We start from the raw sequence: 461,373 nt of genomic DNA, 5'->3' as shown, positions 1-461,373 counted from the left end.
CGTAAAAGGTGCCGATCACCATAGGTAAGGTGATGACAATGGTAATGGCGGTCAACAGCTTCACTACGCGATTCAGATTGTTGGAGATGACGGAGCCAAAGCCATTCATGATGTTCCCTAAAATGGCGGTATAGATTTCCGTCATTTTGATGGCCTGTTTGGTTTCGATTTTTACTTCTTCCAGCAGTTCCTTATCTTCTTCGTACATTTTCAAATAACTGCCACTCCGAAGCAGCGAGATCAACAGACTGTTCGTTTCCAGGGACGTCGAAAAATAAACGAGGCCTTTCTGCAATTCAAGCAAGGTAAGCAGTTCATTGTTTTTCGTCGATTGTCGCAACGATTTTTCCAGGGTTCCTGTCTGCTTGTTGATTTTTTTCAAGTACTGCAAATAATCATGCGACGTATTCGATAAAATTTGTAGGACGAATCGGTTTCGCATATGCGTGTGAAAGTTTTTCACTTTCCCTTGGACGAACTCATTCATGACAGCCGTTTCTACCAGGCAAACGGTTAAGATATAATCTTCCATCACCATGATTCCCAGCGGAACCGTCGTATAGTTGTCCTTCGCCCCTTCCTTCGTGGAGATAGGGATGTCCACGTAGAGCATTACGCGGTTTCCGTCCTTGTCGATCCGTCCGATTTCTTCGTCATCAAGGGCATCCTGCAAAAAATGAAGGTCAATCGACAACTCCCTGACGACTTGTTGCTTTTCTTGCTCAGAAGGATCGGTTAGATGGATCCAGCAGCCTTTTTCAAATTGATGCAGTTCTTCTATTTTTCCCATGGCATTCGTTTTGTAAATGTTCAACATGGTTTTCTCATCCTTTCGCAAATAAGGATCGGAGGGATACGACCATGTTGCGCAAGCATGTCTACATAAAGATACTTACATACACTCGTCCCATAAAAAGGGAGAATGTCAAATAAGGTATGGGGAACATGCCGCAGCGCCACAAGGTCGGAAAATTCTCCGTACACAATATTGATTGCAGTTATTCATTCCGCAACTTGGACTACTGTCCATTAAAACGTTCCCCCTTTCAAAAATAAAAACCCTCTAGCGAAATCTAGAGGGTTAGAAAAGTGCACAAAATAACACCACTTTTTCTCCCCCTACCAGAGCTTTGGCACTATACAACGTAAAGGAAACATTCCTTAGCCACCTTAAGAAAAGCCTTAGTTCGGCAGTTCCTGTTCTACCCATTGGCATCTTTCGATATTTCCGGGCAGTGGCCTATGTTTGTATAGGAGCCTCACCTAACGAGGATGAATGATTGACTTTGTCATCGTATTCCTGTCACCAGTATTTGTCAATCACGTTTTCTCGTCCTACATGCATGTTATTCATGTCCTTTCATACGGTGTCGGCTTCTAACTATGACCGACTCACCCTATTTTGCTGCGATGTTTGCCAACAACCACTCACATTCCGTTGCCGGAATAGGTTTGCTGAAAAAATAGCCTTGGAAAGTGCTACAGCCAAGCGAGCGTAAAAATTCCAGCTGCGCTTCTGTCTCCACGCCCTCGGCTACTAGAGAAAGACTCAAGCTATGGGCCATGGCAGCAATCGCGGACACGATGGACGTATTTGATGTGTTGGTAGACATGTTACGCATGAAAGACTGATCAATTTTCAAAGAGTTGATCGGGAGCGACTGCAAGCAGCTTAACGAGCTATAGCCTGTCCCGAAATCATCGATGGAAATATGAATTCCCATGTCTTGAAGTGCCTGAAGACGCGGGATGACTGTATCGAGTCGATGCATGGCAATGCTCTCGGTAATTTCAAGCTCAAGGTAAGCAGGGGAGATTCCTGTCTTTTGCAATGTTTGCTGGACCATTGTCACCAGATGCTTGTCTTGCAACTGGCGCATGGACAAGTTTACGGCGAGACGTACAGGTGGCAAGCCTTGCTGCTGCCATTCTACGCATTGTTGGCAGGCTTTTTCCAGCACCCATTGACCGATTGGGATGATCAAGCCCGTCTCCTCGGCTAGGGGAATGAAATCAAGAGGGGACACGATTCCATATACAGGATGCTGCCATCGAATCAAGGCTTCCAGGCCAACAATCTTTTCATGATCGTACTGCGGCTGGTAATGCAGCTGAAACTCGTTGTTATCCAATGCGGTTCGAAGTCCGGCTTCCAGCATCATTTTTTTGGCGAGAGCAACATTCAGTTCGGGGCAAAAAAACTGATAGTTGTTTCTGCCGTGTTCCTTAGCTTGGTACATCGCTGTGTCCGCATTTTTTATCAAGGTTTCAGCGTCGGTCCCATCTTGAGGGAAGAGACTGATGCCAATACTGGTAGTGACCACGAAGCTTTGGTTGCCCAAAAAGATCGGTGAGATGAGCTTTTGCATGAGCTTTTCAGCAAAATCCATCGCTTCATCGTGAGCCATTCCTGGCAGGATGATCGTAAATTCGTCCCCGCCCAGACGGGAAACGGTATCATGAGGACCGACGCTGTCTCGCAAGCGCTCGGCAATTTGCGTAAGCAGACTATCCCCGGTGGAATGGCCGAGTGTATCGTTGATGTATTTGAAGCGATCCAAGTCCAGAAACAGGATCGCAAGCGGTTGTGCCTGGTGAGAGGCATGGAGTAGCGAATCTTCCAGCTTGCTTTGGAATAAGGAGCGATTGGGCAGCCCGGTCAACGTATCATGGTAGGCAAGGTAGTGAATCATTCTCTCCGTTTCTTTGCGTTTGGTAATATCTTTGGCAATGACAAAATAGCCGACAGTGGTCTCGTTTACGACAATAGGAACGACGGTGGCGTTTAGCTCAATTCGCGCTCCAGTTTTATGGAACACAGACAGATCGTAATTATCGGATTCGCCTTTTTGTGTATGACGTGACATCGAGAGGACGCGCTTGACGCCTTCTCTGTCCATCAACTGATGAAAGGACTGGTTGCGCAGATCGTTCAGGCTGTAGCCGATGACGACTTCAAACGCAGGATTCAGATTCAAGAACTTGCCTGCCAGATCCAGCCAGCACACGATGTCCGGGTTGTGCTCAAACAGTGATTTGTAGCGCTGTTCGCTAACCTCCAGCCGTTGCTCAGCCCATTTGCGCTCCGTAATATCGTGTGTAACGATCAGGGCCCCAACAGGCTCACCAGATGCTTGGGTGAGGAGCTTCCCATTGGCTACGAGAATCGAAACGGCTTTTCCGCTCGGTTGTGTCCATAATTCCTGGCCATTGACGATTTCCCCGCGTAATACTCGAACAGACGGCAACTCCCCAAAAGCTACAGGAGTAATGCCGTCTGGATGATAAAAGGCAGAAGAGCCGTATGTTTGCTCGTGCAGATTTATCGGTTCGGACATGCCGAATTGTTTGGCAGCTTTGTTGAAAAAAAGGATATTGCCGTCAAGCCCGTAAACGGTCACCCCTGCTTCCATATGCTCCAAGATCGGTTGTAAAAGGGTTACATGAAGGGTAGAGGACGAGAAGCCACCCAAAGAACCGTCAACAGGCGGAGAAAACAGAGAATTTCGAATAAAGTTCATGTGGGCCCCCGGACTGTTGGATTTTGTTTGGTATCATTCAAATGTTATATGAAACTGAAAATCATTGTCAATATTTGGACAGCTTTCCTTCCTCCGCGAATCATGACAAACCAAATCAACTCTTGTGACATACAGTAAGAGAGGGATATTCCCACAAAGGGAGGGGCCGACTTGAGCGGAGATTTTGTTTCGAACTTGCTCGATAAGCTAAGCCAAAAAACAGGGCGGCAATGGACGCTTAACGATATTATGAAGCTAGCGGAAAAAATGCCGAAGGGCGGAGCCAATGTAGATACGTTGCTCGATGAGCTGGGAAACATGGGATTCGAAGTGCCAGAGGAGACGAAAGAGCGCGTCAGGGATCGTGTAAAGGACGGCGAATCCATCTCTATGGAAGAGTTAGGGAACTTAATGCCCAAAGAAGTAAAGGCGAAGAGCCGCAAGTCGAAGAAGCCGATCAAGCCAATCAGGGCGACTGCCAAAAGCAAATCAGTCTCACTGTCGGGTCGCATCAAAAAGCTATCAGGCAAAGGCAAGAAAAAACGATAACTTCATCAAAGCAAATGCAGGTGTATGCAGTCGCAAGTGCCGAACAGGCATGGGCGGCTGCGTTTGTTTTCCTGACGAAGTTATTGATAATAGCGTACAATTATTTTATAATATGTAAGTATTGTTCGTGTTTTGGTCGATAGTTACTCATGTTTTCACTAAAATTCAGGAGGTTCTATCCGTGAGTGTGAAAAAAGCGTTGATCAGCGTTTCTGACAAGACAGGATTAATTCCGTTTGCCCGTCGATTGGTAGCCGCAGGGGTACAGATCATTTCTACCGGAGGTACGGCTTCTCTCTTAAAAGCAGAGGGAGTTCCCGTCATTGGCATTTCTGAAGTGACTGGATTTCCAGAAATTTTGGATGGTCGCGTCAAAACGTTGCATCCCAATATCCACAGCGGCCTCTTGGCTGTAAGGGACAGTGAAGCACATGTTCAGCAACTAAAGGACCTAGGGATTGAAACCATTGATCTGGTTGTCGTGAACCTTTATCCTTTCAAGGAAACGATAGCGAAGCCAGACGTGACATATGAAGATGCCATTGAGAATATTGATATTGGTGGACCAACGATGCTGCGTTCTGCTGCGAAAAATCACGCGTTCGTCAGTGTAGTGGTCGATGCAGCCGATTATGAAAAAGTAGCAGAAGAAATTGAAGCAAATGGCGATACTACGCTAGAAACCCGTCGCAAGCTGGCTGCAAAAGTTTTCCGTCATACAGCTGCCTATGATGCCTTGATCTCTCGCTATTTGAGTGAGCAGGTGGGCGAACTGTTGCCTGAGAGCTACACGGTGACTTACGAGAAAGCACAGGATTTACGCTATGGAGAAAATCCACATCAACGTGCGGCATTTTACCGGGAGCCGTTATCGGATCAGTTGAGCATCGGGAATGCGAGTCAACTGCAAGGAAAAGAGCTTTCCTATAACAACATCAATGACGCAGATGCAGCGTTGGCGATTGTACGTGAATTCGCTGAACCTGCTGTCGTTGCGATTAAACACTCCAACCCTTGTGGAGTAGGGATCGGCACTGATATTCGCGCTGCTTACCAAAAAGCGTACGAAGCAGACCCTGTCTCTATTTTCGGTGGGATCGTGGCAGCAAACCGCCTGATTGACCGTGACACCGCCCTCGCGATGAAAGAGATTTTCTTGGAAATTATCATCGCACCAGACTTCAGCGAAGAGGCGTTGGCTGTTCTAGCTGAGAAAAAGAACCTGCGTCTCTTGCGTATTCCTGCGCTGAATGAACCAGCCAAAAAAGTGGACAATCTGTTCCGCGTGGCTCCTGTTGCAGGCGGGGCACTCATTCAAGATTTCGACTACAAGCAGCTCGAAGAAAGCGAGATTCAAGTGGTTACAGACCGCAAGCCTTCGGAAGAGGAACTGGCACAGTTGAAATTCGCGTGGAAGGTCGTCAAGCACGTCAAATCGAATGCGATTCTCTTGGCAAAAGATAATATGACTATCGGCGTGGGTGCAGGCCAGATGAACCGCGTTGGCGCAGCGAAAATCGCCATCGAGCAAGCAGGTGCATTAGCAAGTGGCGCGGTAATGGCTTCGGATGCGTTTTTCCCAATGGGAGATACCGTGGAAGCGGCAGCTAAAGCAGGGATTACCGCTATCATTCAGCCAGGCGGCTCCATTCGCGACCAAGAATCCATTGATGCATGTAACCGAGCGGGCATTGCAATGATCTTTACCGGCACTCGTCATTTCAAGCACTAAAAGAGGCTATTCGGGGAGTAACGTTCGCTTTTTTAAACACGTACTAAAGAGTGGATCACCTCTCACACAGGAGGAAATACGATGAAAATATTAGTGATCGGCGGCGGCGGTCGAGAACACACGATTGCCTGGAAGCTGTTGCAGAGCTCTAAAGTGACAAAGGTATACTGTGCGCCAGGAAATGGGGGCACCGCCCAAATTGCACAAAACGTGCCGATTGGCGTCCATGATTTTGCTGCACTGGTTCAATTCGTCAAGGATGAGGGAATCGATCTGACTGTCGTTGGCCCGGAAGATCCTTTGCTGGCGGGGATTGTGGACTTTTTCGAGGAGCGCAATCTGCCGATCTATGGCCCGAACCAAAAAGCGGCCATGATCGAGGGCAGCAAGTCTTTTGCGAAAAGTTTAATGAAACGCTACGAGATTCCGACGTCTGCTTATGAATCGTTCCTGGATTTCGAGTCGGCGAGTGCGTACGTGAGAGAGCAGGGGGCTCCTATCGTTGTCAAAGCGGACGGCTTGGCGGCGGGGAAAGGGGTCGTTGTCGCAGAGACGGTGGAGGAAGCAGAAGAGGCACTCCGTCAGATCATGCAGGAAAGCGTTTTTGGTGAAGCGGGAGCGCGCGTGGTCATTGAGGAGTGCATGTTCGGCGAAGAGCTGTCAATGCTGTCTTTCGTCGATGGAGAGACGGTTAAGCCGATGATTACTTCTCAGGATCATAAGCGAATTTTCAATGATGACCGTGGCCCTAATACAGGCGGCATGGGAACATACGCCCCGGTACCGCAAATGTCTGCTGAGCTGGTGGACGAGATCGTCAAAACGATTGTCCAGCCGATGGCGTCAGGGATGGCCAAGGATGGCATTCCGTTCAAAGGCATTCTCTACACAGGTCTGATGATTACGGAGCAAGGACCAAAAGTCGTGGAGTTCAATGCGCGTTTTGGTGATCCAGAGACACAAGTGCTCTTGCCGTTGCTCGAAACAGATTTGCTGGATATTTTTGTCGGAACGGTCAATGGCGAGCTCGATGCAGTCGATGTGACATGGCAAAAAGGAAGTGCTGTCTGTGTCGTCATGGCAGCGCCGGGTTATCCGGGAGAATATCCAAAGGGTGCGTTGATTCACGGACTGGGTCAGGCAAACGAGGGAGCTACGGTATTTCACGCAGGTACGAAGGAAACCGAGGAAGGCATCGTTACGAGCGGTGGCCGTGTACTTGGCGTCGTGGCAACAGGAGCGGATTTGGCGCAGGCACGTGAGACGGCGTACGCGAAGGTGCAAGGGATTTCGTTTGATGGGGCGCAGTATCGCACGGATATTGCGGCACGAGCGATGAAGTATCAGCAAAAGGGATAAAAAAGAACAAGCTGTTCCTTCTGTAGAAATTTCTACTTGGGGAACAGCTTGTTTTAGTTATTACATACCAACGTTCTCACTCGCAACCGCCGCTTTTTTCGCTTTGGCCGCAGCCAGCTGCGAAAGGAAATAAACAATGAGGAACAGCAGCAAGCACGTTGCCGACCAGCGGTACATGACAGAGTAGCTCGAATGTGTCGCGATGACGCCGAGGAGCACAGAGCCGACCGCGATACCCAGATCGATGGAATTAAAGAACAGTCCGTTCGCCATGCCGCGTTGCTCAGGTGTGACGACCTTCACCATCCACGCCTGGATAGATGGCTGAATCATGCCGTAGCCAAGCCCGTAGAAGGCAGCAGAGACGAGAAGCAGGGACTCTGTCGTTGTCAGGGACAGGAGCAAGAGGCTGACCCCGACGAAAATCGCACCGGGAGGCAGGACGGCAATGTGGCCTTTGCGATCATACAGCTTGCCGGAAAACGGACGAACCAACACCATCGCTAGTGCATTCGTAAGGAAAAACCAGCCGACATTCTCAATGTGGGCTTCTTTTCCGTACAAGGCCAAAAAGCTGAGAATCCCGCCATACGTAATAGACAAACAAAAATTCAATCCAGCCGGAAGCAGCAGTTTTTTATCATAAAAACGTCGAATGCCTGTGACAGTTTGGGCGTTCCCGGACGACACAGGAAGCTGATTGTAGGCGCGGATAAAATGCATCAACGGAAAAATAATGGCAACTAACAACACGAGAACCATGAGCATCGATCCGAATCCAAACCAATTCAACAGGCCAAGTCCAATCAATGGGCCGAGTGCCATTGCCAAGCTGGTCGATAAGCCGAAATACCCCATGCCTTCGCCGATCCGTTTGGTAGGAATCACATTGGAGACAATCGTCGGAAAGGTCGTGCTTCCCATCCCAAAGCCGATGCCGACCAAGATTCGCAACAGAAGAAAGAAAACAAGGCTTCCCGCCCAGTAATAGCCTGCGCTAAAAATCGCGACGAATCCAAGTGCTACGATCGCCAAGAGCTTACTGCTTTTCGTTTTCAATGCTTCCCCGGTAAACACCCTTGCGATCACTGCTGCAAGTGAAAACAAGCTAATGACCAGGCTGACGACAAAATCATTGGCCTGATACGCTTCCTTCACATAGGCAGGAAAGGTAGGGGTCTGCATTTGAACAGTGAGAAACAACAACAAATTGCATACAGTTAACAGGACAAAATCTCTCGTCCACAGTCTCTCTCTACTCTCTCCCAATGCTGTCACTCCTAGTCTGTCGTTTTTCTATTGATGTTCTCGTTAATCTCCAGCAAGATTTCTCGCAAGAAGGCCAGCTTTTCAGGAGAGATCCCTTCCAAAATGTCTGCAACGGCATGAGCCTCTACAGGAATCGCCTGCTCAATCCATTCCCGTCCTTTCGGGGAAAGGGTAATGATGTAGGCGCGGCGGTCTTGTTCGCTCAATGTCTTTTCAATAAAGCCTTTTTTGGCGAGTGTGTCTAAAATACGTGTCATGGAAGGCTGATCCTTGGCCGAGCGCTGGGCCAGCTCTTTTTGATTGATGCCCTCTTCTTCTCGTAGCCGATAAAGGACAGCAAACTGCTCCGTGGTCAAATCAAACTCCTTTAAAAAAAGGGAAACATAATGAATCATTCTCCGGTATGTATTTCCAATGAGAAATCCAACCGGTTCTTTTTGCCAATGATCGATCAGGGACATGACCCTCTTTCGTTCAAAAATACTTGCAATGACAATTATATGCATAACAAGTAATTATGTAAATGGAAAAAACCGCCCGATGACAGGCGGTTGGTTGTTTCTCCTTTACTGACGATATCTTCCTTTTCTTCTCGACGTCCGAAAGAAGTAATATCCCATCACCCCGATGACGCCAATGATCGTGGCAATAACAAAGAAGTTATGGGACATCCATTCATACATCTGGGAGCCGACAAGCATATGCAGTGCCTCCTCTCCTTATGTGTACGTGGGGTAGCGATTGCTGCTGTTGTTATTTTCTTGGGAACGAAAAGAGATGAACTCTCTTGCCGCCTTTTCAAGAAGTTGATCCTCAGGGGTAAGCTCCGTGTTTTGCTGATTGTTGATTGGTTGTTTTTCCTGGTTCGCTGATGATTGTGGGCTTGCAGAATACTGTATGTTTGTCTTGTTGGTGGTTGATGGAGTATTGCTCGCATCATCTTGGTTGTTGCTCGTGTCTTTGATGGGCGCAATATTCATGGAGCGCGTAAACTGATTGACCGCCATCTGCACGCCTTTTTTCTTGAGCTGATCCATCATGCCCTGCATGCCATTCCCTTTTGTCGTATTGATGCCCATCGCAGCGTACATCGGACAAAAGCGCGTAGCTCCTTCTGCTACTTGCATTGCTGAAAAAGCCATGAGCAGCCATGGTGCATTGTATGGGCGACGACTCATTCTTCCGATGCCGTATGCCAAGCCTAAGAGACCGCCAGTCATGCGAATCATCGCGTCAGTTCTACCTACGTTTTTATGCATGAGAGTTGTCCTCCTGTCGCAATTACTTCTATTCGATAGTCTGCGATGAAGGACGACAAGACACCCGTGGGAATTGTTACTACCATCACCAAGCTTGCAGGGGAATGATTTATGGGCGGCGAAGCTGTAGAGAGAAATGAATGATCGTTCATTTGTTAAAAACATCGGCAGACCGACAAGGAGAGAAGAAATGATGCGCGTACGAGCCATATCCGATCATGATTACTTGCACATGATTCGCGTGAGCAGACGTCAGGCACCGGCAAGCCTCTGGATAAAAGGCGCAAGCGTTCTGAATGTGTATACAAAAGAATGGCAAGAGTATCATGTCGTAGTGGCAGGGGAACGTATTGCTTATGTAGGAGAAAAAGAGCCGTTGGTCGATGATCAGACCGTGATCATGGAGGCGGCTGGGCAATATCTCGTGCCGGGTTACATCGAGCCACACGCGCATCCGTTTCAATGGTACAACCCTTACACGTTGGCTGACTTTGCTCTACAAACGGGAACGACTGGAATGATGTCGGATTCGTTAATGCTCATGCATCTGCCTTTTTCGGAAACAGCAGCGATCATGGATTCTCTGGTAGCACATCCGGTAAAGCAATTTTTCTGGGGCAGACTCGATCCGCAGACAGGGAAAGCTCATCCGGCGTTCACCAAGGAAAGCTTGGCGCGAATGCTGGAGCATCCACGCGTGATTCAGGGTGGGGAGTTGACGAATTGGGGCGGTGTTTTACAAGAGGATGAGACGCTGCTTTTTGGTTTGAAACATACGCGGGACTTGGGGAAAAGGATGGAGGGGCATCATCCGGGAGCTTCTTACGAGACCTTGAACATTGCCGCTGCAGCCGGCGTAACAGCTTGTCATGAGGCCATCCATGCAGAAGATTTGCTGTCGCGTATCCGTTTAGGTATGTATGCGACACTGCGCCATTCCTCCATTCGCCCTGATCTGCCGGAGCTGGTGAAAGGGTGGCTTGCGCTGGGGATGCCATGGTCATCACGGATGATGCTGACATCAGATGGAAGTACGCCGCCGATGCATCGTGACGGGTTCATGAATAGTACGATCCGCGTGGCCATCGAAGCGGGGATGCCGCCAGAGGAAGCGTATGTTATGGCGACGCTGAACCCGGCTGTCTATTACGGGCTGGACGCGGAGATCGGAGGAATTGCTCCGGGCCGAATCGCGGATATGCTGTTGTTGACGGCAAAGGATCAACCGACACCATCCATCGTGATTGCAAATGGACAACGGGTGGCAGAAAAGGGAACCCTACTCGTCCCAACCGTTCAGCCACAATGGGATCAAGCTTCGTTACGTTTGACAGATCCGTTGAAAAAGCAGGCACATCCTGATTGGTTCCGCCTGCGGCCAGATGAAGATGGAAAGGCCCCTGTGTTACAGATGCTGAATGCCGTTATCACACGGTTGTCGCTAGAGGATATGCCCGTTGATAAGGATGGTTATGTATCTTTGCAGCACGATTCGCAGTTGGCGCTGATTGCCACCATCGATGCGACTGGCGGCAAACGAACATTAGCAGTGCTTCGTGGCTTCGGTGAGCATCTTGAAGGGCTGGCTAGCACCTATTCCGCGTCTGGCGACTGGATCGTAATCGGACGCAATCCCCAAGCGATGGCGCAAGCATTGGAGCGTATTCGGGAAATAAAAGGCGGGGTCGTCCTGATCGATGAAGGAAAAATTATCTGCGAATGCCCATTGCCTCTTGCTGGAAAATTCACGTCTGCGCCCATGGAGGAAGTGATCAGTATGGGTGAAAATTTGGTAAATCAGCTCCGGTCCAAAGGCCATGTCCATCTCGATCCGATTTATTCGATTTTGTTTTTTACCGCTACTCACTTGCCGTATGCGCGTCTTACAGCAAATGGCATTGTCGACATTAAGAGTGGGCAAATCGTCGTTCCGGCACTCCCTTTACCTTGAGGGGGGTGTTTTTTTGAGTGAAAAACGTCTCGACGTTTTTCATAAAACTCAATATGATCGTTTGTGAATCAATGATATATGTATATAAAATATATTTTACTTCTTGTAAATTATCAGATTTATTTTAAAATAAAATCAACCAAGCCTCATCTATCTTTGATCCCCGAAGAGTTATCGTTTTTGAAAGTCGCAACCTGGCTAGCAAGGTAGATGGACTAGGTAACAAGAACAAAGAATGATAAAAGGGGGATTCATTCTGAATGAAAAAGCGTTCTTATGTCGGGGTTTTATCTGCGGTATTGGCTGCGAGTATGGCATTAACAGGTTGCGCAGGAAACAGTAATTCAAGCGGCGGAAGTAACGCAAGCGGGGGGCAAAGTCAGCCAGCTCCAGGCAACAGCGGTGGCGGAACAACCGAGGGAGGCCTCATCAAGATTGCCACACAATCCCCACTGTCCGGGAGCAATTCCGCTGTAGGAGATGCGATTAAAACAGGCGCTGGTTACGCTCTCGAAAAGCGTAAGGAAGAGTTTAAAGCCCTTGGCTTTGATCTCCAGCTTTTCCCTCAGGATGATCAAGGCGACCCGAAAATCGGGGTATCCAATGCGGAGATGCTTATCTCTGACCCTGATGTGTACGGTGTAGTTGGGCACTATAACACAGGTGTTGCCATTCCATCGTCTGTGAAGTACGAGGAAGGTAAGCTGGTCATGGTATCCCCAGCAAACACAGGGGTGAAGCTCACGGAGGAAGGCAAGAAAACCGTTCATCGAATCTGTGCTCGCGATGACGCGCAAGGACCAAAGGCTGCTCTTTATGCAAAAAATACACTTGGTGTAAAAACGGCCTATATTATCCATGATAAGACAGCATACGGCCAAGGTCTGAGCGATCAAGTGAAGATGCAATTCGAAAAGGACGGGGTCCAAATCCTTGGCTTCGAGGGCATAACCCAGGGCGAAAAGGACTACAGCGCGGTACTTAACCAGGTAACGGTGAAAAACCCGGACATCATCTTTTTCGGCGGCCTTTATCCAGAAGGTGGAATTATGATCAAACAAGCTCGTGAAAAAGGATTTAAGGGTTATTTTATGGGTGGCGACGGCTTGGATTCTTCTGATATGATAAAAATAGCCGGTGATGCTGTCGAAGGTGTAGTCTTTACGTCAGTAGCAGGGGACGTAACGCAAACCGAAGAGGGCAAGAAATGGGCTGAAGAGTACAAAAAAGTCACAAACAAGCCTCTGGAAACTTATTCCGTCTACGGTTTCGACTCCATGAACGTCATCCTCAATGGTGTCTTGGAAGCTACCAAAGCGAACGGAGGCAAAAAACCAACCCGCGAGCAAGTCCTTGATGCAGTCCACAAAACCAAAGATTTTCAGGGTCAATTTACCAAGGTTACCTTTGATGACAAAGGTGACAACACAAATGCAGATGTATTCATTTACAAGTTTGACAAAGACAAATCCATTTTCGTAGGCAAGGCCGAGTAATCACACCACACAACGCTGCACACACTCCCATGCCTCATATCAGGATAGGGGGCTGCACGCCGGTGTTGGCCCCTTTTCCACGAGAAAACAAGTCCAGTCAAAGGAATGAATGCAGAAAATTTGTACAAGTTTACAAGAGAAATGAGGGATGGGAAAGCATGATCAACATTTTGCCTCAGGTGTTGGTTGACGGATTGACACTTGGATTTATGTACGCAGTCGTGGCTTTAGGCTACACAATGGTTTACGGGATTTTGGAAATTATCAACTTTGCCCATGGAGACATTTTCATGGTCGGAGCCTTTATCGGTACAGAGGTATTATTGATCTCTGATGCGCTAGGGGCACTTGAAGGTATGAATCCATTTGTCGCACTTTTCATAACACTCATAATTGCCATGGTATTAACTGGTGCTTTGGGGGTAGGAATTGAGAGGATTGCCTATCGACCATTGCGCGGAGCACCTCGTCTTGTGCCATTGATCTCGGCGATTGGCGTTTCGTTTTTGCTACAAGACCTCGTACGGTTTACAGAAGCACTAGCTCGTAATGAGTTTTATCTGAACAGTCCCGCTCTTTTTACAGGTTCGATTCCATTAGGAAGTATTGCTACGATTCCAACAAAAGGATTGATCGTAATTGTAATTGCGATCGTCATGATGATTGCGTTGACGTTGTTTGTGAATAAAACAAAGTGGGGAATCGCCATGCGCGCCGTTGCACAAGACCAGAGTACGGCTTCGCTGATGACCATAAATGTAAACAAAGTAATCATGCTTACGTTTTTGATTGGATCCAGTCTGGGTGGCGCGACAGGTGTTCTGTTTGCGCAAAACTACGGGACGATCGATCCGTATATCGGTTTTATCCTCGGTCTAAAAGCATTTACAGCTGCCGTACTCGGCGGGATTGGGAACCTGCGTGGCGCGATGATCGGTGGCGTGCTCCTCGGTCTTCTGGAATCCCTGTCTGGTGCCTTTATGGGGCCGTTGACCAACGGAGCCTTTGGTGCAGAATACAAAGATGTGTTTGCGTTCAGTATTTTAATTCTCGTGCTTCTCTTCAAGCCGGAAGGATTGTTTGGCGAAGCTGTAAAAGAGAAAGTGTAGGTGAAATAAATGGCAAATCTCGCTTGGAAATCATTCAAAGGCATTCCGCTCGTATTCACGTTGATCTGGATTGTAGCTTTTTCTGCCGCGTTGTACCTCATGGATAAATCGGTCATCGCGTTTCTCGGCATTCTTTCTTCTATTGTGCTTGTCTATTACACCAATGCTTCCAAAACGATCAAAATGGTGATTGGTGCTGTGGTTCTCCTTCTGATCATTCCGTTGGTAGCGGGTGAAAACCGATACTACATGGAAGTAGCTTCACAGGTAGGAATCTACGTAGCGATGGCTTTGGGCTTGAATATCGTAGTAGGCTTTGCTGGTCTGCTTGACTTGGGTTACGTCGCATTTTTTGCAGCCGGGGCGTATGCGTACGCGATTTTCTCGACCTCGCAAGCGAATGAGTTTATTGCAGGGAATCTCTTCCCGCTCTCCGGTGAGTGGTTTTGGCCATTTCTCATTGTCGGCTTGATTGTGGCCGCTGTTTTCGGAATATTGCTAGGATTGCCAGTTCTCAGAGTAAAAGGGGATTACCTCGCGATCGTGACCTTGGGCTTCGGTGAAATCATTCGCATTGTCTTCAACAACCTGGACAAGCCCATCAACATCACCAACGGTCCGCAGGGAATCACGCCGATTCCGTCTCCAGAGCTGTTTGGGATCAAAATGGGGACGCCGTTTTACTTTTACTTCATCGTCTTGTTTGTAATTGCCTTTATCGTTTTGGCGAATATACGCTTTGAGCATTCGCGTTTGGGACGTGCATGGATTGCAGTACGTGAGGATGAGCTGGCTGCCCAGTCCATGGGGATTTCCCTGTTGAATACCAAGCTTGCTGCATTTGCATTGGGTGCTTCCTTCGCTGGTGTCGTGGGTGTTATCTTTGCGGCCAAGCAGACGTTTATCGATCCGACCTCCTTTACACTGATGGAATCGATCGGGATCTTGGTCATGGTTATTCTGGGTGGTAGTGGCAGCATTCCAGGCGTTGTGCTTGGTGCCGCTTTTGTCACGATCTTGCAGGTACAGCTGTTAAAAGAATTCTCCAACTTCCTGCACGGTTTACAAAATTCGGGGCTCATCAGTTTACCCAACCAGCTGGACCCATCCAAGTTCCAGCGACTCATTTTCGGTATCATGCTCATTCTCGTAGCCTTGTATCGCCCTAACGGATTGATTCCAGCCAAACGGAAGAAAAACGATCTCGATTCGATCAAAAATAGCGAGTTTGGCAAAGAAAAGCTGGGGATTCTCGGCAGACTGTCGCAATTGACTTCTGGAAAACAGTCATAGCGGACGAGGAGGGAAATGAGCATGGCATTGTTAGAGGCAAAAAATTTAACGAAGCGCTTTGGTGGCTTGGTAGCCAATCAAGACGTCTCGATTGACATCGAAAAAGGAAGCATTACGGCGGTCATCGGTCCGAATGGAGCCGGAAAAACGACTTTTTTCAATATGATTACCGGATTTTACGAGCCAGACGAGGGAGAAATCCTGCTGAATGGCAAAAGTATCAAGAAGCTTCGTCCTGATCAGATCGCGAGTCGCGGTATCACCCGCACCTTTCAAAACATTCGTCTATTCAAAGAAATGACGGCATTGGAAAATGTCATGGTGGGTGTGCATAGCCGCTTATCGGCTGGAATTCTCGGAATCTTGTTCAACTCCAAACGTGTACGCCAGGAGGAAGAGCGGACGCGCGTCGAGGCTTATCAGCTCATGGAGTATGTCGGGATCGCGCATATTGCCAATGAAGCAGCAGGGAGTCTGCCTTACGGGTTGCAACGACGATTGGAAATAGCCCGGGCGATGGCGACCAATCCGCAAATTATTTTGCTCGACGAACCAGCGGCAGGGATGAACCCTCGTGAGACGGTTGAGATGACGGATTTTATTCGTCGGCTGAAAAAAGAGCTCGATTTGACGATTATTTTGATCGAGCATGATATGAAGCTGGTCATGGGACTTAGCGAATACATTCACGTGCTGGATTACGGGAGAAAAATTGCAGAAGGAACACCCGAACAAATCCGCAACAACCCTAACGTCATTGAGGCCTATCTCGGAAAAAGTGCGTCGGACGTGTCGTAGAAGGAGGAAAATCGATGGCATTGCTAGAGCTGACTAACGTTCATACGTATTATGGCGGCATCCACGCATTAAAAGGATTGAGCATAACGGTAAACGAAGGCGAAGTGGTGACGCTGATCGGTTCCAACGGGGCAGGTAAATCGACCACGTTGAAAACGATTTGTGCGCAGACCCGTGCCAAAGAAGGAAAAGTCATCTTTAATGGCAAAGACATTACGCAGATGCGTACACATGATATTGCCTTAGCAGGAATCGCCCACGTTCCGGAAGGTCGCCGCATTTTTCCAAAGCTGACCGTACGCGAGAATTTGGAGATGGGTGCCTTCAGTGTATCCGATAAAAAGGTGATTGAAGAAGGAATCGAGCGTGCCTTTGCTTACTTTCCGCGACTGAAGGAACGGGCTAGTCAAAAAGGTGGCACGATGTCCGGGGGCGAGCAGCAAATGCTGGCGATTGCTCGTGGACTGATGATGAAGCCAAAAATTCTCATGCTCGATGAACCGTCGATGGGATTGGCGCCGATTCTGGTGGAGCAGATTTTTGACATCGTTACGGAGTTGAACAAGGAAGGCATGACGATTCTCTTGGTCGAGCAAAATGCGAATCAGGCGCTGTCTGTCGCGCATCGCGGTTATGTGATTCAGACAGGTGAAATTATTTTGCAAGATGACGCCCAGACATTATTGATGAATCCGCAGGTAAGAGAGGCGTATTTGGCGTAATATTGGTGTAATAGAAACGTGAGTACCGATGGGGATTTTGTCTCCGTCGGTTTTTCATTTGGTCAGCGAGGAGGATGAAGCGTGCTAGATATTAGTCCCCGCTTCGTAGAAGGGAGCGAGCCTCTCTATCAACAGCTTTATCGCTATTTTTGTACAGAAATCCAAGGGAGGCGCTTGATCTCCGGGACGCGTCTGCCTTCTGTTCGGGCGTTGAGCGGGTTTTTGCAAGTGAGCAAAACGACTGTCGAGAGCGCCTATCACCAGCTCATGGCAGAAGGCTACATCGAGAGTCGGGAGCGCAGCGGATTTTATGTGGTCGATGTGGACTGGGATGGGCCAGTGCCTGTACCCGCAGGGAAAGGGCAGCAACCAATTAAACCGGCTCACGTCCAAACGCCTCCACTTACGCCCTCACCAGTCCCGGTCCAATATGATTTTTACCAAGCGCGCGTAGATGCCGAGCACTTTCCTTTTGACCGTTGGCGTAAGTACACCAACCAATGCATGCAGGAAGAAAACAAGCATGTGCTCTACTACGGCGACCGACAAGGCGAGCCGCAGCTGCGGGAGGAGCTCGCACGCTATCTCGGACGAGCTCGAGGTGTACAAGCTACGCCAGAGCAAATTGTGATCGGTGCGGGAACGCAAGTGATAATCAGCTTATTGGGGTTCTTATTCGGAATACGGGGACAGGCTGTTGCGATGGAAGAGCCGGGTTATCACGGTGTTCGTGCCGTGTTTTCCCATTTGGGCTATGATATGCGACCGATCAAACTGGCGGAGGATGGGATTGATGTGGAAGCGCTCAGTGAAAGTGGAGCGCAGCTAGTTTATATCACACCATCTCATCAGGACCCTTCTGGAATTGTCATGCCATATGCCAAACGGCTAAAGCTGCTACACTGGGCGAATCAGACGGGGAGCTACATCATGGAGGATGACTACGATGGTGAGTTTCGCTATCATGGCAAGCCGATTCCTTCCCTTCAAGGGCTGGATACGCAGGGACGCGTCATTTATTTGGGGACGTTCTCCAAGGCTTTGCTGCCGTCGATTCGGATGAGCTATATGGTTTTGCCCCAAGCATTATTGGCGGTGTATCAGGAGAAATTGGTGGATTTTGATCAGTCGGCATCCCGTATTCATCAGGAGACGCTGGCCTTGTTCATGAAAAATGGCGATTGGGAGCGGCATATTCGCAAGATGCGGACGCTTTACCGCAAAAAGCATGGGGCGCTGCTTCAGTGCTTGCAGGAACACTTTGGGGCGTACATCCGGATCAAGGGTCAGGATGCCGGGCTGTCTGTGACGGTAGAAGTGAAAAGTGGGAGCACTCCGCAACAGTTGACGCAAATTGCGGCTGCATCAGGCGTTCGTGTCTATCCAATTGCACATAAATGGGTTCATCCACAGGAAAATGGACTTCCGGCTTTTCAGTTCGGCTTCGGAGGGCAGACCATCGAGGAGATTGAGGGGGGAATTCGTCTGTTGAAACGTGCATGGGAGCCTTATTTGCAAGTGGAATGGGAAAATAAAAACCCAATCCAAGGGATCGGGTGAAGGAAAGCTGCGTTTAGGGGACGTACTGTTCTGTAACTTTTGTGATGATTCCATTCGTTACTTCAATGTGGAATGGTATCTGATAAGGAATCCCCTTGGCTAGCACAAACTTTTTAAAAGTATCGGTGTTTACTGATTCATTCCAATGGAAATTCCCATCTTTTTGTGTAGAGTTGGTTTGAAGAGTAAACGAAGCCTTCGGAGAAATTTCAAACGTTCTAATTTTAGGACTGCTATTACGAATGTAATAGGGCATTGGATAGTCCTCTTTTTCTAATGGGTGATCTTGACGATAAGCTTTTACTGCTGCCTCACCGAAAAACCATTGAACATAGTCAAGCGAGACGAATAGTTTTCCATTTTTCACTTGTAACGTTTTCACATATGCCATTGATTTTTCAATGGTATTTCCTAGTTTATCCTTGCTACTTGTTGGAACAATTACTTGGGAAGGAACAGGCGCAACCGTTCCTTGCTGTGAAGCTGCATGAGCGTCAGTAACAAACAAAGCACAGAATAACAAAGAAGAAAGCAGCAAATATGTTTTTCTCATAGGGTGTCATTTCCTTTCTATTTGCGCGTAATACTTTTCACAATTAGTAGGACGAAAAACTAATAAGACCGTTTCTCCTCAAGATGAAAAATTTAACATCATTTTTTGAGTGAAGAGCAGGTGAACGGATTGAGCAAAGGATTTGATCTTATGTCAGACGGTGAGTCAACATAAAGAGAAACCTCCTGGCATCAGAGCAGACTGATGAACAGGAGGTTTTTTCATGGCAACTCAAGCTAGCTTCAAGACATTCGATACCCTAACTGAGATGACATCGCACGTACCGTCGCTAGCGTTTCTTGCAAAATCTCTTCTTGTTTCGGCATCACGCGGTCGGAGGGACCGATGACACTGACGGATGCAGTTACGTGTCCAGTCGAATCAAAAATCGGGGCAGCGATTCCGGTCACGCCTGTATTGCGTCGATTCGAGCTGATTTCATAGCCCCGCTCGCGGATGGTCGCCAAGTCCTCTTTGATTTGCTCGACCGACGTGTACGAATGAGGCGTGTAGCTTTTCAGCGGATGTTCTTGCAATATCTCATCTTGAAACTCCTCCGGCTGATAGGCGAGCAAAACCCTGGCGGCGGAGGTAGAGTAAAGAGGAAAACGCCGGAAGGACTCTACGGTAAAGCGAACAGGATGAAGCGAATCCTCTTTGGCTACATAAATCGCGTCCTTGGAATCTTGTACACATAAGACCGCTAATTCGTTTGTCCGTGAGACAAGCTGGTCTAGAAACGGTTTGGAAAAATCAACGATATCGTGATTCGTGAGCACCTTAGTGCCCAGCTCCAAAAGCGAGTAGCCAAGCGTATACTGCTTGGTTTTTTCATTTTGGCGGATAAATCCTTCAGACTCTAGCGTGGACAGGAGCTTGTGAACAGCTCCCTTGGACAGCTGGAGCTTTTTGCTGAGCTCCGTTACCCCGAGTTCCTTTGGCGAATCGAGAAATATTTTTAACAGCCGACAGCCATTTCGAACAGAAGACAATACTTGGTCCATACAAACGTCTCCTTTAACGTACAGTAGCCCCTCTAAAAGAAGAGTCTCGATTGAAGTAATTTTACCATTAGAAAGAATGCTGACAAGCCTGTAATTGGGGCAATGATGCTTCTAGTACGACTACCTTGAATAGTCAGTATCTTTATGCTAGTATAACATTATCGTTCTCGAATAGGAAACACTGTTCTCTATTTGTGAACAAAACAGACAATCGGGGGTCGAACTTACATGAAGAAAAAGGCATTATCCGTCTTGTCCATTTTCGCTTTGACTGGTTCCTTGCTGGCTGGATGTGGCTCCTCCACGCCGCAAACATCTGCTCCTGCACCAGCTGCTGGCAACAATAGCGGCACCGAAGCACAAGCTCTGCTGGAAGACACTCTGGTAGTAGCAGGAAACGGCGCGACCGTTGAAAAGATGATGAAGGATGAAGTCTTCAAGAAGTTTAACGAGAAGTATCCGAATGTAAAGCTGACCTATGTTTCCGGGGTTTCTACGGACATCGTAGCGAAGGTTAAGGCACAGAAAAATGCTCCGCAAATCGACTTGACCATCATTGAGGGCGGCGAGCAAGAGAAAGGTCGTCAAGAAGGCCTATGGGAAGCCGTATCCGCAACAGATATTCCGAACATGAAAAACGTACCGGAAGATTTGCGTGTGACGGAGGATAGCGGTGTAGTCGTAAACTTCACGCCGATGGGGATTTCCTACAATGCGGACCTGGTAAAAGAAAAAGGCTTGCCTGTACCGAAGTCCTGGAATGACCTAGCTAAGCCTGAAGTGAAAGGCTACATCACGATGACAGACGTAGCGAGCAACTTCGGACGCTCTGCGATGATCATGCTGGCGTACGCAAATGGCGGGTCCGAGAAAAATATGGAACAGGGCTTTAAACAAATGGAAACGATTGCAGGATACATGCCGACCTTTGCGAAGAGTGCAGCACAGCTTCAGCAAAATCTGCAAAACAAGAGCGCAGCGTACACCACTTGGACAATGGCGCGTAGCTTGACACAAAAAGAAGCAGGCGTACCATTGGAGTTCATTTTCCCTGAAGAGGGCGGAAACATCGTACCGAACGTAGCTACGCTGGTAAAAGGTTCGAAGAGTCCAAAAGCGGCAAAAGCATTCGTCGATTTCCTTTTGACAGATGAAATTCAAACGATGTACGCAACGAAGCTGTACTACAATCCGGCAACATCTGTGAAGCTACCAGACGATGTAGCGAAAACATTGGAATTCGATCGTACAAAGGTTGTTAACTTCGACTATAGCGTAGTGAGCAAGGAAACATCTGCTTGGCTGGATCGCTTTAACAAAGAAATCGCACCTAAAACAGGAAAGTAGGTATTCACGTGACCAAGGTGATTGACGTTGAACTGCGCGGCATCATGAAAAAATTTCAAAGCAATGTCGTTGTTCAAAACTTCAACCTGCAGGTGGAGCAAGGCGAATTCATCTCGTTCCTCGGCCCATCTGGTTGCGGTAAGACCACGACCTTGAATATGATTGCCGGTTTTTTGGACCCGGATGGCGGAGACCTCTTGATCAAGGGACAGCGAATGAATGGCGTGCCTCCGTACAAACGGGAGCTGGGAATGGTGTTTCAGACGTACTCGCTGTTCCCGCATATGACTGTGGCGGAAAACATCGCCTACGGATTGAAATTACGCAAAGTGAACAAGCAAGAAATGCAAGAGCGTGTGAATCGTGTACTTGGGCTGGTCAAGCTGCCAAACGTAGCAGACCGCTACCCAAATCAGCTATCTGGCGGACAACGTCAGCGGATTGCGATTGCACGGGCGCTTGTTATTGAGCCGTCGCTCCTGCTTTTGGATGAGCCGCTCAGTAACTTGGATGCCAAACTTCGTGAAGAGCTACGTGATGAGTTAAAGCGCTTACATCACGAAATCGGCGTTACGACTATTTTCGTTACACATGACCAAGAAGAGGCGCTAGCGCTCTCTGATCGCATCGTGGTCATGAATCACGGATTCGTGGAGCAAATCGGTACACCACTGGAGATTTACAATCAGCCCGCATCTGAATTCGTACATACCTTCATCGGTAAGACGAACCGCTTGGAAGGGGAAGTCATCGGAATTGACGGGGATGTACTCACGCTGCGTACGACTGGTGGAATGCTCGTGAAGGCGGCAAAGCAGCAGCGAACAGTGGCACTCCATGAAAAAGTGATCATTTTTATCCGACCAGAGAAAATCAAGCTGACCGATACAGCAGTCAGTGAGGAAGCGAATCGGGTAAAAGGACATTTGCAGCTTGCCTCCTTCCTGGGCTCGTACACAGAATGTGAGGTCAAGGTCGGGGAGCATACGCTTTCAGTAAAAGTCCAAATGACCGATAGTTCGGTGGACCGCCAAGAAGGTCAAACGGTTTACTGTCAATGGAACGCGGACGACGTACTGGTCATGCCCGCAGGAAGGGGATGACGGATGAGTAAGCGTCTCTCGGTTACATTGTTGACAGCACCTGCGATGATTTTGCTGCTTGGAGTATTCATCATCCCGATGCTGATGATGCTTTTGCTTAGCTTCCAGGATGAGAATCAGGCGTTCTCTTTACACAATTATTTATTGTTTGTACAAGATCCGTACTACTTGGAGATTCTGTGGCGGACGATTCGTGTGAGTCTCTGGACGGTACTGGCGAGTCTCTTGCTCGGATTTCCTGTAGCGATGTACATGGCGCAGGCTACAGGGAAAATGCGTGGAATCGTCACGATGCTAATCCTGGCCCCTCACCTCATCAGTGTTGTGATTCGCAACTTCGGTTGGGTAGTGGTTTTGGGTGAAAAAGGGTGGATCAATGAAACGTTGATCAGTCTGGGGTTGATCGATCAACCATTGCGGTTGTTGTACAACGAGCTGGGGATTGTGATCGGTCTGACGGATTCCTTTATTGCCTACATGGTTCTAGCGATTGCAACCAGCTTGTATGCCATCGATCCGTCCCTGAATAAGGCGGCGTCGATTTTGGGGGCTTCCCGCGCACGTACGTTTTTCAGTGTGACTTTGCCCTTGTGCTTGCCGGGGATTATTGCCGGCACGACACTGGTGTTCAGCTTGTCGATGAGCGCTTTTGTAACACCTGCCTTAATGGGGGGAACGTCCGTGAAAGTTATGCCTGTCATCGCTTATGAGCAAATCATGGCGACACTGAACTGGCCTTTGGGTGCGGCACTTGCCTTCCTGCTTCTGGGCAGCACGATCCTATTGGTGACTTTGTATACGAAGCTGATTGAAACCAAGCGGTATAAAGAGGTGTTTGCGTCATGAAAAAAATAAACGTACTCGGACTCATCACGTTCTTTGTGCTTGTTTTGGTCAATCTGCCGTTTCTGGTCATTATCCCGAGCTCCTTTACCGCAGCAGGATATCTCGGATTTCCACCGGAAGGGTTTTCGTGGCAGTGGTATGAAATGATTTTGGATCGACCGGAGTTCATCGATTCGCTGTGGTTTAGTCTTAAGCTAGCTACGGTAACGGCCATTTTGGCGACTCTCATAGGGACATTGGCTGCATTCGCGCTGTCCAAATACAAGTTTCGTGGGAGCGGTATCATCAACGCACTGATGCTTTCGCCGCTTACCGTTCCTTCGCTTATTATCGGGATTTCCGCGCTGCTGTTTTTCACGCGAATTGGTATCGCAGGGACGTTTACGGGGCTTTTGCTGGCGCACATGCTAATCTCGATTCCGTATGTCGTAAGGCTGGTGCTCACAGGGCTTAGCTCGTTCGATTATACGTTGGAAAAAGCGGGATACATGCTGGGGGCCCATCCGTTTCGGGTGTTCTGGGATATTACGTTGCCACTGTTGCGTCCGGCCATCGTGTCGGGGATGATCTTTTCGTTCTTGACGTCGTTTGACAATGTGACGGTTTCCTTATTCTTGGTGGCACCGGATACGACGACGCTGCCACTCGCGATTTTCACCTATATGCAGGAAACACTTGACCCGTTGGTGGCTTCGATTTCCTCGGTGGTCATCCTGCTGAGTCTGGTGTTCATCGTCTTGTTGGAAAAAGTGTACGGACTAGAGCGCCTATTCGGACTCAATTCACAATCTCACTAAGGAAGAGGCACTATGTCAATCCACACTTATGTACAAGAGAATATGTCCCACTATCTACAGCTACTCGAAGAGGCAGTCAACATGGACTCACCTTCTCGTGACAAACAGCTGGGCGACCGCATGGCGGGCTGGTTCTCCCTGCAGTTTCAACGGCTGACAGGGGGAGTAGCAGAGCTGATCCCGAATAAGACGTATGGCGATCAGGTACGTTGTACGCTGGGCAACGGGGAAAAGCAAATCCTCATCATCGGCCATTACGATACCGTATGGCTAGAAGGAGAGGCGGCTCGCCGACCATTTGCGATCCGGGATGAGAAAGCGTACGGGCCGGGCGTATACGATATGAAAGCGGGAGTTTTGCAAGCAATGTTTGCGATGCGGGCATTGGTGAAGCTAGATCGCCTGCCTGCAGATAAAAAAATTGTGCTCCTGCTAAACAGTGACGAGGAGATCGGCAGCCCGACTTCTCGCCGACTAGTAGAAGAAGAAGCCGCGCGTTCGGTGGCGAGCTTTGTGCTGGAGCCGCCAACCGAACCGAGCGGCGCACTCAAAACATGGCGGAAGGGAAGCGCCCATTTTTCCGTGGCAGTCAGCGGTATTTCCTCACACGCTGGTGTCGATCATCAAAAAGGTGTCTCTGCAATTGAAGAACTGGCGAGACAGGTGCAATTTCTGCATGCCTTGACCGATTACGAGAAAGGAACGACCGTCAATGTGGGCGTCATTAAGGGCGGGATTGGCTCCAATGTAGTAGCCGACTCGGCAGAAGCTGAAGTAGACGTGAGATTTATCTCGATGGAAGAGGCATTACGAATTGAGAAGGTAATGAGTGAACTCACGCCAGTGCTCGCCGGTACAAACATCAGCGTAAAGGGAGGCATTCGCCGACCGCCGATGGAGCGAACCGAAGAGACAGGCAAATTATTTTCCCTTGCACAATCGATTAGCATCAATGAACTAGGGATGGCTTTGGAAGAGTCGGGTACAGGTGGAGTAAGCGATGGCAACTTCGCTGCTGCTTGTGGAGTCCCGACACTGGATGGACTTGGTGTAAAGGGTGGCTACGCCCACTCGCCGGATGAATGGATCGAACTGGGAGAAATATCGACGCGTGCTACCTTGTTGGCTCGGTTGATAGAGGAAGTATAGAGAGAAAAAAGAGACAAAGCACCTGCCTTGATGCGTTTGACGTTGCATCGGGGCAGGTGCTTTTGTTTTTGTATGAGGAAGAAGAGGTTATTGTTTCGAGGATGTATTTAGCTTTTTCACAAAGCTATTAAGGTAGTTCGCTCCGCGGCTGGTGAGGATACCAGCCAGCACGGCAGAAACGTAGTAGCCGCTGCCCTCAAGACCAAAGGGGTTGACTTGAAAAGCGAGGGAGAGCGAAATGCCAATGAGGATAGAGAGGATGTAAGTGGAGCGGTCTTTTAGTACGGGGAAGGCGTTCTTTAAAATTTCGGTTACGGCTTCGATCAAGATCGCCATAAAAGTAAGCAGACTCAGGCTGTGAATGAACTGGTCTATGTCAATCAAAGGTTGTTCCTCCTTTTGTTTTTAAAGCGGGGCGTGGTTCGGGGAGTCAGAGGCGATCAAGGCTGATAAACAAACATCCAGCCGTCATTCATTGGGAAGGGAGTTAATTCGCGAGGCGAGATTTCGCCCCAAGGAAGGTAGGTGTCACCTTCGTGGATGACGCCTTAGACCAAGCGGTCATTGATGAGGAACAAACGGAGATGCGGCTGGATTAACCACATCTAGGAAACTCGTCCCTGCATGTACGTTTTGAGTTCGGTCTCTAGCTCTTTGACACGGTACTCTAGCTGTTGTCTTTCTACTACCAGCGTCGTGTATTTATCTCGCCACTCCTGCACGATGGTTTCAAGCTCCATGCAACGGTTGCGCCAAACGTGGAGTTCTTCCCGAAGCTTGTCCATTTCCTGACGCAGCTCCTGGCGAATTTGCTGGTTTTCCTGCGAGATTTGCTGCCTGTCTGTAATCATCAACTCTTTCTTGTTGTTGTGGCGAGCAACCAGATAAGTGACGATTGCCGTCAGCACACTGGATACTACCAAAGGGAGAGTGGAAGAGTTGAGTAGTGTTTGGATCATCCGTTTATTCACCTGCTTTCTCTTGTGAGGTCTATATATAGAGTAGACAGTTTGAGGAATTTCTCACGGTGTCTTGAGTGAAAATGCTACCACAACTGCTTGATTTGGAAGTAAGAATAGGTGGGGGTGGCTTCTATGACGGCATTGGTAAAAAAGGAGTAACCGAAAAGCTCTACGTAGTCGCCAGGTTGAAGTCGGACAATGCTTGAGCCGTTTAAACACCAGGCATGGTTGGAATAGGAGACGATGCTGTTGAGTACTTTATGGAGTTCACCATTGATTCGGACTTCTAGATGCAGACCATTTGGTGAGGTGGTTGGGCTTTTGATGCGTGCTGAGCCAACAATTAAGTAGTCGCCGGGTGTCTTTGCGATAAAGCGATTTAGGTTTTTATCGAATTGTTGCAGTTCGTCGTGGGTGGGTGTATTGAAAGTAATTTTGGTGAAGGTGTCAGGGGCGGTTAGGGTTTGGTCGGAGGACATGGTGACGGTTAGGTTGGTTCCTGTTTGGGCTGGAGTGAGTAATAGGTTGGAATTGGTAAGGGTGTAACCAGAGATGACAGGTGATTTCACGGAGCCAGAAGGCGAGGTAATGACTGCCTTTGCCCGTAAATCTGCAAAAAGCGGGTTCTTAAAGGAATGTTTGCGTCCAAGGACTGCTGATTCCCAAGTAGCGCCGCCGTCGTTGGTCAGGTACCAGTTTATTGAGCCTTCTTGAAGGGTTTGATCAGCGGTAATCGAGGCATGAGCAATGGGAGAGACAGAAGGGAGTTTGGTGCTTACAAACTCTTGGATGACCTCCCCTGTAAGAGTACCTGTAATCACACGATACCCGTACAGCTCTGGAGATAGATTTGCAGTAGGCGAGTCTAATCTGGCTCGTAAAAGTAGTGAGGTAGAGGGAGTTGGAAAGGTAACCTCTTCGCAGGGAATCGCATTTATCCAATCTAGTCCGTTGTTGTTTGTTACCTCTAAAGTAACGGTAGCTTTGGATGCTCCAAAACGGTATTCATCAATGGCTTGGTTTGTTTCGTATCTGGAAGTTAACGATAACGAACGAAGAACTCCGTTGCTATCTTTGAAGGGATAATGCTTGCCGGCATAGGTAGAGACGGTTACAGAAGAATCGATGACGGATAAATCGGCAGCTTTGAAAGTGGCTAGGTAGAATTTGTTTAGCTCTACATTTGAGGAGTACACAAAATGGTAATTTGATCCGTCAGCAACTAGTCTGGAAACCCAATTTGCATTGATGTTTGCGACTGAAGTGGTTTGAGCAAGCGTTTCTGGATGAAGAGAATAGAGTTTAACTGTGTAGGATGTCGTTGCGCTCGTATAAATCGTTTGTATAGCGATGTATTTATCTAAGACAAGGTCATACATCATGTCAATCGAGCTGTTTTCTCCCCCAACTGTTAGTTGTATATTTCGAATCATCCGAAATGAACTGTCAAAAAGATATACTTTGAAAAAATTCCCGTTCATTATACCTATAGCAACTTGGTTTCTTATTGGGTCATAGACTGACCGTAAGCAAGGTGTGGGTCCAGATGTTAGAATATTAAGTAAATCCTTATTTAAAGAACCATCACTATTAAAAACATGAAGTCGCGTATAAGATGCAACTGAGTGAAAGACCCATACCCTATTCTGATTATCTAGAGTCATCGATGTTGCTATCACTGTTCCTACTCCTGAATATAGGGTATACCAATCTTTGAAAGTGGTGCCATCGCTATTAACAGCACCAACTACCCCACCGAGTGATGAATTTGAAATAGAGAACCAGACACGATTGTTGTAGTCCACAACATAGTCGACCGTTTGAAAAGGGAGCGTATGGGTATTCCCCTTGAATGGCAAAATCGTTCCTTCAAACGACAGGCTGCCATCAGGATTTGTTACCTTTGCATAAATCCCTGTGCCGTTTACTAGAGCCACCTTCCAGGTACGATTCGCGCGGTCTGTAAAACCCATAGGCTGCGAAAAAACACTTCCGGAATAAGAAAAGCGAGTGGCTTCTGAGAAGGCGTATGCGCTAGGTTCGTTGGATACAGCGTTTATAGTTACTTTGTCAGTACTCGGGATGGTAATCGACTTGGCGTGAAAAATTCCATTTTTTATCCCGGCTGTATTTCTGAGGAGATGGTTGGTTGTGTCAACAGTAACTCCCATAGAATTTGACTCGTCAAAGTAGTTCGTAGTGCTGAAGTCTTCAGTAAAGTCAGGGGTAACCGTAGGAGTTACTCTTCCCCCTACAATTCCAGTTGTTGTCTTTTCAGAGTCGACATAGGTTAATGTATCAAATTCTTCAGAGAAGGTGTTGGAGACTGTACTTCTATGCATTTCAAGTTCTTCTACTCGATTTGCAAGAGTGGGATCAGATGCCGCGATTGGCACTACACTTTCACCTGTTCCGACAAAAAGCTCATGGGTATCGGTTGTAAAAAGGGGTTCCCCCGCTGATGCAGCGGAGGGGAGATTGGCTTTTAAACCGCGTTTGAGTTTGATTGGTAGTGTCAAGAGTAATCCTCCATTTCCTTCCGTCTAGCTTGGCAGTCGCGTCTTGTATGAGCTAATTTGTCTTACTCATAGTAATAGCCCCATGCATTAAGCTCTGCATTACCAGTAATAATTGCTTTTATGACGAGTTGTGTTTCAACCGGTTGGCTAGAAATATCTGTAAGAGTTTGTGCGGGAACGTCTGTCCAGGTATTTCCACCATCTCGAGATGCCTGGTATTTGATGTTTCCACCATTAACCGTCTCATCTCCGACAATCACGATTTTATTTGGCGGTGTAGTGGTATTCTCGAGTTTTGATTGTAGATGATTTTGTTCTACGGCCTTTTGTAATCGTAATTCCTGTATTTGGGTTACGCCAGATCCGTATTGGGAAGAGGTAGAGTAAAATCGATAGTATTGATAAGGTTTGATGTTCTCAGTAGGAATAGTAAATTCATTGCCTTCATACCGAGTCCAAACATAACTGGAAACAGAATGGAGCGTATCCCAAGTCGTATTATTATTGGAACCTTGCAATTGCCAGGAAGTAGGAGCGTACTTTGCGCCTCCAGATAGAAGATATCGATCGACAATCTGTCCGTGTTCACCCAGGAAAATTTTGATCCAATGATGTCCACCTGCAGTTGTGCTCCAGCCACTTGCTAAGTTGCGGTCAAACATATGAAACACAGCTCCACCAGTAACACTGTCTGCACTCACAATAAAAGGGGCGGGGAAGTCGTTTGCAGTCATGGGTGGTACAATATCTACGATTCCAGTAGTGAATTTTTTTTGAGTATGGTCATAGACAGTGGCTATTCGGGATATCTATACCAGATAGATCTGTGAAAGTATCGACAACCATGTTTTTTAATCCATATTTTGTCGCGTTCATGTAAGTGATTAGCTGGAAATTTGTTTTTAGTAGATTGGTTTCAAGATCGATGACTCGTTGGGGGAGGTTGGGGTCTGCTAAGGAGGGGTTCAATAATAAGTTGGCGCTTGTTACAGTGAAATCTTGAATAGAGGGGGCGCTTGATTCGCTAGCAGGAGAATGGAGAATCGCACGGACTCGAAGATCGCTGTTGATTGGATTGGCAAATTCAATCTCTTGACCCAGCTCAGCAGATTGCCAAGACCCGCCACCATTATTGCTTACTTCCCAGAGGATTTCTCCGCCATCGAGAATTTGGTTGGCAGTAAGTGTAACACGAGAAATGGGGGTAACAGATGGTAAGGTGGATGAAGTATACGTTTGTGTGATTTCTCCTGCCGTTCCGCCTAGTGAAATACGATAGTCTCTAATTGTGGGGGAAATCCCGTAATTTGGTGACTGCATCTTTATTTTCACGATTAACTTGTCTGTTTTAGTAGGAAGGGTGAGTTCCTCACCAAGTGATATGGGAAACCACGATGCACCGTCAGGGGAAATCTGGAAAGTTACAGAGGTAGGTACGGTATCATAACGTAACATTTTTATCAGGCTATAGTAGCTTGAAGAATACTCGGTCGTATTTAAGACAATAGTTAATCTTCCTTTTCCGTCAATGCAGCCAGATAATCTTGTTGTATTGGTCCCGCTTTGAATAAGTGTGTCCGGTTCCACAACTGATAAAGTTGCGAGATCAATAGAGATAAAACGAGTAGAGCCAACCGTTTGTTGATGATAAAACACCCGCATAATATTGTCTTGTAACACAAATCCAATTGGTAAAGAAGGATCAATGGCCATGAATCCGGTCAAGGAAAAAGTGGTGGATGATCCCGTTGACAAGTTTAGTCGGTGTACAACTGGAGCATTGTTATCAACGCATAAGATAGTCGTAATACCCGTTGATTCATCGTGGGTTGCGTGTAACCATTTACTTGAGGATTTACCGATCGAAGAGAATTGGGTTGGGTTTGTTCCATCATAATTTAATCGAAGAGCTCTTACCGTGTTATTGCTGTTACCTCGTGTAATGAAACAAACATAGCCTTTTGTACGGTCTTCTACCATTACAACATTGTCAACTACCGTAGACGGGGTGAAAGCTTGTGAAGTAGTAGGGATGAAAAAGGTACCATCTGGATTAGCGCATCCGTAATAGAGAGTAGTTGAATACCCCCACGAGTACCAGATCCGGTTGTTTTTATCGACATGGAGTTTTAAAAATGGAGGGGTGGAGTTAATGCTGGTGTTTCCTCTTACAGAAATGGGAGTTGAAAGGGCTTGAAAATCAGGCTTAATAGAAATTATCAACCCAGGCATGTTTAAAATGGCTGCTGCTATCCATACATTGTTGTTATGATCAACTACTGCATTCGTAATGCTTGAGGCTGCATAGTAACCAGTTCCACTGTACGAATGCAAATACCCTTCAAAGGCAACGGAATCATCTGGATTGGTTACAACCGCATAAATTCCTTCACGGTAGACAGAACTGATAACCCAAGTCCTGTTTAAACGATCAACTAAAATAGTTGGTTCTAGGTGAGATTCTTTTGACGCCCTCTCCCCGGTTACTTTTTTGGTAGAGATGACGCCTAATGCGTTAGGAAGCGTATAGTCTGATTGAACAGTTAGCTTATCCACTTCTACTACTGGAAGAGAAGAAGATACTACGACTCCTTCAAAGGTATTGCTCAATCTTACTAATCCGTTTTCAATGTCGAAGTTTGATTTGATCAACAGCACTCAAATCTGTGAAATTCTCTGTAATGGAGGGGATTTTAGAGGTACGTACACCGTTGGTTGAATACCATGCAGTAGTTTTCTCAATATCAACTTTTGGTGAAGCAAATGTTTCCGTATAGGTCCGAGATACGGAACTGCGATATTTCTCTAGTTGGCCCACTCTTTCTGCCAGAGTTGGATCGGTTCCAATAGCTGAGATCCCGTCACCTGTACCGATAAATAATTCTTTTGTATCTGTGGTGAAAAGAGGTTCTCCCACCGCTGCAACGGAAGGGAGATTAGTTTTTAGACCTCGTTTGAATTTGATGGGAAGTGTCATTAGAATGTACCTCCATCTACTTCTGTGATCGTGGAGCCACTGCTACCGCCAGAGCCTACGTTTATTTTGTAATCTCCATCTGAGAGTAAAAGGACTCGTAGATTGGTATTTCGGTTATATCCATATTTGTAATCTACTCCTGGCATTGCCATGTCCCAGGAATCTAGTAAGTCTACATCCATGGTAAGGGAGTCTAGATTTGTTTCATCAGCGGATGAAGACTGTTCGAAGTAGAACGCGCATCGCAAGTTTCTAGCTTGACCAAGCTTATCGTCCCAGTTTTGGATGCTATTGAAATCGTCTATTGTCATTGCTTTTGCTTTGAAATCAATGGGGGTAGTAACATCAACGGTTGTCCACGAGCCATCCTTTTGTTTTGCTTCCCATGTTGTTCCACTGTCCGTACTTATTGCTACTATTAAAACGCCTTGCACTGTACCTGATAAGGTTAAAGAGTTGATTTTAGCTACGCCGAGAAAGCTAGTATCATTCTTCATTTTCACGATCCTTGGTACTGGGATGCCAGTAAGGTGAGCAAATGTGGGCTCTCTTTCAGGTTTAGAAACAAGTATTTTGATGTTGGATTTGTCTATTAAATCTTTCAAGTATGGGGCGCATGTAGAGAGATCGAGCATGCCTTTATTCAGAAACATATCATCTGTGGGGGGAGTAGTACCAACGGTTTCCCAGCCAGAAGAAGTGTATGTTTTCACGTCTGAACCGTCTTGTACGAGGAATCTATTGTTTATTGACTCAATCTGCAGAGCAGGACGGAAGCCTCGGCCTGGAGTTGTAAGCTCTGTTGACCCAGATGTCCAGTTTGTGAGACCGTTATAACCTCGAATCACGCGGGCCTTTGAATTGGATTGATCAGTTGTACTGGTCCATGAACCGTGATTTACATTATTCCAGATCCGATCGTCGGTAATGTACTTATCCCATTCGTTGTCTTTATCCGATGCATTTACTCCACCTGTCGGCAGTCGCAATGTTATTTCTCTATCAGAGGATGTGAACAATTGGGCAGTATAAAAGCCGACATAATAAAGTCCGTTCCACACGTAACGTTCTGTTACTCTGATGCGATATTGTGTGTAAGTTTTATCATTTTTGAATGAGAAGCTCTTTTTAAGACCGTGCCAGCTTGATACTTCATTTCCACTATGCAAGATATCCCAAGAAGTTCCGTCGTTAGAAGCTTCGAAGACCCATTTTTTCGGACTGTATATGGCAGATAGATAATACGAAGTAATTCTTGTTGGCGTTGAATACTCGATCTTTAAAAACTCTTCTGTTGTTTCAGTAGCAGCAGTACTTGTCCAGTACGTAGTCTCTGATCCATCAAAAGCCTTCCATGCATGATAACTTGCTTTGTCATACTCTGTTGAAGCAGAAACTTTACACAGAGCAGAAGAATACCCAGACAATCCTGGAATGGTGTGCAGGCTTTTTATTGGCAGCCCGCTTCCGCTTGCAATCCCTGCTGTATTTAAGGCATCCCATGAAATGTTTTGGATATTGCGGTCAGCCATCAGCAACTTATCACCTTTGTGATTTGTACCGTACATGATGAAATATCCATCACCATTTGCACTTGTTGCAGGAGCATTGGGAAGAAGTCCTAACATTTCTTTTCCGATAGATATGCTTCCAAACGCACCAGCAGGTGCCAAGTAGTTAAAACGAATACGTTTTCCTACAGTTAAATCTTTAACATCAACTACTTCATCTGGATGCAAAATCCTACCATCAGCATCAATATCAATGGCATCAATCTGTATGTTCTTCACGTTTATGTTATTTGGGTCAAAACCAATACTTCCTGCATAGGAAGGAACTGTAATCTCTACAGTATGCTTTTTATTCTCTAACCCTGTTTTTTCGTACTGTAAAGCTTGAAACTTTAAATCCCCATACTGACTGAATGTTTCAGTGACACCATCAATCGTTATTGGAACATTAGGGAGTTTGTTCTGGTACAGGTTACCTATTATTCTAATTCTAGTGCCAATAAAATTAAATTTCATCTTAAAATCTGCACTTGTTGCATAGTTGGAGGCCCCACCATAAAAGCTTTGATTTGATTCTCTTACGAAAGTTCCCAAGTATTTTATAGATGGATCACCGTCGTCATATCTTTTCCATCCAGCTTCTGGCGTAAGTAACTGATCCCCAATTGTAGCCATATGCTATACCTCCTTGTATTCAAATACTGGCCGAAAACCTGTACTCGCATAAGCTATTGATGAATTACCCATGCCCAGACCTTTCCATATTGGAAAATTATCCTCATTTCCTCTTATAACACGATTAGTATTGTCTTGATTTTCAGTAGTTCCTGTACTTGATATACGGGACCCTGTCAAAGTGGTATCTTGCGTCCATGTAAAAAGCACTTTGTAATGGAAGACATCATCCAATGTATATCCATTTCTTATCATGCTCTGAGGAAATCCCATTAAATATCGTTCATATTCGTTGTTAACAGGAAAGCATGCCCCATTGCTTAATCTGGCATCTAAGGTTTTATTTCCATTTGCATCTGCATAAGCAACTCCACCTGTTAAGCTCCGCATAATACCTGCCACTTCATAGATTCTGATGTCTCCTATGCGGACATAAGTATTGGTTCCCACTCTTTCTGTGATGTGTATTCTATATTTTTTATAGGCAGTCTTGTTGTCTATGACAATCTCCATCCTGTCTGTCCACGTGCTATTTGATTTTCTATCTAGTACATCCCAGGTTGTTCCATCATTCGATCCTTCAAAAGTCCATACTTTTGGTCTTGCTGGGTCTGCTGATGAGTATGCAAGAATATCATACCTCTTTACTATCTTTGGCTCAGTAAATTCATACGCAATCCATTCTGGAGATGCAGGTAATGGAGCGCTTGCAGAGTGCCAAGCATTTGCTATACCTCCATCAAAAGAATGCCATGGAGGAGTATTCGATAAGCTACTACTTGCACTTACTATGCCACTGGGAGCTGTGTCTTCTGTCATTACAGGAATGATATTTCCATTATTCCAAGGTAGTCCTTGAATAAGCTTTCCTGTATTTAAAGCGTCCCATGAAATGGAGTGGTTTACAACTCTGTCTCCAATTAACAATCCTTTATCTACTTTGACAAAATAAAATGTTCCACCATTTCCGCTTGTTGGTGCTGCTGTCATACCTGTGACTGGAATTTCGACACGAATTGCTGTGCCAAGTAAGCTAAGACTTCCCGTTGAGCCTACTGTGTTTTGCCAATATTCACAAATGATATAATCACCAATCTGCATGTCTGAAACTTTTGTTCTTAATTGTCCTGTCGTTGCTGGTACTGGCATATACGGTACACCTCCTTATATTCAAACACGGGGCGATTCAAGTCACCTTGATTTTCTCAATACTCGAATATTGATTCACATCAAGAGTCAATGAGTACACACTATTACCAGATGGAAGCACGACGTCTTCTGTCAATTCAATTGAGTAGTCAGTTTTAAGCCGTAGCGTACCATCCAGCTCCATATAATTGTCATGGTCAAAGTTAGTGGCCTCGTTACTAGAAAAGGATGCAATTTCGAAAGAGTAGTTTTGTTCACCGGGGGCAAACTTCAAAATCCCAATTGGAGGTAATTTATAGTCAGAAGTGTAGGGGATGGTGATATTTACTTCTGAGGGAGAAGTAGGAGAGGCGATAACTCCGTATTTCTCTACTTGAATGACGGAAACACCATTACCAGGTATGTTACCTCCAGAACTTCCACCTACCGTATCTGTATAAGTCGGTAGCGTGTCCTCGTCATACCAAATGAAGCCTATACTGTTTAGTACTGCTTTATCACTCAGATTGGCTCGAATGACTAGAGAAGTACCTGCTACGAGAGTTGTAACATCAACCAATTGGTTCAAAGGAACGCCTGTTGTGAATGTAGTTCCCCCATCCAATGACAGATCAATGCTGATTTTACCTTCATACTCAGCATCCAGCACAAGATGGGTCGGAGCTTTTGTCAATGGAATCGGTTTGGAAACCATGACAGGATTTTTATCAGATGCTTGCAGGATTTGTACCTCAGTAACGGTCATGTATGTGCTTTTATTCCATACCGTTACTTTGACCTCATTAATGAGATAGTCCAGGGTAATGGGGTAGTGCCATGAACCGTCCCCATGTACTCCTTTATCGGTCTTGGAAGCGAGATTAATCCTTGGAGTAACAGCTTCCCATTTACCTGTTGAAGGATTTTTTACGAAAATTTGATGATCGCAATAGTTGTGATCCACGCCATAACTGCCGTTCATCCAAAGAATAATTTTGGATACTTCTACGGGTGTCACCCATTTCATGAATAAGTCAGCACTTGTACCACTCTGAAGCCAGTAATCAGAATATCCGCCTGGAGATACAGCGGCATTATCGTCTGCGATTTTTTCAACAGAATAGATTGGTGTGGTGCCATTTGCTTTGAATGGTCGATAGGCAGTATTGTTATTGCTGTAATCTCCAACAGAAGAAGCAGTCTGTACACCTAATGTGTGCCAGCTATAAATAGCGCCTGCTGATTTGGTGAATTTTCCGTTTCCAATTTGATAGGATTCGGACTTTGAGGCATCAATTCCAGACGTAGTTACAAATGCATCTGCATACAAATTATGCCTAACGGATGCTCCCTGCACCGTACTTTCCAAAGTCCGATAAGCATTACGCAAAATATTGGTTGCGGCTACGACGTCTACTAACGGTTTTTTGCTGCTCCGATCGTTGCCTCCTCCTTCTTTACCTGGCATCTCAATAAGCATGCTATCGTCATACCAAGTAAATCCTATAGATTTTAAACTGCCTGTAGCTGGAATGTTAGCTCGTAATTGGAGATTTGTACCTTTTAGTGAAGAGGTATCGAGTAGCTTATTTAATTCGATGTTCTTTACCCAAGTTGTTCCATCAAGGGTCAGGTCGAAGGTGACCGCGTCAGTATACTCCGCAGTCGTAATAATCTTCTTTGGAGAGCGGCCAACATTAACTGCTTTAGTCACGAGAGTAACAGCGTCAATAATTTCATAGAATTTAATCTCGTGCCAACCGGTATAAATTACCGGGTTTGCACTACGATAACTGCGAAGCTTGGCCAGGCGGTAATAGCGGTATGCAGAGGTATTAGTAAAGCTGTGTTCTAACTCTGAACCTGTGTTTGCATGAGATCCAGCGTATAAATCTGTCCAATTCGTATTGTCTTGTGAACCTTGAAGAGTAAACGTGGCTAGACCGTACTGTCCAGCTGAGATTCCAATAGCTCGGATTGCGAGCTTAGTAATTATTTTGGGGACGAAAAAGTCAATTTGCCACCAATGACCTTCTGCCGGAGGAGTCGCTCCATCTGAATAATAGGAATCAGTTAAAATTCCGTTGATTCCCATCCACCCAGGGTAACCAGACGTTTCACTAGACGAGGTTACGTGATAAGGCGCGGGTTCAGTTGGACTGGACATGATGATGTTTGTATCGTAAAGCCCGGGTAAGACAGTACCATTTATAATCCCAAAAGAAGATGACTTTTCGTTATCAATTCCTGAGGAATCGCTAAATACATCTACATACATGTTGTTTTGTCGATAGGGGGGTCTGCTATGTGTTTCGGCATCACGAAAGGTATTCAGTAAAATATTGATTGGGGTCTGCAAATCAAAGGAGCTGTTTGAGGCTCCTCCATTATTTCCCCCGCCGCCTCCAGTACCAATCTTCCCCTGCATGTCATCCAACCGAGCTTTTAGACTGGGAAAAGTCTTCCCATCCCGATCCCTGCGCGCAGCGACCACCTCGGCGTTCGGGTTAGAGGAGACATCGCTTTGCAGCTTTAGAATGGCTTGGTCTTGCTGTGCGTTTTTTTGTTCGACTTGCGAAAGACGGAGATCTTGGGTCTGATTTTTCGCTTCTGCTGCACTGACAATTGACGATAACGTATTCAGCCGCGTTTGAAAGGTAGAAACATCACTTTTCACGGCATCAAGCTGACGATCCTGTTCATCGTCTTTGTTTTTTAGCTCACGGAATTTTTCCTTTAAGCTAGGTTTATCTTCTCTGGCATCATCTAGCTCCTGGAGGTAGGAGTCGATTTCAGCATGGGTACGTTTTCCCTTGTTGGCCAACTCATTATGATCCAGGACGACTTCGGTGCCTGTTCGGGTGATTCTGACCGACATACATTCAGCTCCTTTTCGATTTATTTGGTATAAACGGCGGACAAGTTCAGCCCAAAATGGACATGTGTCGTTTTATCTATGAGGGATGGATCGGTCTCACGGGAAATCCGCGTCCAGAAAACTTGTTCATTTCCTGCGGCAGTATCTGGCAGGGTGAAGGAATCACCCCACGTACCAGGCACGCCGTTTTTGTCTGTTGCGACATCTACAAGCCGTTTGTACTGATCCGTACCTGCATAGGAGGTGAGGACGCCTTGGATACCTGTAAAGGTTCCGTGATGCATCGTATTTCGGGCGAGTATTTTCACTTCCTTATACTGGCCTTGGAGCATATGACCGAGAAACTCTTCCGTGTTGTCTTGCAGGTGGACCTCATTTCCTTCGCCATCAATAAAAAAGAGGGTGGGAGAAGGGGAAAAATCGTATTCGTCTCCGCCCCACATTTCCATCTGGTCGCTAGAGCTAATGGTAGTTTTTCCGTCTGCTTCCGCAAAACGGAGAGAGCCAGTGAAAGGAATAGGACGCTGGGTCATATCAAATTGAATGGATGTTTGGCTTGTCCGACACGTTTTGGAGTCGACAGCGGCTCCTGTGGAATCGAGCAGCTCCACGCGGGTGCCGGGGGAGAGGTTTGAGACTGTGAGAGTGGGGAGGGAGAAAACGCGGACGTGTTCCATGTCCAGAAAGTTGTCTGTAGCGCTGCTGTTGAGAAACATACCGATTTTGGGAGCAAGGCGATTGAATTCCTCCGAACCGATGATGTGCCAGATGGCTCCGTCCTCGGACCAATAAGCGGTGTAGGTATTGTAGTCGCGTATTAATCGAAGCCAGGGGAAGGTTTTCGCAGTACCTTGCGATGCATCGTAATATTCTTCGACGTGGAAAAAGTCATTGTGGTTTATGAAGACAGTCAATCCACCTGTGCTTCCGGAAGCTTTCGGATTGTATGAATTTTTCATATCGAGGACGAATTGTTTCACGGGTGTCAGTGAATCTAAAAAGAGTTGAAGTGGCTCAGCTCCGCCTTTTAAACGGAGCGAGCCTGGTGCGTCAGTTAGCGACCACCTTGAAGAATCATTTGGTGTCATGTTCCACTTGGAATCGAGGGTAAGAGAATCGAAAGGATCTTCGAAGAGAAACCCTGATTTACGCCGAGAAACCACACTCATAGAAGTACCTCCTTACGTAAATAGCCATATTCGTTTGCCAATTACACATGCCTCAGGGCGTTGTTTCCAGATCGCCAGCAAGCATTTGATCAGTGCTTCGACGCATTTGTCTCCGCTGCCGGGATCGCAGTAGGGGGTGACGAGAACCTTGTCGCAGATCCAGTTGGTTAGTTTGATGTAGTCTACTTCGCAACCATCCCAGACTTGTCCGCTACTTTGTGCGATGAATTTCCACTTATACGTATGTTTGCCTGCTTCGACAGGGTAGTAGTGATCATAGAAGCCGCCTTGATGTGTAAAGGTATCCATTAATACGTTATCGATATAAAATTCGAGCTTGGAGTTGAAAGGTTCAGGAATCAGTTCCCATGTTTCTATAGCTTGGAAATCCCTCATGCGGAATGCTGTTTTGTATTCTTTTCCAGTGACGGCGCTGGTTGTACCTTTTTGTTCGGTGATGAATTCAAAGCGATAGGAAGGGGTAGGGGTAGGTAGGAGAGAAGCGAGACCAAAGGATTGCTTGCCTTCTTCCAAGAATGTTTGTGAATGTATCAAAGCTCCGTTTTGTCCATACACGTTTAAATACATCTTGCTTCCGTTGCATCCACCCATCCAGATAGCCGTGTTCTCGGTGACTTTGAACCCGAGTACGGTACAGGATGACTTGGCGAGAGGTTTCACGTCTTCCAATTGCACATGTGCGTCCGATAGGGAAACCATGTCGTCGCATTTCGTTAAAAAGCGGTAATTTACTCTGTACCTTTTTGCTTCTGGGGTATTGTTGTTTAATGCAACCTCGATTAATTGCTCGTCATCACCATCGTATTCATCTTCTGAGATCAATTCGTCGGAATCCTCGTCATAGACTCTGACACGCAATCTTGTGTCTTTGCATAAACGAACAGGATCAGGGCTCTCCCATACTTCGATGGCATCTAACCAGCACCATGAGTCGGGAGGGATTACCCATTCTGTAGCAGGTTGGGTTGGGGGAGTTCCTGTATAAGGGGTTTCTTTTTTGGGGTAGTAATGTCCGTTGGAGTCGTGACAATAATCTTCCCATGTTTCTTTGAAATTGCCGTTATACACATCAAACGATCCACCATTATTGTTTATTCCGCCTTTCGTTCCAGCGCCTTTTAGCAGTGTATATCGGATCTGATAGGTTTTACCTGGCGGAATGGATACATATATGGGATGAACGTCTTCTTTGATTGAGGTTCCACGATTAAAGTAGGCTGGTTTTTGTACAACTTTTCCGGTTGATTTATCAATTACTTCCATTTTCACTTCTGTCGTGTCATAACGAACCTTTCCATCGTCAGGGCTTTCTGTGGTGGTGATTACCAAATTATTGATAGCAACGTATTGCAGGTGATCTTCTACCTTGTCATCGTCAGAATATTCATCAGTAAAGATAAGTTGTAAATACCATTTTCCGAATGTTAATGGACGACTTGCTTTCCTGTTCACAGGGAAAGATTTTGACCAATCAATATTATTATAATCACGATTAAGGGAGATACCTTCATTTTTGTTCGAATAGTATATTACTTCACCTTCACCTGTTGAGGTAGGAGATAACACTACCTTAAAGGATGCTCGATAGCCGTTATATTCTTTTCCGAGTTTTTTTAGTGCTTCGTCTTTTTTGCTATCCCAGTCTTTCACTAGAGAAGCACAGTTGAAACGAATTGTTGTAATGCCGCCACCAGTAAAACTGATGGTGTTTTTCACATTGGTAGTTGGTTGGATTGCATTTGTAAATAAAACAGGAAATCCTTTTTCCATGGTCTTTCTGTTCAAATTACTATAATCAAGAATAGCCTTTGAAGGAGAATTATTCGGGATGTCTGTTCCCCCATAAACTCGAAGCGTCTCTGAATAGATATATGAGGCAAAACTAGGAGCAGTCACTTCCCGAGTAATAATCCCGTTATTTACCGATTGCTCATGTCCTTTCCAGAACATTTGTCCGTTGATTTTACTTGGTAATCCACTTTCATAAAATGCTCGATCAATACGATAAGACTCAATTCCAGCCGGAAAACATTTTTGCCCCCCTTCCTCCGGGGTAAGCTCTTCAGAGCCGTCTGTTCCTCCTGAACCATTGCCTCCTGATCCCGAACCAGATCCTACCTCTACCTCGATTCCATCCAAATCCTCGTAAACCCATTTCAAAGAATGCTTTCCAGCAGGGAGTGGTACTTCCCGATAAAGACCTACGGCTGCTTCGTGATTTTCGTTTCCTTCCCAAATCAGTTTGCCGTTATCATATAGCTTCAACGATTCATAACGACTGTACTTTCCTCCATATTCAAAGCGGACAAAACCAGGGTTTTTCAATTCAATATCACGTAAATAAACGCGGTTCGTGGTTCCATCCTGATCCTTGACCATCAACACGCCATCATCAATATCGCCTGTGTTCGATTCAGGATGATAAAGCTGGTAAATGTCTACCCATTTCCAGTTATCCCGGACATCTATATCTCTGCTCCAACGTTCGTCACCTGAATTGAAGTCCTCTGAAAAGACACGAACGTATTTGGACCGATCTGGGTCAAAGTCAGTTACATCAATGACAGGCTCCAGTAAAACCTTCTCTGTAAAGTTGAGTGAAGCACCTGGGTTCAGTTTCACTTGATAATCGATCTCTGCACGATTCTCAGAGGAGGTTGCCATCTTTTTACTCCGGTTGTAGTCCCAATCTTTGGAGCGATCTACGGAAATATAGCTTCCGAAGCGACCACGAATTTTTTCGGAATCATCATCGTAATCAAAGTCTGTGCTCTTTTCAGCTCGAAAAGGCTCTTCTGTATAGCTGTCTGTCACTCGAAAGGTAATCGTATGGGTGCCTTTGGTAAGATTGATTTTTGCCGATTGAATCTCTGTGGTAGAGGCTGACACAAGTACCTGCTCCCCGTCTACCAGCACCTCTAGTATTTCAGAAGGGCGAAAATCACAAGCATAATCAAATTCAAACCAGCCATCGTCAAAAAGAGTAACGGTAGTTGATGCATCTCCAATACCTTGACGGATGGGGTCTTCCATTACCAATGCTTGCATATTGAAATCGGGATGAGACCATCTTTTCCAAACGTTTACGCCGGAAAATGTGAAGTGTGTTGTGTCTGCGTCTAAATCAGAGATCACTTGCGGATTGTAATGATCGATCGACAGAGGAGGGCAGATTAACTCTACTTCGCCTTTTACATCAACTGTAGTCTCATCTCCGACGTGAACATTGTAAGTAATGTTGGCATTACTGGATTTGGTTTCAGAATAGTGTTCGTAGGGATCAAGTGACCATTGAGGGCCATGATGAGAAGAAGCGTGACTTCCATGCGATGAACTCCCATGCATCATGTATTCCTGAAATATGTCTTCAAAAAAAGTGGTGACTTCAAATTGATAAGGAGGAGATACTCTCCCCATTTTATGACTCCAAGAAAAAATACCGTCACATTCATTGTCTAGTGAAATGGAGACTTCTCTCCCATTGATATCCTCAGTCACTACACCGTTATAGTAAGTCGTCATGATGCTTTTGCTTGATCTGGTCAGCCATTCCCATTTGCGATCGGCAAAAGCCGCATCCCCCAACGTATCCACATCCGGGGGCGTTTGCTCATCCAAGCTCTGCACCACCTCAACACACTCTACATCCTTAACATAAACCGCATTTTCCCCAAACCGCCGATCACTCATCCGACGCACAAACCAATCAAACTTATACGTCTGCCCAGGCTTGACGTGAAACTTCGCTTCCTGCCAGCTGTTGCTTTGATTCCATTCCCCGCCAACCTGATTATTGTTAATAAAAAACAGCAACCCATCGCCAGGAGCGGTGCTAGCCATGTACTTAAAACGAATAAAGCCTTGCTTTTTAAAGCGCCATTGAAAGGTCACTTTACTGGAGTTGCCATGCTTGAGCGTGATCACATCCAGCTTCATGATGTTCTCACTCCCCGCCATCTCATTGGTGCCGACGGAGTGAACCATCTTCCATTCCTGATCCTCGGTCGAGGAGACGTAACGGAAAAGGCCGTGAAACTTATCCGACAGCGGGAGAGTCCGCATATCAAATGTAGGGACTTCTTTATCGATGGCATCGTAATGATTGAGGTAGTAGCCGCTAAAGTGATGATAGTAAGGAGCCGGGCAGACTGGTAGCGAAACATTTTGGTGGGTTCCATCTGGCTGCTCTGCGTTTTTCAGGATTTTGTAAATGCAATCTCGTACCATGAGCAAGGCGCGCTGGTAGTCGTTTTTTTGCGGATCGATTTGCTGGTTGACCCACCATTCCAGGCGACGGTACATGTTCCACAGCGCTTCGCGGCAACGAACCTTGGTGAACCAATTTTTGTCCCGGACAAATTGCTCAATCATTTGATCGATCATGCTTTCGAGAGAATCGAGATTGACCGTTTGCCAACGACCGATCTGACCTTTGCCGGGATCGCCCAACAACGGATTCTGATACCCAGCGTAACGATCTTCTGCACGAGGACGATTGGGGCTGTCCGGATTGTCCGGATGATTCGGGTGGAATGCGCCCTCTACCAATGAGGAGCGCATTTTTCCGAATGTGACGTTGCCCACTGATTTAGAAAATATGCCAAACGTATGACCCAAAATGATCACCTCTAATCGGTAAAGTCGTATTGCAGGTTATGATCTACCCAGACACGGATGCGGTTACCCGTTACCCAAACACGCAGCGTATACCATTTCTCTTTTTCCCAGGCAAACGGGTTCATCGGGGTAGAGTACATGGTTGATCTGCCATTCTCTACTTTGAAAAGCTGCATGGGGCGCGGCATACCGCTGGCGCTTCCATCACTGACGACGAACATCCAGTAGTTCTGGTCGTTATGATATTTGAACACGATGCCAGCGCTGTCCCCATCTGCGGGCTCATCGACTTTGAAATCGACCTCAAACTGATAGTTATTGTAGGTAAAGTCGTTTCGAATGTAGCCACTCATGCCACTAGAGCCTTTTGGATGGGTAAAAGTGCCTTGGTCGCGATTATGCTCCCATGTGCCAGAACCAAAACGAGTCCAGTTGTCTTGCCCCATCGCGAGTGCGTTCCTATCTGTCGTCCATGGGTAGTACGCATTGAATGGATCATGGGGATCGTATGCTTCTGGAACAGAAAAACCACCTGACCAATGCTCGGGATCGTGTTCAGCTTCGAGTACATCGTTGGAGTAGTCGTAGACCAAACCTTGTCCTAATTCTTCTATACGATCTGCCCAGGCATTCTTGTAGTCGCGGACCGAAATCAATGGTTGTTCGATATAACCTTTTCCGCGATCCAATTGGCCAGCCAAGTATTCCAGGATGACGGCATCTGCGAGTTCTTTTTTACCCATGATTTGGGTGAGAAGTGAGGTGGCGCGCTCTTGGTTGGAGGCGACCCAATCCGCGTTGATAACAGCTTGATCTGGTTGTTTGTAACTGAGGATGGATTCGATCAAATGAGCTGCTGCTTCCGGCTGATAGGCAATCAGTTGCTCATGCAATACCGTTTGTTCCAGTGCGAGCTTGGCATACTTTCGCCATTCATCGTCGTGCAGTTCTCCATCACGCGCGCTTTTTTCTGCCACATCATATAAATCGACGAGGTAACTGGCTCGCTCATGCGGGGAGGTAGCGAAGAGATAGCCACTGCACAATTCCGTGATTCTGCTGCGCAGCAGTGCTGTGACTGGCAGCTCGTCAAGATCGCTGGCGTGAGCGGATTTACGGGCTGTATGCTCGTCGAACAAAAAGGACGGATCGGGTTCCATGTAACCAAAAGGATGCTCGATTTGCAGCTCGACTGGACGGAATACATCTTCGCCAACGAGTGTTTCTGCAATGGTTGCAGGGGCTGCCTCCATTTGGCTAGCTATCTCGACCTCTTCAACCGTTGAAGAGAGCAATGCTTCCCGTTTTCCTGCAACCCCGTCCTCCTCCAGATGCGAGAGAATCTCATTCTGGCGGGTAGCCTCCCATGTCTCAAAGGAAAGAATGCCGGACTTGTCTTGCAACGCTTTACTGAAAATGACCTCAGATTCGATCAATGCCTGAACCCGCGACCGCACACCCTCCAAAAATTCCTCGTCTACGTAAGCATCGAAAGTCTTGTTGGTCAGCGCCCACTCCATCAGTGCTTCCAAAATACTCTGACCGTCTGTAAGGCGCGAGGCAAAAATCATGTCGTCCATCAGGTGGGAAGGAAATTCTTTGGAAGCAAGGATGTCTTCCAAAAGATGAGCGGGCAGTAAGCGTAAGATGGTCGCAAAGATCATATCTTCAGCCAGGAGACTTTGGCGTACATTTTCCAGATTGGCGAAAATGTCATCCTCATCTTGATAAAAAGCTGGCTTAGGTGCTTTGCCTCCGCTAAGATCGATAGCGCGTTCCTTTTCCCACAGATGAGCAGCACGCATGAGCTGGCGATCTGCGCGAACGTCATCCCTGATAATCGAAGTGGGGCGAGAAAGGTGTTTCTTTCCGAGCTCAAAATGTTGGGGAACCCAGAGCAGATTGACTTTTTCGCGTCGAGAATCAGAGATGGGATTTGGGATAAACAGATGGTGGTTGTTTTGTCGAGAGGCTTGTTCGAGATAGGTCAAGAGTGAAGCATCTGTTTGAATCAAACGGGTTCCAGAAAGCTGTGACAGGAGAATAGCGAGTTCCGAAACCACGTCTCGATTACCGATTGCATATTCCGTCATGAGTGTGCCTCGTGATTGATAGGGACGAGCACCATGGAGTCGAGAGCGATTAATGAACAAGTCATTCTGGTACGGACGGAAGGCTGTGGGTGAATAGGAATCTAGAGTGAGAGGACGAGTGAAATCTCGATAGCCCCAGTCGCGATTCTGTAAAATGGAGCCACCTTGGCTCATGGTTCGATAACCTGTAGAAGTGCGATGGATGGCTAAGTCTTGCGTAGCGATCCTGTTTGCACGGTGAAGGAAGTGCAGCAAGGCGTCATACTGACGGGCCTTGAGATAAGCCCAGTCCATGTCGCGAAGCACCTTCGTCGGCTTTGTTTTAATCCGGTGGAAGGCTTGCACGAAGTGTCGGGTCATCTGGAAGGAAAAATGACGCTCGCCAATGGAACGGGACCAATCCGTAAACATGGCATGTCTATTATCGCGGCTGGAAAGAGGCAGGCTGTTCTCAATAGATAGGTTGTGAGCGATCGATCTGGTTGCGTATTCTCTTTCCATCTGCACAAAGAGAGAAGCCCAAAACTTTCGCTCAGCCAAGCTTCTTTCGGTGTTGACGAATAAATCGAAGGTAGATAAACGCTCTCCCGTGAACCATTCGTTCATCTTTTTTCCGGCGAATCTCTTAGTTCGTGTTGCCCCTGGTTGTTCTTTCCCAATGGCAGCTTCGGCAGAAATGGAACGGCTTGCCGATGCTGGTGGCAAATCGATATGCAGCTCATCTTTATGCACACGCACGGACATTTGGGTCGGATTGAGCTTTGCCATCCCTGCTGTTTTAATCCGATCCGATAAATGAACGCGACGAATAACTTGTAATGGCTGCTTAATGATCCGGTCAGCATCCAAGGCATCGTCCTGAACCAAGCTCTCTTTAAGCGGCGAGCGATCGGATACCACGACCAGCTCCATGGGATTTGCTATGCTAGTATCATTCCGGATCATATCCTGCAAGGAATCTTGAAAGTCAGCGGCAAATGATTTCCGATTCGCGAGCAAATAATCCAGCATGAGCATACTGGCACTTTGACCGTAGGGAATATAGACGAAGGAATACTTACGAGAGGGCGAAGTCGTGAAAGTTACTTTTCCTATATAGTTGCGAATAGAAGCGTGGTGGTCTGCAAGTCTGAATTGATAGGCTGCTAGAGAAGAAATCCCGGTCAAATAGTTCACCTCCCAAAAAGAAGGGGGAAGACCAGATATGTGTTCTAGTTTCCCCCTTTTGCTAGCTATACGGTTTTAGAGGGACTTCTTTTAGTAGCGAACTTCCTTCAGGAACGCGACTCCCATTTTTACGTTGGCGGAGTAGTTCATGAAATTTTGCTCGGTATTGTGGTCGAAATAGCGGTATACTTCCTGCTTGTGTTTCTTAGTCGTGTCGCTCGGATCGACATCAATGATCAATTCATCCAAGTGGAGAATGTTGTTTTTCGAAACAGCAATGCATGCATCCAAGCTGCCGCGGTATCCATCATATCCGTGCACGACATAAATCGGGCTCAAATGGTAACGGCGTGTCCAAGCAGATGCGTTAAAGCCTTGTGGCTCCAGAAGAAGTCCGGTGTCACCGAGCTTGCTATCGGAATATGCCTTGCCCGGCTGTGGAGCTTGGGTAATGAAGGCAGGGTAGTGCTTTTGGAAGCGAATTCCAGATTTTGTCGCCAGCATTTGCAAGGTGTTGTTGCCAAAAGAGGTGTATTGCCCGTAATCGTGCGGAGCATTTGGAACAGTAGGCTCAGCAGCGACAGCTCCGGCTGTCAGCATGATGTTTCCAACCACATCATCCATGTTGTACTTGAACGGCTTAAGTGCGCCTACGTACAAGAAGCTCTTGCGATAATCTTCAAAGTGAACAGCCGGATCGCCAACGGCAACCAGAGAAAGGCGATTGTTCATCACGTTCATGTACAGGTAGACAGGTTTATCAATCGTACGATCTGTCGGTTTGCCATTCACGACGAATTTCTCGTCAGCCCATTCGAAATTGACTGGATGTCCTTCTGTTGCGAAGGTTTTAGCTGTCGGGTTGTATCCTTCCAATACTTGTGCTGTCAAGGAGCTATGTTCCTTCGGGTTGGTGAAGCCTGGATTGACGAATTTGACATAAAACTCTTTGGAAACGTTGTTAATGCTGGAGCTACCCTTTAAGACTAGCTCGGAGGTTTTGCCAGAAGCGGAATCTTTTTTGGTGAGATCAGTCATGACCGTCCAGGTCGATTTCTCCTGTGTTTCACCAGCAGTTGCATTATGCGGATAGTTAGTGATTTGTTCGATTTCAGATTTAATGGTATCCAGGAGCTCTTTAGAAGTGGTGATTTTTTCAATGTATTTAAAATTAGCCATGTGAAAATCCTCCTTTAATATACTTCTTTTAAGATGGCGATGGTGCAATCAGTAGGGTTGGGGGAGTACTTGAAGAAGTTGACAGGGGTATTGATTCGGAAGAACTTGTATACCTCTGTCCAAGTTCCGGCAGCGGGGTTCTTCGGATCTTTTGGTTCCTCTGTATCTACAACGAGCTCGTCCTTGTTGATCAGATTATGGTCCTCGATTGCTACGACACTGTCGAGGTAACCACGATAACCTTCGAACTGGTGTACCAGATAGATCGGAGATGCATGATATTTCTTCGTCCATTTCGAGCTTTGGAAGCCATTTGCTTCGAGTACCATTTTGGACAGCTCAGGAGGGATTGTGCCCACGCCATCGTATTTGGGGAGCTGGGTAATGAAGGCAGGGTAGTACGCTTGGAAGTAGACGGAGCTACGGGTTTGCAGCATGGAGAAGGAGTACATGCCGTTGGAGGTATAGCGTCCCCAGCCCGAGTAGTTAGGATTGGTATCCTGCTTGATGTCGGCTGGAAGGAAGCCTGATTTTTCCTTTGTCAAATCACCCATGCCGACTGTAATTCCAAAATTGCCTTTGTGGTCATAGTCAGCAAAAGGAATGGTTTTTCCGATATAAGCAAAGCTGCTGTAGTAAGCATCCATATCAGGCGAAGGGTCACCCTCAATTACGATTGCTACACGATCATTGCTGACGGAGAGGTTGTATTCGACCCAGTAGTCTGGGCGACGCTTCTTGTTTGGTACCCAAGAGACGACAGAATCGGCGCCGTAGAAAAAGTGGGAGGAAGGGCTTTTGATTTCGACCTTGTCATCGTAATCGAGTGCCCATGCTTCGTGAGGTGGAGTGTATTTGTCGGTATCATCAGAATTGTTCCATTTGTTGTATTGAAGCTCGGCTTGTTTTTGGTCGAGGACGACTGGGACTTTACCAGGAACGACGGTACTTTTATCGCAGGCGAGCACGTAGGTATCAGCAGAGCTTCCAACCGGATTTTTGCCTGTGAAGCCTTTGCCGTACGACACATCCAAGTAGTTGTATTGCTGGATGGGATGCTTCAGCATGACGAAATAATCGGTAGGCGTTTGGCCCGAAGGTACGTCAGGAACGGCTTTTAGGACGACAGTGCGGTCGTAGTGATGGACGGGGTTGGCAATGTATTTGACCATTCCGAATTTGTATAGTGGGGCACTAACGTAGGTGGTGTAACCTCCCGAATAATAGGTAGTCCATTTCGTTTTTGAAAGTAGGTCGTTCCAATCGGAAGGCATTTGTGTCATGATCTTGTACTCGTTCCATTCGACACCGGGTGTAAAAGTAACCCCATCAAGCTCGTATTTACCTTGAAGCAGTACATAGGATTTCTTACCGACGATGTTTGAAGGATCAGCATCATCGATATTAACCACCAGTAGCCCTGGCACAGAAAGGGTAATGTCGTTACCTTCAGTATCTTTGTAGGCAAATTCTTTTACCTGGATTTTTTTACCTGATTTCGTATTGCTAGTACCGAGAGTTTCATGGACATAACCATCTTCATCAACGAGAGGAATATCAGAGTACGAGGATCTCAACTCCCTCAAATCCGGCAACACATAAACCGGATAAGTCTTCCCATCCGTATGCTTGTACGTCCCTTGTGTATCCACAACAGTCGTCTTCTTAAACGTAACCCACTTGTCTTCCTTGACTTCAAACACCTTTTCCCATCGGTTCTTAGTATCCGGGATTTTGGCGTTGACGATTTCATCAGCCAGCTTGTTGATGAGCAAATCGGCTGTGACCTCGCCCTCGATCCAAGCTACTTGTTTACTAGGCATCCATACGCCTCCTTTACAGTTTCTTGCGTAAAAATTTCACATTGTACCAAACTTTCTTTTCCGTACCTGTAATGTTGTGGAAGTCAAAGCGGACCTGCGCATTTGGCTTCAACGGGTAGACGATCCCAAAGCTGTTTCCCATCGAGACGGACTCCGGGAGTTCTTTGGTATAAATCGTTTCACAGACCTTCACGCCATCCAGACTCAGCTCCCAGTAATCGCCGACACAGTAGTTATTGGTAGCAAACGCCACGGATAAAAATTCTGTCGGATAGGGAAGGGCATAGGTATCGGAAAAGACTTGCTTGGACGCGGTCACATCAAGCATGCGTCCGCGAATGAAGGGCTCAGTAAATTTGGAAAAGTGCGGGTAGGGGAGCTCTCGTATCTTGTCGATTACGCCCCCGCCCGAATAAACAACGGAGAAGCCCACTTGTACTCACCTCTCTTTCTCTATACGAAGGACATCGGTGCCAGTTAAGAGGCCCCTCGTATCATAGAGTAGACGGATCAGGTAAGATCCTACCGTTTTTCCGTCAGGTGCGTAGCCCGCAGCGGTAACCGAGGTCAAGCGCCAAAGAGAATAGTACTCCCAATCTGGATGGAGCTGATCGACTTCAAGCGGGAAGGTGGTAGTGTCTGTAGAGCCAAACGTGAGGGAAATGTCCAGCATGTAGCCAGACTCGTAAAACAGCTTGGCACCCGTGACCTTTTCGGGATCGAGGGGATGCTCCCGGACCAGACGTACAGAGGGTTCCTCTGCGAACGGGTCTGCCATGACTTTCGTGGTACGGTGGACTTCATCACGGATCAGATCGAGGATCGGGTAAATCAAATAATCATTCGCAATTCCGGCCATTACACAATCGCCCCCTCGTTGTTGCTCCAAAATAAATCGAGGATTTGCATATAGCCGTTCTGCGCATCAAACATCGTGCGGATTCCTTTGATGGTATACGCTTCGCGGGTGGTTGTATTGGAGTCGATAATGTAAATACGATCGAGGACATCTAGGGTAGGGTTACCGGGGATGGAAATTTGAAGCGTACGGCACAACCGTTTCAAATCAAAAAACGTTCGCTGGGCAGCCACCCTCTTCAGCTCGTCTGTTTTGGCATAAGGAACGGATCTAACGCCTGTACGTACCTCGCCCTTCAGCTCCATCAAAATCTCTGTGTCTACGAAATGACCGACCTTATTTTCTTCATCCAAAATGACAAGATGGCTTTTGCCACGTGAAAAATCGATGGTCTTATGAATCGTGATCAAATTGTCATGCTCGGTATAAGTAGCCACAATCGGCCGATTCATATCAATCTCTTCCAGGCGATACGTACCGTAGCGGTCACAATAGGAACGGAATGGCGTCTCTTTCATGATTTCCGCGATGGCTTCTCCGACTTTGTATTGATACGATTCGAATTTGCGTCCGGGCGGCTCAATAAAAGGATTTTTCCAACCTTTTGGGGTCAAAATGGATTCGGGATCGACTTCAACGAATTCGCCTTCTTTATCCGGTACAGCTTTGAAAACTTTGCCTGTCGCCTGCGTCACGTGGGTATAGCTCGTCTCTTGTACAATGGCATAGGGGTAGAAAATGTCTTGCGGATTGCTGCGCCAGCCATACATTCCTGCATGGGCGATCAAGTCCTGGACGATAGCTGATTTGAGATAGGCCGCTTTCGCAGCAGGCTCTGTCGGAACAGCTGGGGCACCCTCCCACTCTTGAATCGAATCAAACTCCGTGCTTGAGCGGAATTTTTGGTAGATTTGCCACACGCTGTTATACCAGTTCGTATCGCTCGCCCATTGATAAGCGCCCTTGTCGCCTCCTTGCCAAAAATATTTAACGTCGTCGACAGACTGGAAGCGCCACCCTTTGCTCGCCATAGCTTCCCGATAGCGAACGGCTCCACGATAGAGCTGTCGTTCGAGCCCTTGGTATTGCGGGTCACATTTTTCTCCGGTATAGCATCCATACCCGAGAATGAAGTCTCCTGGAGGAAGCCCTTTCCCCAGCGTCCCCATTTTGGTTTCGTGCTCCGCAATGGCTAGCAGAAATTTATAATCGAGCTCTGGGCCCTGCTGCTTGGCTTGCTTTTTGGCTATCGAGATGATTTTGTCCCGACGAGACATCGAGGAAAAAACGTTGGTATCATGTGCGGCAGAATGCCCGACGTCTGGAGGATACTGCTTGTCTTCGGTAATGACCTTGTTCAAAATTTTCTTGTACATATCGCGGCAGTAAATGGTCATGGTCGATTCCTCGCCATTCAAATCGAGCTTGTCGATCAGACCAGTAAACACACGCATCAAATTCAGACCATAACCCATGTAGATCCGGACAGGAGTATTTTCGGAGAGAACACCAACATGGAATCCATTCACAAAATAAGACCAAGGCGTTTCCTTGTAGGTTTCCGGAAAGTAAAACGGATTATAGTCCGGGCTGTAGTAGCCGCCAGGGTTCGAGATTGTGATGCGTGCCTCACATGAATCCATTTCATATTGGTCGTCCATTTCGATGTGGTTAATATTGTCGAGGGTAAGGGTGTCCATATAAACGAACTTTCCGACCTGGAGCGATACTTTTCGCGGCTGACCAGGCATGAAGGTGCTCGTAATTTCCCGTTCCTCAAAAAACTCCTGCTGTACCGTCGGATCGACTTTGTCTTTGTTTCCGTACAGATCGGGTCGCCCTTGCAATTCCTTGATCTGAATGTACTGGAGGGAAAAGCGATTGACTTGTTTTCCATTCCAAAACAGCTCGATACGGATTTCCATTTCGCCATTGGGAAAGGGGATATCACGAATCTCTACGTTTTCTGTCCCAGAGAATTTGTTGACCTTGATTTGCATTTTTCCATTGAAAAAAACGCGCAGCTCGCCGGTACCTTCACCGAAGTTGGTGGAGAACCCCATGCTAAAAATGCCGGGGTGAACGGAGGTCAGCTTGAGATTCATACCTGTCGTAACGGTAGGGGATGGGAAGACGGTCTTGTACCCTTTGGGGTCAAAGGTAAAGGTGAGGTTGCTATGCTCCGTTGTGCTTCTCTCGATCATGGATAGCTTTTTGGTCAGCTCGTCTACTTTGTAGACAGATTTTGTGTGCCACGTATTATTGGTAAACCGTTCGTCAAAAAGAGTTGCTCCTGGCGTTCCAACATAGGTGGCATCGGTAGTGACTCCTGCGCCGTTATTGGAAGAGGCAGCGAACAGATGCTTCGAGCCATTCATATAAGGAAACGGATCGATGACGGCATCTCCATTCCAGACTTCAAAGTGCAGATGAGCTCCTCTTCCTTTGGAGCGGGGGGAATTGGGATCGTCATAGGTGCCCATGTTCGTAACGCCGGCAGAGCGGACGTCTCCTGTATTGCCGCTTTTTCCAATAATAGTGCCTTGCGTGACATAATCCCCTGTTTTGACGTGGATTTCGCTCATATGGGCGTAACGGGTCCACATGCCATCCGCATGCTGAATTTCTACGCGAAAGCCAAAGCTCGTATATTTTTCAGATACGGTCACTTTTTTTACTTTGCCAGCCCAGGTAGCTTTGATAGGCGTACCGACCGGACAAGCGATATCGATTCCTCGGTGGTTGCGATTGTCGCCCATATAGGCGGTAATATCTCGGATGCTTTTGCCTTCCACCGGAAAGACAAAAGAAATCTTGGATGGAGCAGTGCCACCCTCTCCTGAGCCATCTTGAATGATGGTCCGGGTCAGCGTTTTCTCTTCCCGAGGATCACTCATAATGAAATCGAGTTCTTCGGTACGGCCTGGCACGAAGACGAGTCGATCGACCTCGACGCGGCAAGCGGGTTTTTTTAATTCTCCGAGTTTGAGTCTTTCGGAGAGAATTCTGCGCAGCTCATTGGACATCGATTGCATGAAAGCACCTCCTATTTAAACCGTTCCAGGGACCATTTTCGAAAGCGATTCAAAAAAGAGACGGCCTGTGCCCGGGTGAGTAGCGAGTAAGGCATGAACCATTTTTCTTTCTCTTCTGCGTTGGATGACGATACCTCGTACATATGGTTGACGACAGCCGCTCCATCGACGAAATTGTTGATCGCAATTCCTTCGATCAAGTAATCTCCGTTGCCAAACCGCTCGTCTTCCATAGAGAGGACGGATGGTGCCCACCATGAAGGCTTGCTGCCTGTCATTCCACCGTTTAATGCGATCTTTTCCCCGGTGTTGCTGTTGTACATATATTTCTCGCGCCCGACATCTTCAAAGCGGGTGCTTGTCTCTTTGACATAGAAGAAATGAACGTTTTTACCTGCCTCAAGAGACATGTTGAACAGTATCGTATGATCATCAAATTCTTGATAGTCGGAACTGCTCACCACTTTTCCATCCACTTTGACGGCAAGCAGCTTTTTACCCGCGGGATAGGTACCGTTCAGACGAAAAACACGTTGCCCATCGTATGCCGTATGGGATTCATCCAACCGCTGTGTAGGAGGTTGTGAATCTGTAAAGCGTTGGTAAAAAGAGCGCCGAAGCCGGTCAATAAGCAGAAAAGCCTCTGCCCGATTGATGTAGGCGTTGGGAAAGAAGCGGTCGTTTCTCCATACGCCAGGGCTTTTCACCGAAAAATATCCGCCTCGCATAAACAGAGCGCCGTTTTCGTAGCTGTTGTAGATGAAACGCAACTGAACGCCGTTTAGATTGTAGGGAAGATAAATCGTGGCTCCGGGAGCAGGACTAACCATGTAGACGTCTTGCTTGAGTCCGATATATTTTTTGGCGAGGTCTTGGGCAGGTGTCGATTTCCATTCTTCTTCAGGCACATCAATCCGCTTCAAGGAGCGACCATATGCGTACAAATACTCATTGAATTGGCGACTGAATGGATTGTAGAAATACGTGTCTCCGTTATCGAGGCGTTTGTTCGGGTAAGCAAAGGAAGAGGAATTGGGGGGAATCGGTTTGCCAAAACGGTCCAAGGCAGGCTTGCCGAAGCTGGAAAAGGCAACAACTGAATTGGCAGAAGGGGCGTAATACAGCTCGATATCTGTTTTGTTCGGGTCTGTTTGATTCGGCCGAAGTTCTTTGCAAAGGGTTTGCGTGCCGTCAATATAGACAAAGACGGGGTTATCTGCACTCGGTGTCAATTTGGCAGTGAGTGTAAATACCTTTTGCCCAGTGGAGCCTTTTTGTTCCTCATATAAGTAAGGGGCATTGCTTTCAAAGGAGCCGTAAGCGATTCCTTGAATGAACGGTTCTCCGTCGGCCATCAAATAATTGCTTGCCTCCATTACTTCGTTAAAAAACCAGTCTTTTTCATTCACATCAGCCCAGCTGATCATTTTCATCACCTCCTATATAGAGTAGACAGAAACCCGGAACAGCCTCAGCTATTCCCGAATCATCCGTTCTACCAGTCGCCTTGTCCGATTCAAAAAAGCAATAAATTCGGCGCGTGTCACAAAATCATTGGGGCGGAAGTAAATGATGGGCTTTCCGTCACGGGTAATGACCGTGATCAGCCCAAGATTGGCCATTTCCTCGATGTTTTTCTGCGCCCAATGCCCTTCAATATCTTGAAACTGGAAACGTGATTCGCGTTCGATCGAGTCTTTTTTGATGAGGATCAATTCGACAGTTACGCTGTAGCGCCGTCCTGCCTCAAGCACATGAGGAGTGATGGATTCTGCGCTGCCGAGGAAAATGCTTCCCTTTTCGTCGTAAAACTTGTGGGTCCAGCCTGCGTAGCTCAGGTAATGGTTGTACGATTCCTTGTCTGGAAAAAGTAAGGTCAATGAACATTGGTAGCTGCTAAAACCGGAGTGGTGGATGTGTGAGGGAGCGTTGATGATTTTAATTTCGCGCAAGGAAGGCTGGGGACTTGGCGGAGCATATGGCTCGATGAGACGGGCGGTTACTTCCATGAACTCGAAGCCTGTATCGACGAACAGCTTTTTTTTGTAGCGCTGATTAGCAGTGCCAAAGGCGTATTGTTGGGTCATCTTTGTACCTCCTTACAATCTCGTGTAGCTCGTGGCGATGCCGGAGCGGACTTGTTGGCTTAATTCAGTGGAAAGGCTTGCTTGTGTATTGCGAACGGCTTCGCTGACGGTTGAGCCGATGCGTTGGAGGTCAGCTTCTGCTCCACTCATTTTGTCGATGGTAATGTTCACATTGCTGCCACCGCCATAGGTAAGGTCGTAGGTGTTATGTGTTGCATTTGCGGTTTGCATGCCCCAGTAGGTAAGCGGCTGCAAGCCGTCGGGCATGTTGAAGGTTCCTTTGGTGGGCTGCTTGGACATATGCAGGGATACGAGATTGTCGTACTTGGCTTTTTCGAGACCTTTTTTAAAGTTCTCGATGTCTTTCTTGAATGTCTCATTCATTTGGTTCCCGGACAAAAGGCGATCCAATTCAGAACTCGTCGCTTCGAAAGTCTCATTGATACTGCGTAAATATTCTTCATCAAGCTTCTTTACTACTTCAGAATTTGCGCTGTGGCCTGCCAAGATTGCTTTGTTTCTGTCGATCGAATATTGAAGTTCTTTACTTTCCAGCTCAGAGCTCAGCTTGTCCTTCACGGAATTAATTTTTGTGCCGGAGGTATGGTTGTTTTTATCGAGGTTATTTTGTGCGATAGAAGCCTTTATATCAGCGATTACTGAGTCTACTACGTCAGAGGCATCTGAACCCTTAGGAATTTTAGCGAATACCTCTTCGAAAAAGGCTAAGTGTTCATTCCGTTTCGTATTAATACCACTGTAGTAATCATCATAAGCTTTCAGCATTTCTGGAGAATCTTCGGATTTACCTTGATTTTTAAGAGTAGCCTGCGTTCTCTCTAATTCGGATCTTAACTTGCCTTCCTCTAGAGAGAGGCTTTCCAGGTGATGACCAACCACTTCTTTGCCAAGGTCGAGTGTTTTGACCTCTTCCCATGAAGTAATTGGGGTATTGTCCAGCTTGGAGCCGCTGTCATCGATATCAATAAGCATTGAGTTCTTGTCTTTTTCTTCTTTGTTTTTGTACGCAGCTTTATATTTATCGAATTCGAGTTGAGATTCCTTGCTGTCTAGCTGGAGGGTATTAGTTAACTCTTCTTTGAGGTCTTTGCCATCATATTTGTAAGCAGCTACGAAAGAGTTAATGTAATCGCTCCATGAAGGAGCAGTGCCACCCATGAAGTTGATCAAACCATCTCCAAGACCTGTAAGAAATGTCGATGCAAAAAAAGCATGCTTTAAACCAGGAGGCATCTTGTCAATACTCACGAATTCATTCACGAGGTCCTTTTGATTTTCCAACACTTTGCTTTGTCGCTGGGAATCGGACATAAACATAGGTTGCAGCCAATCTGTGTTTAGACTATCCACAAAATTTAGCGCTGTGATGCCAACGCCTACGAGACCAAAACCTTTTAAAAATTTCCCGGCGTTTTTTAATCCTTTTCGCCATAGTGGTACTCTCTGGGCTGTATCATCGGGAGGCGTTGAATCTCTGTTTGCTCTCTCTCTCGTTGGGATATCCGGTGTGGAGCTTGACTCATCCGTATCGTCCGCCGTTTCGTCCGACTTTTTCTTGTCCTCCTTCTTTTTTCCTTTCAAGAACTTTTCTCGTATCTTCGTCTTGAGATCACCCGAGAACTCCTCAAAAGCGAGAGCAGCAACAGGGGCGAGTTTGCTTGCGGCAGAGGATGAACTGCTTGCGGCTGGAGCTGAGGAAGTAGCCTGAGGACCCGCTGCGGCACTCGGAGGTTTGGGTACAGCCGTGGACAGTGCTTGTGTCAATTCCTTCAAGGCTTCCCGTGTTTTCTGGAGCTGTTTTTCCTGCTGTTTTAAGTCACTGGTCATGTTCTTGATTTGCTCATCAGTAGCAACGGACGTATCAGAGAGAGCACGCAGTCTCTCGTCCAGCGAGGAGACGGCAGGAATCAAGGTGGTAATCGTGTTTTGCAAACCACCGAATGCCCGCTGGGTCAAATGAATTCGGCTGGCGAGCAAATGTGCTTGACGTTCTACGTCGCGCATCTTCAACCGGAGCAGATGCAACTGTTTCAGCAGCTTTTTCTCTTCTGCAATCAGTGCTTTTAGCAATCTGTCATTGTACGGATACAGCTCTTGTACCTTTTTCTGTTCCAACCTGTTGCGGACTAATCGAGTACGGGCAGCTTGATAGGAAGAGAGATTTTGCAATTGCCAGGACTGGATTTCCATCGCTTCTTGTGTAAAGGGAGAAGAGGATTGACCAAGCAGTGCGGTAACACGCTCTTGTCTTCGCTGCTCACTTCCTTCATGAAGATTGCGCCGAGCTTTGACGTAGGCAGCTTTTCCTCCGTATTGATCCGCAGCATTTTTCAACAGGCGCACAGCGAGCGATAATTGGCTCTGGCTTTCTCGCATGCGCTGAAGCAGGTGGACCAAAAGCGTGGAAAAGCTACCGGGCTGATTTTTAAAAAGATCGAATGCTTCAAGGGAGGCTGCCTGCCAGATGGTTTGCAGCTGGTTTTGGGGAGCAAGAGAGGCATCTGGTAACAAAGCTGCTCTCTCCCGAATATCGGCTACAGTTCCATGCGGGTCATTTGATTGGCGAGAAGACGTATAGTAGGCTCTGGTTACTTCTTCAAGGCTGACAGCATGTGTTAGCGCGATATCCCGCAGGTCTTGTTTGACTCCTGTTCGCAAGTATTCACGCAAACCAAGTGCTTCTTCTTCCACTTGTTTTTGATCCGGCGTTCGTCCTGAAACGCGTGCTTGAGCCAAATCCATCATGTTTGTGTCTTTGAACAAAAAATTACGTTCTGCCTTTTTTAACAGGCGGTTTAAAGATTTCGCTGACTCCCAATTTTCGATATCCATCGAGGTGATCAGCGTGTGAAGGCCGCTGCTCATCATGTTTTGTAACACATCTACCGCAGCATCTTCCCATGCTTGTGGATGGATGGTGCTTCTTGTGTCGTAGGCCTTTTCCGTTCTTTTAACGGGAGCATTGGGAAAAGTCGCAAAGCGGAACGGAGAAATGGCTTCTCCTGTACTTATGGACAACTCGGAAGCATGGGAAACAGGCCGAGAGACATACTTACGGGAAAAACTGAGCGGCTTCGTCTCAATGTCGCGTATCATCTGGCGCAATTCATACAGCTGTTGTTGCATTGCTTGAAAAAATGGGGCAGCTTGCTGGGCACGAAATGGGGATGCCGACTGTTCTACAGAACTCCGTGCAGCACTCGTTATAGAGCGGAGGGCATCGGTCAAACGTTGAGTTTCCATGAATATCACCTTCCTCAAAAGAAAAATCCCGTTCTGGTCTTAGAATAGACAGAAACGGGTTATAGACCACCTAACACTTTGCCAAGTACGGCAATATCGTCTTCGGAAATTTCCTGATAGTCTTGCGAGCTAGATGCATGGGGAGAGCTGTCAACAGAATTCGTTCCTTTTCTTCTCAAGAAAGGAAAACCCATGCGTGTCTCTACCTCAAATTGAATGTATTTGTTCACTCTCTTCATTAACTCTGCTACTTGGGGAAGGGTGTACTCCCAAATATCCCATTTCTTCAAACCACAGTCTTTATGGAGATGAAAAAATAGATCGCCCCAATCAAGTGGCTCACCAGATTCCATATCGCGAATCGCGGAACTGTCACCCTCGCCACTCTCTACTTTTTTAAGCCGTTTAGACCAATGAGAATGTTAATAAGCTTTTTGGCCGTCTCCAAATCACAATGTTCATCCAAGTACTCGCGAGTGACTGTAGGGTAGTTGCGAAAGCCCAAAAGCAGGATATCGAATAAATCTTCTTCCTTGTTTTCGTAGGGGAGAAAATTAAGGATAATCGCGTCGATATGGACGGTTCCTAGCTTTTTCATCAGAATGCGGGCGTCTTTTAAGGTCACAGGCGGAATCCGGTAGGTTTTGCCGTCACGCAGCATGATTTCACTGTCATCTTCAAAGAAAATAGCTTCTACCAGATCAGCCTCCTGCTGTTTTTTGATACGCTCTACAGCTTCCTGGTTCATCATCTCTGCGTGTTTTTTTTCCAGATCTTCTTGGTGGTTTAGCATGGAAAAATCCCTCCTTGTACAATCCGAGAAATCATCAGTAAAATTTATCCACTTGCTGAATGTGATTTCGTTCGCTATGATTCGTTGTAAGTTATTCCCTTTTTAAAAGAGCAAGGCAAGAGCGAAGAGCATGATGCTCTCCACTCAGCTTGCTTAACCTCGAAAGATTTACACTTTTTTGTTAGATACGAAGCGTTTCACACTGCCTAGCTTGCCATCTGCTCGCTCTGGATCAATAACGGACAAGGAAATAGCGGAAGTGCTGGCTGTAGAGCGTGCCGCATCAATCGAGAAGCTGCCTTTTGCCATGCAGGAGAACAGCTCTGTTTCAATGCCTGCATAGGTTCCGTCCTTTTGCAGGAAGGAGCCGTGATGGACGACATGAACCGGGAATGGTACTTCATCCATCAAAATGTCGACCACATCTACGGTTTCGATTCGCTGATAGTTGAAGGCCACATCTTCATTGAGCAGGGCAGGAGAGAAGATCAAACGAGTTTTGATATCGCTGCCGTCATTGAAAGTATCCACCATGAACTCATCAGCTTGTGGTGCAGCAGACGTGCTCAACTTCACTTGTTTCAAAAGGCGATTGCTATTTTTTAGACGAACAGCAAATCCGCCACCGTTGAAGAGCTTTTCGCCAAACTCGACTTCACACACACCAGCGTCGCCAGTGGATGCTGTGCGATTCAGGCTGCCAGCAGTGACTGCTTTTTGCTCACCCAGCACATACACATAGTCGCTCTTTTGCTCTTGCAGCTTGGAGCCCATCATCAGCTCGAGAGCCGCCAAATCAAATTTGGCATCCGTAGCGGTAATCTCAATGCTTTTCGATTTGACGAGAGTGTCAATGGCGAAGAGTCCATCGCCGCCAAAGATATCCTCCATTTCAACATTCATGTCAATTTTCAGGTCCTGCATATTACCAAGCGTAATGACTTCGACGCCATTTCCATCCTTGGAAGCGCGTTTGGCAAGAAATTGACCGACACCTTTGATAATCATTTTTTTAGACAATGAAAGTCACTCCTTCTAGATAGGGGATTTGGTTGCTGTTGCTGAATCGTGTTGGAAAGGGAATCGCGATCAGCTTGTCATAGGATAGACGGGGTTTTGAAATGTCTAACAAACTTGCAAAGTAAACTTCGTGATCAGTGTGAAGCAGTATGCAGAGGAATGGCCAGTATCGGATTCCTGCTGCGAGACAACATACGTGTCCAAACCTTCTATTCCACTCATCGATAAACTTTGGTCGTCTAAGAGATGGAAAAGACGGCTCGCGATTTGATGCGCCAGCTCAACATCACCAGGCGTGATCACTTCTAATCGGAAGAAGCTGGTGAGAAGGAGGGGATTATCGGTATCGCGCTTTCCGGAAGTTGCGTAGAAGGAAAGGAGAGGCTTCGCAACATCAGATAGCTCGGCGAGCTTTCTTCGCTTGATAATCTGCCTGGTTAAGGAGTCCTTGTCATCTGGAGCAATTCCTAGTAATGCGAGCACCTGACTATCCGTAGAAAGTAATTCATAGAGATGATGATAGAGGTCGACAACCATGAATGATTCACCCCCTTTTGCTGAGAATTTTTGGAACAAAATAGGCTCCTTCTACGTTCATAGGTTAGACAGATGGGGAAGATGTCTCCCTTGGAATACATATTCGGTTGTAAAAAAGCCAGGAGGTCAAAACATTGCGAAGTGAAATGATACAAATCATCATTCAACAGACTAAGGAAAAAGTCTCTGCGAAGGCTCTCGAAGATCATGAAGCCGTGGTCGGGATTATGGCGATGGCCAAGAACTACAAGCTGAGTGAAGAAAGTGTGCGTACAATTATTCATGAGGTTTTTGATGGAGATAAGGAGCGAATGGCAAAGGCATTGACAGTAGCCAGCCATTTGATTGATGAAAGTTTGATTCAAAAAATCATCTCAGATGTAAAGTAAGCCCCACAGCGGGCTTTTTCTTTTTATGGGAGAAAACTCATTCGAAACTGTCTATTCTATCTCAAACGAATAAGAATTGAGGGGATAGGAATGAGAGATTCCAAAAAAACCGTATTGTATGTCGTAATTATTGCTGCATTAGCTGAATTTCTACTAGGAGAGGATATCGATCGCGAAGGCAGGGAAGAGCTCAGTGACGCGCTTGGCATGGTGGGAATGGACCTGAACGAGGTTTTCACAGAAAATGATTCCTTGTTGCTTGGATTTCAAAAAGTTTGTCAGGAATTTGGGAAGATGAATATAACAGAGGAAATGATAGAGGAATTATACGTAGAGGACCAGCTGGAATAAACGGCTGGTTTTTTTTTTATTTTCAAAATCCGCTTAATTCACCTCAAATCACTTCGTATAGATTCGACAAGAGGCAAAAGGAGGGGAGAAACCATGTTATATCAGATTAGTTTTTCGGCAGATGGAGAGCAGGTGCAGGTCATGAAATATACGTCGACCCAAGACACCCCGATAGCCGTTTTGGAAGAGTTCTTTCGCGAGCATGTTCAAGTAAATCCTGAATCCCTAAAAGGAATCGGGATCGTTAGGATCGGTGGGTAGCATGGCCTGTCAGGGATGTGATTATGAAGATGCCTGCCAAAAGAAAATGACAGTCAATGACATCGTGATGTCAGCAAAGGAACAGGATGTCGTGCCCATGACCTGTCGTTGTGTGGTTCATGACATTTGCCGCGATTGCCAATGGTACATCAAGCGTCAGTGTGCTTCATGGAAGATTTTGAATGGAAAAGTATTCACGGCTGGTACCTTGCAAACTTGTCCGAAAAAAATTTTGAAAACTGGTTGCTAAAACCCTCCTCCAATTACCTAGTGTGATAGAGCCACTGTGAATAGGAGCATGAGGAGGGATGAAGTACATGACAGATCAACTTCACCAAATGGACGAGTTATTTTTCGCAGGGAAAGTCGATGATTTTTTGCAGAAGGCAAAAGAAAACTGTGAAGCCAAGCTGAGTGGAATGACGTTTGCTGGAATGACCCATGATGATGTCGTTCAGGAGGTTCTCTTAAAGGTGTATCGCACGATGAAGGATTACGACCAGGAAAAAGCTAGAGTGACTACCTTTGTCGATCATGTGATTACGAATAAAATTCGCGACTGCTTGCGGAAAGCCGGAACGCAAAAAAACCTGACAAACAGTAATGCAGTTCTTGTCTCTGGTGGAGATGAGAATGAAGAGGAAACGATGATCAGTCGTATTGCTGCTCCGAGTGAGGAGTTTCGATATGAGGAAGTTGAGATGATGATCGACATCATGGAGTATATGAAGCTGTCCACGCGAGACAAGCTAATTCTCCAAATGAGAAGCGAAGGCTATTACCATGAGGAAATTGGCCAGAGATTCAATATCAGCAAGGAAAGAGTGTGTCAAATCATCAAGGCGATTTTGAAGCAGTACGGTGAGCTGTAGACATACACAAATAATCGATGAAAAGGAATGATCCAGCATGGCAGTTTTGTTGAAAAAGATGAATGAGGAATTGACCGAGGAGCTCTCCCATCAGGTCATAGGAAAATATGTACACGTTCCGACCAATATGCATACAACACCTACAGCTGAAGGTGGAGAAGAAGAGGTAAATATTTGGTTCGGCGGTTGCGTAGCGGGCATTGAAAAAGCAGTCATTGCCTTCGATTACGAAAAGCAGGAGTTTCGTGAGGAGCCGTTGACCTACACAAACTTTTTACTGACCGACGGTATGGGATACACGGTGAACCGACTCCATTCCGAGATTTATGAGATTACAAAGGAAGAATTCGAGCAAATGCTAGCAGATCATCTGGCTACTCAGGCTGCTGAGCTTGAAGCAGAGAAAAAGCTTCGTGAAGCAGCAGAGGAAATCTCGACAAATGAGGAGACGATGTAGTGCCATGAGACAGCCCACGATTGTCGCTTTCGAAGGAATTGACGCCAATGCGAAGGAAGCCCAAGCGGCATTGCTGGAAGAAAATTTGAGATGCCTCGGATATAAAGTGCGGAGAGTATCGTTTCCACGTTTAGATACCCCAATCGGAGCGGTCATTGGCATGTGGCTTCGCTGCGAAATTGAGCTGGATGAGAAAGCAGTAGGAAAGCTTTTTGAAGCGGATTTTCTGGACTATCAGCGAGAAATGGCGAGGATTTCGAAGGAGAACGTCGATTTTATCATCATTGATCATTACGAACTGTCCAATTATTACTACTTCTATATAAAAGATACTCCTCTTTCCTGGTATGCCACCATGAGTGATTTGACGAAGCGACCCGATGCAACCTTTTTTCTGCGAACCGAAGTAGATGGGAATAATGCCATGCTGCTAAAGGTGCAGGAAGCCTATCTTTCCCTTGCCCACGCTTCACGCCGATCGGTACGTACACTGGATACAGCAATCGGGGTGGAGAGAATGCAGAAAAACATTCTGCAAGCAGTCCATCAGCTACATCTGAAAAAGCGAGTTACGTGCTAACGAAGCTAATCGGCATTGTTGCCGCAGTGTTCATTCCCGCAAATGCTGTTCTGCCAGCTGTAGAAAAGGGGCTGTCGGAAATTCATCCTGTGATGAAACTGGCCAGGGACACAGATAGGCAGTTGCATACAAAAAGGGAGCTTGCAAACGTAATCACACAGGTTGCACCGAGACTAGATATTGCTACAGTCGAGCTTTATACAGAAACAATTTTTGGATTATCCAAGCAATACGAAATAGACCCGGTATTGATCATGGCGATGATCTGGCAGGAAAGCCGTTTTCAGCACGACGCGATTTCTGGCAAGGGCGCTAGAGGATTATTACAAATCATGCCGCGCACAGGAAGCTGGCTGGGAGTTCACCCTGTTGACCTGTTTGATCCCGTGATCAATCTACAAACAGGTATCAAGTATTTGGATCTCTTGCAAAAGAAATATGGAAACCTTCGTTTAAGTATCATCGCCTATAACCAAGGCGAGGGAAATGTCGACCGAAATCGTTATCACGATGGCTACTATACAAAAGTCATGACCCATTACAAAAAAATGAACGGCTTATTAAGAGAATCAGAAAGATAGGCTGGGAGGAGGTATTATGAGTGAGCGTGCCATGTTCGTAAAACAGAGAGTTGGCAAAAATAAAGAACAATACTCCTTGTATAACATGGAGAATATTCGCCGCTGCAAGGAAGACAGTGAGTATCTTGGTGAAGTGATACTCGCAAATGAAGATCTCATTTGGCATTCTGTGCACAAATATATTGGCAAGCCAGAGACATTAGTGAGGCAATATTGCTTGGAAAAAGCGGATATCTTGCAATTGGGGAGAATGGGAATCATCAAGGCTATCAAAGCCTTTGATATAGCAAGAGGCGTGAAGTTTTCGTCCTTTGCAGTCATAACGATTGTGAGGGAGATCAACTGTTTTTTGCGAGATAGCGGAAATATTGTACGGCCGACTAGAACGGCAACAACGATTCTCCAACACATCAGTAAAATAGAAGCAGACCTGGGATATCTCCCTACCATAGAAGAATTGTCCGTACTGTTGGGGGAAAATGAGGAACAGGTCAAAAAAGCGCTGGATGTCGGGAGACCTGTGAAGTATTTACAGGAGCCATACTTGAAGGCATCCGCTTCGAGCAATGAAGCTGCCACCGCTATGGATGTCTTGAAGGACGATGGACGAGACGTGGAAGAGTACGTGCTGGACAAGCTATATGTTGCTGCTTTGCTTGCGCAACTGCAAAATCAAATCTCATCAAAAGAGTGGCAAGTCCTGCAACTACGGATGGCAGGCTACAATCAGACGCAAACAGCAGATTTTTTAAATGTATCCCAAATGTGTGTATCAAGAACCATGAAAAAAATTCAGAATATTTCGAAAAATAAACTTTCCTAATCTTATTTTTCAATCCCCACCCAAATAGGAGATAATGGAAGAGCACTCCTATTATGAAAAGAGGTCGATCACAATATGAAATACTACCGACTTGGTGGCAGTGGATTGAAGGTATCAGCATTGGGATTAGGCACGAACTCATTCGGAGGGCGTGCGGATGAACAAACGTCTGTAAACATCATTCATACCGCAATCGAAAATGGGATTACCTTTATTGATACGGCAAATATTTACACGCAAACAGAATCGGAGCGAATCATCGGGCTAGCGCTTTCAGGGAAGCGGCACGAAGTCGTTTTGGCGACGAAGGCTGGTTTGGTAAAAGGCGAAGGACCGAATCAGAGAGGCTCATCGCGTTACCACCTGATGCTGGAACTGGAGAACAGCTTGAAGCGTTTGCGTACCGATTATGTGGACTTATATCAAATTCATACGTTTGATCCAGAGACGCCTTTGGAAGAAACACTCCGCGCACTAGATGACATGGTTCGATCTGGGAAGGTGCGTTACATCGGGGCTTCCAACTATGCGGCTTGGGAATTGATGAAGGCAATTGGCATCAGTCAGCGGGAAGGGCTGAATCGTTACATATCGACGCAGGTCAGCTACTCGCTGGCAGATCGGACGCCGGAGCGTGAACTCGTACCGCTATGTCTGGATCAAGGAGTGGGCATCATTCCGTACTTCCCGCTTGCTGGCGGAATTTTGACAGGCAAATATACCTCCGCAGAACAGGCCCCGACTGGTTCGCGGGCGGATAAGGAGCCGCGTTTCGTGCGGTTACTAAGTGAAGACAAGCTGGAGTTTGGACGTAAAATCAGTCAGGTAGCGGCGGAGCTAGGTGTATCCTCCAGTGTGCTGTCCTTGGCTTGGCTCATGCACAAGCCGGCTGTCTCTTCGGTGATCGTGGGCGCGACCAGTGTAGAGCAGCTTACGGATAATTTGCAAAGTGCAGCTTTGACGTTGGATGAAGCGACCTTGGCAGAGCTGGATCGATTGAGTGACGCGTACCGAAACGGGGAACCATTTGCCGTCTATCGTTTGCCGTAACCATGGTGACAGTTGTCGATTAACATAAGCAGTCCCGAAGCCTCCTTGAATAGGGGGCTTTTTTGTGTTCAGCATAGACCCCAGAGCCATGAGGGATAGTAAACATATCCCGAACTGGAAAAAGAGTGATTTGACATGATCCATACAGAAAAACAAGCTGCACCCTTCCTTTACTCGTTGGACGAAAATCTGGAAAAGGTGAAGCAAGAGCTCGGCAACAGCACGGATCTTGTGACGCGCCAAGTGCGTTTGGAGGCTGTCAATCAGATGCAGGTGGGGATTTTATACACCGAGGGTCTGGTCGACAAAAATATGATTAGTGGCTTTATGGAGTCTCTCATGCTTCATGCCAATAAAAACGGCTTCCCCGTAGAAGCCGATCCGTTGATGTTGATGAAGGACTTCTTGCTCACGATCGGTGGAGTGGAAGAGGTCTATGACTTTGACCATTTGTATGATGCGATATTGACGGGGGATACCGTTATTTTGGTAGATGGGTATTCGTACGGCTTTATCGCAAATACGAAGCAGTGGGAAGATCGTGGTGTTCAGGAGACCTCCGTGCAAACGGTGGTTCGCGGTTCCAGAGAAGCGTTTTCGGAAAACCTCCGGACCAATACGGCTTTGGTGCGCCGGCGGATCAATAATCGCAATCTTTGGTTGGAGACCATGCAGATCGGGGACATGACAAAGACCAAAGTCGCTATGATGTATATAAAAGGAGTCGTGCAGGAAAGTGTAGTGACAGAAGTCCGAGAACGCTTGGGGCAAATCACGATTGACGGTATTTTGGAGAGCGGAAACATCGAAGAAATGATTCAGGATCATACTTTCACACCGTTTCCGACCATTTACAATACAGAGCGCCCCGACTCGGTGGCAGCTGGGCTGTTGGAAGGGCGCGTCGCCATTCTGGTGGACGGTACACCGATTGTTTTGTTGGTACCAGCTGTTTTTGTCCAATTCTTTCAGTCCTCTGAGGACTACTACATGCGTGCGGATTTTGGGATTCTGCGTATTTTGCGCCTTATCTCTTTCTTTATCGCTTTGCTCGCACCATCCCTTTATGTCGCTGTTACGACCTTTCATCAGGAAATGCTGCAGACGAACCTGATCATGAGCATTGCAGCCCAACGTGAAGGCGTGCCCTTCCCGGCAGCCGTCGAGGCGCTGTTGATGGAGTTTACCTTTGAAATGCTGCGAGAGGCGGGGGTACGTATGCCGAGGGCGGTGGGGTCAGCGATTTCCATCGTGGGAGCACTCGTGTTGGGGGAAGCTGCCGTGCAGGCAGGGCTTGTTTCACCTGCTACCGTCATCGTCGTTTCCATTACAGCGATCACCAGCTTTGTCTTCCCTTCCTTTTCTATGTCCATTCCGATCCGGCTATTGCGGTTCGGGGTGATCGCACTCGCCGCCAGCTTTGGTCTAATCGGCGTATTTGTGGGGATGATTGCTTTGTGCATTCACCTGTGCACCCTGCGTTCGTTTGGTGTCCCCTATATGGCTCCGCTTGCCCCTGTGAATCTGTCCGATCAAAAGGATACGCTGCTTCGGCTTCCAATCTGGATGATGCATACGCGTCCCCATTTTTTGCGCCAGAAAAACAGCGTCAGAGAACGAAAAAGTAAAATATAGCGGAAGTATCGTGCCGATGTGATGATAAAACGATAGCCGAGGTGGAGACGGCATGAAACGAAAAGGTGTGTTCCTTCTAGGCCTGGCTCTTCTCGTTTTATTGACAGGCTGCTGGAACCGCAGAGAATTAAATGATTTGGCAATCGTCATGGGAACGGGTATCGATAAGATTGATGGAGAGTATGTGATATCCGCCCAAATCGTCAATCCGGGAGGGGTAGCGCCAAAGGAGAGCGGGGGGATGAGCCAATCAGCTGTTGCGACTTACAGCATGCGGGCATCGAGCATTTTTGAGGGAATCCGGAAAATGACAACGGTAACGCCGAGAAGGCTGTACTTTTCCCATATCCAGGTGCTGGTTTTGGGGGAGCAGATAGCAAAAGAAGGGACAAAGGAAGTGCTGGATTTGTTATTTCGCGATCATGAGGTCCGGCCCGATTTTTATGTCATTCTGGCCAAGGACGCGACAGCACTACAGATTCTCAGCATGATCGACCCACTGGAAAAAATCCCGGCGACGAAGCTCTATAAAAGCTTGGAAACAGCAGAGAGCGCTTGGGGATCGATTGTCTCCATTCAATTGGATGAGTTTATTGCGGATTTGCTACGGGACGGGATCGAGCCAGTGTTGGTAGGAGTTAATCTGAAAGGGAAGGTACATACGGGGACTTCTAGTGGTACTTCCCAAAAAGAAAGCCAGTCAACGCTGTTGAGGTATCACGAAATTGGTGTCTTCAAAGGAGACAAGCTGCGGGGGTGGTTTAACGAAGAGGAGAGCATCGGATTCAGCTACATCACAGACAGAGTGGACAGTACAGTCGAAGAAATTCCTTGTGATAAAAACAATAAAATTGTCATTGAGATCATCCGAAGCAAAACAACTGTCAGCGGCAAGGTGGAAAAAGGCAAACCACAAGTGGAGGTGAGCATTTCCGCAGAAGGCACTGTGGGCGAGGTGGCGTGCAGTAACGATTTGTCCGATCCCAAAACCATATACAAATTGGAAGCTGACGTAGAAAAGCAGATCAGAGGCAAAATCCTAAGCGCCATCCATAAAGCACAAAAGCAATACCGATCGGATGTTTTTGGATTTGGGCAGTCGATCTACCAAAATGACCCGAAAGGGTGGGAAAAGGTAAAAGAGGATTGGGATTCTCAATTCTCCAACCTGAAAGTGAAAATCAAAACGGACGTGAAGCTCAGGCGGACAGGAAAAGTGGGAAATTCGTTTATTCCTTTCATGAAAAAGGAGTAGAGCATAACTTTTTCCATCCATGGAAATGGTAAAGGTAATCCTGCGAAAAAGTAGGTGCACTGCACAGCATGTGGACCATCATGATGATTTTGCTGATCAGCCTACTCATTGCCCTCTTTGAGGTGCCTTATTTGAGAAAGAACGCGATGAAAAGGGAAATGCTGGTTTTTTTCATTTTGCTAGTAGTTGCGACGGGACTTGGCATAGCTGAATCGCTTGAGGCGAATATTCCGAACCCGTTGGACTGGATCACATTTGTCTATAAACCATTTAGCGACTTCATTTTGGGAACTGTGGAATGAAGCAGTAGCCAGTAGCGAGGCGGGGGAGCGAGAGGAATTGTTAGACAACGGCCATATTAGCGCAAGGCAATTCATGATACTCGTGGCGCTTTTTGGGATTGGTGATGCGATTTTGTACGTACCATCTCTTACTGCTACCACTGCCAAACAAGATGCCTGGATCTCCGCCCTCATTGGGTGGGGGGAAGGCTTTCTTTTAACTTATCTGTATGTTTCGCTGAGTATGCGGTATCCGAACAAGTCGATCTTTCAGTACAGCGTTGAAATATTGGGGAAGTGGCTGGGGAAAGCGGTGGCTGTGTTGTTCATCAGCTATTTTTTCATCGACGCTTCGCTCATGCTGATGGAGATTGGCGATTTTGTCACGACGCAGATTATGCAGGAGACCCCCATTGAAATTATTCTTGTCCTTTTTCTGGTGATCATCGTCATGGGGGTCCGCAGTGGTCCAGAAGCCTTTTCTCGAGTGAGCGAGCTGTTGTTTCCGTATTTTCTGTTGCTTTTTTTTATCTTGATCGCATTTATTTCCCCCCAGATCAAAATAGAAAATGTGAAGCCTGTGCTTGCGCATGGATTAGCTCCTGTTTTCGGGGGGAACTTCAGGTACGTGGGTTATTTGCTGGAAACGGTCATTCTGATCGTGATGTTTCCCTTGGTCAAACAGCCAGCGCGTGCGGCCAAAGCTTATATCTTGGGCATCCTTTTGGCGAATTTCTTCCTGACGATGATTACTGCCGTGGCCATCTTGGTCTTGGGTGCCGATATTACCGTACTGCTCGCCTACCCAAGCTACACACTTGCGCAAAAAATCAGTATCGGCAATTTTTTTGAGCGAATAGAAGTGTTGATGGCCGTCATCTGGTTTATCACGCTCTTTATCAAAATTACCATTTGCTATTATGCCACGAACATTGGGATCGCAAATACACTGGGGCTGCGGGATTACCGCCATTTGACACTTCCACTGGGGATGATCATGATCGTAGTGGCATTGACGACGATGCCTAACCGCCCGTATTTTGACTCTTTCGTTTCGGACATTTGGATGCCTTATTCCTTGACCTACGGTTTGTTCTTGCCCGTTCTCTTACTGAGTGTCGGTGCCCTAAGAAAAAAACCAGTCTGCTAGCACTGTGAGCTGCAGACTGGTTTTTTGTGTTTACTCGTCGATTGTATTACTCAGCAGCCATGCTGCTTTCTTTCAAAATAACGTCATGTGCGCCGCCTTCTACCAAGCTAGTAGCAGAGATGACGGTGATTCGCGCTTTTTGCTGAAGCTCTGAGATGGAGAGCGACCCGCAATTGCACATGGTCGATTTGATTTTGCTCAAGGTACGGTCTATGTTTTCGCGCAGGGTTCCCGCGTATGGAACGTAGGAGTCTACGCCTTCTTCAAAGACGAGACTGCTTTTGCCGCCAGTGTCATAGCGTTGCCAGTTGCGAGCGCGGTTGGAGCCTTCTCCCCAGTATTCTTTCACGAAGTTGTTGCCGATCTTCACTTTTTTGGTCGGGCTTTCGTCGAAGCGAGCGAAGTAACGTCCCAGCATGACAAAGTCTGCACCCATAGCCAAAGCCATTGTCACGTGGTAGTCGTGTACGATTCCGCCGTCGGAGCAGAGCGGAACGTAAATGCCTGTTTCCTTGAAGTACTCGTCGCGAGCTGCTGCCACTTCAATGAGGGAAGAGGCTTGGCCGCGTCCGATTCCTTTTTGTTCGCGGGTAATGCAGATGGAGCCGCCGCCAATTCCTACTTTTATGAAATCTGCGCCCGATTCCACGAGGTAGCGGAAGCCTTCCTTATCGACGACGTTACCTGCACCGATAGGAACATTGAAGTTTTCTTTTACATATTGAACCGTCTCGCGTTGCCATTCGCTGAAGCCGTCTGAGGAGTCGATGACCAGAATATCAACGCCTGCTTCCACCAACGCAGGAACGCGCTCCTTGTAGTCCTTTGTATTGATACCGGCACCTACGATATAGCTCTTGTTCGCGTCCAAGAGGGACAGCGGATTGTTTTTGCGGGAATCGTAGTCCTTGCGGAAAACGAGGAAGTCGAGATTTTGATTTTCGTCTACGATTGGCAAGCAGTTGAGCTTGTGCTCCCAGATCAGGTCGTTGGCTTCGGAGAGCGAGATACCAGATTTGCCATAGATCAGCTTCGAGAATGGCGTCATAATGTCGCTGACGAGTTTGTCCTGAGAGTCGCGGCTGATGCGATAATCGCGACCCGTTACGATTCCGAGCAGCTTGCCTTTTGCCGTACCATCTTCCGTAATGGCAACGGTGGAGTGGCCTGATGCCTCTTTCAATTCCAAAATGTCTTTCAGCGTATGGCTTGGTGTCAGGTTGGAGCGGCTCACGACGAAACCAGCCTTATAGCCTTTTGCTTTGCGAACCATGGTTGCCTGGCTCTCGATGGACTGGGAGCCAAAAATAAACGAAATACCGCCACATCTAGCCAATGCGACCGCCATATGATGGTCGGAAACTGCTTGCATGACTGCGGATGAGAACGGTATGTTTAGTGAGATGGCAGGCTTTTCACCTTTTTTATACTTGGTAATCGGAGTGGATAAGTCCACATTGTTCGGCGTGCATTCTTTTGTGGTGAGATTTGGCAACAACAAAAACTCATTAAACGTCCGAGATGGTTCTGTGTAATAAAAAGCCACGATTCTCTCCTCCTAGGTGAAGTTGGTCTCGATTTTTTGAACTGCCTCTTTAATAGAGAAATTTTTACCATGTTAACCGCGAAGTACGACAACGTCAATAGGGAATCGTTAGAAGGAGTGATTTCTTTGCTAAAATTGCGAACAGGTCATGAACTACGCCACCTTTAGAACGAATTTTGTTAGAAGATTCGTACATTTTATACAAGAATATGTACTTGCGAACGGACAGGAGCGTCATCGTAACGGACAGCGTCCAAGGAGAAGGAACCGCCATCGGGTCTTGCTTAAAAGGGATGCCATTTCATCATCGGCAAAAAGGGGTCGGTACACGTGTATGAGAAGCTCGGTTTTGTCACGGTATCTTCCTACGCCTTTATTGAATTTCTCCTTTAGAATAGAAAAAGAGAGGACAAGGGTCCCCTCCTATCAGTTCAATCGGCCTTTAAATTCAACGGGTACGATCATCGTAAAGCAAGGTCCATCTGGATCGTTGCGGGCATCGATCGTTCCTTTATGTGCTTCCAAGACGGCACGGGCAATCGCGAGTCCAAGCCCATGCTTGCCCGACTTTCCTTTGCGGAAACGCTGGAACAAATTCGGCAGTAGCGCCTCCTCAATAGGCGGTCCATCATTGGAAATCGCGATGACGACGCTTTTTCCTGCGAGTCTCCCTGTGATGGTAAGTCGGCTTTTGGCGTAGCGCAGTTGATTTTCCATGATATTGACGAACGCAGTGCTCAATTGCTCACCGTCTCCCTCCACGATCAAGTCGGGTGCCAGATTTAACTCCCACTCGATTTGCGGATTGAGCACAGAGAGTCGCTGCTTCAACAGGTGCATCATCTCTGACAGGTCGACACGGTCGACTTGCATCATTTGAGAGACAGACTCGATCTTCGTGATGTACAAGAGCTGTCCGACGACCTTTTCGAGGCGCTTGCTCTCTTCCATGATGATGGAAAGCCCTTTTTCAGCCTGAGGGCCCTGGAAGACGCCTTCTATGAGGCCTTGCGTGTATCCTTGAATCGCCATGATTGGTGTTTTGAGCTCATGGGAAATATTTTGGACAAAATGTTGCTGCGACTCGTCGTATTCCTTCAGTTGGTTTTTCATCATATCGAAAGAGCGGGCGAGCTGTCCGATCTCATCTCCGCGATCCATCGTAAGCGGGATATCGAACTGACGACGAGCGATTTTTTTACACAGCTCTTCAAGAGTGCGCAGCGGTCTGCTCAAATACCCGCTAAACCACACGGCCAACAACCAGCTTACGAGCAGCAGCAGACCAAAAATGAACAAAAACTGACGTGTCAAAATCGAGTTGATCTGGTTGAGCTCCTGTTCCTTGGAGAAGAGCACCATGTAGTAGGGAAAGCCGTGGTAATCCATTTTTTTGCTGACGAACAAATAGCTCTCGGCTCCACGGTCCAACGAACCATGCTGGAGCTTGTTGCTTGGATACGAGGCGGCTTGTTGGAACAACTCCTTGGCATCCTCGTACGGAATGCGGCCATTGCTTCGGCTGCCCAGCTCTCGTCCGTTTTCAGCATAGACGATCATATCAAATGAGTACTCATAACGTTGGAGCAAGAGCTGTAAAAAGTAAGGGGCCGCAGCCGGAACAGGCAGCAGCTCATTATGCTCATTGAAGGAGATATGCTGAGATAATGTGTAAAACTCATCTTCCAAGAGCGAGTAGGTGTTGGATACCAGATACTGTTTGACAGCCAGTGGATACCCGATACCAAGGCCAACCCCGAGGACGCTTGTCAGGATCATGAACAAAATGAGGATTTGCCTGGATATCGGCAGGTTTTTCAGCCGGAATTTGCTCATATACGTGTCATTCGGTAGCCGAAGCCATAAACCGTCTCCAATGGAAACTTGGGCATTTTTTTGCGGATGCGCTTCACCAAGTCATCGACAGCCCTGTCTGAGCCGATGTAGTCTTCCCCCCAGATGGAGGTCAGAATCTGCTCGCGATTTAAAGCCAGGCCTTGATTGTGTAAAAGGTAGACGATAAGCTCGAATTCTTTTGTGGTTAAATCAATGAGTTCGTCGCCTTCTTTTACTTGTCTGCCTTTTTCTGAGATCATATAAGGATCAACGGTTACCCAATCTTGGAAAGTTTGGGTAGAGGAAGCAGTGGCACCGGGCTTTTCATAGGTGCGCTGTAGCAGCTTTTTCGCACGGATGACCAGTTCGCGTGGTAGAAAAGGCTTCGCCAAGTAGTCGTCGCTGCCCAGTTCCAGTCCGATGATTTTATCGACATCTTGATCGCGAGCGGAGATGAAGATGATCGGGACATTTGATTTTTCACGAATGAGACGCAAGAGCTCATAGCCGTCGATGTCGGGCATCATGATGTCCAATATCCACAAATGTGGCTGTGTTTCTTCATCAAGTAACGGCAAGACGTCCTTGCCACTAGAAAACGCTTTCACCTGCAATCCGGCACTTTGCAAATACGATTGCAGCAACTCCAACAGGTTCGTTTCATCGTCCACCAGATAGACGAGGTAGGGAGTATTCATAGATTTCGGCCTCGCTTTGCATCTGTTTTATATCAGTATTGTAGCATAGCCAAAAACGAGATGTGTGGCACGGACGTATGAGAATCGTGGAAAACGTGTGGAAGCAGGATTCCCCTGTATCCTTCTGGAAAAAGAAACAGGGAAAAAAAGACAACGAGAGATGGAAAGGAGCGATTCATATGAAACGAACAGTCAAATCGTCTCTCATGGTACTAGCCTTCATGCTCGTAACGACGGCCTGCGCTCAAAAGCCGGTGGACACCCAACCTAGTCCGCAGATACCTGATCCGATTGTGCAAACGCCATCGGAAACGAATCAGCCCATCGAGTATGCGTATAAGGCACCGATGACAGGACTTGGCAGTCACGAAAACCTGGGAAGCAAACGACCGATCATGGTAATGATCAACAACGCTCCGCCCGCCCGTCCACAAACAGGCGTCAACAAAGCGGACATGATTTATGAGGTATTGTCCGAAGGGGAAATGACCCGCTTTCTTGCGATATTCCAAAGCCAAAAACCGGAAGTAATTGGACCCGTCCGCAGTATCCGTCCTTATTTTATCCAGATCGGGACTGGTTTTGATGCGGTCCTCGTCCACGCGGGAGGTAGTCCGGATGCGCTGGAAACCTTGGCGCGAAAAGACCTCAGCCATCTGGATGAAATCCCGAACGGTCAATACTTTTGGCGAGAAAAATTCCGTAAAATGCCACATAACCTGTACACCAAGCCAGAGCTCTTGGAAAAAGCGATGCAGGATAAAGGGATGCGTCAATCGGCAGAGGTGCCTCACTTCACGTTCCTGCCGGAGGATGCTGAGATCAAGGAAAGCGAGCCTGCTACACAGGTTGATCTGACTTTCCACTCATTGAATAAAGCTGCTTTTACCTATGATGCCGAGCAAAAGAAATACATGCGCTTTACGGCAGGCAAGCCGCACTTGGACTTGAGTGACAAGAAACAGTTGTCCACGACCAATCTGTTGGTCATCTCCGCCAAACACCGCGTGCTGGATAAAGAAGGGCGTCTATCGGTCGATGTAATCGGCCCGGGGGACGGTTATTTATTCCAGCAAGGAAAAGCGCGCAAGGTCAAATGGAAGCGCAGTAATGGTGTCATCCGTGCCTATGAGGACGCAGCTTTGACGCAAGAAGCACCACTTTTGCCAGGAAATACATGGGTGGCGATATTGTCGACCTCACCGGGTCTGTCGAAGTCGCTCAAGTTCCAGTAAGGATTAGGGCTTGCGGATGAAGGCGGTTTCTTCTAAGATAATTGTTGAAAGCTTTAGTGCTTAAAAATTGTACAGTGAGAAACCGCTCGAAAGACGGACTATATAACAGAGGTGACAGACATGCAATTGGAAAAATTAAAAGGAAAAGGGCTCGAACAGTTGTTTGAAGCTGTTCTTTCCCTAGAAACGATGGAAGAGTGCTATCAATTTTTTGACGATCTGTGCACGGTGAACGAAATGCAGTCGCTCGCACAGCGCCTGGAAGTGGCGAGAATGCTCCGCAAAGGCTTTACTTACAATCAGATTGAAGCAGAGACTGGCGCAAGTACGGCGACCATTTCCCGCGTCAAACGCTGTTTGAACTATGGAAATGATGGATACCAGATGGCGCTTGAGCGGATCGGAAAATAGCTAGGAGGCAGGCAACGTTGATTGACTATCGTGGCTGGCGCCATACATTTAAACTAGACCCGGATAAAACAATCGATGACGAGGCCTTGGAGGCGATTTGCGAGTCCGGAACAGATGCGATCATTGTAGGCGGCACATACGGTGTGACCTATGACAATACACTCGAATTGATGTCGCGATTACGTCGTTACGCAGTACCAGCTGTCTTGGAGATTTCTTCGCTGGATGCGGTTGTGCCGGGATTTGATTCGTACTTGATCCCGCTCGTACTGAACGCTGGCGATCCAGACTGGATTTTTGCTCCGCATGTATCGGGGCTTCAAGCGTTTGGCGCTTATATTCATTGGGATGAGATCATTACAGAAGGATATATCATCGCCAATCCAGACGCGGGCGTAGCACAGCTGACGAAAGCACGTCCGATTGCGGATGCTTCGCAGGCCAAAGCGTACGCACAGGTAGCGACGAATATTTGTCGTTTGCCGATTGTCTACATGGAGTACAGCGGTACATACGGCGATCCGGCAATCGTAAAGGCTGCCAAAGCAGGCGCGGGCGAAGCCCACCTCTTTTATGGCGGCGGGATTCGTAACCCAGAGCAAGCGGCAGAAATGGCTGCGATTGCAGATACGGTTGTCGTAGGGAATGTCATCTATGACGATCTAGCTGCTGCATTGGCTACTGTGAAGGCCGTTAAGAGAACAAGCAACTAAAAAACCACCTCCCCAACTTATGATTGGGCGAGGTGGTTTTTCATGTCCGCTTTAGTTTTTCAAGGGAATGGTCGCGCTCCAGTTGCTATCTTTGTTTTCTTTCACTTGCTCCTTGATTACAAGAGTCAGTTCTTTTGGGATAGCTTTCAATTCTTTCTCCAAATCGAGTGGACCTTACATGACAATATAATCTTTTCCCAAAGAGAAGGAATTTTAAGATTTTTTATAGAAAATGGAAGGAAAATCCTATTGCTTACGAAATAAATAGTCAAATATTATCAAAATATATAATTTTTTGCTAATATTTGTAGATTTCTGTAAATTTATGAAATATAATGAACTTGTCTTAATTTTCGATCATAGAGAGGAGGAACTATCCATGAAAATCCAAGCGAAAAAAGTTGAAAGCGTTCGCACTACTGCAGTAGCAGCTTAATTCTCTTAAAAAGAGGGGGGAATAGCACACGAGCTATTCCCTTTTTTCATCTAAAATGAGCCGGGTTAGCGAACCCCACTATTGGGAGGTGTTTTTATGGAACGTCGTCCTTTATTTAAACCAGTGCATCCCGTCTATGAAGTGACAGAGCAGATGATCCGCTTGGGAGAGGCTCCTGGCTATACCTTCGAATTGGAAGACGAGAATGGGTCCATCCGCAAGATGATCAAACTGATGGATGGCACTCGTACTGTCGGTGAAATACATACATTATTGGTTGTCGATTACCCCGAAATTACGTATGAAGAAATATCGGAAGCAGTGGAATCACTGAGTGGATTGGGCTTCCTGATGGATCAGGCAAAAGAAGAGGCTTCGGTTCTGACTTCGGAACAAAAGGAAAGATATAAAGCGAATATCCGCTACTTCTCCTTGTTTACCGATCTCAATCAAAGTCCAAGCGAGCTACAGGAACAGGTAAGTAGAAAAAAAGTGACGATCTTAGGGATGGGTGCCTTTGGCTCTACGCTACTGGTCAATCTGGTAGGAGCGGGAATCCAGCATATCAAGCTCGTGGATTTTGATAGAGTAGAGCTCAGCAATTTGAACAGGCAAATGGTCTTTAACGAGCATGATATTGGTCGTCTGAAGGTGGAAGCGGCACGTGATTTCATCGGAAGGCTTCATTCTGAGGTATTGATTGAAACAGAGACGATGCAAATCAAGTCTAGCGAAGACGTGGAGCGGGTTATTGCGGGAAGTGACCTCGTGATGCTCGCAGCCGATCAGCCCTTTTTCTTTTTGCAGAGATGGGTGAATCATGCCTGCACCAAGCTGCAAATCCCGTTCATTGCTGGGGGATTCAACCTCATCGAAGGACAGTTCTTCATGGTAGAACCGGGCAAGACGGGCTGTATCGACTGCATGCATTTGCATCGTTCTACACAGATCGAGGACTATCCGCAGTTGATCCAAAGGCTACTCGATACCAACTTTGTTCTGCCTACCGCCACCATTGCACCCAACACCATGATGATTACGGGAATGATGGCTTCCGATGCAATCAGGTATTTGACAGGAATCGCTCCGGTACAATCAGCGGGCAAATTTATCATTTTCGATTTCAACACGTTGGAAAAGAGCGTGTTTTTTGAGTGGGAGCGAAATGAAGCCGAATGCCCGACTTGCGGGGGTGGCAGCGGAACGGAGCCGATTTTTCATATCAAGAGAAATGAAGTGCTCGCAAAGTAAGGAGTCGTTCCTGTAAGAGAGGAAGGTGTCTGTCAATTGAATATCTCGGGAGATAGTATTCTCAAGATGCACCCGCTTGCGCGTCGGGCGGAAAACGAGGAAGAGATCCTCATTGGACGAACGGATATCAGCAATTTCATTGTGCTTCCAGCCATTGGTGTCGAGATCATCGATATGCTGGATGAAGGGAAGAGCATCAATGAAGTCGCGAAGATCATGGAAGAACAGTTGGGCGAACCTGTGGATGTGCTTGACTTTGCACAAGATTTAATTGCTTCCTATCAATTTGTGTTCATGGTAGATGGAGAAGTTGTCAACGAGCCAGTACCGGTTGTGGATCATTTCTCTTGGATCAAGCAGGGTACGGGTCAGTTTTTCTTTAATCGTGTTGCCTTTGGATTATACGGTATCTTATTTTTTACAGGTCTTTTGATTTGTGTATTTACGGGCAAGTATATCCCGGTCTATTCCGATATTTTTGTTTCTTCTTCCGTGACGGTTTCGGTTGTGGTTTCTTTCGTGGCCACTTGGGTTTTTCTATTTTTTCATGAGATGGCTCACTTAATGGCGGCCCGATCATTGGGAATCGGCAGTCGCATCGGTCTGGGGCATCGACTTGTTTTTGCCGTAGCAGAGACGAATATGTCCAACATTGTTCTCGTCGAGCCACAGCGCAGATACAGGGCGTTTTTGGCGGGAATGTCCTGGGATGCGATGTTTATAGGAATCGGTGTGATTCTGTTGTTTGCGAATGATCAAGGCTGGCTAACGCTTGTGCCTTTCATGGAAGCATTCATTCGTATGCTGAATGTGATCCTGCTCATGGCTTTGGCCTTTCAGTTCATGGTTTTCATGCAAACCGACTTGTATTACGTGTTGGCAACCAAGTTCCAATGCTCCAATTTGATGGTGAATACACGCCTGTTTCTAAAAGCGAAATTCCGTTCCTTGACGCAGGATGAGCAGGAGGAATGGGAGTACGTAGCCGACCATGAGAAAAGAGTCATCCGCTGGTATAGCTGGGTCTACTTGATTGGATCGTTGTGGGGAATCTGGTTCTTTGTCCAGTATCAGCTACGCATGGCGCTTGATTTTATCTGGATCATCGCTGACGACATGAAAAATGCTTCGCTTCACTCGTGGGAGTTTTGGGACGGCATCCTGTTGATCCTGTTGGTTCTGGTTCCGTTTCTCATATTAGGCTGGTCGTGGATGAGAGCGTACCGACAAAGGAGAAGTGAAAGAGAGCGGGCAAAATCCTTGCAGGGCACATAATTTGCGTCTTCACCTTGCCAAGCTGCCCTGTTACGCTAGGGGGAAGAGAGATACCGAGGCAAAGGAAGTGCTCACATGAACCCGATGATCCAAAATATCATTCATCTGCGAAAAGAAGGGCATCTGGACGAAGCGATCCAGCTTGCCCTTCAGCTCGTCAGCCAATCCCCGACTGATCCTGTCGCCCATTATCAATGTGCTTGGTGCCACGACGCAGCCGGATTGGAGAAGGAAGCTGTTCCATTTTACGAAAAAGCGATTGAACTCGGACTGCCTGTCGAAGACGACCTGCAAGGGGCATTACTGGGTCTGGGCAGTACGTATCGCACGCTGGGACAATACGAGCAGGCAGCAGCTACGCTCGCGAGGGGGATGCAACAGTTCCCCTGTGACCGTTCCTTTCCGATTTTTCTTTCCATGGCGTATTACAATCTCGGGAAGCACCACGAAGCCATGAATCTCCTCCTGAAAAACCTCGCAGAAACCTCAAGCGATCCTACGATTTTGGCCTATCAAAAAGCGATTCTGTTCTATGCAAATGATCTGAATAAGACTTGGTAGCGCCATACTAATTCCATTTGCAGGAAAACAATCGCCTCCCGTTGTACAAGTACAACAGCGGGAGGTGCCTATGTATAAGCTGATATTGGTAGATGACGAAGAAGATGTAAGAGAAGGGGTTAGTCAAGAAATTGACTGGCATAACCACGGATACGAGGTGGTTGCCAAAGCAGAAAACGGAAGAGAGGCATTGGAACTGGTAGAGAGGCTGCGACCGGACGTCGTCGTAACCGACATCAAGATGCCCTTTATGAACGGACTTCAACTGGCGGAGTCCATCGGGCGCGAGTACCCTGCCATTCGCATCATTATCCTGACTGGGTTTGATGAGTTCGAGTACGCGCAAAAGGCCGTGAAGCTGCAAATTGATGAATATGTGCTCAAGCCGTTTTCCGCGAGTGAGCTGATGGAAGCGCTGGACAAGGTCAAGCGACGGATGGACGAAGAGGCGGCTCATCGGGAAAATGTTCAGCTGCTGCGCGATAGCTATCGAAAAAGCTTGCCGGTTTTGCGGGAAGTTTTTTTATCATCTTTGTTGAGTCGTCAGCTCGTGCAGAACGATGTTTTTTCAAAAGCATGTGAATACGGGATAGAGCTCAGGAGTTCCGAGTATCTCGTGGCGGTTATCTGTGTAGACCAGCCCAAGCAGGAGGAGCAGCAGCTGTTTCTTTTTGCTGTGAAAAATATCGCAGAAGAGCAAATGAACGCAGGTAAGCAGGAGGGGATCGTGTTTCTCCATGAAGATCAGGTCGTGCTGCTCATGCGAACAAAAGCAGATGACACGCAGCGAATCGAAGTGCGAACACAAAATCTCGCAGAAGAAATCAGGCGAACGATTGAAAAATATATGAGCATCACGGTAACCATCGGAATCGGCAATGTCGTGACAGGTGTAGCGGCACTCCCTTACTCGTATGAGGACGCCATGCAGGCACTTGATTACAAAAGCATCCTCGGCTGCAACAGGATGATTGTGATCAATGACGTGGAAAAGCAAGCGAGTGAGCAGATACGCCTCGATGAGAGAAGAGAGCATGAGTTGGTTCGGTGCATCAAAATGGGGACGAGTGCGGAGCTTCGGATCGTGATTGATGAATTATTTGATCAAGTGGCGCGTGTCTCCGTATCCATTGAGGACTACCGAATTTATTTGTTGGAGATTATGACGACCATTTTGAAGACGGCCCATCGTGCCGAAGTTGACATGGATCAACTGTTTGGTGGGCAACGCTATCTGTTGCAGGTCATGACGACTTTTACCAGTAGGGAGGATGCCCGAGAACAGATCACAGAAATCTGTGAACGCATCATGGCGAGTATCGCAAGCGGACGGCAAACGACGTACAGGAGATTGATCACCCAAGCATTGGACTACACCCACGCGCATTATCATTCTCCCGACATATCCATCCACAAGGTGTGCGATCATCTGCACATCAGCCTCGGTTATTTTAGCGGTATTTTCAAGAAAGAGACGAAAACCACCTTTGTGTCCTATCTTTTGTCATTGCGCATGGAAAAGGCCAAGGAGCTTTTGCGGACGACCGATTTGAAGTCCTTTGAAATCGCGGAGAAAGTAGGATATACCGATCCCAATTACTTTAGCTTCAGCTTTCGCAAGTATGCAGGCATGTCCGCTAAAGAGTATCGAAGTCAGAGCGAGCAGGAAGGTTAACCCATGAAACGATTGCTCGCGGTGATCAAGGTCAAAAGGATTCAATTTATCATTACCACCTCCTTTACACTCGTGACGGTACTCGTCATGCTGTTTGTCGGGGTGATGCTGTACGGAAAATTTGCGCAGACGGCAGAGCAAAACGCCTATCTGCACACGCAGCAAATCCTGGAGCAGGTGAAATACAATCTGGACAGTTATTTGAATGGGATGACGCAAATTTTCGAACTCGTCGATGACAAGATCAGAAGAAGCAAGGGACTCACGGCAGACAAGCTGAGCGAACAGCTTGAGACAATCGTAGAAACGAGAAAGGACATCGTCTCCATCGCAGTTTTTACACGAGACGGAACGCTATTGGCCACAACTCCTTCCAAAGTATTGAGGAGCAACACTCGTTTGACTGAACAGAGCTGGTTCCAAAAGGCGATCGAGGACCCGACGAACTTGTCCTTTTCGCTCCCGCATATCCAGAACTTGTTTAAAGGGGAGTACACCTGGGTCGTCTCGATGAGTCGGGAAATCCTTCTCCACGGACCTGACGGAGAAATTCCTGCCGTACTTTTAGTTGATGTGAATTTCAAAGAGATCGATGACCTGTGCCAGAGAGTGGGCTTGGGGAAAAAGGGGTACGTCTACATCATCGATTTGGTCGGGAACATCGTCTACCATCCGCAGCAGCAGTTGATTTACGTCGGATTGAAAAATGAAAACCGTTCCTTGCCGCTGAAGCATTCCTACGGCAGCTATGTAGAAGAGACACAGGACGAAACACGCTTGATTACCATCAAGACGATCGATCAGCTAGGCTGGAAAATCATTGGGGTTTCCTACATGGATGAGATTGTGACGACCAAAAAAGAAATCAGTCGCTTCATTTTTTGGCTGCTCATCTTTGTGATTGTCATTGTGTTGTTCGTGCTGCACTATCTCTCTGCGAAAATATCACGACCGATCAAGCTGCTGGAGCGATCCATGGAAAAGGTGGAGCAGGGAGACTTTTCAGAGAGTGAGCCGATCCGAGGAAGCCATGAGGTCGAACAGCTTTCCTTGCGTTTTCATCTGATGGTCGCGAAGGTCAGGGAATTGATGCACCAGATCATTCGGGAACAGGAAGCCAAACGGAAAAGCGAGCTGGAGGTGCTACAGGCGCAGATCAATCCGCATTTTCTGTACAACACGTTGAACTCTGTGGTCAGAATGGTCGGCAACGGAAAAAACGAGGATGTCATCACCACCATTACTTCGTTGTCGAAGCTGTTTCGGATTAGCCTGAGCAGAGGCAAGAACATTATCACGGTGCGGGAAGAGCTGGAGCATGTCCGTCATTATCTCATTATTCAAAAAATGAGGTACAAGCAAAAATTTGAGTATGAGATCGTGCTCGAGGATGAAGATGAAGTGCTCAACTGTCTGACGCTGAAGTTACTGCTTCAGCCGATTGTGGAAAACGCCATCTACCACGGGATTGAGCATTTGGCTGATCCGGGCCGGATTCGCATATATGCAGGACTCATCGACGGTAAGGTGTTACTTCAGGTAAGTGACAATGGCTTGGGCATGTCCCCTGATGTTCTTGCACAAGTAAAAGCTGGCTATTACAAAAGCGAAGAAGGCTCGGGCGTTGGGATTCAAAACGTGCAAGAGCGCATCCGCTTGACCTTTGGCGAAGAGTACGGTTTGGAAATCGCGAGCGAACAGGAAGAGGGGACTGTTGTGCGTGTATGGATTCCGCGCCAGGTTGCAGAGGAGCGAGATCGTTTATGAGGACAGCAGCGGTGAAACGTTTTAGCGTATACGGACTGGTCGTTCTGGTGGCGGTGACGCTTTTTTACTCGTGTAGTGCTCCGCTTACGGATGGGGAAGTAGACAAGAAAAAGACAGTGGCGCTGATCGTCCGTATGAAGCACGGCGATTATTGGCGAACGGTCAAGCTCGGGGCGGAGATGGCTGCCAAGGAATATGAGCGTAACCTGAATTTTTACGCGCCGGACTATGAGGAGGATGCCAGCAAGCAAATGGAACTGGTGCAGCAGGCAATCGCAGATGGCTCCGAGACAATCGTGGTGGCACCTAGTGACGAGCAAGTTTTGCGAGAAGCCATCAAGCTGACAAGGGAGCGGGCCATCCCGATCCTTGTACTCGACACAGTCGGAAAAGATTCAGCCGTCAAAAGCTACATTGGGACGGATAACTACGATATGGGCATGAAGGCATTCGAAAAAATGGTGTACCTGATCGAAAAAAAGGGGCAAATCGCATTGCTCGGCACAGATCGGGTAAAAGCAAATGCCAAACGAAGAGAACAAGGCGTCCTCGATTTGCTCCCACGGGAAACGCAGGTCGAATTGGTTGCCAACGAAAATATTCCCTTGGATAAAAAGCAGATCGGTGAGTGGACTCGTGAACTGATCCGCAAGCATCCGCAGTTGAAAGGAGTGATTGCACTCGATGCCAGTACAGCGATCGGTGTGGCCGAGGAAATGGAAAACAGTGGGCTACGGGACAAAGTCAAAATCGTAGCAATCGACAGCCCGCCGGAAGTGCTGGAGTATTTGCAGGAAGGAATCATTTCCGCGACGATCATCCAGAAGCCGCTATCGATGGGATATCTCGGCGTCAAATACGCAGTCGAAGCGAGCAACGGAGAAGCAGTGCCCAGTCTGGTCGACACCGGAACAAAAGTAATCGATCGGGAGAATATGTTCTGGTCGGAGAATCAAAAGCTCCTCTTCCCCTTCGTAAAATAGGCCACCGAAAAACAGATGAGAATTTTGATAAAAATGCGCAGGATTTTCGATGGAACACGTTCTGGAAAACGCTTACATTTGGTGTATATCAGATGTAAACATAGGGGATAAAGGGGGATTTTCGAATGAGAAAGCTGATTGCCACTACATTGGTAGCCGCAGTTACACTCTCGGTGGTTGGATGCTCACAATCTGGCGGTTCGCAGCCGGCAGCGTCCGGGGGAGGCTCGGCTCCTGCGGGGAATCCCAAAATCGGAGTCGCCATCTACAAGTTCGATGATACGTTCATGACAGGAGTGCGCAATGCGATTTCGAAAGCCGCGGAGGGCAAAGCGGAAGTGGACATTGTAGACAGCCAAAATGCCCAGCCTACGCAAAATGACAAAGTGGATTTGTTCGTTAACAAAAAGGTAAATGCCCTCGCCATCAATCCGGTGGATCGCACAGCTGCTGGCGTCCTTATCGACAAGGCGAAGCAAGCCAATATTCCTGTCGTCTTCTTCAACCGTGAGCCGATGCCAGAGGATATGCAGAAGTGGGATAAGGTCTACTACGTGGGAGCAAAAGCGGAGGAATCCGGCACGATCTCTGGGCAACTGATCGTCGATTACTGGAAGGCAAATCCGGAAGCAGATAAAAACAAGGATGGTGTCCTCCAATACGTCATGTTAAAAGGCGAGCCAGGGCATCAGGATGCTGAGCTGCGGACGAAGTTTTCGGTGAAGGCGATTGAAGATGCAGGGATTAAGGTAGAGAAGGTCGCGGAAGATACGGCCATGTGGGATCGCGTAAAAGGGCAGGAAAAGATGGCAGCCTTCCTCGCAGCATCCGGTGACAAGATCGAAGCCGTTCTTGCCAACAACGACGATATGGCACTAGGGGCAATCGAAGCGCTGAAGGCATCTGGCTATTTTGCGAATGGCAAGTATATGCCGGTTGTTGGCGTGGATGCCACAGCGCCTGCACTGAAGGAGCTGGAGGCGGGAACCTTGCTCGGAACGGTCCTCAACGATGCGAACAACCAAGGAAAGGCAACGCTTAGCATTGCGGCGTCTTTGGCAAAGGGTGAAACGCCAACAAAAGATTCCACAGGCTTTGACATTACGGACGGCAAGTATGTGTGGGTACCCTATAAAAAAATCACCAAGGAGAACATGAACGACGCGAAATAAAAAAACAGGAGAGTCGGTGAAGAGACGAATCCGACTCTCCTGTTTCGGTGATGGGGATGATTTTGCAAAAAGGAGGGTATTCGCATGGGCCAGCATGCGTTTTTGTTGGAAATGAACCACATTCATAAAGAATTTCCTGGGGTTAAGGCCCTCGAGGATGTCACGCTAAAAGTCCGTCCCGGAACAGTCCATGCACTGATGGGAGAGAATGGAGCAGGCAAATCGACCCTGATGAAGTGTCTCTTCGGAATTTATCGACCAGATGCGGGAGAAATCGTGTTAAACAATGAGCAGGTGACGATGAGCAGCTCAAAGGACGCGCTGACACATGGCATCTCCATGATTCATCAAGAGCTGCATCCGGTGCCCTTTCGCAATGTCATGGAAAACATATGGCTAGGACGTTTTCCGGTCAAAAGAATCGGTCCTTTTCCGTTTGTGGATGAGAAAAGAATGCTTTCGGATACGGAGAAGCTGTTTGCTGATCTGGGTATGGACCTAGATCCGCACGCTGTTGTCCGTGACCTATCTGTATCCAAGGTACAGTCGCTTGAAATTGCCAAAGCTGTCTCCTACCAATCCAAAGTGATCATTATGGACGAACCGACGTCTTCACTGACGGGAAACGAGGTGGAGCAGCTATTTGCGATCATCCGTGAACTGAAGAGCAGAGGTGTCGCCATCATCTATATTTCACACAAGATGGAAGAAATTTTACGGATTGCGGATGACGTGACGATCATGCGCGATGGCAAGCTCATTGGAACCTGGCGGGCAGCTGAGCTGACGACAGACCTGATCATCTCCAAAATGGTCGGACGGGACCTGACGCAGCGTTTCCCGAGTCGTTCCAATACGCCGGGGGAACCGATTTTGAAGGTAGAGGGACTGACCTCCCCATTTTCCCAATCATTTCAGCACGTGTCGTTTGAATTATGCAAAGGAGAAATCTTGGGCATAGGCGGCCTCGTGGGCGCACAACGAACAGAACTAATTGAGGCATTGTTTGGACTGCGCGCGGTGTCAGCAGGGAAAGTGTCGATCAACGGTCAGGAGGTACGGATCAAATCACCGAAGGATGCGAAGAAGTACAAAATGGCACTCTTGACGGAGGAGCGGCGCGTCACCGGCATCATTCCTGTCTTATCGATTTTGGAAAATACGGTCATTGCGAATTTGTCCAGTTACCAAACCCCTTTTCTGCTCCTCAATGAGCGCAAGTGTAGAGCCGATGTCAGCCGCAGCATCGAGATGCTCCGCGTCAAGACTCCCTCTATGAAAGCACTGATCAAAAACCTGTCAGGAGGCAATCAGCAAAAGGTTCTGCTGGCGCGGTGGCTTTTGACTGATCCGGATATTTTATTGCTGGACGAACCTACGCGTGGGGTCGATGTCGGCGCCAAATACGAAATCTATACGATCATCGCGGAGCTGGCGAGTCAGGGAAAAGGCATCATCATGATTTCCTCGGAAATGCCGGAGTTGCTTGGAATGTCAGATCGGATCATGGTCATGTGCGAGGGTAGGCTCTCCGGTTTTTTGTCAGGCCCAGCGGCAACCGAAGAAGAGATCATGCGGCTGGCTACCAAACATCTTGCATGAGAAAGGAGGGGAACAGGCATGTCACAGTTGTCTGCTAAACAGGTACAAGGCTTTGTTACGCAAAATGCCATTTATATCGTTCTGGTTTTGTTGATAGCGGGAATAGCGATTTACGATCCCAATTTTCTTTCCATTACAACGCTTCGGGATATTTTGATGCAATCCTCAACTCGAGCCATTATTGCCTTGGGTGCTGCGTTTGTTCTTATTACAGGCGGAACGGATCTTTCAGCGGGGCGAGTCGTCGGATTGACGGCTGTCATCTCCGCCTCGATGCTGCAAAGCCAAGACTATCCGCGGAGGTTTTTCCCGGATTTACCCGATTTGCCGTTGCTTATCCCTATTCTCATTGCAATTGCTGCGGGCTTGTTAGTTGGCCTGATCAACGGCATTATTGTGTCTCGTTTTAGTGTGCCCCCTTTTATCGCCACGTTGGGCATGATGGTCATCGTGTACGGGTTCAACTCCATCTATTTTGATATGGAGCCCAATCAATCACAGCCAATCGCTGGACTACGCAGTGACTTCAATCATCTTGGGACAGGGTACATCGGTCCGAGTGGCCCGTATTCGATTCCGTATATCGTCATCATTGCGATCATGGTTGCGTTCATCGTCTGGGTGATCTTCAACAAAACACGGCTTGGTAAAAACATGTACGCCATCGGAGGCAACATGCAGGCCGCAACTGTTTCCGGGATCAACGTCGCTTTCAACCTCATGATTATCTATGCCATTGCTGGTGCCCTGTATGGACTCGGAGGTGTTCTGGAGGCAGCCCGGACAGGTGGCGCGACGAACAACTACGGCAACATGTACGAGCTGGACGCCATTGCAGCCTGTGTGGTAGGTGGAGTCTCGACGTCTGGAGGAATTGGTACCGTTCCAGGTGTGCTTGCCGGTGTCCTTATTTTTGGCGTCATCAACTACGGTCTAACGTTTATCGGAGTAAACCCATACTGGCAGCTCATCATCAAAGGACTCATCATTGTGGCAGCCGTTGCTTTTGATATTCGTAAATACTTGGCGAAAAAATAAGAAAAGACCCCGGATCAGCTGTCAGGCAGCTTTTCTGGGGTCTTTGATTGTTTATTTCCGCAGCGGTGTGATTTTCAAATACGTAAATAATCGCCATACCCACTCAAGTGGCCCCATGCGGAAGACAGCCAGCCAGAGTACACTAAATACCATTTGCACCACGTAGATACCAAGGCAGATCAGTGTCGTTTGCAGATAGCCGAGATTGCCAAACCAATCGAACAAATAGCTTCCCACAAGGATCAATACGGTTTGTCCGACGTAGTTTGTCAAAGCCATGCGCCCATAGCTGGTCAGTGGAGAGAGGATGGTCTGGACGGTTTTATTTTGCAGCAGCCGAATCAAGGTCGTCGTGTAAAAGGCAGCCATGACAAGACCTGTGGAGGTTAAGGCAATCGTGTAGTTCATCAACTGCTGTAGGGTTTCTTCCGACATGGTATCGTCTACAACCAGATTCGCTCCACCCATTGCTGGATCAGCTGGAGTCAGTCGGTATTGGATAAACAAGCCGATTAACGAAAGGACGAAGGTCACTCCCTGCACTTTTTTAATCACTGGCAAAAATCTCGGAATGTCCTGAAAGACCCCGCACTGCCCGACAGCGAGTCCCAAAATAAATAACGGAAGCACTAAAAGCGCCTTGAAGCCGGTAGCACAGACAGCTATTGAAAGAATAAGGCCGATGATCAGATTGGTTCGCGCCTTTAATCGATAAAAAGGCAGTAAGATGAATCCGAAGATGGCATAGATGAAGAGTGCTTCGCCAGGGTGAAACATTTTATGCACAAAGCCAAGAGCGAGTAGCGCAATCAGACGCCGAATGAACAAAACGGTGCTATTGGCCCCTTTTGCTTTTGCTCGACTGATGAATATATAGAAGCCCACCCCAAACAAGAAGGAAAAGATCACGAAGAAGCGAGATTCCACAAAGAAATTGAAAAACTGGAACAGCCAGTGGTCCACACTTCCGATCACAGGTGTTTGTGCATACAGCAATGCCACGATATTGACGAGGAGAATGCCCATTAAGGCGAAGCCTCGTACGGTATCTAATGTATCAATTCGTTGGTTCATGGTAGGTGTGTTTTCTTTCAATCCCATCACTTCCTTCTCTCGTTGTTCGTCGTCCGATCGCGCACTTTTCCTATCCTAGCTCATCCGGAGATGGAGGAGAAATGGCATTTGCTTACGTCTCGCTTACAAAAGTGTAAGAAGTGAGGGGATCTCCCATATTCGACCGCAACTTCATCCTAAATCCCTACGTCTATTGTAATAATCAGGAAGTCGGGGTGCACAATGAAACCGATCGCACGGGGAAAGTGGCGTCTTGCTGCAGGCATGGCCTATTTTCGTTGGAAAAGGTATGTACAATGGACATTTGGTCAAACGAGGTTTGCTCAGGAGAAAAGAAGCGAATGGTTGCGTTATGTTCATTATTCTCATCAAACGATTTTGTTACGCCCATTGCAGAACGTGGAAATGTGGATGCAGCACAACAAAGTGATCAATTTGCGTCTGGCGATTGCACGACTGAACGGGTTGCTTATTCATCCTGGAGAAACCTTTTCGTACTGGAAGCAGATTGGCAAGCCGACCCGTAGCAAAGGCTATGTAGAGGGCATGCTGCTCTCACAGGGACGCGTCACAGCCGGAGTTGGCGGAGGGCTTTGTCAGCTCTCCAATCTGCTGTACTGGATGACCCTGCATACACCATTGACAGTGACGGAACGACATCGTCATAGCTACGATGTTTTTCCCGATTCGAATCGGACACAGCCGTTCGGAAGTGGAGCGACTTGTTTCTATAACTATCTGGATTTGCAAATCGCCAACAACACGCATCAGCCCTTTCAACTGCATGTTAATCTGACCGATACACATTTGGTAGGCGAGTGGCGTTCAGACATGCCACCGACACGGACGTATGTCATTATCGAGAAAGAACATGAGATTTATCCTTCGATTTGGGGAGGGTATGAACGGAAAAATGAATTGTATCGTGATGTTTACACGCTGGCAGGAGAATGGATGGATCAAGAATGGCTGACGCAGAATCAGGCATATTTGATGTACGAGCCATTGCTGCCGAAAGGATGATGTTTCCTGTTCGGGATACGAACTGGAACTCCATTGCGATCTGTGCGAAAATAGGAACATATGCTTTCGTCTAGGGAACGTGGAAAGGTGGATTTATACATATGTCTTTTGCAGATCGTATCACAGCAGGCCTGAACCCGGAGCAGCGGGAAGCAGTCCTTACAACAGAAGGCCCCGTCTTGATTTTGGCCGGTGCGGGTAGCGGCAAGACCAAAGTACTGACTCAGCGAATCGCATACCTGATCAGTGCCAAACAGGTAGCGCCTTGGAGCATTTTGGCGATCACCTTCACCAACAAAGCAGCACGGGAGATGCAAAACCGTGTGGCTGCCATTATTGGCGGAGCGGCAGCGCAGGATGCATGGCTGTCGACGTTTCACTCCTTGTGTGTGCGGATTTTGCGCAGGGATATCGACCGACTCGGCATCAATCGCAGCTTTTCCATTTTGGATGCTGGTGACCAGTTGTCTGTCGTCAAGCAATGTTTAAAAGAATTGAACATCGATCCGAAGCAGTATGAGCCGCGTTCGATCTTGGCAGCGATCAGTGGAGCGAAAAACGAGCTGACCGATCCAGAAACCTATACGCGTCTTGCGGGCGATCCATTTGCACAAGTGGCAGCAAAGGTTTACACGGCTTATCAGAAAAAGCTGAGAAATAACCAGTCGCTGGACTTCGACGATCTGATCATGACGACAGTTCGACTGTTTAAAGAAGTGCCGGAAGTATTGGAGTTTTATCAAAAGAAATTCCGTTACATACACGTTGACGAGTATCAGGATACAAACCGGGCGCAATACCTTTTGATTTCCATGCTGGCAGACAAGTCTCGAAATGTATGCTGCGTGGGGGATGCTGACCAAAGTATTTATAAATGGCGCGGTGCCGATATCTCGATCATTTTAAACTTTGAAAAAGACTATCCCGAAGCCAAGCTCATCAAGCTCGAGCAAAACTATCGCTCCACTAAAACGATTTTGCAGGCAGCGAACCAGGTTATTGCCAACAACAAGCTGCGCAAGGAAAAGAAGCTCTGGACAGAGAATCCAGGCGGCGACAAGATCATGTGCTTCCAGGGTGATTCCGAGCACGACGAGGCGTATTTTATCGTCGATACGATCCGCAAGCAGATGGCACAGTACAAGAGCTACGACAAATTCGCGATCCTTTATCGGACGAATGCACAGTCTCGTGTGGTCGAGGAAGTTTTCATCAAATCGAACATGCCGTACACCATCGTCGGCGGAACCAAGTTCTACGATCGCAAAGAGATCAAGGACATCTTGGCTTATTTGCGTCTCATCTCCAATCCGGATGACGATATCAGCTTGCAGCGCATCATCAACGTACCGAAGCGAAATATCGGGGATACGACGGTAGATAAGCTGCAAGCGTATGCGAACGCAAATGGCCAGTCCCTTTTCCAAGCGATTCAGGAGACGGCTTACATGGGGCTGCCTTCACGTACGACGAATGCGATCCTGTCCTTTAATGATCTCATCTCGAATTTGATGCAAATGACCGATTACTTGAGTGTGACTGAGCTGGTGGAAGAAGTGCTGAAGCGCTCTGGATACCGCGATTCTTTAAAAGAAGAGAAAACGCTGGAAGCACAGGCTCGTATGGAGAATATCGAGGAGTTCCTGTCTGTAACCCAGGAGTTCGAGCGCAAAAATGAAGACAAGAGCTTGCTAGCCTTCCTGACTGACCTCGCGTTGGTGGCAGACATTGATTCCTTGGGAGATGATGGTGCCCAGGAGGAAGTATCGGCGGAGGGGCAGGTTGTATTAATGACCTTGCACAGCGCCAAAGGGCTGGAGTTCCCAGTCGTGTTCCTGGTTGGTTGCGAGGAGGGTGTCTTCCCGCATAGCCGCTCTTTGTTTGACGATGCCGAGATGGAGGAAGAGCGCCGACTGGCTTATGTAGGAATTACACGGGCGGAGGAACGTCTGTACATGACATGTGCCCGTATGCGGACGTTGTTTGGACGGACCAATGTGAATGCGCCGTCTCGCTTCCTGCAAGAAATTCCAGCTGAGCTGTTGGAAGGAAATCCAGCGACAGCGGACCGAAGCTTTGGCGGTGGACGTAGCAGTGCATTTGGACAGCGTGATGGCAGTGCATTCGGACGTGACACGGGAGCGAGACCATTTGGAGCGTCCTCTTCACAAGCAGGTTCTGCTCCGAAATTTGGCATGGGTCAGCGAACCCCAAGCAGCACGCCAGCTACGTTTACTCGTCCGGCGGGTGAAAAACTGCCTGGACACGGTCAAGGAGCAGGCGTTGATTGGAAGGTTGGCGACAGAGTGGCACATGGCAAATGGGGCAACGGTACGGTCGTGAAAGTAAAAGGAACGGGCGACGACATGGAGCTCGACATTGCTTTCCCAAGCCCGACTGGCATTAAAAAGCTATTAGCGAAGTTTGCCCCTATTCAAAAAGGATAATGTGCAAATGCAAATACAGGCCAATCGCAAAAAGGTAGTTCAAAAAGTCGTCTTTTGATCACGAAGCAATCCGGGAAGCTTATTCGCATCGATAATGGCGTTCACCTTCGAAGTCCGGTGCTCATGTAGGTACCTACACTCCGCTCCTCCTTCGTGAGGTTCTCGCCATTATCTCGGTGCTGAAAAGCCAACTTTTTGAACAGGTATGAGTATGAAAGGATGAACGAAATGGATCGATTGACGGCGGAAACAAAAATTAAAGAATTAGCGAAACGAATTGAGCGGCATAATCGTCTTTACCATGAAGAGGATCGACCTGAGATTTCTGACCAGGAATACGATCAATTGATGCGGGAGCTAAAGGAGCTTGAAACGAGCTTCCCTGATTTGCAGTCACCGGACTCTCCTTCCTTGCGTGTAGGGGGAGAACCGCTGCCCTTCTTCGAAAAGGTCGTTCATAAGACACCGATGCTCAGTCTCGGCAACGCCTTTAATGAGGAGGACATCAGGGATTTTGACCGCCGGGTGCGTCAGGCCGTTGGCAGTCAGGCTGTCCGATATGTAGCTGAACTGAAAATTGATGGTCTGGCTGTGTCGCTTCATTATGAAAATGGGTTGTTCGTCCGCGGGGCTACACGTGGAGACGGAACAACAGGCGAAGACATCACACAAAACCTGAAAACGATTCGTTCCATTCCTTTGCGGCTGACGAAGCCGGTAACCCTTGAGGTTCGCGGTGAGGCTTACATGTCCAAGGGAGCATTTGAAAAGCTGAACAAAGAGCGTGAGGAGCGTGGAGAAGCGTTATTTGCCAATCCGCGCAATTCCGCAGCGGGCTCGCTGCGACAGCTCGATCCGAAGATTGCCGCATCCCGTCAACTGGATACGTTTATTTATGGCATTGGCGATTTGCAAGGGGAGATAGTAGAATCCCACAGTGAAGGGCTTGATTTGCTGGAGACGCTCGGCTTCATGGTGAATCAGGAGCGACGTGTATTTGACGACGTCGATGAACTGCTCGCTTTTATTGCGGGCTGGACAGAAAAGCGTCCTCATTTGCCTTATGAAATCGATGGCATGGTGATCAAGGTCGACAGCTACGCTCAGCAGGAGGAGCTCGGATTTACTGCGAAAAGTCCGCGTTGGGCTATCGCATACAAGTTCCCTGCCGAAGAAGCGGTTACGATTCTTGAAGGTATTGAAGTATCTGTGGGGCGTACAGGGAATGTTACCCCGACTGCTTTATTGAAGCCAGTCAGTTTGGCAGGTACGACCGTGAAGCGTGCTTCCTTGCACAACGAAGATATTATTCGGGAAAAAGGTCTCCTTATCGGCGATCATGTTGTCGTCAAAAAAGCAGGGGACATTATCCCGGAGATTATCGCAGTCTTGCCTGAGCGTCGTACTGGAAATGAAGTACCATTTGCTATGCCAACGCATTGCCCCGAATGTGGGAGTGAGCTGGTACGCTTGGAGGAAGAAGTGGCTCTGCGCTGCATCAATCCAATGTGTCCGGCACTAATCCGTGAAGGCATGATTCATTTCGTGTCCCGCACAGCCATGAACATTGACGGCTTGGGAGAAAAGGTCGTGGCCCAGCTGTATCGCGACGGTATTATCCACAGTGTCGCTGACTTGTATTATTTGCACCAACAGCGAGATGCTCTACTGGGCATGGAGCGCATGGGTGAAAAATCCGTAGATAATTTGCTTGCGGCTATTGAAGCGAGCAAGGAGAACTCGCTGGAGCGCGTATTGTTCGGTCTTGGTATACGCTTGGTCGGAGCCAAGGCGGCACGTGTTCTCGCGGAGCATTTTGGCAATATCGATGCCATTATGCAGGCATCCGAAGAAGAGATTACGCAAATTGATGAGATCGGGCCGAAAATGGCTGCGAGTCTCGTGAACTACTTCGCACAGCCGCAGGCTCAGGCAGTTATTGAGAGACTGCGAGCGGCCGGAGTGAATATGGAGTACAAAGGAATCCGCATTGAAAGTGGCGCAGACCTCCCATTCTCAGGAAAAACAATCGTTTTGACTGGCACCTTGACGCAAATGTCACGGCAGGAAGCAGAAGAAGCGATTGCGCGCTTGGGTGGGAAGGTAACAGGCAGCGTCAGCAAGAAGACAGACCTGGTGATTGCAGGCGAAAAAGCCGGCTCCAAGCTGGAAAAGGCAGAAAAACTAGGCGTGGCTGTTATGGACGAAGCAGGCTTCCTGCAAGTATTGGAGAGCAACGCCTAAGAAAACGGTGGCGACAACGGATGAGTAAGGGAAGGGACGTGAAGAGCATGAATAGCTTCCTGAAATGGGGAATCGGTGTAATAGCCATGCTGCAATTGGTTGGCTGTGGAAGTAGCAGCAGTACTGGCAGTGAACAAACCAATACGAATCCTCAACCAGTTACAGCTGCTGCTCTACAAGGGAACTTGACCTATCAGGACGTATTGGAGCAGGGAGCAACCATTCACAATCTGATGATGACCGATGATGCTAAGCAAATATGGGTGGGTACCAATTCGGGGCTGTATAGCTCGGTTGGGGGTGGATCGTGGGGATCTCTCTCGACAGATTTAGAGCAGTATACGATCGAAGGTTGGTTTGTGGACCCAGATGATCCGAAGCAAATATTTGTCGGCGGGATTGATGGGGTTCTTCATTCGACAGATGGCGGTAAAAAGTGGACTTCTGTCAACAAGGGGTTGCCAGAGCCTGCGAATATCAGCAGCTTTGTGGGGAGTCGCCAAGGAGACGAAGTACGTCTGTTTGCCTTTGTCTCGGGTGAAGGCATTTATCAATCGACGGACGAGGCCCAATCTTGGAGCCTGTGGCAGCCGATGGATCAGGAAGTATTTGCCATGGACTTTGATCCCGAACAAGACCGACTCTATGTAGCGGCCCAATTCAGCTTGCTCTATAATGAAGAGGGGCAGTGGAAGACAGAGGAGATTCCCGGAGCACAGCAGATCTATTCGCTCGCCATTAACAGACGAACTGGCACTCTCGCTGTCGCAACCGAAAAAGGTATCTATGAGAAAACCAAGGGCGAATGGCGTTTGCTTGATGCTCGCTCACCGGAAAAGCTGATTGTCATTGCTTCAGGTGGCGAGGATACAAAATGGGTGGGAATTGGCGAATCGGCATTGATCTACAAGCTCGAGGACAATCGATGGATCAAGTGGAACGAATGATTTGTACATCGCCCACTTTTGGATACGAAAAGGAGTAATCTATGAAAGTGAAGTTTTTGACAGGATGCGGGTTCTTCACAGCTATACTTCTTGTGATGGCATTGACTGGCTGCTCGTTGATACCTGGGGGCAAGGACAAAGCTCCTGAGCCTACTACACCGTCCTTGTCGGAGGTAGTGGAAGTATCCGAGGATTACTACGGCAGTATTACGCCATATCAGCCGAACCAGACGCGCGGTATGCTTGGGGATACGAAATATCGTATCGATTTTAGCCATCTTGAGTTAGGCCTGATGGAGTTTGCTCGGGAGACATTCCCGACGTCCGATTATTATTTCCAAGAAGGTCAAGTGGTGAAAAAAGAGCAAGTCACCCAGTGGATCGCACAAGAAAAGACGGCTGGGGCCAACGGGAAAAAGAAAAGCGGAATTCTCGTGCACGTGTTGGAGCATGATTACCTGAACAAAAAGGATAAGAGCTTGGCTGGCATGGTGTTGGGCTTGTCGCTTTCGCCGAACTACCAGGATGCAACCGGTCAGGACAAGGTCTACACGACTCAAGAACTGCAAGCAAAAGGCCAGCAGGTCGCAGCTCGTATTGTGCAGTCTGTACGTGCCAACAGCCCGCAGGTTCCGATATTGATTTTGATGTATCAAGTACCGGAAGCGAATTCTTCTCTGGTGCCAGGTCACTTTATCATGTCAGGAACTGTAGGGGCGAATGAAGCAACAATATCCAAGTGGCTGCCGATCGAAGAGGAATTTTTACTATTCCCAAGCCCTGAGGCTGAGAAGAAGTACCCAGAGGTGTCCTTGCAATACGATAAGCTCATGCGCCAGTCTAAGGGTTATTTCGGTGAGTACATCGGGATGACTGGTCTGGGGCGCTTCATGGATGGCAGGTTGACGGAAATGACAATTACAGCTACGGCAGAGTATGACTCCAGGACAGAGGTATTGCAGTTTACTCAATTTGCAGCGGGCAGTATCAACCAACTTTTCGATAAGAACGTCCATGTCAACATGTACGTGCAGTCGATGAACAAGCCATTGTCGCTCTACATTCGACCGACAACTGGTGAGCCGTATATGCATATTTACAGACAATAAGCAAAAGCAACAAGCACCCGAATGATTGCCTGAGAAGGTGAGTAATTTGGGTGTTTTTTTGTACACAAAAGGTAGTTGGTTGAACAAAAGTGTAAAGTGATGAACGGTGTGTGTACAAAAGTGTTCGAAATACTTCTTGAATCTTGGCGGTGATTTTTCGGCAAAAATGCAAACACTAATAGAGTCGAGCTTTAATTGTTTGGTTGGTATGATCCTTGCATATGTTTTATGAGTGATCCGAAACATGGAAGATATCGATAAGGAGGCGTCACAGATGCAAGTGGAATTCAAAAACGAGGCGTTTACCAATTTTAGTCTGCCAGAAAATAAAAAGGCATTTGAAGAAGCGCTCGCTAAGGTAGAAAGTGAGCTTGGCCGTGAGTATGCACTTATCATCGGCGGAGAACGCATCACAACTGAAAAGAAATCCAGCTCCTTCAACCCTTCTAATAAAGAACAAGTAGTGGGCGTTGTTTCCCAGGCTGACCAAGCACTGGCTGAAAAAGCGATCCAAACAGCTGCTAGCACTTTTGAAACATGGAAAAAAGTGCCTGCACAATCACGTTCCCGCTATCTGTATAAAGCAGCCGCAATCCTGCGTCGCCGCAAGCATGAGTTCTCTGCTTGGCTCGTAAAAGAAGCAGGAAAAAGCTGGCCAGAAGCTGATGCTGACACAGCAGAAGCAATCGACTTCATGGAATACTATGGCCGTCAAATGGATAAGCTGTCCCAGCGCCATGACCTGCCTCGTATCCCGGATGAGGACAACGAATTGTACTATGTTCCACTCGGCGTAGGTATCGTTATCCCGCCTTGGAACTTCCCTCTGGCGATCATGGCTGGTATGACGACAGCTGCTCTCGTAGCGGGTAACACTGTTGTATTGAAGCCTGCTTCTACCACTCCAGTTATCGCTGCGAAATTCATGGAAATCCTCGAAGACGCTGGCGTACCAGCTGGTGTTGTGAACTTCGTACCAGGTTCTGGTAGCGAAATCGGCGATTACCTCGTAGAGCACAACCTGACTCGTTTCATCAGCTTCACAGGTTCCCGTGACGTAGGTCTGCGTATCAACGAACTGGCTGCGAAACATCGTCCAGGTCAAAAATGGATGAAGCGTCTGGTGGCTGAAATGGGCGGTAAAGACTCCATCGTGGTTGACAACGACTGCGACACCGAGTTGGCTGCACAGTCCATCGTGGCTTCTGCATTCGGCTTCTCCGGTCAAAAATGTTCCGCTTGCTCCCGCGCTATCGTTCACCAAGACGTGTACGATCAAGTACTGGGCCGCGTAGTAGAGCTGACCAAACAACTGACAGTAGGCGACATCAGAACCAACGAATTCTACACAGGTCCTGTGGTTGACGAGAAAGCTTACAACAAAATCCTCGAGTATATCGAGATTGGTAAAACAGAAGGTAAACTGGTTGCAGGTGGCGAAAAAGGTCCAGAATCCGGCTACTTCATCATGCCAACTGTATTTGCAGATGTAGATCCACAAGCTCGCATCATGCAAGAAGAAATCTTCGGCCCAGTGGTAGCGTTCGCGAAAGCCAATGATTTCGATCATGCACTGGAAATCGCGAACAACACTGAATACGGCTTGACTGGCGCTGTCATCAGCCGCAACCGTGAAAACCTGGAGCGTGCACGCGAAGAGTTCCATGCTGGTAACCTGTACTTCAACCGCAAGTGCACAGGCGCTTTGGTAGGTGTACATCCATTTGGAGGCTTCAACATGTCCGGTACAGACTCCAAAGCGGGTGGACCAGACTACCTCTTGCTCTTCACTCAAGCAAAAATGGTTTCCGAAAAACTCTAAGCTTCTCAATAAAAAAGGCTGCCTCTTTTACAGGGGCGGCTTTTTTGTTCCCATTTTGTCCACACTAAAGACAAAATGAAGGGCAAAGCAGGTGAGGGTAACTGTTTACTTATATCGTGTCAGGACTCTCCTCGTTTTTTGTTGTGTATTTGTTAATGCCAGTAGCAAATTGGCTGGCTTGGAAAACAAAGCTGCTGGATATGCCCAAGGGGAGAAAGGGACATAGCAGACCGATCCCATTATCTGGTGGTTTGGCCATGTTCGTTGGTCTCTTGTTGGTGTCAACTTTTTTTGCAGGGGCGCAAAAAACCGTTGCAGTTTTGGCAGTTGGAGGGGCCATGCTGGTGGCCATTGGATGGGTAGACGATACCTACAAGTCGAAGAAAAAAGAATTTCCGGCACTGCCGAAGCTGATGGTGCAGTTATTGGTAGCGACGCTGACATTCCTCATGGATATTCGCTTTCGGGGAATCAATTTCATGTGGCTGGGGGGAGAGGAAGGGATGTATGTCTCATTTCCAATCCTGGTTTCCCTGCTGATGACCGTGCTGTGGATCGTCGGTTTGATCAATATGGTGAATTTTTTGGATGGAGTGGACGGACTCGCTGCAGGTGCTACTGTGATCTCAGCGGTGACCTTATTCTTTTTGTCGATGCTCAAAGGTCAAGAATTAACAGCACTATTGGCTGTCGCACTGGCAGGTGCTGCACTCGCTTTTCTTCGCTTTAATTTTTATCCGGCGAAAATTTTTATGGGTGACGCGGGTTCGATGTTTTTGGGATTCGCTCTCGGCGTGATCTCGTTGGAAGGAACGATGAAAGGGGCTACGCTCATTTCGTTAGTCGTGACTGTGTTGGCAGTAGGCTTGCCTATCATAGACACTGTACAGGTCATGATCAGTCGGCTTTTGGCAGGCTCCCCCATGTACCAAGCGGATCGTCGACATGTTCATCATCGGCTCATGTCCCGGGGGTTGTCTACGAAGCAGACGGTCATCATTCTGTATGTGGTGAGTTTGCTGTTCTCCGTCTTGGCAGTGTTTTTGTTTTACAGTCAATAATCAAATGGGGTCAAAGAAAAAGAAACGATTGCGCCCTGTATTTTTGGCTTGATAAAGTGCTTTGTCTGCATTGCTCAACAGTTGTTCAGCTTCGCTTGCAGATGCTGGGTAGAGGGCAATGCCTATGCTTGTCGAAAACGGTATGGCTCGGTCCTCGATCATCCACGGCTCTTGAGTCGCAAGCAGGATACGGTTCGCAATTTTTTCAACCTGACGTTCGGAGTGGATGCCGGTCAGGACGACGACAAACTCATCTCCACCCAGGCGCGCGACGATATCTCCATCTCGGACGGATGACTTGAGGCGTGTAGCCAGCATCTGTAAAAACAGATCTCCTGTGTCATGTCCCCACGTATCGTTGATTTCCTTAAAACGATCACAGTCCAGATAGAGGGCAGCGACTATCTCCTCTTTTGCTTGGGCTGCACGTAGAGCTTGCTGGAGCTTTTCGGAGAGAAGGCGTCTGTTCGGCAATCCCGTGAGCACATCATGATACGCCATATAAGCCAGCTGCGACTCCAGATTTGTGCGCTCGGTAACATCGCGGGTAATAGAAAAGACATGCGTGCATACGCCATTACTATCGTAGACAGGAGAAAGAATGGATTCGCCAATGATGTCACCATTCGCAGTAAAGTGGATCGGACTCCCGCTTTTTACTGCTTGCGTGTACATGTGCTGTAATAAGCTGGTTTTTTCATGAGGATACACATCCTCAAACGTTTTTCCGTATGCTTCCTCGCACAATTGGGCAACGTGCATAGCGGATGGATTCATCAAGACATAGCGAAACTGATACTCCCCGTCCGCATCTTGTTCGACTGCCATGAGAAAGAACATGTCCGACATATGATCGAATAGACTGGTTAGGATATCACCATGCTGACTGATAAGTGTAGTAATATCGAGTTTCTTCACCATAACCGATATCTCCTGATAATTGGCTTGTTAGAATGATTATAGTATAGCAAGACTCTCGAAGAAAATGATGAACCTCTGGTAATAGTGCGGGGTTTACTGGCTGTTAGCAGAAGTGGTAAAGTAAGGGTATTGTTGTTTTACGAAGGAGCATTTTCTTATGGGCAAAAAGCTGCTCCCAGGTCTCATTCATCGCTTGCCACAAAACGCGATGTCACGGACTATGGGCAAAATTACCGCTACTCCCTTTAGTCGATTAGCCATTCAACGATACATAAAGCACTATCAAATTGATACGTCGATCATAGAAAAGCCGGCTTCGGAATACCGCACGCTGAAGGAGTTTTTTTCCCGACGCCTGAAGCCCGCAGCGAGACCGATTGCACCTGGCCTAGATACCATCGTCAGCCCGGTAGATGGAACCGTTTCGCAGTTAGGTGATATTTGCGAAGGTACCTTGATTCAAGCAAAGGGAAAAGAGTTCAGTGTGAGTGAGCTATTGGGCGGTTCGGAGGAAGAGGCCAAGCGTTATTACGGTGGTAAATTTATCACAATTTATTTGAGTCCAAGGGACTACCACCGCATTCATATGCCGGTAACGGGCGATTTGAGCTGTTACTGTTATTTGCCTGGCAGACTCTATCCGGTCAACCAGCTCGGAATTGAAAATGTAGACCGTTTGTTTGCCCGCAATGAACGCTTGGTAACTCACATCAATACAGATAGCCTGGGCGATATGGCTTTGGTTAAAGTAGGAGCCTTGTTTGTAGGCAGCGTGAAGGTCTGCTACAACACAGCTACGACGAATATCAAGCACGGTCGCCAAACCCACGAGAAGATTGCTGGGACACCTCGTTATGAAAAAGGGGCGGAGCTGGGCTGGTTCGAATTTGGATCAACCGTCATTTTGTTGTTGGAGTCCAACGAGCTCGAATGGGCAACAGGCGTTGAAAAAGGAAAGTCTCTCTTGATGGGGCAGGCGCTCGCGAAAAAGAAGGCAGAATAACAAACGACAGAAGAGATCACAGTCCAGGGCAAATGCCTTGGACTTGTTTTTCTTTAGTAGATGAAGTTTTCTAATAGATGTGGCTGCGGTGGGGAGAAGAATATTTCCAGTCTAGGCTCCAGGCGCCGTCCTGCGGGGAGTTGATTACTGCCCGCTCCGAAGGGATTCACGGGGAAACGCAAAAGTGGTAGCCGCTTCGTCGCGTGGGCACGTTGCGTTTCTTTTGCCCGCAAATCCTTTCTCCGCTCGGTAGGACTCCACAAGTCGCTACGTCTGGAAATATTCATCTCTAGCGTAACTACTCACATTCTTTCATCTTTATAAAGCATTAAAATCGAATCACTCGGAAAGCTCGTAGAGGAAACAGGAGAAATAAGCGAAGATCTTAGGGACACCGACCGAGGCGCAATGAAAAAAAGAGAAACAAGCCCTTAGCGTCCACCTCTGAGATACCCCCTGAATGGACGACTTTGGACGCGGGTTTCGCTTTTTTTCATGGAGACGGGCAGTCAATCCCACAGCGGGTGGACCTAGAAGCTGAGCGTTTTCTCCTGTTTCCTCCCCAGCACTACAGCAACAACTTAAGGTCTCTAAATATGCAGCTGCGGTGGGGAGAAGAATATTTCCAGACTAGGCTCCAGGCTCCGTCCCACTGGAAGAGTAGACTGTCCGCTCCGAAGGGATTCACGGGGAAACGCAAAAGTGGTAGCCGCTACGTCGAACAGGCACGGTTGCGTTTCTTTTGCCCGCTCATCCCTTCTCCGCTTGGTAGGACTCCACAAGTCGCTACGTCTGGAAATATTCTTCTCTGTCGTAACTGAATAGGTTCTTCGTTCTTTCACTTCTTTAAAAAACGATTAACTCGGAAAGCTCGTAGAGGAAACAGGAGAAATAAGCGAAGATCTTTGGTACACCGACCGAGACGGAATGCAAAAAGCGAAACACGCTTTTAAGCGTCCACCTCTGAAATACATCCTGAGTGGACCACTTTGGACGCGGTTTCGCTTTTTGCATGGAGTCGGGCAGTGAATCCCTCAGCGGGTGGGACAAGAAGCTGAGCGTTTTCTCCTGTTTCCTCCCCACCACAACAGCGAGACAAAGTTTTTATTGGTGAATAATCGATCAATATTTTTTTGCCGAAAACATTTTTGTTTTCCCTGTCTAAATCCCTGCGAAAATTGACTGAACCTGCTCTTTTCAAGTAAGATCAAAGTTATGTGATACGATTCGGAGGTGGAAAGAATGAGTGCCATTACTCGCAAAGAAGTAGAACACGTAGCTAATTTGGCCCGCTTGCAACTCACTGAGGAAGAAGCGGAGCGATATACGAAAGACCTGAATGCGATTCTTGATTTTGCAGCCAAGCTGAATGAGCTCGATACGTCCAATATTGAGCCAACCAGCCACGCTACAGACGTGAAAAACGTGATGCGCGAAGACGTAAACAGACCGTCCCTGCCGCGTGAGGACGTGCTGAAAAACGCACCAGATCACGAAGACGGACAGTTTAAAGTACCGGCTGTATTCGAATAACCTACTGGATAACGAGAAGGGAGGAACCCACTGTGTCGCTGTTTGACAAGCGATTGTCTGAGATACATAGCGCCCTACGCGCAAAAGAGATTTCGGTAACGGATCTGGTGCAGGCTTCCATCGCTAGCATCAAGGAGCATGACGGAGAAATCAAATCCGTCCTGCATGTAGATGAAGAGGGAGCCTTAGCTCATGCCCGTCAATTGGACGAGCGTCTGGTCAAGGGAAATGAGGAGCTGGGTCTTCTCTACGGCTTGCCTGCCGGACTGAAGGACAACCTGGTTACAAAAGACATCCGCACCACTTGCGCGAGCAAATTTTTGGCGAACTACGATCCTGTCCACGACGGGACTGCATCCAAAAAGGTGAAGGATGCCGATGCGGTAATTGTTGCGAAGCTGAACATGGACGAGTTTGCGATGGGCGGCTCCAACGAAAATTCCGGATTTTTCCCAGCCAAAAACCCATGGAACACTGACTATGTGCCGGGCGGTTCTTCTGGTGGCTCGGCGGCAGCAATGGCTGCACGTCATTTTTATTTCACACTTGGCTCTGATACAGGTGGCTCCATCCGTCAGCCTGCTGCTTTTTGTGGCGTTGTCGGTTTGAAGCCTACGTATGGACGTGTCTCCCGTTTCGGGCTGGTGGCGTTCGCGTCCTCGCTGGATCAAATCGGACCTGTGACGAAAAACGTTGAGGATTCCGCCTATGTGCTACAAGCGATTGCGGGACATGATGAATTCGACTCTACTTCTGCCAATGTGGACGTACCGGATTACTTGTCCGCATTGACTGGAGATGTAAAAGGACTGCGTATCGGGGTACCGAAAGAGTTGATCGGAGAAGGGATTGACCCTGAGGTTCGCGATGCTGTTCTTGCAGCATTGAAGCAGCTGGAGAGCATGGGTGCTACATGGAGCGAGGTTTCCATGCCGCACACGGAATATGCAGTGCCAGCTTACTACCTCTTGTCTTCGTCTGAAGCTTCGTCCAACCTGGCTCGTTTTGACGGCGTACGTTATGGTGTGCGTGCAGACAATGCGGCAAACCTGATCGAGCTGTACAAGGAATCCCGCAGCCAAGGCTTTGGCCCAGAAGTGAAGCGCCGCATCATGCTCGGAACCTACGCGCTCTCGTCTGGTTATTACGATGCTTACTACAAAAAGGCACAGCAGGTGCGTACCCTGATCATTCAGGACTTCAACAACATTTTTGCTGACTACGATGTAATCCTACACCCTACCACGCCTTCTACGGCTTTCAAAGTAGGCGAAAACGTAGATGATCCGGTGAAAATGTATCTGGAGGATATTTGTACCGTTCCTGTAAACCTGGCTGGACTGCCAGCAATCAGCGTGCCGTGCGGATTCTCCAAAAACGGTCTGCCGATCGGTTTGCAGATCGTAGGTCGTGCATTTGACGAATCCACCGTATTGCGCGTAGCCCATGCGTATGAGCAAACCGCAGGCTTCTACGGTCGCAAACCGGAATGGGTGAGGGGGTAAGAGCATGAGCAAGTACGAAACCGTCATCGGCTTGGAGGTTCACGCCGAGCTATCGACCAACAGTAAAATCTTTTGCGGCTGCCCGACTGAATTTGGTGCACCGCCGAATACACATACATGCCCGATCTGCTTGGGACATCCAGGTGTACTGCCTGTAACGAACAAGCAAGCGGTAGAATTCGCGATGAAAGCAGCACTCGCCCTCAACTGCGAGATTTCCCGCGAGACCAAGTTCGACCGCAAGAACTACTTTTATCCAGACTCGCCAAAAGCGTACCAAATCTCGCAGTTTGACCAGCCGATCGGCTACAATGGCTGGATCGACATCGAGGTAAACGGTGAGACGAAGCGCATTGGGATCACTCGTCTGCATCTGGAAGAGGATGCGGGCAAGCTGACGCACAGCGATTTTGGCGGAGAGTCTCTCGTAGACTTCAACCGCGTCGGGGTACCGCTCGTGGAGATCGTTTCTGAGCCAGACATCCGCACACCGGAAGAAGCACGTGCGTATCTGGAAAAGCTGAAAGCGATCATTCAGTACACGGAAGTATCTGACGTTCGCATGGAACAAGGCTCCCTGCGTTGCGACGCTAACGTTTCCATCCGCCCGTATGGTCAAGAAGAATTCGGAACCAAGGCTGAGCTGAAAAACATGAACTCCTTCCGCAACGTACAAATGGGCTTGGAGTACGAGGTACTGCGTCAGACGGAGGTAGTTTCTTCCGGTGGCAAGGTTGTTCAGGAAACGCGCCGTTGGGATGAAGCGAACAAGAAGACGTTGACGATGCGTTCCAAAGAGGAAGCGCACGACTATCGTTACTTCCCAGACCCGGATCTGGTTCGCATGCAGATTTCCGAGGAGTGGATTGAAGCGGTTCGCGCAACCATTCCAGAGCTGCCAGATGCTCGTCAGGCTCGCTATGTGAACGAGTTTGGCTTGTCTAAGGATGATGCCGGAGTCATTACGATCTCCAAGGAGACGGCTGATTTCTTTGATGAGACTGTGAAAACAGGAGCAGAGCCGAAGTCAGTAGCGAACTGGCTGATGGTTGACCTGTTGGCACACCTCAACGCCAACAACCTGGTGTTTGCTGATGTGAAAATGACACCAAAAGGCTTGGGTGAGATGATCAAGCTGATCGAGGACGGAACCATTTCGTCCAAAATCGCCAAAACCGTCTTCAAAGAGATGGTCGAGACCGGCAAAGAGCCGAAGCAGATCGTCGAAGAAAAAGGACTCGTCCAAATCAGCGATGAGGGCGCTCTGCGTCAAGTCGTCGTCGATGCGGTCAATTCCAACCCGCAAGCCGTGGCAGACTTCAAGTCTGGAAACGAAAAAGCAGCAGCTTTCTTTGTAGGCCAGGTCATGAAGCAAACCAAAGGTAAGGCAAACCCGGGAATGGTAAACAAGTTGATTCAGGAAGTATTGAACAGCCTGTAGGGCGCATAGACAAGCAGCACTTTCTTCTGTATGGAGAGGGTGCTGTTTTTGTTTTATGGTACTGAAAAATGATGCTAAATAGTGGAAAAAAAGTTAATATTGAATTGATGAAGCTATCATCATAATGGATTAGGAGAAACGTACATGACAAAAAACTGGAAAGGTGCGGCAACTGCTTTTACGGTGACAACGATGTTGTTGGGAACAAATGCGCAGGCTTTTGCTGCAAATCAGGTAATGATCTTGAAGAACACAGAAGCCTCATCCGAAGAAGAAATCAAGCTGCCTGCTCGTGCGCTAGAGATTGTCTCTGCATTAGAGAAGCTGGAGCCTGCTTTAAAAGCTTTGACAGTTAGAGAAGTCTTCGTTTCCGAGAACGATGAAAATCAAGTGGCCATGAGTATAAGCCATCCAGACAATGTGCACGAGAACGCGTATATGTTATTCGACCGTAATAGTGGCGAATTGATTAGTTTGGAAGCTGCCGTAATCATTTGGGACCAGGCAGAAAAAGTAACAGACGAAGTCAGCTTGCAAAAAGCTGAAAAAGCGGTTCAGGAGTTGTTAGGTGCGAAGAAGAGAGGTATGACGGAGGACCCTCAATTATCAAGGAACATGATCAGTGAAGAACACTCGATTGAATTCCGAAATGTTTATTATCCGATTCTGCTGAACGGTCTAGAGGTAGACGGAATACGTTTTGGTATAGAAGTGGATATGGATAACGGGGGGCATTTATTAGGTATATCGTTTACATCAATAGACGTAGGTATAACACAGGTTGCTGACCCGAAAAAGGCTATAGCAAAAGAAGCCATCCAGAAGCAAATATTTACACCTGAACGCTTTAGCTATGGTTACGTATGGGAAGGAATAGAAGGCAAGACTGGTTTAGAATACAAGCTGAGAACATCACCAGTGTTTGATGCGCTGACAGGCAAGCAGATAGCCGTTGAATGGGGAGAAAAGAAAGGAAAGGGAAAGATCAATACTGCCGATCTCAAGAGCATTTCCTTGAAACCTCAATCGAAGCCATTCATCGCGAAAAACGCAACGGATACACAAATTTTGGAGAGTTTGTTTGGGATCGATACAAAGAAAACGTATCCGACTTATAGGAAGGATCAACAGCAGGGCAAAATCAATCATTATTGGGCGAACTATAATGAAGTCAATTATGCTTCTGTAGCGGTAGACCAATTGACGGGAGAGATTGGCGGTTACCTGAATTGGGCACATATCGAAAATCTTCCTGCTCCGCTAACCAAAGAACAGTCGTTACAAAAGGCGACTGCTTTCTTAGAGCCTTTTGCTAAAACATCTGAATGGCAAGTTGAAATGTATGAACGGGTCAGACCAGAAGATCCATTGGCATTAAAGATTTATTCAAATAGGGATAGTGCCAAAGAGACTGAGAAAAAGGAATCAGCAGAACAGTATGGCTTCTTATTTTTTGAGAAACAAAACGGTATCCCAGTCATGGAGTATTCCTTTGGAGTAGTTATTGATCCAATTAAAGGACAAGTCGCAGAGTTCCTAGCTTCAGTTCCCGCAGAGGATCGCAAATATCCTGTACTCAAACCATCCGTAACAGACCAGCAGGTTGCTGAAATTTTCGCCAAACATGTACCGGTAAAGCTGACTTACATTTGGCCGACATCTAGTGATCATGATGCTCCGATTCTTGCCTACAAACTCGATACTAGCAAAGGCTGGCCAACTGTAGATGCTGTAAATGGATCGTTTACGTGGGACGAGATAGAGGATTAAGAAAGAAGGAGGAGATTTTATGAAACGAAATGGAAAACGCACAGCAATCGCATTGACAATAGCAATGATGTTGCCAGGAACAAGTGGAACAGCCCTGGCTGCAAGTCCTGAAATCCATCCTAGCCACAGTGCATCTGCAACAAAAAGCGAGGAGAAGCTCCCGGAGCGGGCCACTCAGATCGTAGCTGCTTTAGAAAAGCTGGAGCCTGCATTGAAAGCATTGACGAAACGAACGATTGTGAAACATGAAATGGATGAAAATCTGTTAAACTTCAATCTGGAAAGTCCCGAATCCAATGACATGAGTGCCACTGTTGTCTTTGACAGAAAAACAGGTGAGTTGTTCATGTACAGCGCCAGTTTGCATATTTGGAAGCAAGGTGAAATTGCGACAGACGAGATTATTTTGCAACGGGCAGAAAAAGCAGTGCTTGAGTTATTAGGGGCAGACAAAAGAAAACAAGCAGGCTCGCCTAAATTATCCAAAGCTGTTAAAAAGGAAGACCCTGAATATTTGACTGATAACTCAACAATATACCGCTCCGTTTATTATCCAGTTGAACTAAATGGGCTGGAGATATTGGGGAATGGGCTGGGCATATACGTGTCGACCGATTATGCTGGTCATATCTTGGGTGTATCCAGTGAGCTACTTGATTTGAAAGATACCAAGGTCCCAGATCCGAAAACGGCACTGACACCTGAAGCTGTCAAAAAGCAGTTTTTCACTCCTGAGCGTCTTGGTTTGGGCTATGTGCTGGAAGGGAAAGATGCCAAGCCGGGCATGCAATACGCATGGATGAATAACGCTTACATCGATGCCGTGACAGGAAAGCAGATTGACTTCATGCAGGGAACAGAGATTGCTGGGGATGGAAAAAGAAACCCTGCCAATTTGAAGAAGCTCACGCTATCGCCAAAAGGAGAGCCGCTTATTGTCAAAAGCAGGGCAGATGGAGAAAAAGTCGTGGCGGGCTTGTTTGACGTGGATACGAAGGTGATGTTCACAGAATACATCACAGAAGAAGTTGATGGTGAGTTCATACATTCCTGGAGCGATGAGTTTGGGTATGAAGACGTATCCATTTCGGTGGATGCTTCTACGGGAGCGGTCACTAGTGCGGATATTTTTATGGAAACAAAAAGCCTGCCTGTTCCCTTATCGAAAGAAGAAGCCTTGAAAAAAGCAATTTCCTTCATCGAGCCATATGTCGCTAAATCCTCTACTGAATGGCAGGTTGAGATATTTGATCCATATAAACAGCCGAAATTGGCCGATTGGATGATTGAGTTGAATGAAGGAGAGGGTAAAGAGGAGGAGGATACAGGAACAGGAACGTATACTTTCATGTTTTATGAACTGCACGATGGTTTGCCTGTGTTCGACCGTTACTATTGGATGATGGTCGATATAGAGAGTGGACAAGTATTTACTTTCATTGCGAATTTACCGGAAAAAGAGGGTACTCTTCCCATCCTGAAGCCATCCGTAACGGAGCAACAAGCTGCTGAAATCGTAGCCAAAAATCTACCTGTAAAGCTGTCCTACTTCTGGCCAACCTACAATGGCAAGCAAGCTCCTTTTCTCACCCTTGTCTATACGGTTGACAAGAGCAAGGGCTGGCCTTACGTAGATGCCGTAAACGGCAAACTTGAATGGGGCGAATACGAGGAATAATTCGAACGAAAAAGAACGCAGCTTTTCTGACTGCGTTCTTTTTGCTGTCCCTTCTATGAGCGAGCTTGGTTCGCAATGAGTCCCATCTGAATTTGTTCCAGTACCGATACGGCAGCACGTTCATTTTGTTCAATCGCCTGCAACAACGCAATAGCCTGCTTGCCCTGCTCCGCATCGTTCGGCTGGCCCCCAGCCGGGAATGGGAAGAGCTTGCTTAACGTGTCAAATCCATCGGCAATCGCCCCGTACAAGCCAGCCGCTTCTTTCATCAGTGGTCGAACCTCATCAAACACAGAATCTGTCCACGTATCAACGATTTCGCTCCAGAAAAGAGAGGCGTAGCGACGCGCATCCCCGTTCACCACGGTCGTATACGCGTTGCCATTCGACTCAACCGTTCCCTTTTCATAGGCTTCCTGCCAAGCAGCATAGGCGGCTAGACCATTGACGCAGCTCGGGTCCTGCGGTTCTTCTCCACGATAATGAACGAGTGCAGATTGGAGGGCATTTGTGAGCATCGTGCGTTGATCGATCGGAATCACACGGTCGATGGCAAGGACAAATAGCTCCTCGAGGATACCCCGCCCCACGTTTTCATAAGGAATGTTGCTGTCGTTTCGGCAGTTATCTCCTGCGAAAAACACTCTTTTTTCATCATCATAGCCGTAGATTAATCCGAACTCTGGCATGAACAGGTCCCAAGCAAGCACAGGGTGCCCTTTGTCGATGGAGCGGTGAACCAGTTCCAATGCTTCTGGCAAGAGGACAGACAGTTGGCGCTTCTGGCTTGCTTCCGGGCTGAGCAGCGAAGGTTCTACTTGATTGGCATTAATGCTTGGCTCGCAGGAAAGATGATACGAGGTGACGGCACGAGATTCAAAGCCCATGTTTTTCAAACCCTGCTGCAAGACTCGTTGAAAGTGAAACATCGTCGGGCCCGCAATATGAATATTTTCAGGAACGATCGTCAAGCGAAAGGCATGGCCGCTCAGGCCAAGGATCATCGGCAAAGACATTTTTCGTTCGGTCGATTCTACCAATCCGTATAGTGCTGCTGCGCAAGTAACCCAAGTAGGCATCGTGAATGCTTCTGGTTTATTCAATACTGCTTGTTTCATACTCCCCGCAACCTTTCTCGTCTTCATGTATTGATCAACAACGACACGAGTTTTTTCCTGAATCAGTTTTTTGCGAGAACGCGATAGCACTTGGTAGACATTCGCCTGGGACATCTGGAACATGTGGGCGATCTCATGAGGGGCCAAATGATCAAAAAAGTGAGATTCCACAATCCGTCTCTCCCGAGGATTGAGGCAATACAATAGGCTCCTGATCGTCTCAAACAGTTCACGACGCACCATGACCTCTTCGGGATTGGTGTTCTGCGCAGAGTGTGACCAAGACCGTCCCAGCCTGTGCAGGATACTATCGAGGTCTTCCCAGTCAGTCGGTTCCTGCTCATGCGTCTGTTTGCCTAGACTCGAGAAGACGGTTTCCCTTTTTTGCGGACCCTTCGAAAGCCGGGTGTACGCCTGATTACGCACAATCCGATGCAGCCAAGGAAGGAAACGTCGGCTGTCCACAAGCGTTCCAAGGTGCAAAAAGGCGCGAATGAGAGCATCCTGAACGATGTCTTCGGCAAGAAAGGCTTCTTGTGTGTACGACCGTGCATAGCCGTATACTTTGGAGCGATGACGCCTGACCAGCTCGCTAAACGCCTCCTGATCTCCGGCTTTTGCCTGCTCTACCAGAGCCTCGTCTTCTATCTGGGTGTGTTCCTCATGAGTCTTGGGCCTGATTATCAAGTGATCCATCGCAATAACTCCTCGTGATTTGTTGATTTACAGTGTAGACTTCTGGTTCACGGATTATCTGACACGGGATGCGAAAAAATTTCGGAGTTTTTTAAACTGTTCTATCTAGTGTATCAGACAAATAAAGGCAGTGGTTTTTCCAATGGCAGATGACAAAGCAATTTGTAACAATTTCCACTCTCCCCTATAATGAACGTACAGGAAGAAAAAGGAGGATGGAAGTACATGAAGCTCATTTCTGTTGCAGGAGAAAGTGTGGCACCTGGAAAAGGTGGATCACCGTCTGATACATTTGATCGTTCCATTTCTACATGGCAAGAAAACGGTCAAGAAAAAACAATAACCGTCACCTATGTGCGTTTTTTTGGAAAAGTACTCGCTGAGCGAGGCATTTATGATCAAGAGGCAGAAGGTGTTCCTGTCAGCCATTTGGTAGCGACTCTGTTTCTAGAAAAGAATCCAGAGGCAAAAGAAACTCGTCATTATATTAACGATACGGAGGCTTTCGTCGCGCTGTTTGAAGACTTTTCCCTGACAAAGTGGAAAGAGCGTTATCCTCTGTAGGATACGAGGGTTACAGCTTTCAAAGTCAAAAGATTCAGATTCGCCAAAGACACATACGGGTAACTTTTGTGAGGGCATGCTAAGGGCAACCAATTATTGGAGGGAATTAGCATGTTTTCTATTTGGTTGCCGCTGGTGATGACGTCTTCTGCGCTGGTGTTTGGTGCGATACCTTCGCATGTCCCTACGACTTCCTCGGCGGCGTGGATAGTTGCTGTGCAGGAGTTTGATGCGTTTTTGCAGGACTGGAAAAAAGGGCAGACGCTTGCGAACCTGCGTCACCCGCTTTTTGACCTCACGGGAGTGTCAGCGGTGTCAGGAATGATGGAGATCATCCGTTTTTCGGGAGAGGCCCACGGGCAAACCGGTGAAATCACCCTTTCGTTTTACACACTGGAAGGCGACAAGGTCTTTTCGCCCCCAGGCTCGGTGTCTTTCGCGCGAGTCGATGAGAAGCGGCGGGAATTCCATGTCACTGGAGTCATACCGCGGGTTTTGCGCGGGCGGACGGGTGTCGTACAGGTGACGTTTACGGGAGAAAAGCGGGCGTCGTACTTGCTGAAGGTACGATTCTAGTGAAAATACGGGAGAGGAGGGGCTGCTGTTGATTGAGGTCAAGGATGTTAGCAAGCGATTCAAGGAGATCGCAGCGGTCCAGCATGTATCGTTTCGGGTGGAGGCAGGCGAGGTTTACGGACTTCTCGGAGAAAACGGTGCGGGAAAGACAACGACGATGCGCATGATGGCGACGGTTTTGACCCCGACCGAGGGAGACATCGAGATTAGTGGGTTTTCCGTTCGACAGCAACCACTTGAAGTGCGCCGCAGAATCGGCATTTTGTTCGGGGGAGATGTGGGTCTTTACAGCCGTTTGACAGCGCGGGAAAATATCGCGTATTTCGGTCGTCTATACGGATTGGAGCAAGCGAGGCTTGAGGAGCGGATTCATAGTCTGAGCCGGATGCTTGAGATGGATGATTTTATCGACAGGCGAGTGGGGGCCTTTTCCCGGGGAATGAAGCAAAAGGTGGCGATTGCCCGGACGCTCGTACACGATCCCGATGTCATTTTGCTGGATGAACCGACGACAGGACTGGATGTAACGGCCGCTACAATCTTCCGAAGAATGGTCAGAAAGCTGCAAGAAGAGGGGAAAACGATCCTGTTCTCCAGTCACAACATGGGTGAGATTAACAAGCTGTGCAAAAGGGTAGCGCTCATGCACAAGGGTAAGCTGCGGTTCGCTGGGGGATTGGATGCTTTACGCGAGCAGTTTGGGACAGAGGATCTGGACGACATTTTCATGGCTGTCGTGGAAGGGAGCGAAGGCTGATGGGCTCGCATGTCGTTTGGACCGTATTGAAAAAAGAACTGATGGACTTGTTTCGCGATCGCAAGGCGTTGATGGGGACGCTCCTGGTGCCATTGCTCGTCATTCCGTTCGTCTTCTTTTTGCTGGGGACGTCCTATAGCAATGTGGAAAAAGAAGCGAGGGAGTACATCCCGTTAGCGGTTCAAGGATCATCCTCATTGATTGCGGTTTTGCAAAAAAATTCTGCCGTTCAAATCCTGGAGCCAGCCAATCCGGAGCAAGCACTGCAAGCAGGTCAGCTGCGCGCTATTTTGACGATTCCGGCTGGCTTCGATGAGGAGATCGCGGCGGGCAAAACAGCTCAGTTATCGGTTGCCTATGACTCCACCAATCAAAAATCTGTCTATGCCCGTACATTGATCGAGCAGACAGTAGAGTCTTACAGCAAAGACGTCGTAGCGAAAAGGTTGAACCAAGCGGGCTTGTCCGAGCAGACGATTCAACCGATTGTCCCCACCTTTCAAAATGCAGCCTCTGAGGAAAGGAAGTCGGGAGGGATGCTGGCTGGCATCATTCCGTTGATGTTGGTAGTCTCACTGGCATCCGCGGGAATGGCCGCAGCGAATGATCTCGTCGCTGGTGAGAAAGAGCGTGGAACGCTCGAATCGCTGTTGACGGCGCCGATTGCAGCCCAGCACATCCTCACGGCAAAGCTGTTGGCTGTCATGACCATGAGTACCATGGGGGCAGTAGCGTCGCTGATTTCTGTCACCCTGGCCATGCGTATGGGACCGATGGGGATGGAAGGAGATCATTTTACACTCGCCTTCTTCTCACCTGCCACTTTGTTGGTGCTCATCGTGACGATTTTGTTGTTGGCGGCGCTTTTTGCAGGGTTGGAGCTTGTTTTGAGTACGATTGCCAAGTCTTTTAAAGAGGGGCAGACGTACATGAGTGCTGTCATATTTTTGGCGATGGTTCCCTCGTATATGCTGATGCCAGTCAGTCCGGTCGACATCCCTACGCATTACTACGTGATGCCCGTGTTCAACGGTGTCGCACTGTCCAAGGAAGTGTTTTATGGCAAGGTCGACCCGATGCATACACTCCTAGGGATTGGCTCCTTGCTTGTCTATGTGGTTTTCACTATTTTTCTCGCGTCGCGCATATTCCGCAGAGAAGGAGCGGGGTTAAAGCACTGAACACGGAGATGAACCTGCCCTGTTTGCTGGGGATCGTCGTTTTTTCTACGGTCGTCGCCATCAGTTTTTTCTTCCGCGGCTTGCAGTTGATTGGGTCAACCAAAGCGTCGGTACTAAGCACGCTGGAGCCCGTTGTCACGTTTGGGTTTTCGGCGATGTTGTTTGGCGAAGCTTTTAGCCTTCTTCAGCTGTTGGGAGGATGTGCAGTGCTCGTCGGTGCTGCGCTGATTGTCTCCGGGAAAGGCGGGGAGCCAGAGCTGGCACCCAGGCAGGCTTCTTCATAAAGTTATACCAAAAAGACGCTCTTGCTGTGAGGATTCACGTGCAGGAGCGTCCATTCCTTTTATGTGGCCCGATCAGGATTCGTTCATTTGTGAGCGGATTAACCAGCCCGCACCGTACACACCCGCATCATTGCCGAGTTCGGCAGGAACGATCTCTGTGGACTCGACGACGTAGGTGAATGGAACGAAGCGTTTGAATGATTCACGGATTCGGGAAAAGAGGAAGTCACCTGCTGCGGCCACGCCTCCTCCGATCATAAACTTCGCCGGATTGAGAACATTCGCCAAGTGGGAGAGAGCGAGACCGAGATAGAGTGCCACTTGATCGATAATGGCTAGAGCTGCTGTGTCTCCTGCTACGGCTGCTTCGAGGACATCCTTGGCAGCAATGTTTCCTTTGGCGGCTAGTACAGCGGCAAGCGCCGGGCTTGATCCGTTTGTAGCTGCAAATCGCCCTTCACGAATGATAGCAGTCGCAGACGTATATGTTTCGAGACAACCTGTTTTGCCGCAATTGCAGGGGGCACCGCTATCCGGGGTCATGGTAATGTGACCGATTTCGCCGCCAACACCGTTGATGCCATGGATGACCTTTCCATTCAAAATGACGCCTCCACCTACACCTGTGCCGAGCGTGATGAGAACGAGGTCTTGCGCACCTTGGCCTGCACCTTGCCACATTTCTCCGAGGGCTGCGACATTGGCATCGTTGTCAACCGCGACCGACAGACCTGTAAGGGCTTCCAATTTTTCCTTTAATAAAACGGGTTGGCGCCAGTGAAGATTCACCGCTTGGAAGACAATTCCCTTCCCGCCATCGACGGGTCCGGGTACTCCTACACCGATTCCGCAGACTTGCGAAAGAGAATAGTCATGCTGCGCAAGAAGATCATGAGACATGTCTACGATTTTTTGCAAAATGCCATCCTCGCCGTCCGCAACAGGCGTCGGTTCTTGCATTTTTGTAACCAGCTCACCGCCTGGCGTAATCAAAGCCATCTTGATTGCAGTGCCACCCACATCTACTCCCACGATGATCTTCTTCACAAGCGTCTCCCCAATCTCCTTAATTTCCATCTTTTTCTATCTTATCACGCTATATGGAGCATAGCGATTCCCAAAAATGGCTATACAGGATATGATGGAAGAGAGTACCCCCGTGAGCGAGGGAAGGAAGAAGGTATCTGCCTTGAAACGAGCCAGATTAATCTACAATCCAAGCTCCGGCCGGGAGATCGTGCGTCGGCGATTGCCGGAAATCCTCGATTTAATGGAGTCGGCCGGATATGAAACTTCATGCTATGCGACCAAAGGGGAAGATGATGCGACAGAAGAAGCTGCTCGTGCAGTAGCTCGCGGTTTTGACGCCATCCTGGCCGCTGGTGGAGATGGAACCATATATGAAGTAGTCAATGGGATGGCAGAGCATAAAGCACGTCCATCTCTTGGAATAATCCCCTGCGGAACGAGTAATGATTTTGCCCGGGCGGTCGGTATACCGAAATCGATCACGCGTGCAACGGAGATTATCGCCAAGGGCAAGAAGAAACGTATTGACCTGGGACGCATCAACAACCGCTATTTTATGAATATCGCGGGTGGCGGCTCACTGACGAATTTGACCTATGAGGTTCCGAGCAAGCTGAAAACGCTAATCGGACAAATGGCGTATTACGTCAAGGGTTTGGAGAAGCTGCCGTCGCTGCACCCGATCCGTGTTCGTCTGGAAAGCCGTAGAGAGGTGCTGTTGGATGAAGAAATCATGGTGTTCCTCATCGCCAATAGCCGCTCGGTAGGCGGTTTTGACAACATCGCCCCGGAAGCCGATTTGTCAGACGGCAAGCTGGATGTCATCGTCGTGAAGAAGTTGAATATTGCGGAGTTTATTCGCTTGGCGACACAGGCGGTTCGCGGCGAGCACCTGAAGGACCCAAACATCCTGTATTTCCAGGCAGATTACATCAAAGCCACTTCACCGAGCGGAGAGACGGTTCAGCTCAATCTGGACGGTGAGCTGGGCGGACAGCTGCCTTGCGTGGTGGAAGCGTTGCCGGGGCATATCGAGTTGTTCGTCCCGTAAGAAGATAGTAAAATGAATAGCAATAGCCGTGGGGATGCCGCTTTTCGCTGTGCATCCCTGCATGTTTCCTAGAGCGAAAACGAAAACCTATAGAGCAAGATAAAAGGAGCAATAGATAGTGGCGAAGACAACAAAGAAGCGGCGCGGTCCGCACCCGACAGCCAAAGTGGAGCTGGACGTCCCTGTACGTGTCGGACAAACCGTGGAAGTGGAGATAACCGGACTGAACCACGAAGGAGCAGGAGTCGGTCGGATTGAAGGATATACGCTGTTCGTAGATGGCGCACTTGCAGGAGAGCGAGTTCATGCGCGCGTCGATCATGTGAAGAAAAACTTCGGCTTTGCCAAGCTGACAGAAGTAGTAGAAGCGAGTACCCATCGCTTCCAGCCGCCCTGTCCGCTGTACGACCGTTGCGGAGGCTGTTCGTTGCAGCATCTCGTATATGAGGAGCAACTGCGACACAAGCAGCAAATCGTGCGGGACAACCTGCGGCGCATTGGCGGTTTCCAAGTCGAAGGGGAAGGGGCTATTACCGTTCATCCGACACTCGGCATGAGTGATCCGTGGCGCTATCGCAACAAAGCGCAGGTACCAATCGGCGAGGAAAACGGGGCGTTGGTCGGCGGCTTTTACGCGGAGAAATCCCACTCGATCATCGACATGAACGAATGCCTCATCCAGCATCAGGCGAATGATGAAGCAGTGGCAGCCGTGAAGCAGGCGGCGACCAAGCTGAATATCAAGGCATATGATGAGGTGCGAAATTCAGGCTTGCTTCGCCATGTGGTCGTAAAGGTTGGCGTCAAGACGGGGGAAGTCATGGTCGTGCTCGTAACGACTGAGGAGCAGATTCCGCAGCGCGATCAGCTGGTGGAAGCGATTCGTGCACAGGTCGCTGGCGTGACGAGTATCGTGCAGAACATCAACCCGGACAAGACCAACGTTATTTTTGGCAAAAAGACCGTGACGCTCTGGGGCAGCGATGTGATTTACGATTATATCGGTCCGATCAAGTTTGCCATTTCGGCGCGGTCGTTTTATCAGGTCAATCCTGCTCAGACCGAGGTGCTGTACAACAAGACGTTGGAGTATGCGGGTGCGACTGGTACGGAGACCGTCATTGATGCGTACTGCGGCATCGGGACGATTTCGCTGTTTTTGGCGCAGAAGTCCAAGCATGTGTACGGTGTAGAGATTGTGCCGGAAGCGATTGAGGATGCGAATCGGAATGCGCAGTTGAATGGCGTGGAGAATGCGACGTTTGAGGCAGGGCCTGCGGAGGTTGTTATTCCTGCTTGGAAAGAGAAGGGCATACGAGCGGATGTGATTGTGGTTGACCCGCCGCGTAAAGGCTGTGATGAGGCGTTGTTGACGACGATCTTGGAGATGCAGCCGGAGAGAGTGGTTTATGTTTCTTGTAATCCTTCTACGTTGGCGAGGGATTTGAAGGTGCTTGCGGAGAGTTACGCAGTGAAGGAAGTGCAGCCGGTGGATATGTTTCCGCATACGGGGCACGTTGAGTGCACAGTGAGACTTGAAAGAAAAGATACAGCCCGTTAGACTGTACCTAAATTCGGGGGAAGAGGATTGGAAAGTCTATAGCTAATAAAAATCTTTCCATCCTCGAATACTTCGATTGTTTGGATAAGCCTTTGAAGGACTTGCTTCAGAACCTGTTCATCATTAATGTCTAGGTCTGTGAAGCGTTCAACTTCCTTTCTAAAGGCTTCTTTGCGTCCTGTGAGGTTATTTCTCTCTTCTAAGGCGATTATGAGTTCGGCTTTCTTAGTTATCAGTTCTTGTTGTTGTTGAGCGTTACGTTCATTCTGATGTTTGAATTGCTCAGTTGTGATTGCCCCCTCAAGATGTAAGTTGAGCAATTTATCAAACCTTGAATCCAGTTCAGACAGCTGTTTCTCTATCCGCTTTTGTTCCTTTTGGATATTAGATTGAACAGACATTGCTTTTTCATCGGCAATACCATAGAAGAGTCTCAATCTTCACCGAGTCCTTAATCAAGGATTTCAGGTCAGCTTTTACAGCTTGTAGAAGTACCTTTTCCTCGATAATGTGGGACGTACAATAGGAAGATGTGTACTTCACGTAGCCGCCACAAACGTATGCACCTTTGCGTCTATCAGGTTTGAAGTGCATCCCACTCCCACAATCAGGACATTTAACGAGGTGCGAGAACAGACTTTCTTTACCGTTGCTCTTATGCTTACCTTTCTTCTTTATTAGTTCCTGAACGGCAAAGAAGTCATTCTCAGAGACTAAAGCAGGGTGTGAGTTCTCGATAACAACCTGAGCATCGTCTTTAACTTTACGTCTCACCTTGTAAGTCTCTGATGCTGCCAATACTCTAGTTGTTTCTTCTCTGTGAAATACCTGTTTACCTGTATAGACTGGATTGGTTAAGATACCTTTGATCGTATTCTGATGCCACTTTAGCCCTGCATTTGCCGCCCCTGTACTTGCTCTTGGTGTTGGTACACATCTTTGCATAAGAAGATTTCCGATGCTAAACATGCCCCGCCCATCATGTAAGTAAAGTCTGAATATCTCTCTGACGGTTGAAGCGGTTGTTTCTTCAATCTCCAATTTCTTAGTTGTAGAATTGGTGCGATAACCATAAGGGGGGACAGAAACTACGCGATTTCCTTGAGTTGCACTTGATTTAAGTCCCCATTTAATTCTATTAGACAGTGCGAAATTCTCCTCTTCAGTCAGTACTGCTCTCAGATTGAAGTTGAGCCTACTATTGCTCGTTTGGGTGTCATAACCATCTTCGGGTAAGATGAGCCTAATGTTGTTCCTCTCTAGGTCATCAGCTGTCTTCATGCTATTAGCTGTATGTCTACCTAACCTAGAGACTGATTTTGTGATGACAACATCAAACTTCTTCTTTTTGGCGTCTTCGAGCAACCGTAGAATTGCGGTGAGGTTCTTCAGTCCACTTTCACTTATTCCGTTGTCAATGTACCGTTCAACGACTGTAAAGCCTTGCTCTTTGGCAATGTTCTCAGCCAAGGTAATTTGATTTTGCAAGCTGTTCTTCTCTTTTTGTGCTAACCCTAGCATAAATAGCACACTTCATTGTTTCGCCACTCCTTCCATGTGTGAAGGAATGACATTTGCTCTATCCTTATCGTACTTTTCGGCTTCAATTGAGTCAATCTGAAGGCATAGAATCGAGGACAGAATTTCCTCGAGAGATACAGTGCCTGTAAATGAACGTTCTACTATCATTGTTGCATCCCCCTTTTAAGCTAACAATCGTTCTATGGTGGGGGACTGTTGCGAATAAGCTTTAGCTGTTTATAATTATCCAATCATGCTCATGAACGTCAAAATTTCTTTTTGCAAATCCCAATGCTTCATCAATAGATTCAAGGAGATAGTCATTAACTACTTCCCAATTCGTATCACAAAGATAATATCTGTTGTCATCTATATAGTTTGTTATTGCTAAAGCTGTAATAGGTACTTCTTTTTTCTCGTCATTCTCTTCTTCAAAAATTATTGAACTCAAATGACGAGTTATATCGTTCTTAGTAAGTCAAATGACTTCCGCACCATCTAATTGAGTAGGTAATGTCATTCTCAATAACACCATCCTATAACGGAGTTATTCTCATATTACCAAAGAGTATCATTGTATACGATTATTTAGTTGTTCTTCCCCACCCCCTCGGGGTGGGTTATGTCTTATCAGTAGCCGCTCCGCTTCGCTCGGGGGGCTGCGCCCTGATTTCTTATTTTTAATTTTGTTGGGGGAATCACAGGTGGGTAAGGAAACATTATTCCCCTTAACGGGTAGGGGAATGGGAAACACATGTGGGTTTAGGTTTCCTACATGACATATGAAGTGCTCAGGTACGGCTTTACCACGTGCATGATAAACATGCCCTGTCATGAATCCCTCGCTCTTAGGCGACCGTGACGGGGCTACAAATAATTGTAGTATCTGAGGATGAAGTACAACTTCAAAATAAACTACCTAACCATCTAACGGGGCAACACCTACTTGTGAACGCAGGGGCGGTTATTTTACGTGTGCTACCGCAAAGCCACGAGTAAAGCGTCATATGGTTTTGATATAATCATCGTTATACGAGTTCTAATGATTGCGATATTTTACTCGAAGATTGATTCGATATCGTAACCCTTAGATTCTAGAACTCCTCTAAGGTGTGCTTCATCTGTCCAGTAAGGATATTTTCCCCATGACTGAACATGCGGAGGGACTCGTTCAACTTGTAATTCTCCTGTTCTTACCCAACCCCAAACAGAATCTTCGGTCAAGAACCGCCCTGATTTCATCTTAGATAGCTTTCGAGCTGTAGTATTTATCCATTTCGAATCGCTCCCACTCGATTGGTTTGTTGAACATACTCATAGACAAGTTGTGGTTGTGGTTCTAGTCTCCAAACTCCCCCGACCTTGTAGGCAAGAAGTTCTCCCTCATAAGCCTTTCTGTAAATGGTTCGCGTAGAAAGATTCATAAAGTATGCAGCTTCTTCAACCGTCATTAGCCTATTGCTTTTGATAATCATGTTTTCACCTCTTTTCATACTTTTGAGGTCAGTATAAGAACAGGTTGTCATGAAATAACAAAAAGCAGGTGAGGATTTCAACCCGCAACTAATGCAAATAACTCGAGAAAGCGAAGTTAACACTTTAAGAGTGTTTGTCGGTGGAATTTAGTAATTTTAGTGATTAATGGAGTGGAGAAGATAAGGGAATTAGGTTATAAATGTAGCCTTATAAGTGCGGGTAGAGCACATTCGGGGAAATTTTGTGCGGAGAAAATGAGGGTAAACTTTGCGTAAGTAATTAATTACAATTCATCAGGCACTGGGTGACTAATGGTTCACAACTTAATTCGACGACAATCGCCCAAAATATGGTACTATAGAATCAGGTAATTCATTTTCTGTAAGTATTCGTCATTTCGAGGTGAAAATCGTGAGTACTTCTGTGAAATATACGTCCAAGAAATATAAATCATTTGAAGTGCACAATATTGTAGATAATTATAGTTTTTTTCATATCGAGATTAAAAATGAACCATTATTTCTTGAGGGCTTAATAGAATTCGTACTCAATGAAGATAATTTACTACGTTATGCAAAAAATAAGTCAGCAATCAGCTTCGAACCCGATAGGAAGAATTACGTTTCCTTATATAGAGAATTGGAAAAGTTCATTGACGAAGAAAATGTGGACTGGGTAGAAATTGATCTTGATTTAGAAGATGTATTAGTTGATGAGTATGATAAGGTAAAAATTAAAAATGGAACAAAGTTTATAAGGCTAAGCAAGATCGGAAGAATAGGTGAATATATTTTTCATATATTCCTATCTGACTACTTTAATTTTAATTGCATAATTCCAAAAGTTAAACTAACTACCGATAGAAACATGAGCGTGTATGGAATTGATGCGCTTTTTTTAGACATTGCTAATAAAATGATTCTTTTTGGTGAATCAAAAGTTGCAAATACTTTAGATAATGGAATTGCGTTGGTGAAAAAATCTCTGAAAAATTATGAGAAGGAAATCAGAGAAGAGTATTCATTAGTCTTATCAAATAGCCATTTGAAACTAAATGGATTAGAAGAGTTATTTCATGGACAGACAGAAGTCTGTTTAACATTTGATGAGTTTTTATCTCAAACGGAAACCCAAAATATTGGAGTACCGATTTTCATAGCACATGGAGAAGAAACTGATCCTGAAGTAATTCTACATAAATTACACCAAAATATTAAACGAACAAGATTCTTTAACCTGAACACAATTTACTATGTAATTTCACTTCCAATTCATAATAAAAGAAAGTTCTTCAGTCATCTAACTAACACTATTAGTGAGAAGTTGGAGGATTACAATGCGGCTGCAAACAGTTAGAGAAAATACCATTTTAGAAATTGAAGAATCAGAAAACAAAACAAGAAAAGTACAGCAAATTGCCGATAAATTATATTCTTTGGGCTTAACAATGTATTCAAAGAATTATTCATTTGACTCAATTTTCTATAATTCTTTTGCAACCTCATATCTTGACGATAATATTTCATTGCATCCTGAGCAAATGAATATTATTAATGAATTGAAAAGAAATGATGGTGTGATTTTCAGTGCACCCACAAGTTTTGGGAAAACATTTGTTGTTTTTGAATACATTGCTAGAGAGAAGCCACAGAACGTTGTATTAATTGTTCCTACACTAGCACTTGTTGACGAGTATAATAAAAAGATTATTAAAAAGTATCAATCAATTTTTAGTAGATATAAGGTGTACCTGTCTCTACACGAAGATCAGGTTTATAACTTTGACCAAAATAATTTATTTATCCTCACCCACGATAGAGCTATTGAAAATGCCAACTTTTCAATACTTGAAAAAATAGACTTCTTAGTTATTGATGAAGTGTACAAGTTAAAGAGAAATGCACTTGATGATCGAGTGCTGATATTAAATTTGGCTTATTACCATTTGGTCAAAATTGCTCAAAAACACTTGCTTCTAGCTCCCTTTATTAGCGGGATTCAAAATATAGATGTTCTTCAGAAGACGCCAGTATTTCAAAGAAGTGAATTTTCTCCGGTTGTAAATAAAATAAAAACCTATGACATCATCGACGAAAAAGATCGTAATTCCACAGTGATTGATATTTTGGAAAAGCTGTCACTGGATGAAAAGACGATGATTTACTTTCCGGCAGTAACACAAATCTATTCATTCGTTAAAAAACATCTGTCGAATTTTGAAAATATCCATGAGGAAGAGACTGAGGTTAGTGAATTTATTGAATGGCTTAAGGATGAAATTCATGAAGATTGGTATTTAGTAAAAGCAATGGAGAAAGGATTCTTAGTTCATAATGGTCAACTACCGTTAGGAATTAGAATTTATCAATTGGATTTATATGATAGAAAGGATTTAAAATATAGTAGATTATTATGTACTTCAACATTACTTGAAGGAGTTAATACCTCTGCAAAGCATATAATTATATCTAAACCATCTAGAACTTCAGAGGGTAGTTTTGATGCGTTTGATTTTTACAATTTAGTTGGAAGATCGGGCAGAATGTTCGAACATTATTTAGGCATTGCTCATTATGTAAAAGGGCCAACAGACCCGTATTTTTCTAAAGAAGAGGCTGTAAAGAAAATTGAATTCGAAATAACTGAAGACAGTGAAGATATTAATATTCAAACAGACAACATTGAGCATGAATTAGAATACTTGAATTTTCTGAAGAAGTTGGGGATTACTCATCAAGAATATAAAGAAAACATTGGTGCTAAGTATAGGTTTCGGACAATTCTCAGACTTTATAATAACTATTGCTCTAAGAAAGATGAGTTGTTATCTGAGTTGGAATTAATATTCCTTGAAGAGAAAAGAGGACGCCCCAACCTCATTCGAATCTTATATTTTATCTTTGAAGGTAGAAATAATAAGTTGGAGACAAGGATAATAAATCAACTTCTTAATAAAAAAAGGCTAAAAATAAAGAAGATTATTAATGATACATTTGAGACTTCAACAATCAAAGATATTGACCACATAATTACAACAACTCTGAGGTTAAAATCAAGTTATATTGAACATAATTTTTATTCTAAATTATTGATTGTAATGTATTTTATGAAATGTGAAAAAGTTGAACCAAGGTTTATCGATATAATCGAACAAAAAGTAAAGAGCAGCATCGACTACCTATACTTCACTGAATCAAAAGCAAAAAAGATGCTTAAAGATTTAGGTTTTTATGAAAGAGATATTGATTTTATTCTTAAGGTTATTGGAGATAGATTTACGGATACATTTTCATTAAAAAACCTTTTAATTCGAAATAAATATAAGTTTGGAAATAAATTAACGTACCTTTCAAAATACATTATTAATTCTCTAAGCTAGGATTCTGTTTATGGAGTGATTAACATATGGATGGCGAGTTATATAATCTTCTTATTTCAGGAGATGAAAATGCTTGGGAACAAGATACCAAGATAATGGATTTAGATCGCTGCATAAGGGAGTATACCGAAAAAGACATTGTTGAGAGGTACAGCAAATTAGGAAGGACAGAGATTGAAGAGATTAAAAAAATCCCGTGTGTGTTTGCATATGAAGACTACTGTAAAAAAGATGCTTGCCTTGGCTATATAACAGATATCTTAGTCAGACAAGCAGGGGTGAAGATAACTTTTCAGAAAGTAGCAGTACTTCCGCTTGAGTCTTTTCACAAACTGCAATTTGAATTAGATATCAAGAACTGGGAACTGAATAGAACTCATTGGGCAATAAAGAAAGTCGATTTATATAAGGAATTACAACTCGTCGGAATAAATCTTAATAACACCAAAATAAATCAATCAGTCGATATAACGAAACATGTGTTTGATGTATCTTTTACATTTGCGGGAGAAACTCGAGGTTTAGTACAGAATATTGTAAATGAACTTGAAAAGATAATCAATAAAGAAAATATATTTTATGATAATAACTATATTAGTCAATTAGCTAGACCATCACTGGATACGCTCTTACAAGATATCTACAGGAATCGTTCAAAACTCATCGTCGCTTTCTTATGTGAAAAGTATCAAGAGAAAGAGTGGTGTGGGCTTGAGTTTAGGGCAGTACGAGAGATGATCAAGGAAAAAGAAACAGAGAGAATCATGTTTATACGACTAGATTCAGGACATGTTGATGGAGTGTTTAGTACTGATGGTTACATCGATGGGGCTAAATTCGCTCCGCAAGAATTAGCCTTCTTCATAAAAGAGCGTTTGAATTTTATTAAGTGAGTTTAGAATAACAGAGCAAATGTCATCCCATTGTACTGTTGTACTCCCTGTCACCTCGTCACATGTGGAGAGTGTGGCACTGTTAGAGAATAAGAACAAATAGTGGATACGTATTGGCGTAGCAGAGGGACTTCCTCTGCTTTTTTGTCTGTTAAAACGTCTCCAACTTACAGAAAAAAGCTGAGAGCTTAATCCCAGCTTTTTGGCAGTCATGCATTAGTCGTCCGATTCATCCTGAAGACGCACTATAAAAGGCGTCCTTTTTTCTTACTCTTCCTCCTCAATGGGTTGATCCCAAAACTCAATTCCGTCATGCTCAATAAGTTGTTCCAGCAACTCTGTGAACGTCAGGTCTATGTCGATAGTATCGTCTGGTAGTATCGATCCAACCCATGTGAGGTAACCTTTGCCACTATGTATTCTGTCTTGATCCACACATATACAGCTATTTGAGATATCGCTCCAAACGATAGGATAGTAAGGATGGTCGATGCTGTAGGCTTTCCAGTACCCAATGACGAGTTTGGTACTTAGCACATCATAACCCCCAGAGTTATGCTTGGCGCTCTTGAATAGTGTTGCACTTTTGTAGTGGCTAAAAAAACTGACGTAATCCTCTGGTAACTCAAACGATTTTAATTTCTCCTTTGTATCTGTGATAGACTCGTTCGAGATGTAGAATGTAAATTGATACTCCTTGTTTTTGATATGCACGTTCCCGTCTACACTTGTCCTACTCCCCCTGATCTTACTAATGAGGGTTTCAAAAGGATTACTCACACGCTCACATCCTTCAATGAGAGTAAGGACTGTCAATTGACATGCAGCTATCTAACAAATGAAAGAAAGGCTTCATCCCTGAAGAGGATTGACTCCTTCTACACCAACGAGTCAAGGGGGGCGCTTCGCCTCACGCCCCTGACTCGATTGGTTGCCAATAAGAGGTCCTAAGTAGGGAATGAAACTTTTTCATATATTTAATTGTTTGAGTTTACTCGAAAATTTTGACAGACCCTCTACATGCTACCCGATGAACCCTTCGCCCATCCTGTGACTCTTTCATATGGTCTCTTCCTTAATAGTACCATCCTCGAAAACATGTTTCACATTAATAACGTTACCCTCTCCTTTATAATAATAACTAAAAGTACTAACCTTTTCGTTATTATCAAATTCTACAAATAGCTGACCATCGAGCATCCCATTTTTCAAACCCTCTAGATCAACAATGTCAACATTCATTTTTTGTAGTGTCGTACCTCTCGGAATAAATTTATATTCTGTATTATTAGTGAAATCAAACCTCCATATTACTATATTCCTTTCAGGACTATTTACTTGCTCGTATTTTTCTCCAAATACCTCTTTTACTTGTTTAGCATCCTGCCCAATAGATAGCTTTGTGTTTATCAAATCGATTTTTTGGGGGGTATCATTACTCTGTTTAACAGGGACATTAGTCTCTTCTTCTGGTTTTTCTTGCTCTTTAATTTGAACTGCTTTCTCTTCATAACTATTGTTATCTTGGGTCCTAGAATCGGTTTGAACACAACCAACGTTTAACAAGAACACACAAACTAGTAGAAGCATTAACAATAGGAATTCTCTGGATTTTAACACCATTATCCCTCCTTGCGTAATTTGTAAATAGTTTTTTTCTCATTCTCTAATTAATTCTTTAGTTTTTCATTCAACGTAAAATGAAGACATCCTTTTCCTTTAGTATATTATTTGAGTTTCTTTACCCAATAGCCCGACAAACAATTCCCCTTTTGAATCATGCCCAAAAGCACATCACAACCCGCATAAATCCGAAGTAATTTTCCTCTGAAAAAATGCCCAACGGGCGGAGGAAAATGTCTCTGATCTCTTCTAATGGCAGTATCCTTCGTTTTGTGATAAACAAATTGAAAACTATAGAATTAGATCTATTGTACAAGAAATATGACAAAATATCCTTTTTTTCCTAAAACAATCGTTTATTTTCCAAAATATAGTGTATTATGAAAATAGTGCGGAATATTGGAAATATAATACACTAATACTATTTCAAGGAGAGTAAACATGTTAAATCACAAAAAAACAGTAGTATCTCTTGTTGCCACTGCCGTATTAGCTATATCTATACCTCTGAGTGCATCAGCAGCATGGTCAAATGTGAAAGCGATCCCAAAAATTGGATGGCAGGGCTCTAAAACATACTATAAAGCAGTTGCAACTACAACTGCTAAAATTAAAGGAAGCAAAGGCAGTAACGAACAATTATACTTAGCTGCTGAGCTTGCCAAGGATGCACAGTGGTATGATAGTAATACTGGATTGTATGAATCAAGTAGTGGTGAAGTAGAAGTGAAAAGTTCAAGAGAAGTCGATGCAGCTGAATGGAGAAATATAGGATCAGCGGCAATTTGGGACAAGAAAAAGTTGGATTACATTGAATTTCATGAAATGGTAGATTTGGTAGACCACCCAGGAATCAAAAATGACAATATGAAACAATTAGCTGCCTATCAAGAATATAAAGATAATGAAATTTCCAACCATTTAACAACCATTTACGAAGAGATACAAAATTCATTAAATATAAATACGGACGAGTATGATCTCTTTCAACGTTTTGATTTTACAATGGAAAATTCCACATTATCAATGAATGAGTATGGTAAGTTTATCAAGGCATTGCATGAATCAATTTACCAACCTAAAAAAATCGAAAGTGGTGATTCTATTCCGGGCATTTACTTACACCATGATAAATCTGAGATTTTTGTAGTATTTAAGTCTCAAGATGGTAACAATCATATTTATCAGTTCTTAAAAGACTCAGAAGGTAATTGGGACTTAGCAGAGAGCGAGGAAAGCCAAGGGAAGAAATTAAAGCCACTTGAACTTAAATCACAAGAAGAATTTATAAACGAGATGTCTGAAAATTAATAATAAAACTTAAAACACCATAATTACGTATTTCAAGACTGAAAATAGCCAGTCTACAAGCAGACGCCTCTTGAAAAAGAGGCGTCTGCTGTTTTGAGTGCGCCCAGCATGGGCGATAGCTCTAGGGTGTAAGTCCCGAACGGGGGTTGGCTGTACCAAGAAAGAGATGGATTATTTCGTAATAAACGATATCCAAAATATATATAATCAGCTTATAATATCCAGATAACTAGGAGGGGAAAGTGATGAACAGGCTTCTCTTGCATATATTTATGACGGTGTTCTTAGTTGCTGTGCCTCTAACTATTCAAGCAAATGAGGTACAAAACATTCCAAACCATTCTCAAGTAGTTTCCTTTGGCACTGACCCAGGGTGGTAATATCAGATTCTTTGTTCTTGTGTAACAAAAGCACTTTGACAACTATTGCCAAGGTGCTTTTATTCATCTTCTCTGCACAAATATCCACAATACCTACTGAGACGAAAAGGATGCATCTGTCGAGAGCTAATCTAGGATATTACTTAGCGAATACTGCCACATCGGAAGCTTGTCTAGTTTGCTCACACCACACATGTGGAGTGCTGTACACTGTTAGTACGGAAAAAATTAAAGCAAGAAGCATTGGTGTCTAGACCCTTCCTAAATGTGGAAGGGTTATTTCGTAATAAATTTGATTCATAATGGAAGCGATAAGACTCTTAAGATATAAAGGGTGGAGTAATGTGGGAGATTGGAAAAGCATTAAAATAAATGGAATCGCAAAAATAGAAAAATTGGTGGCAGATGAAAGCTACCATCGTAACACTGAAGGTGGGCAGTACTTAACACACAAGCAGTTTTCTGAGATAAGTATGCCCACAGTTAAGAATTTGAGAAAAGGATCTTTCAATATTTAAGTAATATTGATACTCAAAAAAGAGATTTAATTATTGATGAAAACAAAATAGAATACTACTCTAACCGTATTAAGAAGACTAGAAACTGTGACTAGACCTCAGAAAAAATTCTGAGGTTTTTTATTTATATGGGGTGGGTGACGAATGAAATGATTTGTTTTTCTTAATCGGATATTACCCTCGTTTTCTCCTGTTTCTCCCGAGAATATATTTTATTTTCAAAAAAATCAGAAGATTATTGACAGTCAGAAAAATACAAGCTATCATTACCAGTATGTACCATACATTCGCGAATATGGTATAAATAACAATTTATCGGAGGTATTATTATGAAAAAAATTACTGTGCAAAAAACCGAGCCTGTAAAATTGACTTCAGTAGCTAACACAATGTACGACTGCACTTGTGAGCAGGCATAAAGATTTGTCAGTAACATGGAAAAGTGGGGCATTTGCCCCTCTTTTTCAATTATGAAGATAGCATGACAACATCCGGGAGGAAAGTCATGAACGAAAATCGCATGATCCAATTACACCCGTTAACATTTCTGGAGGATAAGCAAGGAGTCCTGATTGGGCGGTTTGGGACGGATACGTTTGCTGTTTTTCCTGAGGATGGAGCAGCACTTGTGCGAAAACTGCAAGAGGGCATGGGGGTTGCCGAAGCGCATTCCTGGTATCAAGATACCTATCACGATGAAGTGGACATGGATGATTTTTTGCAGACATTACGTGACCTGACATTTATTTGTGATGTTGAGGAAAAGGAAACGAAAGCGCAGAAAGTATCGGGGCAATGGTTGGGTAAGCTAGCTTTTTCTCCACTTGGTTGGCTGATTTATGGTGCCATCATAACCTGTGCCTTGTGGTTGTTATACCAATATCCACAGATTCGTCCGGGTCGATTAAGCATCTTATTTTCCGAATACGCCATGGTGGTTTTTCTTGGCATGACGATCGGTCAGATTCCAGGGATCTTGTTTCATGAATGGATGCACATGCTTGCCGGACGAAGACTGGGTATCCCGTCAGAACTAAGTATAGGCAGAAGAATGTACTTTTTGGTCTTCACTTCTTCCATGCCAGGTATTTGGGGATTCCCAAAACGAAAGCGTGTTCTTCCATTTTTAGTTGGAATGTTCGGTGATATTTTGTGGTATTCCTTATTAGTGATCGTTGCTGGTGCAATTTGGATAAATACAGGTGAGAAGACAATCATAGCTGCATATTGTATGGGACTAGCATTTACAACACTGTTGCGTTTCTTCTGGCAATTTTATTTTCATCTTCAAACAGATATTTATTATTTAATGATTACGATGTTGGGGTGTGTAAATCTTCAGGAGGCTACACGTTCCCATTTGAAAAATATATGGTATGGACTAATTGGAAAAAAGAACAAGATGGTCGATATGTCCAAGTATACGGAACGGGATCATCAGGTAGCGAGATGGTACAGTTTTTTTTACGCAACTGGCTGGATGATGATGACAGGAATGATGCTCTATATGATTCCGGTCGCTATTCAACTTTTAACGAATATTTTTCTCTCCATATTTACAGGAGAAGATATGAAATTCTGGGATTCCGTTGTTTTCTTGTCTATAACGGGAGTCCAGTATGGAATTGTATTTTATCTATACCTAAAAGAGCGTAGAAACAAAAGGGAAATTCGGAATTTATCAATGGAACAGAGGGGATGAGTCGAAATGAAACAATCGATTACACACCAATGGCTGATTGGATCTCGACGCAGCGACCGAGAAAAGAAGTACTTCGAAGAGCAATACTCCACATGTTATGTCAGCAATTGTCATTGCAATCTTAGAGGACCCTATACAGGTACTGGTGACCTTCTGCGCCAGATTATTCCAGAAGCTTATTCGAAATGGCCAGACCTGATTTTATCACACGGCATCGAGATCTTATCCATAGCACCAGAACTGAAAGCAGTCATTCCTGTTAGTGTAGAAACACTTACCTCTCTTGCTATTCCGAAAGAGAGAACACGTTATTATTCGAAATTGCGTACACTTCGCATGTCGAATGGTTTGATCGATCTTTTATTGGCATTAGCGAACCGGGAACGAATGGGAAAATTGACCCTGGTTTTTGAAAATGTGCAGGCCTGTGATCAACTTGATGCAGAATTTATAAGTACACTTCTGCGTCGTGCGAAGTCTGACCTGATTCAGGTGATCGTAAGTTCAAGTGAAATAGCGGAAAATGAAGCCCTGAAAAAGGCGTTACAAACGTATACGGAGCCTACTACTATTCTTTCTGACATCGAACAAGATATGGGGATAGTAAATCTATCTGACGAACAGCGACTTGAGCTAACGAAACGATACATATTTTCTGACTGCACATCAGATTGTGAGCAGGAATTGCTCGCCTATGAAGCAACTCCTATTGAAATTCGTCAGAGCCTTCACGAAGAGCGGGCAGAATCTCTTATAAAAGAAGAGCAGTGGTCACTGCACTTAGGCGCCATTCCGTTTCATCTGGAGCGCGGTACTTCTGAGAAATCAGCAAGCGAAGCGTTGTTTAAAGCAGTTAGTTATAGCATTAACATGGGTTTTTACGATGCGACTATCGATATGAGCCTACGTGGTCGGAAACTGACGAATTGGAGCAGCGAATTTGATAATAGCCGGTATTTTACAATGAAAATGGCTACGTCTCTGGCTGCATTGGGTGAAACTGATGATATACCGACGCTTTTAGGAGAAGTGTACGCAAACACTGATGATTTTAGAGTTCATATGCAAATTTCATATGGATTTTCGATGTACTATACGAGGCATCACCGAGAACGAGAACACGAGAAGGGGAAAGAATGGATACAAAAAGCCATTGATTTGGCAGAATTGATTGAAGATGAAAAAGAACGTGCATTTCAACAAGTATTTAACCAAAATGGATTGGCTTTAGTAGAGTTACATATGGATAATCCTGAAGAAGCGCTTCGATTGGTTACGGAAGGATGGCAAAGGTTAAATCAGGCTCTTGCTCCTGATGAACATATGTTGCATCGCTCGGTGTTGCTTCATAATAAAGGGCTGATTTACGTAGCTTTAAAAAGGTTTGAAGAAGCAGCTGAAACATTTAGCCAAGTGATACAGATTGATTCCAATTATCCAGAATATTACTTTGATCGTGGAAACCTTTATAGCCGAATGGGGCGACTGGATGAAGCCATTGAAGATTATAACCAAGCGATAAAGCTTAGTCCTCCGTTTCCAGAGGTTTATTTCAATCGAGCTACTGCCTTCAATCGTCTTGGAGATGTGGAGAAAGCAATGGCGGACTATGACTACTTGCTTGATATAGACCCCGAAAATCTTGATGGATTACTTAACAGAGCTACATTATTGTATCAAGTGGAGAAATTCGAAATGGCCCGAAAAGATGCTGAATTCGGTTTAGAAATAGAGCCTGATCATGCGCGGCTCCTATGTACACTAGGTTTAATTGAAATGTCGGATGGCAATAATGATCAAGCACTAAAAACGTTTACCGCTGCCCTCAACAAGGATAGGGAAATGATGGCCGCTTGGACAAATAGGGCTGTCCTGTACTATGAGATGGGGGAGTATGACAGGGCCATAGCTGATCTAACTGAAGCTATTGCACTAGAGAAAAATGCAACCGTCCTTTACAACCGTGCATGGGTCTATGAAGCACAGGAGGAGTGGCAATTATCCATTTCCGATTATACAGAGGCCTTAGCGTTTTCTGATGCAGACGAACAAGATATTTACTATCGGAGAGGTTTGTGTTTTATCAAAATGGGTGATAGGGAACTTGGCAGGGAAGATTGGAACAAGCATCTCATGTTTGGAGAATCACCGCATGTGAATGAAATGATGCAACTGTTACCCTCCCTGTTCGTTTCGAAATAATGAAATATTTTGTGGACAAGGGACTTAGCCCCTCCCTGCATAGGAATAAGAAAAAGAAAAACGGCTGAAGTCCTTGATAAAAAGGATTTCAGCCGTTTATTTTCCCAACTAATTAAATGTAATACCACCCGTAGGGTTTAATGTCGTTCCGCCAATTTCAACTTTAATTTCACTAGATAATGGAACATTGTATTCATCAATAACGGTTCTCCACCATTCCCAAGCAAGGCCGGTACATTCTTTCGCAAAAATCCTTATGTTTTTTGCATTAGGTGGCAGAGGAATGACTGTATTGAAAGGAGCTGTTCTGTCTTGGTTGCTGCCTTCCCACGTTTTATGTGTTAGTACTTCTTCACCATCTTCATCATAGGAAACTTCATCCCAGGATACATCAAATTGAGCGACATACCAGCCATAATGACCAAGCGATATTTTACCTTTCGAATATTCTGTAGCTGTAGTCTCAATATAATCTGTATTGTTATGAACGGCAGCAATGGCATTATCTTTTAAGAAAACACTTGTATACGAAATTGGATAGGCTGGGTTCTTTAGGCTAAATTCCGCATTATCTTTAATGATATTACGGATTTCACTAAAGTCTTTTGTAACGACCTTGTTATGCTCTTGTGAATCTCCGCCTAATACTACAGCAGTAAAGGAACTGTCTTCATAAATATCCTTGTACTCGGCACTCGTTTCTACATTGGCAGTATTCTGAAGCAAGGCTTTAAATGCTGCTTTTACGTCTTTGCTCTTAGAGGTTGTTTCTAATTTCACATAAATGGTTCTACCATAAGCTACATTTGATACCATAACAGGTGGGGATTGATCACTTACCCCTTTACGTTTTAAATCTTTAAAAGTAACACTATCATCAAAAAGATCTGATGGATCGTTAGGCAGTTCCGCACTTACCGTATAAAATATTTGTTTATATGCCGCTACCATCACTTTTTTCTCTCCACTAGAAATCGCATTAAAGTCAATTCCTAATGTAGAATCAAGATATTTAGCGTTAACATTCAGAGCACTTCCAATTTGAGATTTGCTATAAACCATTGATTCTGCATACTGCAATCGCGCAGGTAAAGTATGTGTTGCTGAATACTCATCGCTCCATTTAGATACAAGCTCATCTACAGCTCCAGACACATTACCGTATGTTGGATTATCCACAGTAATTGAATTTTCCTTTTTCAAACCTGGTAAATCAATACTAATAGTCAAAGGTTTTCTTGGTACCAGTAATACACTAGGTTTATTTTCTGTAAAAGCTTGATTGGCAAGTTGTAATGCTCCTGGGTAAGTGCGATTAGTCATAGAATCAATAATGGAAATATCGACTGGAGAAGTTGCAAGTGACTTCTTTTTACGTTCGATGACAATAAACTTACCTTTTGGATTGATCCCTTCTTTTGGAACAAAACTATCTATCTCATCACCACTTACTGCTAAAACTTCGTCATTATCATAGTCTAAGTCTGCTATACCGGTATTAATGTCATCAGCGTTGCTTGTTTCACTGACTAAACTAGAATCATCTGTTTCGGCAAAAGAGATAACTGGATAATTTACAGTAGCGAAAATAACAGATAAACTAGCGATTAATTTTAAAATTCTAGTATGATTTCGAATCTTCATAAGGTATCCTCCTTTGAGATGTAAGCATAACTTCAATCAGATATGCTCACAGTAAATATTTTCCGGAATACTAACTATATCGGTAGTTTCGGAAATAATCTTTAGATTAAACCAGAAAAAGTAAATGGCGGGGCATATCTTACAGCTTGGTCATACGGTCTACTCCACACAGGTGGACAGCGTTGCATGCTTGGAAAATAAGGGTTTTTGATTAGATAGAAAGTGGATTGTTGACGAAAAAAGGAGTCGGCGAAAATGCCGACTCCTTACGTTTTCTTATCCCGTATCAAATTATGTACAAAGAAAAATAGCCGTTCGATTAGAACGGTAGATATCAATTACTGTACGCAGCTTAAATAGGCTGCACGTTAACGACAAAGATCGTGCAGCCCATGAAACCGCGCGACAAGTTGAATACATTCGGGGCCTGTGTTGCCAAATTCGAATCGTTGTAAAAGGGAAGGAAGCTGTGGCTTACAAGCATGTAAATGCAATAATTAACCGTAAATCAAATCCAGTTTGTCTCCAAGACCTACCCGTCCATCTAAAGCCTGCAACTGACCTAGAACCTATAAAAACGGGGAAAAACCAGAATTGCTCTCCATTTACAAGCCAAAGATACGTAAAACGGAACAAACAACCTTCCATTGCTCTTGGATCAATTCTAAAGGGAGCGGGTTGTGGGGGGATGAACGATGGGGGAGGAGTTAACGGCTCTGGTACTTGTTGTGCTCCTGGCGGCTGACCCGGAGGTGGCCCTAGAGGTGGTCTAAATGCCATTAAAAATCACTCCTTTTACAATGAATTCTCAACATTGTATGATCAATCGAAAAACAATGCTTGGGCAGACCACACCTATGGATGTGACTCGCGTATTACACTTAGCGAATCATGCATGATCACATTCCCGCGTGAGCATATAAAAAAACTGCCCCTTCTTTTCGCTTGGGGCAGCCCATACCATTAAAAAGTATTATATACATTTTCACATTCTTTCGCGGTCGGCTCATAAAAACAATGAAGCTTGTATCGTCCTACGTGCGGCTGATTATACCAGGTCGGCGGACAAGGCAGGGGATTTTGCGCCGTTCCCGGACGAAAATACCAGAGGGAGAATTTGCCCGGCCAATGCCGCTCCCCATTCACAGCCCGTCGTGCCAGACGGCGTTCTTTCTCTCTAGACCTTTGGTAGTACATACCATGTTGCAGAGCTTCAAACGCATGCGGCTGGTTGATCATTTGGGGAATGGTCCGTATTCCTTTAAAATCGGAGCAATTCGCTCTTATTCGGTTAATTCCAACGTTTCCAACAAGGAGCATGCCCATTTCGCCTTCACCCACCGCTTCAGCTCGAAGCAACCTTGCCAACATGTCAATATCACTGCTTCTGGCTTTTACGACTGCCATCGGCTCACCTCTTTAGATTGTTCTAGGCATATCATATTGTAGATGAAGCGGATTTGTTACGCTTCAAATCACTCAATAGAGCAAATACAACCCGTGTCACTCTTTTAGTTGGCATACTTTTAACGAATAAGAAAAGCCGCCCCCTCGCAGATCAGCGAAATGAGCGGCTACCAAACTAAGAACGATCTTTAAAAATCCCAAACGGACGACCAACGGGAAGGAATACTTTTCTAGGGTGATTATTCAGCGCATCATTTGTACAAAAACTTAATTATGTTAGACAGGTCCTTTCGAAGAGTCTGTTTTACCACTTTTTCTTAATGCCAACCATCTCTTAAGGTCAGACCACATCATTTTTGAAGTCGCGATAGCAAACAATGCAATCCACTTTTCCGTATGACCAGGGATATCCTCTACGAGAGCCATATAAATACATGTAGCAACTGATAGAAACCAAATAGTGGAGAATAATGGCAATGGAATCACCTCATAGAAGAATACGGGAACTGATTCATCGCTTTCTCGATGCCAGAGCTCAAACGTGTACGTTTGTCTCATTAAATCGTATTGTACGCTTGCTAAGAATTATGTAAGTATATCAAATGGGTCGATGACGTTTTTGTGTAAATTAATCAATGATGAAGAAATCATCAAAAATCTCTCCCTCAAGATTAAATAATAGTTTATACCAGCCAAGTTTCTTCTCTTTAAAGACAATTGGGATATAGGAGACAACGTAATCAAATCCGTAAGATATAGCCGTATATGTTGAGTCCTTGTCCCATCTATCAATAAACAGAGCTACTTCTTTTAGTGCGACAGTTAAATCTTCCTCTTTAAAATCTTCACCTAATACTGAATTGAATTCTTCGGTGTCTTCACACTGGTAGTTCCTAAAACAATACCAAAATGCATTGATGGATCTGGTTTCGACATCATGTTCGAGGCACCATTGTTTTAAAAATCCACTGTTCAAGGAATCACGACCTTTAGTGATTTTCCTTTAATTTACCACAATTGTTAGAGAGGCAAATTAGATGGCACAAAAGGAGGAGTGCAGGTATGTGAAGGAGGGTTCTGGGGATGCCTTTCTTGGTTCAAATAGCCGATACGTAGATGATTGTTGATAGATTCAAGTACGAGCCAGATTTCATACATCATTCGAATCTCATGTACCACCACTTGTTTGTGAGATTGAGCTTCGAGCTTAACACATCGGTAATTATGAAAAACACCCTCGGTTGTTCCGAGGGCTGTTGATGGATGTTATGGTACAAATGTAGTAATAGTGAGAATCCAATCCGTTGATACTGTACCGCCTTTGCCATCATCTGCCGTAATCGTGATGGTAAAAACATCTCCGACATTAGCATTATTGAATGCCATAACCAAAGATTCGGAGTAAGCTGTTACATGAACTTTCGGATTATCCGACACAGCAGTAAATGTCAATTCATCTCCGTCTGGGTCAGAAAAAAGGTTCGAGTAGAAGTGCAGACCAGTAGCATTCCAGGTTCCGCCGTCATGTTGGTCATAATTGTGTGGAGGTATAATACCAACTTGAGGTGGTCGATTGCTATTCTCGACTTATCCCCTGTTGTTTTTAGGGCTTTCGTTCGAGCCTACACCGTGCGGGCGACTTTCATCGCACACGGCGTTCCATCAACGGATAAAAAGGTGAAAATACAACGGGCTAAATAAGAGTACTACAAATATGTCAATTCTTACAGGGTTTTTAAGAGGCTAATGCGTCGACTGTAGCCCAAAATTCATCTTCATTGAAGCCAGCAAAATCTACAACGATAAACTCTGCGAGATTATGGAATGCATGGGCTATACGGCATTGGCTCTTGAAAAATCTTAGAAGGGACGGATTTAGAAATGGAGTTGATAAAGTGGTTGGAGAATTATTACTCATCCAATTGTGATGGAGACTGGGAGCATGGTTATGGAATAACGATCTGTACTATTGATAATCCGGGGTGGTCAATAAAGGTTAATCTACAAGATACGACCCTGGGGAACAAGAGACCCTTTCAGAATTATGTTGTAGAAAGAACCGAGAATGACTGGGTACATTGCAGATTGAGAGACGGACGTTTTGAGGCATTTGGTGGTCCGAAAAACTTGAATGAAATACTTGAGTTTTTTAAGCAATGGGCAGAGAGCTAGCGAATTAAGTGTATGCAAGTGATTACAGAAATCGATTGAAGCTCTATTAGAAAAAGCCGCCCCTCGCAGATCAGCGAAAAGAGCGGCTACCAAACTAAGAACGTTCCTTAAAAATCCCAAACGGACGACCGACAGGAAGGAATACTTTGCCGAAGTGATTATTTAGCACCGCTGCCCCTGCACCGTAGAAGGAGAGAAGAGCGATACCCATCTCAGCATAAGCAGCAATTGGTTTGAATACGCCAGAAGCAATCCCGAAAGCATCAAAAGTCAGACCCACGAACAGGACGTCGATCAGTACGAAGATAAAGAACAATACTTTATGAGTCTCCATCGATCCAATCGTCAAAAGAATGGAGAAGATGAGATATCCCGCGAAGGCAAAGCCGAGTTGTGCGCCGTCAGCATTTGCAGCGAGTGTCTCACCGAATACGCCGAGCTTGACAAGCCAGCTACTTGCGGTCGCGAACCAGAAGAACGCATACGCTCCAAAAGCGGTCGTCCCGAATGTGTTGTTGTGCTTCGCATCGAGAATAGATGCGTAAAGTTGGGCAAATGCACCGAGGAAGATTGCCCAAGGGATCACGAGTCCAAGACCCTCTGTCAGTCCAAGCTTTTGCGAAGAAGCTACGAACGTAACGATAGCCAGTCCGAACAAACCGATCGCGCTAGGATCGGCAGTGACGATTTTGACGTTGGTATGTTGTTGATTGTTCATGATAGTAGTAATAGCCTCCAATGAGATCAGGATAATCCTGTAAAAGAATTTGACATTCTGCCGATAGCAGAACAGCACTGATATATTCTAATCGAAAATATACTTGGCGCATAGATGGAGAATGAGCAAAAGTAAGAGGACTGTCTTAAGTAGAAATTGATCTTCTACCTAAGACAGTCCTCCTTGTTTGCTTCAAAGTCATCAGTCCTTATTTCCAAATGAGCCATACGGCGTCAAGCGCAGGAGATCTTCCTGTCTTTTTGGCAATATCGATAACGGGATCCGGTATGCCATTTCGATAATTTTGCTTGCGACCTCAGCGCCGTTGGTAGGGATAAGACGAAAGCTTTTTTGAATAACCTCTTTATTTGCTAAAGCATGCTCAATCTTTGGTACAATCTCTTCTGGTTCCTGGATCGATACCGTATCACTGTTAGCTATTTCTCGCAGCATATCTATTTTTTGCTCGCGTTCCGCATCATCCGGCGGAAGGAAAAGCAAGGGGGTTCCTGTTGAGATGCAATCTCCTAAAATGCCCATGCCCGGTTTGCTAATGACCAGACTGGCCGCCTGTACAAGATTTTTACCATTCGGAATGAGAGGGGCTTTGATGATCCTTTCATCGAATGGGTAATCTTCATCTGCCAATTGCCCAGCTACAACAAATCGATAACGGTCGGCAAGCGAGTTTATTTGATCATACCACTTCACGATCTGTTCATAACGGTTAGCGAGTCCGCCCCCCATGTGAACCAGAATAAACGACTCGTTCTGCTGAAGCCCTAATATGCGTCGCACCTCTTCCGGGGACTGGCTGATTTCCCTGGTGATTAAAGGAATAGGGATATAGATGCAGTTCATTTGCGGATGGGTCTCTTTAGGCGGAATAAGATTCATGTGCAGAAAGATATCGGATTGATTGGCGATTTCTACAATGCGATTTTTATATTCCTGCATCGGAGCTGAATCATTATTATCGATGATAAAGTCACTGTGATAGAGGGTCACGACCTTTGTGTTTCCACCGACTTTCCCCTCACTGCGAAATCGAGGCACATCGGAGCGCCAATCATTTATTAATAGTGTGGTTTGCTGACCATCCTCGAATTTTTTGGATTTAAAGGCTTTCAATTGGACGTCATTGTGCAGGTTTTTCGATAAATAGTCATGTGTTTCCCGAAAGGCAAACACGTGAATGGGAAGATGGTGTTGCTGCAATTTTTCCGTTATGCTAATGCATCTACCGAGATGGCCCATACCTCTGCCAACCACAAAGGAGATCATATTTCATCACCCTTTTAAATAGGTACTTTCTTGTTCCCTGTCTGGAGCTTGGACAAATTACCCCCATAGCGCTACTTGTGTGTTAAGGTCATTGCCGAATTCGAGTCGTTCTCTCAGCTTATATATTTTATGGGGATGGATGGAACATGCTCTAGTCGTATAACGGTTTTCTTACCGATCACAGAAAAAAGCGGCATCAGCGGAAGTCTGCAACTGTGAATTGTGCTCCCATCTAGAAATAATTAGGTGTTTTCATCACACAAACCAGCGCTGTCCATGAATAGTGTGTATATATAGCTCAATAAGGATATGGGGTGGGAGAATAGTGGGCACGATTCATATTGTAACAGCCGTTAATGATGGTTTTGCTATACATCTCGCAGTCATGTTATATTCCCTTTTTGAAAATAAGGTTTCTAAAAACCCAGTCATCGTTCACGTTATTGACAGTCAAGTCTCTGGGGAAAATAAATCCATCTTAACGAAAACTGTGAAACGATTCCATGCTCAAATCAAATATGTAACGATTGATCCGACCCTATATGATGGATTCCTCGTCCGTGATCATCTTACGCAGGAAACCTATCATCGAATTTCGATTCCAGACCTCTTGGACAAAGAGGTTGAAAAAGTAATTTATTTGGACAGTGATATCGTTATTAAAGAAGACATCACTCCATTATGGAACACCAATATTGATCATTACTTACTTGCAGCTGTGAAGGATTCTTGGCAAGGGGTAAACAAATTAAGACATGTCGACCTGTCTATTCCGGATGACTGTGATTACTTTAATGCGGGAGTATTAGTCATGAATTTGAAAAAATGGAGAGAGCATAACATCACAAACAAGATTTTGAATTACATGAAAAAGAACCAGAGTCTTATTCGTTATCCCAGTCAAGATCCGATGAATGCGATTCTTCATGATAATTGGCTTCAACTCGATACGAAGTGGAATTATCAGTCCAAGCATCTTTATAAAAGCAACCTGCGAATAGATCCGGCCATTATTCACTACACAGGGGAAGATAGTAAACCGTGGTTGAGTAAAAAGCATCCGCTTCGAGAGGAATATTTTAAATATCTCAAAAAAGTACAGAAGTTGAACTCCTTGTAGGCATCCGGCCTTCGGGGCTTCCAAATTAAATAAAACGGATGGAAATCCCTTCACATGGAGAAATGATGGCTGGAGGGATTTTTGTGTTTCTGAAATCCTTGGAATATAAGGGTTTATGCATAATACTAAACATCTTCATGTAAAATATTGAACAAATTATGAAATATGTGGAATTTAGCCATTTTCACCAACCAACTAGCCTATAATGAAATGGAAACATTTTCTAATTGGATATTCTTTTGGAGGTGGAGGTAGTGGCACGCGTACTGTATGTTACGATTCCAGCAGATGGTCACGTCAATCCTACATTGGGATTAGTGAAGCAGCTAGTCGACAACGGAGAAGAAGTCGTCTATATGTGCTCAGAAGAATATCGGGATAGGCTTGCCCAGACTGGGGCGCAATTCCGCGCGTATCAATTGGATGAACAAGTATCTCGTGATTTAGGTTTTAACCCAACAGAATTCAAACACCCGCTTCATTTCACTGATTTTATGCTGCGAGGCATTATTGAACCCCGCATTCCCGAGATTCTCACGCAGATAGAAAACGAATCATTTGATTACCTGATTTTTGACTCCTTGTTTGGTTGGGGAGGGGCGATTTTAGGGGAGAAGTTAGGAATCCCGACGATCTGCTCCGTAACCAACCTGGCATTTGCTGAACCGCTCAGCCATATTGTTGAAGTGTTTGATGCAAGCGATACTGTAGATGTGGATGCGCTTTATGAACGAGTGACGCAGACTGCACAGAGCATCGCTCGTGTATGCAACGTAGCCGTACCTGCCATTGAAGATATTACCCGCCAGTATGGGGACATGAAGATTGTCTTTACCAGCCGTGAATTCCAACCAGATGCTGACAAACTGGACGATAGCTACATTTTTACAGGTCCTTCGATTACATCGCGTCCGGATGCTCCTTCTTTTCCGTTTGAAAAGCTTCGCTCTTCACACGATAAAGTCGTATTCATTTCCATGGGCAGTATCTTGACCAAAGATGTGGAATTGTACAAACTGTGCTTTGCAGCCTTTCAAGACATCCCGGCTCAATTCGTACTGTCTTGCGGAAAAGATACGGAGCTGGAGTCGCTCGGAGATCATATTCCACCCAACTTCATCGTTGAGCCGTACGTTCCGCAACTGGAAGTGCTCCAGCAAGCCGATGTTTTTATTACGCATGCTGGCATGAACAGTACGAGTGAGGCTCTCTATTTTCATGTACCACTCGTCATGATTCCATTAAGCTCCGATCAACCGATTGTGGCGAAGCGGGTGGAGGAGCTAGGAGCGGGTATTATGTTAGATAGAGGCCTGCTTACACCGACAGCTTTGAAGGATGCTTTGTTGCAAGTGTTGAACGAATCCACCTATAAAGAGTGTGCGATACAGGTAGGGGACTCCTTGCGTAACGCTGGCGGATACCAAGAAGCTGCAAGACGTATCATGTCTTTGTATTCCGTGCCGAATTAAAAATGAAAAGCTTCTTGCCTCATCATCATGAGCGGCAAGAAGCTTTTTTGACTATAATTTCTTCCAAATGTTGAAGTTGAGCCATTCCTCTTGAAACACATCCTGCCCTTTCAGGTTGAGCAACGGACCGAACCACAGCTTGAAATCCTTGTTCTTCTCAAAATGCTCCGCTGGAACCAAAATGACCAGCATGCTCTCCACACTTTCACCTGCTTTTAACTCGTCCTTGACTGTGGGGGTCAATCCGTTCGCGGCTTTTACAGTGGCTTTGGAATCGGGCAAATCAAGCGTCGCTTGCAAGCTGCTGACTTTTACCGTTTGCGCCGAGGTATTATCGACTCGGTACTTGGCTGTCAGGGCGACAATTTCTTTATCGCTGAACCCTTGAAAAGACTTAACGTAAGCAGGCTCAATCGTCAGCTTTGCCCATTGATACCCTTGCAGTGTAATTTTGATGTTGTCATACTGATCGCTCTTGTTTGGCTTAAAGGTAAAGAGTACTTGTTTTTTGGCGATTTTTTTGGTGGTGAGAAAATCAGTATAAGGCGGTTCAGGAGGCTGAGGTTTAGCGGCGTTACCATCCGCGAGCAAAAAGTCGCGTCCGCCGATACGCAGCATCTTGGGACTTGGCTGTTCAGGTAGGAAAAATAGGAGCTTTTTCGTTTTGCCATCCTTATAAGTTAGAGAGAGAGTATAGTTTACGATCTGATAGGTTCCGGATGCTTTGGACTCCGATCCGACGCTAGTAGAAGCACCAGAATTATCTCCTGTACTGGAACCATCTGTGGTGACGCCCACGAAGCTACTGTCCACAAAGGTACCGTCTTTATTGAATACATAGGTGATCGAGCTTGCATAGCCAGTACCAAGAACGTTGGAGGAATAGCTGAAGGACTCGTACTTGCCCTGAAGCTTTAGCCCAGTGGAGGGTGTATACTTTATAAATTTTCCACCGTTGATCTCCAGCTCGGTTGCTGATTTGATTTTGAACGTATACGATTTTCCGTTACTGAGCGTGAGTTTGTTTCCTTTGATTTGATACGTTAGACATTTATCTTTACTGCAATGGAGTGCATCAATTCCGCCATCTGGGAATGTTGTTGCCACCTGCTTATCGTTGATGAAGTAAAAATACTCCCAGCACAACGAGGAGCATCCTCTTGCTCCGCCCACATCCATTTCCCATTTTGCATAAAATCCTTTGGGGGCAATTTTGGCTGCGGTTACAACATTTGTGTTTGTGGATGCTTCAGTTCCCTTGCGCTGTGCCCCTTCTACGGATGGCACAAAGAGCAACAGTATGGCAGAGAGCATCATTACGCTGATCACCCAAAGGGATATTTTCTTCTTCCTGACTGCTAACAATAGGCAACCCTCCATTTTCCTCTCGATGGATAGAAGACAGGTGAACTGGCGAAATTCCGTTCATTTTATTCATGGGATAACGGGAACAGACCTAGTTTCGAGGAATTTATATGTGATCAGGTGGTGTTATTCGTGTGACGTAGTGTCATAATAGAAGGATGATAGTCAGAAGGAGATAGATTCGATTGAATAATACTGAAATCAAAAACGAGTTTCCCCAAAACTTTGAGGAATTAAAGAAAGCTGCTAATCGAACATCGAATTGGAGAGAACGCTTAGAGGCTGTTGAAGAATTAGGGCAGTGGAAGCATGAGCAAACGATTCAATTACTGAAGCGTATCGTGGAAAATGATACGGTGTACAAAGTGCAAGAGACTGCTTTTCATAAACTGAAAGCCTTTGGGGAAGGGGTTCGATTACCTGCTCAGAAAAAAGGCGACTTGATCAAAGGAGCAACGAAAGCCTTGGTAAGAATTAAGAAAAGCTTGCCAAAAGGCCATACGATTGAGGAGTTCAAAGAGAAACTGCAAAAAATGAGAAGCGATATCTATGATACGTACGAGGGAGAAAAAGGTGCTGATTTTGAGCAGTGGCTGGAAAGCACTTGGGCCTCTTTATAGAAAGAACAATAGATATAGAATGAGTTGCAAAGGAAGGGGATCACACCCCTTCTTTTTGTTTTTCTGGTTTCAGCAAAATGTAAGAATTACCAATATAAGTAAAGAGAGGCAATGATTGCGAAATTCTTTACAGGGAGCAATGACATGGGAATTCCAAATCATGTAACATTTGAATGCTGCACAGAGAAAATAGACATCAAAGATATCGAAGAAGTGGAAACTGTCTTGGGCGTACGATTTCCTAAAGATTTTGTAGAGTGTATGCTTGAGAATCATGAGGGATGTCCGGTTCCATGTGTTTTTGATTATGGAGATGTAGAAGGTAAAGTATTTAATACATTCTATAGCCTTAGCAGTGAGGTTGGGAGTTACTATATTTTAACAGCATTCGAGGATATTAAGGATTATGTACCTGACGGATTGATTCCTATCGGATACGATGCTGGTGGTGGTAACATTTGCTTTGATTATAGTAACGGAAAACAGTCTGAACCAATCATTGTCTTCGTAGACCACGAATGCATGCTGACAGAGAAAGACCTGACTAAAGAGGAACTAGAAGAAAAATCACTAGAAGAATGGCAAAGAGAAGGCATTACCACAATAGCCTCTACATTTACTGAATTTTTATCAAAGCTGTATGAATGAGAATACGAATGACAAACAAAAAGCCTCGCGGACACGAAATTATCCACGAGGCTTTTGCTTTTTATTTCAAATCCTTACCAACTTTAATCACATACAACTGCGTTGGATTGCTATTGATTTTAATCTTACCTTTCTCGTCATAGCCCTCAACGCCGAAATCATTATCATTCACAATGGCAATCGTATTTTTATCCACAATCGCCAATCCTTCCAGTTTTTCATGCGGATAGTTCAGCTTGGCTACATCCACCAGCAATTCCTTGGAAACAGGCACAATTCCCTTCTCTTTCAATTGGGCAACGGTGAGTTTTTCGAAGTCCTGCTCACTTGTTGACGTACCGAGTAAATTGGTTGCTTTTGAAAAATCAGCCTTGTAAATACGCTTAAGCTGTGCGTTTGCACCGGCATTTTTGTCTCGCTCGTCAATCAGTAAAACATCCTGACTGAGTGCAGCCAAGTCGCTGATAACGACGTCTTTCTGTTTCACTTTCACGAAATCTTTCGCGTTCTCTGCGATGTACATGTACTCGCCTACGACTTTTTTGGTGGCGAGATCCATTTTTAAAATGCGCAAATTACGGGAAGCTTCGCCTGTCTTTTTATCAGGGAGTGCCATCGGACTTTGAATCGAAGTATACAAGAACTTACCATCTGGCGAGATCGTGACACCTTCAAAGCCACGGTTTGCAATACGTTTGGAATAGACGGCTGGCAGCGTATCAAAAATCTCCATCTTTGCACCTGCGGCAACCAGGGCTTCTTTGGTGCCCTTTGGTACATAGCGGCCCAGGATTGTGCCGTCACGCTTTACTTGAATGATGGATGGGCGGTATTCGTCGGATAACCAAAATGTATCGTCGACCGGGTTGTAAGCGATGCCTTCCAAATCCAAACCGTCTGGATCGTAACTAATCTTTTTTGTTCCCGTTACATCGTAGGGAACTTCATCAGGGCCAGCGAGGTTCGGCAATCCACTAATATAGTTCGTTTTCGTAAAAGCGTTGATCTTGCCCTGTGGCAAATGCAGCTTGATGGTTTCCAAAACGTGAATGTTTCCATTCTCCACTTTTATTTTGTACAAGCGTGGTGTGTAGTTTTGGTCAGGGAAGGTACGCAGCTCGTCCTTGCCATATTGCCCATTTGGTCCACGGTCAGCCAATGTATAAAAAATAGAAGGAGGATCGTTAGGGAGATGCACCAGACCGGAGAAGCCGCCTTCTTTAATACCTTCAGTGAGCACAGGAGGATTTTTCCATTCGTGAATTTCGGCTACAACGGGTGCTCCCGTTACATTTTGAGTGGCACCTGCTCCTTGTGTTCCGATCAAGGATAGAGCCGCAATTGTTGCGATCAGCAAGCTTTTCTTTTGAAAGTGAATTTTCATGATATCCCTCCGAATAAAAAGACGACGTAATGAACCGCTTTTGTTAGACTACCCGATCTATATTGGGAAAATATGAAGCTGAAATGTTGGTTTTGTAAAAAATGACAACAAGCTAATAAATTCTGAATAATCATAAAACTAAATTGACACACGCTCTTTTGATCTTATAAAATGCAAGGAAGGATTGAGGACTAGCTATAGCTGAGGAGAGATGAGCATGTCAATGACAGAACAGACAAAAAAGGGATATTTCGGTGAGTTCGGAGGAAGCTTTGTACCTCCACAATTACAGGAAGTATTGGATTATTTGGCCGAACAATTTGAAAGATATAAAGATGATGAGGAATTTATCGAAGAGTACAAGTATTATCTAAAAGAATATATAGGTCGGGAAAATCCGTTGACGTTTGCTCGTCATTTAACTGCAAAACTCGGCGGTGCCAAAATTTATCTAAAGCGAGAAGATTTAAACCATACTGGTGCCCATAAGATCAATAATGTCATCGGTCAAATCCTTCTGGCAAAGCGAATGGGTGCACAGCGTATTATTGCTGAGACGGGTGCAGGACAGCATGGAGTTGCTACTGCGACGGTTTGCGCGATGTTTGACATGGAATGCGTGATCTATATGGGCGCGGAGGATACGAAAAGACAAGCATTAAATGTATTTCGCATGGAGCTTTTAGGGGCAAAAGTGGTAGCGGTGTCCAAAGGGCAAGGAAGGCTGAAGGATGCGGTTGATGAAGCGCTGAATGATTTGGTTCAAAACTACCAGAACACGTTCTATCTATTAGGATCTGCGGTTGGTCCGCATCCGTTCCCTACGATGGTAAAGTATTTTCAATCGATTATCAGTGAAGAATCCAAGCGACAAATCTTAGAAAAAGAAGGTCGCTTGCCAGATGCGGTCATCGCTGCAGTTGGTGGGGGCAGTAACGCGATTGGAGCTTTTGCCCATTATATAGAGGAGCCATCCGTACGTCTGATTGGTGTTGAGCCTGATCAGGCACCTACCTTGACCAAAGGGGTTCCAGCCGTCATTCATGGTTTTAAATGCCTCGTATTGCTGGACGAAAATGGAGAACCTCAAAAAACGTATTCGATTGCTGCCGGGTTGGACTATCCTGGAATTGGCCCAGAGCACAGCCAGCTAAAAGTCAGTGGACGAGCGGAATATTACACGGTGACGAATGAAGAAGTGTTGGCGGCTTTTCAAGAACTATCGAGAACAGAAGGGATCATTCCCGCCTTGGAAAGCGCTCATGCCATTGCGTATGCCTTGCAGGTGGCTCCCACTCTTTCACCGGAACAGATCCTGATTGTTAATCTTTCAGGACGAGGTGACAAAGACGTAGAGCAAGTTTTCCATCTGTTAAACAAATAAAGTGATAGAGAGGCTATCGCCAAAGTAGATTTTCTACTGGAGGATAGTCTCTCTTTTTTGTCCTTCAGCTGCGTTGTTCATAATGGTTATATATTTTTTAGTGAAACTTTAGTATTATTTTTTGAAGGGTTCCAAATAATAGTGGTTTACTTGTACTTCTTACAAGTTCATGTATGAGATTGGAGATAATAATGATGAAGAAAAACATTTACTTTAACCATGATGGCGGCGTTGATGATTTAATTTCTTTATTCTTGCTGCTCCAAATGGACAATGTGAATCTGACGGGGGTATCCGTCATTCCAGCCGATTGCTACTTGGAACCAGCGATGTTTGCCAGCCGGAAAATCATTGATCGTTTCGGTAAAGGCGGTTTGGATGTAGCAGAGTCCAATTCCCGCGGGAAAAACCCTTTTCCAAAGGACTGGCGCATGCATGCATTTTATGTAGACGCACTGCCCTTGCTCAATGAATCAGGAGAAGTGATTACGCCAGTAGCGGACAAGCCTGCGCATCTTCACATTATTGAAACGCTGCGTGCAACAGAAGGAAAAACGACCTTGCTGTTTACGGGTCCTTTGACTGACCTTGCGCGTGCATTGGATATCGATCCAACTATCGAAGAAAAAGTAGAGCGCCTGGTGTGGATGGGCGGAACATTCCGTGAAGAAGGAAACGTGCATGAGCCTGAGCACGATGGAACAGCAGAGTGGAACGTATTCTGGGACCCGGAAGCAGCTGCTCGCGTATGGAAAAGCGGAATGGAGATTGATTTGGTCGCACTGGAGAGCACGAACCAAGTCCCACTGACACTGGATGTTCGTGAGCGCTGGGCAAAAGAGCGCAAGCATATCGGTGTAGATTTCTTGGGTCAATGCTATGCAATGGTGCCGCCGCTCGTACACTTCTCGACCAACTCGACTTACTACCTGTGGGATGTATTAACCACAGCATTTGTTGGCAATAGTGATCTTGTAAAGGTGCAAACGGTTAACAGCATCGTCATTACTGAAGGGGCAAGCCAAGGCCGAACTGTTGAGACGGCTGACGGACGCCCTGTACAAGTGGTTTATGATGTAGATCGCGATGCATTCTTTGATTACATGACAGAATTAGCGAAAAAAGCGATCTAGAACAAAGCAAGTCATCTGAGATATCGACACAGCTGGCGATACAGAAAGGATACGTTCATGCAATACATTTGGGGAGTTCTCGGCATCCTGGGAATTTTTATAATAGCCATTGCGTTTTCGAAAAATCGCAGAGCGATTCATCCGAGGACGGTCATTGGTGCGTTTGCGATTCAGTTTATTTTTGCTTTGGTCGTACTGAAATGGGATTTTGGGAAAAAGCTTCTGGAGTACTTAGCGTCGATCGTACAAAGCATCATTGATTCGACGAATGCCGGAATTCAGTTCTTGTTTGGTGGGATACTCGGTGCACAGAATGCAGGCTTTACATTTGCCCTGCAAGTATTGCCGATCATTATCTTCTTCTCTTCCTTAATTTCGGTCCTGTATTATCTCGGAATCATGCAGTGGGCTACGAAAATTATTGGTGGATTTTTGTCTCGGGTGCTCAAAACGAGCGAAACCGAATCCATGTCAGCCTCTGCAAATATTTTCTTGGGTCCGATTGAAGCGCCACTTGTCGTAAAGCCTTATATTGAGAAAATGACCAAGTCCGAGCTGTTTGCTGTAATGACAGGCGGACTGGCGTGCGTTTCGGGTTCGGTTATCGGTGGGTATGCGATGCTTGGTGTTCCGATTGAATATTTACTGGCGGCAGCATTCATGGGAGCACCCGGTGGTTTGTTGCTTGCGAAAATTATAATGCCGGAGACAGAACAGCCACATAGAGTGGAACATGTGGAAGTCATGAAAGATACAGAGTCCAGAAACGTCATCGATGCGGCTGCTCGGGGAGCTTCGGACGGGCTAAAAGTAGCGGCTGGTGTCGGTGCGCTGTTGCTCGCGTTTATCTCGTTGATTTTCTTGCTGAACTCGATTATTGGCTGGCTTGGCGGGTTAGTGGGAATAGAAGCATTGACGCTTGAGCACATTTTAGGCTACCTGTTCGCACCGATTGCCTTTATGATCGGGGTTCCATGGGAGGAAGCGCTAAAAGCCGGTTCTTTCATCGGGCAAAAGATTGTCCTCAACGAATTTGTCGCGTACACAGCTTTTGCACCTGAGATTGCGAATTTGTCGCAAAAAAGCGTTGTGATCATCAGCTTCGCCCTTTGTGGCTTTGCCAATCTAGCTGCGCTGGCTATGGTCATTGGTGGCTTGGGCGGCTTTGCTCCGTCAAGAAGATCAGACCTTGCGGAGATGGGCTTGCGTGCAGTAGTTGCGGCAACCTTGGCGAATCTGTTGAGCGCAGCGATTGCGGGGATGCTCATTTAGATGATTGGGTAGAAATAAGTACGAGGGCTGGAGTAATCCATGCCCTCGTTTTTTTGGTACTACGCGAAGTTAGTACTACTCGCTTTTTGATGCTGGTATGGAGGCAAGCTTCCATACCTTTTTTCTATTGGGTGGATAAGGAGGAAAAAGAGTCGTGTTGGAAAAAATAAGAAGTTAGATAATCTCAAAAGATGGAGCTGAAATCATGAACGTTGACGTCCTTTTTAACCAGTTTCCCAATTTAAAATCAGAGCGTGTCACCTTGAAGAAAATCGAAGAGCAGCATGTGGATGAAGTATTTGAAATCTACAGCAATGACCATGTATTTGCATACTGCGGGATTATCCCCAAGCATAATAAAGCGACAGTGAAAAGTATGATCGGGCATTTTGAGAGAGACTATTTGAAAAAATCCAAGATCAAATGGGGGATATTCGCCAATGATAACCCCGATCACTTGCTTGGCATTATCGAAGCTTTCGACTTTCATCAAAAGGTAAACATGGTGACGATTGGCTACTTCTTGTCCGAAGCGCATTGGGGAAAAGGGATTGCGACGGAAGCGGTAAACATATTGCTCCACTTTTTGTTCATGGATGTCAGCGTCAACAGAATACAGGCGGAAGTGATGCCTCCGAATGAGACCTCTAAGAAAGTATTGTTGAAGAATGGCTTCATGAAGGAAGGAACGCTTAGACAAGCAACGCTTTGGTCGGGCAAAGGAATCGTGGATGTAGAGATTTACGGAATGCTGAAAGAGGACTATGAAAAAGCTAGGGGATGAATATAGCTCCTTCACCAGAATACACCGTTACCTGTAAAAGCCCTCCTATGTTACTATGATGGGTATGATCAATCATAGGCATCTGGAATGGGGAAAACATCTTGAAAACATTTAAGAAAGTCTATATAGAAATCACCAGCGTTTGCAATCTGGCCTGTACCTTTTGTCCGCCAACGGAGCGCAGTAAAAGTTTTATTAAAGTAGAAGACTTTGCGAAAAGGCTGGATGAGATCAAACCGCACACCGATTACATTTATTTGCACGTCAAAGGGGAACCGCTTCTCCATCCCAAAATCGATGAGCTGCTCGATATCAGTCATGAGAAAGGCTTCAAGGTCAATATCACCACAAATGGTACGCTGATCGCGAAAAATCGGCATAAATTGCTAGGCAAGCCTGCACTCCGACAAATGAACTTCTCGCTTCACAGCTTTGACGGACATATCGGCTCAACCAACCGCGAAGGTTATTTGCGGGAGATTCTTTCATTTGTTCGGGAAGCTCAGGAGCAACAAGTGATTTTTTCTTTCCGTCTGTGGAATTTGACACAGGATAACGCCACGAACATTCAAAAGAGTAGAAACCGCCAGACGCTTGAAGTGATTGAGAAAGAATTTGGGCTGGACTATCGAATTGAAGAAAAAGTAATGCCGGGCAGCGGGGTAAAAATCGATGACCGCGTTTATTTGAACCAAGATTACGAATTCCAGTGGCCGAGTCTAACAGCACCTGAGGATGATGGAAAAGGCTTTTGCCATGGACTGCGCACGCAGGCGGCGATTCTCGAAAATGGAACGGTTGTGCCGTGCTGTCTCGATGGGGAAGGGGTTATTAATCTAGGGAATATCAATCAGACCTCTTTCACTGATATTGTGGATGGCGAGCGGGCGAATAACCTGATAGATGGATTTTCTCGCAGGGAGGCTGTCGAGGAATTATGCAGAAGATGTGGGTACCGTCAGAGGTTTGGAGCATAGCAAAAGCAAAACGTCCGAGTCAAATGATTCGGACGTTTCTTCATTATTAGAAGGACACTACTATCAACGGCGGTGACGTCGACAGCGGAGGAAACAGAAACGACAGCGGCGACGACGGCGACGGAAGAAGGAACAAAAACGGCAGCGACGACGACGACGGCGGCGGCGACAACCACAACGATCATGATCGCGGTCAAAATCTTCGTCGAAGTCTCTATCGAAATCCCTTTCTATGTCTGTGTCACAATCTTTTTCAATCTCGTGTTTTTTTTCTCGATCATTACAACCACAAGACATACATCCACCTCCTTAGCGTTCATACAATATTTTATGAATGCCACTTGGACATGACTGGACGAACTATAGGGGAAATAAGCTTGTTTTCAGACGCGGAAAAATGGCGAAAGCCGCTATCCTCCCACAATGTCATGGGCAAAAGTGATGGTAAAAACAAAAAAATAGCGGATCTCATAGCTAAAAGGAGCTAATGAGAACCACTATCTTTTTTCTATGCCATATGAGTCAAGGTAGCCTGTATTACTTTGCAGATGTATCGTCGGAGTCTGTATCTTGGGCGGATTCGTTAGAGGCTTGAATGTCGTCAATGATAACGATTTTGCCTTCTTCTTGCCATTTTACTTCCGCGTTCAGTTGTTCACTGATGAAGCGCAGAGGCAGGAATACACGTCCATTTTTCAGTACAGGTGCAGTGTCCAGAGAAATGGTTTTCCCGTCTACAGTTGCTTCTTTTTTATCGAGGTACAGCGTGATAGATTTTTCGCCACGCGAAATTTCGACGGTACGAGTCTCTGGCTTCCAGTTTACTTCCGCTTTCAATGCGGAGCTGATAGCACGTACAGGCACCAAAGCTCTTCCACCTTGTACAAACGGTGCCACATCCGCTTTTACCTGATTTCCATCTACGAATGCTTTCACTTCTGTAGAGCCAGTATCCTCAAGGAGTTCTCCAAGCTTTTTGAATGGTGTGTAATCTCCTTTTTGGTACGTGCGCTGAAGAAGCTCAAGCTGTACGTCCAAAGCTCCCTGTTTGTCAGTGGTTTTTTCCAGTTCAGCTACCAGCTGCTCGTATTTCGCTTTTTGATCTTCTGTGATTTCAGCAGCATGCTTGAGCTCTTGGCGAAGCTCGATCAGCTGTTTTTTCAATTTTACGTCTTTGATGTTGGTTTCTGTGCTTGCTTCGGTTGAGTCCTCATCGTCGCTATCAGTATCGGTATCAGATTCTTTGACAGAAGTTTCTTTCGATTTATCTTTTGCTTCTGCCTTTACTTCGGGCTTGCCGTTCCCATTTCCTTTGCTCTCCAGGTCAGCCGCCAGAGCAGCAGGTACACTTGTTGCGAGTAGAATAGCAACCAACGAAGTAGATATCGCTTTTTTCATTTGAATCTTCCTCCTTCTAGGTGTAAGTCTCATGAACTCGACATTCCAGACGGAGGAAAATATGAATATGTTGCATAGGTTTTGAGAAAATATTTTTATTTGTACGAATAGAAACCTTTCACTGTCATTCCTTCCAAATCCCGTATCTTCCTTACACGTCCGATTACGATTCCCAGTAGCGCCACAAGTACGCCAGAGAGAACAAACAGAAAGCCAATTCCTCTGCCAGGCCCCGTTCCGATGATCTGCCCGACAGTTTGCCCAAGCAATTGATCTGGATAAAAAAGCGGGTTAAATACATGATCCGCTAAAAATCCTGCCGATCCAAATGCCAGTACGAACCCGATTTGCGAAATAGCCGTGATCATTGACCATACTCTGCCTTGCCGTTCATTCTCGACGTTCGTTCGGATGAGAACCTCAAGGCTCGTGTTCACAAAGGGAAGCGTGATAAAAAAGAGGAAGCCAAAAACCATAATCAGCCAAACGGAGGTGAACACACCCATCAGGGCATAAAATAAGCCAGCAACTACGAGAGAGAAGGACAGCATAAACACCTTGCTCTTTCCCATCCCGAAGAGTCCGATCAAAAGGCTGCTGACGAGCATGCCCGATGCAGATGTAGAGAGGGCAATACCGAGCGTCTTGGAATCAGTTAATGTCAGCATCATTGGCCCAAAAAGCGATTGCAGCAGCCCGATGTAAAAGCACACAACAGACATTAACAGAACTAACGAGAAAACCCCTTTCTTTGAAAGGAGATAGCGGAAGGCTTCAGACATTTCGCGAAAAAAGCTTTGTCTTTCCTGTCTCTGGGGAGTGGCATCGTGTTTCATAATCATCAGCACGGCGCCGACGGCTAGAAGGAAGGTCATCATATCGATGAGTAAGACGAGCTGGATATCAAATGCACTGAGTAGAAATCCTGCAACGAGTGGAGAAATAAGATATTGAGCTGAACTTGCCAGTTGGATGAGCCCGCTTGCCTGTGAGTACATCTCTTCCGAAACCAGATTGGAGACGGCTGCTTTAAAGGCTGGGTTTAGAATAGCGGCAGAGATCGAGCTGATGCCGACCCCCAAATAGATGTGCCATAATTCCATACGGCCGAACAGCATGACAAGCGAGATGAACAAGATACCAGCTATGGAACCGAGATCGCCAATGATCATCATTTTTTTGCGGTCAAATCTGTCTGCCAGCACCCCGCTAAAGGGAAGTAAAAGGAAGGAGGGGAGAAAAGAATAGAGAATGATTAACGAATAGCTCATGGTAGATTGGGTCTGTTGAAAAACAAATACACCCAAGGCAAAAGCGGTAAGTCCACTTCCGATAGCTGAAAACAGCTGTCCTGACCAAATGATCAGGAATCTGCGAAAGGCTTTATCATGAGCGATCATTGTCTTTTCTCCTTTTCATCCATTATAGAAACGAGAAGGACCCCGGCGCAGCTCCTAGTGACCTTTCAATAATCACCTGCATGGCTTGTAATCGTTTTGTCTGCTCCTCTTGCTCCCAATGAAAAATGCCTGATTCCAACAAAAATTGTGAGCCAGCGAGGAGAAACTGAACGGTCTCCAAGGCATTCTCCACATGAAAAACGCCTTCTTGATTTCCTTGTTCAATGACTTGTGCAAGGGCAGGGGCAATTTTCAAGATAATGGCGATGTTCAGACGCTCGTGAAGCTCTCTGTTTTCAGGGCGATGCAAGCTTTCCATCCATTCTGCTTGCTTGTCGATGGGGTGGCTTTGGCTGCGCAGCATCTGGCGAACCTTCTCCATGACAGGTAAGGTAGCGTCATCTGCGATTTTTTTGTATTCTTCGCAAAGTGTATCGACCATGGACTGGACAAATGCTTCAAGGATCTCTTCCTTCGATTTGAAGTAGTAATAAAAGGTTCCTTTCGCTACGCCTACCTTTTGAATGATCGCATCCACTGTTGTATGGACATAACCCTGATTTCGAAATAGCTCCCCGGCAGCTTCCAATATTTCTGCTCGCCGTGTTGTGGGGTCTTTCACGATTCTTTTCATCGGCGCCTCCTTCGATTGTCAGTAAGTGGTTGGATACAGATTACCATACGACTGACCGTCAGTCTATAAGTGCGTGAAAGAAAAAGAGGAGGGAAAATCTCCTCTGTTCGGTATTAGGAATTTAGTAAGATGATGGCAAACATTCGTTATAATTTCTCGGCGATAATCGTGAAGGTTTTCGGGATTCCTTTATCAAAAACTTCCGAGGAAAGATTCGGGAGCTCTTCCAGCATTTTTAGGCACAGCCCTTTGCTTGCAATGGCCGTAACGATTTCCCCTAAGGTCCAATTGCGTAACATTACTTTTGATTCAGTGTCATTCATCCCGTTCGAAAGGAATTTGGAGAAAGCAATGTCCTTTTCCTCAAGCGAGGTGTCGAAATAATCGCCTGTTACTTTATGTTTGCGGATAGTAGCAGTCGTTCCGCGGGAGGAGATGAGTTTTGTGGATACCGGATGGAAATCTTGGAGGACGAGCACGCCGCCTTTTCGCAGGAGCGAGTTGACCACCTGGAATAATTCGGTTAAGTCCAAAAAGTAATGAAGAATACCGAATTCCATAAAAACGAGATCATACTCACCAGACAATGCATCTGGAGGTAGCTGCAATACATCCGAAACGATGTAAGTCAGGTCAACTTCGGCAGCTGCAGCCAGTTCCTTGGCGTACTGCTCATTCTCATAAGAGAAATCGGCGATGGTCACGTCGGCACCTAGCAAGGCGAGTGCAATGGCTTTGTTTCCATTTGAACCGAGTAAATTGATAATCTTCTTGCCGCGAATATCCCCCATGTGCTCATATACTTTACCGATTCGCTTTTGAGGGTCTTCTTTAATTTTGACCGCTGCCTCAACAGGTGTTCCAAAGCGTTTCAGCCACGCTTGATATGCCCCAGTGTTCCAAGCCGTTTTATTTAGTTGTGCTGTTTCCACAAATTCCCCTCCATAGAGTATTCCATTCAAAAAATTGGCCCCGTATATTGGTTACGAGGGCTTAGGTTATTTATCATACTGACACAGTGGATTCGTGTCTATATATTTTCGAAGTGTTAATTTTTCCATGTGTGATGTGAAAGTGAGAACAATTCGGGGTGAGATTCTACAATTGTGAAGCAAAGCAGGACAGTGGTAATATTGGGAAAAATATATACGTCCGCTCATTATGCGGTCGAGGGTTTGTTCGACAGGAGGCAAGCTTCTTTGAAAATCAAAGTGTTGATCGCAGACGACAATTCGTTTATACGGGAAGGCATGAAAATCATCCTGACGAGCTTCGAGGAGTTTGAAGTAGTGGGGAGTGTGGAGGATGGGGTCGAGGCGGTGACGTTTTGCAAACAGAACGAGGTAGACGTCGCGCTTTTGGACGTTCGGATGCCGAACATGAACGGAGTGGAAGCGACTCGTGTGCTGACTGCCGAGACTACGGTCAAACCGCTCATTTTGACCACATTCGACGATGACGAATTTGTCCTCGAAGCCATTCAAGCGGGGGCACGCGGCTATTTATTGAAAAACAATGATCCCAACCGCATTCGAGATGCCATCAAGAGTGTCTATAACAACCATCATGTGCTGCAGGATGTCGTCCTGGATAAGATCAAAATGAACCTGAATACAGGGAAGAACGCGACGGATACCGTGTCCGCTACCGCTCCTTCCAAAGCGAAAGCAGCCATCCCTACCAAAAGTAAAATCGATCAAAGCTTATTTACGGAACGGGAGCTCGATGTCATGAAGCAGATCGCCAAAGGGCTATCGAACAAAGAAATCGCAAAGAAGCTGTATATTTCCGAGGGGACAGTTGCGAATTACATTACTTCCATCTTGAATAAAACAGCACTTGAACATCGTACGCAGATCGCCATCTATTATTTGACGGGCGAAACGAACATGTCTGATTGAAAGGAGGTCACAACCGATGGCGTTATGGACAATGGCGAATAAGACAGCGGTGCTTGGTTTTATCATCGTGACTTCTTTTCTTGCTCGTCCCACTTCTGAAGTTGACCCGTGGCAAATTCTCGTGTACTTGTTGTATCTGGCTATCAATCTTACTATTCTCATTTTGAAACAGATGAATCATAAGCAATGGTTTGTTTGGCTATCCATCATGTTTGTGTTGGCGAGTGAATTCGTACTGGATCCGTTGTTTATGCTGCTCTTGCCAATCAACGTTTTAGAGCTAGCTTTTTTGGCAGGTAAGCACCGGGTGGTCGTATTTCTCTGTATGTTGTTGCCTTTGTTCATAGTGCCACCTGAATGGGTGCCCTTGTATTTATTAACGACCTTTCTTAGCTTTTTGCTGTATAGGAGTGGTAGCAGGCTAACTGACAAGCTCGGCAGGTTAGAAGCTGAACGGGAGAAGATGCAAGAGGATTTACAAAGCTTGACCCGCTCCTTAAACGAAAGCAGTGAATACTTCCGCCAGTCGACTTACACGATTCAACTGGAGGAGCGCAATCGCCTCTCCCAACAAATTCACGACGATGTGGGGCATGCAGTTGCAGGTGCGCTGATACAAATGGAAGCGTCACGACTGCTGATGGCGACTGATCAGGACAAGGCATCCGAGCTGCTCCGCAATGCGATCACGATATCGAAGGAAGGGCTGGAGCGAATCAGAGTGACACTCAAGGATGTGAAGCCTCGGCCGGAGGAGCTGGGAATCAATCGACTCCGGTTGTTTGTCGATGAGCTGTCTGCGAGAGAGACAGTGATAGCCACGCTTACTTTTGACGGAGACATTGACGTCATCTCACCGATTCAGTGGAAAATCATTCAGCAAAATGCGACGGAAGCGGTCACGAATGCACTCAAATATGCAAAGGCGACAGTGATTTCCCTAGAGGTACGGGTGCTGAATACATTCATAAAAGCAGTGGTCACAGACAATGGGGCCGGCGCAGAAAAGGTTGTAAAAGGGCTTGGCATTCTCGGGATGGAGGAGAGAGCTGCATCTGCTGGTGGAACAGTGATTGTAGACGGTACGCGAGGCTTTAGCGTGACCACACTGCTGCCTTATCGCAACGAATGAAAAAGATCATGAGCAACAACATGAGAATTCTCATGTGCCGAGGGATGAACTTATGCACTGACATAGGGGCATCCTTTTTTATTACAATGCAGACATAACCACGAAGGGAGTGAGTTACGTGAGTCATGTATTGGAAATTCGTCAGTTAACGAAAAAATTCGGTGACTTCGTCGCCGTCGACAATATGTCTCTGAACGTACGTGAAGGAGAAATCTTTGGTTTCCTGGGGGCCAACGGAGCGGGAAAGAGCACGACCATCAACATGATCGCCTCCCTGTTGCGCGTAACAAAGGGTGAGATTACCCTGCTGGGAAAAAACATTGAGAAGCACAGCAAATTCGCCAAAATGAACATCGGTATCGTACCACAAGATATCGCCATCTACGAGGATATGACTGCCTATGAAAACGTGAGGTTTTTTGCTGGCTTGTACGGACTGCGTGGATCACTGCTTCGGGAACGGACGGAAGAGGCGCTTGAATTCGTAGGTCTCGGCGACAAAGCTAAAAGCTTTCCCAAAAACTTCTCTGGCGGGATGAAGCGTCGGTTAAACATCGCTTGCGCCATTGCCCATCGGCCGAAGCTGATCATCATGGACGAACCTACTGTCGGGATTGACCCTCATTCGCGCAATTATATCTTGAATTCGGTACGCAAGCTCAACGACATGGGCTGCACGATCATTTATACGAGCCATTACATGGAGGAAGTCGAAGAAATCTGCACCCGTATTGCCATTGTTGACCATGGAAAAGTCATCGCGGAAGGCTCGAAGGAGGAGCTAAAAGCGATTATTACCGACGCGAAGGAAATTTGGATTGGCGTTCGGGCAGATGAACCGTTAAACCTCGAAGCTATTAAGGCGATTCCTGGTGTGAATGCGGTGCTTCAAGAAGAGAATACGATCAAAATCGTATCGAAAACGGAGATCAACAGCCTGAACCGGATCATTCAACAATTCATCAAGGATCAGGTAGAAATCCGCTCCGTTGAAGAGCAAGCGCCAAATCTGGAGACTGTGTTCTTGACCTTAACCGGTCGAAACTTGCGAGACTAGAGGAGGGGCTTTGCCATGAATATATGGAGTATCGCTGTAAAAGAAATCAAGTCCAGCCTTCGCGAAAAGAGAACGTTTATGTTTATGCTAGCACTTCCCATCATTCTGATGTTGATATTAGGTTCCGCCCTTTCCAATGCATTCGACGATACAAGGACCGTTGGAGACATGCGCTTGCTGTATAAAAGCAACGGGACGAATGAGCAAATGTCTATAGCGTGGAACTCGTTTATAAAAGCATTGGGTGATAAAGGAGTGGAGGTCGCTCAAGTAAGTTCAGGCATGAACGGGCAGGAGGAAGTTCGCTCGGATCGCTATACGGGGTACGCAGTCGTCAGTGATGCGGGGATTGAGTTTTATGGAAGCAGCAAGAATGCGATAGGAAGCAATATCCTTGCGGGGATGCTAACCGTTTTTGCAGATCGGTACTCGCTCGCATCCGCAGCTTATCAGATAGATCCCGAATCTGCTTCGGCAATAGTCAAGGGTACTGGACAGCGTGATGATTTTATTCATGAAACGACCTTGAATCCAAATAAAAAACCGGGGGCAATCGACTATTACGCGATTGCGATGACGACCATGATTGGGCTCTACTCGATGTTCTCTGCGAGTTATTCGTTCACCGGGGAGCGAACGAACAAAACGTCCACACGATTAATGGCAGCACCTGTCAGCAAAGGTGCCATTTTTACCGGCAAAATGATCGGCAGTACGTTCGTCAATCTGTTTTTCGTACTCGTCGTGTTCTTAGTCAGCAAGTTCGTGTTCCAAGCAGATTGGGGCAACCACTACGGAATGGTTATCCTCGTACTTTTGACAGAGGTACTGCTTGCGGTCAGCTTGGGTCTGGGGATCAGCTTTCTTTTCAAAGGGGAAGGGGTAAGGGCAATCAACAATATTGTTACGCAAGTCGCCTCCTTTGTAGGCGGTGCTTATTTTCCTGTTGATCAATCAACTGGTATCTTCAGCCTTCTGTCCAAATTCTCGCCCCTTCACTGGTCGAATACAGGTCTGATGCAAATCATCTACACAGACAATCCGAGAGGCGCATGGTTTGCGATTGCGATGAATCTGAGCATTGCTACGGCGTTCATCATCATTTCTATTATCACGATGCGTAGACGGGAGGGTGCTTTTGTATGAGTGAAATGCTATGGCTAATTCGGAAAACGCTGATGGAGACGTTTCGCAGTAAAAAAAGCTGGTTCACTTACTTGGGTTTGCCGATCGCTGGGGTTCTGCTGTCTCTTACCCTCTACAGCAATGCAGGCAGCGGCACGATCCATGTCGGAATCATCAATCAAGATGGGGGCCAGATGATCACGCAGGACACGATCCGGTTTATCGAGAGATTGAATCATATTAAGGTCACAATCATCGACGAACAAACGATGCGTGAACAAATCGTTTCTGGTGAGCTGGATAGCGGAATTGTTTTCGAGTCAGGGTATGCTGCTAGTGTTCGGAAAGGGTCGCCAGCGCATTTGAATATGGTATCCGTAAAAGGTGAACAGGTTACTGCCTACGTGAAGGCCATGCTGCACAGTTATATCGGCAATCTTGCCGCGATTGGAAAAGCGGCACAAGCGGATGAGGCTCAGTTCACGAAGCTGTATACGGCATACCACGAGCAAAGCTACAAGCTCAATACGGTAACGCTTCAAGACACCTCGAACGTGACGCGTATGACGAATCAATCGATTGGTTTCCTCATTATGTTCATGATGTTTTCCGCGGTGAACATGTCGGAGATCATTTTAAAAGAAAAAGAGAATCGCACCTTTTTGCGACTTCTTTCTTCGCCGATGTCGGCTAGATCCTATGTATTCTCGAATATTATCGTCAGCATGTTTATTTTACTGCTGCAAATCATCGTGACCTTGCTCGTCATGAAAAACGTCTTCGGCATAGATGCAGGCGTCTCGTATGGTCAAATGATTCTGCCGTTGTTCGTGTTCGCGCTGGGGGCAATCGCACTTTCTCTGATGACCGTTGCCTTTGCGAAGAGTAGAGCAGGTGCCGGAGCGATTTCCAACCTGATCATTGTACCGACGTGCCTCCTGGCTGGCTGCTTCTTTCCAATGGAAATCATGCCGGATACCGTGCGCAAAATTTCAACATTCTTGCCCCAGCATTGGTTGCTCGATACGGTAAATAAGCTTCAACAAGGATACAGTCTGGGGAGCTTGTATTTGAACATGGCCATTTTGCTCGCATTCGCTACAGTTTTTGCCTTGATCGCCATCTATCGGTTTGGGCGGAATAACGATAGCAGACAGTTTGTGTGAGAAAAATAGGACTAAGTGAACTGTAATTTGACAAGGGATAATTCGAATCGTGTCGAAAGATGATCTTACTATGATAAAGCTAAGTACCCATAATCAGCGCAATTCAAAAGCACTCATAAGTAAGCATCTTGTCATTCTTCTCTTGTTTTTAGCATTTCTCCTAGGTCTTCGAACATTCTGGTTTTCGTTTCATGCGTTTCCAGAGCATCCGCGTGCGGTTCAAGGGGTTCTTGATATGCGCGGGTGGGACTTTGAAAATTCCCCGTCCATTTCACTGGATGGGGAATGGGAGTTTTTCCCTGAATCTTTGATCACGCATGAAGATTTCAAGCAATCATCGAATGACGAACGACAATTCCTTCAAGTGCCTGGCAATTGGAGCAGCGCTTTTTCCAGGGACTCTCCATCATCGTATGGTTATGGAACATACCGTTTACGGATCTTGGTCGATCAACCGCTAAATCAGCCATACACCTTATGGGTTCCGCAAGTGGAAGCATCTTCTACCGTAGAGGTTAACGGAGAGATATTAGCCAGAGGCGGAGTGCCTGCGACAACAGCGGAAGAGTACACGCCGCGGAAGTCATCCTTCACGGTTACGTACATTGCAGGTGATGCAAAGGTCATTGAAGTGCTTGTCCGAACGGCCAACTTTCATAATCCACTCGAAGGGGGCATCGTCAGATCGATTTACTTCGGGTCGCAGGCCGCTGTTGACACCGAACGTTGGTATTCTATCGGCTTCCAGATGACAACCTTCCTCATCTTGTTGCTACATGGCTTGTATGCCGGCATCCTGTACATATTGAATGCCCGTCACAAAGAGTTTCTGGTGTTTTTGCTGTTGCTTTCCTGTGTGGGGATAAAGACTGTGTCTGATTATGACAATCTGCTGTTACTTTGGCTCCCGATCGATTATACATGGGCGCTAAAGGTGGAAGTGCTCACCTACATATGGCAGCCTTTGCTGATGATATTATTGATCAGAAGTCTATCTGATCAGGGGGAGAAAGAAAACGCCAAACCGTTCAGGGCGTATTTTTCCGTGCTCAGTCTTTTTTCGGCAGTCATCATACTGGGAACGGCACAATGGGTGTATATTTTAGCTGGAACGCCATTTTTGGTCATTATTTATTTCGGCCCGTTGTTGCTGTTTATTTTCAGAATCAGCCGCATGCTCATGCAAAACAAGCATGACGCTGTGTTTTTGCTCATTGCTGCAATGAGTATTTTTTCCAATGTCATTTGGTCCGCAATGATGGAATATAAAATCATCGATATCAAGTACGTGTATTATCCGCTCGACCTGATTGCTGCACTTGTTAGTTTTTCTGCTTACTGGTTCAAGCGATTCTTTCGCAATTCAGAGGAAAAGGCAAAGCTAACGGAGCAATTGAAAGAAGCTGACAAGCTCAAAGACCAGTTTCTGGCCCATACCTCTCACGAGCTGAGGACGCCATTGCACGGCATCATGAATATCGCCCAGACTGTCGTCAACAATGAAAAGCATGTCATGGGTGGTCGCAGCACGCAGGACATGGAGCTCTTAGTCACGATCAGCCGCAGAATGTCGCATTTACTAGACGATTTGCTAGATGTCGTACGATTGCAGGACAAGCATATCGTGTTGCAGAAGAAGCCGTTGCATATTCAATCGGTTGTTTCCGGAATCATCAGCATGCTCACCTACATGGTAGAAGGCAAGCCTGTTCAACTGAAAATGGACATACCAGAGTCCATCCCGCCAATCTTGGCAGATGAGAAGCGGCTAGTCCAGATTCTGTTCAATCTTGTTCACAATGCACTCAAATTCACGGAAAAAGGATCTGTCGTCGTTTCTGCTGAGATCGTGGACGGACAGGTGGTGATCTATGTATCCGATACAGGAATTGGGATGGATGAGTATACCAAGGCACGTATATTTTTGCCGTATGAGCAGGGAGCTCAAGCAACGAACGATGGAGGAGGAATCGGCCTCGGTCTTGCTATTTGTACACAGCTGGTAGACCTGCATGATAGCGAGCTGAGAGTCGAGTCTGAACCGGGCAAAGGTTCCGTATTTAGCTTCTGGCTGCCTGTGGTTAGTACAGATGAGATGAGAGCAGCAGAGACCCAATATGTGGAGCAGATAGATAACAACAATCAAGTGACGGCTATCAACCAGATGAGGCATAGTGAAGCTCCAGATATCTTGGCTTTTCAGGAAACAGCTGCACATGCGTTTGTTGAAAGAAAGGCGAACATTTTGGCGATCGATGACGACCCGGTTAACCTAAGGGTGCTGGATCGAATGCTCTCATCCTCGCAATACCAAATCACTACTTGCACATCGCCAAGAGACGCGCTCGATCTGCTTTTTACAGAGCAGTGGGACTTGCTTATCATCGATGTCATGATGCCGCATATGTCGGGCTATGAGTTGACGCAAAAGGTCAGGGAGCATTTCTCTGTTTCCGAGCTTCCGATTTTGCTCTTAACTGCGCGAAGCCAGTCTGAGGATGTATACACCGGGTATTTGTCTGGTGCGAATGACTATGTTTGCAAACCAGTCGATGGAATGGAGCTGAAATATCGCGTCTGGTCGTTGACGACGCTCAAGCAAACAGTCGATGAACGATTGCGCATGGAGGCTGCCTACTTGCAGGCGCAGATTCACCCGCACTTCTTGTTCAACACACTTAGCTCGATTATGGCGTTGAGTGACATTGATACGGAGAAGATGCGTAAACTCGGGGATGCGTTTACCGCCTTCTTGCATATCAGCTTCGACTTTTTGAATACAGGAAAACAAGTTACACTCTCCCATGAGCTGGAGCTCGTCCAAGCCTATCTTTACATTGAAGAGGAACGATTTGGCGAGCGGATACAGATCGTGTGGGAGGTTGAGCCTGACATCGATCTGCTCATCCCGCCACTCACCATTCAGCCGTTGGTTGAGAATGCAATCAACCATGGTCTTTTTAACAGAATAGAGGGGGGAACTCTCCATATCCGCATCGTCCGGCAAAAGAACGCTACTCTTTTTGAGGTGAAGGATGACGGTATCGGGATGGAGGAAGCGACTGTGCGGCAAATTCTCGACTTGTCGAAGAAGGAAAGAGGCGGAATCGGAGTGTCCAACACGAATCGGAGACTGACGCAAATGTACGGGAAGGGCCTGCGCATCACGAGTAAGCCGGGTGAAGGAACGACGGTCTCCTTTGTCATACCGTATCGGGCTTTAACTGAAAAACATCGAGGTGAACAGGCATGATTACCCTCCAATGCACCAAAAAGCTTGCAGAGGAACTACCCGTAACGCTATCCGATAAGGAGAAAATGGTTTCACAGCCATTATACAGATGGCATGCTCACCTGATTTTACTGAATCGCAGGAAGTGTGTAGCAGTGATGAATAATGTGACCAGGTACAATTTCATCATCTATGGATTAAAGAAAGCAGACTTTAAACGATTTGCTCAGATATTTTCAGAAAAAATCTCTGAGAATCTTCTTGCGGATGGCATAGAGCAATCGTTAATTCAAAAGTATTTGCATCATGCTAGTGAGGCTACTTTCACTCAGACAAGTGATAGAAGCATAATTAGTCAATTGAACGACATGATTTTGTTGGCAAGGTACAATATGGATAATAACGTAAGGGAAATCGGTGTAGAGGAATTGAATCAAATCAATCGATTGTCGAATCAATATCCCATGTCTAAATTACCGCAAATATTTCCACGCGATGCGATGCAACACGCGTTAGAAAATTTATCGTTGGTTAACACATAACGGAAGAACGGCGAGCATCCGAATACTCTCATGAGTAGGTAGGGTGCTTTTTTCTTTTTTATTTATTGAAAATCGACAATAATGTCGTTTATAATTTTGTTACGAAGAAAAACGACAATCATGTATATTTTGTTCAAAGGAGGCAGACCCAAACCCCATGGCGCCAAAAGTAAGCGACGAATACAAAACAAAAAAGAAAATTGAACTGCTACAAGCGGCAAAACGCGTGTTCATCACAAAAGGCTATACACGGGCCACTATGCAAGACGTCATGGACGAGGCTGGTGTATCGCGAGGAGCCTTGTACGCCTACTTTGATAACCTGGAGCACATATATTTGGAGCTGCTGCAATTCGAGGATCAACAGGATGTTCAGTTTTTTACACCAATTGCTGGCGAAACGTCTTGGAATCAAATCACCAAATGGGTCTACAAGCAGCAGGTCGAGATCGAGAAAATCGAACAAACACTGTCCCAAGCCAACTCAGAGTTTTTCCTGTCACTGAAAGATCAGCAAAAGCAACAGAGCTATCCATACATCACGACTCGCTATGAAAAAATGGTGGATGTGTTGACAGCTTTCTTCGCGCATGGGACAGCGACAGGTGAGTTCAAGCCACAGCTTCCACCCGAGGCGATCGCTCGCTATCTCATCTCGGTTATCGATGGACTGATGCTGGATACCGCGCATTTGGGCGCAGAGAAAACGAAGGTGTCCGTGCAAATGGAAGCACTGTTGTTTTCATTGAGAGCGCTGCTGGGACCGGTTCAATAAGGAGGGGGAAGAATGTTGTTTCAATCAGAGAGAATCTATCTGAGAAAAATGACGGGGGAGGATGTGGACATCTACCATACGTGGAGAAATGACGTGGAAGTCATGCGGACAACGAGTCCGTCCATGGACGTCTTTACCTGGGACGATACGAACGGGTTTGTGAATCAGGTCATCCTGCATGCAAGCTCCTCGAAGAGCTACATGATCGTAGACAGCCAAACCAATCGATCGATCGGGATTACCTCCCTCATTCAAATCGACCTGAAAAACCGCAATGCGGAGTGCATCATCGATATTGGAGAGAAGGAATACTGGGGTAAAGGGTATGGACGAGAAGCGCTGAAGCTGCTGCTGGATTATGCATTCTTGGAAATGAATTTGCATCGGGTATCGCTGCGTGTTTTTTCTTTTAACGAAAAAGCCATAAAGCTGTATGAGAGGCTCGGATTCAAGCAAGAAGGGATTTCGCGGCAGTTTTTGTTTCGCGAGGGAAAATGGCATGATCTCGTGCACATGGGGATTTTGCAGCAGGAATATATCGCTTGAAAAAGAGGCTGGCGGTACGAAGGGTACCACCAGCCTTTTGCGTATGAAGGGTGTCGCTTATTTTCCAGAGTAAATTGGTACTTCCCACTCTACATTTTTGTGTTCAACCATTCGTTTCTCGGAAGTAATGATCAATTGCTTTGGCAGGGTTGTGAGGTTTTTCAAGAAGACGGTACCTCCAAAAATCGCCTGGCCATTTTCATACTCAGTCTTATTGATAAGGTAGTCGACGTCTTCGTATTTTTTCCCGGTTTCGTCTGTGATGGTCCAGTTTTGATAGGGACCCATAGCGGCAGTAACTGGAGAGAGAGTTGCCTCGAATGCCAGGTCGTAGCCTTCCAATTTCGTGGTAGTCCCATCGTCGTTCACGCGGTGATGGCCGTCATAGCCTTCAAAATCAACGACTGCGTTTGGATCCTTTTGATATTTTTTGAAAGTAAACTGATCTCCCTGGTCTTCCGCCGAGATGACTTCTTTCTTTTCGAGGAGATTGGCGTCCAACTTCGCGTTAAGCTTAGCGGATTCCTCTGTATATACAGACCCGAGCTTGAAGGTGAGATTTTGGCTTTCGTCAATTGGATAGAAGTAATGGAAGTCTCTTGCTCCACTTTCGGTGGATTGGGTATGATCCCATTTCACATCACTGATCACATTACTTCGTTTGTTGGCTTCACGAATAACCGAAGTCGAATCCCAAGCAGTGACCACTTTGCCTTTCGCGTCTACCAGCTCATAGCTGTATGCGTTATTCTCGTTAGCAGCAAGGGTTCGATCAATGACCATCTCCACTCCGCTTGGCGCAAACGTAATCTGTTTGACGTTCAGCTTGAGTCCTTGTGGGGTCGTGTAGGCTTTGTTAATTTCATGCGTCTTCATTGCTGCTTTTGCTTTTTTCATATCTACAGGTACGGACAGCTTCCAGTTCCCCTTGATATCATCCAATTGATTGATGTTAAACTCTACGATCAGCTCGTCAGGCACCTTGGTTAGATCATCAAAATAGCTTCGCAGCTCGCGATCCAAGGTCATAACACCATGAGTGACATTCATGGAAACATCCCATGGTTTATTGGGGTAGCGAGCATCTTTTTCCTCAGAGGGTGCAAGGACGTTCCCTTGTTTGTCTTTAATGGTGATAAGTGGCTCTCTAATGGATCTGTCGATCATTTCCGACATGAAGCTATCTATTGCCTTGCCGTTCTTGTCTTTTAAAGAAGCTGCTATGCTAATACGCAGCGGGTCAGCCACCACTTCATGCACGGCAAAAGTGAGGCCTTGATCGGTCGCACTTACATTCACGGACTGAGCAAATCCATTCTTGGCCGCTTGTACAATTCCTTTGTCCGCTAGTTTTTCCAAGAGGCTATTGGTCACAGGCGCTACAGGATCAGCTTTGCCAATCGGGTTGTTCGTAAAAGCAGCATTGACATAACTAGCAAAGGTTGGAGAGACTAGCATTCCTCCCGATACGACGACGGTTAATGCAGCGGTGGCAAGTGCCATTCTTTTCATGATTGTGATACTCCTTTGTTTCCACGCAGGTGGTTGGTGTGAAGGGGTAACAGGGTTCAATACTCTCACGGGATAAGGGGAGAGCATCTGAATAATCTTTTGATCCATATTTGTTGAGAGGGAGTCTTCCCACATCGTTTCTTCCGTTTGGTGCAGTCCATCGATCCATTGCTCCAGTTGGTGTTGGCAGTGTGTACAATGATCGAGATGACTTTCGACATTTCGTTTGGTTACTGGCGATAAACGATCTTCCACGTAGGCGATCAGCTGTCTTTGCGTAAGGCAATTCAAAGCGGGGTACCCCCTTTTTTCTCCGGCTTGCTTAGCTGGTCTCGCAGCTTTTTCCTGGCATAGGAAAGGCGCATTCTCACGGTATCTACGGACAAAGATAGTTTGTTGCCGATCTCCCTGTAGCTTAAATGCTGGAGATAATGCAAATCGAGAATCGTCCTGTGGTTCTTGTCCAGTGCCATCATCTGCTGTCGCAAAGCATGACGCTGTTCCTTTTCCAGATAATCTTCCTCCGGGATCGGACATTCGTCTCTGACCTCGACATCCGTCTCCGTTACGGAAGGCATCCGCTTTCGCTTTCTCAGCTCGTCAATCCCGCGATTGATCGCGATTCGATACAGCCAGGCAGAAAAGGAGTAGTTGGGTTTATAATCTGGCAGACTGTAGTACGCCTTGATAAAAACCTCCTGCACCATGTCTTCAGCATCATGAGAATGGTGGAGCGTGCGTCCAAGAATCGAAGCGATTTTTCCCTTGTATTTATTGACGATCAGAGCATAAGCCTCTTTATTTCCTCGAAGAACCTCCGCAATGACCTCTCGATCGTCCTGCATGTTTGTTACCTCCTTGCAAAAAGGTGCTGCGCAGCTTTCCTTTTTGTGAAAAACGTCTCGGCGTTTTTCATGAAATGTAATCTGACCGCTTGCGGTCAAACAAAACGAACGAAACCATTTTGTTGTTCACTACTATAGACGATGAGGAGAGGGGACCCCTCTCAAACTTTTTTCATGAAATTTGAAAATGGCATAGGAAGAGGATGCCTCTCTTCGTTTGATAGAAGGGCATCCTCTTGATCTGTCACGTATGCCGCCATCACTTAAATGGAGCAGGAAATCTACATAATTTTGCAGTAATACTAAAAGCATAGATGCTTCGAATTTCGTAAAGGAGTATATGACCTTGAGCCAAACCAACCATTCCATCGCGGTGATCTCCGACATACACAGCAACGCCTATGCATTGGAAGCCGTGCTGCACGACATTGATTCCCGCGGTATTCAAACCATTGTGAACCTGGGCGATACGTTGTTTGGCCCGCTTGATCCGATCAAAACGGCAGAGCTCTTAATGGAGCGATCTACTATCACCCACATCATGGGTAATTGTGACAGATACTTACTGGAAGAGCAAATGGAGTCCATCACGTTCGAATACGTGAAGCCACTGCTGACACAAGAAATGCTCAGCTGGATCGGATCATTCCAAAAGCAGTGGACGTATGGCGATCTCTTGTTTTGCCACGGCACACCTTTTGCCGATGATGTGTATTTATTGGAGAATGTTGCTCCATATGGGATAGAAGACAAAAGCGCAAATGCCTTAATGATCGAGCTAACGGGTATCCAGCAGCAGGTCATTTTTTGCGGACATTCGCATGTGCCCAAATCCGTATGGCTCCCGGATGGAAAGCTCGTGGTAAACCCGGGGAGCGTTGGGCTTCCAGCGTATTTTGAGGAAGCGCCGTACCCGCATTCGATGGAATCGAAGACGCCCCATGCCAAGTACGTCACGGTAAAACAACAAGGCGGCTCGTGGCTGGTCGAGCACGTATTGGTTCCTTATGATTTCGAGCAGGCAGCTAGAAAAGCTGAGGAAAACGGTCGTAGAGACTATGCCCATGCGATCCGAACGGGAAGAGCGGAGCTGTAAGGACAAAGTGACGTTAGAGATCGTATCTGGCGTCATTTTTTTCGTATCTACGAAGATTTGTCATACTGGTGTAACACACGACCTCTACGATATTCATGTCAGTCACATGAATGCTTCGGAGGTACAGCAGATGAAAAACAAAACCATTTTAATAACGGGTGGTACAGGTTCTTGGGGTTGGGAGCTCGTGAAGCAACTCCTGCCGCAGCAGCCAAAAGAAATCCGTATTTTTTCACGCAATGAAGCACTACAAGTAGAAATGAGCCATCATTTTCAAGATAAACGACTGCGTTTTATGAATGGAGACATTCGGGATCAGGAGGAATTGATGCAGGCGTGCCAGCAGGTCGATTATGTGTATCATCTTGCGGCATTGAAGCATGTCCCGATTTGCGAAAACCAACCGTATATTGCCTTCAAAACAAACGTGATCGGCACGCAAAATGTCATCGAGGCTGCCATTGCCAATCGTGTGCAAAAAGTCATCTACGTCTCCACAGACAAGGCTTCCAATCCTTCCAGTACGTATGGGATGACCAAGGCGATTGGGGAGCGGCTGATCATTCAGGCCAACACACGGGATGTTAGTACCCGGTTTGTTTGTGTGCGAAGCGGCAATGTTTTGGGATCGACAGGCAGTGTGATTCCCCTTTTCAAAAGCCAATTGCAACAAGGTTTGGATCTTGGGGTGACAGATGGGCAAATGACGAGATTTTTCTTGAGTCTGGAAGAGGCGATCCACCTGCTCTTTACGGCTACGCATAGCAGTCTGGGCGGGGAAACCTTTGTACTGAAGATGCCCTCTTGCCGGATCATGGATATAGCAGAGGTCCTCAGAGAAGAGGCAGGAGCAGAGGGCAGCCGTATTGTCACCATCGGGATGCGCCCGGGTGAAAAGCGATATGAAATGCTGGTGTCCGAGATGGAAAGCGACAGAGCGATTGACTTGAACGACCAATACTTTGTCATCCTGCCTGCTTTTCCACAAGAAGAGCTGCAAGCGTATTACGCTGCCTATCAGAGTGTCGACTTTTCCAGCTTCCATTCCGAGTCGATGGTCATGACCAAGGAAGAGACGAGAGCAATGCTGCGGGCAGGAGGTTTCCTGTCATGAAGACCACTTTGTTTACAGGCGGCGGTTCTGCCGGGCACGTAACAGGCAATCTCGTCATGATCCCTAAATGCTTACAAGAAGGCTGGAGCGTTCACTATATCGGCTCTGAGACAGGAATAGAAAAACAGCTCGTAGAAGCACAGAAAGCAGTACAGTATCACAGTATCTCGACTGGAAAGCTGCGGAGGTACTTCTCATGGAAAAACGTAACGGATGTTCTCCAGGTGCTCCGCGGTATCTTTCAAGCCTATTTCTTGATACGTAAAATAAAGCCGGATGTCGTGTACTCGCTGGGGGGCTTCGTCTCGGTTCCCGTTGTGCTCGGTGCCCGCATGAACAAGATCAGGACCATCATTCATGAGCCAGATGTGCATATGGGGCTTGCCAATCGGCTTTGCCTACCTTTTGCAGATACAGTATGCACGACATTTGCGGAAACAAAGAGAAAGCTAAACACCGAAAAAGCGATCCATGTCGGGCCGCTCATTAAGGGGTCGCTCAAGGCTGGCCAGCGTCTGCGTGGAATGACCGCCTGCGGATTTCATGAACAACAGCCCGTGCTGTTGATCATGGGAGGAAGTCAAGGGGCCGAGACGATCAACCGTGTCGTTCGCGAGGCACTGCCGAATTTGCTGTCCGAATTCCAAGTCATTCACATATGTGGTCAAGGAAAGGTCGATTACTCTGTTCATTACCCGGGCTATAAGCAGTACGATTTCGTAGGAGAGGAATTGGCTCATTTATTGGCAGCTGCCGATGTGGTTGTATCCCGGGCTGGTTCCAATGCGATTTCTGAATTGCTCGCCTTGCAAAAGCCGATGCTTCTCCTCCCGCATACGAACGGGGGTGCACGTACAGGTCAACTCGTGAACGCCCAAAACTTTCAAGCTGCGGGTTACGCAGATGTACTTTTGCAGGAACAGATGACGACACAGATGTTTGTGACGAGAATCCTTGCCCTGTACAAAAATCGCGAGACTTATCTGGCGAAAATGAGGAAAAATAAGGATGAAAGAGCAGTCGACAAGGTGTGGGCATTGCTAAAAGGAGCTGCGCATGAACATTTTGATCGCGGATGATGAAGAATACATGGTCAAAATCGTGAAAGCCTACTTCGAAAAAGAAGGCTTCACTACATATACCGCCAAAGATGGGCAAGAAGCGCTCAATATGGTGTACAACGAACAAATCGACCTGGCGATCCTGGACTGGATGATGCCTCAAGTAAGTGGCATCGAGGTATGCAAGGAAATCAAGGCAAACAGTACCGTAAAAGTCTTGATGCTGACTGCCAAAGGGGAAATCGATGACGAGCTTCACGCCTTGCAAGCGGGAGCCGACGATTACGTACGAAAGCCGTTTGACCCGAGAATCTTGTTAGTGCGTGCCAAAAAGATGCTGCATCTGGATGGGCAGTACACGTTTGGACAGATCAAGGTGGATTTGGAGGCGCAAAAAATATACCATGCTGGACGAGACCTACATGTGACCAACAAGGAATTCCAGCTCATGAAGTACTTTGTGCAGCATGAAGGGAAAGTATTGACGCGAAAAGCCTTACTCGATCATGTGTGGGGATTCGACTATTTCGGTGAGGAAAGAACCGTGGATACTCATATTCGCCGTTTGCGAGAGAAGATCGGCGATAACTGGATAAAAACACATCGAGGGATGGGGTACAGTTTTGAAAATCCGGATAAATAAGATGGGGCGGCGGCTGTTTGTGCAGATTGCCATTGTGGTCGCTGTCGTGTACGTCTTGTCTTTTCTCATTAACACGTTCTTTTTGCCGAAGTATTTTTTGTATGAGAAGAAAAATACGTTGTCCGCGATTACTTCCCAGATGGAAGAATTCACGGCAGATGCTCTGCAAAAAGAGGTCGAACGGCTTGAAAATGAATACCGCGTCACGATAGTGTATGCTTCGTATACGGGAAAAAACGATGATTTGAACGAAGCTCTGCGCGCTCTTTTTGCCCAAAAAGGATTGCCGCTCAGCAAGTTTTGGGTCACCGAGGAGAGTGTCGCTTCCTTACAGGATGGAGAATACGTAAACAAGCTGTATATGCAAGAAAAATTGAAATCGAATGTACTCGTCCGGTTCATGATGAAGGAGCAAGTGGTTTTCGCGATCAGTGAATCGGTTGCGTATTCCAGTGATACGATTCGCATTGTGAATCAGTTCAATACGTATATTTTTCTGGGGGCGTTGCTCTTGACCGTTGTCGTGGGCGGGATGTTTGCCAAACGGATGATTGACCCACTTGCACAACTGAAGGATACGGCGGAGGAGATTTCGAATCTGCGTTTTCAAAAGGCAGACATTCGGACGGGCGATGAGATGGAGGAATTGGCGCAGAGCATTAACCGGATGAGTGACAAGCTCCAACGCGCTCACGAAGAGCTGGAAGCGAGAAACCGGAATCTGCGTACGTTTATTTCGGATATTTCCCATGAGTTAAAAACACCACTAGCTCTAATTAAGGCGTATACAGCGGGTATCAAGGATGGCCTTGATGACGGGACCTTCCTGACCGTCATTGAAAAACAGACAGACGGTATCGCGGAGTTGGTCAATAAGCTGTTGGAATTGTCCCGCTATCAAACGGATCAATATTCGTTTACGGCCGTCTCTCTTCATGCTGTGCTGGAACAAACCTTGGAGAAATACCAGTTGCTTATCCAGCAGGAAGCAATCCAGCTCACGATCCAGAAGGAATCGGATGCGGATGATTGTGTGTGGGCTGATCGTGACAAGCTGGAAATGGTGCTCGGTAATCTGCTTGGCAATGCTGTCACGTACACGACAAATGGACGCATTGATATTTCGATCAGACAGGCGGGGGATACCGTCGTTTTTTCGATCAAAAATGGGGTCGGACGTATAGACGCCGCGCAATTGAAGCAAATTTGGGAGCCATTTTATGTGATCGAGCAGTCTCGCAGTAAACAGCTTAGCGGAACGGGACTAGGACTATCCATCGTCAAAGCCGTGCTGGACAAACATCAGGCTCAGTATGATGTGCAGATAGAAGGGGAGGAGATTGTATTTGCTTTTACCTTACAGGGGTGTTCCGTGGGGGGAGAGAAGTAATTCGCGAGCAAATCCATACACCATGAAAAAAGGAAGAGGACAAGTGCCCTCTTCCTTTTCCTATTAAGCCTTTCCTGCTTCGCCCTCCGGCTTCTGTCCCATCTTCCCACTACGCAGTGGAACTTCCTTCAGGAACAGCGCGATAATGACAGCGATACCCGCTACGATTGCTCCAGTCAAAAACGTAGTCGTAATCCCATAGCTCATCGCTTCCCGGATCATATCCAGCATGTGAGTAAACAGCGGTTGCAAATCCGGTGGAAGACTAGCCAACGTGGCTTCAATTTTCGGCTGATCCAACAAATTTTGCGGATTCGTAAAGAGCGCCAGCTTCTCTGCCAGAGCAGGATCAGCTGCTGCGGGATTGTTCCCTTGACCCATGGCTCCCGACAGTTGCGTCATTTTCGCTGACATGCTGGCACTCATGACGGTTCCCATAACAGCAATTCCAATGGTCCCACCGAGGTTACGGAAGAGCTGCGACGTTGCCGTAGCGACACCCAGTTGCTGCGGTGCGACTGCATTTTGCACGGTTAAGGAGAAGACCGGCATAGCAATCCCGATCCCCAAACCGAGAATGATCATGTAGATCACGAGCAAGTAAATCGGTGTGGTTGGCGACATGAAATACATCAGCACCATGCCCAAGGTCATGACGAGAAGTCCACCCAGCGCCATCTTTTTATATTTTCCTGTCTTGGTCATGATTTGTCCGGCGATTGCGGAGGTTGCAAGCATGGCAATAGACATTGGCATCGCCACATAACCAGCCATCGTCGGAGAGATGCCTTTGACCCCTTGGACAAAGAACGGCACATAAATGATTGCGCCCATCATCCCTGCGTTGAGGAAGAATCCGACCAGATTGGAGACAGTAAAAATACTGTTTTTGAACAAGCCCAGCGGAAGTACAGGCGTTTTTACTTTCATTTCAATCATAATAAACACGATCAACGCAATGATTGTGGCGGCAAACAAACCAATAATTTGCCACGAGCCCCAAGCGTATTTGCCCGGACCATTTCCTGCCCATGAGAAGGCAAGCAGCATTGGTACGATGGTAAGCGTCAGGAACAGCGAGCCGAAGTAGTCGACAGACTCTCCTTCTTGCTTCGGTACCTTCGGGAAATGAATCATGATCAACAGGAAGGCAATTACGCCAATCGGCAAGAAGATCCAGAACACCCAGTGCCAGTCGAGATGATCGACGATATAGCCGCCCATCAGAGGACCAAGCACACTGGACACGCCGAAGACGGCACTCATGACACCGCCCCATTTTGCACGCTCACGAGGTTCGTACAGATCACCCATGGCGGTAAAAGCAGTGGACATGATGATCCCGGCACCCGCCCCTTGAATGCCACGATACGTAATCAGTTGAAAAATATCGGTGGAAAACCCGGATAACAAGGCTCCGATACTAAACAATCCGATACCCGTTAAAATAAATGGTTTTCTTCCATATATATCGGAGAGCTTCCCAACCAGTACAGAAGCGACAGTTGAGGTCAGCAAATAAATCGTAATCGCCCACGAATAGTAATCCATGCCACCCAGCTTCGAAATAATACGCGGCATGGCAACCCCGATAATCGTCTGGTTGATCGCGGCGAAAAACATGGCCGTAATAATCGCGATCATAATCGTCACTTTCTTTTTGTCTGTTAGCTGTTGCAATCTTGATGCTCCTCTCTTTGTTGCTCTATATTCTTCAGAACCTGATGATAGATGCGGACTAAGTGCTGCTTGTCTTCATCTGATACGCCTGCAAAAAACTGTTCAATGGTATTTCTCACGATGGTTTTATATTGCCGTAGGATTTCTCTTCCTTGATCGGTTATGTCCAGTTGCACGACGCGACGATCCGTACTGTCGCGATTTCTCGTGGCATAGCGGCAAGCAATCAATTTATCAGCGAGACTCGTAACGGCTCCGGGGGTAATATTCATACGTTCTGCAATAGAAGATGCCTTCTGCGGACCGTTCATATCTAGAATTCGCAAAAGCATGGCTTGTGATCCTGACACGAGTGGGTCCAGACGCTTGTGTGACTCAGCCGAAACTTTTCGTTGGAGTTGTATATAAAGTTCTTCAAAATTGACCTGGCTTTGCATCGTATCCTCTCCTGTTTTCACTACTTAATTATATATGGTGTTAAATGTTTACCCACTAAAACATTTACGAGTATACAATGACTCATCTATCGTAGTCAAATTAACCTTTTACCAATTTGACCAATTCAGGTGGTCATTATGTGACTGATTTCGGCATAAATCGGGGAAAAATACTAATTTTCGACCTGATTTCATGGAATTTTCAGAGTTGCGATGCTACAATCGGTTTTGGCATTCTTTTCATCTTAGATAAATAGATAGGTGGGATTTTAACGTGTTTGGGAAAAAATTAACCTGCGCATTGCTCGCCACAGCGCTGATGAGCCCGATGTCGGCTTTTGCAGCGCAAGAGACAAAACAGCCAGCAGATGTCGTGCTAACCAACGGCGCGGTCTACACAGTGGACACGAAGGACAGCTGGGCAGAGGCCGTGGCCATTCGCGGTGACGAAATCGTCTTTGTCGGCGCAGATGAATATGCAAAAGCACACATCGGCAAGGATACGAAAGTAATCGATCTGAAAGGCCAAATGGTGCTGCCTGGCTTTATCGACAGCCATACGCATGCGAGCAAAACGACGGGACTCATTTTCTCCATCGATTTGTTTGACGGAGGCTCTGTCGAGGAATACGTTGCAACCATCGAGAAATTCGTAAAAGAGCGTCCAAACGAACCAACATTGCAAGGACGCGGCTGGAGCAATCCGGTAGTGCCTGGTATCGGTCCGCGCAAGGAAGTATTGGATAAGATCGTTCCAACGACTCCAATCGCGCTGACCTCGGATGATGGACATTCTTTGTGGGTGAACTCGGCGGCAATGAAGCTGGCCGGAATCAAGAAAGACACGCCAAATCCTGAGGGCGGCATTATCGAGCGCGATCCGAAAACAGGAGAACCATCTGGAACGTTGCGTGAAAGCGCAATGGATCTGGTACTGTCAAAAATCGGCGGATACACCGTACAACAATACAAGTCCGGAATTGAAGCTTACCAAGAAAAAGCGGTTGAACGCGGTGTAACGACCGTGCGCGACCCGGATATGCTGCGCTATCCGAACGTACTGGAAGCATACGAGGAGCTCGCGAAAGAGGACAAGCTGACCATCCGCTTCCGCAATGCTTTGACAGCGAATCCGGAAAAAGGACCTGAGCAGGTCGCAGAATTCGTAAAAATCCGTGAGCGCAATCAAAACCCGCTATTCCAAGTCAACGCCGTTAAGATCTTCTTGGATGGTGTCGTAGAAGGTGCTACAGCTTACTTAGAAAAACCATATGTCCATAAAGAAACAAACGGAGAATTAATCTGGAAGCAAGAGGTTTACAATCAAACAGCTGCCGCAGTAGACAAGGCAGGCTTCCAATTGCACGTCCATTCCATCGGGGACGCTTCTACCCGTATTGCACTGGACGGTATGGAGCTCGCTGAAAAACAAAATGGCAAGCACGATGCTCGCCACTCGCTCGTTCACTTGCAACTGGTCAATGATAAAGACATCGAGCGCTTCAAAAAGCTGGGTGCAGTCGGAATCGTGCAGCCGTTCTGGTTTATGCAGGAAGAGGGCTACTACGATGAGATCGAAGTACCGTACTTGGGTCGCGAACGCGCAGAAAAAGAATACCCGATGAAGAGCTTCCTGAATAAAGGGGTGCATGTAGCTTCTTCGTCTGACTACATTGTAACGCCAGAATTCAATCCACTGCACGGCATTCAACAAGGCATTACGCGGATCGAGGACGGTGTAACCGATCCGAGCAAAATTGCCAACCCAGACGAGCGTGCGACACTTGCGGAAATGATCGCCAGCTTCACGATTGATGGTGCTTACGCCAACCACGTGGATGACATCACAGGCTCGATCGAAGTCGGCAAGAAGGCAGATCTCATCGTGCTCGATAAAAACTTGTTTAAAATTCCGGTCACTCAAATCAAGGATGCGAAAGTTGTGCTGACCTTGGTTGAAGGGAAGGAAGTCTATCGTCAAAAGGAAGCAAAGTAAGAGAGGAAAAATGGTCGTCCATTGCGATGACCATTTTTTTGTGCGTGAGGGCGGGAAGGATTCTTTTTGTACGTGAAGAATCAGGTAAACGCTAGGTAGTTTACAAATATTGTATAAACGGGAGGCTCAAGATGAACATCCGCAGAGCAAAAGGATATGAAGCAAGCGAACTGAGCGAGCTAGCCTATCGCTCCAAAGCTTATTGGGGATACAGTGATGAATTCATGGAGGCCTGTCGCGACGACCTGACGCTATCACCTGTCTATATCGAGAAACACGAAGTATATGTGCTAGAGGCTGAGGGCAGCATCAAGGGCTTCATGAGTCTGGAAAAGGATGCAGAGCAAGAGCAGTGGCTATTAGGCTTTTTGTTCATGGAACCGGAGGCAGTAGGAAAAGGTTACGGAAAGGCTCTGTGGCAGCATATGGTGGAGGTGGCACAAAAGCTGGATATCCCAGTCATCACCATCCACAGTGACCCGTACGCAGAACCGTTTTACTTGTCGAGGGGAGCAAAGCGAGTAGGAGAAATCGCGTCTACCGTGTTCCCCGGAAGAGTATTGCCGTTGTTGGAAGTGGAGATCGGATAGGTACGGAGTATGGACTAGCTGCCGTCTATTTCAATCAGCATCAACGCTCAAGCATGGCTTAGGTGCTTGGGTTTTTTTGTGTTTCCTTCCTTATTTCACGATTTTATACCGGATCGCCTTCGCAACTGCTTGTGTACGATCTTCTACGCCCATTTTCTGCAAAATCCGATGGATATGCGTCTTGACGGTTCCCTCGGCAATGAGCAAGTGCTGCGCAATTTGATCGTTCCGTTTACCGTAGGATAGCTGCTCTAATACGTCCTGCTCTCGGTCGGTCAACTGATCTAACATGACAAGAGGGGGAAGCACAGAGTCAGCATCAGAGTCAAAATGAGAGGAAGACTCGTGATTCTTTTGTTGAAACTGTAGAACCTCCGCTAGAGCCTTGGCAGCAGTAGCCGTGTAAAAAAGTGCCTCTCCCTGATGGGCTCTGCGAATGAGGTCCAACATATCCTGTGAATCGGAATCCTTTAGCATATAGCCGACAGCACCTGCTCGAATACCGTCTACGATGTAATCGTACGTGTCAAAGGTTGTGAGGATTAATACTTTTATCGAAGGATGGAGGCGAGTGATTTCTCGGGTTGCATCGATTCCTGACATGTTCGGCATCTGTACATCCATTAAGACTACATCAGGAATGATTTCTCCTACGAGCTTCACGGCTTCTTCTCCATTAGAAGCCTCCCCGCTTACTTCCATATCCTTCTGCATTTTTATGACATACCCCAATCCTTGACGGATCATCGTTTGGTCATCGACCAGGACCACACGAATGGTCTCTTTTTTGTTTTGATTTACCATGCTGGCATTCCTCCGTATATATCGCTATTTGCTTATCAAAGCGGAAAGCTGATGTCAATTTGAAAGCCGTGGGGCTCTCGAATGGAATAGGAAAGGTCTCCATTTAATTGCTTGGTTTGTTCTGCGATACCTGTTAAACCAGAGCCCAGTTTGATTTGATGATGATTCGTAATATTCCCATTGTCCCAAATAGCCAGGAATAGGAAGTTTTGCTTTTTTTCAATCGTGATGAAAATCTCTGTTGCATCCGAATGTCGAATGGAATTGGTAATCGCTTCTTGGAGAATCCGGTAAAGCGTAATGGTCATCTGCTGTGAGAGCGGAATATCTGGATTGGGACTGATCAACTGCATTTTGATGTCGGTATGCTGTTGTGCTCGTGATAAGAGTATACGCAGCGGTGTGATTCCCAGAGAGGATTTGTCTGCGGCTAATGTATGTACAGACGAGCGTATATCATCGAGGCTTTGCTTGGATACCGAAAGCATGTCTCGCACAGCCTCCTGTGCGTCACTGGGGCCGCCTTGTAGCATGTATTTCAAGGCATTCAATTGAACGATTAACGATGTGAGACTGTGTCCCAAGGCGTCGTGAACATCACGGGCGATTCTGGTCCTCTCCTCCAGAACAGCGGCACGGAGTGTATTCACAGAGGCTGCTTGAAGTTCAGAATGAGCTTCCTGAAGTTCAACATGCGCCTCTTGCAATTGTTTAAGATGCTGCTGACTCGATTCCTTTGCTTGATTTTGAAGAGATAATCCTCGTGCACCTATATACCATCCGATATAGGCCACGACATAACCGATTACCTCCTCAAAAATATAGTCTTTATAAAAGAACATGTATGAAAAGGAGCATGTGCCAAAAAAAATCGCATAGTACAATCCGCGGCGTTCAAGAATGTGAAATCCAATAAAAGCTACTAATGGCAAGGATAGACCGATCTCTTGCCCTACATATAGAACCTTTATAAATGACACGGTACCAAGAACGATAATGGCGATGTCTTTTTGAAAAGGTCTCCAATTTTTTTTTGGTCTGAGAAACACCAGCAGGAAGCAGAAGATGATGATCAGAGAGATGATAAAGGGAATGGTGGGTTCATGCATGTAAGCAGTTGGAATGAGAAAAAATGAGATCAATACAAAAAAACAAATGAGCAGGAAACGGGAGCGTATAGATGCAGTTGAAGCGTTCAAGAAGACAACCTCCTTTCTTGGAATACGTAACCATTATAGTTTCATTTTAGCATGCGCTGTCGTCTATCTCCGGGTGTACGGTCTTCTATCTCTGGATAGATAAAATCAAATTCCACAATTTGACTACTCGATAGACTTCGGGGACGAATCGTATAAGTACAATTTGATCTGTGGAGGGGAACACCCCAAACGATAGTCCGAAAAATAGAGAATGGGTAGGAGGCTTTTATGAACGAACTGTTTCAGTTAGCGAAGATTCTACGGGAAACGAGCACCGTGTTTTCCACGCTTTCCATGCAAGCATTGGATTCAAGTGATATTACCTGGCAACAAGTTCTCATTCTGGAGCAAATCGCGATAAGCCCGAAAACAATGGGAGAAATCAGCAAGGCGATTGATCTTTCGTATAGTACGACCTCAGGTTTAATCAATCGGTTGGAACAGATGAACTTGGTGCGCAGATTTCGTGATAAATCGGATCGGAGAATTGTGTGGGCAGCATTGACGGAGCGTGTGCCAGCGAATTGGACGGGACAAGAAGGGAGTGCTAGCACACCTGCATCGCTGCATTCCTTGCGCGCGCTTATTTTGGAGAAAGAAATACTGAGCTGAGATGCTGAGCTCCCTACAAACAAAGAGGTGAGAAAATTTTGAATATATCCGAACTATCCATTAAACGTCCGGTCACGATGATTATGATATCCGTAGCCATCTTCATTTTTGGTTTGGTTACCTTTCCTCGATTAGCTATTGAATTGATGCCGTCGTTAAATGCTCCGGTCGCCGTAGTTGTTACCTCTGTTGAGGGGGCGGCTCCAGCTGAGGTAGAAAAGCTGGTTACCAAACCGATCGAAAATGCATTAGGTACGGTTCCGAATTTAGACAAGGTTACATCAACCTCTGTGAACGGCTCCTCCTCGGTCATCCTCCATTTCAAGTGGGGAACAGACATGGATCAAGCCACACTGAATATGCGAGATAAAGTAGATTTGGTCCGAGGGAGCTTGCCTGAATCAGCTGGTTCACCAAGGGTGTTGAAATTTGATCCGACAAGCCAACCGATCATTGATCTGGCTGTAACTGGAGAACAAGATGTCAACAAACTGAAAAAAATCGCGGATGATGTAATTAAGACTCGCTTGGAACGAATTAACGGTGTTGCTTCGGTCACTGTCACTGGTGGGCAAGAGCGAATTGTCGACATCATCGTGGACCCAGCCAAACTCGCCGCCTACGGACTGACTTTGGATCAAATAAAGGCAGCATTAGAAAACAGCAATGTATCGGGATCAGCAGGTGCGATACGGGAAGGTGACGCAAAGACCAGTATTCGCGTGCAAGGTGAATTCACCAATGTGGACACCATTGCACTCACTCCGATCTCTGTCGGTGGGAGCTTCATCCGATTGAGTGATATTGCCAACGTAACAGACACCATCAAAGAAGTGACTAATTTGAGCTACATTGATGGAAAACCCAGCTTGGGAATTGCCGTGATGAAAGGCACCGGCGGCAATACGATCAAAATCGCAAAAGACGTAAAGGCTGAGCTGGAGAAGATTAATAGCACGCTTCCAGCAAATGTAGAAACACGTATCGTTCTCGATACCTCCACATACATTCAGAGCTCCGTTGACAACACGGTGGTACACGCTCTGGCAGGTGGTGCAATTGGTGTACTTATGCTGTTCTTCTTCTTGGGCAGCCTGTCGTCTATGCTCATTGCGGTCATTGTCTTGCCTGTATCGATCATATCAACCTTCCTCTTGATGTACATGACAGGTCAAACAATCAACCTGATTTCCCTAGCAGGTCTCACACTCGGATTGGGATCATTAGTAGACTTTGCTGTCGTTATGCTGGAGAACATTTTCCGTCAACGGGAGCAGGGCAAGAGCATGATGGAAGCGGCATTGATCGGTTCCAAAGAAGTAGGAACGGCAGTAATGGCTTCCGCATTGGCACAAATTTGCGTATTCTTACCGATTGCGCTTACAGAGGGTATTGTTGCTGAGCTTTTCGCACCGTTAGCATTGACGGTTGTTTTCTCACACATCGCAGCACTCGTTTTCACCTTCTTGTTGGTTCCGATGATGAGTGCGCGCATGTTAAAAACAGTACCAGAGCATACGAATCACGAAAACTATCGCGGCTTCAATCCACTGATCTGGTTTAATATCGGGTTCCATAAAGTAGAAAAAGGCTATCAAAGAGTGCTCAAATGGGCATTGGGTCATCGAAAAACGGTGATTGGATCTGCTTTTGCCATGTTGATTGGCTCATTGTTGCTAGTTCCATCTCTCGGCGCAGGATTTTTCCCAGATATGGACCAAGGATTAATCCAGGTAGAGATCAAGCTGCCAAAGGGTACCATCTTGACGGAAACTGAAAAAGTAATGAAGCAGGTAGAAGAAGTGGTCAATCAGGTGCCAGAAAAGAAATTGGTCAAGTCCTCGGTCGGGGGTGGCGACGGTATTTCAGAGAGCGGTGCATCTACTTCTCATAACGCAACGATCGAACTGCATGTAGGAGAGATTTCTACGAGACAGCGATCGACAGAGGAAATAGCTGTGGGCCTGCAAGAGCAAGTCAAGCATATTGCAGGAGCAGATATCAAGGTGAAATCCCTTTCCGGTGGTATGGGGGGCGGAGCAGCCATCTCGATTGAAATTCGCGGAGATGATCTGGACGTCTTAACAGAACTGAGCGAGATTGTGAAAGGGGAAATAGCCAAGGTACCGGGAACGATGAACGTATCTACCAGTGTTCAGGAAATGAGTCAGGAATTCGATGTGAAGGTCAATACAGAGAAGGCGAGCTTGTACGGATTGACAACAAATGAAATCCTTTCTGCTGTGCGAACTTCTTTCCATGGTCAAACGGTTACCCAGTATCGTACAGGCGAAGATGAAATTGATATCAATCTCAAGCTGCCAGAAGACTATAAGGAAGATATCAATTACTTGAAGAACCTGCGTATTTCCACGCCGACGGGCGCTCAAATCAGCCTCACATCCGTAGCGACTATCAGCAAAGTCGATGTACCACCATCAATTGAGCGCAAAAACATGACGCGTGAAGTGACGGTCACAAGCGATTTGATCGGGGATAACCTGCAAGCGGCCTCGACGGAAATTACCAGTATCATCAATAAGCTGAATGTTCCGGACGGATACACCATCGAAATGGGTGGGCAAAGCGAGGATATGGGAAATTCTTTTGTGAATCTGGGTATTGCGATTCTCTTGTCCGTCGTGCTTGTGTACATGGTCATGGCTGCTCAGTTTGAATCCCTTTTCAGTCCATTTATCATCATGTTCTCGGTTCCTCCGAGCCTTACTGGGGTCATATTGGGGCTTCTGTTTACAGGCACGCCTATTACCGTATCTGTTTTGATCGGGTACATTTTGCTGATCGGTCTGGTCGTGAACAATGCGATTGTGTTAATCGATTTGATCAATCAGTTGCGTGAAAAGGGTTGGGAGTTACATGAAGCGATTTTACATGCAGGACCTGCTCGTCTGCGCCCGATTTTGATGACAACCCTCACGACGATTATGGCTATTGCTCCGCTCTCGGTTGCTGCTGGGTCTGGTTTAGAGCTGCAAGCGCCAATGGCTACTACTGTCATGTATGGTCTGATCTTCTCCACCATGATCACACTGATACTCGTACCTGTGGTTACCGTATGGTTTGACGAGATGGGACAAAAGAGACGTAACAAACGCAAGCAAAAGCAGGAAAAGAAAAGCCTTACCACTTTGGAATCGACAAATGCATGAGAAAAGAGGAGGAACCATTCATGATCATAAATAAAAGAATCGCGATTGTGGCGCTACTTTCCCTTACTTTGATCACAGGCTGCGCAAGCCAGGAGGATGCGACGACGACTGCTGCCCAACCAGCAGAAACGGTTACCCCTGTACAGGTTGCAACAGTGGCACAAGGTGTGGTCACATCTGAGTCTGGACTGACAGCAAAATTGGCACCGAGTGAGGAAGTCCAAATGTCACCAAAAACTGGCGGGAAAATTGCATCACTCCCAGTAAAGCTGGGTCAGGCCGTAACAAAAGGACAATTATTGTTTACACTCGATACGAATGAGTTGTCTAACAGTGTAAGAGAACAAGAAGCATCTCTCCGTGTGGCAAAAGCGAACTTAAACCAAGCAGGCAGCACCTCTAACCAAGGCTTGGTGGAAGCACAAAATGATTTGACGGAAGCAGAACGAGGGCTTGCAGACGCAAAACTGAATCAACAACGTAATCAGCAGCTGTTTGCTCAGGGAGCAATTGCTGCTGAGAAAATGGATGAGGCAAATACAACGCTCACAAAAGCACAGATTTCCTATGACAATGCAAAGCAGAAGCTGCAAGGCGCAAAACAAAAAACAGGTGTGCAAGTATCGGCAGCGAGTGTAACGGAGTCCGAGGTCAGACTGCAAAATGCTCGTGAGCAATTGGCGAATGCAACGGTTGTCTCCCCAATCGACGGATTTGTCGCAAGCGTGACCGGAGCAGTAGGGCAGATGGCAGGCCAGCAACCGATTGTGACCGTCGTCAAAACGAATCCACTTGTGGTCAAAGCGAATTTGTCCGAAGCAGATGTGACGAAAGTAAAGGTAGGAACAGTCGTCAAAGTAAACGTGCAATCTACAGGCAAAACGATTGATGCAAAAGTAACGGCGATTAGTCCGGTCATGGATTCGCAGCTCAAGGCCTATCCAGTAGAAATTACGATCCCGAATCCTTCCAATGAATTGAAGTCCGATATGGTCGTGAATGTTACCTTCCCGCAAGGCTCAGAAGGAGCGAAGTCACTGGTCATTCCTCGCAAGGCAGTATTTGATCGTGAAGGCAGACAATATGTGTTCAAGCTGGAAGGGGAAACAGCCAAGCAAGTAGAAGTGTCGACGGGTAACTCGACAAGCGAGCTGATTGAAGCAGTATCCGGCCTAGCGAACGGAGATAAAGTCGTGGTAAAAGGACAGACGCTGCTTACGGATGGGGGCAAGGTGAGTATTCAGGAGTAAGCAGAAATGGAAGAAAAAGAGGCGGAGCAGATCCGCCTTTTTTTGTTATAAAATGGAAAGATTATCTACTCTACCAAAAATGCTAAACAGAGTATAATTTTAGCTATGGCAGTTGATAAGGAGTCATAAATGATTATTTCCACCAAACTGTGCAAAGGAATTGCACTGCTCTTGACAGTCGTGCTCGTCTCCGGATGCTCGATGTTTGCGAGCAAAGATGAATCCACTGAGCGCCAGAAGACAGAGAAGAAACAGAAAATCACTCGATACACGGGTGAAAAAAGCAAGGCACTGTCTCATGTATACACGGGGCGCAAGGAACTAGCTCTGACGTTTAACGGCATGGGCGACGATAAGATGATGAAAAGTCTTTTGGATCAGCTAGATACTCATAAGATCAAAGCAACCTTTTTTCTCCCGGGCATGCGGGTTGCCGAGGAGCCAAACATCGCAAAGGACATTTTGACCCGCGGTCATGAAATCCAAAACAACACACTGAATCAACTGGATATGAGCAAGCTCAGCTACGAGCAGATTTATCGGGAGATTCAGTTGAGTAATGAGATAATCAAACGCGAGACGGGTATTTCGCCTCGCTATGTGAGAACCAAATCTGGAGATGTGACGGATGACGTTCGTATGGCAGCCGCCCATCTTGGGATGGAAGCGGTCGTTAGCTACAACATCAACCCGAAGGACCGTGATTTGCAGAAAGACGCCAAAACCATCGGAGATTACATAGCTCGCTACATGTCCAGAGGCAGCATTATCTCACTCAATACAGACATAAATCCTGAGGTGATTCCGTCCATCCCGTTGATCGCCAAGGCAGCAACGGATATTGGCTACCAGTTTGTCCCGCTCAGTGAAATGGTGAAAAACGGCGGGGAACGCAAGCCGCTGGAACAAATACCGGGCTTTGACGCAGCAAAACTGAATCCGCAATTCGAAAATGCCAAGTACGAGCTCGTCTATCAAGTCGACACAAATAAAAAACAGATCGCGCTAACCTTTGATGACTGGGGAAGCGACAAAACCGTAACGAAACTATTAGATATTTTGGCAGAGCATGATGTCAAAGCGACGTTCTTCTTGCGGGCAAAAGGGGTGGAGAACAATCCGAATTTGGCGAGAGCGATGGTGGAGGGTGGTCATGATGTGGCAAACCATTCTTATAACCATCCGGTCATAACGACGCTGACAACGGAAGAATTGCAGAAGGACGTGGTCAAAGCACACCAGGTCATTACCGAAGCGATCCAACAGCAGCCCGTCATGCTGTTCCGTCCGCCGACTGGCGTAGTAGACGATCATACAGCCAAAGTGATTGCGGCCACGGGTTACAAGGTCATTGCGTTGTACGATGTCACCACATTGGATTGGGACAAGAAAAACAGTGCCCAAGATATTGTAAATGGCGTCATGAGCAAGACGAAAAATGGCAGTGTCATTTTGCTGCATATGCTCGATGACATCCATACGATTGAGGCACTCCCGATTGTACTGGAAAGTCTGAAAAGCAAAGGCTACACCTTTGTAAAGATGGACGATATGATCAAACAAAGCCGCTCCGGCAACTAATCCCTTTCTGAGAAAGGGATTTTTTTGCCTCTTTTCGCAAAGCTCGAGCGATTGACAGTAAAAATACTCTTTGTTATAGTTTTGACGATAATGATAATCAATATCGATAAAAGCATTTCTTACATCTATCTTACAAACGTACATAAGGGAGGCCCATCATGCTTACGAACAAAACAGTAAAAGCTGTCCTTGCTGTCATTTTTGTGTTCTCGCTTTTTTTGACAGCATGTGGTGGAGCAAATACGGCAACGCCAGCACCCGCGACGGATTCTGCTTCCAAGCCAGCTAACAAGTCAACAGAAGCCCCTACTGAGAACAAAATGCGCAGCATCGAAACACCAAAAGGAACGATTCAAATTCCTGACAAGCCACAACGTATTGTGACAGACTACTACGCAGGCGAGTTGATTGCAGTAGGCGGAAATGTAATCGGTGCAGAGACGGAAGCTTTCAAAAGCCCATTTACCGTGGAACAATTAAAAAATGCGCAGGACGTAGGTAGCCCGCGGATCAATGTGGAGAAAACGTTAGAGCTCGCTCCTGACCTCATCGTCGTCATGTATGATGACAATTATGAAGCCTTGTCCAAAATCGCTCCAACCGTTTATCTCCCGTACGGTACGGCGACTAACATTTACGATACGGTCAAATTGTTCGGAGAAGTGGTTGGCGATAAAGACAAGGCAGACAAGTTCATTGCAGACTTTGACAAGAAGGCTGCCGAGGGTCGCGAAAAATTGAAAGGCATCGTGGATGAGAATGCGACTGTCGGTCTCTACGAGCTGACCAACAAAGGAGATTTGTGGATCTTCGGCGACAACGCAGGGCGCGGTGGACAAACAGTGTACAATGCATTGAAGCTGAAAATGCCGCACGCAGACAAATCCAAAGAGCAAACCGTACAGCTGTCGATGGAAACCTTGCCAGAGTACGCTGCGGATTACATGTTCGTGACTTTCTACAATCCGGAAAAAAATAGCGAAGCCTTGAAAACCTTACAGGAGTCCGCTGTCTGGAAAGCGACCCCTGCCGCCAAAAACAATCAGATTTTCTACAACGACTACGATACATTCTATCGCTATGACCCAATCGCGATCACAGCACATATTGATATGATCGTAGATATGCTGATCAAAAGACACGAAGAGAACAAAAGTAAAAAATAGCTTACAACGGAAGCCATCCCTCGTCGGATGGCTTTTTTTCGTCTCACGTAATAAACCTTACAAAATGTAAAGGTAACTGTAAGGAACATCAATAGCTCCTATTCTGGAATTTGGTTACAGTTAATAGCGACGGAAACAACGAACGCTAGCCAATAGATAGAATGGAGGAACGTAGAATGAGTACTGCTGTACTAGAAGTGAAAGACGTTCAAAAAATATATGGGACAAAAGGTGAAAGCCAGTCGCATGCCTTAAAAGGCGTATCGCTGACCATAGATAAAGGAGAGTTCGTGGGAATCATGGGGCCATCTGGTTCGGGAAAGACGACTCTGCTTAACGTGATTTCCACACTGGATCGTCCAACGGAAGGCTTTATTGAAATTGCGGGAACGAACATTACACAGATGAAGCGTGACCAGCTCGCAGATTTTCGCTCGCAAAAGCTCGGCTTTATCTTTCAAGATTTCAACCTGCTAGAGAATTTGTCCGTGTATGAGAACATTGCACTGCCGCTGTCTTTGCAAGGTGTCCCTTCCAAAGAGATCAGCACCAAAGTAAGTAAAGTAGCACAAACACTCGGGATCGAAGAGATTTTGCAAAAATATCCGGTTCAAATTTCTGGAGGACAAAAACAACGCGCCGCAGCAGCACGCGCACTTGTGCATGATCCTGCGATTTTGCTGGCGGACGAACCGACAGGCGCCCTCGACTCGAAGAATGCGAAAAGCTTGCTGGAAACGATGACAGATTTGAACGAGAACTACCAAGTATCCATCATGATGGTTACGCATGATGCGTTTTCTGCGAGTTATTGCAAACGTATCTTGTTCATTCAGGACGGCAAGCTGTACACCGAGATTCAACGTACGGGGGATCGTCAGCAATTTTTCAAACAAATTCTGGATGTACTGGCCGAGCTAGGTGCATCACATGATGTACGCTAGGAGGTAACGTTTCATGCTTTTAAAGCTATCCTTGTCCAGTATGCGGAAGATGATGAAGGACTATCTGGTTCTGCTTGTGGGTCTGGTCATCTCCATTTCGATTTTTTACATGTTCCAGACGCTTGCCCTCAATTCTGATTACACGAAGAACAACTCGATGATCTCTTCGATTCAGATCGTTTTCAATGTAGGGGCGTTCCTGCTGGCGTTTATCACGATTTTTTATATCTTCTATGCCAACTCATTCCTACTCTCGCTGCGGCGCAAAGAGCTCGGAATGTACATGGTTTTAGGGGCGAAGAAGGGGAAAATCAGCCAGATTTTGTTCTTGGAAACTTTGACGATGGGAATCATTTCCTTAGTGATTGGAAGCCTGGTTGGTATTGCGCTTGCAAGCGGTATCGGCGTTTTGCTCATGAATATGCTGGAGATTTCGACAGAGGGGTACTATCCTTTATATCTGCCAGCGGTTTGGGTGACATGGGGATTCTTCCTCATCCTGTTTATCATCACATCCACGATTAATGCGACTCGTTTGGCTCGTGCAACTGAGCTCGCTCTCATCCGTGCTGAGCAACAAAATGACAAAATCAAGTCAAAAGGAATCGGAGCGGTTTTAGTCGCTATCCTTGGAGTTATCCTGTTGGCTTTGGGCTACACATGCTTGCACTTGCTTATGTACCTGCAGGCACTCGGCTTTGTCGTAGGGGCAATTTCATGCACAATCGGGACGTATTTGATTTTCATCTCGTTGTTGCCAGTTCTTGTACAGGCTTTGAAGAAAAATAAAAAGCTGAATGATAGCAAGTTGAACGCATTTACCTTTGCCCAGCTGCGCTTTCGGGTGAACAACCTGACCAAAATCCTTGGTACAGTAGCAATGTTGATCGGGCTTGGTGTCGGGGCGATGGCAGGGGGCTTGGCCTTCCAGCAAAACGTCAATTTGTTTACTACGGTGTTCCATGTGTATGACGTGAATCTGCATGATCCGGTTGAAGCGGATTATCAGGCATTGAAAAAAATGAACGTCCTGGAGCAAAATACGTATCGATACAAAGTCGACGACAAGGCGTATTACTACTTGAAGGAAGACTTGCTGGCAAATCCGCTGTTGATTTCCACGAACAGCATGCAAAATTACTCTGCTGACAACAAGCCAAAACTTGTGACAGATCCGCTTCCGAAAGAAACGTATATCGTAAGTGCGTCAAAAGAAGACAAAGGTAAATACGATGCCATTCCTGAGGATTGGGACAAAGCGTTATTCACTAATTTTATCAACTACCAGATGATTGAGAGCAAATCTGTTCTGGTTGTGGATCAGGCGACGTATGAGCAAACCACTGGAAGTGAACACAAGGTTCTTCTTGCTAAGGTAGACGACTATTTGAAATACACGCAGGAATTAAAAGCAATGGATGAACGTCAAAAGCAATTGATTGGGTCTATCACAAATGTGGAAGCGAAAGACGTATACACTTCTTCCAAATACAGCACGTATGCGAGCATGTATATTTTCACAAGCGGGACGATGTTCATGGGCTTCTTCCTCGGAATTGCCTTCCTGGCGATGATGGCGAGCTGCTTGATGTTCAAAATCTTGTCCGGTGCTTCCCGTGACAAAGACCGTTACAGCATGCTGAGAAAAATCGGCGTACGTCAATCGTTGCTGGTAGGTTCGATCTATAAAGAGCTGTTCATGGTATTCATTTTCCCAGCGATTATCGGTCTGATGCATGTATTGATCGGTATGGAGATGTTCTCGTTCATCCTCTTGGATCCGTATCTGAACATCTGGATTCCAACGCTGATTTTCGTTGTGATCTATGCGATTTACTATTACATCACGGTTCAGCTTTATCGTGGAATTGTGTTGCCAAAAGAAGCGTAATGTTAATCGGAAAAATCCTCCTCATTTGAGGGGGATTTTTTGTCTTTTAACCGGACCGTTATAAGCAAAGGACCATTCAACTTGCTAAAGGGACAAAAACATGGGATAAGCTATTTGACCAAAGAACTTTAATGAAAATTTTAAGTTTATCCCACTTTATATTTTAGAAGTTTTTTCTAACTTATACCTATGAAAGAAATCATAAACGCGAAGGAGAATTGGTATGAAAAAAAACCTTAAAAAAACATCCGTATGTTTGGCAGCTTTAGGATTGGCTACTGCGATTTCCCTATCTGGAGCTTTAGTAGTAAGTGCAAATGAAAAGCCAACTCAAAAGACTGTAGCTCAAAACGAAGAATTGTATGCAGGAACTTACAAAAAGCTCTCAGCTTCCGAAGCTCTTGCCGACAAGGCTGTGAAAGCAGCAATTGATAACGTCTATGCACAGTTTCCAGAAACAAAATCTTATGAGATCATTGCTTATCAAGATGTGGTTTCAAAAGGTGAGTATGATAAGTATGTTATTAGACTTGAAAAAGATTCAAAAAACTTTTTTCACTTTGCAATAGATTCGAAAACGGGGAACCTTAGCTATACCATACAATCATTGGATGCTGCTACAGTTCTATCATACCCAAATGTAAAATCCGGGGTAGATAAATTCTATGCCTCACGTCCAGAAGCAAAATCCTATGTAATTTCAAGTGCCAATATTGTAGACAACTTTGTAAACAAATTTAGCAGATATAACCTTACGTTTACTGGAAAAGATCCCAAACAATCTATCACTATTGGAATAGATGTGAAAACGGGAGAGATTATTCCTACGAAGAAGCAAGAGCTCTAATCTGCTATCTTTGTTTGTAGGAAATAGTGTTGTAGACTGAACCTGTTTAGATGCCAAAGTTGTTTTGGAGTGAGGCTATCTAGAAAGTCGGCTTAGACTGACTTTCTAGATAGCCCCTTTACGTTTTATCACTACCATATGAAGTATTCTCGACCCCGGTTTCGGCTACGGCTAACACAGCGGCTCCACCAATTAAAATATACCTGATAGGGCCTGACGAAAAAAAGCTGCGCGAGTATTTCGCCACGAGATCTGATCGAAATACAAAAAAGGTACAGCATGGGGCCGTCTGGCTACAGATAAAGCTAGGACTGGAAGCCCGTCTTAATAGCAAAAGGACGAAAATAAAGTGTTAGACTGGCTTTGGATTTTTGAACTTTCCTGCCCGTTAGCGAATGATCATGCGAGCCTAAGTCTTTGAACACATCCCACAGTTGACAAAGATAATGATAATCATTATCATATTTAATGATTGATTGGAAATCATGTCCATCATGCAACATCCTTTATCATTCGAAGTATCACCTAGAAAAGTAAGGGGGAAATTTTTCATGCGTCTTATGAAATTACCAGTGATTCTTGTATTTTTGTCTGCGATGCTGCTACTTGCTGCTTGCGGTAATGCAGGGTCAACTGCACAATCTGGTTCCAACCAAGCTGCTACAGCTCAGCCTGACGCGGCGAAGCCGGCTGAAGAGCAAGTGCGCACAGTGAAGCACATGATGGGAGAGGCGACTATCAAAGGCACTCCTAAGCGTATCGTTGCATTGGAATGGAGCTCAGCAGAGCATTTGTTGGCTCTTGGTATTCAGCCTGTAGGGATTGCAGATATCCCTAATATGAAAAAATGGGTGAAGCTCCCTGTGGAGATTGCTCCTGAAGTAGTGGATGTAGGGAGTCGTACTTCACCAAACCTGGAATCGATCATGATGTTGAAGCCAGATTTGATTATCGGTATTAAACGAAATGTAGAAGCGAATTACGACGAAATGAGTAAAATTGCTCCAACGATTGCTTTTGATACGAATCCGGCTGAAGGTCAGGGATCACAGTATGATCGAATGATCGAGATCTTCAAGCAAATTGCGGATATCACGGGTAAAAATGCAGAAGCCGAAGTCGCTTTGAAAGACCTCGACAAGACTTATGCGGAAGCAAAAGAAAAGTTGACCAAGGCTGGTGCAGATAAAGTTCCATTCGTCCTCGCGATGGGCTACAGCAGTCAAAATGCGGTAGAATTCCGTTTGTCTACGGATAACTCTACAGCAGCAAGCATCTTGATTAATATTGGTCTGACAAATAAGTATAAGCCTAAGAAATTTGAGCAAACAGGAATGACACTGGCAGATGTGGAGGCACTTCCAGCGTTGCAGGATGCGAATTTCCTCCATATCATTCAAAATGATGACAACGTGATTGAGAATCAATTGAAGAACAACCCAGTTTGGAACGGTCTTACTTTTGTGAAAGAAAATCGCGTCTATGCTCTGGGCGGAGATCTGTGGCCGTATGGTGGTACCATGTCTGCAAAGATTCTCGCGAATAAAGCTGTAGATCTGTTGGTAAAATAATGAGTTTGGCCAAAAATAAAAAGTTTACACGAACTGACATCACTCCAGCCACTTCCTCACAAAGAGGGGGCTGGAGATTGTTCTTGATGTTAGGGGGTGGACTTGTCGCTCTGTTAGTGCTTACATTTGTCAGTTTGACACAGGGGATGGCAGACATTTCTCTGCGTTCTGTCGTACAGGCCATTATTGCTCCGCAAGACATTTCCGATCACCATATGATACAAGGTGTCAGGCTTCCAAGAACGGTCATGGGGCTTTTGTCTGGTGCAGCATTGGCTATTGCCGGAGCATTGATGCAGACGGTGACACGAAACCCACTCGCTTCGGAAACGACACTGGGCGTAAATGCGGGTGCCTATTTCTTCGTGGTGTTCGGGATGGTTTTTTGGCCATCATTCTTGCATGAACACCCGCTTCCCTTTGCGATGGCGGGCGGAATACTCGCAGCCGTTACCGTATATTTCATGTCTGGCGGGCGAAAAGGTTCGCCAGTGCGTGTGGCATTGTCCGGGATGATTGTCACCTTGGTGTACTCCTCCTTGACGAGTGCCATCATCTTGTTTAACGAAGAAACGACAAATGGCATTTTCCTCTGGGGCTCAGGCTCCTTGAAACAAAATGACTGGTCGGGTGTAGAATTTAGTTGGCCTTGGATTGTAGTTGGGATTTTGGTCAGCTTTTTCATGGCTAGGCAGCTGGATGTACTTAGCTTTAATGAAGAAACGGCGAAATCATTGGGGCAAAAGGTGGCAAAAACACGGCTTTTCACCATGTTTATTGCGATCTTGGTTACGTGCGTCAGTGTCAGTGTGGTCGGGCCAATCGGTTTCATCGGACTTGTGGCGCCGCATCTGGTACGATTGTCCGGCATCACGCAGCATAGATGGCTGTTACCGCTCTGTGCCATCTGGGGGGCAGCGCTGCTTGTAGCTTCTGATACGATTGCACGTATGTTCATCAATCATTATGGTGAACTTCCGGCAGGAGCCATCACGGCAGCTATTGGTGGACCATGGTTGATCTGGCTGGCTTTGCGTGTCTCGCGCAGTATGAGTGCTGGGACTGGTGGCTCGATGAGCGTCGGAGGAGCACAACGCAAAGTTTCGTATCCGTTGATTGTGTGTACGCTTGCTGTGCTGCTTGTGGTCGTTTGGATGCTCAGCTTGTCTAGCGGAAACTTGTACTTGCCGTGGACAGAGATCATCGCCATTTTTATGGGACAAGGAAACGAGATGTACAGTCAATTGGTGCTTGAGCTTCGAATGCCGCGACTGTTAACAGCGATGTTGGCAGGTGTGGCACTCGCGATCAGCGGAAGTCTCATGCAGAGTGCAGTACGTAATCCGCTGGCTGATCCGCAGATTGTCGGTGTCACGAGCGGTGCGGGTGTAGGGGCGATTATCGTGCTCCTTGTGTTTCCTCAACTCTCGGCTTGGATGCCGCTTGGGGCCGTTGTAGGGGGAATCATCTCTGCCGCGATTGTGTATGCGGTCTCTTGGAGAAGGGGACTCAATCCAATCATCTTGACGCTAGTAGGTATTGCCGTTTCTGCAGCAGGTGCCGCCTTTATCAATATCTTGATCGTACATTCCATGATCTTGGCAGCCCCTGCACTCACTTGGCTGGCAGGAAGTACATATGGGCGGGGATGGATGGAAGTAGGTCGCCTGTTGCCTGCGATCCTCGTCTTAGCACCGATCGCGTGGTGGTTAGGACGTCGGGTGGACCTCTTGTCATTTAACGACGAGAGCTCGACTGGATTGGGGTTAAAGGTGCGGATGACGAGATTGTCTGTGGCAGTCATTGCAGTGCTGCTCGCTTCAGCGGCAGTTGCCAGTGTCGGAGCCGTAGGATTTATCGGTCTTCTCGCTCCGCATGCGGCACGTATGCTGGTTGGACCTCATCATCGCCGTGCAGTTGTCGTCTCAGCCATGCTTGGAGCTGTATTGCTGGCTGCTTCTGATTTGCTGGGAAGGATCGTCATGATCCCGAAAGATATTCCGGCGGGGGTCGTGGTGGCGTTGTTAGGCGCTCCCTATCTGTTCTTGCTGATGTTCCGTTCGAATCGTTCCTTACAATAGACGTAGGCAAGTACTTGCCAAATACAAAGATCTCCAACATGATAAAAGTAGAACAGGCTGATTCTGGCAATCAGCTTGTCTACTTTTTCTTGTTATTTCCGGTGATAGAAGGATGTGAATCTGTTGATGATTAATCAAGATTATCCTGGCTTTTTGATGACCGCCTTTCGCAAACAGCGATTGAAAAATTTTCGCCTGCGTCAGGTGGAGGTAAACACCCATGTCCTTTGCTATGTGGCAGAAGGAAGTGCAGAGATTACGGTTGATGGTCAAAAGCAGGTGCTCGACGCCGGAAAGCTCTTGTTGTTGCGCCCGACGACGAAGATAGAAGAATTGCGGTGCCAATCAGGACCGTTGCACATATACAGGCTGCATTACGTGGAAGCGAGACGCGATCAGCATGAGAGCTCTCCCGAGAGGAAAGAAGTCAAGGTCTTGGCTGTCTCTACTCCCGCCTCATTTCTGACGGTATTGGATGAGCTCTCGCAATTGACAAGGAAGCGGGACTACTCTTCTTTTTTGCGGAGCCAAGCGCTACTCTACGAGCTGCTTGGTGTTGTTCATGATGAACAGAAAAAGAAAGAGGAAAAGGGCATTGGAGCGATTGAGGAGACTATCACCTACATGCAAAAGCACTACCGCGAGTCACTGGAATTGGGAAGCTTGCCGAAACTGGCGGGGTTGACCCCCAGCTCTTATTGCCGTGCTTTCAAACGTGCGACGGGAATGACACCCGGGGAGTATTTGACTGGGTTGCGGATGGAGCATGCCAAGGAGCTGCTTGCCCATTCTGGAGGAAGTGTGAAGGATGTGGCTCGTAACGTAGGTTATGCCGATGAGCTGTATTTTAGCAGGCTCTTTAAAAAACGAGAAGGATTGTCACCGCAAATTTATATGAAGCAAAGTGACCAGCGGGTAGTCGTGGTCAGCAAGCTGTTTTTGCAGGATCATTTTCTTGCGATGGGAATTCAGCCGATTGCTGCCCCCTCCTTCCCGAACTACTTTGAAACGAGGACGGGCTTTCCTTCTTATTTGCAGCAAAAGCTGCGCGGGACAAAAGCACTGAATGCAGAGCAGTTGATCGATCCGAAAGAGATTTTGACTTTGTCGCCTGATGTGATTGTCAGGATGAATTTTTTCAACAATCGGGAGGCAGGAGATTGGGAGAAAATAAAAGGAACGGTCTCCTTTGACGGCTATCCGAACTGGATTGACTACCAAACCAAATTGGCGACGCTCTTCAAGAAAGAGAGTCAGGCAGAGAAAATCATCAAGCACATCGACAAAGTAGAAAAACAGGCAAGAGATGCACTATTGCCGGTTACACGCACGGGTGAATGGACGATGATTCGTGTGCTAAAGGATGAGGTGCGCTTGTACGGCGTAGAGGGACACGCCCTCGCAGACTTGTTTTATCACAAGCTTGGATTTGCGCCTGACCCGAATGTGACCCACGCGGCCTATAAACCAAATGCGCTCAACGATCTGATCGAATTGAACCCGGAGAGAATCATCGTGTTCTGGAGTGAGCGGGAGCATGTAGCAGCGCTATGGAACAACCCGCTGTGGAGAGACTTGCGTGCGGTGCGGGAAAACAAAGTGTACCATCCCGCCAATCATGAATGGGACCCATGGGGACCGTTTGGCAGAGAGCATACGATTCAAAGGAGCACAGCGTACTTTCTCCAGGTCGGACAGGGGTAATCTGGTCCATGGCAATTAGACAATCACGTCCATGGAAAAGTAAGAGGAGTCTCTATATACTATCAATTGATAATTGTTATCACTAAGTTGATAAGCAGAAGTGGGGGCATTCTCGATATGAAAAGTAAGACCAGTTTACGTACCATGCGCCACATCATGACCAGCTTCTTCGCGCTGTGCTTGCTGGTTGTCCTTGCCGGTTGCGGAGGCAATGCCAATCAAGCTCAACAGACGCCAGCTGCATCGGGAACGACGACTGAGGCTACGCCAGCGCAAACCACACCAGCCGATTCTAATGAAGTACGTGAAGTGAAGCACGCAATGGGTACCACTCCGATTAAGGGAACACCAGAACGTGTGGTCATTTTAACAAATGAAGGCACCGAAGCCTTGCTTGCACTTGGCGTTAAGCCAATCGCTGCTGTACAGTCCTGGGATGAAGATCCTTGGTATCCTCACATCAAAGATGAGATGACAGGCGTAGAAGTGTTGGGCTTCGAAGACCAGCCGAATCTCGAAGCGATTGTAAGCTTGAGCCCTGATTTGATCATCGGAAACAAAGTACGTCATGAAAAGATTTACGATCAACTATCCAAAATCGCTCCAACCGTATTCTCTGAAGAGCTGTCCGGAAGATGGAAAAGCAACTTCACGCTCTATGCAGAAGCACTGAACAAGAAGGCGGAAGGCGAGCAAGTCCTGAAAGAATTCGACGACCGTGTAGCTACTGCGAAAGCAAAGCTGGGTCCTAAAGCTTCTACTAAAGTATCCGTAGCGAAATTCTCCAAAAAAGGCGTACAAATCTATCAAAAAGATACCTTTAGCGGTGTGCTGCTCGATCAGCTGGGACTCGCACGTCCAGCTTCCCAGGACGTAAACAACTTTGCAGAAATGATCAGTGAAGAAGGTATGTCCGCTATGGACGGGGACATCCTGTTCTACTGGGTAACCGAGCCAACGAAAGAATCTAAAGACATTGCGAACAACGCGAAAAAATGGATGGAAAGTCCAGTCTTCAAATCTCTGAATGTGGCGAAAACCAACCAAGTTTACCAAGTAGACGAAACGGTTTGGAACAAAGCAGGCGGCATCAAGGCAGCGAATTTGCTGCTCGATGACATCGTGAAGCGCCTCGATGTGAAGTAAATCAAAAAGCGTCAAAGCGAGAGACCTCATCCGAAGAAAGGATGGGGTCTCTTTGCACTCCTGCGGGTCTGTGAAAATCAACGAGACTACCCTTGAAGAGATCATAGAAGCTTTTCAAGATTTCCAAACGGGGAAAATGGGAATACTAATTTTTAAGGAGCGAAGTTCAGCAATCCTTCATGCGCTGGATTCTTCCTTTTTGCTGTAGTTTACTCCTCCCTCAATCTCCCAGATATATATTCAACCATGACATTTGTCATGTCCACGACTTGACGTTTATGACTACAGCGGCCAGACGCTATTTCCTACAATAAAGATAGAATATTGCGTCCGGCGAATTCACATGTCCCTGTGCGCATCAATCGAGGAGGAAACAATTGATGCATCAAGCCAACATTGCCCAATTGAAAAAGAATGTTGCCCCCTTTGAAAAAGCAGACTTGAAAAAGAGTATCCGACAGCTAATCAATACACTAGTTCCGCTGATTCTACTCTGGTACGGTGCTTATCTCAGTCTATCTGTGTCTTATTGGCTCACGCTGCCTATCGTCATTGTCGCAGCCGGCTTTGTCATCCGTACATTCATCATTTGCCACGATTGCTGCCACCAATCCTTTTTCAAAAATCGTCTGGCGAATGACATCGTTGGTACGATTACCGGTGTGCTGACCCTCGTCCCTTATGAACAATGGAAAAACAGTCACAATATTCACCATGCAACGAGCAGCAACCTCGACAAACGTGGCGTAGGCGATTTGTGGATGATGACTGTCAATGAATATCTCGAGGCTTCTACTTGGCATAAAATCGCTTATCGGTTGTATCGCAATCCGATCGTGATGTTTGGTTTGGGACCTATTTTTGTCTTTTTGATTCAGTATCGTTTTAATGTGAAGCGAGCTCGCCGTAAAGAGCGGTTGAATACGTATTTGACGAATGTGCTGCTGGTCGGTCTTTATGCGCTTTTGATCTGGGCGGCTGGCTGGCAAGCATTCCTGTTGATTCAAGGTCCGATCTTTTTCGTCTCTGGCTTGTTTGGGATTTGGCTGTTTTATGTGCAGCATACGTATGAGGATTCTTACTTTGAGAACGATGAAGAGTGGAGCTACGTGAAAGCGGCAGTAGAAGGAAGCTCCTACTACAAGCTGCCGAAGGTTTTGCAATGGATCACAGGCAATATTGGCTTTCACCATGTCCATCACTTAAGCCCGCGCGTACCGAACTACAACCTGGAAAAAGCACATAACGACACACCGCCGCTTCAGATGGCGACGACGATTACACTGGCGTCCAGCGTGCAGTGCCTGCGTTTTCATTTGTGGGATGAGAGCAACAAGCGGTTTGTGAGCTTCAAAGGCTTCAAGCGGTTGGCTGCTGCTCAGTCGGAAGCAATCATAGATGCACTCCAAAGCTCCAAACCGAGTTTGGAAGGAAAATAAGCCTGCCATAAACCTTTGAATTCCGATACACTTGAGAGAGTGGCGAAGAAAAGGTGGGCAAGCATGCAGAAGCAGAAGTGGTATCACATTCTACAAAAAAATACGGGCTTGAGCCCTTATGTGTGGGTTGTCTTCTACATCCTGCCATTTTATTTCATCTTCCGGTCATCCTCGACGTACGAAGCGGTGATCGGAATCATCATGATCATTCTGTTTTTCATTTGCTATGTATTCTCCTTCCTGTCAAAGGGTTGGCTGATTTACTTTTGGACGAGTGTGCAGATTATCATATCCATCGCCATGACCTTGATGTTCGGCTATGTGTATTTCTCGCTCTTCCTGGCGTTTTTTATCGGGAATATCGAGAACAAGATCGGCTTTGTTACGCTGTACACGGTTCATTTGATTAGCACCACCATATCGGTCAACATCGGCTTTTTCACCAAAAACGCGCAATTGATTGGCCAGCTTCCGTTTGTTTTGGTTAGCATGATAGCTGTCATTCTCTTGCCGGTGACCACGTACAACTGGAATAAGCGAGAGAAGCTGCAGGGAGAGCTGGAGCATGCGAACAAGCGAATTTCAGAGCTGGTCAAGCTCGAGGAACGCCAACGCATTGCCCGCGACTTGCACGATACGTTGGGGCAGAAGCTCTCCTTAATTGGGTTGAAAAGCGATTTGGCGAACAAGCTGATCAACAAAAATCCTACTTTGGCGAGAACGGAGCTGGAGGAAATCAGGCAAACGGCCCGTATCGCGTTGAAAGAAGTACGGGAAATGGTCACGCAAATGCGTGGGACGCGGCTAGAGGATGAGATGTTTCGGATCAAGCAAATTTTCAAGGCGGCCGAAATTGAATTCGTGCTGGAAGGCGATACGAATCTGACCAACACTTCGCTGATGACAGAAAACGTGTTGTGCATGTGCCTGAAAGAAGCGGTCAACAATATTGTGAAGCATAGCAATGCCAGCTCCTGCTCCATCGTCATCGAACCCACTCGTACCGATCTCGTCGTAAGCGTAACAGACAATGGGATTGGAATGGCGGAGGAATTGGTCTACCGAGGAAACGGTTTGCGTGGGATGAAGGAACGGCTAGAATTTGTCAACGGAAGTATGGAAATCCAGTCCTCGGTGTCTGGAACACAGCTAGTGATTCGGGTACCCAACGTCTTCAAACAACCGGAACAGGAGGCGGGAGGATGATTCGCATTGTCATTGCAGAGGATCAGCGGATGCTCTTGGGAGCCCTTGCTTCCCTGCTCGATTTGGAAGAGGATATGAAGGTCGTCGGAAGAGCAAGTAATGGTGAGGATGCCGTCAAGCTCGTGCATCAGCATCAACCCGACATTTGCATCATGGATATTGAAATGCCAGTCAAAAGCGGATTAGACGCTGCTGAGGAATTGAAAGGTAGCGGCTGCAAGGTGATGATTCTCACGACCTTTGCTCGCCCAGGTTACTTCGAACGAGCACTGAAGGCAGGTGCAAACGGCTACTTGCTCAAGGACAGTCCGAGCGAAGAGCTGGCCAGCTCGATTCGCAGCATTATGGCAGGGCGGCGGATCTATGCGCCTGAGCTGGTCGATGAGGCATACGGGCAGGAGAATCCGCTGACGGAGCGGGAAAAGGAAGTCCTGGTCTTGATCGCAGACGGGAAGAACACCAAGGAGATTGCCAGCCAGCTGTACATTACGACAGGGACTGTGCGGAATTACATCTCCGTTATTCTCGACAAGCTCGGTGTGAGCAATCGGATCGAGGCAATTATGCATTCAAAGGAAAAAGGCTGGTTTAAGTAGCAGACCAGCTGGAGGAGGCCCTTTCTGTTTTGGCAGGAAGGGTTTTTTTATCACTCGTGCCGTAAAACCCCTTGCTTTAGCTATGGGGATATAAGGCACTTTGCTCTGCATCCCTTGTAGGGGGTACTAAGAGCAAACAAAAATAGTCCTTTTTTTTCCAAATCTGTTAGAGATGTCTTCTTTATCTAACGAAATGGTATAATTAACCATATGTGATGGTTTTGAGTAGATCAGTGGAAAGTAACCACAATGTCGTATTTGACTGTAAATATCACGTTGTTTTTTGTCCGAAGTATCGTAAAAGGTTTTGAAAGTGCCAGTGGACATTCGATTAAAAGAGTTGTTTCTTGAAAAGGCAATGGAACTACGTGCGGAAGTTGTTGAAATGGAAATCATGCCTGATCATGTTCATTTGGTCATCAAATGCGATCCGCAATTCGGAATCCACCGAGTCGTAAAACATTTGAAGGGCTATACATCCAGAGTGTTGCGGATGGAATTTAAACATCTCAAAAGCAGACTTCCCTTGCTATGGACAAACTCCTACTTTGTTGCAACGGTTGGCACGGTGCAACTCGATGTGATTCAGAAATACATGGAGTCTCAAAAAGAAAGGAATGATTGAACTTGCATAGAGCCTACAAATTCCGTTTGTATCCAAACAAAGAACAAGCAACACTCATCAACAAGACAATTGGATGTACTCGCTTTGTATTCAATCACTTTCTTGCGAAACGAAAAGATGCTTACGAACAAGAAAACAAAACGCTGAATTACAACGACTGTTCTGCTTTGCTCACGCAACTAAAAAAAGAATTCGAATGGTTGAAAGAAGTGGACTCCACTGCCCTGCAATCAACCTTAAAAGATTTGGATTCGTCATACAAAAAGTTTTTCAAAGAGAAAAAAGGCTATCCCAAATTCAAGAGCAAGAAGAACCCAAAGCAATCCTATACATGCAAGATGGACATCAAAATAGAACGGAATCGCATCAAACTTCCTAAGCTGGGATGGGTATCGTTTGCTAAATCCAGAGAAGTCGAAGGGCGAATCCTATCGGCTACGATTAGATGTAATCCTTCAGGTAAATACTTTGTGTCAGTATTGTGTGAAACAGAGAGTCAATTACTCCCAAAAGTAGAACAAACAGTTGGGATTGACCTTGGGATCAAGGATTTCGCCATACTCTCTACTGGTGAGAAGGTGGCAAATCCCAAATACTATCGCAAGTATGAAAAACAACTGGCGAAATGGCAACGGATTCAATCTCGTAGACAAAAAGGCAGCACCAACCGGAACAAGGCGCGTACCAAAGTAGCTCGACTCCACGAAAAAATTGCAAATACCCGTAACGATTTTCTACATAAGCTGTCAACCAAGCTGATCCACGAAAGCCAAGTGATCTGTTTGGAGGACTTGCAAGTGGAAAACATGGTAAAAAATCACAAGTTAGCCAAATCCATTGCAGATGCTTCGTGGTCTATGTTTCGTACGATGCTGGAGTATAAGGCAGAATGGTATGGAAGAAGGATCTCCATTGTTGGAAAACAATTTCCTTCAAGCCAGCTCTGCTCAACTCCAAACTGTGGATACCGCAACAAAGCAGTGAAAAGTCTCAACTTGCGCAGTTGGATATGCCCGCACTGTGGCGTACAACATGATCGTGACCAAAACGCTGCTATCAATATTGAGCAAGAAGGACTTCGAGTGTTGGCGTAGTCAACTAAACTGTGGGACACACAGGGATAGCTTGGTAAAATTCACTCCGTTAGGAGTGACTACCCAAGAATCCCCCGCCTTTAGGCATGGGGAGTGTCAAGTGGTATATAATACACATAATGAATGTAATGATTGATGATCTGGTATATTTAGTATGATTTCATCCACTATCGTATATGAAATGCTAATCGCATATTTTTTTATAGTTTCCATCGATATGGCAAAGGGAGGCTTAAAGTGAATCTAGAAACCGATGATCCCAAACAAGTTGTTTTACAGGTTGGAGGGGTATTAAAAAAAATTCGTAAAGAGAAACATTTGAGCCTTGAAGATTTATCAGAATTATCGGGTGTGAGCAAGCTGACACTTGGAAATATTGAACGTGGAGAAACCAATCCCACAATCGGGGTATTGTGGAAAATTTCGAAATGCTTATCTATACCACTCTTGGCTTTATTCTCAACCGAAAACAGTGTGAATCTGTCCAGAGCTGGGCAGGGACTCAGAATTGCTGGGGATAATAAAGATTGGGTGATTGAGCCAATCTTTCAGAACGTAAGTAATGAAATTGAAACGTATAGAGCTTATTTACAACCGAATAGCTCATACTATCCAGAGAAGCATCACCACAATACAACCGAAATTGCGACGGTAATGTCAGGAACCCTTTCCATCCATGTAAATAATGAGTCATACACCTTGAATCAATATGATTCGATTAGTTTTTGTGCAGATGGTACGCATTCATATATAAATCACTCCGACGATCTTGTTGTCATCCATATTATATTGAAATACGGGGTCTAAAAATCGATCCCCTGTATTCTCATAGACTACGACGACTATGACCCTTTATCGACCGAATGGTTGCTAGAGGGTTATTTTTTGTTGTGATTTATTAGAGATGATAGATATTGGACAATTTTCGTTTGTTATATTATAGTGTGTTTTGTGGATTTAAAAGTATATTATAATATACCACTTTCTTCGGTTACGAATTAACTCCTGTATCCACTCTAATAGACTAGGAGGGAAAATGATGAGCACTCAAGATATAAAATCAAATCCAAGTGTTACTAGATCAGCGGTTTGGGTAGTTATTGTAGGGATAATATTTATTGCAGCTAATTTACGGGCTCCTTTAACCTCGGTGGGGCCACTAGTTGGTCTTATTAGGGACGATGTTCATATTTCGAATACGCTAGCAGGTATGATTACCACGTTGCCTCTACTAGCCTTTGCACTTTTTTCTCCTTTTGTTCCTAAATTAGGACGAAAGTTTGGAGTAGAAGTAATGATTCTAATTTCCATCATCCTTCTTAGTTTTGGGGTTTTTATGCGTTCCCTCTCAGGAATCGCTACTTTATATATCGGTACTGCTGTTCTTGGATTGGCGATTTCCGTTTCTAATGTATTGTTACCTAGTCTTATTAAACGAGAGTTTCCTAGACGCATTGGTTTAATGACTGGTGTATATTCCGTTTCTATGAATTTATTGGGAGCAATAGCATCTGGTATTAGTGTTCCCATTGCAGTTGGAATAGGAATTGGATGGCAAGGGGCATTGGGTATATGGGGCATTCTTAGTTTGGCATCTGTATTATTTTGGTTACCTCAAATGAAACGCAGCAATAGGGAAACAGCTGCCGTTCAAAATCAATCGGCTGATAGCAGTGTGAATTTATGGCGTTCCGCACTAGCATGGCAGGTAACCTTGTTTATGGGACTCCAATCTATGCTTTTCTATGTACTTATCACATGGCTACCTGAAATCTTAAAACAGCAAGGAACAAGTTCAGATCAATCTGGTTGGTTACTTTCCATTATGCAGTTAGCCTTACTGCCATTTACTTTTGTCGTTCCGATTATCGCAGGGCGTATGTCCAGTCAACGTTCATTAGTTACGATTACGACAATTTTGCTTTTAACTGGAACGCTTGGATTACTTTACGGAAGCTCGAATTTTATTGTTTGGTGGATCATCATGCTGGGAATTGGTGGAGGTTTTGCATTTAGTTTATCGATGATGTTTTTTGGCTTACGAACAGAGAATGCTCAACAGGCTGCCGAGCTATCCGGTATGGCTCAATCAGTTGGATACCTGCTCGCTGCAATAGGCCCGACCCTTTTCGGATATCTGCATGATGTAACGGATAGCTGGACTGTTCCACTTCTACTTTTGGTTTGTGCGTCAATCTTGCTCTTTATATTTGGTCTAGGTGCAGCTAGAAATCGTTCTATTGGTTCAAAGGCAACGACTCCACCGAGTACAATACCGCCAAAAGCGATGTAAGTAAATCATTTCATAGGTACGGGCATGCTATGGAAATCAGCGGATTTGCTCGGGAGTCCATCTTAGATACGCTTACTTCTCCAACGAATAAATGCAGTCACTCACCATCTTACCTGCAATTTCAGTGCTTTCGGGCACGATTTTATCCAGCTTCATTCCAGCCTTCTCCAAAACGCGTCGTGAAGCCACATGTTCTTCAGAACAAACAGCCGTAAATTTTTTGAATCCAAAAGTATCTACAGCAAAATCAAATACGCGTCTGATTGCTTCCGTTGCATAGCCCTTGCCTTTGAATCCGTCCAGTATGATGAAGCCTACTTCCGCAGTGAGAGTTTCTCGGTTACGAGTGCAGATGCTAATCAAGCCAACATCGTTACCGGAGTCGGTTTCACGTATGATCCAGGTTAGCCAGTGGGTCGATTCTAGGCTCCACGGAGCGAGTTCTTTCTCAAAGTTACGGCGGATATCTTCATCGCTCATGGTCGCTCCGATATGCTCCATCAGTGTCGGGTTGGAATAGATGGAGCGGATCAGCTCCCAATCGGGTAATGCCACTTTGGTGAGAGTCAGGCGCGCACTGAGAATTTGATTATTCATGGCGATTCTCCTTTGGTAATTGTTAGGAATATTTATAATAGTATACGCAGATGAATGAGAAGGAAAGGAGTCAATCAGCAAGAGTGGGGCTGTTCATCAAAAAAGGCCGTCGACTTTCTCGACAGCCAAAAGAGGTCCTTTATCGACTATAGATGTTTCTAAGCTCATTGATGTCGTTTTGGGTAGGACCAGTGATTCTCGTTAACCAAGAGTTATTCATGATCGAGTGATCCGACCTATGATTTAGTCGCAGCACATGTCCAATCTCATGAGTAGCCAAAGCTTCTAAATAAGCGGCGTTTCTGTTGCTCACTCTGTTCCATTGGATGACTGTGCCACCAGTTATTCTGGAACCATTCGATTGCCACCAGCCAAATCCATCATACCCCCTCGCATAACCTTCACCTAAGGTAATGGGAGCATTTTGTGTTGGTGTTAATGAAACAATGCCTGTGTTGTTCCAATTCCGTATGGCATTTTCATAGGCCTGTCTGAGAGCAGGGATATTCGTCGTAATGGTTACCTGATACGAAACGAAGGGCTTGTTTTGATCGGTTGCAGGTGGGTTTCCATTAATAAAAGCAGACGCAACATAGTATTTCACGCCGTTTTTCTCGTAGAAGAACCATCTATTATCAGGGGCACTTGTCCAATAGTCCGTTAACGAGGTGCCTCGGGTCCAACCAGAAAATTGTACACGGGTATTTAGTTGAAGCCTGTCGATGATAGCAGCAGAAGTAGTCGGTCCGGTACGGATATTGACAGGGATCGGAGCGGATACACCGCTAAAATCTACGCGATATTCGGATTGATCCTGTGCGTTTGTCGGCATAACAAAATATCCATTTACAAGAGTGACAAGAGTAATAGTGAACAATAAAAGTTTACCCAAAATTCTTTCTAACATCATGAGACTCCTTTCCAAGCAAGAGTTTTCGTGTTTCCCAGTACAGTTCTCTGTGGACCTCCTTCTCATTTTTTTTTGATTACAAAAACAATTTCATTCCTACTAGTCCATCTCTTTTAAGTAGTTTAAAATTGTTTTTCTAATGGTAAAATACGAATCCAGTATTTTCAAGTTAATTACAAAAAATTTACAATAATAGAACTTCTTTACCATGTTTTCTAATCGTTCATGCCATTTCAATAGTCGTTTTTTACCGAAATTTGTCGGGGGGTCTGATCAAAAAGGATGAATGGGGGAATAAAAAAACCTACCCTTTTACTAAAGGGTAGGAGTTGGATACGGTTTTCCAATTATTCTGATTAGCCTATAGGCGCTTGATCAGGTTCATATTCCCCGAACTTCTGATCACAATCCATCCGTCAGGAATAGGCGAGCCTAGCATCACCCATACCTCCTGACCAGAAGAAACGTTGTTCAAATTTTTAATCAGGTTCATAGTCCCAGTACTTCTGATGACAACCCATCCGTCAGGCATAGGGGAGCCGAGCATCACCCAAACTTCCTCATTAGAAGAGGCGCTGTTCAAATTTTTAATCAGGTTCATAGTCCCAGTACTTCTGATCACGACCCATCCGTCAGGCATAGGGGAGCCGAGCATTACCCAAACCTCGTAACCGGCAGGAGCATTGTTGATATCCTTAATCAGGTTCATATTGCCAGAAGATCTGATTACGACCCAACCGCTTGGAATAGGGGAGCCGAGCATTACCCAGACTTCCTGACCAAATGCGGCATTTTTGATTATTGTTTTTTGGGAGGCTGGCGCCTTCTCCTGTAGAGGTAGAGATGCCCCTTGGGCTTGTGCGGCTACACTTGGTACAGCGACAACTGAGCTTAATGTCAGGATGATCAAGGCTTTTTTAAACATGAACATCAACCTTTCAAGATAGTGGTAAAGTAGCTCCGAAACGATCATCGAGTGGATGCCAGATGTTGCGGTACTCCATCACATATAGAAGATGGATATCATCGCCCCTCTCCAAGAATGCCTATATATACCATTTTATAGGATATCTATTCCTTTTACTTTAGGAGATATTGTCGAATGGTAGACAAAGTAGAAACATTTTTTGTGACGGGATTTATCACAACGCACGATTTGTGAAAAGAGCGAGAGATAATAGCTACGCCCCTATTTTTCTGAATAATCTGGACGAAAGAAAGGTAGTGTGCTACAAATAAAGCTAAGTTGAATTTATAAAGTCATTGGAGAAATTAACTTTAAAACAGCAAAGGTGAACGAAGGAGAGACGAGCATGGCAAAAGAAGAATATGCGATTGGACTGGACCTGGGTGGGACCAAAATCTTGGCTGGTTTGGTTGATCGCACAGGCAGGATAATTGCACAAAAGCAGCTGCCGACCTTAGCGGAAGAGGGAGAAAAAGCAGTGGTCGAAAGGGTGTTGTCTGCTACTGATGATGTCCTATCAGCAAGCGGCATCGATCCCCAAAAAGTACGCGGCGTAGGAATTGCTTCAGCTGGGGTGATTAATAGCGCGAACGGTGAAGTAGTATTTGCGAGCAATCTAGGCTGGCGAAATGTACCGATTGGCGCCCTGATCCAGCAGAGGTTCGGACTGCCCGTCCGGCTGTTCAATGATGCGAATGCAGCGGCAATCGCGGAGTGGCTATGGGGCGCAGGAGCTGGCACCCAAAATATGATCTATGTCACCGTCAGCACAGGCGTAGGGGCAGGAGTGATCAGCGACGGTCGATTGGTTTGCGGGCGGGATGGGAGTGCGGGTGAGTTTGGCCATATCTCGATCGATTGGAACGGACCGCCATGTCGCTGCGGCAATCGAGGCTGCCTGGAAAACTACGCATCGGGTACTGCCATTGAAAACGCCGCTCGCCACAAGCTGGCAACCACAAATGGGCCAGTTACGGCCAAAGCAATCAGGGAGACTGCGCTAGCAGGAGATCCTTTCTCCAAGCAACTCATCAAGCAAGCAGGGTTTTACTTGGGAGTTGGAGCAGCCAATCTAATCTATTTGTTTAATCCGGAGGTTATCGTCTTCGGAGGTGGAGTGATGAACGCGTCTACCATACTCATGCCGGAAATTGAGAAGAGCATGAGGGAGAGATGCATCGCTGGACTGGCGCAGGAGGTACGTGTCATTCTTAGTCAGATCGGGGTGGAAGCTGGAGTGATGGGAGCGGCAGGGGGAGTTTTTGCGCTAGATCAACCAGGAGAGAAAACATCAAATTTTTAATGGAAATCCGTATTGCAAAAATTAAAACAATTTTGTATCATTTTATTAATTACTCCACTGAAAAAACTAATTAACAGATGAGAAGCAAGGAGGAAGACAACATCATGGCAAAAGTGAGAGTTGCGGTGATTGGTGCAGGATCAATTTCAGACATGCACTTGCAATCGTACCAGCAAAACGAGCGTACAGAAATTCGTGCCGTCGTCGACTTCAACGAGGAGCGCGCACGGGAAAAAGCACAGAAGTACGGGGCCAAAACCTACTACAGCAAGCTTGAGGATGTTTTCACAGATGAACAGGTAGACGCTGTGAGTATTTGTACGTGGAACAACACGCACGCAGATATTGCTATCGCTGCCCTTAGAGCGGGTAAGCACGTGCTTTTGGAAAAGCCTTTAAGTACAACAGTTGAAAGCGCTCTCCTGATAGAAGAGGCCGTAAAAGAGAGTGGCAAGCTGCTCCAAGTAGGTTTTGTGAGAAGGTACGATACGAATGCGCAATTGCTCAAGCAGTTCATCGATGCGGGCGAGCTGGGGGAGATTTATTACGCGAAGGCATCCTGTCTGCGTCGTTTGGGCAATCCGGGAGGCTGGTTCGCTGACAAGGACAGATCTGGCGGAGGTCCACTCATCGATCTCGGCGTGCATGTCATTGATCTGTGCTGGTACTTGATGGGCTGCCCAAAAGTAACGACCGTCAGCGGCAATACATACAACAAGCTGGGCAATCGCGCCAACGTCAAAAATCTCTCCTTTTACAAAGCAGCTGACTACGATCCTTCCCAAAACACTGTCGAGGATATGGCCAATGCACTCATTCGCTTTGAAAACGGAGCGTCCCTTTTCGTGGATGTGAGCTATACACTGCATGCGAAAAAAGACGAGTTGGTCGTCAAGCTGTACGGAGACAAGGGAGGCGCAGAGGTGGAGCCAGAGCTGTCCATCATTACAGAAAAGCATAACACGATCCTAAATGTCTGCCCGCAGATGGATAAATTATCATTTGATTTCAAGCGAGGCTTCCAAAATGAGATCGATCACTTCATCGCATGCATTTTGGGTGAAAAAGAAACACTTAGCCCAGTACAGGACGGCGTGGAAATGATGAAGATTCTGTGCGGCATATACGAATCAGCTGCGACCGGAAGAGAAATCGTATTTACCCGATAACCGGCAGGCTAGGCCTATCCATGGACATCCAGATATCACCCATAGAGTAGACGAAGACAAGGGGGAAAAGATATGAAAAAAGCATCGTTTTTGCGAACCGCATCCGTCTTACTTTTTTCAGTGGCTTTACTTTTCGGATGTTCCAGTGGCGGTGGTAGTGGCAGTAATAGTGGAACTCCGGCAGCTTCCAATGGGGGGACAACGACGGGAGCGCCGCAAAAGGATCAGATGGTCATCGCCGTAAACGAAAACTTTATCACGATGGACCCGCAAAATACAGGGGATGCACTGTCATCAGGTGTCCAAAGCGCGATGTTTGAAGGGCTTCTGATTTATGACAAGGATTTGAAGCTCATGCCAGGTCTATCGACTGAATATTCGGTTAATGAAGATGCGACAGCGTACACCTTCAAGCTCCGGCAAAACGTGAAGTTCCATGACGGTACTCCATTCAATGCCGAAGCGGTCAAAATCAATTTCGACCGGATGAGCAACAAAGACAACAACTTGAGAGCCTATCGAAACTACAAATACATCAAGTCTACAGAGGTTGTCGACGAGCACACAGTGAAAGTGACGCTGAACCAGCCGTTTTCCGCGATGATCAACAAGTTCACGACGGGAATCATCAGCCCGGCGGCTCTGGAAAAGTACGGCAAAGACATTACCAAAAATCCAGTCGGTACAGGTCCATATAAATTCGTGGAATGGGTACAGGGTGACCATCTGACGGTAGAGCTGAATCCAGATCACTGGAACAAGGGAGCAGCCAAGGTCGGTAAAATCGTCTACAAGCCCGTTCCTGAAAACGGCTCCCGCGTAGCCATGCTGAAGACGGGTGAGGCCGATGTCATTTATCCGTTGCCGGAGCAGCAAGTAGAGACACTGAACGGAGCAGAGGGAGTAAAGGTAGAGCGCACACCATCTACGATCACACGCTATGTCTCGATTAATATGCTGAAAAAGCCGTTTGATGATCCGCGTGTACGCCAAGCGATCAATCATGCAGTGGACAAGGACGCGTTCATTAAAGTCGTGAAATCCGGGTATGGCGCACAACTGGAATCCGTGATGTCCCCGACGATTGCCCACTATGCGAAGCAAGGCGCCTATGAATACAACATCGAAAAAGCGAAGCAGCTTTTGAAAGAAGCAGGCTACGAGAACGGCTTCACAACGGACATCTGGGGCAATACGAACTCGGATACGATGAAGGGCATGCAATTCATTCAGCAGCAATTGCAAAAGGTCGGCATCACCGTTGAAGTGAAATCGATGGAAGAAGCGACGCTGTCTGATGAAATCTACGGCATCAAGTCGCCAGAAGAAGCAAAAATGAACATGTGGTACGTAAGCTGGTCCTCTGCTGATCCAGACAATGCGATGCGTTCGTTGTTTAGCAGCGAGAACTTCCCGCCTGCGGGAGCGAACACGGCTTTCTACAAAAATGCCCTTGTCGACCAAAGCATCAAGGAAGCGACACAATCGTCAGACCAAGACAAGCAAAAGCAGCTGTATGGCGTCGTGCAAGAAAATGTGTTTAAAGATGCACCATGGATTTTCCTCGCAGTCGATGAAATCTTGTACGGAAAACGCGCGAACGTGAACGGTGTTTATATCACACCGAGTGGCGGCATCTATGTAAGAGAAGCGGCGTTCCAATAATACTTGAAGCAGCGTTCGGGCATTGTCTGCCGCTGGGCGCTGCTTTTCTTTTAGGAGGAACCGTACCATGTTCCGTTATATCGTGAAGAGACTCATCGAGATCATCCCGATTATTTTTGTCGTGTCATTGCTCATTTTCTTCTTTATCCATCTAGTTCCGGGTGATCCTGTTCGCTTGGCGGCGGGAAAAGAAGCGACCTTGGAAGAGATCGAGCGGGTGCGTCAGGAGTTGGGCTTGGATAAGCCATTGCTTACCCAGTACGTCAACTACATGCAAAACCTGCTGACAGGAAATTTGGGACACTCCTTGAAGACGGGGCTTCCCATTAGCGATATGTTTGAAAACCGTTTTTCTGTAACGATGACGTTGACATTTATGAGCCTGGGCTGGGCCTTGGTGCTCGGACTGTTGATTGGGACGATCTCTGCTGTTTTCCGCAATAAATGGCCGGATTACGTAGGGATGCTGACGGCGATTTCTGGTATTTCCTTGCCTGGATTTTGGCTGGGGCTCATTCTCATACAGGTTTTTTCTGTCACGCTGGGCTGGTTTCCCACAGGTGGGGTCGAGAGCTGGAAAAGCTACGTGCTCCCCTCGTTAACCTTGGGAGCAGGAATCATGTCGATGCTGGCTCGTTTTACCCGTTCCTCCCTGCTCGAAACATTAAAGGAAGATTTTATCCGAACAGGTCGGGCAAAAGGGTTGAAGGAATCCGTAGTCGTTCGCAAGCACGCCCTGAAAAATTCGATGATTCCGGTCGTGACCATCGCCGGATTGCAATTCGGCTTTTTGCTAGGCGGATCGGTTGTCGTAGAGACGGTGTTTAGCATTCCGGGTATGGGGCGTCTGTTGATCGATTCCATTGCTTTTCGCGATTATCCGGTCGTACAGGCAGTCATCCTGTTGTTTTCACTGGAGTTCATTCTCGTGAATCTGCTGGTAGACATCTTGTACAAGGCACTGAATCCGAAAATCCGTTATGACAGCTAATGGCAAGGAGGTGACGTAAATGGAGGTAGTAAAAGAAATCGGGCATAACGTTGTAGTTCCCACGGAAAAGAAATCCCGAGCCCGCGAGTTTTGGAAGAAGTGGAAAAAGCAAAAGACAGCATTCTGGGCTGGGTTTTTTATCTTGTTTTTGTTTGTGATAGCACTGTTTGGCCCATGGATCGCACCGTATGATCCGTACGAGCCGAACTATGATGTGACGTTGCAGACTCCTTCCATGGAACATTGGGCAGGGACAGATGAATACGGACGGGATATTTTGAGCCGCATCATTGTAGGAACGGGTATCTCTCTTGGCGTCAGCTTTTCTTCTGTGGTGGTCGGCGCAGTGGTTGGAACGGTATTAGGCTTGATTAGCGGATATTACGGCGGGTGGCTGGATCGCCTCATCATGCGGTGGAGTGACGTCATGTTTGCTTTTCCCGACTTGCTGCTCGCAATCGCCATTGTTGCGATCCTCGGCCCGGGATTAACGAATGTAGTCGTAGCGGTCGCGGTGTTCAGTATCCCATCGTTTGCTCGTTTGATTCGCGGCAATACATTGGCTGCCAAGGAAGCGGTGTTTGTAGAAGCGGCGCGGTCTATGGGGGCAAAAAGCAGCCGGATTATTTTCCGGCACATCTTTCCAGAGACCGTCTCTAGTATGATCGTCTTTTTTTCCATGCGGATCGGTACCTCGATCTTGGCAGCATCCAGTCTCAGCTTTCTCGGTCTGGGGGCAAAGCCGGAGAGTCCCGACTGGGGGGCGATGCTCAGTATGGGGCGTGATTATCTCGCCACTTCTCCTCATGTGGTCATCATTCCCGGGATTGCGATCTTTTTGACCGTGCTGGCGTTCAACCTGGTTGGGGATGGCTTGCGCGATATTTTGGACCCGAAAACGAAGAACTAAACGAGGGAGATGGGGCAGATGAGTGAGAACATCATGGAAGTAAAGCATCTGCAGACGCAATTTACGAGAGACAACCAGAAGACAGTCGTCCTCGATCATGTCAGCTTTCATATAAAAAAAGGCGAGGTGCTTGGACTAGTTGGCGAATCGGGCTGTGGCAAGAGCGTGACCTCCTTGTCGATCATGCGCCTGTTCAAGGACACGACTGGTGAGATTACCAATGGCGAGATTGTTTACAACGGTACGAATTTGCTCTCGATTTCGGAGAGTGATATGCGCCGTATTCGCGGAAAAGAAATCTCGATGATTTTTCAGGAGCCGATGACCTCGCTCAACCCGGTGATGAAAATCGGAGAGCAATTGATGGAAGCCATTCGTTTGCATCTCGGCTACTCCGACCAAAAGGCGCGAGAACAAGCAGTGAGCATGCTGACAAAGGTGGGCATTCCGCGACCAAGCGAAATTATGGGGGAGTACCCGCATCAGCTCTCTGGCGGTATGCGACAGCGCATCATGATTGCGATGGCGATGTCCTGCAATCCCAACCTGTTGATCGCCGATGAGCCAACGACTGCACTCGATGTTACGATACAAGCCCAAATCCTCGACGTAATGAAGCAGCTTCAGGCTGAAGAGCATATGTCGATGCTGTTGATCACGCATGATCTGGGCGTCGTGGCAGAGATGTGCAACCGTGTCGTGGTCATGTACGCAGGGCGTGTCGTGGAGGAAGCTTCTGTTTACGACTTATTCGACGAACCCAAGCATCCGTATACCAAAGGCTTGATCGGCTCTGTCCCCAAAATCGGGCAGAAGCGCGCGCGGCTGGATTCGGTTCCGGGCAACGTACCGACACCAAACAATATGCCGAAGGGCTGCAAATTCGCTCCGCGCTGCAAGGACGTCATGCCTGTTTGTTGGGAAAAGGAGCCCGCCATTACGATGGTGGAAGAGGAACGTTCTTGCCGCTGCTGGCTCTATCAAGAGGAAGGTAGGGATGTTCATGTCTAAATCACTGGTCGTGGTAGACGGTATCAAAAAAACGTTCCCGATTGATAGCGGTCTATTAAGCAGCAAAAAAAGCGTAAAAGCCGTAAATCACGTTTCGTTTGAGATCAAGGAAGGCGAGACGTTCAGTCTGGTCGGAGAGAGTGGCTGCGGCAAGTCGACGACAGGGCGCTTGGTCACACGACTTTTGATGCCGGATGAGGGCAAGATTTGGATCAATGGAGAAGAAATCTCCAAGATGAACGAAACGAAGCTGCGGGAAGTGCGCAAGCAGGTACAGATGGTTTTTCAGGACCCGTACGCCTCGCTGAATCCGCGGATGAAAATTCGCGATGTGGTAGCAGAGCCTCTTCTCATTCATACGAAGCTGTCTCCCCAAGAGCGGGATCGGATTGTCGCCGAAATGCTCGAGGTCGTCGGGCTCTCCAGCTATCATGCGGAGAAATTCGCCCATGAATTCAGCGGAGGGCAACGGCAGCGCATCGGAATCGCTCGCGCCTTGATTTTGAAGCCGAAGCTGATCGTCGCGGATGAGCCAGTCTCTGCCCTCGATGTGTCGATTCAATCGCAAATCTTGAATTTGCTAAAAGATTTGCAGGAAGAATTTCATTTGACCTATTTGTTTATTTCCCACGATTTGAGCGTGGTCGAGCATATTAGCGACAAGATCGGCGTGATGTATTTGGGGAGTCTCGTAGAATCCGGCCCGAAGGAAACGATTTTTGCCAATCCCGGGCATCCATATACAAAAGCGCTGCTCTCTTCAGTTCCGATTCCTGATCCACGGGCAAAGCGGGAGCGGATCATTTTGCAGGGAGATGTGCCGAGCCCGGTGAATCCGCCGTCAGGCTGTCTGTTTCATACGCGCTGTCCGTTCGTGATGGACATATGCAAGACGACACCACCTGCATTGCGGGAAGCGGCAAACCGAAATCATTTTGTCGCCTGCCATTTGTGATTTGAATAAAAGGGATGGTTACATGCGTAGGACGGGTGATTTAAAGCTGATCCAAGAACTGAATCGCTCCATCATATTAGATACGATCCGTCATTACGGCCCCATTTCCCGGAGTGAAATAGCGAAGCGGAACAAACTGAGTCCTACTACCGTGACCTCGGCTGTCAGTGAGCTGATTCGTGACTCGTTCGTATGCGAGGTGGGAACAGGAGAGTCAAATGGCGGACGAAAACCGATATTGGTCCAGTTTTCTCCTGATAGTCGCTTTCTGATCGGCGTTTCGATCTCTGGCTCGAAGATTACCATTGCCGAAATGAATCTGGAAGCTGTGGTCAAACGAAAGGAAGTTCACTCGATCAAGCCATACCAAGGGGAGAGCGTCCTCGCTTATTTGATGGACATCATTGAGCAATTTATGCGTGGAGCCGCGAGTCTGGAGACATGCATGGGAATCTCGATTGTCACACAAGGCATCGTGGACTCGGTCCATGGGGTGATTCGCTACAATCCAAAGCTCCGCTTGCAGAACGCCCCTGTTAAAGAAATGATCGAGCAGCGTTTCCAGTTGAAAACCTGGCTGGATAACGACACGAATGCGTATTTGCTCGCCGAGAAGACTATCGGGGATTTCAGTCATTATCAAAACATGCTGTATGTCACGATTGGGGATGGATTGGGAGCCAGTATTTTGATGAACGGTGCCATCTACAGGGGCTTTAAAGGCGGGGCCGGTGAGTTCGGTCATACCACGATTGATCGGGCAGGTGTGCGGTGCGACTGCGGAAATGTAGGCTGTCTGGAAAATTACGTGAGCTGGCCAACGATTTACTCCAAGCTGGTCTCCTCGCTTGCGAAAGGAAAGACGAGCCGCATCTCGGATTTGGTGGAGCAGGATGTTGGCCGAATTACTCCTGCGGTATTTCGTCAGGCTTTGGCAGAGCAGGACCCGCTTGCGGTCAGCATTTTGGAGGAAACCGCTTCTTATTTGGCTTCGGGGCTGGTCAATCTGATTCATTTGTTCAATCCGGAGGTCATTATTCTGGGCGGTGAGATTGCCTTCGAAAATGAGCTATTGATTGCCAAAGTAAAAGACTACGTAAGGGAATACGCGCATGGAATCCTGACGGAGGAATTGGAGATTCGGCCGAATTCGTTGGGTGAAAATGTAGAGGTCGCAGGAGCTGCCGCTGTTTTATTACAGGATACGTTTCAGTTTTCGCTATAAGAGGGTTGTGTCGAGCAGTCCACAAAGCTCGAGGAAAGGGGGAGCGGGATCATGGTAAAAGTTGTGGTCGCAGGGGAAGCGGGAACAAGCGTCAAAGAGTCACAAGCTTGGCTTCGGATCAAAGAGGCAGAGATTGTAGGTGTGGCAGACAGCTTGTCTTCTTTGCGCGAAATCTTGCAGGGAACAGAAGTGGATATCGTGGATATTGGCTCGGTTACGGACAGCTCTGACCCATGGGTGACGCTTGCTGCCCAGGCGGGAAAGCATATTTTATGCGCAGAAGGTTCTGCTCTAGGGCGTGAAGGAATCAGTTTGTGCGATCAGCAGGATGTCGTGCTGCAATTCACAAATACGCTGCGTTTTGCTCCAGAATACGAGCAAGCCCACGAGCAATTAAAGAATGGGGCCATCGGAAAAGCAGGTGTCATTCGCTTGCGAAGAAGTGCTTCTGCATCGGCTGAAAATGTAGGAAAATGCATTTTTCAAGCGCTTGGAATGCGTGAATTTGATTGGCTACGCTGGACGTTCGGCGAGGTTGAGCGAGTGATGGCGCGTGAGGTCAAGCGCAAGAATGAGTCAGGACAGATCGTTCATTATGCGCTGGTCATGCTCCGAATGGCAGGCGGGGCAATTGCTCATGTAGAGCTATCTTGGGCGGAGGGGACAGAACATACTTCCTTTGAGCTTACTGGTGATCAAGGAATGATTGAGCATGATAGCCGGGAAAGCACCCCTATTCGCTGGAGTCGGGGAGAGCAGTTTCTATCGACAACATTCCAAGGGATGGACCTGATGCAGCGACAGCGGGAGCATTTCATTCGCTGTGTACAGAAAGAGGAAGGGCCACGTCTGCATTCTCGTGATCTGCTCGCTGCTCTCGATATCGCTTCAGCGGCGAGAAAATCGGTCAAGACGGGACAACCAGTGAAGCTCATGCACGGAGGTGACGAGGGATGAAGGTAGGAATCATCAGCTTCGCCCATATGCATGCGCATAGCTACGCTACTTATTTGCAAAAGCACCCGGATGCGCAGCTGATAGCAGTCTGGGATGATGACTCGCGCCGTGGAGAGGAAATGGCGACTGCCTACCAGCTTGATTTTTACGAAGATCTGCAAGCCTTTTTGCAATCCGGTATCGACGCGGTCATTATTTGCTCGGAAAATGCCAAGCACAAGGAGCACGTGATTGCGGTAGCGCGAGCGAAAAAGCACATTCTGTGCGAGAAACCAATTGCCACCGAGATTGCCGATGCACGCGAAATGATTCAGGCTTGCAAAGAGGAAGGTGTCATGCTTCAGGTTGCCTACCCAGTTCGTTTTGCACCTGTGATGGAAAGCGTCAAACAAATCGTTCAGTCAGGTGCTCTCGGAGACATTCTCGCCATCGATGGCACGAACCACGGACAAATACCAGGTGGCTGGTTCATTGAAAAAGAGCTGTCTGGCGGTGGGGCAGCGACGGATCACATCGTCCATCTGATGGACCTCGTACGCTGGATGCTCCAAGACGAAGTAAAAAGCGTCTACGCGGAGCTGGACACACGCTTTTACGAGATTGAGGTAGAGGATTGTGGCCTGGTTTCCGTGGAAATGGAGTCTGGCGTGATCGTTGGAATTGATCCGAGCTGGTCGCGGCCGAAGACGTTCCCGACGTGGGGAGATGTGACGATGCGGATTGTCGGCACCAAAGGCACGTTGGACGTCGATGTGTTCAAGCAACACGCGCTCTATTACAATGACTGCGATTCGAAGCTCCAACATTTACCTTGGGCTGTGGATATGGATGAGCGGCTTATCGCCGATTTTGTGCAAAATGTCAGGGAAGGCCGACCTCCGTCTATTACAGGAGAGGATGGACTGCGGACACTCGAAGTGGTGAAGGCAGCCTATGAATCCCATTGTCTCAAGCAAGTCGTGACTATCAACAAGGTGCATTTCTCATCATGATGAGCAGCAGCCTTTCTATACAATAAATCGAATGAGGTGGAACTGATGAAAATTGGATTGAGCACTTACAGTCTGCTAACAGCAATACGAGCTGGGGAAATGGATGTACTGGATGTCGTGCAATGGATCGCGGATAACGGCGGCGAGCACATGGAAATCGTGCCGTACGGTTTTACGCTGGTCGATAACGACGAATTGGCAGACGCTGTTCGGGATAAGGCAAAAGCGGTAGGAATTGAGCTGTCCAACTACTCGATGCCGACCAACTTTATTCAACCAGACGAAGAAGCCTTCGAAGCAGAAGTCACACGTGTAAAAACACATGTCGATCTGCTGCACCGCATGGGTATCAAGCATATGCGCCACGATGTGTCCGCCTTTACTGTTCCCGTAGAGGAGACGACGATCGAGTACTTTGAAAAGCATTTGGCTGAGATGGTCGAGGGAAGCCGTCGAATCGCTGATTATGCCGCGCAATTCGGAATAACGACGACAATCGAGAATCACGGCTGGCTGGTGCAGGCAAGTGATCGCGTGCAGCGTGTCTTGCATGAGGTCAACCGCCCGAATTTCAAAACGACGCTGGATATCGGAAACTTCATGTGTGTAGACGAGGCTTCGTTGGTCGGTGTGCAAAAAAATCTGCCTTACGCTTCGCTCGTGCATTTCAAAGATTTCTACTTCCGTCCATCCTACCATGATCCAGGCGCAGGCAAATGGTTCAAGACCGTCAATGGCAACTTCCTGCGTGGAGCGATAGTCGGACAAGGCGACATTAACATCCGCGAGGTTGTCAAGCTGGTTAAGCAGTCCGGCTATGATGGCTATATCACGGTCGAGTTCGAAGGCATGGAGGATTGTCGAGAAGGGTCTAAGATCGGAATGGACAACTTGCGACGTTTTTGGGACGAGGCGTAAAAAGGTAATGGATCAAACGGCATTTGGGGAGTCCCGAACGGCCGTTTTTTCTTTGGACCAAAAATAAAAAAACCTCTCCCTTTGGGGAGAGGCGATGGAGACATTAGAAGGATTGCGAAGTTTTTGGATTCGCACCGTATTTGTTGTCTCCTTGGCTGTCTTGGCACAAGAATACGAGCAAAATAATGGCACCGATAAAAGGAATTAACGAGATAAGGATCCACCAACCGCTTCTTCCAGTATCGTGCAATCGGCGTGCAGTTACGCTCAAACTAGGCAGTAAAACAGCCAATGAATAGATCATGCCCAAAATTGATCCTGTACCAATTAAATAGTCTACGAGAGCAATTACCATAGATACGATGATGTTGAACAAAGTGAACATCCAATATTCTTGACGTCTAGCTCTTCCTGTAAAAGCAACGTATTGCTTTAACACACTTGTATACCAATGCATGATAATTTCCCCCTTTCTTCTAAAATTTGACACACTTCGATATTTTATCACTAAACGCAGGGGATTAGAACCATATCCTGTAAAGTTTTCCTAATGCTATTGAATCATTTTTAAGTAGGACAAAAGTAATGGGTATTTATGAAGGAGATGGAGGAAAAAGTAAGAGCGAATGAGTTTTGGATGCTATCACAGGGGGAAATGACGCTTGGAACAAAAAACAGAACAAAACGTTACGCTGCATGGCTTCAACAATTTGACCAAGTCACTCAGCTTCAACATGTACGATATTTGCTACACGAAAACAAAAGCGGAACGGGAAGCGTATATCGAATACATAGATGAACAATACAATGCCGAGCGTTTGACGAATATCCTGAAAAACGTGTCGAATATTATCGGCGCACACGTACTGAATGTCGCGCAACAAGATTATGTACCACAAGGTGCGAGCGTCACTTTTCTTGTATCCGAGGGGCCAGTCGTAGAAGTCCCTACTGAATCTTATGAGGAATCCCCCGGACCTTTACCTGAAAATGTGGTGCTGCAATTGGACAAGAGTCATATTACGGTGCATACATACCCTGAGTACCATCCAACGGAGGGCATAAGTACGTTCCGGGCTGATATTGACGTCTCGACCTGTGGCGAGATTTCTCCGCTCAAAGCACTCAATTATTTAATTCGTTCGTTTGATACAGACTTGATGACGATCGATTACAGGGTGCGTGGATTTACCCGGGATATACATGGATACAAGCTGTTTATCGATCACGACATCAGTTCGATCCAAAATTATATTCCCGAGGAAATTAAGGAATTGTTCCACATGATTGATGTGAATGTGTACCAAGATAATATTTTCCATACCAAATGCAAGCGCAGGCAATTTGATCTGAACAATTATTTGTTCGGATACACGAAGGAAAAGCTGACACCGGAGGAGCAGGAGGATATTACGGAGCAATTGCAAATAGAGATGGACGAGATTTACTATGGGAAAAATATTGTGAATTAAGGAGAAAGCCTTCTCAGATTGAGGAGGTTTTTTTTCGTAGCTGTAGTGAGAGAAAGAAGCGCATTTCCAGTCTACGCTTCGGCCTACGCCCCGCAAGGGGGATTGACTGTCCGCTCCAGAGGCGCTTGGACTGGAAATGCGCTTCTTTCCACGCAGCTTAAGAAGCTCTGAAATATGAATCGAGATGTCTAAAATCGAAATAACTCCTACAGATTACACAAGAAGATGAAGCAAAAGCAAAAAATTATCTACCTCAAAAGACTTCCAGACATAACTGCCAAAAAGGTCTAACCCCCGAAATAATCATCTGCTGTTCGAAAGTCATGTCACATGGCTTCTCCCGACCTCAACAGTTGGAGGTGAACCTTTCATTTGCAGTAGGGTTAAGGTAGAATGCCCGAATCTCCTCGAGCGTTTTTCTAGCAGGCTGCACGAATTCGCGGTCCCAATCTTCCGGAGGGGAGTCCAGCGAGATGCCCTTTTCCTGCAAGGTTCGAAACAGTTCCTTATCCGCTTGCGTAGGTATCCACCATGTGTAGACGGGATTCGTTTTGCCATTGAGGAACGATTCGAACATAAATTTCACATAGGTAGCTGTAGAGAGTTCGCCGTAATTGACGTCGAATTCAGGCTCGGGTGCCGGATAATCCTCTGGATAGCGGAACGGGCCAAAGTGAATAGAAATACCCAGAAAGCCGACAGGTGGAATGTTGTTTCCATACCCCGGAAGCGAGAACGGCAGATCGGCTGCGAAGTGCAGGCGAATCATGACAGAGTTGATGAATTGCCGTTCGAAGAAACTTTCATTTTGCCAAATGCCGAGTTCTCGTGAAAGAGTATCCCAGTGAATGATGGACGTATTGTGCGCGAGCCAGAAGGAGGACGACATCTGTTCAAACGTTTTGTAAAATTCTTCATCGTAATCATGGAACGGATCGAGCATGTCGAACAGGCTGAAGCACCCATGTTTTCTCCTCCATTTTTGCGCGATGAACAGAAAATCAATCAATCGTTGGATTCGTAGTTCCGGGCTGCTCTCATTATTGGCAAACAGATACGTAGCTTCTATCAAATCGGCAGTGAAGTTGCCGTTAACAAAATCCCAGTAATTGATTTCACCAGCTTCTACGCGTTCTTCATTAATCCGATTCGTATCCGTTTCCCATCGCGCAAAGGTGGTGACATCAATGCCGAAGTAAAGCTCAGGCAAGAGGTCGCCAAAAATATGGAAGCGATAAGGGCTGGACTGCTGGAACCAAGATTTGATGAAGTCCAGGCGAGAAGAGGGAGACACGACTGCGGCCCGCTCCACATAGTTCGTTTTGGCAACGGTTGACTCGAATTCTTCAACGGATGAGGCGATCGCCACGAAAGGGGCTGCTGATGTCAGGAAGTCCACGCCATCTTCGTCGTTGTCGTATTGCACAATGATGTGCTGGAAGGTTGCCTCAGCCAAGGGAGATAACACGAGCTGATTCCAACGGTGTGCGGTTGCATCGTCAATGGCGCCGATGACGACGATGGGTTTGTCTGATTCTCCGCGAAAAGAAATAGAGGCACCGTTTTGGACGACGATCTTGTTTTGGCAACGTACGTTGATGGATGTACCTGCTTCAAAGCTGATTGAAGTCCCAGCAGCTATGATGACATCCGCTGGTCCGATCATGTACGGACCATTTTCTGCGGGAAATTCCTCCGATTGATTGATGATCCCCGATAGGCGCTTGTACTTATCCACGTGCAGTTGATAGGTGTGCTGCGGGTCTGGATCAGGCCCAATCGTCAGCTGCACGTAGTAAAGACCATCTTCCACCGGAAAAAAGGGAAGGATGATGGGGGCGTTCGGACTATATTCAGCTTCTGCGAGTTTTGTTCGATGGATGTCATAGATTCTGATGGTAGTCAAAGGATGCGTTAGGTTATTCATGTGAATTTCAATAGCGTCTGTAGAAGTAAGAAAGAGCTTGTACATCTCCACCTTGGGTTCAAGGTTAGGAGAAGCTTTTCGGATTCGTTTGTCCGTTTCCAGAATAGATGTATACGAGCTGACGGTCATGTAAAACAGGCTCCTATCAAAATGGTCTAGGTATATTGGAATAGTCCACTAGTAATTGACGCCTGAATATAGAAAAAGTTTTGAGTTTTGTAGGGTCTTTTGGTCTAGAAAATAAGAAAAAGGATAGGGGTCAGATGAGTTCTGACGATCCTATCCTTTGCTTTTTCAATTAGGTAGTTCAAAAAATCGACTTTCGGGTATTTTCTTATTTACCGCCAGCCTGTGTGAGCATTTCAATCATTTCTTTGTAGCCATGCTTCTTCGCATGCCCGAGAGGCGTCACACCATCGTGATCAGCGAGATTGACATTGGCATTGTGCTCGATCAGGAGCTTCACGATTTCCTGATGCTTCTTGCCACCATCGCCCAAAATCACTGCTTCTAAGAGAGCGGTCCAGCCCAATCTGTTGACGTGATCAATGTTGACATCAGAGGTGGTGAGCAGTTCCTTGACGATCTCGACATGTCCACGATCAGCCGCAGGAATCAAGGCCGTTCCGCCAAAACGGTTCGTAATGGTAGTGTCGGCACCTGCTGCTATCGAGGCTTTTACGAATGCGAGCTGGCCTGCTGCGCTTGCGAAGAGCAGGGGATTGTCTAAGTTGTTGTCTCGGATGTTGATGTTGGCTCCGCGTTCAACCAACAAGTTGAAAATGCCGAGTTGAGCAGAGTGGACCGCGATCATAGCAGAAGTGCGACCTCTACTATCGGTAGCGTCAATATCCGCGCCTTCTGCAAGCAGCCTCTCAATCGCTGCTTTGTCTCCTTGACTAGTTGCTGTCAATAAGGCTTGATTCAGCTTATCCATTTCAACTTTCACCGCCTGGGTTGCTTGCTGCTCGCCACTCGTCAAGAGGGTATTCCAATTCATCTCACACCCAGTCAGAACGATGGCGATCGTCATAAGACCAATACGCAGTATAGCGAGCCCACACCTTTCTTTTGATTTGGATACCTGCATCATACAAAAGAGGTAGTTCATAAAGTCATCTTTTGATCACGAAGTAGTTTTGAGAGCAAACTCGGCATCGAAAGTAACGCTCACCTTCGAAGTCCGGTGCTCATGTAGGTTCCCTACACTCCGCTCCTCCTTCTTCAGGTTCTCGTTACTTTCTCGGTGCTGAAAAGCCGACTTTTTGAACACTCATACAAAGACTACTCGACTGTCAGCTCGGCAGAAGATTTGCCAGCCCAATCGCCGACAGGTGTTACCGTGTATGTGGTACCTGCTTTCAGTTTACCATCTTGCTGGATGTCAAACACGCCTGTGGTACCTTTACGGCTGGAATATTTGTACGTCGCCAGCAGTTTTTCTCCATCTGCACTAGTAAGTTCTACGCTGCGTCCGGAGAACAGCTCGTCTCCTGGGTCCTCTGTCAGGGTAACGGTGATAGAGGTTTCACTAGCTGCTTTGGCTTCGCTGATTTCGAGCGGAGCGATTTCTTTTGCGACGAAGGTTGGATTCGCGATATTCGCCCAGTCGGACGTAATGGTGTACGTAACGCCCGGAGTCAGGACTTGGCCTTCTGGGAGACGGAATTTAATTTCTTGTTTGCCGTCTGTTGATTGTGTGAAAGGCACGTATTTCGCAACGATTGGTTGTCCGCCTTCCGGTGTAATGGTCACTTGTCTTGCTTGCATGGAAGAAATGATTTGATACGTTTTGCCGTCTGCACTGTTGTTTTGATCCAGCACCAATGCATTTGCACCGCGCCCTCCGCTGTAGGCAGAGATGACATATCCGTAATCGATGACACCATTTGCTCGCAGGGACTCAACTTCAAACGTGTCGTTTGTTACTTGGCGCACTTCTGTCATGTCGATCTTGGTTGCATTGCCTGCGAATGTGCCCGCCTTTTTCCCTTTGTATGTCAGGGTGTAGGTGGTTCCTGGCTTTTGAACCGATGTCGGCACGATGTAGGTATTGGTAGAACCTGTTTTCAGACGTGGCATATTGGTCAGTGTCAGTCCATCGCTAAAGACAAAGTCTTCTTTTGCTTTGGCAAATGCTTCGTTTTCTGCGGTCAACGGAGCGTCGAACTTCACAATCAATGTAATTTCGTTCAAGGATTGTACGTTCGTGATGGCCGCTTTTTCAGAAGGGATTGCCTGGCGAGCCACATTCAACAGATAAGCGGCTTCACCGCGAGTAACGTTGCTGTCTGCGGAGAAGAAGCGTTCCGCCCAGTAGTTAACCGACTTCACATCACGCTTGAGCGCTTTTGCGACGATTTGCGCGAATTCAGCATCTGTCACGGTTCCACGTGGATCAAATTGGCCATCCTTTGCTTGCATGATATCAAGGGATACCAGATCAACCGCGTATTTATAGAACCAGTCATTTGCTTTCACATCTGTAAACGTTACGGATTTATCTGTTTTGCCACCTTGCAAGCCAAAGGTGTGTGCAACCATTTTTGCCAGCTCGGCACGCGTAACTTGATTGTGAATGTTACTGCCTTGCATGACTTTCAGCTTGGAGAGTTCAGTAACGGCTTGTTGAATTTCTTGAGCACTCAGAGGAGTGGAAGCTGCTTGCACGTTCAGTGCAGCGTAAGGAAGGGATGCTGTGCCCATAACAGTTGCGAGCATCATGATCGCGATTTTATTGGAAAACTTTTTCATCAGTTGGTCCTCCTTTAGATCAGTTGAGTAGGTGTTGCTTGACTACCTGTAGGATAGTCGAGAGACCTAAACTGCCAAGAAACAAGGGATTAATAGAATCTAAAAAAGTTCTTAAAAAAATATAAAATGACCTCTATCGAAGCCTGGACATGGAGGAGCGACCGCGCTTTAGCGGAAAGTCATTATGCGCTCCAGAAAGTTTAAGCAATGACGCTTTGAAACGGTGAAGTGATTAAACTTTCTTACACGTAAAAAAAACCTCCAGCTTTGACGTGGAGCGGAAAATCCGTCCTCGTTTTCGCTGAAGGCTTTGTGATGGTCATGGTATTCACGCTTAGACTGTAAATCGGTAACCGGCACCCCAGACTGTCTCGATATACTGCGGATTGGACGGATCGACTTCGATCTTTTCACGCAGCTTGCGAATGTGCACCGTAACGGTCGCGATATCTCCGCTGGAATCCATGCCCCAGATTCGTTCGAACAGCTCGTTTTTGTTAAAAACTCGATTCGGGTGCGTTGCTAAAAATTCAAGTAGATTGAATTCTCTTGTCGTGAAAATGACCTCCTGATTGCGTACGTAGACTCTTCGGGATACTTTGTCGATGACGAGACCACGAATATGAATCTCTGCGTTCGTTGGTTGAGGTTGTCGGGCTGTCAAACGCTCGTATCTTGTCAGATGGGCTTTAGCTCTGGCTACTAATTCGCTTGGGCTAAACGGCTTTGTAATATAGTCATCGGCACCGAGATTAAAGGCGCGGATTTTATCGATCTCTTCTTTTTTTGCGGAGACGATCAGGATCGGCACTTCCTTGACTTGTCTGATCTGGCTGCACAATTCGAAGCCGTCCATACCCGGAAGCTGCAAATCAACGATGATCAAACTGTAGTCGCCATTGATCGCAAGCGGCAAGCCTTCGCTGCCAGAGTGGCATAAATCGACCTGAAAGCCGTTCAGTTCAAAATAATCCCGCTCCAGCTGAGCGATAGTCGTCTCATCTTCAATGATGAGGATGCGTGAAGACATGGGAATGTGCACCTCCTATTGTTTGTGGGTACGTTTTAACGTAAAGAACAGACTCGTGCCTACGCCTTGCTTGCTCTCCACCCAGATTCTGCCGCCGTGACCCTCGACGATCTGGCGCGCGATGGACAGTCCGAGACCGCTACCGCCCGTGGAAGAATTACGGGATTGCTCCACCCGATAAAAGCGTTCGAACAGGTGAGGAATGGCTTCTTGCGGGATACCGATGCCGTTGTCTGTTATTTCAATGGTGGCCCAATGAGCGTCCGCTTGAACCGAGACGCAGATGATTTTCTCAGGTTTATCCATGTATTTTTGCGAGTTGCCAATGATGTTTAAGACGGTACGCTTGATTTTTTCCAGATCGGCGATAACCAGGGTGCCTTCTGCTGTGCGTTGATTCCACTGAATCGTGATGCCCTTCTTTTCCAGATCGTAGTGCAGCTCATCGATGCAGTCATCCAAAAACTGCACGATATCTACATGTTCAAACGTAAAGGGCACTTGCTTCAGATCGAGCTTGGAGTAGAGAAACAGCTCATCGACGAGCAAGTCGAGGTCTACTGCTTTCGAGTAAATGATGTTCACGTACTTGTCCATTTTCTCCGGGGTATCAGCTACGCCATCGCGGATTCCCTCGATATAGCCTTTGATATTGGTAATCGGTGTACGCAAATCATGCGAGATGTTGGAGATCAACTCTTTGCGACTTTCTTCATCCTCAAGGCGAAGCCGCACTGATTCCTGCAATCGTTTGCGCATGTTTTCGAACGCTTCGTTCAGTTGTCCAATCTCGTCCTTCGTTTGTAGATGGAGCTCAAAGTCCAGATTGCCTTCCTTGATGTTCTCAGCTGAATTGCGCAGTAAATCGAGCGGCTTGACGACACTGCGGGTAATCCAGCGGTACAACAAGACGTTTGCGATGACAATGACGCCGAGGAGGAGGAACACGAGCATCGGCAGCAGTTTGCGGATAACCTCACCAAATGGACTGCGCTCGCGGATCACAAAGACACTGCCTTTTGCGCCATCCGAAAACTTGAAGTCAAACTTGGCATACGCATAAAATCTTTCGCCAATGTTGAACGTGTTGCGAATCTGGTTGTTGTTCAAGTCATAGGGCGGCAAGCTGTTTTCCAGCTCGGGCTGATTGATGGTTGGGGAGGTAAAGACTTGATTGCTCTCTCTGCGTACATACAGGCCGGCTCGTACCGTTTTGAGCTTGAAATCGTAATCGGCAAGTAGCTCCTGGTTTTGCAATTGATCCGGTTCATTCTTCGCGAGATATTTCAATTCAAGGAAAATATTCTCTTCTTGTTCAGTCAGCGGATTGAGCTGATAATGCACTTTATAAAAGTCGCGAAAGCTGTTGAAATCGCCTGTCGCTGCAATCGTAAATAGACTGGCGGCTACGAAAAACGTCAGCAAGCTGATTACTAGCATCCCTGTGTAAGAGAGCAGCAGCTTAATACGGATGGACATGGACTCACCTACTTTCGATAGGGTGAAAATTTATATGCAAGATGACAAGTCCATTATATACAAGACGTCCAGCTGGTAAAGCATAATTACTTGGAACTCGGTCAAAATCAGTTATACTAGCAAGTAAGAAACCGAGAGCTTTGTATGAATGGGAAGGACGGGGATATTCATGAAAGTAGCCATTGCACAACTTACAGCGACGATGGATAAGACGCAAAATTTGCAAAAAGCAGCCGATTACATCGCAAAAGCAAAGGCAGCAGGGGCAGATTGTGTCATCTTGCCTGAAATGTACAGCGCACCTGCCACGCCAAAGTCGGGAGTAACGCCAGCAGAGGTAGCGGAAAAGCTGGATGGTCCATTTGTTTCCGGTTTGGCAGAGCTTGCTCGGGAGAATGGGGTTTATGTGGTTTGCGGTGTGTTTGAATCCATCGAGGGTGATGAAAACCGCGCCTACAATACGACTGTTTTTCTAGGCCGTGAAGGACAGCTGCTGCATGCGTACCGTAAAACGCATTTGTACGATGCCTTTTCCTACACAGAATCGGACTTCATCGCGCCTGGAGATAATCCATATCAAGTGGTGGAAACAGAATTCGGCAAAATCGGGCTAATGGTTTGCTATGAGGTGCGCTTCCCGGAAATCGCGAGACAGTTTGCGCTCCAAGGTGCCGATATTTTGTTTGTGCCAGCAGGCTGGGTAGCCGGAGCGATGAAAGAGGATCACTGGGAGACACTGGTTCGTGCGCGTGCTATTGAAAACACGATGTTTGTATGCGCGGCTGATCAGGTCGGAAATATTTTTGCCGGACGCAGCATGTTCGTCGATCCGATGGGTGTCGTGATTGCAAGTGCAGGGGAAGAAGAAACGTTATTGATCACAGAACTGGATGTAAGTCGGATTGAACGAGTACGGGGCAAATTGCCAAGCGTAGCCAACCGCCGAGCGGAACTGTATACCAATTAAACGCCTATGCACACTTTCTCTTTTGTTCAATATGATGGTAACAGATAATTAGTCATTATTTTGGCCCTTATGTAAGCGTCACCATCATGAGAGAGGGAGTGTGTACGAATGTTCTGGTTCGTATGGGCTGTCGTCGGTGTGGTCGTTTGGTGGGCAATGAGCTTGATCTGTACAGGAAAAGCGGCAGGATCAGGCTGGTGGGCTTCGCTCATTGCTGCTCTTTTGGGTAGCTGGCTGGGCGATTTGGTACTGGGTGATTGGCTGTGGATGTGGGCCGGCTTCAACGTCATTGCCGGAGCCATTGGTGCGGTCGTCCTCACCTGGCTGTGGTGTTTGGTGGTGAAGCAACTGAAATAAGCGAAACGATATCGTATTACAAACTAACCAGGAATCGTCCAAATGGGCGGTTCCTGGTTTTTTCATTGGTCACTTTATATGTGGCTGCGGTGGGGAGAAGAATATTTCCAGTCTAGGCTTCAGTGCTCCGTCCCACTGTGGGAATAGACTGCCCGCTGCGAAGGGCTTAGCGGGGAAACGCAAAAGTGGTAGCCGCTACGTCGCGTGGGCACGGTTGCGTTTCTATTTCCCGCTAATCCCTTCTCCGCTCGGTAGGACTTCACAATTCGCTACGTCTGGAAATATTCTTCTCTAGCGCAACGAGAGTGCATTCTTCAATCTTTTAAAGCGTAAAAAACTCGTTTAGAACGGATAGCTCGCAGAGGAAACAGGAGAAAACAGCGAAGATCTTTGGGACGCCGACCGAGACGTAATGCAAAAAGCGAAACACGTTCTTAAGCGTCCACCTCTGAAATAGCTTCGAGGAAGAGACCACTTTGGACGCGGTTTCGCTTTTTGCATGGAGTCGGGCAGTCAATCTCACAGCGGGCGGGACAAGAAGCTGAGCGTTTTCTCCTGTTTCCTCCCCACCACTACAGCTGGATATTATGTACCTCTGTAAGACAGTTTGGAATAATACAAAAACAATTCATACTTGACCAGTAGGGATTGTTGGTAATATAACTATATCTATACCGAATACAATAATGAGAGGTACATAGAACGAAAGGGAGGGGAATATATGTCGACGTTATTGATCATCGTAAACATTGTTTTGTTGCTCTTATTCATTGCTGGATTGTACGCCATGCAAAAGAAGCATATTTCTTTTTCCAAGCGGGTATTTGTCGGTCTCGGACTCGGGATTTTATTTGGACTCATTTTGCAATACGTATACGGAGCCAAATCGGACGTACTCAAATCCACCATCGAATGGTACAACATTGTAGGGAAAGGCTATGTGAAGCTGCTTCAAATGATCGTAATGCCACTGGTATTCATCTCTATTTTATCGGCTTTCACCAAAATGAAATTAACCAATAACATTGGGAAAATCAGTACGCTGATTATCGGACTTTTGGTAGGGACGACTGCTGTCGCGGCAGCGATCGGGATTTCGACTACCTTGACATTTAATCTCGACGGGGCACAATTCCAGCAGGGGGATGCGGAATCTGCTCGGATCGAACAGGTAGAGCAGCGCTTGGGTGATATCGAGAACTTGAGCACGCCAGCCAAAATTTTGGAACTGCTTCCTGCGAATCCTTTCCTCGATCTGACTGGAGATCGTGCGACTTCTACGATTGCCGTCGTGATTTTCTCTGCGATTATCGGTGTTGCGTATTTAGGGATAAAACGCAAAAATCCGGAGCAAGCTGAATTGTTTGCGAAAATTGTGGACGCATTCCATACGATCACGATGCGTGTCGTGACATTGATCTTGCGCCTGACGCCATATGGTGTACTGGCAATCATGATCAGAGTCGCAGCTACCAGCGATTACAATGCCATCTGGCAGTTGGGCAAGTTCGTTGTCGCTTCGTATGTGGCGATGATCATCATGTTTATCATCCATTTGTTGCTGTTGACGTTTGCAGGATTGAATCCAATCACCTATGTGAAAAAAGCATTCCCTGTCCTGACGTTCGCCTTCACTTCTCGTACGAGCGCGGGTGCTTTGCCGCTGAATGTAAAAACGCAACAAAGCATGGGGGTTCCTGAGGGAATTGCCAACTTCGCAGGCTCCTTTGGACTCTCCATCGGACAAAACGGCTGCGCCGGTACTTATCCAGCCATGCTGGCCATCATGGTGGCTCCAGTCGCGGGAATTGATCCGCTGACACCATCGTTCATCCTGACGCTGATCGCAGTAGTGGCACTCAGCTCCTTCGGGGTTGCAGGTGTAGGGGGCGGAGCGACCTTTGCAGCACTGCTCGTCTTGTCCACGATGAATTTGCCGATTGCCATTGTCGGTCTGCTCATCTCCGTTGAGCCGTTGATTGACATGGGCCGCACAGCGCTAAACGTAAGCGGAAGCATGACGTCCGGACTCTTGACGAGCCGAGTGACAAAAGAGCTGGATACAAAAGTATACAACGGCACAGAGCACCAATCGTCTGTGACTGTATAAAAAAGGAACCCGGTTGTACTGCCTCTGTGGCAGATTGCATCCGGGTTTTTCTGTATGCAAAATGTCTCATGAATGTGTTCCGATTCTCGGATGACCGTTTTGTACCCTTTCAAAAATGTACTGTTGCATGGTGCTGGCCAATTGAATCGCGCCCATGTCTTTTTCATTTTGCAGCGTCCAGTTTAAAAGCACCATGGCATTTGCAACGTAGAGCTTGGCCAGATAGTCAACCGAGACAGTTGGTGAAGACAGTGCCTTGTCCAAGTAAGAATAGCAGGCGTTGTATAAGATGAGCTCAACCTCTTTGCTCAAATCAGCGGAGGGAACATGCACGTTTAGCAGCGTGGCAACTTCCGTTTTATTCGCCGCGGTCAGATCGATGATCATTTCAATAACTTTTGCCACGTTGCCATGTTGGATGGACACGAAGCGACGCGCCATTTCTTTTTGAAAAAAGTCGGCCTGATACTTGACCATTTTTTCCAGCAGGTCGTACTTATCCGTATAGTGGCTGTAAAAAGTGGACTTGCTGGTGAGTGAGCGGGTACAAATATCCTTGATCGTAATTTGACTGAAATCTTTTTCCTTCAGCAGACTGACGAGCGCGCTTGCAATGCTTTTTTTGGTCTTATAGACGCGAACATCTTCATTCATCCAGTCAATCTCCTTTCAAAAGTCGCTTTTCGAACCATCAGCGTGCATATCGTCCGATTTCGTACGAATGAAGTGTTTTTGCTTATGGTTCGTTCAAGGTAATCCCGATACGATGGGCTTGTAACCGATCAGAGGAGGGATACCATGTTTAAAATGTACGTGGACAACGAACAGTTCAACCTGCAAATCAATCGTTTTATCCATGACTACTATGAAGAAGATGAACGGGCCAGCAGCGATTTGAAAATGATCGTTCCAAGATTGACAGATGCAGAAAGCTGGTATGAGGCCTGGAGAGAACATGCTGTCATGCGGGAAGATAAGCAGGATTACGATCTGGCTTCCGCCTATTATCAAGCAGCGGAATTTTATTTGCTGCCATCAGATCCGAACAAAGAGATAATGTACCAGAAATACCGCGAGACGTTTTATAAGGGATTCCATGATTTTGACTATGAATCCTTTCAAATTCCTTATGAAAATTCTTATTTGCCAGCGATCAGATTGTTCACGCCTGGTGCCACCAAAACCTTGCTAGTATTCGGGGGCTATGATTCCTACATGGAAGAACTCGTGAAGATGATGAGATTTTTGAGAGGGATTGGTTACCATATTATTGTGTTTGATGGTCCTGGACAAGGAACCGCACTAAAAAATGGGCTGAAATTCATTCATAGCTGGGAGAAGCCGATTGCGGCAGTCATTGACTACTTTCAGTTAAAGAGAGTCAGTGTGCTGGGAGGCTCATGGGGCGGATATTTGGCGATGAGAGCGGCCGCTTTTGAAAAACGGATCGATAAAGTGATTGCCTTCAATATTTTCTATTGCGGCCTCGATGCGCTGAAAATACGGATGCCGGATGAACTGTGGAAGAAGCTGACTGCCCTGTTGGCTACGGATGAAGCCGAGCAGGTCAATGCGATGTTTGAAAAAATGATGGAGGCAAGTATTGACGTGAAGTGGAAAATCACAAAAGGCATGGAAAACACAGGGGAGACAACGCCATTTGGCCTCTTGAAAAACTTTGAGAAGCATACGATGGAAGCGATTGGTGCATTGATCAACCAGGATGTATTGCTCCTGGCAGGGGAGGAGGATCAGTACGTTCCCATCAGCCGTCTGCCGCAAATTCAGCGGGAACTGTGCAATGCAGCGTCGATTACAACGAAAGTCTTTACCAGGGAAACGGGCGGCGAGCAGCATTGTCAGGCTGGGGCTCGTCATCTGGCATTTGATGAAATGAAAAAGTTTTTGTAAGAAAATGTGTACCGAAACAGAGCAACAGGCTGTACCGTCTGCGAAGGACTGGTACAGCCTGTTGTTCATGTTGCGTCGTTCTTATTTATTGACGGATGTGTACTTGAAGTACGCCCCACCGAGCGGGAAGATGATGAAATCTTTCACTTTGTCGTTCTTCACATACGGGCTTCCCCGGAAGTTGATCGGAGCGAGCGGCATTTCGTCCATCAAAATCGTTTCTGCGTCCAGCAAAATTTGCTTGCGCTTGTCGAGGTCAGGCTCGTTGTAGCTCTTGTCGATCAGCTCTTTGAACTTGGCATTTTCCCAATCTGGGTGGTTGTTTCCGCCCGTTTTGTCGCGGAACATCTCCAGGAAGTTGATCGGGTCGTTGAAGTCTGCACCCCATTGGAAGCGGATCATGTCAAAGTTCGCTTGGGATCTCATGTCGCGGTACACCTTCAGCTCTGCCGTGTACAGCTTCACGTCGACGCCGAGTGCTTTTTTCCACTGATCTTGCAGGGCTTCGGCCAGTTTTTTGTTGGTATCATTCGAGTCAAAGGTATAGGTAATAGTCGGGAAGGTCGAGAGTCCGAGCTCCTTCATACCTTCTTCCAGCAATGCTTTGGCTTTTGCCTGGTCTTCTTTAAAGTAGCCGTCTGGTTTTAATCCCATGGAAGTCGGTACCCAACCGTAGGCGGCTGGAACACCCGTCTGCAAAATATTATCGATGATTTCCTGACGGTTGATGGCATAAGCGAAGGCTTGGCGAATTTTTTTGTTGTTGAATGGTGGTTTGTTTGTATTAAAAACAACGGATTGTGTGCCCGGATTATCCGCGACCATCAGCTTGCCCGCATCTTTAAGTGTAGGGATTGCGTCAGTCGGAAGTGTTGAGGCAGGATAGCCGCCCCAGTCGATATCGCCATTTTCAAACATCGAGAACGCTGTATTGTTGTCCTCGATCATAGCGATTTCAATCCGCTCGAGCTTGACGTTGTCTTTATCCCAGTAGTTCGGGTTTTTCGTAAAGACGATTCTGCTTTTGTGCTCCCACTTGTCCATGATGAATGGACCATTTCCCACGATTGTTTTCGCTTCATCCGCCCATTTTGGGTTTCCTTCCAGCGTTTTTTGATGCAACGGGAAGAGGGTCGGGAAGAAGGTTAGCTCACGGAAAAACGGAGTCGGTGACTTCAGGTTGAATTCGACGGTGTAGTCGTCTACAGCCTTGACGCCTACATCCTCTGCTTTGCCTTTCCCCGTATTGTACTCCTCTCCTCCTTTAATGTAGTAAAGCTGATAGGCGTACTCGGACGCTGTTTTCGGATCGAGGTTGCGCTTGATCGCATAGACGAAATCATGGGCGGTGACAGGGTCTCCGTTACTCCATTTGGCGTCCTTGCGAATTTTGAAGGTGTAGTTCATGTAATCCGGCGAGTTGGTGAAGCTCTCAGCCGTAGCATTGACGAGTTGACCATTCAGGTCATAGCTGGTCAAACCTTCAAAGGCAGCGTAAATCATGTCAAACGAATCCGCGTCGACGGCGATCCCAGGGTCCATCGAAGGCGGCTCGCTGTTGATGCTCCATTTTAACACCATCGGCTCTGTTTTTGTCGCTTCTGTAGGTGTAGTAGAGCCAGTGGGTTGAGCAGGTGCGGAAGAGTTCGAGCACCCCGCTAGTACCCCGAAAAGCAAGGTAAGACAGGTTGCAATTGCCAGTCCCTTTTTCATAAATACCCCCCTTAAAAATGATAGAAACGTATATTCAGAATATTTGCTTGCGTTTTCGATAGCAAAGGAATTTTTTTAGTTTCTCGATAAAAAATATTTACTTAGGTCATTGAAAGATAGGAATAGTGGTATAAAATTAATTGATTTTTCTCAAAGTTTTACTCGTTTTGAAAGATATGGTATATTTTGGTAGATGTTAATGATAGGAGAGGTGGGAATCACTATGTTCAAGAAAATGGTTTTTTCAGCATTAAGTGTAGCCGTATTTTCTGCAGTGCTAACGTCTCCGATTCAAGCCACAAACACACCGTCTATGGTTAGTGGGCAGGAAGAGCAATCATTAGCTGCTGCCAAATGGAGTTCAGATGAGGAATGGATTAAAAAATCTTCTCCTGTTCCACCGGGGTGGGTCGTCATTCGTGAAGACTTAGGTTCAAAGCTAATTAAAAATACAGCAGGTGCTCCCTATGGTACGGAATTAAGAGTTAGCAAATATTCTCCCGTTCCACAAGGGTGGGTAGTTTTAAGAGATGAATTGGCTGGTAGGGTGATAAAATATACAACAGGAGCATCTTATCGTACGGAGTTCAATGTGACCAAGTTCTCTCCCATTCCAACTGGATGGGTTGTAACGCGTGAAAATTATGATAGCAAAACGATCATGAATGTAAATGGAGCTCCTTATGGAACCAGATTATTAGTAAGCAAATATTCACCTGTTCCACCAGGATGGATTTACGAGGGACAAGTGGCTAATGGTAAGTACATTAAAAACTTGAATCGCTAGTATTCAAAACCTAGATCTTTGAACTCAACTTCATAATGGAATAATTTTTTCGTAGAGAAAGAACTGATGGATAAGGTGTATATAACCATCAGTTCTTTTTATTTCTATTTCAGACGCTGTGCCCATTGACAAAAAAATACAGATGGATTACATTTCGAGTTGTTAAGCACTTAACTAAACAAGGGTGGAAGAGCATGGCAAATCATCTCGAAACGTATGTAAACCAGCCCCCTTTACAGACAAAAGCATTCTTTTCCTTGGTAGACGCCACCGCAGATTTGGTGGGGCTCTCAGAAAAATATTGGCATGCAAAAGGCATGAACGGTGCAAGAATCCGTCTATTGGTAGAGATCGCGAAGCATGGTGACAGTATCCTGCCTTCACGCTTGGCAGAGTGCATTGGAGTGACGAAGGCCAACATTAGTCTTTTGCTTGCACCACTGGAAACAGACGGTCTGATACACCGGGCTCCCCATCCCAAAGACGGCAGAAAATCCGTAATCTCACTGACGGAAGCAGGGAAACAGCTTCTTTTCGTGCACCTTCCTGGGAATCGCCAGGTAATTGCAGAGGGGCTAAAAGGACTGGAGGAGCAGGAGCTGCATCAACTGATTTTTTTATTAGAGAAAATAAGGCAAAGTGTGAGATGAACTTTGAGCTGTAGGGGAAAAGGGGGCAAAAGCATGTCCATTCTCATCACAGGAGCAACGGGCAAGCTAGGGAGCTTGATTATCGAACAGCTTTTGAAAAGGGTGGAAAGAGAACGCCTCATTGCCTGTGTACGCCAACCGGACAAAGCCACACGGCTAAGAGAGTTGGGAATCGAGGTAAGACAGGCGGATTATGATGACCCTCTGTCTCTGGAACGCTCTTTTTCGGAAGGCACGAAGCTTTTGTTTATTTCCAGCCCGCACACTGATGATACCGTTCGTGTACGACAGCATAGTCATGTCATAGAAGCGGCGAAAAAAGCTAATATCACTCACATGGTGTATACCAGCTTTGCCTTTTTGGAAAAGGCAAATATCTCGCTCACGCATCTCCATTTGGCAACGGAACACGCCATTCGCACGACAGGGATACCGTATACGTTTCTGCGGAATGGACTTTACAGTGATGTGATTGCGGCATTTGGTATTCAGCAGGCAATCGAAACAGGAGAGCTTATTACATACCCTGGCAAGTGGAGCTTTCACACAGTGACACGCGAGGATCTTTCATTGGCTGCTGCCACGGTAATCAGCACAGAGGGGCACGAAAATCAGACTTACGAGCTTACGGCTTCCCGAGCTTGGAATTTCGCAAAGCTGGCTGAAGTGTTGACGGTACAGACAGGCAAATCTATCAGGCATCGGGAGGACCCTGTTGCAGAAAGTTGGCTGTATCGCTTCTTGATGCAAATTGATGCGAGCAGCACGACGACGGATTTGGAGAGAATCATCGGCAAGCCCACTGCTTCACTCGAACAAATGGTTATGCAAATCATGGAGCAAGCGTAGTACAGCATGCTTGGCATCCAGTAGACAAAGAGAACGGCACATGATATGAATGAGGAAAAGGTGTCGATCATGACTAGGTAGGAGATAACGCCCTTATGTATAGAATCGGTGTTGTAGGACCACGGCCTTCGGTGGAGCGGATACTGGCGGTTGCCAATGAGTTTGAGCATGAGATCGAATTTGTTCCTTTTCGTTATGAGGACGTTCGTGACGTGAGCAAAATCGTTCTGGAGCATCATCCAGAGTTAAACGGATGGTTTTTCTCTGGACCGATTCCGTTCACGATCGCGAAAAACGTACTCAGCCCGGATGCCAATATCGTGTATTGTCCACCGAACGGTTCGAATCTGTATCGCTGCTTCATTCAGATGTCGATTGATCAAAACGCAGCGGTGAACCGCGTTTCCATCGACATGATTGATTCGGAAGGGACACATTTGCGCGAGTCGATGTCGGAGCTGGACATACCCGACGAGGGGATTTACGTCACTATGTACGACGAGCAGTTTGACCTCGATGCCATCACGCAGTTTCATGTATCGCTGTGGCGAGAAGGGAAGACCCAAGGTGCATTTACCACGTTTTCTGTGGTCGAGCATGCCTTGCGCGAAGAAGGCATTCCCGTCTATCGCGTCCTGATGACAAAAATGGAGATTCGTCAGGCGATGAAAATCGTCATCGAAAAGGTGAAAAGCTCCTATTTCAAGGACACACAAATCGGGGTAGAGATCATTGAGCTGGAGCAGTTTGACAAGATTCCCGAGCGGACTAGCACGCGCTTTTACTTGCAGCATCTGGAGCTGAAGATCAGACAAATTCTGCTTGCGCTCTGCGATCGGCTGGACGGCTCTCTGCTGGCAAATGGCAACGGACGCTACCAGATTTTTAGCTCGCGTGGTGCGATTCAACGAGAGATTGAAATGCTACGACATACAGTGGAACAGCTCTCTTTGGAGGCAGAGGTACCGGTTGCAGTAGGTGTGGGCTTTGGAGATACAGCTTTTTCTGCGGAAAACAATGCGCGAAAAGCAATCCAGCACGCAAAAGAACGACCGGGGGCGGGCATTGTCGTCGTACAGGATAATGGCGTCATGATGGAATCGGTGGGAGAAACAGAGGAGCTCGCCTATTCGTTCCGCTCCAGTGATCGCGAGCTGCTGGAAAAGCTGAACCGGGCCAATGTAAGTGTCAAATCGTATCACAAGCTGCGTGCGCTGGTTCAGCGGATGGGCTGGAAGACGTTTTCGACGACGGATATCGCTTCGCATTTGTCGATGACGGTACGGAATGCCCAGCGCATCATGGGTAGCTTGTGCGAAGTGGATTTGGCTGAGTTCAGCGGGGAAGAGCAGCAAGCTGTCCGTGGACGACCAAAGAAGCTTTATCAACTTAAAAAATGAGGGCACCCGACGAGATGTTCGGGTGTTTTTTTATTATGGGGCTGCGGTGAAGAGAAGAATATTTCCAGTCTAGGCTCCAGGCTCCGTCCTGCTGGGGGTTAGACTGCCCGCTCCGAAGGGATTTGCGGGGAAACGCAAAAGTGGTAGCCGCTTCGACGTAGGGGCACGCCTAAGTTTCTTTTGCCCGCAAATCCCTTCTCCGCTCGGTAGGACTCCACAAGTCGCTACGTCTGGAAATATTCTTCTCTGTCGTAACTGATAAAGTTCTTCAATCTTTTCAGGTATTAAAAAATCGGATTCACACTGAAAGCTCGTAGAGGAAACAGGAGAAAAAAGCGAAGATCTTAGGGACACCGACCGAGACGGAATACAAAAAGCGAAACACGCCTTTAAGCGTCCACCTCTGAGACACATCCTGAATGGACCACTTTGGACGCGGTTTCGCTTTTTGCATGGAGTCGTGCAGTCAATCCCCCAGGGGGTGGCCCTAGAAGCTAAGCGTTTTCTCCTGTTTCCTCCCCACCACAACAGCCGGGAAAAGTTTCTATTTTTCAAGAAGTCTAACAACTTCTATTGAAAAAACGGAGAGGCAACTATATAATTCAATTAAGCGAAATTGTCTTTTAATATTCGTATATTGTAAGGGTTTACATTTGTCAGTCTTCTCATATTTCTAGAGCTTGCCTATCGGACCTGGGCATGGAAAAAGACATGCTCCAGAGTTAACAGGAGGAATTGAACGATGTTGGATCTGGTTTCGTTGCGAAGAGATTTTCATAGACACCCAGAGGTAGGTTTTACGGAGTTCCGTACCGCTTCCAAGGTAGTAGAGATTTTGACGTCCCTCGGCTATGAGGTCATATACGGACAAGAAGCAATCGATGGAGATTCCCGTCGTGGCTTGCCTTCCGAGGCGGTTCTCGAGGCAGCGTATGAAAGAGCTTTGCGTGACGGTGCAAACCCGGCAATCGTTGAAAAAATGCGCGGTGGCTATACAGCAGTGATCGGTGTGAAGAAAGGGAAGGCACCTGGACCAACGGTTGCTTTCCGTTTTGACATGGACGCACTGCCTGTATTGGAAAGTACGGAGCAAGACCATTTTCCACAAGCGAATGGCTTCCGCTCCCATTATGAAGGCAACATGCATGCCTGCGCTCACGACGGTCATACCACAATTGGCTTGGGATTGGCAGAAGCGCTTGCAACAGGAGATTTTTCCGGTACGCTCAAACTGATCTTCCAACCAGCCGAAGAGGGTGTTCGCGGTGCATACGCGATCGTGGAAAAAGGCCATTTGGACGATGTTGACTATATTTTCTGCAACCATTTGGGTGTCAATGTGCCGCTCGGTGAGGTACATGGCGGTTCCTATGGATTTTTGGCTACCACGAAAATGATGGCGCATTTCTACGGTGTTTCTTCTCATGCTGGTGCGTCGCCAGAGCAAGGGAAAAATGCATTGCTCGGAGCGGCTACTGCCTTGTTGAACATTCATTCGATTCCTCGCTTCAGCACGGGTGATACGAGAATCAATGTGGGTGTGCTAGAAGGCGGGACAGCAGCGAATATCATTCCGGCCTATGCCAAGATGGTTGTGGAGACTCGTTCCATTACCGAAGAAGTAAATGCAGAAGTAGAAAACCGCGTACGCAATATCATCGCGCACAGTGCCGCTATGCATGAGCTTGACTACAAAATAGAAGTTGTCGGGGGAGCAATCCCGATCAACTACGATGTTGAGATGGCAGAGCTGGCACTGGAAGAAGCCAAGCAGGTAGAAGGCTTCGATTCCTTTAAGCACGGCGATTACAACTCAATGGGCAGTGAAGATGCCAGCTTTATGATAAAACGCGTTCAGGATCGTGGCGGAAAAGGAACGTACATGGCAATCGGTACGGATATCCCGGCGCCTCATCACCATCCGAAATTCGATATACAAGAAGAGATTTTGCCACGCAGCGTAGCGCTTTTGAACCGAATTGCAAGACGATTGCTGACGTAAAACACGTTCCTAACTGAGCAAAAAAGCACGTGGACAACGAGGGCAGAGAGGATGTTTGCGAATGCATACCAAGCGAATTGCAGAAATGATTGAGAAAAAACGAGATGCCTTCATCAAGGTGAGCGACCAGATTTGGGATTTCGCGGAGACGCGTTTTGAAGAGTACCAATCTGCTGAACTGCTGGCTCAAACACTCGAAGGAGAAGGCTTTCAGGTTGAGCGCGGAGTAGGCGGAATCAAAACGGCCTTCATCGGAAGCTTTGGCAGCGGCAATCCTGTCGTGGCGATTTTGGGAGAGTTCGACGCGCTGTCGGGCATGAGCCAGAAAAAAGGCCAAGCTACAGAAGAGCCTCTCGTAGCGGGTGCAAACGGCCATGGCTGCGGACACAACTTGCTCGGTACCGCTTCTCTTGCGGCAGCCGTTGCAGTGAAAGAGTACATGGAAGAGAACAACATGACGGGGACTGTTCGTTACTACGGCTGCCCAGGAGAAGAAGGCGGTTCCGGGAAAGCGTTCATGGCGCGAGCTGGACTGTTTGATGACGTGGACTTCGCACTTTGCTGGCACCCAATGGGCTACAACAGCATCATGTCCATCGATTCGCTCGCGAACTATCAAATCTACTTCAAGTTCAAAGGGAAGAGTGCCCATGCGGCAGCAAGTCCACATCTCGGTCGAAGCGCACTGGATGCAGTGGAATTGATGAACGTCGGCGTGAACTACTTGCGTGAGCACATCATCCCGGAAGCACGTGTGCACTATGCCATCACGAACTCCGGCGGCTTGTCGCCAAATGTGGTTCAACCAAAAGCAGAGGTATTGTACCTCGTACGTGCGCCAAAGGTTGATCAAGTACAGGAGATTTACGAGCGCGTATGCAAAATTGCGCAAGGCGCTGCGCTTATGACCGAAACGGAGGTAGAGATCGTATTCGACAAAGCGTGCTCAAACCTCGTACAAAACAAGCTACTCGAAGAGGTCATGTACAAAAACTTCCAGGATCTGGGCGTCCCTATGCATGATGAAATGGAACTGCAATTGGCAAAAGAAATGCGTGCGACTCTATCCAAGCAGGAACTCGCTACTTCGGAAAAACAGTCATCGGACATGCCTGCCCCAGACATGGTGACATGGCTCAATCCATTCGACGGATCAAAAATCCCGCTGAACGGCTCCACGGATGTAGGGGATGTGAGTTGGATTACGCCGACCGCGCAATGCACAACGGCTTGCTATATGAACGGCTCCACGTTGCACTCCTGGCAATGGGTGTCTCTCGGGGCAACATCCATGGCACATAAAGGGATGCTGCATGCGGGGAAAGTCATGGCTTCTACAGCCATTGACATGCTAAATCATCCGGAGCTGATCGAACAGGCAAAAACCGAGCTGAAACAGCGTCTGGGCGGTCAAACGTATGTGTGCCCGATTCCAGAGGATGTCATGCCTTCTGTGAAAAAATAAGAGACACTCGGAAATAACAAACGGACGACTTCTGAATGATCAGGGGTCGTCTTTTTTGTATTCATACAGTCAGCCACCATACCCCGGCACATTCCGGCAATGTCATTAGCTTTTCCCGAGCGACTCTGTCCGCAAGCTCTTCTCCAAAGAAAAACCGTGCAAGCTGTTCTGCTTCCGCTATGTCTTTAAACTGATAGTCCAAGCGAATCCATTTGTGAGAGAAGCCGTATTTGTTTTCTAACAAGGAATAGTACTTGATAAGAAATTCGGGTGGGTGAGGTGTTTCATATCCGGTCCCCATCGTCTCCATGATGACGATCGTGCCACCAGGACGAAGCACGCGTTTCATCTCCTGAATGATCTTTTCAAGATGGAGCTCGTTGTTGGGAACTTCAGAACTAGTGAGGTAACAAACCGTCCACCCCGCTACGATGACATCCGTACTGTTATCGTCTGAGGGAAGTTCACGATGATCCGCTACGTTAGTTGTCCAATTGGAAAGACCGGCTTGCGTCAGCTGTTGAGCATTCACTTCTAGCATGGCAGCGGAAGCATCAAGAGCAAGAATGGACTTGGCATGAGGGGCGAGCACAGACGTAAGTCTTCCTGAGCCAGCTCCCAGATCGATCACGTCCTGTCCCTTGATGGGGGTGATTTCTTCGATGATAGCGAGCAGACTTGGTTGTCTGGAAATCATTAAATCGTACTGTTTTGCTTGATTTTTATAAATTTGTTCGTGGTTTGGCATCGTTCACCCTCCAGTTACTTGATCGTTCTGGAAAATATCGTAAAGCTTCACGCCGCGTGAAGGTCAAGAGATAGAAAAAAAGGATTCCGCCTCGCAGCCTTATGAGCTACAGGGGAATCCTTCTTTTTCATTTAGGAACGGACAGAAATGAAATCCTTCGCCAGCGCTACCATCTGATCATGAAGGGTAGGGTCCAGTTGATTGCTTCCGGTGTGGTACGCGAGATGATACAAGATTCCTTGATCATAGAACTCCATCTCATGGGCGTTTGTGACGATCAGATTTACTGCCTGATTTTTATCATCATACTTGTAAAAGTTATACACATAAGAGCTGTTTGTCGTGATGATATGATGATAGATAGTGATATCGTCAGTCAGTGGCTCAACGCGCATGATGTTCCCGAACGAATCCAGTCCAGAAGCAGACGGCTTCACATGTGCCAAGGGGTTTTCATCTGTCTCTGTCATACGTACGATGAAGAAGTTTTCCGTAATAGGGACTTCGTTACCCTGCGCGTATGTCAGTTGTAGCTGGTGTCGTGTTACTTTTTCCAAGCCTGAGGAGAATGAGACGAGATAGGCCATCTCTTTTTCGACAGGAAAAGGTAGCTTCGTTTTATCCACTGGCTTGATTCTGCTTTGGAGAGACGAAGGCAATAGCGGTGTCATTTCCTGAATACTCATCGGCCGGTAATGCCTCACGTTTTCAGGATCTTGTGTCAGTCTGTGAATTTCGCTCTGGGCAAAAACATCTCCGCTAGCTTTTACGAGACCAGTGGAAGAGGAGCAACCGACAAGCAATAGAAACAGGCTCACTACAAGGGAACACACAACTTTTGGTCGAAAATTTCTCAAGGCTTTCCTCCTCTTATGCCTCCGCCCCCTTCGTTTGATTGGCGAGACGAAGCATCTTATTCCCGACGTTAATAGCTGCTTGAATAATGTAGCCAGTCGTAAAAGACAGCACGACTGTTCCGTAATAAATCGGGCCATCTAACAGGAAACTTGCGCTAAGAAACATGCACGCCAGCAAAATTTCTGTCCGTCTGAATGTCCACTTTAATCTTTTCGACATAACCAGTACAAATGCCTCTTGGGGAGCTGTGCACACTTGGGTACACACATACAACCCGATACCGCTGCCGATGCAAATGTTTCCGAGTGCCATGGTCAGAAGCGGTGGCAATGAACGGATAGCAGCCATGAGCGCATCGATGGACCCGATCAAATCGACAAAGATGGAGATCAGCACCATGACCAAAATGGCACCGACAGTAATATAACTGCGATCCATGAAAAGGACGATGACGACAAAGGTCAGGTTAATGGCAAACATCCAGAAGCCAATCGATATCCCGAAGTTTTGATACAAGGCAATAAAAAGAGAATCATACGGGCTAAGACCAAAAGATGTAATAGTCGTCATCATGTTGATCCCAAGCGCCAAAATCAATAAGCCTGCGATAAACAAGAGATATTCAAATTTTAAGCGAATCACAAAACACGACTCCTTTCATTCTACATAAGGAGAGCATAATATGTGGAACGCTTTTCAGAGCAAGCGGAATGTGCTTTGATGTATGTAATAATTACTGATCCGACTTAGAGGAGTAATCTGAGTGGCTAACATAAGAGAAATCGCGAAATTGGCAGGTGTATCCGTTTCAACCGTTTCCCGTGTGCTTAATAACCATCCGTACGTGAACGAGAAAAAACGCGCGGAGATTCTCAAGATTATTGAAGAAAAAAACTATGTTCAAAACAGTAATGCGGTCCACCTCTCTACGGGAAAAACGATGGTCATCGGTGTGACATTGCCTCTCGTCAACAACCAATACTACAGCTCCATTATCGAAGGCATTGCAGCAGAAGCAGTCCAGCATCATTACAAGCTGATGGTGTGCCAAACGAATAACAACCCCGAGCAAGAACGCAGCGTGTTACACTTGCTCAAAAATAAAAAAATCGACGGGCTAATCATGTGCTCCAGGTCCAGCTCTTGCGAAACGCTCAATGAATACGCAGGATACGGACCTATCATCACGTGTGAAGCAAATGATACCACCTCTGTTTCGAGTGTTCATATCGACCACTATCAAACGTTTCGGATCGGGATGGAGTATCTGATGAAGAAGGGGCATCGCCGGATCGGGTATTGCATCGGCAGGAAAAACAGCTTTAACAGTCAGCATCGCAAACGTGCCTATTACGAAAAGCTGCATTCGATTGACGTGACACCCTCTCCAGAATGGTCATTTGAAGAGTGTTTAACGATCCAAGACGGCAAGGATGTCGTGGGGAAATTGCTGCAAACAGAAGAGCGGCCGACAGCAATGATCGTATCGTGCAATCATATAGCGGCAGGGATCATCAAAGAAGCGAGTAGGTTGGGGATTCGCGTACCGGAAGACTTAGCCGTAGTCGGTTGCGATGATCAGCCCATCGGAGAACTGCTAGAGATCACCACCGTATCCAGCTCCAGTACGTTAATGGGAAAATACGCATTTGAGATGCTGCATGAGCGGATTTGGACACAGCAGCTGGATGGGAAAAAGGAAGAGAAGGAACTGTCGCCCGTATTGGTAGAGCGACTGACGACGTAAAGCTTGAAAGATAGCACAGTTGATCAAAAAAGCGCCAGTAATCTCCCGCATACTAAAGAAAAAATAGGTGAAGGAAGTCAAAGATGGACACGTACAAGCGGATTCAGGACGCGATTGATTTTGTGGAAGAGCATCTTCAGGAAGAAATGAACATCACAGAAATTGCTTCTCAAGCGCATTTTTCTGCGTTTCATTTTCAGAGGTTGTTTCAGGCAATCTCAGGCTTCAGCGTACAGGAGTACATTCGCAAGCGCAGGCTGTCGGAAGCCGCTCTTGCGCTAAAACAGACAAGTGACAATGTACTCGAAATTGCTGTGGCCTATCAATACCAGTCGCAGGAAGCATTGACACGCGCTTTCGAGAAGCAATTCGGGATTACACCTGGAAGGTATCGCAAAGAAAATCATTCGCTGCCTTATCTAGCCAAGATGGACTTCTTGGCCTTTCGCCAAACGATCAAAGGAGAGATTACGATGAACAAACCAACCATCACAACATTGGATGACATTTGTATCATTGGGCGCAGGTTCCCGACGAGCTTACAGGATGAGCAGCATTTTAAAGACATTCCGGGATTCTATTATGAATTTGGACGTAATCAAGACTATTTGCGGATTCCGAATAAAGCGGCGGAAGATATGTCGTACGGAATCGCCTGCGAATTTGAAGATGACGGTGGATTTTCTTTTGTGATCGGGGAGGCTGTAAATCTTGTTCCTGATGAACTACCCGAAGGCTTTTTCTCGCTCGTCTTGCCTGGCGGAAAATACGCGGAATTCAAAGTGACGGGTGATGCCGACCTTGTGCAAAACACTCGTCGCTACATTTACGGAACATGGTTGCCTCAATCGAATTATGAGAGAGGCGAAGGACCGGATTTTGAAGTGACAGACGTGAGGGGTTCGAGCTTTCCTGAGGCGATGAAAATATCTATATACATCCCGCTTCTATAGACGTTTGTTCAGCCGGACGCAATGAATTTTACAGTACTTTCACACGCCATCCATTCCAGCTTTATACCCGTTTGCTACAGTGTAAATGTAAGAGCGAATGTACAGGAGGCGGGTAGGGTGGAAGTGCAGATTGAGCGCGTCGTAAGAGATGATTTTGCGGAAATGATCACATTGGCGGATTTGACATTACCCGATCGAATGAACTTGCATGAGCTGAAAAAGTATATGGAGCTGTTTCCTGAGCTGATTTTCAAGGCGACCTATAACGGCCAACTCATCGGTTTTAGCTGCGCCGGAATTGATATGTATCAGACGACTGGCTGGCTTCTGTTCAGCAATGTGAGCAAGGAGTTTCAAGGTCAAGGCATCGGCAAGCGGCTAATCGAAGCCAGACTGCAAGCCCTGCGCCAGTTTCCAACACTTCGCACCGTGCAGGTTACGGTGAGTGAAACGAACGCATCTTCTATTCGCGCGCTGTCTGCCTACGGCTTCCGTCTGGCTCATGCAGAGCAGGATTACTACGGGCCGGGCAAGCATCGGAATTTGATGGAGCTGCCTATTTTGCCTATCATTCAACTAGAAAAAATAGAGTCGTCCATCGTAACTACCTAGGTGGATTCATGAAAAAAGCGGAGGAGCTAAAGCCTTGCCGCTTTTTTTATATGCTGTAGTGGAAGGAAGAAGTGCATTTCCAGTCTACGCTTCGGCCTACGCCCCGCAAGGGGATTGACTGGTCGCTCCTAAATGAATATCGGGAGCGCTTCAAACCAGAAAATGCGAAAGCGTTTTTGTATGTAATAAAAGCTGAAATTCCCCGTTATTCATTTCTACGCTGGGTAGGGCTCCAGAGGCGCTTGGACTGGAAATGCACTTCTTCCTACGTAGCTTTGGTCAACCTTTTAAGAGTGATTCAAGAAGTGTAGCAAGTAAGCTTCTCTGCACAGACCTACAAAACGATTTAAAAAATGAATAATAACATTGCTGTAAAGAAGTACTGCCATATGTTTGGAAGGAGACCGCCCGAACGAAGAGAGGATACAGGCGACTGGAAAACATGTGGCAGGGCTTCGGGCTCCGCAAATGTTAGAAGGCAACCCAAATTAGCCATTTTCCTTCATCAGCAAAGCCTCCAACACCTGCTGCCCAAACGCAGTAATCTGCGTCCCTTGCTTCTTGACCCCAATCGAGACACATCCAGCGCGGTCCAGTGCGGTCAGCTTGTGCCTGATTTGGGCTTCAGTCAAGGAGGGACTCTCCATTCTCGCGAGCAGGGCACTGCGTCCAATACGCTCCTGACGCTTGTAGCAATCGGACAGTACTTGCAGGATCGCTGCGTAATCTACCAAGGAGCCTTGCCTGGACAGATACCGGATTGTATCTTCCAGCGTATCATCCCGGTGAGAGAGAAGGGGCGGAGTAGAGACATGCCCCGCAAAAAAACGCTCCGGTAAATGAGCCAGCTCCACCTGATTCCCCTCTGCGATGACGACTGCATAGTGAATGAAATTTTCCAACTCGCGAATATTGCCTGGCCAATCGTAACGGAGTAGCTGTTCCGTCACTTCCCGTGAGAAGGACAGACGCTGCTTTTTTTTCTGCAAGAAATAATCAATCAGCACCAAAATATCATCGGGACGATCACGCAGGGGCTGAATGTGCAGTGGCAGGACGTTCAGCCTGTAGTATAAATCCTCGCGAAATGTCCCTTTTTTGACCATTTCCATCAGGTTGCAATTGGTAGCGGCGATGACGCGGACATTGACTGGAATGACGCGATAGCCTCCTACGCGCATGACCTGCTTTTCCTGGAGAACACGAAGCAGTGACGCCTGGATGCTAAGCGGGGCGTCCCCAATCTCGTCCAGAAAAATGGTCCCGTTGTGAGCCAGCTCGAATAGCCCCATCTTTCCGCCTTTTCGCGCTCCTGTAAAAGAACCTTCCTCGTACCCGAACAATTCGCTCTCTACCAAGCTCTCGGTCAGCCCTGCAAAATTGACGGGGACGAACGGACCGTCACGGCGCGTCGAGTGTTGATGGATGGCTTGGGCAAAAACTTCCTTCCCAGTTCCGTTTTCCCCTGTGATGAGAATCGTAAAATCGCTTTCGGCCAGCTTGGTCGCCACTCGTTTGTTGGCCTGAATGGACGGGCTTTTGCCGATGATACTGTCAAACGAATACTTGGTCATCAGTCCGAGATTGGCACTCTTCGTCCGTATTTCCTGTTCGATCTGCTGTACCTTTGTCACGTCCTGAAAAGTAATGACCGCGCCCAGAAACTGATCATCCAAGAACGTGGGAATCTTGGTCACCAAGAGGTACAAATCGCGGAATTCCAATACCTGCTTCGTTACTTCCATGTGTGATTCTACTACTTCCAGAATTAGAAATTCGGGAATGACCTCCGCTACATTTCGCCCGATGCAAGTGGTTTCAGTCATATGCAAAATTTTCTCGGCTTCTTTGTTCAGCACAGTGATACTCCCTGTGGCATCTGTGCCAATGATGCCTTCATGGACGGCATTTAAAATGGAGCTCAGCTTTTCATTCAGCTTCCGCTCATTGTGTACCGAGTTGGTCAGCTTGCGTCCGATATGGACGAAATCGCTAATGAAGTCAGCCGTGTACAGGTTTGCCTTATCCGGAGACAGATCAAGCAGACGCGAAATATCAAAGATCGTCGTCAAATCCAAAGGGCGGTGCCCCAACTCAATGACGTTTTCAAAAAGAGCAGGAATTAGCTCCCTGAGTCCATGACAGACAGCAACATCGATTTGATCTTTTTCAGGAAGCGGAGTCTCGGTATCGGGTACGTACGGCACAAATGTCAGATGAGAGAATCCGAGATGAAACAATAGCTCAATCGCGCCTTCTACCATTTCGATGGAGTTGGAAACAAATAGACAGCGCGTTCCTGGCGGCAAATCCATGAGTTGATCCAATTTGTTAATGTCAATCGTGCGCCTTGCTAGCAGCACGGGGATGTCTGACGGAGGAACTGGCTGATCGTGCAAGAGACTCGTGTCCGAAACGAGGATGAGATCAACATCATCGTACACACTCGGGTGAAGTCGTTCTTGCATATGGTTTCGAATGATGTCCAAGCGGTTGCCGAAAAAAGACGTGAGCGTGTTTGCAAACAGCAGGCTGATCGTCTCTAGTCGGGTCATCAACAAGATGCATGGGTTCTGTTTGATCATGATGCGACTCCTTTTTATCTGCCGAATAGCTTTTTTATTTAGGTGGAAATATTGGATTAGATATCTGTAAAAAACAACCTATATTATAACCTAAAAATCCGAAATTGTTCAGAAATGCTTAACTTTTATAACAATATAGTTTTGGCACAATTCTTGCTATACATCCGGTAGAGCAAAGAGAGATACTAGAGAAGACATCAGGGAGGATGATGGATCGGATGAATCCGTTCTTATATATGGACGAGCATCGCGACGAAATAGTGCGAACATACAAAGATTTGCATCAATTGGCGGAGCCGAGCTGGCACGAGGAGAAAACAGCGAGATATTTGCGGGAACGCTTGGAGGCGGCCGGAATTGCCGTCACATGCTTCGAAGGGCATCACGGCTTTTATGCAGAGATTCCTGGAGAGAGTGCTGAAATCGTGGCTTTGCGCGCGGATATGGATGCACTCGTGCAGGAAGTGGACGGCGTAGTGAGACCGAATCACTCATGCGGACACGATGCTCACTCGACACTGGCTCTCTACAGCGCCCTTGCGATTCAAGCAAGCGGAGTGGTGCCTCCGAAAACGATGCGCTTTCTGTTCCAGCCTGCTGAAGAGAAAATGGGCGGAGCCTTGCAGATGATGAAGGATGGCGCCTTAGAAGGCGTGACAAAGCTGATCGGCGTTCATCTGCGTCCGGAAATGGAAGTGCCGTATGGTAGCGCTGCTCCGGCGATTTTGCATGGATCATCCAGCTCCGTCAGAGGGACGATTACAGGTCTGCAAGCACACGGAGCACGTCCGGCGCTCGGGAAAAATGTCATCGAAGCCGCTTCGTTTTTGGTTGTTGCGTTGCAAAACATTCGCCTGCAAGATGGATGCTCTTTTTCCGTGAAGATGACCCAATTGCAAGCAGGGGGAGAAACGGTGAACGTCATTCCTGATCGAGCGACCTTTAGCCTCGATGTACGTGCACAGTCCAATGAAGGCATGGCAGAGTTGCGGAGAAAAACCGAGCATGCCATGAGTCAGACTGGGGCTTTGATGGGCATGGAGGTGGAGTGGGAATGGTCGGGAGTCACACCGGCTGCGGTCGCCAATGCGAACATGATCCAAGTAGCTAAAAAGGCAATTGGGCAAGTATTGGGTGAGGACAACATTGCCGATACATGTGTGACGCCAGGCGGAGAGGACTTCCATTTTTACGCGATTCACCGCCCAGAGCTGGCTACGACGATGATTGGTCTGGGATGTGGGCTCACGCCAGTCTTGCATCATCCACAGATGACTTTTCAGACGGATGCCTTGATTTATGGGGCAAAAATCATGACAGCTGCGATTTATGAAGCTGCCCAACATTCTTAGAGAAGCGCTACACACGCAGGGGGTTACCTTATGACAGAGAGCAAGCAACTAAAAAAGAAAAGCTTATTTCGGCTAGACGCCTATGTCCTTTTGTTTTGCATCTTACTCCTATGTGCGTTGGCTACCTATGTGGTCCCGACAGGAGAATTTGACCGTGTAAAAAACGGCAATGTGACGACGGTTGTCCCGGGCAGCTATCATGCGGTGGAGCCGAATCCTACGGGCTTTATCGAGTTTTTTACCGCGATCCAGACAGGGATGGTCAAAGGCGCGCCGATCATCTTCCTCGTTTTGTTCACAGGCGGTGCTTTAGCTGTTTTGGATAAGACAGGTGCACTTAACGCAGCGATTCTGACCATGGTCCGAAAATTAGGAAATAGAGAGTGGCTGCTGGTTATTTTGATCACCTCCGTCTTTTCCGTATTGGGTACGTTGGGTGTCATCGTCAACTCCGTCATTGCTTTCGTTCCGCTCGGCATCATGATTGCGAGAGCGATGAAAATGGATGCGATCTTCGGTGTGGCTCTGATTTATTTGGGTGTGTATGCCGGATTCAATACGACAATTGCCTTTCCAGGAACGCTGGGCTTGTCCCAACAAATTGCGGAGCTGCCGCTGTTTTCAGGTATCGGCTACCGTACCATCATTTATGTTACGTTTGTGATCGTAACCATTCTGTACATCGGGCGTTACGCGCGGAAGGTTCGTCAAAACAAGAGTATCTTGGGGGACGAGCTCTTTCCTTCTGATAGTGGCTCAACCACGATGGAAGCAGACACGAAAAATGTTGATTTTACAACCCGTCACAAATTGATCTTGGCGTTTACGGGGATCGTTCTGATTGGTTTTATCGTCTGCACGATCTTGTTCAAATGGGACGTAAACGAGATGTCCGGAATCTTTATTTTCATTGCGATCGGAGTAGGCTTGCTCAACAAGATGAGTGGCAACGATATCGCCAAAACATTCTTAAAGGGCTGTCAGGGCCTGATTTATGGGGCTTTGATTGTCGGTATGGCACGTGCGATCACAGTCATTTTAGAAGATGGGAAGTTCCTTGATACCATCGTGTACGGGCTTGCTACCATTCTGGAGCCGCTGTCACCGATGGCAGGTGCAATTGGGATGTTCCTCGGAAGCGCCGGGCTGCACTTCTTGATTTCGTCCGGTTCAGGTGAAGCCGTTATGCTGATGCCGTTGTTGGCACCATTGGCTGACCTGATGGGCATTACGCGCCAAGTGGCAGTAGAGGCTCTGATGCTCGGAGAAGGTGTGGTCAACTGCATTAATCCGACCTCAGGTGTTCTGATGAGTATTTTGGCGATGAGTGGCATTTCCTACGGCAAGTGGCTGAAGTTCATGCTTCCGCTTACAGCGGTATGGACAGCTCTCTCCATCGTGTTTATCGTTATCGGGGTATTGATTAACTGGGGCCCGTATTAAGCCGACATTCGATGACAAAGAAGGGGCTGTCCAAAAAGTCCATTTTAGAGTAAATTGCACTGAAATTAAAAACCCCAGAATGTTGATTTTACGGCATTCTGGGATTTTGCTTTTTTTACATTTGGAATGACGAATTATTTATATTTCATGGAGGATAAATTGTAATGATAAAAAATAATTTTAAAATAGAAAACATTCCAGCGATTTTGTGGGGTGACAAATCAGATAAGTTATTTGTGGTGGTGCATGGTAACATGTCAAATAAGGCAGATGACTCGATTATTGTATTTGCAGAAGAAGCAACAGCAGTAGGTTATCAAGTGCTTAGTTTTGATTTACCTCAACATGGTGACCGTAAGGATGATACTTATCTTTGCAAAGTTCAAAACTGTGTTCAAGACCTTAATACAATTATGACCTATGCAAAATCGTTATCAAATAATATAAGCATTTTTGCTTGTAGCATGGGAGCATATTTTAGCCTATTAGGATATAGCCATGAGCCGTTGAAGCAGTGTTTGTTTCTCTCTCCTGTGGTAAATATGGAACGTATCATAAATAATATGATGACATGGTTTAACATAAGTGAGAGTAGACTAAAAATAGAGAAAGAAATTTCTACACCTATTGGACAAACTCTCTATTGGGATTACTACTGTTATGTGAAAGAACATCCTATTGTTGCTTGGAATAATCCAACTTCAATTCTTTATGGTTCAGAAGATAACTTATGTGAGTTTGACGTTGTATCTGAATTTAATAAACGTTTTAACTGTAATTTGCAAGTAATGGAGAATGGAGAACACTATTTCCATTCTGAGGAACAGTTGCAGTATTTCAGACAATGGCTGAAAAAACAGATTTACGTTTAATGATAATTTAATTTCAACATTGTTTTAAAACATCGCCTTTCATTAAAATCATTCTCGCGCATAAACTGTGCAACGACACATCATTTTCGAAGGCAGAAAGTGGGGAAGTTCACCATGAGTACGGAAAATCAATCCGCTTTTGATTATCGGAAATACTGGGAGGATAATTACGCTTCGGGTGGAAATTCTGGACTTGGCTCCTATGAGACCTGTCCTCTGCCAGCTTTTTGATTCTAGAAAAAAATCCCCCAATGGCTACATAGCTCTGGGGGATTTCCTTTCCTCTATTGACCAATGATGATGCGTTCTTTCGGATAATGGTAGCGTACGATTCGGTCATTGCGCTTCAAGAAGAGGAGCAAATTGATAATCCCGATACGTCCGATCATCATCGTAATAATCAGGATGAGCTTGCCGCCTATGTCCATCTGAGCTGTAATCCCGCTAGACAATCCGGTCGTACCGAAAGCAGAGCAGACCTCGAACAAGACGTACTGGAAAGGTAAATCCTCCAGCCAGACGAGCAGCATGACCGCTGTGAACACCAGGATAATCGCGATGAAAAAGACGATGAAGGAGCGCTGAATGTCCTCATCAACCAGCTCTCTTCCGAACACCTTTACTTCCTTGTAGCCACGCATGTTGGCAAAAACAGAGGCAATTAGGACGAAGAACGTCGTCGTCCGTATACCCCCGCCCACGCTGCTCGGGGAGGCGCCAATGAACATCATCCCGGAGAGCATGATGAGTGTTGTGGTCGACAAGAGGCTAATATCCATCGTAGCCAAGCCGCCGCTTCGCGAAGAAACGGAGTGGAACAACGAATAGAATAGCATTTCATGCCAGGACTTATCGGCCAAAAACTGATTTCGTTCAAAAACGAAAATGAGCAGGGCGCCAATGGCGATCAAGGAAAAGAACGTGAGTGTCGTAATCTTGGTGAAGAGCGAAAAGGTGAAACGCACTTTTGCACGGCGATAGGAAAAGTACGTTCTCAGCTCCACGAGTACAGGAAACCCAATCGCTCCACAAATAATCAAGATCATCACGATAGTCTGAAACACGTAATCGTGGGTAAAGTCGAGCATGGAATTTCCGTGCAGGTCAAACCCGGCATTCGTAAAAGCACTGACAGATGCAAAGTAGCCGTGGTAAAACGCGGTGTACCAATCGTCGTAGTAGCCAGCGTAAATAAAATGACTGCCTAACAGGATGGTTCCCACCAGCTCGATCAAGAGCGCAATCACGAGAATATTGCGCATTAGGTCGACCAGACCGGACAACGTGGAGCGGTTGTGGTCTGTCGCGATCCAGATGCGCTGTTCCAGACCGATTTTTTGACCCATGAGGATCCAGATGAACGTTCCGAGTGTCATGATTCCGACCCCACCAACCTGGAAGAGCAACGTAAGAAAGAGAATCCCCCACTGGTTGAAAACCTCATGAATCGTAATGACAGTTAGCCCGGTAACGCTGATGGCACTCGCCGCGGTAAACAAAGAGTCAATAAAAGAAAGAGAGACTCCCGGCAAGTGAAAAAACGGCAATGACAGAAGAAACGCTGAGATCAGGATGAGCCCAACGTAGGCGAACACGATGATTTGAACAGATGTCAATCGTCGCTTTTGATTGGAAGATAACAAAATAAATGGCCTCCTGAATAAGCTTCATGAGGATAATCATACCAAAAAAAGTTCGCAAGCAAAAATACTAAGCAACAACCCTCGCCTAGTTTAGTGCCAAGGCAAGGGTTGTTCATTCATTTACCTTTTATTGCGACGGAGTGCACGTCTGACTTGACCACGGATCTCTCCATCCGGATTTTGCGTCGTGTGCGCGTTTACATACGTTCGCCCGTTTTTCATGAGCCGAATCAATTCTGACAGGGGTCTGCCTTGCAACGGTCCAACCAAATCAGCTCGAGTAATGGAACCAGTCACAACACCCCGATTCACACTGATCCCACGCGTTACAGGACCAAACAGGAATACAACAACAGGTCCATTTACGCCTCTGGCCCCAATATGAATATGAGCTTGCGTGAAATTCCGCAAATTGTTCACGACTAATCGAAAATCGAGTCGTTGTCCATTCTGACTTAATCGAAAGATAGTAGTACCTGTTGCATTTGTTCTGACTGGCGGAACCTCTTCAGAGCCTCGTAAAAAAGCTCGAAACCTCAATGTCAAAGTAATCACCTCCTACTATCTACAATATTTTTGCGGCTCATATATGGCTTGTACGTTTGTCCAACGCGGATCGAGCATGTATAAAATGGGCTAGCAAAAAGATCAGTTGACAATGTATCCGCAAGAATGGTAAAGTTCAGAATGTATTTATTGGAAATTTAAAATATTAATGGAAAGGTGGGCTAGTCATGAAAAGAATTGTACGCATGGGTCATCCAAACAAGGGCATACATGACGTAACCCCACCATTGATACGAGCGTAGTATCGTTTTTTTGATCTCGTTAACATGGCGTAGGTTACATTTTTCGTAACTTGCGCCTTTTCTATTTTTGTTGATGAAAAGGCATGTTGCTCACGGGCGATATGTCTTTTTTGTCCCTAAAAAAGGTCACCCAGCCAGCTAAAGAGAGGGGAGAAACACGGATGTTCTCGGTTTTGGCAAAGCTTGATTGGTTTTTCAAGGAGCATTGGAAACGTTATACGGTCGCTATTCTGCTATTGATTCTGGGCGGCCTACTGGAGATTATCCCTCCAAAAATCATTGGGGTGGCTATTGATGAGATTCACCTAGGGACGCTAACTGGCGAGCGGCTGGTATCCATTTTGCTGTTTTTCGGTGTATTGTCTGTCGCGATTTATTGGGTCAATTTTATCTGGATTCGCAAGCTGTTTGGGGGAGCATTTCTGGCGGAGCGGACTTTACGGTCGAAGCTCATGACGCATTTTTTGCAGATGACGCCAACGTTTTATCAGCGTAATCGGACGGGAGATTTGATGGCCCGAGCGACAAATGATCTCAAGGCTGTCTCGATGACGACAGGCTTCGGAATTTTGACGATGGTGGACTCGTTATCCTTTACAGGGGCGATTGTGCTGACGATGGGCTTCTTGATCAGTTGGAAGCTGACCTTAGCGGCGATCCTTCCATTACCGTTCATGGCCTACATCATCAAGCAATATGGGAAAAAAATTCACGAACGTTTTTCTACCGCACAGACATCGTTCGGCGAGCTGAACGACCGCGTGCTGGAATCCGTCTCTGGGGTTCGCGTGATTCGAGCTTACGTACAGGAGATGGCGGATCAGGATCGCTTTCGCCAAAAAACGCATGAAGTGTATCAAAAAAATATCGATGTGGCGAGAATCGATTCGTTGATTGAACCAACCGTCAAAATATTGGTTGGAATCAGTTATATGATCGGCTTGATCTACGGTGGCTACCTCGTTTTCCAAAGAGAACTGACCCTAGGAGAGCTGGTCTCGTTCAACGTCTATCTCGGGATGCTCATTTGGCCGATGTTTGCGATTGGCGAATTGATTAATGTGATGCAAAGAGGAAGTGCCTCGCTGGATCGGGTCAATGAAACCTTGGCTTACGAAGCCGATGTGAAGGATCACGACAGTCCGGTGCATGTGGCGGTACCAGAAGTCATTCGCTTTGATTCCGTGACATTCCGCTATCCATCTGCGCAGGTTGACCAGCTAGTGGATGTCTCCTTTGCTCTTGGTCGGGGTCAGACGCTAGGAATTGTCGGGCGTACGGGAAGCGGAAAATCCACACTGGTGCGACAGCTGCTTCGCGAATTTCCGGTAGGACGGGGAGCCATCAGTGTTTCGGGCGAGGCGCTAGAACAGATCAGTCTGGATAACATCAAGAGCTGGATCGGCTATGTACCACAAGAGCAGATTCTGTTCTCGAAGACAGTCCGCGAAAACATCTTGTTCGGGAACAACGGAGCGACGGAAGAAGAATTACAGGAAGTGTTGAGGCAGGCCGCATTTGCTCGGGATGTGCAGCTATTGCCCGAAGGCTTGCAAACGCTCGTTGGTGAAAAAGGTGTAGCCCTTTCAGGCGGGCAAAAACAGCGGGTCTCGATTGCTCGGGCTCTTTTGGTCAATCCGGAAATCTTGATTCTCGATGATGCCATGTCAGCGGTGGATGGCAAAACCGAAGCGGAGATGATCACGAATATTCGCCGGGAGCGTGCAGGCAAAACAACACTGATCACCACACATCGCTTAACGGCCGTCCAGCATGCAGATTGGATTCTCGTCATAGACGAAGGACGAATCGTCGAGGAAGGTACACATGCACAGCTATTGGAGCTGGGCGGTTGGTATAAAGAACAATTCGAGAAACAACAGATTGAAGCGACGCTGACAGAAAGCGGGTGAATGAATGACGACGGGGAAAAGGCTAGTTCACTATGCAGCGATTTTTAAAAAGACGATCCTCTTGGCGGTATTGATGCTGTCCATCTCGGTTGGGGCAGAACTGACGGGGCCGTTTTTGGCGAAAAAAATGATCGATACGCACATCATGGGCATTGAATTCCCTTGGTATGAGACGGCACAGCGTGAAGATTCTGTGTTATACAAAGGGAAGTACTACACAAGACAGGACCACTTAGCAGCAGGTGAGAGCACAGGTGGGGAAGTTCGTGTTCTGCAGGTAGGCCGCGACTATTATTTCTTGAATCAGGCGATTTCATATGATGGGCAACGCTCTATTAAGGATGGGAAGCTCGCCATTGTCAAAGGTACGGATCGAGCTGAGTACCAGGCCACTCTCTTAAGCAATCAGGAGATATTCGAATTTTTCCGGCCAGAGACAAGGGGCTTGCTCACACTGGCTGCTCTCTATTTCGGATTATTAGTAGTTGCCTCACTTTTCCATTATGGACAAAAGTTCTTATGGCAAAAATCAGCGAATCAGGTGATCGAGAGACTGCGTAATGATGTGTTCGCGCATACGCAACGATTACCCATTCAATATTTCGATCATCTTCCTGCCGGGAAGGTGGTTGCTCGTGTCACAAACGATACGGAGGCAATCCGTGAGCTGTTTACGAATGTACTCGGCAACTTCATTACGAGCGGGATTTATTTAATCGGTATTTTCGCAGCGCTGTTCTTGCTTGATGTACGACTCGCGCTCGTTTGTCTGGTTATTTTGCCAATCATGGTCGTGTGGATTTACTTGTACCGCAAGTACGCTTCTGCATTCAACCATGTCATTCGGGCACGCATCAGTGACATCAATGGGATGATTAACGAGTCGATCCAAGGGATGCCGATCATTCAGGCGTTTCGCAGAGAAAAGGAGACGATGCGGGAATTTGGCGAACTAAACGAAGAGCTGTTCACCTACCAAAATAAAATGCTACGGCTCAATGCGACCGCTTCGTTTAACCTGGTTCAGTTCATCCGCAATATCGCGTTTGTTTTGTTCATCTGGTATTTCGGCGGTGCTTCCCTCGGAATAGGTACACTGCTCTCGCTTGGTGTCCTCTACGCATTCGTCGATTATCTCAATCGCTTGTTCCAGCCGATGACACAGATCGTCAACCAATTGGCGAACCTAGAGCAATCTCTCGTCGCGGCGTCGCGAGTGTTTGAACTGCTGGATGAAGAGGGCATTGACGTTGATCCTGCAAAAGTGCCTTGCTATCAAGGGAATGTTCGCTTTGACGATGTTTCTTTTGCCTACAAAGACGACCAATACGTGCTGAAAAACATTTCATTCGAAGCATGGCCTGGAGAAACAGTGGCACTGGTTGGTCACACGGGTTCGGGAAAAAGCTCGATTATCAATCTGTTACTCCGCTTCTATGATATAAACAGTGGAGCGATCATGATTGATGGGCGCAATGTGCAGTCGTTTTCCAAACAGCAGCTTCGTCAGCATATGGCTATTGTTTTACAGGACCCGTTTTTGTTTACAGGAACGATTCGTTCCAATGTGAGTCTGGATGATCCGTCGATTTCGCCTGAAAAAGTGGAAAAAGCCTTGTGTGATGTAGGGGCAGACCAACTCTTCCGCAGTCTCCCGCAAGGATTCAATGAACCTGTGATCGAGAAGGGTAGCACGCTTTCACTCGGGCAGCGTCAGTTGATTTCGTTTGCGCGTGCTCTCGCGTTTGACCCGGCTATCCTCATTCTGGATGAAGCGACTGCCAGCATCGACACGGAAACAGAGGGCATTATTCAAAATGCACTTGAGGTGTTGAAAAAAGGAAGAACGACCTTCATCATTGCTCATCGCCTGTCTACGATCAAAAACGCAGATCAAATTCTCGTACTGGATCGAGGCAGAATTGTAGAGCGAGGAAAGCATGAAGACTTGATGGAGAAGCAAGGCAGGTACTATCAGATGTATCAATTGCAGCAAGGGAACAAAGAGGCGCGGGTGCAAGAGGCAGTTGGAAAGCACGGAAGCGCCGCGGCTCTGACCTAGTTTTTTCTACTCTTTTTGCCTGCTGAACGGTAAGATAGAGCATATGGACAATCAGGAGGGATCATCATGCCACATCTTATCGTTCGAGGCATTCAAGCAGAACAAATGGCAACGATTAGCGAACCGCTTGCAGTGGAGCTTGCTGCATTATGCCAATGCGGCACGGACAATTTCACGATCGAATGCTTGCATACAACAGGCGTTTTTGGCGGGAAGATCGTGGAGTCGTTTCCTTTTATCGAAGTAGCATGGTTCGAGCGGGGACAAGAAGTTCGTGGCCAGTTTGCCCAGATCGTGACCAAGCATGTCTTATCTCTTGGCATTCCAGAAGTGGAAATGGCATTTGTCGCTTATCAAAAAGAAAGCTATTATGCCAACGGAGAGCATTTCTAAAGGGAAGCCGACAGGTGCTGTCGATTTCCCGGGAAAGAATCAAGACATTCGACAAGCGTACGGAAAAGCAAATGAATACAAGCATGGAATAAGGGTGTTCCTTCCAGAAGTACGAGATTTTTCGTACGAGACGGGTGGAGCACCCTTTTTATTTAGAATGAATTTTTATTCGTAAATTCAAAAATTTCTAAAATAGGTGTCACAAACAAAAGATGCCAATTGTTATTCATAGTGAGAGGAGGGCAAACAGTGGAAAAAACAGAGATAGAGCGCCTGCTGACAGAAATAAAAGCCGGTTCTCTTGAGCAATACGAACTCATCATCGATCACTATCAACAACCGATCTTTACATATTGCTATCACATGCTCGGTCACCGTCAAGATGCGGAAGACGCTGTCCAGGAAGTCCTGTTTCGTGCCTACGAGCATCTTGACCAGTATACGTACTCGCTGTCATTTTCCGCATGGCTGTATCGGATCGCTTACAACCATTGTGCGAACGTGCTAAAGCGCAGGAAATTAAGCCGCGTTTTGCCTTTTTTGTACAACCGGGATCAGGATGGACGCAACTATGTGGAGGAGAGCATCGATAGCAATTATTTTGAGGAGCCGATCGAACGCGTCTGGAAACGACTGTCCGCCGAAGAACGTACACTTATTTTCCTACGTGTGCTAGAGGAAAGAGAGTACGAGGAAATCGCAGAGCTTATGGACAAAAAGCCTGTAGCCTTGCGCAAGCGATTCGAACGCGTTTTGAAAAAGTGCAAACGTTATTTGCCAACGATGGAAGGGGTGGCCGCTAATGGACAAAAAACCGTTTAATCTCATGCAAGACATGCTGAGAGCGAAGCCAGTCCCAAAGGTCGATGTCAAACATAAAGTCATGGCAGCCATCCGCGCCAAGAAAAACAAGGAGGAAAGAGTCGTGAAAAAGAAAATTGGCTTGCTGGTCACTGTAGGTATGCTTGTCGGAGCGTCTTCTGTATGGGCAGGGGTAGAAATGATTCAATTGAAAAATGAGAAGGGCGAAGTGGTTTACGAGGTAACGCAGTATACTGATCAAGAACAACAGCGATTGATTGAGCAAATGCCCCCAGAGGAACAGGCGAAAATGGAGGCGAGGGGGAAAATGTATGAGCATCGGGATGAGGTCAATAATGAAATTATTAATGGCTTGAAGCCTGGGACCTCAGTCGCTATATACTGGAAGCCGACAAAAGAAGAGGAAGAAATCCAAAAGAACATAACCTGGTCAATATATAAACAACCGTATATCACAATGGTATCTAAGCCGATGACTTATAAAACATGGAAGGAAATGGAGCCGGTTGTAGGGAAGATGTTCACGCTTCCAGCCGAGCTTGCTGGAGGCTTCCGTTTCGATGAAGGTGATGTACACTATGAAGAAAACTACGAGTACATGGTGGACCTCGAGGCACTAAAGGCAAAAGCCATCAAAGAAAACAAAGAATACGCCTTCACAGAAATTCCTTCAAGCAACAAGTACGATTTTACCAGTGTCGCTTATAAGTCAGAGAAAGGCCAAGTAAGGGTAGAGGTACGCATAGCGGACGGAGGCAGTGCGGGTACTAACGCTGACGGCTTGGAAAAGATCAAGGTTGGCAATAATGAAGCGGCTCTCATGACGTATACATCGGAAAAAGGTGAAAATTTTCATTGGATCGAATGGGTGAAAAATGGAACAAAACTGGAATACTCTGTGCGTGCTGATGAGAAAGCTGTATCCAAAGACGGGTTGATCAAAATCGCTGAGCAGATTAACGAAATGAAACAATAATAGATGGAATAGAGGAGTGCCACAAAGCGCTAAGCTTTCTTGTGGTACTCCTTCTTTTTCATGAATGGCTTACGTCTCGTAGCTTGTTTGCCTTTTTACCCATCAACTGCTTCAAGCCATCCCTATTAATCAGGATAATGCCGACAATAATCGTAATTCCCCCTGCCAACGACAGGAGATAAAGCGGCTCATTGTACAGGATGACGCCCAGGCTTAAGGCAATCAACGGAGAGATATAGAGCCACGTGGAGGGAAACACAGGGTTGGTCTTGGCGACGAGCCAATAGAATATGGTGTGCCCCATCATGGAACCAACGACGATCAAGTACAGGAGCGAGAGGATCGCATTAGCCGTGAGCATCGATTCGATATGCACTTGCTCGGTGAACAGAGATAATACAAGCAGCATGGCTCCTCCATACATCATCTGTGCGGCGTTCAAAGCGATGGGGGAGGTGTCTTGAAACCGTTGAATGACGCTACGGGAGTAAACTGCACCAGCAGAATAAAAGATTTGCCCGAATATGATTACCATGCACCCTGTAAGCCAAAGGAGACTGAATGAGATGGTCACACCGGGTAAAATTAGCAAAAAGACACCGACAAAGGCAACCAAGCAACCCGCCCACGAAATACCGGGGAGCTTTTGCCGAGTAATACCTGTCTGAAGCAGCATCACCATGAGAGGGGCTGTTGCAGATAATATGGCTGCAATTCCTGAACTTACATGCTGCTCCGCCCAATACAAGGGGGCAAACGTCCCAAACGTCAAACCGACTCCAGTAAGGAACATTTCTTTATGAAGCAGCAGCGATAGTCGCGCCTGTTTTTTCCAGAGCATAAATGAAAACAAAATGACACCTGCCAGTAAGAACCGAAGTCCTCCTGAGAAAAACGGCGGGGCCCCCGCATCAATACCGACTTTGATTGCCAGAAAGGTCGTTCCGAATATCAAGCACATGACCACATAGTTGAGTAGTACCATTATGATTCCTCCCTTTTCCTCATCATAAAGGGAAGGGAACAGAACAGATGAAATGGAATAGAACAGATACAAAGATCCATCCATTATCATGGGGGAAAGGGGGGAAGCTTGCATGAAAAGGGAGGCTCTTTCAAACAGCCATTCTGATAAGCTGTTCGAGCAAGTATATGAATATCTTCTGGACCGGATCAGACGCGAAGAGTGGCGGGCACATGAGAAGCTTCCTTCTGTTCGAACATTGGCGCTGGAATTGAATGTGCATCGCCTGACGGTTTTTAAAGCATTTCAATTATTAAAACAAAACCGCCACGTGTATGTGAAGGATAAGTCGGGGTATTACGTACAACCGAGCAGCCTGTTGCCAGTGGAATCGATGGATGATCCAATCGTTTCTGCCTATGTGCACAAGAGCCACCTTTCTGAAATTCATCAGGTGCAGGCGACCTATCAATTTTCCAAAGCATTGATCGAACCGAATTTATTGCCAAATCTTTATTTTTCCGAGTATGTGAAGAAAGTGTTTGATCTGTATCCAAAGGTACTGGGCACCTACTCAACCACACAGGGAGATCAGGAGCTGCGGGAAGCACTGTGCAGCTATTATGTCAGCCGTTATCATTTTCACCTGTCACCCGATGAGCTGATGATTACATCTGGTTCGCAGGAAGCGATTGATTTGGTTGCCAGAGTCCTTGTAAAGCCGCGTGATGTCGTGTTGCTGGAGAGACCCACTTACAGTCCTGCGATCGATGTATTCAGAAGACAGGGCGCCAATATGATTCCCATCGAAATTACGCCGCATGGATATGATTTGGAGCAGGTTGAACGCTTGATGCAGAAAGAAAAACCGCGCCTGTTTTATCTCAATCCGACCTTTCATAATCCAACGGGTTATACAGTTCCCGCGGAACAACGGAAGAGACTGGTGGAGCTGGCTGCGAAGTATCAGTGCCTGATCGTAGAGGATGATCCGTGCCGCGATCTTTACTTCGGCGATAAGCCTCCACTGCCGTTTTTTTCTTACGACACGGAGGGCTATGTCATCTATCTGCGCAGCTTTAGCAAGTACATTGCGCCGGGGCTAAGTATTGCGACTGTGGCATGCCGTCCATCTATTATGAAGTATTTGATTCAAGCGAAATCATTGTCCGACAGTGGAGCGCCCCTATTGAATCAAAAGATTTTTTTGCATTACTTCTTCTCCGAACGGATGCAGCAGCATTTGGCAAAGCTGCGGATTGCATTGGCCATTCGCCGAGATATCATGGAGGAAGAGCTGTCAGTGACCGACTGGGAGTGGTCCAGCCCACCAGGAGGCTTTAATTTATGGGTGAAGCTGCCTGATTCCGTCCCGATGGAAAGTCTTCTGGCCAAATGCATAGAGCAATCGATTACGTTTGTGCCCGGCGCGATCTGTGACCCACAGCGAGAGTTAAAATCTTGGATACGCATCAGTTATTCTTATTTGAATGAACAACAGCTACGGGATGGATTGCAAAGGCTCGTCCGTACGGTTCGCCAGTTGAACATAGAGGAATAGGAATGAAGCAAGGCTGCCGACATGATGGTCGACAGCCTTGTTTTTGGTTATTTTATGATTTGCTTACTTGATCGAGGTGATTTACCAGTTCTTCTGGTTTGGACAAGAAAGGCGCATGATCGGCTTCCAGTGTAATGACTTTGCTGCAAGGTGTTTCTGTGTTCATTCTGCGTTGGAAATCGATTGGGATCGCATTGTCTAAAGTTGTTTCAATATAGACGCGATCAACGCTTCCGAATTTCTCTTCAGTAATTTGCACTGGTTGTGTAAATGGAGCCAGCGCTTGCGGACGGCAACGTTTCATCGACGCCAGCCTTAGTGCCTCATCCTCAACTGCATTGAAAAATGTTTCTTCCACAGTCTCAAGCTTCGGAGCCAGCGTCATGTCGGCTTCATTCAATTCGAATTCTGGGCCTTTTTCTCCTTCAGACTTGCTTATGAGACTTTCCCCGTTTTTCGGCAAGAATGCGCAAAGGTAGACGAGCTTATCAATTTTGTCATGTACTTTTTCAGCTGTTTGCGTAATGACCACGCCACCCATGCTGTGTCCGACAAGGATTACTTTTTCGTTTTGTTGCTTGATCAGGTCGGATACTTTCTCTACGTAGAGATCCAGTGTCACTTGTTCTGGAGGTGTCATGTCTTGTCCACTTCCAGGCAAGTCCAATGTCGCGACCTTGTGTCCCAATGCTTCAAGCTCAGGTTTTACTTTTTCCCATACCCATTCACCTTGGCATGCTCCATGAACCAATACATACGTACTCATTTACAACATCTCCTTCGTTTCATGATGATCGTTCGTTAGTGTTAACGAAGCGATTTCTAATTAAACAGGTGTTCTTGTGTTCGTTCCTCTTGAGTGCAATAATAATAAAAATCTGTATCGGTAATCTGTGACTTTGTCACCAAGTTATTTTTTTCACAAGGAGGTTCTTCGTCCATATGCAAAAGGAGCAGATTGCTGAAGTCCTTGCACGTTTTCCAAGTCTGGCGGCACTTACTCCAGAAGAGTGGCAAGAGGAGGGAATTTCCATCACTACGGTTCCAGCCAACTTTACCATTGATGAAGGCGAGTTTTTGGAGAATGCGCCATTAATCTTGGATGGGCTGGTTCGTATTTTCAAACTGAGCAGCGATGGGAGAGAGGTTACGTTGTACAGGCTATCGGCTGGCGAGTGCTGCCCACTCATCGCGTCTAGTATATTGGGAGAAACGGTGTATGAAGCATCGGCTTGCGTGGAGAAGCCGAGTATGGTCTTGAACGTCCCAACGAAGATTTATAAGAAATGGATCGAGAAGCATCAAGGCTTTCGCCAGTATATTTTTCAATCATTTGCGCGTCGATTGATTATCATGTCGAACTTGATTGACGACATTAACTTTAAATCCATTCGGGTTCGGATTTCCGAATATTTGATCGAGCATACAGGTGCGGAGAATGATTCGCTCGCCATTACACATGATCAGTTGGCAATTGAGCTGGGGACTGCTCGTGAAGTGATTAGCCGGACATTGAAGAAAATGGAAAAAGAAGGGCTGCTGCGTGTAGCGCGGGGGCAAATTACGGATATTCTACGTTCCAAACTACCTACGGTTGAATAATCCGTATTTGAAAATACAAAAATTTTAGGAAGAGCTATTTACTGTGTTATACTGAGTCTACCATTTACTGTTCTGTAGCATTCCCTACTCCATTTCTGTGAGTAGGGTTTTTTATTTGTGTTTTAGACAACAAAAAAACAGACCCCTTACAGGAGTCTGTTTTTTGTGTGTGGCTATTAAACTTTTTGAACGTTAGTAGCTTGTGGTCCGCGTTGGCCTTGTTCTACGTCAAAAGTAACTTTTTGACCTTCGTCAAGGGATTTGAAACCTTCGCTTTGGATAGCAGAGAAGTGTACGAATACGTCTTCTTTACCTTCGCGCTCAATAAAACCAAAACCTTTTTCTGCGTTAAACCATTTTACTGTACCTTGTTCCATTATTATTGCCTCCTACGTGTGTAACACACATATATTACTATCCTTGCTCTCAGGATCATCTAGACGAAAATTTGCTATCTACGCTATCCGTTGTTCGAACAAAAATAATTCTCTACTAGCATAACAGGATATTGAAAGGATAGCAAATTATTCGCGCATATTTTTGACTAAAAAATTTAGATGAGCTGTTACGAAAGCATGGCGCCAATCTCTTTCAGTGTAAGCTGTGCCGAAACAATTGTATTCGGATAGCTCGCTGACACCGATTCCCCCAAATGATACTCTTGCAGTGCATCAGTGTCCTTCAGCATGTTTCCTGTCAAAATGCACACGGCTGTTTCGTACTTGTCGATCACTTGTCCTGCGATAAGCTTGCGCAATCCTGCGACTGTAGCAGCAGAGGCGGGCTCGCAGCCGATCCCACTCTTATCCACCCATGCTTTGGCGTCGAGAATCTCTTGATCAGTCACGGAGCAGGTAACGCCATTTGTTTCATCTAATGTACGTAGTGCCTTTTTCCAGCTGGGCGGATTGCCGATATTCAGCGCGGAGGCACGTGTATATGGATTGGGTTCGGGTGTCAGCTCGGTGTGTCCGCCTGCGACCATGCGATGGAATGGACTAGCACCTTCCGCCTGTACGAGTGCCACACGAGGAACTTTCTCAATGAACCCGAGATTTTTCAAATCCTGCAAGCCTTTTCCGAGAGCTGTCACATTGCTTAGCGCTCCTCCAGGGATGACCACCCAATCGGGGAGGTTCCAATTGAGGTACTGGGCAATTTCGTACACGATACTCTTCTGCCCTTCAATGCGGAATGGATTGATCGAATTGCAGATGTAGAGGCCGAGCTCTTTGCTGTATTGCTCGTAAAAGCGGATGCCATCATCGTAAGTCCCATCAAAGCTGATGACCTTTGCTCCGTAGGCGAGTGTTTGCATGACTTTATTCAAAGAAATGTTTTTGTTCGGAACAAACACGTACGATTCGCCATGGGTGAGTGCTGCATACATGGCGAGAGAGGATGAGGTATTGCCAGTCGATGTGCAGGTGAAGCGTTGATAGCCTAGTGAACGCCCGTGTGATACGGCGACAGTCATCCCGTTGTCTTTGAATGAACCACTTGGATTCTCGCTTTGTGCCTTCAGCCATACCTTGCTGTTGCTTCCTACATACGATTGGATGAGTGTAGATGCGTACAGTCCTGTATTTCCTTCGTACTTGGTCGTGATGTACTCTTCAGGAAGCTCGGGGAAAATCAGCTCTTTGTAGCGCCATACCCCGCTCGCATAAGGTGTCATGCGCTCTGACAGCCGCTCGTGAAAGACGCGCTTGAGCTGTTGGGCATCGATGGCTGACGTATCGTGAATAATGTCAAACAAGCCACCGCACGTGCATTGATAGTCAAATAAATGGGCAGGCACTTCCTTGCTGCAATCGACACAAACCAGTTTCATCCTCGCAAGATTCACCCCAAAAAGTGTGCGGGGAGAATCTCTCCACCTCTTTTCTCTCGCATGATTTTCTATATGGTAAACGGAGAAGGGGAGCCTGTAAATGAGAGTTTTCAGTAAAGATAAAATATTTACATACAAATACGGAAGACGGGAAGGAGCCACGATACAGACTCCAACCCGTCCCTATTTCACAAGCTTTTATTCAGATCAGTCAATTCCTTGGCCGTCAGATTGCGCCATTGCCCCAATTTCAAATTTCCCAGGGCAATGTTCATGATGCGTACCCGTTCAAGTTTTCGCACCTGATAACCAAAAGCTTGGCACATCCGTCTGATTTGTCGATTCAGCCCTTGCGTCAGCACGATATTGAAGACGCGGTCGCTGACTTTGGTTACTTCGCAAGGCTTTGTGGTCGTTCCGAGAATGCGTACGCCGTTTGCCATTCCGTGCAAGAAATTCGCCGTGATGGGCTTATCTACGGTGACGATGTACTCTTTGTCATGATTGTTCTCCGCACGCAAAATTTTGTTTACGATATCTCCGTCATTGGTTAACAGGATGAGTCCTTGCGAATCCTTATCCAGTCGCCCGATAGGAAAAACCCGCTCCGGGTGATTGACGAAATCGATGATGTTGCCTTTGACGTGTAGTTCAGTGGTACACGTAATTCCGACAGGCTTATTCAAGGCGATGTAGACATCTTTCTTTTTGACGCCGAGCGGCTGCCCATCGATGCGCACGTCATCTCCTGACGCAACTGTACTTCCCAGTTCCGCGAGTTGGCCATTGATCGTCACGCGCTTGGCCTCGATTAATTTATCGGCTTCTCTTCGTGAGCAAATGCCGGTTTCACTGATGAACTTATTAATTCGCATGAGACGTTCCTTTCGCTATTGCTGCTGCTATTTCGATACGTGTTCAAAAGTCGACTTTTCAGCATCGAGAAAGTGGCGAGAACCTGAAGAAGGAGGAGCGGAGTGTAGGGAGACTACACGAGCACCGGACTTCGAAGGTGAACGCCACTTTCGATGTCGAATCCGCTTTCTTGATTACTTCATGATCAAAAGTCGACTTGTTGAACAACCTTTTCCAGTAGTTTTTTTCGCCAGGGTTGCGCCAATTCCTCTACCTCAAGCATACGCTGTACCGTCTCTAGGGATGGTGACTTGTCATGGAAGTATAAGTGGTGAATCGACGCTACCGTTACTTGTTTTGGATGTGCAGTGATGAGGGTAATCTTGGAGTCTGGCTTGATCGTTCCTTCCTGCAAGACGCGGAAGAAATAGCCCGTATAGCCCATTTCCACCACCGCTTTGAGCAGCTGGTTATTGTTGTTGCGCTTGTTGATGGTCGCGCAAGGAAATCTGCCTTGGGTCACTTGCAGGATGGCATCACCGAATTGATACACATCCCCGATGCAGACCTGCTCTTCGGTCATGCCAGCGAGCGTGAGATTTTCTCCGAATGCCGCATTGGTCAGAGGTTGGCCGAATAACTTCTCCCAATGGGCATAATGTTCAAAAGGATACGCACAGACGACGCGATCTGGGCCGCCGTGGTACTCTGGATTCGCGATATCGTCATCATCAATTTTCTCGGAACGGACAACGAGCTCGTCCGCTTCCTCCTTCCAAATGCCGGAGAGATATTCCTTGCCGTTGTACATATTACTTTTAGGCAATCCTTTACTAATCGTAACGATTTTTCTGCTCAACTTGCTCACTCCCAGCCTGTACGATTGCTTCTCTTTTTATCCCCATACTATACCACATTCCCTAATATCCTCCACAGCGGATGGGCACCAGCGAACGCTTCTGGTATGATGATAGAAAGGAATACACAGGAGGCCTCAGTGACATGCAATCATTTGGTGTGGCACTACACACAGATAAATATCAAATCAACATGATGTACGCCCATTGGGTGAACGGAACACACAATCAGAAGGTCGTTTTCGAAGCATTTTTCCGCAAGCTGCCTTTTGGAAACGGATACGCCGTATCTGCCGGATTGGAACGAATTGTTTCCTATATAAAAAATTTATGTTTTGAAGAAAGCGATCTCAAGTATTTGAGTGAGCAGGAGGAGAACTACGATCCGAAGTTTTTGGAAGAGCTGCGCCAGCTTCGTTTTAAGGGCTCGCTCTACTCCGTGAAGGAAGGAACCGTGGTTTTCCCGAACGAGCCGCTGATTCGTGTAGAGGGGCGTGTCATGGAGGCACAGCTGGTTGAGACGGCCCTGTTGAACTACATGAACTATCAGACGCTGATTGCGACCAAAGCTTCGCGGATTAAAAACGTGGCGGGCAATGATGTTCTTATGGAGTTCGGAACAAGAAGGGCGCAGGAGGCTGATGCTGCGCTGTGGGGGACGCGGGCAGCGTATTTGGCTGGCTTCGACGCGACTTCGAATATGCTGGCAGGGAAAATGTTTGGCATTCCGACAAAAGGGACGCACGCTCACTCATGGGTACAGAGCTTTGAGAGTGAGGAGGAAGCATTTGAGCGCTTCGCAGCAGCTCTACCAGGACAGGTAACCTTGCTGGTCGACACTTACGATACGCTCAAAAGCGGCGTGCCTAATGCAATTAAGGTCGGAAAACGTCTGGAGAAACAAGGCAAAAAGCTGATGGCGGTGCGCTTGGATAGTGGCGACTTGACGTATTTGTCCTGCAAGACGCGCGAAATGCTTGATAAGGCAGGCATGACCGATGTGCAAATTGTCGCTTCCAATGATCTCGATGAGCACACGATTATGAACCTGAAAGTACAAGGAGCACGCGTAAATAGCTGGGGAGTAGGAACGCAGCTCATCACGGCAGCGGATCAGCCCACACTTGGAGGCGTATACAAGCTGGTGGCGCGCGAAGGCGCGGACGGAGAATATCAGCCGACCATCAAAATCTCCGGAAATCCGGAAAAAGTCACAACGCCGGGCATCAAAGATATGTACCGATTGATTGATACGGAAACAGGGAAAGCGATTGCTGACTACATGTGCTTTCCACATGAAACAACAGTCGACGAGGGAGCACCTCTCCATTTGTTCCATCCGAGCCATACGTATTTGAGCAAGCATTTGGAGAACTACCAGGCAGAGTCGCTGCTCATTCCGGTATTTGTGGATGGGGAACTAGTCTATGAACTGCCGACCCTTCAAGAGATTCGCAACTACCATCGTGAGCAGCTCAAGCTGTTCTGGCCTGAATACTTGCGCATGCTGAATCCTGAGCATTACCGTTTGCACATCAGCGAAGAGATGTGGGAGACGAAAACAAAGCTGATGAAGGCGTATTTGAAAAAATAAGAGAAAAACGTCTGATGTGTCGCGAGGATGCATCGGGCGTTTTTTATTTGTTTACCAAAAATAACACAATAATGCGAAAACAAAGAAATAATAAATTGTCTGAATTTACTTTCATCGTATATAATTACTCCATTCATCCTTTAGCTCTGCGCCAAGGTGATGTGGAAAACGCATGTGAAATGTATTGGGGAGGAAGAGAGATGCTAAATACTGTAGAGAAAGAAAACCTAAATCCATACGAAATTGTACAGAAACAGATTGATGCTGCAGCGGCATTGTTGGGATTGCGGAGCGATGCTGTAGAAATTTTAAAGCGACCCAAACGAGTATTGGCTGTTAGTTTTCCTGTCAAGATGGATGATGGCAGCGTACGTGTCTTTGAAGGCTACCGATCTCAGCATAATGATGCGGTAGGACCGACCAAGGGAGGGATTCGCTTTCACCCGGATGTGACAATGGATGAAGTCAAGGCGCTCTCCATGTGGATGTCATTCAAATGTGGCGTGGTTGGTCTTCCTTATGGCGGCGGAAAAGGCGGCGTCATATGTGATCCCCACGAATTCAGTAAAAATGAGCTGGAACGAGTCAGTCGCGGCTTCATGGAAGCCATCGCTGATATTGTCGGACCGGAGACAGATATACCTGCACCCGATGTGTATACGACCCCACAAATCATGGGCTGGATGATGGATACGTATAGTCGATTAAAAGGCACCTATTCTCCGGGAGTCATCACGGGAAAACCACTGAGTATCGGCGGCTCCAAAGGAAGAAACGAAGCGACTGCCCGCGGATGTGTCTTTACCATACTCGAGGCATTAAAAGATTCTGGACGCAAGCCGGAACAAACAACTGTCGCGATTCAAGGCTTTGGCAATGCCGGAAGAATAGCAGCGAGGCTTTTAACAGAGCTGGGCTTCAAAATCGTGGCGGTCAGTGACTCACGCGGAGGTATTTATGCTGCTGCTGGCTTGGACATCGAAAAGGTCGGTCAGTTAAAAGACAACGCCACCATTTTGGAGTATGTAGGTGGTACGGTCATCTCCAATGAACAGCTGTTGGAGCTGGAAGTGGATATTCTGATCCCGGCCGCGTTGGAAAATGTCATTACAGCAGCGAATGCCCACAGCATTCAGGCCAAGTGGATTGCAGAAGCAGCAAACGGACCAACTACACCGGATGCTGACGCCATTTTACGGGAAAAAGGAATTATCGTTATTCCTGATATTCTCGCCAATGCAGGTGGCGTAACGGTTTCTTATTTTGAATGGGTGCAAAATCTGATGAATTACTACTGGTCCGAGGTTGAGGTAAACGAAAAGCTGCAAACGACAATGATTAACGCCTATCGCGCCGTGAAAGAACTCTCTGATCAATACAAGGTGGACTTGCGCACGGGAGCCTATATGATCTCGCTTTTGCGAATTACGGAGGCGATGGAAGCGCGCGGCTGGATTTAAGGGAAGAGGCCTCTTGCAACTTGCTTGCAAGGGGATTTTTTCGTTTTCCCTTGTGGAATTGGCAGGAAGGCTAGTATTTTTGTCGAATTTGTCGGATTATTGTTTTTCTACCTGTGTTCAAAGGATGGAAAGGGGGATCTTTATGCCAATCAAATTGCCCGACGAATTGCCTGCAACGGAAATACTCGCCCAAGAAAATATTTTTGTGATGAAGGATAGCCGTGCCTTCACACAGGACATACGACCGCTCAGGATCGTCATTCTCAACCTCATGCCAGTGAAGGAAACAGCGGAAACACAGTTGCTCCGCCTCCTGGGGAATACGCCGCTACAGGTGGAAATCGTGCTTTTGCACATGTCCAGTCATACGTCCAAAAATACGTCGGAAGAACATTTATCGATGTTTTATAAAACGTTTGAGGAGATCTGTGACCAGCGATTTGATGGCATGATCATCACCGGAGCGCCAGTGGAACAGCTCGAGTTCACAGACGTCACGTATTGGCAGGAGCTGACAAAAATCCTCGATTGGAAAATGGAGAACGTCACTTCGACCTTGCATATTTGTTGGGGAGCACAAGCGGGTCTTTACCATCACTTCGGCGTTCCGAAGCATCCTTTGCCAGAAAAAATGTTCGGAATCTTCCCTCATACACTCAATAAGCAAAAGGTGAAGCTGTTCCGCGGATTTGATAACTACTTCCACATTCCGCATTCCAGGCATACCGAAAATCGCAGGGAAGACATCGAGCAAGTGTCAGAGCTGGAGATTTTGTCCGAGTCTGATGAGGCAGGGGTTTACATCGTAGCGACGAGGGATGGCAGACAAATTTTCGTGACAGGACATTCCGAGTATGATCCGACCACCTTGCAAGATGAGTACCAGCGGGATGTGAACAAAGGCTTGGATATTGCTGTTCCGCGTAATTACTATCCAAAGGACGATCCAAGTCGCGAGCCTATCGTCACCTGGCGCGCACATGCGAATTTGATGTTTTCCAACTGGTTAAACTATTACGTTTACCAAGAGACACCGTATGATTTGAACAACAACAAGCGATAGCAACGTAGAAACCATCCGAGGTGATTCGGATGGTTTTTATTTGGCCCAGTTGACGTAATAAATGACGACAGGTAGTGTGAGAATAATCGCGCAGGAATGCTACCGGGAATTCAAGCAAGATAGGAGTTTTGTATGATGAAAAAAATCATGAAGCAAGATCAGGACGTGACTAAGCAGCATAACAAGCAAATGATCCTCGACATTATCAAAAAGCAGAGACCGATATCGCGTGCAGAAATCGCCAAAATTACGCGGATGAGCGCCACCTCGATTGGCAGATTTGTCAGTGAGCTGTGCGAAGAAGGACTGATTCGAGAGACAGAGCTAACCTCATCAGGTGTGGGCAGGAAGGCAATCATGCTCGACATTGAGCCGGGGGCCATTTATACAATCGGCGTGGACATGGCAAAAAAGCGCATCAGCTTTGGGATCATGGACTTTAGCGAAGCGATTATTGCACAGCACCGGATGGATCATAAAACACAGGATTCTACTCCGGAAGAGACGGCTGAACTGATTTGTAATGAGATCGAAGGGATGCTCAACCAGACAGGTATTCCGCTAGAAAAAGTGGTCGGGATCGGTATTGGGATGCCAGGGGTGATCAATTATGAGCGAGGGATTGTTCAGCTTTCCACTACGTTGGACTGGAAGGACGTAGCGTTTGCTAGCCTGATTGAAAAAAGGCTGAAAATCAAAACCGTTATCGACAACGATTTGAAGGTGAAAATCCTCTCGGAGTACTTGTATGGATCTGCCAAGGGCTCGAACAAGACAGCCTTGATCGGCATTGGCACGGGTATCGGTTCTGCGTTGATTATCAATGGCGAAGTGTTTCGCGGGGGCTCCAATAGCGCAGGAGAGCTGGGGCATACGACGCTCGATCCGAATGGGAATCTGTGCGAATGTGGAAAGCGCGGATGCCTGCAAACATACATAGACGAAAATTCTTTGATCATAGAAGCGCGTCGGGTGAAGGATGTCAGTGATGTCCGTCAAGTGTTCGCGGCAGCGAGAAACGAAGAGCGCTGGGCGAAGGAAATCGTCTCTCGTACTGCATTGTACCTCGGAATCACGATTAACAATATTGTATGCATGTACAATCCAGATACCGTGATTGTAAGCGGTGATTTGGTGGAGAATTATCGCGAAATCATTGACTTGGTCGAGGAGCATAGCGATCAAGTGATCTGGGAGCCATTCAAGGGGAAATTTCGGGTCATTCCTTCCGAATTGAGGGGGGAGGCAATCGTGATGGGAGCAGGAGCTTTGGCGATGCAGCACTTTGCTCCTTTGGCAGGGACATGGGCAGAAGAATCATGACTTTCTTTGCCATTTTGTATTCAACAAATACGGCTGTTTAGCCGATATAGAAAATGGTGGAAAAGTAGAGAGGAAAAGGAGAGGGATGTGAGCATGAGAAACTGGCAAAAAGGTATGCTCGCTACGGCTGTTACCGTTGGGCTGATCTTTTCCAGTGTCGGCCAAGTACCGGCATTGGCAAATTCTGCGACGACAAGTACGCAGAAGAAGATTTCCAAGCTTGTGGTTGATACAAAGACAGTAAAATTGAAAAAAGCGGGGACGCAGCAGTTGAACGTCCGCGTGCAATACACGGATAAAACAACGGAAGACGTCACACAGCAAGCAGAGTGGACTTCCTCTGACAGTGACATCGCCAGCGTTGAAAAAGGCTTGGTAACAGCTGTTAGTTCCGGTAAAACAAGAGTGAAAGCAAGCTTCGGGGGCAAAAGTGTGAATGTCCCTGTTGAGATCGATGTGATTTCCAAGCTCACTGCTGATCAGAAGAAACTGGCTCTCAGCGTGGGAGGCACGAAGCAGGTAAACGCAACAGCAACCTTCTCTGACAAGTCTACCTCTGATGTAACTGCCAATGCAGAGTGGGAAAGCGATGATAAGGAAATCGTAACGGTAACGAATGGTTTGGTGACGGCAGTAGGCTCGGGCACAGCGAAACTCAAAGTGAAGTACGGTGGAAAAAGCGTATCCATTTCAGTAGAGGTGGATGTCGTCTCCAAGCTGGACAGTGATAAGAAAAAGCTGTACCTGCGTCCAGACACCACTCAGTCGGTTACACTGCTGGCTACCTTGTCTACCAAAGAAAAAGTTGATGTAACAAGCAAAGCCAAGTGGACATCCGACGATGCAAAAGTCGCCACAGTTGAAAACGGAGTCGTGACAACTGTAGGCTCTGGCAAAACGAGAATCAAAGCCACTTACGGTGGAAAGACGATCTCGATCCCTGTAGAGTCTGCTGTCATCTCCAAGCTGGAATTTGACACGAAAAAGGTCGCTCTCAAAGTCGGCGAATCAAAAGACTTGAAGGTATCTGCTATCTATACCGACAAAACCAAGGTCGATGTCACAGTCGATGCAGACTGGATCTCCACGAACAGTTCCGTGGTGACTGTAGCGGATGGCAAGATCACGGCTGTGAAAGCAGGGCGTGCAACGATTGCGGCTACGTACAATGGAAAAGCCGTAAAAATACAAGTAACCGTGAAGTAACTCACGCTGGAGGAAAAGCCAGGGCGCGACTGCGTACCTGGCTTTTTCGCATACTCTCGCTTGTGGTAATCTGTAGCTAACGCTTTTGATTGGACGAAGACGGAGGGCATCATGGATATTCGACAGCTGCAATACTTTGTGGAAGTAGTCAAACATAAAAACTTTACGAAGGCCGCACAATCCCTCCACGTCTCCCAGCCTTCTATCAGCAAAATGATCAAGGCATTGGAAGAAGAGCTTGAGGTAGTTCTGCTGGATCGGACGGAGCGGAAAATGGATCTGACAGACGCAGGGGAAATGGTCTACAGCTATGCGACCAAAGTGTTGCAGCTGATGGAAGGCATGTCGTTGTCGATTGCAGAATTGCGAAATGTCGAGCGTGGTCGGGTCAAACTGGGCATGATGCCGACGGTGGGTTCTTTTCTCTTGCCGAATGTGATCGCCTTGTTTAAAAAGCAGTATCCAGGCATCGATATCGAGATGAAGGAATTCAGCGCCAAGCTGCTTGAAATCCAAATGGAGCAAGGAAGCATCGATGTGGCATTAACCGTTCTTCCAGCGGATCAGGAAAAATTTGTGGCGGTTCCCTTGCTCGCAGAGGATCTGGTCGCGATCGTTCATCGGGAGCATTGGCTCGCGGAAGTCGATGAGGTGAGCTTGGAACAGCTCAAGGACGAGGCTTTCATTTTGTTTACCGAAGAGTACGCGATGCATGATGTGGTGCGCCAAGCGTGTAAGCTGTCCGGCTTTGAACCGAAAGTCGCTTACATGAGCTCTTTATGGGATTTTGTCGGAGAGATGGTGGCTACCCAACTGGGAATATCACTCATTCCACGCTCCATTGTGAGACGCTTGAATAACGGACAATTGCACACCGTCAACATTTCCTACCCAGTGATTGACTGGCAGTATGCCTTGATTTATCGAAAAGAAGGGTATTTATCGCATGCGACAAAGGCTTTCATATCGTTTGTAGAGAAAATGTACAGCCATAACCAAATGGAATAGAAATGATGATTTTTATGTATTGTACGAATGGAATCGAGACGGCTTAGAATGAAGGTAACTCGTTCAAAAGGTGACTTTTTGAACAACCTTTGTAAAGCAACTGGGGTGGTCTCGATGAAAAGATGGTTTTCCATCATCGCACAAGTTTTGCTATTGTTCGGCTTCACCTGGCTTGGGAAATGGGTGAGCTCGTTTTTTCACCTTCCTGTTCCCGGCAGTCTGATCGGACTCGCGCTTTTGTTCATTTGTCTGTATACCGGCTTGATTCGTCTACAGTGGGTGGAAGCAGGAGCGACTCTGTTATTCTCGCAGATGATCCTGTTTTTCGTACCATCGTTGGTAGGGATGATGCAGTATCCCTGGTTATTAGGTATAAAAGGATTGCTGGTGCTTGTGGTCGTCGTAAGTGGTTGTGCACTAGTGATGATTTCGACAGGTGTTGTTGCTGAGCGCATGTTCAATCGTGGAGAGGTGAAACAGCATGATCCTGTGGAAAACGTCTAGCGTGCTCCTGACACTCGTTTTCTTCTATGCAGCAAAACGGTTCAACAAGAAAAGACCGTCTCTGCTGTTTTCTCCGGCCTTATTGGCGCCGATCGGATTGATTGTGTTTTTGCTTATCGCAGGCATTCCTTATCAGGTGTACAGTGAAGCGACCTCGCTTATTAGTGAGATGATGAGCGTAGTCACAGTGGCGTTTGCGATTCCGCTGTACCGAAATTGGTCGGTGTTAATGGCGCATCGCCGGATGATTTTGACGAGTCTCGCTACGGGTTCCCTCATTGCCATCATTGCAGGTGTCTCCACGACGATGCTAGTCGGTCTGGGAAAAGAAGCGGCAATTAGCGTCATTCCTCGCTCGATTACTCTGCCGATTGCGGTGAGCGTAACTGAGGCGATTGGTGGTTTGCCTACGATGACGGCGGTATTCGGCATGCTGACCAGCTTCGCAGGCGTTTTTTTGGCTCCCAAAATCATCAAGAGAATGAGGCTCCGTCATCCTGTTTCCATCGGCTTGATGTACGGAATGGGCGCACATGCGTTGGGGATGGTAAAAGCTTTTGAGCGTGGGGAAACAGAAGGAAGCAGTGCGACTTTGGCTGTGATCGCCGGAGCGATGATTACGGTGGTATGGGCGTTTACCTTGTTGCCGGTGATCATGTCGTGGCTGGCTGTGTGAGGGAAGGGGCTGTTAGATAGCCCCTTTTTTTATTTGTAAAAGGATAAAAATGGAAAGTGCAACATGACCGCCCAAATGCTGGCGAAAGGTGTATGATAGAGGACAAATAAAAGCTCCATAACTCTTTCAACATGGCAGGAGGCATCATGAGACCGCTGTATATCGTCCTATTACTCTGTACCAGCTTCCTTTGGGGAGGGAATTTTGTTGTCGGTAAATTTCTTGTCGGGCACGCGTCTTCCTTGACGCTGACCAATTTGCGCTGGCTCATTGCTGTTGTTTGCTTGTTGCCGGTTGTTTGGATACGCGAAAAGCGGATTTTTCCAACGCGAGAGGCACTTCTTCCTTTGATCGTGATGGGAGTGACCGGCGTAGCACTTTTTAATTTATTCATGTTCTGGGCGCTTGAGCGGACAGACGCGACCAATGTCGGTCTATTGTCCACGCTGAATCCGGTTTCGATCACGATTTTTTCCTTTTTGCTGATGGGCGATAAAATTCGACCGTTGCAGATTGTCGCGATGCTCGTCTCGTTTGCAGGCGTGCTTGTGGTGATGACAAAAGGAGACTTCGCACACTTGTCCCAGTTGCACTTCAACACAGGGGATTTGTGGATGCTCGCCGCTGTCGCCATGTGGGGGATTTACTCTGTATGCGGGCGTTGGGCGATGAAGACGGTCTCGCCGATGATGTCCACACTGTACTCAGGGATTTTCGGTGTCGCGTTGATGCTGCCCTTTAATGTCACCACATTTACGATTAGCAACACAGATTGGACGTTCTGGCTGTCGCTGTTCTACGTTGGTGTAATGGCGACTGTTGTCAGTATGGTATTGTGGAATATCGGTGTACAAAAGGTTGGCGCAACCTCAGCCGGTATGTTCCTCAATTTCAATCCTATTTTTACGGCCATTCTCGCCTTTCTTTTGCTCGGGGAGCGTATGACCATCATCCAATTACTCGGCAGTATGATCGTCATTGTCGGCTGCTATATGTTCTCACGCTTAAAGCACGTCTCGACCCCGACACCACATACAGTAAAACAAGCACAAGGATAAAAAGGGATCCCTCGTCAGCTCAAACAGGCGAGGGATTTTTTTATTAGAAGGTACCGATCAACGCACAAGGCTAGTGAGAAGAAAAAGCACAGGGCTCGTAGACCTTGACAACGCCTACCCAGTCGGAACTACAAAAAGGGGATCACGCTTGTCGAACACTTCTCCCCTGATAATCTTCCGCCCGTAGGGTGGCTTTGGCTCGACGGTCCCCTTTTTGTAGTGGAGACGGCCAGTGAATCCCCACTGCTGGCGTGTCAGAGTCGAAGAGAACTGTGCTTTTTCTTCTCCTCCACAATGTTCCGTGCTTATCTGATGGTTTTTCTTCGTCGATCACGTGGACATGGGCATTCGCATACAAATAAGAAGGACAGTGTGTGAAGGGGAGGTTGTATATGATCGTCATAGCGGGGAGACCAGCTAATCCCGCCTCGTTGGCAGCGGAATGGGGATTAAATCCGGTACAGCGTGAAACGGTAGCGATTATGGCACGTAGTGATGAAACATTTGAATATCCGACTCCTGAACTCCTGCAATTTGAACTGAAAATGCGCGATCATCTGGTGAGGTCTGCCTTGGCACTGAACGAAAGCGGCCTGGCCTTTTCTACTTTTGAAGAATCTCGTGCCAATCCAGCATTCTGGATTCGAACAGACCAGGGCGGATTCCGCTTGCGACCGGGAGTGCTGCCATCCAGCGGGATTATCAATATTTTTCGTGAGGGACAAAAATACGCCACGGAGTGCGCTACGGCGATGGTCATTATTATTTATCATGCAGTCCTACAGTCCATTCGTTTACCGGATTTTGAGAGAATGTTTTCAGACATCTTGCTATATGACTGGCGGTACGATCAGGATCTGGACTTGCAAACAATAAGGACAAATACCTTCTTGCCTGGTGATGTGATTTATTTTGCCAATCCTGATTACGATCGCGCGACACCGCAGTGGCAAGGGGAAAATGCAGTAGTGCTCGGCAATGGATTGTATTATGGGCATGGTGCGGGGATCAAACGAGCGAATGAGATGGTAGCGTTTTTGAATGAACAACGAAGAGAGGGAGCAATGAGGTCCGCCTATCTGGTCAATCAGGCGACTCGGCCTGGTTTCGCCTACCTGTTTCCCTACGACAACGGTCGTTCTGTCATGCGAGTTTTCGGCCATCCCATACAAGCGAGCAGTCGAATTACAGCGCAGATCGGTTCTTTGTCTTGGGAGTGGTAAAACGAACAAAAGCCTCCTGCCATAAATGCGGCGAGAGGCTTTTTTCAATCATGCTGGACAGGAGAATCGCTTCCAAGAAAACATAGACAGGTCAAGGGAGGATGCTCCCTCTACCAGCAGTTGGCTGGTCGCTTCCCCAATCGCACTGGCGAATTTAAAACCGTGCCCGGAAAAGCCTGCTGCAAATACAAGCTGTGGATGTTCAGGATGACGGTCAATGACGAAATGCTCATCTGGTGTCATGGTGTAAATGCATACCTTGCCTTGTCGCAATGGTCCGGCTGCCCCAGGCATATACGCTTCCAAAAAAGAGCGAACATCGCCTTCGTCTGATAAATAGGTGCCAAAAGTACGTTCCAATTTGTCGGGATCGATGGCTTGACCTCCATCGTGACGTCCGATTTTTACACCAGTGCCATCAAAGCTGGGAAATCCGTAGAACATGGAGTCATGAAGGCGAAAGATGAATGCGGGAAAGCCATCCGCACTGTACTGGCTCTCATCTGCACCAAACCAGGCGACCGTTTTGCGTGTAGGGGTGAGAGGGATGGACAAGCCCAATGAGTCAAGGAGAGAGCCATTCCAAGCACCAGCGGATAGAAGGACTTTATCGCCGTGGTAGCTGGCAGATTCCGTATGCACGATAAACCCATTTCCTGCTGGTTCCAACTGCGTGACTGGCGTGTTCGTCAACAGCCTAGCTCCTGAGGCAAGGGCGAGCTCTCGATAGGCGCGAATGCCGTTTTCAGAATAAAGCATACCTGAGGTAGGCTCCAGGCAACCATAGTAATCAGCAGGCAGATTGATTCCTGGCCAGCGTTGCATGACCTCATCGGCACTGAGTACTTCCAACGGCAGGGAGTACTGCTCGGCGCTCTCCCGTATTTCATTCAGAAAAGCACAATTCAAGGGTCCAGCGTTCAAAACACCTGTTTTGGCGAAGATCGGCATGCCGGATGCGTGTTCCAATTCTGACCACAACTGTTGCGCTCGCAACGCAAGCGGGACGTACTGTTTTCCTTCTCCATACGCATGGCGAATGATACGGGTATCCCCATGATGGCTACCCATCGTGTGTGGGGGATCAAAGGCATCGATCATGAGTGTACGCACGCCTTGCTTCGCCAGATAGTAACCAGCTGCCATTCCCATCGATCCTGCTCCAACAATAATGACGTCGTAGTTTTGCATCATCAGTCCTCCATTCCGGTTTATTTTCATCTATCTTACAGGAGTTTTCTGAATTGTGGATTTTATTTTTTTTGTAAATATCAATTTTTTTGTGCGCAACAAGGTTTATTCCATCAGTTGGGAGGGAAAAGGAGATTACGCTATCATCATAAGTTAAGAAAAGTGGTGTTTACGAAATGAAATGGACGATCGGAAAAAAATTGGGTAGTGCGTTCGCGCTGATCCTGGTCATCATGCTGATTATGGGGATCATGACCATTACCAAGATGGAACAGATGAATCAGAAGATGGTGGAAATGAATACGAATTGGCGCCCAGGTCTGGAAGATATTTTGAAGATCAACATGACACTGGAATCCGTTTACGGAGTTACGCAAACCATGCTTACGTCAGAGAACATGGATGACAAGAACAAGTATGCAAAGCAAGTCGATGACCAATTTGCCTATATGGACGGTTTATTGACCAGCTATGAAAAAACGATTTTCGGTGAAGAGGACCGTAACAATTTTGAAGGATTGAAGCAGGCGCTGAAAAAATTTGAGGAATTCAGTCCGCAATACGTGGCAATCGCCAAAAAGGTCGACATCAGAAGGCCAGCTACCGATGCAGATATGGCCGAGCTGGATCGCATCAAGAAAAAAGGCAGTGAATTGTTTTTAGAACGCAAAAAATATTTGGATGCCATGATGACGTATAACAGTGAGGGAGCACAGCGCGCTGGCACGGAAAGTGCGGAACTGTATGAGTCAGTCAAGCGGGACCTGAATATTATCTTGGTTATCTCTATCATTGCGTGTGTGACGCTAGCTGTCGTACTGACGTCAAGTATCCGTCGACCGATCTTGCGTTTGATGGAAGAGATGAAGAAAGTGGCTGATGGTGATTTACGTGTGGAGCCATTGGTTGTCAAAACTCGTGACGAGATTTTGGATCTGGCGAATTCGTTCAATGAGATGACTAGCAGTTTAACTACTGTCATTCGTCAGGTAGGCGGAACTTCCGAGCAGGTAGCCGCATCGGCAGAGCAATTGACAGCAAGTGCAGATCAGACGAGCAGGGCCACCGAACAGATTGCTGTTACTGTTCAAGAAGTGGCAGCAGGCGTTGATCGCCAGGTAGCGAGTGTAGACAATGGGGCGAAATCCATTGATGATATGTCACGAGGAATTCGTCAAATCGCAAATAACGCACAGCAAACATCCAATATGGTGAGCGAAGTCGCAAACATGGCAGGAGAAGGGAACCAGTCGATACAGGCAGCGGTTCAACAAATGAATGCGATCCACACTTCCATGAGTGAGCTCTCGTCCGTGGTAGACGGTCTGGGTAATCATTCTCAAGCAATCGGAGAGATCATTGAGGTCATTACAGGCATTGCGGATCAGACCAATTTGCTCGCCCTCAATGCAGCGATCGAAGCAGCACGAGCAGGAGAGCACGGCCGTGGATTCGCGGTTGTTGCAGATGAAGTACGGAAGCTGGCAGAGCAATCGGCTCAGTCCGCCCAAAAAATTGCGCAGTTGATCAGTACGATTCAGACAGATACAAAAGTCGCGGTCGAATCGATGGAAACAGGCACCCGGGAAGTACAAGAAGGGATTCGCGTCGTTCATCGTGCGGGCGAAACTTTCGGTCAAATTCAGAGCTCGATTGGCACAGTAGCCGACCATATTCACGACGTGTCTGCATCTGCCCAGGAAGTATCAGCCCATTCCGAACAAGTCGTACAAGCGATGGAGCTGGTCAGCGAAGTTTCCGACTTGACTGCTGATGGCACGCAAAACGTTTCCGCTGCTACACAGCAGCAGCTCGCTTCTATGGAGGAAATCGCTTCGTCAGCAACAGCTCTTTCCCATATGGCAGAAGAGCTACAGCACATGATTCGCCGATTTAAGGTGTAGGCATAACCGAATAAACGAACGCAAAAACGCCAAAGTGATTGGCGTTTTTGTTTTTTCTTCTGTCCATTGTCATTTTTTTAGAAAAAGTTAATCTTTACGAAATAGTTCATTAAGAACAGGTTTAGTAGGAGTTTATCTCTACCGACTACGATAGATTCAGAGGGTTGATCCCCCATCGTAGACAAGGAGATGATCGTATGAAGAAAACGAAAAAGCACCTCTCACTACTTATACTTGCGTCGATGCTTGGAACAGGGGTAGCGGTTCCTTTCAACGTTCTGAACATGGATACAGTCGCGAGAGCAGCCTCTCATGATAAGCAGGCCGAAAGCGAAGCTGTTGAGGTAACGAGCATCAAGTCTCTGAATTCCATTACACTAGAGATCACCTTTGCAGAGCCGCTCAGCTCAGAAGAAGTGGCACTCAACAACGCACAGAAAAACTTCGAATTTGATAACGACCTATCCATTCGAAATGTTCCACAGCTAAAAACTGGATTCAAATCTACCTACATCGTACCTACTACCCCGCAAGAGGAAGGAACGACGTATACCTTTAGCTACAAAGGCGAGGAAGTAGGCACTTTCGCAGCCAACACAGAACAAATCAATATGAGAGAGGCACGTCAAGTAGACAATGATACCATTGAGCTAGAGTCGCGCCTTAGTGACCGCGTAACAGATTACGGGAATGTAATCGAAGCGTACGCAGGCAATCGAGGCGGTCTAGACTTTGAACTAGATGAGGACAACCGTTACAAAGGAAAGGAATACCAAATCATCTCTTCCTTGCGCGGTACACAAGTAACTCTGACACCAAGAAACGGTGAGCCGATCATTGCTACTTACGTTCCGTTCACCCAGAATACGGATGGTCGTCAAGAACCGAAATTCCGTCTGCCAGAGGGAGAGCAGCTTGAGCCGGGTGTCACTTACACGGTTTCCGCTGACTGGGCTGATTTCCGTGACGCTACCTTTACGGCGAAAGAATTTGATCCACTTACCATCCAGTCTGTAGAAGCTACAAGTGAAACAACACTCGATGTCACACTGCGACGCGATCCGCGCGAAGAGATTTTTCCACTCCGCCGCATCACGTTGACAGCTCCAGATGGAACAGAGCTGGTTGCCCAATACAAATTTACGACGCGCAAAGGAGCAACGGGAACGTTTGAAATCATGAACGGCGAAGAGCTGGCTTCAAATGTCATCTATCAGGTGAGACCAGTAGGAGAATGGGCTACAGCGCGAAACGTGTCTGTTACAACGGATGCCCAACCAGATGAAAATGCAGAAGTACGTAGCATCAAGTCGCTCAATCCGATCACATTGGAAGTTACCTTCTCAGCTCCACTCGTAACAGAAGATCTGGCGCTTGCGCAAGCACAGGAAAATTTCCAATTTGATAACGGTTTGACGATTCGCAATATCCCGCAATTAAAAACAGGGACAACCGCTACCTACTTGGTTCCAACGACTCCTCAGGCTTCCGACATGACTTACACGTTGACATACAAAGACGATGAGGCAGGCACTTTTGAAACAAACAGCGATAGGCTGGACATGGTCGAAGCCCGTCAGGTAGCGTACGATACGATTGAGATCGAATCAAGCCTGCGTGCTGGCGTAACGGACTATGAAAATGTGATTGCTTCTAATGTCGGGAAACGAAATGGTCTGGATTTTGTATTGGATGAAAACAATCGCTACCGTGGAAAGAGCTATGAGATCATTTCATCTCTGAGAATGGCACAAGTGTACATCACGCCAGAGGGTGGCGAGCCAATCGCAGCGACGTACGTTCCATTTACACAAGCCACAGATGGTCGACAGGAGCCAAAATTCCGTTTGCCAGCAGGGGAGACACTGATCCCAGGTGTAGAATACACCGTTACATCTGATTGGGCCGATATTAAGGATGCCAAGTTCACTGCAAAAGCGATCAATCCGCTTACGATTCGCTCTGTAAAAGAAGTAAACGAGACTACGCTGGAGGTAAGACTCAGCACAGACCCGCGTGATGAACTGTTTGCTTTCCGCCAAATCACGCTTACAGCACCAGATGGGACAGAGCTTGTTGCCCAATACAAGGTAACAACACGCAAAGGCGCTACGGGAATCTTTGAGATCATGAACGGCGGCAAATTAGAACCAAACACCCTGTATTCCGTTACTCCTGTAGGGCAATGGGCAGGACTTACCTTCACGACAAAATAATCACGAACGAAACCTCTTAACAGGCACTCTAAGCTCGGTACGCAACCGGGCTTAGGCCTATATCTCAATAACATACCAAGGAAGAAGGTGCCAAATGTACAAACTCATTCTCACTACAATCCCATTCGGAATGCTGTTGACTGGCTGCATGGATGAACCGTCCACAACAGCTCCGGCTGTAACGACCGCCCAGCAGCAGCAACAACAACCAGCAACACCACAGCCACCACAGCAACAGTCTCAACCAGGGAAAAAACCAACTCTATCACAAGAAGAAGTGAAAGAACTGAACAAAAAACTACTCTCTGCAGCAGCCGAGGGCAAAACCGATGAAGTCAAGGCGAGCCTGGTAGCAGGGGCTGAGATAAACGCACAGGATGATCGTGGAAGAACAGCGGCGATGGCTGCTACACACGGCAACCATGTGGAAACCGTGAAGGTCCTCATTGAAGCAGGAGCTGACATCAATATTCAGGACGACCGGCAAGATAATCCGTTCTTGTATGCGGGAGCAGAAGGGTACTTAGAAATCTTGAAGCTGGTTATCGATGCAGGCCCAGATACGAAGATTTACAACCGTTTCGGAGGAACACCTTTGATTCCAGCGGGAGAACATGGGTATGTGGAAGTAGCAAAGGAGCTTCTTACCCGGACCGATGTAGACGTCAACCATGTGAACAATCCAGGCTGGACAGCACTGATGGAAGCAATCGTATTGAACGATGGAAGAAAAAAACAACAAGAGATGGTCCAACTGTTAATCGACCATGGCGCTGATGTGAACATCCCGGATAGCGAAGGAAAAACACCTCTGTATCGTGCAAAAGAACGAGGTTATCACGAGATAGTACAAATCCTGCAAAAAGCAGGAGCACGCTAAGTTGCGGAGGTAAGCATACATTCATACTTCGAGCGCGATGGAAATAATCCTCGACTAGAATAAGTCATAGCAAGAGTGATTCTAGTCAAAGGAGGCTATGTTCATGACTAGCCATACGACCATCCAGCCGAAGATTTTGTATTACGGAACTCCCGTCGTCCTGTTGACGACTGAAAATGAAGATGGAACAACGAATATCAGTCCCATTTCATCGTCATGGGCGTTAGGAAATTATGTCATTCTAGGACTCGGGTTTGGCTCGCATGGATTGGAAAATTTGCGTCAGCGGCCGGAGTGTGTCATCAATTTGCCGGATGCCTCCATGTGGCAGCAAGTAGAAGCATTGGCTCCGCTAACAGGCAGCAATCCCGTACCCGCCTATAAAAAAGAACTGGGCTTCCGTTATGAAGCGGATAAGTTTCAGGCAGCCAAGCTGACTCCTGTTGACTCTGATAGCGTTCGTCCAAAGCGAGTGGGAGAATGCCCTCTTCAACTCGAAGCTGTCGTCCGCACAATCCGTTTTCCGGAATATGCCGACATGTTTGCGATTGTGGAGACAGAAGTGCGTCACGTCCATGCAGACAAACAGATTGTCCAAAGTGCTCAACACGTGAATCCACAAGCATGGAATCCGCTGATTTACAACTTCCGCCATTATTTTGGTCTAAGTGATCAGTTGGGAAAAACATATCGATCAGAAACGTAGAACGTCAAAAACGCCAATTATTTGGCGTTTTTTTATTTCTGTATGCAAAATATGGTATATTAGGTGTTGCCTAATAAAATTAGTTGATGCCGAAATTTTTGAGGGGTGAAAAGATGCTTGTCTGGATGTTGCGAAAAGTAATGGCAGAAAGAGGAGTTTGGACGGGAGCCGCTTTAGCAAGGCTGTTGAAAGAGAAAGCAAATTACAGTCTGTCTCCAGCCTCCATCAGTGCTTTACTAACCAGTCAACCCAAACAAATGAAAGCCGAGACACTTGATGCACTCTGTACAGCTCTGGAGTGTACACCAAATGACTTGTGGGCATATACACCGCCTAATAGAGTGAAGGGAGCATAAAAAGATGGCAGTGAAACAGATTTTGCCTTTTGGAGACCCAATCTTGCGCAAAGTAGCCAAGCCAGTGGATGAGCTGAATGCGAAAACGTTCAAGCTACTGGATGAGATGGCTGAAACCTTATATGCCACGGACGGCCGTGCTGGCCTTGCCGCACCTCAAGTAGGCATTCTTCGCAGAGTGATTGTCATGGATTGTGGAGATGGATTAATTGAGCTCATTAATCCGGAAATCATAGAAAAGAGTGGCGAACAAATCGGGATGGAAGCTTGCTTATCTTTTCTGGGTTACTATGGCAATGTAAAGAGAGCCGAGCATGTAAAGGTAAAGACGTTGAACAGACAAGGTGAGGAAATGATCCTTTCGGGAGACGGATTCCTAGCTGTTTGTATGCAGCATGAAATCGACCATTTAGACGGAATTTTATTTGTGGATCATGTTCAGGAAAAGTGGCTGTATCATGAAAAAACAAGACAAAAAATCGATTTGCTGGATGTGATCCGTTTAACAAAAAAGGCCTAACAAAAAGGCGTACCGTTTCGATTCGGGAAATATGATAGTAGAAGGCCGTTTGTTCCGTATATCTTTACTGTGAACCTAGATGGTATCATCTGAAGAGCGGCATTATTACGTGGAGGAACACACATGGAACAACTACTGATAGGTAGCTTTCTTTCTGCCATGGCTACTGGAGTGGGCGCCTTGCCTATCCTTTTTTTTAAGTCGGTATCACATCGATGGCGGGATATATTGCTGGCGTTTACGGCTGGAATTATGGTGGCTGCCTCGACATTCAGTCTGATCCCACAGGCACTTCATAGCGCGCCATTTATTATCGTTTGTTTGGGAGTGCTTACCGGAACATTGATGCTTACGGTGTTGGAAAGCATCGTCCCGCATATCGATCTGGAGCATACGAGAATCAACATTTCGATGGATTCGCAATCGCTGCTGATTTTGTCCGCGATTACCTTGCACAATATTCCAGAGGGCTTATCCGTTGGCGTGAGCTATTCGAGTGAACAATCCGGCTTGGGTGGCCTGATTTCTTTTGCAATCGGTCTGCAAAATGCACCAGAAGGCTTCCTGGTCGCTCTCTTCCTGATTAATCAAAGGGTCAGTCGTCTCAAGGCGTTTATTTTGGCTACGATGACTGGAGCAGTCGAAATCGTCTCTGGAATCTGTGGCTATTACCTGACCTCTGTGGTTCAAGGGCTGGTGCCATATGGGCTTTCCTTTGCCGCAGGCGCGATGTTGTTTATCGTTTACAAGGAGCTCATCCCCGAAAGCCATGGAGATGGTCATGCTCGATCTGCGACTTTTTCGTTCATTCTAGGACTTTTGGTCATGATTGGACTAGTTCAGTCGTTTGGATGAGCGGTTTTTTTCAAAAAGCCTCACAAGTGAGAGCAAAAATTCCGAAACCATATATAGATAGATTTCGATTATGGAAGTAGGGAGTGTCACGATGGAAAAGTCTACCTTGATAGGTATAGTTTTGGGTATTATTGCAGTAGTGGTCGGGATGATCTTGAAGCATGCGAGTCCGATGGCATTACTGAATCCAGCAGCATTTATGATCATCATCGTAGGTACTGTTGCTGCTATCTGTAACGCATTTCCTATGTCGGAAATCAAACGTATTCCTGCTCTTTTCAAGATAATATTTAAAGAAGAAAAGCTCCCTGAAAAAAAAGAATTGATCGGTCAGTTTATGAACTGGGCTTCCATCGCTCGTCGCGAAGGATTGCTTGCACTGGAAAACACTTCTGATGAGATTGAAGATCCATTTCTGCGTAACGGCATGAAGATGATCATTGATGGTGGGGAACCGGATTTTGTTCGCGATGTTCTGAATGAAGAAATTCACGCCATTGAAGAGCGCCATCAGGCAGGGGCACTCGTCTTTAGCCAAGCGGGAAGCTACGCTCCGACTCTCGGGGTATTGGGTGCGGTTGTCGGTCTGATTGCCGCCTTGGGTAACTTGAGTGACATCGATGCATTGGGTATATCGATTGCGGCGGCGTTCGTAGCTACCTTGCTCGGTATTTTCACGGGTTACGTATTATGGCACCCGTTCGCGACCAAGCTCAAACGGAAATCAAAGGCAGAAATCGAAATCAAAAAAATCATGGTCGAAGGATTGCTTTCCATTCAAGCGGGTGTATCCCCGACTGCAATTGAACAAAAGCTGCTGGTTTACATTCCATACCAAGAGCGTGCAGAGATGAAAGAAGAAATGAAGGAAGAGAAGAGGGAGGAAGGAGCTGCGGTAAATGGCTAAGCGACCAAAGAGACATGCTCATCATGAAGAGCATATGGACGAGTCTTGGCTAATTCCATACGCGGACTTGCTCACCCTTCTGCTCGCTTTGTTTATCGTGTTGTTCGCCTCTAGCGAGATGGATGCGAAGAAGTTCGACCAAATGGTTCGGTCCTTCAACGTTGCAATCAACGGCGGTGTGGGAGTCATGAACTACCCAAGCCCGGTACCGCTAGACCCAGAACTTCAGCAACAAACCTTGCACAAAGGCGCGCAGGAAGCAGAAAAACAGAAGACAGAAGAAGAAAAGCGTCTGGAAGAAGCGGTCCGCAAAGAAACAGAGGACTTGAAAAAGCTGCAGACAAAGCTGGACGGATACATTCAGCAAAACAAGCTACAGGACAAGCTCCAGACCAAGCTGACCGATGAAGGACTGCTGATCACCATTTTGGACAATGCGCTGTTTGACTCCGGTAAAGCTGATCTGAAACCGGAAGCGAGAAAGCTTGCGTCTGAAATGGCAGCGATGCTGGTGCCTCACCCGAAAAAAGTGACCGTAACTGGTCATACGGACAATGTGCCGATTCGCCGTGCAGAGTTCCCGTCCAACTGGGATCTCAGTGCCAAACGTTCGGTTAACTTCTTGAAGGTGCTTCTGGAAAACAAGAACCTAGACCCGACGAAATTCAGCGCGACAGGCTTGGGAGAATACCATCCGGTAGCGCCGAATACGACGGCAGAAGGCAGAGCGAAAAACAGACGGGTAGAGGTAGCAATCCTGCGTGATCTGGCTTCTCCTCCGAAAAATAGTGTGAATCCGTAAAAACAAAAAGGATAGCTTCTTCGGGAGGCTATCCTTTTTTTGTTTTTGTTTATAGTAGCTGTAGTGGAAGGGGAAGAAGCCCATTTCCAGTCTACGCTTCGGCCTACGCCCTACTGCGGGATGGAACTGTCCGCTCCGAAATAAATGTCGGGAGCGCTTCAAAAGTAGAGTTTCGAGGATGTATTCGCAGAGGTTGAAGCTGAAAACCCCCGCCATTTATTTCGGAGCTAAGTAGGGCTCCAGAGGCGCTAGGACTGGAAATGTGCTTCTTCCCACGCGGCTTTTATTTACATCTTTGAAAGCAGCATTCATGTGGTCTATTTCTTCTTAATAAAAAGAAGGTGGAATCTCGAATAGTTCGCAGAGGAAACAGGAGAAAACAGCGAAGATCTTTGGACACACCTACCAAGGCTCCCGCGCAGGTGTTCCAAGAATCTGAGCGTTTTCTCCTGTTTCCTCCCCACCACAACAGCTACACAGACGACTCCCCCAATTCCAGCTTCAACTGCCCCATCCGCATTTCGCCCCACTCATACATCATTTCCACAATAGGCAACAGAGTCATCCCCAGCTCCGTCATGGAATACTCCACGCGCGGGGGAACCTCCGGGTATACTTCCCGGTGAACAATCCCGTCTTCGATTAGTTCTTTTAACTGATTCGTCAGCATTTTATGTGTGATTTTTGGAAACAGCCGTTGCAGCTCGCTAAAGCGATGCGGGCCTTCTACTCCTAAATGCCACAGGATCACGACTTTCCATTTTCCGCTAAACATAGACAAGGTCAGCTCCTTGGAACAGTTGAAATCACCGTTTTTTATTTTTTCCAAGGTTTCTTTCCGCAAGTCGGACATAGTTTTCTCCTCACAATCCTATCTTCGGTGCAACAGCTTCAGCGATGCAAGCATTCTTATGTTGCGCCTCGTTCCCTCCATCATAAACGGTGCGGGATGATTTTTCATTGAGTTTTCTGGTTCATCTTGACAGCGTTCATGAAAATGAAGATAATAAGAATAATAACTAAGTAAACAACTCGGAATACTAAAAATAAAAGAGGTGAGTTCTTTGGAACGGATTTTGCAAATACCTAGCGACACGATTTCGTTGACGGCTACCCTGCATGAACCTACATGCACAACAGGCAAGACCAGAGTGAAATACCCATTGGTTGTCATTTGCCACGGCTTTATCGGCAGTCGAGTTGGAGTGAATCGCTTGTTTGTAAAAGCTGCCAGAGAATTGGCTTCACACGGTTTTGGCGTGTTGCGCTTCGATTACGGAGGCTGCGGGGAAAGTGACGGTGATTATGGTGCAGGTGGTTTGGATGTCCTGCTTACGCAAACACGTGATGTTCTCGACCATGTTTTCACGCATGAACAGGTAGACCAGGAGCGTGTGTGCCTGCTAGGACATAGTTTGGGTGGAGCTGTCAGTATACTGACAGCGAGCCAGGATAAACGAATACACTCGCTCATCCTATGGGCACCGGTAGCACGACCCTTCGATGATATCGTTCGGATCGTGGGGGAGAAGGAATACAAGGAAGCACTTTCATACGGCAAAACGGATCATTTGGGTTATGGTTTGGAGAAGCGCTTTTTCCAGTCGCTGGGTACCGCTCTTCCGCTGCGTCAAGCCAAGCAGTTTGAGGGAGATGTGTTAATCCTGCATGGCAATCGGGATGACGTCATTGCGGTGGATGCCATGTTCCATTATGAGCGAGAGCTGCATCTGCGTAGACGGGGGAGCTGCGAAACAGAAGTAGTAGTAGGGGGAGATCATACCTTTTCCTCGTCGGACAGCTACAAACGCTTGATTGCGAGTACGAAGAGCTGGTTGAATCGACTGCTTGAGAAGGAGACGGTTGCCGTATAAGAAAAAGGGATGGCCCTGATGACGGGCTATCCCTTTTTTGCGATATTGGCTTTGATTTCGTTCAGCAGCCCGCGGCAACCCGCATTCACCAGGTCATACACATAGGTGAATCGCCCCGTATAATAAGGGTCCTCCACATTTTGTTCCTGGGCAGAATCGGCAAAGTCGAGCAGGCGGTACACCTGTTTCCCTGACGGCGCCATTTGCTTAAGTGCAGACAAATTTTCCTCATCCATGCAGACGATATAGTCGTACTCCGAGAAGTCCTGTGTGACAATTTGGCGAGCACGCAGTGTGTCATGTGCGATCCCATTCTCGTTCAATACCTTTTGTGTACCTTTGTGTGGAGGTTCACCTGCGTGCCAGCCACCGATCCCTGCTGAATCGATGGAGATATCCCCTGCCATTCCCTCCGCCTCTACGAGATGGCGAAATACGGCTTCGGCCATGGGCGAGCGACAAATATTGCCCAGACAAACGAACAACACTTTCGTCATACGTACGTTCCTCTCTTCCTTTGTATCATGCTTCTCTTTGTAGAATACCATGGTCCTTTGCCGAAGTGTCGCACGTTCATTGCCAAACACAGCGTTTTTTGATATGATAAGGACAGTTACCCCAAGAAAAGAACTGCATATGTACTGAGTTTTCTAGGGTTCCGCGGTTAGTCATCTGGCCGGTCAGGACCGAGAGAAAACCCACGACCACGGTCGTGTACACGGAGGGATAAAAGCCCGGGAGGAATATCTGTGATGGTATTCACCCGAGGCTTTTTTTGCATTCGGAAAAAGCCTGAGCCATCTTAGATGAGTATGTATTTTGGGGAACGATAAAAACGGATACGTCCGTTGCTATGAGCGTAAAAGAAAGAGGAGGGAGCCAGAACATGGGGAAGTATTGGTTGATGGTTGTCGTAGCAGCAGTATTTGAAGTCATGTGGGTAGCGGGCTTGAAGCACGCCGACAGCTTTTGGTCGTGGGCATTGACTGTCTTAGCGATTATTATCAGCTTTGGTGTTTTGATCTATTCAGGGAAAAAGCTGCCGACGAGTACGGTTTATGCGATCTTCGTCGGTTTGGGTACGGCTGGTACCGTTATTAGCGAAATGGTCCTGTTTGGAGAACCGTTCAGCTGGGCGAAAGTGGGCTTGATTGCGCTTCTTCTGGGGGGAATCCTTGGGTTGAAGCTGGTCACACCGGATCATGAAGAGAAGCCGAAGAGGGAGGGTGAAGTGGCATGACATGGTTATCCTTAATTTTTGCAGGGTTGTTTGAGGTCGTCGGCGTGATGGGGATTACACAGGTCAACCAAAAGCCTTCGTTCCGCTCCTTTGCGGTACTGATCGGTGGTTTTTCCCTCAGCTTCTTCCTCCTGTCCTTCGCCATGAGAGAAATCCCAATGGGAACGGCCTATGCGGTTTGGACAGGGATTGGTACGGTAGGTAGCGCTCTTGTCGGGATGATGTTTTATGGAGAAGCAAAAGACAAGCTGCGGATCTTGTGCATCGCCGTGGTGATTATAGCAGTAGCAGGATTGAAAGTAGTAGCATAAGGTAGCGGTAATAAGGAAAGGCAGATATTCCACTTCGGATGTCTGCCTTTTCTTTGTGTATATGTTCCATTTCGCATAAGGAACACTCCTTGCGAATAGGGAATAGTAAAGAAAATCGTCTCGTTCAAGGAGGGAATGGCAGCACCATGAGCTCTTTCTGGGCAACGCTAAAAAAGGGAAATACGTCCTCGGCGACAGCGGCATTGGGGAACACTGGGCTTGCTATCGCAAAAGGTTTTGCGGCTGTCTATAGTGGGAGTGGAGCCATGTTTGCGTCGGCGATGCATTCGGTAGCCGATGCGGTCAACCAGTTCTTCGTTTTCTTTGGCAGCGTACTCGCAGAGAAAAAACCGACATCGAGGTTCCCTACAGGCTTTGGTCGTGTCATTAACATTTTCTGTATGGTCGCGGTGATCGTCGTAACCATCATGGCCTACGAAACCATTATCAAAGGCGTCCACCTTATTTCCGAACCCGTAGAATCCAGCCATTTTTGGTTGAATTTCATCATTTTGTCTCTAGCGGTCATCGTGGATGGGTATGTGCTGGTAAAAGTGATGTTCGAAATCGTTCATGAAGCTCGAGTGGAAGCGAAGGGCTTTGCTGTCATCCCTGCAGCCTTTCGGAATGTAGGACGTGCGGCTCCACCGACACGACTTGTCTTTTACGAAGACATCGTGGCAACGCTCGGTGCGTTATTGGCGCTGATTGCGGTTATCGTCACTACGTTTACTTCCTTTGCCTTGCTGGACGGGATTGCCACCATTCTGATCGGGATTCTCATGGTGGGTGTGGCATTCAAGGTAGGGTACGACAACATGGTTGGTTTAATTGGTATCGCAGCTCCCAAAGAAATCGAGGATCGGGTAGCCAAAGTCATTTTTACTGACCCGGATGTGACGGACATCAACCGGATGCGGATTGTACAGGAAGGGCGTTTTTACCATGTGGAAAGCTACGTAGAGTTGCGGACAGGACTGAGTCTTGCTGTGGCAGACGATATTAAATACCGCATTCGCGACAGCTTGCTCACCGACGCGGATATTAGCGATGTGACGATGGGAATTTTGGAGGACAACGGCGTAGACGACTGGAAGCAGCTCACGGGCCAGGGAACCACGTAGACGAACGAGATTGAAGAAACTCACCTGCGAAATAGAAAAGCCCCGCACCAGCCATGTAAGCAGGTGTGGGGCTTTGGTTTGTACTGAGGTGTGATGATTAGGAGACGGTCAACAGTTCTTGTTGCTCCGATTCATCATTTTCCAAACGCGTAATCATGACGCGTGTGACACGGTGATGATCCATCTGCTTGACGGTGAACAGGTAGTTTTCCCATTCTACTGTCGCACCAACAGCGATGTCTTCTTCGAGCTGGCTGTACAACCAACCACCGATTGTGTCTACATCTTCGGATTCGAGTTCGAACGGAAGATGGTCATTCAGGTCAGCCAACACGAGCATACCGGATACGGAGAGGCCATTGTCCAGCTTCTCAATCTCTGGTCTTTCCTCGTCAAACTCGTCTTGGATATCCCCAACGATTTCTTCCAGAATATCCTCCATCGTCACGAGACCGGCTGTTCCGCCGTACTCGTCGATAACAATCGCAAGCTGCGAACGGTTTTTCTGCATCAGGCGCAATACCGTACTGATTTCCATGGTTTCCGGTACGGTCAGGACAGGGCGGACCAACGAATCTAGCTCCACGCTTCCATCTTGCAAGGCAGAAAGGTAGAAGTCTGTCGCATGGACAAAACCGATGATGTTGTCCTTGTCCTCAGCTGCAACCGGAAAACGCGTGTGGCGCTGCGAGCGGATAATCTCCAGGTTTTCTTCAAAGGTATTCGTCGTATATAAGCAAACCATATCAATGCGCGGGATCATCGTTTCCCGAGCAACGGTTTCGGAGAAGTCAAAAACTTGTTCCACAAGAGCCAATTCGGTTTGGTCGATATGGCCACTTTGGTGACTTTGGTTGACCAGAAGACGAATTTCTTCTTCTGTATGCGCTGCTTCATGTTCTGAGATGGCTTCGAGTCCAAGTCGTCTCATGAGAGCGTTGGCTGTTCCGTTCAAGAACCAGATAGCCGGGTAAAGCAATTTATAGAAAAACATCAATGGCGCGGCAACCCACAACGAGGTCATTTCTGCTTTTTGAATGGCCAATGATTTCGGAGCCAACTCACCCAAGACAATGTGGAGGAACGTAATAATCGCAAAGGCTACACCAAAAGAAATCGCGGAGATCGCATACTCAGGCAATCCTGAAGATCCAAGCAAAGGCTCCACAATCATATGGGCAATGGCCGGTTCCCCGACCCAACCCAGTCCCAGCGAGGCGAGAGTAATCCCGACCTGGCAGGCAGATAGGTAGGCGTCTAGCTTATGCGTTACTTTTTGGGCATAGACTGCGCGTCTGTTACCTTCATTCACCATCTGTGTCAGGCGCGTTTGCCGCACCTTCACGAGTGAGAACTCTGCGGCTACGAAAAAGCCGTTGAGAAAAACAAGAAATATAACAAGCAGTAGGTTGAGCACTATCGGGACGGTGTCCAAGTAAAAAGTCATCCTCTCTGGAATTTTATGAATGTACTATTTTCTATTTTACTCTGATTGGGTGGAACGCACAAAAGCGATATACCACCGTAGGGGGCGTTTCTGCCCTTTTGGTCGGGAAGAGCGACTCTCAGATAACCGTAGCGCACGTTTTTGCGCTCGGAGAAGGCCGCAGATAGGCATCCGTTTCTGTCAAGCAACGCAAAGTGCAAGCGGTTACCTGTGCAGAATTTGTTGGGCGTAGACAAAAAACGCTGATAGTACAGCAGCTAGACCGAGATAGGCAACTAACACTTTCCACTTCGTAGAGGCAGGTGCATCGTAGTACGTAGTGAGCTGGTGCGTTTGCTCATCCAGTTCGGCTACTCTCTCTTGCGCCGCACGTTCCCCATCACGAAGCGCATCTGATGGGATCGGTCGGTTCGGGTCCGAATCGTAATACAAAACGGGCTCTCGTTCCCACAGTCTGAACAGTTCCCATTTTCTGTTCAGATACACTTTATCGAGTCGCTTAAAGTCACGCTGAAGGCGTTGTTTGTCCTGTAAAAATGGCAAGTAAAATTTCTTCAAATCTTCCTGATTGATCGCATTTACCTCGGCATTCATTTGCGTGCGAATATCCCATGTCGATTCCAATGTGGGCCATTTTGCTATGCTTTGCTGAAAGTCTGCAATCCTTTCGCGCTCGTATTGCAGGAGCTTTTGTTGATAGCTGCCACGTAGGCGGTTGTACCATGTAATCAATCCGATGATGAAAATGAACACAGTAATCGGTCCTGGGTTGGCGAACAGCATAACACCCAGCCCGACTAACCCGATAAACCAAATTTTCGTCGACAATACCGAAACGATGCGGCCGCCATCCAGCGGGGAGATGGGCAGCAGGTTAAATAAATTGAGCATAGCACCCAAGTAGATAACCAACCCCCAAAAAGGGTCCTGCGTATACCAATACAGCGGGAGGGCAGGCAAGAAAGCAATCATCCCGGCCAAGGGCCCGCCGTAGGCTAAGTACGCCTCGGTTTTTGCATCACGCGGCATGTCTTTCATGGCGATGAAGGCTCCGGCAAAAGGAATAAAGACAGCAGGTGAAGTCGCGATTCCTTTTCGTTTGGCTGCGATCACATGGCCCATTTCGTGGACGAAGATCAGATAGACGAGAGCCACGGCGAATTTCCATCCATAGAAAACGGCATACGCCCACAAGGTAATCCCCATGGATATAATGGTAGTCCCGAATTTCGAAAACTTCAGTATGCTAAGTATCCATTTTAAATTGGCAAGTAAGAAAGCACCGATCGTCAAAAGGACTGAACGGCTTTTTTTCATCGTTTTTCCTCCCAGAAGATATAGGCAGATATTCCTTCTTACGAATCAAGCCAAGAGAAGTTTCTGTTCTAGTTGCCATCCAGACGAGGATTGGTGAAGTGAAAGCCATACTCGCCATAGAGCGGATTGTAGCTCAGATGTCCCCCGTCGAAATACCAGAAATCAGTTGGACGAATGACAAATCGCAACCCCTCTACTTCAAACACAGCATCGTCGGTGAGGGCCTCATCTTTTTCAATCGCATAAAACATACCACCGGTCCCGGGGCCGCTTGTTCGTACATACAATCGAAGTGTATCCCCCGGTACAAAGCCGGCATAACGTTGATAGGCAAGGGAAAACGCTGGCTCTATCGCAAGTGTGATACTCATGGACTAGCTCCTTTCTGCTACTTGTCTTCCATTGTAACACAAGTCAGAGTAGTGTCCCGAAGCTCTAGGTGCAAGCGCAATCCGAAAATACCCGTCCGGTCAGAAGTGTCTCTGCCGAACGGGCTGCATGAAAAAGCTGGCATTAGTCCTTGCCTTTGCTCACATCAAAAGTCGGGTGCATAAAACGCGCTCCATCTTGTTCTTCTTGATCCTCGAGGAGCTCACGGTTTTCTATCGAGTTCCAGCCAATGTCATTGGTCGGATGTACCCACTGGTCCCCTGCCATGATGGAGGGATCGGTTTCTGTACTCCAGGTGTTTAAGGGAGATTCCTTGGACTCGTACAAGCTGTCACCGATGACGACTCCGAACTCATTGACGAATGGCTTTTGAATCGTACGGGACGAGCTTTTGAAGTCAGGAGCACTGATTTGATGCGGCAGCGTCCCATCGAGGGAAATATCCTTCGTCTTGTCGTTCTTTTGCTTATCGTTATCCATCATCTGGACCTCCTTTTATCCCATAGCATGCATCAGTCACTGACCCCTTATTCGGTTTCGGATGGGAGCTCGCGCCCAGCCCAAATGAGACCCAGCCGCATATGCTAAAAAAAGGGGGAAGATCGGATGCTAACGAGTGTGATCATTCCCGTCAGAGATGCAGCTCATCAGCTATTGTATACCTTGTTTAGCCTGAACTTGCAGTTTGCCGATTTTGAAAAATATGAAGTGATCGTGCTGGATAACGGTTCCACGGATGGGTTGGCAGAAAAGCTGGCTGGCTTTCCCGCTCATTATTCTTTGCAAGTGGTGCGTTTTCGCAGACGTGTATCGCTCTCCCGCCTGTTTAACACGGGAATCCAGCAGGCGAAAGGTGAACTGCTCGTATTTGTAGCGTGTAATATGATGGTTCCCCGCGAGTTTATCGGCGTACATCAGCAGGCGCACGAGCGGGTACAGGATATGATTTTGCTGGGGCTGGGTACGAGGAGGATTTACTCCGTGTACGAACCCCAGTTTAGCGCCAGTCAGCATACCGAATGTCAAAAATGGCTGGAACAAAATCCTCATATAAAGCGACCGCATACGTTGGTCAAAACGATATCGTTACTGGAAGAAAATCAAATGGCAAACGGACAGTTCACACCTATTGGCTTGCCCTGTCCCGTCTCCCAGAAGCGGATGAGCATCAGGGGAAAATACGGGGTAAAGCTCGAGCGATACCGTTCGCCCTGGACGATGTTTTCCACGCAGCATGTTTCCCTGCTGCGTGAGGATGCCAGAAGGGCAGGAGCTTTTCGAGTGTTGCCGCGGATCGAAATGGAGCGGGACTTTGCTAAACGATTGTTAAAAATCGGCTGTTCATTCCAATTTGACGAGAAGCTCACCTTGCTGAAGCAGGAACGCGCTATTCGAAAAGTAAGCCATAAAAACTCGCCACCCAGTAAAAATCGCCGAGCATAATGGCTGCCCGGCGGTTTTTTTGTTAGCGGTTTTCTTTTAGCCTTTCTTGTGGTTCACTATTAATGGAGCCGTCAGAACGGACAGCCTCAGATTGGGCTTTGGGCCCTCGGATTTCAGCGGTTTTTCCAAAATCTTTTTCTTTGTTGCGAACCATGTGAAGTCCTCCTCTTTGTGAAAGATGAAGATAGTATGACCCGGATGGGGCCAGAGAATGAGGACAGAATGAGGATAGGGAAAGGGTGGCAATTCAAATGGCGAAAAAACAACGAAAACCACAACATCAAGCAGCGACAACAACTATGACAGACGCGAAAAGCGGATTGAACAGTTTGAAGGATATGCTGAATGCAGATGCGCTCGGGGCACTCAAGCAGCTTGAAAAAGACATGAAGACAGAAGGCGAGCGCAAAGAGAAGGAAGCAGCCGAACAAAAGCGCCGGGAACAGGAAGAACGCGAGCGCAACAAGAGCTTTGGTGAGCTTTTGGACGATTACGAGAAAAAAGGCGGAGGCAAGTACAGCTAATGCGAGATGGACGGCAAACGGACCGACCGGATACTTCCAAAAACGGTTTGATGAAAAAGCGGCAACAAGATATCAAGGACGAGTCCATCAAGGAACGGGGCCGGATGGTCCTCGGCCGATTGGGCAAAAAGGACCCGAAGAAGTGATTTTTTACCTCTCATCCCCATATAGCTAGGAGTGAGGGGAGGGAGGTCATGGGGACAATCCTGCTCCTGTTTAGCCTCTTGTGTGTGGCAGTAGGAACCTGGAAGTTAATCGGGATCTACAAGGCAGAAAAGGCTGACAGCAAGCCGCTCTGGTGGACAGTCGCGAGCGTGGGGATTGCGCTTTTTTTTCTTTTGAAGCTGGTAACAGATACGTTGCCAACATAAACAAGCACCTGTAGCCAGAGAGCTTACAGGTGCTTGTTTTTTCTTCAAGGAAAGAAAAAATGGCTAGCCATTTTTCATTATTCGTAACGCAGTGCTTCGATTGGATCGAGCTTGGCTGCCTTGTTGGCCGGATAGAGGCCGAAGAAAATACCGATGGCACTGGAGAAGCCGAATGCGATAAACACGCTGTTCCAGGACATAAGCGGCGGCAACTGTGCAAAATAGGCGATGATCGAAGCAATACCAAGGCCGAACAACACCCCGATTAATCCACCGATCAAGCAGACGATGACCGATTCAATCAAAAACTGAATCAAAATATCTCGTCGGCGAGCCCCTAATGCTTTGCGAATCCCGATTTCGCGAGTACGCTCTGTCACGGATACGAGCATGATGTTCATAACACCGACTCCGCCAACCACGAGGGAGATACCTGCGATGATACTGAAGATCAGCGTCAAGGTACCCGTCATTTGATTAAACTGATCCATTGATTCTTGCATACTGCGAACTCTGTAATGGTCTTCCTTTTGATGCTTGCGGGTCAAGTACTGTTTGACCTGCTGCATGGCTGGTTCGACAGAGGCTTTGTCGATCGCTTTTCCCATGATCATTTGGACAGAAGGCTCTTCCTGCAGGCTCATTTCGTATCGGATCGGAATAATCGCTCCATAGCTCGTTGCCATATCGAACTTGAACTTCTCTTCCGTGTACGTCCCGATTACGACGAGAGATTGATTCCCCCAGCGAACACGCTGCCCAATTGGGCTCATTTGGCCGAACAGCTTTTGAGCAAGAGCTTCTTCCAGGACGATGACAGCACGTTGCTCTTTGTCATCTACCTCGTTGAAAAGTCGCCCTTTTGCCACCTTCAATGTTGATTGCATCGAAAAATAATCAGCAGTGGAGGCAGTGAGGTTGACGCGCTCTTCTTTTTTCGGACCCTTCAAATCAATCGTACTGGAGTTGGAAGGCACGATGTATTCGATGGCAGGACTAATCCTGCCGAGCACCTCGGTATCTTCCACGGTCATATCTTCTGAGGCTATCTCTTCTTTTGTCTCCCAATTGATGAAGACGTTAAACGTGTTTTGCCCGAACTTTTCCATCTCTTCGTTGATGGCTCTCTGTCCACCTTCACCGAGTGCCGTGACGACAATGACGGAGGTAATCCCAATGATGATCCCGAGCATGGTCAAGATTGAGCGCATTTTATTCGCCCAGATACCCTCCACGGCGGTGTTAAAGCTTTCCATAAAATTCATGTGACAATCACCTCGTCAGACGGCTTGGAGAATATTCGCTCCGTAACCTTTTCATCGCGAATGATAACGCCATCCTTGAAAGTCACAATTCGCTCAGCGTGCTGGGCGATATCCAATTCGTGGGTGACGAGAATGATCGTAACGCCCTGCGCATGCAGCTCCTGAAACATGGCCATGATTTCTACTCCGGAGCGGCTGTCCAGATTCCCCGTAGGTTCGTCTGCCAACAGGATGGCAGGCTTATTGACCAGTGCTCTAGCAATCGCTACACGCTGTTTTTGACCACCGGATAGCTGGGTTGGTTTATGGTCCATGCGTTCAGCCAATCCCACTCGTTTGAGTGCTTCTGTTGCCCGTTTGCGCCGTTCTGAGCGGCTGACATTCGCGTACATCATCGGCAGCTCTACATTGTGCAAGGAGGAAGAGCGGGCGAGTAGATTAAACGATTGGAACACAAAGCCGATCTTTTGGTTGCGAACAACGGCGAGCTCCGTATCCTTCAAGCTGCTAACCTCAATGCCATCTAGCATGTACGAACCCGAATCTGGACGATCCAGACAGCCCAGCATGTTCATAAACGTCGATTTCCCTGAGCCTGATGGCCCCATGATGGCAACGAATTCGCCTTGTTCCACCAGCAGGGAGACACCTTTTAAGATGGGCAGTACGGTATCACCCGTCTTGTATGCTTTCGTCAAGCCTTCTACATGAAGCATCGTCGGCTGACCTCCTTCTTTACGTGTTACATACCCATTGGTGCGCCGCCGCCACTCATCGGCATGATAGGTGCTCCTTCAGTCAGGGATTCGACAGGGCCTAAAATCACTTGCTCATCACCGTTAAGTCCAGACTTGACGTGAGTGAACAACTCATTTTCCATACCGGTTTCGACCTTCTGCTTTTTCGCAACACCATTAGCAGATACCCAGACAAAGGTACTGCCGTCAGCATCTTGCTGTATAGCTTCGATTGGCACTTGCATGGCATTATCGATTTTTTCGACGGAGATGTTGATGTCCACATGGAAGCCAGGCTTCAAAGCAGATAGATCTCCAGATGGCTTGAGGGTGACTTTGACGCGTGTTTTTTCACCTTGCCCTGACTTGGTGGCAGTAGTGGTCGCGGTTGGAGAGATGCGAGCTACTTCCGCATTCAGCTTTTTCTTTCCGAGTGTCACGCCTTCAATCGTGGCAGATTGACCGATTTTGAGCTTGTTGACATCGGATTCGTTAATATCTGCTTCAATCAACAGATTGTTCAGATTGGCAAGGGTCAAGATTTCTGTCCCCTTGTTGACGTATTGACCGTTATCGGCAGCAACGCCAATGACGGTTCCATCCATAGGTGCTACGACGACGCTCTGGACACGTTCTTTATTCAGCTGTGCTTTATCTACATTCAGCTTGTTGATTTGGGCTTGCTGAGCGGCAATGTCTTCCTTGCGTGGCCCCTTTTGCTTGAGAGCGAGCTGTTGCTTGGCGACATTCAGCGTAGATAGAGCGCTATCCATTTGTGATTTCAACTTGTCCAGCTCTTGCTGGGTAGAAGCGCCAGAAGTGAATAATTGATTCATCCGATCATATTCTCGCTTTGCCGCATCGTATTCACGCTGGGCTTGAGAGACACGTTCTTGATCCTGTGCGACTTCTTCCGGCTCGTTCCCGATTTGTGCCTTGGCGAGGTTGGCTTTGGCCAATTCCATTTGCGCTTCTAGCTCGAGGATTCGGCTATCGACATCGGACGTGTCGATTTTCGCGATCACTTGTCCCTTTTTCACCTTGTCGCCTTCTTTGACGACAAACTCGCGTAAGGTTCCGGTGACGTTGGCGTACTGTTTGAGCTTGTCTTCTACGGTGACGAGCCCTGATGTCAAAACCTTGCTTTCCAAAGCTGATTTCGTTGGTGCGCCGATGTTGACAGGCATTCCCATAGCTTGTTGCGATCCCATCATGGAAAACGCAACGCCCCCGATGCCTAGGAGGACTACGACGGAACCGATGATCCACCATCGTTTTTTCATGTTCATTCTCCTTGCTTTGGTAAGAACCATATTATTTCATTGCTCGAAAGGTTTTTACGGTAGTGCTGGAAAAAGGTAACATGAAATGACGAATGTTCACATTTTGGACATAATTAAGCGCATTTTGATTCGTTTTGTCGGAAAGTTCTTTGCTGCCAATTGCCGTGATATCATAGATAAAGATGAGATGACGTTCCTCGGAGGGGAGCTATGAACAAACCGATTCGCTTTGATTACGCCAACGCTCGAGCCTTTGTCAAACAGCATGAGTGGGAGCAGCTTTCTCCAGTGATTGAAATTGCGCATCAAATGCTTCATTCAAGGACTGGACCAGGCAAGGATTATCTTGGTTGGGTCGATTGGCCGGAACAATACGACCGGGACGAGTATGAACGAATTCGCCAAGCGTCAGCCCGGATTCAATCGGATTCGGATGTGCTTCTGGTGATTGGTATCGGAGGCTCGTATCTAGGGGCAAAAGCGGTGCTTGACATTTTGGGCCACAGCTTCTACAATTTGCTGCCGAAGTCTAAGCGACATTCTCCAGAGATTTATTTTGTGGGCAACAATATCAGTCCGATTTATATCTCTCATCTGATGGATGTATTAGAAGGAAAAAATGTGTCCATCAACGTCATCTCAAAATCGGGCACGACGACAGAGCCAGCTATCGCGTTTCGACTTTTTCGGGAATGGCTGGAAAAGAAATACGGACGTGAAGAGGCCAAAAAACGAATTTACATTACGACCGATAAACAGCGGGGAGCCCTGAAAAAGCTGGCGGATGACGAGGGCTATGAGTGCTTTGTCATTCCAGATGATATCGGTGGAAGATATTCAGTCCTGACCGCGGTTGGATTGTTGCCTATCGCTGTAAGCGGGGCGAACATGGATGCTCTCATGCAAGGGGCTAAGGATGCACGCGAACGTTACATGGTCATGGATTTGCGCGATAATCCGTGCTATCAGTATGCGGCCATTCGCAATGCACTCTATCGAAAAGGCAAGACAGTGGAGCTGTTGGTCAGCTATGAACCACAGTTTCGCTACTTTGCTGAGTGGTGGAAGCAGCTCTTCGGGGAATCGGAGGGCAAGGATGGCAAAGGAATTTTTCCGGCTTCTGCCGAGTTTTCAACGGACTTGCATTCATTGGGCCAATACATACAGGACGGCATGAGGCATTTGTTTGAGACCGTTGTGTCTGTAACGAAGCCCGCTGTGGATTTGACTGTCCAGGAGGACCCCGCTGACGTCGATGGATTGAATTTTTTGACTGGCAAACGAATGGGGTATGTCAATAAAATAGCTTTTGAGGGAACGGTGCTGGCCCATGTGGATGGCGGCGTACCGAATCTGCTTGTGGAAATACCGGAGGCAACAGCTTACTATCTCGGCGGACTGATTTACTTTTTTGAAAAGGCATGCGGAATCAGCGGCTATTTGCTAGGCGTCAATCCGTTTGATCAGCCAGGGGTGGAGGCGTACAAGGCCAATATGTTTGCCTTGCTGGGCAAGCCGGGCTACGAGCGGCAGAAAGCGGAACTGGAGGCTAGATTGCGCGAGAATAAGACGTATTTGACCGTTGAGGAGACAGCCGCTTACTTAGAGCTTCCCGAGACGTTTATTATGGAAAAAATTAAGCAGGGGCGCATCCGTGCTGTCCATGACGGCAATGAGTACATCATCAACAAAGAGCAATTCAATCATCATCTGGAGGAAATTCGCAAGCTCCGGGAGTTCGAGGATACCGCGCGTCATGACCCGATTCCGGAGAGCTACGATGTGAAGGATGAGGATTAACCAGCGGACGTGCTTGTCAGATGGTTGCAAACAGGACTATACTTACAAAGGAATATCATAATGAACAAGCAACTTGGGGAGTCCTTCATGCGGGGCTGAGAGGATGGAAGCAATCGACCATCGACCCATTGCACCTGATCCGGATCATGCCGGCGCAGGGATACGGTTGCCGGCAGACTGCGCTTTTTGTTTATTGTTACCTATGCGTATGTAGCCCACCTTTTCCTGCTCAGGAACGGGTGGGCTTTTTCTTATGGAGCGGACATGTGGCTGTAGTGGAGAGAAGAATATTTCCAGTCTAGGCTCCAGGCTCCGTCCTGCTGGGGGTCAAGACTGCCCGCTCCGAAGGGATTCGCGGGGAAACGCAAAAGTGGTAGCCGCTTCGTAGCACGGGCACGGTTGCGTTTCTTTTGCCCGCTCATCCCTTCTCCGCTTGGTAGGACTCCACAAGTCGCTACGCCTGGAAATATTCTTCTCTGGCGTAACTGATTGCGTTCTTCATTAATTAAAAATCATTAAAAAATCGGATAACAAGAAAAGCTCGTAGAGGAAACAGGAGAAATAAGCGAAGATCTTAGGGACACCGACCGAGACGGAATGCAAAAAGCGAAACACGCCTTTAAGCGTCCACCTCTGAAACACATCCTGAAGAGACCACTTTGGACGCGGTTTCGCTTTTTGCATGGAGTCGTGCAGTCAATCCCCTAGGGGGTGGCCCTAGAAGCTGAGCGTTTTCTCCTGTTTCCTCCACACCACAGCAGCAACGTACAAATAGTTTTTTAAAAGACGTAATTGCAACTTAGTGAGGAGAGAAAAAAGATGAGTGATTGTCTGGTAGTGGGTGGAGGAATTATCGGATTGAGCTTGGCATACGAGCTGTCGCGGCGCGGGGTGAGCGTTACTTTGGTCGAGCAGGGCGAATGGGGAGGTCAGGCGTCTTCTGCTGCGGCCGGAATGCTTGCTCCTTTGAAGGAATTCACGGCACCTGGACCGATGCTCGATCTGGGCATGGAGTCACTTGCGCTATACCCGGAATGGGCAGCAGAGCTGGAGGAATTGACTGGTGGAGACGTACAGCTAAGCTTGGATGGGTTGCTGACCGTCGCGTTAAATGAGGAGGAAGTCCAACAGCTCGCGGACAAGTACCGTTGGCAAAAAGAAGCGGGACATGCTGTACACTGGCTCTCGAATACAGCGCAAGTAAAAGAGGTAGAGCCGCTTCTGACCGATCAAGTGCAAGCGGCCATCTATTCGCCGTACGAAGGACACATCAACAATCGAATGCTTCTTCGCGCCTTGGCTACTGCTTGCCAATTGCAAGGAGTGAAGCTGTTATCTGGCTGCGTGGTGAGCGGTATTGCGGTAAAAGGCGGAAAAGTGATCGGGATCGAGACCTCTTCAGGGTCACTGCGCGCCGCACAGACGGTGATTTCCTCGGGAGCGTGGGTTGGAATGATGCTTGCGATGCTTGGTGTTACCGTGCCGATTCGCCCTGTACGCGGACAGATTGCGGCCGTCTCGTCCGTAGGCATTCCATTGCGAACGGTGATTTTCGGAACGACTGGCTACATCACTCCGAAAAAGGATGGAAAAATTGTCATTGGGGCGACTGAGGATGAGAGTGGCTTCCAGCGGGACGTCACAATGGCGGGGTTAGCCAGTATCCTGCAAGGGACCATGCCGTATGTTCCAGCGCTACACTCCGCTACCTTTCTGGAGGCTTGGGGTGGACTTCGACCTGCCACCCAAGATGGCAAACCGCTCTTGGGCCCCGTTCCTGGCTGGGAAGGTCTGTCGATCGCAGGTGGACATTTTCGTAATGGTATCCTGCTTTCCCCCGTCACGGCTAAATCGATGGCGGACTTTGTGGAAAAAGGGGAGACGGAGCGCCTTTTGCCATTTTTACCTGCCCGCTTTCTGTAAATTGGGCTAGTCTCGCCTAGATTCCGGTAACCTCCCCATGGGCACTTGTATATGGTAATAAAGAAACACCAGAAGGGGAGGAGTTTCCATGCAGTCTGATTCTGAAAAAAACCTGTATCAGGCTGACATTCAGTTTGTCAGCCTGTTAAAGGATATGCGAGAAAATGTGCACAACATCTGCAAGGAGCACGTTGAGAAAAAGGTGCGCATCGAAGCAATTGACGGGCAAGTGTTTGAAGGTGTCATTGTCGATTATGATGACCAGAACGTATACGTAGAAGTCGTAGACCAGGATGCGGAGGAAGAAGAAGTTTTCGAAGAGTATGATTATGAGAACTATGAGGACTATGAGGACTACAATCCTTATCAAGTAATGGAAGTGGCCAATCGGCAGCCGTATGGAGGATGGGGGCAATATCCTGATTATTACTTTCAGTATGTGAACTATAATCCGTATGCAGGTTATCCTCCCTATGGCGATCTCAGTCCTTATGGAGGTAATCCATACTATCCACAGGTAAGTCCCTACGGCGATGAGTTCAATCCATACAGTCAGGTCAGTCCTTTTGGCAGTTCCAACAACTCGCGAGTCAGCCCATTTAGCAGTAGCAATCGTCCCGCCCAAGTCAGCCCGTATAGCAGTAGTAATCGTCCCGCCCAAGTCAGTCCGTATAGCGAGCAGAAGCCGCAGGTAAGTCCTTGGGAGCAAAATATTTCGCCATTTCCACCATTCCCGCCGTATCCGCCATTTTTTTGTCCACCGCCACCACCCCCACCGCCATATGTTTTGCCAAAAGTTCAAGGAAGAAGACGTAAAAGATGCCGGAACGGACGTAGAATCATTCCATTGGCGCTTTTTACGCTCCTGACAATCGTCTTGATTTAATGTGGGGAATTTACAAGCCTCTCAAGGCCATCACGGCTTAGGAGGCTTGCTGCTTTTTTAAGATGTGAGAGTACAACCTCTTCTTTTGTCACACACTACGAACAAAACGGTGGACGTTTCTCACAGAATAAATAAAGGCAGGGATGGACGATGAAGCAAATAAACAGCAGCTTGCCAGGCACGCGGGCGACATTTGGCTATTTTCGTGAAGCGCTTCAGCCACATTTTACATTATCCAACTGGGATTATGAGCAAGGGTATTTCGACCGGGCGCTGGATGACAAAAACACGGTCTTTTTGCGCTTGCCTGTAAAAGTATTGCAAGGCGAGCTCGATAGCCCGGATGCATGGCTGGAACTCGGGCGGCCGTTTGTGATCCGGCATGTGTACCAGACTGGGGTAGAGGAAGATATCGGCTACATGGAGCCGCTCGCTTCGGGTTTGATGAATCAGTTTCAAGAGCCGGTAGACAAGGACGCGCAGATTGAATCGAGATGGATTCGAAAAGCAGAGGCGGTTGTCAAAGAGCTGGAGAATCGCCTCGCGTGAGACAGGCCGCCGATAGGCCTGTTTTTTCTTGTTCATGGCAGGGAAAATATAGGTGGCTAAAGAATGGTAGCACATGGAAAAAGTGAGGTGGAAATATGGCCTGGTACCATGCAGTGGCGAAATGGTATTGGAAAATCCGCAAGCCTCTCACCTTGGGTGTCCGTGTCATAGTAACGGATGAAGAAAAGGGAGTCTTGTTAATTCGGCATACGTATGTCCATGGCTGGTATTTGCCGGGAGGAGGGGTAGAGCGAGGAGAGTCGTTTGGAGAAGCTGCTAGCAGGGAGTTGTGGGAGGAGTGCGGAATACGAGCAGACGGACTTACCCTCTGCCATCTTTTTTACAGTGAGCGGGAAGGGAAACGAGACCACATTGCCTTGTATCATGTCGACCTCACACCTGGCCAAGAATTGCATAAGGATGACAAAGAAGTAGCGGAAATGCGCTTTTTTGCTTGGGATGAGCTTCCTGAGGAAATATCACCAGCTACAGAGAGGCGTTTATCTCAATTTCGCAAGCAGTCTTTTCAGAGTGACCGCTGGTGACAAGTGGGATTTTATGCAAGTCGATTTTTCCTATGGTATAGTGAAGACAAACAACAGAGCGTACATGACCGCTTGTAAGGATAAAAGTGAGGGCAGACCAGCATGAAGATTGCGACTGTACTGCGAAATGACGATTATACACGAGAAGTGGAACAAGCATTAAAAGAAAAGCTGCATGCAGCCAATAGCCCGTTTACCTTTGTAAAGGGACCAAGTGAGCAACCGGATATGGTGCTGTCCATCGGGGGAGACGGGACACTTTTGGAGGCCGTCCATCAATATGGGATCGAGCCGTCTTATGTGGGGATTCATACGGGACATCTTGGCTTCTATGCGGACTGGCGTCCCGAGGAGCTGGACGAATTCGTTGAGCGTCTGATGAACGATGAGCCTCTGATTGCGGAATACCCGACGGTCCAATGCAGGATCAGTACCAGAGATGGAAAGCAGTATGAAAAGTGGGCGTTGAATGAAATGGTTTTGCGTAACGCGAATCTGTCTACCTTGGTGTCATGCGTCTATATAAATGGCGATGAGCTGGAGACGTTTCGAGGTGACGGCTTGATCGTTTCATCACCGTCAGGAAGTACAGCCTACAACAAGGCGGTGGATGGAGCGATTGTTCATCCGTCCATTGAGGCAATTCAATTGTCCGAGATTGCTTCGATCAATAACCAAGCGTATCGGACGATCAACAGCTCGCTCGTATTGCCGAAGCATCATGAAGTAGAGCTGATCGTCATGAATCCTGAGATTATGATCGGCTTGGACCGTGAGCAGGCAGTATGGAAAGATGTGTGTTCCATTCGTTGCCGAGTGGGATCTGACAAAGTGAAATTCGCTCGTTACAAGCGACTGACGTTTTGGGGGCGGGTTCGCAATTCGTTTATATCCGGATAGAGAAAGCGTTGGGGAGGGGAACCAAATGAAAAAAGTAGGAACACTGCAGACCATTTTCCGTCATCCTGTCAAAGGAATGCGAGGGGAAGAGCTATCATCAAGTACGGTCGATGAATTTGGCTTGTATGGAGACCGTGCCTATTATTTTTGGGATAATGCTCGTCAAGGTAAGTATCTCAGTGCGGATGTTGTGCCCGCTCTTATCGGGTATCATGCCAGCATGAGCGAAGGGACAGGAAAAGAAGCGTACCCGCCGATTCGGATTGAAGCCCGAGATGGCAGTGTACATACGTGGGATGATGCTTTATTTGCTCATGTCGCAGAGACGGCAAAGCGCTCTATTACGCCTATGATTAGTAGTCCGCAAGAAGGCGGTGTGAACTGGGAAGACCACATTCTGCTGGTCACGGATGCATCTCTTAAAGAGATCGCGCGGCAGATTGACGCAGAACAGGTAGATCCACGACGCTTTCGGGGGAATTTGGTCGTTGTCCTGGAGGATGATGAGCCGTTCGCGGAAGACAAATGGCTGGGCAAACAGATCAAAATCAATGATGTGACCTTGCAAGTCAACAAACACTGCGAGCGCTGTGTATATGTCAATATCGATCCGGATACCTTGGCGATGACTCCTGCCGTATTGAAGGCATGCGTCAAGCGTCACAACAGTCACTTCGGCGTTTATGCTTCGGTTGTCACGACAGGTAGTGTGTCGCAAGGCGATGACGTTTTTTTAGTGGAGATTGGGAGTGACGGGGAATGATCGCAAGCCCGTTGGAAAAGGTTCGCAGCTACGTACAACGCTATGACTCGAGCATCGAGCCGATTTTGTTTGAACAGCCGTTGCCTACGTCCGAAGTGGCTGCACAGGCATTGGGTGTCGAGATCGGCCAAATCGCAAAGTCGATCTTGTTTCGGGTAGATGAGCAGTTCGCCTTGTTTGTGGCAGCAGGCGATGTACGTGTCCATCCCAAGCAAGTGAAGGCAGTTTTTGGACAAGGAAAGCCGAAGATGGCTACGCCGGAAGAGGTAGAAAAAATGACGGGCTTCCGTGTCGGAGCAGTTTGTCCGTTTGCTTTGCAGGAGGAAGTGCCTGTCTATGTGGATCGCTCCTTGAAGCGCTTTTCTGTGGTTTATACGGCGGCTGGTATCGCAGAATCACTTTTACCAGTCTCTTATGAGGCATTGCTAAAAATGACAGGGGCGAAGGAAATCGATGCGGCTTCGCCAGAAGGGAACCCAGAATGAAAAAATATGCAGTCTCTATCTCAGTAGCAGCAATAGTCGTAGTCGCGGGTCTTACCGTATTCGGAGGTTCTAACCAAACGACTGCAATTGAAAACAGCATTTCACATGAGAAAGAACAAAAAATGAACCATTCTGATTCTGCGTTTAAAAATATGACAACCAAAACGTACCTGAGTAATTACAACAGCATAAGAGACGAATTAGCTGAAAAGGGTATTCACACGTTACCATTTACGCTTGAACTAGAGAAGAAAACAAACTTCTACCGCTTTTATTATCCAAAGCAAGAAAATTCGGCAAACGAAAAAGCGATATGGGTAAGCGTTATGCTGAGCGGTGATCAAAAAACAATAGACGGTATCATGTATGAAGGGGTTCCTGACGTTCATACAGTGAAGGCGATGATCCAAGCTACTGGACTTACCTGGACTCCGGAGCTGGATCAGTTCATTGCGGTTACCAACGTCGCAAAAACGCCAAAAGAAATGGTTGTTTCCGATGTGAAAGTAACGATCGAAGGAACGTCAACACAAATAAAAGTAATGGTTGACCCTGTGAAATTAGAAGCTCCGAAAAAATTATAATGCTGAAAATGAAAAAGTGGTTGGCAGGAGGTTATCGCTGCGCAACCACTTTTCGTTTTCTGTTGTGGTTTAGCTGTAAGGAGAGGACTCGCGTTTCTGAACGATTTGGAATAGCTTCACGTAAAGAACGGCACTCAAAAGGGAGCAGAACAAGATAAACCCAAAAACGCCAATCGGCATGATCCACTCCGAAAGAATGACGGTCACGGGAGCGAGGAAGCGGCCGAGCGAGTACTGCAGGTTAGCGGCACCCATATACTGTCCTCGTGCATGTTCTGGTGCGTATTTGCTGACGAAGCTCTGCTCGACCGGAGTTCGCATCACTTCCCCTAGTGTAAAAATGACCACGCATCCGAACAACAGCCATGCATTTGTCGTGAATCCCACCAAAAACATGCCCATACCAAATAGCAAGGAGGACAAGAGGAAGACATTCCGGTCGCTCCAGTTCTCAAACCATTTGGTAACAGGCAGGGCGCACAGAACAAACAGAAGACCGCTTATACCCAGCATCCATCCGAAAATCTCCGTATTGCTAAGCGAGAGTGACCAGGCATTCCACGCGAGCAGCGTCTGCGCTGGCACGAATTCTTTTACATAGACTGCCAAAAATAAATCGAGCTGCACGATTGCGATTGTAATCAGCATGCCTGCGAAAATATAGATGGCAAAAGCTTTGTCGCGTAGAATGACGGTGTAGCTCTGCCATTGCTCCTTCATAACGGAAGGGAAGTGGATAGAGGTGACAGAGCTTTTTACGGATTGTGGCAGTGTCTCCCGCACGTTGATCCAGATCGCAATCGAATACAAAAAAGTGACAAGCGCACAAGTCCACAGCAGCTCACTGCGGTATTGAAAGAAAAAGATGGCCCCCAGAGCGGGTCCCAATACGGCGCCAATGTTCATGGCTGTAACGAAGGTAGCGATGACTCTGCGTCTGTCTTTGTCTGAGGTGAGATCAGCGACCATCGCAGAACTCGCCGGGCTGTATATCGCTTTGCCAAGCCCGATTCCAATAAACGCAAGATAATCGATCCAAGAAGAGAGGGAGAAGGCAAACAGGACAAACATGCCTGCCTGCAAAAACGCTCCTGACAGCATGACATATCGACGACCAAATCGATCAGCCAAATAGCCGCCAAAAAGATTGCCGATCATACTCATAATCGGTGGCACTGTCATGAGTAACCCGGCAACATTTTTGCCAAAGGTATCACTAAAGTGGAGGGTAAGAAAGGGAAAGTACATCCAAAACAATAGGTTGAAAAGCGTCTCGCCGATCAATCTGGTCTTCAGGTTCAGATCCCATGACAGCCATTGCACAGCAGGTTTACCTCCTGTTTTTGATTCCCTGGCCAGGTACACCTACTTTAGTGCAAATTTTCAAAAAGATATAGACTTATAATCATCCGTCGGTTACACTAATATCATAAGGGCTAAGGGATTAGACCCTGGCTTAAGATGTGCCACTTTTAGGTATTCGCTTCCTACATAACTAATAAGCCGACACTTCCTTGTGTAAAGGGGTGTCGGCTTTTCGCATGTTGTTACTTGACCATCCATTGATAAAAATGAACGTCGTGCCATTCTCCGAACTTGAATCCCACCTCTTGAAACCTCCCTGCCAATGTAAAACCGAACTTCTCGTGCAGCTTCACGCTGGCGTCATTGCCCCCCACGATTCCGCTCACGATCGTGTGGTATTCGAGTTGTCTGGCACGCTCCAGAATCGCATTCATTAAGGTAGTGCCAACACCTTTCCCACTTTGATCAGGGGCGATATAAATAGACAGTTCCGTAGATTTTTGATAGGCGGGCTTCTCACGGAAAACGGACAGACTGCAATATCCGATCACTTTCCCTTCGTATTCGGCGGCGATGATGGGATGTCTGTCACCGTGTTTGTGAAACCACACTTCGCGCTGGGCAAGCGTCTGTGGCTCTAAGTCAAATGTCGCAACCAGATTTTCTACCGCGTAGTTGTAAATAGCGAGCATAGCGGGCAGGTCGCCCAGAACTGCGTCTCTGATCTGTAGCATGATATTCTCTCCCTGTGTTGGTTGGTAGGACTTGTTGAACGATTCGAACTAATTCTAGCGTACGGCCTCGTAAACCTGCCGCAGGTTTGTAAAGCCTTGGAATTGTGCTTTCACCAAATACTTCGCCCAGAGCGTACCAGCGGCAACAGCGTCACAGTAAGCGTGATGCCTGCGTGAGATCGGGATGTCGTGTGCCGCACAGAGGGCATCCAGCGAGCCGTTGCCAATCGGATTACTCAATAATCGGATGAGCAGCATCGTATCCAGCATTCGATGGCTAAACGGACGCCGACTTGTTTTCCAAAGTCCAGATCGTAAAAATTCACGCTCATGGCGAGAGTGATGGGCAACGAGCGGACGATCTCCAACGAATTGAAAAAAACGGGACAAAGCCTCTAACAGCTCGGGAGCATCGGCAACCATATCATCGGTAATTCCGGTGAGAGAGCGGATGTGCGGAGGAATCGCCCGACCGGGATTGACCAGCGTATAAAAAGAATCGCCGAGGAGGAGGTGCTCTCCTCTCATGGCGACTGCTCCCATCGATATAATCGCGTCTCCGTGGTCGGGATAAAAACCGGTCGTTTCCAGATCGACGACGACAACCTCCAGATCGTGTAGAGGAATATCGGCACTGGAATCGACTGGTTTATTCGCTTTGGAGATGGAGCGCAGATAGGCGATGTGTTGTTTGTCATCTGCTATATCTGGTATAGCCCGGTTCATATGCCAGATGCGACCGAATAAGTCCCATTTTGCCACGCAATCTCCTCCTATCCCCCAAAAACGGACGGGAGCTTTTCTGTCATTTTTTGAAGGCGGATTGCCAGCTTCATCGACTGTCGTACCATCACTTGAGTGTCAGGAGAAAGCTCCCCTAGTTTGATATAGCTATTGCTCGTGTATTGCCCATCTTCCCAATGGAGGGGAGCGATCAGTCGCAGGCCTTGAATTTGCCGGAAGTATGCGGCTACCTCGTCACAAAAGCTTTTGCTCCAGACTCCTTTTTCACCGAGTAGATCCAATCGTTCCAAGGTAGAGCTGGCAAAGATGCCATGTGCCAAGGCGAAATGCCGTACGCAATTCACCAGTGGCAAATAAATGCCGTACTTCACATTGATGGCGCCGCGGAAGCGTCCATGGACCTCAGGTAAAACTCTGCCGAAGATTCCGAGCGGCACCCGATAATGCAACGTATTGCTCACCAGTCGATTCAGCAAGAAGACATTCTCTGCAAGCAGTTGACGGAAGCGGTCATGGACGGGAGTAAAAATGGCCGATTCACCCCATAAGACACGCACATCACTTGCGAGCAGTAAATAACGGGCGTTCTCCCAGATGGGGTGAGAGACCCATCTGTCTATTTGGTCCAGCCATTGCTCGGTACTGCCTCGCCATTTTGGGGAGAGGCAAGTGACATTCCCTTGGCAGGGAGGATAGCCGGCTACCTCCAAACCAGCAACGATCGTCGCCCCCAACAACTGAAAGTAGCCATGTATTTTTTCTGTTTCCTGTTCGCTCAGATGATCTGGTAGTTGATAGACAAGACCGTTATCCTGATCGCTGATGAGTGCTTGCTCTGATCTGCCGCCACTGCCGAATTGCAAAAAGGCAAAGGGGACGGGAGGGGTGCCCAAGCCCCTTCTGGCAAGGTCGTTCACTGCGAGGAGCACCCCTTGTCGGATGAGATTGTCGTGAATCAGATTGACGACGATGGAAAAGGAAGCCAATTCCCCTGCGCGATTCAACGGGCGCAACGGAGAAGGGTCCAACAATTCTCGACGCAATAAGGCCAGCTCGCCAAAGGAGTCAACATTCCGAATTTTTTCCACTTGTTCAGGAAAGAGAGTGAGAGGTGCTGCTTTGGGTAGATGCAGCTGGTCGTACGCGTTCAGGCTGGAGTAGTTCGGGATAGCCGTATCCCCCGTGTTCGCTAAGGTCAAGTCCAACCACCTCTTCCTCTTCAGTGACTCGCAGGCCAATGGTTACTTTTAACACATACAAAATGATGAAGGCTACTATGAAAACGTAGAGCGCGGAGCCAGCCAAGCCCAACGCCTGAACCCCTAACTGATGCAGACCACCGCCATAAAACAGCCCAGGACCGCCTACGCCGACCTTTTCAGCCAACTCCGGGGTAGCGAATAAACCTGTGGACAACGTTCCCCAAATACCAGCCACCCCATGCACGGAAAATGCGAAGACAGGATCATCAATCCCCATGCGATCAAACCAAATGGATGTATAGAATGTAAGAATACCTGACATAGCGCCGATCACGACAGCCGCCCATGGATCGACGAAGGCGCAGGATGCCGTAATCGCGACGAGAGCTGCGAGCACGCCGTTGAGCATGCTTGGGATATCTGCTTTCCCCATGACGATCCAGGATATGGCGAGAGCGGCGGCAGCGCCTGCTGCGGTAGCGAGATTGGTAGTGACGGCGATATAGCCGAAAAATCCAGATGTACTGCCGAGTGTGGAGCCTGCGTTAAAGCCGAACCAGCCGATCCAAAGAAACAGGACACCTAAGACAGAGTAGACCTGGTTGTGACCAGGAATCAGATTGGAGCTGCCGTCGCGATTGTATTTTCCAATGCGAGGCTTCAAAAGGATAGTGGCGACGAGTGCGACGATGGCACCTTGGAGATGGACAACCGTAGAACCAGCGAAGTCTTGCATTCCGAGCTGTGCCAACCAACCGCCGCCCCATACCCAGTGACCGACGACAGGATAGATGAGGACAGTAAACAGTACACTGAAAATAAAATAAATGGATAGCTTGGCACGTTCAGCAAAACCGCCCCAGGCAATCGCGAGTGAAACGGCTGCAAAAGCGAGCTGAAAGAGGAAGAGAATCGAGATAGGAACAGTTGCAGCGGAAAAAGCGGAGAAAGCGTCTTTTTGCATGCCGTCAAAAAAGAATCCGGTAAGTCCGATGAAAGTGTTGCCGTCTCCAAACGTCAGACCAAAGCCAAATGCCCAAAAGGCAATCGAGCAGATGCCGAAGGTAAGGACCGTTTTGCCTGCGACGTGACCAGCGTTTTTCATGCGAGTAGAACCAGCTTCTAGCAGGGCGAATCCAACCTGCATGAGAATGACCAGAATGGCCGAGACCATGACCCATGTGGCGTCAATGGCAGACGAGAGACTTGCGACAGTAGGTTCCATCCATCCACCTCTTTTCTGTGTCATATAACCTGACACCGATTTATTTATGTCAGATTATATGACATGAAAAATCCGGTTGCAATTGTTTTTTTGCAAATAATGAAAAAACACTGATTGCAGGCATCGGCAGGGCTTCGATACGGAATGATATAATAGCTTCTGATATCATCACAGAAGGTAAGGGAGAAAAATGTACACAATCAGCAGATTTTCTCAGCTTTGCAAAATGAGTGCACGCATGTTGCGACACTATGACAAGGAAGAACTTTTGAAGCCTGTACATGTAGATACCACAAATGGGTACAGATACTATGAAAAGAGTCAATTAGAAACAGCCTTATTGATCAAGAAGCTGAAAGAATACAGATTTTCCCTGCCAGAGATTAAATCGATCCTTCAGACATCAGACAGGAAATTATTTATCGGATTGATCCACTCGAAAATAAATGAATTATCCAATGAGATGAATCGATATAGACAAATCATTGCAGAAATGCAAGAGATGATTGAAAAAAAAGCGGATATCATTCGTGGGGAAAGAAGATCGTACGATATATTGCTGGGGATGAGAAACGAAGTAAGTGTCATCAGTCAAAGATTACAGATTCGTATTGCGGATATGGACAAGTACATTGATTCTATATACGTAAAGGCGGAAGAAAATCAAGTTCAGTTACTGGGTGCTCCGTCTGTTGTGTTTTTCGATGAAGAATTTACTCCTGATCACAGCAATATTGAGTTGATGATCCCGATCGTTAATGGGGATAGCGTTGATTCATCAAGCGAATGGCAAATCAAACAACTTCCCGAACAGTTTGTTGCGACTACTTTGCATTTCGGAAGTTATGACGATATCGGATACGCCCATATGGCACTTGAAGAGTGGACAGAAAGCAACGGCTACTGCTTGGAAGGTCCACCTTACGAAACCTACTTGAAAGGCACAGAATGTGACTGTCCTGTCGAAGAATATGTGACACAGATCTCCTTTCCGGTTATGAAAAAAGCCAAATAGTAACAGCTTGACCTTGACACTATGTCAAAGCTTATTCTACTTCTGAAGAAAGCTTCCAGGACATGAGGGGATGATGAAATGAATAAGGTAATGGTACTGTGCGCAGGGGTTGTACTAACGGCTGGGATTTTAATAGGGTGTATGCCAAGTAAAGCGGAGGAGAGTCAAAGTGTGGAAAAACAATTCGTAGGCAAGTACACCATGCCTGATGAAAAAAGCAAGCATGAAGGTACGTGGTTACTATGGCCGCATAACTTTACGTATGGGAAAGGTTATCAAGAAGAGGTTGAGTCCATTTGGATCGAGATGACAGCTGCCTTAAGTGAAGGGGAAAATGTCCATATTGTCGCCTATGATCAATACGAAAAGGACTATATATATGATCTCCTGTACGAGGAAGGTATCCATATGGATAAAATTGACTTCTATATTGCTCCTACTGACGATGTATGGGCAAGAGATACTGCCCCTATCTTTGTATACGACAAGGATAAGAACTTGAAAATGATGGACTGGGGATTTAATGGATGGGGGAAGAAAACGCCGTATAAAAAAGATGCATTACTTTCAAGCAAGCTAAGCAAGCAATCAGGAATGGAAAGAATTGATTTGAATGATCTTGTACTTGAAGGTGGAGTATTTGAACTGGATGGGAATGGTACATTTTTATCGACACGCAGTGCTGTTACGAATAAGAATAGAAATCCCCAATTTTCAGAAGCAGACATTGAGGAATATATAAAAGAGTATCTTGGTGCTACGAACTTTATTTGGTTAGATGGTGTGCCTGGCCAGGACATTACAGATTTTCACATTGATGGCTTTGCTAAATTTTATGATAAGTCAACCATCATTACGATGAATGAAAATGATTTGGAAGAATGGGGTGTCCCGAATAAGGATAGAAAAACATTACTACATGCAAAGAATGCCTTTGGAAAGGCGTATCAATATGAGTATTTACCAATAACGAAACACAATGTCGTTTTAGAGAATGGAAAGGACCTGGGATACAAAGGTTCCTATATCAATTTTTATATTGGGAATACCGTTGTATTAGTTCCGAATTATGATGATCCGAATGACAAAGTGGCAAACGATATCATCCAAAAACTATACCCTGACCGTAAAGTGATTGGCATTGATGTAAGAGAGCTTTATAAACATGGCGGGATGATTCATTGTGTGACACAACAACAGCCAGTTGAAATGCCTTAAATCTTTACTGAAAAAGCCGGTGATTCCTTGAAGGAGGAAAAACCGGCTTTTTTGGTAGTAAAAAAGTTACTTAAACAGAGGAGGATTGATGTTGTGCGGTTGTTTTTCGTTTTTCTATCAGGAAGCCTGCGAAGCTCATGGCAGCGAGGAATAGTCCACTGACGAGGAAAAGCTGCTCGACAGGCCATTTGCCCATCCAGATTGCACCGAGGCTGCTGGACAATGTGCAAAAGAAAGTGAACATGAGCATATTGATCGCAAAAATTTTGCCTGTACTGTTGCTGGACGCTTTGATTTGAATGGCAGTCACGGTCGGGATACCAATGAGCGGCCCGCCGATCCCTGCCACGGCTGCTCCGAGGAAGGCAATCCAGTGAGCGGTACCTCCTGCCGTAAGCAACAGGAATCCGACTGCCTGAAACACCCATCCAACCATAATCACAAACAAATAGCGAGTATAGAACGATCGAGCCATATACAGGCTTCCTAGCAAGTTCCCGATCCCGTAAAAGCCCAACAAGACAGCTAATGTACTTCCGTTTCCTTGCTGCATGCGTTCGGCCATAAACGGGAAGCCCACTGTGTAAGTGACCTGCCAGACGAGAAAGCCCATATTGCTAAAGAGAAGAATCAAGAACAGAGCACGATTTTGTTTTAGCTCCTGTAAACCTGAGGCAATATCCCGGACGTACTGACTGGGTGTCATTTTCGTAGTAGATACGCGTTGTTGATCGGTCAACGAAATACGAATGGCATAAAGAAACAAGACGGAAATGAAATAGCTGCCTGCGTTCACAAAAAACAAAGTAGACAGCGGTATGATGGAAGCGACCAGTCCAATCGACATGGGCGCAATAATCCGAATCGTTCGGAAAGTTGTGTCCAAGATGGCATTTGCTCGCGCTAGCTGCTCTTGGGGGACCACTGATTTGAGTGCAACGGTTCGCGCTGGCTGAAACAGACTGGAGAACAACCCCAACAAGAATTGGGCTGCCAGAAAAAAAGCAAACTCTCCTACACCCATGTAGACCAGGATGCCAACCGTGATCGCGACAAGAATTCGCGCAACATCGGCTCCCACCATGAGCATTCGTGGGCTGTACCGGTCAGCCATGACTCCGCCGACGAGGTAAAACATGAGACCCGCCACCATTTCCGGGATTGCGAGCAGGCTGAGCGCCGCACCCGATTTGGTTGCTTGCAGCAAATACCAGAGTAATGCGAAGCTGTAGCATTGATCACCGATGCTTGCCGTCATTTGCGCAAGCCAAAGCTTGAGGAAAGAACTGTTTTTCCATAAAGATGGGGATGAATCCACGTTGACCCTCTCCGTCCTGCTGACTGCGATAAAATGAATTTGACCATAGCGTAGCAAGGCGAAGAGGGAAAGTAAAGGACTCATGCTCGTGCGGTTACATTTAATTTACCAGTCCTCAAAACAAAGAGAATATAGGCGATAAGAAAAGTGAAGGTGGCGAAGGTGCTGACACCTACGAAACCAAAAAGAGAATACAAACTGCCTGCGAAAGAAGAGGCAATGAAAGTCCCTATGTACATGCAAGCGTTGGCCAAGCTCGATATGGTACCGCGCGAGGTGTCGGACAATGATTGCAAGTAACCCATCAGGACAGGCACGAGTACACCGCCGAAGCAGTACATGAAGAAGAGGACAACCTGCAAAAAGCCGACTCCCGGTATGTAAGGCAAAACAAGATAGAGCAGGGCGCTGCCCAGAAACCCAACGGTCAAAATCGTATTTCTCTTCCAACGCTCGAGTAACCAACCGCTGAGTAAGCTGCCAACGGTGTTGCCAAGCCCGATAACTAAAGTGATCAAGCCAATTTCGGTAACGGATTGCTGATATTGATCGGAAAGCCATACGCCATAGAATGAAAAGACCGCATAGACACCCGTCATGAAAACGAAATAGCCGATAAAGCTGCGTGAAGCTTGTGGCAGTCGCAACAGATCCTTGTAACGTGCAAAAATAGCCACTCGGGCGTTGTTTGTTCCAAGTCCGTCTATGGGGGGAGGAGGCAATAAATCAGGAAGTTTTCGGATTATGAGTACAAAAGCTCCAAGAGAAGCAATTCCAACAGCCAAAAAAGGAAACGACCAATGATAAGCTGACAGAAAACTGCCTATAGGTACACCGATCACTTGGGAAACCGAAAGACCTGCCATGACAATCCCCATAGCTTTTCCGATACGAGCCGGGGGAAACAAAACAGGAATGGCAGCCCACACTTGAGGACCGATAAAGGCAGAGCAGGTCCCGGCAAGAAAACGAAAGAAGAGCATCGCGGTGAAACCAGGTGCAAAGGCGCATGCAAGTGTGGAAAGTGCAAATCCAAGCATACCGACTGCCATCACATGTTTCCTGTTTCGATTATCTGATAGCGGACCGGCGACTAAAGCGGCCAATGCAAATCCGAGAGCATAAGTTCCGATCAGCCAGGCTGCCTGGTTCGTGGATACGTGATATAACTCTCGCAAGGTTGGCAGCAGTGGGCTAATGATAAATGTATTCGTACCGATCAAAAACATGGTGAAGAAAAAGATCATCAAAAATAGGCGCTCCATAAAAAACTCTCCTCTTTGTTTTATAATTATATAGTTAAATAACTTTTGAACTAATGCGTAAAAAAAGGATACCAATCACAAGGTATCTAAAAAGCCAGGCAGTATTTGATTGAAGGTTTCTTTATATATGCTCATGTACCGTGCTTGTCCATCCTTTCTGACTTTGATCAGTCCTGCCTCTCGAAGTGTCTTGAAATGATAGGAGGCATTTGACTTGGAAGTGTCGCAGGTAAAGCCCACTTCTGTACAATTCAGCTCGTTGCCGGAATGATACAAGGTCTTTAAAATGGCTAGTCTTGTCTCATCTGCCAACGCTTTAAAAATCTTGATTCGCTTTTCGGTTAGTTCAAGTTGTTCAATATTCATAAAACTATCTTACTAAGGAAACTCTATCCAGGCAACCATTTCATTCCTTTTATTTTTGATTCTTCCTATTTTCGTTGTTGTGTTGATGCTGATAGGAAGATCCTTGGTTGTCTTCGGTATGCGTATCATCCGCAACCGTACTGCTGGTTAGTCCTGCTACGGCTAATCCTTTTTGATTCAGGTTTTTGGCGCTTTTGAATTTGGACATGTTACTACCCCCTGTTTGGTAATGGATGCTTCCTTAAGATGTCTTGTTTCGAAGGGGAGTAGTCATCCTCATTTTCCTAGATGGCAGTTGAGGTATACTAAATAAAAATGGCGTGTCAAGAAGGAGGGGAGCGGATGGCAGGGTGTGTCATGATCGTTGAGGGGAAGACAGACAAAGAACGCTTGCTTCGGGTGCTAGCTGAGCCTGTCACCATTCTTTGTACATACGGTTCCTACAGCTTGGAAAAAGGGGAGAAGTTGCTCGCCCAAACGGAAGATGCAGAAGAGGTATATCTTTTTACCGATGAAGATGACAGCGGGAAAAAATTGCGAACGAATCTAAGTGAAGACTTTCCTGATGCGATCCATCTGCATACGCCGAAAATGTACAGAGAGGTTGCCGACACGCCTCTTTCGGTACTGGCAGAAATTTTGGAGCGAGCAGGCTTTGCGGTTATTGTGCCTCATCCTGATCTTGGAGAGCGGTAAGGGGATAAAACACCGTTTCATCGGCTATAACAGTAGTAAATGGAATGGTGGAGGTGCGAGGTAATTGCGTAGTTTGATGACATTTTTTAATCGAATGAACATTATGGTGTGGCTGGTAGGTATCTTTGTTGCTCACGCCGCGCTCTATCTGGTGCTGGGGACGGCGACGTGGCTGGCTACCTCGCTTTTGGCAACAGCGTTCTACGGCATTATTTTATTGGTAGGCAAATTAATTGCCAGCCGTTATCCAGACAAGGAAGAAAGCAGATGAAAGCCGGCGAGCAAGCAGCCGGCTTTTTTCGCATTACCAGCCCAAGAGTTGCATGAGTAAAATTAATCCACCCAATACCCAGACGTAGATAGCGAAGCCCTTCATCGAGCCTGTACTGATGATTGTAAGCATCCAGCGAATGGCTACATATCCAGCTAGTCCGGCAAACATGGTGCCCACGAGCATCGGGATCAATAAAGCTGTTTCAAGCGGTGTTTCTACGAGCTTGGCTGTTTGCAAGACACAAGCACCCAGAATCGCGGGCAAGGATATTAAAAACGAAAAGCGCGCAGCGTCAGCACGGTCGATTCCGCGCATGAGAGCGCCAGCAATCGTCAGTCCTGAGCGGGAAATAGCAGGCAGGATCGCAGCACCTTGCAGTGTCCCGATGATGAGGGCGTCCGTGTAGTTGATTTCCTCGAATCTTCGATTTCCACGGCGCATGGACTCCACCGCCCAGAGGATCGCGCCTGTCGCAAGAAATTCCCACCCGATCGTAATGCCTGTCTGCGAGATTTCTTCAAAATAATCTTCAAAGGCGAGTCCGATTACTGCTGTAGGGATCGTGCCTACGACCAATAGCTTTGTCAGCTTGCTCATTGGATTCATGATGATAAAACGAACCTGTGGCCAAAAGACGATAACGACAGCGATCAGCGTACCGAAATGAAGCATCGTGTCAAATAAAAGGCCTACCTCCTGCATGCCAAACATTTTGCGAAACAGGACGAGATGACCCGTGCTTGATATCGGTAAAAATTCAGTCAAGCCTTGTACAATGCCGAGAAAAATATGTTCAAGCAACAACAGCATAGGCAAGAGTCACTCCAGTCTTGAAAAAGTAGGGCCAAGCCAGTCTTACTGTCATATGTATGTCTGTGAATGGAAGACTTGCCTATTTCGTTACGCATCGTTATTTTGTTAGAAAAAAGTTGTGGTATTTTCTTGCGGGGGATGGGTATAGTTAGTGTGCACAATGGTAGAGAGCGAGGAAAAAATACATATGTACAAAAGACAAATGCGTGAAAAGCGTGAGCCCCAAATCATTCAGAACGGAAATTTGGCGGCAGGGATGACGCTTACCATGACGGTAGCGCGAAAAACGGAAATCGGCTATTTTTTGAGCGATGGCAAAGATGAAGTGTTTCTTCATGCCAATGAAGCGCACGAACGTTTACATATCGATGATGAGGTCGAAGTGTTTTTGTACCATGATCACGAGAACCGACTGGCTGCGACCATGGACATGCCTCATGTCGGCATGGGTGAATACGGCTGGTTGGAAGTAGTGGACATTTCTTCGCGCATGGGTGTATTCCTGGACAACGGCATTAACAAGGATCTGCTCTTGTTCATCGATGACCTGCCTAAGCATAGCGATGAATGGCCGCGTCCCAAGGATCAAATGCTAGTAGCGCTGAAGCAAGACAAGCTCGGCAGACTCTTGGCAAAGCCGGTCACTGAAAACGAAATCGTCAAGATCGCAGCAATGGCAGATCAGAGTATGAAGAACAAGTCTGTCGAAGGTACGGTCTACAAATTGATTCAAGCAGGTGCATTCTTGTTGACGGAGGACGAGCATATCCTCTTCATTCATCGTGATGAAATGGTGGGGCGTCTGCGCCTCGGACAAACTGTGTGCTGCCGCATCAGCTTTGTTCGTGAGGATGGCCGTCTGAACGGTTCTATGAAAGAGCGCAAGGAAGTACAGTATGGCGAAGATGCGGACAAGCTGCTGCGCTATTTGATCAATCGTGATGGGGCGATGCCTTATACCGATTCGACAGAAGCGGATGTCATCCGTGAAAAATTCCAAATGAGTAAGTCCAGCTTCAAGCGGGCACTCGGCAAGCTGATGAAGGAACGTCGTGTGGAGCAAGTAGACGGCTGGACCAAAATCATTCGAGACGGACAAGAAGAATAAACGAAGAAAACCCTCCTAGGCAAGAGAACTTCCTGGTAACAGGAAACGAATGCTTGGGAGGGCTTTTGCTTGTTTTCTTACATCGTCGTTTGTATAGATTGTTTTTGCTTACGTGCTTTGTAATACGATAATGCGAATACGAGCGCGAGCAAAATAAAGCCGGGAATGTCTGTTGTAATTCCAGGGATGACGGCGAGCACACCGCCTACACAAGCGAGGATACGCTCTAAAACGTTGAGTCTGGACATCCAGTAGCCGATCAACCCTGCCCCCACGCCGATCATTCCAATCGTAGAGGTAAACATCACCCAAATCGACTCCAAAAAGGTGGTATCAATCAAGAGCAAGGCTGGTGAAACGACGAAGATATAGGGAGCCATAAAGGCGGCAATCGATAGCCGCGTGGATTCTACACCTGTTTTGATCGGTTTTGACTTGGCAATGCCTGATGCGGCGAAGGCAGCAAGCGCAACCGGCGGCGTGATGTCTGCAACGATTCCGAAATAGAACGTAAACATGTGCGCAGCGATATCAGGCACTCCCAATTGAATAAGCGCCGGGGCAGCGATGGTAGAAGTGATAATGTAGTTCGCCGTCGTAGGTGTTCCCATGCCCAAGATAAGCGATGCGATCATCGTGAAGAACAGGGTAAGGAAAAGCTGACCGCCAGCCAGATCAATCAAACCGTTTGCCAGCTTTAATCCGATCCCAGTCAACGTAATCGTACCAACGATGATTCCGGCACACGCAGTTGCGGCCACGACACCGAGAGCCATTCTGGCACCTGAGGCAAGTGCTTCTAAAATATCAGCAATAGACATGCGGGTTTCTTTGCGGAAGGCGCCCACGATAATAGTGGAGACGATGCCGATAATCGCGGAGCGCTCGGCTGATATGTTCATCATCAAGGCTGTAATAATGATCACGATGGGGAGGAGCAAGTACATTTTTTTCAAAACTTCTTTTTTGTTCGGCAATTCTTCCTTCGAGAGGCCGCGCAACCCGAGTCGTTTTGCTTCGAAGTGCGTCATAATCCAGATGCCCACGAAAAATAAAATCGCAGGAAGAATCGCAGATTTGGCGATTTCCAAGTAAGGAACGCCGATGAACTCCGCCATCAAAAAGGCAGCAGCCCCCATGACAGGCGGCATGATTTGTCCACCAGTAGAGGACGAGGCTTCCACTGCCGCGGCAAATTCGGAACGATAGCCGAGCCGTTTCATCATCGGGATGGTAAAGGCGCCGGAGGTAACTACATTGGCAACAGAACTGCCGCTAATCGTCCCTTGCAGGGCGCTGGAAAAAACGGCCACCTTCGCAGGACCGCCGATTCGTCTACCTGCAATGACCAGCGACAAATCGTTAAAATAATCACCGACCCCTGTTTTTTCGAGAAAGGCGCCAAACAGCACAAACAAAAAGATAAAGGTAGAGGAAACGGCGAGCGGAGTACCGAGAATACCCTCTAGTGTGTAGTAGCTGTGCCCGATAATCCGCTCGACATCACTGCCGCGATGCTCCAAAAAGCCTGGCATGTAAGGTCCGAAGTAGGTGTATAAAAGAAAAATAGTGGCGATTAGAGCAATTGGGATTCCGACGACTCGTCGTGCAGCCTCTAGGACGAGCACGGTGGCAATACCGCCGACCACCATATCCATCGTCGTATAGTTACCTGTTCGGGTCACGAGTCCTTCGTAGTCAATGACCCAATACAGTGATACAAAAACACCTAACAGGGCGAGAATCATGTTCACGATTCCGATTTTGTTATGGTTGCCTTTGGAAGTCCCCGCATATAACAGATAGACAAGTGCCAGTCCGAAGGCCAAGTGGATCGGACGATGAATCTGGGGAGGCAGCGTGAAGAAAAGCGTGCTGGATAACTGGTACAGGGAGAAGAGGACAAGTAGACCAAAAGAGATCCACTTCATGGGACCCGCGAGCTGGCGTGTGGCTGATTCCTTGTCGTATTGCGCGATCAGCTTATCCATCTCTTTCTGGTTCATATTCGTTGTTGTACTCATCTAGTAACCTCCTAACTCGCTCAGAATGGATCGCTTTTCTGCTTGAATCGTGATGGCTTCTCCTGGCTTATCGATCAAGCTCAACGGAATGTCCTGTCCAGCGAAAAGCAACGTATGATTAGCCCGTACTTGCCCGATAAATAGCCGTAGGGCAGGAAAAGAGCGCTGCATATTGCGAATATGAAATCGTCCATCGGCCAGAACCAGCTCCTCGCCAGGAGCCAATTCATTTTCCATGCCGATACCGTAGTCGTGAAAGCTCATCTCTGACAAAATAATTTGACCGTCTACAATCCGGTATTGCTCCTCGATTGTGGAGCGATGAATGGAATGAGTCCAGCGGATGCCAAAGGCTGCTTCATCCTGGATATTGGCACTCCAAACTACCTGATTCGACCGTGTATCCCGGATAACCAGGGCGGGAATCAGCGGAGTGGAGATGCCCGCATAAATGACAATGACGAGAAGAGAGAAGGAGAAAAGGCGGAACAGCGTCCGCCCTCTTCCCTTTGTTACTGTCTGGATAAAAACCATCTGGCTCTACTTCACGCCTTTTTCGTCAAAGTACTTTTGGGCACCCGGATGAACAGGGATGCTGACGCCGTTCTTTACGTTCTCTAGCTTGATTTCCTTGGCTTTGGCGTGACCGAGCTTGTCGCTGTTCTCAAAGATCGCCTTTGTTACTTTGTACACGAGGTCTTCACTGAGATCGGAGCGAATCAAAAGCATTGATTTGACGGAGACGGTGGTCACTTCTTCCGGAACGGTTTGGTACGTATTGGCAGGGACCGTTGTTTTCACGTAGTAAGGGTATTTGGCGATGATTCCATCGATTTTGTCCGCGTCAATTGGAATGATTTTTACACCAGTTGTCGCGGCTAGCTCCGTGATTGCTGCGGTAGGCGTACCGGCAGTTTGGAAGGCGGCATCCAATTGACCGTCCTGAATGGCTTTGGCGGAGTCAGCAAACGAGAGGCGCTGGAGCTTGGTATCTTCAAAGGTCATTCCATATGCTTCCAAAATTTGCTGAGCGTTCACTTCTGTGCCGCTTCCCGGAGCGCCTACGGATACGCGCTTATCTTTCAAATCGGCAACGCTTTTAATATTGCTGTCAGCAGAGACGACGATTTGGATGGTTTCATCGTAGAGAGCGCCCAATGCTTGGAAGGAATCAATTTTACCGTCTTGCTGGAACATGTTCGTTCCCTTTGACGCATACTCGGCAATGTCGTTTTGCGTGAAGGCGAGGTCCGCCTTTTTATCGCGAATGAGGCGAATGTTTTCAGCTGAAGCGCCTGTGGCTTGTGCTGTAGCAGTGATGCCAGCGTTTTTCGTGATATGGTCAGCCATGCCACCACCGAGTGGGAAATAGGTGCCGCCTGTACCGCCTGTTGCAATAATTAGTTGGGAGGGATCGGCGCTTCCTCCACCTGCACCTCCTTGTGTAGAGTTGCCGCCACCACATGCCGTCATGAGCGACATGGACAGAAGTAGTGTGAGCGAGAGAAGAAAATGACGCTTCTTCAAGATAATTCCCCCTTAGTCTAAAAATTCTGTTTATATAGCTTTCTTTGGCATTGTAAGGGGAGGTCTATAAAAAACTACAAAATTCTATAGAAAAATATAGTAAACTAAGAAATAAACGTTAACGATTTTTTGAACAATTTCATATGAGGAAGTGCGGGCAACATTTTATGAGAGAGAATTTTTCGATCCTGCTGCTTATGCTCATTGCTGTCCCGATTGCCGGGGAGCTCAAATTTCACCCGTTTCAAGATGATTTTCGCATTAGCTTTGGTACAACGGCTTTTTTCTTTTTTTTATTGTGGCTACGTCCTTCTTTCTTGGCAGGAATAGTTACAGGAATAATTGTTGTTCTATTTCGAATAGTCTTGGATTTCTTATATGAAGATGTCTTTTCGGTTCTGTCTTCTCTTCAGATGCACTTCCCCGCCTTTTGCTATTACGTTACCTTTGCTTGTCTTTTCTCGCTCTTTCGCGTTAATACACTACATCATCGACCGCTTTGGGTGGGAATGTTGGGGACGGGCGCAGAAATAGCAGCCAATTTGGTAGAGCTGTCCTTTCGTGCTGTGTCCTGGGAGGGAGTCTTTCAGCTGGAGGTCGTAGGGCCGATTGCTGTCATTGCATTGATACGTAGTTTTTTTGTCCTTAGTTTTTTCAATATGATTCAGCTGCGTCAGGCGAAATGGATGGAAAAGCAACAGCGTAATCGAAACGAACAGATGTTGATGCTCATCTCCAATTTGTACGAGGAATCTGTTCTTCTAAAAAAGACATTGCATCAGGTTGAGGATATCACGCGTAACTGCTATGAGCTGTATCGTGAGATGGACGAGGTGGAACATAAGGATGGGACGAGCAAGCGATACGCGAAGCGGCTGCTGTCCCTTGCCGGACAAGTGCATGAAGTGAAAAAGGACAATCAACGCATATATGCAGGCCTCTCCAAGCTGATTTCTGACGAGAAAGAACGAGACTATATGCCACTGGGCGAATTAATAGCGATCATTGTTCAGGGCCAACGAAAGTACGCGAGACTGTTGGAGAAGGACATTCAGTTTGAAACGAATGTGGAGGTGCCGTATCTCGCTTGCCACATTTACACGACACTCTCACTCATCAACAATCTAGTCGGCAACAGTGTCGAAGCCATCCGCGACCGGGGGATGGTATCGATCGTTGCTTCGATTGACGAGAGTCGGGAGTGGATTCATTTTGTTGTAACCGATGATGGGCCAGGTATTGTGGTGAAGGACAAGGAGCTCTTGTTCATGCCTGGATTCACTACCAAATACGACGTATCAGGCAGGCCTTCCACGGGGATTGGGCTATCATACGTTAAGGAAGTGACAGACAGTATCCAAGGAATGATTGATTTAGTCGAGGACTCATACGGACAAACAACACAATTTTGCATTCGCCTGCCAATCGCAACTCTGATTCAGAAAGGGTGACCTAATGCGCTACTTCATCGTGGACGACGATCCTGGGATTCGATTCATGCTCGGTCAAATGATTGAGGATGCTGATTTGGGAGAGGTATGTGGGGAAGCGGAGGATGGCTCACAAATTGACCACGATTTTTTGAATTGGAAGCAAGTAGACATCTTGTTGATTGATCTTTTGATGCCGAAACGAGATGGCATTGAAACAGTGCGCCAGTTAAGGCGTTTTACAGGCAAAATTGTCATGATCTCGCAAATCGAAACGAAGGAGATGATCGCTGAGGCGTATGCGACAGGGATCGAATACTACGTGACCAAACCGGTGAATCGACTGGAGGTCATCAGTGTTCTGCAAAAGGTACGGGAACGCATATTGCTGCAGCAATCCATCGAGGGTATTCAGCGGTCACTTTCCGTCTTGTCCGGCAGTATTAACATAACGGCAGCTCTTACCAAAGAAGCATCGTATCCTGAAAAGGGCATCTTGTCTTCCGCACGGTTTCTCTTAACTGAACTGGGGATGATTAGCCAAAAAGGCAGCAAAGATTTACTCGACATGATGGAGTGGCTGTATCGCTGGGAGAAGGAAATGGATGGGGAAGTGAATCTCCCACCTTTACGCGATATTTTTTGGGCAATTGCTGCCCGCAAGCTGGGAAAGGGAGTGACTGTCCTGATCCAAAAGGAAACAAAGGCCGCTGAGCAGCGAGTTCGCAGAGCCATCTATCAGGCATTAACTCATTTGGCTTCCCTTGGGCTGACCGACTACAGTAATCCCAAATTCGAGAGCTATGCGACCACGTTCTTCGATTTTACTGAGGTGCGAAAACGCATGCTGGAGCTTGAGAATCAGATGGAAATGACGATCTCTTCTACTCGTATCAATACCAAAAAGTTTATTTTTGTACTCTATATGGAGTCAAAAAGGCGAATTGGTGTATTTCAGGGCTGACTTTTGGAGTAGGCATCCAAATGTGATAAGATATTTCTATTGGTCATGAGCGAGGGCTTCGATGTAAGCTGGTAAAAGCTTTGGAATGCCTCCGTTTTACATTTGTTTTGGGAGGGAAATAAGTGAGCGAACTACGTAATCCATGGCAGCTACTTTACCGAGTCTATCGTCATGTGCAACCTGTTCTGGAGCGAGAGTTTGCGGCTTGGTACAAAAGAGCGCAGGCGATTCCCAATCCCGAGCTGAGAAAACAGGCACAAGACAGCATGAACTCCAAAAAGTTTCACTGCCAAGGGGGATGTGTTTATGCAGCACAGGTCATCCCGCATGTAGAGACAATTGTCCCGCTGATTGTCGCCTACCAAACAATTAGTGACTACTTGGATAATCTGTGTGATCGCAGCACGTCACTAGACCCGGAAGACTTCCGTCAGCTTCACGTGTCGATGCAGGATGCACTGACACCAGGCGCGCCCTTGCGAGATTATTATTTGTACCGTGAGGATAAGGATGACGGCGGCTTTTTGGCTGGGCTGGTTCAGACCTGTCAACAGCATGTCGCACAATTGCCAGCCTATGAAAAAATCCAGACAAAGATACTCGAGTTTTCTTGTTTGTATAGCGATTTACAAGTATACAAGCACATTGATCCCCAGTTGCGCGAGGATCACTTGTTGACGTGGTGGGATCAGTACAAAGAACGCTATCACGAATTGTACTGGCAAGAATTTGCGGCTGTCACAGGCTCGACCATCGGGATATTCGCTCTTTTTTGCTTGGCGACTGATCCAGATGTAAAGGAAGAGCAAATTCAAACGGTAAGCGAAGCTTACTTTCCGTGGCTGTGCGGGTTACATATTTTATTAGACTATTTAATTGACCTGGAAGAAGATAAAATGGGTGGAGATTTAAACTTCGTGAGCTATTACGATTCGGAACGAATAGCGACTGAACGCTTGAAGCTTTTCATAGAACAAGCAAAGGCAAGCGTTAAACGCTTGCCAAATCCTGCATTTCACCGTATGATCGTGGACGGGCTAGTCGCGTTTTATCTCGCGGATCGCAAGGTAAATCGGAGCCAGCCACACATTTATACTATCGCTAGACAACTGCTGAAGCAGGCTAAGGGCTTGCCCTCTGTCCTATTTTATGTGAACAGTTTGCTTGTACGGCGATAACGGAGAAGAGGTTAGCGCATATGCTTGCGCTTGTACGAAAAGCCAAATCCCATCAACGAGAAGGCAACAACGATACAGCCAAGGATACCGAGGGGGCTTTTTTCCCCAATGGCAATGCCAACTCCGATGAGACAGGCGGTTACCAAAAATGCCAAAGCCAGTGTTACCAATTGATAACGATTCATCGGTCTGTAACCTCCTATCTGTCAATGTTCCCATTATACCTTATTTTCCGCGAAAAGCATCCAGGTAAAGATTTCGGAAATCCCGGTAATATATTTGTGCGAAGTGGTGGAGAACGCAGATGGAAAGCATAATACAAATTAGAAAAGGGAATCGAGTGATAGAAGGTCATGTTACCTATGAAGAAGGGGACTTGATCGAAGCCGTATTTCCCAGCCCATTGGATGTCACTGTAGGGGATCAGATCCCTTGTCTATTGACGGCTGATTATGAAACGATCAATACGTTTGAAGCCGTGGTCGTGGCTAAAGACAAAAATCGCTTGTTTTTGTTCCACTCTCCAACAGCTACTGAGTTTCGGGAACAGCGCAGACGCTATCCCCGTTTCGACATGGAGGTTAAGGGATGGATCCAGTATCCGACGCAGGAACCAGACTCATTTTTTTCCGTTTATAGTCAAATGGTGTACTTGGTGAATTTGAGCCTGGGAGGCTTGGCATTCCGCTCAGATAAACAGATTCCTGCGGATCAGCAAATTGTCTTTTCTTTTGAATTGTATGGTCGCAATCGCCCGGATGGGGTAGTGAAAACTGACCTGGTTATCATTCATGAACGAATAGAGGGACCGAACTGTTTTTACGGCTGTACGATCAAAGGAATCAATGCACGTCATTTTCACAATTTGCGAAAGTACATTTTGCATCGGCAAATCGAGGAACGAAGACAAGTGAATATCGAGTAGGTCTTTTCGTGAATTGGTTCAATGGGGACCAATTTTTTTTTGCTTTTTTGGCAGTGAGATTGGAGTAGCTGTAGGGGAGGGAAGAAGCGGATTTCCAGTCTACGCTTCGGCCTACGCCCTGCGGGGAGGCGGGGACTGTCCGCTACGGAATGAATGTCGGGAGCGCCTCAAAAGTAGATGTTCGAGGATGAATTTTCAGAGGGTGAGGCTGAAAACCCCCGACATACATTCCTTCGCTGAGATGGGCTCCAGAGGCGCTTGGACTGGAAATCCGCTTCTTCCCACGCGGCTTCATTCGCATTTGAAAAGGCATCAAAGAGATGAACTTGCAAAGAAAAACCGGAAAAGACTTCATGGCTAACCAAGCAAACGATCTAAAACTGGACGTCCACCTCAGCTGTGGGAACACGGTGATATGTTTGGAAGGAGACCGCCCGAAAGAAGAGAGGATACAGGCGACTGGAAAACATGTCACCGGGCTTCGGCCCCGGCACAACTGCTGGAGGACATCCAGATAGATTTTTTGCGAAGCCAAGAGGAACATAAGCGTGCATTAGCGAAACTTTGTCTAAAATGCTTCCTGGTTCCTACTGGACAAATCGCACAGGGAGGAAAACGTGAGATGTGGAAAAAATGGATGCTGTGTGTGCTTACCTTGATCTTGAGTATGCCGGTTGTGGCTTGCGAAGCGAATCCTACAACAGTATCGCAGCCAACTCAACAGTCTCTTCCATATCGGATGGTGGTAGTGGCTGATCAATTAGATGTACCTTGGGCCATGGATATAGCCGCGGATGGTCGGATCTTTTTCACAGAGCGACCAGGAAGAGTGCGAGTGATTCAGTCAGGCAAGCTGCTTCCGGAACCGCTCATCTCATTCCCTGCCCCGTTCATAAGCGAGGGAGAAGGCGGGCTGTTGGGCCTTGTGCTCGATCCCGATTTTGTGAATAACCACTACTTGTACGTTTACCATACATACAAAGAGGGAGAGGCTACTTTCAATCGTGTCCTGCGACTACGAGAAGTAAACCATGCAGCACAGATTGATAAGGTACTCCTCGACAAAATCCCGGGAAGCTCGATCCACAACGGAGGACGGATCAAAATTGGTCCGGATCAGCGTCTATATATTACGACAGGCGATGCGCATGAGCCAATGCTTGCGCAAGATCGGGCAAGTCTCGCCGGAAAAATTTTGCGCATTAATCTGGATGGAACCATTCCTGCCGACAATCCTTTTTCCGGCTCACCTGTATATAGCTATGGACATCGCAACCCGCAAGGCATCGCATGGTATCCGGATACCGGGATACTCTACAGCTCAGAGCACGGCCAGATTGCACATGATGAGATCAATCGGATCGAGCCGGGCGCAAATTACGGCTGGCCGGTCATTTCCGGTGAACAGCAAAAAGAGGGGATGAAAACCCCCCTCCTGCAAAGCGGTGATACGACATGGGCTCCTTCTGGCATGACGTTTGTATCCAAAGGGCCGTGGAAAGGACAACTGCTCGTAGCGAACCTCAGGGGTAAGCAGCTTCAAAAAATTAGCTTAGACGCTACTCGACCTGATACGGTATTGGAGACTGCTACTTTGTTCCAAGACGAGTTTGGACGATTGCGCGATGTGGTCGAAGGAAAAGGCGGCACACTTTATTTGTTGACCAACAACCGTGATGGTCGTGGAGATCCGAGAGAAGGGGACGATAAAATTATCCGACTCGTTCCGATCCAGCCGTAGCGGTAGCAACAGCCACGTCATTTGTTCGTTTCCCCCAAATCCATTGTTGTAAGAGGACAGCGCCTCCGCCAATCGCAGCGATTAACATTCCGACCCATAAAAAAGCAGTGTTTGGACCCCAGATGGTCATAATGACGCCACCGAGCAACGGAGCAATAATGAAAGTGGCGCTCGTCAATGAATCGATAATTCCCCTCACGCGGCCCAGTGCTTGCGGGGGGCTTTCTTTTTGTACTAGATAATTGGCGCCGACCGAAGTCAGACCTGTTCCGACTCCAGCCAATATTGCGGGAATCAACAGCCAATACATGCCATATCCCGGCTGGAAAAGTCCAATCCACGAAAAACTAATTCCAATGAGCAAAACGCCACCGCCCAGCACCCACCCGTAGGAAGGAATCTCTTTTAAGCGATGTAGCAAGGTGACGGTGACAAGTGCGCCTAATCCAATGACACTGACCGTAAACCCGAGCATTTCCGGATTGTCGGGCAGCTTCTCGCGGAAGATCACGGGAAACTGTGTATCCGCCAACTGAATCGCCAACGAGGTAACGGTTGCGAAGATCGTGCTGAACAACAAGACACGGTTTTGTAAAAAGATGCGCCAGCCCTCTTGCCATGCTTGACGGTAAGGGAGAGGCTGCTCTTCTACGAATGTACGAGTCAACGTATTCTCCACTTTACGAATCGTGAACAGAAATCCAGTAGAGAGAAGGAAGGTCGAAGCATTAATCATTAGACAAATGGCGGGTGCAAAAACGGCCGCTACCAATCCTCCGGCAAGTGGTCCGATCAATTTCCCCATCTGGTATACGGCTCCATTCAAAGCAGAGGCTTGTAACAATTGATTCTCAGGTACGATTTGACGCGTCAAGGTCTGTTGCGCTGGATCATTGAAGACAGAGGCACTTGAACGCAGGGCAATGACTACCAGGAACCAGAACGGAGTAGGCATGGCAAGCAGGAGTAGAGTGAGGGCAGCCTGAATGATATTCATCGTCATGATCATACGTACCTTGTTCACGCGGTCTGCAAGCACCCCGGCAAACTGCCCGAGCAAAATGCTTGGAGCTGCATAGGCAACGGGCAGGAGAGCCATCGTCATCGGATCAACCTTCCACACAAAACCCAATAGGATGGATACCGCAATAAAATCAAACCAATCGCCAAGCGTAGACAGTCCGTAAGAGATGAACAGCGTGCGAAACTTTCTATTTTCTTTTAACAAAAAAATCCCTCCATCGATCTGTTAACTCGATGATAAAAGGGATTTGTCAGAGGAATATCAGATAGTTGATGAGATGATGGCACGAATCTTTTTCTGCAAGTAATCAAACTGGTACTCTTCGGATAATTCCGTCCAGATTTTCTGGTATTTGCGCTCCCATTCTGCATCGTAGCCGAAGTTCCTGAAGAACAACAAAATACTTTGTATGGCATAAATCAGGTGAGGGACGAACTTGGTGGCACGGACGACTTCCATGCCTTCGTCGACCACGCGGCGCGCTTTGGTAATCTCCTGTCGATGGTACAAGCAAAGCCCGCGAGCAATGGTGAAGCTGCCGAGCTCACGCTGCATAGGGAGTGTCTGCAAGATGTCATTTGAGCGTTGAATCACTTCCTCCGCTTCATTCACCTGACCCATCAGTAGATACAGGAAGGCTTCTTCCGATTGAAGAAAGAGTTGGAAGCCGGGTGAATTGACTCGTTCGACAACCTCTCTTGCGGGTAACAGCTGTTTTTGGGCTCGCTCCCATTGCTTTGCATGAGTGTATACACCGACTGCATTGATTTTCATCTCATCCTGAAAAGTAGCAGGCATGCTTTCCAGATTTCTCATTGCCCATTCAAAAACTTCTATTGTCTTTTGTGAGTCCAATTGTGTCATATGGTACAAATGGAACCAATAAAACAGTTTGTCTGACTTAGGTGTAGCTTGATCTTCGATAAACCAGCTGAAGTCACCGACAACAAACCGCAAATAGGTAGCGTAAAAAGGTTCCATCTGGAAGCCAAGCACTTGCTGATTCGCATAAAGCATCTGCAAAGCGGCCCCCATCCCCATGCCATGGTAAGTGGTTAGCATCTTCTGGATGTTCTCAGAGAAATCGCTGTTCAATACCGATGGACTAGGCGATTGCTGCTCTTTTAGCGTAAGCCGATAACCAACTCCTCGAACCGTATCAATCGTGAGCAGATGCGACCACTTTTGCAGTTTTTTCCGCAAGCGGTAAATGTGATCGTCGACAGTGCGGTCTGTCGGTTCTTCCAGCGACCAGACGCGATCCAGCAGATCACTTCGTGAAAAGGCACGGTTTTTCCATGTGTACAGAAATTGAAACAAGGCGTATTCCTTAGGCAAAAGGACAATCGTTTCCCCAGCATAATGGATTTGATACGTATCATCGGACGATGTGATCAATCCCATTTGAAAGACTCCTCATTTATATTGAACTTCTTCATTTTATTGTAAAGGGTGCCGCGAGATACGCCGAGCAGCTCGGCTGCTGCTTTTTTGTTTCCGTACGTGCGCTCCAACGCTGCTAGAATGCGCTCTTTTTCGTTCGCAGGTTGAGAAGGGTACGCAATCGATGGACGTATGATGGACGGCGGTGTCAGAGTCGGCGGCGCATACGTTCCCCCAATCGGCGTGTGCACAGAGACGTGTGTGGGTTCTGTGTGACTGCGAATGACAGACGGCAGATGCTCAGGCAAAATAACGCCGTTTTCTTGCAGGATCGACAGACGTTCGATGACGTTGCGAAGCTGTCGAATGTTCCCCGGCCAATTGTACTCGAACAACGCTTGCATGACCTCGGGAGAGATGCGTGGTACGGAGTGGTCATGGGCCACGGAATACTCATGAATGAAAATTTGCACAAGCTCTGGCAAATCCTCACGTCGTTCGCGCAGCGGTGGGATTTCCAGAGAAAAGACGTTCAGCCGATAATACAAGTCCTCGCGAAAACGACCGTCTGCAACCATTTGCTCCAGCTGTCTGTTTGTCGCCGCTACAATTCGTGTGTTGACGGTGATCGGCTCCGTTCCGCCTACGCGGTAAAACTGTCGTTCCTGTAAGGCGCGAAGCAGCTTGACCTGCAACTCTAGCGGCAGCTCCCCAATTTCATCGAGGAAAAGTGTCCCGCCATGCGCCAGCTCTAGCTTGCCAGGCTTGCCTTTTTTCTCGGCTCCAGTAAAAGCACCGCCCTGATAACCAAACAGCTCACTTTCGAACAGAGCAGCAGGAATGGCACCGCAGTTAATCGCGATAAAAGGCTTCTCATGTCGGCGACTTGCCTGATGAATTGCTTTGGCAAACAGCTCTTTCCCGACGCCGCTTTCTCCATAAATCAGCACAGTCGCATCCGTCTGCGCCACTTTTTTTGCGGAACCAATAGCGGATTGTATCGAGGCAGAATGCCCCTTGATCGCATAAAAAGGATCGTCTGCTGCCTGAAACCGACTCATCTCTTGCTGCAAATTGTGGAGATGGGCCGTCGTATGTGCTAATTCTTCATTGAGACGAACCAACTCGGTAATATCCTGTTCAATAGAAATCGCGCCGATAATTTCACCCTCGCGGCGAATCGGTGCCGCATTAATGAGTACATGACTATCAGGACGAGGAATATGATAGACACGTTGTACAGATGTCCCTTGACGCAGGGCATCGAGCAGGCGGATTGATTCACTTTCGAAGTGCTCATCGAGAGAAGTTCCGACGACTTGGGCGCAATCGATTTCATAAATAGTTTCTGCTGCCCGATTCCAGTGTTGGACAACGTTGCGGGAGTCCACGATAGTGACGGCCTCGCTCATTGTATCCATCAAGGTACTGAGCAGGGCAGACTGATTTTGGGTCAACACGACAAATGCATTCATGAGCTGGTATGGCTCGACCATTCCCGTCGGAGTTCCTTGTTCATCCACAAGGACGAGTGTCGGCAGATCGGAAACACCTGGGCCAGCGAGAATGTGGCTGATAGATTGTTCGAGCGTGGTTGTAGAAGAGACGATGACGACTCTGCCCTTTCGTTCTTTATCAACCCATTCGCCTACAGTTTCATCTGTGAGTATTTTGACAATATTAGGTGGAAGCGGAATCGCAAAGGAAGAGAGCGTACTGTCCAACGAAAATAACGGTTTCAAATCGTCACCTCTTATCCAAACTAACAGGAAAAGGGATCGTCCCTGTTGTACATCTAATCAGAAGTGTACAAGAATAAACACACAATGTACATATGTGTTGAAAACGTCGTAATGACATCACGATAGCGCTTACGAGAATTACTTGGCACGATTCATGCTAGTAGAAGTGGACAGAGTACGTTGAGGAGGAGACAGTCAACGATGGAACAAGCTATGAAGGATTTCTTTCTATTTTTATCCAAAAACAAAACCTTAAATTCTGCCGCGAAAAAGTGGGGTCTGCGCTTTGGAGCGAGTCGCTTTGTATCCGGTCAAACCATTGCGGAGGCAATTAATGCCGTACGCAAGCTGAACCAGCAAGGTCTCGTGTGCACGCTGGATCATCTGGGCGAATTCGTGTTCAGCGTAGAGGAAGCAAACGAGTCTGCTGACTATTGCATCAAAACGCTGGAAGCGATCCACCAATCCGGTGTCGATTGCAATCTTTCGTTGAAAATGACTTCGCTCGGTCTGGATATCAGCCGTGAGCTCTGCATGGACAACATGAGACGCATTTTGGATTCGGCTAAGAAAAACGGAAACATTTTCGTTCGTATCGACATGGAGGACTATGCACACAACCATGTGACCATGGAGATTTTGAACGAGTTGCTGCAAGAGTACGACAACGTCGGAACCGTTATTCAGGCATATCTCTACAAAGCATCGGACGATATCGACAGCCTGAAGGACAAAAAAGTGAACTTCCGTCTCGTAAAAGGAGCTTACAAGGAGTCTCCTGAAGTCGCTTACCCGAACAAGCCAGATGTAGATGAGAACTACAAAAAAATCATCAAACAGCATTTGTTGAACGGCGGGTACGCTGCTGTGGCAACTCATGATGACAACATCATTGATTTTGTGAAAAAGCTGGAAAAGGAACACAGCATCCCGCGCACACAGTTTGAATTCCAAATGTTGTATGGTATTCGCACGCAGTCCCAAATTGACTTGGCTCGCGAAGGCTTTAAAATGCGTGTTTATGTACCGTACGGAAACGACTGGTATGGATATTTCATGCGCCGTTTGGCAGAAAGTCCGGCAAACGTAAAATTTGTTCTCAAAGGAATGTTTACGAAATAAGTTTTGCGAAGTATACTTGACACCTTCGGAGGTTTCTCCGGAGGTTTTTATTTTATCTGGAAAGGTGAGAGTCTTGTGAATTATTCGATTATTTCGCTTACTCCTCCATATTCTTTTGACCGGTTGCTTCGGCGTCTTGAGACACATCCAGATACGCAGATACGTGTGAATAAAGAAAAAAATAGCCTACAGCGCGTCTTTCGTATCGGCTTACGGCCTGTTCTAGTCCATATGCAATTGGTGGGCAGCTTGGAAGAACCCACATTGCGCTACGAGACACAGGCGATTTTGTCCACGACAGACCAACAGCTGCTAGAAAAAATGATCCGCCGTACTTTTAGTGCCGATTTGGATCTATTTGTTATTTACGAGCAGATGAGGGAGGAAAAGGAACTCGCCATCCTGACCGAGCGGTTTCGCGGTCTTCGTCTTATGCTAGATACCGATTTGTTTCAATGCATGGTCAAGACGATTATCGGACAGCAGATCAATCTGACCTTTGCAGCCAATTTGACCGAGAGGCTGGTTACACTGGCTGGCGACCCAGTAGAAAACCCAAACGGCGAGGGCATCATCGCTTTTCCGACTCCTGACGCGGTAGCGAGATTGACTGTGGAGGATTTGCGTACTCTGCAATTTAGTCAGCGAAAAGCAGAGTATATTATCGATTTCGCCCGTGCCATTGTGAATGAAACGGTAGATTTGGAAAGACTATGGACAATGGGTGACGAGGAAATCATTACGTACCTCACTACGCTTAGAGGAATTGGACGGTGGACAGTAGAGTGCCTGCTCATGTTTGGGATGGGGCGTCCAGACTTGTTGCCAGCTGCTGACATCGGTTTGCGAAATGGAATTGTTCACCTCTATGGAATGAATTCGAAGCCAAATGAAAACGATATTCGCAAGCTAGGAGAAAAGTGGGCTCCATGGCGTAGTATCTATTGTCTGTACGTATGGGAAGCAGTGGGGGCGATTAAGAGAAAAGAGGTATTTGAGCTATAAAAACTTTCATTTTTAACAAAAGTTCAATAATTTTAAAAAATTAAAGGTTGAATAGTGAGTAAATTTTAAGTTATACTAATGAAAATTTTATTTAACTAAATAATATTGAGAGGATTCATATGAAAGAACTTTCAACGAAAGAAACAATTACAATTGGTTTGATGCTGTTTGCCCTATTCTTTGGAGCAGGGAACATGATTTTTCCGCCAGCTCTAGGACAAGCTGCAGGAGATAATGTTTGGATCGCGATGGTCGGCTTTTTGATTACTGGTGTAGGTCTGCCTTTACTGGGAATCATTGCGGTAGGCTTGGCTGGTGGTAATTTGCAAACGATGGCTTCAAGAGTCCATCCGATGTTTGCAGTCGTATTCACCTTTATTGTTTATCTGTCGATCGGTCCATTCATGGCGATTCCGCGGACAGGTACAGTAACCTTTGAGATGGGCGTGTTGCCGTTTTTACCTGAATCCATGAAAGGCAGCTGGGTACCGCTTTTTGTGACCACGATCGTCTATTTTGCTATCACCTTCTGGTTGAGTCTGAACCCGAGCAAGCTGGTGGATCGAATCGGTAAAATCTTAACACCTGCTCTTTTGATCATCATTGGCCTGATGTTTGTCAAATCACTCATTTCTCCTTTGGGTGAGGTGGGACAACCGACAGGCGCCTATCAAGATACAGCATTCTTCAAAGGCTTTGTCGAAGGCTATCTGACGCTGGATGCATTAGCTGCGATGGTATTTGGTCTGGTAGTAACATCGGCTGTTCAGGATAGAGGTATCATCGATCGCAAAAAAGTGATGTGGTCCACGATCAAAGCCGGAATCCTCGCCGCTACGGGTCTCGGACTCGTATACCTTGCCCTCAGCTATCTGGGAGCGACGAGTGTTTCGATTGCGAAATCGGCAAACGGCGGTCAGATCTTAACCGGGGTTGTGCTGCAACTGTTCGGTCCGTTAGGCTCGCTCCTGCTGGGAGCAGCTGTAACGCTTGCTTGCCTCACCACTTCTGTTGGGCTCGTCACAGCGTGCAGTCAATTTTTCTCGAGTCGTATTCCTAGCATCTCCTACAAGAAAATGGCTGTGATCCTGTGTGCGTTCAGTGCTGCGGTAGCAAACGTAGGCTTGACGCAGCTGATTACCTTCTCTGTGCCTGTCTTGATGGCGATTTATCCACTGGCGATTGTGCTGATGCTGCTGACGTTTTGTGATCGGATGTTCAATGGACATCGTGCCGTATACGTAGGCGCGATTACGGCAACGGCTGTCATCAGTCTGTTGGATGGAGCTTCCCAGCTTGGATTGTCTATTGACTCGCTGACACCAATTCTGGAACAATTACCACTGTACAAAGTAGGAATTGGTTGGCTGGTGCCAGCTTTTGCAGGCGCACTGTTAGGGTTGTTGTGGGCTAGCCTCACACGCAGTGTCCCGATTGTAAGAGAAACGAAGTAAAGAATAAGAGCGAGTGGGCTTTAGGTCCACTCGCTTTTTTATTGTCGCAAACAACTTTTGTCCTGCTTTTACCAGCTGGGTAGGACTTCTATCCGTCCACAACACGGGTGATGTATGTTACCATGGAAAAACGTAAATTGTCTGAACGGCATGTTTCATTCTATGTCGTTTTGAAAGAAGGGAGGTTATTGGCTATGTCCACGATGAAAGTCTTGGTTGCCGATGACGATCCAAACGTACGCGAAATTATTCGCCTTTATTTTGAAAAACAACAAATCGAGCTCATCGTAGCAACAGATGGACGAGAAGCTCTTGAGATGATGGAAAAGGAACAGCCGGATGTGGTCATTCTCGATGTCATGATGCCGCAGTTGGACGGCTTTGAAGCATGCCGGGAAATCCGCAAGAAGTGGGATACACCGATTATTATGCTGACGGCAAAGGATGAGGAGTTTGATCGTGTGCTCGGCTTAGAGCTTGGAGCTGATGATTACGTAACGAAGCCGTTTAGTCCACGTGAGATCGTTGCTCGTATCCGCGCGATTATGCGCAGATTGCAGCCAAAGCCAAAAGTAGAAGATGAGGCAGTGCTTCGGACCTTTGCTTTTGATCAATTGACGATCGATCTGGATAAACGGGAAGTGATCGTTGCCGGGGAAAAGGTGAGCTTTCGCCCGAAGGAGTTTGATCTGCTTGTTCAACTCGTCAAATCGCCGGGAAGTGTATGGTCGCGGGAGCAATTGCTGGAACAAGTGTGGGGCTTTGATTATTTTGGCGATGTTCGAACGATCGATGTTCATATTAAAAAGATCAGACAGCGTTTAGATAAGCTCCCTTATGAATGCATTCAAACGGTTTGGGGGATCGGCTACAAGTTTGGGGTGGATAACTGATGCTAGGCATGTCGAAAAGTATCTACCGCAGACTGCTGGTCAGCTTTTTGGCTACCGTTTTGGTGGGGCTAGGGATTACAGGGATCGTTCTCTCCTTTTTTACGAAAGAGTATATTTACAATGCTAAAGAAGAAGAGCTTTTGCGGATGGCCAAAAAAGTGAATGCCGCTATCCATAACAGCAATGAAGTAAACAAAAGGCTCTTGGACAAGCTGGCGATGCTGGACGAGTCATTTGATACCCGCATCTGGTTATTTGATACGGAAGGAAAAATTGTCGCGACTTCGATGAAGGATGAGATGCTTACGGGCAAGTCCGTGGCAGTTTCCATCGCGGGTAACGTGCTGAACGGAAAAAGCGCGGTAACCGAGCTGCAAATCGAAGGTCTGGATGACCCGATGTTGTCAGTCTCCGTCCCATGGGGCGAGGGCGAAAACGTCTATGGCGGAATTATTTTGCACGCGCCGATTGAAGGAATTGAGAAAACCTTTGGTCAAATGCGCGAGTCGATTCTGTGGGCGACCTTGTTTGGGGTGCTTCTTTCTACGATCATGGTTTCGTATTTGTCATGGTCAATCTCCCGCCCATTGCGAACCATTGAGAGAACAGCGGCTGAAATTGGTCGAGGGAATTACGCAGAGCGCGTCCAGGTCGATACGTCTGACGAGATCAACGACTTGGCGCAAACGATCAATACGATGGCACAGAAGCTGGAGAAGGTAGAGCAGGAGCGTCATCATCTGGAGCAAGTGCGCAATGATTTTTTGGCGAATGTCTCCCATGAATTGCGTACGCCTCTCACTGCGATCCAAGGTTTTCTCGAGGCGTTGCAAGACGGCTTGGTAGAGGAAGAAGAGGCGCGACAGAAGTATTACGCTGTGATGTACACCGAAACGATGCAAGTGAACCGCTTGGTGGATGACCTGATGGACTTGATGAAGCTGGAGAACAACGAAGTAAATCTGGCCAAGTTCCCTGTCGATGTGGCAGATGTCATGAATCGGGTTGCTTTTTCCTTCCATCAAGAAGCAGAGGAAAAAGGGATTCGCATGGGAGTAGAGGTAGAGGACGAGCTGCCGAGAATTTATGCCGATAAGGACCGGATCGCGCAAATTCTGAAAAATCTGGTGAAGAATGCACTCAAGTTTACGGCTGCAGGTGAAATTCGCATGCGTGCTTCGCTGGAAGAGGAATACGTACAGATTCAAGTGATCGATACAGGGATGGGAATTGCAGCAGATGACCTGGATCGCATCTGGGAACGTTTTTTCAAAGTGGATCGGGGACGTTCCAAGAACAATAAAGGGACAGGGCTTGGACTCGCCATTGTAAAAGAGCTGGTAGAGCTGCATGATGGCAAATGCAGAGTGGAGAGCACGCCTGGGAAGGGCAGTACTTTTACGATTTGGCTTCCAAGGATTAAGCCGGAGAACTAGATTATGATCCGACCAAAATGATCATGGTCATACTTTTTTCATATTTTGATCATCGTTTTTTCCCACTTTTCTTACAGAATGGTTATCTTTGCCCGTTACGATATAGGTGTGACAGCGAGAAGGTCACGAAGCCAAGGAATGAAAGGGGAATGAACATGAACAAAAAATGGTTCTCCATTGCCACTGTCGCATTACTCCTGTCTGGCAGCTTGGTTGCCTGCTCTGACACAACAGGAACTCCTGAACCGGCGACACAACCAGAGGGCACGACAAGCGAAACCGCTCCGGGGTCCTCCACTACTGATAGCGGACAATCGACCGATAGCTCGGTTTCGCAAGATCAGTCTACAACGGATGCGTCTGCGGACAGCTCTGATGCATCGACGGGCACAGGTTCGTCTACGGAAGCACCTGCGACAGATGCCAATTCTGATGCAGGTACCAGCACTGGATCGCCTAGTGCTGCGGGAACCGAAAGCAGCGGTTCCACTGGACAGTCTACAACGACTGACGCCAGCAAGAAGTAATCATTCACGAACTGGAAACACGTTTGTTTGAACTCCTCTACTTCCCTCCCGTTTTATATACCTTGATGACGGCTATAGGCCGTCTTTTTTTTTGTCTAAGAAAAGTAGCCGTAGTGATGAGAAGTGCATTTCCAGTCTACGCTTCGGCCTACGCCCTACTGAGGGTGTGGACTGTCCGCTCCGAATTAAATGGCGGGAGCGCTTCAAACGTAGAAGTTTCATGAAGGATTTCATAAGTGAAGCTGAAATTCCCCACCATTTATTTCAGAGCTGGGTGGGCTCCAGAGGCGCTATGACTGGAAATGCACTTCTCCATTCGCAGCTTTTTAAAACCAGTATGTTCTTAATCAATAGTGATACAGAAAGCCTGAAAAATGCCTTGGTGGTATGTGGTATGATTATCCAAAATCATACATAGCGGGAGGGAGAAGCATGATCACGTATCCATCGTTGAAAAAGGGCGCTACTATAGGGGTAACTGCGCCATCATCAGGTGTACCAGAGTATTTGCATGAACTAATCAGGCTGGCATGCAGTCGTATGGAGAGCAGGGGGTATTCCATCGTTTGCAAAAATACAGTCTGGACACAGGAAAAAGCCAAGTCAGCTCCTGCCACAAATCGCGCAGTCGAATTCAACTCCTTGATGCAAGATGTAGACGTCGATATCATCATTCCTCCCTGGGGTGGCGAGCTGCTGATTGAGATTTTAGACAAGCTTGATTTTCAGTCCATGCAACCCAAATGGGTGTTAGGCTATTCAGATGTGAGTGTACTGTTGCTCGCGATTACATTAAAAACGGGGATGGCTACGGCCCATGGGACGAATCTGATGGATTTGCGTGGAGCAGAAATGGATGAGACGACCGCCATGTGGGAAACGGTTCTGTCAACACAAAAGGGCGAGTCGATCATGCAGTACTCTTCTCCGATGTATCAAAAGGAATGGCAGCATACGAGTCCTTCGCCGCATATCTTTCACCTAACAGAACCGACTGTATGGAAAACCACAGAGACTACTCCCCACGTAAACATGCAGGGACGGCTACTTGGCGGCTGTATCGATAGCATTCGGCATGTGATCGGCACACCGTATGGGGACGTACAGACGTTTCAAAAAGAACAGATCGGGAATGAAGCGATCATCTGGTATTTGGAAAACTGTGAGCTTTCTACGACTGATCTGCGCAGATCTTTGGTACAAATGAAGCTGGCCGGATGGTTCGATCATTGTGCGGGGATCATGTTTGGGCGCAGTCCAGCGAATCAGGCGGTCGAAGGCTATACGGTGGAAGACGTCTATCAGGAGCTGGCTGCTGAGCTGCAAGTCCCTGTTCTTTACGATGTAGATTGTGGGCATATGCCGCCGCAAATCACGTTTATTAATGGAGCATTTGCTGAAGTGGAGCTGACTTTCGAAAAAGGAAGCGTACGGCAATATTTTCGTCCATAAGCATAAGAGAACGAGGGCTTCCCAACGAATGGGAAGCCCTCGTAGCATGTACGCAAACATGATTTTTAGCCTTGCTTCTCGTTGTAATGGGGGAGAGGATGTTCCTCCGTCGTTTCTTGTTTATTTTTGGCCGATTCACGTGTACGCAGAGTGGACAAGGCGACACCAAGGAAAATAAATGCGCCGCCAGCGAAAAAGCTGACACTCAAATGCTCATGCAGCAACAGCCAGCCTAAAAATGCACCGACAATGGGCTGAACAAAAAAGAATCCGGCCCCACTCCCTGCGGGCATCAGCTCGAAGCCTTTGTTCCACAAATAAAAAGCACCTGCGGTAGAAATCATCCCGATATAGAGGACGCCTGCCCAGATGTCCCAACCAAATTGCCAGGAGATAGGCGTGACAGACAGCTCCCAAAACATAAGCGGACTCGTAAAGATGATGCCAAACAATGCTACGTAGGTAGTGACGAGCAGAGACGAATAGCGCTGCGTTGCCTTTTTACTGAGAACGGTATACAATCCCCAGCTAATCGCTGCTACGAACAAAATCAGGTTGCCTGCCAGGGAAGACTGGGCGTCAGCTTGATCTGGAACACCGATGACGATAATCACACCAATCGTCGCTAGCAAAATACCCGCTGCCTGCTTTAGATGGATGCGCTCCTTTAATAGCCAGACCGCAAAAATGGCAATAAAGGCAGGTGATGCAGAGGTAATCAATGCACCCATGTGGGCAGTAGACAGCTTGGTACCAAGAAATTGCGCGGCGATGGAGATCGTGACCCCGACGAAGGCGATGACCATCAGTAGAGGATAATCCTTTTTCGAGACACGCTCCTTGCGAGCAACGGTAAATGCCCCCAACACGACTAAAGCAATGCAAAAGCGCAAAATCAATAGAGTGAACGGTGGAATCACTTCCAACACGACCTTGCTGACGACATAAACACCGCCCCAGATCGCTGCGGCGAGAGTTAGGCAGACAGCCCCAAAAAACATTTGCTTCCATTGTGATTGTGACATAACAAGTCCCTCCCGGAATAATGATTTAATCATTCGAGTGTTATTCCGTAGCCGGGAGGCAGTAAGAGAACCTCTTCCTCACCGACTAGGAGAGGAGGGTGGGCACATCATTTTCAAAAAGGCGACGGTTCATATCGTTCACCTCCTTACTTTGTAGGGGTTAGCCACTTGGCTACCAGCAGCACCGGTTGTGTCAGCCGACCGACTGGTGCCTCCACCTGACGATACTGCTCATAGCCAAGCCGCCCCCAGAAAAGAAGAGCGGGTTCATTATGCGCAATGACACCGTGATGAACATGCTGACTACCATGCTGGATGCAGTAGGCTTCCATGAGTGTAACTACCTCTTTTCCAAAGCCCTGCTGCTGATAATCGGCATGCAGAAGCAAGAGACTAATCCAGCTTTTTGGATCGTGTTCACTGGAGAGGACGATATGGATGACTCCGATGATCGTACCTTCACGAGTAATGGCGAGCCAATGCCCGGAAGGTATGCTTATCGTGGCGTCATATTCGGCTTGCAGTTCAGCAAGACTTACAGTGCTCGTGCCGTTTCGAAGCTGATTGTACCTTGGGTTACTGTTGTAGGTGGCGAGTAAGTCGGGTAAGTCCTCGCGCAGCAATTCGCGAATGATGAGCCGCTCACCTGTCAGAATGAGACTCATTGAGATCCTCCGTACTTGCGGATAAGTCCAATCTGCCCGCCGTGGTAGCCCATATGATAGATCAGACGACCAAGTGCCTGACGGGGAGTCAACGTGGCAATTGGTGCTTCACAGGGGATGTCCCACGCGTCTTTTGGCAGGGCAGCCAAAGAATCCAGCAAGTGATGGTAGGCAGCATCTTTGAAAGCAAGCAAGGCAGACAAGTCGGTAAAATTTCCTTCATCCTTTACAGGTCCAATTGTAGTGAGGGTGATTTCGGACGGGATTGCTCTTCCGAAAAACATCATACAAAATCGATATTCAACTTCCGCGATGTGATGAATCAAAAATCCGATGGAATTGGAGCCCGGAGCCAGCTTCCAGCCAAGCTCGGCTTCTTTCAAATGGACGAGTGCATCCTGATACCGGGAGCGAGCTGTTTGCAAGGTCGGCAATAGTTCTTGTTCGAACATCCAATCTTCCTTTCTGGCGTTTATTTTTTATTATAGGAAAAAGTTCAGGAAAGAACAGCATGATCATTCGGAATATTTTGAATGAATATTCACTCAGCAACTTGAATTCGTTATACTGAAGAAAAACAAGGAGTGAGAACGATGGCTCATCGCTATCATCTAACTGTTCGTTCTACTGATATTGACGTAATCGGACATGTGAACAATGCCAAGTATTTAGAGTACATGGAGTGGGCGCGTTTTGAGTGGATATGGGAGCAAGGATTTACGCTGGATGAATTGAGGCGACGGGCCATCATGCCGGTAGTGGTCAATATTAACATTAACTACCGCAAAGAGTTGAAGATGCGTGAAGAGGTAACGGCGATAACTACGGTGGTCAAGGTGGGTGAAAAAAGCTTCGTCATCCGCCAGGAGCTGTACAACGCTGCAGATGTATTAGTGGCGGACGCCGATGTGACAATGGTCATGATCGATGCGAATACACGCCAGTCTATTTCTTTGCCAGTTGAGTTGAAAGAGACACTGCTTGTGGAATTGCCTAAAAGCTAAAGGTATCAGGATGACTTGCGAATGAAATCGCGGCGGAAATTATTCCATTCGAGAGCACGCAGCGCCAATGTCTCCAAGATACGCTCATGGCGATCTTGACCTTCCTTTAACTCAGAAACATCCTGCTTTAACTCAGCAACATCTTGCTTCAGTTCGGCAACGTCGGCTTTTAACAGGTGAACGTCCATAGTCAAAGCGTCCATCTTGGCATCCAATTCGTCCTGCCGATCCATAAGAGCATGAGCAACCAGACGCAACTCATTCATACCCTCTATCAAAATATCCAGTTTTTCGTTAGACATGTTTCCACCTCCTTTTTCCGTTACAATGATCATAACAAAAGACAGAGTCATATGCACAATGAAAACAGCAAGAAAAAAAGGAAGGGGAAGCAATCCAGCCATGTCCAAATTTACGACAATCCTATTTGATCTCGACGACACTCTCTTCGATTTTTCAGCTTGCTGGGAGAAAGGGATGCAACAGACGATTGCGACCCATGCACTTACAGCAGAACTAGACCAAGAGAAATTTCTTGAGGCTCTGCGGCGCCACGGAGATGATTTGTGGGTCGATGTGATTGCCAAACGCTACGATTTTACGCAATACAGAAGGTTACGTTTTCAGCGAGCCATGGCTGATTGTAACCGACAGATTGAAGTGGAGCAGGTCGACGATTTCCAACGCGCCTATCAGGCGGCATGTATGGATGCAGTCCAGCCAGATGTCACTGTTCAGTCTACCATTGCGAAGTTGGCAGAAGAGCATACGCTAGGGATTGTCACCAATGGCCCTGTCGATATGGCTTTTATCAAAGTGGAGCGGTTGGGGTTGTCTACGTATTTTCCTCGGGAGCGGGTGTTTATCTCCGAAATGATCGGACATCATAAGCCTGATCTACGCATATATGAACATGTTCGTGAAAAGCTCGGTGTTGAGAGCAAGCAGGTGCTGTTCGTTGGAGATACGTGGGAGGCAGATGTAGCAGGCGCGATGGACGCAGGCTTCTCAGCAGTCTGGATCAATCCTCGAGGGAAGAAGCCTACTTCCAAGCATCAGCCACTCGCTGTCATTGAACGGCTGGATCAGCTTCTCGCAATCTTGTAGAAAAAAGCAGCCCATTGCCCCATAGCCGCATAACTTGCAGGCTGTTTTCGGTGGCAATCAAGCTGCTTTTTTCTAAATATTTTCTTGCTTCTTTTGTTCCTGGCGTTTTGCGTACTGCTTTCTCATGAAAAGGATGAGAGTAACAATAATCAGCCCAATTAAAATCCCGATAGCTCCCGGTGTAAGATTACCCCAAAAGATTTTATACAACAAAATCCCTGTCAGGATAATGGCAAACTCCAGATACCTACTGGCCATGCGAATCTTCCCCCATTTACATGAGCCTGATTATCGTTCGTATCTACTAACCTGATCTTTCATTTTTTCATGCTGACTCTTCCTATACTTTGTGATGAAAAAGATGAGATTGAGGACAATCAGGCCAATTGTGATTGACATACTTCCGGTGGTCATGCTTTTTCCTATCGAGATGTTGAAAAGCAGCATCCCGGATAGGAGCAGGGCAAAAACGAGATTAAGCATCATGAGACTCTTCCCCCATAAAAATTCGTTCGAGCGAAGGGACTTCAACGTTCACGCCATAAATATCCACGCGTGCCTGAACAAGAGCACGAACGAGAGTTGCCACTTTTTGATCATCATCGACCTGGATCGAGAGACGCCCGTCTTCCCAAATCGTATTGCGCCCGAGGGACTCAATAAAGGTGCGCAGGTTTCCAGAATCCTCCGTAGCAAAAGCTGAGTGACGTACATGCACAGATCGCCATGCCTGATGGGCAGCTTGCAGCTCATCGAGTGTGCCGAGTGAACTGATTTTTCCGCTTTTCATAATGGCGATGCGCGTACAGATTTTCTCGACTTCATTCAAATTGTGCGAGGTCATGAAGATCGTTTTTCCTTGTTGATGGAGCTTGCGCAGCAAATTTTGAATATGCAGGCCTGATTCGACATCTACGCCAGAAGTAGGTTCATCAAGGAAGATGAGCTCCGGGTCTCCGACTAATGCTTGGGCAATACCCAGCTTCTTTTTCATCCCGAAGGAAAAGGTTTTGGCTTTGCGGGATGCATGCTCCTCAAGCTCAACGTCTGTCAGGATGCGCATGCATTCTTCCTTTGTCAGTGTGACGCCTTTTACCTGAGCGAAATAGTGCAGGTGCTCCGCAGGAGATAAATGGTCGTAGAAGGTGGAGTAATCTGGCAGTACGCCAATTCGTTTTTTCCATCCCTCTGTATGGGCATCTTCTTCAAACATGCGAATGGTGCCCGCAGTCGGAATCAGAATCCCTGTCAGCATATTGATAAAGGTCGATTTACCTGCGCCGTTTCGACCGAGGAATCCGAAAATCTCCCCGCTGTGCACAGTAAGACTGACGTCATTCACGACCGTGCGATTGCCAAAGCGCTTGTTCAACTGTATGGTCTCGATCATTGCCATTAACAATCCCTCCGTCGGAATAGGTACATAGAAGCGATCAGGAAAGCTGCTGCATAGAGCCAAATGAAGCCGGTCCAGGCGCCGCCTTTTTCCATAAATGAAAAGGGTGTCAAATATTTAATCCATGCTGCTGCTGGGTGACTGGAGAAGGTGCTCCACAGTCCGAGACCCGGCAAGATCAGTGCGATCACAATTCCCAAAAACATCGTGTAGCTGGGCCGAGGTATCACGAGCGAGAGCAGCAGTGCCAGTGAGATGCAATAGATAAGCAGGGATACGCAGAGGTAAAAGGTCTTCGCGTCAAACGTTTGCACGGTGGCGAAAACTACGCCAAACGTAATAATCATGCAGGTTAGCCAGAAGAACGCGACTCCGAGAAATTTCCCTAAAATGATCTGATTGCGTGAAGTCCGGGTGACAAGAAAGCGAATCGTCCTGCCCGCTAGCTCACGATTTATGACATCATGAGACAGGCTGAATACAAACAAGGGCCCGAACAGCATGATGAGTACAAAGATACCAAGCGCGTGTCCCTGCGCCAGCTCCTGTTGTGGGAGAAAGTTTGCTGCCTGATTGACGAGGTCAGAAACCAAGTACGAGATGCCGACGATAAAGGCAACGGTAATTAACGATTTGATACTTTTAAACAACCGAAAAAATTCGTGTTGGCAAATAGCCCACATAGGTGAATCCGCTCCTTTCTTCTTCATCATAATGGCCAGACCTTTCCCCTACTAAAACGCTACCTTACCATTTCCTTATCTTTTTTGTTGGCATCGTTTCTCATGGTAGAATGAATGACAGCAAGGGAGGGAACGGATATGGAGAAAGAAGCAAGAATCCTGCTGGTAGATGATGAAGAAGCGATTTTGCAGATGCTTCAAACAGTGCTGAAAAAGGAAGGCTTTGTCCAGATCGATACATGTACGACAGCAGCAGAGGCGATTCGTCTCGTGGAGGAGAAGACATACGACCTGTTGATTCTAGATGTCATGCTGCCTGATAAAAATGGTTTTGAGCTGTGCGGAGCCGTGCGCCAGCGAACGAAGGCACCGATCTTTTTTCTGACAGCAAAGGGCACGGATTTTGATAAATTAAGCGGATTCGCGTATGGAGCGGATGATTACATAACGAAGCCATTTCATCCACTAGAGATCGTTGCCCGGATGAAGGCTCATCTGCGCAGAACCTTGGGGGGATCTGCTCCAGCCCAGGAAGAAAAGCGCTTTGATTTTGGACGTTTTCAAGTAAATGTGGAGGCAGCCGAGCTGTTCGTGAACGGAGAACGAGTGGACTGCCCGGCGCAAGTATTTTCATTGCTCATCTTTTTCTGCCAGAATCCGAACCGGGTATTTACGAAAGAACAAATTTACGATCATGTATGGAAAGACGAGTACGGGATGTTTGATGAAAATACAGTCATGGTGCACATTCACAAGCTGCGCCAGCGTATAGAAGAAAATCCGGGACAGCCAAAGCTCCTGGTCACGGTGAGAGGGCTGGGCTACAAGCTGGTTAGTCCGGCAAGACAGTCATGAATTTGCGGAACAAGCTGATCTTTCAATATGTCCGACAACTGTTCGGGTTTCTTCTCGTCTTGCTGCTATTTCTGATTATCGCGATGCTGGGGTTAGGCTGGCGGATCATGAACGAGCAATTGTCCATCGATTTGTCCAGGCTGGATGCGTCTGATTTGACGTTGAAGATTGATTACGAGGGAGAGCGTATTCACGTCAATCCGGAAATCGAGAAGAGCGTGGCGAGACATCAAGGCTGGTTGCAGATCATCGACAAGCACGGAAAAATCCTGTACAACTATCGGACACCTGCTGATGTTCCCAGTCAATTTGGGCCAGGGGAGTGGATCGCTTATGTAGAAAATCGCGATGCTTCTCGTTATCACATTACACATTGGGTCATTAACCAATTTGACGAGAACATTATCATCCTTTATGGGACACCCGCTCCCGAAAAAGAAATGATGAAGCGCCTGATCGCAGCAAAAACGGGAACGAGCAAGGAGACATGGAATGAGTTGAACAATAACTTTTCCCGGGAAAAGGCATGGTACTTGGTATACGATCGTGCGGGGAAACTCATCCATCAATGGAATCACCCAAACGCTTCCACCCAGTTAGACATGGCGGAAGTTCTTCTTAATGGTGAGACAGCCAAAAATGTTCCTGTTCATATCACTAGTAGATATGACAAAAATAGCGATTTGACATACGTAGTGGGCACTCCAAATCTAACCTATCAGTCTGGTGTCCAAGAGACGTCTGAGGATGCCATGGTCAAGCAAACGTTCCTCCAGATCGGTATTCTTTTGATCCTAGTCGTTTTATTCGCAGGCAGCTGGTATGCGTGGCGAGTAGGCAAGCCGCTCTTGCACATGGTGAATTGGCTGGAACGACTGGCCCAAGGCCGCTATGAGGAGCCCATAGGGAAAAAAGGGAAACCAATCGGAAGGAATTGGCGCGGGAAAGAAAAGAAGTCATTTCGTGTGTTCAAGGATGTGTTTGACGCTCTCCGGCATCTGAGTGAAACTTTGCGTTCCAATGAAAAGCTTCAGCAAGAGATCGAGCAGACGCGAGAGGAATGGATTACCGGGCTCTCCCATGATCTCAAGACACCGCTGAGCTCGATTTACGGTTATGCTACCTTTTTGGAGTCCGAACAGTATGAGTGGGACAGAAAAGAAGTCAGCGAATTTGGGAAAACGATACGGGAAAAGTCAGACTACATGAACGGGCTGATTGAGGATTTGAATTTGACCTATCGACTTAAGAACCAAGCTTTGCCGATGGTCAAACAACCTGTCGCGATTGTAGAAACCATTCGCAGGATTGTGGTGGATATGGTGAACGATCCGAGCTCTTCTTTGCATGACATCGAATTTTCGGCGAATGTCCAATCGATAACGGCCGAGGTTGATCCAATCTGGTTTCGCCGCATCATCGTCAACATTTTGACAAACGCGATCAAGTATACCCCGGCAGGCACACACGTGCTCGTAGAGGTACAGTCGATTGCAGCCGATCAGTTTGTGGTCAAAATTGCGGACAATGGGCCAGGTATGGATGAGACGACGCTGGCCAATCTGTTCGAAAGATACTACCGAGGTGGGCATACAGGAGAGAATACCAGTGGAACGGGGCTGGGCATGGCGATAGCCAAGCAGCTCGTCTTGGCTCACGGGGGAGAGATTACGGTGGAGAGCAAGCTGGGTAGCGGAACGGTTGTCGTGATGACCTTTCCAGCGGTCACCAACTAGTTAGTTTTCTTAATAAAAGCCAAGGGATTTGCGCTGTCCCTTGGCTTTTTTTGCTATGGTCTCGAAAGGAATGTTTGTATGACTTTGCCATCCTCTTGACGCTCTTGATAGAGATTGGCTGTGTAATCGCGGATGCTGGCACGCCAAAAGCCGATGGCAGGCATGTTGTTTTCCAATTGAAAGACTTCCCAGGCACCCGGGAACATTTTGAAGATTTGATGGGCGGCCGCTTTTCCGATCCCCAGTCGACGGTAGCGCTTCATGATAAAAAATTCAGCAATGGAGTGGGTTGATGGCAAATCTGGATCAGGGCTTGTGAGCATGCGGACGAGGACAAACCCGGCTAGCTTACCATTTACTTTGATGAAAAAGGGATGGCGTTCTGGTTCGACCCAATACTTCTCAAAGTAGTCATAACCAAACAAGCCATCGTCATCTACTTCGAAAGGCTCAAACTCAGTGAAGTCGTACGTATACAGCTCCAACAGTTGCTTGAGAGCGTGCTTCTGTTCAAAAGGAACTCGTTCTATCGAGAATGCTTGATTCACTGAGAAAACCTCCTTCATCCATGAGTGATACGAACATCGTACTCTATTTATCAGATTGTGGAAACAAATAGTAGACACTTCTTTCCAGAACGTAATTACAAAAATACCCTATAGAAGACTTTTTCAAAAGTCTGCTCTATAGGGTACACTTTTTTCCCTTTAATGAATCGCTTTCTTCTTAAACTGCCCGCCGCGCACATCGTGAATGTTACCGACAGCCAAGAAGGCATTCTCGTCAACTTCTTCTACGATCAGCTTCAGCTTGGCTTCTTCTAATCGCGTAATGATGCAGAAAATTACTTTCTTGTCGTCTCCAGTATAGCCGCCCTCACCATTCAAATAGGTAACGCCACGGCCCAGACGAGCAACAATCGCATCTCCCAAATCCTTGTGATTGTCGCTAATGATCCATACCGCTTTAGACTCCTGGAAGCCTTCGATGGTCAGATCGATCATTTTGAATGCAATGTAGTAGGCGATCAGCGAGTACATCGCGCGATCCCAACCGAATACAAATCCGGCACTGCTCAAAATGAATAAGTTCATGAACATAACGATCTCACCAACGGAGAACGGAGATTTCTTGTTAAGCAGTACAGCGACGATCTCTGTACCGTCCAGAGAGCCTCCATAACGAAGAACGAGTCCTACACCAATCCCGAGAAGTATGCCGCCAAAAACAGCTGCAAGCAGGGGATCATCCGTTAGCCCTTTGACAGGGTGAAGGAGTGTCGTTCCAATTGACATGATCGTAACCCCAAAGAGGGTCGAGAGTGCAAACGTTTTTCCGATTTGCTTGTACCCTATGATTAAGAAGGGCAAGTTAAGCACGAAAAGGAAAACGCCAAGAGGCAACCCAGACAGATGCGAGGTAATAATCGAGATACCTACGATTCCACCGTCGATAATATTGTTCGGTACGAGAAAAATCTCGAGTGCTACCGAAAACAGGGAAGCACCAATCAGGATACCGAAGACCCTCTTGAGCAATTTTCCAATGGGTAATTTCTGATGAGCCGATTTTGCAAGTGGTTGTTCCATCGTTCCTCTCCCCATTGTGAAATTTTTTACTTACTTAGCTATTATAGCATTCATTCTTATGCGATTACTGCATAATTACACTTTTTAGTAAAAATTATTCCATTCAGACTTGTTCAGACTCATTAATACGCTTGAAATCTCGTTCAAGCGTGAATGTTGAGTGCAGCGAGTGTTCTGTATTGACTGGTTATACAGAAATTGCTATTTTCAAACTGTTAGGAAAATAGTTGGGGGGAAGCACAATGGGTTTCTTGAAAGCGGAGATAGAAGTATCATCATCCATAGAGCTAGTTTGGTGGGCATGGACACGAAAGGAACGGCTTGTTCAGTGGTTTGCGCCTGATGCAACGATTGAGCCGTATCTGGGTGGAGCGTACGAATTGTACTTCAATCCAACCAATCGCGACCAGATGGGGACGAAAGGGTGCATCATTACCCATTTTGAACCGAAGGAGCGCTTGGGCTTTACATGGAAGGGACCGGATGAATTTGTAGATACCATGAATCACGAGGATGCCTTGACTTACGTGCTTGTCACCTTGTCTGAAGCAGAGGGGAAAACGCAAGTATTGGTCGAGCATTTCGGTTGGAAAGAGGGAGAGGAGTGGGAAAAGGCTCGGGGCTGGCACGAAATGGCTTGGTCCCATGTTTTGGGGAGCCTGAAATCTGCACTTGAATCCGGCAAAGGAGATCTGTGCTGCTCTCCCCAGGCTGTTCATCAAGGGTAGAATTTGAGGATTTGTCCGTCATGGCGAGCTAATGTGATGATTACATATACAGACTATGAGAGACAATCAGATAATAGACGTGATCTTTGCACCTACTCGTTTTGCTAGAAAAGAGAAAACATGCACTTCAAAGCGACCCTTCCTTCGGGCGGGTATATGCCGCCTGTGGGTGCTATCATCTGCCTGATCGGAGTGAGCGTCATCTTGTGGGCGCCGCGCCACTAACTTTGGAGTGGAGGCTGAAATGAAAAGCTTCGAGGAATTGTACTGCGAAGAGGATTCAGCGATAGAAGAAATAAAAAAATGGCAGTCAGCATCAGACCGAAAGATTACCCTTCTGCCGTCTGAACAGGAGAAAGGGAAAAAACAGCTTGTTGATTTACAAGTAACAACGAGGTCAACTCTAGGTGCTGTTGCTTTCGAAACAGGTGGGATTCTGATTCACCAAGGATGGCTACGGATTCTAGGGTCCGGCCATCCTCATTTACCTCGTTCCATCACTTCTTGGAATCAGCAATGTGCCTTGAACGAGATGTTGTTGGTAGCAGACGATGTCATAGGAGGGTTCTTTGCGATTAATGGTGGAATGTTTCCGGATTCGATAGGCAGTATATGGTATTTCGCTCCGGACAGTCTTGCGTGGGAAGATCTTGAAATTGGCTATACCGACTTTTTGCACTGGGCAATGACGGGGGATATCCATACGTTTTATGCGACATTTTTCTGGAAGGATTGGGAGAAGGACGTTTCCAAGCTAAAAGGCGATGAAATGTTCGCGATCTATCCTTTTTTGTGGTCAAAAGAAGCACGTGAATTAACAATGGAGGGGTGCTCAAAAAAGCCGGTACCTGCATTAGAAATTTGGGAGATGAGCCAAAAGGTTGTGTAGAGGAAAAAAGAGCGGCCCGCGAAGGACCGCTCTTTTGCTTTTATTGTTTGGTTGCTGCAACTTCAGCTTGCGCGCTATTATGATGATCCAAGTACTCGTCTGGACCGATAATTCCCGCAGCACGATCTTGTTTTTCCAGTTCAAGTGCTTTCGGAACGGAGAGCCAGTAAGCAAAAGCAATACCGATAATACCTGCACCCAATTTACCAATCATGACCGGCAAGATAATGTTTGGTTGGAAGTTAGCCGAGAAGGACAAGTGGTCACCCAGCAAGAAAGCTGAACAAACCCCGAAGGAAATGTTGATAACTTTGTCTTTCGGCGGCATGGAACGAATGAGACGGAACATCGCCAGGATGTTCGCGCTAGTCGCGAGCAAGCCTGCACTACCAGAAGGGCTCATGCCCAGCTTGTTACCCAATACTTCGAGCGGCTTCGCTGCATATTTACGCAGCATGTATACCATTGGGAACGCACCTGCGAGCATGATACCGATGTAACCAGCGGTCTCCAACGCACGGTATTGATCGGTTGGATCGGCGATGATCGGATCGAAGCCCCAAGCTCCGAAAATCGTAGTAAAGATGCCAGTAAAGTGTTGCACGATCGAGAATACGAGTACGAGCTTGATAGCTGCATCCATTGTCTTCCCGAAAATCATGAAGCCTTTAATCATCAAGTCTGGCAGGAAACGCAGACCAGCAGCAATCGCGAGTACGAAGAACAAAATTGGTGAAAGGTTCAACAGTACCTGACCGAAACCAATAGCAAAAGCATAAGTGGATTCAGCGTTCGTCGAGATTTCATTGCGAACCTCTGCATTTGTCAAAACAAGAATGGCGCTGGAGATAAAAGCACCAATCGGAACTGTCAAAATACCGGACATTACGCCAAGCGCCATGTATTTATGATCGCGCTTGTCCAACATAGCAAGACCCATTGGGATGGAGAACACGATTGTAGCACCGGCCATCAGACCGACGATCATCGCCATAATCCAACCTTCCGTGGAGGTCTTCAGGAGGTTTGCCAACTGATAGCCACCCATGTCAGATGCGAGAATCGCAGTTGCCGCAATCGCAGGATCTGCTCCAATTTTGTTGAAGATGGGTGATACCGCTTTTTCTACGAACCAAGAGATGTACGGTAGGGACGCCATAATACCGGCAGCAGGAACGAAGATGTAACCTGTTGAGTGAATCCCTTCCATGAACTCCTTACCGAGACCCTCATCGGCGTTGCGAATCGCGGCAATGGCACCAATCACTGCACATAACATGATGATGTAAATAATGACGCTTCCAATGTGCTCCATGGATATCCCACCTTTTTGCGGATGTAAACAATAAAAGCACTTAGGATCTCATCAATAAATGAGATAGACCCTAAGCGCCTTTGCTTACTTTGTATGAACTTGTTTACAGGTAATGGCAATAACAACCAACTGGAACCGCTTTCATAGCTCGCTAAAAATAAACGAAAAAGGCAAGTCGCGTTTATTTCGTTGTGTACATTTTAAAACTTATGCTAGAAAGCGCCGTTGCTTTACTCTGCATTATAAAGTGATTATATGGGGAGGCATGGCTAATGTCAACTGCTCTTTAGGAACAAAGAACGAATTATTGCGAAGAAAAAACTGGAAAAAAAAGCCACCCTTGTTATTCGCAAGGGCAGCTTTATGTGTAATTTACAGTTTTGTTACGTTCTCAGCTTGTGGACCACGGTTGCCTTCAACCACGTTGAATTCAACGCGTTGGCCTTCTTCGAGGGTTTTGAAACCGTCGCCTTGGATTGCGCTGAAGTGAACGAATACATCGTTACCGCCTTCAACTGCGATGAAGCCATAACCTTTTTCTGCGTTGAACCATTTAACTGTACCTGTTTGCATGGGTGTTACCTCCAACAAAATAAAATGAATATGTAACTTTTATTTATATAAAATAAAATTCACACATTGCAAAAGGTTCAAACATAAGTGTAAACCCTTTACAATATGTGAACGCTTTAAATAAGAATCTTTTGTTTAAGCTAATACTATCACAGACGATAGAGGAAAGCAATCGCTCAATAAACGAAAGAACGGCCCGAGTAGGAAATCTCTGAGCCGTCCATTACGAACATGGAGCAAAATGTTACTTAGGAAAAGAACTTCACTCTCTCATCCAACGATTGGAATTGTTTTTCACCTGGTTGAGCGGTTGGTTTGCCAAAAGGCATTTGTGCTCTCAGTTTCCATGTGCTAGGGATCTTCCATGCTTGTTGGACTTCTTCATCGATGAGTGGATTGTAATGCTGCAAGGAAGCACCGAAGCCCTCGATTTCCAGCGCAGTCCACACAACAAATTGAAGCATGCCGGAAGATTGCTCGGACCAAATCGGGAAATTATCTTTGTACGCTTCGAACTGCTGCATGAGGTTTTCGACGACACTCTGGTCTTCAAAGAAAAGAACTGTGCCGTAGCCGCTACCGAAGGCGTTCATTTTTTCTTCCGTGGCTCCGAAATTTTCAGCGGGAACGATTTTACGCAAGGTTTCTTTGGTGATGTTCCACAGCTTATCGTGCTCCGCACCCAAGAGGACAACAACGCGAGCGCTTTGGGAGTTGAATGCGGATGGTGAGTACTTTACTGCTTCCTGCACGATTTCTTTAATGCGCTCATCAGATACAACATTTTCCTTGCTGATCCCATAGTACGTTCTTCTGTCTTTTACGGCTGCAATAAAATCCTTACCCACTTTGCATTCCTCCTGCAACTTGTTTTTACACTAACATGATGCATTGAAAGGGAGAAGCTTATTCAATGCATGGTTCCTTACATTTCGTAATTAAATATAAATTCTTGTGAAACTGATGTCAACATTTGGGTGTGCTGATAGCGATAAGTAAACTTTTTTTCGGTTAGAATGGGATGATAAGGTTCGAGTTAGTAAGGAGGAAATGATGATTACCAAAATGGCAACGGTAGCTGTCTACGTTGAAGATCAACAACGCGCAAAAGTGTTCTGGACAGAAAAGGTTGGATTTGAAGTCAAGCAAGAGCACCCGATGGGACCAAACAGCAGTTGGTTGGAGGTAGGACCAGCAGGTGCCCAGACTGCTTTGGTACTCTATCCGAAAAGTATGATGAGCAACTGGCAGGAACAAAAAGCCTCGATCGTTTTTGAATGTACAGAAATTGAAAAGACGTACGAAACGATGCGAGCGAACGGTGTTGTTTTTCAAGGAGAACTGAACAAGATGCAGTGGGGGACCTATGCGACTTTTCAGGATGAAGATGGCAACAGCTATTTGCTAAAAGGATAAGCGTAGTGACGACCTCTTGCCAAATACGGCTAGAGGTTTTTTACAGGAAGAATCAAACAATCGCGCGAACGAGGTAATACATATGCGTAGTTGGCAGACCGTCAGAAGTCGCATAGTGGTCAAAAATCGGCATAACACTCTCCATGTGTTGTTCGATGGTGGACGTGAGAATAGTGGGGCTTTGCCCGAAGCAACGCATGCGAATGACATCGAGAGGGGTCTGATAATACTCGGTGGCGATCACCGTCTGAATATCCACTCGCTGGAAAGCAGCTTGTCTGAGTCTCTCCTGCAGAATTTGTAGGATCGGAGTGTCTACTGGACGTGAACCAAATAAATGAGGAAACCATTCGAATAATTCGGCGGACAACTGATCGCTCGGATGTAATCCGATGAATGAGCCTCCTCTTTTGACGACGCGTGCTACATCTGGATAGGCGGAGGTAGGTCCCTTGCGATTGTAAGCGCAATCGAACGTATCGTCATGGAAAGGGAAGGTATATTTCGTATTGGTGATAACGAAGGAAACGTTTGCGGGTGTTTGTGTACGAGCCTTCTGCACAAAATTTTCTGTCACATCCAAGCCGACAATTTCTTTGGCAGAACGACTCCAGTGTAGTGTGAATGCGCCGTGCCCGCAGCCGATATCGAGAACGGATTGATTCGGAACCATGCGACTAATTTCTTCCATAAATAGCGACTCGCCATTCGGTTCCGTAATGGTAGAGCGCCACGGGTATACGTATTCACCAGTCATTTCGCCCAGCTGAGTGTACCAGGCCAAAGAATGGGGGGCGAGCCAGTCGGGATGGGTGTTCGGATTCGGTGGATGAAGCATAATCGGTCACCTCTTATCTAACGAAAATGCACAGCAGGTTCCATTGTAATAATTTTCCTGTCTTTTGACAAACTCTTTAAACGGCTTTACACGAACGAAAAGTAGCGATAACGTGGAAGAGGGAAAGCGGTTGAAAGGAGCCAGGGCAAATGATTTTGTCACAACAATATAGAAGCATTCTGATCGTGACCTCCGTTGACGCAGAACGGGATGCAGTGATGCGCGGCATTCAAGGGGATGAGCGTTTCACAGTTATCGCTGGGGGAGTAGGACCAGCAGCCGCCGCAGCGAGTACAGCCAGAGCGCTTGCTTGCGCGGACTACGATCTGGTCATTTGTGCAGGAATATGCGGCGGATTCGTGGGACAAGCAGAGATTGGGTCGCTCGTTGTCGCGACAGAGATTATTTGTGCGGATTTGGGGGCAGAAACGCCTGAGGGCTTTTGTAGTGTGGACGAGCTCGGATTTGGATCAGCTCGGGTAAGTGTCGATCAGGAGTTGGTCGAAAGGGCAACGGAAGCAATGAGGGCAGCAGGCTTGACCGCCAAAAAAGGCATTGTACTTACACTATCGACTGTGACGGGCACAGCGGAAACAGCGGCGGCTTTGGCACAGCGGATGCCAGACGCGCTAGCAGAAGCGATGGAGGGGTATGGCGTTGCGACTGCTGCCCAGGCTGCCAGACGACCTGTTCTGGAAATTCGCACGGTATCGAATGCAATTGGACCGCGGGATAAATCCGCTTGGCGGATAAAAGATGCGTTGGAATCTCTGGAAAAGGGAAGCTCTGTACTACGGGAGGTACTATCATGAAAATTGCGTTTTCACCATGTCCGAATGACACTTTTGTTTTTCATGCTTGGGCACATGATTTGATTCCGGGAGCGCCAAAGCTCGATATTATGTACGCAGATATCGATATTACGAATACACTTGCTGCACAGGGGGAAGGCCCTGAAGTAATGAAAATCTCCTATGCGGCATTGCCATGGGTGATGGACAACTACTCGTTGCTCCCTTGCGGCGGTGCACTGGGCAGAGGCTGCGGGCCACTCGTTTTGACCCAAGGAAATTCTGGTGAGAGTGCGAACGATCCAGCACGCCTGTCCAACAAAACTGTAGCAGTGCCGAGTGAGCGCTCCACAGCTTATTTACTGTTCCGGCTCTGGGCTGCACAAAATGTCCCAGGTGGTGTAGGGGAGATCGTCGTCATGCCGTTTCATGAGATTATGCCTGCTGTACGTGACGGCAAGATCGATGCGGGACTCGTGATCCACGAGGCGCGTTTCACGTATCAAAACTACGGGCTGTCTCTTATGACTGACTTGGGCAACTGGTGGGAGTCTGATACGAATTTGCCAATTCCGTTGGGGGCCATCATCGCGAAAAAATCAATGGACATCGAGGCTCTGACCAATTGGACGCGCTCCTCTGTAGAATATGCTTGGGCGAATCCGACCGCATCACAAGAATATGTCATGTCCCATGCCCAAGAGCTGTCTCTGGAGGTAGCGCAAGCGCATATTAACTTGTACGTGAATGAGTTTACGAGAAATTTGGGTAACGATGGTTATGCAGCTGTTGAGGCGTTGCTCGGTCGTGCAGCCGAGGAAGGGCTTGTACCAGCATTTGATTTGTCGACATTACGGCGATAGCTGAATTAATAATGGGAGGGGGTAGCTTACAGGGCTGCCCCCTTTTCCTGTTCGAGTGAAGCGTTAGCCAGCGTAGATCAATCCACATGCCAGTCGTTTTCCGCTATTTCCTGCCGGCTGCGAATGGAAGTCATCAGGACTTTGATGGATGATCACGCTTTTGCCGACCACATCTGCTGCACTGATTTTGTTTGTGAAAAAAGTCATTCGTGCATAGCCGTCATTGGAAAACAGCACGGGGAAGTCGCCTACGTGGTTGCCATGTGGCTGATGCGTAGGGTTCCAGTGACTGCCTGCTGTGGTAAAGGGATCATTCGGATTTCCTACCGTACAGACGCCATGCTCATGCAAATGAAAACCAAATGGCCCGATTTGCGGTTGATTGCCAGCGGCTGGCTGGAAAGCGGGGAGACCGCTGACTTCCACGAACACTTCGGTACCGTAGGGGACATCGGTAAACACAACATATCCATTCAGATTCGGCGCCAGTGGACCGCCTTGAATTTCGGCAAAAGATTGTCCTGTTCTCCGCCCATGCTGTGAGGACACAGCTCGTAAGTCATATTCATATGGGTATTCATAAGGTTGATATCCGTACATGTTACACCACCTTCGTTCATGATCCAGTTTGACATATCTTATGTAAGTAGTGGGCGCATGGTTACTGGGCTGCGTAGGAGAACATTGACGCTGATAATTATTTTCATCTACAATCAGGTGGAATTCCCCGGCATGGGCAAAAGGGTGGGCAAAACGTGAAAAGAGTGCTGCTAATAGAAGATGAGATCAATATGGCCCGATTTATTGAGCTGGAGCTGCGCTACGAATCGTTTGCGATTACAGTCGCGCATGATGGACATAAAGGACTCGAGCTCGCTTTACAGGAAGAGTGGGATGTCATATTATTGGACGTCATGCTTCCGGGGCTTGATGGTATTGCGGTTTGTCAAAAAATTCGTAGCGTGAAAAAAACGCCGATTATTATGCTGACAGCCAGAGACAGTATTACGGACCGTGTCTCAGGCTTGGACAGTGGGGCCGATGATTATATTCCGAAGCCATTCGCGATCGAGGAGTTGTTGGCACGCATACGCGTTGTATTTCGCCGTCAGGAAGAGCAGGAGAATGTCCCCCGAACCATGCTCGCACACCGAGGGCTGGTAGTCCAAATGGAAGGACGTATCGTCACCAAAAATAATCAACCTGTTGAGTTGACCAAAAGAGAGTATGATTTGCTCGTGACGTTCATGAAAAACATCAATCGAGTCCTGCCTCGCGAGGTGCTACTCGATACCGTGTGGGGATTCGAGGCGGCTGTCGAGACCAATGTTGTCGATGTGTACGTTCGGTATTTGCGCAATAAAATCGATTCTCCCAATGAGGACAGCTTTATCTCGACTGTACGCGGGATTGGCTATGTGATGCGAAAATGAGCGGACCATCGAGATTCTTAAAGCTCCCGATCAAATGGAAGCTGACACTCTGGTCGTCACTTCTGCTTTTTCTCGTATTCATTGGCTATAATAGCTTCCAATATTTTTTTGTAGAGAAGTGGATGTTTAATCAGGAACAACAGGTTGTGCAACAGACGATGCGAGAGTTCCTCAACTACACGCTGGAAAAAGAGCAATCTTTTGAGGAGGAGGACCTCACAGAGCTACGCAGCTTCCTGGAGAAAATCAATCAACGAAACCAGATGATTCGCATTCTGGACGAAGAGGGTAAACCGATTGTTGTCGTATCGGAAAATTTTCAAGATATCACACTGCCACCGCTTCCGCCTGTTCAGACGATTCGCACCCAGACCCAAGAAGTGCGTGGTGACTTGTTGATCATGAGCAGTCCTCTTACGATCTTTCAATTTAACGGGACAGTCATGATTCTGAAGAATATGAAAGAGTTTGAGCAATTGAGTGGTGCGCTCTTTCAGGTCATGGCAATTGGGTGCTTGACCGCTGTGATCATAAGCGGTCTCGGTGGCAGATTGCTCGCGCGGCAGTTGCTTAGGCCTCTGCAATCGATGAATGAAACGATGAGCAACGTCCGGCAAATAGGATTCCATGAACGCGTGCAGTTTCACGATAATCAGGATGAGATTGCGACTTTGATGAAAATGTTCAATAAAATGATGGATCAGGTGGAGCGGTCCTTTTTGCAGCAGAGACAATTCGTCGAGGATGCCTCACATGAGCTGCGGACGCCGATCGCGATTATCGAAGGGCATCTGGGAATGCTGCGGCGTTGGGGAAAAAATGATCCAGCTGTTTTGGAGGAATCCTTGCAGACTTCGATTCAAGAGCTCGCCAGACTAAAAGGACTGGTGCAGGAGCTGCTCGTTTTGACGAGAGCTGAGCATGTGGAGATCGAAGAGGATGTCGCGCTCCATAATCCGGATCGGGCTGTCTGTCACATGATCAAGAAATTCGCCACGATTCAGCCGACATTTACGATCGAGCAAGAACTAGGGCCTTTGGCTGGAGAAATCCTTGCCATATCAGAAGAACATCTGGAGCAAGTGCTACTGATCCTTTTGGATAATGCGGTCAAGTATTCCGGGGAGAGCAGGAGAATCTGCGTGAGGGCCATGGTGCAAGAAAATGTAGCCTGTATGGAAATCATAGATGAAGGAATCGGCATACCTGAGCAGGATTTGCCGTATGTCTTGGACCGATTGTATCGGGTAGACAAAGCGAGAAACAGCGGGGAGAGCGGGTATGGACTTGGGCTTGCCATCGCCAAACGATTGCTTGCGCGTTACAACGGCAGCATAACGATTCAGAGTGTGGAGCAGAAAGGGACGACTGTGACTGTTTTTGTGCCGCTTCGTCAGTGAATTTCAACCGATCCACATCTCATTAAAAATAATTGGGGATGTTTTTTTATTTTCACAGCATTTTCTCATTTTTGTTCGTTACAATAAGCCTTGTCAATTGGCAATGATATTCATTATCAATAATCACTGCGATAGAGAGGGAGAATCAAAATGAGAAAAAAATCGATGCTGGCGGTCATGCTGAGTACGATGCTGACGTTGCCTTTACTTGCTGCATGCGGAAACGGTGCGAATACTGCCCAACCGCAAACAGAAGCGCCAAAGGCACAGGAGCCGGCTGCCACAGAGCAAGTCGTGAACGTATTTACAGCGCGCCATTACGATATTGATAGCAAACTGTTCGCAGAATTCACGAAGCAAACAGGCATCAAGGTAAACGAAGTGAAGGGTACAGCAGAAGAGCTGGTTGAGCGCTTGAAGCGTGAAGGAGAGAGCTCCGAAGCGGATTTGTTCATCACGGTTGACGGTGGTGTTCTGAACTACGCGAAGCAAAATGGCGTTCTGCAACCGATTCAATCTGCTGAAGTAGAGAAAAACGTACCGAAAGAACTGCGTGATCCTGACAACCAATGGATCGGTATGGCTACCCGTGCACGTGTAATCGTGTATGCGAAGGATCGCGTGAAGCCAGAGCAGCTGTCTACGTATGAAGATTTGGCTACGGATAAATGGAAGGGCAAAGTATTGGTACGCTCTTCTTCCAACCTGTACAACCAGTCCCTCGTTGCTTCTTTTATTGAGCTGAATGGCGAGCAGGCTGCATTGGATTGGGCAAAGGGTCTGGTAAACAATTTCGCGCGCAAGCCTGAAGGTGGAGACCGTGATCAGGCAAAAGCTGTCGTTGCCAAAGTCGGTGACGTTGCGATCATGAACACCTACTATGTTGGACAAATGCTTAACTCCAAAGATGCAGAGGAAGTAAAAGTCGCGCAAAACATCAGCGTTTTCTTCCCGAACCAAGAAACGACAGGTACACACTTGAACATCAGCGGTATTGGTTTGACCAAGCACGCGAAAAACAAGGACAATGCCGTGAAATTGATTGAGTTCGTCACAGGTAAAGAGGCTCAAACGATGCTGACAAACGGAAGCTACGAGTTCCCTGTTAATGCAGAGGCTGACAAGCCTGCTCTTTTGAAAGAGTGGGGAGAATTTAAAACGCAAAAGCTCGACTTTGCTAAGCTCGGCGAGTATAACAAAAAAGCGGTAGAACTGCTGAATCAAGCAGGTTGGAAATAAGCATGACGGGAGCACTTTTGCGTAGAAGCCTGAGACGAAAACTGAACGGGTGGGTAACGCTGAGCGTGATAGGGGCCATTTTGGCCCTTCTCCCGTCTCTTTATATTTTTTTCGGACTCTTTCAAAAACAAAATGAAAACTGGCAGCATATCCAAGAGTACATGCTACTGGATTACGCGCTGCAATCGTTATGGCTCGTGCTCGGTACCGGAGCCTGTACGATCATCGTAGGTGTGACCTTGGCCTGGTTGGTAGCTGCCTACGATTTTCCATTGCGTCGCTTTTTTTCATTTGCCTTCGTGCTGCCGCTAGCAATTCCTCCGTATATCGCAGCATACACGTACGGCTCCATGCTCAGCTACACGGGGAGCATTCAGACGATTTTACGTGAAACATTCGGGCTGACGCTTGATCAACGCTACTTTGACATTATGTCGATGAAGGGCGCTATTTTTATTTTTACTCTGTTTTTGTTCCCGTACGTCTATTTGATTACGAAAACCTTTCTTGAAAAACAGAGTGCTGTGTTCATTGAAAATGCCAGATTGCTCGGAAAAAACCAAACGCATATCTTTTTTCGCATCGTCCTGCCTATGTCGCAGGCAGCTATTGTGGGTGGCGCGAGTCTTGTAGCATTTGAAGTGCTCAATGATTTTGGGGTGACGAAGCATTTTGGGATTCAGTCTTTTACAGCGGCGATTTTCAAGACGTGGTTTGGCATGTATGACGTAGAATCGGCCATCCGTTTGTCCGCCTGGCTCATGACGTTGATTATCGCGATCTTTATCGTCGAACGTCTCGTGCGTAAAAGAAAAAAATTTAGCTCGCCTACGAACAGGAGCACGCCGCTCACACGCAGAAAATTGCGCGGAATCCCGATGTACGCTGCCGTAATCTTCGGATTGGTTATTGTTTCGTTTTCGTTTGTGATCCCTGTTGGGCAGTTGATTGTCTGGGCGACGTGGACGTATGGAGAGGTGTTGAACGAGACCTTCTGGAAGCTCTTGAGCAATACGCTGTTCATCTCGTGTATCTCAATCACCATCTTGATGCTGCTCGCGGTAATCGTAGCGAATGTCATCCGATTCTCCCGAGGCTCGATATTCGCTGTGGCAATGACGCGTTTGATTTCCATGGGCTATTCCATTCCGGGCGCAGTCTTGTCCATCGGTGTGATGGCGGTGGTGATGTCCGTAGATAAAGAACTGAGTTCCTTCTATAGCTGGCTGGGTTTGGGTGCAAACAAGCTGGTACTCAGCATGTCCTTGTTCATGCTGACGTTTGCCTACATCATCCGCTTCCTTGCAGTCGGATTCAATGCAGTCGAGGCAGGGTTTGAGAAGACGGGAAACCGCTATTCAGAAGCGGCACGTATGCTCGGGATGAGCATGACACGGACTTTTTTTAAGGTGGATTTGCCATTAATCAAAGGGGCTGTGCTCACTGGTTTTATCCTGGTGTTCATGGAAATCGTGAAGGAATTGCCGCTTACCTTGCTCCTTCGTCCCTATAATTTCGAGACGCTGGCAACAAAGGCGTATCAATATGCAAGCGATGAACAAATTCATCAGGCCGCGATTCCTTCGCTCTGTATCATTGCAGTGGGGATCGTCTCCGTTATTTTCTATCACTGGTTAGGAGAGAGACAGGCAAAATGACTTTTTTTGAAGTGAAAAACCTGACGTTTGGTTATGCAAGCGGGAACGGCAGCGTCATCCGGGATTTTTCCTTGCAGATGGAGCAGGGGGAAGTTGTCGGGCTGCTCGGGAATAGTGGTTGTGGAAAAAGTACATTGCTTCGCTTGATAGCCGGACTGGAGTCCCCGAAGAGCGGGCGCATCCAGATCGATGGGAAAGTGTTGGTCGATCAGGGGCAGTTTGTGGAGCCTGAGCAACGCGGGATCGGCATGATTTTTCAGGATTATGCGCTGTTTCCGCATTTGACTGTCGAGCAAAACATCTTGTTCGGTCTGCATCGCTTATCTAAAGCAGAGCGTCTGGTTCGTTTGAAAGAGATGTTGGCGCTTGTACAGCTAGAAGGCTACGGCAAGCGATATCCACATGAGCTGAGCGGGGGACAGCAACAACGTGTCGCATTTGCGCGTGCGCTGGCACCTAGACCGGCTATCTTGTTGATGGATGAGCCGTTCAGTAATCTGGATGCCGAGCTGAAAACGAAAATACGCGATGACTTGAAGCGAATGCTGCGAGCTGCCAAGATGACTTCGATCCTGGTCACGCATGACAAAGCAGATGCGGAAACAATATGTGATCGCATCATTCGCATGACTCGCTAAGGGCAAAGTGCAGCTTTCAGCCTCCAAAGTGCATAGTCGTACCGTGTGTTGTTGTATAATGTGCATACGACGAATTTTGCAGTGTGCGGTCTGCTGTCTTTTGGTCAGCACCGTTCAAATAGAGGAGGATGGAACATGAAAATTGAAATCTGGTCTGATTTTGCCTGCCCGTTTTGCTATATCGGAAAGCGCCGTCTGGAAGGAGCACTGTCTCAATTTCCGCATAAGGATCAAGTAGAGGTCGTATATCGCAGCTTCCAGCTCGACCCGCAGATGGAACGCGATACCGATATGGACATGCATGAAGTACTGGCAGCCAAGTATAGCATTCCACTCGCACAGGCCAAGGGGATGAATGACCAAGTAACCCAAATGGCAAAAGGCGTCGGACTCGACTATCATTTTGACACGATGATTCCGACCAATACATTCGATGCGCATCGCTTGACGCACTTTGCTCATGCCCATGGAAAAATGAAGGAAATCAAGGAGCGAATGCTGAAGGCGTACTTTACGGAATCGCTCCATCTCGGTGATCACGAGGTGCTGGCACAGCTTGCTTCTGAGGTAGGCTTGGACAAGGAAGCGACGCTCGCCATGCTGGCAGGAGACGAATACAGAGAGCAAGTACAAGAGGACAAACAAAGAGGCAACGATTTGGGTGTCACAGGTGTACCGTTCTTTGTCATTAATAACAAATATGCAGTCTCTGGCGCGCAGCCAGGAGAAGTCTTTTTAGGCGCATTGAACCAGGTATGGGAAGAAGAAAGCGCCGCTCCTGCTCTGAAATTCGTGCAGAACGACGAGAAAAAAGACGAGCAATCCGGCGACAATTGCGTGGACGGCTCCTGCAAAATATAAGCGACACGAAAACCTAAGAGAAGTGGCTAGTTATCAAAGGACAGGTACCCCTTACCAGTAAAATCTCAAAAGCCGATCCTCCTGAATGAAGGGGAATCGGCTTTTCTCATGAAAAGTTGCTTTGAGAAGTAATAGAGGGAAAGAGTTGTTGCTCATCCAGTTCAACAGCGGTGCTGATTTCGATGAAAGGGAGCTGTTTTACTGGGTATCCAGCAACTTGTAGGACGGAGCATCGCTCAGACAGTATTTTTGGGCACCCGACAAATTTACGATCCCCTGAAATCACTGAATAACGAGAGTAGTTCCTGTTACTGTGAACTGTTTACCAATAGAATAAGCAAATCGAGATGAAGCAGCGCTAACACTTCCAATTTGCTTGCCAGAGCTGAAGTCATGACTTCCTTGGAGAGTAATATTCTCGAGACCATAAAAGAAAAGTGTCAATGTGAGCATTGCCGTATTCTGCGCTTCAGTTCCCTGATGCACGGTGCGCTTCGTACTCGCGTAATTGGCTATATGGTTATTTCCCTCAAATACTTTACCACCTTCATATTGCCACCCACCAGCAGAGTCATCCACATTCGTCAGACTGAGTCGAGTTAATGTGAAGTTCATGTTAGGTACCTCCCGTAGTAGTCTAGTGCCTTGTTTCTACTGGTCATCATATGCCCTGGCAGCCCTTAGTTGTCGGCATAACACGCCTATTTCCATGTGATTCATTATTTGGTGTTATATGGATTATATAAAATCCTCCCCATCGATTAAAGAACACGCAACGAACCTCCATGAAAAGATGCTTCATGGAGGTTTTGTTTCTTTACTGACGTGCAAGCTGTTTCTGTAGTGCAAGCGCGAGCTCCAAAGACTCGACAGCATGATCAACATCGATGATCGATTGTGTATGATCCGCAAAGCATCGAATGGCATGACGTAAGCTATCTTCATACGGATTGACGGGTTGGAGAACGAGCTCATTCTTGCCTGAGGATGTGTATTCCCATAAGAAAGATTCCGTTTGACCATGGCTGTCAGCTTCCTGAAAGACGAGCTTTGCTTTCTCAAAGTACGCCTCGTAACCGACAGTGAATGGGTACGAGATCGGCATCTGCGAGGAGGCGACTATTTCAGCATGCGTATCAGGGGAATGAAAGTGAGAGTGGACGATGGACTGTTTTTTACACGATGATTCTACCCCCCATGCGCTCGTGCTGGCATTGCGACCGAACAGCCATGTGACGAAGTCCAGCTCGTGGATCATCAGATTGGTTGTAATGGAGGACAAACCTAGATCCCCCCATAAAGGAGCTGTTTCTCTTTTGAGCGAGAGGGAGAGGAGCTGTCCGTACTTGTTTTCTGTCTGAGCGCTGCGAAGGTAGGCGTAGGCTGGGTCAAATTTGATAAACTGATTCACCAACAGCTTTTTCCCTGAGCGGTCCCTTGTGTGCTTCATGGCTTGTGCATCGTCTAGCGTATAACAAACCGGTGTTTCGCAGAATACATGCTTTCCGTTTTCGAGTGCTTCTACTGCGAATTGCCGATGCAGCTGCGAAGGTAAGCAAATGTCCACGACATCGATAGTAGGATCGCGCATGATCTCGTCAATATGCACTGTAATCTCCACTTGCAGCTCTTCCTGTAGCTTTTGCAACTTCGATTCATTTCGACCGAAAACTACCACTCTATCCACACCATCCATTTTTTTCAGCAGATGTGCATGGTACGCACCAAAGCCGGTTCCTAATACCGCAATATTCATTCTGCATCCCTCCCATAATGATAGCTCTATGATATCTTTGTATTGTTGACAGCATCGTGTCATGAATTTGGCCGCGTTGAAAAATAGAGTGGTCGTTTTGCCGTGGAGGTTGGAGATGAGACTGCATCGATTGATTGCGATTTTGCTGCTGATCGAATCAAGAGGAAAAATGAAAGCAAAAGAACTCGCTATAGCGCTGGAGACGTCTGTTCGCTCGATTTATCGGGATATTGACGCACTGTCCCAGGCAGGGATTCCGATCGCGGCAACCTCGGGGCCTGGCGGTGGAATTTATTTGATGGAAGGATATACGGTCAATCTGAAACAGCTGTACGTCGATGATGTTGTGCACTTGTATTTGACCGGGATGGGGATTCATGTCGGGCAGGATACCGAGACTGGACACAAATTAACGTCTGCTTTGCTCAAATTAGAAAAGACGTTGCCGCAGACTTATCGGCCAGATATCGAGAAAGCGAAGAAGCGATTCTATTTCGATGAGGCGCCGTGGTGGGAAGAGAGAGTAGTCATACCGAATCTGGAGGTTTTGCGGGCAGCGGTTTGGCGATCAAGCAAAGTCGTCATTGCCTATCGCAAAATGGATAGGAGCAGCTCGTCACGTACGGTATGTCCCTACGGTCTCGTCGTGAAAAAAACGGAGTGGTATCTCGTTGCTTACTGTGAAAACGCGCAGGAGGTTCGAACATTCAAGTGCGAGCGGATTCCTTCTGTTCATGTACTGGAGGAGGAGGCATTCGAGATTCCGAAGAGCTTTTCGTTGGTAGGTTATTGGACGAATCAGGAGGCGGCGTTCAAGCAGGCTTGTCGTGGAGTCGAATATTTTCCTGTAGTGATCAGGTTGCATGCTGAAAAGCTGGCAGTGCGAGAGAGGCTGGAGGTGATCTCCGCTGTGCAGCAGGGAGAGTACGAGCAATTGACGGTTAATTTGTACAGCTATGAAAGAGCATGTCGCGATATTTTGGATAGGATCGGACATATGGAGGTAGTGGAGCCAGTGGAATTAAGAGCTTTTGCAAAAGAGAGACTGCGAGAAATGATGGCACTGTATACGTAGCGTACGCCAAAAGGCTTCGCACCAAGTCGATGCGAAACCTTTAGCGGGAAAGCAGGGGATAACTCGCGTGCACATGCTGTTTGAAGCTTTCATAGTCCGAGGCATGTATATGAGAGTCGTGCTCGCTTATACAGACATGCTTCATGCTAAGACGCTGAGCGAACCGATTGCCTGCTTCTGTGATATTGTCCATGATGATCGATTGGATGCGGCAGCCACTCTGCTCAACATGAGCCAGCACATCGAGATAATGATGCAGCATCATGCGCAAGGCAGGGCTTTTCCGATAAGATTGATCGACAACGACACAGGACAGAAAATAATAGACTTGCTCGGGAGAAGTAGTTAAATCTTCGATATCCGCAGTCGTCATCAGGCTGTCTTTAAACGTCCCTTGCGCGATTTGCAGGTAGATATGCGGCTTGACGGGAAGTAGGTTCATAAAAGCGATGATGCGCTCATTCTCTTCGATCGCAACGACCGAATCGGGACGAAACAAATACCAATTGTAGCTCTCTTGGTACGGTGTAATAAATTCAGCATCATAATATTGAAGCTCGAGTTGTTCCATTTGTCTAAAATGCTCAAGGTGCAAATGCTCCATTATCTTCATAAGTAAATCTCCTTCCTTACGCAAAGCGGCTTTGTCGGAGAGCTTCGGCCCGCTGTACGCTTTCTTTGGTCCAAGGTGGTGTCTTGGGATGATCTGTGCGCCATTGCTTTGAGGGGTGTTATTCCGTCTTACTAGGCGACAGCTCGCAAATATAGTGAATAAATCGCTGGGTTTCCTTTGCCCGCTTGAATCTGTTCGAAAATAAAGATGGTTTGTTTGATTGGTAGCGTATTCGCAAGGATTCTTTCAGTAAAAGATGCCATTCATTTGGGAGTTCTTGCAGAGCCTGTTCTACGGCTTTTCTCTTCGGAATAATGTCCTCATGGATGAGCGCGTAATAGATTCGGCATAAGGTGAAAACGGCGAATTCTACCCACTCATCGAGCATGAATTTCACCATGCTTTTTCTTTTCGGCGACCAATAATCATGTACATTGTATTTCATCGTTTCCCCGACATCAAACCACTGGGTAGGGATGTGTAATGCTTCAACACTTTTCCCCATAACGGCAATGCCCTGTTGCTTAAGGATCCACCACGTCACATGATTGACATCATAGTGGCCGGATGATTTGAATGTCCCATTGTCAACGTAAGGATAAGGCTCCAAGGATCGATTGGTTTTTCCGATGTCATCCAGCTTGATATACATGCCGTCCATTCTTTTGGCTAATGGGTTGGCGTTTTGGAGAGCATGATGAATGTTTTTGAGCGTTTCTATTTCTGTATTCGTTAACCCTCTATGTAAAAGTGTTACAAAATCAATATCGCTGTTATCTTCCTCGAAGCCTGACAGCGCAATAGAACCATACAAATACACACCGGAGATGACTTCAGGCAGTTCTACCATGAGTCGTTGTGTGTAGTCGTGTAAGAAAAGTCTAACACTTTCTGGGATTCTCGTGTCCATAAGGTAACTCCTTCTCCTCAACTTTTTCGAAGACACCTGTGAAATTGATCATTTCCATAATTTTCATACCTACAGTAAATGAGGTAAAGTTTACTTGGTTTTTGATTTTCTCGCAAGATGAATTCCTCCTGATCGTTCACCAGCAAATAAGCATTCGATCTACGTAAATCGGTTCGATTCCAGATTAATAAAGAAGAGGTCCGGTACTATACAGAATTGAAATAAGAAAGACGGAAAGAGGGAGCGCTAAAGGGGCTTCCCTCTTTTGCTATTACACTGAAGGATGCTTAGCACTCCTCTTGCAAGAATTACAAAGATAAGGTAAATGTTGGGTGTATCTCATGCCGATACAATAGAGAGGACCCAGCGTCTAAATGATGAGAAGGTGAGGATTTACGATGAATTTTTTCAAGAAGCTATTCGGCGGTACGAACAACGGAGAAAAGTCAAAGGACGGCACTACGATTTACACATATAACGAACAAGCTGAGTATGAACCCCCAGCTCCCATGGAATATGTAGAAGAAACTGTTGCCCACTTTGAAACAGTATTTGCGGGAAGAGAAAGCAGTGTTTTTCACGAAATTATTTCCGATATGATACATATTGATGTGAATGTAATGAGTCCTACAGAAGAAGAACCATTTTGGGTTCTGTATACGACTGGGATGAGTGATTTACCGATGACGATCCCGGATGAAATACAGGAGCAGATGGAAGAGAATTTCGATCGAGCAGAAATGATGATATTTTTGCCGGCTTCCTGGGAGCTGACACAAGAATCGCTACAGGATGAAAACAACTACTGGCCGATCAGGCTGATGAAGCAAATGGCTCGTTTTCCTCACCAGTACAATACGTGGTTGGGATACGGACATACGATACCGAATTATGAGGACTATGAACCGTATGCGGATGGCACGGGCTTAAATGGAGTCGTTCTGTTTCAGCTATCCGAAGAAATCAGCGTCATTCCCACCAAGGATGGGAACAAGGTTCATGCCTATTTCTTGATTCCATTGTATAAAGAAGAGATGGAATATAAATTGGAGCATGGCTTAGATGCGCTGTTGGATAAATTGTTTGAGCTGGACGATGATGCGCTGATTTTGAATCCGAATAGAAGAAACACCTGCAAGTAAAAATAGACGAATTCCCCACCCCTTTTAGCTAAAGGGGTTTTCTTGTAAGATGTTAGAATAATCGCGCAACAAATTCGATTGGAGGCAAACGATGATTCATTTTCGAGTCGCAACAGCAAAAGATCTGAATTGAATTGTGCAAATGCTTGCGGATGATGAATTAGGTAAGACGAGAGAGCGTTACGAAACCCCGCTACCCGAAAGCTACATAAAAGCGTTTGAATCCATTGATGCAGACCCCAATAATGAATTGATTGTGGCGTGCCGTGATGAGGACATTATTGGTGTGCTACAGATTACGTTTACTCCTTATCTGACACATCAAGGTAGCTGGAGAGCGACGATTGAGGGGGTTCGGACTGCATCTACGGAAAGGGGTCAAGGAGTTGGGAGCAAGTTAATCGAATGGGCGATTGCACGGGCCAAAGAGAGAGGCTGCCATCTTTTTCAGCTAACGACAGATAAACAACGAGAAGATGCGTTGCGCTTTTATGAACGATTAGGTTTTAAAGCGACGCATGAGGGGCTGAAAATGAAGCTGTCGATCGACTAACGAAGTACGCTGGAAAAGGAAAACGGGTTCCATATACGAATATAGAACCCGTTGCTCCTTATTCGATTTCAATTCGATTAATATCACCAGCATCCAAATTTCCAAGCTGTATGGAGAAACTTGGTTTCCCCGGACTTCTCAAAATATAGCCGCCCCAGTCCCGGCCGCCGTAAGCTGTATACCCAGAGATATCAATGCCAAAAATGTCTTGAATAAGTGGCTTGGTTACGGGAATGACTTCATTTAGTGCTTTGATTTTATATTCGACTGTTGCATGGCTCACTTCATACACTTGGCCTGTATTTGCTCCGATCATTACCTCATATTTCTTTTGTTTATTAATGAGCAACCATTTATCTTCACTTTCGTCTGAACGTTTTTGGGCTTGGGTAAAGGAAAGATTTTTTTCATTGGATAAACGCATCAAGGCTGTTTGCGCGATGGAGATGATCTTTTGATCGACGTCTTCTAGGTTGTAATATAATGTGAAATCAGACACTTTATTTGTTGGGAAATCGACTAAGACGTACTGTCTGTCTTCTGTCCAAAAGGAAAAATATGCTTCCTTCTCACTTTTGAAAAAGCTGGTTTTTTGGAAGGTAACCTGTTGTTTCGTATCCTTAAATGCTTCTTGTGCAGTCTCTACATATTTATGATAGGGCTTCGGTAATTCGTTGATCGCAAACTTCGCGAAAACGGTAAGAACCTCTGTGGTACCAGGCTTAAAAGTTACGATAGCTTCTCTGGATTCTTGATCCTTTGCCTGTACATTATAGGAGTCTGCGTCTTTCTCAATCTCTCTAAATGGGAAGGTCTTTTGAATGCCACTCGCATCTTGTATGGCTTTTTGAGCAGCAGCAAAATACGTTTGTTCTTCAGGAGTCAAGGCTGCTGCACTGCTCGTTGATTCTGCTGGTGCAGAAAATGGTTTCATCCAGAAAAAACCGAGCAACAGGCCGCAGGTGATCAGTCCTTTTGCCATCCATCCATAGTACATTCTTCGTTTGTTCACTTTTTGAAGTCTATCTCCTTCTTCTCGCACACCCTTTAATATTGCTTGGCTTCGTTCTCGGGAAAGGATTTGCTCGGGGAATTGATTCAATTCTTCCAGAATGATCTGCTCATCACATAATGGCATCGTTCATCACCTCCGCAATCGAAACATGCATTTTGTTTTGAATCGTTTTTATTGCTCTGTGCAAAGTAAGATTGACCTTGGCTTCCGTCCATCCCAAAACCTCCGCAGTCTCCTTGCTCGATAATCCCTTGATCCCTCTGAGTATCAACACGTCCCGATAAGAAGACTTTAACTGATTGATCATTTCATAGAGCAGACGCTTGTTTTCACTTAACATCAGCGACTCTTCCGGTGTTTTGTCGTGCGAAACGAGATGCTGCAAGAAGATATCCGGTAACCAGCTGATTAGCTTTGTCTTGCGTTTTTCATCAATTGCTACGTTTCGTGCTACGGCAAACAGCCACGTTTTGGGATTCTCAACCTCTGTTCCCTGCATAGCTTTGAGGGCACGAATAAAGGTCTCTTGAACCAGATCGTCGATATCGGTTCGTCCCGTGTAATAGACGAGAAAGCGATATACATCCTGGCTGTATGAGTGAAACCATTGCTCAATTCGTGCGCCAGTATGATCCTCCATTGGTGTTCCACCTCCTTGTCACTGTATAGACGGAGTAGCTGCTGACAATCTTTCACTTTCACGAAAAAAATGAGACACCTCAGATGATCAGTCAGGTGTCTTTGTTCTCTCGTATAGATCTAGTAGGCGGGGAAGATCAGTTTGGCTAGTGTCCCTTTACCCGGTTCAGAGGAAAAGCTCAGTTCTGCCCCATGGCAATCAGCAATCTGTTTGCAAAGCGTCAAGCCTAATCCCGCCCCGCCGCCATTTCGAGTGCGGGAGGGATCTACGCGATAGAATGCCTCTGTTATGTGGACGAGATGTTCTGCTGACATTCCTTTTCCATTATCTTCGACCATTATTCCTTTTTGTCCATGATCCAGAAAAGCAGCCATCTTGATTTGTCCACCAGTACCACAAGCCTTCAACGCGTTATCTACGAAATTGACGAGCAATATATGCATGAAATCAGGATCACACTCCAACGAATCAAAGTGACATTCCGAAGTAATCCGAATGTTTTGTTCTGCTGCCATAAGAGACAGAGATTGCTCGACGCCAAGAAACAGCTGCTTTATTTCTACAGTCTTTCGCTCGATCTTATTTTCACGAAGGGTTGCCAAATCCAGTAAACGATACGCAATCTGTTGAAGTCTGCGGCTTTCCGACATGATGTAGGTTGTGGCAAACAGCTTGTCGTCTTCTGTGCGAGCCACCTTTTGTATGTATTCTGCATAGCCGTAAATAGTGGTGAGCGGTGTGCGAAGCTCATGTGCAAAGTTGTCGATAAATTGCTGCTTCTGCTGAGCGGCTGTTGCTAACTGCTGGATTTGACTCTGAATTTCCTTTGCCATGTGATTAAAGCTTTGCGCCATTTCGGTCAGCTCGTCTTGTCCAGACACAGGAAGCCGGGTATCATACGCACCAGCCGCGATTTGACGGGATGTTTGTGAAATTTGCGAGAGTGGCCTAAATAGTTTAGACAGCAATATATGAAGACCAAAAGCAAACAAAGCAGAAACCATCAAGCCCGCGAAAAACAGCATGTTTTTCATTTGCCTCCAGGCAGCAATTCCATCTGTTATGTCGTATTGGTAAACCATTGTATATAAATCATAGGGAGAAGGCAGCTTTCCTGAAACGAGGACCGAGGCGCGGTCGCCTGATTCTTGCATAGAAACGAGTCTGCTATCGTCTCCCGGAAGCTCAGGAAACCCGTTTGGGACGGATAGGACAGACGAATTTGAATAGACCAGTTCCTTGTCTTTAAAAAGTACCAATGTCACGTTTTGATCCCCGGCAAGATAGCTGTAAGGCTGGAGCAGAGACGGGATGGAGCTGTCGATATCCGTTCCGCGACCTTCTACCGCATGAAAATCTTGGAAGAGCGCGGAGGTGATGAAATAATGCTCATCCAAGCTTCTTTCTTGTGCACGATGGATTGTGTCTTTGAAGGTCGTGATCGATATAATGACGATCCCTAGGTTGAATGTAAACAAAAAAAGGGCAAGAGTTGTTAAAAAGGTCCGGTATTTCATAGATTTCCTTTCGTTTCACCTCTGGTTTGATGAGAGAGTTCGCAACTCATGGGAAAAAGCCGCCAGCACGGTGTGGCGGCTGAAAAGGCTCCCTTATTTTTTGGGCTCGGCGATCTCAGGATAGGATACTTTTGCGTTGGGGTGGTCCTTGTGCTTCTCTTTAGCATAATAGGTGGCGCCGATGAACTCTTTATCTCTGCGCGCTATATACACAGTGGCGATTTCACCGTTCTCGCCTGTGATCTCCACCGATATGATGGGGTCATTGTTCTCGACCATGCTTTGGATTTTGTATACAGCGGACTTGACTGGACCGTTGACAATATTGAACTTTTCTGCTGCCTTTTTGGCTAGGTCCACATACTCCTGCGGATTTTTCGCAAGCTCCTCATCGTAGGTCTCTTTTTCAATGAACGTTCTCTCACGGAACATGCTGAAATATTCTCCGGTAACAGCGTCGATCATGAAGTAATAATTGAGCTTGTCATTGATTATTACTTCACCGTACCACTGTGCACGAGGAAGGTCTTCACGTGGCTGTTGGTATCTCATTTCTACCACCTTCCCTTCTAGGCTCAGGGCGTACATCCCCCAAAGGGCTCTCGCTCCAATTTCCGCCGCCGCTTCTTTTGTAAGGTCTTTACTCGTTGGCTTTTGGTTGTTCATGGCATTCACGGTATAGTTCGCTTTTTTGTATCCGGGCGGCAAACTGTTTTGTGGCGTTTGGGAGGAAGTAACTGCATAATTCGCATAGCTGGTAGGGATCGTATTCGTTTTGTTGAAATCCGAAGCTGTTACGACCTGTACGAATCCTTGAAACAGCAATGTGCTGGTGCCAATAATTGCGGTGGCTGCCAAAATGGTTTGTTTGACTTTCATATGAACCTCTCCTTCATTATTTGGTTGTGATCACAGTTAGAAGTATAAGAGGGAGGAATTATCGAATCGTCATGGAGTTGTTAGCGAGTTGTAATAGTTTTTCGCTAATCTAGACCTCAAGACGATACCCCATTTTATAGACCGTCTTAATTCGGGATTCCATGTCCAGCTTTTTTCGCAGCTTTTGAATATGAACATCCACTGTTCGTGTATCCCCGACATAGTCATAGCCCCACGCGAGCTCCAGCAGCTTTTCCCGAGAGAGGGCGATATTGCGATTGTTCACGAGCACTTCCAGCAAATCGAATTCCTTGGGGGTGTAATCTACCGGATGATCATGGAGAAATAGTTGTCTGCTCTCAAATTCGATTCGGACCCCATCCAGTTCAAACGTCTTGCTTGTTTTCTTGGTTCGTCGCAACACCGCATCTACGCGCGCCAGCAGTTCCAGCATCTCGAAAGGCTTCACCAAGTAGTCATCTGCGCCGAGAGTCAGTCCCTTTACCTTGTCCGACAGGCTGCTTTTCGCTGTCAAAAAAATAGTGGGCGTCCCACGAATTTGGCGGAAAACCTCATATCCATCAAACTCCGGCAGCATAATGTCCAGGACAACGAGATCCACCTCGTGCTTGTCCATCTCCTCCAGTGCCGCTTTTCCGTCCATTACCGAAATACATCTATGTCCCACTGCTTGCAGGTTTCTTTTGATGAGCTCATTGATTGGAATCTCATCCTCGACAATTAGGATGGTTGCCACTTTGGATCACCTCCCGTAAAGCATAGCATGGGGATGTAATCGAGTTGTAAAAAAATAGATGAGTCAAAAAACTGCCGCAATGAAAAAGCGGGACGCAGATTAGTCGCGTCCCACTCTAGTAGTGGTCTCTAGCCCATAAAAGTGATTTGTATTTGCGTGTTAAAGCGATCGGTAACAACCCAGCCTGCTGGAATCTGTTGATTATACCTGATCCATAGTTTCGCTCCCTTTGGAGCTCTTTGAATACTCGTAATTTCAAATTTATCCGTCGTACTATCTGTAATGACCCATCCTTGTGGCATGATTTGATTGTTCCGCACCCACAGTTTATCTCCGTATCCAGCTCCTCCCGTATAAATCATTTGAAGGGAAGTACCACTGCCATCTATAACAGCCCATCCATCCGGAATTCGTTGGTTGTACTTGATCCAGAGTGTCGATCTGTAGGTAGCCCCAATCACGCATGTAATTTCGAATTGAGTACTAGTACTGTCTGTAATTACCCAGCCTTGTGGGACCAGTTGATTGTTCTTGATCCACATTTTCGCTCCATAAGAAGAGTTCGCTGAGAGGGATTGTTTTACTGATGCATGGGATGAAATATTTTGTTCGGACGATTTCGAAAGCGCTGGTTCTGCAGCCTGACTAGGAAGTGTGAAAGACAGGACAACTAAGAAAAGACCTAGACTTGAAGCCATACTTTTTTTAAGCATAAACAAGCCACCTTTCTTTTATTTTCATCCATTATTTGTAATTTAAATCTATTTTTAACAATCGTAAAGCGACGTTTTTGTGAAATGCCCTATATTCATTAGTCTTGTCACAAAATGAAAAAGAGGGCACGAGTCCCTCTTGCGAAAACTACCTATACATTAAAAAATTCTTTCGCAGTCTTGGTAGTAGCGCTGGCAACTTCCTCAGCGCTCAAACCCATGCATTGTGCGACTGCGTGCAGTATATGTCTCAGATACATTGGCTCATTCCGACCATCTACAGGCTTTTCTTTCAAATCACGAGGGGTTAAAAATGGCGCGTCCGTTTCAATCATCAAACGATTCAAGGGAATCTTTTTGACAAGCTCCCGAAGATGTTTCCCACGTCTTTCATCACAAATCCATCCCGTAATCCCGATATGAAAGTCCATTTCTAAATAAGTTTCCAATTCCTTGGAGGTTCCGGTAAAACAGTGTACAACCCCACGAGTGATATTTTGACGATGTTCGTTAAGAATCGAGACAAAATCAAGGTGAGCATCGCGTTCATGCAAAAACAACGGTAGTTGAAGTTCTGTGGCCAGGGAAATTTGTTCAATGAACCACTTTCTTTGAATATCACGCGGGGAGAAGTCACGATTATAATCCAGCCCGCACTCTCCAATCGCTACCACATGGGGAAGAGACGCCAGTTCTCTTAATTTCTTGATCGTCGATTCATCACAGCTTTTTGCATCGTGAGGATGAATCCCTGCCGTAGTGTACAGCTTTCCTTTGGAGCGACTCGCATATCGTGAGGCATCCATACTGTTTCTCAAGCTTGTCCCTGTCAAAATTAACGGGTAAATTCCTTGTTTTTCTGCTCTGGCAACGACCTCATCGCGATCTTGGTGAAAGGAGCGGTGCATCAGGTTAACGCCTATATCGATGATCTGTGTATTCAAGAGAATCAATCCTTCCTAGTAAGAGGTATATGAGTACGTACTGATTTTCACTAAAATCCCTATTTTTGGTTGTTTTTTATTATAGCTGATCGAGTTGTGATGTTCTAGAGACGAAAAAAACTCTCTGCGGTGACAGAGAGGAATCGTTTCTTTCTATTCTCATGAAGGAATGGCATCTAATGCTCGCCTTACTTTTCTTGCGAAAGCAAGAGGTTTATCAACTGCTTCAATATTTACATATATCAAGCGGGGACGATCGAATAACCATTCATTACGGACAGACGAGACTTTTATGCCTTGGTTCCGAATGGCTGTAATGAATGGATTGACTTCTTTTTGTAAGAACGCAGCTCTCCCTAAACAAAGGGCCTTACCCGTTTTTGGATTCAAGGATTCAAATGAAAAAGAAGACGTGACGCGAAATCTTTTCCCCAAAATGATCGCTTTTATTTGATTTCGATTGATGGTCGAGACGCATTTTCCGCCAGCAAAGCCAAATTGCCCCCTGATAATTCTGGAGAACTGCTCACAAAGCGAGACTTTTTTGGGCATTCCTCGTTTCCTCCCTGTTTTTGTTTATCGTATGAAGACAGGTATAGGATGGAAACGGATGATGGCCTATTCTACGGTGGATGAAACGAGAAAGGACAGAGCGTCAGAGACGGCCCCATCCTTTTGCATATCACCTAAAGTGTAAGATTCTATTACTCAACCAAAAATCTGCTTATAAATCAGATCAGCATTCTCTTTCTTTACAAACTTTCGAACCTTGCCTTCTTTATCGATAAACGCCCAACGATAGCCCCATTGTGCATCTTCCTCTGGCGTTGGTTTGTACGCAAACACTCCTTTGTTTGAGCCTTTCCAATCAGAGTCGGGTCCATATTGATTGTATTGCATCAATGCATGTTCTTTATAAACGTACTTTCTAAGAGTCTGTTCTTTATCCAAAAAGGCCCATCGGTAACCCCATTGCGCTTCTTCCGCTGGTGTTGGTGTGTAAGGAAATACTCCTGCTGGATATAGATTTAAATGACTTGTAGATTCACTTATCTTTGCTTCTGCTGCTGTAGGTACTGTATAACTCACTACTCCTGTTGCTAGCATTGTAGCTAGGAACATTGCGCTCATGGCTTTTTTGTTAATCATATGAAGCCTCCTCTTGTTCTTTGTAGATAAATGTAAAATATTGGTGATATGTATAATATAATAGAAATAAAAGGGATTTAAAACAGATAGATCCATATTTTCGAATAAATCACACAGCTCGTCTCTTAACATAGAGTCGATCGTTTTAATCTACTCCTTTTAATGATTCAATCATATTGATGTTGGTTACTTTTCTCCGAAGCAGCAGATTGGACAGAATCGTAAGCAAGTAGGCAAGAGTAACAGATACCAACATGATAGGAATAGTTAATTGATCCGGGATTTGTTGATGGGTACTAGACAGTGCCTTGACAATCATGGAATAAACGTAACCGCTTATCGGTAAAGCTACAAGGATCGCAAATGTGGTGAGTATCATGTTTTCAAAAAAGATAAGTCTGTTTATTTTATGTTTTTGATAGCCTAGTACCTTAAGTGTTGCAAGCTCGCGATTCCTTTCATAAATGTTGATGGAAGAGATTGTGTATATCGCGCCAAAAGAGAGGATGACGGCGCAAACAATAAACATGATAAATACAAAATTGTTTTGTTTCAAAATATACTCAGCGGTTTTCTTTAGATCATTTCTATCTGCAATCGTTTCTACATGAGGATCTTGTTCAAAGAAGTTACGAACGCTATTAAGATCTACAGAGCTATTTGCTTGAACGAAAAGCGAGGTTGGGCTGTAGTCTATGCCAAAGCTCTTTAAATAGTCTGGTGTGATATAAAACGAAGGATTCGAATACTGCGTAGATATATGTAAAACCTTCATTTCTACAGATTTATTTTTAAGCTCTGGTGCTTTGAACGTAATTTGGATAATATTTCCTGCTGAAATATGATATTTGTCGGCATAGGATTTTGGTACCAGCACACCACTATGATCTAAAGTGATCCGATTTTCATTTTCGTCAAAGAAATGGATGAGGGTGTTTTCTTTTTCAGTAACTACGAGAGTGGCATTATCTTTTTCATCACCGTTCATGAATTCAACAGGAAAGGTGGATAGATAATAATGATTTTTCATACCGGAGGGGAGCTTTACCGTATCAGTAGATGTCCCCATCGTATAATCTACTCGTAAATCATACGTATAGACATCTTCAATTTGGCTAGCTACTTTTTGCAAGGCAGATTGAGTGCCAAAAGCAGTTATCAATAAGACTGTACTTACAACAACACCAATTGAGCTCGCTAAAGCTTTTTGTTTATTTAGGAAAATATTTCTTAAAATGAGCTTGTAGCTATAGGAAATATGACTCCAAATACCCGGAATTCTTTCTATCAATAGCGTTTTCATCTTCTTTGGCGGTTTAGGACGCATAGCCTGAGCCGCACGTTCTTTTAATAGGGTTCTACCACTTAAGTAACACGCTAGGATTCCAAAAGCACTGGAGAAAATAATGGGAGGAATGAAAGAATAAAAAGAAAGGGAGTATGTAATGCCGGGCAGAGAGTAGGCTCTTGCACTCGATGCAGTTACGAATGGAACAAATACGAGAGCGGCAATAACACAACCGATGATTGAACCTATGATACCTGCCAGCACAGGGTATCCCATGTAATGAAGCATGATATTTCTGTTTTTGACACCTAAAGCCTTCATAATCCCTACTTGGTTTCTTTGAGAGTCAATCATTCTCGACATGGTAAGAAACAGGATAATGGCTACAATCAAAAAGAGAATGAAAGGGATAACCATACTCATCAATTTGTTATTCTGGATCGTTTCATATATTTTCGAATAGCTGAAAGTCCGTTCTTTACTTACTTGGTTTACATAAGAAAGGTGTTTGGATTGTGCTTCAATGGATTGACCCAATTTATCAATATCGTATCCTTCTGTAGCATCGATCATGATTTCATTATAGGAAAGACCACCTAAGATTTCAGAGATTGTCTCTTCGGAAATATAAGCGACTCCGTAGGTTTTATGGTCTTGTATTTCGTTCTTTTTTGCATGTTCGACATTCTCACCCAAGCCGCTAATGGTAAACATAAAATTTCTTTCATTCGCGTTAATACTGATTTCATCGCCGACTTGAAAAAGATGTTCTTTTGCATATCGAGAATCTAATAATATCTCATTCTTTTTTGACGGGATTCTGCCCTCAATTATAGCAATCGTGTTTATTTCGTTTTTGACTGGGATGGAATGAATTTTCAAAGAAGCTTTTTCATCTTCAAAGGCTTGCGTGGCATCAAAGGTATAGCGTCCTTCCACTTTTTTAATGCCTTCTATTTCACTTAAAACAGCGACATCATTTATGGAAATTTGATTGTAAAATACATGCAGGTCGCTTAAGTTATGTTCTTGAAAATAACCTTCTGTATAAGAACTAAGATTATTGCTATAAGTGACTAGCCCCCCATAGAAAAAGGCTCCTACTGCGATAACCAAAACAAAGGCGATAAATTGCCCGATCGATTGCTTGATATCCCTTACTAATTTTAAAAATAATTTCATCATCACCACTCAATCCCTTCCACACTTTGCTTTTCGCGATTAATGGTAACGCTTTCAATCATTCCGCTTTTCACCTTAATAATTTTGTCAGCCATAGGAGCAATGGCGGAATTATGTGTGACCAATACGACGCACTTTTTCGTTTCTTTGTTCAAATCCTGGAGAAGCTTTAAGACGGACTTACCTGTCACATAATCCAATGCTCCGGTTGGTTCATCACATAGTAAAAGCAAAGGATTTTTGGCAACAGCTCTCGCGATTGCAACTCTTTGTTGTTCGCCACCAGAGAGCTGAGAAGGGAAGTTTTTCATACGATTTTGTAATCCAACTTTATGTAAAATCTCTTTCGCATCCAGATGGTTTTTACATACTTCCGTGGCAAATTCAACATTTTCGAGAGCGTTTAAATTCGGAATTAAGTTATAGAATTGAAAGACGAAACCAACTTTCTCACCGCGGTATTGCGTTAATCTTTTTTCGTTGAACCGGGTGATTTCTTGATCGCCAACAAATACTTGACCTGAGGTAGCCGTATCCATTCCGCCTAGCAAATTCAAAATCGTACTTTTACCAGCACCACTTGCACCCAAAATAACGACGAATTCTCCTTCTGCTATGGAAAAATCAACACCATTAAGCGCCTTGATTGGCACTTCTCCGATTTTGTATTCTTTCGATACTTTTTTGAATTCGATTAACGTCTTCACGGATTACATCTCCTCGTATCTTATTCTTGAAACTTAAGTACCATATTATACCAATGGGGAGTAGTTACATCCCGCAGTCGATGTATTTTGGCATCGGTCTCCAGTAGGAGTTTGATCTCGCATGTTCGAAAAAACCTCTACACGACCAGTATCGCCTTTAAGTTCGCCTACTATTACAAATAGCAGGGCGAAGCCGAATCTTACACCTTGGTTACGAAAAAACGGAGCAACCTCTAAAGGGCTACTCCGTGTCCATACTATTTCCTCACGAGAAACCAACGGGTGACTAACACCTCACATGTTTCCGTTTGAAGCCAAGCTGATCTTTACTTACTGCCTTTTGAATATTATCGAAAGCGTTTAGGAACTTGCTTTTTGCTTTGTCTTTTTGGACTTCTACAGGCCCTACTGCTTTTGCGATTTCGACTGCCTTATCGTGGAGTGGAAAATAGGAGGTTCCCACGGTGTAAATAAAATTATTCATAGCGTATTTCGTTCGTTCGGGAGAGTCGTGAATCGTATTTTTCACAGTTTCAAGCATATTGGCAATTTTGCTTTCGGAAAATTCACGATCCGGGCGATTGCCTAAAAGCCAGCAGTAACAACTCCAGCCCGCAGACATTCTGAGCTCTTCGCCGCTTGTGATCCAGTGATCGGCAACTTCTTGGGCAATATCTGCTTCAGATAGGGTTACTGCAACCACATAATCGGACAGCATATAAAAATAAGCTGAATCCATCCACCGATCAAAATCCGCCTTGGTCATTGCTTTTGGGTCTGCGATCACACCGGCAAAGTACATAGCGTCGTAGTTCCCGGTAGCGTAAAGCTGCTCAGCCAAGGGTTGATTAATCTTGATTTTTCTCGCCATTGGCTTCATAGCGCCTGTAGCCACGCCAAAAAGTGGCTCGTGAGCGCCATTGGATAGATAAATTTTCTTGGTGCGTTCCTTGCCGAGAGCTTCAAGCTCTTGCATGACCATTTCTAAATCCATCGTATATCACTTCTTTCATTGACGGGTGTTCCCTTAAGATTATAACCATCAAATCCATGACTCATGAGTCTCGATATCAGGGGTACCCGTTTAAAATTATTGACTATAGTATTAGTGATTATTATAATAACCACCATAGAACTTAGAGGTTATTATAATAATCACTAAAGATAAGTATTCAAGGTGGTGGTTTTCTTTGGATGAAATTTATAAAGAACTTCAGAAATTAGGATTTTCACAATATGAATGCAAAGCATATATCGGACTTTTGAAGCAGTCTCCTATAACTGGATATGAGATTAGTAAAAGATCAGGCGTACCTCGTTCCATGATTTATGAAGTATTAGGGAAATTGTTAGATAAAGGAGCAGTTTATACGGTACCTTCTGAACCTCTGACCTACTCTCCTTTACCAGCTAAAGAATTAATCACGCGAATGCGTAATTCCTTCGAGCAATCATTTGATTATCTTGAAAAAAATCTATCTGCATTAGAAAGTGAACAGCAAGTAGACGTGGTTCGACGCATTAGTAGTGATGAACTGGTTACCACAGAAATGGTTGACATGATAAACAAAGCCAGAGAAGAACTATGGTTATCGATTTGGCAACCACAGGTTTCTTTTATAAAACAGGACGCAGATAGGCGGGTAAAAGAAGGTGTACCTGTATTTTCCATTTTGTTTGGAGCACCCGATATCGAGATAGGTGCAACCACTCATCATGATTACATGTCTCCTAAAGTAGCAGAGGAACGTATGAGTGGTCGTTTAACCATTGTCTCCCGAGACAATGAAGAAGTATTAATAGCAAATTTCGCTCCAAATACCGCTGCATGGGCTATAAAAACACAAGACCCAGCACTTGTACTAGTAGCAATGGAGTACATCAGGCACGATATTATGTTTGCACAATTAGTTAAGGAAATTGGCCCCGAGAAAGCCGAAGCGCTCTGGATTAACCAGCCTGACCTGTTCCATGTGGTTACAGGAAAACGGTTCAAGTAATTTGAACCGTATTTTCTTTCACTTTTTCTTAGTAGTTATGATAATAACTCCCTTAATTTAAATAATACTACGGAGGGATAAAATGGGTTTAGCGAATGACCAAATCGAAACGGTAGCAGATTCAAGAGATAAAGATACTTTTCGCCAAGGTATTAAGGATTGTGTCCCTACGTTGCTGGGTTATTTAAGTATTGGATTTGCTGCTGGTGTTATAGAAAAGACAGCGGGTCTTAGTATAGCTGAGATAGCTCTGATGTGTTTAATTCTTTATGCTGGCTCAGCCCAATTTATCGCTGCTGGAATGATGGCAGCAAGCAGTTCGATTACCACCATTATTATTACGATTTTCTTTGTTAATCTTCGGCATCTTTTACTTAGTGCAGCCCTAGCACCATATTTTCGGCATCTTTCTCCGCTTAGGAACATGCTAGTAGGGTCTCTACTTACCGATGAGTCGTTTGGTGTTGCTATCAACGAAGCTGCAAAAAAGAATTACATTAGTGAAAAATGGATGCACGGTCTAAATATAACGGCTTATCTAAACTGGTGCATAGCCAATATAGCCGGAGCATTCTTCGGACAATGGATTTCAAATCCTGAAAAATTAGGTTTGGATTTTGCTTTGACAGCGATGTTTATTGGGCTTCTGGTACTTTCGATGTTAAGTCGAAGGAAAATGAAACGTGATGTGGTTGTTGCGATAATCGCAGTTGTTATTGCTGTGGGAACCAGTTCAGTGATGTCTGGCAGTATGGGAGTTATTGTTGCTACAATTTTTGCTGCAACGATAGGGATGGTGATGGAAAAATGGAAGTAAGATGGGATGTTTTTTTGATGATTGTAGGAACAGCTATTGTTACATTCATCCCTAGAGTCCTTCCTCTTATGGTACTGAGTCGTTTTCAATTACCAGAGTGGGCAACACGATGGTTAAGCTATGTCCCCATATCTGTTATGGCTGCTTTAGTAGCTCAAGAGATATTTAAGCATGGTGATAAGATTTCTTTTTCTATTAATAACGTTGAACTTTTAGCAGCCATACCAACCTTTTTCATTGCGATAAAAACACGTAGTTTATTGGCTACTGTACTCGTAGGCATTATTGTCGTGATGGTTTTACGTTTTTTGTTTTCATCTTGATTGCTACAAGATGTTCATGTAATTCTGTTTTCTTTCCTGACCATATCTGTCAGTGAAGTTGTTTTACAATTCATTTGTACAAAACGTCATAGGGAGGGAATCACTTTGAAGGAAGTGTTCATTTTTATTACGGATGGTTTTGCTGATTGGGAGGCAAGCTACGTCAGTTCCGAGCTAAACAAGCCAGAAACAGGATATCGTGTAAAGACAATCGCCATTGATCAAGAACCTAAAGTTTCGATGGGTGGTTTAACGGTCCTTCCAGATTATAGCGTAAACGAATTCAATCCGAATTTGGATATCGCCATGTTAATCATACCTGGCGGAACGGGATGGAGAGAAGAAAAGAATCAGCAAGCAAAAGTAGTGGTTGAGTATTGTGTGAGCAAGGATATTCCTGTCGCAGCCATCTGTGATGCTACGACTTTTTTAGGGAATCACGGATTTTTGGACAATCATAGACATACAGGCAATACGTTAGTTTATTTGAAGGAAGGAGCTCCGAACTACAGAGGAGATCAACATTATGTAGAGGGTCAGTCAATTCGTGACGAGAATCTCATCACGGCGAATGGAAGCGGTGCATTGGAGTTTTCAAGACATATTTTGGAGAGATTGGGCGTATTAGAAGGCGATGAATTGAATCAATGGTACGAATTATTTAAAAAGGGCTACTTTCCCTCCTAACAGTTTGGTTTGATAGGAAAGCACGAAAGCATACATGCTTGGGTGCTTTCCTATTTTATTCAGATACTCATTTATACGATATTTATTTTCATAATGTACTAAGCCGTAATTCATAAAAATACTGCACAATTGGATGCTTTAACTTCATCTTCTCGGCCATATTTAAAATCCTCTTTTTTCCAACTCTTCTGTCCACCAAGGCTAGAATATTCAATAAGATATCATTGCTCTCTATGCTTTCCTCTATAGAAATGGATAAAAACCTATTAGCCACAACGATAAAATTTGATTTACTTAATGATGCCTGTGCTGACAAAAGCTCCTTTGCATATTCTGATATTTTTCTACTTCTTGCCATTACTTTTAGACGATCCTCCGGTACGATCCCCTTGGTATCTTTTCTGACTGCTTCAATTTCTTCATTGTTGATAGGAATTTGTATATCTGAATCATTCTTAATTTCCTGCTCCGTCTGATACCATCTGATTGAGCTAGTTATATCACTCATATTAAGTACGTTCTTTTTATCTACGGCAATATAACAAATTCCGGATTTATCAGGTAAATAACGGTAACCGGTTGCACTGTATTCGACCCTTCCATATAACGCAGGACAGAGAAAGCTCTCCAGTTGTTTCTTCAATTTGCTCCAGGACATATATCCTCCTATGTTCTCTTTTATTAACAATTATGCGTAACTTCTAGCTCATTATTGGCATAGATTGTTCCATAAGTAGCGCAAAGTAACATACCACCGCAAACCTCGCTGCTCACTTGAAAGTTTATGTTGTCTTCATATGTGTCTATGCTATCAGCTCTAATTGTATCTACAAGTTTTTTGAAATGAAGGACCGGTAAGTATTTCGCTATAATATCATAACTTGATAAGTTATCTTTATTTGCATAAGCATTATATGTTTGGATGTCTTTATAAATCGGACTTGGACTATATGGATCATGTTTCACTTGTTCATTCTCATCTTCAAATTTTTTTATTTCTTCTTTTACAATATAATCTGGGTAATCTTCACTTCCTTTATCTTCATTACCATTTTCCCAAAATGGATATTCTATATCACATAAGTGCGTTATCATCCACATTCGAAATTGCTCACTTATAAAATCCGCATGCTCTTCTAACTCTTTAAATCTATTCCCATAATATAGTGTTGCTTTTTCTAACCTCTCGTCTTGGGACATATCATCGGTTGCTCCTGTAATATCGCATCCATCTAAATTTATAAAAATACTATTGAACTTACCTAAAACACCTAAATCTACGGTTAAACTCCAGTAAGCTTCACCATCTTTATCTATTTTTATCATAATGTCCTCCCATACTCATAAAACTGAGATTCGTCGTGCTATTGGTCTATATACGAAATCAAGGTAGCTTCATCCATAATATGATTATAGTCTTATAAAAAAACAGAGGGTGGCCCTCTGCTACAATAAACATTCTGTTAACACAGCTAATGTATTGAATGGATTTGAGATGAAAGGAATTGGAGCAGGCACCTTTAGGATGCCTTGCGTATATTGTAGTATGTTGAAATTGTATTATTACACTACATAATACATGTGTTTTTGGGGAAATAGTATTTTTCTAAATGTTAATTTGCATAGTTTTAACTTTGAACAATTTCAATAACAGGAAGGACTAATCTACCAAAAGAAAGAAGATGATTTTGATTTTTGGAATCTAAGTCTTAGTAAGCTCTTTAATAAAGGCTCTGTTAAACGTTGGTGTTGATTTTTAACCGAAACAAAACCCACAAACTAATTGTGGGTTTTATGCCTTTTATTAAGCTATCGATCCCGATAGTTCAAATCCAGTTTTTATTATGTGTTGAGAAGTTCCTTTAAAGCTTCCGTATTATTGCTTGTCAAAACGGGAATAAATTCAGTTATTTTTTCAATATCCCATTCCCACCACTTCAAAGTATTGAGAATTTCAATCGTCTCCTCGTCAAATCTATAACGTATTAATTTCGCAGGGTTCCCTCCTACAATGGAATATGACGGAACATCTTTGGTTACTACAGCATTTGTTGCGATTATCGCACCATCACCTATATGAATCCCTGGCATAATTGTAGCATTATAACCTATCCAAACATCGTTCCCTATAACTGTATCACTTTTGAATCCACCACTTAAATTCTTTAATCCGAATTCCCAATCTCCACCAAATGCTCCAAAAGGAAAAGTCGTAAATGAATTTGTATTATGATTCGCACCATTCATAATAAATTTGGCGTTGGATGCTATAGCACAAAACTTTCCGATTTTCAGTTTATCTCCTATAAAATCGAAATGATAAAGGACGTTTTTCTCAAAACCTAAAGGGTTATTCAAGTCGTCGTAATAGGTATAATCCCCAACTTCAATATTTGGATTAATCACTACATTTTTTAAAAAACAAAGGCTTCTGATATTTTTCATCGGAAAAACACTATTTATATCTGGACCCATTATTTTACCAGCCCTTCACAAAATCCAATTTTATTAGCCATATTATACCATGCGCCATTTCACAAGACTGCCCGTTAGTTTAATAATGAAAAACAACAATTAATGATAACAGAGCCTTAACAAAAAAAGTCCATTAAGCATCTGTGTGTGGTTAAAAGGTGGTCAATGCCTTATTTCAAGTAAGAATCTTCATGAAATGAGTAATAAAGGTGGTTAAACCCCAGAAGTATCAAGAGGTTTAGCCACCTTTCTGTTTTCTATTTTTTTACCAGCAAACTGACTGCTTCCACATGCGCCGTATGCGGGAACATATCCACCGGCTGCACGCTCTTTAACTCATAACGCTGCATGAGCTTCCCAACATCCTTTGCCAGCGTAGAAGGATTACAAGACACATACACAATCTTCTTCGGCTGCACATCCAACAAAGAACGAATCAGCGCATCATCCAGCCCAGTCCGTGGCGGGTCGACTACGACGACATCCGGTCGAGTCCCTTGTTTGGCCCATTTTGGCATCAAGACCTCGGCACGACCCACGTAAAAGCTGGCATTCGCCGCTTGGTTACGCTCTGCATTGCGATTGGCATCTTCGACAGCCTCAGGAATCAGCTCGATTCCGCGAACCTCGCGGGCATAAGGAGCGAGCCACAAGCCGATCGTCCCTGTACCACAATACAAATCGAGCACGAGCTCTTTTCCGGTCAGTCCAGCAGCCGTTTTCACCTGATTGTACAGCTTTTGCGTCTGCTCGGGATTCAATTGGAAGAAGGCACGAGCCGACAAGTCGAAGGACAGCTCACCCAGCTTTTCAGCAATGGAGGCCTTGCCCCACAACGATACTGTCTTGTCACCGAAAACAAGCGATGTTTTTTGCGTGTTTACGTTTTGCGCGATTCCTACGAGTTCAGGCAGTCTCGTACGCAGCTCCAAAAGTAGCTCTTTCACCCGTGGGATTTCTGGGGTAGCCGTTACAAGTGTTAATTGCGTTTCACCCGTAACAAAAGCGACACGAGCTACGATCGTGCGGATGACGCCCGTCTGCTTTTTCTCGTCGTAGATCGGAATTCCGAGCTCCTCGATGATTTGCTTCGCTGCTTGGACGATTTTCGTTGTCGCTTCATGCTGCACCTGACAGCCTTCCAAGTTGACGAGCTTGTGGCTGCCTGTTTGATACAGCCCAGCGATGAGCTTGCCTTTTTCCTTGCCCACCTGAAACTGTGCTTTATTTCGGTAGGACCACGGGTTATCCATACCAATCGTAGGGGAGACTGGTGGCTGATTCAGTCGAGCGTACTTGCGCAGTGACTCGATGACGATTTCCTGCTTGCTCGCGAGTTGTGCCGCATAATCCATGTGCTGCAAGCTGCATCCGCCACACTCCGCATAGACTGGACAGGGGGGCTTTGTTCGAGATGCTGATTTTTCAACGACTCGTAAAAGACGCGCGGTCGCGTATTTTTCTCTTGCCTCGGTTACCTCTGCATGGACGACCTCTCCAGGGAGGGCACCCTCTACAAAAACGATTTTTCTTTTAAAATAGCCGATCCCTTCGCCATTAATGCCCAAGCTCTTGATCGTGAGCGTCATTTGCTGGCCGACACGGATGCTGGCGTCTTGTTCTTTTTTATTCGTTGTCATCTGTTCCGTTCTCCTCAAGCAATTCAGTATTTCCCTATTATAGAGCATTACGAGAGACGTTGCATGTATGCCAGAGCTTCTGGGGTGCCAGTCAGATAATGGCAACTTCCTGTCTAGCTATGTTTTTGTTATAATAGTGCGGAGAATAATGAGGGAGTTGTGACGCTAGATGCAAGATCTATTTGAAAAAATGAAAGAATATCTCAACATGGATACTGAGATTTCTTTTGACGAGTTTGATGGCTACTACAAAAAGGTAACTGCGTTTCTAAACGATAGCTGGGAGACGTTGAACGAGGAAGATACCATGCACATGCTGTTCATCCTCGACAACCTCAAGTCGAACGGTGAAGATCGTTCCAAGCGCAAAACCAAGGAAGCGAAAAAATACGCAAAAATGGCGCAGCGCACTGAGATTTGGGCGAATGCACTGATCGGCCGTCTGCGTGAAGCTGGTTTCACTGATGAAGAAATCGGCAAGCGTTACGAAGCGATTTACGAAGCAGTATAGGATGTAGCGAATAGAAAAACGGGTACCGTTTTGAGTGTAATAGCTCGAAAGGGAACCCGTTTTTTTGTCATTGCTTTCCTGCCAAATAACAAGAAGATTGACAACTTGTGGGTTTCGGCGTAGAATGTTTAACTAATTCGAATAGTTCGTATGTATGAGCGTTGAAAAGGAAGAGTAGAAACAGTAAGCAGCGTGCAGAGAGCCGTTCCCCGTGCTGAAAGAATGGCCGCCAGCCTGTTTTGAAAATCACCTTGGAGCATTGTCCTGGAAAATCAGCTTGTCGAGCCAGTGAGTATAGGACAACGAATTCGTCCTCGTTATCGGACGGGAGTTTCATAGTGAACTTCCTAAGTCTGTTTTTCGTGAGGAAGACAGAGAAGCTGAGTGGTACCGCGATGCCCTCGCCTCAGCCAGCCGTGCGCAAATTGTGCGTAGCTGGTTTGGGGCGGGGGCTTTTTGATTTGGTCTGGTGCCTACAACAACAGAGAAGTTACTTAGGAGGAACATATATATGCATACGGTCAGAGTGGAAGACATCGTAGTAGCCAATCACGTATTGAAAGACGTGGTGGAAAAGACGCCATTACAAAAAAACAAAGTACTGTCTGAGCGTTACGGCTGCAATGTGTATTTGAAAAGAGAAGACTTGCAGGTCGTTCGTTCCTTCAAAATCCGCGGTGCTTACCATTTTATGCGGAATCTTTCCACAATGGAGCGGGAGTGTGGTGTCGTATGTGCGAGTGCGGGCAATCATGCGCAGGGTGTAGCCTATTCGTGTAACCATTTGCAAATCAAGGGCACGATCTTTATGCCTGCGACCACCCCACGTCAAAAAATATCGCAGGTCAAGCTGTTTGGCGGTTCCTATGTAGAAGTTGTATTGATCGGTGACACCTTTGATGATTCATTCGCAGAGGCGATGAAGTATTGCATTCAGGAAGATCGGACCTTTGTCCATCCGTTTGACGATCCATTGGTGGTAGCTGGACAAGGAACAGTCGGTCTGGAGATTATGAATGACATGGAAGAACCAGCTGATTTCGTCTTTATGAGTATCGGCGGAGGTGGATTGGCAGCGGGAGTGGGAACGTACGTAAAAGGCATCAGCCCGAACACACAGATCATTGGTGTGGAGCCAGCAGGAGCAGCTTCGATGCAAGCCGCTCTGGAACAAAACGACGTTGTCACCTTAGATGAAATTGACAAGTTTGTCGATGGTGCAGCCGTCAAGCAAGTGGGGCAGCTAACGATGAGTATTTGTCAGGAGTTGCTGGATGACATCGTGCTGGTGCCAGAAGGCAAGGTGTGCACAACCATTTTGGAGTTGTATAACAGCAATGCCATCGTCGTAGAACCTGCAGGTGCCCTGTCGATTGCCGCTCTCGATTACTACCGGGATCAAATAGCCGGGAAAAACGTTGTGTGTGTCATCAGTGGTGGAAACAACGACATTGACCGGATGCAAGAGATCAAGGAGCGCTCCCTGTTGCATGAGGGCTTGAAGCACTATTTTGTTATCAATTTCCCACAGCGTGCCGGAGCCTTGAGAGAGTTTATGGAAAAAGTACTGGGGCCACACGATGATATCACACGCTTTGAGTATACGAAAAAGAACAACAAAGAAAATGGTCCAGCGCTGGTCGGTATTGAAATGAAATGCCAAGATGACTATCAGCCATTAGTCAGCCGGATGAAGCAGCATGGTATCCGCTATGTAGAGATTACACATGATCCGTATTTGTTCAATCTGCTGATTTAAACCCTTGTGTTACAACAGATGCGGAATTTGCAAAAATGTATGAATACAGCGAAAAAAGGAGCAATGAAGAGAGAATAAGCGAGAGCGAAAGATAAATCGGCGTAATGTATTATAACAAGCTTTTATAAAACAGATGCTGTTGTAATACAATACAGATAATAACACACGGGGGGTTTTAATCATGACGCCGATCACTACTTTCTTTCGCAATCTCGAAGCAAAATGCTGTGCTGCTTGCGGTCAGATGATCCATGAACAAGCTGAATCGTATGCAACAGAATGCGTACCTTGCCAAGAGCAAGCATCCTTTGACGCTTACAAATACTATCATCAAAAACGCTAGGTCGAACATGAATACTGGATAAAACAGGTGTACCACAGGGCATGAGCCATGGGAGGTATACCTGTTTTTTGATTTAAAGAAAAAGCCGCTGTTCCATAACAACGGCTTTTTCGCATGTCAGCGCGGTTTATCGGTGTGCTTCACAGCTTCCTGCTTGACGTAATCAATCAGCCCCAATTGAAAGCCTTCCTGTGTAAGGAGACGTTTGGCTTCATACGTACCCGCATAGTAGGCTTGGACATGCGGATCGTTGTCCAGAACGTAACGACACGCCTGATCACGAGACAACTCCTGGTACCAGTCTGTCTGTTTTATTTGGGCGACGAGATCCTCATAGGCTGGTTCCGGCTTTTTCCATGGATTCAAACGATGAATAATTTCACCAAGGATTGCAACAACGATTAGAATTCCGATTAAAAACATAGCTGTCACCTCAAAGGTTGGATCACTCTCATGGTACCACTCTCTTGGAGGCGCCGCCATGGGGAAGTCGGTCTGCTTGCAAAACAAGTAGAAAGCAGGCATGCTATATACTGTAAATAGAAAGGGCCCGATTGTCTGGGAAAAGGAGGGCGCGAGATGTTTCATCCGCTTGTTTTTGACAATATCAGAGTTGTGTTGGAAGGTGCGGTATACGACCGGGACTTCGAAGGGGCAATCACGATTACGAACCGTTCGGATGTCATGGATATGGCTACGTTCCATCGACAGTTTCAGATCGAGTTCAAGCTGGCTGATCAACATGATCATACCGTAGCTGTCCGTGCTGAGATGCAGCTTCGTACCCAGTTAGCTGATATTGCAGCCGAGCAGCTAGAACAGCCGTTGACAGATCATATCGGATGTACGATTTGCATCCATTTTTTCATGCAGATGGAAAATTACAGAGATATGCCCGCAGAAGCGAGAGAAATCACATCGATTCTCAATGACATCTGGGGTCAGCGACCTTATATTACACAGAAAGTATCGGCTAAGCTAGAGGAGCATCGAATCGATTGGCCGCCAAAGCAAATAACCAATCAGGTGACGCTGGACTTTCATCGGAAAATTGATGAAGGCAACATTGATGACTTGAACGAATTAATCGATCATACGGTTCAATCACTTCAAAAGCTACAGCAATACATGGATCAACAAGCAAATAGGTAAGCGGACAGAACGGGGATTTACAAAAGGGCAGATGCGTATTATTATTTTGTTAACCTTATAACATTTTTAGTTAACAAAACGGAGGCTAGTACGCATGAGAAACGAACGCTTGAGATGGCTATTGCTCTCTGCCATCTTTGCTGCAATGACTGCGGTATTGTCGCAGGTGACGATTCCCTTGCCGTTGATTCCGATTACCGCGCAGACGTTAGCAGTAGGGCTGACGGCGACGATTTTGGGAAAACGATACGGGACACTGGCTTTGGTTATTTACGTTTTGCTCGGTGCAGTCGGATTGCCTGTATTCAGCGAGGCAAAAGGTGGTTTGCAAATATTGGTCGGAAAATCCGGCGGGTACATATTTGGGTTTATTGCATCCGCGTATGTGACCGGGCTCTACTTGGAGAAAACAAGATTCACCTTGAAAAACGCCATCATCGCCAATATCATTGGCATGTTTGTCGCACTCGCTTTTGGTGCTGTACAGCTCAAATACGTCATGGATATTCCGTGGGATAAAGCTGTCGCTTTTGGTGTAACGCCTTTCCTTATTGTAGGAGTTGTCAAAGCAGTTCTGGCTTCTCTGATTGGCATCAAGGTACGCGAGCGACTGATTGCTTCTCGCCTGTTGCGCACAGATCAACCTGTTACACGATAAACAAAATGATTTCGTCAGCCATCCGAAGTTCGGGTGGCTTTTTTTCGCATAATCTCCTTAACGTGCCGGATACTATCGGTAGGATTTTGCATGTAAAAAGGAGGAGACGCATGAATATCACGATCACCGGTCCAAAAGGCCTTCCGATCTCAGGGAACTTGATGGCATTTCGCCGATCGCCGCTTCAGTTCATCCGCGACGCTGTAGAAGAGCATGGAGAAGTCGTCCATTTTCGCTTCGGTCCTTCCCGCCATGTTTACCTGTTAACGAATCCGGATCACATCAAAGAGGTTTTGGTTAACAAGCAGGCGCATTTTCGAAAAGGGAAAGCGTTGCAGTCTGCGCGACCTGTCGTAGGGGATGGAATTCTCACCAGTGAAGGAAAAAAACATCTGCGACAACGGCGGCTTATGCAGCCAGCTTTTCATCGAGAACGTATCGCCAGCTACGGAGATGTGATGGTCCGGCAAGCAGTTGATCTCATGTCGGATTGGAAAACCGGGGAGCTGCGTGATATTCACTCGGACATGATGAAAGTAACCCTTGCGATCATTACGGAGACTATGTTTGGCAAAACCGTCAAGGAAGGCGCCGATCAGATTGGACATGCCATCGATGTCGGTTTGAAATACGTGGCAAATAAAGGCTCCTCTTTTATCGACATTCCTTTGTCCGTACCTACCAAAAGCAATCGGGAGTTCCTGGAGTCGAGTGAGCTGCTGGACAAAACAATCTATTCCTTGATCGAAGCTCGTCGTAATAGCGAAGGAGAAGAGCATAAGGACTTGTTGGAGATGCTTTTGGCAGCGCGTGATGAAGATGATGGGCAAGGAATGACAGATGAGCAGGTGCGTGACGAGGTCATGACCATTTTTGTGGCTGGCCATGAGACGACTGCGAATACCATGTCGTGGATTTTCTATTTGCTGGCTACTCATCCCGAGGTGGAGCAAAAGCTGCATGACGAGCTGTCAACGGTGCTATGTGAAAAGCTGCCGACAGTCGAGGATCTTCCCCAGCTGAAGTATACGAATCTCATTGTACAGGAAACATTGAGGCTCTATCCTGCGGCGTGGACGATTAACCGGGAAGTGGTAGAAGAGGTTGAGATCGGCGATCACACGTATAAGCCCGGTGAAACACTGATGATGAGCCAATATGTCATGCACCGTAACCCACGCTATTATGAGCAGCCTGAACAATTCATTCCAGAGCGTTTTGACAGCGACCTCTTAAAAAGAAATCCAGCTTATGCTTATTTTCCATTTGGCGGTGGGCCGCGTGTTTGTATTGGGAATAACTTTGCTTTGATGGAGGCGGCTTTGCTATTGGCGACGATCGCACAGCGATATCGACTACGTCTGGCTGAACCGAATCAGGCAGTGGAGCCCGAGCCGTTGGTCACCTTGCGTCCCAAAAACGGACTGCCGATGCGTTTGGAGAAGAGATAGAAAAAAATGGAAATGGAGGGCAAAAAAAGAGGCATCTTATCACTACGGTTTCGCCGATTGTGTCAGATACCGAACTGGGGGTTATTTATCACTGAAAGCAACATGCTTACAAAAATTATTTTACTAGTAAAATATAAAGAAATAATTAAGTGGGAATAAATCTATATAAAGTAAGGGTAGCTTGTGAAAGCTACCCGTGGAAGAAGGGGATGGTGAAGGAGAAACTGCTTCCCATTCCCAATTCACTGTTTACCATCAGATCTCCGCCGTGAAGCCGGACGATGCTCTTGCAAATCGTTAAGCCTAAGCCTGTACCGCCACTGTTGCGATTTCGTGATTTTTCCGCCCGATAAAACTTGGTGAAAATCTTCGGCAAGTCTTCGGAGGCGATTCCTTCTCCTTTGTCGATCACAGTAAAAAGGACATGTCCTTCTCGCTGATCACAAGTAAGGTAAATGGAGCCATCTGGTTTATTGTAGTGAATGGCGTTGTTCAACAAGTTTTCCATGACACGTCGCAGCTTGGTCTCATCCGCTTCGATGTGTAATTCATTGGAAATACGCAGCTTCCATTGAAAGGTGAGGCCTGCCTCTTTGATTCTTGGCAAATAGTCCTCAATAATTCCTCTCAAGAAGCTTTTGACATGAATGCGGTTAATATTGAGTCGGACTTCGGAGCTTTGGGCGGTGAAGTCCTGCAACTCATCTAGCAGCTTTTCCAAGTCAGTCGTTTTTAACTCGATTTTGCTCATCTGTTTCTGTATTTTGGTCATATCCGTCACACGACCGGAGCCGATATATGACGCATACCCTTTGATCGTGGTGAGAGGCGTGCGGAAGTCGTGGGCGATCGAAGCAATCATTTCGGCCTGTCTTTCTTCCGCTAAGCGAAGCTCATCAACCATATCCCCGAAATATCGAAAGAGTTGGCCAAACTCATCATGCGATCGATACGTAAATGTCACTAACCGTTTCCCTTCCTGGATTTCTTGGGTGACGCGCGATAATTCGTTCACGGGCCGTAGTATCCAGCGAACGAACAAAGCGAGTAGAACCAATCCCACCAGACTAATGCTTCCGTAAATAAACCAAAGCATCATGGAAACCCCTGTCGTAGCCATTATGTCGTAATCATCTGTGTAGAAATAAACAACGATCTCCCCTGTACGCGGTGGCTCCTGCTGAAAATGGTACTCAGCTACCACTTTGAGGTCATTTTGCTTGGCAGAATCGCCACGGTTTGATGAGGAGGGAGAAGGCATTTTCAAATTATAGGCGCGTGATGTTTTGCTGTAGATGGTGTTTCCATTGGCATCCTTCACGAGCATGCGGTACATCACGTCGTCTGGCAACTGCTTTTCAAGCTCCAATCGTTCGATTGGGTCCTTGAAATTACTGACGAGAAGCAATTGATTGAGCATGACCTTCTCTGCGGCTTCCTTCTCAGCCTGGTACTGATTATGCCGATCATTTTTGAGTTGAGCGACAATAATGTCTTGAAAAACGAATTTAAACAACAAGATGTTTAGTGTGATCAAGGAAATGAAGGAGAGAAAAATTTTATTACGTAAGCTCATTTAAAGCTTCTCCCCGATAAATACGTAGCCTGTCCCCCATTGTGTTTTAATGAACTGACGCTCTGTTTCCAGCTTTTCACGGAGGTTTTTGATATGGACGGTCACTGTATTGAGCGAGCCATAACCATATCCCCAGACGCGGTCGTAGATTTGCTCTCTTGTAAAGACGATGCCCGCATTTTCTGCGAGGAATGTGAGCAGTTGAAATTCTTTGGTAGAGAGCTCAATTTTTTGATTACATACATAAACGGAATACGTTTCTTTATGAATTTCTAGGTCCTTGAATTTCAAAACTGTAATCGGAGAAGAGGCTGTTTCCTTCTCAGGCTGCTCCTCAGTATGCTTGCGAATGCGCTCATAACGACGCAGGTGGGCACGAATGCGAGCGAGCAGTTCTTCTGTATCAAAAGGCTTCGTAATGTAATCGTCTGCGCCAATTTCAAAGCCGACTACCTTATCTACCGCTTTTCCTTTTGCACTGAGAAACAGTATAGGCAAATCCCATTCACGGCGAATTTGAGAACAGAGCTCGTAGCCACTCATGTTGGGCATCATAATATCCAAAAGGATCAGATTGGGTCGCTCTCCTTGGCTGAGCAGGGAGAGTGCATCTTCTCCACTCTCTGCGGAGGAAACGGTGAAGCCCTCGTTCTCCAAAATGTCTTCTAGCAGTTCAATAATCTCCAGATTGTCATCGACAATTAAAATGTGATCTTTCACCGGAACAACCCCCAGTTACTTCTATTAATAAGGAATACCATTCAAAGAATGGGTCTTGTCTATCATAACATGCTTTGACCTGATCAGGGGAAGAAACCCCGTAAGTTATTAAGTTGTTCTAATATATGAGGGTACCTCTTTAGACCAGGTACTAAATTCCGTCAGAAAAAGCCAGAGACGTAGTGTCCCTGGCTTTTATTATTTTGCCGAACGACTATTTTTGAGCTGGTTTTTCCGGCAACGATGCAGCTTGCACCGCTTTTTCCTTTTTCGGAGTTTCTGCTTTCGCTAGAACAGGAACGCTGAGACGCTTGGCGCCTACATAACGCTTGCTCCAGTAGTATGGATCGCTCAACTTGGTGTTGACGACTCCACGACCAGATTCCGAGTGCACGAATGTGCCGTCTCCAATGTAGATACCCACGTGAGAAATGCTGCGACCGTTCGTATTGAAGAATACGAGATCGCCTGGCTGCAAATCTTTTCTGGCTACCTCTGTACCTAATGCGTACTGGGAAGCAGAATTGTGAGGCAGGTCTACACCTAACGCATCAAATACGTAGCGCGTGAAACCGGAGCAGTCAAAGCCCTTTTTGGACGAGCCGGAAGATTTGTAAGGGGTACCGTACAAGTCGCTGACTACTTCATTGAGAGTATTCTCCTCAGCAGCCTGTGCAGCGCCTGCCCCCATAGCAAGCATTCCAGCCATAAATAAAGATAAAACCACCTTGCGCAAAAGAAACTGCTCCCTTCGTGAGCCTACGAGGTTAGCTGAAGGGTTCGGTCGAAAGGACGCCCTAGGCTGCTAGGAGTAGCAACCATTCACCCCAAAAACGTGGTTCCCCCGTTTCCGCCAAGCGGAATTCGGCTATTTTTCGATGTTTTTTTACACGCACTCTTACGAAGATTCTACGCCAGTCCTTCTTTTCCTTCTTTTTCATCTGCTTGTTCACATATTCGTCACAAAAATACCGTCAAATGCTGTAACGTTTTCGTTCAACAGTGCAAGACGCCTTTCGACGCGCGCTTGTTCTGCCTTGCGGGACAGCTTGTCCGATTAGGGCAGGAAATTGTCTCCGTCCAAGGACGGAGGGAAAAACCAACCGCACGCCCGTTATGGGAAGCCTATACCGAGGGCTACAATAAGGGCATAACGTTCCACAAGCACCACATGCAAAACGAATGGAGGTAAACGAGTAATGAGCGAACGGTCTGGCAAAGTTCTACTCGGGCTGGTTCTGCTGCTAGTCGGTGGGTTGGTTCTTCTAGATCTGGTGGGTATCGATATCGGAGACTTGCTCGGGTTCATCATTCCCGGTGTGATCATGATATACGGTGCCAAAAAGATTATGGGACAAACCGGTTCACGCTTTTGGGGAATCCTAGTCTTCCTATTCGGGTTCCTGATGTTGATTGGCAAGCTTGACCTACTATTTCACGCACTTCTGGCCATTGGGGTGATTTATCTGGGATATCGCTTACTGCGTCCCAGTCAAGAACCTAAACAAGCTCCACCTGCTTGGGAGCGTGAATGGGCCCAAAAAGTATTAAAAGAAGATACGCTAGACGCTTGGGAGAGAAACGTAACCAAACGGCCATAACCGTTTTAGTAACCGCAATAACACTGTGTCGCAAGAGTCTTTTGGATGAACAATATGATGTGATATGATGAGGAGGAAAATATAATGAGTATCTTTAAACGTTTGCGTGACCTGACAGTAGCTTCGGTAAATGATGCATTGGATTCGATGGAAGATCCGGTAGTAATGCTGAATCAATATATGCGTGACATGGAAGTAGAAATCGGACAAGTTGAAGTAGCAGTTGCCCGTCAGGTTGCACTGGAAAAGAAATTCCGCCAGCAATTGGACGAAGCCAATGCTCTGATCGAAAAACGCGATCGTCAAGTCAAGCTCGCCTTGACTGAGGGAGAAGACGAGTTGGCTCGTCGAGCACTCGCTGACAAGAAGCAGTACGAAGGCCGTGCAGCGGAATATGAAGGTCTCTACCTGTCAGCATCCGAGGCAGCTACGCAAATGCGCGAGAAGTTGGCTGAGCTGAAGGAAGAGTTCTATAAAATGCGTGCGAAAAGGTTCACACTGATGGCACGTGCACAAGTAGCTCGTACACAAAAGCAAGTCAATCAAGCAGTTGTCGGTATCGGCAATCCGTCCGCAGGCCGTGGCTTCGCCCGCATGGAAGAAAAAGTCATGCGCATGGAAGCAGAAGCGCAAATGAGTGGACAATGGCGCCAAACAAACCGCGCTTGGGAGAACGCTTTGTCTGAACTGGAAAAGGATGATCTCGATGCAGAACTAGCCAGCATCAAAGCATCCATTAATGAAGTAAAAGCACCGGTAGCCAAACCTGTACAATCCTAATTCGACAGGAACTGGGGGACTGGGTGTAGAATAGATTGTGTCAATTCGGCAGCCTGTGTACATCAGGCTGCTTTTCCCCTAGGAGGTACGATTCTTGCAGGACTTCTTGGTCTTTTTGCGGCGATTTATCGCTGAGCCTGGACGCGTTGGTAGTATAATCCCCAGCTCTCGTTTTTTATGTGAGCAAATGTTGAAAAGCGTCGATTGGGCTTCAACCGATGTGATCCTGGAGCTGGGACCTGGTACAGGGGCATTTACCCAAACGATCTATCAGCGCTTGCGTCCTGGCACACAGTACGTGCTTGTGGAACGAGATTCCCATTTTCGCTCTATGCTTCAATCACGTTTTCCCGATCTTCCTATCAGGGAGGAAGCGACTAAACTTAGGTCTTACTTGGAGGAGCAGAACCTTGCAGGTGCAGATGTCATTATCTCAGGTCTGCCATTCGCCAATTTTCCACAAGAGCAGAGGGCAGCAATTCTGGACGAAGTTCAATCTGTACTAAAGCCAGGGGGCCTATTCATTACATTCCAATATTCGCTACAACTCCAAGCTGAGTTGCAGGATCGTTTTCCCTGGGTCAAGATCGACTTTACCCTGTTGAACATTCCGCCTGCATTCATCTATACATGTCGTAATGGTCAAAGTGAAAACGATCAGCATGGGGCGTGAGAGAGGAGACTTTTGTGAAACTGTCCCGTTTGCACAAAATGTTGGCTGGTATCCTGATTATTTTTACGGGAATCGGCCTTTTATTAGACGGTTTGGGTATCATTTCGTTCGGTCTGTTTGATTTGTGGCCGATGGTTCTTATTTATTTCGGCCTTCGTTTGTGGGGGCAGAAAAATCGGATTGGCGGAGGGATTCTATTCTCCCTGGGGACCATTATCGCGATGGACATGTGGTTTGGTGTCGGGGTAGATGATTTGTTCCAGATTGCAGTACCAATCGTGTTTATTTATTTCGGGTTTCAATTGATTCGGGGCAAGAACAGCAAACGAGATCACCGTATGAATCAACCTTTGGGCGATACGGGGACCCCATCTGCTGCGGAGACGATTATGACAAGTGATGCGAGTGTTCCGAGTGACATGAAGGTTTCAACAGAGGAACGCCCTTGGCTAGACGGCTGGAACAAATGGAAGCAAGTTGGTGGCAAAATTCCTCATCACGAAAGAATGTCTTCATCACCTGACGACACGTTGCCAAAAGATTCCCGCAGCTCTCTGATTGGAGATTATCACCTGACCTCGGGGCGTTTTGAACTGAATCACTTGCATGTCTGGCATGGAATCGGGGATGTTGTGATTGATCTTTCCCGTGCAGTGTTGATGCGAGATGAGGCGGTTCTTGTCGTAGAGGGCTGGGTAGGCGATGTGACGATTTATGTGCCTGTCGATCTTCCTGTATCGGTAACGGCAGGGTTGAGTATTGGTGACCTGGAGGTGCTAAGCCACCGTCAGGGAGGTATCAATCGCAGTGTTAAGATTCGTTCTGATCAGTATGATGAAGCATTGCAAAAAGTAAACTTGCATATCTCGCTGCTTGTCGGCGATATAAAAGTCAAGTACATCTAGGAGGTACTGGCGGATGCGTCGACAGCGATTGGCAAGTATTCAGTGGCAATACGTGCGCTATGGCATGTTACTGGCCGTCAGTGCAATTACTGCCGCGTTTATTTGTTTCTTTTGGCTATACTTTTTATGGAGAGATCACCCCGGGATTCATCGGTGGTACAACGAAATGATCAGCGACCGCAACTTCGTGTGGTGGCTTAAAGAATATATAGGCATCAATCTGCCTGCCGATCCAGAGGGCTTGATTCAGCTTGCTGCTTTTGTTGTCTCTTTGCCTGCAGGTGTTTTAGTGGCATTGATCATTTCCTATATCATCGGCAATTTGTTGAAAAAGAGACTCAGTGTACTGTGGGAAGCTGCCATGAAGCTTGGGCGCGGAATGCTGTCGTATCGTGTTCCCGAATTGGGCGTCGATGAAGTCGGCGAATTAGGATGGCAGATCAATCGCTTAGCTTCACAATGGGAAGAGCAAGTGGCATCTTTGCAGCGGCTGTCGAACCACAATGCGGCTCTCGCAGAACAATTGAAGCATGCAGCGGTAACAGAGGAGCGACAGAGATTGGCGAGAGAACTGCATGATGCAGTCAGCCAGCAGCTGTTCGCCATCGCCATGACGACTGCGGCGATGAAGCGGCTTGTAGAAAAAAATCCACAACGTGCAGCACAACAGATTGAATTGGTCGAAGAGATGGCAGCAGCTGCACAAGCGGAGATGAGGGCATTACTCTTGCATCTTCGCCCGGCTACGTTACAAAACAAGTCATTGAAGGAAGCCATTCTGGAACTTTTAGATGAGCTGACGCGTAAAAATACTATGCAACTGACTTGGGAGATTGAAGATGTCGAAGGCTTGCCGAGTGGAATTGAGGATCATTTGTTCCGCATTTTGCAGGAGTCCTTGTCCAATACATTACGGCATGCCAGAGCTACCCAGATTACAGTAAAGCTGTTTACGCTGCAAGAGCAGGTTCGCCTGCGAGTAACGGATGACGGTGTTGGTTTTGATCCGGATGGGGAGAAAATGACGTCCTACGGTTTGCGCAGCATGCAAGAGCGCGTTGCAGAGGTCGGAGGCTCCATGGAGATTTACTCGGCAATTGGGAAGGGGACGCAAATTGAGGTGCGTATTCCTCTAATGTCACAGACGGAACGGGAAGGGTGAAGGCTCGGTGATTCGGGTACTACTGGTAGATGATCACGAAATGGTTCGGATGGGTCTGGCTGCTTATTTGTCTACGGAGGACGATATTGAAGTCGTAGCAGAGGCAGGCAGTGGAGAAGAAGGGGTGCGGATGACGCAAGAGCTGCGCCCAGATGTCGTTCTGATGGATTTGGTCATGGAAGGCATCGGCGGTGTGGAAGCGACTCGGCGTATTCGTGAAAGCTGTCCATCCAGTAAGGTTATTGTCTTGACCAGCTTTATTGATGACGAAAAGGTATATCCGGTCATTGAAGCGGGGGCATTCAGCTACTTGCTGAAGACTTCGCGTGCAGCCGAGATTGCAAAGGCAATCCGCTCTGCTGCGGCGGGTGAGCCAGTTTTGGAATCGAGGGTAGCAGGAAAAATCATGGCCCGTTTCCGTCACGGTCAAGAGTCCCATCCTCATGAGCAACTGACGCCGCGCGAGTTGGAGGTTTTGAAGCTGATCGGTCAGGGCAAGTCCAACCAGGAGATTGCAGATGAGCTGATTATCGGGATCAAAACGGTCAAGACTCATGTGAGCAACATTCTTGCCAAGCTGAACGTGGAGGATCGCACGCAAGCGGCCATTTACGTGCATACGCATAACTTAGGCTAATCACATAGCATCATGTATAGGTAAACGCGCCAAAAAGCTCCTCGGGTAAACAGGGGCTCTTTCGCGCGTTTACTTTTTTAAACGGTTTTCTTGTACACAACCCGTGAGTTTTTTTCGCAGATGTGGTAAAGATAGTAAGTAACGAATGAGAGATAACGGAAAGGAGGGACGGGCTATGAGGCACAAACCTCAAACGCGCTCCAAGGTGCTTTCGGCTGACAATGGTGTGGATATCGTCGGCGATGTTCACGGCTGTTACGACGAATTTATAGAATTGCTCAAACGCTTGGGATATGAACAAACCCGAGACGGTACCTATCGCCATCCCCACGGCCGAAAGCTCCTTTCCCTCGGTGATATCACGAGTCGTGGACCTTACTCAATCAAAATGCTGCAATTTTTTCACCATCATGTCACGGCAGGTCTGGCTGAGATGGTGGATAGTAACCATGGGTGGAAAGTAGCCCGCTGGTTGGATGGCAGACCAGTGACATTGGCACACGGAGATGAAAAGGTAGAAGAGGAGATTCGGCTGTATCAGCAAGAATACGGACCGAAGAAGGCCTCCTTGCTGCGAGAGCAGAGTCGCAGATTGCTATTTTCTTCTCCTTCGCACATGATCATCAAACAGAATGAAAAAACAGTAGCGGTCGCCGTTCATGCGGGGATTCGTGATGATTACATAGGAATGGATTCGCCTGCGGTCTACACGTTTTGCCGATATGGCGATGTGGCAGGGACGGGACCGGATGGGCGCCCGATCCGTAGAGAATGGGCAAAAGAACGAAAAGTGACTTCGCCCATAATCGTATGGGGACATGATCCGCATCCAGAACCAAAACGAAAAAATGGCACCATCAACATCGACCAAGGATGTGTGTTCGGCGGAATGCTAACCGCCTATCGCTACCCAGAGGACGAATTAGTGAGTGTGCCAGCAAAAAGAAACTATTCGGGCTTAACGGATACGCCGCTGACCCGTTTTAAGGCAGACGATTAAACGGAGACGTTATGTTACGTTTTGAGCTTTTCGAATAAACGCTTCAGGATGACAGCCTGTGCCCAGAGCGGCAGAGGTTGGTCAGGCTGCTGACGCCATTGTTCGTCGGTTAATAAGCCTTGATCATACAGCCAGTTGACGGCTTCCTGCTTCCAGTCAGGTCCATTCCCTCCTCCGTTTCCAGGAGAAGTGGTGGGAGCAAGGGTCGGTGCTGCAGTAGGTTTTGGAGTAGAAGTAGGAGTCGTAGGGGGCTGGTAGGGAAGTTTAGCGTACGTGCAAAATGCCCGGACTACCCCTTCCGCGAGATCTCGCCAATCCTGTTGTAGTTTATTTGCGTTCAAAGTATTGTCGGCAAAGCCATACTCGACGATTACCGTCTCCACGCTGCCAGTCTCCCGGTGCATGAAGTAGTAATCGAGCCGCGGATTATCTGGCAGTGTCCGCGTAAAAATGCGTCGATTCGGCATCCCTTCCGCTGCCAGGGCATCCTGGATCAATTGGGGAAAGGTTGGGGAGCCGTAAATGGAGTAAATGACCTCGGAGCCTCGGCCGCCACCTGAGTTAATGTGGTTCGCTATACAGTAGCGAGCACCGCTGTTTCGAACCAGAGCAGTCCGAGCCTGACTTGTCAGAGTCACATCGGTTGTCCGTGTGATAGCGACAGGAATATTTAGAGCCAAAAAGCGATTATATTGGTAGAGCGATATTTGCAAATTCATATCTTTCTCGGTAAATTGCGTGTTGTTTCCTCCACCTGGATCGCTGCCACCGTGTCCAGCGTCCAGAATCACAATTGGAGCCATAGTTGTTTCACCTCTTGCTATTAGAATATGCTTGAAACAAAGATTTTGTTGAGGGCAGTGTTCTCATTTTCCAAGTTTTCTAATCACAATTTACAGAAGATAGCCCAACTATGGTACAATAAAAGAGTTCATAATTACGTATAGAGGATGGTAATGTATTGATGGCTTGGTACAACTGGGTAATTCCAATTGTTACATTGTTAATCGGTCTCGCTGGTGGATTTTATGGAGGGACTTATTTCTTGAAAAAACAAATGTCCAACATGCAAATGGACGACAAGCAGCTTCAAGCCATGGCCCGTTCAATGGGGATGAATCTTAACCAAAAGCAGCTCAAACAGATGAGCCGTACGATGAAAAACATGAAAATGCCAAATAAATTCGGGAAGTAGCGTGAAAGGGAGTGTCGTTTGATGGGGGCGACCCGGCTGCGCTACACGATGATCGGTTTTATTGTCGGCGTGTTTATCGTGTATCTGAAAGACCTGCCGCTTGCCGAAGGAACTCGGTTTGCGGCCCCTTTTTACGGAGCGGGGATTGGGCTGCTCATTGACGGCATTATTTTACGTATGAAAAAAAGAAAGCAAGAGTAGGGGAAGAGCCTGGCGAATGATGCCAGGCTTTTTTCTGTTAGAAAGGGGCTCATTTTTTAAGAGACTCAGCAAAATATTGGACAATAAAATCACAGAACTTGCGTGCTGCCAGGGAGAGATATCTTTTTTCGTGCCGAATCATTTGAAAATGTCGCTGGCAGATCGGGTGTTCGATCGGAAGCATGACAAGGTGTGGGTCTTCCTCTCGACTGATACAGCCGTAGAGGGCGATGCCAAGACCTGCGCGGACCAGCTTTTGGATAGAGCCGGGATCATCTACCCGACAAGCGAATTTGGGGGTAATCCCTGCTTTTTGAAAGAACTGATCGTATAGCATTTGGATGGGAAAGTCCTCCCGGTAGCCGATAAAGGACTCTTCAGCCAGCTCGCTTAGTAGAATACTGGTTTTCTTGGCTAAGTGATGTGTGCGGGGGACAGCTACATGAATATCTTCTTTCAATACGGGCGTAGTCAAAATATCCGGCACCCTGATCGGCAAATGGGTGAAGCAAACATCCACTTCGCCTGACTCGAGGAGGGTTGCCATTTCTTCGATGCTGGCTTGCGTGATCTGGAAGTGTACATCAGGATGGAGGGCGAGAAACTTGCCCAACGGTTCTGATAACAGATCCAAGGTTGACGTTGCCAGATGAATACGACCATGCTCCATTCCAGCCAGATCCGATACGACTTTTTGACCTTCCTCCAACAGGTTCAGTGCTTTATCTACCCGCTCCAAATACGCCTTCCCAAATGTATTCAGCCGAATACGTCCTCGCTCGCGGTCAAATAACGGAACCCCGACATCCTCTTCCAACCGAGCAATGGTTTTGCTGAGAGCAGGCTGAGCAATCCGCAGCTCTTGGGCGGCTTTCGTCATATGCTGCCACTTGGCCACTGTTCGGAAATAGTGCAATTGCAACAATTCCATTCGATTCAACTCCATATACTCAGGTATATCAACTACATGTCAAAAGATATATTTTCGTTTATTTTAAAATCATTATAAACTACATCTAGCAAGGCCAACAATCACCTTCCCGGGAAGAAATCGGTGATAACGAGAGGTGTCTTTCCAATATGCAAACCGAACCACAACAACAATCCGCTGAAAAAGTTCTACGCGTACTCGTGTTTACTCTCATGATTACGGTGATGAGTGCTACGATGTTCAATATCGTGTTACCGCAAATCAGGACAGAATTTCATTTATCTTTTAGCCAAGTAAGCTGGGTGACGTCTGCCTTTTTGTTAATCTATGCGGTTGGAACCGTGATGTACGGAAAGCTAGCTGATTCCTACAAGCTCAAACATTTGCTTACATTCGGACTGATTCTATTTGCCATCGGCTCCGTTATCGGATTTTTCGCCCATAATTATGGCATGGTGCTATTTGGGAGAATTGTGCAGGCAGCAGGAGCGGCAGTTGTTCCGGCGACATCTTCCATTATTCCGGTGCGTTATTTTCCCCCAGAGAGTAGGGGGCGGGCTCTAGGGATCTCAATGACCGGGATGGCAATCGGTAGCGCATTAGGTCCCGTTCTTTCCTCTTTGCTGGTCAGTCTGCTCGATTGGAGATGGTTGTTCTGCATGCCGTTGTTCACGCTTTTTGCCGTGCCTTTTTTCCGTAAGTATTTGGAGGAGGAGGAGCGGGAAGCTGTCAAAATGGACTGGATCGGTGGTGGACTTCTCGCCATAACGATTGCGTTGCTTCTACTGGCTATTACGAATCAGAGCTTCTTGCTCGCACTGGGGTGCATCCTCTCATTCCTTCTGTTCTTGGTAAGAATTCGGACGACCGCAGAACCTTTTGTTCGCCCTGGCTTATTCCGGAGCAAACGCTATTCGCTCGGGCTGGTCATTGCCTTTTTGATGATAGGGAGTGGCTATTCGTTCGCTTTCCTTAGTCCACAGTTGTTGGCAAATGTGAATCATCTGGCACCGGGGCTCATTGGCTTTGTGATGGTACCGGGAGCAATTGTGACCGCGTTCTTGGGGAAGAAGGCCGGGATTCTTGCAGATAAGAAAGGGAATTCGTATTTATTTTACACAGCGTCTGTGCTACTTTTGTGCAGCTTTGTCCTCTTCTCTTCCTTTGCGGGAGTATCTCCGTTCCTCATTGCCGTTTTTCTGATTTTTGGTAATGTCGGACTATCGTTTATGATGATTTCGATGTCAAACGCAATCTCGCAGTCGCTACCAAAGGAACAGATCGGCGTCGGTATGGGACTGCTGGCAATGCTGAACTTTATTGCAGGTGCACTTGCAGCTACCTTGTACGGCAAAATGATTGATGGAGGAGCTGCTGTGAGCTGGAATCTGTTCAATAGCTATTCCGGAGCGTCCGTTTATAGCAATATTTACTCCGCTTTAGTGCTCGTGGTACTAGGTCTCGCCTGCCTTTATTACAGACAGTTCGGACGCAGCTCAGTGAGAGGGTTCAATTAATTGGGTTATTAAAATTATTTTTATTGATAGCCTCCATTGACAATCAGATATAAACCGAATAAAATTTCAAACAATAATAACAATAACGCGAAGAACGGGAACAGTAAGTGGACTGATCTGTCTAGAGAGCTGCGGGATGGTGCAACGCAGTCAGAGAAGCCAGTGAAGCTCGCCCGGGAGCGGCAGGACTGAAACGAGATGTAGCGCTGCATCAAGCAGTAAGTTCTGACGGTTAACCTCCGTGATCGGGTTGTGCTGATCGACTAGGATCAGTACATGAGGTGGACTTCTGGCGAGTAGCTGGGGTCAACGAGAGTGGTACCGCGATAGACAAGGTCTGTCGTCTCTTCGATAGAGACGGCAGGCCTTTTTGATTTTCACAACGACATAGAGCAAACGCGAAGAACGGGAGCTAGTAAAGCGAATTTCTTGTCCAGAGAGCTGCGGGTAGGTGCGACGCAGTCAGGAAATGCTCGAATCTCACCCGGGAGCGGCAAGGTTGAAAACTTACAGTAAACCTTGACGGATCGTCCCACGTCATCGGGACAGCGAGGTGGATTCTCTTTTGAAAAAAGAGAGGATCAACGAGAGTGGTACCGCGGCAGCCAAAAGCCTGTCGTCTCTTGTATATGGAGACGGCGGGCTTTTTTTATTACGGAAAAAACGACCAAAAATTGAGGAGGCATTACCCATGACAAAACGAATCCATATTTTTGATACAACACTGCGTGACGGAGAGCAAGCGCCAGGAGCGTCTCTTTCGCCTGAGCAAAAAATCGTGATAGCGAAGCATTTGGCAGACCTCGGCGTGGATGTCATTGAACCGGGCTTCCCAATCGCAAGCCCTGGTGACTTCATGGCGGTGCAACGTATTTCACAAGAGGTGCACGGCGTAGAGATCTGTGGCTTTGCTCGTGCGGTGAAAGAGGACATTGATGCTGCCGTTCGGGCTACACAAGCGGCAGAGCGTCGCAGACTCCACATGTTCCTGTCATCCTCCAGCATTCATCTGGACTTCCAACTTCGCAAGTCGAGAGAGCAAGTGATTAAGATTGCCCGCGAAATGATTGCGTACGGCAAACAGTTTGTAGACCGGATCGAATTTTCTCCGATGGATGCAACTCGTACAGGCGATGAGTTTTTGTTTGAGATGATCGAAGCGGCAATTGAAGAAGGGGCAACCATTATTAACATCCCCGATACAGTAGGGTACGCACTTCCAGAAGAATACGGGGCCATGTTCACTCGTGTCATGAAAAACGTTCGTGGTAGCGACAAGGTAGAGTTCAGTGCACACTGCCACAATGACCTGGGACTCGCGGTTGCAAACAGTTTGGCTGCGATTCGTGCGGGGGTCACCCAAGTCGAGGTAACGGTCAATGGGGTCGGTGAGCGAGCAGGGAACTGCTCCTTGGAAGAGCTGGTGATGGCAATTGAGACGCGCAAAGAAGCATTGGATGCCGAGACTGGCATCAGACCGGAGCACATTTACACCACTTCACAAAAAGTGAGCCGTGCCATGAGCTTCCCGATTGCTTTCAACAAACCAATTGTGGGTCGCAATGCCTTTCAGCATGAAGCGGGAATTCATCAGGACGGTCTCTTAAAAGAGCGCAGCACCTACGAAATCATGGATCCGGAGAGCTTGGGTGTGCCTCGCAACATGATCATTCTCGGAAAGCACTCCGGCCGCCATGCGATCAAGCACCGCGTAAACGAATTCGGGATACAGCTGACCGATGAGCAGATGGAAACACTGTACGTCCAATTTAAAGAACTGGCTGACAAGCAAAAAGTTGTCCAGGATCATCAGCTGCTTGAGCTGGTAGGACATACCGTAAACGCGGTACTGGAGCCATTCACACTGGTCAATGCGCAAGTGCTCACTGGCACATCCGGAAGTCGTATGGCTTCCTGCACCATTACGAACAATGTGACAGGAGAAGAACAAGCATACTCTGGCACCGGAGAAGGACCTGTTGAGGCATTGGTGGCAGGCATCAAGCAGGCACTGCCGTTTGACGTGGAGTTTACGGACATGGAGCTGTATTCATTGTCGTCGGGAGAGCATGCGACAGGCGAAGCGATCGTGACGGTCAGCGCCAACGGAAGTCATTTTAAAGGAGTTGCCGAGCATCGAGATGTACTGATGGCAGTCGCGCAGGCGTTTATGGCGGCGAGCAATCAGGCGGTGCGTGATCATCAGGCCAAAGTTGTAACAGCTGGGGCTAACTAGGTCTCACGAAAAAGTCAGCCTGTAAATGTGAGCAGGCTGACTTTTCTATCAGAATCTGTAGTGGGGAGAAGAATATTTCCAGTCTAGGCTCCAGGCTCCGTCCTGCTGGGGGTTAAGACTGCCCGCTCCGAAGGGATTAGCGGGGAAACGCAAAAGTGGTAGCCGCTACGTCGCGTGGGCACGTTGCGTTTCTTTTGCCCGCGAATCCCTTCTCCGCTCGGTAGGACTCCATAAGTCGCTACGTCTGGAAATATTCTTCTCTGTCGTAACTGATTGCACTATTCATTTTTTAAGTCTTTTAAAACCCGTTTAAGAACGAACAGCTCGTAGAGGAAACAGGAGAAATAAGCGAAGATCTTAGGGACGCCGACCGAGACGGAATGCAAAAAGCGAAACACGCTCTTAAGCGTCCACCTCTGAAAAACTTCCTGAATGGACTACTTTGGACGCGGTTTCGCTTTTTGCATGGAGTCGGGCAGTCAATCCCACAGCGGGTGGCCCTAGAAGCTGAGCGTTTTCTCCTGTTTCCTCCCCAGCACTACAGCAACTTACAAGAAGGTCTATTTAATCAAGCTGTAAAAATCAACTCATACACCATCTTCACAATCAAGGTAATAGATACGACCAAGAACAACGGACGGACATAACGTACTCCTGTTTTGATGGCCATTTTGGCACCAAGGTTAGCACCTAACAGCATCGCGATCCCCATGATGAGACCAGTCATGAAAACGACCTTGCCCTCCATTGTGAAGACAAACAGCGCAGAAATGTTACTGGCCAGATTCAAAATTCGTCCATTGCCGGCTGCAATCACAAAATCATAGCCAAACAAAAGCACCATCAGAAAAACAAAGAACGAACCGGTTCCGGGCCCGAAAAATCCATCGTAAAATCCGATTAAAAAGGTAAAAGGAATCCCGATGCCGAGCGTAAATTTGGTCAGCCCTTTGTAGTTGGAATCTTGACCAAAACGTTTGTTGAAAAGAGTGTAAACAAAAATGAGTGCCATCATGATAACGACAAGGATCTTCAAAAACTCCTGGGGAACGAACAGAACTGTTTTCGCTCCGAAATAGGCGCCGATCAGGGAGACGGGAAATAAGATCAGCATGAGCTTCTTGTCAAATTTACCATTCTTGATAAAGGTGTAGGAGCTGGTGGCAGATGAAATTGTGCCAGCCAATTTGTTCGTGCCAAGAGCAAGGTACGGTGGCATTCCGAGACCGAGTAGGGCGGGGAGGGAGATGAGTCCGCCTCCACCAACAGTACTGTCGATGAATGCTGCAATGAATCCAAAGACAGCGAGAAGTACGATCGTTGATAAGTCCATTTCCACTAGATATCACCTGATTCTCTTCGTTTGTAATAATCCAAGTCTAGCACGCTCGGTTTTGTTTTCAAGATAGAAATCTTTGAAATAATAAATAGATTAATATACTTTGCATACCGATTTGTTGAAAAACTGTTTGGCTTACAGTATAATGAAGGCGTAAGCTTGACCTACATAATCTGAGGAGGAATGTTACAATGGCACATCAACTTCCTGCATTGCCTTATGCACACAACGCTTTGGAACCACATATCGACGCGCAAACCATGGAAATCCATCACGGACGCCACCATGCTACTTATGTTAACAACCTGAATGCAGCTCTGGAAGCACACGCTGACCTGCAAGGTAAAAGCATTGAAGAGCTGATCAGCAATCTGGATGCTCTGCCTGAGTCCATCCGCACTGCTGTTCGCAACAACGGTGGAGGCCATGCGAACCACACACTGTTCTGGGAAATCATGAGCCCGAATGGCGGCGGCGCACCAACTGGTGAACTGGCTGACGCAATCAACGCGGCTTTCGGAAGCCTTGACAACTTCAAAGCAGAATTCGCAAAAGCAGCTACTACTCGCTTCGGTTCCGGATGGGCTTGGCTGACTGCAGAAGGCGGAAAAGTAGCAATCAGCTCTACTCCTAACCAAGACAGCCCAATCATGGAAGGTAAAACACCTATCCTTGGTCTGGACGTTTGGGAGCATGCTTACTACCTGAACTACCAAAACAAACGCCCTGACTACATCGGTGCGTTCTGGAACGTTGTAAACTGGGATGAAGTTAGCAAGCGTTTCGCAGCAGCGAAGTAATTGTAACTTTACCTGTCAAAAGGCTTGTCGTTCTTTAAGAGCGGCAAGCCTTTTTTGTTTAGAGGAAAGAAACGGCATCGATTCTGGATACACTTGTAACCGTGAGGATTATGAGATATAATACTTACTAAAAGTAACTAAGTTTAAAAAGTATAGAGGAGAGTGTACGAAAATGATGCCGTCTTTTTTCATTGCACATGGTGCCCCGTTACTTGCCATAGAAAACAATGCCTATACAGAAGCACTGAACCAATTGCCTAGCCTGCTCCCGCGCAAGCCGCGTGCTATCGTCATATTTTCCGCTCACTGGGAAGCACATGATCAAATGGTAGGAACCATGGACACCTTCCCGACTATTCACGATTTTGGCGGTTTCCCGCAAGCGTTATACGAAATCGAGTACCCGGCAAAAGGAGAGCGCGAAGTAGCGGATGAGACAATCCGACTTCTTCAGGAAGCTGGTATTCCTGTCGCTTTGAACACGACAAGAGGCTTGGATCATGGACACTGGGTTGTTTTGCGCCATATTTATCCGGATGCAGATATTCCCGTTGTTGCCTTATCGGTTAATCCGAATCTGACCGTGACAGAGCAATATCAGATCGGCAAGGCACTCAGTCCACTCCGCGAAAAAGACGTTCTGATCCTCGGCAGTGGCGGAACCGTCCATAATTTTTCCTATATGAACCTGAGAGAGTCCGATAGTGATACTTTTGAGTGGGCTGAGCAATTCGAAGACTGGCTGCAAACAACATTGACTGACTGGAATGTCGAGGACCTCGCCAACTACCGCGAGCTTGCTCCACATGCCGAAAAAGCTGTTCCCGCATATGGAACTGAGCATTTTGTTCCGCTTGTGTACGTCATGGGAGCTGCCGACGATGAACGTACAGCGAAGCGCCTGCATATGAGCATCCGCTATGGAAGTCTCAGTCACACCCTTTGGCAGTTTGGTGATACGAAATAATGGCAGTGAACATGGAGGATGTTTATCGGGAGTATAAATCATTACTGTTTTCCCTTGCGTACCGGATGACTGGTTCGGTAACGGAAGCGGAGGACATTGTTCAGGATACTTTTCTTGCATTGGCAGGTACCGACATCCAAGACATTCACCATGTAAAAAGCTATCTGTGCAAAGCTGTGACCAATCGCTGTCTGGACTTATTAAAATCAGCCCGTTGGAAGCGAGAGCAGTATGTAGGGGAATGGTTGCCGGAGCCGATGCTGGACGCTTCAGAAACCAATGATCCCCTGCAAACTGTGATTGCCGAAGAAGCAGTCTCGTATGGCTTGCTTGTTCTCTTGGAGAATCTACCGTCGACGCTACGTGCCGTTTTTGTGCTCCGAACGGCACTCGACTACGAATACAGTGAAATTGCCGCGATGCTCGAAATGACCGAAGTAAATTGCCGTAAGAAGTTTAGCATTGCGAGAAAAAAGCTGTCTGAAGCAGGATACCAGGCGATCGTCCCTCAGCCGAATCGGACTTCGAGCTTGGTAGAACAGCTGATGCAGGCCATCTCCAAGTCAGATGCGAAGTCGTTGATCGGACTTTTGACAAAAGATGCTGTGTTTGTCAGCGATGGTGGCGGGAAAGTCCGTGCGGCAATTCATCCCATCTTCTCAGATGAGCGGATTACTGCCTTCTGGATGGGGGTATGGCCGAGGTGGGCTTCACATGCTACCATGCAGATTCGCTCGATCAATGGCCAAGATGGAATCGCCGTCTACTCCGAAGGTCAGCTGAAAATGATCATCCAGATCAGGATGAATGAAGAGGAAGACCGCATTGCACGCTTGTATATGATGGTCAATCCAGATAAGCTTGCACATTTACAAAAAGAAAATAGATGATTCGTCACAAGAAGGACGCTTCACTCGTCTTTGAGGTTGAAAGCAAATTCGAGTGGAGAGGACAGATGAATGATGCAAGCTAGATTCAATCATCGTGCAGCAAATCCTGAGGCGTATCAAACCATGCTCAAGCTGGAAAGTTTCGTGAATGAGAGCGGCTTGGACAAAAAACTGATTGAGCTGATCAAAATTCGTGCTTCCCAAATCAACGGCTGCGCTTTTTGCATGGATATGCATACGCAAGATGCGCGCAAACTCGGTGAAACTGAGCAACGCATTTATTTACTCAGCCTATGGAGAGAATCCGCGGTTTACACAGAGGCAGAGCGGGCCGTTCTTGCTTTGACAGAAGCGGTCACTGTCATCACGGCTAACGGTGTTTCGGAAGAGCTCTACCAGCAGGTACGCGAGCATTTTGACGAGAACCAGTACGTTGCCCTGATTATGGCGATCAATACAATCAACAGCTGGAACCGAATCGCGATTTCGACAGGAATGAGTGCTCCGTATAATAAGTAAAGATCAGTCAAGCAAAAGACACGCCTCTTAGGAAAAGGAGCGTGTCTTTTTTCGTTGCTATACATCCATCTCGACTTTTCTGCCTGGATAGAACTGCTCCTCTTCGGAAAGTGGATTACCTTTGGCGGTCAGCACCGTAGGCGTAATCCGGAAGATGGCGGTTGTACTGCCCATCGAGGAACGATACTTGATGACATGCTGCAAAGGCAACGGTTCTGAATAGTAGCCGGGGACGTACTTGTCGATCATGGATTGCATCGCATCGCGCATCTCCTCAGGTTCAGAAACACGCTCAATGGTCCCAGCGATAAACACACTCATATAAGCCGTATCGATATGGGCAGGCACAGGTGAGGCGATTGTGCCGTACTCCTCGCAGACACTGAAGCATACACGGTTGTTGCCATTAATCATCTCGATTTTTCTGCCAGAATCCGCGCCGTGAAAATAAATACAGCCATTCCACCAAGCAAAATTTAAAGGAAGGATGTACGGCTCGATTTCATTGGACAAGCCGAGATGGCCGACTTTTGCCACTTGCAAGAACTGGTCAATTTGCTCCTGATCAGTAATGGTACGCTTGGAATAACGAATTGGTATCATGTCGAGTCCCCCAGTCTGTCGTTGTTATTTTGATCGTAATGGGTATTTGACTAGGAGAACAGGTGCAATTTTGGTAAAAATGAACAGGTCAGATGACAAAAAATAACCGCCCTCTACTGGCAGGGGGCGGTAGTCTCGTCGATTACGAGCGTTTGGAATCCAATTTTTTGGTGAGCTGTTCTTCTCCGTGGTGGATCCAGCCAACGAAGGAATCGCGGATGGTCAGATCAAAATTGAGGTAAACCACGGCGACGAACATGTAGTGACTTTTCCCTTGAAAACGGGAGCGGTAGCGCAGATCAATCCATTTGACCTCATAGCCAAAGGAGCGCTCCTTTGTTTCTACATGTACATGATGGGTAAAGGCGAGGAAGGACTGGACTTTGTAACTTTTCTTGGCTGCCGCAATCCGCTCATTTTCCGGTTTGATGGAGAAGGTGTCCAAGATGACGACATCCCCCGAAATGACTTCACCTACATACCAATGCTGCTCTGTCTTGGCAACGAAGGTCCAATATGTCCAGGAAAGAGTAGGGATGATGGTGAAGGTACCAGCTTTGCCGATTCGCTGACGAACCAGCTCGGTCGTTCGTCTTTGCGCCTGACAACGCCAGTAGTAGTACCCGGCAATGATCACGTATATCCATAAAAAGACGTGTCCAGGATGCGCGCCTGCCGCCCACAGCATAAAGCCGACGAGATGAGCAGCGAAAATGAACGGATCGAAAATGAAAATGGCGTTGAGCGCCACCCATTTGTCGCGAAACGGGTACAGGCCCTTTGTGCCATAGGAATTGAACAAGTCAACGAATACGTGTAAACAGACGGCCAGGAATATCCAGCCGAGCAAATGCAGCCAATGGGGCTGTGGCATCATGGCCTGGATGAGAACGAAAATGGCACCAGTCCAGAGAAACAAAGCGGGAACCGAGTGAGAAACACCTCGGTGGTTGCGAATGTAGGCAGCGGTACCACGAAGACGGACTAAGCCATCCAAATCAGGTGCCTGCGAGCCAATGACCGTACCAATCATGACGGCCACTGCAAGTGACGGAGTAGAAGCTACGACAGGATCAAGATAGGCGAGCCCGGCCAATCCAAAGCCCATGGCAAAATGTGTGGCTGTATCCATGGAATCGTTGTCTTCCTCCCTTCCTTCCACTTTTATTGTTTATTATAGCGTTTGCCTAAGGTTAATTCCCGCCCGTTCTGAAAATATTTGTGTGCTTGTTCGCACCGGGTGGGAAGGGTATGATGAAAGCGTTGAATCGTTAAAGGAGGAACATGTCGCATGTTAACGGTTTTCATTGAATACAAGCTGGATACTGAAAAACGGAGTCACGCTCTGCGATTGCTCACCTCGATGGCTGAGCGAATGAAAGCGATGGGGGCACGTCAGTATCGCTCAATGGAGGGCTTGGATCAGCCCGGTCTTTTTGTCGAAACGTTTGAGGTCGAGACTGTTCACGTATACGAAGAAATCAAGGCAAACCGATTAGCAGATCAAAACTTTTGCGACTGTATTTCCGGCGGAGCTGCGAAACTGCATGTGTGGGCGTTTCGTCCCGCGGAACTGGGATGAAAAGGAGTAGAATAAACGCAAATGGCAAGAAAAAAAGAAAGCTTGAAATATACACTTCCTGAACAATTTCATGTGTTTGGCTTTGCCCAGGATTTGCTGGCCTGGTACGACTCACAAAAGCGGGATTTGCCTTGGCGGATCAATAAAGACCCGTATCGAATCTGGGTATCGGAGATCATGCTTCAGCAAACACGCGTAGAGACCGTTAAACCTTATTATGCGAATTTCATGGAGAAATTTCCGACGGTGAGTGATTTAGCGAAAGCGCCCGAGGATGATGTCTTAAAAGCGTGGGAAGGGCTCGGTTATTATTCCCGCGCGCGCAATCTTCAAGCCGCAGCCCGCGAGGTAACGGTTCGCTATGGAGGAGTTGTGCCGGATACATCAGAAGAAATCGCTACACTAAAAGGTGTTGGGCCCTATACAGCAGGTGCCATTCTTAGCATTGCCTATGAAAAGGCGGAGCCGGCTGTGGATGGAAATGTTATGCGTGTCTTTTCACGCCTGCTGTATTTAACCGACGACATTGCCAAGCCTGCCACAAGAATCAAAATCGAGCATCTCGTACGCCAGGTCATTCCGGTGGGGAGAGCAGGAGATTTCAATCAGGCTTTAATGGAGCTGGGAGCGATGGTCTGTGTACCGCGCACTCCGCAATGCTTGACCTGTCCAGTATTTGACTACTGTATGGCGCGTCAGGAGGGAGTGGCAGAAGAGCTGCCGGTCAAAGGCAAGACCAAACCTCCACGTCCTGTTGATCTGCAAGTAGGCATTATTATTCGCGACGGCAAAGTATTGATGAACAAGCGTCCCGATCAAGGGCTTCTCGCCGGCATGTGGGAATTCCCTACAGTTGAAACCGAACAGGAAAGTGATGCTGCCAAGCAGGAGGCACTTGCAGTTGGTTTGCGTGAACGATTCGGAATCGATGTAGAAGTCATGCAGCCGATAGGTACGGTTCAGCACGTCTTCTCCCATTTGCAGTGGAACATGCAAGTATGGTCCTGTGACTGGATCGAAGGGGAAGAGCTCCCCGCTCAAGCAAGATACGCAGCTTGGGAGGAATTAGATGCTTACACCATTCCGATGGCGCATCAAAAAATTCGAGAGCTGTTGGGACAAAAATAACAAGTAGGCAAAGCTGTCGAGTATTTCTCGGCAGCTTTTATTTATTTCATCAGACCGATGTGACGCAAGCCGTGAGATATCCCGCCATCATCGACGTGGCGCGTTACATAATTGGCATGCGGCAACAAAGCTTCATGTGCATTGCCCATCGCGATTCCCATCCCAACATAAGAGAGCATTTCTTTGTCATTCAGACCGTCTCCAAAAGCAACTGCCTTGCTTGGCGCAAGCCCGATATGCGAGAGGAGCGCTTCAATACCAAGCGCTTTGGAACCGCCTTTCGCAAATACATCCATACAATACTCATGCCAGCGTATAAACGAGAGAGCGGGAATCTCTTCTCTGTATTGTTGTTCGTGTGCATCTGGCGTAAACAACAGCGCTTGATAAATATTTTCAGAATGGGCGAAGTCTGCATTGTGATCGGGGGAATCAAGCTTCAATTGCTGAAAGGTCCAATCCAAATAAGGATGCTGCTTATGGGTAGAAAAGCCCGCCGTCCTGCCTTGAAACACGATGGGATGGTCGTGCTGGGTCGCGATCTGCTGCAACTGTTCGAGTGTTTGGGGCGGGATGGGGCGATCATAAATGGTTTTTCCTTGATAGACGACATATGCGCCATTGCAACTGACATACGAGTCGATGCCGCACTGCTGGGCAAGCTCGTCAAAATAATAATGAGCTCTGCCTGTTGCTAAGACAACCTCGATCTTGTTTCTTTGCAGCTCTTGAATGGCTTCGAGTGTATCCGGTGGTATGATTTTCTCTTCATTGACGAGTGTTCCATCAATGTCTAAAAAGACGATTTGATACTCCATGATTTCACTCCCCACGCTTCTCTGTTTGAATCCATTATAAAGCTTCGAGAGAGGGAAAGAGCAGTGGAAAATAAAAAGATCATGCCCCCGCAGACATGATCTTTGTAAAAACGTTTCTTTTTATCGAATCAAAAACTCTGGAAATTGTGTCACGATCTGATGCTTTTGTTCTTCGATGCGTTTCAGCGCTTGCTGTTGCATGTATTTTGCTTCAATTTGCTTCGGTGTCAATTTCCGTTTCTCGATAATGATTGTGAAGAAAATCATTGGAATGTACATGAGTGTATCCCTCCCATCCCGTTAGTTTGGTGCAGTCAGCTACCATCTATCGCTTTGACTCCTGTAAACCTCATCATCTGACGCCGTTGTTTGTTTTTCATAACAAAATCCCTCCTGTAGTCAAGTAATCGTGTTTCGTCCATTAAATGCGGCTCACAAATTGTGCAGCTTCAAAAGCATGTTCTTCGGCGCGTTCTTCGAGATAGCGACAGCGAGCAGATTCTGCGAAAAGTGTCTCCGCTTGTTCCTTATTGCGTTCAATCTTGACTGTGAAAAGCAAAAAGTTCAGTACCATTACCAATCACCCCCTTTCAAGGTGGAAAATATTAATTGATGAGAAAGAAAAAGACCACGGGCGAAAGCCTGCGGTCTTCTGGCATCAACAAACGGACATGCCGTTTTGAAGGGCATAGAAAGACCACAAGCAACAACGCCTGTGGTCGGTAATAGACGAAATGGAAATGTTGAATAGTACGAATACTACTGGAATTCGTCGACCCAGGAGGCGCTGCTATATTCAGTTGGAACAACCACAAGACGATCAATAAGAGCTAGATTTAGGTTCATTGCTATCATCATCATGGTGCTGCCTCCTTTCTTTCCGTAGTAGTAGTGTGTGGAACGTACTCTTAGAATATGGCATTTTTTTCTTGTTGTAAAGCGATTTTTTACCTATTTCTAGAAGAAAGTATATTCTGAATATAATAAAAAATAATAAATAATAAACGAATGTGCAGTTTAGTGGGCAAATGAAGGTTTACCATTAGGCATATAGCGGGTATCAATATAGGACAATCAGGACACGCAGAAAGGTGATGCTAGCGAATGAAAACACCCAGACTTACTGTAAAATCTAAGCTAATCGCTACATTTTCCACAATATTAGTGATCCCCATGCTTTTGCTGGGGTTGCTCTCTTATCAGAGTGCCAAGGCAGAGTTGTCAGATGAATTGCTTACGACTGCCTCTGAAAACGTTCGGTTGATAGATGAGCTTTTGAATCACACACTGCTGGAGCAATCAAGGAATGTGGAATGGATTGCTTCTGATATTGTACGCCATGACATCTTAGAAGAGACCAAAATGGAAACGAAAAAGCAATTGCAGCGTTTTCTCGCGATGAACCCAGAAGTAAGTGAAGCTTATATCGGGGATGAGAATGGTGGCATGTTGACTGCGACTGATTCCAAGCTTCCCGACGGATTCGACCCAAGAAAGAGGGATTGGTACATAGCCGCCATGAAGCAACCAGGAAAGAGCGTCATTGTGGACCCATACATTGATGCGATAACCGGAAAAGTCGTGTTGGGAGTGGCGATGTCCTTGCCAGATAAATCCGGAGTTCTGGGAATTGATATTCAACTGACAGCGCTGGACGCGACGGTCAAGCAAGCGAAAATCGGTACCCAAGGATATATGGCGATTTTGGATAAAAACCGAAAAATGCTGGTCAATCCAAATGGGGAGTCTGGCGTTGAGGTTGCAGAGTCTTGGACGGATACAGTATATGCAGAAGAGTCAGGTCGTTTACAATTTCAGCACGAAGGAAAGCCCGTCCAAGCCGTGTTTACTACGAATGAAAATACGGGTTGGAAGCTTATAGGCGTGATGTATGACAGTGAAGCAGCAGAAGCAGCAAATCCGATTTTTTACACCATGCTCGTGATTATAATAGCTGCGCTGGTGGTAGCTGGCGGAGTCATTTACTTGATTTTGCGCTCCTTAATCCGTCCTTTGCGCATGTTAACAGAAGCAGCGGAAAAAATGAGCCAAGGCGATGTGACACAGCAAGTAGATATACGAAGTGACGATGAGTTGGGGACGTTGGGCAAAGCCTTCAATCATATGGCGGAATCTCTTCGTTCCTTGCTCCATTCTGTGAATGATTCTGTTCAGCAGCTGGCTTCTTCGGCAGAGCAACTCGCTGCAAGTGCGGATCAGACAAGCAAAGCGACAGAACAGATCGCCGAGACCATGCAAGAAATGGCGGAGGGAACCGAGCAGCAAGTCTCCCATACGCAGGAGGGTAACGCAGCAGTCGAACAAATGTCGGCAAGAATCGGTCAGATCGTAGAGCATACACAAAATGTATTCACCGCAGCCCAGGAATCGTCGGACTTGGCAGTGACCGGAAACAAAGCCATTCAATCGGCAGTGCTGCAAATGAATGCATCCAGCGAATCGATTCACGGTCTGGCAAAAGTCGTGGATAATCTGGGGACGCGTTCCCAAGAAATCGGAAACATCGTGGATGTGATCACTGCCATCGCAAATCAAACCAACCTGCTCGCACTAAATGCGGCAATTGAAGCGGCTCGAGCAGGGGAGTATGGACGAGGCTTTGCTGTGGTGGCTGATGAGGTACGCAAGCTGGCCGAGCAATCCGCAAGCTCGGCACAACAAATTAGTCAGCTGATCACCGCGATCCAAGCGGAGACAAACCATGCCGTGATTGTGATGGATCAGAGCAAGCGTGAAGTAACAGAAGGTATTGAAAAAGTGAACGAAGCCGGCCAGTCCTTCGAACAAATTCAATCAGCCGTCAATGAAGTGGCAGAGAAAATCGGTCAGGTATCGGAAGCGACGCGTGATTTCTCTACAAGGGCACAGCAAGTGGTTGAGATCATTGGTCATATTTCCGAAGTGACACTGCAAGCGTCTGATGGAACACAAAGTGTATCCGCAGCTGCCCAGGAGCAGCTAGCCTCTATGGAAGAAATCGCTTCCTCAGCCGTTTCTCTCGAACACCTCGCGGAGGAATTGCAAATCCAGATCGGCAAGTTCCGTATCTAAAAGTAAGCCCGGCGCCGTGTTTACATACACGAGCAGCCGGGTTTTTTACTTAATCGTAAATAGGTGACGAGGAATGATCCCATCCCCCGCTATCTCCATTCGCTGGCCCACGGGATTCAAGCTCATGGATGACTTTGACGTGAAGAGAGGCTCCTTCTGCACTGAGGTAAGCTGCTAATTGTGAAAAACTGTGATGGTAATAAAGCAGCTCATTCATTTCCCAATCAGCCAGTGGTACCATGGTTAATTCGGACAATTCCCGACCTATGTACACCCTGCCATTCCTCCTTATGTGGTAGTGGTTTGCCTGATACTGCGAGCTTAGTATGGCTATAGTCGAGAGGATCAAGTCATGCCGGGATTTTTTCCGTAGGTAGAAAAAGCGCAGGTGGAGTTGTATAATGAATAAGTGATTTTTACTTATTAGTACCTGCTATTAATAGTTGGTCAGGTTGGGAGGTAATCTTTTTTATGAATACAACGAAAAAAGTAGCACTGGTTACTGGCGGTACGCGAGGAATCGGAAAAGCGATTGCGCTTCAATTGGCGGAACAGGGCTATGACCTGGTGCTGAACTATTTGCGTAACCGCACTGCAGCAAGAGAAGCGGCAGCAGAGCTGGAAGCAAAGGGCGCTCGTGTCCATCTGATCAAAGCCAATGTAGGGGATGTAGCAAAAATCAAAGAGTTGTTCGCAGAAATTGACCAGGAATTCGGTCGCTTGGATGTATTTGTGAACAATGCGGCATCGGGTGTACTACGTCCACTGATGGAGCTGGAAGAGAGCCATTGGGACTGGACCATGGAAATTAACAGCAAGGCGCTGTTGTTCTGTGCACAAGAAGCGGCAAAACTAATGATCAAGGGCGGCAACGGCGGAAAAATCGTGAGCTTGTCCAGCCTTGGGTCCATTCGAGTTCTCGACAACTATACAGCGGTTGGCGTATCGAAGGCAGCTGTAGAAGCGATTACTCGTTATTTGGCAGTCGAGCTCGCACCGCATAATATTGTAGTAAACGCTGTTTCTGGCGGAGCGGTGGATACGGATGCACTCAAGCATTTCCCGAATCGTGAAGAATTGCTCGGCAGCTCAGCAGAGCGTACGCCAGCAGGACGCATTGTGGAGCCGGAAGATTTGGCTAATGCGGTGATATTCTTGCTCTCTGACAAAGCGTGGATGGTTCGCGGACAAACATTGATTGTAGACGGCGGTATTTCTCTTTTGACATAATTATTTATGGCAGATGGAGTATGGAGTTGGAGACTTTGTGGTGTTGCGACACAAGACAAAGTTGTCCATGTGTTGTACAATAGAGGAAGAAGGTTACGAAGGAGGCAACACATGCTGATTCGTCCGTTTCGACTCGGTGACTATTCGGCTATCACACGTATTTGGCAGGAGACGGGGTTGGACCAATCGGACAAAGAGTCATTGAACGATTTGGCCCAGCATTTGGCTTGGGACAGCGATCTGGTAATGGTTGCAGAAATTGAAGGCAGAGTTGTAGGGGTCGTGGTTGGCACGATCGACGGAGCACGTGCCTATTTCTACCGATTGGCTGTACTTCCAGAGATGCAAGGCTCAGGTATTGGTCGCGAACTCGTTGAAGCAATTGAAAAGCGTTTCAAGCAACGAGGTGTCAATAACGTCTTGATCATGGTCAATCAATCAAATCCGGAAGTCCTTCCGTTTTACCTTTCACTTGGCTATGAAGTACAAAAATATGTTACACTTTCCAAAAAGCTCTCTTCTTAAAGGAGGCTTGTCCCCATTCAAATAGAGAAGAGAAGAAAGGGGAGAGTCATGTCACCAACTCCGGGCTCCAATATCCGCATAGAAAGTTATAAACATGACCATTCGTTGCACCGCATATGGGACAAATCTACGTTGATTCATACCAGTGATGCGGTGGTGATTGGGGGAAATGATCGGGTCAAGGTGACAGAAGCAGACGGGCGGGAATGGCGTACGCGTGAACCGGCCATTTGTACATTTGGTAGAGGCCAGTGGTTCAATACCATTGCCATGATTCGTGATGACGGTATTTATTATTATTGCAACATTGGTTCGCCCTTCAGCATGAAGGGACAATTGCTAAGCTACATAGACTATGATCTCGACGTAAAAGTGTTTCCTGATATGACGTACTCGATTCTCGACGAAGAGGAGTTTCTTTTGCATAGCAAACAGATGAACTATCCTCCATTTGTTGTGGAAAGAGTGCAGACAGCATTGCGAGAGGTGCTGGATTGGGTAAGCGCACGACGTGGCCCTTTTCAAAACGGATTCGTCCAACGTTGGTACGAGCGTTATCTTTTAGTGCGAGATGATGAGGAATAATCCCTTTCCCGAATGACCGGGGGAGGGATTTCCTTGTTTGCAAAGGAGGTATGATGGTTGAGCATACGCCGCTATTTGGCTTATGTCCTGCCCTATTGGAAACAAATATTGGGCACTATATTCATTGGTATTATAAAGTTTGCGATCCCACTTGCTCTGCCGCTTCTGATCAAATACGTCATTGATGACCTGCTGCCAAGTCCGCTTCCTCAAGAGGAAAAGCTGAAGCAGTTATTTTGGCTGATGCTCGGGGCCTTTTTGTTATTTACCGTCGTTCGCGCCCCTGTTGAGTACATCCGGCAATACTATGCACAGTGGGTATCTAGTCGTATCTTGTTTGACATCCGCAATCAATTGTTTTCTCATTTACAACGACTGTCGATGCGCTACTACAACAATACAAAAACGGGTGAGGTCATCTCTCGCGTCATTAACGACGTGGAATCAACCAAAAGCTTCGTGGAAACGGGATTGATGAATCTCTGGTTGGACCTGATTACGATCATCCTGACACTGGCGATCATGCTCTACATGGATGTGGAACTGACACTTGTGGCGATTGTCGTTTTCCCTTTGTACAGTATTTCCGTCAAATTTTTCTACAAGCGCTTGCGTCAATTAACCAAGGATCGTTCTGCGGCACTGGCGCGTTTGCAAGGATATTTGTATGAACGCGTCAATGGGATGGCGCTCATCCGCAGCTTTGCCTTGGAGCAGCAGGAAAGCAAGGAATTCGCAAAGGAAAACAATCAGTTTTTGGATAAGGCACTGGCGCAAACACGCTGGAATGCGCGAACTTTTGCTGTAATTAATACGGTGACGGATATCGCACCGCTCCTGGTCATTGCTTATGCTGGCTATCAAGTTATTGGCGGGAGCATGAGCGTAGGGACTTTGGTTGCGTTTTATGTTTATTTGGATCGCTTGTACACGCCGCTACGACGCTTGGTCAATTCCAGTACGGTATTGACACAGGCAATTGCCTCGATGGACCGTATGTTCGAGTTTATCGATGAATCGTACGATATCGTCGACAAGCCAAACGCAGGGGAGTTGCCTGTAGACCCTGCAACCAAACGCATTCGCGGCGAAATTCGCTTTGAGAACGTGTCCTTCCGCTATCGGGAGGAAGGCCCTCTTGTCTTGAACAATGTGAATCTGAACATCTCTTCTGGTGAAACAGTTGCGATTGTCGGGATGTCAGGCGGCGGAAAATCTTCGTTGATTAGCTTACTGCCGCGTTTTTGGGACGTGACAGAAGGGAAAATTACGATTGATGGCATCGATATCCGCGATGTGAAGCAGCAAAATTTGCGTCACCATATCGGGATGGTGCAGCAAGATAATATTTTGTTTAGTGAATCAGCAAAAGTGAATATTTTAATGGGCAATCCTGATGCAGATGACAGTGCTGTGCAAGAAGCTGCGAAGGCGGCAAATGCCCATGACTTTATTAGCGAATTACCGAATGGCTACCATACGGAGCTGGGAGAGCGCGGCGTAAAGCTCTCTGGCGGGCAAAAGCAGCGAATCGCGATTGCACGTGTTTTCCTGCGTGACCCGGGTATTCTGATTCTGGATGAGGCGACGTCTGCACTCGACTTGGAATCAGAGCACACGATTCAGGAGTCTTTGTCCAGATTGGCAAAAGGAAGAACTACACTCATCGTGGCCCATCGACTTTCGACGATTACCCATGCGGACAAAATCATTGTCATGAAAGAGGGACAAATCGTTGAGGAAGGCACGCATGAGCAATTGCTGGAGAGAAAGGGCGTATACTATGGCCTGTGGAGTGTGCAAGATTTAGGAAGTGCATCCGACCCGCAACTGGGATAAGCAGATGGGATTGGAGGAGATCCGATGGAGATATGGCGCCGTAATTTATATGTACTCTGCGGATCGTTGTTTTTCGTCATGGTGGCGATGAGCATGATCATGCCTTTTTTACCGCTTTTCATTCAGCAGGATTTCGGAATTGAAGACCCTCATCAAGTCACGGCTTGGGCGGGGATTATTTTTGGAGCTAACTTTTTGACGGCGGGCCTCGTCTCGCCTATTTGGGGCAATTTGGCCGATAAGCACGGGCGCAAGATCATGATTTTGCGCTCGGGATTTTTCATGTCTATTACGATGGCACTGACCGGTTTTGCGGGAAGTCTGTGGCAGCTTTTGATCCTTCGTCTGCTCAATGGACTCGTAGGGGGAATCATCCCTGCAAGTACCGCACTAGTAGCATCCTCTGTACCAAAAGAACGAATTGGCTGGGCAACGGGGTTGCTTCAGTCTTTTATTACGGCCGGAACCATTATGGGACCGCTATTTGGCGGCGTTCTCGCGGAGAAGATCGGCTTTCGGATGATTTTTGTGATTACCGGTTGCGTATTATTACTGGCGACCTTGGTCATTACGTTTATGGTGAAAGAGAATTTTGTTCCACCTGAAAAAAAGGAACGGTCGAGTCTGCGGGAAGATTTTCAGATGATCTTTTCTTCCAAAGAACTCCCGGCGCTCTTTTTTGTAACCGTAATGATCCAGTTTGCGTTGTTTAGCATTATCCCTGTGTTGCCGATCTACATTTCGCAATTAGTTGGATCAGAAGGGGCAAAGGTAGCACTGTGGGCTGGTATTGTCCAGGCATGCATGGGGGTAGCAAACGTCTTTGCCTCCCCACAGCTGGGTCGTTTAGGAGATCGGTTTGGTTCGCAAAAGGTGCTCTTGTTTTCGCTTTTGGCTGCCGCAATCATCTTCATTCCACAAGGTCTCGTACATACGGTATGGCAATTGGTCGCGCTCCGGTTTTTGTTAGGATTATCGTTGGGAGGATTGCTTCCATCCGTCAATGCTTTGCTGAGACGAGCAACACCTGTACATATGGTCAGTCGCGTCTACGGCTATAACAACAGCTTCGTCAGTATCGGCAGCATGCTTGGACCAATGATTGGTGGCTTTTTGGCAGGCTATGTGAGTATTAGCGGAGTCTTTTACATGACGAGTGCTTTCTTGTTTATTAACGCAGGCTGGGTGTACTACAGCTTTTTCCGAAACAAATCTGTACAGCATTCTGATTCTGGAATAGAATAAAAGGTAATTTTCGCGAAAAGAGGTGCACCTCCATTGTGATGGCGAGTCGGTGTGAATAACTTCATATTCCATCAGGACGTATAGGCTGGTCCTGAACCGACAGGAGGGTGTGTTTCATGTGGCATCGACGCTTTATTTGCCTCTGGGCGGGTCAGACATTGGCCAACCTTGGGGATGTATTTTATATTGTTGCGTTTATTTCGATCATCTACGCTGCAACTGGCTCTGTCATGTACACGGCGTTTATACCGGTTGTCATCGTGGCTTCGCAGTCTGTGAGCAGCTTGTTGGCTCCGTTGGTGTTTCAGCGATTGTCGTTGACAGGAATGCTCGTGCTGTCGCAAGGCTTGAAGACGATACTTTTGGCTGCAGCCTCATTAGCTGTCAGCAGCGGTGTAGGAGAGCAGGGAGAGTGGATCTGGCTATTATTCGGATTGGGGTCAACGATCGCCTTTATGGATGGCTGGGCAAACCCTGCGCGCAATGCCATGGTGCCGCAGTTGGTCGGACGAGAAGACCTCATGCGAGCGAATGGTTTGCTTGCCACCTCGGATCAAACCGTTCATTTTGCCGGTTGGGCCGCAGGGGGATTCCTCGTTTCTTGGTTGGGAGCGGGTAATGTTTTGTGGGGAACGGTTGGTGCCTATGTTGTGGCAACGATCGCGATGACAGGCATTGCACCGGCAAGCGAAAAGCTGCGTGAAGAACAGGCAGCTAGGGAGACAACAAACTGGCTCACTGGATGGAAAACCATTCGCGATGTACCTGTACTGCGACTGCTGGTCGCGATAGATGTCGTGATCGGCTTGTCCGGGGGTGTGTGGATCGCTGCGATTATGCTGCCATTTGTCCTCAATGTGCTTGGACAAGGAGAAGAATGGTGGGGCTACATCAATGCCGGTTACATGCTTGGAGCTATTGCAGGTGGGACGCTGCTATTGATGTATGCGGAGCGGATGCGTCGCCATTTATTTCGCTGGATTATTTGCGGTACGATTGGCGTCGGATTCTTTACCTTTTGTTTTGGCAGCAGTACGAACGCGCTGGTAGCACTGTTGTTTTCCTTTGCGCTTGGCCCGTTTTTGGAAATGGTGCATGTAAGCAAGCAGACACTTTTGCAGCAAGAGACGGAAGAATCAGCACTGCCCTATGTCATGTCAGCAAAGGGGACGATTGATTTACTCGTTTTTGGCGCTTCTGCCCTGGTGATGGGAGCTATTGCTGAATGGCAGGGTGTCCGGGCTGTTTATTATGTATCTGCTGGATTGTTACTCATCGCTTTCCTTTTTGCGTTGCGCTTGCAAAAAAAGCAGACGGAGCATTCCAGTGGGGTTTCCGTAAATTAAAACACGAACTGGCTGTCTTATCCGTAGACTTTTCTACTGGTAAGGCAGCCTTTTTTTGATGTATGCTTGATTCCCCTTCTGACGTTGGGAATACTGGGAACAGGCACCACGGCGGTCCTGATGGGGGCGCTGACTATTTCCAACGGTGATCCCATGATCTTTATCGAACGTCCTGTTTCCTTTGTCTTTTTGCTGATTGCCGTGCTGTGGGGAAAAAGTGATCGTCAATGAAGAAGCGTAAATAAGGGACGTTTGTTGTTTAAGGTTTGAGTAACTCAGATTTTCTCACTACAATAAAGAGGAGTGACAATAGGAGTAAGGATGGGTGAGCACATGAACATTCTCGTATTGCATGGAAGCTCAAGAGACGCAGGGAATACGGAGCAATTGACAAATCTAGCGTTGGAAGGCGTACCGCACACCAGTATCCGTCTGCGGGAGAAAAACATTCGCCCGATTCACGACCAAAGGCATGACGAGGGAGGCTTCGATGCAGTCGCGGATGATTACGATGAAGTGACGGAAGCGGTGCTCGCCCATGATTTTCTGATTTTCTCTACGCCGATCTATTGGTACGGTATGTCGGGGCACATGAAAAATTATGTAGATCGCTGGTCGCAGAGCTTGCGTGACAAGCGTTATTCCTTCAAAGAATCTCTCGGGCAAAAGCAGGCGTATGTCATTACGACTGGTGGAGACCAGCCCAGATTGAAGGGACTGCCATTGATTCAGCAGTTTCAGTATGTTTTTTCTTTTGTCGGAATGCCATTTGCGGGCTATATGATCGGAGAAGGCAACAAACCTGGTGATGTATTGTCAGATCAACGGGCAGTAGAGGAAGCAAAGATTTTTAATGCGTGGCTGAAGGCCAAACAATAGCGTATCGAACGACAAAAGACCGGGAGCAATTCCGGTCTTTCGTCTTGTTATCTATCACCGATTATGAGGTGAAGCTGTCTAGTTCAGTTATGGTACCGGAATGGAACAGACTTTTTCGAACACCCTGTGCATCGTAGGTATAATGGGTATAAACCAGCATTCTATTAAAATCAGCAACTTGGCTGACCGTGTAGACTTCTTCTAACCAATACATAAAATATACGCAAGGAGCTATCTCCACGTAGTTGAATGTATAGTAGCCATTGAATCCTTTATGCGGTCCAGCAATCCCTTCATCATGCCGATGAGTAGCGTCAAAGAAATGAATGATAAATACATTGCCATCATCATAATCATAGCGAAAGGTCTTACCAGCGTATACAGGGAGTCGATGACTGTATTGTACATATTGAAAATTTGGATGACGCATATCATACTCCTCCTTTTGTATGCAATATATGTAAAACATAGGTGTATGCTCTGCGTGGAATGCAAAAAAACAGCGGCCAGACTAAGACGTTATTTTCAGGTCTTAGGTAGCCGCTGTTTCATTTATGTAGGGTCAGTCTAAACACGAAACCTATTTTTCACCGAGGTGACGCAGAATCGCCATCAAATCGAGCTCTCCCAGTCCTGATTCCAGTGCATGACGATAGGTGGCATTAACAGATTCCGCCAAAGGTGTAGAAACGCCTGCTTCATGCGCTAGTCGAAGGTCTTTGGCCATATGCTTCAGGGCAAAGGCAGCCGGATAGTCGTCAGAGAGGATCGAGGCTGCTTTTCCGCGGATTAAAGGGGTTCCCACGGCGCTCTCGGAAATGATGTCCAGCATCTGTTCTGTGCCAATGCCGAGAGAGCGAGCGAACAGCAATGTCTCAGAGACACCTTGTACCGTAATGCCAAGTAACAGATTGATCGCCAGCTTGGCAGATGTGCCAGCACCGTTTGGTCCTAGATAAAATGCTGCTTTGCCTAGCTTGTCCAGCATCGGCTTGGCTACGTCATAATCCGCTTGCTCGCCGCCTACCATGATGACGAGCTTCCCTTCTTTTGCAGGTCCTACACTGCCAGAGACAGGTGCATCGAGAAAGCGCAGCCCAGCCTGTTTGGCCTGCTCGGCAAGAAAACGGGAAGTATCCGGTGAAATGGTGCTCATGTCCACCGCCAGCTTACCTTGCACGGGAAGACTCAAGAGACCATCTGAGCCTGTATAGATTGCTTTTACGGCATCATCGTCGCTTACCATGGTGAACAGTACATCGCTTTGTGATACCAGCTGGGACAAAGTCGCAGTCTCTTTCGCACCCAATGCCACCAATGGTGCAGCTTTTCCTGGTGTACGATTCCAAACACGTACGTCGTAGCCTGCAGCTAACAGATTGCTGGCCATTGGAATGCCCATGTTTCCCAAACCAATCCAACCGATGATCATTGTCTTGTTCTCCTATCCGCGATTTATGCTTTTATTTGTTGTTGGACAAGTATTTTCAAAGCAGTGTGCTTGGATTCTGTCATGGCAAACAACTCGTCAAATCCAGAAGGAAGCGTCTTGTCAAGAACACGCAAGCCTTCCTCGGTAATGCCACCTTTGGTAGCAACACGTTCAATCAGCTGGTCGAAGCTAAGCTGTTCGTTTTTGAGCAAAAGAGCGGTTCCCAGCATCGTTTCCACCAGCATGCTTCTCGCAGTATCGAGGTCAAGCTCTGGTGTTTTGCGAACGGCTGCCTGCGCGAACGAGTCAAGAATCCCTGCGATCAGTCCTGGTGCGCTGCTGGTGAGGATCGTTGCTGTTTCGATCTCGACCTCGGACACTTCCTGTGATTGACTAATGGAAGACAGGAGAGTGAGTAGCTCATTGCGATCCTCTGCACTTGTTCGACTGCTGCATGTAAATAACGATACACCATGCAGTTCTTGCGAAGTGACTGTAGGAATTACCTTGCTTACGGCACCAGCATGAACGGTTTCCAAATCATCGAGGCTAACACCTGCTGCCACAGAAACGATATGTACACTTTCAGGGATAGATAACGCACGCAGTACAGGCAGGATATCCAGTGGCTTTGTGCAGAGAAAGACCAGATTTGCCTGGTTGCACACCTCTTGCGCACTTTCAGCTATGAGAATGCCATGCGATGCTTGCAGATTTTCAGCCTTTTCTCTTGTTCGATTGAAGACGGTGATATGCTCGGGCTGGATCACACCGCTTTTACAGAGTGATTTCACCAGCATTTGACCCATACTGCCTAGTCCAATGATTCCAATTCGCATGTGCAAAACCCCCCGTCTTATTGTAACGTAGCCTTATGAAAAAAGGTACAGCCTCCCATGTGAGAGAGCTGTACCTTTGTAGTTCCGTTTAAAGGATTAGTCGTCAGAGCTACGGAAAATCATGATGTATTTCGCCAACTCCAGAACAGAGATCAGAGCGGCAGCTACGTACGTCAGAGCGGCTGCGCCCAGGACTTTGCTTGCGCCACGCTCTTCTTCATTGCGGATGAAGCCCATTTTAAGCATCAGTTCTTTCGCACGGCTGCTTGCGTTAAACTCGACAGGCAGAGTGACGAGTTGGAAGGCAACTGCTCCGGAGAAGAAGATAATTCCGATGAGCAAGAGTCCAGCCATTTTAAAGAAGAAGCCAGCCAACAGCAGCAACGGCGCCACACCGGACACCAGGTTGACTACTGGGAAAATTCGATGACGTGCTACCAGCATTGGGTACGAGACCTTGTGCTGAATCGCATGGCCAACCTCGTGACAAGCAACGGACAGAGAGGCAATCGAGTTGCCGAAGTATACAGGATCAGACAGGCGTACGACACGGTCAGTCGGGTCGTAGTGGTCAGTCAATGTACCTGGGATATGTTGAACAGGAACGTTCGTCAAGCCGTTCGCATCGAGCATGCGGCGGGCGGCCTCAGCACCGGTAATACCGGAGGAGGTAGGAACTTCAGCGAATTTGTTAAAAGTTCCTTTCACACGGAACTGTGCCCAGAGCGACAGTCCGAATGCAATCAGAATCAGGAAATCCATAGGATGGAAAAACATTCCACACTCACTCCTCGTTGTAATCTATGAAAACGAAATGTTGCTAAGCCATACATGTAACCTTACTACTTCATTCTGTCCCATATTCATGTATACGAATAAGTCCTATGACAGTTTCACTATTTTATTGTACAATCTCTGACCATTATTGACAATGTTGCTGTATGCGAAAAAAACAGACACATTCCTCGTCATCATGATTGGGAATGTGTCTGTTTTGATGTTTACCTATCGTGATTTTGAGTTTTGTGATGCTCGGTTTTTCGCGGGTTTTGAAAGCCGGTCACTTCGAGCATTTTACTGCTCATTTTGGAATCCAACGTCTTTTCAGGAGCCTGCGGATATGATTTTTCACCTTTGGACACCGAAATATCCTCCTCGAAAACATAATCGCGAACAGGCTTATTATTTCCTTGGACGGATGCGAAAGGACGTGGGAATGGTTTACAGCTGAGAAAAGGCGCGGTCTACCGCTGCGATGGTGTATTGAATGTCTTCTTCTGTATGAGCTGTCGTCACGAACCAAGCTTCATATTTAGATGGTGCCAGGCATACACCTTCATTCAGCATCAGCTGGAAGAAGCGGGCAAAAATTTCTCCATTCGCTTTCTGAGCTGCATCATAATCATGAACAGGCTCGTCCGTAAAGTAAACTGCCAATGCCCCTTTTACACGATTGAGCTGGATGGTTACGCCGTGTTTGTTTGCCGCTTCGATGATTCCGTTCGCAAGCATGGCACCCAATCGTTCGAATTCATCGTACACACCCGGCTGCTTCAATACTTCCAGGCAAGCAATTCCCGCACGGATGGAAGCAGGATTACCAGCCATTGTTCCTGCTTGATACGCAGGTCCGAGTGGGGCGACTTGCTCCATGATTTCCCGACGTCCGCCATAAGCGCCTATTGGCAGACCGCCACCGATAATTTTGCCCAATGCAGTCAGATCAGGCTCGACTCCGAGGAGGTTTTGTGCTCCACCATAGCTGAAGCGGAAGGCCGTAATCACTTCATCGTAGACAACAAGCGCGCCTGCTTCGTGAGTGATGCGGTTAACCTCTTCCAGGAAGCCAGGCTCAGGTGCCACGATACCGAAGTTGCCGACAATCGGCTCAACGAGGACGCAAGCCGTTTCGCTTCCCCATTTGCTTATAGCTTCTGCGTATGCTTCGATATTATTAAAAGGTACGGTAATGACTTCGCTGGCAATGCTTTGTGGAATACCTGCACTGTCCGGAATCCCCAAGGTAGATGGTCCGGAGCCGGCAGCAACGAGCACTAAATCAGAGTGGCCGTGGTAGCAGCCTGCGAATTTGATGATTTTGACACGACCGGTATAGGCACGTGCTACACGAATGCAGGTCATGACTGCTTCTGTACCGGAGTTATTGAATCGAATGCGCTCCATCGAAGGGATTGCTTCGCGGATCATGTTTGCGAAGGTAATTTCCCATGGAGTAGGAGTACCGTACAGGGTTCCGTTGGCAGCTGCTTCGCAAATCGCTTTGGTCACATGTGGATGTGCATGGCCAGTAATGATGGGGCCATATGCTGCTAAATAGTCAATATATCGATTGCCGTCCACGTCCCAGAAATACGCGCCCTGGGCACGTTCCATCGTTACGGGTGCTCCCCCGCCTACAGCCTTGAAAGAGCGGGAAGGGCTGTTCACCCCGCCTAGAATGACGTCGAGTGCTTCCTCGTGCAGTTGCGCGGATCGTTCACGTTTCATGCATATTCCCTCTTTTCTGTTGGAACTACCTCTTTTGGAAAAAGTCCTTCATTATCTTACCACAGCTGTTCAACAACTGGATATGAACGGAGAGCTATAGATGAAGAAAAGGAAAAATGATACAATTTTCAAGCAAATCACTCCATGGGTAAAGGCGGGGTCATCATGAAACTTGAGTGCATCTCCATGAAAGGAAGCGGCAAAAGCAATGAGGACGCCTATGTGATTCAGCAGGTCAAGCATGTGTATGCGGTCATCGACGGCATTACGTCGCTGATCCCGTATGAGAACGCAGCAGGACAGACAGGTGGAGCTATCGCTGCAGAGCTCGTAAAAAAGCAGCTGGAAGCAATGCCGGAGGATGTAGCTTTGCGCGATTATTTGGAGACGATAAACGAAGCACTTCAGGAGCATATGCAGCAAAGCGGCATCGATCTTGAGAAAAAGGAAGCATTGTGGGGAGCGGCCTGTGCAGTCGTCCGTGTAGGAGATGCCCATATCGAGTACGCGCAGTTGGGAGATTGCATGATATTTGTCGTTTATGATGATGAGACTGTGCGACCCCTGACACATACGCAAGTCAGCCATTTGGAACAGGCAGCCTTGGCGAAGTGGGAAGAAGGAATCAAAGAAGGATTGTGTACCCGAACAGAGCTGTACGAACGATGTATGGACATCCTGATCCATAACCGCTATCAGGCGAATGGACCAGGAGGCTATGGCGTATTGAATGGCGATGTTGCCTGTCGGGATTTTATCGAGTATGGACGCATCAATCGAGTTGGCGTGAAGGCATTGGTGCTGGCAACGGATGGTCTTTTCATGCCGAGAGCTTTAGGTGAAGCACAGCCGAAGTGGGAAGAGACGGTGCTGCCAATCGTACATAAAGGGCTGCAACGTTATACAGACGATCTCATCTCTCTGGAAAACAAAGATCCCGAATGCATACGCTATATCCGCTTCAAAAAGTCAGACGACAAAACGGGAATGATCCTTAATCTTCATTAACAGTTTGGTGCAGTTTGCCTTTTGCACAAATCGATTGGCTCATATACACTACAAATGGTATTTAAGCGAAGAAAAAAGGACGGTTTTCCATGATTCAAGTAAATCATTTACAAAAGGATTTCCGCATCCATCAGTCCAGACCGGGCCTTGGTGGTGCTTTTCGTGATTTGTTTAGTCGGGAGTACAAGACGGTAAATGCGGTGGATGACCTTTCCTTTACAGTAGAGGAAGGGGAAATGTTCGCGCTGATTGGGGAAAATGGTGCCGGAAAATCGACCACGATCAAGATGCTGACAGGTATCTTGACCCCGAGCGACGGCGAAATCGTCATTAACGGCTATGTGCCTTTCAAGCAGCGTGAAGAGTATGTTCGATCCATCGGAGTTGTTTTCGGGCAGCGCTCTCAGCTTTGGTGGGACCTATCTCCGCTAGAGTCCTTCCGTCTGTTGAAAAGTGTTTATAAGGTTGACGATGCAGAAGGAGAAAAGTGGTTGGAGCGTTTGATTGAGGAGCTGGATATTTCTCCATTCGTCAGTCAGCCAGTACGCAAGTTGAGTCTCGGACAACGGATGCGCTGTGAAGTGGCTGCTTCATTGATTCATAAGCCACGTCTGCTGTTTCTCGATGAACCGACAGTTGGACTCGATGTGCTCGTTAAGCAAAAAATCCGTGAGTTTCTCCGCAATCTGAATGAGACGGAAAATATGACGATCTTGTTGACGACTCACGATGTATCAGACATCGAAGCACTCTGTAAACGCGTGCTTGTCATGGACAAAGGGAAGCTGATCTTCGATGGCTTGCTGAATGACCTCAAGGAAAAATGGGGCAATGGCACAGAGGTGTCCTTCCAAATGAAAAAGCGTACTTCAACAGCCGCACTTCGTCAGGCATTGGGAGAGATGCCTTGTGAGATCAAGCAAATCAATGATTTTACCCTTAGTGTAAAAGTAGCGCGAAGTCAGGAAATGCTGCCCTTTGTTTTGTCGACAGTCATGTCATCGTTTGAAGTCAGCGATGTGAAAATTGAGGAGACGAGCACAGAGGATATCGTTCGCAACATTTATTCCTCAGACCAAGAGGTAGCTAGCCATGCGTAAGCTTTATATGGAACTCATCCGCATGAGGTTTTTGACGATGCTTGCCTATCGTGTGAACTATTACAGCGGGATCATTATCTACGCGATTAACATCGGTGCGTACTACTTTTTATGGGGAGCAATCTACGGAGGCCAGCAGCAGCTGGGCGGGCTTACGGTGGAACAGATGACTTCCTACGTTGCGATTGCTTGGATGTCGCGGGCGTTTTATTTTAACAACATCGATACAGAAATAGCCCAGGACGTCCGAGAAGGCAAGGTCGCGATCGAAATGATACGCCCTTATAATTACTTGTCCGTGAAAACGGCGCAGGCGTTTGGGGAAGGGATCTTTCGCTTTCTCTTTTTCGCGGGTCCAGGGATCTTCCTTATCAGCCTGATCATTCCATTCAGCTTCCCGGCGACAGCGACTGGATGGGGGCTTTATTTGATCAGCTTGATGTGTGCGTTTTTGATCAATACACAAATCAATCTGGTAACAGGCTTGCTGACTTTCTTCCTGTTCCGAAACGATGGCATGATGCGAGCCAAGCGGGTCGTGGTGGATCTGTTGTCTGGTCTCGTGCTGCCGATCAGCTTTTTCCCGGGCTGGGCGCAAACGGTAATGGGTTATCTCCCATTTCAGGCGGTCAACTACTATCCGAGCCTGATCTTCACAGGTGCGATTACAACGGAGCGTTCCTGGGAATTGATCGGTTTTCAGGTCATTTGGATGTTTGTCATACTGGTTCCCATCTTGGTGATGTGGCGTCTTGCCCGCAACAAGCTGGTTGTGCAAGGAGGGTAGAGCATGCAGAACATGAGACATATTTTCAGTATTTTTGCCGACTACCTGAGCCAGTACTTCAAGACGAGACTTGCCTATCGAACGGATTTTATCGGGGATTTTGTGTCCAATCTGGTTTCTGAGTTGATCAATCTCGTCTTTATTATTGTCGTGTTCACGCATGTTCCGCTTATGGGGGATTGGACGCGTGACGAGATTATCTTTATCTATGGTTTCTTTTTGGTTCCATACGCGTTGTTCTCGATGTTCTTCGGTTTTTGGGACTTCAACGAAAGGTATATCATCCGGGGCGAGATGGATCGCATCCTGACGAGACCGATTCACAATCTGGCACAGGTGTGTCTCGAGTCGATTGCACCAGACCGTATTTTTGGAGTCATAACCGGGATCATCATCATGGGGTATGCTGCCATTCAACTCGATTTGTCGTTTTACTGGTACGACGTGTTCATCTTTATCGGGCTCTCGATCAGCGGGGCACTGATTTACGGTGGCGTGTATACTGCGATTGCTGCGGTTAGCTTCTTTTCCGACTCGCGGACAGGGATTGCCCCGATGATTTACAACATCCAGCAATATGGGCGCTATCCGGTAGACGTGTACAACAAGGCGATTCGCTTTGTGCTCACCTACGTGCTGCCGTTTGCCTTCGTGGGTGTTTATCCGGCGGCTTACTTTTTGCGCAAGGAAGTCTGGTACACATATGCGGCAATGACGCCGGTAGTGGCTGTTATTTTCTTCGGGATTGGGCTGTTAGTCTGGAACTGGGGAGTCACGAAATATCGGGGAGCGGGTTCATAGGGGCGTATTGATACAAATAGCGCTTCTTGATGATTTATAATCCGAAGTCGTTGTGGTAATATTGGATGTAACGAGATCTAAAAGCATAAAGTAAAAAAAGACCGTCCCGGCTGCAACCGAAACGGTCGATACAATAGGCGCTTCCCGCAAAGGGGTGCGGCTCAATACTATGTTGTGAAATAGACCGCAGAGCTGTCAACTCAAGGGCGGTCTATTTCTTTTTGGTCAAGGTAACAACCAAGCCGATCACCTTTATCCCTACTAAACAAATAGGAAAAATAAACAAAAGTGTCGAGCTGGCAGTTTCCTCTATTGTCAAATCAAAAAACAGCAGTATAATATGCTGTATACAACTACACATTCCTTCGGGGCAGGGTGAAATTCCCGACCGGCGGTGATCATGCTTTATGCATGTTAAGCCCGCGAGCCTCCCGAGCTGAAAGTAGCGACGGAGTGCAGGATCTGGTGTGATTCCAGAGCCGACAGTACAGTCTGGATGGGAGAAGGATGACGACAGTACGTTTATCACACGTGCTTGTTTGCCTGTGCAAACGGGATGAGAACGTAGAGGCCAGCCCTTTAGTTTCTTGTACCTTTTATTTGTGCATGGTTTGTCATACGCTTGCAAATGCCCTGTGGAACTTATAGCCACAGGGTTTATTCTGTTTGTGTAACAAGACGTGTGAGCTTACAACGACTGTTGCCATTCCTCAAGAAGGAGTAGAAAAATGAGGAGATGGTAAACATGAAAGAAACAGCGCTGCATTCTTCGCGCATACGTGCAACCCAAAAGCTGGTGACGATTCCCATGCTGGCGGCCGTTGCATTTATTCTGCAGTATCTCGAGGTTCCTGTTCCGCTGATGCCAAGCTTTTTGAAGCTCGACTTCAGTACACTCCCGGCATTGATCGGGGGACTCATGTACGGACCTGTAGCCGGCGTTATTATCGAGGTACTGAAAAATACACTGCATATGCTCTTCAAAAATACAGACGGTCTTTTGATCGGTGAACTCGCAAACGTCGTAGCAGGATCAAGCTTTATTTTTGCGGCTGTCTACATGCAGCGTCTGGGCCAAGGCAAAAAAGGCTTCCTGACTGGTCTCGCTCTGGGAACGATTTTGATGACGATTGTCATGGCTGTGGCAAATGCTTATGTGCTGTTGCCTGCGTACGCTGTGCTTTATCAAATGCCGATTGAACAGCTCTTGACCATGTTCAATGCGACAAGTATCTGGTCATTGGTTCTGTACGGAATCGTCCCATTCAATCTCTTCAAAGGTGTTATGATTTCAGTGGTTGCGTATCCGATCTATGTGAAGCTCGGCTCAAGAATCGCTGCGCATACCAACAATTGACAACTACGATGTGACTCGCTAATATGTTTAGTTAATAGATAGTCACAAAAGGCTATGAAAGGACCCGCAGCTATTCCTACGTGACAGAGAGTCGGCCCTAGTCTGGAAGGCTGATACGTAAAGGATAACTGCACCCCATCCTGAAGCCGCTGGTGAAGAGCTTAGCCGGATGCCCACCGTTATCGGGTTATCGAGAGGACTATGGCGTATGCTGTAGTCAATCAGGGTGGTACCGCGGAAGTTGATCCTCCGTCCCTTTTTGGGATGGGGGATTTTTTGCATTTTACGTAAGAACAAAAAGGAGCGTAGACGGATGAAAGAGGACAAAGCGTTTGTAAAAGAAATTACACCGCAATCGGAGGATTTTTCGCGTTGGTACATCGATGCCATCAAAAAGGCGGATTTGATGGACTACACACCGGTACGCGGCTGCATCGTGTTCAAGCCGGATGGTTTTGAGCTATGGGAGCGAATTCAAGAGGCGATGAATAAACGCTTCAAGGAGACAGGGCATCGCAATGCCTATTTCCCGATGTTGATCCCCGAGTCCTTCTTTCAAAAAGAAAAAGAGCATATCGAGGGCTTCAATCCAGAGCTGCCTTGGGTAACAGAGGCTGGGGGCGAGCCGTTAGAGGAAAAGCTCGCGCTACGTCCAACCTCCGAGACGATCATTGGACATATGTACAGCCAATGGATTCAGAGCTACCGCGACCTGCCTGTATTAATCAACCAATGGGCAAACGTTTTTCGTTGGGAAAAGCGGACGATGCCGTTCTTGCGGACATCAGAATTTCTCTGGCAGGAAGGCCACACGGCACATGCGACAGAGGAGGAAGCTCGTCAGGAAACGATGCAAATGCTGGAGATTTACCGAGAGGTCGTCGAGCAGGAGCTGGCCATTCCGGTTTGGAAGGGACAAAAAACACCGAGTGAACGCTTTGCCGGTGCTGTTGACACGTATTCCATTGAAGCGATGATGAAGGATGGCAAAGCAGTGCAAGCGGGCACCTCGCACTATTTGGGCGATAAATTCGCGCGCGGCTTTGAAATCAAGTTTTTGGATCGTGACAATCAGTTCAAGTACGTTCACACCACATCATGGGGAACCTCTACACGACTGATTGGTTCGATGATCATGGTGCATGGCGATGACCGCGGTCTAGTGTTGCCGCCTCGCATGGCTCCGACACAGGTTATTATGATCCCAGTCGGTCCGATGAAGCTGCGCGAGAAAGTCATGGAGGCGTTTGATCCACTTTTTGACGAGATCAAGGCCGCAGGCGTGCGTGTCCGTGCTGATCTTCGTGAAGAAACACCAGGCTGGAAGTTCAATGAGTGGGAAATGCGCGGGGTTCCTCTACGTCTGGAGCTCGGCCCGCGTGACGTGGAAAATGGTCAAGTAATTCTGGCTCGTCGTGATACAGGGGAGAAGGTGACGGTTTCACTTGAAGGTATCGCGCAGACAGTTGTTCAACTGTTGGAAGAGATTCAGCAAAATATGTTCCAAAAAGCACTAGCCTTTCGTGATGAGAACTCACATTTGGGGATCGATACACTGGAGCAGCTATCCGCTCATATTGCAAAAAGCGAGAGCGAAAACAAAACGAGCGGATGGGTGTTAGCCGGCTGGTGTGGGGATGATGCTTGTGAATCGAAGATCAAAGAGGAAACCAAGTTCACTTCTCGCAACATCCCGTTTGAGCCTCCTGTACAAAAGAATGCCTGCATTTGCTGCGGCAAAGAGTCACAGCATAGCGTCTGGTTCGGACGGGCGTATTAATCAAAAAAAGGGTGTGTCCACGCTTCGGCGGCAGGGCACACCCTTTTTTCATCTAGCGCTTGAGTATCCAATCGGTAAACGCTTGCACATCCGTAAAGTGGTAGTCAGGCTCGGGATCGAATTTTCCCGACTTTTGTGTAACCAAAAGCCAATCCACACCGACTGTTCGCAAACCAGCGGCTCGACCAGCCAACACGTCAGCATCACTGTCACCTACGAAAATGGTTTCCGCAGGCGTAGCGCCTAGTTGTTTCATAGCAGTAAAAATACCTTCTGGATGAGGCTTTGGATGTGTGACCTCATCCCCTGTGATCACGACGGAAAAATACGAATCTAATCCCCATTCTCGAAGGGAGATGTCAGCGCTTTTGCGCCCTTTTCCTGTTACGATTCCCATTTGGATACCTGCTGCGTGAAGTTCATCGAGCATGCTTCGGATATTTTCAGGATTTTGTACGCGGGAGTGTTCATCTGTGTATACACGAAAAAAATGAGCGAGGGCGTTGTCATGCGCATGTGAGGGAAGCTTGTTTTGCAAAATGCCTGTCTCTGTGGGGCCAAAGAGAGCTACAATTTGCTCGTCGGTATAATGCTCTTGTAAAAACTGCTGAAAGGTAGAGCGAAAAGCGGTGAAGATCAAGGGGAGGGTATCGGCAACTGTGCCATCGAAATCAAACAAGATCGTCCGCATGGGAGTCCTCCTTTGATTAGAAAATGAAAGAAAACCATCGTATCTGATGGTTTTCTTGGTGACTTACTCATCCGAATCATCAAAAGGATCATCTGAATCATCTGTTGGGTCAGCTGGAGTCAATGGGAACAGGGTGTCGAAAAACTTGAATTTTCGACGGCCAGATTCCTTTTTGAACCCTTTGTACTTTTGTAACAGCTCAGAGATGTCTTCTACAAATTGATTACGTTCCTCTTGACTCAAATAAAATTCAGTCAAATTATAAGCAAACGTATTTTGATACTCTTTCCTAACATCTTGGTCGCTTGCGACGAAGCGATTGAGAGTTCGCATGAGGTCCTTTTCCGTAGTACGAAACGGAGTAAACATGACATCACTTAATTGTTGAGCGTTTTCTTCAATCATCAATTGGAGCTTGACCTGAATGACCTTGGCAACAGGCTCATAATATTTCTCCACAATAGAGCCTTTTACCCGGGTATCCACCTGCTCAAGCAGCCCAACACGCACGAGCTCCTTCACATGGTAATGTAGCCGTGCAGCATTTTCGCCTAGTTCTGTAGCGATTTGTTTGGCCGTTCTGGGCTCCAAATCTTCAAAGAGTTCCAAAATTTTAACCCGTTCCGCTATAGCAAGCGATTTTAGCGCTTCTGGATCTGTTACTTCAAAAAACTCTTTCATGCGAATTCACCATCCAACTGACTAGGCCAAATTTTATTTTTTTTTATTCTATCCTTTTCTGAATCAAAGCGCAACTTGTATGCGGATGAAGTGACTACTAGATTGTGGTAAAATGGGACCAGCGAAAACAGGACATTATTGAGAGGAGGGAAAAGTTTGACGGCAGTAGGACAAGCTGCACCTGCATTTACTTTGCAGGCGAGCGACAATCAGACCATCTCACTTTCCCAATTTCATGGACAAAATGTGGTGCTTTATTTTTATCCGAAGGACCAAACGCCGACATGTACCACAGAAGCATGCGACTTTCGTGACTTCCATTCGGGCTTTGCTGAGCTGAATACAGTTGTTCTCGGGATCAGTCCGGATTCTGTGAAATCGCATGACAAATTTATCGCGAAGCACGAATTGCCTTTTCCACTTCTGGCAGATCCGGATCACCAGGTGGCAGAGGCTTATGGTGTGTGGGCATTGAAAAAAATGTACGGAAGAGAGTACATGGGCATAGAACGCACGACATTCGTCATCGACAAAGAAGGCAACATTGCAAAAGTGTGGCCAAAGGTAAAGGTCAAAGGACATGTGCAGGAAGTGCTTCAATTTATTAAGGATGAACTTCAATCTTAACGTAACGTTTATTTCGCAATGGGCGAATGGAGGAACATACAGATGAGTGTATCCACGGAATATGTTGTAGAAAGCTTTTGCCAATTGGCGAACATCCCAAGTCCATCTGGCAATACGGAAAAAGTAATGGCCTGGGTTGCACAAGAGTTAGAAAAGCTTGGCGTTTCCTATAAACGGACAAACAAAGGGGTAATCGTGGCAACAGTAGCGGGGGCAAATAACGAAAAGGCAAGACTCTTGACAGCTCACGTCGATACGCTGGGCGCGATGGTAAAAGAAATAAAGAGCAACGGGCGTTTGAAGCTGACCTTGATCGGCGGCTTTGCATTCAATGCGATTGAAGGGGAGCACTGCGCTGTAGAGACTAGCAGCGGTCGTCTTGTAACCGGTACCATTTTGTCCACCAAAGCTTCTGTGCATGTATACAGCTCAGAAGCGGGGAAAGCGGAGCGCAATGATGCGAACATGGAAGTCCGACTGGATGAAAAGGTCACAAACAAAGAGCAAGTATTGGAACTTGGGATTTCCGTCGGAGATTTCGTCTCCTTTGATCCTCGCGTGACTGTAACGGATAGCGGCTTTATTAAGTCCCGTCATATCGATGACAAAGCAAGCGTAGCTGTGCTGTTAGGGGTTCTGAAAGAACTGAGTGAATCCAACGTGAAGCTGCCTTACACCACGCACTTTTTTATCAGCAATAATGAAGAGATCGGCTACGGCGGCAACTCCAGCATCCCTGACAACGTGGTGGAGTACCTGGCTGTCGACATGGGCGCGATTGGGGATGGGCAGACGACAGATGAGTATTGCGTGTCCATTTGTGCGAAGGATTCCACAGGACCTTACCACTACGGATTGCGCAGCCATCTGACCAAGCTCGCACAAGCGAACGGTCTGAACTACCAAGTGGACATTTATCCCTACTATGGTTCTGACGCAAGTGCTGCACTGAGAGCTGGATATGACGTTGTCCATGGTTTGATCGGACCGGGAGTAGATGCATCCCATTCCCATGAACGTACACATAAAGAAGCGCTCGACAACACGGCAAAGCTCGTTATGGCCTACCTTCAATCAGAAGAAATGCAAGCATAGGAGGACCAGATGAGCAATATGTATCAATGGGCTGACTACTATGACCTCACTCAACGCGGTGTTGCGGGTGACGTTGAGTTCTATCTGGAACAAGCCAAGCTGGCAGGGGGAAAAGTGCTGGATCTCGCTTGCGGCACGGGAAGAATCAGCATTCCGATGGCGCAGGCTGGCATCGACGTTACTGGAATTGACCTATCCCAGGATATGTTGGCAAGGGCTCAGGTAAAAGCAGAGGAACAAGGTGTAACATCCGGCTTGAAGCTATTGCAGGGGGATATGCGCACCTTTGACCTGCAGGAGTCATTTTCGCTGATCATGATTCCTTTTCGGTCGTTTTTGCACCTGTTGCATGTTCAAGAGCAAATGAAGGCATTGACGTGCATTCGCAAGCATCTGGCTCCAGGCGGGAAGTTCATCATGAACGTGTTTGTGCCCAAGATTCATCATTTTTACGAGGAAAATGAAAAAATGTCCTTGCGTGGCACCTATCCACTTCCGTCGGGGGAAGAGGTTGCGATGTGGGATTACACCCGTTATGACCATTTTCAGCAACTGTCCGAAGTAACACGTATATACGAGCGTACGGATGTACAGGGAGTTGTGACGGAACGGGTGAGGGGCCGATTTACTCTCCGCTATATTTTCCCCGCGGAGCTTCATCATCTGCTTCGCTTAAACGGCTTGAAGGTCACACAACGATACGGTTCTTTTGCAAAGACACCTTTTGATGCAAATAGCTCAGAATTGATTCTGGTCGCAGAAGCTTTGTAAACGGAACCTGTGGAGGGGATACGGAATGAAGATTTATACAAAGTCAGGGGATAAAGGTGAGACGTCACTGGTTGCAGGTGTCCGCGTGCCAAAGTTTGCAGACCGTGTAGAGGCATATGGTACGTGCGATGAAGCCAACTCGCAGATTGGATTGGCCCTGGCCCTGTTGCCTGCGACAGAAGAATGGAAGGAATTGCAGGATGTTTTCCATGTCATTCAGACAAAGCTGTTCCATGTAGGGGCTGAGCTGGCGACGCCAGAAGGCAAAAAGGTAGGTTGGCCAATTGCAGAAGAGGACGTTACTTTTCTGGAAGAGCAAATTGACATGTTAGATGCAAAGTTGCCTCCACTCACCAATTTTATTTTGCCTGGCGGACATCCGGCAGCGGCTGCCTTCCATGTTTCGCGTACGGTCGTCAGACGTGCAGAGCGCAAAGCAGTCCATGTGGCACAGCAGGAGCAGGTAAACCCGTCCGTGGTCAAATACCTCAACCGATTGTCTGATTATCTGTTCGTTGTGGCTCGTCATATTAATAAAGAAACAGGTGCAGTAGAGAAAACGCTGCACGAATAGGCAAAAGCCCCCTGGATCAAGCAGGGGGCTTCTATTTTTATTTGGTACGCAGGTAAGTGGTGATTCCCGGGAGAAAGTCGATTTTCTCTGTGTGAAAAGTATCGTAGAGAAGCTTTCCGTCCTTACATGCGTTTCCTTCTAGCAGCATGGTGAGCTGCGTATTTGTAATCGGGAAAAATGGGAATCTCTCCATCATATTTACCACAGGCTTCATAAAAGCAAGGGGAATATGAATTTTATTGACCTTCCGCTTTCCGATAGCCTCGCCAATCGTATCTAGGATTTGTCCGTAGGAGAGTGGTTCGGGTCCACCTGTTTCGTAAGTTTGATTGGTTGCTTCTGGTCTGCTCAAGGCTTGGACGAATACATCGGCCACTGTCTTGCGAGCAACTGGCTGCAAAGGGTATGAGCCATCGCCAATGACCGGTGTGATAGGTAACCGAACCAGATCGGCGAGCATGTTCACGAATTCATCCCCAGGACCAAAAATAACAGATGGACGGAAAATGACGTACGGAATACCGCTTGCTTGCACAAGCTGCTCCGCTTCGTATTTGGTTCGGTGATAGGCGCTCGTGGCGTTTTCGCGTGCGCCCAGAGCACTCATATGGACAAAGCGCTTGATTCCAGCTTGCTTGGCGGCCTCCAGTACATTTTTTGTACCTTCTACATGGATACGAGAAAAGTGAATGCCTTTCCCCGGTTGTTCGCGAATAATTCCGACGAGGTGGATGACAGCATCGCAGCCTTGCATCGCTCTCATTAATGATTCTTTATCAAATAGATCGCCAGTTGCTTCCGTTATTTGCGCATTGGCGGATTCTTTGTAGGGAAGCTTACCTGTTGAACTAGCTCTGGTGAGGCAAACCGTCTCATATCCTTCTGCTTGCAAGCGCTCGAGTATACCTCGTCCAACAAACCCTGTGGCACCAGTCAGGAATACTTTCATGGAAAACCTCCTCCCGTTAAATACTTCCAGACTCATTGTACAACAGGTGCAGCTTGCGGTGCTATCGATCGCTGTGTTGACCAAGGCGGTATAATGTAGGGAAAAGGGGGATATATTTATGGCACAACGCAAAGTACCTGTTGCCGACATTTTGGATAATTTGCAGCAGCTTTATCCGGATGCGCACTGTGAATTGAATTATACAACCCCATTTGAACTTCTCATTGCGACCATTCTTTCTGCTCAATGTACAGATAAACGGGTGAATGAGATTACGGCACCCATGTTCCAGCAGCTAAACCAGCCGGAGCATTACCTTCATTTGACACAGGAAGAAATGGAAGAGCATATAAAAGGGCTCGGGTTGTATAAGAATAAGAGTAAAAACATTTTAGAGACCTGTAGAATCTTGTACGAAAAATACAATAGCGTCGTTCCACAAACGCATGCCGAGCTCGAAGCATTGCCGGGGGTAGGGAGAAAGACTGCAAATGTCGTTTTGTCCAATGCATTCGGGATTCCTGCGATCGCGGTGGATACGCATGTATTCCGCGTAGGAAACCGGTTAGGCCTTGCGAATAGCGACAATGTGGACGAAGTGGAGCGTCAGCTCATGAAGCGCATTCCGAAAGAGAAGTGGACGGATGCGCATCATTGGCTAATCTGGCACGGCAGACGTGTATGTTCGTCGCGCAATCCACAGTGCGGCAGCTGTACACTTCAATCCATGTGTAAGTTTGCACAGGCTGAAGCCAAAAAAGCCAAAAAACCTGCAACCAAAAAGCCTGCAAAAGCAAAGTAAAAACTTGATTTTCCACTTCTTTCTTTCCAAATCGGATGAATGGATATTGACAGTTTTCGCCGACTAGACGTACACTTATTTATAGTAATTCTAATCAATGACATTAGAGAAGCTTGTTCTTTTGTCTTGCGAAAGACTGTGGGGTGTAACAAGATGGTACAACGTGTGGAGAAAGCTGTTGAAATCCTGAAGAATACCGGGGTTCGCATGACACCTCAGCGCCATGCAATTTTGACCTATTTGCTGGAAACGATGACTCACCCGACGGCTGACGAAATATATAAAGCCCTTGAAGGCAAATTCCCGAATATGAGCGTTGCAACGATTTATAACAATCTACGAGTCTTTAAAGATGCTGGATTGGTTACAGAGCTCACTTACGGGGATGCGTCCAGCCGATTCGATGCCAATGTGGAAGAAGATCATTATCACGCGATCTGTTCCTCCTGTGGTGCGATCAGGGACTTCCACTTTCCGTATTTGCGGGATGCAGAAGTAGCTGCTTCCAAAGACATCGGCTTCAAAGTAACCGGACATCGTATGGAAGTTTATGGCGTTTGTGATTCCTGTCAAAAGAATCCCCACTAAGAATGTATTTGATGGATGAGCACCTCCTGCTTGAATCGGATAATCCCGGTGATGCAGGGGGTGTTTGCTTTTGGAGGACATAACCCTTTCTGTCGATATCTGTAACCTTTTGACTTTTCGTACGTCTTCTTCTTGGTAGGAAGCTTGTCCGTGAATTACCAGAATACAAAAGGTTGTGAATGGATTGAACCAACGCTATGATCGAAATAATCAGTCAAATCATACAGCCCAAGTCAGAAGACAGGCTTATGTACCGGGAAGCAGGTGGAGATTATGAGCAGGGAGTCAGGTAGAGCTCTGCGTCCAAGAAGAAGGAAACGACGGGTTTTTCGCACGCTGTTTTTGTTAAGCTTTCTCTTGTTGGCCATCTTCGGCAGCATTTACTGGTTTTTTGTGCTTCGTGCCTCAACTGAGCATGTGCAGCCGTATGATGGTGAGAAAAATGTGATTGTATACGAAGGCTCGCGGAAAGATTCCACGTATTTATTGGAATCAGAGCAAATATTACTGCCCTTTGATTTCATTAAAGAGAATATTGATCCTTTGATTTTTTGGGATGAGCCTACACGTTCTGTTATCGTCACGACGAAGGATAAGGTGCTTCGGATGGAGAGCGGAGAAGTTGTCGCCTATCTGAACAAAAAACCTGTGGATTTACTCGTTCCGGTAAAAGAGGTCGACGGCACACGCTATGTCCCGTTGGATCCTTTGGAAAAGCTGTATCCTTATTCTTTTGAGCGAAAAGCAGATACGGGTGTCCTAGTCGTCGAAAAAGAGGGCTACGAAATCCAGCAAGCAAAAGTGATCGCTGCCGAGGAAAAACAAGTAGTTCGTACCGGTGCTTCTCACCGAACCCCAATCGTAGCAGAGTTGTCCTCAGGAGAGGTTGTTGACGTTCTTGGCAAAAAGGAAAACTGGTATCGCATTTTGACCGCCTCAGGAGTAGGCGGATTCATTTCAGAGAAAAGTATTGAGATGACGGATGTGCGCAAAGTCCAGCTGGAGCA

The 461,373-nt window shown here is 46.8% G+C and carries 438 protein-coding genes, 3 pseudogenes, 5 riboswitches and 3 other annotated features (2 of these 449 only partly in view); of the genes and pseudogenes, 270 read left to right on the top strand and 171 right to left on the bottom strand.

Going from position 1 to position 461,373, the window contains the following annotated elements; all coding sequences use genetic code 11:
- Together HP399_RS27895 and HP399_RS27890 are read right to left on the bottom strand one after the other, a co-directional pair.
- Positions 1–817 carry the 5' portion of a magnesium transporter CorA family protein gene (locus tag HP399_RS27895; RefSeq protein WP_173618365.1) on the bottom strand. 119 nt of this gene lie to the left of the window's left edge, so the window shows 817 of its 936 coding nt (coding positions 1–817); it begins with the start codon at positions 815–817; its stop codon lies off the left edge, out of view.
- A 292-nt stretch (positions 818–1,109) separates the two neighbouring features.
- Positions 1,110–1,278, bottom strand: a riboswitch (M-box (ykoK) riboswitch).
- Between the two features lie 119 nt (positions 1,279–1,397).
- Positions 1,398–3,521, bottom strand: a complete 2,124-nt coding sequence (locus tag HP399_RS27890) for a sensor domain-containing protein (protein WP_173618364.1) — start codon at positions 3,519–3,521, stop codon at positions 1,398–1,400.
- A gap of 171 nt (positions 3,522–3,692) precedes the next feature.
- On the opposite strand from HP399_RS27890, the gene HP399_RS27885 reads away from it, so the two are divergent.
- From HP399_RS27885 to purD, 3 genes are all read left to right on the top strand, one after another.
- Positions 3,693–4,070, top strand: coding sequence for a hypothetical protein (locus tag HP399_RS27885; protein WP_173618363.1), 378 nt, complete (start codon positions 3,693–3,695; stop codon positions 4,068–4,070).
- 181 nt (positions 4,071–4,251) lie between these two features.
- Positions 4,252–5,802, top strand: coding sequence for a bifunctional phosphoribosylaminoimidazolecarboxamide formyltransferase/IMP cyclohydrolase (gene purH / locus HP399_RS27880; RefSeq protein ID WP_173618362.1), 1,551 nt, complete (start codon positions 4,252–4,254; stop codon positions 5,800–5,802).
- A gap of 81 nt (positions 5,803–5,883) precedes the next feature.
- Positions 5,884–7,161, top strand: coding sequence for a phosphoribosylamine--glycine ligase (purD, locus tag HP399_RS27875; RefSeq protein ID WP_173618361.1), 1,278 nt, complete (start codon positions 5,884–5,886; stop codon positions 7,159–7,161).
- Between the two features lie 60 nt (positions 7,162–7,221).
- Here the strand turns inward: purD and HP399_RS27870 are convergent, their stop codons facing one another.
- The 4 genes from HP399_RS27870 to HP399_RS27860 form a co-directional block, all read right to left on the bottom strand.
- The gene (locus HP399_RS27870) at positions 7,222–8,430 is read right to left on the bottom strand and encodes an MFS transporter (RefSeq protein ID WP_173618360.1); all 1,209 of its coding nucleotides are present in this window, start codon (positions 8,428–8,430) and stop codon (positions 7,222–7,224) included.
- Between the two features lie 11 nt (positions 8,431–8,441).
- Positions 8,442–8,825: a MarR family winged helix-turn-helix transcriptional regulator gene (locus HP399_RS27865; RefSeq protein ID WP_017249722.1), complete on the bottom strand. Its 384-nt coding sequence runs from the start codon at positions 8,823–8,825 to the stop codon at positions 8,442–8,444.
- Positions 8,826–8,996: 171 nt separating this feature from the next.
- A complete protein-coding gene (locus HP399_RS31050; RefSeq protein ID WP_007717348.1) occupies positions 8,997–9,131 on the bottom strand; it encodes an EYxxD motif small membrane protein in 135 nt (44 codons plus the stop codon).
- Positions 9,132–9,149: 18 nt separating this feature from the next.
- Entirely contained in the window at positions 9,150–9,689 is a 540-nt protein-coding gene (locus tag HP399_RS27860) for a YgaP family membrane protein (protein ID WP_173618359.1), read from the bottom strand.
- Positions 9,690–9,882: 193 nt separating this feature from the next.
- Between HP399_RS27860 and HP399_RS27855 the strand changes: the two genes are divergently transcribed.
- The 7 genes from HP399_RS27855 to HP399_RS27825 all read left to right on the top strand — a co-directional run bounded on the left by HP399_RS27855 (position 9,883) and on the right by HP399_RS27825 (position 18,618).
- Complete coding sequence (locus HP399_RS27855) at positions 9,883–11,640, top strand: adenine deaminase C-terminal domain-containing protein (protein ID WP_173618443.1); 1,758 nt, start codon at positions 9,883–9,885, stop codon at positions 11,638–11,640.
- Positions 11,641–11,900: 260 nt separating this feature from the next.
- Complete coding sequence (locus HP399_RS27850) at positions 11,901–13,136, top strand: branched-chain amino acid ABC transporter substrate-binding protein (protein ID WP_173618358.1); 1,236 nt, start codon at positions 11,901–11,903, stop codon at positions 13,134–13,136.
- Between the two features lie 62 nt (positions 13,137–13,198).
- The gene (locus HP399_RS27845; RefSeq protein ID WP_173618357.1) at positions 13,199–14,245 is read left to right on the top strand and encodes a branched-chain amino acid ABC transporter permease; all 1,047 of its coding nucleotides are present in this window, start codon (positions 13,199–13,201) and stop codon (positions 14,243–14,245) included.
- A gap of 9 nt (positions 14,246–14,254) precedes the next feature.
- A complete protein-coding gene (locus HP399_RS27840) occupies positions 14,255–15,538 on the top strand; it encodes a branched-chain amino acid ABC transporter permease (protein WP_173618356.1) in 1,284 nt (427 codons plus the stop codon).
- Positions 15,539–15,559: 21 nt separating this feature from the next.
- The gene (locus tag HP399_RS27835; protein ID WP_007717354.1) at positions 15,560–16,336 is read left to right on the top strand and encodes an ABC transporter ATP-binding protein; all 777 of its coding nucleotides are present in this window, start codon (positions 15,560–15,562) and stop codon (positions 16,334–16,336) included.
- A 14-nt stretch (positions 16,337–16,350) separates the two neighbouring features.
- Positions 16,351–17,058, top strand: coding sequence for an ABC transporter ATP-binding protein (locus HP399_RS27830; protein ID WP_173618355.1), 708 nt, complete (start codon positions 16,351–16,353; stop codon positions 17,056–17,058).
- Between the two features lie 81 nt (positions 17,059–17,139).
- Positions 17,140–18,618 carry a MocR-like pyridoxine biosynthesis transcription factor PdxR gene (locus HP399_RS27825; protein ID WP_173618354.1) on the top strand — a complete coding sequence of 493 codons (1,479 nt, stop codon included), beginning with the start codon at positions 17,140–17,142 and terminating at the stop codon, positions 18,616–18,618.
- A 13-nt stretch (positions 18,619–18,631) separates the two neighbouring features.
- Here HP399_RS27825 and HP399_RS27820 read toward each other — a convergent pair whose 3' ends face one another.
- Both HP399_RS27820 and HP399_RS27815 read right to left on the bottom strand, forming a co-directional pair.
- Entirely contained in the window at positions 18,632–19,171 is a 540-nt protein-coding gene (locus tag HP399_RS27820; protein ID WP_173618353.1) for a hypothetical protein, read from the bottom strand.
- Between the two features lie 242 nt (positions 19,172–19,413).
- Entirely contained in the window at positions 19,414–20,175 is a 762-nt protein-coding gene (locus tag HP399_RS27815; protein ID WP_173618352.1) for an IclR family transcriptional regulator, read from the bottom strand.
- Between the two features lie 228 nt (positions 20,176–20,403).
- Between HP399_RS27815 and HP399_RS27810 the strand changes: the two genes are divergently transcribed.
- The 5 genes from HP399_RS27810 to HP399_RS27790 are packed head-to-tail and all read left to right on the top strand — an operon-like array spanning position 20,404 to position 25,417.
- Positions 20,404–21,522, top strand: coding sequence for an ABC transporter substrate-binding protein (locus tag HP399_RS27810; protein WP_173618351.1), 1,119 nt, complete (start codon positions 20,404–20,406; stop codon positions 21,520–21,522).
- A gap of 8 nt (positions 21,523–21,530) precedes the next feature.
- Complete coding sequence (locus tag HP399_RS27805) at positions 21,531–22,625, top strand: ABC transporter ATP-binding protein (protein ID WP_173618350.1); 1,095 nt, start codon at positions 21,531–21,533, stop codon at positions 22,623–22,625.
- A 3-nt stretch (positions 22,626–22,628) separates the two neighbouring features.
- On the top strand, positions 22,629–23,471 hold the full coding sequence (locus HP399_RS27800; protein WP_173618349.1) for an ABC transporter permease: 843 nt from the start codon (positions 22,629–22,631) through the stop codon (positions 23,469–23,471).
- Complete coding sequence (locus HP399_RS27795; protein WP_048031089.1) at positions 23,468–24,268, top strand: ABC transporter permease; 801 nt, start codon at positions 23,468–23,470, stop codon at positions 24,266–24,268. Before HP399_RS27800 ends, HP399_RS27795 begins: the two co-directional genes overlap by 4 nt.
- A 12-nt stretch (positions 24,269–24,280) precedes the next feature.
- A complete protein-coding gene (locus HP399_RS27790; RefSeq protein WP_173618348.1) occupies positions 24,281–25,417 on the top strand; it encodes a M20 family metallopeptidase in 1,137 nt (378 codons plus the stop codon).
- A gap of 87 nt (positions 25,418–25,504) precedes the next feature.
- On the opposite strand, the gene HP399_RS27785 is transcribed toward HP399_RS27790, so the two are convergent.
- The 24 genes from HP399_RS27785 to HP399_RS27670 form a co-directional block, all read right to left on the bottom strand.
- Positions 25,505–25,801 (bottom strand): hypothetical protein, encoded by a 297-nt coding sequence (locus tag HP399_RS27785; RefSeq protein ID WP_106652499.1) that lies wholly within the window; start codon positions 25,799–25,801, stop codon positions 25,505–25,507.
- Positions 25,802–26,022: 221 nt separating this feature from the next.
- Positions 26,023–26,376, bottom strand: a complete 354-nt coding sequence (locus HP399_RS27780; protein ID WP_173618347.1) for a hypothetical protein — start codon at positions 26,374–26,376, stop codon at positions 26,023–26,025.
- Between the two features lie 86 nt (positions 26,377–26,462).
- A complete protein-coding gene (locus HP399_RS27775) occupies positions 26,463–28,898 on the bottom strand; it encodes a hyaluronate lyase N-terminal domain-containing protein (protein WP_173618346.1) in 2,436 nt (811 codons plus the stop codon).
- Between the two features lie 62 nt (positions 28,899–28,960).
- Positions 28,961–29,560: a discoidin domain-containing protein gene (locus HP399_RS27770; RefSeq protein WP_228088389.1), complete on the bottom strand. Its 600-nt coding sequence runs from the start codon at positions 29,558–29,560 to the stop codon at positions 28,961–28,963.
- A gap of 121 nt (positions 29,561–29,681) precedes the next feature.
- On the bottom strand, positions 29,682–31,508 hold the full coding sequence (locus HP399_RS27765) for a hypothetical protein (RefSeq protein WP_228088388.1): 1,827 nt from the start codon (positions 31,506–31,508) through the stop codon (positions 29,682–29,684).
- Positions 31,509–31,524: 16 nt separating this feature from the next.
- Positions 31,525–31,875, bottom strand: a complete 351-nt coding sequence (locus HP399_RS27760) for a hyaluronate lyase N-terminal domain-containing protein (RefSeq protein ID WP_228088386.1) — start codon at positions 31,873–31,875, stop codon at positions 31,525–31,527.
- On the bottom strand, positions 31,875–34,061 hold the full coding sequence (locus tag HP399_RS27755; protein ID WP_228088384.1) for a discoidin domain-containing protein: 2,187 nt from the start codon (positions 34,059–34,061) through the stop codon (positions 31,875–31,877). Before HP399_RS27755 ends, HP399_RS27760 begins: the two co-directional genes overlap by 1 nt.
- A gap of 3 nt (positions 34,062–34,064) precedes the next feature.
- Positions 34,065–35,210 carry a discoidin domain-containing protein gene (locus tag HP399_RS27750; RefSeq protein ID WP_173618345.1) on the bottom strand — a complete coding sequence of 382 codons (1,146 nt, stop codon included), beginning with the start codon at positions 35,208–35,210 and terminating at the stop codon, positions 34,065–34,067.
- A 37-nt stretch (positions 35,211–35,247) separates the two neighbouring features.
- Entirely contained in the window at positions 35,248–38,067 is a 2,820-nt protein-coding gene (locus HP399_RS27745; RefSeq protein ID WP_173618343.1) for a discoidin domain-containing protein, read from the bottom strand.
- A 20-nt stretch (positions 38,068–38,087) separates the two neighbouring features.
- On the bottom strand, positions 38,088–39,236 hold the full coding sequence (locus HP399_RS27740) for a beta-xylosidase family glycoside hydrolase (RefSeq protein ID WP_173618342.1): 1,149 nt from the start codon (positions 39,234–39,236) through the stop codon (positions 38,088–38,090).
- A gap of 12 nt (positions 39,237–39,248) precedes the next feature.
- Positions 39,249–43,883, bottom strand: a complete 4,635-nt coding sequence (locus tag HP399_RS27735) for a hypothetical protein (RefSeq protein WP_370642577.1) — start codon at positions 43,881–43,883, stop codon at positions 39,249–39,251.
- Positions 43,884–43,885: 2 nt separating this feature from the next.
- Entirely contained in the window at positions 43,886–47,143 is a 3,258-nt protein-coding gene (locus HP399_RS27730) for a 3-keto-alpha-glucoside-1,2-lyase-like domain-containing protein (RefSeq protein ID WP_228088380.1), read from the bottom strand.
- A gap of 81 nt (positions 47,144–47,224) precedes the next feature.
- Positions 47,225–48,313, bottom strand: a complete 1,089-nt coding sequence (locus HP399_RS27725) for a hypothetical protein (RefSeq protein ID WP_173618340.1) — start codon at positions 48,311–48,313, stop codon at positions 47,225–47,227.
- 14 nt (positions 48,314–48,327) lie between these two features.
- Positions 48,328–50,136 (bottom strand): hypothetical protein, encoded by a 1,809-nt coding sequence (locus HP399_RS27720; protein WP_173618339.1) that lies wholly within the window; start codon positions 50,134–50,136, stop codon positions 48,328–48,330.
- Positions 50,137–50,149: 13 nt separating this feature from the next.
- On the bottom strand, positions 50,150–50,569 hold the full coding sequence (locus HP399_RS27715; RefSeq protein ID WP_173618337.1) for a hypothetical protein: 420 nt from the start codon (positions 50,567–50,569) through the stop codon (positions 50,150–50,152).
- A 6-nt stretch (positions 50,570–50,575) separates the two neighbouring features.
- Positions 50,576–50,995, bottom strand: coding sequence for a hypothetical protein (locus HP399_RS27710; protein WP_173618336.1), 420 nt, complete (start codon positions 50,993–50,995; stop codon positions 50,576–50,578).
- Positions 50,995–54,030: a M23 family metallopeptidase gene (locus HP399_RS27705; protein WP_173618335.1), complete on the bottom strand. Its 3,036-nt coding sequence runs from the start codon at positions 54,028–54,030 to the stop codon at positions 50,995–50,997. Before HP399_RS27705 ends, HP399_RS27710 begins: the two co-directional genes overlap by 1 nt.
- Before the next feature lie 11 nt (positions 54,031–54,041).
- Positions 54,042–55,457, bottom strand: coding sequence for a hypothetical protein (locus HP399_RS27700; protein ID WP_173618334.1), 1,416 nt, complete (start codon positions 55,455–55,457; stop codon positions 54,042–54,044).
- A gap of 48 nt (positions 55,458–55,505) precedes the next feature.
- Complete coding sequence (locus HP399_RS27695; RefSeq protein WP_173618333.1) at positions 55,506–56,117, bottom strand: S-layer homology domain-containing protein; 612 nt, start codon at positions 56,115–56,117, stop codon at positions 55,506–55,508.
- Positions 56,118–56,129: 12 nt separating this feature from the next.
- Complete coding sequence (locus HP399_RS27690; RefSeq protein WP_173618332.1) at positions 56,130–59,381, bottom strand: hypothetical protein; 3,252 nt, start codon at positions 59,379–59,381, stop codon at positions 56,130–56,132.
- Positions 59,382–59,440: 59 nt separating this feature from the next.
- Positions 59,441–59,734: a hypothetical protein gene (locus HP399_RS27685; RefSeq protein ID WP_007717432.1), complete on the bottom strand. Its 294-nt coding sequence runs from the start codon at positions 59,732–59,734 to the stop codon at positions 59,441–59,443.
- 35 nt (positions 59,735–59,769) lie between these two features.
- On the bottom strand, positions 59,770–60,174 hold the full coding sequence (locus tag HP399_RS27680) for a hypothetical protein (protein WP_087342237.1): 405 nt from the start codon (positions 60,172–60,174) through the stop codon (positions 59,770–59,772).
- A gap of 168 nt (positions 60,175–60,342) precedes the next feature.
- Complete coding sequence (locus HP399_RS27675) at positions 60,343–61,194, bottom strand: hypothetical protein (RefSeq protein WP_173618331.1); 852 nt, start codon at positions 61,192–61,194, stop codon at positions 60,343–60,345.
- A gap of 105 nt (positions 61,195–61,299) precedes the next feature.
- Positions 61,300–61,731, bottom strand: a complete 432-nt coding sequence (locus HP399_RS27670) for a hypothetical protein (RefSeq protein ID WP_173618330.1) — start codon at positions 61,729–61,731, stop codon at positions 61,300–61,302.
- Between the two features lie 134 nt (positions 61,732–61,865).
- Here HP399_RS27670 and HP399_RS27665 point away from each other — a divergent pair, with 134 nt between their 5' ends.
- From HP399_RS27665 to HP399_RS27600, 14 genes are all read left to right on the top strand, one after another.
- Positions 61,866–62,120, top strand: a complete 255-nt coding sequence (locus tag HP399_RS27665) for a hypothetical protein (protein ID WP_173618329.1) — start codon at positions 61,866–61,868, stop codon at positions 62,118–62,120.
- 90 nt (positions 62,121–62,210) lie between these two features.
- A complete protein-coding gene (locus HP399_RS27660) occupies positions 62,211–62,471 on the top strand; it encodes a hypothetical protein (RefSeq protein ID WP_173618328.1) in 261 nt (86 codons plus the stop codon).
- A gap of 93 nt (positions 62,472–62,564) precedes the next feature.
- Positions 62,565–62,732 carry a hypothetical protein gene (locus tag HP399_RS27655; RefSeq protein ID WP_017249762.1) on the top strand — a complete coding sequence of 56 codons (168 nt, stop codon included), beginning with the start codon at positions 62,565–62,567 and terminating at the stop codon, positions 62,730–62,732.
- Position 62,733: 1 nt separating this feature from the next.
- Positions 62,734–62,982 carry a hypothetical protein gene (locus tag HP399_RS27650; protein ID WP_173618327.1) on the top strand — a complete coding sequence of 83 codons (249 nt, stop codon included), beginning with the start codon at positions 62,734–62,736 and terminating at the stop codon, positions 62,980–62,982.
- A gap of 67 nt (positions 62,983–63,049) precedes the next feature.
- The gene (locus HP399_RS27645; protein ID WP_173618326.1) at positions 63,050–63,604 is read left to right on the top strand and encodes a sigma-70 family RNA polymerase sigma factor; all 555 of its coding nucleotides are present in this window, start codon (positions 63,050–63,052) and stop codon (positions 63,602–63,604) included.
- A 37-nt stretch (positions 63,605–63,641) separates the two neighbouring features.
- Complete coding sequence (locus HP399_RS27640) at positions 63,642–64,061, top strand: hypothetical protein (protein ID WP_173618325.1); 420 nt, start codon at positions 63,642–63,644, stop codon at positions 64,059–64,061.
- A gap of 4 nt (positions 64,062–64,065) precedes the next feature.
- Positions 64,066–64,641, top strand: coding sequence for a dTMP kinase (locus HP399_RS27635; RefSeq protein ID WP_173618324.1), 576 nt, complete (start codon positions 64,066–64,068; stop codon positions 64,639–64,641).
- Positions 64,635–65,222: a lytic transglycosylase domain-containing protein gene (locus tag HP399_RS27630; protein ID WP_173618323.1), complete on the top strand. Its 588-nt coding sequence runs from the start codon at positions 64,635–64,637 to the stop codon at positions 65,220–65,222. Before HP399_RS27635 ends, HP399_RS27630 begins: the two co-directional genes overlap by 7 nt.
- Before the next feature lie 16 nt (positions 65,223–65,238).
- A complete protein-coding gene (locus tag HP399_RS27625) occupies positions 65,239–66,045 on the top strand; it encodes a sigma-70 family RNA polymerase sigma factor (RefSeq protein ID WP_173618322.1) in 807 nt (268 codons plus the stop codon).
- A gap of 75 nt (positions 66,046–66,120) precedes the next feature.
- Positions 66,121–67,095, top strand: coding sequence for an aldo/keto reductase (locus HP399_RS27620; protein ID WP_173618321.1), 975 nt, complete (start codon positions 66,121–66,123; stop codon positions 67,093–67,095).
- 135 nt (positions 67,096–67,230) lie between these two features.
- Positions 67,231–68,730, top strand: coding sequence for a spore germination protein (locus tag HP399_RS27615; RefSeq protein ID WP_173618320.1), 1,500 nt, complete (start codon positions 67,231–67,233; stop codon positions 68,728–68,730).
- Positions 68,731–68,782: 52 nt separating this feature from the next.
- Positions 68,783–69,985 carry a Ger(x)C family spore germination protein gene (locus tag HP399_RS27610; protein ID WP_173618319.1) on the top strand — a complete coding sequence of 401 codons (1,203 nt, stop codon included), beginning with the start codon at positions 68,783–68,785 and terminating at the stop codon, positions 69,983–69,985.
- Positions 69,986–70,053: 68 nt separating this feature from the next.
- The gene (locus HP399_RS27605) at positions 70,054–70,287 is read left to right on the top strand and encodes a hypothetical protein (protein WP_069847262.1); all 234 of its coding nucleotides are present in this window, start codon (positions 70,054–70,056) and stop codon (positions 70,285–70,287) included.
- Between the two features lie 37 nt (positions 70,288–70,324).
- Complete coding sequence (locus HP399_RS27600) at positions 70,325–71,416, top strand: GerAB/ArcD/ProY family transporter (protein WP_173618318.1); 1,092 nt, start codon at positions 70,325–70,327, stop codon at positions 71,414–71,416.
- A gap of 46 nt (positions 71,417–71,462) precedes the next feature.
- Here HP399_RS27600 and HP399_RS27595 read toward each other — a convergent pair whose 3' ends face one another.
- From HP399_RS27595 to HP399_RS27585, 3 genes are all read right to left on the bottom strand, one after another.
- Complete coding sequence (locus HP399_RS27595; protein ID WP_173618317.1) at positions 71,463–72,962, bottom strand: IMP dehydrogenase; 1,500 nt, start codon at positions 72,960–72,962, stop codon at positions 71,463–71,465.
- Positions 72,963–73,388: 426 nt separating this feature from the next.
- Positions 73,389–74,798, bottom strand: a complete 1,410-nt coding sequence (locus tag HP399_RS27590) for a sensor histidine kinase (RefSeq protein ID WP_173618316.1) — start codon at positions 74,796–74,798, stop codon at positions 73,389–73,391.
- Positions 74,795–75,496, bottom strand: coding sequence for a response regulator transcription factor (locus HP399_RS27585; protein WP_007717481.1), 702 nt, complete (start codon positions 75,494–75,496; stop codon positions 74,795–74,797). Before HP399_RS27585 ends, HP399_RS27590 begins: the two co-directional genes overlap by 4 nt.
- A gap of 179 nt (positions 75,497–75,675) precedes the next feature.
- On the opposite strand from HP399_RS27585, the gene HP399_RS27580 reads away from it, so the two are divergent.
- The 12 genes from HP399_RS27580 (at position 75,676) to mglC (ending at position 89,615) form a co-directional block, all read left to right on the top strand.
- Entirely contained in the window at positions 75,676–76,731 is a 1,056-nt protein-coding gene (locus HP399_RS27580; RefSeq protein WP_173618315.1) for a DUF3048 domain-containing protein, read from the top strand.
- 120 nt (positions 76,732–76,851) lie between these two features.
- Positions 76,852–77,142 carry a YerC/YecD family TrpR-related protein gene (locus HP399_RS27575; protein WP_007717484.1) on the top strand — a complete coding sequence of 97 codons (291 nt, stop codon included), beginning with the start codon at positions 76,852–76,854 and terminating at the stop codon, positions 77,140–77,142.
- Between the two features lie 17 nt (positions 77,143–77,159).
- Entirely contained in the window at positions 77,160–77,855 is a 696-nt protein-coding gene (locus HP399_RS27570; protein WP_173618314.1) for a heptaprenylglyceryl phosphate synthase, read from the top strand.
- Between the two features lie 532 nt (positions 77,856–78,387).
- Positions 78,388–79,542 carry a HesA/MoeB/ThiF family protein gene (locus HP399_RS27565; protein ID WP_173618313.1) on the top strand — a complete coding sequence of 385 codons (1,155 nt, stop codon included), beginning with the start codon at positions 78,388–78,390 and terminating at the stop codon, positions 79,540–79,542.
- Between the two features lie 36 nt (positions 79,543–79,578).
- Complete coding sequence (locus HP399_RS27560; RefSeq protein ID WP_173618312.1) at positions 79,579–80,817, top strand: PqqD family protein; 1,239 nt, start codon at positions 79,579–79,581, stop codon at positions 80,815–80,817.
- A 75-nt stretch (positions 80,818–80,892) separates the two neighbouring features.
- Positions 80,893–81,378, top strand: coding sequence for a tetratricopeptide repeat protein (locus HP399_RS27555; RefSeq protein WP_173618311.1), 486 nt, complete (start codon positions 80,893–80,895; stop codon positions 81,376–81,378).
- 70 nt (positions 81,379–81,448) lie between these two features.
- On the top strand, positions 81,449–83,053 hold the full coding sequence (locus tag HP399_RS27550) for a response regulator (protein ID WP_173618310.1): 1,605 nt from the start codon (positions 81,449–81,451) through the stop codon (positions 83,051–83,053).
- A gap of 3 nt (positions 83,054–83,056) precedes the next feature.
- Positions 83,057–84,820 carry a cache domain-containing sensor histidine kinase gene (locus HP399_RS27545; RefSeq protein WP_173618309.1) on the top strand — a complete coding sequence of 588 codons (1,764 nt, stop codon included), beginning with the start codon at positions 83,057–83,059 and terminating at the stop codon, positions 84,818–84,820.
- On the top strand, positions 84,817–85,803 hold the full coding sequence (locus tag HP399_RS27540) for a substrate-binding domain-containing protein (protein ID WP_173618308.1): 987 nt from the start codon (positions 84,817–84,819) through the stop codon (positions 85,801–85,803). The genes HP399_RS27545 and HP399_RS27540 overlap by 4 nt, the downstream gene beginning before the upstream one ends.
- Positions 85,804–85,928: 125 nt before the next feature.
- Positions 85,929–86,975 carry a galactose ABC transporter substrate-binding protein gene (locus tag HP399_RS27535; RefSeq protein ID WP_173618307.1) on the top strand — a complete coding sequence of 349 codons (1,047 nt, stop codon included), beginning with the start codon at positions 85,929–85,931 and terminating at the stop codon, positions 86,973–86,975.
- 84 nt (positions 86,976–87,059) lie between these two features.
- On the top strand, positions 87,060–88,577 hold the full coding sequence (locus HP399_RS27530) for a sugar ABC transporter ATP-binding protein (RefSeq protein WP_173618306.1): 1,518 nt from the start codon (positions 87,060–87,062) through the stop codon (positions 88,575–88,577).
- An 18-nt stretch (positions 88,578–88,595) separates the two neighbouring features.
- The gene (mglC, locus tag HP399_RS27525; protein ID WP_173618305.1) at positions 88,596–89,615 is read left to right on the top strand and encodes a galactose/methyl galactoside ABC transporter permease MglC; all 1,020 of its coding nucleotides are present in this window, start codon (positions 88,596–88,598) and stop codon (positions 89,613–89,615) included.
- Between the two features lie 51 nt (positions 89,616–89,666).
- Here the strand turns inward: mglC and HP399_RS27520 are convergent, their stop codons facing one another.
- A complete protein-coding gene (locus HP399_RS27520) occupies positions 89,667–90,716 on the bottom strand; it encodes a DUF418 domain-containing protein (RefSeq protein WP_173618304.1) in 1,050 nt (349 codons plus the stop codon).
- Positions 90,717–90,911: 195 nt separating this feature from the next.
- Between HP399_RS27520 and HP399_RS27515 the strand changes: the two genes are divergently transcribed.
- From HP399_RS27515 to HP399_RS27485, 7 genes are all read left to right on the top strand, one after another.
- Positions 90,912–91,712, top strand: coding sequence for a VanW family protein (locus tag HP399_RS27515; RefSeq protein ID WP_173618303.1), 801 nt, complete (start codon positions 90,912–90,914; stop codon positions 91,710–91,712).
- Positions 91,713–91,813: 101 nt separating this feature from the next.
- Positions 91,814–94,159, top strand: coding sequence for a DNA helicase PcrA (gene pcrA / locus HP399_RS27510; RefSeq protein WP_173618302.1), 2,346 nt, complete (start codon positions 91,814–91,816; stop codon positions 94,157–94,159).
- A gap of 228 nt (positions 94,160–94,387) precedes the next feature.
- Complete coding sequence (gene ligA / locus HP399_RS27505) at positions 94,388–96,403, top strand: NAD-dependent DNA ligase LigA (RefSeq protein ID WP_173618301.1); 2,016 nt, start codon at positions 94,388–94,390, stop codon at positions 96,401–96,403.
- A gap of 20 nt (positions 96,404–96,423) precedes the next feature.
- Entirely contained in the window at positions 96,424–97,350 is a 927-nt protein-coding gene (locus tag HP399_RS27500) for a WD40/YVTN/BNR-like repeat-containing protein (RefSeq protein ID WP_173618300.1), read from the top strand.
- Between the two features lie 41 nt (positions 97,351–97,391).
- A complete protein-coding gene (locus HP399_RS27495; protein ID WP_173618299.1) occupies positions 97,392–98,459 on the top strand; it encodes a CamS family sex pheromone protein in 1,068 nt (355 codons plus the stop codon).
- 274 nt (positions 98,460–98,733) lie between these two features.
- Positions 98,734–100,281 (top strand): L-glutamate gamma-semialdehyde dehydrogenase, encoded by a 1,548-nt coding sequence (gene pruA / locus HP399_RS27490; protein WP_173618298.1) that lies wholly within the window; start codon positions 98,734–98,736, stop codon positions 100,279–100,281.
- 257 nt (positions 100,282–100,538) lie between these two features.
- A complete protein-coding gene (locus HP399_RS27485; RefSeq protein WP_144619629.1) occupies positions 100,539–101,342 on the top strand; it encodes an MraY family glycosyltransferase in 804 nt (267 codons plus the stop codon).
- On the opposite strand, the gene HP399_RS27480 is transcribed toward HP399_RS27485, so the two are convergent.
- Positions 101,343–102,263 (bottom strand): diguanylate cyclase domain-containing protein, encoded by a 921-nt coding sequence (locus HP399_RS27480; protein ID WP_173618297.1) that lies wholly within the window; start codon positions 102,261–102,263, stop codon positions 101,343–101,345.
- 157 nt (positions 102,264–102,420) lie between these two features.
- On the opposite strand from HP399_RS27480, the gene asd reads away from it, so the two are divergent.
- The 6 genes from asd to HP399_RS27450 all read left to right on the top strand — a co-directional run bounded on the left by asd (position 102,421) and on the right by HP399_RS27450 (position 111,193).
- Positions 102,421–103,266: an archaetidylserine decarboxylase gene (gene asd / locus HP399_RS27475; RefSeq protein WP_173618296.1), complete on the top strand. Its 846-nt coding sequence runs from the start codon at positions 102,421–102,423 to the stop codon at positions 103,264–103,266.
- A 1,242-nt stretch (positions 103,267–104,508) separates the two neighbouring features.
- Positions 104,509–104,799, top strand: coding sequence for an Asp-tRNA(Asn)/Glu-tRNA(Gln) amidotransferase subunit GatC (gene gatC / locus HP399_RS27470; RefSeq protein WP_007717539.1), 291 nt, complete (start codon positions 104,509–104,511; stop codon positions 104,797–104,799).
- A gap of 32 nt (positions 104,800–104,831) precedes the next feature.
- Positions 104,832–106,304 (top strand): Asp-tRNA(Asn)/Glu-tRNA(Gln) amidotransferase subunit GatA, encoded by a 1,473-nt coding sequence (gatA, locus tag HP399_RS27465; RefSeq protein WP_173618295.1) that lies wholly within the window; start codon positions 104,832–104,834, stop codon positions 106,302–106,304.
- 4 nt (positions 106,305–106,308) lie between these two features.
- Positions 106,309–107,745 carry an Asp-tRNA(Asn)/Glu-tRNA(Gln) amidotransferase subunit GatB gene (gatB, locus tag HP399_RS27460; RefSeq protein ID WP_012684435.1) on the top strand — a complete coding sequence of 479 codons (1,437 nt, stop codon included), beginning with the start codon at positions 106,309–106,311 and terminating at the stop codon, positions 107,743–107,745.
- Between the two features lie 144 nt (positions 107,746–107,889).
- Positions 107,890–109,515, top strand: coding sequence for a YcdB/YcdC domain-containing protein (locus tag HP399_RS27455; RefSeq protein ID WP_173618294.1), 1,626 nt, complete (start codon positions 107,890–107,892; stop codon positions 109,513–109,515).
- 19 nt (positions 109,516–109,534) lie between these two features.
- The gene (locus HP399_RS27450; protein WP_173618293.1) at positions 109,535–111,193 is read left to right on the top strand and encodes a YcdB/YcdC domain-containing protein; all 1,659 of its coding nucleotides are present in this window, start codon (positions 109,535–109,537) and stop codon (positions 111,191–111,193) included.
- Positions 111,194–111,246: 53 nt separating this feature from the next.
- Here the strand turns inward: HP399_RS27450 and HP399_RS27445 are convergent, their stop codons facing one another.
- The gene (locus tag HP399_RS27445) at positions 111,247–113,007 is read right to left on the bottom strand and encodes an RNA polymerase sigma factor (protein WP_173618292.1); all 1,761 of its coding nucleotides are present in this window, start codon (positions 113,005–113,007) and stop codon (positions 111,247–111,249) included.
- Between the two features lie 225 nt (positions 113,008–113,232).
- On the opposite strand from HP399_RS27445, the gene HP399_RS27440 reads away from it, so the two are divergent.
- The 5 genes from HP399_RS27440 (at position 113,233) to HP399_RS27420 (ending at position 116,369) form a co-directional block, all read left to right on the top strand.
- A complete protein-coding gene (locus tag HP399_RS27440) occupies positions 113,233–113,571 on the top strand; it encodes a hypothetical protein (RefSeq protein ID WP_173618291.1) in 339 nt (112 codons plus the stop codon).
- Positions 113,572–113,682: 111 nt separating this feature from the next.
- The gene (locus tag HP399_RS27435; protein ID WP_173618290.1) at positions 113,683–114,147 is read left to right on the top strand and encodes a hypothetical protein; all 465 of its coding nucleotides are present in this window, start codon (positions 113,683–113,685) and stop codon (positions 114,145–114,147) included.
- Between the two features lie 28 nt (positions 114,148–114,175).
- Positions 114,176–114,904, top strand: a complete 729-nt coding sequence (locus HP399_RS27430) for an ABC transporter ATP-binding protein (protein ID WP_173618289.1) — start codon at positions 114,176–114,178, stop codon at positions 114,902–114,904.
- On the top strand, positions 114,904–116,085 hold the full coding sequence (locus HP399_RS27425) for an ABC transporter permease (RefSeq protein WP_173618288.1): 1,182 nt from the start codon (positions 114,904–114,906) through the stop codon (positions 116,083–116,085). Before HP399_RS27430 ends, HP399_RS27425 begins: the two co-directional genes overlap by 1 nt.
- An 8-nt stretch (positions 116,086–116,093) precedes the next feature.
- Positions 116,094–116,369 (top strand): DMT family transporter, encoded by a 276-nt coding sequence (locus HP399_RS27420; protein ID WP_255653883.1) that lies wholly within the window; start codon positions 116,094–116,096, stop codon positions 116,367–116,369.
- A 72-nt stretch (positions 116,370–116,441) separates the two neighbouring features.
- Here the strand turns inward: HP399_RS27420 and HP399_RS27415 are convergent, their stop codons facing one another.
- On the bottom strand, positions 116,442–117,416 hold the full coding sequence (locus tag HP399_RS27415; RefSeq protein ID WP_228088376.1) for an ROK family glucokinase: 975 nt from the start codon (positions 117,414–117,416) through the stop codon (positions 116,442–116,444).
- A gap of 142 nt (positions 117,417–117,558) precedes the next feature.
- Between HP399_RS27415 and HP399_RS27410 the strand changes: the two genes are divergently transcribed.
- Together HP399_RS27410 and rlmD (HP399_RS27405) are read left to right on the top strand one after the other, a co-directional pair.
- Positions 117,559–118,449, top strand: a complete 891-nt coding sequence (locus HP399_RS27410) for a diacylglycerol kinase (RefSeq protein ID WP_173618286.1) — start codon at positions 117,559–117,561, stop codon at positions 118,447–118,449.
- 118 nt (positions 118,450–118,567) lie between these two features.
- Positions 118,568–120,010, top strand: a complete 1,443-nt coding sequence (gene rlmD / locus HP399_RS27405) for a 23S rRNA (uracil(1939)-C(5))-methyltransferase RlmD (RefSeq protein WP_173618285.1) — start codon at positions 118,568–118,570, stop codon at positions 120,008–120,010.
- Here the strand turns inward: rlmD (HP399_RS27405) and HP399_RS27400 are convergent.
- From HP399_RS27400 to HP399_RS27380, 5 genes are all read right to left on the bottom strand, one after another.
- Positions 120,007–120,447 (bottom strand): hypothetical protein, encoded by a 441-nt coding sequence (locus HP399_RS27400; RefSeq protein ID WP_228088375.1) that lies wholly within the window; start codon positions 120,445–120,447, stop codon positions 120,007–120,009. The two genes, rlmD (HP399_RS27405) and HP399_RS27400, sit on opposite strands and share 4 nt — an antisense overlap.
- Entirely contained in the window at positions 120,419–121,531 is a 1,113-nt protein-coding gene (locus HP399_RS27395; RefSeq protein WP_173618284.1) for a recombinase family protein, read from the bottom strand. The genes HP399_RS27400 and HP399_RS27395 overlap by 29 nt, the downstream gene beginning before the upstream one ends.
- Before the next feature lie 12 nt (positions 121,532–121,543).
- The gene (locus tag HP399_RS27390) at positions 121,544–121,699 is read right to left on the bottom strand and encodes a hypothetical protein (protein WP_173618283.1); all 156 of its coding nucleotides are present in this window, start codon (positions 121,697–121,699) and stop codon (positions 121,544–121,546) included.
- A 61-nt stretch (positions 121,700–121,760) separates the two neighbouring features.
- Positions 121,761–121,982, bottom strand: coding sequence for a hypothetical protein (locus tag HP399_RS27385; RefSeq protein WP_228088374.1), 222 nt, complete (start codon positions 121,980–121,982; stop codon positions 121,761–121,763).
- An 817-nt stretch (positions 121,983–122,799) separates the two neighbouring features.
- On the bottom strand, positions 122,800–123,006 hold the full coding sequence (locus tag HP399_RS27380; protein ID WP_173618282.1) for a helix-turn-helix domain-containing protein: 207 nt from the start codon (positions 123,004–123,006) through the stop codon (positions 122,800–122,802).
- 412 nt (positions 123,007–123,418) lie between these two features.
- On the opposite strand from HP399_RS27380, the gene HP399_RS27375 reads away from it, so the two are divergent.
- The 3 genes from HP399_RS27375 to HP399_RS27365 are packed head-to-tail and all read left to right on the top strand — an operon-like array spanning position 123,419 to position 127,279.
- On the top strand, positions 123,419–124,363 hold the full coding sequence (locus HP399_RS27375; RefSeq protein WP_173618281.1) for a Hachiman antiphage defense system protein HamA: 945 nt from the start codon (positions 123,419–123,421) through the stop codon (positions 124,361–124,363).
- Positions 124,344–126,386 (top strand): DEAD/DEAH box helicase, encoded by a 2,043-nt coding sequence (locus tag HP399_RS27370; RefSeq protein WP_173618280.1) that lies wholly within the window; start codon positions 124,344–124,346, stop codon positions 126,384–126,386. The genes HP399_RS27375 and HP399_RS27370 overlap by 20 nt, the downstream gene beginning before the upstream one ends.
- 26 nt (positions 126,387–126,412) lie before the next feature.
- Positions 126,413–127,279 (top strand): TIR domain-containing protein, encoded by an 867-nt coding sequence (locus HP399_RS27365; RefSeq protein ID WP_173618279.1) that lies wholly within the window; start codon positions 126,413–126,415, stop codon positions 127,277–127,279.
- A gap of 267 nt (positions 127,280–127,546) precedes the next feature.
- On the opposite strand, the gene HP399_RS27360 is transcribed toward HP399_RS27365, so the two are convergent.
- Positions 127,547–128,059 carry an SMI1/KNR4 family protein gene (locus tag HP399_RS27360; RefSeq protein WP_173618278.1) on the bottom strand — a complete coding sequence of 171 codons (513 nt, stop codon included), beginning with the start codon at positions 128,057–128,059 and terminating at the stop codon, positions 127,547–127,549.
- A gap of 279 nt (positions 128,060–128,338) precedes the next feature.
- Positions 128,339–128,902, bottom strand: coding sequence for a hypothetical protein (locus HP399_RS27355; protein ID WP_173618277.1), 564 nt, complete (start codon positions 128,900–128,902; stop codon positions 128,339–128,341).
- A gap of 441 nt (positions 128,903–129,343) precedes the next feature.
- Between HP399_RS27355 and HP399_RS27350 the strand changes: the two genes are divergently transcribed.
- The 4 genes from HP399_RS27350 (at position 129,344) to HP399_RS27335 (ending at position 135,015) form a co-directional block, all read left to right on the top strand.
- Positions 129,344–130,213, top strand: coding sequence for a hypothetical protein (locus HP399_RS27350; RefSeq protein ID WP_173618276.1), 870 nt, complete (start codon positions 129,344–129,346; stop codon positions 130,211–130,213).
- A gap of 724 nt (positions 130,214–130,937) precedes the next feature.
- Positions 130,938–131,111, top strand: coding sequence for a hypothetical protein (locus HP399_RS27345; protein ID WP_173618275.1), 174 nt, complete (start codon positions 130,938–130,940; stop codon positions 131,109–131,111).
- 628 nt (positions 131,112–131,739) lie between these two features.
- Complete coding sequence (locus HP399_RS27340; RefSeq protein ID WP_228088373.1) at positions 131,740–132,813, top strand: hypothetical protein; 1,074 nt, start codon at positions 131,740–131,742, stop codon at positions 132,811–132,813.
- Between the two features lie 6 nt (positions 132,814–132,819).
- On the top strand, positions 132,820–135,015 hold the full coding sequence (locus HP399_RS27335; protein ID WP_173618273.1) for a tetratricopeptide repeat protein: 2,196 nt from the start codon (positions 132,820–132,822) through the stop codon (positions 135,013–135,015).
- Between the two features lie 108 nt (positions 135,016–135,123).
- On the opposite strand, the gene HP399_RS27330 is transcribed toward HP399_RS27335, so the two are convergent.
- The 4 genes from HP399_RS27330 to HP399_RS27315 form a co-directional block, all read right to left on the bottom strand.
- Entirely contained in the window at positions 135,124–136,659 is a 1,536-nt protein-coding gene (locus HP399_RS27330) for a thiol-activated cytolysin family protein (protein WP_173618272.1), read from the bottom strand.
- A 474-nt stretch (positions 136,660–137,133) separates the two neighbouring features.
- A complete protein-coding gene (locus HP399_RS27325) occupies positions 137,134–137,439 on the bottom strand; it encodes a transporter (RefSeq protein WP_228088372.1) in 306 nt (101 codons plus the stop codon).
- Positions 137,440–137,622: 183 nt separating this feature from the next.
- Positions 137,623–138,066: a cell wall hydrolase gene (locus tag HP399_RS27320; RefSeq protein WP_106842073.1), complete on the bottom strand. Its 444-nt coding sequence runs from the start codon at positions 138,064–138,066 to the stop codon at positions 137,623–137,625.
- A 628-nt stretch (positions 138,067–138,694) separates the two neighbouring features.
- On the bottom strand, positions 138,695–139,042 hold the full coding sequence (locus HP399_RS27315; RefSeq protein WP_173618271.1) for a hypothetical protein: 348 nt from the start codon (positions 139,040–139,042) through the stop codon (positions 138,695–138,697).
- A 905-nt stretch (positions 139,043–139,947) separates the two neighbouring features.
- Between HP399_RS27315 and HP399_RS27310 the strand changes: the two genes are divergently transcribed.
- Positions 139,948–140,238 (top strand): immunity 53 family protein, encoded by a 291-nt coding sequence (locus tag HP399_RS27310; protein WP_173618270.1) that lies wholly within the window; start codon positions 139,948–139,950, stop codon positions 140,236–140,238.
- Positions 140,239–140,332: 94 nt separating this feature from the next.
- Here the strand turns inward: HP399_RS27310 and HP399_RS27305 are convergent, their stop codons facing one another.
- Together HP399_RS27305 and HP399_RS27300 are read right to left on the bottom strand one after the other, a co-directional pair.
- Positions 140,333–140,956, bottom strand: coding sequence for an acetate uptake transporter (locus HP399_RS27305; RefSeq protein WP_173618269.1), 624 nt, complete (start codon positions 140,954–140,956; stop codon positions 140,333–140,335).
- 201 nt (positions 140,957–141,157) lie between these two features.
- A complete protein-coding gene (locus HP399_RS27300; RefSeq protein ID WP_173618268.1) occupies positions 141,158–142,240 on the bottom strand; it encodes a glycosyltransferase family 28 protein in 1,083 nt (360 codons plus the stop codon).
- 325 nt (positions 142,241–142,565) lie between these two features.
- On the opposite strand from HP399_RS27300, the gene HP399_RS27295 reads away from it, so the two are divergent.
- Both HP399_RS27295 and HP399_RS27290 read left to right on the top strand, forming a co-directional pair.
- Entirely contained in the window at positions 142,566–143,360 is a 795-nt protein-coding gene (locus tag HP399_RS27295; protein ID WP_173618267.1) for a glycosyltransferase family 8 protein, read from the top strand.
- Between the two features lie 254 nt (positions 143,361–143,614).
- On the top strand, positions 143,615–144,832 hold the full coding sequence (locus HP399_RS27290; RefSeq protein WP_173618266.1) for a macrolide family glycosyltransferase: 1,218 nt from the start codon (positions 143,615–143,617) through the stop codon (positions 144,830–144,832).
- A 51-nt stretch (positions 144,833–144,883) separates the two neighbouring features.
- Here the strand turns inward: HP399_RS27290 and HP399_RS27285 are convergent, their stop codons facing one another.
- A complete protein-coding gene (locus tag HP399_RS27285) occupies positions 144,884–146,197 on the bottom strand; it encodes a hypothetical protein (RefSeq protein WP_173618265.1) in 1,314 nt (437 codons plus the stop codon).
- Between the two features lie 185 nt (positions 146,198–146,382).
- Here HP399_RS27285 and HP399_RS27280 point away from each other — a divergent pair, with 185 nt between their 5' ends.
- A complete protein-coding gene (locus HP399_RS27280; protein WP_173618264.1) occupies positions 146,383–146,817 on the top strand; it encodes a HEAT repeat domain-containing protein in 435 nt (144 codons plus the stop codon).
- Positions 146,818–146,961: 144 nt separating this feature from the next.
- Positions 146,962–147,465, top strand: coding sequence for an SMI1/KNR4 family protein (locus tag HP399_RS27275; RefSeq protein ID WP_173618263.1), 504 nt, complete (start codon positions 146,962–146,964; stop codon positions 147,463–147,465).
- A 61-nt stretch (positions 147,466–147,526) separates the two neighbouring features.
- Here the strand turns inward: HP399_RS27275 and HP399_RS27270 are convergent, their stop codons facing one another.
- On the bottom strand, positions 147,527–148,849 hold the full coding sequence (locus HP399_RS27270; protein ID WP_173618262.1) for an esterase-like activity of phytase family protein: 1,323 nt from the start codon (positions 148,847–148,849) through the stop codon (positions 147,527–147,529).
- A gap of 217 nt (positions 148,850–149,066) precedes the next feature.
- Here HP399_RS27270 and trpB point away from each other — a divergent pair, with 217 nt between their 5' ends.
- From trpB to HP399_RS27240, 6 genes are all read left to right on the top strand, one after another.
- Entirely contained in the window at positions 149,067–150,233 is a 1,167-nt protein-coding gene (gene trpB, locus HP399_RS27265; RefSeq protein ID WP_173618261.1) for a tryptophan synthase subunit beta, read from the top strand.
- Between the two features lie 194 nt (positions 150,234–150,427).
- Complete coding sequence (locus tag HP399_RS27260; protein WP_173618440.1) at positions 150,428–151,366, top strand: nucleoside hydrolase; 939 nt, start codon at positions 150,428–150,430, stop codon at positions 151,364–151,366.
- 57 nt (positions 151,367–151,423) lie between these two features.
- Positions 151,424–152,638, top strand: a complete 1,215-nt coding sequence (locus HP399_RS27255; protein ID WP_173618260.1) for a NupC/NupG family nucleoside CNT transporter — start codon at positions 151,424–151,426, stop codon at positions 152,636–152,638.
- Between the two features lie 205 nt (positions 152,639–152,843).
- Positions 152,844–153,422, top strand: coding sequence for a GNAT family N-acetyltransferase (locus HP399_RS27250; RefSeq protein ID WP_173618259.1), 579 nt, complete (start codon positions 152,844–152,846; stop codon positions 153,420–153,422).
- Positions 153,423–153,523: 101 nt separating this feature from the next.
- Entirely contained in the window at positions 153,524–154,399 is an 876-nt protein-coding gene (locus HP399_RS27245; protein WP_173618258.1) for a radical SAM/SPASM domain-containing protein, read from the top strand.
- A 72-nt stretch (positions 154,400–154,471) separates the two neighbouring features.
- Entirely contained in the window at positions 154,472–154,750 is a 279-nt protein-coding gene (locus HP399_RS27240; RefSeq protein WP_228088370.1) for a hypothetical protein, read from the top strand.
- A 186-nt stretch (positions 154,751–154,936) separates the two neighbouring features.
- On the opposite strand, the gene HP399_RS27235 is transcribed toward HP399_RS27240, so the two are convergent.
- From HP399_RS27235 to HP399_RS27220, 4 genes are all read right to left on the bottom strand, one after another.
- Positions 154,937–155,797, bottom strand: coding sequence for a copper amine oxidase N-terminal domain-containing protein (locus HP399_RS27235; protein ID WP_173618257.1), 861 nt, complete (start codon positions 155,795–155,797; stop codon positions 154,937–154,939).
- A 95-nt stretch (positions 155,798–155,892) separates the two neighbouring features.
- Positions 155,893–157,197, bottom strand: a complete 1,305-nt coding sequence (locus HP399_RS27230) for an MFS transporter (protein WP_173618256.1) — start codon at positions 157,195–157,197, stop codon at positions 155,893–155,895.
- Positions 157,198–157,219: 22 nt separating this feature from the next.
- Positions 157,220–157,831 (bottom strand): TetR/AcrR family transcriptional regulator, encoded by a 612-nt coding sequence (locus HP399_RS27225; RefSeq protein ID WP_173618255.1) that lies wholly within the window; start codon positions 157,829–157,831, stop codon positions 157,220–157,222.
- Positions 157,832–157,977: 146 nt separating this feature from the next.
- Positions 157,978–158,763 (bottom strand): class I SAM-dependent methyltransferase, encoded by a 786-nt coding sequence (locus HP399_RS27220; protein WP_173618254.1) that lies wholly within the window; start codon positions 158,761–158,763, stop codon positions 157,978–157,980.
- Positions 158,764–159,081: 318 nt separating this feature from the next.
- Between HP399_RS27220 and HP399_RS27215 the strand changes: the two genes are divergently transcribed.
- The 9 genes from HP399_RS27215 (at position 159,082) to HP399_RS27175 (ending at position 169,307) form a co-directional block, all read left to right on the top strand.
- A complete protein-coding gene (locus HP399_RS27215; RefSeq protein ID WP_370642750.1) occupies positions 159,082–159,732 on the top strand; it encodes a response regulator in 651 nt (216 codons plus the stop codon).
- A gap of 16 nt (positions 159,733–159,748) precedes the next feature.
- On the top strand, positions 159,749–160,864 hold the full coding sequence (locus HP399_RS27210; RefSeq protein WP_173618252.1) for a sensor histidine kinase: 1,116 nt from the start codon (positions 159,749–159,751) through the stop codon (positions 160,862–160,864).
- Positions 160,865–160,982: 118 nt separating this feature from the next.
- On the top strand, positions 160,983–161,921 hold the full coding sequence (locus tag HP399_RS27205) for an ABC transporter ATP-binding protein (RefSeq protein WP_173618251.1): 939 nt from the start codon (positions 160,983–160,985) through the stop codon (positions 161,919–161,921).
- A gap of 15 nt (positions 161,922–161,936) precedes the next feature.
- Entirely contained in the window at positions 161,937–163,067 is a 1,131-nt protein-coding gene (locus HP399_RS27200) for an ABC transporter permease (RefSeq protein WP_173618250.1), read from the top strand.
- Entirely contained in the window at positions 163,064–164,212 is a 1,149-nt protein-coding gene (locus HP399_RS27195) for an ABC transporter permease (protein ID WP_173618249.1), read from the top strand. Before HP399_RS27200 ends, HP399_RS27195 begins: the two co-directional genes overlap by 4 nt.
- Before the next feature lie 70 nt (positions 164,213–164,282).
- Positions 164,283–167,465 (top strand): hybrid sensor histidine kinase/response regulator, encoded by a 3,183-nt coding sequence (locus tag HP399_RS27190; protein ID WP_217367604.1) that lies wholly within the window; start codon positions 164,283–164,285, stop codon positions 167,463–167,465.
- Positions 167,462–167,986, top strand: coding sequence for a DUF6933 domain-containing protein (locus HP399_RS27185; RefSeq protein WP_173618247.1), 525 nt, complete (start codon positions 167,462–167,464; stop codon positions 167,984–167,986). Before HP399_RS27190 ends, HP399_RS27185 begins: the two co-directional genes overlap by 4 nt.
- Positions 167,987–168,143: 157 nt before the next feature.
- Positions 168,144–168,761, top strand: a complete 618-nt coding sequence (locus HP399_RS27180) for a TetR/AcrR family transcriptional regulator (protein WP_173618246.1) — start codon at positions 168,144–168,146, stop codon at positions 168,759–168,761.
- Positions 168,762–168,773: 12 nt separating this feature from the next.
- Positions 168,774–169,307 carry a GNAT family N-acetyltransferase gene (locus HP399_RS27175; RefSeq protein ID WP_173618245.1) on the top strand — a complete coding sequence of 178 codons (534 nt, stop codon included), beginning with the start codon at positions 168,774–168,776 and terminating at the stop codon, positions 169,305–169,307.
- A gap of 57 nt (positions 169,308–169,364) precedes the next feature.
- On the opposite strand, the gene HP399_RS27170 is transcribed toward HP399_RS27175, so the two are convergent.
- On the bottom strand, positions 169,365–171,110 hold the full coding sequence (locus HP399_RS27170) for a DUF4179 domain-containing protein (RefSeq protein WP_173618244.1): 1,746 nt from the start codon (positions 171,108–171,110) through the stop codon (positions 169,365–169,367).
- The gene (locus tag HP399_RS27165; RefSeq protein WP_173618243.1) at positions 171,107–171,664 is read right to left on the bottom strand and encodes an RNA polymerase sigma factor; all 558 of its coding nucleotides are present in this window, start codon (positions 171,662–171,664) and stop codon (positions 171,107–171,109) included. The genes HP399_RS27170 and HP399_RS27165 overlap by 4 nt, the downstream gene beginning before the upstream one ends.
- A 340-nt stretch (positions 171,665–172,004) precedes the next feature.
- On the opposite strand from HP399_RS27165, the gene HP399_RS27160 reads away from it, so the two are divergent.
- The 5 genes from HP399_RS27160 (at position 172,005) to HP399_RS27140 (ending at position 176,968) form a co-directional block, all read left to right on the top strand.
- On the top strand, positions 172,005–172,760 hold the full coding sequence (locus HP399_RS27160; protein ID WP_173618242.1) for a metallophosphoesterase family protein: 756 nt from the start codon (positions 172,005–172,007) through the stop codon (positions 172,758–172,760).
- 130 nt (positions 172,761–172,890) lie between these two features.
- The gene (locus HP399_RS27155; protein WP_173618439.1) at positions 172,891–173,874 is read left to right on the top strand and encodes a polysaccharide biosynthesis protein; all 984 of its coding nucleotides are present in this window, start codon (positions 172,891–172,893) and stop codon (positions 173,872–173,874) included.
- On the top strand, positions 173,871–174,953 hold the full coding sequence (locus HP399_RS27150) for an undecaprenyldiphospho-muramoylpentapeptide beta-N-acetylglucosaminyltransferase (protein WP_173618241.1): 1,083 nt from the start codon (positions 173,871–173,873) through the stop codon (positions 174,951–174,953). The genes HP399_RS27155 and HP399_RS27150 overlap by 4 nt, the downstream gene beginning before the upstream one ends.
- Entirely contained in the window at positions 174,931–175,578 is a 648-nt protein-coding gene (locus tag HP399_RS27145) for a response regulator transcription factor (protein ID WP_069847091.1), read from the top strand. Before HP399_RS27150 ends, HP399_RS27145 begins: the two co-directional genes overlap by 23 nt.
- The gene (locus HP399_RS27140; RefSeq protein WP_173618240.1) at positions 175,559–176,968 is read left to right on the top strand and encodes a sensor histidine kinase; all 1,410 of its coding nucleotides are present in this window, start codon (positions 175,559–175,561) and stop codon (positions 176,966–176,968) included. The genes HP399_RS27145 and HP399_RS27140 overlap by 20 nt, the downstream gene beginning before the upstream one ends.
- A 63-nt stretch (positions 176,969–177,031) precedes the next feature.
- Here the strand turns inward: HP399_RS27140 and HP399_RS27135 are convergent, their stop codons facing one another.
- A complete protein-coding gene (locus HP399_RS27135) occupies positions 177,032–178,648 on the bottom strand; it encodes a DHA2 family efflux MFS transporter permease subunit (protein WP_173618239.1) in 1,617 nt (538 codons plus the stop codon).
- Positions 178,636–179,085, bottom strand: a complete 450-nt coding sequence (locus tag HP399_RS27130) for a MarR family winged helix-turn-helix transcriptional regulator (RefSeq protein WP_217367603.1) — start codon at positions 179,083–179,085, stop codon at positions 178,636–178,638. Before HP399_RS27130 ends, HP399_RS27135 begins: the two co-directional genes overlap by 13 nt.
- Before the next feature lie 274 nt (positions 179,086–179,359).
- On the opposite strand from HP399_RS27130, the gene HP399_RS27125 reads away from it, so the two are divergent.
- Positions 179,360–181,081, top strand: coding sequence for an amidohydrolase (locus HP399_RS27125; RefSeq protein ID WP_173618237.1), 1,722 nt, complete (start codon positions 179,360–179,362; stop codon positions 181,079–181,081).
- 131 nt (positions 181,082–181,212) lie between these two features.
- A complete protein-coding gene (locus HP399_RS27120; protein ID WP_173618236.1) occupies positions 181,213–181,671 on the top strand; it encodes a GNAT family N-acetyltransferase in 459 nt (152 codons plus the stop codon).
- 90 nt (positions 181,672–181,761) lie between these two features.
- Here HP399_RS27120 and HP399_RS27115 read toward each other — a convergent pair whose 3' ends face one another.
- Together HP399_RS27115 and HP399_RS27110 are read right to left on the bottom strand one after the other, a co-directional pair.
- Positions 181,762–182,475, bottom strand: a complete 714-nt coding sequence (locus HP399_RS27115; RefSeq protein WP_173618235.1) for a response regulator transcription factor — start codon at positions 182,473–182,475, stop codon at positions 181,762–181,764.
- Between the two features lie 35 nt (positions 182,476–182,510).
- Positions 182,511–183,674, bottom strand: a complete 1,164-nt coding sequence (locus tag HP399_RS27110) for a sensor histidine kinase (RefSeq protein ID WP_173618234.1) — start codon at positions 183,672–183,674, stop codon at positions 182,511–182,513.
- Between the two features lie 228 nt (positions 183,675–183,902).
- Between HP399_RS27110 and HP399_RS27105 the strand changes: the two genes are divergently transcribed.
- The 19 genes and pseudogenes from HP399_RS27105 to HP399_RS27015 all read left to right on the top strand — a co-directional run bounded on the left by HP399_RS27105 (position 183,903) and on the right by HP399_RS27015 (position 208,890).
- Positions 183,903–184,286 carry a MarR family winged helix-turn-helix transcriptional regulator gene (locus HP399_RS27105; protein WP_173618233.1) on the top strand — a complete coding sequence of 128 codons (384 nt, stop codon included), beginning with the start codon at positions 183,903–183,905 and terminating at the stop codon, positions 184,284–184,286.
- Positions 184,287–184,324: 38 nt separating this feature from the next.
- On the top strand, positions 184,325–187,456 hold the full coding sequence (locus HP399_RS27100; RefSeq protein ID WP_173618232.1) for an efflux RND transporter permease subunit: 3,132 nt from the start codon (positions 184,325–184,327) through the stop codon (positions 187,454–187,456).
- A 20-nt stretch (positions 187,457–187,476) separates the two neighbouring features.
- A complete protein-coding gene (locus tag HP399_RS27095; protein ID WP_173618231.1) occupies positions 187,477–188,706 on the top strand; it encodes an efflux RND transporter periplasmic adaptor subunit in 1,230 nt (409 codons plus the stop codon).
- Positions 188,707–188,835: 129 nt separating this feature from the next.
- Positions 188,836–190,287, top strand: a complete 1,452-nt coding sequence (locus HP399_RS27090) for a polysaccharide deacetylase family protein (RefSeq protein ID WP_173618230.1) — start codon at positions 188,836–188,838, stop codon at positions 190,285–190,287.
- 158 nt (positions 190,288–190,445) lie between these two features.
- Positions 190,446–191,453, top strand: a complete 1,008-nt coding sequence (locus HP399_RS27085) for an ABC transporter substrate-binding protein (protein WP_173618229.1) — start codon at positions 190,446–190,448, stop codon at positions 191,451–191,453.
- Positions 191,454–191,629: 176 nt separating this feature from the next.
- Positions 191,630–192,397 (top strand): ABC transporter ATP-binding protein, encoded by a 768-nt coding sequence (locus tag HP399_RS27080; RefSeq protein WP_173618228.1) that lies wholly within the window; start codon positions 191,630–191,632, stop codon positions 192,395–192,397.
- 13 nt (positions 192,398–192,410) lie between these two features.
- Positions 192,411–194,288, top strand: coding sequence for an FtsX-like permease family protein (locus tag HP399_RS27075; protein ID WP_173618227.1), 1,878 nt, complete (start codon positions 192,411–192,413; stop codon positions 194,286–194,288).
- Between the two features lie 223 nt (positions 194,289–194,511).
- Positions 194,512–195,135 (top strand): hypothetical protein, encoded by a 624-nt coding sequence (locus tag HP399_RS27070; protein ID WP_173618226.1) that lies wholly within the window; start codon positions 194,512–194,514, stop codon positions 195,133–195,135.
- A gap of 551 nt (positions 195,136–195,686) precedes the next feature.
- Positions 195,687–196,706, top strand: a complete 1,020-nt coding sequence (locus HP399_RS27065; protein WP_173618225.1) for an ABC transporter substrate-binding protein — start codon at positions 195,687–195,689, stop codon at positions 196,704–196,706.
- The gene (fhuB, locus tag HP399_RS27060; protein ID WP_173618224.1) at positions 196,706–198,787 is read left to right on the top strand and encodes a Fe(3+)-hydroxamate ABC transporter permease FhuB; all 2,082 of its coding nucleotides are present in this window, start codon (positions 196,706–196,708) and stop codon (positions 198,785–198,787) included. Before HP399_RS27065 ends, fhuB begins: the two co-directional genes overlap by 1 nt.
- Before the next feature lie 126 nt (positions 198,788–198,913).
- Entirely contained in the window at positions 198,914–200,491 is a 1,578-nt protein-coding gene (locus HP399_RS27055; RefSeq protein WP_173618438.1) for a helix-turn-helix domain-containing protein, read from the top strand.
- A 117-nt stretch (positions 200,492–200,608) separates the two neighbouring features.
- The gene (locus HP399_RS27050) at positions 200,609–201,637 is read left to right on the top strand and encodes an ABC transporter substrate-binding protein (protein ID WP_173618223.1); all 1,029 of its coding nucleotides are present in this window, start codon (positions 200,609–200,611) and stop codon (positions 201,635–201,637) included.
- A 380-nt stretch (positions 201,638–202,017) separates the two neighbouring features.
- Complete coding sequence (locus tag HP399_RS27045; RefSeq protein ID WP_173618222.1) at positions 202,018–203,076, top strand: Delta(5) desaturase DesA; 1,059 nt, start codon at positions 202,018–202,020, stop codon at positions 203,074–203,076.
- A gap of 63 nt (positions 203,077–203,139) precedes the next feature.
- Positions 203,140–204,282, top strand: a complete 1,143-nt coding sequence (locus HP399_RS27040) for a sensor histidine kinase (protein ID WP_173618221.1) — start codon at positions 203,140–203,142, stop codon at positions 204,280–204,282.
- The gene (locus tag HP399_RS27035; protein ID WP_007722595.1) at positions 204,279–204,878 is read left to right on the top strand and encodes a response regulator transcription factor; all 600 of its coding nucleotides are present in this window, start codon (positions 204,279–204,281) and stop codon (positions 204,876–204,878) included. Before HP399_RS27040 ends, HP399_RS27035 begins: the two co-directional genes overlap by 4 nt.
- A 221-nt stretch (positions 204,879–205,099) precedes the next feature.
- Positions 205,100–205,503: pseudogene (gene tnpA, locus HP399_RS27030) on the top strand (IS200/IS605 family transposase).
- A 2-nt stretch (positions 205,504–205,505) separates the two neighbouring features.
- On the top strand, positions 205,506–206,597 hold the full coding sequence (gene tnpB / locus HP399_RS27025; protein ID WP_173618220.1) for an IS200/IS605 family element RNA-guided endonuclease TnpB: 1,092 nt from the start codon (positions 205,506–205,508) through the stop codon (positions 206,595–206,597).
- Positions 206,598–206,834: 237 nt separating this feature from the next.
- Positions 206,835–207,404, top strand: coding sequence for a helix-turn-helix domain-containing protein (locus HP399_RS27020; RefSeq protein WP_173618219.1), 570 nt, complete (start codon positions 206,835–206,837; stop codon positions 207,402–207,404).
- Positions 207,405–207,636: 232 nt separating this feature from the next.
- Positions 207,637–208,890: a CynX/NimT family MFS transporter gene (locus HP399_RS27015; RefSeq protein WP_173618437.1), complete on the top strand. Its 1,254-nt coding sequence runs from the start codon at positions 207,637–207,639 to the stop codon at positions 208,888–208,890.
- A gap of 72 nt (positions 208,891–208,962) precedes the next feature.
- Here HP399_RS27015 and HP399_RS27010 read toward each other — a convergent pair whose 3' ends face one another.
- From HP399_RS27010 to HP399_RS27000, 3 genes are all read right to left on the bottom strand, one after another.
- A complete protein-coding gene (locus HP399_RS27010; RefSeq protein WP_173618218.1) occupies positions 208,963–209,487 on the bottom strand; it encodes a GNAT family N-acetyltransferase in 525 nt (174 codons plus the stop codon).
- A gap of 139 nt (positions 209,488–209,626) precedes the next feature.
- Positions 209,627–210,319 carry a matrixin family metalloprotease gene (locus HP399_RS27005; protein WP_228088369.1) on the bottom strand — a complete coding sequence of 231 codons (693 nt, stop codon included), beginning with the start codon at positions 210,317–210,319 and terminating at the stop codon, positions 209,627–209,629.
- Positions 210,320–210,758: 439 nt separating this feature from the next.
- Complete coding sequence (locus HP399_RS27000) at positions 210,759–211,322, bottom strand: hypothetical protein (protein WP_173618217.1); 564 nt, start codon at positions 211,320–211,322, stop codon at positions 210,759–210,761.
- 388 nt (positions 211,323–211,710) lie between these two features.
- Here HP399_RS27000 and HP399_RS26995 point away from each other — a divergent pair, with 388 nt between their 5' ends.
- The 11 genes from HP399_RS26995 (at position 211,711) to HP399_RS26945 (ending at position 223,460) form a co-directional block, all read left to right on the top strand.
- A complete protein-coding gene (locus tag HP399_RS26995) occupies positions 211,711–212,667 on the top strand; it encodes an ROK family protein (protein WP_173618216.1) in 957 nt (318 codons plus the stop codon).
- A 104-nt stretch (positions 212,668–212,771) separates the two neighbouring features.
- A complete protein-coding gene (locus HP399_RS26990) occupies positions 212,772–213,836 on the top strand; it encodes a Gfo/Idh/MocA family protein (protein ID WP_173618215.1) in 1,065 nt (354 codons plus the stop codon).
- A 72-nt stretch (positions 213,837–213,908) separates the two neighbouring features.
- The gene (locus tag HP399_RS26985; RefSeq protein WP_173618214.1) at positions 213,909–215,501 is read left to right on the top strand and encodes a glutathione ABC transporter substrate-binding protein; all 1,593 of its coding nucleotides are present in this window, start codon (positions 213,909–213,911) and stop codon (positions 215,499–215,501) included.
- 67 nt (positions 215,502–215,568) lie between these two features.
- Positions 215,569–216,492 (top strand): nickel ABC transporter permease, encoded by a 924-nt coding sequence (gene nikB, locus HP399_RS26980; RefSeq protein WP_173610526.1) that lies wholly within the window; start codon positions 215,569–215,571, stop codon positions 216,490–216,492.
- 19 nt (positions 216,493–216,511) lie between these two features.
- Positions 216,512–217,402: an ABC transporter permease subunit gene (locus HP399_RS26975; protein WP_173618213.1), complete on the top strand. Its 891-nt coding sequence runs from the start codon at positions 216,512–216,514 to the stop codon at positions 217,400–217,402.
- Between the two features lie 18 nt (positions 217,403–217,420).
- Positions 217,421–218,413 (top strand): ABC transporter ATP-binding protein, encoded by a 993-nt coding sequence (locus HP399_RS26970; protein WP_173618212.1) that lies wholly within the window; start codon positions 217,421–217,423, stop codon positions 218,411–218,413.
- Positions 218,406–219,368, top strand: coding sequence for an ABC transporter ATP-binding protein (locus tag HP399_RS26965; RefSeq protein WP_173618211.1), 963 nt, complete (start codon positions 218,406–218,408; stop codon positions 219,366–219,368). The genes HP399_RS26970 and HP399_RS26965 overlap by 8 nt, the downstream gene beginning before the upstream one ends.
- A gap of 22 nt (positions 219,369–219,390) precedes the next feature.
- Positions 219,391–220,593: an ROK family transcriptional regulator gene (locus HP399_RS26960; RefSeq protein WP_173618210.1), complete on the top strand. Its 1,203-nt coding sequence runs from the start codon at positions 219,391–219,393 to the stop codon at positions 220,591–220,593.
- 51 nt (positions 220,594–220,644) lie between these two features.
- Positions 220,645–221,550: a Gfo/Idh/MocA family protein gene (locus HP399_RS26955; RefSeq protein WP_173618209.1), complete on the top strand. Its 906-nt coding sequence runs from the start codon at positions 220,645–220,647 to the stop codon at positions 221,548–221,550.
- On the top strand, positions 221,547–222,542 hold the full coding sequence (locus tag HP399_RS26950; protein ID WP_173618208.1) for a Gfo/Idh/MocA family protein: 996 nt from the start codon (positions 221,547–221,549) through the stop codon (positions 222,540–222,542). The genes HP399_RS26955 and HP399_RS26950 overlap by 4 nt, the downstream gene beginning before the upstream one ends.
- A gap of 45 nt (positions 222,543–222,587) precedes the next feature.
- On the top strand, positions 222,588–223,460 hold the full coding sequence (locus HP399_RS26945; protein WP_173618207.1) for a sugar phosphate isomerase/epimerase family protein: 873 nt from the start codon (positions 222,588–222,590) through the stop codon (positions 223,458–223,460).
- A 103-nt stretch (positions 223,461–223,563) separates the two neighbouring features.
- Here HP399_RS26945 and HP399_RS26940 read toward each other — a convergent pair whose 3' ends face one another.
- A complete protein-coding gene (locus tag HP399_RS26940) occupies positions 223,564–223,917 on the bottom strand; it encodes a DUF805 domain-containing protein (RefSeq protein WP_173618206.1) in 354 nt (117 codons plus the stop codon).
- A gap of 205 nt (positions 223,918–224,122) precedes the next feature.
- On the opposite strand from HP399_RS26940, the gene speD reads away from it, so the two are divergent.
- Complete coding sequence (gene speD, locus HP399_RS26935) at positions 224,123–224,932, top strand: adenosylmethionine decarboxylase (RefSeq protein ID WP_144617709.1); 810 nt, start codon at positions 224,123–224,125, stop codon at positions 224,930–224,932.
- Positions 224,933–225,278: 346 nt separating this feature from the next.
- Here speD and HP399_RS26930 read toward each other — a convergent pair whose 3' ends face one another.
- The 5 genes from HP399_RS26930 to HP399_RS26910 all read right to left on the bottom strand — a co-directional run bounded on the left by HP399_RS26930 (position 225,279) and on the right by HP399_RS26910 (position 232,122).
- Complete coding sequence (locus tag HP399_RS26930) at positions 225,279–226,988, bottom strand: hypothetical protein (protein ID WP_173618205.1); 1,710 nt, start codon at positions 226,986–226,988, stop codon at positions 225,279–225,281.
- Positions 226,989–227,193: 205 nt separating this feature from the next.
- Positions 227,194–227,859: an ankyrin repeat domain-containing protein gene (locus HP399_RS26925; RefSeq protein ID WP_173618204.1), complete on the bottom strand. Its 666-nt coding sequence runs from the start codon at positions 227,857–227,859 to the stop codon at positions 227,194–227,196.
- A gap of 284 nt (positions 227,860–228,143) precedes the next feature.
- Positions 228,144–229,613: an S-layer homology domain-containing protein gene (locus HP399_RS26920; RefSeq protein WP_173618203.1), complete on the bottom strand. Its 1,470-nt coding sequence runs from the start codon at positions 229,611–229,613 to the stop codon at positions 228,144–228,146.
- 334 nt (positions 229,614–229,947) lie between these two features.
- Positions 229,948–230,643, bottom strand: coding sequence for a response regulator transcription factor (locus tag HP399_RS26915; protein WP_048031238.1), 696 nt, complete (start codon positions 230,641–230,643; stop codon positions 229,948–229,950).
- 15 nt (positions 230,644–230,658) lie between these two features.
- The gene (locus HP399_RS26910) at positions 230,659–232,122 is read right to left on the bottom strand and encodes a sensor histidine kinase (RefSeq protein WP_173618202.1); all 1,464 of its coding nucleotides are present in this window, start codon (positions 232,120–232,122) and stop codon (positions 230,659–230,661) included.
- 169 nt (positions 232,123–232,291) lie between these two features.
- On the opposite strand from HP399_RS26910, the gene HP399_RS26905 reads away from it, so the two are divergent.
- The 3 genes from HP399_RS26905 to HP399_RS26895 all read left to right on the top strand — a co-directional run bounded on the left by HP399_RS26905 (position 232,292) and on the right by HP399_RS26895 (position 235,556).
- Positions 232,292–233,089, top strand: coding sequence for a carbon-nitrogen hydrolase family protein (locus HP399_RS26905; RefSeq protein ID WP_173618201.1), 798 nt, complete (start codon positions 232,292–232,294; stop codon positions 233,087–233,089).
- Positions 233,090–233,197: 108 nt separating this feature from the next.
- Complete coding sequence (locus HP399_RS26900; RefSeq protein ID WP_007722655.1) at positions 233,198–233,446, top strand: hypothetical protein; 249 nt, start codon at positions 233,198–233,200, stop codon at positions 233,444–233,446.
- 721 nt (positions 233,447–234,167) lie between these two features.
- The gene (locus HP399_RS26895; protein WP_173618200.1) at positions 234,168–235,556 is read left to right on the top strand and encodes an L-cystine transporter; all 1,389 of its coding nucleotides are present in this window, start codon (positions 234,168–234,170) and stop codon (positions 235,554–235,556) included.
- A gap of 66 nt (positions 235,557–235,622) precedes the next feature.
- Here HP399_RS26895 and HP399_RS26890 read toward each other — a convergent pair whose 3' ends face one another.
- Positions 235,623–236,210 carry a TetR/AcrR family transcriptional regulator gene (locus tag HP399_RS26890; protein ID WP_173618199.1) on the bottom strand — a complete coding sequence of 196 codons (588 nt, stop codon included), beginning with the start codon at positions 236,208–236,210 and terminating at the stop codon, positions 235,623–235,625.
- 144 nt (positions 236,211–236,354) lie between these two features.
- Here HP399_RS26890 and HP399_RS26885 point away from each other — a divergent pair, with 144 nt between their 5' ends.
- Positions 236,355–237,467: an alpha/beta fold hydrolase gene (locus tag HP399_RS26885; RefSeq protein ID WP_173618198.1), complete on the top strand. Its 1,113-nt coding sequence runs from the start codon at positions 236,355–236,357 to the stop codon at positions 237,465–237,467.
- Positions 237,468–237,548: 81 nt separating this feature from the next.
- On the opposite strand, the gene HP399_RS26880 is transcribed toward HP399_RS26885, so the two are convergent.
- On the bottom strand, positions 237,549–239,180 hold the full coding sequence (locus HP399_RS26880) for a peptide ABC transporter substrate-binding protein (protein WP_173618197.1): 1,632 nt from the start codon (positions 239,178–239,180) through the stop codon (positions 237,549–237,551).
- 223 nt (positions 239,181–239,403) lie between these two features.
- Between HP399_RS26880 and HP399_RS26875 the strand changes: the two genes are divergently transcribed.
- The 6 genes from HP399_RS26875 to HP399_RS26850 all read left to right on the top strand — a co-directional run bounded on the left by HP399_RS26875 (position 239,404) and on the right by HP399_RS26850 (position 246,333).
- Positions 239,404–239,967: a hypothetical protein gene (locus tag HP399_RS26875; RefSeq protein ID WP_173618196.1), complete on the top strand. Its 564-nt coding sequence runs from the start codon at positions 239,404–239,406 to the stop codon at positions 239,965–239,967.
- A 194-nt stretch (positions 239,968–240,161) separates the two neighbouring features.
- The gene (locus tag HP399_RS26870) at positions 240,162–240,617 is read left to right on the top strand and encodes a MarR family winged helix-turn-helix transcriptional regulator (protein ID WP_173618195.1); all 456 of its coding nucleotides are present in this window, start codon (positions 240,162–240,164) and stop codon (positions 240,615–240,617) included.
- Between the two features lie 33 nt (positions 240,618–240,650).
- Complete coding sequence (locus HP399_RS26865; protein WP_173618194.1) at positions 240,651–241,466, top strand: SDR family oxidoreductase; 816 nt, start codon at positions 240,651–240,653, stop codon at positions 241,464–241,466.
- A 95-nt stretch (positions 241,467–241,561) separates the two neighbouring features.
- Positions 241,562–242,866, top strand: a complete 1,305-nt coding sequence (locus HP399_RS26860) for a hypothetical protein (RefSeq protein ID WP_173618193.1) — start codon at positions 241,562–241,564, stop codon at positions 242,864–242,866.
- Positions 242,867–243,608: 742 nt separating this feature from the next.
- The gene (locus tag HP399_RS26855; RefSeq protein ID WP_173618192.1) at positions 243,609–244,868 is read left to right on the top strand and encodes an amidohydrolase; all 1,260 of its coding nucleotides are present in this window, start codon (positions 243,609–243,611) and stop codon (positions 244,866–244,868) included.
- Positions 244,869–244,929: 61 nt separating this feature from the next.
- Entirely contained in the window at positions 244,930–246,333 is a 1,404-nt protein-coding gene (locus tag HP399_RS26850; protein ID WP_173618191.1) for a M20 family metallopeptidase, read from the top strand.
- Positions 246,334–246,394: 61 nt separating this feature from the next.
- On the opposite strand, the gene HP399_RS26845 is transcribed toward HP399_RS26850, so the two are convergent.
- The 3 genes from HP399_RS26845 to HP399_RS26835 all read right to left on the bottom strand — a co-directional run bounded on the left by HP399_RS26845 (position 246,395) and on the right by HP399_RS26835 (position 248,581).
- Complete coding sequence (locus HP399_RS26845; RefSeq protein WP_173618190.1) at positions 246,395–247,081, bottom strand: class I SAM-dependent methyltransferase; 687 nt, start codon at positions 247,079–247,081, stop codon at positions 246,395–246,397.
- Positions 247,082–247,212: 131 nt separating this feature from the next.
- Positions 247,213–247,938 carry a hypothetical protein gene (locus HP399_RS26840; protein WP_173618189.1) on the bottom strand — a complete coding sequence of 242 codons (726 nt, stop codon included), beginning with the start codon at positions 247,936–247,938 and terminating at the stop codon, positions 247,213–247,215.
- Between the two features lie 13 nt (positions 247,939–247,951).
- Complete coding sequence (locus HP399_RS26835; protein ID WP_173618188.1) at positions 247,952–248,581, bottom strand: YczE/YyaS/YitT family protein; 630 nt, start codon at positions 248,579–248,581, stop codon at positions 247,952–247,954.
- A 121-nt stretch (positions 248,582–248,702) separates the two neighbouring features.
- Here HP399_RS26835 and HP399_RS26830 point away from each other — a divergent pair, with 121 nt between their 5' ends.
- The 3 genes from HP399_RS26830 (at position 248,703) to HP399_RS26820 (ending at position 251,251) form a co-directional block, all read left to right on the top strand.
- A complete protein-coding gene (locus HP399_RS26830) occupies positions 248,703–249,686 on the top strand; it encodes a LacI family DNA-binding transcriptional regulator (protein WP_173618187.1) in 984 nt (327 codons plus the stop codon).
- Positions 249,687–249,769: 83 nt separating this feature from the next.
- The gene (locus tag HP399_RS26825) at positions 249,770–250,639 is read left to right on the top strand and encodes an AraC family transcriptional regulator (protein ID WP_173618186.1); all 870 of its coding nucleotides are present in this window, start codon (positions 249,770–249,772) and stop codon (positions 250,637–250,639) included.
- A gap of 117 nt (positions 250,640–250,756) precedes the next feature.
- A complete protein-coding gene (locus HP399_RS26820) occupies positions 250,757–251,251 on the top strand; it encodes a GNAT family N-acetyltransferase (RefSeq protein WP_228088367.1) in 495 nt (164 codons plus the stop codon).
- A 488-nt stretch (positions 251,252–251,739) separates the two neighbouring features.
- Here the strand turns inward: HP399_RS26820 and HP399_RS26815 are convergent, their stop codons facing one another.
- Positions 251,740–253,836, bottom strand: coding sequence for a sigma-54 interaction domain-containing protein (locus HP399_RS26815; RefSeq protein WP_173618184.1), 2,097 nt, complete (start codon positions 253,834–253,836; stop codon positions 251,740–251,742).
- A 218-nt stretch (positions 253,837–254,054) separates the two neighbouring features.
- On the opposite strand from HP399_RS26815, the gene HP399_RS26810 reads away from it, so the two are divergent.
- From HP399_RS26810 to HP399_RS26800, 3 genes are all read left to right on the top strand, one after another.
- Complete coding sequence (locus tag HP399_RS26810; RefSeq protein WP_173618435.1) at positions 254,055–255,188, top strand: M20 peptidase aminoacylase family protein; 1,134 nt, start codon at positions 254,055–254,057, stop codon at positions 255,186–255,188.
- Between the two features lie 30 nt (positions 255,189–255,218).
- Positions 255,219–256,631 (top strand): YfcC family protein, encoded by a 1,413-nt coding sequence (locus tag HP399_RS26805; protein WP_173618183.1) that lies wholly within the window; start codon positions 255,219–255,221, stop codon positions 256,629–256,631.
- A 164-nt stretch (positions 256,632–256,795) separates the two neighbouring features.
- On the top strand, positions 256,796–257,503 hold the full coding sequence (locus tag HP399_RS26800) for an alpha/beta hydrolase (RefSeq protein ID WP_173618182.1): 708 nt from the start codon (positions 256,796–256,798) through the stop codon (positions 257,501–257,503).
- 284 nt (positions 257,504–257,787) lie between these two features.
- Here HP399_RS26800 and HP399_RS26795 read toward each other — a convergent pair whose 3' ends face one another.
- Both HP399_RS26795 and HP399_RS26790 read right to left on the bottom strand, forming a co-directional pair.
- Positions 257,788–259,146: a TrkH family potassium uptake protein gene (locus tag HP399_RS26795; protein ID WP_173618181.1), complete on the bottom strand. Its 1,359-nt coding sequence runs from the start codon at positions 259,144–259,146 to the stop codon at positions 257,788–257,790.
- A 120-nt stretch (positions 259,147–259,266) separates the two neighbouring features.
- On the bottom strand, positions 259,267–259,692 hold the full coding sequence (locus tag HP399_RS26790) for a CHRD domain-containing protein (RefSeq protein ID WP_173618180.1): 426 nt from the start codon (positions 259,690–259,692) through the stop codon (positions 259,267–259,269).
- Between the two features lie 424 nt (positions 259,693–260,116).
- On the opposite strand from HP399_RS26790, the gene HP399_RS26785 reads away from it, so the two are divergent.
- The 5 genes from HP399_RS26785 to HP399_RS26765 all read left to right on the top strand — a co-directional run bounded on the left by HP399_RS26785 (position 260,117) and on the right by HP399_RS26765 (position 266,121).
- Positions 260,117–261,868, top strand: coding sequence for an ABC transporter ATP-binding protein (locus tag HP399_RS26785; RefSeq protein WP_173618179.1), 1,752 nt, complete (start codon positions 260,117–260,119; stop codon positions 261,866–261,868).
- Between the two features lie 4 nt (positions 261,869–261,872).
- Entirely contained in the window at positions 261,873–263,930 is a 2,058-nt protein-coding gene (locus HP399_RS26780; protein WP_173618178.1) for an ABC transporter ATP-binding protein, read from the top strand.
- Between the two features lie 66 nt (positions 263,931–263,996).
- Positions 263,997–264,323, top strand: coding sequence for a DUF1904 family protein (locus HP399_RS26775; protein ID WP_173618177.1), 327 nt, complete (start codon positions 263,997–263,999; stop codon positions 264,321–264,323).
- 249 nt (positions 264,324–264,572) lie between these two features.
- Entirely contained in the window at positions 264,573–265,145 is a 573-nt protein-coding gene (locus HP399_RS26770) for an RNA polymerase sigma factor (protein WP_173618176.1), read from the top strand.
- Positions 265,126–266,121 carry a hypothetical protein gene (locus HP399_RS26765; protein WP_173618175.1) on the top strand — a complete coding sequence of 332 codons (996 nt, stop codon included), beginning with the start codon at positions 265,126–265,128 and terminating at the stop codon, positions 266,119–266,121. The genes HP399_RS26770 and HP399_RS26765 overlap by 20 nt, the downstream gene beginning before the upstream one ends.
- Positions 266,122–266,179: 58 nt before the next feature.
- Here HP399_RS26765 and HP399_RS26760 read toward each other — a convergent pair whose 3' ends face one another.
- On the bottom strand, positions 266,180–267,106 hold the full coding sequence (locus tag HP399_RS26760) for a DMT family transporter (RefSeq protein ID WP_173618174.1): 927 nt from the start codon (positions 267,104–267,106) through the stop codon (positions 266,180–266,182).
- 112 nt (positions 267,107–267,218) lie between these two features.
- Here HP399_RS26760 and HP399_RS26755 point away from each other — a divergent pair, with 112 nt between their 5' ends.
- Complete coding sequence (locus HP399_RS26755) at positions 267,219–268,646, top strand: aminotransferase-like domain-containing protein (protein ID WP_173618173.1); 1,428 nt, start codon at positions 267,219–267,221, stop codon at positions 268,644–268,646.
- 52 nt (positions 268,647–268,698) lie between these two features.
- Here the strand turns inward: HP399_RS26755 and HP399_RS26750 are convergent, their stop codons facing one another.
- The gene (locus HP399_RS26750; protein ID WP_173618172.1) at positions 268,699–269,412 is read right to left on the bottom strand and encodes an alpha/beta fold hydrolase; all 714 of its coding nucleotides are present in this window, start codon (positions 269,410–269,412) and stop codon (positions 268,699–268,701) included.
- Between the two features lie 176 nt (positions 269,413–269,588).
- Here HP399_RS26750 and HP399_RS26745 point away from each other — a divergent pair, with 176 nt between their 5' ends.
- Complete coding sequence (locus HP399_RS26745) at positions 269,589–270,248, top strand: Crp/Fnr family transcriptional regulator (protein ID WP_173618171.1); 660 nt, start codon at positions 269,589–269,591, stop codon at positions 270,246–270,248.
- Between the two features lie 176 nt (positions 270,249–270,424).
- On the opposite strand, the gene HP399_RS26740 is transcribed toward HP399_RS26745, so the two are convergent.
- The 4 genes from HP399_RS26740 to HP399_RS26725 form a co-directional block, all read right to left on the bottom strand.
- Positions 270,425–270,625 carry a cold-shock protein gene (locus HP399_RS26740; RefSeq protein ID WP_106840543.1) on the bottom strand — a complete coding sequence of 67 codons (201 nt, stop codon included), beginning with the start codon at positions 270,623–270,625 and terminating at the stop codon, positions 270,425–270,427.
- Positions 270,626–270,813: 188 nt separating this feature from the next.
- Positions 270,814–272,082: a threonine synthase gene (gene thrC, locus HP399_RS26735; RefSeq protein ID WP_173618170.1), complete on the bottom strand. Its 1,269-nt coding sequence runs from the start codon at positions 272,080–272,082 to the stop codon at positions 270,814–270,816.
- A gap of 188 nt (positions 272,083–272,270) precedes the next feature.
- Entirely contained in the window at positions 272,271–272,957 is a 687-nt protein-coding gene (rluF, locus tag HP399_RS26730; RefSeq protein WP_173618169.1) for a 23S rRNA pseudouridine(2604) synthase RluF, read from the bottom strand.
- A 185-nt stretch (positions 272,958–273,142) separates the two neighbouring features.
- Positions 273,143–273,796, bottom strand: a complete 654-nt coding sequence (locus HP399_RS26725; RefSeq protein WP_173618168.1) for an MOSC domain-containing protein — start codon at positions 273,794–273,796, stop codon at positions 273,143–273,145.
- 143 nt (positions 273,797–273,939) lie between these two features.
- On the opposite strand from HP399_RS26725, the gene HP399_RS26720 reads away from it, so the two are divergent.
- The 10 genes from HP399_RS26720 (at position 273,940) to HP399_RS26675 (ending at position 284,909) form a co-directional block, all read left to right on the top strand.
- On the top strand, positions 273,940–275,388 hold the full coding sequence (locus HP399_RS26720) for a nicotinate phosphoribosyltransferase (protein WP_173618167.1): 1,449 nt from the start codon (positions 273,940–273,942) through the stop codon (positions 275,386–275,388).
- A gap of 200 nt (positions 275,389–275,588) precedes the next feature.
- Positions 275,589–276,848, top strand: coding sequence for a Glu/Leu/Phe/Val family dehydrogenase (locus tag HP399_RS26715; protein ID WP_173618166.1), 1,260 nt, complete (start codon positions 275,589–275,591; stop codon positions 276,846–276,848).
- Positions 276,849–276,990: 142 nt separating this feature from the next.
- Positions 276,991–277,911: a homoserine O-acetyltransferase MetA gene (metA, locus tag HP399_RS26710; protein WP_173618165.1), complete on the top strand. Its 921-nt coding sequence runs from the start codon at positions 276,991–276,993 to the stop codon at positions 277,909–277,911.
- 132 nt (positions 277,912–278,043) lie between these two features.
- Positions 278,044–279,234: an ROK family transcriptional regulator gene (locus tag HP399_RS26705; protein WP_228088366.1), complete on the top strand. Its 1,191-nt coding sequence runs from the start codon at positions 278,044–278,046 to the stop codon at positions 279,232–279,234.
- Between the two features lie 93 nt (positions 279,235–279,327).
- A complete protein-coding gene (locus tag HP399_RS26700) occupies positions 279,328–280,440 on the top strand; it encodes an Ig-like domain-containing protein (protein ID WP_173618164.1) in 1,113 nt (370 codons plus the stop codon).
- A 111-nt stretch (positions 280,441–280,551) separates the two neighbouring features.
- On the top strand, positions 280,552–281,448 hold the full coding sequence (locus HP399_RS26695; protein ID WP_173618163.1) for a LysR family transcriptional regulator: 897 nt from the start codon (positions 280,552–280,554) through the stop codon (positions 281,446–281,448).
- Between the two features lie 114 nt (positions 281,449–281,562).
- Positions 281,563–281,952, top strand: coding sequence for a CidA/LrgA family protein (locus tag HP399_RS26690; protein WP_007721979.1), 390 nt, complete (start codon positions 281,563–281,565; stop codon positions 281,950–281,952).
- Positions 281,930–282,628 (top strand): LrgB family protein, encoded by a 699-nt coding sequence (locus HP399_RS26685; protein WP_173618162.1) that lies wholly within the window; start codon positions 281,930–281,932, stop codon positions 282,626–282,628. The genes HP399_RS26690 and HP399_RS26685 overlap by 23 nt, the downstream gene beginning before the upstream one ends.
- A gap of 146 nt (positions 282,629–282,774) precedes the next feature.
- Complete coding sequence (locus tag HP399_RS26680) at positions 282,775–283,686, top strand: DMT family transporter (protein WP_173618161.1); 912 nt, start codon at positions 282,775–282,777, stop codon at positions 283,684–283,686.
- 392 nt (positions 283,687–284,078) lie between these two features.
- Positions 284,079–284,909, top strand: a complete 831-nt coding sequence (locus tag HP399_RS26675) for a protein-glutamine gamma-glutamyltransferase (protein WP_173618160.1) — start codon at positions 284,079–284,081, stop codon at positions 284,907–284,909.
- Positions 284,910–284,957: 48 nt separating this feature from the next.
- Here the strand turns inward: HP399_RS26675 and solA are convergent, their stop codons facing one another.
- Complete coding sequence (gene solA, locus HP399_RS26670) at positions 284,958–286,100, bottom strand: N-methyl-L-tryptophan oxidase (protein WP_173618433.1); 1,143 nt, start codon at positions 286,098–286,100, stop codon at positions 284,958–284,960.
- A gap of 176 nt (positions 286,101–286,276) precedes the next feature.
- Here solA and HP399_RS26665 point away from each other — a divergent pair, with 176 nt between their 5' ends.
- The 9 genes from HP399_RS26665 to motB all read left to right on the top strand — a co-directional run bounded on the left by HP399_RS26665 (position 286,277) and on the right by motB (position 295,246).
- Positions 286,277–288,004 carry a methyl-accepting chemotaxis protein gene (locus HP399_RS26665; protein ID WP_173618159.1) on the top strand — a complete coding sequence of 576 codons (1,728 nt, stop codon included), beginning with the start codon at positions 286,277–286,279 and terminating at the stop codon, positions 288,002–288,004.
- Positions 288,005–288,201: 197 nt separating this feature from the next.
- Positions 288,202–290,220 carry a hypothetical protein gene (locus HP399_RS26660; RefSeq protein WP_173618158.1) on the top strand — a complete coding sequence of 673 codons (2,019 nt, stop codon included), beginning with the start codon at positions 288,202–288,204 and terminating at the stop codon, positions 290,218–290,220.
- A 94-nt stretch (positions 290,221–290,314) separates the two neighbouring features.
- Positions 290,315–291,100, top strand: a complete 786-nt coding sequence (locus tag HP399_RS26655; RefSeq protein ID WP_173618157.1) for an ankyrin repeat domain-containing protein — start codon at positions 290,315–290,317, stop codon at positions 291,098–291,100.
- 103 nt (positions 291,101–291,203) lie between these two features.
- Positions 291,204–291,806, top strand: coding sequence for a flavin reductase family protein (locus tag HP399_RS26650; RefSeq protein ID WP_173618156.1), 603 nt, complete (start codon positions 291,204–291,206; stop codon positions 291,804–291,806).
- A gap of 113 nt (positions 291,807–291,919) precedes the next feature.
- On the top strand, positions 291,920–292,162 hold the full coding sequence (locus tag HP399_RS26645) for a helix-turn-helix domain-containing protein (protein WP_007722000.1): 243 nt from the start codon (positions 291,920–291,922) through the stop codon (positions 292,160–292,162).
- A gap of 4 nt (positions 292,163–292,166) precedes the next feature.
- Positions 292,167–292,682: a peptide deformylase gene (gene def, locus HP399_RS26640; RefSeq protein ID WP_173618155.1), complete on the top strand. Its 516-nt coding sequence runs from the start codon at positions 292,167–292,169 to the stop codon at positions 292,680–292,682.
- Between the two features lie 123 nt (positions 292,683–292,805).
- The gene (locus HP399_RS26635; protein ID WP_007722004.1) at positions 292,806–293,537 is read left to right on the top strand and encodes a ZIP family metal transporter; all 732 of its coding nucleotides are present in this window, start codon (positions 292,806–292,808) and stop codon (positions 293,535–293,537) included.
- Between the two features lie 91 nt (positions 293,538–293,628).
- Positions 293,629–294,444, top strand: coding sequence for a flagellar motor stator protein MotA (gene motA, locus HP399_RS26630; protein WP_017249989.1), 816 nt, complete (start codon positions 293,629–293,631; stop codon positions 294,442–294,444).
- Positions 294,437–295,246 (top strand): flagellar motor protein MotB, encoded by an 810-nt coding sequence (gene motB / locus HP399_RS26625; RefSeq protein WP_173618154.1) that lies wholly within the window; start codon positions 294,437–294,439, stop codon positions 295,244–295,246. The genes motA and motB overlap by 8 nt, the downstream gene beginning before the upstream one ends.
- A 472-nt stretch (positions 295,247–295,718) precedes the next feature.
- On the opposite strand, the gene HP399_RS26620 is transcribed toward motB, so the two are convergent.
- The gene (locus tag HP399_RS26620) at positions 295,719–296,099 is read right to left on the bottom strand and encodes a winged helix-turn-helix transcriptional regulator (protein ID WP_173618153.1); all 381 of its coding nucleotides are present in this window, start codon (positions 296,097–296,099) and stop codon (positions 295,719–295,721) included.
- 202 nt (positions 296,100–296,301) lie between these two features.
- Here HP399_RS26620 and HP399_RS26615 point away from each other — a divergent pair, with 202 nt between their 5' ends.
- On the top strand, positions 296,302–297,120 hold the full coding sequence (locus HP399_RS26615; RefSeq protein WP_173618152.1) for an alpha/beta hydrolase family protein: 819 nt from the start codon (positions 296,302–296,304) through the stop codon (positions 297,118–297,120).
- A 26-nt stretch (positions 297,121–297,146) separates the two neighbouring features.
- Here HP399_RS26615 and HP399_RS26610 read toward each other — a convergent pair whose 3' ends face one another.
- A complete protein-coding gene (locus HP399_RS26610; protein WP_173618151.1) occupies positions 297,147–297,617 on the bottom strand; it encodes a low molecular weight protein-tyrosine-phosphatase in 471 nt (156 codons plus the stop codon).
- Positions 297,618–297,759: 142 nt separating this feature from the next.
- Positions 297,760–297,863: riboswitch (guanidine-I (ykkC/yxkD leader) on the top strand.
- Positions 297,864–298,006: 143 nt separating this feature from the next.
- On the opposite strand from HP399_RS26610, the gene HP399_RS26605 reads away from it, so the two are divergent.
- From HP399_RS26605 to HP399_RS26595, 3 genes are all read left to right on the top strand, one after another.
- Complete coding sequence (locus HP399_RS26605; protein ID WP_173618150.1) at positions 298,007–298,360, top strand: DMT family transporter; 354 nt, start codon at positions 298,007–298,009, stop codon at positions 298,358–298,360.
- Entirely contained in the window at positions 298,357–298,671 is a 315-nt protein-coding gene (locus HP399_RS26600; protein ID WP_173618149.1) for a DMT family transporter, read from the top strand. Before HP399_RS26605 ends, HP399_RS26600 begins: the two co-directional genes overlap by 4 nt.
- A gap of 146 nt (positions 298,672–298,817) precedes the next feature.
- Positions 298,818–299,795, top strand: a complete 978-nt coding sequence (locus tag HP399_RS26595) for a cation diffusion facilitator family transporter (RefSeq protein ID WP_173618148.1) — start codon at positions 298,818–298,820, stop codon at positions 299,793–299,795.
- 97 nt (positions 299,796–299,892) lie between these two features.
- On the opposite strand, the gene HP399_RS26590 is transcribed toward HP399_RS26595, so the two are convergent.
- The 4 genes from HP399_RS26590 to HP399_RS26575 all read right to left on the bottom strand — a co-directional run bounded on the left by HP399_RS26590 (position 299,893) and on the right by HP399_RS26575 (position 303,429).
- Positions 299,893–301,230: a hemolysin family protein gene (locus HP399_RS26590; protein WP_173618147.1), complete on the bottom strand. Its 1,338-nt coding sequence runs from the start codon at positions 301,228–301,230 to the stop codon at positions 299,893–299,895.
- 216 nt (positions 301,231–301,446) lie between these two features.
- Positions 301,447–302,559, bottom strand: a complete 1,113-nt coding sequence (locus HP399_RS26585; RefSeq protein ID WP_173618146.1) for a site-2 protease family protein — start codon at positions 302,557–302,559, stop codon at positions 301,447–301,449.
- Positions 302,560–302,627: 68 nt separating this feature from the next.
- Entirely contained in the window at positions 302,628–302,930 is a 303-nt protein-coding gene (locus HP399_RS26580) for an iron-sulfur cluster biosynthesis family protein (protein WP_007724750.1), read from the bottom strand.
- A gap of 142 nt (positions 302,931–303,072) precedes the next feature.
- Complete coding sequence (locus HP399_RS26575; protein WP_173618432.1) at positions 303,073–303,429, bottom strand: DUF3905 domain-containing protein; 357 nt, start codon at positions 303,427–303,429, stop codon at positions 303,073–303,075.
- 126 nt (positions 303,430–303,555) lie between these two features.
- Between HP399_RS26575 and HP399_RS26570 the strand changes: the two genes are divergently transcribed.
- Positions 303,556–304,392, top strand: coding sequence for a glycosyltransferase family 2 protein (locus HP399_RS26570; protein ID WP_173618145.1), 837 nt, complete (start codon positions 303,556–303,558; stop codon positions 304,390–304,392).
- Positions 304,393–304,414: 22 nt separating this feature from the next.
- On the opposite strand, the gene sspK is transcribed toward HP399_RS26570, so the two are convergent.
- Positions 304,415–304,546 carry a small acid-soluble spore protein K gene (gene sspK / locus HP399_RS26565; RefSeq protein WP_007724732.1) on the bottom strand — a complete coding sequence of 44 codons (132 nt, stop codon included), beginning with the start codon at positions 304,544–304,546 and terminating at the stop codon, positions 304,415–304,417.
- 97 nt (positions 304,547–304,643) lie between these two features.
- Between sspK and HP399_RS26560 the strand changes: the two genes are divergently transcribed.
- From HP399_RS26560 to HP399_RS26550, 3 genes are read left to right on the top strand one after another with little or no spacing between them, the layout of a single operon-like run.
- The gene (locus HP399_RS26560; RefSeq protein WP_173618144.1) at positions 304,644–304,916 is read left to right on the top strand and encodes a DUF3886 domain-containing protein; all 273 of its coding nucleotides are present in this window, start codon (positions 304,644–304,646) and stop codon (positions 304,914–304,916) included.
- Entirely contained in the window at positions 304,916–305,062 is a 147-nt protein-coding gene (locus tag HP399_RS26555; protein WP_007724729.1) for a hypothetical protein, read from the top strand. Before HP399_RS26560 ends, HP399_RS26555 begins: the two co-directional genes overlap by 1 nt.
- Positions 305,063–305,110: 48 nt before the next feature.
- A complete protein-coding gene (locus tag HP399_RS26550) occupies positions 305,111–305,287 on the top strand; it encodes a hypothetical protein (protein WP_007724726.1) in 177 nt (58 codons plus the stop codon).
- Between the two features lie 77 nt (positions 305,288–305,364).
- Here HP399_RS26550 and HP399_RS26545 read toward each other — a convergent pair whose 3' ends face one another.
- Genes HP399_RS26545 through HP399_RS26535 form a run of 3 tightly spaced genes read right to left on the bottom strand, consistent with a single transcriptional unit; the run spans position 305,365 to position 308,572 of the window.
- On the bottom strand, positions 305,365–306,552 hold the full coding sequence (locus HP399_RS26545) for an ABC transporter permease (protein ID WP_173618143.1): 1,188 nt from the start codon (positions 306,550–306,552) through the stop codon (positions 305,365–305,367).
- A complete protein-coding gene (locus HP399_RS26540; RefSeq protein WP_007724719.1) occupies positions 306,549–307,268 on the bottom strand; it encodes an ABC transporter ATP-binding protein in 720 nt (239 codons plus the stop codon). Before HP399_RS26540 ends, HP399_RS26545 begins: the two co-directional genes overlap by 4 nt.
- Positions 307,269–307,294: 26 nt before the next feature.
- Positions 307,295–308,572, bottom strand: a complete 1,278-nt coding sequence (locus HP399_RS26535; RefSeq protein ID WP_173618142.1) for an efflux RND transporter periplasmic adaptor subunit — start codon at positions 308,570–308,572, stop codon at positions 307,295–307,297.
- A gap of 210 nt (positions 308,573–308,782) precedes the next feature.
- Between HP399_RS26535 and HP399_RS26530 the strand changes: the two are divergent.
- The 10 genes and pseudogenes from HP399_RS26530 to HP399_RS26490 all read left to right on the top strand — a co-directional run.
- A pseudogene (locus HP399_RS26530) lies at positions 308,783–310,132 on the top strand (glucose-6-phosphate isomerase); the annotation flags it as partial.
- Positions 310,127–310,372: an excisionase family DNA-binding protein gene (locus tag HP399_RS31225; protein WP_370642749.1), complete on the top strand. Its 246-nt coding sequence runs from the start codon at positions 310,127–310,129 to the stop codon at positions 310,370–310,372. The pseudogene HP399_RS26530 and the gene HP399_RS31225, both read left to right, overlap by 6 nt.
- A gap of 64 nt (positions 310,373–310,436) precedes the next feature.
- A riboswitch (TPP riboswitch) is annotated at positions 310,437–310,553 on the top strand.
- Positions 310,554–311,191: 638 nt separating this feature from the next.
- Complete coding sequence (gene thiO / locus HP399_RS26525) at positions 311,192–312,295, top strand: glycine oxidase ThiO (RefSeq protein WP_173618140.1); 1,104 nt, start codon at positions 311,192–311,194, stop codon at positions 312,293–312,295.
- 88 nt (positions 312,296–312,383) lie between these two features.
- Positions 312,384–313,181: an LSm family protein gene (locus HP399_RS26520; RefSeq protein ID WP_173618139.1), complete on the top strand. Its 798-nt coding sequence runs from the start codon at positions 312,384–312,386 to the stop codon at positions 313,179–313,181.
- 150 nt (positions 313,182–313,331) lie between these two features.
- Positions 313,332–313,730: a YugN-like family protein gene (locus HP399_RS26515; RefSeq protein ID WP_173618138.1), complete on the top strand. Its 399-nt coding sequence runs from the start codon at positions 313,332–313,334 to the stop codon at positions 313,728–313,730.
- A 95-nt stretch (positions 313,731–313,825) separates the two neighbouring features.
- A complete protein-coding gene (locus HP399_RS26510) occupies positions 313,826–314,275 on the top strand; it encodes an NUDIX domain-containing protein (protein WP_173618137.1) in 450 nt (149 codons plus the stop codon).
- A gap of 102 nt (positions 314,276–314,377) precedes the next feature.
- Positions 314,378–315,175 carry an NAD kinase gene (locus HP399_RS26505; protein WP_173618136.1) on the top strand — a complete coding sequence of 266 codons (798 nt, stop codon included), beginning with the start codon at positions 314,378–314,380 and terminating at the stop codon, positions 315,173–315,175.
- A gap of 25 nt (positions 315,176–315,200) precedes the next feature.
- A complete protein-coding gene (locus HP399_RS26500) occupies positions 315,201–315,938 on the top strand; it encodes an MOSC domain-containing protein (protein WP_173618135.1) in 738 nt (245 codons plus the stop codon).
- Complete coding sequence (locus HP399_RS26495) at positions 315,935–316,423, top strand: YbaK/EbsC family protein (RefSeq protein ID WP_173618134.1); 489 nt, start codon at positions 315,935–315,937, stop codon at positions 316,421–316,423. The genes HP399_RS26500 and HP399_RS26495 overlap by 4 nt, the downstream gene beginning before the upstream one ends.
- Positions 316,420–317,007, top strand: coding sequence for a hypothetical protein (locus HP399_RS26490; protein ID WP_173618133.1), 588 nt, complete (start codon positions 316,420–316,422; stop codon positions 317,005–317,007). The genes HP399_RS26495 and HP399_RS26490 overlap by 4 nt, the downstream gene beginning before the upstream one ends.
- A gap of 69 nt (positions 317,008–317,076) precedes the next feature.
- Here the strand turns inward: HP399_RS26490 and HP399_RS26485 are convergent, their stop codons facing one another.
- From HP399_RS26485 to HP399_RS26465, 5 genes are all read right to left on the bottom strand, one after another.
- On the bottom strand, positions 317,077–318,330 hold the full coding sequence (locus tag HP399_RS26485; RefSeq protein WP_173618132.1) for an MDR family MFS transporter: 1,254 nt from the start codon (positions 318,328–318,330) through the stop codon (positions 317,077–317,079).
- Between the two features lie 224 nt (positions 318,331–318,554).
- Positions 318,555–319,046: a GNAT family N-acetyltransferase gene (locus tag HP399_RS26480; RefSeq protein ID WP_173618131.1), complete on the bottom strand. Its 492-nt coding sequence runs from the start codon at positions 319,044–319,046 to the stop codon at positions 318,555–318,557.
- A 54-nt stretch (positions 319,047–319,100) separates the two neighbouring features.
- Positions 319,101–319,808 (bottom strand): 3'-5' exonuclease, encoded by a 708-nt coding sequence (locus HP399_RS26475; RefSeq protein ID WP_173618130.1) that lies wholly within the window; start codon positions 319,806–319,808, stop codon positions 319,101–319,103.
- Positions 319,809–319,819: 11 nt separating this feature from the next.
- Positions 319,820–320,833 carry a DUF294 nucleotidyltransferase-like domain-containing protein gene (locus tag HP399_RS26470; protein ID WP_173618431.1) on the bottom strand — a complete coding sequence of 338 codons (1,014 nt, stop codon included), beginning with the start codon at positions 320,831–320,833 and terminating at the stop codon, positions 319,820–319,822.
- Between the two features lie 49 nt (positions 320,834–320,882).
- Entirely contained in the window at positions 320,883–322,217 is a 1,335-nt protein-coding gene (locus HP399_RS26465) for an ammonium transporter (protein WP_173618129.1), read from the bottom strand.
- 190 nt (positions 322,218–322,407) lie between these two features.
- Between HP399_RS26465 and HP399_RS26460 the strand changes: the two genes are divergently transcribed.
- Together HP399_RS26460 and HP399_RS26455 are read left to right on the top strand one after the other, a co-directional pair.
- Positions 322,408–323,232, top strand: a complete 825-nt coding sequence (locus tag HP399_RS26460; RefSeq protein ID WP_173618128.1) for a MerR family transcriptional regulator — start codon at positions 322,408–322,410, stop codon at positions 323,230–323,232.
- A gap of 78 nt (positions 323,233–323,310) precedes the next feature.
- Positions 323,311–324,450, top strand: a complete 1,140-nt coding sequence (locus HP399_RS26455; protein WP_173618127.1) for an agmatine deiminase family protein — start codon at positions 323,311–323,313, stop codon at positions 324,448–324,450.
- A gap of 70 nt (positions 324,451–324,520) precedes the next feature.
- On the opposite strand, the gene HP399_RS26450 is transcribed toward HP399_RS26455, so the two are convergent.
- The 4 genes from HP399_RS26450 to HP399_RS26435 all read right to left on the bottom strand — a co-directional run bounded on the left by HP399_RS26450 (position 324,521) and on the right by HP399_RS26435 (position 327,607).
- A complete protein-coding gene (locus tag HP399_RS26450) occupies positions 324,521–325,768 on the bottom strand; it encodes an MFS transporter (RefSeq protein WP_173618126.1) in 1,248 nt (415 codons plus the stop codon).
- Positions 325,769–325,848: 80 nt separating this feature from the next.
- The gene (locus tag HP399_RS26445; protein ID WP_173618125.1) at positions 325,849–327,033 is read right to left on the bottom strand and encodes an MFS transporter; all 1,185 of its coding nucleotides are present in this window, start codon (positions 327,031–327,033) and stop codon (positions 325,849–325,851) included.
- A 75-nt stretch (positions 327,034–327,108) separates the two neighbouring features.
- On the bottom strand, positions 327,109–327,399 hold the full coding sequence (locus HP399_RS26440) for an ArsR/SmtB family transcription factor (protein WP_173618124.1): 291 nt from the start codon (positions 327,397–327,399) through the stop codon (positions 327,109–327,111).
- Positions 327,400–327,448: 49 nt separating this feature from the next.
- Positions 327,449–327,607, bottom strand: coding sequence for a hypothetical protein (locus HP399_RS26435; RefSeq protein ID WP_017250025.1), 159 nt, complete (start codon positions 327,605–327,607; stop codon positions 327,449–327,451).
- Positions 327,608–327,741: 134 nt separating this feature from the next.
- Between HP399_RS26435 and HP399_RS26430 the strand changes: the two genes are divergently transcribed.
- The gene (locus HP399_RS26430; protein ID WP_173618123.1) at positions 327,742–328,095 is read left to right on the top strand and encodes a toprim domain-containing protein; all 354 of its coding nucleotides are present in this window, start codon (positions 327,742–327,744) and stop codon (positions 328,093–328,095) included.
- A 64-nt stretch (positions 328,096–328,159) separates the two neighbouring features.
- On the top strand, positions 328,160–328,366 hold the full coding sequence (locus HP399_RS26425) for a hypothetical protein (RefSeq protein WP_017250027.1): 207 nt from the start codon (positions 328,160–328,162) through the stop codon (positions 328,364–328,366).
- A 33-nt stretch (positions 328,367–328,399) separates the two neighbouring features.
- Here HP399_RS26425 and HP399_RS26420 read toward each other — a convergent pair whose 3' ends face one another.
- Positions 328,400–329,179 carry an undecaprenyl-diphosphate phosphatase gene (locus tag HP399_RS26420; protein WP_173618122.1) on the bottom strand — a complete coding sequence of 260 codons (780 nt, stop codon included), beginning with the start codon at positions 329,177–329,179 and terminating at the stop codon, positions 328,400–328,402.
- Between the two features lie 190 nt (positions 329,180–329,369).
- Between HP399_RS26420 and HP399_RS26415 the strand changes: the two genes are divergently transcribed.
- A complete protein-coding gene (locus HP399_RS26415; RefSeq protein ID WP_173618121.1) occupies positions 329,370–330,290 on the top strand; it encodes a CvfB family protein in 921 nt (306 codons plus the stop codon).
- 77 nt (positions 330,291–330,367) lie between these two features.
- On the opposite strand, the gene HP399_RS26410 is transcribed toward HP399_RS26415, so the two are convergent.
- From HP399_RS26410 to HP399_RS26400, 3 genes are read right to left on the bottom strand one after another with little or no spacing between them, the layout of a single operon-like run.
- Positions 330,368–332,314, bottom strand: a complete 1,947-nt coding sequence (locus HP399_RS26410) for a TRAP transporter permease (protein WP_173618120.1) — start codon at positions 332,312–332,314, stop codon at positions 330,368–330,370.
- The gene (locus HP399_RS26405; protein ID WP_173618119.1) at positions 332,315–332,848 is read right to left on the bottom strand and encodes a DUF1850 domain-containing protein; all 534 of its coding nucleotides are present in this window, start codon (positions 332,846–332,848) and stop codon (positions 332,315–332,317) included.
- A 6-nt stretch (positions 332,849–332,854) separates the two neighbouring features.
- Positions 332,855–333,841 carry a TAXI family TRAP transporter solute-binding subunit gene (locus HP399_RS26400; protein ID WP_173618118.1) on the bottom strand — a complete coding sequence of 329 codons (987 nt, stop codon included), beginning with the start codon at positions 333,839–333,841 and terminating at the stop codon, positions 332,855–332,857.
- 509 nt (positions 333,842–334,350) lie between these two features.
- Between HP399_RS26400 and HP399_RS26395 the strand changes: the two genes are divergently transcribed.
- The 3 genes from HP399_RS26395 (at position 334,351) to HP399_RS26385 (ending at position 337,413) form a co-directional block, all read left to right on the top strand.
- On the top strand, positions 334,351–335,292 hold the full coding sequence (locus tag HP399_RS26395) for an ATP-binding protein (RefSeq protein WP_228088364.1): 942 nt from the start codon (positions 334,351–334,353) through the stop codon (positions 335,290–335,292).
- Positions 335,293–335,296: 4 nt separating this feature from the next.
- Positions 335,297–336,235 carry a response regulator gene (locus tag HP399_RS26390; RefSeq protein WP_173618116.1) on the top strand — a complete coding sequence of 313 codons (939 nt, stop codon included), beginning with the start codon at positions 335,297–335,299 and terminating at the stop codon, positions 336,233–336,235.
- A 122-nt stretch (positions 336,236–336,357) separates the two neighbouring features.
- Positions 336,358–337,413, top strand: coding sequence for a tetraprenyl-beta-curcumene synthase family protein (locus HP399_RS26385; RefSeq protein WP_173618115.1), 1,056 nt, complete (start codon positions 336,358–336,360; stop codon positions 337,411–337,413).
- An 11-nt stretch (positions 337,414–337,424) separates the two neighbouring features.
- On the opposite strand, the gene HP399_RS26380 is transcribed toward HP399_RS26385, so the two are convergent.
- Positions 337,425–337,598 carry a YlaF family protein gene (locus HP399_RS26380; RefSeq protein ID WP_007722723.1) on the bottom strand — a complete coding sequence of 58 codons (174 nt, stop codon included), beginning with the start codon at positions 337,596–337,598 and terminating at the stop codon, positions 337,425–337,427.
- Positions 337,599–337,717: 119 nt separating this feature from the next.
- On the opposite strand from HP399_RS26380, the gene HP399_RS26375 reads away from it, so the two are divergent.
- Positions 337,718–338,338, top strand: coding sequence for a PilZ domain-containing protein (locus tag HP399_RS26375; RefSeq protein ID WP_173618114.1), 621 nt, complete (start codon positions 337,718–337,720; stop codon positions 338,336–338,338).
- Positions 338,339–338,960: 622 nt separating this feature from the next.
- Positions 338,961–340,079 (top strand): PQQ-dependent sugar dehydrogenase, encoded by a 1,119-nt coding sequence (locus tag HP399_RS26370; RefSeq protein ID WP_173618113.1) that lies wholly within the window; start codon positions 338,961–338,963, stop codon positions 340,077–340,079.
- Here HP399_RS26370 and HP399_RS26365 read toward each other — a convergent pair.
- From HP399_RS26365 to HP399_RS26355, 3 genes are read right to left on the bottom strand one after another with little or no spacing between them, the layout of a single operon-like run.
- Positions 340,051–341,307 carry an MFS transporter gene (locus HP399_RS26365; protein WP_173618112.1) on the bottom strand — a complete coding sequence of 419 codons (1,257 nt, stop codon included), beginning with the start codon at positions 341,305–341,307 and terminating at the stop codon, positions 340,051–340,053. The two genes, HP399_RS26370 and HP399_RS26365, sit on opposite strands and share 29 nt — an antisense overlap.
- 57 nt (positions 341,308–341,364) lie before the next feature.
- Positions 341,365–342,507: a winged helix-turn-helix domain-containing protein gene (locus HP399_RS26360; RefSeq protein WP_173618111.1), complete on the bottom strand. Its 1,143-nt coding sequence runs from the start codon at positions 342,505–342,507 to the stop codon at positions 341,365–341,367.
- Positions 342,498–344,228 carry a sigma-54 interaction domain-containing protein gene (locus tag HP399_RS26355; protein ID WP_173618110.1) on the bottom strand — a complete coding sequence of 577 codons (1,731 nt, stop codon included), beginning with the start codon at positions 344,226–344,228 and terminating at the stop codon, positions 342,498–342,500. Before HP399_RS26355 ends, HP399_RS26360 begins: the two co-directional genes overlap by 10 nt.
- A gap of 201 nt (positions 344,229–344,429) precedes the next feature.
- Between HP399_RS26355 and HP399_RS26350 the strand changes: the two genes are divergently transcribed.
- From HP399_RS26350 to HP399_RS26320, 7 genes are all read left to right on the top strand, one after another.
- Positions 344,430–345,350 carry a proline dehydrogenase family protein gene (locus HP399_RS26350; RefSeq protein ID WP_173618109.1) on the top strand — a complete coding sequence of 307 codons (921 nt, stop codon included), beginning with the start codon at positions 344,430–344,432 and terminating at the stop codon, positions 345,348–345,350.
- Between the two features lie 75 nt (positions 345,351–345,425).
- A complete protein-coding gene (locus HP399_RS26345) occupies positions 345,426–346,355 on the top strand; it encodes a DNA-3-methyladenine glycosylase family protein (protein WP_173618108.1) in 930 nt (309 codons plus the stop codon).
- Between the two features lie 119 nt (positions 346,356–346,474).
- Positions 346,475–347,809, top strand: a complete 1,335-nt coding sequence (brnQ, locus tag HP399_RS26340; RefSeq protein ID WP_173618107.1) for a branched-chain amino acid transport system II carrier protein — start codon at positions 346,475–346,477, stop codon at positions 347,807–347,809.
- A 194-nt stretch (positions 347,810–348,003) separates the two neighbouring features.
- On the top strand, positions 348,004–348,702 hold the full coding sequence (locus tag HP399_RS26335; protein WP_304502534.1) for a response regulator transcription factor: 699 nt from the start codon (positions 348,004–348,006) through the stop codon (positions 348,700–348,702).
- Complete coding sequence (locus tag HP399_RS26330; RefSeq protein WP_173618106.1) at positions 348,702–350,138, top strand: sensor histidine kinase; 1,437 nt, start codon at positions 348,702–348,704, stop codon at positions 350,136–350,138. The genes HP399_RS26335 and HP399_RS26330 overlap by 1 nt, the downstream gene beginning before the upstream one ends.
- Positions 350,139–350,293: 155 nt before the next feature.
- Positions 350,294–350,665: a hypothetical protein gene (locus HP399_RS26325; RefSeq protein ID WP_173618105.1), complete on the top strand. Its 372-nt coding sequence runs from the start codon at positions 350,294–350,296 to the stop codon at positions 350,663–350,665.
- Between the two features lie 432 nt (positions 350,666–351,097).
- Positions 351,098–352,117 carry a S66 family peptidase gene (locus HP399_RS26320; RefSeq protein WP_173618104.1) on the top strand — a complete coding sequence of 340 codons (1,020 nt, stop codon included), beginning with the start codon at positions 351,098–351,100 and terminating at the stop codon, positions 352,115–352,117.
- 65 nt (positions 352,118–352,182) lie between these two features.
- Here the strand turns inward: HP399_RS26320 and HP399_RS26315 are convergent, their stop codons facing one another.
- The 3 genes from HP399_RS26315 to HP399_RS26305 form a co-directional block, all read right to left on the bottom strand.
- Positions 352,183–353,142: a DMT family transporter gene (locus HP399_RS26315; RefSeq protein WP_173618103.1), complete on the bottom strand. Its 960-nt coding sequence runs from the start codon at positions 353,140–353,142 to the stop codon at positions 352,183–352,185.
- A gap of 146 nt (positions 353,143–353,288) precedes the next feature.
- A complete protein-coding gene (locus tag HP399_RS26310) occupies positions 353,289–353,807 on the bottom strand; it encodes a GNAT family N-acetyltransferase (protein WP_173618102.1) in 519 nt (172 codons plus the stop codon).
- A complete protein-coding gene (locus HP399_RS26305) occupies positions 353,804–354,259 on the bottom strand; it encodes a DinB family protein (protein WP_173618101.1) in 456 nt (151 codons plus the stop codon). The genes HP399_RS26310 and HP399_RS26305 overlap by 4 nt, the downstream gene beginning before the upstream one ends.
- A gap of 141 nt (positions 354,260–354,400) precedes the next feature.
- Here HP399_RS26305 and HP399_RS26300 point away from each other — a divergent pair, with 141 nt between their 5' ends.
- Positions 354,401–354,811 carry an acyl-CoA thioesterase gene (locus tag HP399_RS26300; protein ID WP_173618100.1) on the top strand — a complete coding sequence of 137 codons (411 nt, stop codon included), beginning with the start codon at positions 354,401–354,403 and terminating at the stop codon, positions 354,809–354,811.
- Between the two features lie 5 nt (positions 354,812–354,816).
- On the opposite strand, the gene HP399_RS26295 is transcribed toward HP399_RS26300, so the two are convergent.
- Entirely contained in the window at positions 354,817–355,113 is a 297-nt protein-coding gene (locus HP399_RS26295; RefSeq protein WP_173618099.1) for a hypothetical protein, read from the bottom strand.
- Between the two features lie 100 nt (positions 355,114–355,213).
- Here HP399_RS26295 and HP399_RS26290 point away from each other — a divergent pair, with 100 nt between their 5' ends.
- Positions 355,214–355,918, top strand: coding sequence for an HAD family hydrolase (locus tag HP399_RS26290; RefSeq protein ID WP_173618098.1), 705 nt, complete (start codon positions 355,214–355,216; stop codon positions 355,916–355,918).
- A 72-nt stretch (positions 355,919–355,990) separates the two neighbouring features.
- Here the strand turns inward: HP399_RS26290 and HP399_RS26285 are convergent, their stop codons facing one another.
- The 3 genes from HP399_RS26285 to HP399_RS26275 all read right to left on the bottom strand — a co-directional run bounded on the left by HP399_RS26285 (position 355,991) and on the right by HP399_RS26275 (position 358,027).
- Entirely contained in the window at positions 355,991–356,176 is a 186-nt protein-coding gene (locus tag HP399_RS26285; RefSeq protein ID WP_173618097.1) for a hypothetical protein, read from the bottom strand.
- A gap of 217 nt (positions 356,177–356,393) precedes the next feature.
- Complete coding sequence (locus HP399_RS26280) at positions 356,394–357,314, bottom strand: ABC transporter ATP-binding protein (RefSeq protein ID WP_173618096.1); 921 nt, start codon at positions 357,312–357,314, stop codon at positions 356,394–356,396.
- Positions 357,314–358,027 carry an ABC transporter permease gene (locus HP399_RS26275; protein WP_228088363.1) on the bottom strand — a complete coding sequence of 238 codons (714 nt, stop codon included), beginning with the start codon at positions 358,025–358,027 and terminating at the stop codon, positions 357,314–357,316. The genes HP399_RS26280 and HP399_RS26275 overlap by 1 nt, the downstream gene beginning before the upstream one ends.
- Positions 358,028–358,135: 108 nt before the next feature.
- On the opposite strand from HP399_RS26275, the gene HP399_RS26270 reads away from it, so the two are divergent.
- On the top strand, positions 358,136–358,852 hold the full coding sequence (locus tag HP399_RS26270) for a response regulator transcription factor (RefSeq protein ID WP_173618095.1): 717 nt from the start codon (positions 358,136–358,138) through the stop codon (positions 358,850–358,852).
- On the top strand, positions 358,849–360,588 hold the full coding sequence (locus HP399_RS26265) for a sensor histidine kinase (RefSeq protein WP_173618094.1): 1,740 nt from the start codon (positions 358,849–358,851) through the stop codon (positions 360,586–360,588). The genes HP399_RS26270 and HP399_RS26265 overlap by 4 nt, the downstream gene beginning before the upstream one ends.
- Before the next feature lie 53 nt (positions 360,589–360,641).
- Here HP399_RS26265 and HP399_RS26260 read toward each other — a convergent pair whose 3' ends face one another.
- Positions 360,642–361,136: a GNAT family N-acetyltransferase gene (locus HP399_RS26260; RefSeq protein WP_173618093.1), complete on the bottom strand. Its 495-nt coding sequence runs from the start codon at positions 361,134–361,136 to the stop codon at positions 360,642–360,644.
- 159 nt (positions 361,137–361,295) lie between these two features.
- The gene (locus tag HP399_RS26255; RefSeq protein WP_173618092.1) at positions 361,296–362,177 is read right to left on the bottom strand and encodes a YitT family protein; all 882 of its coding nucleotides are present in this window, start codon (positions 362,175–362,177) and stop codon (positions 361,296–361,298) included.
- Positions 362,178–362,419: 242 nt separating this feature from the next.
- Between HP399_RS26255 and HP399_RS26250 the strand changes: the two genes are divergently transcribed.
- Together HP399_RS26250 and HP399_RS26245 are read left to right on the top strand one after the other, a co-directional pair.
- Positions 362,420–362,905, top strand: a complete 486-nt coding sequence (locus HP399_RS26250; protein ID WP_173618091.1) for an SRPBCC family protein — start codon at positions 362,420–362,422, stop codon at positions 362,903–362,905.
- A gap of 244 nt (positions 362,906–363,149) precedes the next feature.
- Positions 363,150–363,794: a DUF2625 domain-containing protein gene (locus tag HP399_RS26245; protein WP_173618090.1), complete on the top strand. Its 645-nt coding sequence runs from the start codon at positions 363,150–363,152 to the stop codon at positions 363,792–363,794.
- A 40-nt stretch (positions 363,795–363,834) separates the two neighbouring features.
- Here the strand turns inward: HP399_RS26245 and eutH are convergent, their stop codons facing one another.
- The 3 genes from eutH to HP399_RS26230 form a co-directional block, all read right to left on the bottom strand.
- Positions 363,835–365,109, bottom strand: a complete 1,275-nt coding sequence (gene eutH / locus HP399_RS26240; protein ID WP_173618089.1) for an ethanolamine utilization protein EutH — start codon at positions 365,107–365,109, stop codon at positions 363,835–363,837.
- A gap of 372 nt (positions 365,110–365,481) precedes the next feature.
- The gene (locus HP399_RS26235) at positions 365,482–365,682 is read right to left on the bottom strand and encodes a cold-shock protein (protein ID WP_007725380.1); all 201 of its coding nucleotides are present in this window, start codon (positions 365,680–365,682) and stop codon (positions 365,482–365,484) included.
- 248 nt (positions 365,683–365,930) lie between these two features.
- Positions 365,931–366,530 carry a nitroreductase family protein gene (locus HP399_RS26230; protein WP_173618088.1) on the bottom strand — a complete coding sequence of 200 codons (600 nt, stop codon included), beginning with the start codon at positions 366,528–366,530 and terminating at the stop codon, positions 365,931–365,933.
- Positions 366,531–366,735: 205 nt separating this feature from the next.
- Here HP399_RS26230 and HP399_RS26225 point away from each other — a divergent pair, with 205 nt between their 5' ends.
- Entirely contained in the window at positions 366,736–367,098 is a 363-nt protein-coding gene (locus HP399_RS26225; protein WP_088910840.1) for a VOC family protein, read from the top strand.
- Between the two features lie 52 nt (positions 367,099–367,150).
- Here HP399_RS26225 and HP399_RS26220 read toward each other — a convergent pair whose 3' ends face one another.
- Positions 367,151–367,936 carry a class I SAM-dependent methyltransferase gene (locus HP399_RS26220; protein WP_173618087.1) on the bottom strand — a complete coding sequence of 262 codons (786 nt, stop codon included), beginning with the start codon at positions 367,934–367,936 and terminating at the stop codon, positions 367,151–367,153.
- 149 nt (positions 367,937–368,085) lie between these two features.
- Between HP399_RS26220 and HP399_RS26215 the strand changes: the two genes are divergently transcribed.
- Together HP399_RS26215 and HP399_RS26210 are read left to right on the top strand one after the other, a co-directional pair.
- Positions 368,086–368,748: a futalosine hydrolase gene (locus tag HP399_RS26215; RefSeq protein ID WP_173618086.1), complete on the top strand. Its 663-nt coding sequence runs from the start codon at positions 368,086–368,088 to the stop codon at positions 368,746–368,748.
- Complete coding sequence (locus tag HP399_RS26210) at positions 368,745–369,590, top strand: 1,4-dihydroxy-6-naphtoate synthase (protein WP_173618085.1); 846 nt, start codon at positions 368,745–368,747, stop codon at positions 369,588–369,590. Before HP399_RS26215 ends, HP399_RS26210 begins: the two co-directional genes overlap by 4 nt.
- Before the next feature lie 63 nt (positions 369,591–369,653).
- On the opposite strand, the gene HP399_RS26205 is transcribed toward HP399_RS26210, so the two are convergent.
- Positions 369,654–370,190 carry a superoxide dismutase family protein gene (locus HP399_RS26205; RefSeq protein ID WP_173618084.1) on the bottom strand — a complete coding sequence of 179 codons (537 nt, stop codon included), beginning with the start codon at positions 370,188–370,190 and terminating at the stop codon, positions 369,654–369,656.
- 155 nt (positions 370,191–370,345) lie between these two features.
- Between HP399_RS26205 and HP399_RS26200 the strand changes: the two genes are divergently transcribed.
- From HP399_RS26200 to HP399_RS26175, 6 genes are all read left to right on the top strand, one after another.
- The gene (locus HP399_RS26200; protein ID WP_173618083.1) at positions 370,346–371,023 is read left to right on the top strand and encodes a response regulator transcription factor; all 678 of its coding nucleotides are present in this window, start codon (positions 370,346–370,348) and stop codon (positions 371,021–371,023) included.
- Positions 371,020–372,423, top strand: a complete 1,404-nt coding sequence (locus HP399_RS26195; protein ID WP_173618082.1) for a sensor histidine kinase — start codon at positions 371,020–371,022, stop codon at positions 372,421–372,423. Before HP399_RS26200 ends, HP399_RS26195 begins: the two co-directional genes overlap by 4 nt.
- Positions 372,424–372,573: 150 nt before the next feature.
- The gene (locus HP399_RS26190) at positions 372,574–373,662 is read left to right on the top strand and encodes a Fe(3+) ABC transporter substrate-binding protein (protein WP_173618081.1); all 1,089 of its coding nucleotides are present in this window, start codon (positions 372,574–372,576) and stop codon (positions 373,660–373,662) included.
- 2 nt (positions 373,663–373,664) lie between these two features.
- Positions 373,665–375,320 carry an ABC transporter permease gene (locus HP399_RS26185; RefSeq protein WP_173618080.1) on the top strand — a complete coding sequence of 552 codons (1,656 nt, stop codon included), beginning with the start codon at positions 373,665–373,667 and terminating at the stop codon, positions 375,318–375,320.
- Entirely contained in the window at positions 375,317–375,958 is a 642-nt protein-coding gene (locus tag HP399_RS26180) for an ABC transporter ATP-binding protein (protein WP_017250075.1), read from the top strand. Before HP399_RS26185 ends, HP399_RS26180 begins: the two co-directional genes overlap by 4 nt.
- Before the next feature lie 135 nt (positions 375,959–376,093).
- Positions 376,094–376,819: a DsbA family oxidoreductase gene (locus HP399_RS26175; RefSeq protein WP_173618079.1), complete on the top strand. Its 726-nt coding sequence runs from the start codon at positions 376,094–376,096 to the stop codon at positions 376,817–376,819.
- 282 nt (positions 376,820–377,101) lie between these two features.
- Here the strand turns inward: HP399_RS26175 and HP399_RS26170 are convergent, their stop codons facing one another.
- Positions 377,102–377,434: a hypothetical protein gene (locus HP399_RS26170; protein WP_173618078.1), complete on the bottom strand. Its 333-nt coding sequence runs from the start codon at positions 377,432–377,434 to the stop codon at positions 377,102–377,104.
- A 202-nt stretch (positions 377,435–377,636) separates the two neighbouring features.
- Positions 377,637–378,575, bottom strand: coding sequence for a Gfo/Idh/MocA family protein (locus HP399_RS26165; RefSeq protein WP_173618077.1), 939 nt, complete (start codon positions 378,573–378,575; stop codon positions 377,637–377,639).
- A gap of 115 nt (positions 378,576–378,690) precedes the next feature.
- Here HP399_RS26165 and HP399_RS26160 point away from each other — a divergent pair, with 115 nt between their 5' ends.
- Positions 378,691–379,650, top strand: coding sequence for a helix-turn-helix transcriptional regulator (locus tag HP399_RS26160; protein WP_173618076.1), 960 nt, complete (start codon positions 378,691–378,693; stop codon positions 379,648–379,650).
- A 40-nt stretch (positions 379,651–379,690) separates the two neighbouring features.
- Here HP399_RS26160 and HP399_RS26155 read toward each other — a convergent pair whose 3' ends face one another.
- Together HP399_RS26155 and HP399_RS26150 are read right to left on the bottom strand one after the other, a co-directional pair.
- Positions 379,691–380,263: a GNAT family N-acetyltransferase gene (locus tag HP399_RS26155; RefSeq protein WP_173618075.1), complete on the bottom strand. Its 573-nt coding sequence runs from the start codon at positions 380,261–380,263 to the stop codon at positions 379,691–379,693.
- Between the two features lie 118 nt (positions 380,264–380,381).
- Positions 380,382–381,173, bottom strand: coding sequence for an aminoglycoside adenylyltransferase domain-containing protein (locus HP399_RS26150; RefSeq protein ID WP_173618074.1), 792 nt, complete (start codon positions 381,171–381,173; stop codon positions 380,382–380,384).
- Between the two features lie 398 nt (positions 381,174–381,571).
- Between HP399_RS26150 and HP399_RS26145 the strand changes: the two genes are divergently transcribed.
- Both HP399_RS26145 and HP399_RS26140 read left to right on the top strand, forming a co-directional pair.
- The gene (locus HP399_RS26145; protein WP_173618073.1) at positions 381,572–382,315 is read left to right on the top strand and encodes a suppressor of fused domain protein; all 744 of its coding nucleotides are present in this window, start codon (positions 381,572–381,574) and stop codon (positions 382,313–382,315) included.
- Positions 382,316–382,457: 142 nt separating this feature from the next.
- Positions 382,458–382,868, top strand: a complete 411-nt coding sequence (locus tag HP399_RS26140; protein WP_228088574.1) for a GNAT family N-acetyltransferase — start codon at positions 382,458–382,460, stop codon at positions 382,866–382,868.
- A gap of 58 nt (positions 382,869–382,926) precedes the next feature.
- On the opposite strand, the gene HP399_RS26135 is transcribed toward HP399_RS26140, so the two are convergent.
- The 12 genes from HP399_RS26135 to HP399_RS26080 form a co-directional block, all read right to left on the bottom strand.
- The gene (locus HP399_RS26135) at positions 382,927–384,006 is read right to left on the bottom strand and encodes a hypothetical protein (protein ID WP_173618072.1); all 1,080 of its coding nucleotides are present in this window, start codon (positions 384,004–384,006) and stop codon (positions 382,927–382,929) included.
- A complete protein-coding gene (locus tag HP399_RS26130) occupies positions 383,993–384,523 on the bottom strand; it encodes an RNA polymerase sigma factor (protein ID WP_173618071.1) in 531 nt (176 codons plus the stop codon). The genes HP399_RS26135 and HP399_RS26130 overlap by 14 nt, the downstream gene beginning before the upstream one ends.
- A gap of 119 nt (positions 384,524–384,642) precedes the next feature.
- Positions 384,643–386,040: a sensor histidine kinase gene (locus tag HP399_RS26125; RefSeq protein WP_173618070.1), complete on the bottom strand. Its 1,398-nt coding sequence runs from the start codon at positions 386,038–386,040 to the stop codon at positions 384,643–384,645.
- Positions 386,041–386,133: 93 nt separating this feature from the next.
- A complete protein-coding gene (locus HP399_RS26120) occupies positions 386,134–386,919 on the bottom strand; it encodes a hypothetical protein (protein ID WP_173618069.1) in 786 nt (261 codons plus the stop codon).
- Between the two features lie 109 nt (positions 386,920–387,028).
- On the bottom strand, positions 387,029–387,676 hold the full coding sequence (locus HP399_RS26115) for a response regulator transcription factor (protein ID WP_173618068.1): 648 nt from the start codon (positions 387,674–387,676) through the stop codon (positions 387,029–387,031).
- A gap of 128 nt (positions 387,677–387,804) precedes the next feature.
- On the bottom strand, positions 387,805–388,389 hold the full coding sequence (locus HP399_RS26110; RefSeq protein WP_173618067.1) for a hypothetical protein: 585 nt from the start codon (positions 388,387–388,389) through the stop codon (positions 387,805–387,807).
- Positions 388,390–388,541: 152 nt separating this feature from the next.
- Complete coding sequence (locus HP399_RS26105) at positions 388,542–389,342, bottom strand: TatD family hydrolase (protein ID WP_173618066.1); 801 nt, start codon at positions 389,340–389,342, stop codon at positions 388,542–388,544.
- Between the two features lie 150 nt (positions 389,343–389,492).
- On the bottom strand, positions 389,493–389,885 hold the full coding sequence (locus tag HP399_RS26100; protein ID WP_007721609.1) for a DUF1259 domain-containing protein: 393 nt from the start codon (positions 389,883–389,885) through the stop codon (positions 389,493–389,495).
- Between the two features lie 156 nt (positions 389,886–390,041).
- Positions 390,042–390,482 carry a hypothetical protein gene (locus HP399_RS26095; RefSeq protein ID WP_173618065.1) on the bottom strand — a complete coding sequence of 147 codons (441 nt, stop codon included), beginning with the start codon at positions 390,480–390,482 and terminating at the stop codon, positions 390,042–390,044.
- Between the two features lie 145 nt (positions 390,483–390,627).
- On the bottom strand, positions 390,628–392,952 hold the full coding sequence (locus HP399_RS26090; protein WP_173618428.1) for an ABC transporter permease: 2,325 nt from the start codon (positions 392,950–392,952) through the stop codon (positions 390,628–390,630).
- Positions 392,953–392,954: 2 nt separating this feature from the next.
- Positions 392,955–393,659 (bottom strand): ABC transporter ATP-binding protein, encoded by a 705-nt coding sequence (locus tag HP399_RS26085; protein ID WP_173618064.1) that lies wholly within the window; start codon positions 393,657–393,659, stop codon positions 392,955–392,957.
- Positions 393,660–393,945: 286 nt separating this feature from the next.
- Entirely contained in the window at positions 393,946–394,653 is a 708-nt protein-coding gene (locus tag HP399_RS26080) for a DNA alkylation repair protein (protein ID WP_173618063.1), read from the bottom strand.
- Positions 394,654–394,849: 196 nt separating this feature from the next.
- Between HP399_RS26080 and HP399_RS26075 the strand changes: the two genes are divergently transcribed.
- From HP399_RS26075 to HP399_RS26060, 4 genes are all read left to right on the top strand, one after another.
- Complete coding sequence (locus HP399_RS26075) at positions 394,850–395,659, top strand: TrmB family transcriptional regulator (RefSeq protein WP_173618062.1); 810 nt, start codon at positions 394,850–394,852, stop codon at positions 395,657–395,659.
- Between the two features lie 82 nt (positions 395,660–395,741).
- Positions 395,742–396,476, top strand: coding sequence for an AzlC family ABC transporter permease (locus HP399_RS26070; RefSeq protein ID WP_173618061.1), 735 nt, complete (start codon positions 395,742–395,744; stop codon positions 396,474–396,476).
- Entirely contained in the window at positions 396,467–396,799 is a 333-nt protein-coding gene (locus HP399_RS26065) for an AzlD domain-containing protein (RefSeq protein ID WP_173618060.1), read from the top strand. Before HP399_RS26070 ends, HP399_RS26065 begins: the two co-directional genes overlap by 10 nt.
- Positions 396,800–396,904: 105 nt before the next feature.
- On the top strand, positions 396,905–397,486 hold the full coding sequence (locus HP399_RS26060; RefSeq protein WP_173618059.1) for a type 1 glutamine amidotransferase family protein: 582 nt from the start codon (positions 396,905–396,907) through the stop codon (positions 397,484–397,486).
- 88 nt (positions 397,487–397,574) lie between these two features.
- Here the strand turns inward: HP399_RS26060 and HP399_RS26055 are convergent, their stop codons facing one another.
- The 4 genes from HP399_RS26055 to rlmD (HP399_RS26040) all read right to left on the bottom strand — a co-directional run bounded on the left by HP399_RS26055 (position 397,575) and on the right by rlmD (HP399_RS26040) (position 401,601).
- On the bottom strand, positions 397,575–398,144 hold the full coding sequence (locus HP399_RS26055) for an SF0329 family protein (protein ID WP_173618058.1): 570 nt from the start codon (positions 398,142–398,144) through the stop codon (positions 397,575–397,577).
- Between the two features lie 23 nt (positions 398,145–398,167).
- On the bottom strand, positions 398,168–398,812 hold the full coding sequence (locus HP399_RS26050) for a hypothetical protein (protein ID WP_173618057.1): 645 nt from the start codon (positions 398,810–398,812) through the stop codon (positions 398,168–398,170).
- Positions 398,813–399,328: 516 nt separating this feature from the next.
- Entirely contained in the window at positions 399,329–399,961 is a 633-nt protein-coding gene (locus HP399_RS26045; protein WP_173618056.1) for a CatB-related O-acetyltransferase, read from the bottom strand.
- Positions 399,962–400,218: 257 nt separating this feature from the next.
- A complete protein-coding gene (gene rlmD / locus HP399_RS26040) occupies positions 400,219–401,601 on the bottom strand; it encodes a 23S rRNA (uracil(1939)-C(5))-methyltransferase RlmD (protein WP_173618055.1) in 1,383 nt (460 codons plus the stop codon).
- 169 nt (positions 401,602–401,770) lie between these two features.
- Between rlmD (HP399_RS26040) and HP399_RS26035 the strand changes: the two genes are divergently transcribed.
- The 3 genes from HP399_RS26035 (at position 401,771) to yhfH (ending at position 404,214) form a co-directional block, all read left to right on the top strand.
- Positions 401,771–402,112: a hypothetical protein gene (locus HP399_RS26035; RefSeq protein ID WP_173618054.1), complete on the top strand. Its 342-nt coding sequence runs from the start codon at positions 401,771–401,773 to the stop codon at positions 402,110–402,112.
- A 152-nt stretch (positions 402,113–402,264) separates the two neighbouring features.
- Positions 402,265–402,524, top strand: a binding site (T-box leader).
- 99 nt (positions 402,525–402,623) lie between these two features.
- Entirely contained in the window at positions 402,624–403,871 is a 1,248-nt protein-coding gene (gene ilvA, locus HP399_RS26030; protein WP_173618053.1) for a threonine ammonia-lyase IlvA, read from the top strand.
- Between the two features lie 181 nt (positions 403,872–404,052).
- Positions 404,053–404,214 (top strand): protein YhfH, encoded by a 162-nt coding sequence (yhfH, locus tag HP399_RS26025; protein WP_082195876.1) that lies wholly within the window; start codon positions 404,053–404,055, stop codon positions 404,212–404,214.
- Between the two features lie 117 nt (positions 404,215–404,331).
- Here yhfH and HP399_RS26020 read toward each other — a convergent pair whose 3' ends face one another.
- Positions 404,332–404,637: a hypothetical protein gene (locus HP399_RS26020; protein ID WP_228088361.1), complete on the bottom strand. Its 306-nt coding sequence runs from the start codon at positions 404,635–404,637 to the stop codon at positions 404,332–404,334.
- Between the two features lie 156 nt (positions 404,638–404,793).
- On the opposite strand from HP399_RS26020, the gene HP399_RS26015 reads away from it, so the two are divergent.
- From HP399_RS26015 to HP399_RS26005, 3 genes are all read left to right on the top strand, one after another.
- On the top strand, positions 404,794–405,366 hold the full coding sequence (locus HP399_RS26015) for a hypothetical protein (protein ID WP_173618051.1): 573 nt from the start codon (positions 404,794–404,796) through the stop codon (positions 405,364–405,366).
- A 94-nt stretch (positions 405,367–405,460) separates the two neighbouring features.
- Positions 405,461–406,024 carry a biotin transporter BioY gene (locus HP399_RS26010; RefSeq protein WP_173618050.1) on the top strand — a complete coding sequence of 188 codons (564 nt, stop codon included), beginning with the start codon at positions 405,461–405,463 and terminating at the stop codon, positions 406,022–406,024.
- A gap of 110 nt (positions 406,025–406,134) precedes the next feature.
- The gene (locus HP399_RS26005; protein WP_173618049.1) at positions 406,135–407,475 is read left to right on the top strand and encodes a cytochrome P450; all 1,341 of its coding nucleotides are present in this window, start codon (positions 406,135–406,137) and stop codon (positions 407,473–407,475) included.
- Positions 407,476–407,665: 190 nt separating this feature from the next.
- Here the strand turns inward: HP399_RS26005 and HP399_RS26000 are convergent, their stop codons facing one another.
- From HP399_RS26000 to HP399_RS25990, 3 genes are all read right to left on the bottom strand, one after another.
- Positions 407,666–409,051 (bottom strand): sensor histidine kinase, encoded by a 1,386-nt coding sequence (locus HP399_RS26000; RefSeq protein WP_173618048.1) that lies wholly within the window; start codon positions 409,049–409,051, stop codon positions 407,666–407,668.
- Positions 409,052–409,771: a response regulator transcription factor gene (locus HP399_RS25995; RefSeq protein ID WP_007721564.1), complete on the bottom strand. Its 720-nt coding sequence runs from the start codon at positions 409,769–409,771 to the stop codon at positions 409,052–409,054.
- A gap of 214 nt (positions 409,772–409,985) precedes the next feature.
- A complete protein-coding gene (locus HP399_RS25990) occupies positions 409,986–410,507 on the bottom strand; it encodes a C40 family peptidase (protein ID WP_173618047.1) in 522 nt (173 codons plus the stop codon).
- Between the two features lie 4 nt (positions 410,508–410,511).
- Positions 410,512–410,651, bottom strand: a riboswitch (cyclic di-AMP (ydaO/yuaA leader).
- Between the two features lie 319 nt (positions 410,652–410,970).
- Between HP399_RS25990 and HP399_RS25985 the strand changes: the two genes are divergently transcribed.
- The 7 genes from HP399_RS25985 to HP399_RS25955 all read left to right on the top strand — a co-directional run bounded on the left by HP399_RS25985 (position 410,971) and on the right by HP399_RS25955 (position 416,529).
- Entirely contained in the window at positions 410,971–411,372 is a 402-nt protein-coding gene (locus HP399_RS25985; RefSeq protein ID WP_007721562.1) for a LiaF transmembrane domain-containing protein, read from the top strand.
- A gap of 84 nt (positions 411,373–411,456) precedes the next feature.
- Positions 411,457–412,152 (top strand): PspA/IM30 family protein, encoded by a 696-nt coding sequence (locus HP399_RS25980; protein ID WP_173618046.1) that lies wholly within the window; start codon positions 411,457–411,459, stop codon positions 412,150–412,152.
- Positions 412,153–412,246: 94 nt separating this feature from the next.
- A complete protein-coding gene (locus HP399_RS25975; RefSeq protein WP_173618045.1) occupies positions 412,247–412,825 on the top strand; it encodes a class I SAM-dependent methyltransferase in 579 nt (192 codons plus the stop codon).
- 14 nt (positions 412,826–412,839) lie between these two features.
- Positions 412,840–413,730: a cell wall-active antibiotics response protein LiaF gene (gene liaF / locus HP399_RS25970; RefSeq protein WP_173618044.1), complete on the top strand. Its 891-nt coding sequence runs from the start codon at positions 412,840–412,842 to the stop codon at positions 413,728–413,730.
- 13 nt (positions 413,731–413,743) lie between these two features.
- Positions 413,744–414,892 carry a HAMP domain-containing sensor histidine kinase gene (locus HP399_RS25965; protein WP_173618043.1) on the top strand — a complete coding sequence of 383 codons (1,149 nt, stop codon included), beginning with the start codon at positions 413,744–413,746 and terminating at the stop codon, positions 414,890–414,892.
- A gap of 7 nt (positions 414,893–414,899) precedes the next feature.
- Positions 414,900–415,529, top strand: coding sequence for a response regulator (locus tag HP399_RS25960; protein ID WP_106838353.1), 630 nt, complete (start codon positions 414,900–414,902; stop codon positions 415,527–415,529).
- A 175-nt stretch (positions 415,530–415,704) separates the two neighbouring features.
- A complete protein-coding gene (locus HP399_RS25955; RefSeq protein ID WP_173618042.1) occupies positions 415,705–416,529 on the top strand; it encodes a bis(5'-nucleosyl)-tetraphosphatase PrpE in 825 nt (274 codons plus the stop codon).
- Between the two features lie 14 nt (positions 416,530–416,543).
- Here HP399_RS25955 and HP399_RS25950 read toward each other — a convergent pair whose 3' ends face one another.
- Entirely contained in the window at positions 416,544–417,332 is a 789-nt protein-coding gene (locus HP399_RS25950) for an N-acetylmuramoyl-L-alanine amidase family protein (RefSeq protein WP_173618041.1), read from the bottom strand.
- A 161-nt stretch (positions 417,333–417,493) separates the two neighbouring features.
- Between HP399_RS25950 and HP399_RS25945 the strand changes: the two genes are divergently transcribed.
- On the top strand, positions 417,494–417,724 hold the full coding sequence (locus HP399_RS25945; RefSeq protein ID WP_007721554.1) for a YneF family protein: 231 nt from the start codon (positions 417,494–417,496) through the stop codon (positions 417,722–417,724).
- A gap of 21 nt (positions 417,725–417,745) precedes the next feature.
- Positions 417,746–417,925, top strand: a complete 180-nt coding sequence (locus HP399_RS25940; protein ID WP_012684743.1) for a hypothetical protein — start codon at positions 417,746–417,748, stop codon at positions 417,923–417,925.
- Between the two features lie 49 nt (positions 417,926–417,974).
- Here the strand turns inward: HP399_RS25940 and HP399_RS25935 are convergent, their stop codons facing one another.
- Positions 417,975–418,856: a LysR family transcriptional regulator gene (locus tag HP399_RS25935; RefSeq protein ID WP_173618040.1), complete on the bottom strand. Its 882-nt coding sequence runs from the start codon at positions 418,854–418,856 to the stop codon at positions 417,975–417,977.
- A 149-nt stretch (positions 418,857–419,005) separates the two neighbouring features.
- Between HP399_RS25935 and HP399_RS25930 the strand changes: the two genes are divergently transcribed.
- Positions 419,006–420,373 carry an MFS transporter gene (locus HP399_RS25930; protein WP_173618039.1) on the top strand — a complete coding sequence of 456 codons (1,368 nt, stop codon included), beginning with the start codon at positions 419,006–419,008 and terminating at the stop codon, positions 420,371–420,373.
- An 81-nt stretch (positions 420,374–420,454) separates the two neighbouring features.
- Positions 420,455–420,724, top strand: a binding site (T-box leader).
- A 41-nt stretch (positions 420,725–420,765) separates the two neighbouring features.
- Positions 420,766–421,000, top strand: a binding site (T-box leader).
- A 64-nt stretch (positions 421,001–421,064) separates the two neighbouring features.
- On the top strand, positions 421,065–422,609 hold the full coding sequence (locus HP399_RS25925) for a 2-isopropylmalate synthase (protein ID WP_173618038.1): 1,545 nt from the start codon (positions 421,065–421,067) through the stop codon (positions 422,607–422,609).
- A gap of 568 nt (positions 422,610–423,177) precedes the next feature.
- Here the strand turns inward: HP399_RS25925 and HP399_RS25920 are convergent.
- A complete protein-coding gene (locus tag HP399_RS25920; protein WP_173618037.1) occupies positions 423,178–423,948 on the bottom strand; it encodes a sulfite exporter TauE/SafE family protein in 771 nt (256 codons plus the stop codon).
- A 191-nt stretch (positions 423,949–424,139) separates the two neighbouring features.
- On the opposite strand from HP399_RS25920, the gene HP399_RS25915 reads away from it, so the two are divergent.
- The 4 genes from HP399_RS25915 to HP399_RS25900 all read left to right on the top strand — a co-directional run bounded on the left by HP399_RS25915 (position 424,140) and on the right by HP399_RS25900 (position 427,124).
- On the top strand, positions 424,140–424,748 hold the full coding sequence (locus tag HP399_RS25915) for a superoxide dismutase (RefSeq protein WP_173618036.1): 609 nt from the start codon (positions 424,140–424,142) through the stop codon (positions 424,746–424,748).
- Positions 424,749–424,920: 172 nt separating this feature from the next.
- Positions 424,921–425,715, top strand: a complete 795-nt coding sequence (locus HP399_RS25910; protein ID WP_173618035.1) for a dioxygenase family protein — start codon at positions 424,921–424,923, stop codon at positions 425,713–425,715.
- Positions 425,715–426,605: an RNA polymerase sigma factor SigJ gene (gene sigJ / locus HP399_RS25905; RefSeq protein WP_173618034.1), complete on the top strand. Its 891-nt coding sequence runs from the start codon at positions 425,715–425,717 to the stop codon at positions 426,603–426,605. Before HP399_RS25910 ends, sigJ begins: the two co-directional genes overlap by 1 nt.
- Positions 426,606–426,677: 72 nt before the next feature.
- Positions 426,678–427,124: a carboxymuconolactone decarboxylase family protein gene (locus HP399_RS25900; RefSeq protein WP_173618427.1), complete on the top strand. Its 447-nt coding sequence runs from the start codon at positions 426,678–426,680 to the stop codon at positions 427,122–427,124.
- Between the two features lie 57 nt (positions 427,125–427,181).
- Here HP399_RS25900 and HP399_RS25895 read toward each other — a convergent pair whose 3' ends face one another.
- Both HP399_RS25895 and HP399_RS25890 read right to left on the bottom strand, forming a co-directional pair.
- Positions 427,182–427,727 carry a pyridoxamine 5'-phosphate oxidase family protein gene (locus tag HP399_RS25895; protein WP_173618033.1) on the bottom strand — a complete coding sequence of 182 codons (546 nt, stop codon included), beginning with the start codon at positions 427,725–427,727 and terminating at the stop codon, positions 427,182–427,184.
- A gap of 142 nt (positions 427,728–427,869) precedes the next feature.
- Positions 427,870–428,859 carry a metal-dependent hydrolase gene (locus tag HP399_RS25890; protein ID WP_173618032.1) on the bottom strand — a complete coding sequence of 330 codons (990 nt, stop codon included), beginning with the start codon at positions 428,857–428,859 and terminating at the stop codon, positions 427,870–427,872.
- A 159-nt stretch (positions 428,860–429,018) separates the two neighbouring features.
- Here HP399_RS25890 and HP399_RS25885 point away from each other — a divergent pair, with 159 nt between their 5' ends.
- Complete coding sequence (locus HP399_RS25885) at positions 429,019–429,309, top strand: MFS transporter (protein WP_173618031.1); 291 nt, start codon at positions 429,019–429,021, stop codon at positions 429,307–429,309.
- Between the two features lie 21 nt (positions 429,310–429,330).
- On the top strand, positions 429,331–430,437 hold the full coding sequence (gene mutY / locus HP399_RS25880; RefSeq protein WP_173618030.1) for an A/G-specific adenine glycosylase: 1,107 nt from the start codon (positions 429,331–429,333) through the stop codon (positions 430,435–430,437).
- 41 nt (positions 430,438–430,478) lie between these two features.
- Here the strand turns inward: mutY and HP399_RS25875 are convergent, their stop codons facing one another.
- From HP399_RS25875 to HP399_RS25865, 3 genes are all read right to left on the bottom strand, one after another.
- A complete protein-coding gene (locus HP399_RS25875) occupies positions 430,479–431,255 on the bottom strand; it encodes a Cof-type HAD-IIB family hydrolase (protein WP_173618029.1) in 777 nt (258 codons plus the stop codon).
- Positions 431,256–431,375: 120 nt separating this feature from the next.
- Positions 431,376–431,534, bottom strand: coding sequence for a hypothetical protein (locus HP399_RS25870; RefSeq protein ID WP_007729792.1), 159 nt, complete (start codon positions 431,532–431,534; stop codon positions 431,376–431,378).
- A gap of 142 nt (positions 431,535–431,676) precedes the next feature.
- Positions 431,677–431,829 carry a hypothetical protein gene (locus HP399_RS25865; RefSeq protein WP_007729794.1) on the bottom strand — a complete coding sequence of 51 codons (153 nt, stop codon included), beginning with the start codon at positions 431,827–431,829 and terminating at the stop codon, positions 431,677–431,679.
- A gap of 530 nt (positions 431,830–432,359) precedes the next feature.
- Between HP399_RS25865 and HP399_RS25860 the strand changes: the two genes are divergently transcribed.
- Positions 432,360–434,327, top strand: coding sequence for a methyl-accepting chemotaxis protein (locus tag HP399_RS25860; protein ID WP_173618028.1), 1,968 nt, complete (start codon positions 432,360–432,362; stop codon positions 434,325–434,327).
- Between the two features lie 49 nt (positions 434,328–434,376).
- On the opposite strand, the gene HP399_RS25855 is transcribed toward HP399_RS25860, so the two are convergent.
- Positions 434,377–434,601, bottom strand: coding sequence for a hypothetical protein (locus HP399_RS25855; RefSeq protein WP_173618027.1), 225 nt, complete (start codon positions 434,599–434,601; stop codon positions 434,377–434,379).
- A 197-nt stretch (positions 434,602–434,798) separates the two neighbouring features.
- Between HP399_RS25855 and fabL the strand changes: the two genes are divergently transcribed.
- From fabL to HP399_RS25820, 8 genes and pseudogenes are all read left to right on the top strand, one after another.
- Positions 434,799–435,557 (top strand): enoyl-[acyl-carrier-protein] reductase FabL, encoded by a 759-nt coding sequence (gene fabL, locus HP399_RS25850; protein ID WP_017250147.1) that lies wholly within the window; start codon positions 434,799–434,801, stop codon positions 435,555–435,557.
- Between the two features lie 111 nt (positions 435,558–435,668).
- Complete coding sequence (locus tag HP399_RS25845) at positions 435,669–436,082, top strand: GNAT family N-acetyltransferase (protein WP_016742780.1); 414 nt, start codon at positions 435,669–435,671, stop codon at positions 436,080–436,082.
- Positions 436,083–436,130: 48 nt separating this feature from the next.
- The gene (locus tag HP399_RS25840) at positions 436,131–436,667 is read left to right on the top strand and encodes a DUF402 domain-containing protein (protein ID WP_007729805.1); all 537 of its coding nucleotides are present in this window, start codon (positions 436,131–436,133) and stop codon (positions 436,665–436,667) included.
- A gap of 57 nt (positions 436,668–436,724) precedes the next feature.
- Positions 436,725–438,506, top strand: coding sequence for an ABC transporter ATP-binding protein (locus tag HP399_RS25835; protein ID WP_173618026.1), 1,782 nt, complete (start codon positions 436,725–436,727; stop codon positions 438,504–438,506).
- Between the two features lie 24 nt (positions 438,507–438,530).
- Positions 438,531–439,751: an MFS transporter gene (locus HP399_RS25830; RefSeq protein WP_173618025.1), complete on the top strand. Its 1,221-nt coding sequence runs from the start codon at positions 438,531–438,533 to the stop codon at positions 439,749–439,751.
- Between the two features lie 116 nt (positions 439,752–439,867).
- Positions 439,868–441,097, top strand: coding sequence for an MFS transporter (locus HP399_RS25825; protein ID WP_173618024.1), 1,230 nt, complete (start codon positions 439,868–439,870; stop codon positions 441,095–441,097).
- A gap of 66 nt (positions 441,098–441,163) precedes the next feature.
- Positions 441,164–441,328: pseudogene (locus tag HP399_RS31220) on the top strand (tripartite tricarboxylate transporter permease); the annotation flags it as partial.
- Positions 441,329–441,430: 102 nt separating this feature from the next.
- Positions 441,431–441,976, top strand: a complete 546-nt coding sequence (locus HP399_RS25820) for a flavodoxin family protein (protein WP_173618023.1) — start codon at positions 441,431–441,433, stop codon at positions 441,974–441,976.
- A 61-nt stretch (positions 441,977–442,037) separates the two neighbouring features.
- On the opposite strand, the gene HP399_RS25815 is transcribed toward HP399_RS25820, so the two are convergent.
- From HP399_RS25815 to HP399_RS25790, 6 genes are all read right to left on the bottom strand, one after another.
- Positions 442,038–442,406 (bottom strand): MoaF-related domain-containing protein, encoded by a 369-nt coding sequence (locus HP399_RS25815; RefSeq protein ID WP_173618022.1) that lies wholly within the window; start codon positions 442,404–442,406, stop codon positions 442,038–442,040.
- A 150-nt stretch (positions 442,407–442,556) separates the two neighbouring features.
- Positions 442,557–443,408 carry an NAD(P)-dependent oxidoreductase gene (locus HP399_RS25810; RefSeq protein ID WP_173618021.1) on the bottom strand — a complete coding sequence of 284 codons (852 nt, stop codon included), beginning with the start codon at positions 443,406–443,408 and terminating at the stop codon, positions 442,557–442,559.
- A gap of 23 nt (positions 443,409–443,431) precedes the next feature.
- Positions 443,432–444,247, bottom strand: a complete 816-nt coding sequence (locus HP399_RS25805) for a pyrroline-5-carboxylate reductase family protein (protein ID WP_173618020.1) — start codon at positions 444,245–444,247, stop codon at positions 443,432–443,434.
- 96 nt (positions 444,248–444,343) lie between these two features.
- Positions 444,344–445,024, bottom strand: coding sequence for a zinc metallopeptidase (locus HP399_RS25800; protein ID WP_173618019.1), 681 nt, complete (start codon positions 445,022–445,024; stop codon positions 444,344–444,346).
- A 224-nt stretch (positions 445,025–445,248) separates the two neighbouring features.
- Positions 445,249–445,389 (bottom strand): hypothetical protein, encoded by a 141-nt coding sequence (locus HP399_RS25795; RefSeq protein ID WP_007729817.1) that lies wholly within the window; start codon positions 445,387–445,389, stop codon positions 445,249–445,251.
- A gap of 79 nt (positions 445,390–445,468) precedes the next feature.
- Entirely contained in the window at positions 445,469–446,755 is a 1,287-nt protein-coding gene (locus HP399_RS25790; protein WP_217367596.1) for a glutamate-1-semialdehyde 2,1-aminomutase, read from the bottom strand.
- Positions 446,756–446,920: 165 nt separating this feature from the next.
- On the opposite strand from HP399_RS25790, the gene HP399_RS25785 reads away from it, so the two are divergent.
- The 6 genes from HP399_RS25785 (at position 446,921) to proS (ending at position 453,588) form a co-directional block, all read left to right on the top strand.
- Complete coding sequence (locus HP399_RS25785) at positions 446,921–447,763, top strand: protein phosphatase 2C domain-containing protein (RefSeq protein ID WP_228088359.1); 843 nt, start codon at positions 446,921–446,923, stop codon at positions 447,761–447,763.
- A gap of 89 nt (positions 447,764–447,852) precedes the next feature.
- A complete protein-coding gene (locus HP399_RS25780) occupies positions 447,853–448,863 on the top strand; it encodes an ABC transporter ATP-binding protein (RefSeq protein ID WP_173618017.1) in 1,011 nt (336 codons plus the stop codon).
- A complete protein-coding gene (locus HP399_RS25775) occupies positions 448,856–449,650 on the top strand; it encodes an ABC transporter permease (RefSeq protein WP_007729824.1) in 795 nt (264 codons plus the stop codon). Before HP399_RS25780 ends, HP399_RS25775 begins: the two co-directional genes overlap by 8 nt.
- A gap of 3 nt (positions 449,651–449,653) precedes the next feature.
- Positions 449,654–450,451 (top strand): ABC transporter permease, encoded by a 798-nt coding sequence (locus tag HP399_RS25770; RefSeq protein ID WP_007729827.1) that lies wholly within the window; start codon positions 449,654–449,656, stop codon positions 450,449–450,451.
- Positions 450,452–450,808: 357 nt separating this feature from the next.
- Positions 450,809–450,963: riboswitch (FMN riboswitch) on the top strand.
- A gap of 233 nt (positions 450,964–451,196) precedes the next feature.
- Positions 451,197–451,808, top strand: a complete 612-nt coding sequence (locus HP399_RS25765) for an ECF transporter S component (protein ID WP_173618016.1) — start codon at positions 451,197–451,199, stop codon at positions 451,806–451,808.
- Positions 451,809–452,121: 313 nt separating this feature from the next.
- Positions 452,122–453,588 carry a proline--tRNA ligase gene (proS, locus tag HP399_RS25760; protein WP_173618015.1) on the top strand — a complete coding sequence of 489 codons (1,467 nt, stop codon included), beginning with the start codon at positions 452,122–452,124 and terminating at the stop codon, positions 453,586–453,588.
- Positions 453,589–453,640: 52 nt separating this feature from the next.
- Here proS and HP399_RS25755 read toward each other — a convergent pair whose 3' ends face one another.
- Together HP399_RS25755 and HP399_RS25750 are read right to left on the bottom strand one after the other, a co-directional pair.
- On the bottom strand, positions 453,641–454,279 hold the full coding sequence (locus HP399_RS25755; protein ID WP_173618014.1) for an HAD family hydrolase: 639 nt from the start codon (positions 454,277–454,279) through the stop codon (positions 453,641–453,643).
- A 63-nt stretch (positions 454,280–454,342) separates the two neighbouring features.
- Positions 454,343–454,960, bottom strand: a complete 618-nt coding sequence (locus tag HP399_RS25750; protein ID WP_173618013.1) for a winged helix-turn-helix domain-containing protein — start codon at positions 454,958–454,960, stop codon at positions 454,343–454,345.
- Positions 454,961–455,116: 156 nt separating this feature from the next.
- On the opposite strand from HP399_RS25750, the gene bcp reads away from it, so the two are divergent.
- The 4 genes from bcp to HP399_RS25730 are packed head-to-tail and all read left to right on the top strand — an operon-like array spanning position 455,117 to position 458,027.
- Positions 455,117–455,587 carry a thioredoxin-dependent thiol peroxidase gene (gene bcp / locus HP399_RS25745; protein ID WP_173618012.1) on the top strand — a complete coding sequence of 157 codons (471 nt, stop codon included), beginning with the start codon at positions 455,117–455,119 and terminating at the stop codon, positions 455,585–455,587.
- A 42-nt stretch (positions 455,588–455,629) separates the two neighbouring features.
- Complete coding sequence (locus HP399_RS25740) at positions 455,630–456,682, top strand: M42 family metallopeptidase (RefSeq protein ID WP_173618011.1); 1,053 nt, start codon at positions 455,630–455,632, stop codon at positions 456,680–456,682.
- A gap of 9 nt (positions 456,683–456,691) precedes the next feature.
- Positions 456,692–457,453, top strand: coding sequence for a class I SAM-dependent methyltransferase (locus tag HP399_RS25735; RefSeq protein ID WP_173618010.1), 762 nt, complete (start codon positions 456,692–456,694; stop codon positions 457,451–457,453).
- 25 nt (positions 457,454–457,478) lie between these two features.
- Positions 457,479–458,027, top strand: a complete 549-nt coding sequence (locus tag HP399_RS25730) for a cob(I)yrinic acid a,c-diamide adenosyltransferase (RefSeq protein ID WP_173618009.1) — start codon at positions 457,479–457,481, stop codon at positions 458,025–458,027.
- A gap of 37 nt (positions 458,028–458,064) precedes the next feature.
- Here HP399_RS25730 and HP399_RS25725 read toward each other — a convergent pair whose 3' ends face one another.
- Positions 458,065–458,976, bottom strand: a complete 912-nt coding sequence (locus HP399_RS25725) for a complex I NDUFA9 subunit family protein (RefSeq protein WP_173618008.1) — start codon at positions 458,974–458,976, stop codon at positions 458,065–458,067.
- A 118-nt stretch (positions 458,977–459,094) separates the two neighbouring features.
- On the opposite strand from HP399_RS25725, the gene nth reads away from it, so the two are divergent.
- From nth to HP399_RS25710, 3 genes are all read left to right on the top strand, one after another.
- Positions 459,095–459,778 (top strand): endonuclease III, encoded by a 684-nt coding sequence (gene nth / locus HP399_RS25720; RefSeq protein ID WP_172142485.1) that lies wholly within the window; start codon positions 459,095–459,097, stop codon positions 459,776–459,778.
- Between the two features lie 153 nt (positions 459,779–459,931).
- Positions 459,932–460,366, top strand: a complete 435-nt coding sequence (gene perR / locus HP399_RS25715) for a peroxide-responsive transcriptional repressor PerR (RefSeq protein WP_047073745.1) — start codon at positions 459,932–459,934, stop codon at positions 460,364–460,366.
- A 273-nt stretch (positions 460,367–460,639) separates the two neighbouring features.
- Positions 460,640–461,373 carry the beginning of a glycosyl hydrolase family 18 protein gene (locus HP399_RS25710; protein WP_173618007.1) on the top strand. The gene runs 1,000 nt beyond the window's last position, so the window shows 734 of its 1,734 coding nt (coding positions 1–734); its start codon is at positions 460,640–460,642; the stop codon falls past the right edge of the window.

It is taken from the genome of Brevibacillus sp. DP1.3A (genome assembly GCF_013284245.2).
GTDB lineage: Bacteria > Bacillota > Bacilli > Brevibacillales > Brevibacillaceae > Brevibacillus.
This window is presented reverse-complemented; position numbering and strand designations above follow the sequence as displayed.

Excerpts from the sequence above, each read along its gene's own strand:
- HP399_RS27890 (WP_173618364.1), bottom strand. The coding sequence starts at position 3,521 with ATGAACTTTATTCGAAATTCTCTGTTTTCTCCGCCTGTTGACGGTTCT.
- purD (WP_173618361.1), top strand. The coding sequence starts at position 5,884 with ATGAAAATATTAGTGATCGGCGGCGGCGGTCGAGAACACACGATTGCC.
- HP399_RS27865 (WP_017249722.1), bottom strand. The coding sequence starts at position 8,825 with ATGATTCATTATGTTTCCCTTTTTTTAAAGGAGTTTGATTTGACCACG.
- HP399_RS31050 (WP_007717348.1), bottom strand. The coding sequence starts at position 9,131 with ATGCTTGTCGGCTCCCAGATGTATGAATGGATGTCCCATAACTTCTTT.
- HP399_RS27860 (WP_173618359.1), bottom strand. The coding sequence starts at position 9,689 with ATGCATAAAAACGTAGGTAGAACTGACGCGATGATTCGCATGACTGGC.
- HP399_RS27855 (WP_173618443.1), top strand. The coding sequence starts at position 9,883 with ATGCGCGTACGAGCCATATCCGATCATGATTACTTGCACATGATTCGC.
- HP399_RS27850 (WP_173618358.1), top strand. The coding sequence starts at position 11,901 with ATGAAAAAGCGTTCTTATGTCGGGGTTTTATCTGCGGTATTGGCTGCG.
- HP399_RS27840 (WP_173618356.1), top strand. The coding sequence starts at position 14,255 with ATGGCAAATCTCGCTTGGAAATCATTCAAAGGCATTCCGCTCGTATTC.
- HP399_RS27835 (WP_007717354.1), top strand. The coding sequence starts at position 15,560 with ATGGCATTGTTAGAGGCAAAAAATTTAACGAAGCGCTTTGGTGGCTTG.
- HP399_RS27830 (WP_173618355.1), top strand. The coding sequence starts at position 16,351 with ATGGCATTGCTAGAGCTGACTAACGTTCATACGTATTATGGCGGCATC.
- HP399_RS27820 (WP_173618353.1), bottom strand. The coding sequence starts at position 19,171 with ATGAGAAAAACATATTTGCTGCTTTCTTCTTTGTTATTCTGTGCTTTG.
- HP399_RS27815 (WP_173618352.1), bottom strand. The coding sequence starts at position 20,175 with ATGGACCAAGTATTGTCTTCTGTTCGAAATGGCTGTCGGCTGTTAAAA.
- HP399_RS27810 (WP_173618351.1), top strand. The coding sequence starts at position 20,404 with ATGAAGAAAAAGGCATTATCCGTCTTGTCCATTTTCGCTTTGACTGGT.
- HP399_RS27800 (WP_173618349.1), top strand. The coding sequence starts at position 22,629 with ATGAGTAAGCGTCTCTCGGTTACATTGTTGACAGCACCTGCGATGATT.
- HP399_RS27795 (WP_048031089.1), top strand. The coding sequence starts at position 23,468 with ATGAAAAAAATAAACGTACTCGGACTCATCACGTTCTTTGTGCTTGTT.
- HP399_RS27790 (WP_173618348.1), top strand. The coding sequence starts at position 24,281 with ATGTCAATCCACACTTATGTACAAGAGAATATGTCCCACTATCTACAG.
- HP399_RS27780 (WP_173618347.1), bottom strand. The coding sequence starts at position 26,376 with ATGATCCAAACACTACTCAACTCTTCCACTCTCCCTTTGGTAGTATCC.
- HP399_RS27770 (WP_228088389.1), bottom strand. The coding sequence starts at position 29,560 with ATGTTTGACCGCAACTTAGCAAGTGGCTGGAGCACAACTGCAGGTGGA.
- HP399_RS27760 (WP_228088386.1), bottom strand. The coding sequence starts at position 31,875 with ATGACACTTCCCATCAAATTCAAACGAGGTCTAAAAACTAATCTCCCT.
- HP399_RS27755 (WP_228088384.1), bottom strand. The coding sequence starts at position 34,061 with ATGGCTACAATTGGGGATCAGTTACTTACGCCAGAAGCTGGATGGAAA.
- HP399_RS27750 (WP_173618345.1), bottom strand. The coding sequence starts at position 35,210 with ATGCCAGTACCAGCAACGACAGGACAATTAAGAACAAAAGTTTCAGAC.
- HP399_RS27745 (WP_173618343.1), bottom strand. The coding sequence starts at position 38,067 with ATGTCGGTCAGAATCACCCGAACAGGCACCGAAGTCGTCCTGGATCAT.
- HP399_RS27740 (WP_173618342.1), bottom strand. The coding sequence starts at position 39,236 with ATGAGTGTGGTTTCTCGGCGTAAATCAGGGTTTCTCTTCGAAGATCCT.
- HP399_RS27725 (WP_173618340.1), bottom strand. The coding sequence starts at position 48,313 with ATGGCTAATTTTAAATACATTGAAAAAATCACCACTTCTAAAGAGCTC.
- HP399_RS27720 (WP_173618339.1), bottom strand. The coding sequence starts at position 50,136 with ATGCCTAGTAAACAAGTAGCTTGGATCGAGGGCGAGGTCACAGCCGAT.
- HP399_RS27710 (WP_173618336.1), bottom strand. The coding sequence starts at position 50,995 with ATGGCCGGAATTGCGAATGATTATTTGATTTACCCGATCCTCGATCTG.
- HP399_RS27705 (WP_173618335.1), bottom strand. The coding sequence starts at position 54,030 with ATGCAATCGATGTCCAATGAGCTGCGCAGAATTCTCTCCGAAAGACTC.
- HP399_RS27700 (WP_173618334.1), bottom strand. The coding sequence starts at position 55,457 with ATGATCAGCTGGGCTGATGTGAATGAAAAAGACTGGTTTTTTAACGAA.
- HP399_RS27695 (WP_173618333.1), bottom strand. The coding sequence starts at position 56,117 with ATGACCCAACAATACGCCTTTGGCACTGCTAATCAGCGCTACAAAAAA.
- HP399_RS27690 (WP_173618332.1), bottom strand. The coding sequence starts at position 59,381 with ATGGAAACTCAACGTTTGACCGATGCCCTCCGCTCTATAACGAGTGCT.
- HP399_RS27685 (WP_007717432.1), bottom strand. The coding sequence starts at position 59,734 with ATGGAATCTGGTGAGCCACTTGATTGGGGCGATCTATTTTTTCATCTC.
- HP399_RS27680 (WP_087342237.1), bottom strand. The coding sequence starts at position 60,174 with ATGCTAAACCACCAAGAAGATCTGGAAAAAAAACACGCAGAGATGATG.
- HP399_RS27670 (WP_173618330.1), bottom strand. The coding sequence starts at position 61,731 with ATGGTTGTCGACCTCTATCATCATCTCTATGAATTACTTTCTACGGAT.
- HP399_RS27660 (WP_173618328.1), top strand. The coding sequence starts at position 62,211 with ATGAGAGATTCCAAAAAAACCGTATTGTATGTCGTAATTATTGCTGCA.
- HP399_RS27655 (WP_017249762.1), top strand. The coding sequence starts at position 62,565 with ATGTTATATCAGATTAGTTTTTCGGCAGATGGAGAGCAGGTGCAGGTC.
- HP399_RS27650 (WP_173618327.1), top strand. The coding sequence starts at position 62,734 with ATGGCCTGTCAGGGATGTGATTATGAAGATGCCTGCCAAAAGAAAATG.
- HP399_RS27645 (WP_173618326.1), top strand. The coding sequence starts at position 63,050 with ATGACAGATCAACTTCACCAAATGGACGAGTTATTTTTCGCAGGGAAA.
- HP399_RS27640 (WP_173618325.1), top strand. The coding sequence starts at position 63,642 with ATGGCAGTTTTGTTGAAAAAGATGAATGAGGAATTGACCGAGGAGCTC.
- HP399_RS27635 (WP_173618324.1), top strand. The coding sequence starts at position 64,066 with ATGAGACAGCCCACGATTGTCGCTTTCGAAGGAATTGACGCCAATGCG.
- HP399_RS27625 (WP_173618322.1), top strand. The coding sequence starts at position 65,239 with ATGAGTGAGCGTGCCATGTTCGTAAAACAGAGAGTTGGCAAAAATAAA.
- HP399_RS27620 (WP_173618321.1), top strand. The coding sequence starts at position 66,121 with ATGAAATACTACCGACTTGGTGGCAGTGGATTGAAGGTATCAGCATTG.
- HP399_RS27615 (WP_173618320.1), top strand. The coding sequence starts at position 67,231 with ATGATCCATACAGAAAAACAAGCTGCACCCTTCCTTTACTCGTTGGAC.
- HP399_RS27610 (WP_173618319.1), top strand. The coding sequence starts at position 68,783 with ATGAAACGAAAAGGTGTGTTCCTTCTAGGCCTGGCTCTTCTCGTTTTA.
- HP399_RS27605 (WP_069847262.1), top strand. The coding sequence starts at position 70,054 with ATGTGGACCATCATGATGATTTTGCTGATCAGCCTACTCATTGCCCTC.
- HP399_RS27590 (WP_173618316.1), bottom strand. The coding sequence starts at position 74,798 with ATGAGCAAATTCCGGCTGAAAAACCTGCCGATATCCAGGCAAATCCTC.
- HP399_RS27585 (WP_007717481.1), bottom strand. The coding sequence starts at position 75,496 with ATGAATACTCCCTACCTCGTCTATCTGGTGGACGATGAAACGAACCTG.
- HP399_RS27580 (WP_173618315.1), top strand. The coding sequence starts at position 75,676 with ATGAAACGAACAGTCAAATCGTCTCTCATGGTACTAGCCTTCATGCTC.
- HP399_RS27575 (WP_007717484.1), top strand. The coding sequence starts at position 76,852 with ATGCAATTGGAAAAATTAAAAGGAAAAGGGCTCGAACAGTTGTTTGAA.
- HP399_RS27565 (WP_173618313.1), top strand. The coding sequence starts at position 78,388 with ATGGAACGTCGTCCTTTATTTAAACCAGTGCATCCCGTCTATGAAGTG.
- HP399_RS27555 (WP_173618311.1), top strand. The coding sequence starts at position 80,893 with ATGAACCCGATGATCCAAAATATCATTCATCTGCGAAAAGAAGGGCAT.
- HP399_RS27550 (WP_173618310.1), top strand. The coding sequence starts at position 81,449 with ATGTATAAGCTGATATTGGTAGATGACGAAGAAGATGTAAGAGAAGGG.
- HP399_RS27545 (WP_173618309.1), top strand. The coding sequence starts at position 83,057 with ATGAAACGATTGCTCGCGGTGATCAAGGTCAAAAGGATTCAATTTATC.
- HP399_RS27540 (WP_173618308.1), top strand. The coding sequence starts at position 84,817 with ATGAGGACAGCAGCGGTGAAACGTTTTAGCGTATACGGACTGGTCGTT.
- HP399_RS27535 (WP_173618307.1), top strand. The coding sequence starts at position 85,929 with ATGAGAAAGCTGATTGCCACTACATTGGTAGCCGCAGTTACACTCTCG.
- HP399_RS27530 (WP_173618306.1), top strand. The coding sequence starts at position 87,060 with ATGGGCCAGCATGCGTTTTTGTTGGAAATGAACCACATTCATAAAGAA.
- mglC (WP_173618305.1), top strand. The coding sequence starts at position 88,596 with ATGTCACAGTTGTCTGCTAAACAGGTACAAGGCTTTGTTACGCAAAAT.
- HP399_RS27520 (WP_173618304.1), bottom strand. The coding sequence starts at position 90,716 with ATGGGATTGAAAGAAAACACACCTACCATGAACCAACGAATTGATACA.
- HP399_RS27515 (WP_173618303.1), top strand. The coding sequence starts at position 90,912 with ATGAAACCGATCGCACGGGGAAAGTGGCGTCTTGCTGCAGGCATGGCC.
- pcrA (WP_173618302.1), top strand. The coding sequence starts at position 91,814 with ATGTCTTTTGCAGATCGTATCACAGCAGGCCTGAACCCGGAGCAGCGG.
- ligA (WP_173618301.1), top strand. The coding sequence starts at position 94,388 with ATGGATCGATTGACGGCGGAAACAAAAATTAAAGAATTAGCGAAACGA.
- HP399_RS27500 (WP_173618300.1), top strand. The coding sequence starts at position 96,424 with ATGAGTAAGGGAAGGGACGTGAAGAGCATGAATAGCTTCCTGAAATGG.
- HP399_RS27495 (WP_173618299.1), top strand. The coding sequence starts at position 97,392 with ATGAAAGTGAAGTTTTTGACAGGATGCGGGTTCTTCACAGCTATACTT.
- pruA (WP_173618298.1), top strand. The coding sequence starts at position 98,734 with ATGCAAGTGGAATTCAAAAACGAGGCGTTTACCAATTTTAGTCTGCCA.
- HP399_RS27485 (WP_144619629.1), top strand. The coding sequence starts at position 100,539 with ATGTTCGTTGGTCTCTTGTTGGTGTCAACTTTTTTTGCAGGGGCGCAA.
- HP399_RS27480 (WP_173618297.1), bottom strand. The coding sequence starts at position 102,263 with ATGGTGAAGAAACTCGATATTACTACACTTATCAGTCAGCATGGTGAT.
- asd (WP_173618296.1), top strand. The coding sequence starts at position 102,421 with ATGGGCAAAAAGCTGCTCCCAGGTCTCATTCATCGCTTGCCACAAAAC.
- gatC (WP_007717539.1), top strand. The coding sequence starts at position 104,509 with ATGAGTGCCATTACTCGCAAAGAAGTAGAACACGTAGCTAATTTGGCC.
- gatB (WP_012684435.1), top strand. The coding sequence starts at position 106,309 with ATGAGCAAGTACGAAACCGTCATCGGCTTGGAGGTTCACGCCGAGCTA.
- HP399_RS27455 (WP_173618294.1), top strand. The coding sequence starts at position 107,890 with ATGACAAAAAACTGGAAAGGTGCGGCAACTGCTTTTACGGTGACAACG.
- HP399_RS27450 (WP_173618293.1), top strand. The coding sequence starts at position 109,535 with ATGAAACGAAATGGAAAACGCACAGCAATCGCATTGACAATAGCAATG.
- HP399_RS27445 (WP_173618292.1), bottom strand. The coding sequence starts at position 113,007 with ATGGATCACTTGATAATCAGGCCCAAGACTCATGAGGAACACACCCAG.
- HP399_RS27440 (WP_173618291.1), top strand. The coding sequence starts at position 113,233 with ATGAAGCTCATTTCTGTTGCAGGAGAAAGTGTGGCACCTGGAAAAGGT.
- HP399_RS27435 (WP_173618290.1), top strand. The coding sequence starts at position 113,683 with ATGTTTTCTATTTGGTTGCCGCTGGTGATGACGTCTTCTGCGCTGGTG.
- HP399_RS27425 (WP_173618288.1), top strand. The coding sequence starts at position 114,904 with ATGGGCTCGCATGTCGTTTGGACCGTATTGAAAAAAGAACTGATGGAC.
- HP399_RS27420 (WP_255653883.1), top strand. The coding sequence starts at position 116,094 with ATGAACCTGCCCTGTTTGCTGGGGATCGTCGTTTTTTCTACGGTCGTC.
- HP399_RS27395 (WP_173618284.1), bottom strand. The coding sequence starts at position 121,531 with ATGCTAGGGTTAGCACAAAAAGAGAAGAACAGCTTGCAAAATCAAATT.
- HP399_RS27390 (WP_173618283.1), bottom strand. The coding sequence starts at position 121,699 with ATGATAGTAGAACGTTCATTTACAGGCACTGTATCTCTCGAGGAAATT.
- HP399_RS27380 (WP_173618282.1), bottom strand. The coding sequence starts at position 123,006 with ATGATTATCAAAAGCAATAGGCTAATGACGGTTGAAGAAGCTGCATAC.
- HP399_RS27370 (WP_173618280.1), top strand. The coding sequence starts at position 124,344 with ATGCGGCTGCAAACAGTTAGAGAAAATACCATTTTAGAAATTGAAGAA.
- HP399_RS27365 (WP_173618279.1), top strand. The coding sequence starts at position 126,413 with ATGGATGGCGAGTTATATAATCTTCTTATTTCAGGAGATGAAAATGCT.
- HP399_RS27355 (WP_173618277.1), bottom strand. The coding sequence starts at position 128,902 with ATGGTGTTAAAATCCAGAGAATTCCTATTGTTAATGCTTCTACTAGTT.
- HP399_RS27350 (WP_173618276.1), top strand. The coding sequence starts at position 129,344 with ATGTTAAATCACAAAAAAACAGTAGTATCTCTTGTTGCCACTGCCGTA.
- HP399_RS27335 (WP_173618273.1), top strand. The coding sequence starts at position 132,820 with ATGAAACAATCGATTACACACCAATGGCTGATTGGATCTCGACGCAGC.
- HP399_RS27330 (WP_173618272.1), bottom strand. The coding sequence starts at position 136,659 with ATGAAGATTCGAAATCATACTAGAATTTTAAAATTAATCGCTAGTTTA.
- HP399_RS27325 (WP_228088372.1), bottom strand. The coding sequence starts at position 137,439 with ATGGCATTTAGACCACCTCTAGGGCCACCTCCGGGTCAGCCGCCAGGA.
- HP399_RS27320 (WP_106842073.1), bottom strand. The coding sequence starts at position 138,066 with ATGGCAGTCGTAAAAGCCAGAAGCAGTGATATTGACATGTTGGCAAGG.
- HP399_RS27310 (WP_173618270.1), top strand. The coding sequence starts at position 139,948 with ATGGAGTTGATAAAGTGGTTGGAGAATTATTACTCATCCAATTGTGAT.
- HP399_RS27305 (WP_173618269.1), bottom strand. The coding sequence starts at position 140,956 with ATGAACAATCAACAACATACCAACGTCAAAATCGTCACTGCCGATCCT.
- HP399_RS27300 (WP_173618268.1), bottom strand. The coding sequence starts at position 142,240 with ATGATCTCCTTTGTGGTTGGCAGAGGTATGGGCCATCTCGGTAGATGC.
- HP399_RS27275 (WP_173618263.1), top strand. The coding sequence starts at position 146,962 with ATGGGAATTCCAAATCATGTAACATTTGAATGCTGCACAGAGAAAATA.
- HP399_RS27270 (WP_173618262.1), bottom strand. The coding sequence starts at position 148,849 with ATGAAAATTCACTTTCAAAAGAAAAGCTTGCTGATCGCAACAATTGCG.
- trpB (WP_173618261.1), top strand. The coding sequence starts at position 149,067 with ATGTCAATGACAGAACAGACAAAAAAGGGATATTTCGGTGAGTTCGGA.
- HP399_RS27260 (WP_173618440.1), top strand. The coding sequence starts at position 150,428 with ATGAAGAAAAACATTTACTTTAACCATGATGGCGGCGTTGATGATTTA.
- HP399_RS27255 (WP_173618260.1), top strand. The coding sequence starts at position 151,424 with ATGCAATACATTTGGGGAGTTCTCGGCATCCTGGGAATTTTTATAATA.
- HP399_RS27250 (WP_173618259.1), top strand. The coding sequence starts at position 152,844 with ATGAACGTTGACGTCCTTTTTAACCAGTTTCCCAATTTAAAATCAGAG.
- HP399_RS27235 (WP_173618257.1), bottom strand. The coding sequence starts at position 155,797 with ATGAAAAAAGCGATATCTACTTCGTTGGTTGCTATTCTACTCGCAACA.
- HP399_RS27230 (WP_173618256.1), bottom strand. The coding sequence starts at position 157,197 with ATGATCGCTCATGATAAAGCCTTTCGCAGATTCCTGATCATTTGGTCA.
- HP399_RS27225 (WP_173618255.1), bottom strand. The coding sequence starts at position 157,831 with ATGAAAAGAATCGTGAAAGACCCCACAACACGGCGAGCAGAAATATTG.
- HP399_RS27215 (WP_370642750.1), top strand. The coding sequence starts at position 159,082 with ATGAAAATCATCCTGACGAGCTTCGAGGAGTTTGAAGTAGTGGGGAGT.
- HP399_RS27210 (WP_173618252.1), top strand. The coding sequence starts at position 159,749 with ATGGCGTTATGGACAATGGCGAATAAGACAGCGGTGCTTGGTTTTATC.
- HP399_RS27200 (WP_173618250.1), top strand. The coding sequence starts at position 161,937 with ATGAATATATGGAGTATCGCTGTAAAAGAAATCAAGTCCAGCCTTCGC.
- HP399_RS27195 (WP_173618249.1), top strand. The coding sequence starts at position 163,064 with ATGAGTGAAATGCTATGGCTAATTCGGAAAACGCTGATGGAGACGTTT.
- HP399_RS27190 (WP_217367604.1), top strand. The coding sequence starts at position 164,283 with ATGATAAAGCTAAGTACCCATAATCAGCGCAATTCAAAAGCACTCATA.
- HP399_RS27185 (WP_173618247.1), top strand. The coding sequence starts at position 167,462 with ATGATTACCCTCCAATGCACCAAAAAGCTTGCAGAGGAACTACCCGTA.
- HP399_RS27180 (WP_173618246.1), top strand. The coding sequence starts at position 168,144 with ATGGCGCCAAAAGTAAGCGACGAATACAAAACAAAAAAGAAAATTGAA.
- HP399_RS27175 (WP_173618245.1), top strand. The coding sequence starts at position 168,774 with ATGTTGTTTCAATCAGAGAGAATCTATCTGAGAAAAATGACGGGGGAG.
- HP399_RS27165 (WP_173618243.1), bottom strand. The coding sequence starts at position 171,664 with ATGCAGGACGATCGAGAGGTCATTGCGGAGGTTCTTCGAGGAAATAAA.
- HP399_RS27160 (WP_173618242.1), top strand. The coding sequence starts at position 172,005 with ATGACCTTGAGCCAAACCAACCATTCCATCGCGGTGATCTCCGACATA.
- HP399_RS27155 (WP_173618439.1), top strand. The coding sequence starts at position 172,891 with ATGAAAAACAAAACCATTTTAATAACGGGTGGTACAGGTTCTTGGGGT.
- HP399_RS27150 (WP_173618241.1), top strand. The coding sequence starts at position 173,871 with ATGAAGACCACTTTGTTTACAGGCGGCGGTTCTGCCGGGCACGTAACA.
- HP399_RS27145 (WP_069847091.1), top strand. The coding sequence starts at position 174,931 with ATGAACATTTTGATCGCGGATGATGAAGAATACATGGTCAAAATCGTG.
- HP399_RS27130 (WP_217367603.1), bottom strand. The coding sequence starts at position 179,085 with ATGCAAAGCCAGGTCAATTTTGAAGAACTTTATATACAACTCCAACGA.
- HP399_RS27120 (WP_173618236.1), top strand. The coding sequence starts at position 181,213 with ATGAACATCCGCAGAGCAAAAGGATATGAAGCAAGCGAACTGAGCGAG.
- HP399_RS27115 (WP_173618235.1), bottom strand. The coding sequence starts at position 182,475 with ATGGTAAATCAAAACAAAAAAGAGACCATTCGTGTGGTCCTGGTCGAT.
- HP399_RS27105 (WP_173618233.1), top strand. The coding sequence starts at position 183,903 with ATGAACGAACTGTTTCAGTTAGCGAAGATTCTACGGGAAACGAGCACC.
- HP399_RS27095 (WP_173618231.1), top strand. The coding sequence starts at position 187,477 with ATGATCATAAATAAAAGAATCGCGATTGTGGCGCTACTTTCCCTTACT.
- HP399_RS27090 (WP_173618230.1), top strand. The coding sequence starts at position 188,836 with ATGATTATTTCCACCAAACTGTGCAAAGGAATTGCACTGCTCTTGACA.
- HP399_RS27085 (WP_173618229.1), top strand. The coding sequence starts at position 190,446 with ATGCTTACGAACAAAACAGTAAAAGCTGTCCTTGCTGTCATTTTTGTG.
- HP399_RS27080 (WP_173618228.1), top strand. The coding sequence starts at position 191,630 with ATGAGTACTGCTGTACTAGAAGTGAAAGACGTTCAAAAAATATATGGG.
- HP399_RS27075 (WP_173618227.1), top strand. The coding sequence starts at position 192,411 with ATGCTTTTAAAGCTATCCTTGTCCAGTATGCGGAAGATGATGAAGGAC.
- HP399_RS27070 (WP_173618226.1), top strand. The coding sequence starts at position 194,512 with ATGAAAAAAAACCTTAAAAAAACATCCGTATGTTTGGCAGCTTTAGGA.
- HP399_RS27065 (WP_173618225.1), top strand. The coding sequence starts at position 195,687 with ATGCGTCTTATGAAATTACCAGTGATTCTTGTATTTTTGTCTGCGATG.
- fhuB (WP_173618224.1), top strand. The coding sequence starts at position 196,706 with ATGAGTTTGGCCAAAAATAAAAAGTTTACACGAACTGACATCACTCCA.
- HP399_RS27055 (WP_173618438.1), top strand. The coding sequence starts at position 198,914 with ATGATTAATCAAGATTATCCTGGCTTTTTGATGACCGCCTTTCGCAAA.
- HP399_RS27050 (WP_173618223.1), top strand. The coding sequence starts at position 200,609 with ATGAAAAGTAAGACCAGTTTACGTACCATGCGCCACATCATGACCAGC.
- HP399_RS27045 (WP_173618222.1), top strand. The coding sequence starts at position 202,018 with ATGCATCAAGCCAACATTGCCCAATTGAAAAAGAATGTTGCCCCCTTT.
- HP399_RS27040 (WP_173618221.1), top strand. The coding sequence starts at position 203,140 with ATGCAGAAGCAGAAGTGGTATCACATTCTACAAAAAAATACGGGCTTG.
- HP399_RS27035 (WP_007722595.1), top strand. The coding sequence starts at position 204,279 with ATGATTCGCATTGTCATTGCAGAGGATCAGCGGATGCTCTTGGGAGCC.
- HP399_RS27015 (WP_173618437.1), top strand. The coding sequence starts at position 207,637 with ATGAGCACTCAAGATATAAAATCAAATCCAAGTGTTACTAGATCAGCG.
- HP399_RS27010 (WP_173618218.1), bottom strand. The coding sequence starts at position 209,487 with ATGAATAATCAAATTCTCAGTGCGCGCCTGACTCTCACCAAAGTGGCA.
- HP399_RS27005 (WP_228088369.1), bottom strand. The coding sequence starts at position 210,319 with ATGCCGACAAACGCACAGGATCAATCCGAATATCGCGTAGATTTTAGC.
- HP399_RS27000 (WP_173618217.1), bottom strand. The coding sequence starts at position 211,322 with ATGTTTAAAAAAGCCTTGATCATCCTGACATTAAGCTCAGTTGTCGCT.
- HP399_RS26995 (WP_173618216.1), top strand. The coding sequence starts at position 211,711 with ATGGCAAAAGAAGAATATGCGATTGGACTGGACCTGGGTGGGACCAAA.
- HP399_RS26990 (WP_173618215.1), top strand. The coding sequence starts at position 212,772 with ATGGCAAAAGTGAGAGTTGCGGTGATTGGTGCAGGATCAATTTCAGAC.
- HP399_RS26985 (WP_173618214.1), top strand. The coding sequence starts at position 213,909 with ATGAAAAAAGCATCGTTTTTGCGAACCGCATCCGTCTTACTTTTTTCA.
- nikB (WP_173610526.1), top strand. The coding sequence starts at position 215,569 with ATGTTCCGTTATATCGTGAAGAGACTCATCGAGATCATCCCGATTATT.
- HP399_RS26975 (WP_173618213.1), top strand. The coding sequence starts at position 216,512 with ATGGAGGTAGTAAAAGAAATCGGGCATAACGTTGTAGTTCCCACGGAA.
- HP399_RS26970 (WP_173618212.1), top strand. The coding sequence starts at position 217,421 with ATGAGTGAGAACATCATGGAAGTAAAGCATCTGCAGACGCAATTTACG.
- HP399_RS26965 (WP_173618211.1), top strand. The coding sequence starts at position 218,406 with ATGTCTAAATCACTGGTCGTGGTAGACGGTATCAAAAAAACGTTCCCG.
- HP399_RS26960 (WP_173618210.1), top strand. The coding sequence starts at position 219,391 with ATGCGTAGGACGGGTGATTTAAAGCTGATCCAAGAACTGAATCGCTCC.
- HP399_RS26955 (WP_173618209.1), top strand. The coding sequence starts at position 220,645 with ATGGTAAAAGTTGTGGTCGCAGGGGAAGCGGGAACAAGCGTCAAAGAG.
- HP399_RS26950 (WP_173618208.1), top strand. The coding sequence starts at position 221,547 with ATGAAGGTAGGAATCATCAGCTTCGCCCATATGCATGCGCATAGCTAC.
- HP399_RS26945 (WP_173618207.1), top strand. The coding sequence starts at position 222,588 with ATGAAAATTGGATTGAGCACTTACAGTCTGCTAACAGCAATACGAGCT.
- HP399_RS26940 (WP_173618206.1), bottom strand. The coding sequence starts at position 223,917 with ATGCATTGGTATACAAGTGTGTTAAAGCAATACGTTGCTTTTACAGGA.
- HP399_RS26930 (WP_173618205.1), bottom strand. The coding sequence starts at position 226,988 with ATGACCGTCAGCTCGTATACATCTATTCTGGAAACGGACAAACGAATC.
- HP399_RS26925 (WP_173618204.1), bottom strand. The coding sequence starts at position 227,859 with ATGAATTGGAATACCCTCTTGACGAGTGGCGAGCAGCAAGCAACCCAG.
- HP399_RS26920 (WP_173618203.1), bottom strand. The coding sequence starts at position 229,613 with ATGAAAAAGTTTTCCAATAAAATCGCGATCATGATGCTCGCAACTGTT.
- HP399_RS26915 (WP_048031238.1), bottom strand. The coding sequence starts at position 230,643 with ATGTCTTCACGCATCCTCATCATTGAAGATGAGACGACTATCGCTCAG.
- HP399_RS26910 (WP_173618202.1), bottom strand. The coding sequence starts at position 232,122 with ATGTCCATCCGTATTAAGCTGCTGCTCTCTTACACAGGGATGCTAGTA.
- HP399_RS26905 (WP_173618201.1), top strand. The coding sequence starts at position 232,292 with ATGAAAGTAGCCATTGCACAACTTACAGCGACGATGGATAAGACGCAA.
- HP399_RS26900 (WP_007722655.1), top strand. The coding sequence starts at position 233,198 with ATGTTCTGGTTCGTATGGGCTGTCGTCGGTGTGGTCGTTTGGTGGGCA.
- HP399_RS26895 (WP_173618200.1), top strand. The coding sequence starts at position 234,168 with ATGTCGACGTTATTGATCATCGTAAACATTGTTTTGTTGCTCTTATTC.
- HP399_RS26890 (WP_173618199.1), bottom strand. The coding sequence starts at position 236,210 with ATGAATGAAGATGTTCGCGTCTATAAGACCAAAAAAAGCATTGCAAGC.
- HP399_RS26885 (WP_173618198.1), top strand. The coding sequence starts at position 236,355 with ATGTTTAAAATGTACGTGGACAACGAACAGTTCAACCTGCAAATCAAT.
- HP399_RS26880 (WP_173618197.1), bottom strand. The coding sequence starts at position 239,180 with ATGAAAAAGGGACTGGCAATTGCAACCTGTCTTACCTTGCTTTTCGGG.
- HP399_RS26875 (WP_173618196.1), top strand. The coding sequence starts at position 239,404 with ATGTTCAAGAAAATGGTTTTTTCAGCATTAAGTGTAGCCGTATTTTCT.
- HP399_RS26870 (WP_173618195.1), top strand. The coding sequence starts at position 240,162 with ATGGCAAATCATCTCGAAACGTATGTAAACCAGCCCCCTTTACAGACA.
- HP399_RS26865 (WP_173618194.1), top strand. The coding sequence starts at position 240,651 with ATGTCCATTCTCATCACAGGAGCAACGGGCAAGCTAGGGAGCTTGATT.
- HP399_RS26860 (WP_173618193.1), top strand. The coding sequence starts at position 241,562 with ATGTATAGAATCGGTGTTGTAGGACCACGGCCTTCGGTGGAGCGGATA.
- HP399_RS26855 (WP_173618192.1), top strand. The coding sequence starts at position 243,609 with ATGTTGGATCTGGTTTCGTTGCGAAGAGATTTTCATAGACACCCAGAG.
- HP399_RS26850 (WP_173618191.1), top strand. The coding sequence starts at position 244,930 with ATGCATACCAAGCGAATTGCAGAAATGATTGAGAAAAAACGAGATGCC.
- HP399_RS26845 (WP_173618190.1), bottom strand. The coding sequence starts at position 247,081 with ATGCCAAACCACGAACAAATTTATAAAAATCAAGCAAAACAGTACGAT.
- HP399_RS26825 (WP_173618186.1), top strand. The coding sequence starts at position 249,770 with ATGGACACGTACAAGCGGATTCAGGACGCGATTGATTTTGTGGAAGAG.
- HP399_RS26815 (WP_173618184.1), bottom strand. The coding sequence starts at position 253,836 with ATGATCAAACAGAACCCATGCATCTTGTTGATGACCCGACTAGAGACG.
- HP399_RS26810 (WP_173618435.1), top strand. The coding sequence starts at position 254,055 with ATGAATCCGTTCTTATATATGGACGAGCATCGCGACGAAATAGTGCGA.
- HP399_RS26805 (WP_173618183.1), top strand. The coding sequence starts at position 255,219 with ATGACAGAGAGCAAGCAACTAAAAAAGAAAAGCTTATTTCGGCTAGAC.
- HP399_RS26800 (WP_173618182.1), top strand. The coding sequence starts at position 256,796 with ATGATAAAAAATAATTTTAAAATAGAAAACATTCCAGCGATTTTGTGG.
- HP399_RS26785 (WP_173618179.1), top strand. The coding sequence starts at position 260,117 with ATGTTCTCGGTTTTGGCAAAGCTTGATTGGTTTTTCAAGGAGCATTGG.
- HP399_RS26780 (WP_173618178.1), top strand. The coding sequence starts at position 261,873 with ATGACGACGGGGAAAAGGCTAGTTCACTATGCAGCGATTTTTAAAAAG.
- HP399_RS26775 (WP_173618177.1), top strand. The coding sequence starts at position 263,997 with ATGCCACATCTTATCGTTCGAGGCATTCAAGCAGAACAAATGGCAACG.
- HP399_RS26765 (WP_173618175.1), top strand. The coding sequence starts at position 265,126 with ATGGACAAAAAACCGTTTAATCTCATGCAAGACATGCTGAGAGCGAAG.
- HP399_RS26760 (WP_173618174.1), bottom strand. The coding sequence starts at position 267,106 with ATGGTACTACTCAACTATGTGGTCATGTGCTTGATATTCGGAACGACC.
- HP399_RS26755 (WP_173618173.1), top strand. The coding sequence starts at position 267,219 with ATGAAAAGGGAGGCTCTTTCAAACAGCCATTCTGATAAGCTGTTCGAG.
- HP399_RS26750 (WP_173618172.1), bottom strand. The coding sequence starts at position 269,412 with ATGAGTACGTATGTATTGGTTCATGGAGCATGCCAAGGTGAATGGGTA.
- HP399_RS26745 (WP_173618171.1), top strand. The coding sequence starts at position 269,589 with ATGCAAAAGGAGCAGATTGCTGAAGTCCTTGCACGTTTTCCAAGTCTG.
- HP399_RS26740 (WP_106840543.1), bottom strand. The coding sequence starts at position 270,625 with ATGGAACAAGGTACAGTAAAATGGTTTAACGCAGAAAAAGGTTTTGGT.
- thrC (WP_173618170.1), bottom strand. The coding sequence starts at position 272,082 with ATGAAACTGGTTTGTGTCGATTGCAGCAAGGAAGTGCCTGCCCATTTA.
- rluF (WP_173618169.1), bottom strand. The coding sequence starts at position 272,957 with ATGCGAATTAATAAGTTCATCAGTGAAACCGGCATTTGCTCACGAAGA.
- HP399_RS26720 (WP_173618167.1), top strand. The coding sequence starts at position 273,940 with ATGCAATCATTTGGTGTGGCACTACACACAGATAAATATCAAATCAAC.
- HP399_RS26715 (WP_173618166.1), top strand. The coding sequence starts at position 275,589 with ATGCTAAATACTGTAGAGAAAGAAAACCTAAATCCATACGAAATTGTA.
- metA (WP_173618165.1), top strand. The coding sequence starts at position 276,991 with ATGCCAATCAAATTGCCCGACGAATTGCCTGCAACGGAAATACTCGCC.
- HP399_RS26705 (WP_228088366.1), top strand. The coding sequence starts at position 278,044 with ATGATGAAAAAAATCATGAAGCAAGATCAGGACGTGACTAAGCAGCAT.
- HP399_RS26700 (WP_173618164.1), top strand. The coding sequence starts at position 279,328 with ATGAGAAACTGGCAAAAAGGTATGCTCGCTACGGCTGTTACCGTTGGG.
- HP399_RS26695 (WP_173618163.1), top strand. The coding sequence starts at position 280,552 with ATGGATATTCGACAGCTGCAATACTTTGTGGAAGTAGTCAAACATAAA.
- HP399_RS26690 (WP_007721979.1), top strand. The coding sequence starts at position 281,563 with ATGAAAAGATGGTTTTCCATCATCGCACAAGTTTTGCTATTGTTCGGC.
- HP399_RS26685 (WP_173618162.1), top strand. The coding sequence starts at position 281,930 with ATGATCCTGTGGAAAACGTCTAGCGTGCTCCTGACACTCGTTTTCTTC.
- HP399_RS26680 (WP_173618161.1), top strand. The coding sequence starts at position 282,775 with ATGAGACCGCTGTATATCGTCCTATTACTCTGTACCAGCTTCCTTTGG.
- HP399_RS26675 (WP_173618160.1), top strand. The coding sequence starts at position 284,079 with ATGATCGTCATAGCGGGGAGACCAGCTAATCCCGCCTCGTTGGCAGCG.
- solA (WP_173618433.1), bottom strand. The coding sequence starts at position 286,100 with ATGCAAAACTACGACGTCATTATTGTTGGAGCAGGATCGATGGGAATG.
- HP399_RS26665 (WP_173618159.1), top strand. The coding sequence starts at position 286,277 with ATGAAATGGACGATCGGAAAAAAATTGGGTAGTGCGTTCGCGCTGATC.
- HP399_RS26660 (WP_173618158.1), top strand. The coding sequence starts at position 288,202 with ATGAAGAAAACGAAAAAGCACCTCTCACTACTTATACTTGCGTCGATG.
- HP399_RS26655 (WP_173618157.1), top strand. The coding sequence starts at position 290,315 with ATGTACAAACTCATTCTCACTACAATCCCATTCGGAATGCTGTTGACT.
- HP399_RS26650 (WP_173618156.1), top strand. The coding sequence starts at position 291,204 with ATGACTAGCCATACGACCATCCAGCCGAAGATTTTGTATTACGGAACT.
- HP399_RS26645 (WP_007722000.1), top strand. The coding sequence starts at position 291,920 with ATGCTTGTCTGGATGTTGCGAAAAGTAATGGCAGAAAGAGGAGTTTGG.
- def (WP_173618155.1), top strand. The coding sequence starts at position 292,167 with ATGGCAGTGAAACAGATTTTGCCTTTTGGAGACCCAATCTTGCGCAAA.
- HP399_RS26635 (WP_007722004.1), top strand. The coding sequence starts at position 292,806 with ATGGAACAACTACTGATAGGTAGCTTTCTTTCTGCCATGGCTACTGGA.
- motA (WP_017249989.1), top strand. The coding sequence starts at position 293,629 with ATGGAAAAGTCTACCTTGATAGGTATAGTTTTGGGTATTATTGCAGTA.
- motB (WP_173618154.1), top strand. The coding sequence starts at position 294,437 with ATGGCTAAGCGACCAAAGAGACATGCTCATCATGAAGAGCATATGGAC.
- HP399_RS26620 (WP_173618153.1), bottom strand. The coding sequence starts at position 296,099 with ATGTCCGACTTGCGGAAAGAAACCTTGGAAAAAATAAAAAACGGTGAT.
- HP399_RS26610 (WP_173618151.1), bottom strand. The coding sequence starts at position 297,617 with ATGACGAAAGTGTTGTTCGTTTGTCTGGGCAATATTTGTCGCTCGCCC.
- HP399_RS26605 (WP_173618150.1), top strand. The coding sequence starts at position 298,007 with ATGGGGAAGTATTGGTTGATGGTTGTCGTAGCAGCAGTATTTGAAGTC.
- HP399_RS26600 (WP_173618149.1), top strand. The coding sequence starts at position 298,357 with ATGACATGGTTATCCTTAATTTTTGCAGGGTTGTTTGAGGTCGTCGGC.
- HP399_RS26595 (WP_173618148.1), top strand. The coding sequence starts at position 298,818 with ATGAGCTCTTTCTGGGCAACGCTAAAAAAGGGAAATACGTCCTCGGCG.
- HP399_RS26585 (WP_173618146.1), bottom strand. The coding sequence starts at position 302,559 with ATGAAAAAAAGCCGTTCAGTCCTTTTGACGATCGGTGCTTTCTTACTT.
- HP399_RS26580 (WP_007724750.1), bottom strand. The coding sequence starts at position 302,930 with ATGAGTATCACACTTGCGATAGAGCCAGCGTTTTCCCTTGCCTATCAA.
- HP399_RS26575 (WP_173618432.1), bottom strand. The coding sequence starts at position 303,429 with ATGGATAACGATAAGCAAAAGAACGACAAGACGAAGGATATTTCCCTC.
- HP399_RS26570 (WP_173618145.1), top strand. The coding sequence starts at position 303,556 with ATGCTAACGAGTGTGATCATTCCCGTCAGAGATGCAGCTCATCAGCTA.
- sspK (WP_007724732.1), bottom strand. The coding sequence starts at position 304,546 with ATGGTTCGCAACAAAGAAAAAGATTTTGGAAAAACCGCTGAAATCCGA.
- HP399_RS26560 (WP_173618144.1), top strand. The coding sequence starts at position 304,644 with ATGGCGAAAAAACAACGAAAACCACAACATCAAGCAGCGACAACAACT.
- HP399_RS26555 (WP_007724729.1), top strand. The coding sequence starts at position 304,916 with ATGCGAGATGGACGGCAAACGGACCGACCGGATACTTCCAAAAACGGT.
- HP399_RS26550 (WP_007724726.1), top strand. The coding sequence starts at position 305,111 with ATGGGGACAATCCTGCTCCTGTTTAGCCTCTTGTGTGTGGCAGTAGGA.
- HP399_RS26545 (WP_173618143.1), bottom strand. The coding sequence starts at position 306,552 with ATGAATTTTATGGAAAGCTTTAACACCGCCGTGGAGGGTATCTGGGCG.
- HP399_RS26540 (WP_007724719.1), bottom strand. The coding sequence starts at position 307,268 with ATGCTTCATGTAGAAGGCTTGACGAAAGCATACAAGACGGGTGATACC.
- HP399_RS26535 (WP_173618142.1), bottom strand. The coding sequence starts at position 308,572 with ATGAAAAAACGATGGTGGATCATCGGTTCCGTCGTAGTCCTCCTAGGC.
- thiO (WP_173618140.1), top strand. The coding sequence starts at position 311,192 with ATGAGTGATTGTCTGGTAGTGGGTGGAGGAATTATCGGATTGAGCTTG.
- HP399_RS26520 (WP_173618139.1), top strand. The coding sequence starts at position 312,384 with ATGCAGTCTGATTCTGAAAAAAACCTGTATCAGGCTGACATTCAGTTT.
- HP399_RS26515 (WP_173618138.1), top strand. The coding sequence starts at position 313,332 with ATGAAGCAAATAAACAGCAGCTTGCCAGGCACGCGGGCGACATTTGGC.
- HP399_RS26510 (WP_173618137.1), top strand. The coding sequence starts at position 313,826 with ATGGCCTGGTACCATGCAGTGGCGAAATGGTATTGGAAAATCCGCAAG.
- HP399_RS26505 (WP_173618136.1), top strand. The coding sequence starts at position 314,378 with ATGAAGATTGCGACTGTACTGCGAAATGACGATTATACACGAGAAGTG.
- HP399_RS26500 (WP_173618135.1), top strand. The coding sequence starts at position 315,201 with ATGAAAAAAGTAGGAACACTGCAGACCATTTTCCGTCATCCTGTCAAA.
- HP399_RS26495 (WP_173618134.1), top strand. The coding sequence starts at position 315,935 with ATGATCGCAAGCCCGTTGGAAAAGGTTCGCAGCTACGTACAACGCTAT.
- HP399_RS26490 (WP_173618133.1), top strand. The coding sequence starts at position 316,420 with ATGAAAAAATATGCAGTCTCTATCTCAGTAGCAGCAATAGTCGTAGTC.
- HP399_RS26480 (WP_173618131.1), bottom strand. The coding sequence starts at position 319,046 with ATGCTACAGATCAGAGACGCAGTTCTGGGCGACCTGCCCGCTATGCTC.
- HP399_RS26465 (WP_173618129.1), bottom strand. The coding sequence starts at position 322,217 with ATGGAACCTACTGTCGCAAGTCTCTCGTCTGCCATTGACGCCACATGG.
- HP399_RS26460 (WP_173618128.1), top strand. The coding sequence starts at position 322,408 with ATGTACACAATCAGCAGATTTTCTCAGCTTTGCAAAATGAGTGCACGC.
- HP399_RS26455 (WP_173618127.1), top strand. The coding sequence starts at position 323,311 with ATGAATAAGGTAATGGTACTGTGCGCAGGGGTTGTACTAACGGCTGGG.
- HP399_RS26445 (WP_173618125.1), bottom strand. The coding sequence starts at position 327,033 with ATGGAGCGCCTATTTTTGATGATCTTTTTCTTCACCATGTTTTTGATC.
- HP399_RS26440 (WP_173618124.1), bottom strand. The coding sequence starts at position 327,399 with ATGAATATTGAACAACTTGAACTAACCGAAAAGCGAATCAAGATTTTT.
- HP399_RS26435 (WP_017250025.1), bottom strand. The coding sequence starts at position 327,607 with ATGTCCAAATTCAAAAGCGCCAAAAACCTGAATCAAAAAGGATTAGCC.
- HP399_RS26430 (WP_173618123.1), top strand. The coding sequence starts at position 327,742 with ATGGCAGGGTGTGTCATGATCGTTGAGGGGAAGACAGACAAAGAACGC.
- HP399_RS26420 (WP_173618122.1), bottom strand. The coding sequence starts at position 329,179 with ATGCTGTTGTTGCTTGAACATATTTTTCTCGGCATTGTACAAGGCTTG.
- HP399_RS26415 (WP_173618121.1), top strand. The coding sequence starts at position 329,370 with ATGTACAAAAGACAAATGCGTGAAAAGCGTGAGCCCCAAATCATTCAG.
- HP399_RS26410 (WP_173618120.1), bottom strand. The coding sequence starts at position 332,314 with ATGAGTACAACAACGAATATGAACCAGAAAGAGATGGATAAGCTGATC.
- HP399_RS26405 (WP_173618119.1), bottom strand. The coding sequence starts at position 332,848 with ATGGTTTTTATCCAGACAGTAACAAAGGGAAGAGGGCGGACGCTGTTC.
- HP399_RS26395 (WP_228088364.1), top strand. The coding sequence starts at position 334,351 with ATGTTGGGGACGGGCGCAGAAATAGCAGCCAATTTGGTAGAGCTGTCC.
- HP399_RS26390 (WP_173618116.1), top strand. The coding sequence starts at position 335,297 with ATGCGCTACTTCATCGTGGACGACGATCCTGGGATTCGATTCATGCTC.
- HP399_RS26380 (WP_007722723.1), bottom strand. The coding sequence starts at position 337,598 with ATGAATCGTTATCAATTGGTAACACTGGCTTTGGCATTTTTGGTAACC.
- HP399_RS26375 (WP_173618114.1), top strand. The coding sequence starts at position 337,718 with ATGGAAAGCATAATACAAATTAGAAAAGGGAATCGAGTGATAGAAGGT.
- HP399_RS26370 (WP_173618113.1), top strand. The coding sequence starts at position 338,961 with ATGTGGAAAAAATGGATGCTGTGTGTGCTTACCTTGATCTTGAGTATG.
- HP399_RS26360 (WP_173618111.1), bottom strand. The coding sequence starts at position 342,507 with ATGGGATTGATCACATCGTCCGATGATACGTATCAAATCCATTATGCT.
- HP399_RS26350 (WP_173618109.1), top strand. The coding sequence starts at position 344,430 with ATGGAACAAGCTATGAAGGATTTCTTTCTATTTTTATCCAAAAACAAA.
- brnQ (WP_173618107.1), top strand. The coding sequence starts at position 346,475 with ATGAAAGAACTTTCAACGAAAGAAACAATTACAATTGGTTTGATGCTG.
- HP399_RS26335 (WP_304502534.1), top strand. The coding sequence starts at position 348,004 with ATGTCCACGATGAAAGTCTTGGTTGCCGATGACGATCCAAACGTACGC.
- HP399_RS26330 (WP_173618106.1), top strand. The coding sequence starts at position 348,702 with ATGCTAGGCATGTCGAAAAGTATCTACCGCAGACTGCTGGTCAGCTTT.
- HP399_RS26325 (WP_173618105.1), top strand. The coding sequence starts at position 350,294 with ATGAACAAAAAATGGTTCTCCATTGCCACTGTCGCATTACTCCTGTCT.
- HP399_RS26320 (WP_173618104.1), top strand. The coding sequence starts at position 351,098 with ATGATCACGTATCCATCGTTGAAAAAGGGCGCTACTATAGGGGTAACT.
- HP399_RS26315 (WP_173618103.1), bottom strand. The coding sequence starts at position 353,142 with ATGTCACAATCACAATGGAAGCAAATGTTTTTTGGGGCTGTCTGCCTA.
- HP399_RS26310 (WP_173618102.1), bottom strand. The coding sequence starts at position 353,807 with ATGAGTCTCATTCTGACAGGTGAGCGGCTCATCATTCGCGAATTGCTG.
- HP399_RS26305 (WP_173618101.1), bottom strand. The coding sequence starts at position 354,259 with ATGTTCGAACAAGAACTATTGCCGACCTTGCAAACAGCTCGCTCCCGG.
- HP399_RS26300 (WP_173618100.1), top strand. The coding sequence starts at position 354,401 with ATGGCTCATCGCTATCATCTAACTGTTCGTTCTACTGATATTGACGTA.
- HP399_RS26295 (WP_173618099.1), bottom strand. The coding sequence starts at position 355,113 with ATGTCTAACGAAAAACTGGATATTTTGATAGAGGGTATGAATGAGTTG.
- HP399_RS26290 (WP_173618098.1), top strand. The coding sequence starts at position 355,214 with ATGTCCAAATTTACGACAATCCTATTTGATCTCGACGACACTCTCTTC.
- HP399_RS26285 (WP_173618097.1), bottom strand. The coding sequence starts at position 356,176 with ATGGCCAGTAGGTATCTGGAGTTTGCCATTATCCTGACAGGGATTTTG.
- HP399_RS26280 (WP_173618096.1), bottom strand. The coding sequence starts at position 357,314 with ATGGCAATGATCGAGACCATACAGTTGAACAAGCGCTTTGGCAATCGC.
- HP399_RS26275 (WP_228088363.1), bottom strand. The coding sequence starts at position 358,027 with ATGATGAAGAAGAAAGGAGCGGATTCACCTATGTGGGCTATTTGCCAA.
- HP399_RS26270 (WP_173618095.1), top strand. The coding sequence starts at position 358,136 with ATGGAGAAAGAAGCAAGAATCCTGCTGGTAGATGATGAAGAAGCGATT.
- HP399_RS26265 (WP_173618094.1), top strand. The coding sequence starts at position 358,849 with ATGAATTTGCGGAACAAGCTGATCTTTCAATATGTCCGACAACTGTTC.
- HP399_RS26255 (WP_173618092.1), bottom strand. The coding sequence starts at position 362,177 with ATGGAACAACCACTTGCAAAATCGGCTCATCAGAAATTACCCATTGGA.
- HP399_RS26250 (WP_173618091.1), top strand. The coding sequence starts at position 362,420 with ATGGGTTTCTTGAAAGCGGAGATAGAAGTATCATCATCCATAGAGCTA.
- HP399_RS26245 (WP_173618090.1), top strand. The coding sequence starts at position 363,150 with ATGAAAAGCTTCGAGGAATTGTACTGCGAAGAGGATTCAGCGATAGAA.
- eutH (WP_173618089.1), bottom strand. The coding sequence starts at position 365,109 with ATGGAGCACATTGGAAGCGTCATTATTTACATCATCATGTTATGTGCA.
- HP399_RS26235 (WP_007725380.1), bottom strand. The coding sequence starts at position 365,682 with ATGCAAACAGGTACAGTTAAATGGTTCAACGCAGAAAAAGGTTATGGC.
- HP399_RS26225 (WP_088910840.1), top strand. The coding sequence starts at position 366,736 with ATGATTACCAAAATGGCAACGGTAGCTGTCTACGTTGAAGATCAACAA.
- HP399_RS26220 (WP_173618087.1), bottom strand. The coding sequence starts at position 367,936 with ATGCTTCATCCACCGAATCCGAACACCCATCCCGACTGGCTCGCCCCC.
- HP399_RS26215 (WP_173618086.1), top strand. The coding sequence starts at position 368,086 with ATGATTTTGTCACAACAATATAGAAGCATTCTGATCGTGACCTCCGTT.
- HP399_RS26210 (WP_173618085.1), top strand. The coding sequence starts at position 368,745 with ATGAAAATTGCGTTTTCACCATGTCCGAATGACACTTTTGTTTTTCAT.
- HP399_RS26205 (WP_173618084.1), bottom strand. The coding sequence starts at position 370,190 with ATGTACGGATATCAACCTTATGAATACCCATATGAATATGACTTACGA.
- HP399_RS26195 (WP_173618082.1), top strand. The coding sequence starts at position 371,020 with ATGAGCGGACCATCGAGATTCTTAAAGCTCCCGATCAAATGGAAGCTG.
- HP399_RS26190 (WP_173618081.1), top strand. The coding sequence starts at position 372,574 with ATGAGAAAAAAATCGATGCTGGCGGTCATGCTGAGTACGATGCTGACG.
- HP399_RS26185 (WP_173618080.1), top strand. The coding sequence starts at position 373,665 with ATGACGGGAGCACTTTTGCGTAGAAGCCTGAGACGAAAACTGAACGGG.
- HP399_RS26180 (WP_017250075.1), top strand. The coding sequence starts at position 375,317 with ATGACTTTTTTTGAAGTGAAAAACCTGACGTTTGGTTATGCAAGCGGG.
- HP399_RS26175 (WP_173618079.1), top strand. The coding sequence starts at position 376,094 with ATGAAAATTGAAATCTGGTCTGATTTTGCCTGCCCGTTTTGCTATATC.
- HP399_RS26170 (WP_173618078.1), bottom strand. The coding sequence starts at position 377,434 with ATGAACTTCACATTAACTCGACTCAGTCTGACGAATGTGGATGACTCT.
- HP399_RS26165 (WP_173618077.1), bottom strand. The coding sequence starts at position 378,575 with ATGAATATTGCGGTATTAGGAACCGGCTTTGGTGCGTACCATGCACAT.
- HP399_RS26160 (WP_173618076.1), top strand. The coding sequence starts at position 378,691 with ATGAGACTGCATCGATTGATTGCGATTTTGCTGCTGATCGAATCAAGA.
- HP399_RS26155 (WP_173618075.1), bottom strand. The coding sequence starts at position 380,263 with ATGAAGATAATGGAGCATTTGCACCTTGAGCATTTTAGACAAATGGAA.
- HP399_RS26150 (WP_173618074.1), bottom strand. The coding sequence starts at position 381,173 with ATGGACACGAGAATCCCAGAAAGTGTTAGACTTTTCTTACACGACTAC.
- HP399_RS26145 (WP_173618073.1), top strand. The coding sequence starts at position 381,572 with ATGAATTTTTTCAAGAAGCTATTCGGCGGTACGAACAACGGAGAAAAG.
- HP399_RS26140 (WP_228088574.1), top strand. The coding sequence starts at position 382,458 with ATGCTTGCGGATGATGAATTAGGTAAGACGAGAGAGCGTTACGAAACC.
- HP399_RS26135 (WP_173618072.1), bottom strand. The coding sequence starts at position 384,006 with ATGCCATTATGTGATGAGCAGATCATTCTGGAAGAATTGAATCAATTC.
- HP399_RS26130 (WP_173618071.1), bottom strand. The coding sequence starts at position 384,523 with ATGGAGGATCATACTGGCGCACGAATTGAGCAATGGTTTCACTCATAC.
- HP399_RS26125 (WP_173618070.1), bottom strand. The coding sequence starts at position 386,040 with ATGAAATACCGGACCTTTTTAACAACTCTTGCCCTTTTTTTGTTTACA.
- HP399_RS26120 (WP_173618069.1), bottom strand. The coding sequence starts at position 386,919 with ATGAAAGTCAAACAAACCATTTTGGCAGCCACCGCAATTATTGGCACC.
- HP399_RS26110 (WP_173618067.1), bottom strand. The coding sequence starts at position 388,389 with ATGCTTAAAAAAAGTATGGCTTCAAGTCTAGGTCTTTTCTTAGTTGTC.
- HP399_RS26100 (WP_007721609.1), bottom strand. The coding sequence starts at position 389,885 with ATGCCCAAAAAAGTCTCGCTTTGTGAGCAGTTCTCCAGAATTATCAGG.
- HP399_RS26095 (WP_173618065.1), bottom strand. The coding sequence starts at position 390,482 with ATGATTAACAAAAAAGCCATGAGCGCAATGTTCCTAGCTACAATGCTA.
- HP399_RS26090 (WP_173618428.1), bottom strand. The coding sequence starts at position 392,952 with ATGAAATTATTTTTAAAATTAGTAAGGGATATCAAGCAATCGATCGGG.
- HP399_RS26080 (WP_173618063.1), bottom strand. The coding sequence starts at position 394,653 with ATGGATTTAGAAATGGTCATGCAAGAGCTTGAAGCTCTCGGCAAGGAA.
- HP399_RS26070 (WP_173618061.1), top strand. The coding sequence starts at position 395,742 with ATGGGTTTAGCGAATGACCAAATCGAAACGGTAGCAGATTCAAGAGAT.
- HP399_RS26065 (WP_173618060.1), top strand. The coding sequence starts at position 396,467 with ATGGAAGTAAGATGGGATGTTTTTTTGATGATTGTAGGAACAGCTATT.
- HP399_RS26055 (WP_173618058.1), bottom strand. The coding sequence starts at position 398,144 with ATGTCCTGGAGCAAATTGAAGAAACAACTGGAGAGCTTTCTCTGTCCT.
- HP399_RS26050 (WP_173618057.1), bottom strand. The coding sequence starts at position 398,812 with ATGATAAAAATAGATAAAGATGGTGAAGCTTACTGGAGTTTAACCGTA.
- HP399_RS26045 (WP_173618056.1), bottom strand. The coding sequence starts at position 399,961 with ATGGGTCCAGATATAAATAGTGTTTTTCCGATGAAAAATATCAGAAGC.
- rlmD (WP_173618055.1), bottom strand. The coding sequence starts at position 401,601 with ATGACAACGAATAAAAAAGAACAAGACGCCAGCATCCGTGTCGGCCAG.
- HP399_RS26035 (WP_173618054.1), top strand. The coding sequence starts at position 401,771 with ATGCAAGATCTATTTGAAAAAATGAAAGAATATCTCAACATGGATACT.
- ilvA (WP_173618053.1), top strand. The coding sequence starts at position 402,624 with ATGCATACGGTCAGAGTGGAAGACATCGTAGTAGCCAATCACGTATTG.
- yhfH (WP_082195876.1), top strand. The coding sequence starts at position 404,053 with ATGACGCCGATCACTACTTTCTTTCGCAATCTCGAAGCAAAATGCTGT.
- HP399_RS26020 (WP_228088361.1), bottom strand. The coding sequence starts at position 404,637 with ATGTTTTTAATCGGAATTCTAATCGTTGTTGCAATCCTTGGTGAAATT.
- HP399_RS26015 (WP_173618051.1), top strand. The coding sequence starts at position 404,794 with ATGTTTCATCCGCTTGTTTTTGACAATATCAGAGTTGTGTTGGAAGGT.
- HP399_RS26010 (WP_173618050.1), top strand. The coding sequence starts at position 405,461 with ATGAGAAACGAACGCTTGAGATGGCTATTGCTCTCTGCCATCTTTGCT.
- HP399_RS26005 (WP_173618049.1), top strand. The coding sequence starts at position 406,135 with ATGAATATCACGATCACCGGTCCAAAAGGCCTTCCGATCTCAGGGAAC.
- HP399_RS26000 (WP_173618048.1), bottom strand. The coding sequence starts at position 409,051 with ATGAGCTTACGTAATAAAATTTTTCTCTCCTTCATTTCCTTGATCACA.
- HP399_RS25985 (WP_007721562.1), top strand. The coding sequence starts at position 410,971 with ATGAGCGAACGGTCTGGCAAAGTTCTACTCGGGCTGGTTCTGCTGCTA.
- HP399_RS25980 (WP_173618046.1), top strand. The coding sequence starts at position 411,457 with ATGAGTATCTTTAAACGTTTGCGTGACCTGACAGTAGCTTCGGTAAAT.
- HP399_RS25965 (WP_173618043.1), top strand. The coding sequence starts at position 413,744 with ATGCGTCGACAGCGATTGGCAAGTATTCAGTGGCAATACGTGCGCTAT.
- HP399_RS25955 (WP_173618042.1), top strand. The coding sequence starts at position 415,705 with ATGAGGCACAAACCTCAAACGCGCTCCAAGGTGCTTTCGGCTGACAAT.
- HP399_RS25950 (WP_173618041.1), bottom strand. The coding sequence starts at position 417,332 with ATGGCTCCAATTGTGATTCTGGACGCTGGACACGGTGGCAGCGATCCA.
- HP399_RS25945 (WP_007721554.1), top strand. The coding sequence starts at position 417,494 with ATGGCTTGGTACAACTGGGTAATTCCAATTGTTACATTGTTAATCGGT.
- HP399_RS25940 (WP_012684743.1), top strand. The coding sequence starts at position 417,746 with ATGGGGGCGACCCGGCTGCGCTACACGATGATCGGTTTTATTGTCGGC.
- HP399_RS25935 (WP_173618040.1), bottom strand. The coding sequence starts at position 418,856 with ATGGAATTGTTGCAATTGCACTATTTCCGAACAGTGGCCAAGTGGCAG.
- HP399_RS25930 (WP_173618039.1), top strand. The coding sequence starts at position 419,006 with ATGCAAACCGAACCACAACAACAATCCGCTGAAAAAGTTCTACGCGTA.
- HP399_RS25925 (WP_173618038.1), top strand. The coding sequence starts at position 421,065 with ATGACAAAACGAATCCATATTTTTGATACAACACTGCGTGACGGAGAG.
- HP399_RS25915 (WP_173618036.1), top strand. The coding sequence starts at position 424,140 with ATGGCACATCAACTTCCTGCATTGCCTTATGCACACAACGCTTTGGAA.
- HP399_RS25910 (WP_173618035.1), top strand. The coding sequence starts at position 424,921 with ATGATGCCGTCTTTTTTCATTGCACATGGTGCCCCGTTACTTGCCATA.
- sigJ (WP_173618034.1), top strand. The coding sequence starts at position 425,715 with ATGGCAGTGAACATGGAGGATGTTTATCGGGAGTATAAATCATTACTG.
- HP399_RS25900 (WP_173618427.1), top strand. The coding sequence starts at position 426,678 with ATGCAAGCTAGATTCAATCATCGTGCAGCAAATCCTGAGGCGTATCAA.
- HP399_RS25895 (WP_173618033.1), bottom strand. The coding sequence starts at position 427,727 with ATGATACCAATTCGTTATTCCAAGCGTACCATTACTGATCAGGAGCAA.
- HP399_RS25890 (WP_173618032.1), bottom strand. The coding sequence starts at position 428,859 with ATGGATACAGCCACACATTTTGCCATGGGCTTTGGATTGGCCGGGCTC.
- HP399_RS25885 (WP_173618031.1), top strand. The coding sequence starts at position 429,019 with ATGTTAACGGTTTTCATTGAATACAAGCTGGATACTGAAAAACGGAGT.
- mutY (WP_173618030.1), top strand. The coding sequence starts at position 429,331 with ATGGCAAGAAAAAAAGAAAGCTTGAAATATACACTTCCTGAACAATTT.
- HP399_RS25875 (WP_173618029.1), bottom strand. The coding sequence starts at position 431,255 with ATGGAGTATCAAATCGTCTTTTTAGACATTGATGGAACACTCGTCAAT.
- HP399_RS25870 (WP_007729792.1), bottom strand. The coding sequence starts at position 431,534 with ATGTACATTCCAATGATTTTCTTCACAATCATTATCGAGAAACGGAAA.
- HP399_RS25865 (WP_007729794.1), bottom strand. The coding sequence starts at position 431,829 with ATGGTACTGAACTTTTTGCTTTTCACAGTCAAGATTGAACGCAATAAG.
- HP399_RS25860 (WP_173618028.1), top strand. The coding sequence starts at position 432,360 with ATGAAAACACCCAGACTTACTGTAAAATCTAAGCTAATCGCTACATTT.
- fabL (WP_017250147.1), top strand. The coding sequence starts at position 434,799 with ATGAATACAACGAAAAAAGTAGCACTGGTTACTGGCGGTACGCGAGGA.
- HP399_RS25845 (WP_016742780.1), top strand. The coding sequence starts at position 435,669 with ATGCTGATTCGTCCGTTTCGACTCGGTGACTATTCGGCTATCACACGT.
- HP399_RS25840 (WP_007729805.1), top strand. The coding sequence starts at position 436,131 with ATGTCACCAACTCCGGGCTCCAATATCCGCATAGAAAGTTATAAACAT.
- HP399_RS25830 (WP_173618025.1), top strand. The coding sequence starts at position 438,531 with ATGGAGATATGGCGCCGTAATTTATATGTACTCTGCGGATCGTTGTTT.
- HP399_RS25825 (WP_173618024.1), top strand. The coding sequence starts at position 439,868 with ATGTGGCATCGACGCTTTATTTGCCTCTGGGCGGGTCAGACATTGGCC.
- HP399_RS25820 (WP_173618023.1), top strand. The coding sequence starts at position 441,431 with ATGAACATTCTCGTATTGCATGGAAGCTCAAGAGACGCAGGGAATACG.
- HP399_RS25815 (WP_173618022.1), bottom strand. The coding sequence starts at position 442,406 with ATGCGTCATCCAAATTTTCAATATGTACAATACAGTCATCGACTCCCT.
- HP399_RS25810 (WP_173618021.1), bottom strand. The coding sequence starts at position 443,408 with ATGATCATCGGTTGGATTGGTTTGGGAAACATGGGCATTCCAATGGCC.
- HP399_RS25805 (WP_173618020.1), bottom strand. The coding sequence starts at position 444,247 with ATGCGAATTGGAATCATTGGACTAGGCAGTATGGGTCAAATGCTGGTG.
- HP399_RS25800 (WP_173618019.1), bottom strand. The coding sequence starts at position 445,024 with ATGTTTTTCCATCCTATGGATTTCCTGATTCTGATTGCATTCGGACTG.
- HP399_RS25790 (WP_217367596.1), bottom strand. The coding sequence starts at position 446,755 with ATGAAACGTGAACGATCCGCGCAACTGCACGAGGAAGCACTCGACGTC.
- HP399_RS25785 (WP_228088359.1), top strand. The coding sequence starts at position 446,921 with ATGAAACTTGAGTGCATCTCCATGAAAGGAAGCGGCAAAAGCAATGAG.
- HP399_RS25780 (WP_173618017.1), top strand. The coding sequence starts at position 447,853 with ATGATTCAAGTAAATCATTTACAAAAGGATTTCCGCATCCATCAGTCC.
- HP399_RS25775 (WP_007729824.1), top strand. The coding sequence starts at position 448,856 with ATGCGTAAGCTTTATATGGAACTCATCCGCATGAGGTTTTTGACGATG.
- HP399_RS25770 (WP_007729827.1), top strand. The coding sequence starts at position 449,654 with ATGCAGAACATGAGACATATTTTCAGTATTTTTGCCGACTACCTGAGC.
- HP399_RS25765 (WP_173618016.1), top strand. The coding sequence starts at position 451,197 with ATGAAAGAAACAGCGCTGCATTCTTCGCGCATACGTGCAACCCAAAAG.
- proS (WP_173618015.1), top strand. The coding sequence starts at position 452,122 with ATGAAAGAGGACAAAGCGTTTGTAAAAGAAATTACACCGCAATCGGAG.
- HP399_RS25755 (WP_173618014.1), bottom strand. The coding sequence starts at position 454,279 with ATGCGGACGATCTTGTTTGATTTCGATGGCACAGTTGCCGATACCCTC.
- HP399_RS25750 (WP_173618013.1), bottom strand. The coding sequence starts at position 454,960 with ATGAAAGAGTTTTTTGAAGTAACAGATCCAGAAGCGCTAAAATCGCTT.
- HP399_RS25740 (WP_173618011.1), top strand. The coding sequence starts at position 455,630 with ATGAGTGTATCCACGGAATATGTTGTAGAAAGCTTTTGCCAATTGGCG.
- HP399_RS25735 (WP_173618010.1), top strand. The coding sequence starts at position 456,692 with ATGAGCAATATGTATCAATGGGCTGACTACTATGACCTCACTCAACGC.
- HP399_RS25730 (WP_173618009.1), top strand. The coding sequence starts at position 457,479 with ATGAAGATTTATACAAAGTCAGGGGATAAAGGTGAGACGTCACTGGTT.
- HP399_RS25725 (WP_173618008.1), bottom strand. The coding sequence starts at position 458,976 with ATGAAAGTATTCCTGACTGGTGCCACAGGGTTTGTTGGACGAGGTATA.
- nth (WP_172142485.1), top strand. The coding sequence starts at position 459,095 with ATGGCACAACGCAAAGTACCTGTTGCCGACATTTTGGATAATTTGCAG.
- perR (WP_047073745.1), top strand. The coding sequence starts at position 459,932 with ATGGTACAACGTGTGGAGAAAGCTGTTGAAATCCTGAAGAATACCGGG.